Source organism: Peribacillus sp. NPDC101480 (genome assembly GCF_050277335.1).
Classification (GTDB): Bacteria; Bacillota; Bacilli; order Bacillales; family DSM-1321; genus Peribacillus.
Genome location: NZ_JBNNSB010000002.1, coordinates 1 through 461373, shown reverse-complemented (window position 1 = coordinate 461373; position 461373 = coordinate 1). Strand labels below are relative to the sequence as shown.

Sequence of the window (461373 nt, the reverse complement as noted above, 5' to 3'; positions counted from 1 at the left end):
AATTCGATCAAGGCCAGCCTGACCTGTAATCGCGACAACAGGGGAATAATCCAGATAAGCATTTCCTATACCTGTCAATAAATTAGTTGCACCCGGTCCCAATGTGCCCAAGCAGACGCCAGGCTTTCCAGTTAGCCGGCCATATATGTCTGCCATAAAAGCTGCAGCTTGTTCATGATGAACCAAGATAAATTCAATGTCAGAATCTATTAGAGAATCAATAAGATCCGTATTTTCCTCACCAGGTATCCCAAAAATATACTGAACCCCTTCATTCTCTAAACACCTTACAAACAAATCAGATGCCTTCAAATTATTCCCACCTCGACTATTTCAATTTTATCTCCCTATATGTTGGCTTTGCCCACTAGAAATTATGTACTTGCGGGATATTAAAACCATTTCGAACATTTACAACTCTATATACAATTGTCATAACGAGAGGGGAAAATTGGAGTCGTTTCTAATCTATTTAATAAAAATTGACCGAAATCAGAAGCATCACGCAATACTACAGTTGCGCTATTTTTTAGAAAAAGTCGTCCCGAAATTTCGGTGAAGAAGGCCTTTTTGTTTGGAAGTTTCGGTTGTAATCAAAATAGATAGTGGGAGAGCAAATGATTAGCTTTGAGGTTAATCATGAGCTGTTTGAGACGCTTTACATTCAGAGGGTAGAAGAACACCTAAAGTTGCACTGCTTCATTCATTTTCGATTAAAGGATTCTAAGTGATTTTTAATCAAACTTTTTTCAAAGAAACATATTATATGGATTATAGTTTTTTCAAGTCTAAACGGGAAAGGAAGAATGAGCATGAAAAAGTTTAATGAGTGTCGTAGCATTAGTAGCTGAGTTGTTGGTTCCTTCTTCTACATTTGCAAGTGGCTGGGATTACTTAGGAGAAGAAACTCTTTATTCTAATGGTGCTGAAAGTCATGTGTATACCTCTACTGGTGGAGATTATAAGATTTGTCGCGATCCTTACGTGGGTCCAGCAGGAAAGTTAAAAGTTGAATTATGGGAGTACGATCCTGATAGTTATAATGATCATGTAGGAACAAGATATATAGAACGAGGAAAATGTGGGTATTTCTGGGGTATTGGTAATTTTGTTGATGGTGGAAATGAAGCGGAATTTTTTGCGAAATCAAGGACTGACAGTGATTTGCATTTAATCTTTTTTTATTAAATCACTAACTGAATGAAAAAAAAAACAGGTTGTACACTTGATTCCACTGGCTATCTAGAGTTAGCTTTTTGTGTGGATTTGAAAAAAGTTGTACTGTTTATAAAAAAGTCGTATTGTTTTGAAAAGAGTTTAACCGTATATTAATAAGAAAAACCGAAATGATCTAATTTCGGTTTTTCTTAATGAACTAAAGGGGCAGGTTAGTTAAAAAAACGCTATTCTTTTTGTAGAAATATACAGAAAGGATGGCGTTTTTTATGAGTTTTTCTGTCACGAAATGAATCTTTATTTTCAAGAACTTCACGCCTATTTCTCTCTATCTTCTCTACAACAATTAGCTAAAGAAGTTGATTTTGTTCAACAAAGTAAATATCAAACGCAAGAATTCTCTATGGAAAGAACTGCGACATATGTATATAAAAAGGATTCCAAGGGTACATGGCGCTGTATAATCGACAACTCTTGTGGTGCTGAAATAATTAAAGAATTGAAGTAATAAGTGAAGGCTGCCGTATATGGTGGCTTTTTATTTTAAATTGTTATAACTTGCTTAGAAATATGAAAACTAGAATGGATAGTTGATGATGTTTAATTTAATAAGCAATTGAAGCTAATAAGAGTATTTGTATGCATGTTAGATTCAATAGACGGCTCATAACTCTATTTGTCATAAAAATAATTTTCCATGTAAAAAAATTTTAACACATTTTCTGGTTTAATAGATCTTTGCTATGACAATTTTGAGATTTCCCTTTTATTTTCTCCTTTTTTCTTATCCTAATGTTCAAATTCCAATCTGGCACGCTGCTTGCAATTACTAATAACGAAAGCTAATTAAAATTATTGGAGGTAGGGAAATGATAGAGCGTCAAATTCAATTTTATAGTGAAGGTTACAAATTAGATGGCACAGTGTATCTTCCAGACGATTATAAAAAAGGAGAAAAAAGACCGGCTATTATTCCGAATTCTGGATATCAAGGGTTTAATGAATTTTATCCAAAGTTATTTGCGAAAAATTTAACAGCGGCAGGTTATGTCTGCTTAGGATTTGATTATCGGAGCTTCGCAAAAAGTGAAGGTGAAGAAGGTCGCGTTATTTTGGATGAGCAGGTAGAAGATATTCAAAATGCGATAACATTCCTCTCCCTCCAGGAAGAAGTAGATTCAGATAGAATAGGATTAATAGGATGGGGTATGGGCGGTTCGAATGTGGTCCGTGTGGCCGCAAGAGACAAACGGGTTAAGGCAGTTGCAGCACTAAATGGTTTTTATAATGGCCAAAGATGGTTACGCTCTATTCATTCCTATGTTGAATGGAATGAAATTTTGAAAACGATTGAAAAAGATCGAGAACAACGGGTATTAACTGGGAAGTCCCAACTTGCAAGTACGTTTATTCATTATCCGCTTGATCCGGCCACAGCGGATTATGTTGAAAAGGAACTGGCCGTTCTGTCCCCATTTGGTAAGCAGACAGTATTGCAGTTTACAGACTCAATAATTAGCATGAACGCAGAAGAAGAAGTGAAAAATGTAACGGTCCCGCTTTTTATTGCCCATGGAAAAGAAAACTTATTACATCCACTTGATGAGGCAAATGAACTGTACGAAGCAGCAAATGAACCGAAAAAACTTTATATAATAAATGGTAAGCATAATGATTTCATGTATCATGAGCATGAAGTTTTCCAAGATTTAATTGAAACGCTTAAAGCTTTCTTTGGTGAAATTCTAATAAAAAAGGAAGAAAATATTAAAGTCATCCAAATGCAAGGGTAAAATAGATAATCGCGTGACAGGTGGCAAATTATTTTGTCATCTGTCTTTTCATATTTTGAATCAAAAGGAGCCACTTTATGGATAATAAGCATCCTTTCAAAGCAGCCATTATTGAGTTTAATCCACTATTAAATCAATTGGACAACAATATTGATCATTTGCTTGAGGCGGTAACAGAAGCAGCGAAGAATGGAGCCAAATTGATTGTCACACCGGAAATGGCTACAACAGGCTATCATTACGAGAATCGTCAGTCTATACTTCCATTTGCAGATACGATCCCGGGGAAAACCACTAAACGTTTTGAAGAAGTCGCAAAATTTTACGATACACATATTATCATAGGAATGGCGGAGGTAGATGAAGAAGACGGACTTTGCTATAATTCGGCTGCGCTTGTGGGTCCTATGGGATATATCGGAAAATACAGGAAAGTGCATCAATGGGCAACAGAAGATAGCTGGGCACATTGGGGGGACATGGGCATTCCGGTATACGAAACGTCTATTGGGAGGATTGCAGTCATTATTTGTATGGATTCAAGCTATTTTGAATCGGCCCGGATCGTTGCTGTGAAGGGAGCGGATATTCTTTGCTTTCCGACGAATTCAACAGGTGGATCGCTTTCGATGCTGCAGGCATGGGCTGAAATGAACGGTCTGTACGTCATTGGTGCGAATCGTTCCAATACAGAAACCGATTACCATATGATCGGTGCAAGTGCCATTTGGTCACCTTTAGGTAGGAAACTTGCTGAAACCCCATACGTAGAAAAAAGTCACGCGAGAGGTGAGACAGTTATTTTATATGCGGATATTGACCCTGCTTTATATGAAAATCCCGCAAAAAAAAGAATGGAAAAACGAAAGCCAGACCTATATTCTGATTTAATGTTGCACGTCGGACCTTGGGAGTATAAAAAATCACCATCAAAGCAAATGGATACCGGGACTTATGAAAAAAAGACTTCTACTGCTTTATTGCAGTATGAACCGGTAATAGGAGATAAAAAAGAAAATCTTAAGAAAATAAAAAACCTCCTGGCGGATGCTAGCTTCAAGGCTAAAAAACAAAAAAGCTTGTTATCACTAGTTATTTGCCCGGAACTTTCCTTAACAGGTCCCGTTAATTCACTTAGCCCTGAGGAAATCCGGAAACTTGCTGAACCCATATATGGAGAAACCATAAGAGAAATGAGAATGCTTTCAACTGAATATCAAATTAATATCATTTTTGGTATGATAGAGGAAGAAAAGAATCTCCTTTATAATACAGTGGTTCTTCTGACGCCAGAGGACGATAGGGTTACCAAAGCCCGTAAAGTTCATTTGTCAGAATCGGACGAACGCTGGGCCTCTGCCGGTTGGGAATTGGTTGTAGCAAATGTAACGGATATAGGGCGTGTGGGCCTTATAGTCGGGTGTGATGCTGCATATCCTGAGGTAGCGGGCATTATTGCCGTAAAACGTGCCGATTTTATTACCATCCCCTCATGCTGGCATGGTGAATTTGGTGCAACACTGGCGCTTCCTGAAAAAATGATGGAAAATAAGTTTCCGATAAATTCGATGACGACATGGGACGCCACGGCAAGATTTTCGCAAACAAAAACACTCATTGCTAATTTTATAGGTACAGATATCGATTGTAAAGGTGGGAGTGCCCTTTATACACCTGATCCGATTTATGGAAGTGACATGCCCGTAGTTGCCTCTTCTCACAGTGAAGAGGTATTGATAGTGGCTAATTCTAAAATGGAACAAAATTGGTGGTTTGATCAACATAAGTTATTACTATCAAGAAGGCCGATTTTTTATCGGGAACTGGTAAAGAAGTTACAAATGTAAGCGCTTCGAGTCGTTAGTAAACTTTAATAATAGGTAACAATTAAAAGTGAGGTTGTTAAGAAGCACACATAAAAAGTACTTTAATAACAATGTATAAAGTGCTTTTTTCATTTCTCACATATCGAGGTTTTGTAAATGAAAGTATTTCAGTCACGGCTAATGAAGCGTTATGTAACTATTGTTTTAGTTGTCATTTTGTTTGTACTGGCCTCTCTTTATTTGATTGCCGTACATGTAATGAATGGATCTGTACGGTCACAAATGGAGTATCGAGATGAACTTATAGCCAAAACCCTTGGCAACCAAACAGAGAATATCTTCAAAAATTCAATTTCCGATATGCGACAGGTATCGCCCATTGTTACAAATATTGATAACAAAGCAGAGAATGCTTTTCATGTAGAAATAGAGACGATCTTGGCACAGGATCCACTTTATCTGTTCATAGAAGTATATAAAGAGAATCAGTTGAACCAACGTATTCCGAATGTTCCATTTTCTGATTTTATAGAAAATGGTTCTATTTTAAAAAGGCTCACCTGGAGTCAGACAAGCTATATTTCAAATATGATGGAACTGCCTGACGGCCGCAAGACCATTGCGATTGCATATCCATCCATTAATGAAAAGGGAGAATTTAAGGGGAGTGTAGTCGCTTATTTAAATTTAAACGTTTTATCAGAACACCTTCAAAAATTTGCAATCGGGAAAGAGGGAGTGAATGCAATAATTGACCGCAATGGAACAATTATTGCACATACTGACCAAAGTTATATTGGCAAATCCATTCGGAATCATGAGGTTGGGATTCATCTTCAAAAAGAAGATTTTGATGTTTGGAATGGCGAGATTTTTAACAAAGAAATGGCCATTGCGTATCGGCCCATTCTCTTGGGTGATATTAGTTTGATTGTGGGAGAACCGATTAAACAAGCACTAAAGCCTGCAAAAGTGGTCCAAAGTTTACTTTTACAAGGTTTTTCCATCGTTTTCATTATCGCAATAGGACTTGCTATGTTCAGTGCATCAAGAGTGATTCTTCCTGTCACGACTCTCATCAAGCATGTACAAGAATATAAAGTAGGTAAACGGAAAGCATTCGTTAAAGTGAAAACAAATGATGAAATTGAGGAATTATCGATTGTATTATCAGAGATGGCAACGGAATTGAGGGAAAAAGAAAGAAGTATGTTTTATATCCTGGAGTCCATTCCATATTGTGTTATTACTACGGACAAGGATGGTAGGATTATGACCTTCAATAAAGGAGCAGAAGATTTAATGCTTTATAGCCGGGAAGAAGTATTAAATCAGCTTATTTTTAATTTGCCGATAATACATGATATACAAGAGTTCGTTCTTTTAAAAACGTTTAATGCAGGGAAGTCTTTTGAAGAAGTAGAAAGCTATATTATTGATAAAGAAAAGGGGTTTCATGATGTCCGTATTTATGCGTCTCTTCTTAAAGGAGAACAAGATGAGTACATCGGCGCCATTCTTGTCATTCGTGATGTAAGTGAAGTGAAGAAGCTTGAAGAATACTTAAAACAAAGTGAACGGCTAGCATCCCTTGGCGAGCTCACTGCTGGGATTGCCCATGAAATAAAAAATCCTTTAAGTATTATTCAGGTTGCTGCAGAAACAATTCGCCTACAAATAGAAGATGAATTTAAAGAAAAAGAAGTGATTGATGAATTGACAGGAGATATTTTAACAGCCTCGGATCGCATGAACAGACTACTAACTGATTTTCTGAAGCTAACAAAAGATGATGAATATAACAATCATGTACTGACAGATTTGGTTATGATTACTGATGAATTGCTTAATTTATTAAGAAGAAAATTTAATGATGCAAACATTATGGTCACAACCGAATACAATTTTAGTAAAGCTCCCGTTTTGGGGGACCGGCATAAATTGACACAATTGCTTTTAAATATATTTTTGAACAGTATTCAAGCGATAAAAGATGAGGGTAATATTCATGTTGCGCTTAAAGAGAAAGGGGCATATTGGCAGCTTTCCATTTCGGATACCGGAGAAGGCATTAGGAAAGAAAAATTAAACTGGGTCTTCAATCCGTTTTATTCCACGAAACCAGAGGGAACAGGTTTAGGTTTATCTATTGCTCACGAAATTATAGTTCAACATGGTGGGAAGATATGGGCGGAAAGCGTATTCTCTCAAGGTACCACAATACATATTGAAATACTAAAACATGAGGAGAATGAATATGAAGAGCATTCTGTTTGTGGATGATGAAATTAGACTTTTGCGTGTTCTATCATTGTCATTTCGCAAGAAGGGATATGAAGTAATTCTTGCTGCCAATGGACAAGAAGCACGAAGAAGAATGAAAGAAGACGGCCCCAACCTTGTTTTCCTCGATTTAAATCTTCCAGATGCAATTGGTTTGGAACTTTTAGAGGAATTCATGGCACTCTATCCTCAAAAGGTATTTGTCATCATGACGGCTTATGGCGATATAGAAAGCGCTGTATCCGCTATAAGGGCAGGTGCATTTGATTATTTAGAAAAACCAGCAAAACTAGAGGAAATAGAACTTGTTATTAACAGAGCTTATACACTACTTGAAGTGAAACAAGAGAATATCCAACTGAAAAGTCAGTTAAACAAACTTGAATCTATAGAGGGCTTTATTAGTATAAGCAAGCAAATGAAGCAGATTTACGAATTAATTGAACGTGTCTCCGCCACAGATGTAACGGTTCTTCTTCATGGGGAAAGCGGAACAGGAAAAAGTATGATCGCCAAGATGATTCATTCCTTAAGTGATCGCAATAACGGTCAATTCATTGCTGTAAACTGCGCTGCTATCCCTGAAAATTTGCTGGAAAGCGAGATTTTCGGTTATGAAAAGGGTGCATTTACCGGTGCCACAGCAAGTCGTGCAGGGAAATTTGAAGCAGCACAAAATGGTACTATCTTCTTGGATGAAATTGGCGAAGTGCCACTTACGCTTCAAGCTAAGCTTCTTCAAGTCGTGCAGGAGAAATCCTTCATGCGTCTTGGTAGCAATCAATTAAAACAAGTAGACGTTCGAATTATTTCTGCAACAAATCGTAATTTGAAACAAATGGTACAAGAGGGGAATTTCCGTGAAGATTTGTATTATCGCTTGAATATTATAGATATGCATATTCCGGCACTTAGAGAAAGAAAAGAAGATGTTCCCCTTCTGGTTGGGGAATTTTTGGAGAAGCACCGTAAAAAAATGAAGAAAAATTTTCGAGTGTCACCTCAGCTTATGAATATATTGAAAGCATATGAATGGCCAGGAAATGTTCGGGAGCTTCAAAATGCCGTTGAGCGAGCAGCAGTTTTATGTAAGGAGGAAGACTTGTCGTTACAAGATTTCCCTTCTGAAATTAGGGGATCTAGTGAAATGAATGCAGAGTTTCCTTCAATAGTTTCTTTTAATAAAAAGAGAACGCTTCCAGAACAAATGGAAGACATTGAACGGCAATTTATATTGTCTGCGGTTGAAGAGAACGATGGGCAAATTTCCGCAGCAGCCAGAGAGCTGGGAATTTCAAGACAGCGGCTATTTTACAAGATAAATAAGTATCATGAACAAATGAATAAGTCATCTGAAGAAATTAAGCAAAAAAAGGAAGAATTATTTTAATTCTTCTTTTTTTTCGTTTTCATATGTTTTTGGCAATCCTCAAAGTTTGTAAAAGTATTTTTTCAAAGCGAAAAATTTTTTTACAAAATATATCAAAAAGATATGTAGAAATTGAAAAAAAGCCCATATATAGTTGGCATGTTACTTGCATTAATTTATTAAAGAATTAACTTTTAAAAAGGAGTGGCATAGATGGATTTTCATCCGTTATTAGAAGGTGCAATAGAGTTACATTGCCATACGTATCCTAGTATTTTCCCAAGAAAGCAGACTGATTGGGAATTTATAGAAGACTTAAAAAAAGCTAAAATGGCAGGTGCCGTATTAAAAGCACATGAGGCATCAACTGTGGACCGCACGACATTAATCCGTTTAAAAGAGCCAGAACTTCATGTTTACGGTGGACTTGTTTTAAATGAATTTACAGGTGGCTTATCACCCAAAGCGGTTGATGCAGCAATAAGGCAAGGTGCCAAAATAATTTGGATGCCGACTATTTCAGCAAATCAGCATTGTTGTAATTTTGCCAAAAAAAAGACCCGCTTTTTCAATAGTGAACGAAGCCTGCCCATTGAAGAAGGTTTAACTATTTTGGATGAGAATAGACAGATAAAACCAGAAGTCATTGAAATTCTGGAACTTATCAGTGAAGCAAATATCACCCTTGCAACAGGTCATCTATCGGAAGAAGAAGTCTCTGTGTTAATTGACGCAGCCAATGAACATCATATCGACAAGATCTTAATTCAGCATGCAGATCTAGGCATTGCCCCAGTATCAATAGAAAAGCAAAAAGAGTTTGCCAAAAGAGGCGCTATAATTGAGAAATGCTATTTAGCCTGCGGTGAGGATTTTCAAGATTTAACGATAACACAAATGGCTAAGTCAATACGGGAAATTGGTCCAGCGTCATGTGTGCTTGTAACAGATTATGGCCAAGAACACAATATTCCGCCAATAGAAGCATTAAGTCGCTTTGTCAGTGCAATGATCGAAGAAGGTATAACAGAAACCGAGATTGAAAGGATGATCATTCATAATCCAAAGCAGCTTTTAGATATTGAAAAGTGAGGATGACAAGTGATGAAAGAGCAGCTATTAAGGCTTATATATACCATCGTTCCAAAAGAAAGGGTACTGACAGATTTAGCAGAGCTTTATTCTTATAGCTTTGATGCATCATTCGGCGAATACTTGGCTGAAATCGTTATTCAACCCAAAAATAAAGTAGAAGTTGCTGACTTGGTCAAGCTTGCAAACGAATTTAAAATTCCTGTTTATCCTAGAGGAGCGGCTACCTCCTTAAGCGGGGGTTCCCTTGCTGTTGAAGGGGGCATGATTCTAGATATGTCACAATTTGAAAAAAAACTTGTGATTGACCGTGAAAATTTACTGGCAATCTCCTCACCAAGTGTAATTACAAGTGACATACAACAAAAGGCAGAAGAGGTAGGCTTATTTTATCCACCGGACCCAAGCAGTTCCCATGTTTCAACAATTGGAGGGAATTTGTTGGAAAATTCAAGTGGTCCAAAGGGCTTGAAATATGGTACTACGAAGGAATATGTAATTGGTTTAGAAGTTGTTACACCAACTGGAGAAATTATTCGTACAGGAGGTCGAACGGTTAAAAATGTGACTGGCTACGATTTAACAAGACTCATAGTTGGTTCGGAAGGCACACTGGGAATTGTAACAGAAGCCATTTTGCGTCTAATACCAAAGCCGCTTGCAAGAAAAACACTTTTAGCTTCATTTGTAAGAATTGCTGATTCAGGGCATGCCATAACAAAAATATTATCAAATGGAATATTACCAAGTGCGATGGAATTAATGGATAATGCATGTATTCGTGCGGTTGAAAATTACTCACCAGCAGGTTTGCCCATTGAGGCGGAAGCCATCGTCATTATTGAAGTGGACGGCCATCCTGCGGCAATCGATGAAGAAATAAAAAAATGTGAAGAAATCTGTCTTTTACAAGGGGCGACTAGTGTCAAAGTGGCGAAAACAGATGCTGAGCGTGATGAGATTTGGAAAGCTCGTAAAATGGTTTCTCCAGCTATTACACAAATGGGACCAACCAAAATTTCTGAAGATGCGACAGTACCAAGAAGCCAAATCCCCGAGATGATTGAAAAGCTTTATCAAATTCGTGAGAAATATCAGTTGAACCTGGTTGTTTTTGGTCACGCGGGGGACGGTAACCTCCATCCCAATATTATTACCGACAAGAGAAATATCGAAGAAATGAAACGTGTCGAAGATGCAGTCAGTGAAATTTTTGAAGCTGCCATCGAACTTGGCGGTACGCTTTCAGGGGAACATGGGATTGGGATATTAAAATCTCCTTATATGGAATTGGAGCTTGGATCAGATGGACTGCAAATGATGAAAAAAATTAAAGATGCATGGGATCCAAACTCTATATTAAACCCAGGAAAAATATTTCCACAGCCTGGAAAACTAAAGGTGGAATTAACATGAATAAAGCACCTCACGAAAAGGAATTAGCAATTACAGATAAGTTTACTCAAAAATTGCGTGATCTTTCGTATGAAGCAACCAATCAATGTGTGCAATGCGGATATTGTCTTCCTGCTTGTCCAACCTATGAATCTATGGGGAAAGAATCACAATCACCTCGCGGACGAATTAACCTGGTTAAAATGGCTGCAGAGGGAAAAATCGATCTTCAAAAAGATCTAGCTGAGCCAATTGACCTTTGTCTTGGTTGCAGAGCCTGTGAAGTAGCGTGCCCGGTTAATGTACCATACGGACAAATTTATGAGGCAGCTAAAGAAGTCATTACAGAACATCAAAAGCATGAACATCATAAAAAGCAAAAAAATAAACCTAAGATTCAAACAAAAGTGGTCGATTTTACGCTGACCAGTTTATTTCCGCATCGCAATCGTCTTCGTACATTAGGCAATCTAACGTGGCTATATCAAAAAACAAAAATAAATAAAGTGGTGCAAAAAACAAAAATGATTAACAAAGTGTCAGAGCCCATGGGACAGTTTGAAAAGATCCTGCCGGAGCTCGAAGCACCAATCAAACGATATAAATACGGACAAAAATTTCCAGCATTAGGCGAGACAAAAGCAGTAATTGCCTTTTTCCCGGGATGCATCATGGACGCTATCATGTCAAAGATTAATAGGCTAACAATTGAACTGCTTCAAGTAATTGGCTGTGAAGTGATTATTCCGAAAAATCAAAAATGTTGCGGTGCACTTCATTCCCATCAAGGAATGAAAGATGCGGCTGTAAAACTCGCAAAAGCAAATATAGAAGCATTTGAAGCATCCGGTGCCGATTATTATGTCAATAACGCTGGAGGCTGCGGAGCGATGCTTAGTGAGTATAATCACCTTTTTGGCCAAGAACCTGAATGGAAAAAGCGCAGTGAATCATTCGTAGGGAAATCAAAAGATATTACCGAAATTCTGGTGAAATTTGGTCCTCTCCCGTTTAAAAAAGAAAGGGTTGGTATTATTACGTATCAAGATTCTTGCCATTTGAGAAATGTCCAGGGAGTATTTCAAGAACCTAGGAAGCTTCTTAGATCCATACCAGGGGCAAGTTATATGGAGATGGAGGGAAGTGACCGTTGCTGTGCATCTGGCGGTATTTATAATTTAATGAATTTTGATGAATCGATGAAAATATTAGACGAAAAGATGTATATGGCGGGAAAAACAAATGCAAAAACAATAGTTACAACAAATCCGGGGTGCCTGCTCCAAATGAAGTTAGGTGTAGAGAGAAGCGGTACAAGAAATGTGGATGCTAAACACATTGTGGAAATTTTAGCAGAAGCTTGTTTAATTAAGTAGGAAAACATTAATAGAAGTGGCATTAGACCATATTAAGAAGCAATTTATTTTTACAATTAAATAAAAAAGTGACCTGAACTATGCAAGACTATTAAGTCATAATCGAATCATTTAAATTAAAGGAGGGTAAAAAAGTGGATTTATTGGACTTTATCGGGTCGAACTGGGTAGAGCTTTTAGCAATGACATGGGAGCACATCCAATTAGTTGGATTAGCAGTTGGTGTAGCCATATTACTCGGTGTTCCATTTGGAGTTTATATTACACAGCATGAAAAGTTATCAAATCTTGTACTGGCAGTAGCAGGCATTATTATGACGATACCAAGTATTGCACTGTTCGGTATCATGATTCCGATTTTATCTATCATTAATCAAGGGATTGGGTTTTTACCAGCGTTTATCGCATTGGTCTTGTACTCGCAGCTTCCAATCATCCGTAATACATTCATCGCTGTTAAAAATGTAGATCCCAATATGCGCGACGCTGCAATAGGAATGGGAATGACGGCATGGCAACGTCTTTTAAAAGTTGAAATCCCAATTGCCCTTCCAGTAATTATGGCAGGAATTAGAATGGCCGTTGTATTAACGATTGGAATTGGGGCAATTGCTGCCTATATCGGTGCTGGTGGACTTGGGGTATATATCGCAAGAGGAATATCCACAAGTTACACAGAGATGGTTCAAGCTGGAGCCATTGCCGTTTCAATATTAGCGATCGCTGCTGACTATTTACTAGGTCAGGTACAAAAACGGGTTTCGCCCAAAAAAGCTCATATAGGATAAGAAAGGGGATGACTTATGATTACATTTAAAAATGTGTCGAAGGTATACAAAAGCTCTGGAAAATCGGTGAAGGCAGTAGATAATGTAAATATGACAATTGAAAAAGGAGAAATTTGTGTATTTCTTGGTCCCTCAGGTTGTGGGAAAACAACTCTTTTACGAATGGTTAATCGTTTGGTTTCTATCACAGAGGGGACTATTGAAGTCGGAGGAAAAGATATTTACTCATTGGATCCAATCGAATTGAGACGTTCAATCGGTTATGTAATTCAACAAAATGGTTTGTTTCCGAATATGACAATTGAACAAAACATTAATGTTGTACCAAAGATGCTGGATTGGAACGAAGGGGAAATGAAAAAACGATACAAAGAATTAATGGAGATGATGGGGTTAAACCATGAGGAATACCGAAAGCGTTATCCTTGGGAATTATCAGGCGGACAGCAACAGCGTATTGGAGTGGCAAGGGCGCTGGCGGCAGACCCGCCAGTTATGTTGATGGATGAACCATTTGGGGCACTAGATCCGATTATTCGCGATCGGTTGCAAAAGGAATTTTTACGAATTCAAAAAGACGTAAAGAAAACGATCTTATTTATTAGTCACGATATTGATGAGGCTTTGTGTCTTGGGGATAAAATTGCTATATTTAACGATGGCCAAATCATGCAGTATGGAACACCGGATGAGATTTTGTCTAATCCAAAAAATGATTTTGTGAACAACTTTATTGGAAGTGATCGTGAAATTAAACGTTTACAACTATTAACGGTCAGGGATCTATTAAATAAAGCGAAAAAGGTAAATCGAAAAATGAATATGAAAATTGAATCTAGCGAATATGTGGTTAATATTGATGCAGATCTTCGAACAGCACTGTCTCTATTATTATCATCACCAAAAGGGGAAGCTGTGATTTTGGATCATAAAGGACAGCCAAGCGGAGTATTAAGCATTGGTGACTTTGAAGTTTTGACAGGTGTTCACCCTTCGAAGTTAAAGTCAATAATTCAATAAGGTGGGTGTCTTAATGAAGGAAATAAACAAGATAGAAATATTGATTCGCGCTTTGTTAATGTTGATTATTGTTGCACTGCTAGCTTATGCTCTCCAATCAGGTGCATTTCAATATATAAAAGATAACTCTGGTGAACTTCTTCATTTAGCTGGACAGCACATGAAATTGGTGGCGCTTTCATCCGTGGCGGCCATTCTTGTGGCCGTGCCTCTTGGGATTTTTATTACGAGACCTCAGTTTAAAAAATTTGAATTTATTGTAGTTAATTTTGCGAATATCGGACAAACGGTGCCAAGTATAGCCATTTTAGCGCTTGTCATGAGTTATCTAGGTTTAGGCTGGCAAACCGCGGTATTTGCGCTGTGGTTCAGCTCACTTCTTCCAATTTTACGGAATACGATTGCTGGAATTCAATCGGTTCCTCCATCGATCATTGATGCTGGAACAGGAATGGGTATGACGCAAAAACTCATTCTTTTCAAGCTTGAACTCCCGAATGCGTCATATGCAATTCTTGCAGGCATTCGGACCGCAACCGTTATTAATGTGGGATCAGCCGCACTTGCTTTCTTAATTGGAGGAGGTGGGTTAGGTGACCTTATATTCACCGGAATCTCACTTTACGATCCAGGCATTATGCTCGCAGGTGCCATGCCCGTTATCTTTTTGGCCATTGCTATTGATTTCTTATTAGGGAAAATTGAAGTAGCCACTACTCCGAGAGGATTGCAAAGAAAAGCTGATTTTATTTAAGACAATAAAGGGGGAAGTAAAAATGAGAAAATTTAGCATGTTATTTTGTGTCGCACTTCTTGCCTGTATGCTTACAGCATGCAGTTCTTCGGAGTCTAATGCCGGTTCAAATGAAAATAAAGGGAAAATTACAGTGGGAGGAAAGGATTTTACTGAACAGCACATTTTGACACAAATTACTTCTATTTATTTGAAAGAAAAAGGATACAAAGTCGATGAAGCAAGTAGTATGGGCAGTACAGTGGCACGTTCCGCGCTTGAAAATGGTCAGCTCGATGTGTACTGGGAGTATACGGGTACAGCACTTATGGTTTATTTAAAGGAACCTGTTGAAACTGATCCCGAAAAGGCATATGAAAAAGTAAAAGAAATCGACAAAAAGAATAAACTTGAATGGTTAAATAAATCCGAATTTAATAACACATATGCTATTTTAATGCGCGAAGATTATGCTAAAGAGTTAGGAATCAAATCCATATCGGATCTAGCTGATATTGTAAATCAAGATTCTAGTAAATTAAAATTTGGATCGAACTCTGAGTTCTATGCGAGAAAAGATGGAATGAAAGGTTTGGAGAAAAAATATAATTTCTCTTTACCAGCTAAAAATGTTGTCAAAATGGATACAGGACTTCTATATAATTCTTTAAAAGAAGGCCAGGTTGATGTAGCGGTAGGTTTTGCGACAGATGGACGAATTGAAGGTTTTAAACTTGTTGTGTTAGAAGATGATAGTCAGTTTTTTCCGGCATATAATGGAGCACCTGTCATTCGTCAAGAAGTATTAAAAAAAAATCCGGAATTAAGAGATCTTCTTAATGCACTTTCAGATAAGTTAGATTCAGATACAATGAAGAATTTAAATTATCGTGTTGATATTAAGCATGAAGATATTAATGAAGTGGCTAAAACATGGCTGGATGAACAGGGAATGCTAGATTGAGATGAAAGCTAATAATTCGCTCATCACCTATATTGAATCTGAGTCGATTCAGAGTTTAGACAGTGGCACACTAACATCACTCAAAGAAGCTTTAGCAGACATTATCGCTTGTACCATTGCAGGCCGCAATACGAAAGCGGCAGAGATTGCAAAAGAATTTGCTGTTTCGCAGTGGGGGATGGGAAACAGTTCGCTTTTCCTGTTCCCAGAAAGATTAACGCCTGCCGGAGCAGCTTTTGTTAATGCGACATTGGCAAATGCCCTCGATTTAGATGATGGACATCGCCTCACAAAAGGACATCCCGGGGCAGTTATTTTTCCCGCGGTGATCGCCGTTGCAGAGGATCATAATATAAGTGGAGCAGAATTTTTGACGGCACTTCTTATAGGCTATGAAGTGGGGATCCGTGCAGGTATTGTTGCACACCTGACCCGGCTAGATTATCACTGCACCGGTTCATGGGGAGCTGTTGGAGCTGCCGCAGGTGTTTCGTACATTTTAGGACTTAAGGGAGGAACAATTGAGCACGCACTGGGCAATGCAGAATATTTTGGTGCTTATTCTCCTATGATGCGCTGCATCGAACATCCTTCCATGTTAAAAGACGGGATTAATTGGGGGTGTATGGCCGGGGTCAGTGCTGCCCATTTGGCAAAAGCAGGCTATACAGGGATTCCATCATTATTTACAACAGAAGAAGCTGAGGGGCTTATAGACGATTTAGGAAAAAATTATCGAGTAAATGAACTGTATTATAAGCCGCATGCATGCTGTCGGTGGGCACAGCCAGCTATTGAAGCAATCAGGGAAATCCAAAGCCGGCATATACTAATATCCCAAAATATAAAAAAAATAGTCATTCATACATTTACAGAATCTGCAGCATTATCGAAAGAATATCCAGAAAATACAGAGGAAGCACAGTATAATTTACTTTTTCCTGTTGCAGCATTTCTTTCTTACGGTGAAGTGGGACCAAAACAAGTCCTAGAACATCTGAATGATACAATTATTCTTAGCATGATGGACAAGATTACAGTAGTAGTTGATCAAAAACTTAACGAAGCATTTCCTGAAAAGGCATTAAGTGTGGTTAAAATAGTAATGCAGGATGGTAACACTTATCAATCCGATATTATACAAGCAAGAGGAGACTTTGATTATCCGTTAAACGTTGAAGAAAAAAAAGAGAAGTTTTTCTGGCTGACAACGCCAATTCTAGGAAAAGAATCTGCGAAGAGTTTATTAGAAACCATTCAAAGCCTTGAACATATGAAAAGTATTCGAGATCTTATACCTACCATAGAAGAATTGGGTAAATAAAAAAAGTAGTGCAAACCAAGGGATAGGTTTGCACTACTTTTTTTTTACTATAAGTGGTGGAGTCAGTAGGAACCTTCAAAAAAATAGTCATTATGAAATCAAGTTGATAATAGTAGTTGATGCCATCTTATATCCAATGGCAGGATAGACATTATCGGTTCAAGAGAAATTTACTAGAGGGAGATTAGTTTGGAAATTTCATAAGCTTTCAGAAACATCTATATCAAGACAAGTTTTTCATCCCCCCGGTTAAAACGAGTTTGAAGAATTCTCCTCAAATCTTGATACTAAACAATATAAGTTAGTCTAACTCTAGCTTGACAATATACCCCTATAGGTATAATATAAACTCACAAGTTAAGAACACATAAACTCACGAGTAAAACGCCCAAACTCACGAGTAAAACGTGCAAATTCACGAGAAAAATGCCCAAGTTCATGAAAAAGGCACTCAAATTCAAGAATAAAATGCAAAATTCACGAGTAAAATGCCCAAACTCACGAGTAAAATACGATTTAATTGGCTAGGGGCACGATAAGATTGATTATGCCGACTAAAACGTTTTAATGAAGAAATCTTACTTGAAAACATTTATGTCATTGCTTCTAATAAACTGGAAGTGAACTTGGGGCTGCACTTCTCTTCTTAACGGAAAAGAAGATTAGCTATTGTTGTAAATAGATGGGAGGCGGAGTATGGAGTTTGATAAAAGCAGCATTCATCGCTTGAAGCGGATTGAAGGACAAATCAAGGGTGTTCTTGGAATGATGGAGCAGGGAAAAGATTGCAGGGATGTCGTCACTCAGTTGTCTGCAGTACGTAATGCCATCGATAGGACCATGGGTGTTATCGTAAGTGCCAATCTTGAGCAATGCGTTCGGGAAAACGTCGAGAAAGGAGAAGGCACTGATCATTTAGTCAAGGAAGCGGTTAATTTACTAATTAAAAGCAGGTAAAAGAATTTGACCTGAATAGTAGAAAAAGGAGTGTTTTTCATGTCTTATATTTTACAAGTGGATTTTAAAATGGAGGGGCCATTTGGTCACGAAATGGTAAAAGAATTTACTGTTTTAGCAAAAAGCATTAATGATGAAGAAGGATTGATCTGGAAGATTTGGACCGAAGACAGTGAGGCAAAGGAAGCTGGTGGCATTTATCTGTTTGAAACGAAGGAATCCGCATGTAAGTACTTGTCAATGCACACAGCACGGTTAAAAGGGTTTGGTATAGAGAAGGTTAATGGAAAAATATTCGAAGTGAATGAAATTTTGTCTTCTATTAATCATGGACCAATTAAATAAAGAAAACCCTATTCCATTCATTTTTTTAGTGAAGTGGGTTGACGAACTATATTTTTTAGCATAATATATACCCCGTAGGGTATCCGAGAATAAATCAGGGGGAAAACATAAATGACTGAAAAGAAAAGAACGACGATCATTTTATTTAGTGGTGATTATGATAAGGCAATGGCTGCTTATATCATAGCAAATGGGGCGGCGGCTTACGATCATGAAGTGACTATCTTCCATACATTCTGGGGATTGAATGCTTTAAGGAAGGATGAGCCGATTTCATTAAAAAAAGGATTTCTTGAAAAAATATTTGCAAAAATGATGCCTCGTGGTTCTGATAAAATGGGTCTATCAAACATGAACTTTGCAGGGATGGGACCTAAAATGATCAAACATGTAATGAAAAAGCATAACGCCATGTCACTCCCAAATTTAATTGAGTTGGCCCAAGAACAGGAAATCTTATAGCCTGTACGATGACAATGGATTTATTGGGTTTACAGCAAGAGGAATTATTGGATGGAATTGAGTATGCAGGTGTTGCAGCTTATTTAGCTGAAGCAGAGGATGGAAATGTAAACTTATTTATATAAATGGGGGGTTCAAATGGGAACTATATTTAATCTCATCATATTAGGTTTCATCGTTTGGTTTTTATATCAGCGATTTGTCCCGGCAAAGGGGATAAAAAATATAAATGCGGCTGAGTTAAAAGCTGTGTTGAATAATAAAGGAAATAGGCAATTCATCGATGTTCGTACTCCTAATGAATATAGGGGCAATCACATTAAGGACTTTAAAAATATACCTCTAAACGAATTTGGCAAAAGGGCACATGAACTTTCAAAAGATAAAGAAGTAATTGTTATCTGCCAAAGCGGAATGAGGAGCAGTAATGCGAGTAAAGCATTGAAGAAACTCGGGTTTAATGAAGTTACAAACGTAAAAGGCGGTATGAATTCTTGGCGCGAATAAAAGGAGGATCTTAAAAAAATGAAAGAAATTTTACCGAATGAAGTGAACGCATTATTGAAGGGATACTCCCCAGTCCATATTATTGATGTGCGGGAAGTGGATGAAGTAAAGGCAGGGAAAATACCAAAAGCTTTGAATATCCCGTTGGGTCTGGTGGAATTTAGAATGCAGGATCTGGATAAATCAAAAGAATATATCATCGTCTGCCGTTCAGGGGGCAGAAGTTCAAGGGCAGCACAGTTACTTGAGGATCATGGATATAAGGTGTTGAACATGATGGGTGGTATGAATGAATGGGAAGGTCCCACAGAATAATTTCATATCCGAATATACCCCCATCCCTATAAAAGACTCAAGGAGGAACTAAAATGATAAAAGCAAATTCTGTTTTGGATGCTAAAGGTTTAGCCTGTCCAATGCCAATCGTAAAAACGAAAAAAGCCATGAATGTCCTGGAAGCGGGGGAGGTACTCGAAGTTCAAGCTACTGATAAAGGGTCAACCGCCGACATGAAAGCCTGGGCGGAAAGTTCAGGTCACCAATATTTGGGTACGGTTGAAGAAGGAACAACACTAAAACATTATCTTCGGAAAGCAATCGGAGAAGAAACAGCAGTGAAGAAGCATGAAAAAATCATTTCAAATGAAGAACTTCTTCAACTAATTCAGGAAAACCGAAATACGATCATCCTGGATGTACGAGAATCGGCAGAGTATGCTTTTAATCATATACCAGCAGCTAGATCCCTTCCAATGGGTGAATTGGAACAACATATGGGTGAACTTGATAAAGAATCACAGATTTTTGTGGTTTGCCGTACAGGCAGCCGAAGTGATCTTGCTGCACAAAAACTGACGGCGGCCGGTTTTGAACGGGTTTTCAATGTTGTACCCGGCATGAGCCAATGGAACGGTCCTTCACAAAAATCCTTGAATGAATAAAAAGTATAAAGGGTTTAACATCATAGCGGCAGTAGCAACAGATCAAGAAGTGGCGATTTGCTTTAATTTCGAAGGTATTAGAAAGGCAAATGTTTCTTCCATTTCAGATTTAGTTTCCATTGCACAGGAAATGAACGTATAGTTGTCAAAAGACTCAAAAGACCAAGGCCGTATTGGGCATGGAAAAAGAAGCTTTCGTTGACCGTATCTAAGTAGGTGGAGCGGTCACATTTTTGGAGTTCGCTAAGAATGCTGATGCTACATTAACCTTTTAATGAAGGAAAAATTTTTGACATCATTGATACTGTGGGGGGTATATAAAATGGCGTTTAAGCAAATGACAGCCGCTGAGGTTTCAAAGAAAGTAATCAATAAAACCGACTTATTTATTTTGGATGTTCGAAATGAAAGTGACTACCATGATTGGAAAATTGAAGGGGAGAATTTTGAATTCCTTAATATCCCTTACTTTGATCTACTGGATGGCGTGGAAGAAATAATCGATCAAATCCCGGCCAATAAAGAAATCCTGGTAGTATGTGCAAAGGAAGGCTCTTCCGTTATGGTAGCTGAAATGTTATCTGAAGCTGGATTGGACGTATCTTATTTAAAGGGCGGCATGAAAGCATGGAGTGAACACTTGGAACCTGTGAAAATCGGTGAATTGACCAATGGCGGCGGAATTTACCAATTTGTTCGACTAGGTAAAGGCTGTCTATCTTACATGGTCGTTTCCAATGGTGAAGCAGCCATTATCGATTCTACTCGAATGATTGATGCCTACCTTGATTTCGCCGATGGTATCGGGGTGAAAATTACACATGCTATGGATACACACTTACATGCCGATCATATTTCAGGTGGAAGACGAATAGCGGAAGTAACAATTGCAACTTACTGGCTGCCGCCAAAAGATGCGGCTGAAGTAACCTTTGAATATCAGCCATTAGAAAGCGGGAAAGTGATAACGATTGGTCATACTTCGATTGATATTCAAGCAATATATTCCCCGGGCCATACCATTGGTTCGACTTCATTTGTGGTCGATCAAAAATACTTGTTAAGCGGGGATATACTATTCATCGATTCGATTGGCAGACCGGACCTAGCTGGATTGGCTGAGGATTGGGTAGGCGACTTGAGAGAAACACTGTATACACGTTATAGAGAATTATCAGACGAGTTAATCGTATTGCCATCACATTTCATGATCGTTGATGAATTGAATGAAGATGGCAGTGTCGCTAAAAAGTTGGGTGCGCTGTTTGCTGAAAATTATGGATTGAACATTGTAGATGAAACGGAATTCAGAGAGCTGGTAACAGGTAATTTACCGCCTCAGCCAAACGCTTATCAAGAAATTCGCGAAACCAATATGGGGAAAATCGAGCCTGATTTTGAAAAACAGCGTGAAATGGAAATCGGGCCAAATCGCTGTGCGGTTCGTTAATACCGATAAAAAGCCAAGAAAATAGGAGGAATGAAATATGCATTCAGATAAAGTGTTAAATGCTAAGGGACTAGCTTGTCCAATGCCGATCGTTAAAACGAGAAAAGCGATGAATGATTTGCAAACCGGGGAAGTGCTGGAAATACATGTAACCGATAAAGGAGCTAAAGCAGACTTAGCCGCTTGGTCAAAATCCGGTGGCCATGAACTGGTGGAAACGGCAGAAGAAAATGATATACTGAAATTTTGGATTAGAAAAGGCTGATAAAAGAAGGGAACCATTAGGGTTCCCTTCTTTTAAGGGAGGCACTTACAATGGATATCACCTTTATCATTACCATCTTTTTGATTGGTTTTATAGGTTCATACGTTTCAGGGATGCTCGGTATCGGCGGTTCGATAATAAATTATCCAATGCTGCTGTTTATTCCCCCAATCTTCGGTTTAGCGGCATTTAGTGCACATGATGTGACAGGTATAAGTGCTGTACAAGTCTTATTCGCTTCCATCGGAGGAATATGGAGCTATCGTAAGAGCGGACATTTAAATAAAACGCTGATTCTCTATATGGGGATCAGTGTGTTGATCGGAAGCGTGGTTGGAAGTTTTGGATCACAATCGATGTCGGAAAACGGAGTGAATATCGTCTATGGCATTTTGGCGTTGATAGCGGCTGTCATGATGTTCATTCCGAAGAAAGGGATAGATGACATTCCTTTGGATCAAGTTACCTTCAACAAATGGCTTGCGGCCATTCTTGCCTTAATCGTAGGTTTAGGTGCCGGGATAGTCGGTGCCGGAGGAGGCTTTCTATTAGTTCCGATCATGCTTATCGTTTTAAGAATACCAACCAGGGTCACGATTGCGTCTTCATTAGCTATCACATTCATTTCATCCATTGGTGCAACAGCAGGGAAAATCTCAACGGGACAAGTAGACTTCTATCCGGCATTGATAATGGTGGGAGCGAGTTTAATAGCATCTCCGCTTGGGGCGATGGCCGGTAAAAATATGAATGTAAAAGTGCTGCAAGTTATACTGGCTTTATTGATTTTAGCGACGGCTGTGAAAACTTGGGTGGGGATAATGTCTTGAGTTTTGACACGGAAGGAAGCAGTTGTGAAAATTATATTAGAATTCTAAAAAGAGTCCCATCGTTAAAGAATTGTTCTCAATAGGCCACAATAATAGTTCCTTTTCCTCCATCACTTTTTTCTTATTATCTGTACCAGATAAGTAAATGGGACTTCTGTTAATAGAAAAAGCTGACTGTTGAAAGTCAGCTTTTTCTTATTGTGGCCGTTGACAAATAATTAAAAAATTACCGCTAAAATAAACCAAACAATCATCAATAATTGAATTAATACTTTGGCTAAGCTGCCGCCTAAAAAACCGATGATAGTTGCAAACCCAACTTTAGTAGCCTTCATTATATCTTTTTGAATGATTAATTCCGAAACGAGGACTGCTAAAAATGGTACGAGAATTATTCCAAAAGGAGGAAAGACAAATGAACCAACAATCGTGGCAATAGCTGCTATTGTCTCGGATGTTTTTGATCCCCCATACTTTTTAACAAAATAACTATTTGCGATAATGTCGGCCGCGATTAATACACCGCTCAACACAACCATACTGATCCAGAACAATAACGATAACTCATCAGAATTAATGAGGAATTGATAAACTGCAAATCCTCCCCAAATAGCAACAACCGAAGGAATAATAGGATAGACAATTCCTACAAAACTTAAAGCAAATAAGACGATCGTTAGACCCCACCATAAAATATCCAATAAAACTCCACCTTTTCATACTTACTTATCATATATCTATTAAATTATATTTCTATTTAGGGACAAAAACCATTTATTCTTTTTTTGTATATTCGATTCCCTCACACTTTAATTAACACTAGATGTATAATGTGTAAAATTAGAGTAAGTGTATGATGAAATAAAAATATTTCCCAAATTGCCAAAAAGAACTTGTTGATGAATCTTTATAATAACACTTTAACTAGGGGTGTTGCTGCTACCTTTTCCTTATTCAAAAAACTGGGCAGGTTAGTTGAAGATCATTTTCAAGCAAATGACATATATAAGCCATGTCCATATAAAGATGTTGTAATATTAAAGGAAAAGTAGGAGGTTAAGAAGATGAAAACTTTTGATTTAAAATCAGGAACAAAAGTAATAATAGACGAAAGTAGAATAGTAATAGAAAGAACAGGTGGAAAAAGTGCAATGAAGGGTTTGTTTGCAGGGCGAGCAATGGGGCAAATGACCATAAAAACGTCAGCAGTGACTGGGTTAATTCACTTTGCTGACTTTTTAATGATTTGTGCTTCTGGACTCCCGACTCCCAATGATTTTAAATTATCCAGCGTAGCAGAGATAAAACAATACCCTAACTGTATTGTTGCAAAAGAAAGTGAATTAGAAGAGTTATATCAATTTCTCAACGGATTTATTAAGTAATGATTCCATAAAAGCCTTAACCTTTAGAGGTTTCCATATAGGGAACAAAAAAACACAACGAAAGCAGTTGATTTCATCTAAGAAATACAACTGCTTTTAGCTTTTGAAACAGTTATTACGGTATAGTTCAAATACAATTGGTTATGATTTGAGAGCAATTAATAAGATTGAAGCTGTTTTTAGAGCAGCTTTTTACTTTATGCAACTATCAGGGCAGTTTCATAACAAAATAAGAATATATTTTTTGTAATAACCAAAACTTTATCAGACGCAACATTTTTAAGACCAGCTTAATTTCAACTACTTCTTCATTGTCTTTCAAATGGGATATTAGAGTACTAAGTGAAGAATATGTGATAATCTGTTAATTATACGCCGCTTAGTCTTTCTTTCAAGAGTTGTTAGGTCCTCATCATTATGAAATTGATCAAAAGTCCTTAGTAGTTGTTTTTGGAAAGGATCCTGCGGATATTTACTAGCAAACAAGTAAACAAGGACTTTTATAATTTACAAAAAAGAAATAGCGCCGCTAATTATAGCTAATACTGTTAAGATTAACGATGTCAAGATGGCCCATTTGTATGCAAATTTCTGATATTCCCCAAGGTCTTTATCAACCATGCCAACTAATAGAATGGTTGATGCAACAAGTGGACTCATTAAATGAGCGGGTTGTCCCAATATAGAAGCGCGAGCAATTTCTAACGGACTAATACCATAAGCTGAAGCTGCCTCTGCAAGAATAGGGAGAACTCCAAAATAATAGGCATCATTCGATAAAACGAAAGTGAATGGCATACTTGTAATGCCAACAATGACAGGGAAAAACTCTCCTAATGAAGCAGGTATTATCGCAACCAGTCCATTGGCAATAGCATCAACCATTTTTGTACCGGAAAAGATTCCTGCAAATACTCCAGCTGCAAAAACTAGTAGAACAACAATTAGGGCATTTCCAGAATGTGCCAATATACGTCTTTTTTGCATTTCCAGATTAGGGTAGTTAATCATTAAAGCAATAGCGAAACCGACCAAAAATAAAATAGGGGAAGGTACCAATCCCATAATGAGAATGACCATAATGCCTACCACAATTAATAAGTTAATCCACAAAAAACGAGGGCGTTTAATGTCAATATGAGGAAATGCATCAGTGACTTCATTTTCTACAGTAGCAGCTATTTCATTTTTTAACTCTTCTATGTGTATTACACCCAGTCGTTTACGTTCTTTTTTCCCTAAAATAAATGCGACGAAAATAACCCAAATAGCACCACCGATCATGGTAGGAATAAGTGGAACAAAAAATTCGGATGCATCAAGTCCCAATACTGCTATTGCTCTGGTAGCAGGTCCACCCCAGGGGGTCATGCCACTCATAACACTTAAAGCTAGCATGGCTACTGTGGCTAAAACCAATGGATTCATACCGATTCGTTTATAAAGTGGATACATAGCTGAAACAGTAATGATATACGTTGTTGTACCGTCTCCATCTAGGGCCACGAGTAATGCAAGAATTGTGGTACCTATCGAAATTTTGACAGGATCTCCCTTGACAACTTCTAATAACTTTTTGATAAGTGGGTCAAATAATCCCGTGTCTATCATAATACCAAAAAACAATATGGCGAATAATAATAGAGCTGCAGAAGGAGCGACTAGCTTAATGCCTTCCATCATCATAGTGCCAATTTTACTTCCAAAACCACCAACTACTGCAAAAACGATCGGAACTAAAGTTAAAGCAACAATGGGCGATAAACGTTTGGACATAATTAAATAGGTAAAAACGGTAACCATGGAGATGCCTAAAATTGTAAGAAACATTATTAAATCCCCTCCCATATTTTGAATGCGCTTTCAAATGATCTCTGGATGACTAAGAAATAATTTTGTGACTCTTCAGAAAAATTAACTGGTAGATTAATAAGTTTTACACTATGCTTATGCGCTTTTCTTTATTAAAGGTAATACAGAGAGGACAATAAGTTAAATACATATTTTTTTTGTATTGGTATCAAAATAATTTATTCTTTAAAAAAGAATGGGGAGGGGAGCAAATAAAGCCATAGGAAAAGTGATTCAATAACGAAATTTTTTTAATATTTAATGCAACTTTTAGTAACAAAAAAGAAGGTCATCAATTTTGTGTAAGATAACCTTCTTTTCTTTATAAATCAGACTTTTCATTGTCCTTGAGCAAAGCTTCCTCCTTTTTTATTTAACATTTAGTTTTACATTACTGTTCTTGTCTTTTCTTCTTAAACTTATTTTTAATACCAATTTCAGTAATGGAGGCACTGCGGCATAAATAAAAGCCATCCGAAATAGTTGATAGCTGGTAACAGTAGATACATCAGCATTTACTTCTTGTGCAATGATTCCCATTTGATCCATTCCACCAGGGGCTAAACTTAAAAAACCCGTAATAGTCGATAAATCATAATACTGGGTCAGTAGAAAACTAAAAAACATTGTTGCGCTAATCAAAATTAGTCCGTTCATCAAAGCCAATAATAAGGTTTTTCTTTTGTTGTTAAGTTGTTCCGGTTTTAATAGTAAACCGATATAACCGCCAACCATAAATTGAGATATATCAAGAAGTGTAGGAGGAAGTGGTGGTCCCTGCAAACCTAAAAGACCTATTGCAGCAGCAACGATTACTGGTCCTAAAAAGTAAGGAGCTGGTAATTTGAATATTTTACCTATTCTTGCTGCCAGAAAACAAATAAGGGCGAACAGAAAGATAAGAGGAAATAAACCACTCCACTCTGGAATAACGTTATCCGTTATTTTAGAGGAATCATTGGTACTATTCGCTGCAAAAATGGGACTGATAATTAAAAGGGGGACTAAGAAAACAACCATTATCACTCTTGTAACATGGAAAAAGGTTACTGTAGTAATATCAATACCTTTCATATCTTCTGCAAACACAACGATTTGTGACAAACCTCCAGGAATACTACTCGTTAAAGATGTAGGATAGTCAACGCTGGAATATTTTGACATAACAAAAGCAGAACATGCACACACAAGGACAATTAAGGTTGTAAGGATCAACATTGAGGGAAGGTGACTAATCATATCAGACAGTGAGCTCTTGGTAAAGGAGATGCCTATTGAATAACCTACAATAATTAATCCAGTATTTCTCATCGAAACGGGCCAAATTAATTTAACGTTTTTGAAACGTGATGCAATTAATAGGGCTGCCATTGGACCAAGTAGCCATGGGATTGGAAACCTGATAAGAGAGAAAAGGCCGCCTCCAATAAAAGCAGTTAGAAGTGCAGCCGAAAATTGGATTGTCTTGCTTGCATTATTTAAATCCCACTTTTTCATATTAATTCTCTTCCTTTGTATTAGTTTTACTTCGTTTCGTCTTGTTTCATTGTTTAGAATCATTAAGAAAATCAATAAATGCTTTTACTTGTGCCAAATCCATAGTCACATCCCGATAAAATACCCAAGTTTCTCTAAGCAAATAGCTATTATCGCTTAATACAATGGGGAAAGTATACAGTGGTTCATCATTTTTAATACAGATTTCTGGTAAAATGGCATATCCTAAACCATTAAGAACCAGTTCCTTACATGTTTCAATCCGATCTACCTCCATTGAAATCTTAGGTGGTAACGCAAATGTTTCCTGCCACCAGTTTTCAATAGTATTTCTTAACGATTGGTCTGTCTGATAATTAACTCTAGGAAGAAAAGGAAGTTCTTTTAATTTAATTTTTTTACTGGAGGCAATACAAATCTTTTCTTCTTGAAATAACACTTTATTTTCCTGCCATTTGTAAGGACCTCTAACTATCCCGAGATGTGCTTCTTCTTTTTGAAGCATTTGATGAATTTGAGAACTCCATCCAGTTTTCAAACTGATTTCAACCTCTGGATATAGAGTTAGAAATTCTTTTAATAATAATGGTAGTTTATATCGGGCAAACAAGCCAGATACACCCAATCGCAAAGTTCCTTTTACTTTTTTATCCAAATTAGAAATATGCTCTTTTGCAGCTCCTAATTGCTTACGCATATTTTTCGAGTATTGAACGAGGTACTCCCCTTCAACTGTAAACTCGACACCTCTTTTGCCTCTAGAGATTAAATTTGTTTTGAACTCTTTTTCCAGCTGTTTTATACGATAGGATAAAGCTGGCTGGGAAATAAATAGTCGTTGTGCTGCCTTTGTTATATTTCTTTCTTCGTAAAGAGTAATTAATATAAGCCAGTCTTTTTCATCCATAAAATTTTTCTCCTTTAACCATAAAAAATATTTATGGGTAATTATAAAAAATGAAAATTCATTTGATTTCTAAAAGTATAATACAACTAATGAAAAAAGAAATCTATCTTTTTATGTAAATCAATAGACTCACTATAGTTTTGCGTTTCCAGCATTCTTTCATAAATTTTTTCTATGGCAATGAATAAAAAAACAATATTATTTTTATTCATTATTTTCACTTATTATTTACATGAAGAGTTATCACAACTTAACAGGAGGGGTAAAAATGTCAAATACACAAAAGTATGATGTAGTTGTAGTAGGGGCAGGAAACGCAGCTTTATGTGCCGCGATCTCAGCAAAAGAGGGAGGTGCTAGAGTTCTTGTATTAGAACGGGGACCAGTGGAAAAGCGTGGAGGGAACTCTTTCTTCACGGATGGAGCCATTCGTGTTGCATACAATAATTTAGACGCAATCAGAAATATAATACCTGAATTAACAGATGAAGAATCCGAGTTAATTGTAATGCCTGAATACACGGAATCCGATTATTACAATGATCTAATGCGAGTAACAGGTGGACAAAGTAATCCTGAGTTAGCAAAGCAGCTGGTTTCTAGATCATATGAAACAATTGCGTGGATGCGTGATCAGGGAATAAAATTTGAATTGAATTATGAAAATCAATCTTTCGTACAAGCTGGCAAGCGCAATTTCTGGGGAGGACTGCCTATCAAAACGGAGGATAAAGGCGTTGGCTTAATGAGACAGCTCTTTGCACGGACAGAAGAAATTGGCATCGACGTTTGGTACGATTCACGTGCTGTGGAGCTTGTATCAGAGCAAAACACAATAACCGGTGTCGTTGTTGAGAAGGGTCATACAATGGTAACTGTTCAGACATCCGGTGTGATTTTGGCTTGTGGCGGCTTTGAAGCCAATAAGAAAATGAGAAGTGAAAATATTGGTGAAGAATGGGAAGCGGCTATTGTTCGTGGAACCGAGTTCAACACAGGAGACGGCATTTCCATGGCTATGGCAGTGGGGGCTCAAAAATTTGGGCAGTGGTCTGGATGTCATTCTATTGGGACAGATTATAATGCGCCAAAAGTAGGGGATTTCACGAAGCCGGGGGATATTTTTAAAAAGCACTCTTATCCGTACAGCGTCATGCTTAATAATGAAGGGAAACGGTTTGTTGATGAAGGAGCAGATTTACGAAATTACACCTATGCCAAATACGGCCGTGAGGTATTAAAACAGCCTGGACATGTGGCATATCAAATTTATGATGCACAGGTACGCCCGATGCTGCGTAAAGAATATGACCTTGAAGAAGCGACTATTTATAAAGCAAATACGCTTGGAGAGTTGGTTAGTTTACTGCCGGTCAATCAAACACAATTTCTAAAAACGATCGAAGAGTATAACAGTGCGGTACAAGATGGCGAGTATAGACCGGCAGAGAAAGATGGCAAAGGAACGAAAGGAATTACCCCTCCTAAATCCAACTGGGCACTTCGAATTGAGCAAGGTCCATTCTATGCTTTCCCTGTAACGTGCGGTATCACCTTCTCGTTCGGTGGTCTGTATGTAGATACAACGGGTCATGTGTTAGACAAAGAAGAACAACCGATAAAAGGTCTCTTTGCGGCTGGTGAAATGATTGGGGGGATTTTTTATGAAAACTATCCTGGTGGATCCGGGTTAATGTCTGGAGCAGTCTTTGGAAAATTAGCTGGTTCATCAGCAGCACGCTATACTCAAGAAAAGGTTGAAACGATCAATAATCACTGAGTCTTTTCCTTGAATGGTTTATTAGATAAGAATGTGTCTAAAAAATAATAGAGATACGTGAAGTAGAAGAATGAAAAATAGCCAAGGCTTAAAAAGTCCTTGGCTGTTTGGTATTTTAAAACTCATATCATATAGGAATATAAAAGGTCAAACTTAGTAACAGTTTATCTATTGGATTTTTTTCAGATGGAGTGATTGTATAGCTTTAAGCGTCCTGATGGCCAGACAATAAGGCTCTTCAGTACTAGCTTTTCGAGTTCAGCACCAGCTTGAAAGGATCAGGCATTAACGCTTATGAAGTCAGTTCTAACTTATCAAGATTTACCAGTTATATTGCTGTTTATCACTCCGATGCTAAAATTCAGCATGAAAAGGGGAGGGATTTGTGTATTGGTATTTTTCTCTAAACAATAGATAGTAATTAGCTTTTTTTAAATAATATAGTAACCATAAAAATCTGTATCTGTACCCTAATTTGTATAGGTGGTTTAGCTTATCTGGGGAAATTCACTTATATTCTCAATCCTAGTTTATCATTAAATTTGAAGACAGGGTTTAGGTAAAATACATTAGAGTTTGGGCTCTTTTGAAGTCTCACTTATACAAAACAAGGATCATTAAAGTAAACTATTTCGGAAAGAATTTTAGTGCCTTTCATATTTTTGAATATTTCTTTCGCTTCTTTTTCAGTGTCAAATTCAAATATTTTAATATTTTCCTTTAAAAAGATAGTGATGACCCACATTTGCCAAGCCTCCAAGTGATAGAAAATTTTTTGCTGTAATTTGCAGATCAATTCAAATCAAGCTAATTGATAGGAATGCTCGTAATTTTTTTTCGTGTACACGTATCCCTCCAAAATGATTCTTGCTGTGCGTACCACTTTAATAGCACGTATGTGTCCTGCCAAGAAATCAACCTTTGTTTCCATTATCCCCGCAGGATGGGCTAATCGGAAAATTTCGTGTTTAATGTTCACCATCTCAGATAAAACCGTATCCTGTAAGTAAGCCCCTGCTGTTGCACAGATGGCTCCTGTAATGGCAAGCGCTTGATGGGGCTTTTGCATTGACATCATTCGGATCATCAAATCCATCTCTGACGCTTTTCTTTCAGATCCGTTTAGATCGACGTAATCCATAGGAGGAGCAATTATAGTCATTTTAGGTACAGCAGGAGATTTGACAGTAGCTGATTTCTTATCGGAAAATTGACACATTTCAGCTGCAATTGATCGGATTTCTTCCAGTTCATTTAATTTTTCCTGTGAATAATCATTGGGTAATTCGGTTCCGCTTAGACCAATATCCTGTGCCCTTACAAAAACGAGTGGATTGGCAACATCAATAATAGAAACTTGAATTAGCCGATCCTTGGTTTTAATCATGTCAATCGGATTTCCAGTAGGGAAAAGTTTTCCAGTAACTGCTCCTTCTGCACGAGTAAAAGAAAGATAAATAGGTGATCCTTTACCAGGAACCCCAGGTATTGAGCAGCATCCTTCTGATTTCACATGTCCATTTTCAACCTCAACTTCTGCAATAATCAGTTTTTGTGTATTCACGTTAAAAATTTTCACCGTTGTTACAGGTTCTTGTATAGGGACTAATCCTTGCTCAATTGCGTAAGGTCCTACAGCAGATGAAATATTCCCACAATTTCCTTTAAAATCAACCATTTGATTATCGATACTGATTTGCGCAAATGTATATTCCACATCGAATTCCGGTGAATCTGATTTTTTGATGATCGCTGCTTTACTTGTCAATGAATTCGCTCCTCCAAGACCATCGATCTGTCTCCGATCCGGACTGCCCATCACGTCAAGTAAAAAATCTTCCCAGAGTGAGCGATTCGAAGGCATATGTTCAAAGTTAAGGAACACACCTTTACTTGTCCCGCCGCGCATTACAACTACAGGTACTTTCATTGTATAACCACCTTTTCTCAAATCAATATTTATAGCACTACCGGTTCCTTTGAAAATATAGTATGATATGTTTATTCATAAGTAAAATACATATTTTTTTAATAAAAATGATAAAAAAACTTATAATCCATAAATCGGGAGATGGTTAAGTGGACGAAAAAGATTGGATTGCGATAAGGGTACTATATGAAGAAAAAAACATTAGCCGTGCCGCAGAGCGTTTATATATATCGCAGCCGGCGCTTACGTACCGGCTTAAAAATTTAGAAAAAGAATTTAGCACAAACCTATTTTTCAAAATAAAAGGAGGCATTGAGTTCACTTCAGAAGGGATACATTTAGCGGGCTATGCGGAAGAAATGGTGAAAAAGTTGCAAAAAACGAAGGATTATATGCTGAATATGAAAAATGAAGTTAGAGGAACGTTAAGGCTTGGCGTTTCCAGCAACTTTGCCCAATATAAACTACCAGAAATATTGAAAAAGTTTTCAACACAATATCCTCATGTACAATTTAATGTGAATACAGGCTGGAGTACTGAAATCATGCATCTTCTGGATTCCTCTAGTGTTCAATTAGGCATACTGCGTGGAAATTATGAATGGTATGGAATCAAATCGTTACTGCATAAAGAAAGACTTTGTTTAATTTCTAAGAAAGAGGTAGACTTGGATAATTTGCCAGAACTTCCATTCATAAATTATAAGACCGACAGTTCTTTAAAAAACTTAATAAATGGCTGGTGGCATGATAGATTCCCAGAGCCACCATTTGTAACAATGGAAACGGATCGGCAGGAGACGTGCAAAGAGATGGTCAAAAATGATCTTGGTGTTTCTATTCTGCCGGAAATATGCCTGCAGCCTTCAGATAATTTGCATACATACGGGTTATCCTACAAAAATGGGAAGCCGGTGTTAAGAAATACTTGGTTAATGTATAATCAGGATTCATTAAAACTCTCTACTGTGAAAAACTTTATTGATTTCTTGAATAAAAATTCCAATCTTTAACGAAAAAGCACGATGAAATTATTGACAATTTCATTGTGCTTTTTGGATTTCTTAACTTATTATAAAATGGATTATAAGTTTTTTTTTCGGAAAAGTACAAAAAATATGTATTTCACTTATTTAATGATATGAACTATTCTAAAAATAGAAAACAAAGCAACAGGGAAGCAGAAAATAATATGTAATATTTTTTAATTATTCAAGACTCTTTATCCAATTTGTAAGCGGTTTCTTTAATAGGAGGGATTAATATTCTAACTTTACTTGGAATTTCAATGGTCGTTGTCTTTACTTATTTAATCATGTCAAAACGGTTATCACCTGTTAATTCTCTTGTAGTCATTCCAATTATCTTTGCATTAATTGGCGGATTTGGTCCAGAGCTCGGAGATATGATGCTCGATGGATTAAAGGTTGTCGCACCTTCAGCCGCTTTGCTATTGTTCGCTATTTTGTTTTTCGGAGTTCTGATTGACGCTGGATTATTTGATCCACTTATTAAAACTATGTTGAAAATCGTAAAAGGGGATCCGGTTAAAATAGCGATAGGAACAGCGGTAATCGCAATGACCGTTGCCTTGGATGGTGATGGTACCACGACTCATATGATTACGATTTCCGCCATGCTGCCTCTTTACTTACGACTTGGTATGAATCCACTTATTCTTGCCACTATTTCTATGCTGGCTGTCAGTATTATGAGTGGTATGACTCCTTGGGGAGGACCTGCAACTAGAGCAATAGCATCATTAGGTCTGGATGCAAATGAATTCTTTGTCCCGATTATCCCAACACTATTCTCAGGAATAGCAGCTATTCTTTTTACCGCTTATGTACTTGGTAAAAAAGAGCGCAAAAGGCTTGGCGTTGTTTATATCAAATCTGCACCTGAAATGAAAGGGGCTCTTGCTGAAGCAGCTGTAGCTTCCGCCATACAAGACGATTTAAAGCGCCCTAAATTAATATGGGTCAATCTTTTGTTGACGCTCACAGTCATGGTCGTACTTGTAATGGGCTTAGTACCTGTACCGGTGTTGTTTCTAATCGGGTTTGTTCTTGCTTCAATCATTAATTACCCTAATTTAGAACAGCAAAAAGAGCGAATCGGGTCACATGCAGGAAACGCTATCACCGTTGTTACATTAGTATTTGCGGCTGGTATTTTCACAGGGATCTTTTCCGGAACGAAAATGGTAGACGCCATAGCAAATTCATTAGTGGCCATCATTCCGGATTCTTTAGGCTCTTTTTTACCGATGGTCGTTGCGTTCACAAGTATGCCATTTACGTTCGTTTTATCAAATGATGCTTACTACTTTGGTGTTTTACCAATTCTTGCCGAAGCAGGAGAAGCTTATGGTGTGAGTCCTTTAGAAATTGCCAGAGCTTCCGTACTGGGGCAGCCTGTACATTTCTTAAGTCCACTCGTGGCCTCAACTCTTTTACTGGTAGGGATGGTAAAGACAGATATCGGGGAACTACAGCGGTATGCATTTAAATGGGCTCTAATTTGTTCATTAGTCCTTATTATTACTGCTATCTTGACAGGGGCTATTATTTAAGTGTAACGTTATCAATTAAATTCTCGAACTTAAAAAATTAGGGCTGTGCCAAAACCAATTATTATTAGTGGTTTTTGGGACAGCCCATTCTTTTAATAAGGTCTAGAAGTCTCGCCGGTCGCTTGAGTAATGATTTTTACGATTTTATTCGCCAAATTCATAACCGTGTAAAGACGAGTATCATTTAAAAATTGCATCGTTGGCAGCGGATCTATATAATTTACCATTCCTATAATGTGATAGTCTCCCACTTCAGGTAATACTTTTTTTAAAGCTTTCCCTGGGACAAGAGGTCCATCCTTCAAGAAAACATAACCGACCTGGTTTTGATCCCCTAAACAAGCATCCACACTAAAAATAAGAGGCCTTTTGAATTGTTTTTTAATTTCTTTCAACGTCTCTTTTAAATTAAATGCATGAACGGGATTTTCCAAGGTACCGTAAACACGATAAGGCACCGTGTGTTCTTTTAGCATCGTCCCGACTAAAGGGCCCAATGAATCCCCAACCGATCGATCTGAACCAATGCACAGAAAGATTACATCTTCATTTTGACATCCTGAAGATTGAATAATCTCTTTGACTTTTAATGCTAAACTGTTTATTTCTTCGCCTTTTGGTTCCACAGAACAAATCTGCTCCCTCCTTTTGTAAATTAGACTCACTTTGATTCCCATTTATTCTATTATACGAATTAAAAAGTTATCATGCATGTAAATATGAGCATATCTTGAGACGGATGGATATTTTTAAATTATTAGTATTTAACATTTTGAAAAATGGCAGTAATTCAAAACATGCGAGTAAGTGGGAGTAGGTTTACAACTAGAATATTTCTAGATCAATTATATAGCATGTCTTTAACCGATACCCCTTTCAAAAATTTTATTGGATTTGGGTAGAATTAATCGGTTAACTAGTTTGTCATAGTGTATCTCTTATATTTACAAACTATTAATAAGCTTTAATATTCTGCATCATTCTTTTTATGACAAAATCCTTAGTTTTTTCTCCATTTTTGACTAATTCCACCAATTTCCATCCGTTACATGTTATAAATGTCGTTATAACCTCCTTTGTTTTCGAATAAACCATGACTTTTGGTTTATCTTTCATGTGAAGGAATAAAATCACATGGGTTTAACAGAGCATTTAAAATGGTCTGTTAATTTTAAGGGTAGAGTTTGCTATAAGGAATATAGCATCCCTAAAAAAGATTTTTTGGAGGTAATGTTGATGAAATCTAGCAATAGCGGTTTAAACAGACGTAATTTCTTAAAAGTTGGCGGAATGAGTACATTAGCATTAACACTTGGTTCAACAGGGGTATTTTCTCTTGCGGGAGCTACAAAAGGATTTGCTGCGGAATCCAGCAATCCAACAAGTGGATTTGGTGGCTATGGCCCACTAGTAAAAGATCCAAATGGAGTTCTTGATCTGCCAAGGGGATTTCATTACAAAATGCTTTCACGAACTGGTGATATCATGCCTAATGGTGACCTTGTCCCTTCTGCCCACGATGGAATGGCTGCCTATAAAGGAGAGAAGGGTACAACCATTCTTGTAAGAAACCATGAAAATGGGACAAATTCGGATTACCCTGTAAACGGAAAAAAACCTTGGAGTGCTGGTGCTGCCGGCGGCACAACCACATTAATCGTTGGACAAAATAACAAGGTCATTGATCAGTATGTATCAAGTTCAGGTACAATCCGTAACTGTGCTGGTGGTGCTACGACTTGGGGCACTTGGTTAACAATGGAAGAAACTCGTGATATGGGACATGGCTTTGTATTTGAAGTAAATCCGCTTGATCCTGAAAACGAAATGTCAAGAACACCGATCCGTGATATGGGTTATTTCTCCCATGAAGCTGGGCATGTTGACCCTTCAACAGGAATTTGGTATTTAACCGAAGACGCAAGTCCAAGCTTCTTGTACCGTTTTACCCCACATGACCGAAGTCAAAAGCTAGGTTCTCTGCAAAAGGGCGGTCTCCTTGAAGCGGCAGCAATCGAGGAATTGCCGGCTGCAGCAGCAAGTCAATTTAGTACTAGACAAAAATTCGGGATTGTTTGGAAAAAATTAAATCCTGAAATCGCACAGCAAGATGCTAAGGATAAAGGCTGTATTCAGTTTAGCCGCTTAGAAGGGGCTTATTTTTCTGAAGGTACTTTATGGTTTGATGATACAAGTGCAGGTTCAGCACGCCTTGGCCGTGTTTATCGCTACACTCCAGCGACAAACACCTTAGAACTATTCTATGAGTCTACTGATAAAAATGATTTAGAAGCACCGGATAACATTACAATCACTCCTTGGGGAGATCTTTGGATCGCCGAAGATGGTGGCGGTAATGATCGTATTGTCGGATTAACTCCTGAAGGAAATATTTATACTTTTGCTGAAAATATGATGAACGGTTCTGAATTTGCTGGCCCTACATTTTCTCCAGATGGAAATACTTTCTTTGTAAATATGCAAACACCAGGTATTACCTTCGCGATTTGGGGACCATTTGCACGCAGAAATTCTACCCGTAGACGAGCTATGAACCAGGCTCAACCGCCAGCAAGTCTTGCTCCTGTTGTTTCGGATAAACTTACTGCATTCGCAGAAGAACAAGGTATGTCTATATTAGAAGCAGCAGCTTTAGAGCGTCATGGTATGCCAATTTTATAAGTAATGAACGCATTTTTTTGAGTACTATCAAACCATCATGGTATAGGAGGTGAGACGTTTGTTATCTAGTATCGGAATCCCCGGCCTAATTCTCATTCTAGTCATTGCGTTAATCATTTTTGGTCCTTCGAAATTACCGGAAATCGGAAGTGCTTTTGGAAACACTTTAAAAGAATTTAAAAAAGCAACAAATGACTTGATCAGCCATGACAAAGAAGAAAAAACTAACTCTGAAGAGAAAAATAAACTAGTAGGTCTTGAGAAATCCGAAAAGACCGGAAACTAAATAACTTGTTTTACAACTTAATAGAGTAATTTGCTTGGAGGAAATAGTATGAAAAAAATGGGAAAGATATTTTTGACGGGCTGCTTTTCGCTGGCGATGGCTGCCGTTTTTGTCGCAAAGCCCGTTACGGCAGATGCGGAGGAAAAGCTCAAGGAGGGAGAGAAGTTTAAACTCACCATTCTCCAGACGAATGACTTTCATGGTCATCTGGATGACATCGTCTCGCTGGATGATGGAACCGTTCATCACAATTCTATTGCGAAGTATGCCACCATCATTGAAAATGTGCGCAATGAAGAGGAGAATGTGCTTCTCGTCGATGGCGGGGATGTCTTCCTGCGCGGCGAGTTTCAGGCGGGTCAAGGAGAGTTGGAGACGTCCCTTTTGAAAGCTTTGGACTATGATGCGATGGCTCTAGGAAACAACGACTTCCGCGTTTACCCTGTCGGGGAGGGCACACCGGACAGCCGTTATGAACAGTTAAAAGATTACCACCGCAACGTGAATTTCCCCATCCTTACTGGTAATGTAATTGACAGGGAAACAGGAAAGTACATTCAGAATGTAAAACCTTGGAAGAATTTTGCTTTCAATGGCGTTAAAGTCGGCATGATCGGCCTCACATCGATGAAGCCGGAAATTCGCGGTTGGGATGATGTTGCAGACCTCGATTTCATCGAACCGGTTCAAGCCTTGAATGCGTTGCTTCCTGAAGTGAGTGAAAAGTCAGACGTTAACATTGTCCTTTCGCATGCCGGAAATCCTGAAGACCATAAGCTGGCTCAGGTTTCCGGAGTTTCAGCGGTAATCGGGGCAGATACACACAAGGTCATCGAAACTCCCGAATACGAATTCAACGGAGAGGTGATGGTGCCAATTACTCAAGCTGGCGGAGAACAAGAACATTACTTGGGCCGCCTGAATTTGACTTTTGAAGTCGTTGACGCCAAAATGACTTTGGTCGAATCCAATGGATTCCTCTACGACGTCACAAATGTTCCGGCAGATCCGGAGATACAAGCGATTATAGACGATTATCGTGCAGATTTGAAAGCGCAATAATCAAATCTTCATAATGCTATGAGGAAAGGACAAAGCGAGGTTATTCGCTTTGTCCTTTCTATATTAATGATAAAGTAAAGACTGCAAGGGCCTGTCCCAGAAAGTCGGTGAAAACTAACTGACTTGCGGCCTTTTTATTTTTGCTCATTTCCCGCCATTTCAACTGACAGAGTTGAGCTAGTGTAGAGTTTGTCTGTTTAGTTTAGCTTTAATACCACTAATTAATGTGCAAAAAAAAAGTTAGGGAACAAAGCATATGTTATGTCATTGAGATTGCGAAGATTTTCACTTGAATTACCATTAAATGCCTTTTTTGTTTGCTGAAAATCGTTAGAAAGAGTACTAATGAGTTTTTCATTATATAGCTATAAATTGATTTTAAACAATTCACGATATCCATAAACAACCAGTTATTTTTTTACCGCTAATGGTCATTATAAATAAAGAAGAAGGGGCTACTGATTACGTATGATTCACATCATATAGTAAATGAGGTGTTAGTTAAAGACGTTTAACTTAACTACAGGTAGCTTCATTAAAAAATCGATTCGAGCAAGGAGATGGTTCTCTTGCACGTAAAAGCAGAAAACTCATTCAATAATTGTCATTTATGCTTTGAAAGTTGATGAAACTTTTAAGATATAGGGGATGGTTGTTTTGGATGGTAAACTCTAGTCAGATACCAGTTCTTACTCAAATGTAGATGAGGTGTTTATCGCAGAGAATTTATGCTGATTCGAAATGAAGCAAACCCCTTTTTCAGGCAGGGTGCAACGTTCCGTTGCATCCTGTTTTTATGTATTTTCTTGTTATCCTAGCGTGAGCCATTTTATTTATATCCCTTTTACTCGTATGTGTTTTCATTTTACGGTAACCTGTGATGTTATACATAAAAGAACTTAATAAGGAAAAGCATACGTGTAACAAGATGATAAAAAAATAATACAATATTATTGAAAAGACATAAATCAAACAAGAAGGATGGGATCCTGATGGTTGATGTTAATATACAAAAAAACAAACGGGAACAATGGAAAAAGCAAGTTATGAATAACCTGAAGAGGGAAGCGGTTAAAAATATCATAGCAGGAATGGGAGACCTAGCAAGATTAGATGCTAAAGTCAATAATACTTACACTGTATACATCAAGGATGGAAGGATGATAAAGCAACCTACAAATGGCAAGTGTGTTGTCATTAATGGAAAAATCCAAGATTAACTGAGAAGGGTTAGGAAAAACATTAAGGGTCCTTTTTGTAATTCAACTCCGGCTGCTTTTCTATTGAATTCACTGCGATTTGCCAGGACTGCCACAATTGTTTTAGGGTGGATTCCCATTTCACTTGCGATTTTCGCTCTAGATATACTAAGTACGGTCTGCTTTGCCAGGGCATTAAGAACCACTCTAGCCGTCATTATTGTTTTGATGATTTATTTCCCACGTTATAGCAGTGGCCGAGGTGCAGTATTGGGAATGCTCTTTGCAGTAGTGACGACAACTGTCTGGTATCGATCGGTAATCACGGTTACACCCTTAATTGTTATGCTGATTAACCATATCATCGGGAAGAATGATTGTGTTTTGCAAAACGATACGAGCAGCAAAAGCAATAAGGAAGGGAAGGTCATCAACCTTGTAGCTTTGGGGACATAGGGTATATAACAACGATAATATGATATAGAAAGAGGGGGGATATCCCCTCTTTTTTTTTATCAAAAAATCTGCGATTGTATTGAATGACATTGTGAGAAACTCAGTATTGAATATGTTTTTTGGAATAAATTCCTTTTTCAACAACTAGTTTGGTCGAATCGATATCTTTTTTACCTTTTTATCAAATAATCTTTTAATAACACATTTGATTTCCATGACAAATGATTTTTTAAAGCATATCTACAGGATAATACATTCATGGATTCTAGAGGTCCCACGATTATTCCTAAAATTCAAACCTATTCAGGGGTATAAACAATTTCATATAAAACAAATAAGTCATTCTTTTTTACTATCTTTTAAATGACCGGAACGAACCACTTTAGTTTTTAAATATTTTTCATTAAACTCGGAAATATCACCCCATAACTGAACTCTGCCTGCAACATTGGCACCTGAGTTTTGAAGGGCTTCTAATTTTTTCGGATTGTTGGTGATAAGAGTCACTGGATTAGAGCGCAGTTTTTTTAACACCCGAATGGCGTCATCATAGTTACGTGCATCATCCACAAATCCAAGCTCCAAATTCGCTTCAACCGTATCCAATCCTTTTTCTTGCAGAACATAAGCCATGGCTTTACTAAATAATCCGATGCCTCTTCCTTCGTGATTCGCTAAATAAAATAAAGCTCCGGATCCTTGAGCTGCAATCATTTTCATAGCCTGCTTTAATTGAAAGCCACAATCACAGCGTTTGCTGCCAAATATATCCCCAGTATGACAAATACTATGCATCCGAATAAGGGCTTCAGCTGAATGTTGGAAATCTCCATACAGTAACACACTTGATTGCTGCATTTCCGCTAAGTTGGAAGAGGCTAAAGTTTCAATGATCTTTTCTATATTATAAGTGCCGTCACCACAAAAATGACCCGCCATATTCTCACATCTTAACCAGCAATACCACTGGAATATAATTGTTTCGCCCTCTAAGTTAACGGGTAATTTGATTGGGCCGACTAAATAAATGGATGTTTCATCACTTTTAATAACGTTGATTTTATCTTCTAATATCAAAGCCACTTTTTCATTAATCATATAAACTTCCTCCCGAAACTTCTAATACTACGATAACGTTTACTAGTTCATTTCATATTGTACCCAATCCACTCTTTTGTGAATCTTTGATTTTAAATAGAAAAAAAAGCTCCAAATGTACTAAAACGAAAGACAATAGCAAAAGGTTAACCCCATCTTTGGTGTGAAAGCCCAAGACCATTTCTTATTTGAACAGTAACTCATATAACCTCAATAAAGCCACAGCACCGATTTTTCAAATGGAATTCGATTAAAAACACTGTATCTCTTAATTTCAGTAAAAAGGATTGAGAAGCATTATTGCATCAATGGTATTTGGATTAGAAAGAAGTTTGTCTAGCTGCCTGTTTACCCGTGAAAATTATGTCTTTCCGTAGGAAATGTCCTGCGAAGTCTTTGGGAAGTTTTGCATCTTTCTTTTTCTAAGATGGAAGGGACATGGTGTTTACATTCCTGGTCATTTGTTGTATTTACGTTTATTTTACAGACTTCATCTAAGGAAAATGGTGATTTTTTAGATGATATTTACCTTGCAGAATGATTTGGATTGTTGAAAATGCGGATACATCCATTGTCTTTCACGCTCAACGATTTTCCTTGTTTTCGTAAAATTGGAAACAATTAAAAAAACTTCTTCAAATGAAAACAAAAGTGTTATACAATAAAACAAACACAAATAAAGATAAACGGGGGTAAAACAAAATGGTTAATAATTTATGGAATGATAAAGAAGCGTCAAAAGTGACATCTGGAGTAGAAGAACTGGTATATCGGTCTAATTTAATCGGTACAGATCGAGCCGTCTGCAACTGGGGAGGCGGCAATACATCCATGAAAACAATGGAAAAGGATTTTCGTGGCCGGGAAATTGAAGTCATGTGGGTTAAAGGAAGCGGTTCCGACCTTGCAACAATGAAAGCGGGCAATTTCACAGGTTTGAATCTAGCGGATATTCACCCTTTAATCGAGCGTGATGACATGCCTGATGCAGATATGGTTGAATATTTGTCACACTGCATGATCGACAGTAAGCATCCACGTATGTCGATTGAAACTTTACTTCATGCCTTCCTTCCCTTTAAACATGTTGACCACACACATCCAGATGCAATTATTAGTCTTTGTTGTGCAGACAATGGAAAAGAAGTCGCCAATGAAATTTTCGGTGATCGTTTTGTCTGGGTACCATATGAGCGCCCTGGCTTCACTTTGTCTAAAATGATCGCAAAAGGTGTGAAAAATAACCCGCAAGCCGAGCTTGTATTAATGGAAAAACACGGATTGGTTACGTGGGGTGAAACATCGAAAGAAGCCTATGAAAAAACCATTTCGATCATAACGGAAGCAGAAGAGTTTATTAAAAGCCGCCAGCATGAAGAAGATGCATTTGGTGGACAGGCATTTGACTCTTTACCTGAAGCAGAGCGCAAAAAGGTACTTGCTTCGATTATGCCGGTTATCCGCGGTGCTGTGGGCGAGGAGAAAAAAATGCTTTTAACTTTTGACGATGCAGATGATGTCCTGCAATTTTTGAATAGCAAAAATGCGGCAGCCTTATCACAAGTCGGTGCCGCTTGCCCGGATCACCTTGTACATACAAAAATGAAGCCGCTTTTCATTAACTGGGATCCTCAAAATGAACGGACTGAATCCTTGGTGGAAAAAGTTAAAACGGGTATTCAACAATATAAGGAAGAATATAAGCAATACTTCGAGCGCAATAAAAACGAAGGAGATGTGATGTTTGAGGCTGCACCACGAGTTATTTTGATTCCAGGTGTCGGAATGGTCAACACAGGCAGAAACGTAGCCATGGCAAACGTGAGCGGAGCACTTTACCATCGAGCGATTGCGGTTATGAAAGGGGCAACAGCACTTGGCGAGTTCGTATCTCTCAGTGAAAATGAGTCATATAACGTTGAATACTGGCCACTTGAGCTTTATAAATTGTCTCTTTCGCCGGCAGAAGCGGAGTTCTCACGCAAAGTAGCCTTCATTACAGGCGGTGCGGGCGGTATTGGCAGCGCAACAGCACGGCGTTTAGTTTCTGAAGGTGCCCATGTAGTTCTAGCTGATTTAAATATTGAAGGAGCTGAAAAAGTTGCGGATGAAATCAATAAAGAATACGGGGAAATACGTGCTGCAGCTTTTAAAATGGATGTTACCAGTGAAGAGCAGGTACAGGATGCCTTTGAGAAATCAGCTCTTACATTTGGGGGAATTGATATTATCGTCAACAATGCCGGCCTTGCCACATCCAGCCCGTTTGATGAAACAACCTTAAAAGAATGGAACCTAAACATGAATGTACTGGGGACAGGCTATTTCCTTGTAGCACGTGAAGCTTTTAAGCAAATGAAACAACAGGGAACAGGAGGAAATATGGTATTTGTGGGATCGAAAAACTCTGTTTACGCTGGAAAAAATGCTTCTGCTTACAGTTCAGTCAAAGCACTTGAAACACATCTAGCACGATGCATTGCAGTGGAAGGCGGTGATTTCGGAATCCGTGTTAATTCTGTTTTGCCAGACGCCGTATTACAAGGATCTTCCATTTGGGGATCGGGTTGGCGTCAAGAGCGTGCCGCTGCATACGGAATAGAACCAGACCAGCTTGAAGATCATTACAAAAAACGTACGACATTGCTAGTAAACATATTCCCGGAAGACATTGCTGAGTCCATAGCGTTTTTCGCTTCATCAAAAGCAGACAAAACAACGGGTTGCATGGTCACTGTAGACGGCGGTGTACCTGGAGCTTTTAATCGCTGATAGGTTTTGCCTGTTTTCTTGGATTTTGTTGCTTTAAGTGGAGGGTTTGTCATAGGTGGAATCAATCTATCGAAAAATAATAGATTAAGTATGCACTGCAAATTATGGTAAGTGAAGAATATGTGAAAAGGTAGTAGGAATCATGGAGTAATCAATTCAATCCGTTAAAAGGATGGGACGATATGACAATTAAAGAACAGTACGAAACAGCGAAACAAGCGTATGCGAATTGGGGAATTGATGTTGATGCGGCACTCGAAACACTGAAAAAGGTGCCCATTTCGATTCATTGCTGGCAGGGTGATGATATTGGTGGATTTGAAGTGAACAAAAGTGAATTATCTGGCGGTATTGATATAACGGGAAATTATCCAGGGAAAGCCACTACGCCGGAAGAGCTACGCATGGATCTTGAAAAAGCGCTATCTCTCATTCCGGGGAAACATCGGGTCAATTTGCATGCCATTTATGCGGAAACAAATGGAGAAGCAGTCGAACGCGATCAGCTTGAGCCAAAGCACTTCGAAAACTGGTTGAATTGGGCTAAAGAAAACGGTCTTGGTTTGGATTTTAACCCGACACTATTTTCCCATGAAAAAGCAGCAGACGGCTTGACACTTTCTCATCCAAATGAAGAAATTCGTGAATTCTGGATTGATCATTGCATCGCCAGCCGAAAAATCGGAGAGTACTTTGGCCGTGAACTAGGCAATCCCTGCTTAACAAATATATGGATTCCAGACGGCTACAAAGATATTCCAAGCGACCGTTTGACACCTAGAAAGAGATTAAAAGAATCCCTTGATCGAATTTTTACAGCAGAAGTGGATGAAACATGTAATTGGGATGCTGTGGAAAGTAAAGTATTCGGTATTGGCTCCGAATCATATGTCGTAGGATCGCATGAATTCTACCTTGGCTACGCATTGAAAAATAACAAGATTTGCTTAGTGGATACAGGTCATTATCATCCGACTGAAACTGTATCGAACAAAATTTCTTCGATGCTATTATACAGTGATAAACTAGCACTTCATGTTTCGCGCCCGGTTCGATGGGACAGTGACCACGTCGTAATTTTAGACGATGAGCTTCGTGAAATTGCGCTTGAAATTGTTCGCAATGATGCATTAAACCAGGTGATCATTGGTCTTGATTTCTTTGATGCCAGCATCAACCGTGTTGCTGCCTGGACGATTGGTACGCGTAATATGATTAAGGCCCTCTTATATGCCTTACTTGTACCGAACGATCATTTGAAAGAACTGCAAGAAAAAGGCGATTTTACTGAGCGACTGGCATTAATGGAGGAATTTAAAACCTATCCATTTGGTGGAATTTGGGATTATTATTGTGAAAAAATGAATGTACCGGTAAAGGAAAGATGGCTGACGCAAGTGAAAGAATATGAACGTGATGTTTTAGCAAAGCGTTAAAATAACAGGTTGTCCTGAATCCGCAAACCGATGTGTGACTAATTCCGCTGAATTAATATGGGGTCTATCGATTCGTCCCGAGTGAATGGTCTGGAATTACCGAAATATAACGAAGAAGTGGAGAAAAAGTAAAAAAGTTTTTGTTTAAATTAGAAAATTAATATAGTTAAAAAGGAAAACTTATTAGAAAGGTAATTCCTTTATAAAATATACCTATAACGATCTATGACACAGGTCTTTCTATGGGTATATTTTTTTTGATTGCACGTTAATAAATAGACATGAAAGCTAGTCAATTTGTGTTAAATCCGGAATGAGAGTCTCGTGCAACAAATTGATTTAACCAGTTGAAAATTAGACTGAGGATTGAAGAGGAATCGTTAAAGTAACTTTTTCTAAAAGGGGAGGATTTGGATTGAAGGTATCAATCTACAGTTTAAGATAATAAAAGCACTATGAAAAAAGGATATAGAAAATGTAATGGCGTAGACTGCTTTGTAATTTTCCAATACAAATGAAACACTATGAGCAAGTGAAACTATATAAAAATATTATTTGAATTTTAAAAATGTTTGTGAAATTTAAATTGACAAACCTTTCAAAAACAGTAAAAATCAATAATAAAAAGAAAAAAATGATGGGGTTCAAATGTACAATAGAGATATTTTTAATACATATAGAAGAGAATGAGAAAGTCGCTCACTCTTGTTGCTAAAATACGATTTTTCCAGTTTCCATCTCGCTTTTTGTGTAAGTTAGTGGTTGAACATAACAGAGAAGGACATGGCTGGACAATATATTATAGGGAAACCTGAAAGTATATAAAGGTTTCCTATTTTAGTAAAGAAATTAAGGTTATACTCCCGGTAAAATCCATCATTTGTGAAACCGTTTTCTTAGAAAGAAGCAGCGGTGAATGTAACCGGATGAGAAAAGCACTTCTTAAGTCATTCCTTATTACAATATCCATGATACGTGCTAATGTTTAGAATTTAAGAAAGAAGGTAGCTAATCATGTTAAGGATGCCCATCTTTTTTATTTTGTTTTTATTTATACTAAGCGGCTGTGATCATTCTGCAGAATACGAGATTATTTACAATGATGAAGAAAGTATCGACGTCAATACAAAACCTGTCGAGAATAAAAAAGATTCGTATACGATAGCTGTTATACCTAAAATTGACGGAATACCTTATTTTAAAGCGGTAGAGGAGGGGGCGTTGGAGGCGGGAAAAGACTTAGGTGTTAAGGTCATATATACAGGCCCACCTACCCCCAGTTCTGAAAAGCAGGAAGAGATTATAACAAAATTAATTGAAAAAAAAGTGGACGTAATTGCGGTATCTGCAAATGATCCATATAAATTAGGCAGGGTGCTGAAAAAAGCAAAGCGTAAAGGAATCAAGGTGATCACCTGGGATTCTGATACTAATGCATCATACAGAAGCTTTTTTGTGAACATGATAGATCCTGAGATAATTGGCAGGCATGTAATGGATACCCTCGCTATTGAAATGGAAGAAAAAGGGGAGTTTGCGATTATGACGGGATCTCCTACCGCTGCCAATCTTAATACATGGATTGATTGGATTCAAATCCAACAAAAAGAATATTATCCAACTATGAAACTAGTTGAAGTGGAATTTACAAACGAAGATATTCATAAAGCGTATAAGGTAACACAAAATTTATTTAAAAAATACCCGGACCTAAAAGGAATTATTGGTATTTCAACGGTTAATCCTCCTGCTGCGGCTCAGGCTGTGAAAGATGCAGGGGAAATCGGCAAGGTTGCCGTAGTCGGTACATCGACTCCTAATTTAATGAATGAATATTTACAGGAAGGGGCTGCCCAGACCATTACGTTATGGAGTCCACAAAAATTAGGTTACTTGACTGTTAGCCTAGCAAAAAACTTATTGAATGATGAATTTCCGTATGAAGGACAGAACATTAAGAACATAGGTAGGATTAAATTCAACGGTGACATGGTCATTATGGGAGAGCCCATCGATTTTACAAAGGGAAATGTGAACCAGTATGATTTTTAAAGGAAAAAAGCCTATCCAGATAAAAAACCTGCGTTTAACGACAAAACTAGTTACAACCTATACATTATTAACGGTTCTACCTATGGCCTTCCTTGGGTTCATTGCATACTGGCAATACACAAAATCAATAGAAGAAGAAGTAGGCGAATATATTCCCCGTCTTGTTAAACAGGTTAATGGCAACATTGAAAATGACATTCAAAAACTAGAGACCTTACCTGATTTAATTTATAATTCCGGTGATGTTATGGCTATTTTAAGAGACAGCCAATCAAAAAAAAAATCGGTTTTGCTACACGATGAATATATCATGAAGAGTTATTTGACAAGAACCTATTTAAATAACAATTCATCTCATATTTTGGGGGCGTTTCTTGTTTCCAAGAATCGTACATTTGCAAGTACAAGTCTGCATTATGACAGTTTTGGTTTTGAAGATGGTTCCTTGCCATATGCAGATGACCTAGGATTGCTAGGCGAGATGCAGTTGCTCCTTCCTAATCAGACTAATTTAACGTTTGAAGGGGATCCCTCCTATTTTATGCTGGTCAAAACAATTACTGATTTCGATAATAGAAAAAATTTAGGAACGCTCTATATAGCAATCGATGTAGCCTTTTTTGAGCAATCACTTCAGGATTTGCAAAAGGAAGAGAATGTTACGATGTGGATCATGAATAAGCAGGGGAAGATAATTTATCATAAGGATCATTCAAAAATTGGTACAGTGGAAAAAGGGATACATGATTACCCATTATTGAATGGTAGTTTTCGTACAGAAATCGATGGAAAACGGAATTTAATCAGTATAAGTGAATCAAATGAGCTGCCATGGGTACTCGTTCATAGCATGCCTATCAAAAACATGACAGAAAAAACGGATGTTATCCGAAATGTGACAATTTTCGTTTTTATCCTTTTTACACTCATTACTACATTGATCTCTATCTTTTTTGCCTGGACCGTTACACGTCCACTAAACGAATTAGGAGATATAATGAAGCGGGTGGAAAAAGGTGATTTATTAGTAGATATACCTATACATTCCGAGGATGAAGTCGGGATGCTCGCGAACAGTTTTCGATCAATGCTTGCAGAGATAAGAGAGCTGATTCATAAAAACTACCACATTGAACTGCGAAAAAAAACAGCTGAATTATACGCCCTTCAATCTCAAATAAATCCTCACTTTATGTATAATACGCTGGAAACCATAGGCATGGCTGTGGAAGAAGGAGAGAGCGATGAAGTCGTGAAGATGGTGACTCTGCTTGGTAGAATGATGCGCTTTTCAATCAGTAATAAAGAAAGCTTGGTTCCTATAAACAGTGAGGTTCAGCACATTGAAGATTATTTAAGCATCCAACAATTCCGTTTTGAAGATCGTTTGCATTTTATGATAGAAAAAGGAGCAGATGTAGTTAATTATTATATACCCAAGTTTGTTTTACAGCCAATCGTTGAAAATTCCATTAAATATGGATTGGAAAAAAGAAAGGAAATAGACATTCAAATACATATTTCTGAAGAGGAAACTCAGACAGGTGAGGAATATCTTTTGCTGATAGTCAGTGATAACGGACCAGGGATGACAGAAAGCAAATTAATTGAATTAAATGAAAAGTTACGTTTGGATCCAATGATGAAACGGGACTCTGGCTTTGGGATTATCAATGTAAATGCAAGAATTGGCATGATGTTCGGGGAACAATATAATCTTCAAATTAATAGCGAATACGGAAAGGGAACGAGTGTGATTATTAGACTTCCCAAAATAAATGCCCAACAAGTAAGCATGTATGTTCAAGGAGAGGAGAAGAACAGAGATGATACAAAGGGTCAGGACGGTCATTGTAGATGATGAACCAAGGATAAGAAGAGGCATAGAAAGACTAGTACAATCTTGTGGGGAAGAGTGGCATGTTGTAGGTGTTTACTCCGATGGTCAAGAGGCATACGATGCAATTATCAATCAAGTAGAAGAAGTTGATGTATTAATAACAGATGTACAAATGCCTGTCATGGACGGGTTAACGTTAATTCAACATTTGAAAAAAACTAAACCAAGGCTATTTCCATTCATTATAAGCGGGTATGATGATTTTCTCTATGTACAGACTGCCCTAAGGGAAGGAGCTGTCGATTATATATTGAAACCGATTGATCGAGAAAAGTTTAAACTGCAGTTGAAGACTGTGCAGGAAAAAGTAATTGAGGCACGAAAGGAAAGGGAAAAGATAGGAGAAATAGAAGAAAGAGCCATGATATTAACCCATGAAAAGCAGCTTCAATTGCTGATGGAAATTACGTGGAAAGATGCAATGGACTTATCATTACTTGAATGGACGCGGCAATTTCCAGAAGGAACCTATTCCCTGATCCATATTGGAATCGATCATACATCTGCCAAAACCCAAAGTTTTTCACCAGAAGATTGGGGTGGATGGAATGATGTAATAAAAAAACTTATAACAGACTTACTAGATGATCATTCAACGCATTGGATGTGGAAAGATAGTCTACATGCCAGTTGGTTATTGATTAAGGATACTACCCCTACAGCTTTGGAGCAATTGTGTATAACATTAAAAACAAGTGTCCAACGGCAAACCCCTTTTACGGTTTCCATTGCCCTTGGGAATGAGTTTAATGACCTTACCCTTTTAGTAAATATTAAAGATGAATTACGATCTACCTTGCAATATCGAATGATACAAGGAGGCAATAAAATTTTCAGAACTGAAATGCTTAAACATATATCATATAATAAAGTGATTGAAGTGCCGCCATCCATCTATAAATGGGCAGAAGAGACAGTGGAGGCGATGGAGCATGGTGAAGAAGCTGCCATTCGTTCTCTCAGGCAATTTTTTAACGAACTGAAAGATGTCACTTCCCCTTTCATAATACAAGAATCGGTTCGCTATTTGTCTATTAGAATTATTAATAAATGGATTAAAAGTGATGGTTTTAAAGACCTTCCGCTTTTACTTGAGGAAGCCTTTAGCATTGCCGAGGATTCTTCTCATTTTAATCATTTAAAAAAGGAGACGGAGCGTTGGGTCATGAATATGTTAAAAAAGCAAGCAGCATTTCAAAATGACCAAACAGATCCCATACGCCAGGCAAAAGAATGGATTCTAAAACATATAGGCGATAACATCACAATAAAAAAAATTGCCAATCATGTCCATTTAAATTCAACCTATTTTTGTGAGTATTTTAAAAATCAGACAGGTGAAACCGTGCTTGACTATGTAACCAATGAACGGTTAAAAGTGGCGAAGGAATTATTAAGTCATACAGATTTAAAGATTTACGATATCGCTTCAAAAGTAGGCTATCAAGATACCAAATATTTTAGTCGGCTGTTTAAGCAATGGACAGGACAACTTCCGTCTCAATATCGAGATACTCATGAGTTTTTTGTGAAAAAGTAGAAGCTTCCATTCCGGAGCTTTTTTTTTATGTCTACATTGAAAATGTCCCGAAGAAAATCCCCCCTACCCGAATTTTATCACCTACCAGCTTATGCCAATTCCCTTTATAGTGAAAGTATCAGAAAAGAAAGCGCTTCCTTTATGAGGGAAACGCTTTCTTGATAAAAGACGAAATGGAACGGGAGTGTTTATATGACCTTAATTGGACCCTCACTTATGTGTGCAGATATGGGGAATTTACAAGAATCAGTAATGAGATTAGACCGTGCAGGTGTTGATTTCTTTCATCTAGATATAATGGATGGATCGTTTGTTCCTAATTTTACAATGGGCCCGGATCTAATTAAACGCATTAGGCAATTCTCGGATAAACCATTTGATGTTCACTTAATGGTTGAAAGACCGGAAGACCATTTAGATCTTTTCATTCAGTCGGGGGCAGATATGATTTCCATTCATGCAGAGGCAACTGCCCATTTACAGAGATCACTACAAAAGCTGAAGAATGATGGGATTAAGGCAGGGGTAGCCTTAAATCCATCAACCCCCATCACAGAGCTTGAACATGTATTGGATGTAGTCGATTATGTAACGGTGATGACGGTGAATCCTGGTTTTGCCGGGCAGTCCTTTGTACCGCTTATGTATAAGAAAATAAAAAAGATAAAAGAATTAATTCAATCGGAAGGCTACCAAATTGATATTCAGGTAGATGGAAACATTGGGTTCGAAACCATTCCGGGTGTATTGAAAAATGGAGCCGACATGTTGGTTTGCGGGACGTCCTGTTTATTTAAAAACGATGTATTACTGGAAGATGCCGTTGGCCAACTCCGGGCATTCTTAGAGCAAATGAAAATGAAAAACGAGGGTTGTGCATGAAAGGGGTTGTAGTGGTAGGGAGTATTAATATGGATATTGTCGCAGTCACTAATCAATATCCAGCGCATGGGGAAACGATTTTCGGAGAAAATATGAAACTATTAAGTGGTGGAAAAGGCGCAAATCAAGCAACGACGTGCGCTAAACTTGGAAAACCAGTAAAACTGATCGGTGCGGTTGGCGACGACGCATTCGGGCATGAAATAGAACGTTCTCTTCTTCAAAATAACGTGAACATATCCTCCTTGAAACATGTTGCAGAACATCCAACTGGATGCGCAGTCATTACAGTAGATGCTACAGCAGAAAACACCATGCTTGTCATTAAAGGGGCCAATGAACATTTGACAAGAAGTGATATTGACATTTGTTTTTCTACCATCAGTGATGACTATGCTGTTTTACTTGTACAGATGGAAATTCCTAATGAGGCTGTTCTACAAGCCATGAAAAGGGCTAAAGAAAAAAATATGTTTATTATCCTGGACCCTGCTCCGGCAGAAGGGGTAACGACTGAAGCACTGACGTATGCCAATTTGATTACGCCGAATTGGCAGGAAACAAAAGTGTTGACTGGGATCGACGTCAACTCGAAGGAAAGTGCATGCAAAGCGGGTGTTTTCTTTGAGAATCATTTTGGCGTGGAGAATAGCATTATTAAGTTGGGCCATAAAGGAGCATTGGTTTATCAAAACGGTGAAACAAACTTTATCGAGCCCATTGCTGTAAAAGCTGTTGACACAGTGGGGGCAGGAGACTCGTTCGCAGGCGCCCTTGCTTGTGCCATTGCAGATGGGGAGACGATCGAATCAGCAGCCGAGTTTGCTTCAATTGTAGCGGCGATGAAGGTAACGAAAATGGGGGCCCAAGATGGTGTGCCGAGGCTAGCAGAAGTGGAACATTTTTGTGAAACCAATAACATTAATTATTATGGTAAAAAACAAAAGTTGAATCAATTTATGACTGATTAAGGTTGGAAAGGAGAGAAACATGTCTGATTTCTTATTGCAAATGACGAATGTCAGTAAAACCTTCCCAGGTGTAAAAGCACTGGATAGCGTTCAGCTTGAAGTGAAAAAAGGAGAAGTTCATGCGTTAATAGGTGAGAATGGTGCCGGGAAATCAACTCTCATTAAAATATTAGCTGGCATTTATCGACCGGACCTAGGGGCCAAGTTTTACTTTGAAGGAAAAGAAGCCGAAATTCAAAAACCGATTGATGCTACGCTAAAAGGCATTTCAATCATTTATCAGGATTTAAGTTTATTTTCAAACCTATCTGTAGCTGAAAATATCTATATTGGCCGGGATAGTGACAAAAAACCATGGAAAAAGATTAGATGGAAGGAGATGGAGGATACAGCAAAACGGGCACTTAAAGAACTAGAATTTGAGATTGATGTTCATACACCCGTTGAAAAATTAAGCATTGCTCAACAGCAGCTGATTGAAATCGCCAGAGCCCTCGCTTTTGATTCCAAGTTGATTGTAATGGACGAACCGACTTCATCCCTATCCGCAGGGGAAGTTGAAAAGCTTTATAAAGTTATACAAAAATTAAAGAATCGCGGAATTTCCATAATCTTTGTCAGCCACAAGTTAAAAGAGTTATTTACTGTTTCCGATCGATTTACAATATTGCGAGATGGGAAATATGTAGGCACTTATGAAACTGAAGAACTTGATGAAGATAAATTAATCACACTAATGGTGGGACGTCAGATTTTATATAACAAGAATATGGTTAAAGGAAAAACAGGAAAAACTCTTTTGGAACTGAATGGTTTATCAAAAGAAGGTAACTTTAAAGATATTTCCTTTGAATTGAAAGCTGGAGAGGTCCTTGGGATTACAGGACTTGTCGGATCAGGAAGAACAGAGCTTGCACAGGCGATATTCGGGGTCAACAGACCCTACGATGGAAGTATGAAAATAAATGGGGTTTCTACTAAAATCAAGTCTTCTGAACATGCTGTAAAGCAAGGGATTGCATATATTCCAGAAAGCAGAAAAACGCAAGGACTCATCCTTCGCCAGTCCATAATCAATAATATTTCATTACCTGTTTTGAAACAATTGAGAAATAAATTCAAATTGATTAAGCGAAAGGAAGAAGTTAAGCTGGCTGATCATTATATGAAAACGCTAGATGTTAGACCCGCTTTGCCTAAAAGGGCAGCTGGTGACCTGTCAGGCGGAAATCAACAGAAAGTCGTGATCGGCAAGTGGCTTTCTACTAAACCACAAATCCTAATTATTGATGAACCGACGAATGGGATTGATATTGGGGCGAAGTCAGAAATTCATAAGTTAATGAGGGAACTGGCAGCTGAAGGAATGGGCATTATTGTGATTTCTTCAGAGCTTCCAGAAGTACTTGCAGTCAGTGATCGGATTTTGGTCATGAGACATGGAAGAATAGCCGGAGAGCTTGGTATAGAAGAAGCGACACAGGAAAATATCATGAATTATGCTCTGCTTGGTTCTCAATCTCCTTCCAAAAAAGGGCTTCCGCTAAAAGAGGAGGTACGTGCATGAACGCCATTTTGAAGTCGAAGGAAATCAGCATCGCAATGATTGTTTTGCTTCTATGTATTACATTGACATTCTTAAGCCCGTATTTTTTAACTGTAGACAATTTGCTGGATGTACTAAAAGGGAATGCTGTACTTGGAATTCTGGCGGTGGGTATGACACTTGTAATCATCACTGGCGGGATTGACGTATCGGTGGCCGCTGTTACAAGCGCTGTCTGTGTCATCGTTGGAAAAGTAATGATGCTCATGCCTGACCATCCCATCTCTATACTATTACTCTTTTTGATTGGGCCATTTCTTGGGGTTTGTTTAGGTGCACTGAATGGACTGCTTGTTGCAAAGGTTCAAATTCCAGCTATTGTCGTGACACTTGGAATGATGAGTATCATTAATGGGCTCGTGTTGTACATTACGAATGGACAGTATTTGAACAGCAGCAGTTTTCCAACCGTATTCATCAAGTTTGCCAGTTTTGAGATGTTTGGTATATCTATCATCATTCTAATTTTTATCGCAGTGGCACTGTTTACTTGGTATATTTTGAAATACACATTAATCGGTCGCGAAGTATTGGCGATTGGCGGTAATAAAGATTCAGCCATTCGGGTTGGGATAAATTTTGACAAAGTTCAAATATTTGTTTTCTCCTATATGGGGTTTCTTGCAGGAATAGCAGCCATTGCTCAAACAGCATATACAAAGGCTGTGGATCCTAATGGAATGCTTGGTCTGGAGCTGATGGTCATAGCAGCCGTTGTTTTGGGCGGTGCGAACATCATGGGGGGGCGCGGTACCATTTTGGGAACGGTTTTGGGCGTTCTTCTGCTAGGCATTGTACAAAATGGACTTATCTTGGCAAAAATTGATACCTTCTGGCAAAAAGTATTCACTGGATTGATTATATTACTGGCTGTGTCATACGACCACATTCAATATAAGCGCTCAAAAGATAAGTTAGCGAAAATTGAAGTGGAAGCGTAAGAAAGAGGTGAAAAAATGAAACGGCTTTCAATATCAAAAGAAAATACTTTAGGTGTAATTACAGCAGGCTTGTTTGTGTTAATGAGTTTTTCAATACCTGGATTCTTTTCTTCAAATAATTTAACCAATATGATGTTCCAGCTCCCGGAGTTTGGTTTAATCGCATTAGCAATGATGGTGGTGATTGTAACTGGAGGGATTGACCTATCGATTACGTATACAGCTGCCTTGTCTGGCGTGACAATCGCACTTATGGCAAGCAGCGGATACCCAATGCTAGGCGCAATCTTAATCGGTGTTTTAGTCGGGCTGAGCTGCGGATTGATTAACGGCGTACTCATCTCAAAAATCGGTGTTTCGCCAATACTGGTAACACTCGGAACGATGGTGCTTTTTGAAGGTTTGATCTTAAGCATTACGAAGGGAAATTCAATTTCAGGATTCAGTGAGGGCTATAGCTTAATTGGAAACGGCTACTATATGGGGATCGTTCCTCTTTCCATCATTATTTTTGTACTATTTGCAATAATAACAGCTATATTGCTGTCAAAAACCAAATGGGGCAGAAGTGTTTATATGGTGGGTAGCAATCCGATCGCCACATTATTTTCAGGTGTAAATAATAGCAAGGTATTAATGAGGGTTTACTTATATGCGGCACTTCTTGCCACAATTGCTTCCATTATTATGACATCCCGTTATAATACTGCAAAAGTGGATCTGGGATCTTCTTATTTATTACAAAGTGTAGCGGCAGCCGTGCTTGGCGGAACTGAAATTCAAGGTGGTTATGGCAAAGTTATCGGCACTGTTTACGCAGTGGTCATTTTCCAAATGTTATCAAGTGGATTGAACTTAATGGGTGTACCACGATCGATCGTAACTGTAATGATGGGGGTTATTTTAATCACGGTATTGGTCATAAACTTCGTGAAAACGAAATTAGATGAAAAAAGTCAAAAGAAGTTACCTTCAAACTCTGTAGCGTAATTTACATGACCATGTAATCTCTGAAAATACTTTAGTGAAAAATCAGAAAAATTGTAAGGGGGATCATTATGAAGAAAATGACGGGGATATTGGCAACAGCTATTTTAGCTGGGGGACTGTTAGCAGGCTGTGTATCACAAGAAGGAGCATCGGGGAACAGTGAAAAAGAAACAAGTGGCGGAGGTGGTAATGAGAAGTTGAAAATTGCCGTAGTTCCAAAATTAATGGGGATACCATATTTCAATGCTTCTGAAAAAGGAGCGATTCAAGCAGGTAAAGATCTTGGTGTGGAAACCATTTACACAGGACCTACGGAACCGGATGCTGCACAGCAAGTAAAAGTCATTGAAGACTTAATTAGTCAAGATGTGGATGTAATCGCAGTAGCACCAAATGACGCTGCATCACTCTCACCAGTCCTTCAAAAGGCGAAGGATGAAGGAATAATTGTAATGGATTGGGATACACCAGCTGATCAATCCCTTGTAGAATTATCCGTCCACCAAATAGACGATGAAGCATACGGTCGCCATATCGCTAAATCACTCGTAAAACAAATGGGTGTTGAAAAAGGGCAAATCGCTATATTAACTGGAGGGCTTTCAGCTGCAAACTTAAACACCTGGATAGATGCAGCAAAAAAAGAACTGGAAGAGAATTATCCAGGTATTGAATTAGTATCGGATAAAATCGCGACAGATGAAAAACAACAGGTGGCATACCAAAAAACACTGGATTTAATAAAATCAAATCCTGAACTAAAAGGAATCATGGCTTTTTCTACTCCGGCACCTCTTGGGGCAGCCCAAGCTGTTCAGGAAAAAGGACTGCAAGATGATATAACAGTCGTTGGAACTGCTCTACCGAAAGACTCTTCACCATATTTAAATGATGGATCTCTAGATGTAGCCATTCTTTGGGAGCCAGACAAACTAGGTTATTTAACAGTTGCCCTCGCCAAACGTCTAGCTGAAGGGGAGAAACCAGAAGATGGTTTGAAAGTTGAAAATGTAGGTGAAATTGACGTGTGGGAGGATGGAAAAACAATCATCATGGGACCACCGACAGATTTTACGAAAGACAATGCAGCTGATTTTAATTTTTAAGGTTAGATAGACCGAAAAGTCCCCTCTCAACTATCTAGAGGGGCCTTTTTATTAAATATCATTGCGTGACTTGCATGTTAGGAGATGATGAAGGGATGAATGAGAGATATACAATCGGAATTGATTTTGGCACTGAATCAGGAAGAGTGCTGCTAGTAGATATAGTGAACGGAAATGAAATGGCTACACATGTTACACCTTATCGTCATGGAGTATTGTCTAATAGGCTTCCAGACGGATGTAAACTTGAAAAAGATTGGGCTCTCCAGCATCCAGGTGATTATTTGGACGTTTTATACACTTCTGTTCCTGAAGTGATTCGGTTAAGCGGAGTAGATGCGAATGATGTGATAGGCATTGGAATCGATTTTACCTCATGTACCATTTTGCCTGTTGATAAGAAAGGAAATCCCCTTTGTTTTGATGAGAAGTGGAAAAGGGACCCTCACAGTTGGGTCAAATTATGGAAGCATCATGCCGCACAAAAAGAAGCGGATGATATTACACGCATTGCACAGGCAACGAATCAACCATTCCTGCAACGATATGGCGGGAAAATTTCTTCTGAATGGATGTTCCCTAAGATTTTACAAGTGTTACGTGAATCACCTGATATCTATGAAGAAACGGATCTATTTATGGAAGCCGGAGATTGGATTACCTTCCGTCTGACGAATGAGCTGGTACGCAGCAGTAATATGAGCGGTTATAAAGCATTTTGGGATAAAAAAGATGGATATCCGGACCCTGCTTTTTTAGCGGCTATTGATGAACGTCTTCTGGATATACTGGATACAAAAATGCGTGGTGAAGTATTACCCATCGCTGGACGGTCGGGTGGTTTAACAGAAGGGATGGCTAAGAAGATGGGGTTGAAATCTGGTACGGCTGTTTCTGTATCCATAATCGATGCCCATGCAGGTGTTCCAGCTGTAGGAGCTGTCCATCCAGGCCAATTTGTGATGACGATGGGAACCTCTACTTGCCACATGTTAATTTCTGAGAAAAAACAAACAGTAGAAGGTATTTGTGGAGTAGTGGAGGATGGAATAATTCCCGGATCATTCAGTTATGAAACGGGACAGGTGGCTGTTGGCGATTCGTTTGCATGGTATATTGAGCAAACTGCTCCTGAGTATGTAAAGAAAGAAGCTGAGCAAGAAGGTGTCAATCTACATAGCTTACTGGAAAAAAAGGCTTCTTGCTTAAGGCCTGGTCAATCTGGGTTAGTGGCGTTAGATTGGTGGAATGGCAACCGAACAGTCCTTGTAGATGCGAACTTGTCAGGTGTGATAGCAGGGATTACTCTTTCCACGAAGCCGGAAGAAATATACCGTGCACTTTTAGAATCAACAGCCTTTGGAACAAGGAAAATCCTTGAAACCTTTGAGAATGAGGGTATAGAGATAAACGATTTGTTTGCCTGTGGCGGATTACCTCAAAAAAATAAACTGTTAATGCAGATATATGCCGATATTTTAAATCGTGAAATTAAAATCGCGGATGGGGAACAAGTTGTTGCATTAGGAGCAGCCATATACGCTGCCACGGCTGCCGGCCGTATAAATGGTGGGTATGATTCCTTAGAGGAGGCATCCTCTAAGATGGCAAAAGTAAAAGAAGATACTTTTATACCGGTTAAAGAAAATGTAAGTATTTATCAACAACTGTATGCTTATTATTTAGAACTGCATGACTTCTTTGGCCGCGATCATATTTCCATAATGCATGGTTTAAAGAAATTGAGGAGTGTGGACTAATGATACATATTGCGGTGGATATTGGTGCTTCAAGTGGCCGGCTGGTCTTAGGGAAAATGGAGAACGGGAAATTAGTAATTGAAGAAATCCATCGATTTGCGAATGGTTTCACCACCCAAAATGAAACCTGTTTTTGGGATATTGATCATTTATTGAATGAAATCTTAAAGGGGTTAGAATCAGCAAAAAAGCTTGGATACGACCACTGTACACTTGGAATTGATACGTGGGGAACGGATTACGTATTGTTGGATGATAATGGACACAGAGTGCAAGAAGTTATCTCTTATCGTGATAAGCGCACCGAAAATACAATCGAAAAGGTCACAAGAACACTACCTAAAGAAATCATTTATCAAAAAACGGGGATTCAATTCTTATCATTTAACACGTTATACCAATTGTACGAAGAAGATATAAAGAACCTGAAAGTCACTGGGAATGTCATGACTGTGCCAGATTATTTAGGTTACTGCCTAACGGGGAAAAAGGTCACAGAAGTTACAAGTGCTTCTTCGATGCAATTATTGAATGTAAACACGAAGAAGTTTGATGAAGAGTTACTAAACCTGATTGCATTGTCAAAAGATCAATTCCCGCCTTTTGCTAATCCGGGAGAACGATTAGGGAAACTGATGAAAGAACGTTTTTCTACTTTCGATCTTCCCAATACAGAAGTGATTATCGTTGCTTCACATGATACTGCATCCGCCATAGTCGGTTCACCTGGTAATGGAGAGAAATGGGCATATATTAGTAGCGGAACGTGGTCGTTGCTTGGGATTGAAAGCGATAAACCGATAGTGAATGAGTTAGCTCTTAAAAACAATTATACAAATGAATGGGGTGCATACGGAACCTACCGCTTTCTGAAAAATATCATTGGTATGTGGGTTATTCAAGAGGTCAGAAGACATTTAAAGGAAGACTATAACTTCGAGCAGTTTGTATATGAGGCAGAGAAAATAAAGGTGTGCAGGCAGTTCATCAACTTTAATGATAAACGATTTTTAAATCCAGAAAATATGATTCAAGAAATTCAGCAGTATTGTCGGGAGACGAATCAGGAGATTCCACATACAGTGGGCGAATTAGCGAACTGTATATTTACAAATATGTCTATTATTTATGCGATGTCCATTCGGCAAATAGAAGAGATAACCGGGAAAAGAATCGAGCAACTTCATATTGTCGGAGGAGGGGCGAAAAATGAATTCGTTAATCAACTTACGGCTGACCTTAGCGGGAAAACCATATACGCTGGACCAACGGAGGCTACGGCGATTGGGAATATACTAGTACAAATGATTTCAGGCAATGAAATAAGCGATTTACAAACGGCACGTCAGTTAATAGAACACTCGTTCCTTATAAAAAAATATGAGCCAAAAGAAAAAATTGAATCATCATCCCTGATTGAAAAATTCAAACAAGCAATTTCCATGAAAGAAGAAAGTAAATAATAGGAGTGATAAAGTATGAATGAAAATCTGCATCCAGCCGAACAAATTGTTATGATCATGGAACGTGTCTATAAATATGGCATGACAACAATTTCAGGAGGAAACCTTTCTATTCTAGATGAAAATGGTGACCTTTGGATTACTCCATCGGGAATTGATAAAGGGGCATTAACCATGGATGATATCATGTGCGTCAAAAAGGACGGTACATTCATAGGGAAACATAAACCATCGGTAGAGCTTCCTTTTCATCAAGGAATTTATGAAGCAAGGCCCGATATAAAAGCTATCGTACATGCACATCCCCCGGCTTTGGTTTCCTTTAGCATGGCTCGTAAAGGACCAAACCCAAAGTTGCTTTTACATGCATATAAGAGTGTAGCAGATTCCCTTCAGGTTGCACCCTATGCGATCCCTGGAAGCGACAAATTAAAGGAAAATATTTCGGCTGAATTTGCAAAAGGAGGGGATGCGGTCATATTGGAGAATCATGGTATTGTGGTAGGGAAACCCACTATATTTGATGCCTTTATGTTGTTTGAAACACTTGAAGATACTGCTTGTATGGAAATAAATGCAAGGAATATAGGGAAACCATTTGAACTGACCGAACAAAATTTACAAGAAATAGATTTATATAAAGCGGATAAATTAACACAGATAGAAATGAAGCACCATTCTGTCGAAGAGGTTTCTTGCCGTCAAGAAATGATCAGGTTATTGGAACGGTTATATGATCGTCAGCTTTTTACAAGTATCTCAGGCAGCTTTTCAACCCGCCTTAAAGATGGCTCTATTTTAATCACGCCTTCTCAACAGGACCGTAAATATATTAAGGAAGATGAATTGGTTCTGATTCATCAGGAGTATAGTGAAGAAGGAAAGGAACCATGTGAGTTTTTTGAGCTTCATCAAAAAATATATGAGTTAAACCCGGAGCTTACATCCGTAATCATTGCGAACCCAAGATTTTTAATGGCCTATGCTGTGACAGATGTTAAATATAATACACATATAATTCCAGAGGCCTACATTGTTCTTCGGGATATAGATAAAGTGCCTTTTGGAATGGGGGAAAATCATAATAGAATGATTGCAGATAAACTAGCAGAGGATAATCCTGTCCTATTAATTGAAAATGGGTATGCAGTTGTCTCAGGAAAAAGTTTACTGAGTGTATTTGATAGGCTAGAAGTAGCTGAATATAGTGCAAAAGCATTGGTGTACGCTAAAAGTATTGGCGAAGTAATTGATATTAGTGATGAAGATATTGAAGAAATTATTGAAGGTTTTAAGCTAATTGCCAAATAACCATATCAATGAAAAAAGGCAGTTCCTAAGCTCTCTATTTATATAGAGGGCTTTATATATGTTACAATACAAAAACAAACAAAAGTAAACAAAGATTATATAGATAGGAGAAAGTTGGTATGCTTGTAGCTCAAAGACACCAAAAAATTGTCGAACTCGTAAATGAACGTTCGAGTATTCGTGTTACAGAATTAAGTGAAATCTTTTCAGTAACAGAGGAAACAATCCGACGTGATCTCGAAAAGCTTGAGAAAGAAACAAAACTAAAACGCAGCCACGGCGGTGCCGTTAGCCTGCAAGAAGATGATTCGGAAATCCATTTTTCCGAAAGAGTGATAACAAATGTCAACGAAAAAAAAGTGATAGCATATGAAGCGGCAAAGCGGATAGTGGAAGGTGACAGGATTATTTTAGATGCAAGTACAACTGCCTGGTATATGTCAAAAGCCTTACCAAACATACCGCTAACGGTTATTACCAATTCCACCAAAGTGGTGATGGAATTGAGTAAAAAAGAAAAAATAGAGGTTATTTCAACCGGGGGAAGATTGCTGTCAAAGTCTTTATCATTTGTTGGTCCGATAGCAGAGAAATCATTAACGATGTATCATGTCAACAAAACGTTTTTGTCTTGCAAGGGGATTCACTTAGAAGAAGGACTCAGTGATTCTAATGAAGGGCAGGCTTTATTAAAAAAGAAAATGATCGAAAGGTCGGATGCAGTGATCCTGATGGTGGATTCCTCAAAGTTTGGAAAAAAGGCGTTTTCATTAATCGTTCCGCCTAGTGAAGTGGATGAGGTCATTACGGATAGAGAAATAGATGAAGCATCAAGAAAATTGCTTGAAAAAAGAAATGTAAAAGTAACGATTGTAAAATAAAATAGAATCATTAGCGACAGTTGGGAAATGTGTCCTTTAAAGCGAGCAATCTATTATAGAGGTTGGGTATCTTTACGGTACCCAATCTATTTTTATTATTGCCTCGTTTCCAAAAAAAAGGGCTTTCAGTTTAGTAACATGCTTGCGTTAGGGAAAGGCAGGAGACGTAAGGGGTTGTGAATATTACCAATAGGAAGGGAAAGGGGGTTTTGTCTTAAGTTTCGCAGAAAAAATACCATTAGGGTAAAGGGCAAACGAAAGGGCAGACGTGAAACGTTAATTTTTTCTGGAAATTTACATATAATCGAAGGGAAATAGATTTATTCGGTACTTGGTGATAGTTGAAATTGGAAAACATTTCCGTTAACATATAATAAGAATCATATTTTAGGAGGTTGTGCATTGGCTTTGCAAATCAAAGAAGTTACGAAAAAATTCGGGGAATTCACAGCTGTAAACCAGCTTGATTTAACTATTCCCGAGAAGGAAATGTTCGGTTTTTTAGGCGGGAACGGAGCAGGGAAAACGACTACGTTCCGGATGATACTCGGCCTGCTAGACCCCACTGAAGGGGAAGTTGTCTGGGATGGTAAGAAAATCGATTATACGACCAGTTCAATAATTGGCTATCTTCCTGAGGAACGCGGACTATATCCAAAACTGAAGGTGCGCGATCAAATTGTGTATTTGGCTAGATTAAGAGGGATGAACAAACGGGATGCTTTGAAAGAATTGGAGTATTGGCTGGACCGCTTTATGGTACCCGAGTATATCGATAAGCGAGTTGAAGAGCTTTCAAAGGGAAATCAGCAAAAAATCCAGCTGATCGCCTCGATGATCCATAAACCTGAATTACTTATCCTTGACGAACCCTTCAGCGGACTGGATCCAGTGAATGTGGAAATCCTGAAGAAAGCTGTCATTGACTTAAAGGACAGCGGCACGACGATCGTTTTCTCGAGCCATCGCATGGAGCATGTCGAGGAGATGTGCGAGCATCTTTGCATCATGCATAAAGGTTCCCCTGTTGTGGCTGGAAAATTAAAAGAAATCAAGCGTTCTTTTGGTAAAAAGAATGTCTCAATTAAAGCAGATTTTGATCTATCTTTCTTGGATAATTATTCAGGTGTAACAAAAGTCAAAAACACGATGGAAGGGAAAATTCTTCAAGTCTCTGGTGAAGATGTGGCTGAGAGCATGCTACGTGATCTTGTTCCAAGAGGTTTCGTCCGGAAATTCGAATTGGAAGAACCATCGCTGACGGATATTTTCATTGAAAAAGTAGGTGCCGTCTATGAATAAATTTTGGATTGTCCTTTCCCATACATATCTATCAAAATTAAAGACGAAATCCTTTATCATTTCTACAATCATTATGATGGCACTGATTCTCGTTCTTTCGAACCTTTCGAATCTTATTGATAAATTCGACAGTGATGAACAGGAAAAGGTTGCCGTTATCGATCAGACTGAAGGCAGCTTATTTGATCCTTATAAAAAAGCGGTAGCAGGTGTGAACGATGACCTATCGATAATATCCGCCCAGGATGAAAAGCAAGCGGAGGAAATGGTCAGCGCGGAAGAAATCGTTGGATATTTGATAATCGAAAAGGATGAAACCCTCGGCTTCAAGGGAACGTATAAAGCGAATCAAATTTCAGATTCTGCGGTAAGTAATGATTTGCTTTTAGCGCTAACCCAATTGAAGGGTCAAATAACCGCGAAGGAATTGAATTTGACAGAGCAGCAAATCGCTCAATTGAATACGCCGCCAGCATTTGATACGATTGCGCTTCAGAAAAATGCAAAAACGGAAGAGGACCTCAATCAAGCACGAGGTCTCGTGTATGTTCTCCTATTCGTCATTTACTTCGGTGTGTTGATGTATGCAACGATGATTGCAATGGAAGTAGCCACTGAGAAAACATCACGAGTCATGGAAATCCTGATTTCAAGTGTCCCGCCAGTCACACAGATGTTTGCCAAAATAATGGGTGTTGCTTTACTTAGTCTTACTCAAATGATTTTATTTTTTGGGGTGGGCTATTTCTCCATTAAACAAAACTTGACGGGTATGGACGAAGGATTCTTTTCATTTTTCGGTTTCGGCAGTACCGATATCTCAACGATCATTTATGCAATCATCTTCGCTTTGCTTGGGTATTTTCTGTACGCGACTCTTGCGGCATGCCTTGGGTCCGTTGTCAGCAAAATTGAAGATGTCCAGCAAATGATTTCACCGATGACCATGTTAGTTGTCATCGCCTTCATGATTGCGATGTTTGGACTGGGGAATCCGTCAGCCAGTTATATTACGATCACATCATTCATTCCATTTTTCACGCCTATGATCATGTTCTTGCGTGTAGGGATGCTTGAAGTTCCATTCTGGGAAATCGCCATCAGCATTGCAGTCTTGATCTTAACGATTGTTTTACTTGGAATAATCGGAGCAAAAATCTATCGGGGTGGAGTCTTGATGTATGGAAGCTCAAAATCACTGAAAAGCATCAAGAATGCCTTGCAATTATCCAAGAAAAATTAACATGAAACCTGGATCCTTCATTTGGAGGTATTCAGGTTTTTTTAAGATAATAATATAGGAACGAAAAGTAGCATAGATATAAGGGAACATAAATATATTCCATTTATGCAACCGCGATTAGGAGTGAATTATTATGAGCAATATGGTAACGTTGACGATAGCTTCAGAAGCGTTTCTCTTGCTATCCTTCATCATTATTATTTTATCAACCAAGAATCCGAAAAGAAATGTTCTCTGGGTCATCCTGTTCATCATTGGAGCTGCACCGCTTTTATATTTAGCCATAGATCATGTGAAAAACGACTATATGGATGCAAATATCGGATTGGGCCTTGCCTTTATGTTTACCTGGATATATAGCGTAGTAGCCTTTATCATTGCCATCATTCTTTTAGTGAAAAAGAAAAGGGATAATAATATTTCAAAAGAACAGTAATATTCCCATTATCCAATCAAGTTCCGGTTTTAAATTAGCTTTTTTGGATTTGAGGATATATGGGTTCCACATTTACGTTCTTAAGAGTGGAGTCCAAACTTCTCGATCATGGTAATGTCTTAAAAATATGGAGGTACCCCTTAAAGAAGTATCACCAAGCCAATACGAAAAAGGGTTGCCCTAAAAGTCATTTTACTGACTTTTAGGGGCAACCCCTTTTTTTGTTTTTAAATCCTTTTTAAATCAATGAAAATAAATGTAAAGCAGGTGAGGGTTAATGAACACACTATTGTTCGTAACAGATTTATACTATGAAGCAAAAGGAAGAAATTATTATGAGGAGGTTTGTTCCTTACTTCGAAGCTTAGAGAAGATTTTAAGTTGGGCATTTGTCATCCTGAAGACACTGAAACGTTTGAAAAAGATTTTGACTTAATAGTATTTCGAAATGCTGGTCCAGTAGCGAATTTTAAGGATACGTATCAAGCATTCCGCAATAGAGTAGTTTCTGGATATTCTGAAAACATACAATTCATTTAACGGAAAGGCTGATATGAACGGGAAGGAATACTTAATTGAACTAACGAATGCTCAATTTCCTGTTATTCCAACTATAGAAACTCTTGATTCTTTAGATAAACTCCCTAATGTAAAGACGTATATTGTAAAGCCGAAAGATGGTGCAGATTCAATCGGTTTGGAATTTGTAACGAAAGATGAATTGATAGATAAATTTGATCCAGAATCAAAAAACACATTAGTACAACCATTTATCAACTTTGAGTATGAGGTTTCATTTTATTTTATCGATAAAGAATTTCAGTATGCTCTTTATGCACCAGATAAAGAGCAAAGATGGGAATTAAAAGAATATTCACCTACTGAAGAAGAATTAACTTTTGCTAACAAATTTATTGAATGGAATAATCTTGATTGGGGGATTCAACGAGTTGATGCTTGTCGGAATGAACAAGGTGAACTTTTATTAGTTGAATTAGAAGATTTAAATCCCTATCTTTCCTTGTTAGAATTATCTGATGAAACACTGAAGAACTTTGTAGAGGCAATGAAAAAGTCATTACTGAAAACTCTTCAGCTTAAATTTGAATTTTTCTTATAGAACTATCAGGTGCGTAGTAGTAAAAGAAGGAGCAGTCCCAAAAAAATTTTATAAGGAAAAAAGTCGTTCATGAACAAATCTAAAGATATATAAATGTGATTCTTAGCCATACTAATAAAGATTAAAATATAGTTAGGAGGCAATATTATGGGAAGATCAAACAATCAAAAATCATCTAGCAGAAAAAAATCATTAGCTCAAACTCCCAATAACTTAAAAATCGAACCGGATCGTGTGAATGAAGAGTTTTCACGTGAGCTAGGTGAAAGTGCGAAAATAAGAGCTACAAGACCTAAATGATACTACAAAAAAAGTGAAAGATACGGATTGATTACATTCTTTTTTAAAATTTTAGTAAAACAAATCGCGCTGTTTTTTAATAATTTCTATATAACCAACCTTGCGTTTGTTGAAGAAGATGTTTCACAAGGACCCTATTAATATGGTCCTTTTTTCTTTGTGAAAAATCAACAGCATTTAACCAGTGCCTTTAAATAAAAAAATGTGGCTATATTGGTTATTATAATGGAAGTGCAAAAGCTGCCGAGGAGGTAGCTTTTTTTCCTTTCCAATAAGGTCGTTTATGTAATTACTATTTTTGCTAAGGTTCTGATGATTATAGATTTCCATTTCTTCTTTTTACTAAGGATTTGTAAACGGTGATATATCTACTCCATCTCAATTTTCTTTAGTAAACTAAAATATCAAATTAGACTAAGGTTTATAGCAAAAGCTTGTCTCCATTCATAGGATAAAGAAAGGCTGTAATCAATGTTATTGGATTCAGCGTTCCTAAACGGGTTTTAAGTGTGGATTCCCCTCAATGGTTATTACAAAAGGAGGTGTTTCTTCCCGTCTTAGGGTAATATGAAGGGAGAGGCTAGAATTGCCAAATGTTCAATTAGTACCCTTCCAAGTAGAAGGAGTAACAGAAAATACCTTGGAAGTTCCACGAGGTATTAGAATGATTCGTGCACGCTCTATTTGGAGAGAAGGGTTTAAGGGTGAGAACATAGTAGTAGCCGTAATCGATACAGGATGCCAGTCAGATCACCCTGATTTGATTGATCAAATTATTGGTGGATATAATTTCACGGACGATTATTATGGTGATCCTGTCAAATTTGCCGATAATAACGGACACGGGACTCATGTTTGCGGAACCATTGCAGCAGCAGAAAATGGTTTTGGAGTTGTAGGTGCAGCACCTAAAGCGAAGTTGCTGGTACTTAAGGTTTTAAATGGATCAGGAGAAGGAACAACAGAAAACATTACGTCAGCAATTAATTACGCTGTCAATTGGACAGGTCCTAATGGCGAAAAAGTACGGGTTATCTCGATGTCATTAGGGGGACCGGATAATGATCCGGCCTTACATTCGTCGATTATAAACGCCGTTCAATCTAATATAATGGTCGTGTGTGCCGCGGGAAATGCAGGCGATGGTAAGGCCGAAACAAACGAGTACAGTTATCCGGCTGCATATCCGGAAGTTGTGGCAGTAGGCTCAGTTGACCGGCGTGAACGTATTTCCAGATTTAGTAATTCTAATGGTGAAGTGGATTTAGTAGCCCCTGGGGAGAAAGTTGTATCAACCTTTCCTGGTAACCAATTTGCCGTCTTATCAGGTACGTCCATGGCTGCCCCACATGTGTCAGGGGCTGTTGCGCTTTTGATAAATAAATTTGAAACAATACTTGGCCGTAAATTAACAGAGTTAGAAGAATTTAATGAACTCATAAATAATACAGTTTCGCTGGGCAAACCAAAGACTCAAGAAGGGCATGGAATGCTGAAACTAAATCACCAGAAATTAGAAAATATAAAAAAAGTTTTAAGGGAGTTTAGGTAGCCTTAAGATAGAGAACAGAAAAGTATATGATCCTAATTTCATTGCATATTGTGTTGGGAAATCGGATACAAAGTGATACAAACCCTCTGGGAGTTAAAGGTTTTTTTTTGTAAATTTATTGCTTATTAAACTACTATGAAAATAAAACTCTAGGTCTAACAAGCTGAAATTTTTTTAAACCTAAAAAGCTTCTTCAAAGTTTGAACTCTACAGTAGCCGCCTACTTATAACTTTCTATATTTCTCTGGCACTCTGGAATCGAATAAAGGAACGCAGTGGCAGTTACGTATCTCACCTCATTTGCCAATTTCAGTACAGTTGGCATGATTTGATTTATGGTACGTTCAATTCTATCTTCTATGATGAAAAATCGCACATTATCGGAAGGAATGTTTGGAAGCTGTTGCTTAGCGGCATGGCTGTCTCCTTGTTAAGTGCTATGATTGTTGGATTATTTGTTTGATAACCAATAAAAAATATATTACTTTTTTGTGTATTCAACTAAAAGGTGTGGAGTAAGAACATCCTTTATTTGAAAACAAACATATCTATTAATTTCGGTGTGTTAACTATGCAATTTTAAAACAGACAACCAACTAAAAAATTGAAATCCGTTAAACTTTATCGGGATTATGCCAGCGTAGGGTATTAAGATCCAAAAACACTCATTTCTCCGGAGATGAGTGTTTTTATTTGCATCCTTAGTAGACTCATGTAGTTCATCCTTTTTTGTTTAGCTTCGCATGGGGTATTTTGTGTGTAATTTTGTTAAACAGACTAAGGAATAGATATACTTAAAAAGCAAAGAATAAAGAAATATTGACACAATAGCTTTTTTCTTTTCATAGGATAGGAGGGTATGGTATATTAATTTCAAGGAGGGATGGGAAATGGATGAAATGTTGAATGATGAAGATTCTGTGAATGAAGAAGAATGCTGTACGACCTCTTCCCACGGCCGAAGAAGTCATCACTCAGAAGCAGTAAAAAAGAATTTAACGACCCGGTTAAATCGAATTGAAGGTCAAATTCGCGGTATAAAGGGTCTTATTGAAAAAGATACGTATTGTGATGATGTGATTACCCAAATAGCAGCTACACAAAGCGCGATGAATAGTGTAGCCAAGATATTATTGGAAGGCCATCTAAGGAATTGTGTGGTCGAACGCCTGAATGAAGGGGATACAGAAGTTATAGATGAAGTGCTTGTAACGATACAAAAATTAATGAAAAAATAAAGGAGTAGATGTTGAAATGGAAAATGTAACATTGAGTGTAAGTGGAATGTCTTGTGGTCATTGTGTGAATGCAGTTGAAGGGAATGTAGGAAAACTTGCAGGTGTTGAAAGCGTAAAAGTACATTTGGACGCAGGAAAAGTCGATGTAGCTTTTGATAAGGAAAAAGTATCACTTGAGAAAATAAAAGAAACAATCGATGATCAAGGCTACGATGTCGAATAAGTCATGGGAGTGCTGTTAAGCACTTTTTTTTACAAAAAAATATACCCCATAGCGGTATAGGAAGGCGGGGATGATGTGAGCGGCCAAATAAAAGAAACAACAATGCAGATTACAGGAATGACTTGCGCTGCCTGTGCAAACCGGATTGAAAAAGGGTTAAACCGAATGGAAGGCGTTGAGGAAGCCACCGTTAATTTGGCTCTTGAGAAATCGGTCATTAAATATGATACGGAAAAATTAAGCAACAAGGACTTTGAAAAGAAAATTCAAGATCTTGGTTATGATGTAGTAAAAGAGAAAAAGGAATTTACGATTACGGGCATGACCTGTGCTGCCTGTGCTAACCGAATTGAAAAAGGGTTAAATAAGCTGGATGGAGTAAGCATGGCCAATGTGAACCTTGCGCTTGAAAATGCGACAGTCGAATATGATCCTTCCGAAGCCTCCCCAGTTGACATCATTCAACGGGTGGAGAAGTTAGGGTATGGGGCGATCATCAAGGAAGATAACACGGAATCCGTGGATTTCCGTCAAAAAGAAATTCAAAAACAAAAGAATACATTCATTCTTTCGGTCATATTATCATTTCCATTGTTATGGGCGATGGTAAGTCATTTTAGTTTTACTTCGTTTATTTATATGCCTGATTTCCTCATGAATCCTTGGGTGCAAATGGCATTCGCCACCCCTGTGCAATTTCTGATTGGAAAGCAGTTTTATGTTGGGGCTTATAAAGCCTTGAAAAATAAAAGTGCCAATATGGATGTATTAGTCGCAATGGGAACATCCGCTGCCTATTTTTACAGTGTTTATCAGGCGATCATATCGATGGGATCCCATCACAATACGGCACAACTTTATTTCGAAACTAGTTCGATTCTTATCACCCTCATTCTATTAGGGAAGCTTTTTGAAGTAAAAGCAAAAGGACGTTCTTCCGAGGCCATCAAAAAATTAATGGGGCTTCAGGCCAAAACGGCACTGGTGTTAAGGAACGGGGAAGAACGCGAAATACCACTTGAGGAAGTCATCGTGGGAGATACGATATTGGTGAAGCCGGGTGAAAAGATCCCTGTCGATGGAGAAGTAGTCGAAGGGAACTCTGCCGTTGATGAATCCATGTTAACGGGTGAGAGCATTCCGGTGGATAAAACAAACGGGGATACTGTGATCGGTTCAACATTGAATAAGAATGGTTTTCTCAAAATGAAAGCGACAAAGATCGGAAGGGATACAGCTCTTTCTCAAATCATAAAAGTGGTTGAAGATGCTCAAGGGTCCAAAGCCCCGATTCAACGTCTTGCTGACCAAATTTCCGGTGTCTTCGTTCCCATTGTTGTCGGAATCGCCCTTTTAACTTTTCTGGTTTGGATGATATGGGTTAACCCTGGAGAATTCACACCAGCTTTTGAAGCGATGATTGCAGTGCTAGTCATAGCCTGTCCATGTGCTTTAGGTCTGGCCACTCCAACATCCATCATGGCAGGATCAGGTCGGGCCGCTGAATTCGGTATTTTATTTAAAGGCGGGGAACACTTGGAAACCACACACCATATAGATACGGTCATTTTGGATAAAACGGGAACAGTGACAAATGGCACCCCAGTGCTGACCGATGTCCTCATCGAGAACGGTATGGAAGAAGAACAGTTTTTATCTCTAATCGGCGCAGCTGAAAAACAATCTGAACACCCTCTTGCGCAATCAATCGTTCAAGGAATTCAAGCAAGACAGATATCACTTGCTGCGATTGAGGAATTTGAAGCGATTCCTGGATACGGCGTGAGAGCTGTAGTGGATCAAAAAGTGTTATACGTCGGAACGCGTAAATTGATGAAGCAAAATAACGTGGATATTACTAATGCCCTAACAGCGATGGAAGCTTTTGAAGAGCAAGGGAAGACAGCAATGCTCGCTAGCATTGAAGGTGAATATGCAGGCCTCATTGCCGTTGCCGATACGATAAAAGATACCTCGCTAACGGCGATTAAAAGGTTGAAAGCAATGGATATCCAGGTCATCATGATAACCGGGGATAATCAAAGGACAGCAAATGCCATCGGCAAAAAAGTCGCCATAGACCATGTGATTGCAGAAGTCCTTCCTGAAGGAAAAGCTGAAGAAGTGAAAAAATTGCAGGCCGCCGGAAAAAGAGTGACAATGGTCGGAGATGGGATAAATGATGCTCCCGCACTGGCACTAGCCGATATAGGGATGGCTATAGGAACCGGGACGGACGTGGCCATGGAGGCTGCCGATATCACTTTGATCCGGGGGGATTTGAACAGTATTGCAGATGCAATCGTCATGAGCAGGAAAACGATGCGAAATATCAAACAAAACCTATTTTGGGCTTTTGCCTATAATGTAATCGGGATACCAATTGCGGCAATCGGACTGCTTGCACCATGGTTAGCTGGTGCTGCCATGGCTTTCAGTTCTGTATCAGTCGTATTGAATGCACTTCGCCTTCAACGGGTAAAGCTCTAAAAATCATGTAACATATAATGAAGGCTATGGTACTGACTGAATATGAACATATCACGAACGTTTGGATTTTCATATAATAAAAGCCGATGATTCCTTGGCAAGAGGATCATCGGCTTTCATCTGAAATGAGCGGTGCTTTAGTATGTTTACAGAGATCATGTTCCGTCGAGATTGCCATGCCGAGTTTATTTTAAACAGTAATATACATAATCCGTTGGTGCGCCATGCTCGCCTTGTTGATGGAGCATCGCTGACACATTACCGCGATGATAGGTCCCATGATTCACTACATGATGGACGAGGTCTGCAAGTACAAACTCACAAATCCCCATTTTGGGATGTTCAGTTACAATCGTCTGTTCGAGATCAGACTGTGAAACAAGAAAATTTTCATAATCCTTTGCAAGTTCATCATAGCAGGATTCAAGTTCATTTATCGAGACTCCGTCCACTTCTTTCCGCCGCTGTTCAACTTTCTTAAAAGTTTCTTGAATTGTGCTTCCTTTCATTATCTCCAACCAGGTAATATCTGTGGCGTAAAGGTGAACAAGGACTTCCTTTATGGATGGAAAGACACTTTTTATCGTGTCGCCATAGACTCCTTCCGGTAATTGTTTTAAGTTTTGGAACACTTGCTGATTAGCCCAAACGTGGTAATCATACATTTTCCTTGCACGGTTCATTTCCATTTTTTCACTCCTTCAATTGTTACATATCCTTTTCGACATAATTTAAAGAATACCTTTTTCAAAAGTTGCTTCCTATCTGATAATTTGTCCATGCAAAACTTCGTTTTAGACATACCATGTTAATAGATGCTATCCTACTATTGTTTTTACGTTTATTACCATCAAAGTTGCGTTAAGGGAGTCTAACACCTTTTAATAATATTGCAGTAGAGCCTGTGTAAATGATTAATGGTTTCTCAAGTAGAGAGTCCAAAGACATGTAATAATAAAAGTTGTAAAAAAAAGTAAAAATGATAGATATGCAACCAATTGATCGAGGTTGAACGGTTAATCATGCGAACAACCTGAAAAGCTGGCAAGGTCAAAGAACATGATATTACGGAAGTTGTGTTGGAGATTGAAAAACACAACCATGAGAATCTAGATACTGTTAGCGAATTAATTTATTAGAAAAATAGAACCGTCTTCCATCGATGTCAAGCACTTTTAATCTTTAACTGACGTGGATGATTTTCGGGTTTCAAGAGTGTGAAAATTCGCTTTATTTGAAAGTATTGTTAATAATTATAATAACTCTTATCGAGGGGTGGAAAAAAATGAAAGCAGATGCCGTTTTTGAAGGTGGGGGGGTCAGGGGAATTGCTTTTATTGGAGCGATTCAAGCAATGGAAGAGGAAAAAGTAGAATGGGAAAGACTCGCTGGGACATCAGCAGGAGCAGTAATCGCAGCTCTTTTGGCCAGTGGCTATAAAAGCCATGAAATTAGAGAACGGTATAGTGAAATCAACTACTCAAAGATGCGAGGCAGGACAATTCTAAATCGAATTCCCGTTTTTGGCTCCTTTTTGGAACTTATGGTTCACCTTGGGATTTATAAAAACGACTATTTGGAAACGTGGGTGGATTCTCTTCTTTCAGAAAAAGGGATTAGGACATTCGCGGATCTTCCAGATGGAAAGTTGAAGATAATTGCGTCTGATGTTTCGAATGGTCAGATGCTTATTTTGCCAGATGATTTGGAACGCTATGGGATGTCTCCTGCTGATTTAAAAGTTTCAACTGCCGTAATGATGAGTGCCTCTCTACCATTTTTCTTCCGTCCGGTTATTTGGAAATCAAAAGACCGGAAAAAATCCTACATTTTAGATGGTGGTTTACTTAGTAACTTCCCGATATGGATTTTCGATACAGACAATCCTCGCTTTCCAACATTCGGATTCCATTTTGTGAAAGATGAAGTTAACATAGATCCGGTAATACCAACGCCAATCCACCTTTTCAAAAATATATTTAAAACGATGCTTCAAGCCCATGATTTACGACATATGAACGAAGAAACGATTGAACGCACGATTCAAATTCCTACTGGCGGCATCAACGCAACGGACTTTGAACTGAATGAGGATGAAATCGACTTTCTCTATAAATCAGGCTATACTTCTGCAAAAGAATTTTTGTCTGAGTGGGATTTTGAACAATATAAGCACAAACGGATGCAACGAGTAAAAAATAAGTAGGAGAAACATTACCCTATCGTTTCAAAAGGGTGAAAGAGTGGGACAAGGAGCTGTTACAACGGCTCTTTTTCTTATTGAACTAACGATCAATAGTTTAATATGAGGCATAGTTGTCTTGAGCTTAAAAGCAATAAATGGAAATGCGAAATCATAAAAAATTAACAAGAGATATTATTTTAGAATTTTTTAAATGGATAAACGGAAATAAAAGATTAAAAAAAGAAAACAACGTTGGAAGAAATATATACCATAAATGAATTCCCTTACCAGATTCAGGAGATGGATCAATCGAATAAATCGTTTCCGCAATAAATTATGAAATTCAAAAGATCCTAAAAGGAGAAGAGATAGGAGGAACTTAATGTCACTGTGAGGAACGGATGATAAGCCAGCCTTTCATTCCTCTTTAAAAAATATTGAGAAAAAATATAGTTGTAGTAAATGTGCGAAGGGATGGGATCTCCAAAACAAATGAAAACAGTATTCAGGGTGCTTTTCAGGAAGTAGTGGAAGCTCCGTTAACCATCCCAGCTTCCATTAAGATATTGTAATACCAATAGAAAAGTGGATTCAGCAGCGCCAAGCGAACAATAATGTCCCACTTATCTGGTAAACTACATACTGCTTTATCAGGTACGTCTATGGACGTCCCGAATGTATCAGGAGCGCTTGCTTATATTATAGAAAAGTAATAAAAAACGTCTCTAAGCCTTTCCGGTAGCAAAGCCAGAGATGGAAATGGATCGTGGGCTAAAGTTTGTTATGATTTTACTCTCAAAAAAACGGTCTATCAATTTTTCCCCACTTGGCATAAAACGTTTGCTAGGAATATAATCCTAAAAATAAGAATAAAGATTGACAATCCCACATCCTCATAATACGATACTTTACAGAATAAATAGAATTTTCTTTTTATTTTTTTGTCACAAAACAAAAACCGAGTTTTATATTATAAAACAATAACAATAACCTCCTTGTATATACATATTCTCCAAGCGTAACTCTGTCTTTTTCTAATTTTGGAAGCGCTGCCAATTATGGCGTTTTATATAACAAGGGGGGATAAGGTATGGAAGCAAGAATGGAAACAAAGCAAGAAAAGCCATTAAATATTGGCCGGAAATTTCGCTGGACCGTCGTCATCTGGTTATTGATTGGGGGTATAATCAACTATCTAGATCGGGCCAACCTCTCCATTGCAGCTCCCGAAATGATGAAGGATCTCGGACTGAGCGTGACCGAAATCGGATTATTGGGAACCTTTTTTTCTTGGAGTTATGCATTAATGCAGCTTCCTTCCGGCTGGCTGATTGATCGGTTCGGGACCAAAAAGGTGTATACAATTGCGCTTATTTGGTGGAGTGGTGCGACCATTTTAACCGGAGCCGTTCATAAAATGAGTTCATTTATTGCTGCACGGATTTTACTTGGAGTGGGAGAAGCACCGTGTTTTCCGACAATGGCTAAGATCACTTCGTATTGGTTTCCTAAAAAGGAACGAGGCTTGGCAACTGGAATTTGGGATTCTTCGTCCAAATGGGGACCAGCCATTGCACCGCCAATACTCGTTTTCATCATGGTGACTTTTGGATGGAGAGCGCTGTTTTATATAACGGGTGTGGTCGGCATCATCTTCGCAATCGGTTTTGTTATTTTTTATAAAAATCCTGAAAAAAGCCAAAAACTTTCCAAGGAGGAATTTGATTACATTAAGTCGGAAGGTGGTGGAGTGGAGCAAGGCATTCAATCATCAAAAATAAAATGGGGTTCGTTATTCAAATATCGAAGCGTGTGGGGGATGATTCTGGGCTTCTTCTGTACCATTTGGATCTGGAACATTTTCCTTGTCTTCCTTCCCCTTTATTTGTTTGATGTCCATCATGTTTCAATTAAAGAAATGGGTATATATGCTGGTATTCCTTGGCTTGGCGGAATCTTTGGCAATATTTTCGGAGGATATCTTACTAAAAAATGGGTTGACAAGGGAATTACTACACCTATTAAAGCAAAGCGAGCCTTAATTAGTATATGTGCCATCTCGGCCGCTATTGTTGTATGTGCAGTACCAGTTGCCAAAGGGCTCGCAATTACCTTAACATTACTGACTCTTGCACTTTGTTTTATTTCTGCCATTACTGGAAGCGCTTGGGCACTTGCCGGTGACATTGCTCCTCCTTCCATGGTTGCTTCCGTAGGTGCAATTCAGAATTTTGGCGGTTATTTTGGTGGAGCCTTTTCCCCTGTTGTGGCAGGCATGATAGTGGATGCAACTGGTTCTTACTCTCTTGCCTTTATATCTGGTGGTTTAATCGCCGGATGCGCCGCAATCTGTTATTGGTTTATTGTAAAACATCCTATTCAAGAATAGGATAATTGAGGAGGACATAAATTGAAGCCAAAAGTGTATATAGCAAGACCAGTACCGGCCGAGGTAGAGGCATTTATTTCGAAGTATTGCCAGTATGATAAATGGAACGGCCCTGAACCCATTACCAGAAGTCAACTGTTAAAGCAAATTTCTGATGCGGAGGGACTGCTCATCACCGGAGAAAAAATAGATGATGAATTTCTGGACCATGCACCACGTCTAAAGGCTGTCAGCAATATCTCGGTAGGCTACAACAACTTGGATCTAGAGGCAATGAAAAAGAGAAGCATAATCGGTACAAATACACCTGGTGTTCTCGATGAAACCGTGGCAGATTTAGCTTTAGCCTTAATGCTCTCAGCAGCCCGTCGTATACCGGAAATGGACAAGCTTGTAAAGGATGGCAAGTGGGGAAATAAAGGCGATGTACCCCTCTATGGCGTTGATGTTCATGGGAAAACATTGGGCATCATCGGTATGGGGAGGATTGGGGAGTCAATTGCAAGACGAGGAAAATTCGGTTTTAACATGGAAGTTTTGTATCATAATCGGAGAAGAAAATCCGAAGTGGAGGAAACGCTCAATACAACCTACTCCTCTTTAGAGCACCTTTTAAGAGAATCAGATTTCGTTCTATTAATGGTCCCGTATACTCCGGAGACGAGGCATCTTATGGGACTGGAGCAATTCGCGCTGATGAAAAAATCTGCGATCTTTATCAATACATCCCGCGGTCAGACGGTGGATGAAAAGGCCCTCATTGAAGCACTGCGAAATAAGGAAATCCTTGCAGCCGGTTTGGATGTATTTGAAGAGGAACCCGTATCGCCTGACAACCCGCTTTTAGCCATGCCGAACGTGGTTACCCTGCCGCATATAGGTTCGGCTACTCACCAAACAAGATTTGATATGGCCATGCTTGCGGCGGAGAATCTCGTTGCAGCGGTTACCGGAAGGAAGGTAAGCAATATTGTCCCTGAATTGAAAGGCCTTAAGTAAAATTGACAAACTAAAATATTAGGTTGTCCATGACAATTTAAAAGAATCGTTGATAAAAAAGGCATCCATTTAATTTGGATGCTTTTTAATGGGGAGAAAGAAAACGAGTTGTTTAAGTAATAGAAATATGCTGCATGACCAAAGTGACGATTATCTGCAGTTGTAATGATTCCCTGAAGTATTACTAGAAGTATCAAATCAGGTTTTATTCCTGTTTTTAAACATATTCTAAACCAATCGGTTCTTTTTGAACCCCGAGTAAATTCAACAGTTTATCTAATTCCTGGCTTATATGTAATGTTTGTGGGGCAGTAAATCCATAGATCAATCCAGTGGTTATTAGTTCTTTCCTCAAAATCTCAATTTTTTCATATAATGCTTCCATACTTTCCAATCCAGAATCCCTCAAGTACTTTCATATTTTGTTATGAAACTATTATTACATAAATTAGGATGTTTTTAAACAATAAGTGAGTATTCACTTATAAAATATTATTCAAGCATTCGAACAAGAATTTTAGTTCCCGGAGAATGTATAAGGAATCATAAATGATGATTGGCTTTCTATAAGATTATTAAAATTTTTTAATTGTAAAAACAGCCCATGGAAGTTATTTGTAACGATTAAATAAATGATTCATTAAGAGAACTAGGCTGAAAGACTGTCGTTATATGTAAATCTTTGTAGGGCTATGTAAATGTATGAGTGAATTTAAACTTTCTTTGTTTTCAATAGGTGCCATTAGTCCTGCTTAAAAATTCCTAATTGGAAATTTATTGATTTACACATCTTCATACACCTTTAAAAATGGCCTTCTATACTTGAACCAGATTCAAATAATAGGAGGGAAAGATCAATGAATAATGAAAGAGCAATGGATGATTTAATTAAGAATTGGAGCGAATTAGGTAAGAATATGGACCGCCGAAACTTTATCCAGGGAGCAAGTAAGCTTGCCGGACTTTCATTAGGTCTTGCCCTTGCCCAATCAATGGGCGGAATTGAAGTGAATGCTGCCCCGAAATTCAGTGATTATCCATTTACTCTCGGTGTAGCTTCAGGTGATCCACTCTCGGACAGTGTAGTTTTATGGACAAGGTTGGCACCTGACCCGTTGAATGGCGGAGGAATGCCAAACGAAGCCATTTCCGTTAAATGGGAAGTGGCAAAGGATGAGAATTTCCGAAAGATTGTCCAGCAAGGCAAGGAAATAGCCAGGCCGGAACTTGGCCATTCCGTTCATGTGGAAGTAAGCGGGTTGAAACCTGATAAGGTTTATTTTTACCGTTTTAAAAGCGGAGGGGAAGTAAGTCAGACTGGGAAAACGAAAACTCTTCCCCCAGTAGGTTCAAGTGTTTCGAGCTTGTCATTCGCGTTTGTTTCATGCCAGCAATTTGAGCATGGGTATTATACGGCCTATAAACATTTGGCAAAAGAAGATCTGGATATTGTCTTTCACCTTGGCGATTACATATATGAATATGGACCAAATGAATATGTTTCTTCTTCAGGTAATGTCCGTGTACATAGTGGTCCGGAAATCATCACGCTTGAGGATTATCGAAATAGATACGCACAATACCGCTCTGATACCCATTTAAAGGCGGCACACGCAGCTTTCCCATGGGTAGTGACTTGGGATGACCATGAAGTTGAAAACAATTATGCAAATGTCATCCCGGAAAAAGGACAATCGGTAGAAGCATTCATCAAGAGAAGGGCTGCCGCCTATCAGGCTTATTATGAGCATATGCCCCTTCGTAAATCATCTTTGCCTAAGGGAGCGGATATGCGGTTATACCGAAATTTCACATATGGCGACCTGGCTTCTTTCTTTGTATTGGATTCGCGCCAATACAGGGATGATCAGGCAAACGGTGATGGAAGTTCACCGCAAACGTCTGAGTCTCTTGATCCGAAACGGACATTGCTAGGTCCAGAGCAGGAACAGTGGTTAACTGACAATCTATCAAAATCAAAAACGAAGTGGAACGTTCTGCCTCAGCAGATTTTCTTTGCACAAAGGAATTATGGAACACCAGCAGCTCCCAAATTCAGCATGGATTCCTGGGATGGTTACCCGGCTGCACGCGATCGTTTAATTGAAGTAATCAAAAGAAACAATCTGGAAAATCTAGTCGTGTTGACTGGTGATGTACACGCAAGCTGGGCAGCCAATTTAAAGGCGGATTTCGATGATCCAAATTCAAAGATTTTCGGTGTGGAGTTTGTCGGCACATCCATCACATCTGGTGGAAATGGAGCGGATAAGCGTGCGGATACGGATAAAATACTAAGTCAGAATCCACATATAAAGTTCTTTAATGATTACCGGGGATATGTCCGATGCAAAGTAACACCAGAACAATGGAAGGCTGACTATCGTGTAGTCCCATTCGTGACAGAACCAGGTGCGGATATATCGACAAGAGCATCCTTTGTTTTTGATAAGGATCAATCAGGGTTGCGAAAGGTTGCATCAGCAGCGGTTATGGAAGGTGTACAAAAAACGAACGAAGTCGAGGAAGATCGGACACGTGCCCATAATCGCGCACATGAAAAACAAAGAATGAAAAGTCAGGGGAAAGTGACCAATTGATAGGGAACCATTATGAAGCTTGACAAGGATATAGCGAAGAAAAATGAGAAGATCAGAGGAGTGAATAAGAATGCTTTCAAATATAGGAATACCTGGTTTGGTGATTGTACTCGTGATTGCACTGATTATTTTTGGACCGTCCAAACTGCCGGAAATAGGCCGTGCATTTGGCCGGACATTGTCCGAATTCAAAAGTGCAACAAAAGGATTAGTGAATGATACAGAAAAAGAGGATGAAAACGAGAATAAAGCTGCGTTAAGAGCTGTTAAAAAAGAGGGATGAAGTAAATGAGATATAGCGGGCGGAAAGACTCGCCTGCTTCTTTTCATGAAAAGAGTTCGAGGGGAAGTGCCTTTTGCTATAGTGCAAGAAAATGTCTTAGAAGGAGGAGTGAAAGTGGAGAGTAAGGATTTACACGTTATTGAGCATATGGAGGAACTCCGAAGCAGAATCATTAAAACACTGATAGGTTTTGTGGCTTTTTTCATAGTGAGTTTCATATTCGTACAGGATATTTATGAACTGCTCATTAAGGATTTGGAAGGAAAGCTTGCCGTGCTCGGTCCGAGTGAGATCCTATGGGTTTATATGATAATCGCTGGGGTTTGCGCAATAGCTGCAACGATTCCGCTGGCAGCCTATCAGTTATGGCGCTTTGTGGCTCCAGCTTTGAAACCGGAAGAAAGAAGAGTTACATTTCGTTTCATACCTGGGCTGTTCATTTTATTCATCACAGGTATCTCATTTGGATATTTTGTATTGTTTCCAATAGTGTTGGGTTTCCTCACTTCCCTATCGGCCGGGCAGTTCGAGATGATGTTCACTGCGGAAAAGTACTTTCGGTTCATGATTAATTTGATCTTACCTTTCGGAATTTTATTCGAGATGCCGCTTGTGGTCATGTTCCTGACCAGATTAGGGATCATCAATCCAGCCGTGTTGAAAAAGTCTCGTAAGATTTCTTATTTCGTCCTGGTCATAATCTCGATCCTGATTACGCCTCCAGATATAATTTCGGACATTTTGGTTATCGTCCCTTTGCTTGTGCTTTATGAAGTGAGTGTACAGCTGTCCAATATGGTTTATCGAAAAAGGCTTATGAAAGATGAGTCAGCATTACCTGTAACATGAAAATGATAATCACGACCTATTGAATAAATCATTTCTTAGGAAATAGTTAGTGGAACACTAAAAAGTTGAGGGGCATATCCCTCAACTTTTTTATTGCGGAATAATATTTGTTGGAAATAATCGGGAAATTTTCTTTTCATTTGCCTCCTTACATTAATGCTTTTCCTATCTATTTTGTTAGGATTTTGTTGGTGTCATCTTCGAACTATGTCCATTGAAGCGAGCATTATAAGATGACTTCTCGATGTACTACCTGTGGAAATTTAGTTCATTCATTCAGATAACTTTGTACAGAACCTCTACAATGTCTAAATGGTGTTGTGGTGAACAAGGAAATCTTCAACTTTTAAGGGGGATGTTTTATTTTATTTATTAGAAGGAGAGAGGATTCTGGTTAGCGAATTCTTCTAATCACTTGAACAAAAATATGCACCCTACGTAAAATCATTCAAAAAATATCGAAAGGGATAAGGGTCGAACAAATTGGTGTAAGAGATGAATGTGTATCTTATGGTTCAAGTATAAATATATATTTAGGGGGGAAAGCATTATCAAAAAACAAATGGGATGGTGAGAAGTTTATGAAGGATTTGATGAAAATCATCGCAGGAAACATTTCCATGACCTTTGCCTATGCTTATTTAATCGTTCCAAATGAAATTATCAATGGTGGGGTAACTAGTTCGGCATTATTATTGAATGCATTATCGGGTTATAACATTGCCATGCTAGCCAATTTCGTTACAGGGCTACTGTTAATCATTTGTTTAGTTTTTCTAGGGAAAGAGTACTTTTTTAAGTCGATCGTAAGTTCCCTTAGCTATATGGTTTTTTTTAATTTTTTTTATTCATTGAAGATTAATTTCGATATGAATATCGCATTAGTGATTATCATTTCGTCGATTTTGATAGCGATAGGATATTATTTATGTATAACAGCAAATGCCTCCACTGTTGGTTTTGACGTGATAGCCTTAATTTTGCATCATAAAAATGAAAAAATTGATATTGCAGTGACAATCAGGATCATTAATCTTATAGTACTCATACTGGGCCTTCTTGTTTACGGCTTTACTTCGATTGTTAAGGGAATAGCGTTTACATTGTTTTTTTCATTTCTTCTAAAGAAAATGCTGGATAGAAAGCAGAAGGCCGTAAAGTCAGCAGTGGAAAGTGTGTGGGATGAAACCTCCAAGGTTAAAGAATTAAAATGAAAAAATTGCCGACTAACTGGAGACCGTTTGTTGTATTTAATAATTTTCATTTTGTTATCTAAATATTCTGATTTTTAAATTGACTTTAAAAAAATGAGAGTGTATTATACACATAGAAAGTGGTACTAACATCATGACGTAGTGATGTTATATCTGCTTCGAATTTCAAAATAGCACTAAGGAAGGAGGAACAGTGATATAGAATCTTAATTTCATAGTCATCTCCTGTGTTGTTTTTAAAATGCCATGTTTCCAAGTTCCCACTATCTTTGTGAAATTGTAAAGAACAGGCGATAGAAAAGCCCTGTTTTTACATTCAAGTAGCGATTATGTTAGTTGATTCCCCAAAATATTGAAAGTTGGGTGAGGGTATGAAACATCAACAGGAAGAACTGAAACCAGGTCTGAAACAAAGACATTTAACGATGATATCTTTGAGTGGAGTCATAGGCGCTGGTTTATTCGTAGGAAGCGGTATCATAATTGGTCAAACGGGCCCCGGGGCGATATTATCATATGTTTTGGCGGGCTTGATCGTTGTTTTAGTCATGAGGATGCTTGGGGAAATGGCCACAGTTAATCCCAATACTGGATCTTTTGCCGTTTATGCAAGAGAGGGGATAGGTGAATGGGCCGGTTTTACAACAGGTTGGTTATATTGGTTCTTTTGGGTTATCGTAATTGCTTTGGAAGCAACTGCTGGAGCAGCAATCATACACAGCTGGCTTCCTTCCGTCCCCGTCTGGGTCATAAGTCTATCATTGATCATCCTATTGAAAATGACGAATATTTTTTCCGTAAAATCGTTTGGTGAATTCGAATACTGGTTTTCAATCATTAAAATAATCAGTATCATACTATTTTTGTGCCTGGGTGTGGCAGTGATATTAGGGTTTATCCCAACGATAAAACCACCTGGCACTTCGAATCTTTTAAATTTTGGCGGTTTTATTCCGAACGGGCTAAGTTCTGTGCTTGTTGGCGTTGCCATTGTTTTTCATGCATTTGTTGGAGTGGAGATTCCAGCGATTGCCGCGGGTGAGACCAGTGATCCGGTAAAATCAGTTAGAAGTGCATTGAATAGTGTCGTTTGGCGAATCCTGATTTTCTATATTGGATCCATCGCGATACTAGTGACGCTATTACCCTGGAATTCGGCTTCTCTGCTGAAAAGTCCATTTGTTGCCGTCCTTGAATTATTGGGTATCCCTTCTGCTGCACCGATCATGAATATAGTGATTCTCATTGCATTGCTATCCTGTTTGAATTCGGGATTATATACGAGTTCACGAATGTTATTTTCACTTGCACAAAAGGGCGACGCTCCAAAGGTATTTTCAAAAGTGAGCAAGAACGGCGTTCCTATATTTGCTGTAGTCGGCTCTACTTTATTTGCCTTTATCAGCACCATTTTCAGTTATGTTTCACCTGATAAAATCTTTTTCTTTTTAGTGAATTCCTCAGGTGGAGTCGGAATTCTTGTTTATCTGGCCATTGCGGTTTCCCATCTCCGATTAAGGAAGAGAATGGAGAAAGAGAATCCCGGAATTTTCAAGATCAAGATGTGGTTATTCCCATATTTGACTTATGCAACCATAATTTCCATGATCTCCGTGTTGATATTAATGGCCTTTATCGATTCGCAGCGCCCACAGTTTATCTTTACCATGCTATTTAGCTTGATCGTTATCTGTTCATTCTTTTTCATTCGAAGAAAAAAAGCGAAGTCCATGGAGAATGAATTGAATATTGTTTCTGGTTCCCCTAATTCTGAAAAGTTATAGCTTTGGCTCTATACATTATAAGGCAATTCTTCTTTTGCTTCTAAGGAACTCCTCAGACAGAATTCTTCAATCACTAATCAGCTAGAATATGATTCCCATAGAAAAAGAGAGTTGTGCCATTAAGTGCTTGGTGCCATCTGTCCTTTAAATCATGAAGGAGGGATTATATTGAATGGTTTCCGTGTAATAACTTATGGGGCTGTCCTTGGAGCCATATTGCTGTCAGGCTGCAACAATTCGGCTGAACCGGACGAGGCTCAACAGGAAAATAGTCCAGTCATGAATGAAAATCCCGATTCAAATACGGGTGAAACCCAGGTTATTAAAAATGGTGTCGGCGATGTGATTCGATCCATAAAAGGATTGGATTCTGAAATAAGTATGGAGGCGGATTCAGAGAAAATTCAAGAATTGGGAAAAGAGATCAGTTCTAATTGGGATTCGATAGAAAAGCAAGTGGAGGATGATTACCCAAATTGGTATGAACGGATTGAGAAAAACCTTTACCCATTAATTGGGGAGTCAGGGAATCCGGATAAGGACCTTGAAAAGATGAAACGACTCTCTGAAGCTACTAAAAAAGATCTTCAGTTATTTTTGGAAGAAGTTAACTGAATTTTTTCTATAGCCGGGTTTAGCATGTTTGGTGATTTTTGAGGAGGTAAGGATAAGGAGGGGAGCATAGATTGGAAAATGCAAAAGAATGCAAAGAGGTTCAGGCAGTCATATTTGATTGGGCAGGAACGACGGTGGATTATGGTTGTTTTGCGCCGGTCCAAGCATTTGTCGAGATATTCAGGATAAGGGGGATAGATATTACCATTAGGGAAGCAAGGGAACCTATGGGTTTATTGAAAATGGATCATATAATGGAACTCCTGAAAATGAAACGAATCTCCAATTTATGGATTGCTAAATTCGGGAAAGAACCGGACGAAAGAGATCTAAAATCATTAAATAAGGACTTTGAGGCTTTGCTTTTTAAGGTTCTCAAGGAGAACGCCAAGCCAATACCAGGCGTAATTGAATTAGTTGGCCGTTTAAGGCAGCAAGGAATAAAAATCGGTTCGACAACAGGGTATACTCGTGAAATGATTGATGTTGTTAAAGAAGAGGCAGAAAAATGGGGCTATCAACCAGATTCCATCGTTGCGTCTACCGAAGTGCCGGCAGGAAGGCCTGCCCCATGGATGTGCTTTAAGACGGCGATGAATCTCCAAGTGTATCCACTCAGCAAAATCGTTAAAGTCGGCGATACGATCAGTAACATCAAAGAAGGCATTTCTGCGGGAATGTGGACTGTTGCCGTATTGAAGGGCGGCAGTGAAATCGGCCTTTCAGAAGCAGAAATCAACGAAATGGACCCATATGATCTGCAAAAACGGATGAAGCATGCAGAAAATCGTTTTTGGAATGCAGGTGCCGATTTCGTAATTGATGAAATAGGTGATTTATTGGAAATCATCGATAGGATCAACTACAGATTGACAGAAAAAAAGGATACATTCATTGGTTAAAAAGAATCTTATATATGAGTTAGTGACTATAATGGTAAGATACTTTAAATAAATTCAAAATATTCAATTTATTTATTGACTGTTTCATCCAATGGTAGTATTATACATCTTATAACTGGTACGGACGTCGCAACGTCATTATCAGAAATAACTATAATTAAGGAGAATGTGCTATGGTCGAAACAAAAATGTTAAGAGGTACGAAAGTTAAAATGACACCAAGTGAAGCCATCGTTGAGACATTAGTGGCCGAGGGAGTTAAACATATCTCGGGAATTCTGGGATCTGCTTTCATGGATATGCTTGATTTATTGCCAACTGCAGGCATTCGTTTCATTGGTGTCCGCCATGAACAAAGTGCAGCACATATGGAAGATGCATATTGTCGTGTCTCCGGGGTTGCAGGAGTTGTCATCGGGCAAAACGGGCCTGGAATGACGAATATGGTCACCTCTGTTGCAGCGGCCAATCAAGCTCATACTCCTATGGTGGTCATATCACCTTCAGCTGGTACACCAACGGTAGGATGGGATGGTTTTCAAGAATGTGATCAGGTTTCCATCTTCAAGGCAATCACGAAAGAAACGGTTAGAGTGACACACCCTGGCCGGGTCGCTGATTGCCTCAGGACAGCATTTCGGATTGCCTATGCCGAGAGGGGGCCGGTTTTATTCGATATTCCCCGTGATTACTTCTATGGTGAAGTGGAAGATCAAATACTTCAACCACATCAATATCGCGTAGATGAACGGGGATGCGGATCATCTGCATCATTGGATAGAGCAGCGGAAATTTTAGCTGAAGCTGAGTATCCTGTCATCATTTCCGGTAGGGGAACAGTTGATTCGGATGGCATTGAAGAAATTAAGAATATTGCAGAATATTTAACAGCTCCAGTAGCTGTCTCCTATATGCATAATGATGCCTTTCCTGCTGATCATCCATTATCAGTCGGTCCAATCGGTTACATGGGTTCAAAGGCTGCCATGAATACACTTAAGAAGGCGGACGTCATATTGGCGGTCGGTACTAGATTATCGGTATTTGGAACGCTACCATGCTATGACATTGATTATTTCCCTAAAGATGCACAAATCATCCAAATAGATATTAACCCGAGGCAAATAGCGAGGACGCACCCTGTGGAAGTTGGGATCATCGGAGATGCCCGTGAAGCTAGCCATGAAATCTTGAAACGGTTGAAGGCTAGTAAACCTAACCTGAAACAAGAAAAAAAGCGGATGGTCGAAGTAACGAATGAAAAACAAAAATGGGAAGAAGAATTGGTGAGACTTGCGATGATCGATGGAACGCCAATCAATCCGCGTCGAGCCCTATTGGAATTGACTAAAGTGTTGCCTGAAAATGCCATCGTTACTACAGATATCGGTAATGTATCGTCAACTGCAAACGCTTACTTAAAGTTCAACCAGAGCCGCAGGCATATCGCAGCGCTTACATTCGGGAACACGGGATTTGCTTACCCATCCGCACTTGGTGCCAAGTTAGCTGAGCCGAATACGCCTGTTTTAGCCATTGTTGGAGATGGAGCGTGGGGCATGAGCTTACATGAAGTGAGTACGGCCGTTGAAGAAAATATACCGGTCATAGCATGTGTCTTCAATAATAATGCATGGTGTGCAGAGAAAAAGAATCAGGTCGATTTTTATAATAACCGTTTTGTAGGGGCGGATATCCAAAATCCTGATTTCGCAGAAGTTGCCCGATCAATGGGTGCTGTTGGTATAAGAGTCGAAAAAGCTGACGAGTTAGGGGCTGTCATTGAAGAAGCAATAAAATCAAATAAACCGACTGTCATTGATATACAAGTAGATGGAACACAATTAGCTCCGCCATTTAGAAAAGATGCATTAAAAATGCCTACTAGATTATTAGAAAAGTATTCTCATTTAGATCATAAAAACTGGGATAAATAATGGTATGAAACTAGAGTGATATGACAGGTGCGATGACTTGAATTTTGGGTCATTGCACCATCACCCATTCGCTCTATAAAGGTCAGTAACAACATGGGAACTCAACTTAATTGCATTCGATGAATAATAAGGGGGTTTCAAAAGTGAAGATGGAAACTGAAACGAAAGACCTTGTTCAAATGGATAAAGACCATTTATGGCATGCGATGCATCGCTATAATGAAAAGGATTCTCCCATGATGGCTACAGAAGGCTCCGGCTCATGGTTCACAGATGCTAAAGGGGATAAATATTTAGATGGGGTTTCCGGTTTGTGGTGCTTGAACCTGGGTCATGGAAGAAAAGAGATTGCCCAGGCAGCGTATGAACAAATGGTTAACTTATCTTACTTCCCTTTAACGTTAAGCCATAAGCCGGCAATCGAATTATCTGCAAAAATAAGTGAGCATTTAAAGGGCTCCTATACAACGTTTTTTACGAACAGCGGCTCTGAGGCGAATGAGACAGCTTTTAAAATAGCCAGGCAATATCATTCCCAAAATGGCAATCAGGGTAAATACAAATTCATCTCTAGGTATAGAGCTTATCATGGCAATACTTTTGGCGCGCTAAGCGCGACCGCACAGGCAAACCGGAGAGTGAAATATGATCCGGCGGTTCCAGGTTTCCTGCATGTGCCACCGCCGTACAATTATCGAAGCCCATTTGGGGAAAACGTTGAAAACTCCGATTTGCTTGCAGCTGAATATATCGATCAGGTCATTAATTTTGAAGGAGCTGAAACGGTAGCGGGTGTTATTCTTGAACCATTCATCTCTGGTGGCGGGGTCCTTATTCCTTCAAAAGAATACTTAACGAGGGTTTCGGAAATCTGTAAGAAGCATGATGTTCTTTTAATTGTGGATGAAGTGGTTTCAGGTTTTGGAAGAACCGGAAAAATGTTTGGGTTCATGCACTCCGATGGCGTTCAACCGGATATTGTAACAATGGCAAAGGGTTTGACCAGCGGTTATCTTCCACTTGGAGCAACGGCAGTGAATTCAAGGATTTATGAGAAATTCAAAGAGAACGGAAATTTAAATCATTTCAGGCATGTGTCAACATATGGAGGTCACCCTGCATCTTGCGCAGTTGCCCTTAAGAACATTGAAATCTTGGAAAATGAAAAAATCGTTCAGCGAGTATCTGAACTTAGTGAGTCGACACTAAGTGAGCTATTTGAATTGACAGCCCTTGATAAAGTAGGGGAAGTTCGGGGAGTAGGGTTTTTATACGGCATTGAATTAGTGGAAGATAAAAAGGCAAAAACACCAGTTTCCGATGAGTTCATGGGTAAAATAATCGGGGCTTGCAAGGAAAAGGGCCTTATCATCGGCCGGAATGGTGATACAGTTCCTGGATATGGTAATGTACTGATCATTGCGCCGCCTTTATCTTCGACCGTTGAAGATTTACGCTTTGTCATAGAAACCGTTAAATCCGTTTTATATGAATTATGCTAACAAAAAAGATGATTAACTTTAGGGTGCTATATTTATAGACGAAAAATGAAGATGGGCATGATATGTCTAGCAGCTTTGACATCCATGTCCATTTTTTCATATTGGGTCTAACAGTGTGGGAAAACTGGAGAATCCGGAGTAGGAGGAAATATGCAATCACAACAAAGATTATTGGTGGTTCTGGCACATCCCGATGATGAGTCATTCCTGTGTGGCGGAACCATTGCTAAAATGTCTGAGCAAGGTGTTCATATAACCTTACTATGTGCGACAAAAGGCGAAATGGGCAGGCGCATGGGAAATCCCATTCTTACAACAAGGGAGGCATTGCCTGGACTAAGGGTAAAGGAGTTAAAAAACGCTTGTGAAGAATTGGGGATCAGCGACCTGCGATTTTTAAACGTGAGGGATAAAACGATAGAATTTGAGAGCTTCGATCTATTGGCGGAGAGAATCGTAAAGGTGATACGTGAAGTTCAGCCAGAGGCACTAGTAACATTCCATGAGAAATATGGGGGGCATCCAGACCATTGTGCGATTGGCCGTGCTGCCGGATTTGCTTATCTAAATTCCGGTGATCCCGATTTTTATCCAGATCCAGTATTTCCAGCTTTTAAGGTTCATAGTCTGTACTTTGTCCTTTGGCATGCTTTTTATGATGAATGGTTTAAGGAATACGGGCTGAGCAGGATTACAGAAGTGGATATAGCAGGGACTTTACAGAAAAAGATCCGTGCCTTAAGGGCCCATCGCTCCCAGACTCTAGCAGTTCCTGAATTATGGGGGAATCAAAATCCAAGCTTGCCTTTTTTAAAGGAATCCGAGTATTTTATCAAAGGGAATTCGCCTACCAATATAGAAGAAATCGATTTTTTTCAATCGATTGAAAGGTTGGGATGATTCGTAATTTGGGCATTAGTTTATCTGGAAAGGGGGAAGGAATGTATGGAATTAGAAAAATATGAGCCACTGGAAGAAATACCTCAGGCACAGCAAAAACCGCTTCAAAATAAGGTGCTTTTGTGGCTGAGCGGTATCGCTTTCACCTTTTTTATTGCCCTCTTAGGCTTGGGGCTGTCCAAGATTTCGGGATTCAATCGAATCGGCCCTCTTGCATGCTCGATCATCATTGCCGTGATTTATCGTCAAATTGCGGGATATCCAGAAAAGTTCCGGACGGGAATTGAATTTTCCGCAAAAAAACTTTTGCGTTTTGCCATCATTTTATACGGGTTGAAATTAAATATCGATGTTATTTTCAATCAAGGACTGCCATTGTTGGTACGTGACATAGGGACAGTAACATTTGCCATAGTCGTGATGGTCCTGATTGCAAAGTGGTTTAAGGCAGATGCTTCCATTTCGCTTCTTCTTGCTGTAGGAACCGGTATATGCGGGGCAGCAGCCATCGCGGCCATATCTCCAATCGTGAAAGCGAAGGAAGAGGATACAGCCATCGGCGTTGGGATAATCGCTTTAATGGGAACACTTTTCTCGATTATATATACCCTTTTACGTCCGATTCTTCCGCTGTCTGCTTTGGATTATGGAATCTGGTCTGGGATCAGCCTTCATGAAATCGCCCATGTTGCATTGGCAGGAGCACCGGCTGGTGAAGATGCGCTAGCGATTGCACTACTCGCAAAATTAGGCCGTGTCTTTTTACTTATCCCATTATGTTTCATTTTTATGTATTGGATGAAAAAACGCACATCCGGGAAGATGGGCCATGATGCTAAAATCGATTTTCCATGGTTCCTCGTTGGTTTTATAATCATGAGTTTAATAGGAAGTTATGTGTTTGGAACTTATATTACGGTGTCTCCTCTTGTAATGGATGGCATTTCCAAAACGACTACATTTATATTGACAATGGCCATGATCGGTCTTGGACTGAATGTAAGCCTGCAGGCACTGCGGACAAAAGCCATGCGTCCTCTTTTAGCCATGACCATTACCTCTTTGCTGCTTTCCATCATCTCGTACTTTATCGTTTAATATATAAGCTTTCCATTGATGTCCCAGTTAGATAAGCCTGAAAATGTGATGAATAATGCATATGGATAGCCCTGAATATATTAATCTATTCAGGTTTTTTTTATTCGTTCGAAGAAAACGTTTTTGGAAATGTAGGAGTGGAAATTTGATAAAATCCTAATTTAAGGAAAAAAATAAGTGTTGACATGTTTGAATATTATAACTATTTGGTTTACAATATAAGAAATATAAGAACTGATACGAACATTACGATTTTTCTGTTTGGAGGAAATTTTATGGAGTTAGACTTTAAAAATCCAATCCCTTTGCATGCTCAATTGAAAACCATATTGGAAAATCAGATTTTGGAAGGTTATTATAAAGACAAAATCCCTAGTGAAAGGGAACTCATGGATATGTATTCTGTCAGCAGGAGTACTGTACGGGAAGCCGTATCCATCCTGGTTCGTGAGGGAATATTGGAAAAGAGGCATGGAAAGGGAACGTTCGTTTCCCTTAAACCTGTACAAGAATGGCTAAAGATGATAAGTTTCACTGAAACCACTAAAAGCATGGGAATTAAATTACTAGATCATGGCCGTGTAATGACACCTGAAAATATTGCTGATGCAAATGGGTTCGAAGATGAATCTTACCATATTAAAAGGCTGCGGTTACAGGGAGATGTCCCCATAGCCATTGAATTGCATTATTATTCTTTGGACCTAGGAAAAAAATTGACGAAATTCGATTTAAGTACAACCGTATTGTATGATGCACTCGAAGGTGATCTAAACATTGACTTTTGTGAGGCGGAACAAATCATAACCTGCGGCTTTCCAACAAAAGAAGATGCAGAACATTTAGGTATAGCCGAAACGATGTGCTTGTTGATTACAGAACGAATGATTTTTGATTCTGATGGTAATTTAGTAGAGTATTACAAAGGATTATTCCGATCTGATATGTACTCATTCGCAATGAAAATGTCCCGGAAGAATTGATTTTGGGGACATGATATAACCTAAGCCTTTCTAAGAAGTAGAGAGGCTTAGGTTATTATAAATCCTACCAGTATATACTATGATACGACTTTTAATGGAGAGTTTGTCTATGTTTATAACATAGGCATGTTTTAATATAATCTATTGTTATGATCAAATTACATACCTTATTTCAAGATCTAGAATATCTATGCTTGCCCAACGTTTTCAGCCGTTTGGTTTTTGAGGGCTTGTCATCCTCCAATTTAGCTGAGATAAGCCCAAGTACCACTCCAAGCAACGCACCTGCCCCCACTTCCACAGGCTGATGTCCGAGCAGTTCATTCAGTTCCTTCTCACGCTCCACAAACTCAAAGCTCGGAAACTCTCCCGAAAATTTCGCCATATTATCTTCAAGATCATTCACAAGCTTAGCAATTTCACCTGTATGGCGCCGAATCCCCTGAGCATCATACATCACAATCACGCCAAACACTGTCGCAAGAGCTGTTTCCGTATGCAGCCATCCTTTATTAGCTGCCACATAGGATGCCAGTGCGGCCACACCGGCAGAGTGCGAACTAGGCATGCCACCTGTTGTGAAAGCCTGCTTCAAGTCCCACTTTCCCGTCAGCTTATAATGCGTTAAAATTTTCAGTCCTTGCGCAATGCCGATCGCCGAAAGCGCCGTTAAAATTCCCCGATTCATCTTTTCCATGAGCAACTCCTCCACTCCAGACCAGTCCAACCCAATCCAGGATTTTATCTTCCCTCTTTTGATACCCCAATAATAATTTTTATATGCAGCAGTTCCATGATTATCGGCATTTAATAACAGCCTGCTTAATTTCCGACCTAGGGGGTTCTGACTTGCTTTTTTCGGAGAAGGTCACCATTTTATAATAATATTTATAGGATGGGTCACTTAAGGAAAATATATAACGGAAGATTATTAACAGGTGTTAAGGTGGCAATGGGATGAACAAGATCAAGGATATGAATCCGGAAGAGTTAAAAAAGATCATGACGGTAACCGAGCGAATGTCTTTCACAAAAAATTTCAGGTCTGCTACTGCTGAAGAATGGTTTGTTTTCATTCCCGGCTTTAATGATCCAGTTACTGGAGGAGCTGCTGGAAAGGCTATAGTTCACTACAATCTATATGGAAACAAAGATATGTTCATTAACACGACGGTCATTCTGGATGACCCTGTTTTATTTGAGGTGAAAAACTTTCAGCTGGTTTACTCTATTTGTGATGAACTTATAAATCGTCTCGTGGGATACGCTGATACTTTACTTTCCGTTCACGCAGGTTCAAATTCTTACAATGCTGAGTATAAACGATAATGTTCGTAAGAGAACAAGGAGGAAAAACAGTGCATCATAATCTGGTTCAGTCAATAATTGAACAATCAGTCATGCTTAAAAGTGAAGCGGATTGGGATAAACTCGTAGAACAAGTCAATAAATCCAAATTTGTTTTGCTGGGTGAGGCATCACATGGAACATCCGAGTTTTACACGGCCCGAGTTGAAATTACAAAAAAACTGATTCAAGAAAAAGGGTTCACCTTTGTAGCCGTTGAAGGCGATTGGCCCGCATGCCAGGCAATCAATAGGTATGTTAAAGGCTATGACCTAGTGACTAAATCGGCAAGGGATGTGCTTAAAGGTTTTAACCGCTGGCCGACATGGATGTGGGCAAACGAGGAAATGATCGACCTGATTGAATGGATGAAAGAATACAATGAGTCCGGACAAAATCAAACGAAAGTTGGATTTTATGGGATAGATATCTATAGTCTTTGGGAATCCATGGATGAAGTTATCCATTACTTAAAACAAATTGATTCACTTGACCTCGAGGCTGCCAGACAGGCGTTCACATGTTTTGAGCCATTCAATCGGAATAATGAGGAGTACGCAGTTTCCGCAGGCATTTTTTCAGAAGACTGTATAGATGAGGTTGCCAAATTGCTGACGACTATTCAACGAAAAAAAGAAAAATACCCTCATCATGAAGAATTGAATTTAAACCTTCAAGTGAATGCATTGGTAGCGTATAATGCAGAAAATTATTACAGGACGATGGTGGTTCATGATGATAAATCATGGAATATTCGAGATATGCATATGGTGGATGCGCTTAATGAAATTATGGATTTTTACGGTTCTGATGGCAAGGCGATTGTATGGGAACATAATACCCATGTTGGCGATGCCAGCGCTACAGATATGAGAGATTCCGGGATGATTAACGTCGGGCAGGTCATTCGTGAACAAAACTCAACTGAAGATGTATTTATCACAGGTTTCGGAACCTATAGGGGAACCGTTATTGCAGCAGATGAATGGGGCAAGGATTTTGAAATAAAAACAGTACCACCGGCTATGAATGGAAGTTGGGAGGAGGCTATGCACCTTTCAGGCGCGTATGATAAGTTGCTCATTTTCACCGATGAAAATCGTCAGCTATTCCAAGATAGAATTGGACATCGGGCTATCGGAGTTGTATACCGACCGGAATATGAACAATACGGAAACTATGTACCTTCTGTAATGTCAGATAGATATGATGCGTTTGTTTACATTGATGAAACGCAGGCCCTTCACCCGCTTGTTCATGAAAAAGCACCCGTTATGTAAAAAAGACAAAGCCATATATAACTTTCGTGTTATAAATGGCTTTGTCTTTTGTTCGTGCTTATTCTTAACACCGCTGCCTTTTATTTTAAGACTTATGAAAAGCTAATGAAATCGTTGCGTGCAAAGCGATTTAATATTTAAATTAAAAACCATCCTTTTAAGGAAGGTTTTTAACTTGATATCTATTTGCAGAAGGGAATCCTAAACAGACGGTGTAATAAAGAAAGAGGTAAAATGACAAAGACAGTGCGAGATGACTACACCTGAAAAGACTGATACATCAGCTTTTTTTCTTTGTTTAAAAATTAACTAGTACCAATTATGTAGAAAACAATTGACCTAGACCCATATTAAATGGAGCAGGTGTGCGAGACTCCTGCGGGAAAAGCGCGTCAAAGGGGAGACCCAGCAGGCGCAAAGGCGCCGAGGAGGCCCCGGTTTTACAAACACATAAAACTGTAGACAAACTTGATTTTCATCGAGTTTGTCTACAGTTTGAGAAGACTAAAAATAGTCTTTTTTTATATTTACAAATTGATCAACGTAAGTATATTTTATGGTTAAAGAACATCCAAGTGTAAATAATATGATCCCCATCAAATTAGGTTAATGTTTGTTTTACCCACATTTAGCACACTTTTCATTCATTAATTCTTTTTATCATTAAAAGATGTGGACCGCCATCTTCCATAAAGACATCGGATGAAGTCTGATAGCCGAGTTTTTTATAAAAACCCTCTGCCTGTGTTTGCCCATGTAATTTCACCTGGGATATTTCCTTTTTCTTTGCGATTTCTTCTAACGTTTTAATTATTATTTTTCCAAGACCAAACTTACGGTAGGGCTCTAAGATGCAAATTCTCTCCAATTTTCCTAAACCATCAACAACTCTTAACCTACCAGTTCCGACTGGTTTTTCATTATAATAGACTAATATGTGTTCAGATAAAGCATTAAGTGTATCGTATTCATCAAATTCACTTTCTAAAGCGAAGCCTTGTTCCTGAACAAATACCTCTTTTCTGATTTGAAAGGCTACTTTTAAATCACTTTCTGTAGTTATTCTCTTTGAATCCAATGTTCTTCATCCCTTTTCTAGATTTATTCAGTAAGACAAGTCATAATATATGTATAACTTTTTTATAGTATATACGAAATTAATTTTGTTGTAAATACAACAAAAAAAGTCAGGGGCTTTTTGAATGAAGGAAATACTCCGTGAAATTGGAATGATAGCAAGGGCATTGGACTCTATAAGTAATATCGAATTTAAAGAATTTGACCTAACAAAAGGGCAGTATTTGTATCTTGTTCGAATATGTGAAAATCCAGGAATCATTCAGGAAAAGTTAGCAGAGATGATTAAGGTTGACCGGACGACAGCAGCTCGGGCCATTAAAAAACTTGAAATTCAAGGGTTTATTGAAAAGAAAAATGATGAGGAAAACAAAAAAATTAAAAAGTTATATGCTACCGATAAAGGTGAGAAGGTTTATCCCTTTTTGAAAAAAGAAGGAGAGTACACCGACAAGGTTGCATTATCGGGATTTTCTTTGGAAGAGACGGAAACGATGTTTCATCTTCTTCAAAGGGTCAGAAAAAATATTGAGGTAGATTGGGAATTTGTGAAAAAGGGCAATAAAAGGGGGTATTGATACGGCTTATAAGTTATTACAGATTAATGAATGGAATGGTATTGGATAAGAATTTTATAAAGAGAGGCTCGATTCCGATTGGGAAATGAGCCTCTTTCTAATTATCCAGCTACATTTTCAGTGAACTGACTATTGTATAGTTCTGCATAGAAACCATTCTCCCTTAAAAGGTCTGAATGCGTTCCCTTCTCTATCACTTTCCCTTGATCCATAACAAGAATCAAATCTGCATCCTTAATTGTTGAGAGGCGATGGGCAATGACAAAGCTAGTTCGTCCTTCCATGAGTCGGTTCATGGCCTTTTGGATAAAGACTTCTGTCCGAGTGTCCACACTAGACGTCGCTTCATCCAATATCATGATTGGTGGATCTGCTAGAACCGCTCGGGCGATTGTCAAAAGCTGCTTTTGGCCTTGTGAGATGTTCGAAGCTTCTTCGTTTAAGATTGTCTCATAACCATCTGGCAGTGTCCGAATGAAATGGTCGGCATGTGCCGTTCGAGCAGCTGCAAAAATTTCTTCATCAGTTGCTCCATTTTTGCCATAAGCGATATTTTCTTTAATCGTACCATTAAAGAGCCAGGTATCTTGAAGTACCATTCCAAAATTCTTTCGAAGATCATTCCGTGACATATTCCGTGTATCAAGACCATCAATATTAATTTTTCCGCCATTGAGTTCATAAAATCTCATCAATAGATTTATCATAGTTGTTTTTCCAGCACCAGTCGGTCCAACAATTGCGACCGTCTGTCCAGGCAAGACATCGATGTTCATATCTTCAATTAACATTTCTTCCCCATATCCAAAGTCCACATGTTCGAAAGAGACAGCACCATTTGCCCTTTTAATTTTAGCTGTGGTTTGTTCTTTCATTTCCTCTTCTTCATCTAGTAGTTCAAAAACACGCTCAGCTGCTGCCACCGTCGACTGAATAATGTTAGCGATGTTAGCCGTTTGTGTGATTGGCTGGGTGAACTGCTTTGAATAAGTGATGAATGCTTGAATGTCACCAATTGAAATCGAACGTTGCGTTACTAATATTCCCCCGACAACGCTGATGAGGACATAGCTCAAATTTCCGATAAAGAACATTATGGGCATGATGATACCCGATATAAACTGGGCTTTGCTCCCCGCTTTATACAATTCTTCATTAACCGCAGTAAACTGGGCACTCGCCTTTTTTTCATATCCGAATGCTTTAACGACTTGATGGCCGGTATATATCTCTTCAATGTGACCATTTAATTGTCCGAGTTTACGCTGTTGATCGGCAAAATATTTTTGGGATCTTTTTAAAATAGGCCGGATTGCAAATATTGACAAAGGTAAGCTGACTATCGAGATTAATGTCAATAACGGGCTTATCGAAAGCATCATGATGATAATCCCCAAAATCGTTACGATTGATGTGATGAACTGCGTTAAGCTTTGCTGAAGGGTGCTACCGATTGTATCAATATCATTTGTCATTCGGCTAAGTGTTTCTCCGTTTGGACGTCCTTCAAAATATTTGAGTGGAAGTTTCTCGAGCTTTTCGTTCACATCTTGTCGAAGATCATATACCGTTTCTTGAGCAACACTTGACATAATGTATTGTTGTACATAGTTGAAAAGGCTGCTTAAAGCATAAAGTCCGGCAAGGAGTAGAAGGATCTGGCCAATTTTATCAAAGTTAATAGCTGCTCCTGGTATTCCCTGGAATTTCCCGTAAGCTCCTTCGAATAATTCTGTAATTGCATTTCCCATGATCTTTGGTCCAACAATCATAAAAATCGTACTCATGATTGCAGCGAAAAACACGGAAATCAATTTGTTGCGCCGCGGTTTTAAATAGGTTAATAGACGTTTTAGAGTTCCTTTAAAATCTTTTGCTTTTTGACCCATCATCATCATGTTACCGCCACCAGGACCATGCCCAACCTGACCGCCGCCTTGAGGTTTTTTTTGATTACTCATGCGATTTCCTCCTCTGTGAGCTGTGATAAGGCGATTTCACGGTAAATGTCGTTTGTACTAAGCAACTCTTGGTGTGTTCCCATACCTACAATGCGGCCTTCGTCCAACACGATGATTCGGTCAGCGTCCACGACCGTACTGACACGCTGTGCAACGAGTAGTACCGTCGAATTTTTCGTTTCATCTTTCAGGGCTGCGCGAAGGTTGGCATCCGTCTTGTAGTCAAGTGCAGAAAAACTATCGTCGAATATATATATATCCGGTTTTCGAATTAGTGCCCGTGCAATCGAAAGCCGTTGTTTTTGCCCCCCTGATAGGTTTGAACCGCCTTGATCGATTTCTGCCTCATAGCCGCCTTTCATGTTGCTGATAAAATCTTCCGCTTGCGCGATCCGAGCCGCATGCTCAACTTCATCTTGTGTGGCTGTTTGTTTTCCAAAGCGAATGTTTTCAGCGATAGTACCTGTAAAGAGGAAGGCCTTTTGTGGTACAAAGCCAATTTTTGAACGAACTTCATCTTGTGATGACTTACGAATATCAACACCATTGACGCGAATCGTTCCACTTGAAATATCATAGAAGCGAGGGATCAAATTGACGAGCGTCGTTTTCCCTGAACCTGTTCCACCAATTATTGCGGTGATTTCACCTGGACTTGCAGTAAAACTAATATCCGATAATGCAGGTTCTTCTGCTCCTGGGTAACTGAACGTCACATGTTCAAATTCAAGAGTACCGTGTACACGATCTGCCTTTTCTGTACCCTCATCCAGGAATGATGGTTTCATGTCAAGGACTTCGTTTATCCTTGTTGCCGACACGGCCGCTCGTGGAACCATAACGAACATCATGGATGCCATAACGAGAGCGAACATGATTTGCATAACATATTGGATAAATGCCATTAAGTCCCCGATCTGCATACCACCGTTATCAATACGAACTCCACCAAACCAAATGATACCGACAACCGTCAAGTTCATTACAAGCATCATTACAGGCATCATGAAGGCCATGATTTTATTGACTTTGATTGAGACATCCGTCAATTCCTTATTCGCTTTCTTTAGACGTTCTTTCTCTTGTGTTTCACGATTGAAGGCACGAATGACGCGAATACCAGTTAAATTTTCCCGTAATACAAGGTTCAACCGGTCTAATCGTTTTTGCACCGTTTGAAAGAGAGGGACACCTTTATATAGAATAAGCAAGATCGAGCCAATCAACAAAGGCATTGTGACAACAATGACAAGGGATAATTTTGCATCCATGGATACAGCCATGATCACTCCGCCGATTAACATGATGGGTGCACTGATAACCATACGAAGCATCATGATAACCACTTGCTGGACTTGTGTTATATCATTGGTCGTCCTTGTAATCAATGACGCCGTACCGACTTCATCAAATTCTTGTAACGAAAATTTTTCAACATGATTAAAGACTCTCAGGCGGAGATCGCGTCCCATCCCCATTGCCGCTTTGGACGAATAATAGCTTGCGATTATGGATGCACATGCGCCAAGTGCGGAAACCAAAAGCATCAAACCACCGATTTTCCAAATATAAGGAGTGTCTCCTCGAACGACGCCTTTGTCAATAATATCGGCCATTAGTGTAGGCAGAAAGAGGTCGGACATGGACTGAATAAAAACCAGACCGATAACTGCTGAAATAATCCACTTATAAACGGATAAATTTTTCAGTATTTTTATCATTTTGTACACTCTCCCTGTTCGGTTGCTTGTGCTTCTAAAAAGTTTGTAATTTGAAGATGTGTTTCTAGCAACTCTTCAAACTGTTCTTCAGAAAGCATTTCAATGGCCATTTGAAAGACTTGGTGAATGCTTCCTTCGTGAAAATGAATCGTTTTTAATAAATCTTTTCCCTGATCTGTGATTGACAACTGAATCTCACGCCGATTGCCCTCCACATGCTCTCGATGGAGCATGCCTGCGCGAACGAGACCATCGACCGCTTGGCTCAAGGTGCTTTTTGGAAGAAATGTTTTCTCCCCGACATTTTTTTGAGTGGTCTCTTTGTAAAGGGTAATGGTCATCAAAATGGAATATTGAGGAACTGTTAATCCATTTTCTGCGGCAGTCTTTTGAACGAATCGCATTATATTTTTCTGCACGTTCCAAAATGAACGCAATAGTTGTACGGAACGCATTAATTGTTTTTCATTCTCCATTCAGCTTCACCATTCTTTCTGTTTTGAACTGTTCCATTACGAACATTTAATTTTATGAATCAATTTAATTTACAGCTATATATCGTCTTAGTCAACAAAAAAATAACTTCAACTCCCCAGTGTTTAGTGTTTGGTGCATGTATTGAAATGAGTTTTCAAGTCAGGTAAGGCTTTCGCGTGAAAACAACCCATACAAAGTGAAATTAACTTGAAAATGTGAGATGAAAAGTGTTAGGATAATATTGAGTTAGTACCAGGTAATAATACTAGATGATAACGCAAATGAGAATGTACGGGTGTTAAGTGGAAAGCGCATGTATACATATAAGAATTTTTCTTCCGTAGATACATAACAGGATTTAAGTTTGCGAGACAAACAAACAGCTAATTAGAAAGATTGGTATTTGTGATACAGGGCCCCATTAAAACAGGGAAATGTATTAATTATTAGGTATTGGGAGGGATGATGAGATATGGATAAAAATCGTCATCTAAAGGCAGGTCTGAGTGATGAGCAGGTGCTTGAGATGTATAGAGTTATGTTGTTGGCAAGACGAATTGATGAACGTATGTGGCTGTTGAACAGATCTGGAAAAATTCCATTTGTCGTTTCTTGTCAAGGGCAAGAAGCAGCTCAAGTGGGGGCTGCATTTGCATTGAATCGTGAAAAGGATTATGTACTTCCTTATTATCGGGATCTCGGAGTGGTGCTCGCGTTTGGGATGACCGCCAGGGATTTAATGTTATCCAGTTTTGCCAAAGCAGAAGATCCTAATTCAGGCGGGCGTCAAATGCCTGGACATTTTGGGCAAAAAAAGAATCGCATCGTGACGGGATCTTCGCCAGTTACCACTCAAGTGCCACATGCAGTGGGGATTGCGCTCGCTGCCAAAATGGAAGGAAAAGATATTGTTTCATTCGTTACATTCGGAGAGGGTTCATCAAACCAAGGTGACTTCCATGAAGGAGCGAATTTTGCAGGTGTACATAAACTTCCGGTTATCTTGATGTGCGAGAATAATCAGTATGCCATTTCCGTCCCTATTGAAAAGCAATTGGCTTGCGGAAAAGTGTCCGACAGGGCCATTGGTTATGGAATGCCAGGGGTGACGGTTGATGGAAATGATCCGATCGAAGTATACCGGGTGGTGAAAGAAGCGGCTGAGAGAGGAAGGCGCGGTGAAGGCCCAAGCTTAATCGAAACGGTTTCATACAGGCTTACACCACACTCAAGCGATGATGATGATAGTCAATACAGGTCGCCTGATGAAGTATCGGAGGCAAAAAAAATAGATTCGATCATTACTTTTGGCGCCTATTTAAAAGCAACAGGAATAATGGATGATCTCATGGAGAAACAAATGAACGAGGAAATAATGAAAGTTGTGAACGAAGCGACGGATTATGCGGAAAATGCTCCATTTGCAAATGAAGACACGCTCTCAAAATATGTTTACGCAGAAAGGTAAGGAGGAAAGAAAATGGCAGTGATATCTTATATAGATGCGGTGATAATGGCGATGCGGGAAGAAATGGAACGTGATTCCCGTGTATTTGTATTAGGTGAGGACGTAGGGATAAAAGGCGGCGTTTTTAAAGCGACCTCAGGGTTATACGAACAATTCGGTGAACAGCGTGTCATTGATACACCGCTTGCTGAATCCGCAATCGCAGGAGTTGGCATCGGCGCGGCCATGTATGGAATGAGGCCGATTGCGGAAATGCAGTTCGCTGATTTTATCATGCCTGCAATCAACCAAATCATTTCAGAAGCTGCAAAAATCCGTTATCGCTCCAATAATGACTGGCATTGCCCCATCGTCATCAGAGCTCCATATGGTGGGGGCGTACATGGGGCGTTATACCATTCACAATCCGTTGAAGCCATTTTTGCCAATCAACCGGGACTTAAAATTGTCATGCCCTCTACACCCTATGACGTGAAAGGTTTATTGAAAGCAGCCATTCGTGATGATGACCCGGTCCTCTTCTTTGAACATAAGCGAGCCTATCGCCTAATTAAAGAAGAAGTGCCGAATGATGATTATGTTTTACCCATTGGTAAAGCGGATATAAAACGTGAAGGCGAGGACGTTACAGTGATTACTTACGGCCTTTGTGTTCATTTTGCGCTTCAGGCAGCTGAAAAGCTGGCCAGTGATGGCATATCTGTTCATATACTTGATTTACGAACCGTTTATCCATTAGATCAAGAAGCCATTATGGAAGCTGCATCTAAAACGGGAAAAGTCCTATTAATTACTGAAGATAATAAGGAAGGGAGCATCATTAGTGAAGTATCGGCGATCATTGCAGAAAACTGCCTTTTCGATCTTGATGCCCCAATCATGAGACTCGCGGGTCCGGATGTTCCAGCAATGCCATATTCACCATCATTAGAGAAATCATTCATGGTGAATCCAGAAAAAGTGGAAAAGGCACTGCGTGACCTGGCTGCCTATTAAATGATCGGGAACGAACCATGCGCATCCGTTTAAATTGTTGTTTATATTGGGAGTGATCTTAAAATAAACTTAAGTCTAGCAACTATAAAAAAGGTTGCCAGGCTTTTTTTTGCGCTAAATAAATCATTTATAGTGAAAAAAAAACCCGTTGGATTATGATAGAGAAGCCATATAAAGCTCAGTGATTTTCAGGGAATGTTCAATTGAAAATATATATTGAATAAATTGCGTGGTATTATATGGTAAAGTGTTCTAGGTAAAGGGGAAATGTCGATAGTCACGTAAAAATTCAATATATTAGCAATAAAGATTGTGAATTTTTAAATGTTGAACGCAATACAGTGATTGGCAAACATTGAAAGTAGCAAGGGGGAACATCATGTTTCGATTATACGGGGCTTTAATCGGCCTTAGTTTGATATGGGGTTTATCGTTTGTTTTTATGAAGTGGCTGCTACCGCCTGCGGGCATTTGGGGGATTGTATTTCTCCGCTGTTTGGCGGGTGCTGTTGTTCTGCTTCCCATTTTATGGTGGAAGCGCAGGGAAATCAACTGGAAATTGCCGTGGAAAGCACTGGTCGTTGTCGGAATCTTCAATTGCGGATTAGCATGGGGATTAATACCTTTAAGTGAAACAGAGATTAACAGCAGCACGGCATCGATTCTAAATGCAACCACTCCCATCTGGACGGGGATCATCGGATTTATCATTTTTTCATACATACTAACCGCCCGACAATGGATGGGCATTTTAATTGGCTTCTTCGGAATTCTTGTATTGATGGATTTTCAAATCGGTCAGCTTTTCGGAAAGGAATTCATTGGGATTGGGACAATGCTGCTAGCGTCCATCTGTTATGGTTTTGCCGGTCATTTTACGAAAAGATTTCTTTCCAGTACCAGCATATTGGTCATTACGACGTTTACGCTTCTCACGGGTGCCGTTATCGGTTTGATCGGGATGCTAATAACAGAGCCGATAAAGCCAGTGATGTTGATGGAACCGCTGACGATTTTCGCCATAGTCGGTCTTGGGTGCTTTGGCTCTGGGGTCGGCCAGCTGATCTATTTCTACATCAATAAAAATGGCAGCCCTGAGTTAGCCGCATCTGTTACATACCTTATTCCTGCAACCGCTATGGTTTGGGGGTATGTCCTGCTGGGAGAAGCGATTAATCCCAATGTAATTATTGGCCTGCTGATTATTTTCGCAGGAGTTTATCTTTCCTCTAAGAAGTCAAAAGAAAATGATGGCACAAACTCTTCATCCGGAAAACAAGCGGATTTGCATCACGTAAAATAAGTAACCAAAACGAAATAGCCCTCACCTAAAGATTTTGTTTTATGGTGGGGGCTTTCGTATGGTAACACATTAATATTTTTACTTCATTTTTGCCAAAGAATTGATTGATTTTCTTTGCCGCTATTTATAGCTATAGACATTAACACAAATACTGAATGGTCTTTACTTAAGGAAAATTGACAGTGGTTTTTTTTTGCCTGAAATTATTTTGATTTCAAGATATATTAATTTGAGATTATATTGTTGACAGTGAATGGCATTCATGATAAATTATCTTTAAGTTAAGATATATTAATTCGAGATAAAAAGAAGTAAAACCTTATCAAACGCCTTTAATGAATAGCCACTCTTATTGAAGGAAAAATATAGGGGATTAATGAAAAAGCTGAACATCCAAAAATTGATTCGTTTTAATGGGAGGAATAGTTTATGAATGGATTAAAAGGTATACATCACGTAACGGCCATAACAAGTAGTGCAGAAAAGAATTATGAATTTTTCACAAATATATTAGGCATGCGTTTAGTCAAGAAAACAGTCAACCAAGATGATATCCAAACTTATCACCTGTTTTTTGCCGACGATGTTGGCGGTGCGGGTACTGACATGACATTCTTCGATTTTCCTGGTATTCCTAAAGGAGAGCATGGGACTAATGAGATTTCCAAAACATCCTTCCGTGTACCGACTGATGCGGCATTGGAGTATTGGGTTAAACGCTTTGACCGTTTAGAGGTAAAGAATACAGGAATCCAAGAACAGTTTGGCAAAAAGATCATTTCTTTTGTGGATTTTGATGATCAGCAATATCAATTGATTTCAGATGAAAATAATGAAGGGGTTGCAGCTGGAATCCCTTGGCAAAAAGGGCCGATTCCTCTGGAATACGCTATTACAGGATTAGGACCAATTTTCATTCGGATCGCCAATTTCGATTACTTTAAAGAAATGATGGAAAAAGTCCTATTATTCAAAGAAATAGACAAGGAAGGATCATTTCACCTATTTGAGGTAGGGGAAGGGGGGAATGGTGCTCAAGTTATCGTCGAGCATAATTCGATCCTCCCTCAGGCACGGCAGGGTTTTGGGACTGTTCACCATACAGCATTCCGTGTTGAAGACCGTTCCGTTCTGGAAGAATGGATCAAACGAATGGAAAGCTTCCAATTTCATACGTCCGGTTATGTTGATCGTCACTTCTTTGAGTCGCTTTACGTAAGAGTGGCGCCGCAAATTTTATTCGAGTTTGCCACGGATGGTCCTGGATTTATGGGGGATGAGCCGTATGAAACGCTTGGGGAAAAATTATCTTTACCACCGTTCTTAGAATCAAAGAGGGAGCAAATCGAAAAGTTGGTCCGTCCCATTGATACAGTAAGAAGCACCAAAGAATTCATTAAAGAATAATTGACAATCTTTAGCGAATGATATGTTGGTTTATGCCCATACTAAAACAGGTAGAAAATAAAAAATGGAATAATCATTTGAAATAGAAAAAATGCTCTGGAGGAATGACTTATGACAAAAGATTTTTACACGGCCATTAAAGAGAGACGTTCATTTTATGGAATCAATAAAGAGGTCGGAGTATCCGATGAGAAAATTAAAGAAATAGTAGAATTTGCGGTAAAACATACGCCATCGGCTTTTAATTCCCAATCCTCACGCCTTGTTGTTTTGACAGGATCGGCCCATGATAAATTATGGGATATTACGACGCAGGCATTAAAGAAAGCGGTTGGTGAGGGAGATTTCTCTGGCACTCAACAAAAAATGGATTCATTTAAAGCGGGATATGGGTCAATATTATTCTTTGAAGATGAATCTGTTGTGAAATCACTTCAAGAACAATTTGCAACGTATGCCGATAACTTCCCAATCTGGTCACAACAAACATCAGGCATGCATCAATTAGTTGTTTGGACGGCACTTGAAGCAGAAGGATTGGGAGCAACTTTACAGCATTATAATCCCCTAATTGATGATGAAGTGAAAAAAGAATGGAGTGTTCCAAGCAATTGGAAATTGATTGCGCAAATGCCATTTGGAAATCCAACAGCTCAACCGGGTGATAAAGAATTCAAACCACTTGAGGATCGTATAAAATTTTATAAATAAAGAGGACTGATAAGAGCAACCTTGTAAAGAGCCAATTCTAATTGGCTCTTTTTTGTTTATTGCCCTGTGTGGAAAGTGACTATACCTTATGTAAAAGCTTTATAAGTAATAGTTCTGCTTGTTATTCAATTCTTTAAAAATGATAGCTATTCCTTGGTCCAGTTTTTGTATATTTGTATTGGACACGTTTAATTTTAATATTTTTTCCTGGTGAAAGCCATCTAAATAATTTTGACCCATCGTCTCTACCAGTACTTGTTGATTCTGTAAGTTATTGATGAGGTGAGTACTATTTAAACGCTGAGGCAGTACGATATGAGCGTTCATACATATGGATGGTGGGCGATAAAAGCCTGAAGCAGAGTGCTTTTCCAGAGCATCATATAGCAAGTTTGCTCGCAATAAATAGGAAAGACGCACTTTGTTTCTATGGTGTTTAAACATACCGCTTTTTATGTAGATTTCCAAGGCTGCTTGTGAAATCATGGAACTATCAATATCAGCTGTTCTTTTTAATAGTTGGAAGCTGTCCGTTAATGGTTTAGGCAATACGGCAACACCTATGCGTAATCCTGGAAACATTATTTTAGAGAAGCTTTTTAAATAAATGACCATTTGATGAGTATCCCTGGAAAAAATGGGGTCCACCTTCATATTTTCTTCGAAATCTGCTAAATAATCATCTTCTACAATATAGACACCATGCTTTACTGCAAGTTTTAGTATCTCCTCTCTTTCCATTTTAGAGTAAGATGTCCCTAACGGATTATGAAAACGAGGCATCGTATAAAAGAATTTAATTTCCTGATCACTAAAAATCCGTTCTAATTCCCCTAAATCAATACCTTCTGCTGTTCGTTGGATTCCTAGCACGGGAATCTTGTACGCTTTCAATTGCTCCACAAATAGATGATAACTAGGCTGTTCAACAAGTATATGGGTACGTTCATTTGGAAAGGGGATGAACGTTAATAAGGAAAGTGCTTGCTGCACGCCAGAAGTAATGAAAATCTGTTCTTCTTTTGCGAAAACCTGATACTGCTCTAATTGTTTTTGTATCACTTTAATTAAAGAGGGCAGTCCTTTAGGAGTGCCATAGATAAACAATTCTTGCTGATAGGTATCGATGGCTTTGTTGATGCAATGTTGAAAGTCATGATACGGAAATTGATGCCAAGCAGGAGCGGAGGTAACAAAGTCGATTTCCATTGTTGGTTCGCTTTTACCATCAAATTCTTTTTGGACGACATAATATCCACTTTTAGGAACCGCGTAGATTAAATGCCTCTTTTCCAATTCTTGCAGTGCTTTCAAGACTGTACTTTTACTACATTGATGTTGATCGCTTAATTGACGAATAGATGGGAGTTTAAAGCCCGCTTTGAGCCGTCCATTCTGGATGAGAGATTCAAATTCATTAAACAAGGCTATGTATTTTAGCATGAATACCTCCTAAAACTGTACCGTTACAGATGCTTCTTATTTGTATTGTATCGTAGTGGAACTTTTAATACGATACTAACAACCGGCCGGGTGTTAAAAGGAGGAGTTACTAAATATGCCAGAAAATAAAAAAGCCTATTTTGCGGCGATACTATATGCCATTATTATTGGATTTTCATTTATCTTTACAAAAATATCATTAATGGAAGCTAGTCCGTTAGATACATTGGCACATCGATTTACGATGGCTTTTTTGATCGCCATAATTTTTAAGCTATATAGGAGGACATCAGTGAAAATAAGTGCAAAGGATACTTTGAAAATTCTTCCGTTGGTGTTCCTTTATCCAATTTTATTCTTTACATTTCAAGTGTTTGGTCTCTTGTATACCTCATCTTCAGAAGCGGGTATTATCCAAGCTACCATACCAATTTTTACGTTATTATCAGCTTCATTATTTTTGAAAGAATACGCTGGTAAAGGTCAGAAATTCTTTCTTTATTTATCTGTGATGGGGGTTATCTTTATCTTTGTCATGAATGACTTGCAACTTGCGGATCACAGTTTGAAAGGAACGATCCTGATCTTATTATCCTCGATTGCTGCCGCTCTCTATAATGTGGTGGCGAGGAAGGTAACAAAGCAATATTCACTATTTACGTTAACTTATGTGATGACGTTCTTTGGTTTTGTGACTTTTAATAGTATGGCCGTCATCAACCATATAATTAACCAATCTATTAGTAGCTTTTTATTACCCTTCACAAGTAATGCATTCCTCATTTCAATCGTATATCTTGGGGTATTATCGTCACTGCTTACTGCTTTTTTATCAAACTTTTCATTATCTATATTACCAGCATCTAAAATGAGCGTTTTTAGTAATTTAGCGACATTGATTACGATAATAGCAGGGGTGATTTTCTTACATGAATCGATTCATTATTATCATGTAATAGGTGCAATGATTATTCTTGCTGGGGTAATCGGCACGAATTATTTTGGTGGAATTCAATCAAAGCATAATAGTAAGACTTTTGCCGATCCATTGCTGAAAAGGGAGGTAAAGTGAATAAATAAATATGTGTTGTTACTCTTGATTAGTGGTATATGGGGATCTCAATTCTTCTTTATTGCATTAGTCATAGATAATGTTGGGGTTATTACATTGTCAGCCATCAAAGCATGTATCGGCGGTATCTGTTTACTCTTCTTTGGTTTTTTTTATCAAAAGAAGAGCGAAGAGTACCCAGGAGTTATTATAAATGGTATATAATCATTGCTTTTTTCGAGGTTGTACTGCCATTCGTGTTTATTGCACAAGGCCAGAAATCGGTGCCTAGCAGTATCGCAGCGGTGCTGATTGGAATGGTTCCCGTCTTTACCATCCTCTTTTTACTAGCATTTTTCAAAAGAAAAAGCACAATGCCGGAGATTACAAGTATTCTATTCGGATTTGCAGGTATTGTCTTCCTTTCCTGGCCAACACAAGGAATCCAAGACCTTTCTAACAGTATTCAGGGGAACATCCTATTGATATTGGCTGCCATGAGTTTTGGATTATCATTGATTTTCATGGAGAAATTAAACGAGGGATCTTCCGTTATTCATATGAGAAATGTATTACTGATTGCCAGTGCATTGCTCATACCCATGTCCCTTTTGTTTGAGCAATCTTTCAAATTGGATTTAGCACGATCTCAAACTATCTACTTAGCGATTTTAGGCATTTTCCATGCTGGTGTTGTTTATGCATTATTTAATAGGCTGATTCGGCAAGAAGGCGCATTATTTACTTCATATAGTAATTATATAGTGCCTGTCATCGGAATGATTATAGGCTTTTTCTTTTTACATGAAGCGTTGTCTATTCATCAGTTGATTGGAATGGGAATAGTTATGACGTCATTAGTTTTTTTAGACGGAAAAATAATAACCAAGTTGATAAGAAAGTAGTATTTTATTATATGAGTTCTGGTCCGTTATCTTTAATTGTACTAATAAAGGCAGTAAGTTTAGAACTCGTATATTTAACGAAACCAAATTGAGAAAAGGGGAGCAGGTTTTTTGTAATATCATTTTTTGTTTTTTGATCCGCAAATGATTTATATAGTGGAAGAAGCATCTGCTGAGGTTCATGCAGATGCTTCTTCCACTAAAAGGGCTAACTGAATTATAGGCGTAATAAATGCTTATATTTTTATTTTTTCTGCATTAGATAGTGAAGTATTTTTCTCCATCTTCATTATAATAAATCCACTCCAGGCAAACATTAAGGAGGCAATGTAAAAGATGCTGCCAATCGTTAAAAAGTCGACTAAATATCCGGTTGCAATCACCGCTGCTGCAGCACCGATGGATGTCCAAACATGGTAGTTTCCAATTTCCTCACCCGCTGTTTTCTTCGTAACATATCTTGCAAGTACGGTTTTTTCAGTGTTTTTTTGCACTGCCCCAAGTACCCCCATAATGATTTGCAGGAGATAAACATGCCAAATTTCATATGCGAGAGGAAAGGCAAGAAGGATTAATGCCATCCCCCATGAATAGATAAGGAGAAATGCTTTGTCACCGGCTTTGTCAGTGAATTTTCCGATTAAAGGATAACTAACTGCTGCAGTCAGTGAGAATATTCCATATGCCCACCCGAATTGTGAATAACTTGTACCTACATTTTTGATCAGCAAAATATAAAAAGGGAAAATCATGCTGGCAGCCATTCCAACAGTGCCTTGGTAAAAAACAAACCGTTTATAATTCATGGATGATACTCCTCATAGAAAAGATTCATGAAGCGATTATCAGGATCATACTTCTTCTTTAATCGAAAGAATTCCTCAGTATGCGGATAAGCTTCATATAATTGGGTCTTGGTTGGATACCCATAATAGGGCAAATAGTAGCTTCCGTTATGGTCAAGCGTCACATTAATCATATTACGGATGACCCTTCCCGTATTTTCCTTACTATCGTTATCTGTCCCTTGATTGATGAGCATCACAAGAGCGAACATATCATCCTTGGCATAGGACATGAGTGATTCATCATTATGTTCAACATAACGAATTGTAATATTTAATAAATTAAAATCTTTCTCATCAGATAAGGTATTTCTTAAATCATCGATATAATCTGCAAATTGATCAATCGGAACGAAGTATTCTTGCAGCACTTCAGTTTTGGTGGGGTTGCTGTAATCCATAAAGGCTGAGTCCGACCGCATCACATTATTCCTCGAAACCAAGTTGCCAGCAATATTGGCCGTGTAGGCTTTTTGAGTTTCCCAAAACCTTTTTTTACCCCAGTCATTAAATCGTGATAGGCCAAGAAAGAATTTAGGCACGGCAATGATCGTTTCCCGTTTGAGAGTATTGTAGTCAGATAGGTGTGTTTGGTCATTTGCCTTATAATAGTCCGTTACATACATTTCATCCAAATAGGAGCCAGAAGCAACAGATATTCTCGCAAGATGCATTTTAACATCATCGTTTTTAAGAACTTCTCTTTTAAAGTACGACGTATATTCATCATAATGGAGTGATTTAGTTTTAATGTTATAAAGTTCGTCATCGGTAAGGTGGAGTGTTACATCGAGTATTACGCCAAACAAACCATACCCGCCAATAACCGAATGGAAGAGCTCCGAATTTTCTTCGCGGCTCACTGTTAGGATTTGTCCTTTTGCGTTAAGCAATCTAAAAGAATCCACGGTTTCTATCAAGGCATGATGACGGATATCGCGGCCATGGACATTAACGCTCAAAGACCCGCCGATGGTAAAAATATTTTGAGATTGACTGACCTTCAGTGCAAGTCCATATGGGTTGATATATTCCTGGAGAGCAGCCCAGGTTGCCCCGCTTTGGACCGTGATGCGTTTTTCTTTTACATCCAAATCAAGTATTTTATCATAGTGCTTCATATCGAGCAGGATCCCATTTGGATATAATGTCTGCCCTCCTTGGCTATGCTGCATTCCAGCAATGGAAATGGGATCATCGTTTTTTTCGGCATCCATAACGACCTTTTTGATTTCTTCTTCACTATCTTCCGCCTTAATCGTTTTCATTTTAACCGGCATCAGCCGGCTGATATCTTTGGCAATAGGGTGGTCAAGCCTGAAATTAAAAGCCTGCAGCGATAATCCAAATAATAGTGCATATAGGATGATAAATAAAAATCGTTTCATGATATCTGGCTTTCGACTCCTTGTTTAATATGTCTGACACTCAATTGAAAATAATGAAAAAGTATGAACTTTATAGATTAATGGAGTTACCCTGACCATTCAGTGAGATTGGGGTTAATATTGAATTAATGTCAGATTTTTTGAAGATGAATCTTTTGATTTAAGGTATTAGATCTTAGTTTTCAGCCCGTTAATGATTGTTTTGGTTAGCGGTATGGATAGTGATTCCAAGCTTTGTTCTGAGTTGTTTAATCCCCAATGATAGATGATTCCCATTAGGCTTTGGGTGATTAGTTGTGAAACTTCGTTAACTGATTGGTCAGTGCCAATGTCGTTTTGTTCTTTCGCCTCTTCAATTAATGAACGAATAATTAGGAAGAGTGAGCGATTTGAATTTGAAAAGTAAGTATGTACTTTCGAATCTAATGCGGAACTGTAAATCACTTTCATTAAATCTTTGCCCATTTCTTCTTCCAGAAAACGCATCAATTCGCGTATGAAAATAAATAATTTCTCGGTAGCGTCCATATCAACTGGGAACGAACGGAAGACTTCACGATAGTAATCATCAACTTCTATGAATCTCACTAAAAAAATATCCGATTTCGCTGAAAAGTGTTGGTAAAATGACCCTTTTGATGTGCCGCTTTTTTTCACGATTTCGTCAACGGTGACTTTATCATAACCTTTTTCGCTAAATAGCTTTAAAGATATTTTTAATATTTTTTCACGAGTCTTTTCTCCCCTAAGCTGTTTCTTTCTAGGCTCAATCATAAAAAACCTCCAAATGATAATTGACAGAATATTCCTGTATGGTTTAATATCAGACTACAGTCTAGTTAATTGATTGGTGGTCTATTTAATCTAACGTAGATCATCAATAATCACAACGCTTTCTTAATCACATTTCGCATTTTAAGAAAGCGCTTACAAATTTTTGAGATCAAGTATGGAGGAGGTTAGTTCAGTTTAAATTAGGAGGTTTTTCGAGTGGGAGAATCAGGTGTCTGAAGATTCTTATACTATTGGTTACTGTCATGTAGAAAGACTTAGTACTCCTTAGCCATGAGCATATGGATTATATTTATAAAATTTGGATGCAGTATATGTAAATGGAGGGGGTATCAGAATAAACTTAAAGCCTAGGAATGTACCATAGTATTGGGATGCAGGAAAGTGATGTGCGTAAAACGGATTATTTTTTGGGAAATAGTAGCAAGAAAAGGGAGGGAATTATCATGAATCATTCCAGTGGTGAGATAGAGAAAAGAACGATCAGTAAAACGATGAAACGCATTCTTCCATTTATCTTGCTCCTTTATATCATTGCTTACTTGGACAGGGTCAATTTAGGCTATGCTGCTTTACAAATGAACGCAGAATTAGCTTTATCCGCTGAAGTTTTTGGATTGCTTTCCGGCATTTTTTTTATAGGCTATTTCTTCTTTGAAGTTCCTAGCAACATGATCATGCATAAAGTGGGAGCTCGGATATGGATTGCCCGCATCATGATTTCGTGGGGACTCGTGGTAATATTAACAGGTTTTGCGCAAACAACGATGCATTTATATATTCTCCGTTTTTTATTAGGTGTTGCCGAAGCTGGTTTTTTTCCGGGTATAATTTTGTATTTAACTTATTGGTTCAGGGCCCGCGAGAGAGGACGGGCAACAGCAGCCCTGCTTTTAGCCTTACCGATTGGCGGATTGATAGGTGCGCCTGTGTCGACGTGGATACTTGACAATATTTCCTGGTTCGGTATGGCCGGCTGGAGGTGGATGTTCATCCTTGAAGGCATTCCGGCCATTATTATCGGTGTTGTTGTTGTTTTCTATTTAACTAATAGACCGACTAACGCTAAATGGTTATCTAAGGAAGAAAGTGATTGGTTAGAAGGGGAATTGAGTGCGGAAAGAAAAGTTAGCTCGAAAGTAAATAAGGTCACAAAGCTTGCTATGCTGAAAGATGCGAAAATTTGGAAGCTGGCCCTATTTTATTTCGCGGGGTACACATCCATCTATGGATTGTCATTCTGGATGCCCACCATCATTAAATCTTTATCGGAAAATGCAACAACCAATTTAGAAATAGGCTGGTTAGCGATGATTCCATCGTTAGTAGGCATACCTGCCATTATGTTTGTGGGCTGGAATTCAGATCGGACCAATGAACATAAATCACACTTGCTCGTTTGCCTCATGATAGCAGTTGTCGGTTTTATCGGGTGCGGCTTTTCAGATAGTGTTTTTATGATGGTGCTTATGTTAACGATTACATCATTCGGTTTATACGGGTTCAGTGGATGTTTCTTCGCCTATATGACATTTTTCTTCTCTGAGTCCACTGCACCAGTTGGAATAGCCATCGTCAATTCATTTGCGGCTTTAGGCGGTTTTGTAGGACCGATGATTCTCGGAACTGTTGCATTTACTCAAGGTATGTTTATTTTATCTGGATTACTTGTAATAGGAGTCATCACCCTATTTTCATTAAAATTGACAGATGCTTCAGCGGAAAACATCGTAAAAGAAGTTGAAGTCAATATTAATCGATAATAAAGGTTCTATATGTATTGAAGATTAAAAGTGATTAAAAAAGAAACATCATTGGAAATCTTAAAAGTTCCTATGATGTTTCTTTTTATATTTTTCATATGGCTACTTCCCGAGTAGATAAAAATAACGGTTGAGCATATCAAAGATTTAATCTTAATCGCAGGTTCTGTCCAATAGGACTTGTTTGTAGTTTTCGGCGGGATTAGAATGGAGATGGGATACAAGTGCATTCGAAAAGACCAGGCATTCCTTTTCTCTTCAAGTTGTGCTTTATATTTATTTTCATTACACGAATATCAGCAGAAATGAGGTGATGATGTGGAAATTCATTTGGTGGCAAAAGATGAGATTGAGGCTCAAGGAATTCGATGGATAGTCGAGTCCCACCTTACGGGAGTTAGACTGATCTTATGGAAAACGATTGAAGAATTTGAAAAGGGCATCCGCAATCAGCAACCGGAATTCGTTATTTTGGATATGGATATTTGGACGGATGAAAGTGAGGCGATGGGTGTTTCATTAAAGCGAAGGGGAATTCGATGGTTAGGGATTTCATCTGAGCGAATTTTTCAAACGGCTTATCGAGCCTTACGTTTCCGTGCTGAAGATGTATTATTCCGTCCTTTTTCTTCGGCGGATTTGGTAAAACATATCCAACAATTGCGTTTTCAATTGAGAAATGGTCCAAATCTTCTCTCGTCAAACACCATGGATGATGAGAATGCTCTGGATATTGGGTATCCTGATTTCTTCTTGACGGACCGGAGGCATGAAAGTCGAATAACCATGGTCGCTTTTTTGACACCTGATAACAAGACCCTGCCATTAGTTTATGATGAATTGCAACGATATTCTTTTACTGGGAAAAATCAAATCTTCGCTTTATCGGATTTTATTTTATGTGTCCAGGAAACAAAGGAAGTTGAAGTTTATAAGGAAGAGTATCAAGCTTTTCTTGCCCACTGGAAAGAAAGAATGGATGAGCCCCTTGCTATCATTATAAAAGCGGCATCTTCAGATGAGTCTTTAAAAAGGATGTATCAGCAAACACGTGAGTTTACGAGACAAATCTTTTTTGATGGATATGATATCATTTTAGCCGAAAGTCAACAAACTTCACCTCAAGAGATGGATCCATTCCTCACGCCTCTTGAACAAAGACTTTGGATAGAAATGCTCGAACGACGGGATGCAAAAGCCATCAGGAACTGGATTGAACGTGAATTCCTTACCTTTGAACGACCATACCCCGACCCGGAAATCGTTCGTATCCGCCTTACAAGCGTACTCGCGCAGATTCGTAGGCATATGAAATCATACAACTTGCAAAATGCTTCCCTAGAAGCAATTTACTATGATGTATTTCAGCAAATTGTACATAAACCCGTCATTCATCAAATAGTAAAAGAGCTGCATGCGTTCACTACGCATATGCTTATGCAGGATCATGGACAGTTACAGGAAGGGGCACGCACAATTAGTGAAAAGGCAAGAGAGCTGATCGAGTCCAACTATTGGGACGCCCAGTGGAATCTAGCGAGTTGTGCAGAGACTCTGCGTATCAATAAAAGCACACTCAGCCGACGTTTTGCGGCTGAATCAGGCGAGTCTTTTCGAACTACGCTCCATCAAGTTCGAATTAGGGAAGCTAAACGTTTATTAAAGGAAACGGATATATCATTGGAGGAAATCTCACAATTGGCTGGCTATTCACATCAAACTTATTTTAATGCCAAATTCAAATTGCTTGAATCTTGTACACCATCAGCATATCGGTCTGGATTATAAAAAAGGACGATTCAATAAATGAATCGTCCTTTTTTATTTATTTCATAACAATGTAATTATTGAAATTATTCATAAAAAAATAAAGTTAACGACAAATCTTTAAAATAAATTATAAAATAATCATCAAACTATAATAAATTATTCTGAATTTTTCTTATAGAATGAATATATAACAAAAACAAGGGGGAAATGAAAATGAACACGATTACAAACAAGGTTATCCGTTATACAGGAACAGAATTGCATACTAAAGGATGGCAACAAGAAGCAGTGCTTAGAATGCTGATGAATAATTTGGATCCTGAAGTTGCTGAACGTCCAGAAGATTTGGTGGTATACGGAGGGATTGGGAAAGCAGCTCGTAACTGGGAATGCTTTGATGCAATCGTCAAATCACTAAAAGAGCTTGAAGAAGATGAAACTTTACTTGTCCAATCAGGGAAACCGGTGGCAATTTTTAAAACGCATTCTGATGCACCACGTGTCCTGCTTGCAAATTCAAATATCGTCCCTGCATACGCGAACTGGGAAACATTCCATGAACTTGATAAAAAGGGATTGATGATGTATGGGCAAATGACAGCAGGCAGCTGGATATATATCGGATCTCAAGGGATCGTACAAGGTACATACGAGACCTTTGCTGAGCTTGCAAAACAACATTTCAATAACTCGTTAAAAGGCACCATAACTTTAACGGCAGGTTTAGGCGGAATGGGAGGGGCACAGCCGCTAGCAGTTACGATGAACGGTGGTGTCTGTATCGGGATCGATGTAGATGAGACAAGAATTGACAGGAGGATCGAGACTCGTTATACCGATGTGAAAACGGATTCATTGGATGAAGCCATTCGTTTAGCCAATGAAGCTAAACTTGCAGGTAAAGCATTATCGATTGGTTTGATTGGGAATGCTTCAGATATTCTTCCGGAAATGATCGCAAGGAACTTCATTCCTGATGTCTTGACGGATCAGACTTCGGCCCATGATCCGCTAAATGGATATACTCCTTCAGGCCTGTCAATGGTGGAGGCTGCAGAATTACGGAATGCAAATCCAGAAGAGTATATTAAACTCTCTAAAGCTTCAATGGCCAAACATGTAAGAGCGATGCTTGAAATGATGGAAAAAGGAGCTGTGACGTTTGATTATGGCAACAATATCCGTCAAGTTGCGAAAGATGAAGGGGTAGAGAATGCTTTTGACTTCCCGGGCTTCGTTCCAGCTTATATCCGTCCACAATTCTGTGAAGGTAAAGGTCCTTTCCGCTGGGTGGCTTTATCTGGTGATCCAGAAGATATTTATAAAACAGATCAAGCCATTTTACGTGAATTCGCTGATAATGAACATTTATGTAACTGGATTAGAATGGCTCAGGAAAAAATTCAGTTCCAAGGTCTGCCTTCCCGCATCTGCTGGCTTGGTTATGGGGAGCGCGCCCGTTTTGGTAAAATTCTCAATGATATGGTTGCAAGCGGTGAATTGAAGGCCCCGATCGTTATTGGCCGTGACCATTTGGATTCTGGCTCTGTCGCTTCGCCGAATCGTGAAACGGAAGCCATGAAGGATGGTTCCGATGTAGTGGCCGACTGGCCGATCTTAAATGCAATGGTGAATGCAGTGGGCGGTGCAACCTGGGTTTCCGTACATCATGGCGGTGGCGTAGGAATGGGTTACTCCATGCATGCAGGCGTTGTAATTGTGGCAGACGGAACAAAAGAAGCAGCGGCCAGGATTGAGAGAGTTTTGACAACGGACCCTGGGATGGGTGTAGTGCGTCATGTTGACGCAGGGTATGAACTGGCAGAGGAAACAGCCCGTGAAAGAGGTATTAATATCCCGATGCTTGATAAAGGAATTGATAAACAATGACAAAACCAATTTGGATAAAACATGCCGCTCAACTTGCAACGCTTACCTCTGATAAGAAAGGTCCTCGTTCCAAAGAGGCAATGTCAGAGCTTGGGTTGATTGAAGATGGAAGTATATGGATGGAATCTGGTTTGATCCAAGCGATTGGTACGACCAAAGAATTGGAAGAACTCTATGCAGATAGAATGCATGAAGCTGAAGTCTTTGATGCAACTGGACATTTGGTGACACCTGGGTTAGTTGATCCACATACGCATGTTGTATATGGCGGGAGTCGGGAACGTGAATTTGAAATGCGTCTTGAAGGCGCAACATATATGGACATTATGAACGCAGGTGGGGGCATTCATGCTACCACCCGAATGACAAGGGAAGCAAGTGAAGAAGAATTGATGGAGCAAACCATGCGACGACTTGATTCGTTTCTCGCTCATGGCGTGACTACAGTAGAAGGTAAAAGCGGCTATGGAATGAATTTGGAAACCGAATTAAAGCAGTTGCGGGTGATGAAGAAGCTACAGGAAGAGCATCCGATTGATCTAGTTCCTACTTTTATGGGAGCCCATGCGGTTCCAAAGGATTATAAAGGCCGCGAGGATGAATTTGTCGATCATCTGATTAATGATATGCTTCCAATCGTCTCTGAAGAAAAGCTTGCAGAATTCAATGATGTCTTTTGTGAAAAAGGGGTTTTTACCCCTGAACAATCAGAGCGGATTTTAAAGGCGGGTAAAAAGTACGGCTTGATCCCTAAAATTCATGCTGATGAAATTGAGCCTTACGGTGGAGCTGAATTAGCTGCGAAGATCGGAGCCATTTCAGCTGAGCATTTGTTAAAAGCTTCCGATGAGGGGATAACTGCTATGGCGAAGTCAGGCACCATTGCCTGCTTGCTTCCAGCCACTGCCTTGTATTTACGAGAAGAAGCGGCCCCTGGACGACGAATGGTTGATGAAGGTGTGGCAGTTGCCATTTCAACCGATTGCAATCCCGGATCTTCACCGACGACATCCATGCCGCTTGTCATGAATCTGGCATGCATTTCGATGCGGCTTACCCCTGCAGAAGCTCTGACGGCGGCGACATACAATGCTGCTTGTGCAATCAACAGACAAGAAAGGGTCGGATCCCTTGAAGTCGGAAAACAAGCGGATGTCGTTTTATGGAATGTTGAAAACTATCAGGAGTTGCAATATCTATTTGGTGTCAATCACGTTAAGTCTGTATGGAAAAATGGTGTGCAAGTAGTGAATGATAAAGTGAATACTGATTCCAAAAGCCTGACGGGCCTTTAAAAATCACTATTCTCAATATATGTCTTCCCATTCCATCCACTGAAAAATTCAGGGGATGGAATGGGCTTTTAGAAGTATTCAACAAATGTATTGGTGCTGAATAGTAGGATGATGATCTATCATCCTACCCAATTTCAGCATTAAACACTTTACCACTTTACAGTGAAATTAAATGAAAGTGTTTTAAGGAATTCGTGGAAATGAATCTTCCATGTGGAGGGAATTTTATGTGGATAATCACTATCCATTCGAAAAATGGCATAAAAATGTTTGAGTTTACCAAAGAAAAGGAAGCTAGGGAAAAATTCGAGGTAATGGAAGGCTGTAAAATACTTAGTGAAGTCATTTATTTCAATGATAAACAATTGATCGAATCTTAAACTATATTTTCATATATTAAATAGAAATTAAAAGGCAGAATGATTTGATATAGTTTATAAAAAGAGTATTATTTCATAATATTCTTCGCTGAATTTTTTTATAGTATTAAGATTAATTGATCCATTCAAAGACAGGGTCACTACTGGAGTTTTACAGGAAGAGTGTTTTTTTGATTCTATATATCTTATAAACCAAAAAATGGAGGGGATTCTTTGAACGAACAAAAATTCACTATTGACGATGCCCCATTTAATAGGTTTCATTTTCGAATTGCAGGACTTACATTCGGTTCCAGCTTTTGTGATGGCTATTCTTTAGGGATCATTGCGATGGCCCTGACAGTATTCGGGCCTCAAATGAATATGAATTCAATGTGGACAGGGCTGATCGGCAGCTCTGCTTTAATCGGTCTGTTTGCGGGATCTTTAATACTTGGAAGACTTTCTGACCGTGTTGGCAGACAGAAAATCTTTCTCGTAAACTTTTTACTTATCACGGTAGCTACTATTTTACAATTTTTTGTTAGCAGCCCAGAACAGCTTTTTATTTTACGGTTGCTGATTGGATTCGGACTTGGAGGAGATTACGCTGTCGGTACGACTTTGCTTGCCGAGTTTTCACCAAAAAAGTATCGCTCCTCGCTCCTAGCGTCTATAAACGTAGTATGGACGCTAGGATATGTAGCATCAAACTTTGTTGGTCATTACCTGGGACAGGTTGGTTCAGACTCATGGCGTTGGATGCTTGTCAGCGCTGCCATTCCGGCTATTGTGGTTTTAATCTTAAGAATAGGAACGCCTGAATCACCAAGATGGCTTGTAAGCATGGGGCGTGTCGAAGAAGCTCGCCAGATTGTAAAAAAACACCTTGGATCGAACGTTGAAATGGGAGAAACGACGACTGGCATAGAAAATCAAAAGACTCTAGGGTTTCGTGGACTTTTCAGTAAAAGGCTTCGTAAGCGTTTGGCTTTTGGTGGAATATTCAAATTGACTCTTGTTATTCCGTACTTTGCAATTTACACTTTCCTGCCTTCCATACTTAGTACAATGGGTTTTGAACAGAACTTTTTTGCGGATACAATGTTAAATCTATTCTTGCTTGTTGGGGCAATTGTTGGTCTTTGGCTGCTTGCAAAATTTTCTCGCAGAGGATTTACCATCGGGGCTTTCACGATCCTTTCCGTATCATTGTTTTCACTCAGCTTCTTGCACAATGGTTCTCAATTCTTAATGTTGTTAGCCTTCTTGATCTTTACTTTTTTCATGTCAGCGGCATCGAACCTTACATTAGTTTACCCGGCAGAGCTTTTTCCAACTGAGATCCGTGGTTCGGGAATAGGTATGGTTACGGCAATTAGTCGGATTGGTTCTGCAATTGGAACATTTCTGCTGCCTGTTTCTTTAAGTTCTTTTGGATTAAGTGCCTCAATGGCAGGAATGGCAGCCATCCTACTGGTCGGCTTGATCGTATCGATCGCCTGGGCACCTGAAACGAAGAATCTCTCATTACATGAAGCAAGTGACCCTTTGCTTGAAGCGGAGAGTTCTCCGAAGGGAACCGCAATTCCCTTTACAGAAAATGAAAAAATAACATAAGATTAGCTTCCAGCAAATAAATGATGAGAAGGACAAAACTTTTTCTCCTTCTTGATGAGTCATGTGAGAGGTGATGTATAAGATGACAACTACCGATTGTTTACATCCTATGGATATTAAAGAGGTTGTACTAGGAGATGATGCCATCTCAATCCAAGAGGTAATTGCGGTTGCAAGATATGGTGCAAAAGTTACTTTCACTGAGGCCTATCGTGAAAGGGTGGATAAATCACGAAGCTTAATAGACAAGTTTTTAGATGATAATAGATTGATTTACGGTGTAACGACAGGTTTTGGCAGTAATATGACGGAGGTGATTTCTCCACTTGACGCCGAAACCCTTCAACGGAATATTGTTCGTTCACATGCCGTATCTGTTGGGGAAACTCTTGAAAAAGAAGTCGTAAGAGCCATTCAATTGATGATCCTCGTGAATTTAGGCCAAGGTTATTCAGGGGTCCGTTTACAAGTTTTAAACCTTATCGCTTCAATGTTAAATCACGATATACTTCCCTATGTTCCAGGTGATGGGTCAGTGGGGTATCTTTCTCCTGAAGCCCATATGGCCTTAGTGGTGATTGGTGAGGGGAAGGCATGGTATAAAGGTGAGCTCATACCTGGCATGGAAGCTTTAGAGAAAGCTGGATTAGCACCTGTTACATTGGGTGCTAAAGAAGGATTGGCACTTACAAGCGGGACTACTTCCATTACTGCGATTGCTGTCCTGGCTTTATACAATAGCATGCAAGCCGCGAAAACCGCCGACATTACGGGAGCAATGTCTTTAGAAGTGCTAAAAGGTACAATAAAAGCATTTGATCCCCGTCCCCACGCATTGAAAAAGCATGAGGAACAGGCTAAGACAGCCAGGAATGTTACAAGGATTCTTGAAGGCAGCCAAATCATTGAAACTTACAAGGATCATAGATTACAAGATGCACTTAGCTTACGATGCATTCCACAAGTCCATGGAGCCATAAAAAAAGTTTTGAAGGACGCTGCTGTTTCGATCGAGAATGAAATGAACTCTGTAAGTGACAATCCTCTGATTTTTCCGGAAGAGGAAGATGGAATTGCCCTGATGGCGGGGAATTTTGATGGTTCATTTGTTGGGATTTATACGGATGCGATTTCCATCGCGTTAGCAAACCTAGCAAAAATAACAGAACGCAGAATAGATCGGCTTGTAAACCATCACCTTAGTGAATTACCTAATTTCTTAGTGGTTAATCCAGGTTTAAATAGTGGCTACATGATTCCGCAATATACAGCCGCCGGGCTATTGAATGAAATCAGGGTGCTCTCGCATCCAGCCACAATAGATAATATCCCTACCTGCGCAAATCAAGAAGACGTGATAAGTTTTGCCTATTTCGCTGCGAAGAAAGCCTATCGGATTTCGAAGAAACTTGAATATATTTTAGCTATCGAACTGATGACGGCAACCCAAGCAATGGACTTTCATCTGCCCTTGAAACCGTCATCGGTCACGGAGGGGGTATATCATTTAGTTCGGAGCGAAGTCCCGATGGTTGAAGAAGACCGCTTTTTCCATCCTGACATTGAAGCGATATATAGGCAAATTCATGAAGGGGAAATAGTGAAGTTCGTTGAAACGGCAATCGGGGAAATAGAGTTCTAAAACTATGTGGAAGCTGTTTTACTTTATTAAATAAGGTAAAATGGCTTCCCTTTTTTAAAATGAAGGATCATATTTAAAGAAGGAGGGATGAAAGATGCATTATGATGTAATTGTAATTGGAGCTGGATCTATGGGAATGTCTTCAGGTTATTATCTATCAAAAAATGGACAAAAAGTATTAGTATTGGATTCCTTTGCTCCTCCTCATAATAAGGGCAGCCATCACGGGGAAACAAGAATTATTAGACATGCTTATGGTGAAGGCAGGGAGTATATTTCTTTGGCACTTAAATCCCAAGAGCTATGGGGTGAGTTGGAAAGAAATTCGGGGAAACAATTATTTCTTCCAACGGGGGTCCTGAATGCTGGTAGCGAAAATTCCACTTTCATTAAGCAAGTGATAGCGGGTTCAAACGAATATGGGTTACCTATGAAAATCTTGGATTACCATGAAATTCATGATAGATGGCCTGGAATAACACTGCCGGAAGACTACATTGGATGCTATGAAGCGACTTCGGGCGTATTGAAAAGTGAAGAGTGCTTAAGAGCGTATCAACAACTTGCGAAATATCATGGTGCCGACATCAGGGTAAACAGTGAAGTTAAGAAGATAGTTGTTCATGGGGATGGGGTCACGATTAAAACGGATGAACAGACATTCCACTCAGAATCTTTAGTGGTTGCAGTTGGGGCTTGGGCACCGAAAATCTTGGCGATGTTAGATTTGAATCTGCCGCTGGAACCAATCAGAAAAACATTTGCATGGTTTCATGCAAATGAAAGATTATATAATCATAATGAGTTTCCGGCTTTTTCTTTTGATACTTCAGTTGGTACATACTATGGCTTTCCCAGTATAAATGGTTCTGGAATGAAAGTAGGGAGACATGATGGGGGAACCCGTATAAATCCTGATGGCTTTATTGAAGGTTTTGGTGAATTGAATGAAGATGAGGGAGATTTGGTGAAGTTTTTGCGGAAATATATGCCTGCTGATCAAAAATTGAAATATGGGAAAACTTGCATCTACACCATGACCCCTGATGAGCATTTTATAGTGGATAAACATCCTTATTATCCAAACATTGCCATAGCAGCAGGTTTCTCAGGACATGGTTTTAAATTCAGCAGTGTCATGGGGGAAATTTTGAGCGACTTGATTATCTCCGGTACGAGCAAGGAAGATATTTCATTGTTTTCTATTAATCGATTTAAAAATTCATTGTCATAATATACTCCTAAATTTAGTGCTGTAATCATGGCCGTTGCTTCCTTTCAAAGGAAACAACGGCTTTTTATATCCAAATGTTAGGTTATCTAACAAACTATTGTCGAAATAATTAAAATATGCTAGAATAAGAATATTCCGAAATATGAAACTCAAATTCCGAATTTCGGAACTAATGCATTTAAGTGATTGAAAGAGTAACTACATAATTTTTATTTACTGAAATTTCCGTGAGTAAAGGAGAGGGTAGTATGAACACGGTTGATTTGAATTGTGATTTAGGAGAAAGTTTTGGCGCCTACCGGATAGGTAATGATCAAGAGATTTTGGACTATGTAACATCTGTCAATATAGCTTGTGGATTCCACGCTGGTGATCCGACAGTCATGAGAAAAACGGTCCAGCTTGCTTTAGGGAAAGGTGTCAAGATCGGAGCCCACCCAGGTTTACAGGATTTAATAGGATTTGGCAGACGCAATATGAATATTTCACCACAGGAGGCTTATGATATTGTCGTCTATCAAATTGGTGCATTGAATGGCTTTCTGCAATCCGAAGGCGGTAGTATGCAGCATGTGAAACCGCATGGGGCTTTATACAATATGGCCGCAAAGAACAAAGAGTTATCCGTGGCAATTGCCGAAGCGGTATATAAAGTGAATCCTGAGCTTATCTTATTTGGTTTGTCGGGCAGTGAATTGATACGTGCCGGACAGGCTATCGGATTGCAAACAGGGAGTGAAGTATTTGCCGACCGTACCTACCAACATGATGGTTCATTGACTTCCCGATTGGAAAAGGACGCATTGATCGAAAACGATGATGATGCCGTTGCCCAGGTCATTCGCATGGTGAAGGAAGGTAAGGTCCTGTCTCAGCAAGGCTCGGATGTGGCTTTAAAAGCAGATACCATTTGTATTCACGGGGACGGGGCACATGCTTTATCCTTTGCTCGGCATGTTAAGGAATCTTTGAAATTATCTGAAATAACAGTCAAGTCCTTTTCTTGAAGAAAATAAACAATCAGGAGGCAGATTCCATTGGAGCCAATCAAAAATACAACAGCACAGAAAAAGAATCCGACTAAGCCAAAAACGAACCGCACTTTATTGTTAGGTGCGGCATTCCTAATGGCAACATCGGCAATAGGGCCTGGTTTTTTAATGCAAACAACCGTTTATACCCAAAGTCTTGCGGCAAGTTTCGGATTCGTTATTCTTATTTCGGTCATTCTTGATATATTTGCCCAAACAAATGTATGGCGCATTATTGCTGTATCCGAAAAACGCGGTCAGGAAATTGCAAACATGGTCCTTCCTGGGCTGGGTTATGTACTGGCAGCTCTGATCGTTATGGGGGGGCTGGCTTTTAATATTGGAAATATAGCAGGAGCTGGATTAGGTCTTAATGCAATGACGGGAATATCCCCAACAGCCGGTGCGGCAATAAGCGCAGTCATCGCCGTACTGATTTTTGTAGTGAAAGAAGCAGGGAAAGCCATGGACCGTTTTACGCAAATTGCCGGATTTTTCATGATTTGTTTGATGATTTATGTCGCTTGGACAACCTCTCCTCCAGTCGGGGAAGCAGTAGTGAGGACCTTTGCACCTGATAAAATCGATATTATCGCAATCGTTACATTAGTGGGTGGATCTGTAGGCGGCTACATTACTTTTGCGGGAGGCCATCGTCTATTGGATGCAGGCGTGAAGGGCGTTGACTCATTACCTCAGGTCACGAAGAGCTCGGTAATGGGGATATTGATTACGACAGTCATGCGTGTTGCGTTATTTTTAGCAGTACTTGGTGTTGTATCGAAAGGTTTACAAATTAATCCGGATAACCCTGCAGCATCCGTTTTTCAGCTCGCTGCCGGTGATATAGGATATAAAATCTTTGGTGTCGTCATGTGGGCTGCAGCGATCACGTCTGTTGTTGGAGCGGCATATACTTCGGTTTCATTTATCAGAACTTTCAGCGAAAAGATAAATAATAAGGCAAACTGGATAATCATTGGCTTTATAGCCGTATCGACCATTTGCTTTCTATTAATTGGTCAACCGGTTAAAGTACTGCTTGTAGTTGGGGCAATTAATGGACTCATCTTACCAATTGCTCTTGGAACATTGCTAATTGCCGCATATAAGAAAAACATCGTGGGTGATTATAAGCATCCTTTATGGTTAACGATTTCCGGTGTATTCGTGGTTGTCATCATGGCGTTAATGGGCGTATATACATTAATGAAACAACTGCCGGCACTTTTTTAATGATTAATGAATGAAAATCCAATAAATAAAGGTGGAAGTGGCGTGTCAGTTTGTCACTTTCTGCCACTTCGTAATAGGAGATGAATACTAATGATCGACCTTTCTCAAGCTACCCCGGCTGAGTTGCGTTCAATGATTCGAAACAACGAATTGATAAAACCGACAGCTGGCATGGCTAACGGTTATGCACAAGCGAACTTAGCCATCTTAAAAAAAGAGCATGCTTTTGATTTTTTATTATTCTGTCAGCGTAACCCTAAATCCTGTCCATTGCTGGACGTTACGGAAATTGGTTCACCCATTCCCGCATTTGCAGCAAATTCTGGGGATATACGCACCGATATTCCTAAATATAGGGTATATAAATATGGAGAATTAGTGGAAGAAGTAACGGATATCTCAAACTACTGGGAAGACGATATGGTTGGATTTTTAATCGGGTGCAGCTTTACTTTCGAGCACGCCCTTTTGAATAATGATATATCGATTCGTCATATTGAAGAGGGATGTAATGTACCTATGTATAAAACCAATATCCCGTGTATCGAAGCAGGGATTTTTCATGGGAAAATGGTGGCTAGCATGAGGCCGATTCCACAAAAGGATGTGGTGAGGGCAGCTCAAGTGACATCGCGGTTTCCTGCAGTTCATGGGGCTCCAATCCATATTGGTGACCCTGAGGCGATCGGTGTTTCCAGCATTCAGCATCCGGATTTTGGTGATCCAGTAACGATTCGTGAAGGGGAAGTCCCGGTCTTTTGGGCATGTGGTGTAACTCCTCAATCCATTGCTATGGAGACTAAACCGGAGATCATGATCACGCATGCACCTGGACATATGTTCATAACGGACATTCGTGATGAAAAATTAGGAGTTTTATAACGAACAGAAAGAGATGATTCCTATGCCGGAAAAGCTTTTGAAAAAAACTGCATGTACACTTTCTCCATTGGGCGATTCCGCAATCGTGATAACATTCGGGAATGGAATGGAATACAGCGTTCACAAAAAAATAAAATTGTTTAAGGATTTGCTGGAGGATGAACCTTTTGCAGGGTTTATAGAATGTGTACCGGCTTATACTAATTTGACGGTTTTTTATGATCCATTGGTTATTTATAAGGAGCGAAAACAAAGCAATGATACTGAAACCATATCTCCCTATGAAGTGGTCCGTTCCATATTGGAAATGAAATTACAGGATTTAAAAGAAGATAGGAAACTCTCACATCGAACAGTTTCCATTCCTGTGTGCTATGGGAAGGAATATGGACCGGATTTGGAATATGTTGCCCGTTATAATGATTTGACTACTGATGAAGTCATTCATATTCATTCAACTGGGGAGTATTTGGTCTATATGATTGGGTTCGCACCAGGTTTCCCGTTTCTTGGCGGACTGTCAGAGAAGATCGCGACACCTAGGCGTTCCTCTCCCCGTATGACCATTCCGGTAGGGGCAGTAGGAATCGCCGGTATGCAAACGGGTGTATATCCTATATCAACACCTGGTGGATGGCAATTGATCGGACAGACGCCAACCAAAATGTTTTTACCGAATGTAAATCCTCCAAGTCTATTACAAGCAGGAGACATCGTGAAGTTCCATCCGATTTCGGATCAAGAATATAAAGAAATGATCCTTAAGGAGGAGATACAGTGAGCCTGCGCGTAATCAAACCGGGATTATTGACTAGTATACAGGACCTTGGAAGAAAAGGATTCCAGCAACATGGGGTGATTGTAAGCGGGGCGATGGATGCACATTCGTTACGAATTGCCAATATGCTGGTTGGCAATGAAGAAGGAGAAGCGGCCTTGGAAATTACATTAATGGGGCCGACCATTAAATTCGAGAAAAATTGCCTGATTTCGATAACGGGTGGAAACTTATCACCTACAATCGATAATCATGCTGTACCGATGTGGAGGCCCATTCTTGTGAAAAGTGGATCGGTGCTTCGGTTTGAAGGGTGTAAATCAGGTTGCAGGGCTTACTTAACAGTAGCGGGCGGCTTCGCTATTCCCGAAGTTATGGCCAGTAAAAGCACATATCTAAGGGCTGAGATTGGCGGCTATATGGGGAGGGCATTAAAGGCTGATGATGTCTTGGAGTTTAATGAACCTTCGAAAAATCTTGGTGATCGGGCGTTCAAAGGTCCATTTTCCTTCCCAAAGTGGTTTGTCAATGAGAAGGAGTTCATGCCAGGAGGAAAACCTCTAATCCGTTTCATCGATGGAAGCCAATATGAGTATTTCACAGATTCAAGTAAAGATAGTTTTGTAGCGGGTTTATTTAAAGTTTCCAATCAATCCGACCGCATGGGATATAGATTTTCAGGCCCTACACTGAAATTAAAGGATAATGGGGAGTTATTATCTGAAGCGGTCACAAATGGGTCCGTTCAGGTTCCTCCTGATGGAAACCCGATCATTCTCCTTGCGGATAGCCAAACAACCGGGGGATATCCTAAGATAGCTCAGGTGATTACGGCGGATTTACCAAGTATCGCTCAGGTTAAACCAGGGGAATCCATTCAGTTCTCACGGGTGAACTTAAAGGAGGCTGAACGGCAATTCCTTCAAAAAGAATGGCAATTGAAGGAATTGCAAGTTTCGATATCCTTGGCCCTGAACAAATGGCTGGATATATAGTTTCTTCTGCAAAGAACGCAAACGATGAGAAAGTACTCTTAAGAGTGCTTTCTTTTTTTTGTTCACGCTTAAATATATATTTTACTGAAGGCATTACATCCCTTTTTTCATGTTTTATAATAGAATGATAGTTAAGGAAAACATGTATCATGAAAGGAGACAATGTATGCAGGCACATAATAAAACGGTCGTGAAATCCATGCAAATCCTGACCCTTTTCATAAATCATCCAAAACTGACCTTTAATGAAATGATGGAACTTTCCAATTTGCCGAAAACGTCGTTACACCGTATGGTGGGATCATTGGAAGAAATGGGGTTTTTAACAAAGGACGAAGATGGCCACTATTCCCTTGGACTGATATTCCTGCAGTTTGGTCAACTGGTAGGGGAGCGTTTGGATATCAGGTCAATCGCCTATCCGATCATGAAAGACCTTCGGGATGATGTTGAAGAAGCAGTGAATTTAATTGTGAGGGATAAGGATGAAGCGATGTATATTGAAAAGGTGGACACCCTGCATCCTGTTCGACTTTATACATCCATTGGAAGGCGTTCGCCATTGTATGCTGGGGATTCTCGAATCATCTTAGCGTATTTGCCAGAAAAAGAGCGTGAAAATTATTTGGGAAGCATTCAATTAAAACCAATCGCCATTGGAACGATAACGGATAAAACTGAACTCCGTCACGCTTTGGATGAAGCGAGAATGAATGGTTACACGATAACTTCATCAGAACTTGAGGATTATACAAAAGCAGTGAGTGCACCGATACTCAATGGTAAAGGTGAAATAGTAGCTGGTATTAGTGTCGCTGGGATTGAAGCAAGATTTCAGGAAGATCGCTTGGATGAATTGATTGACAAGGTAACGAAAGCTGCCAAAGCCATTTCCGTGAAGCTTGGTTCTCAAACATATAAATGAAAATAGAAAAATCATGTCATTTTCGGAATATATTTTTCTGAAATAAGATAGCTTACATAAGATAGTCGATTCCTACATACTAACATATAGGAAGTAAAGCCACCGCTTATGGTGGTTTTTTGTCATGCTGGCATGCTCAGCTGAACCAAAACGAAAAGGTGAACCATTCGGGGTTCACCTTTTCCAATATCGTAAGACTGTATCGCAAGATTGTTGGTTAGCCGTTACATACGCACAAAGTGTGATTGATTTATATTTCTCGGCACCCCGATGTCAGCCATTGTAAGTAAACCTGGTTTACGGAGCGTATCAATTTGCTTAGCGGTATTGATAATCATTGCAGCAGTTGCGGTATCTCCAAAGATGCCGTTTGGAACAATCAACCTTTGGGTTTCGTTCCCCTCAATAACGATTTCATCTTCCTGTTTAATACCTGCAGACATCGTTAAATCCAAGGAAATTTCTTTTCCGTCCACTGTCTTGCCAGTGGAAATTTGATGAAGCCCATTAACATCCCCTGGTTTTAAGGCAGTTAGCGGAACGGTCATATTTTCGCTCGCAATCGTTGGTTCAATGGTATTGGTTACACTTGAAAGTTTCCAATTCAGCCCATAGGCGATCAACCTGACAGACTCCTCAAGACCTACATGCCCAATTTTATTCCGTTGGGCTAAAAATTCAAACTCTTCTCTGGTCATCCCGATTCCGACCTTTTTTTGCAAGGGGAGGCGCCTTTTCGAAACATCTACTTTACGATTGACCTTAATTTGGTTAACCGTGGTCAATACTGTTGTAAATGAAATGGCCATAGTATCCATGATGAAACCTGGATTGATTCCGGTCCCAATGACACTAAGCCCTTTAGCTTTAGCATAATCATCTATTTCCTTTGCAAGTATTGGGTAGCGATGCCATGGGAAGGAAAGTTGTTCACAGGTGGAAACCACAGAAAAGCCGTGATCTAGCAGCTCTTTGATTTGAGGCCATACTTGTTGTGCGTCGGAACCGGTTGCGTGTAGGGCGATAGGGTGGTCAGCTTCTGTATTTACATCCCGTATATGAGAGACTACACACTTGTTCGTTTCCTTTTCATGGATAAGTAATCCAATATCCTTTCCTACCTTATCGGGAGCAATATCGACAACCCCGATAATCGATTGCGGATTCGTTTGATAAGCACTGCGTAGAATTTCAATTCCGATGGGGCCCAGCCCGAATACTGCGAATTCAGAATAGTACATATCCATTCATCTCTCATCCTTTCAAATAACTTATAACAAAATGCTAACATTGTGTGATAAATAATAAAAATAGTTAATTTTTATAAATTTATAATGAATCGTTATAAAAGGAAAAACGATAATGAATGAGGTGAATTAGTGAATCATACTTCAATTTTGGGGTTACATATCGCGGAAATTGTGAAATGGCGGACTAAAGCGGCAGCGTAAGTCGGGATGTTGGACAGGTATGTAGAAACCGCCATACTGTTCCCGGTTAAAACATTTTATTTGAACGGACACGAGACTTTAGCAGACTTTTAGTTCGCAGCATCTTTTGGACATTATTTACCTAAGGCTCGAGAACTAGCAGAAACGTAATCCGGTTTTAGATATAAGGTTAAGGTATTGTTTCTGTTTGTTTTAATCGAAGAAACACCTTAATAAGTTTTGAATATAAAACTACTTTTTCTGTTGAAAAAATATTAATCTGAATATTATTGACTATTGCGAAAATTAAATATAACATTATGACATTAAATACCGGTAACATTGTTTTGTATATAAAACGATTGTTGCTGCAATCTTTTGAAAGGGGGAATTGGTGAAGTTGATTGTTTGAAAGACATTTTCTTTATCGAAATCATGAAAGCGCATTCAAAAGATCCTACTAAAAGGGGGAAATAACATGTTACAAGGTCAAAAAAGATGGTTGTACATTGCGATTCCTATTTTTTTCTTCTGGTTTTTCGGACAGATTGATAAAGTAGGTATCTCTGTTATCCAAACCGATCCGGGATTTTTAAGTGACCTTGGTTTAACTGGCCCGGATAAAAATGCGAAAATTGGCTTGATCTCCTTTATATTCATGATTTCATACTCCTGTTCCAACATTTTTTGGGGAGTTATCATCGACAAGTTAGGGGCACGGAAAACAGCAGTTTTAGGTTTACTGGTATGGACAGCGACAATGGTAATGGGCGGGCTGTCCACTTCATACGAAATGTTTTTAATCAGTAGGGTAATCCTCGGAATTGGGGAGGGGATGATGATCCCGATATCGGGAAAATTCATTTCGAATTGGTTTAATAAACGAGAGCTTGGCAGGGCACAGTCATTCTGGATAACTGGAAACTACCTTGGCCCGGCGGTGGGTACCGTTATGCTCATACTAATTATTTCAACGTTTCATTGGCAGGCAGCGTTCTTTGCTCTCGCCGCATTTAACTTGTTTATAAATATTCCAATGTTCCTGTTTTTGGCACGTAATACGCCAGAAGAGCATCCGCGCATGAGTAAAGAAGAAGTCTCCTATATTCGCCAAAAAGACGAAGCGGATGATGTGCAGTCGAAGCAATTCTTTGCAAAGGATTATCGTTATTGGATTGTCTGGTTTGGCAATTTGATGTCGTCCTTTCTTTTCTTTGGAATCAGTATTTGGCTGCCTACATATCTCGTTGAGGCCAAAGGGTTTGAAAGGGAAGCGATGACTGGGATTACTTCATTATCGTGGCTATTCGCGCTTGGATTTGTCCTGGCTGGCGGATTTCTGGCGGACAAAACGAAGCGTCCGAGTTTGCTTGCGACGATTCTTTTCATACTAACGGCTGTATTTTTGACAATCGCCGTCATTGCACCAAATCCTATTTTCGCTGGCGTTTCCATGGGGCTCGCAATGGGAACTCAAGGAGGAATGTTTCACCTGACCAATTTCTTCATCATCAAATTTTCAACACCTGAAACAGCTGGCCGCGCAGCCGGTTTAATGGGATTCACGAATATTATGGGTGGGTTTTCAAGCTACATTATGGGGTGGAGCCGCGATTTGTCCGGCGGTGATTTTGGTCCCTCCATTGCCATGCTGATTGTAGCAGCCATTCTTGGGTTTGTGGCGTACTTATTTATGATTAAACAAGAAGTTGCCGAATATCACCTAAGTAATGCGACAGGAAACAAAGTAACACTATAAGCGCTAAAAAGTTAATATGTTTTTTAGTAGGGTTTCTCGGTAAGATGGGCGCTAGAATCTTACTGAGAAACCACAAAAAAAATCATACTTATTGACGAGTGCCGCAGTAGTAAGGGTAACCGCAGAATGTATTCCCGAAGATAGTTTCATTTTTTTTCATTGACAATAAAGCGATTACATTTTAGAATTATTTATATAAAAAACATTGTTTCGTGTATAAAACATAAAATTATGAAAAAATGTGCTAGCTTGCAAGACGTAAACTTGAAGGAACCGTTCTTTGTATAACCGTTCATCACGTTTGAAAGATAATAGAAGGGGTTGAGACAATGGGAATGGCCTTAAAAGATAAAGTCGTATGGATTACAGGGGGAGCTTCTGGAATTGGAGAGGCTGTCACTCGCCGCTTTATACAAGAAGGAGCAAAAGTGAGCATCATCGGCCGCTCTAAAGACACGTTAGCGAAAATGAAGGAAGAATTTGGTGAAAATATCCTTACATATCAGGGAGATATAAGTAAATACGAAGACAATGAGCAAGCGGTCCAAGCTACTGTTGAGCAATTCGGAAAGTTGGATGTTTTCGTGGCGAATGCCGGCGTGTTCGATGGATTTGCCAAATTTGCCGATGTGACTCCTGAGGCGCTTTCCGAAGCATATGATTACCTTCTCGATATTAACGTAAAAGGCTCTTTTTTCGGGGCGAAAGCCGCTCTTGAAGAACTGAAAAAAACAAATGGCAATATTATTTTTACCGTGTCCGGTGCAAGTTTTTATCCAGATGGCGGCGGTGTTTGGTATACAGCGAGCAAACACGCCCAAATTGGATTGATGCGCCAGCTTGCGTTCGAACTATCTCCTTCCATCCGGGTAAATGCGGTAGCCCCAGGGGGGACATTGACAGCACTTACTGTAATCCCGCCGCTGCGTCCATTTGTGAATATCGTCGATAATGATACGAAAGCAAGCAGCATAAAAAAACGGAATATCCTTCAACTTGCCCAGATGCCGGAAGATCACGTTGCAGCGTATGTACTGTTAGCTTCCGACGAATCACGCGCAATCACCGGTGAGGTCATTTCCAGCGATGGCGGATTGTCAGTGCGGGGCCTTGGCTAAGCTGGCACAGTTTTTTAATACTGTTTTAGCTAAATTAGGGAACGGAAGTGGAATTTCCTGCTGAACTTCAGGATAGGAAGCACTTTCATAATTGGAACGAAAGCTAGTTCCATGCGAAATATAAATATAGTAAATCATTCGCTTTTTTTAGAAAGATATTTAAAGTACAGGTGTTTTAAGAATCAGAGATTCACCTTAAAAGGGGATTGATATTATGCCATACGTAAAAGTAGAAGATTTAAGCATTCATTATGAAAAAGAAGGTCATGGAGAACCTTTAGTATTATTACACGGCATGAGTAATAATTCACAGTCATGGAAGGAGCAAATCCAGGAATTAAAGGAGCATTATACAGTAATTGCATGGGATGCACCGGGTTATGGGAAAAGTTCAGATCCAGCAAAAGAATTTAAGTATTTTAAAGAGTTTGCACATATTCTGAACGGCATGCTAGATCAGCTAAAGCTGGAAAAAATCCATCTGCTTGGCCATTCAATGGGAGCGGCAATCGCGATAGAGTTCTGTAGCCTGTTCCCTAATAAGGTTAATAAACTTATATTGTCCGATTCGACAAGAGGGGCAGCTGCTCTAACCCCAGAGGAGAACGAGACGAAATTGAAAAATCGATTATTTTCAATTGAAAACCTTTCTACTGAGGAGATCGCGGAAAAGAGGATACAAGCATTGCTATCTCCCCATGCTTCAGAAAAAGTCTATAAGCGAGTAAAAGAGATTATGACACAGATAAGACCGGCAGGATATCGTTCGGTGGCAAATTCACTTTATCATCTAAATCAAATGAGTTTGTTATCTCATATAAATGTCCCTGTTCTTGTAATTTGTGGTGAGTTGGATACTGTAACTCCTATAAAGGAGTCGGAAGCAATTCATGAAGAGTTAATGAACTCCCGGCTCGTGATAATTCCAGAAGGCGGGCATTTGTGTTATCAGGAAAATCCTGAAAAGTTTAATTCGAGCATTTTGGCATTTTTGAACGATATTGAGTAGGAAAAGGCTTCTACAAATACTTTAGTAAAAAACCAGGGCCTAGATTAGAGAGAGGAATGGATACAAAAAATGGCTAATTATACAATCGTGGATAAAGATACTTGTATTGCTTGCGGAGCTTGCGGTGCTTCAGCTCCGGATATTTATGATTACGATGAAGAGGGTATTGCGTTTGTTATATTGGATAATAATGTTGGGGCAGCGATTATACCTGAAGAACTTGAGGAAGATATGATAGATGCTTCAGAAGGATGTCCAACAGATTCTATAAAAGTGGCTCAATTATCCTTTGATGGTAACCCTAATAAATTTGAATAATATTTTAGGTGCGATTGTGACAGATAACAGAATTATAGATTTTTAAACTGTGACATATCCAGATTGTCTTTTAAAGGGTGGATATTCAACAAATTTTATCAGTCATTTTTGGAACAAAGAATTAAGTAAGAATTACTTGTAGTCAGTACATGCCTTACTACCAATAAATCATATTCAGTATGAGCAACCACCCTGGAAGCATAAGGAGTGATTACATTGACAGAAGAAAAAACGGTCTATGACATAACAATTATTGGCGGCGGCCCAGTTGGTTTGTTTACGGCGTTTTATGGAGGAATGAGGCAAGCAAAGGTGAAAATCCTTGAAAGCCTTCCTCAATTGGGAGGACAGCTATCAGCTCTTTATCCCGAAAAATTCATTTATGATATAGCTGGATTTCCAAAAGTAAGGGCCCAGGAATTGATAGAGAATTTAAAAGAACAAATGAAAGTATTCGAACCAACAATTTGTCTTGAAGAAGCAGTTGAACAGGTGGAAAAGCTAGCAGACGGAACATTTAAAATCACTACAAACCTCGATACTCATTTCTCCAAATCAGTGATCATTACTGCTGGAAATGGAGCTTTTCAGCCTCGTAAACTGGAATTGGAAGATTCAACACAGTTCGAAAATAAGAATTTGCATTATTTCGTGAATGATATGAACCGCTTTAAAGGTAGAAAAGTGGCGATACTTGGCGGTGGAGATTCTGCTGTTGATTGGGCCCTTATGTTAGAGCCGATTGCTGAAAAGGTAACATTGATACACAGAAGAGATAAATTCCGTGCCCATGAACATAGTGTGGAAAAATTAGTGAATTCCTCTGTTGAGGTCAAAACACCTTATATTCCCTCCGAACTGGTAGGAGCAGAAAGAATTACGCAAATTGTTTTAGAACAAACTAAGACGCAACAAAAAGAAGTGATTGATATAGATGATTTAATTATTAATTACGGATTTGTCTCTTCCCTTGGTGCGATTAAAGAATGGGGACTAAACATCAGCAAAAATGCAATTGTCGTTAATTCCAAACAAGAAACGAATATTCCAGGCATTTATGCAGCAGGGGATATTTGTACGTATGATGGAAAGGTTAAATTAATTGCATCCGGGTTTGGTGAAGGTCCTACGGCAGTCAATAATGCCAAAGCCTATATTGATCCGAAGGCGAAAGTTCAGCCGTTGCATAGTACTTCCTTATTTGGCTGACCTCTATCTAGCTTCAAGGCTCTCTGAAGAAATGAATTAGTATGTACATAGGCGAAGGCTCAAAAATAAAAAGTGATTGATAGGTTTCTCGATTGTCTTGATAAATGGAGATGATACTTAAAGTAGATATATATCGAGGATTTACAGGTTTTGTTGCCTAATGAACTAACAGGTTGATAGTTCAAAAAAGGAGACAGGCTATGATGACTGTAAAAAATAAAAGTCGAATTCCTTCAAAATTAGGAATTCGACTTTTTTAAGTATCGCCCCTTTAGCGATTCTTCACAGTATTATTGCGAGACGTGAAAATTTTTCGATAATTGGTATCCTGTCTAAACTCATTCAAATGTCCCTTTTATCAACGGAATACCCTTATCTACCATAACTTGTCCTTTTGCCATTACAGTGACAATTGCCAAAGTATCCTTTTGCAATAGCACAATATCAGCATCATTGCCGGTTTGGATACTGCCCTTGGTTGATAGTTTCAGCACTCGTGCGGGATTCGTGGTGATGACCTTCAGTGCCGTTTCAAGTGGGATTCCTTCTTCTAAAACAGAATCACGCACTTCGTGATATAGCGAAGATACTTTTCCTACTTGAAGGCCTGCATACTCCCCATGGTTGTTGAAAAACGGAAGACTTGCCTGACCGTCTGAAGAGAAGGTGATTTGTTCTACTGGAATCCCTTCTTCAAGCATTATGCGCAAGGCAATGCTGCACTTTACTTCACCATCATCCAGAAACTGAGGAATGGTGCTTGTTGTAAAGTCTACGAACCCGCCCCGTTTAGCGTAATTGATTCCCGCCTTGAATAATTCTTCATTTCGGTTGATATGTGTCGGATGGAGCTGCCGAATCGGAATATTGGTTTTATCAGCAATTGCATGTAACAACGAGAGCTCACCATCACCGTCTCCTACATGAACTTCTAATATACCTGCTTTTCCTGACAGAATACCCCCGTTACGTGCGGCTGCGACGATTTTGGTCAATTCCTCAAAAGTGGGTTCTGATGATCTATGGTCGGAGATGGCAATTTCCCCGACACCGATGATTTTGTCAATAAAAATAAGATCATCTTCAATTTTTCCTGTCAATGTTTTTACTGGCACTTGGTAGGAGCCTGTATGAATGAAACAGGAAATACCCTCTTCTTCAAGTGCCCGGGCCTTGGCAAGCAGGCTTTCCATTCTACGCGTAGTTCCGTCCGTACCAAGCAATCCGACAAGCGTTGTAATACCCGAAGTCGTAATGTCCGTAAGCATCAGCTCAGGGGTGCGGGTTTTGAATCCACCCTCACCGCCTCCGCCAATAATATGAACATGTGAATCTATGAAACCTGGAACAATTAAAAGATTGGTCGCATCAATGATATGAATAGGAGCAAAGTTGTCAGGAATCTCGATTCTGTCATCTATGAATGCAATTTTTTCATCTGTAATCAAAACGTCTTTCCGTCCTAAGTAATTGGGTGAGTATATCTCGCCATTTTTGATTAAAGTAAGCAATGCGTTTCTCCTCCTGTAATGAATTCGTGATTTTTATCAAAATGGACCATATCCGATGAAGTGGGCCGTTATGACAGCTATTAATCCAATGAGATATTGAATAAGTACCAGCGGCAGAATCCACTTCGCCCATTTTGTCCAAGGTATGCCTGCGATTGCCAAGCCCGCCATTAATGTGGTAGCGGTTGGGAAAATCATATTTCCGATTCCGTCCGCAAAAGAGAAAGTCAACACTGCAGTTTGGCGTGTAATATCCAATAAGTCTGCGAGTGGAATCATAATTGGCATGGTCAACATTGCATGACCGGTGCCGGATGCGAGAATAAAATGAATAAGAGTTTGGAAGCTGTACATGCCGGCAACACTTAAATAGGCCGGAATATGCTGGATAGCTTCAGATACTTGATGCAGCATAGGGTCGACGATATGCCCATCATTCAATACAACAAGAATGGCGCGTGATACGCCAATAATCAAAGCACCGCCTAGCAAGGCTGCAGATCCATTGGTAAAGGAGTTGACAATTTGATCCGCTGACAATTTTCCGAAGATTCCAATTACGATTGTTAAAACAATGAATAAGGCTGTAATTTCTGTAATGTACCATTGGAACTTGATGACACCAAATGCCAAGACGATATAATTAATCAAAAAAGAGATTAAGATGAATTTATGTCTTGCAGTTAATTTCGCACTTGATTGGAGCAGTTTTTTTGCTTCTTCTTTTGTATATTTTCCGTAGATTCCTATAGAAGGATTTTTCTTGACCTTCATAGCGTAACGATAGATATAAAGAACGGAAACAAGGTAGACGATAATAAATAAGATAAGGCGTAACCCTATTCCTGAGAACATCGGCAATTCAGCAATTCCTTGTGCAAGTCCGACAGTGAAGGGATTCATGATGGCAGTCGTGAACCCTGACAATGCCCCTACAATGACGATGGCAGTACCTGTAATTGTATCGAACCCCAGGGCCAACGCCAGCGGAATGATAAGAGGAAGGTAAGCAAGTGTTTCTTCTGCCATTCCCATTAAGGAGCCGCCTACAGCAAAAAACAGCATCACGACAGGAATTAATAGCTTTTCACGTGTCGCCAACTTCCGAGCCATTGTGGCGATGAGCACATCAACCGTCCCTGTAGCTCTTAAAACACCGAAAAACCCTCCAATAATCAATAAGAAAAAGATAATATTGCCGGCTTCAACCATCCCTGTGTGAATAGCTTTTATCATATCGAACAATTCCACCGGTGCAGATTCTATCCATTTGAAAGAATTGGCGTCAACAGTTGTCCGTCCATCTGCTTCAATCCGTGTATATTCCCCGGCAGGCAAAATGTAAGTAAATAGAGTTGCTATTGCGAGAATGCAGAGCAGCAATACAAAAACATTGATTTTTCTCTCTTTTTCTCCCGCTGTTTCAAGCGAAACAGCCTTCTCTTCTACTTGGCTCATGAATGTCTCTCCTTTGTATTTAAAATAAGTACATGGAACTAATACGCTAACAAAATATTGCCAGCCTATCGACTATCAACTGTTTTTCAAGTATTCTGCTGTTTCCCTCCTTTTCAAATCCATAGGCACGTCAACTCAATCACGACAATTCAATATATAAGCAAATTCTGTGCCAATATGAAGTAATTGATTTTTATGAGAACTTATTGGTTGGATTGAAGTTAAAGGTCATTATTGGTTCTTTTTGGTGATATAATAAAACCAATTAAAGACAGGTAGGTGTTTTTATGTCAAAATTCTCACTTACACTTATAGCGGGAAGCTCAAAAACAAAGGAAGCCTTGCAGGAGCAACTGGAACAACTGCTTGGAGACTACGTTCATGTCAACAGCCACGCTACCGATGAGGGAATACCTCATTCTCTGGGAGATGGAATTATCTTGTATTCATCAGATGCAGCTTATGATAAGAAAATGGGAAAGTATGGCGTAAGTGCCCAGAAAATAATTGTGGGAAAGAGAACTGTTAATCATGAATACATTGACAAGCTATTAAGAATACCAGAGGGTTCGACAGTGCTTTTGGTGAATGATGATGACGATGCAACTATAAACCTTATTGAATCCTTATATCAGCTTGGTGTCGATCATGTTCAATTTATCCCTTTCAGGAAGGGAATTTTATTTTATGAGAATGTCCAAATAGCTGTATCACCAGGAGAAACTCATCTGTGCCCCTCTTACATAAAAGAAGTAATCGATATAGGCGTGCGTCTTTTTGATATAACAACAATTCTGGAAGTTGTAGAATGCTGTGGTTTACACAAGGATATATCCTCTAAGATTTCTGAAAGGTATATTAGTAATATAATTGAATTACAACGTAAGCTGTTACATGCAGAGTGGGATGCCAAGCAAATGAGTGATCATATCCAAAATGTGTTGTGTACTGTCGATGACGGAATATTGGTCGTTAACGAGGAAGGTCTGATAACGGTATTCAATAACCAGCTTGCGGCATTGTTCCATGTTGATGCAAAAGATGTGGTTAATCAGTATCTAGAGCATGTAATGGATCGCCGTGATATTATCGATTTCATCATGGAAGGTAATGATGAAAGCAAGTTCTTCAACATAGACGGCGTGGATGTCGTAATTTTCCGGTTGCAAATGATGAAAGAAAATACAATTGTCGCAACCTTCAAAAGCGTACATCAAGCCTTTGAAATAGAAAAGACTGCACAAAGAGAAATGCGCAATCAAGGATTTTATTCAAAATACTGCTTTGACGATATTATCGGCGAGAATGAAGTAATGAAAGAGCGTAAGCAGATTGCCAAGAAGCTTGCCTTGTCGGAGCATCCGATTTTGATTCAGGGAGAGACAGGTACAGGAAAAGAGCTGTTTGCTCATGCGATTCATGAGCATTCATTGCGAAAGAACGGGCCATTTCTAGCGGTTAACTGTAGCGCTTTAACAGAAACTTTACTTGAAAGTGAATTGTTTGGCTACGAGGAAGGGGCATTTACAGGAGCGCAAAGGGGAGGAAAGAAAGGACTGTTTGAAATGGCGGATAAAGGGACGATCTTTTTGGATGAAATTGGTGACATAAGTCTCACCGTTCAATCCCATCTGCTTCGAGTTCTTCAGGAGGGGGAAATCCGCAGAATTGGCGGCAAGAGAATCATTCCCGTTAATGTCAGGGTGATTACCGCGACGAATAAAAACCTTCATGATAAGATGCGGGACGGTTCATTCCGAACAGACTTGTTTTACCGTCTGAATGTGCTCAATCTTTACATACCGTCACTCAAAGAGAGAAGAGCGGATATTCCACTTTTGATAAAGCACCTCATCACAAAAAGCGGGAAGTGGGTAAAAGTAGAGGAAGACGTACTGGAATATTTCATGCAATATGAATGGCCCGGCAACATACGGGAACTTAAAAGTACAATCGATTACATGTTGACGGTTTGTGAGGGGAATGTCGTGACGAAAAGTGACCTTCCGTTCATGCACGGGAATAAGGAAGACAGTGTGACGGCAGATTATCCCGTCTGTGAAAGTGTGTTGGAAAATCAGGAGCGCGCTTTTATCTTGGAAGTAATTAAGCAATACAACGATAAAGGAAAAGCGGCAAGCAGAGAACTGATTTCTAATCAAAGTAAAGAATCGGACTTTGTCTTGTCCCCTCAGCAGATTCGTCGCCGTTTGGATATTTTAGAAATCGAAGGGTTTGTCGTCAAAGGCAGAGGAAGGGCCGGCACTAAGATTACCGCTGAAGGAATAGAGTATTTATATTTTCTTAAGTCAAAGCATGCTATGCATGGGAGTTTGCTAATTTAGTTATATCGCCAATAGGAAGTTTAAAAGGTGAAATCATTCAATATTAAAAGCCCCATTTCTCAGTTTCATAAAAGAGAAATGGGGCTTTTTTTCACCGATAGTATAATTCATTTCACTATAATTGCCCCTTTTACGAGTCGTTTCGCAGCATTTTTCCAACCAAGAATCTCATATATCGTTAAAACCATCATCATTCTCTAACGTTTTCAAAATATGCTTGGTCAGAATGGATGGATCCGTGCTTTTCCAAACTGCCGATATGGAACTGGATAATTCCGAGTTATCGATGTTCAAGGCTTTAACTTGGCTTTTTCCCAACAAACTTACCATATCTTCCGGCATGAGTGCTACGCCGAGGTTATTGGATATTAGATTGGCGATTGTCAGTAATTCAGAGCCTTTACATAATTCTTTAGGTGAAAATCCAGCAGTCAGGCAAGCTTTTTCCAAAAGGAATTGAAGGGAGTGTGCTTGAACGGCATCATAATGGATAAAAGGTTCATCTTTTGCTTCGTATAAATGTATCGAATCCTTTTGGGCCAGTGGATGATCAATGGAGACGACTAATTGTAAAGGGAACCTCATGAATTCAATCATGCTTAATCCTTCATTGGCGATGATATTACTGTGAATGGGCGTTCTGATGAAACCAATATGGTAATTTTGTTGGTTTACGAGTTTTACAGCCCTTGAGGATGTCGTTTCATGCACGTAAAATTCTGTATCCGGGTATTCCCCCACTATCTTTTTCAGTAACTTCGGGATATATATACTAGCTGCAGAGGGGACGGTAGCAATCTTCAATTTAGGCTTGGGGATAGCTTTATGTTCAACTATGTAATTTACTGTTTTCTCAATATCTTCAAAGGAAGGAGCAAGTTTTTTATAGATGTACTCTCCTTCTTCCGTCAATGTAATTTTTCTTGTGGTTCGATTCAATAGTTTAAAGCCTAATTGTTTTTCGAGGGATAAAATCTGTTGGCTAAGTCCGGGCTGGGATATATGCAGGGTTTTGGAAGCCTCGCTGAAACTAAGATGGTTAGAAACCTCTATGAAATAGCGGAGGGATAGGAAATTCAAACAATCACCCACTTCAGTTGGATTTTAAAATACAAAGCTAAAATGGCTGGAAAAGAAAGGTTTGACAGTCGATTCCCTCTCAAAAAAAGCTGGATATAACGATTAAAGGCTAGGAAGATCCTTTTATAACATCTGCTTATAAGTTTATAACAATAATATATTTCTAAAATGGAAGAGTCAATATTATCCTTAAAGAAAGGAAGAATAGGTAATAAAAGGTAAAATATTACTATTGGATAGCGGATTTTCCTTGTTTTTAATAGGTGTTTTTACACATTTAAGCTTGGTGATTTGATTTCTATAAAACTATTTAATGTATTACTAGTGCTTATGGATTATGTGTCTAATTTTGTTAAAAAAGGGAAAGTGAGGCAGTCGGTAGAATAATAACATTATCATCCTTTGCAGATGATGAAAACACATGAGGGGGGAGTTTTATGAAAAAATTTCATAAGTGCTTTTTATTGGTCATGATTTTGACGGTATCCGGTATTATCAGTGCCTGCGGAGACAGCAAAACAGGTGTCTCGGGCAGCGGAAACCAAAATTTGAGTTTGTTGACTGGTGGTACGGGAGGTACATACTATCCGCTCGGAGGACAAATTGGAAAAATCATTTCCGATAAAACAAAAGCGAACATAACACCTCAGACATCTGGCGCCTCCGCCGAAAACATGGAAACGTTAAGGGCTGGAGAGGCTGAAATCGCTTTTTCACAAACGGATATCGCCGCATATGCACTTGAAGGAACAGAAATGTTCGACGGGAAACCCATTGATAATATAATGGCGATCAGCTCTCTATATCCTGAAACTGTTCAAATTGTAACGACTGCAAAAAGCGGAATTAAATCAATCGAGGATTTAAAGGGTAAAAAGGTATCAGTAGGTGCTCCGGGTTCCGGTGCATACATCAATGCCATGCAAATCCTGGAGATTCATGGTTTGTCTGAGAAAGATATTAAAGGACAAAACCTGTCCTTCGATGAGTCGGCCGAAGGAATTCAAGCAGGAAATATTGACGCAGCTTTCATTACTGCCGGAACACCAACAGGTGCAGTTGAGGCGCTGTCCGTACAAAATGATATCATGATCCTGCCAATTGCAGAGGACAAAATTCAAGCATTGGTTAAAAAGTATCCATACTATGCTGAAGATACAATTCCAAGCGGTACGTACAAAATCAAATCCGAGGTAAAAACAGTTGCAGTTAAAGCGATGTTAGTGGTTACAAAGGATCTTGATGAAGATTTAGTTTATGAAATGACTAAAGCTGTTTATGACAACACAGATCAAATCACACATGCAAAAGGCAAGTTCCTTACAGCAGAAACTGCCCTAGAAGGATTAGGGGAAATGGAAGTTCATCCTGGAGCAGCAAAATACTTTAAAGAAAAAGGTGTTTCCAAGTAATGCATTGGGTCGGTAGCTCGCTTTATGTGGCCTATCGGCTTCGTTTTTTTCTAAATGGGATATCTGGTTTTGAAAGGGGTACCTATGAAATTCAAGAGATTCATGGCATTTGGTATACCTCTGCTCATCGCTTTTTTATTCTTTTTTCCTTACAGGCATGTAATTGCCTTTTCCTTTGAGGACCAAGGGGAATTAATCGCATACTTTCCTTTGAAAAAAGAAAAAGAATTCAAGATTGAGTATACACACTCCATCCACCTCACGGATGTTTTGGAATCATATCGTTTATCGGATAAGCAAATCCAACAAATTGAACTTTCTTATCATGATTTTGCAGTCGGTATGCCTTCTAATGCGGAGGGGGAGGAAGTCTTTGAAGAAAAAGACGGTACCTATTTCATAAAAAATATGAAACGCAATTTCACCCATATCGATTTACGGGTAGGACAAGTTAAAGCTAACCATCGTTTAATATATGATGAAAAAACATACACATTGGCAGACTTCATTAAACCAGGGACATGGGTCAGGATTTCATCGGAAAGAATTTCATTGTGGGAACAGTTGAAGGGAGTGAAGATTAGTGGCTGATAATGAAAAAATCAAATATTTAACCGAAGCGGAACAGCAGGAGTTGTTGGAAAAATATGATCCGGAAGCCGGGACTAGGAAATTAACTGGTGTCTTGGGCCACATTGCGTTTTTTGGACTCCTGGCTTTTTCGCTATTCCAATTATATACTGCCATTTTTGGTGTTTTTACAGCACAAATCCAACGGACGATACATTTAGGGTTTGCACTCTCCTTAGTGTTTTTACTATTTCCCGCAAACCGGAAGAAGCGTGAAAAAGGAAAGTTTCAAATTGCCTGGTACGATATCATATTAGCGATCCTTAGTATCGGGGTAGGTGCATATTGGCCCTTATTTTTCGAAGATATCGTCATGAATGTAGGACGTTTGGGCGCATTGGATTTTGCCGTTGGTTTAATGGCCATTCTCCTGGTTTTGGAGGCAACCAGACGTGCAGTGGGGCTTCCCATTATGGTCATTGCTTTGATATTCATTTTCTATGGAATTTTTGGACAATATATGCCAGGATTCCTCGCGCATCGCGGTTTGACTCTGGAACGGATGGTGCAAACGATGTTCTTCTCGACAGAGGGCATTTTAGGCACTCCGTTAGCGGTGTCATCGACATTCATCTTCCTATTTTTACTGTTTGGATCCTTTCTAGTCCGAACAGGTGTCGGTCAATACTTCAATGATCTTTCAACCGCCATTGCCGGCAGAAGGATAGGGGGACCTGCAAAGGTTGCGATTTTTTCCAGTGCTCTTCAAGGGACGATTAGCGGAAGTTCCGTAGCTAATGTCGTCACTTCGGGAGCATTCACGATACCGATGATGAAAAATCTTGGATATAAGAAGGAATTCGCTGGGGCAGTGGAGGCAGCCGCTTCGACAGGCGGTCAATTGATGCCTCCGGTAATGGGGGCAGCGGCATTCTTAATGGTTGAGTTCATTGGGAATGGGATAACGTATTGGGATATAGCAAAGGCGGCTGCGATTCCAGCTATCCTTTACTTTTCAGGAATTTGGATCATGACCCATTTTGAAGCGAAACGACTTGGGCTGCGTGGGTTAACGAAAGAAGAGATGCCAAGTAAAAAGGAAGTGTTCGGCAAATTTTATTTACTAATACCAATCCTTGCCATTATTTTATTGCTCATGCTGAATATCACGGTTACACATGCAGCCCTGTATTCCATTGCTATCTCGGTTCTTGTAGGTTTCATAAACAAGGATGTCCGCATGAAATTCATCGATATCATTTATGCATTGGTGGATGGAGCCCGAACGGCACTTGCGGTTGCAGCTGCAACCGCAGCAGCAGGCATTATTGTAGGAATCGTTACGAAAACCGGATTAGGGCTGAAGCTGGCTAATGGTTTGATCGATTTGTCTGGTGGATATTTGATTCCAACACTGATGCTAACTATGGTAGCGGCACTTATATTAGGAATGGGTTCACCTACGACCGCCAATTATGTCATCACATCGACGATTGCAGCACCTGCGATCATTTTGCTTGGTGTTCCTGATTTATCTGCACATTTATTCGTTTTCTATTTTGGCATTATAGCAGATATTACTCCTCCAGTTGCTTTAGCGGCATTTGCAGCGGCAGGGGTGGCAGGCGGTGAACCGATAAAAACGGGAATTGAGTCATCAAAACTTGCTATCGCTGCATTTATCATTCCATATATTTTTGTTCTTTCCCCACAAATGCTGATGATCGATACAACTTGGATGGAGGTTGCCTGGGTTGTACTTACAGCAATGTCAGGCATGATTGCAATTGGGGCGGGTGTTATAGGTTACTGGATGAGGGGGATGCACTGGTTAGAAAGAGTCCTCGCTATAATAGTTGGTTTACTATTAATCTATCCTGAAACGATATCGGACATCATTGGGGTATCCGCTTTTATCGTATTACTGGCTTTACAATACCTTTGGAAAAGTGACAATCACGACAGCACCAAAATCTTGGAAAATAACCGAAGCATAGAGAAAAATTGAGTCTAAGAACATCGATCCTAAAAGTAAATGATAGAGCTGAACCATTCGGGGGGTGATTTTTTGAAGTGAAACATCATTGAGAACACAACGCCCAATCGGAATGTGCAGACTGCTTTTCTATCGAGAACAACCAGCATATTCCTACTAGGTTCATCAGCTCGTATTTTCAGTTGCATTATGGTAAGACCCTAAATGGTTTTAATTTGAAAGGAGACTAATTCATGAAATTTTTAAAAAGTTTTATTTTAGTTACTTTCAGTTTCTTTTGCATGATCACACCAGCTTTTGCAAGTGTCCCTGGAGTGGATACTTCAATGAAAAAAGGAGCAACAAAAGGAATCGTATCAGTTTCCCACCCTTTAGCGGCTGAAGCGGGCATAAAGATATTAAAACAAGGTGGAAATGCAGTCGATGCAGCAGCAGCCATTCAATTATCGTTAAATGTAGTTGAACCGATGATGTCTGGAATCGGCGGCGGTGGTTTTATCATGATTTATAATAAGAAAGAAAATAAAATTACGATGATCGATAGCCGCGAAATGGCACCGCAAAATGTTACGCCAGAACTATTTTTAGATGAAAAGGGAAAACCTGTACCTTTCAGTAAACGGCACACAAGCGGTAAAGCTGTTGGTGTTCCTGGAACCCTTAAGGGGATGGAAGCAGCCCTAGAAAAATACGGAACATTGAAATTATCACAAGTTATGGACCCGGCCATTAAACAAGCTGAAAAAGGCGTTAAGGTCAATTGGATAACAGCGCAATATATCGATGAAAATGTAAAAAAATTAGAAAATAACGAAGAAGCTGCAAAAGTATTTGTGCCTAACGGAAAACCATTGGAAGAGGGGGACACCCTTGTTCAGCCTAATCTGGCAAAGACTCTTAAGTTAATAAAAAAACAAGGTTCAAATGTTTTTTATAAAGGTGAAATCGGGGAAGCCCTCACGAAAGAAGTTCAAAAACGTGAAGGGACGATGACAACTGAAGATTTGGAAAACTATGTGGTGAAAGAGAGGGAGCCAATTAAATCGGAATATAGGGGATTTGAAGTGGTCGGGGCGGCTTCGCCAAGTTCAGGCAGCTTGACTGTCCAACAGATTCTTGAGCTTATGGAAGGATACGATGTGCAAAAGATGGGGGCGAACTCTCCTGAGTATCTTCATCATCTAACCGAAGCCATGCACCTGGCTTTTGCCGATCGAGCTGCCTATATGGCAGATGAAGATTTTTATGATGTACCCACTAAAGGACTATTAGATGAAGAATATATAAAAGAAAGAAGAAAACTCATCAATCCAAATAAATCAACAGCCGATGTCAAAGAAGGCGATCCATGGAAGTACGAAGGCCAAGAACCGGTTTCAATGGAGAAGGTAAAAGAAGAGAAAACACCGATCGGACAAACGACTCACTTTTCTGTAATGGATAAGTGGGGAAATATGGTTTCTTATACGACTACGATCGAGCAAGTATTCGGTTCAGGTATCATGGTACCTGATTATGGATTCATGCTTAATAATGAAATGACGGATTTTGATGCCACACCGGGTGGCGTTAACCAGGTGGAACCAGGAAAAAGACCAAGAAGCAGTATGTCACCGACCTTCATATTAAAAGATGGCAACCCTTTCATGGCCATTGGGTCACCAGGTGGAGCCACGATTATAGCATCGGTATCTGAAACGATCATGAATGTGATCGATCATCAAATGACAATTCAAGATGCGATACTTACGCCGCGTGTTTACTCTGCTGGCTATCCGACAGTTAGATGGGAACCGGGAATCGATCAAAATACTAGGTTAGAGTTAATGGCAAAAGGGCATGTTTATGAAGAAAAACCGCAGCATATCGGAAATGTGCAAGCTGTTATTTATGATTATGAAAGGGGAAGAATGTATGGGGGGGCCGACAATACAAGAGAAGGAACAGTTCTCGGTGTGGATGGGGTTTCCTATAAATCGAAACAGCCAAGAGAAATGAAAGAAGAAAAAAAGGGGCCTTTTACCTTAAAAGTGAATGGAGCCGTTTATCCTTACACAGCAAAACAAATGAAACTGGTTGATGGAAAACCATATATCCAATCAGACAAATTGCTTCTAGGTTTGGGTGCAATTGAAACAGTGGATTTAGAAATATTTAAACCAGATAAAAAATCCTACTTACCGGTGCTAAAAGTCGCAAAATCATTAGGATATAAAGCAAAATGGAACGAAAAAGACAAAGTTGCACTATTGGAAAAAGATCCGGCGGATATTGAAGATTCAGACGATGATGGTAGTGTCACCAATTAATTTCTTTTCTTGAGGGAGCCCAGCCTGCTCCAAGAATAAAATCGAATTCTGTATGACTCAAAAAATGGAAAACCCCTGGATTCTCTATGAAAAGAGAATTCAGGGGTTATTTATTGTTCATAGCGTTTCTTTTATCAAATCTGATCATTTCAAAAGTGGATGGCCGCTTAAATTGGATTTTGTCTGTTCAATTGCCAATTTTGCTAAATTCTTTATCGTTACATCGTCCATCGGAGGATTGTGTAAACCAGCTCTTACATCCCTATAGTGCCTTTGTAGAGGATTATTGCGTTGAAGGCTTTTTGCACCGACTATTCGCATGGCTTTATCGACAATTGTAATGGCTGCGTTTGTAACAATATGTTTTGCAGCCCCCAGCTCATTTGTGAAATGAATTCTTCGTGATTCATCATCATAAGCCTCGGCAACGCTATATAAGAAATGCCTGGCTTTCATTAATTCCAAATCAATTTCTCCTAACAGTTGTTGGACATTAGCCAGCTGGCTGATAGGTGCATTTATACTGTTTGGAGTATAGGTATTGGCAAAGTGTATGGCGTAATCCCTTGCAGCTTGCGCAATGCCAAGGTAACAGGCCGGAATATGAAGGATCCATGCATTGAATCTGTTTCCACTTGGCATTTCAGGTAACTCAACAAGTTTTGAATCATCCACTTCAACATCTTTAAGGACCAAATCATGACTTCCTGTCCCCCTCATTGAAATTACGTCCCATGTTTCATCTATGTAGAGCCCATCCAAATCTTTATGCAGGAGAAAAAATCCAACCTTTTGCCTTTCCTCGATCCATGCTGAAACTAGGAAATAAGTTAAAACAGGGGACATGGTTGTATAGGTTTTACGTCCGGAAATAACCCAATAATCTCCCTTTTTGACTGCCTTCGTTCCGGGGCGTCCCCCGCGAGTCGGACTGCCAGTTTTCGCTTCACTAACGGAACGGTTCACTAAAGCGCCATTTAGAACTTCCCCAGCAATAAAATCTAAGTTCGTTTTTGTCCAACTTTCCTGTTCAAAAAGATCTCCTATCACTCCAAGGTTCCAACCAATGGATAGCGCAGTCGCTGAATCAAAACTAGCCAATGTTTCTTGAAGGAGAATCATGTCATAAACTTTTAACCCTCCGCCACCATAGGATTTGGGAAGAGTTGAACTTGTATATCCCATACGAATTAAATCTTGTATATGTTCTTTCGGAAAAAAGGCCAATTCATCAATTTGAGCAGAATTATTTTTGAATTTCGATTCTACTTCATATAATTTTTTCAGCCACGCTTTTTGACTCTCCGTCTTAATGAATAGGTTAATCACACGGTTCCCTCCTTCTATTACCTTCTGTTTTTATTTCAATTCCTATTAATCTTATTGGTTTAAATGATAATTAAGGTGTGTTTAGTTGTCAAGGAAATTAAGGGCTTGCAGATAAATGATGCCTCCGGAAAGACTCTTGTATTTTCATATAACTACAACTATTTTAATAAAACAGGTGTGTGCAGTTGCTTGAAAATTTTAAATATACACATTGACTTTACAAAAGTATCCATCTATTATGTTTATAACTAAATAACTTACTTAACCTACCTAAATAGTTGGTATTGAGTGGTGAAGGTGATGTATGTATTTCCTTTGAATTTCAGGAAATACAAATGCAAGTAAAAAAACATCGTAAAACGAAAGGGGATTCACTATGAAAAATAAAAAATTTCGCCATGTTTTAACTATCGGTTTAGCGTTTGTCACCATATTAGCGGGGTGCGGATCAGGTACATCAACGAGTAATGAAGCCGATGCAAATTCAGGTAGCACTTCAGGTGTCCGAAAGGTAAAAGTAGCATATGACCAAGCGTCAAAACCTATGTCTTGGCTGGATGAGAAGGGAAATCCAACTGGATATGATGTGGAAGTTATGAAATTGGTTGATGAATTACTACCGGCATACGAATTCGAATATATTGGCACATCAAGCGATGACCTGTTAGTAGGCATTGAACAAGGTAAATATCAAGTGGGGGTTAAAAATGCTTTCTGGACAGAGGAAAGGACTGAGAAGTTCATCTTTCCTAAAGAATTCCTTGGATTAAGCAGTGCGGGCCTTGTTTTAAAGAAAGAAAATTCAAAGATCAAAAATCTCAAGGACTTTGCTTCAGAGGGCTTCTCCTTAGCACCAATCGCAGCAAATAACGCTCAATACACGATCGTTGATGAGTATAATCAGGCCAATCCGGACAATAAGGTGAAATTGAAAGCCGGAGATGCCTTCACTGTAGATGTAATTCAATGGGTAAATGAAGGCCGTGTCGACGGTGGAATAGCGATCGAGGGAGCTTTTAAGAAGCAAGTGGCCGACGATGGCCCCTATCATAATTTAGTGGATGATCTAGTTTACAATGAATTTGCAGTCATTAAAACCTGGCCATTATTCAACAAAAAAGAACAAAAATTCGCAGATGCTTATGATGAAGCGATTAAAAAAATTAAAGACGAAAAGAAGACGAATGAGTTAAGCGAAAAGTTTTATGGCCGGGATTTATTCGAAGTTTTGGGAACTGTAGAGAGATAACGAAGTCCTTAGTAAAACAAGAATTAAAATGTCAATCAATAGGCTATGACTTGTCATTTTCTTAATATGGGTTTTCTTGGATAACTCTGGTATTTTAAGAGATGGCAAGTTTCTAGGTACTGGCCTTCAATAGAATGATTGGATTTGAAAATTCGAATCTTCAATGAAAGCAGATGGAGGTGAAACATGGAAAAATACTTTGATTTAGCTTACATAGTAGAGTCGGTACCAATGTTAGTTCCCTTTCTAAAAGTAACATTAATCGTTACGGGTCTATCGGTCTTGTTCGGGACAATCATAGGTTTCATCTTAGCAGTCATGAAACTTGGAAATAGTAAAATCGCCAGGAAAATTGCCTATGGATATACAACGGTATTGAGATGTACGCCCTCTATAGTTCTGCTTTTTTTGACTTATTATGGTATACCTGCAATTGCAGGGAAATTTGGCATAAATCTTAATGATATTGATAAAGCAGTATTTGTAGTCATAACCTTTTCGCTTCAATTTGCGGCTGCGATGTCAGAAGTGATCAGAACATCGCTTGAATCTATTGATAGAGGGCAATTTGAAGCGGCAGTAAGCGTTGGATTAAGCAATACGCAAGCTTACCGGAGAATTATTTTACCCCAGGCTTTCGTAGTCGCATTACCAAACTTCGGTAACAGCTTACTTGAATTAATGAAAGAAGGGTCTTTAGCATATACGATTGGCTTGATAGATATCATGGGGAAGGCAGAGCTTATAATCGCCGGGAACTATAACACACATGCATTAGAAATTTATCTTGCATTGGCGGTTATTTACTGGACATTGTCGATTGCCATTGAACAACTGTTCTTAAGATTGGAAAAGGCATTCAGTAAAGGAAAACAAGTGATAACAACTGCATAGAGGGGTGACAGAATGTCAGAAGGTCTGGATTATAGGTTTTTAGTGGAAACCTTTTTTGTAGCGTTATCGGGGGTGCCGACCGCATTATTCATTACAATTGTTGCTTTGATTATTGCCTTGCCATTAGGGTTTTTACTTGCTTTATCAAGAATTAATCAAATCCCGGTATTGAATCGCTTAGCACAGATATACGTTTCATTTGTCAGAGGAACGCCCGTCATTATCCAAATTTTCATTATATATAGCAGTGTGCCTTTAATGCTGACTTCTATATTTGAAAAGTATGCTGTCGAAATGAATGTATACGATGTAAATCCGATATGGTACGCATTCATTGTTTTCTCGTTGAATACGACAGCTATTCTCACAGAGGTGTTTCGTTCGGCAATTAGCACAGTGAGCAAGGGGCAACTTGAAGCTTCATATGCTGTCGGATTAACAACTGTGCAAGCATTTAGAAGAATTATCATTCCACAGACATTGGTAGTGGCATTACCGAATATATGTACAGCGACAGTCAATCTGATTAAAGCGACATCATTAGGTTATGCTTTGTCATTGCAGGAAATCACTTTAAAAGCCAAGGTAGCTGCCAATGTTGGCTACAATTATGTTGAAGCATATATTGATATCTTTCTTGTTTACCTAATTTTATGTAGTTTGGTGGAATACTTGTTTAAAAGGTATGAAAAACGAGTAAGCAGGTTTAAAGCCGTTAGTATCTGAAATGAGGAGGTGTGGCCTAAATGCTAGAAATTAAAAATATTCATAAATCATTCGGTGAGAATGAGATTTTAAAAGGTGTGGATTTAAATATAGACAAGGGGGATGTGGTGGTAATTCTGGGTCCAAGTGGTTCAGGTAAGACAACTTTACTCCGCTGCATTAACTTTCTTGAAAAAGCAGATCAAGGACATGCCGTTTTTGGTGATATTGATGTAAGTCTTAAAACGGCATCTAAAAAAGTGATTCATGGAATAAGGCAGAAGATAGCCTTTGTTTTTCAAAATTATAATCTTTTCACTAATAAAACGGCATTGGAAAATGTGACGGAAGGACTGGTTATTGGAAGGAAGATTGCGAAAGCAGAAGCATACGAGATTGGTAAAAAAGCATTGGATAAAGTAGGCTTGTCGGAAAAATATGGTGCTTACCCTAGTGAACTCTCAGGCGGGCAGCAGCAAAGGGTGGGCATTGCGAGAGCGGTTGCTTTAAACCCTGACATAATTTTATTTGACGAACCAACTTCGGCATTGGACCCGGAATTGGTCGGTGAAGTACTGACGGTGATGAAGCAAATTGCCAATGAAGGAACTACGATGTTAGTTGTCACGCATGAAATGTCTTTTGCAAAGGATGTTGCAAACAGAGTGATTTTTATGGATGCAGGTGTCATAGTGGAAGAGGGATCGCCTAAAGAAATTTTTGTGAATCCAAAAGAAGAAAGAACGAAGAGGTTCTTAAAAAGAGTCTTGCCGGAGGATTATATTTTTTATATTTAGGTTATGTTCACATTCTCTTTTGATATGTGATTGAAACAAACGAATGAAAATAACGTTTGTTAGAGGGATTCAGAATGACGTTAGGTGAATTGATAGTAAAAATTCAAAAATTGAATTAAGCAAATAAATGCGGTGGAAGAATATTTTAATTTACCAATAGAAATTTCCTTAAAATCAGATGATATGATTATAAAGATTCTTTCTCTGATAGATAGAAGAGTTGGGATGCGTAAGTTACAGGGTCTTGAAAAATCTATCCTAAATGAAAAGGAAATTATCCAGTATTTTTATAACTTGCGATGTGAAGCAGAGGGAATAAGGACTTCATAAAAATCGCTATAATGAATTTTTATTGAACAAGTATTTTACTTGGCGTGGAAGTGTGAGCGTTAGGACGTTATTAATTAGTGAGGAAAAACAATACGGATGGATAGTGAAAACACATGAACCTCCTGCAAATATGAGCGGGAAACCTAGCTCATTGGCAGGAAGTCTAAAGTGTTTTCTTTATATAGTGAATCACAATGAGCCAGGGTGTCTTTTCCATTAAATTAGAGAATCAGCATTTAGGCATCGTTCCTAACATCCCACTTAAAAAAGCTATGTATTTCCTCTACTAACTTACATACTGCAGGAGACAGATATCGATCTTTCAAATAGGCCAGGTAAACAGTCCTTTCCAAAGAATTCGAATCTATTGCACGAATTGCAGTATTGCGTGTTGCAGCGGATTTTATATAGCTTTCCGGTAAAATTGTAACCCCAAGCCCTTCTTCCACCAAACTGCAAGCTGTTTCAAGCCTTTCTATTTCGTATAGGATATTTGGAATTGCATTTTCACCCTTAAATGCTCTTAAGATATCATCTCTTGTTTGAAATCCAGTTGTACTGATGATCAATTCTTTCTTTGCAATGTCTTGGAAAGTGATGGACTCTTTTTCATTTAACTCGTCATCTTTATGGATCAAAAGCATGAATTTTTCATTATAAAGGGGAGTGGACAGAATTTCATCGTTATTGATGGGCTGGTTCGTGATGGTGAAATGAACATTATACCGATTTAACGAATCGAAAACTTTCTCTTCCCCTAATATTTCCCTTACTTTTATATGAATATTAGGATAATTGATTTTAAAATTCCTGATTATCTTCGGAAACCAAAATTTGAATGATTCTATGGAACCTATAGATACTGTTCCGCTTCCAACATCCTTCATTTCCTTAAGTTCCACTTGCAAATTATCGAATCTTCTTAACAGGTCAACAGATCTCGTATAAAAAAGACCCCCTGCTTCCGTAAGCTCAAGACCCCTTGTATTACGTTCCAAAAGCTGTAAACTAACTTCATTTTCTAATTTCATTATGGCATTACTTAGGGAAGGTTGTGATATATGCAGCATTTTTGCCGCTTTTGAGAAATTCTTTTCCTGGACGGTGGTAGTGAAATACCGAAGTTGACGAATATCCATTTATGCTCCTTTCTATAGCTTTAAACTATAGATATATTGAATTTTTGTATTGGTAATTATATATTATCTCATCTATAATTTTTAAAAAAGATATTTCGGAATTTTTTAAATAAAGGAGAAATTATGTATACTAATCCGACTTCAAAATATTGGAATGGAAGAATTGATTCCCAATCTGACATGGACAGCTTCAGATACCACCAAAGAGTACGGTTGGCTCCGATATCGGAATTAGCCATCTCTTCCAATGCATCAAAGACCTTTGGGTTGATTGGCTTCAAATGTGATGAAGGCGTCAGAAGGAATAAAGGCAGGATTGGTGCTGCAGAGGGTCCTGATCATATTAGGCAATACTTGGCGAAATTACCCTGTCATTTACCGTCCCAAACCGAGCTGGTGGATGCTGGCGATGTAATATGTGAAAGTACGGAAATGGAGGCCGCCCAATTCGAACTGGGATCGACTGTTGACCGGATATTGGAGACTAAAGCGATTCCTATCATACTTGGGGGAGGGCACGAAACCCTGTATGGCCATTATCTTGGGATTAGGAAATCCATTGGACCAAAAGCTAGATTGGGGATCATTAATATTGACGCGCACTTTGATATGAGGCCCTATGAAAAAGAAAGTTCATCAGGAACGATGTTTAAGCAGATTTTGGACGAAGACCAAAGTTGTGGATATTTATGTGTCGGAATTCAGAAGCAGGGGAATACAAAGGCACTTTTTGAAACCGCTGAGAGGAGTAAGGTAGACTACATATTGGAAGAAGATTTGTCATTGAACGAAATGGATGAAACAAAGCGGCGGATAAATGAATTCGTTAATAAAAATGACTACATTATGCTTACATTATGTACGGACGTCATTGATTCAGCATATGCACCTGGGGTGAGTGCTCCATCGCCGTTTGGACTGAATCCGAAATTGGTACGTGCGATTATTAGGCATATCGTATCGAATGAAAAAATCCTCTCCTTTGACATTTCGGAAGTGAATCCTTCGTTGGACGAAAATAATAAAACCGTAACATTGGCAGCACATTTAATAAATGAAGTTTTGCTGCATTTTAAATAATGAATGGATATGGAAGAGGGCAATTCCAATTTGGTCCTTCCAGCTTTCCTCAATGTTATCTCCATGCTCAATTATAAGTGTTGAAACTAAGTCCTTTGGCAGCACCCAGGCTGTCCGTGAATCATTCATGGACAGTCTTTTTTACGCCCCCTTTACACGCGTTAATGATCGGGGCCATTGCTTGACTCCCCGTTATAGGATTAACCATGGCTCTGCAAAGTTCACTACTGATACTTGTGGGTTTTTGGTTTATAATAACAACCATCTAGGGGGGATTTTTTATGAATGAATATAAAGTGACGGTCAGGAATGGCAGTACCTTGATCTTGTCGGAAATCATTAAAGCTGAAGATGAAAGAGAAGTCCTTGGAACTCTTTTGATTTCCAGCGAATTATTTAATCAACCATTTACCGACATCAGGATTTTAGAACGCTGATTTGTGCCTGTCCGTTCGATTTGTTACACTGTAATAAATTCTAATACGGTAGGCGATAGTATGTGTGGACGTTTTACCCTTTTCACTGACATTGAAGAAATAAAAGATCGGTTTGATATTCAGGGATCGTTTGATGGGGAATACCAATTCAGCTACAATATTGCTCCCTCCCAATCCGTTCTCTCCGTCATTAATGACGGGGCAAGGAATCGACTTGGATATCTTCGGTGGGGACTCATTCCTTTCTGGGCAAAAGACGAAAAAGTGGGCTACAAAATGATCAATGCCAGAGCGGAAACCATTGCTGAGAAAGCAAGCTTCAGGAATGCGTATAAGAAGAAGAGATGCTTGATAATCGCTGACTCTTTTTATGAATGGAAGAAGACACCGGAAAGAAAAATACCGATGCGAATAAAACTGAAGAATCATGCTCCATTTGGAATGGCGGGTATCTGGGAATCCTGGAAATCTCCTGAAGGCATCAGCGTCTATTCATGCTCCGTTATAACAACCGTTCCTAATGAGCTAATGACCAGCATTCATGATCGTATGCCTGTCATCCTTAAACCAGAAGATGAAAAAGAATGGTTGAGTCCAACAAATAATGATCCTGCATATCTGCAGCAGTATTTAAAGTCATTCGATTCGGAACAGATGGAAGCCTTTGAGGTATCGACTGATGTGAATTCGACCAAAAATAATTCATCTAACCTAATACAACAAATTTGCTGAGAGGTCATAAGACCTCTTTTTTATATGAATTCCGTCCCGATAAATGAAAAAAAACTGATTAACCGCACATGTCAAGATTTCTTTATAAATAGTAAGGAGTGCATGTAAAATACTTTAAAATTAACCCTTGCGAAAATAGACAAAATGCTGTACTGTTATATTTGCTTTTCAAAACGACTTTCGATGTCACTTTCACAAACTCAGATGGTTTCAGCAAGTTTCCAGTGTGGTACTTTTCTGGAAGGCATCGTAATATTTGATAAATTATATAATGTAATCTTCTTATCAAGAGAGACGGAGGGACTGGCCCGAAGATGTCTCGGCAGCGGACTTAAATGGAGTGCTGTGCCAAATCCAGCAGGCTGATTTTTGCCTGAAAGATAAGGAGGGTGTTTTTTATAAATTAAAAGACCTCTTCTTGTTGTTAAATAGAAGGGGTCTTTTTTATGCCAGTTTTTTTGCTATATCTCCAAGACTGGATAATCAGGTAGGTTCAAATTGGAGTTATTTGCGAAAGCTGTTAATAGAATAAGAGCTGTGACACATGTCACGGGAAAAATAAAAAGAGGTGTACATCATGAGCGCAAACAATAAAGGGAATCCATGGGCATTGATCCCATTTGTCGTATTTTTAATTTTATTTATAGGGTCCGGAATCATCACCAAAGATTTTTATTCATTTCCGGTGATTGTAGCGATTTCAATTGCTTCGGCAGCTGCATTGGCAATGAATCGGAAAGAGACATTAAATCATAAGGTTGATATCTTCTGTAAAGGTGCCGGGGACGCCAATATTATGTTAATGGTTATCATTTTCCTTTTAGCCGGCGCTTTCGCCGAAGTTGCCAATGGCATGGGGGCAGTTGAATCAACAGTGAATCTTGCCTTAGCTGTTTTTCCGCAAAATCTATTAATGGTAGGGATATTCATTATTGCTTGTTTTATTTCTTTATCCATGGGGACAAGCATGGGAACGATTGTTGCACTAGCACCTATTGGGGTCGGAATTAGTGAGCAAACCGATATTTCGCTTGCCTTTTCAATGGCGGCCGTTATTGGCGGTGCGATGTTTGGGGATAACCTTTCCTTCATATCAGATACGACAATCGCTGCGGTTCGAACACAGGGAACGAAAATGAAGGATAAGTTTAAAGTGAATTTTTTCATCGTTTTACCTGCGGCCATCATCACATGTGCAATCCTTGGAATTTTAACAATGGGTGAACAAGCTGACATCTCCCAACATTCTTATAATTGGGTGAAGATTCTTCCATATCTTTGCGTATTGATCACTGCATTGGCAGGAGTCAATGTGTTCCTGGTCCTTTCCATCGGAATCGTATTTGCCGGAATTATCGGCTTGGCTGATGGAAGTTATAAACCGTTGGGTGTCATTCAAAAAGTTGGAGAAGGAATGGCGGGAATGTATGAAATCTCCTTCCTTGCCATTTTAATTGCAGGTATGGTAGCTGTTATCAAACATAATGGTGGCATCGATTATCTACTCCACCTAGTGACCCGAAATAGCAAATCAAAAAAAGGGGCGGAATTCAGTATTGCAGGGCTTGTTGGTTTGACAAACCTTTCAACGGCAAATAACACGATTTCGATTATCATTGCCGGGCCACTTGCCAAAAATATCGCTGAAAAGTATGGGATTGATCCGCGTAAATCAGCGAGCTTGCTTGACATATTTGCATGTTGTATCCAAGGGTTGATACCATATGGAGCACAACTGCTTGTTGCAGCAGGGGTAGCAAAGATTTCTCCGGTAAGCATCTTGCAGTATTCATATTACCCAATACTAATTGGATTTTGTGGCTTCCTTGCCATCTTGATTGGTTTTCCACGGTTTCAGCCGGGAAATGATGGATCGAAGAACTAAAAGTTAAAACAAAGTTGATTGGAGCGGGTTTGCGATACTCCTGCGGGAAAAGCGAGTCCAGGGGAGACCCCGCAGGCGCAAAGGCGCCGAGGAGGCTCCCGGACCGCCCGCGGAAAGCGAGTGCCTGGAGGGGAAATCAACGTTCAAATTGTACAAACCCCTAAAATTTCATCGAGTTTGTCTACAGTCTGAACACCCTGAATCATTGGATACAGGGTGTTTTTTGTATGGTAAATACATAAAAATTATCAAGTTTTCTCCCATTTATATAGTATCAATCATTCTTCAATTTTTCTGATTAATTCCGGTCCAAATTAATGATGGTTGTGTGTGCGACACCTGTCATGAATAGAGGACAACACCAACTAAACCGGAAAGGATAATTACATAGGCTGGGTGCCAGCGTAATTTCATTAGGGCAAATAACGATAATCCAAAAACGAGTAATAAGCTTATCGCATGCCAAGAAAAGTTCAGCGCTATCATATTATTGGAAAGTGCAAAGCTGATTGCTGCAAAGAGGATTAAACTAGTGACAATGGGTCTTAGTCCATAGAACATGGATTGAATAACTGGGTAATGATTCAATTTGCTGAAGAAGGTGGCTATAACGGTTACGAATATAATAGCAGGAAGCAAGATTCCGAAAGCAGATGATATGGCCCCTGCAAATCCAGCAGTAGAATAGCCAACAAGAATGGCACTATTGGCAGTGACAGGTCCTGGGGACATACCGGAAATCGCGATGATATCAGTAAATTGCTGCGTCGTCATCCATCCATGCTTTGAGACTTCCGATTCTATTACGGGAATCATGGCGTATCCGCCTCCAAACGATACAAAGCCGATAATAAAGAAGGTGCTAAACAACTCCCACAATTCCATCATTCCATCACACACTTTCTTGAAAATTAGTTAGATCCTTTTTTGATATACCTATATGCCAGCACCCATGAAAGGTTCGAAATCATTTTCTTCATTTCCTATATCTTTTCTGTCCAACTTGACATCGTAACCTAATTTTCTCTTAATGGAGATGGTCACAATACCAGCTAAAGCTCCTGCTAATATAACCATCACAGGGTGCAGAAAGAAAAGGACTGGAATTCCTACTATTAAAATGCAGAAAGTTGTTTTGTCTACAACAGCCGTTTTTCCTATCTTGATAGCCGCATAGGCGATGATGGCTACTATGGAAGCTCTGATCGATATGAATGCGGATTCTATCTTCGGGTTATCATGAATGAAAAAATACAAAATGCCGAGGAGCAGAACAATTAAAAAGGTAGGTAATGAAACACCGATCATGGCAGCCATTGCCCCCTTCATTCCGGCAATCCGATGGCCGATAAAGGTGGCGGAGTTAATGGCGACAGCTCCCGGTACGGACTGAGATAACGCAAAAACATCCGTAACTTCTTCGCTTTTCATCCATTTTCTCTTTTCGACCACTTCCTTTTCTATTAAAGGGATCATCGCAAACCCGCCTCCGAATGTGACAGGTGCTATTTTAAAAAAGGTCCAAAATAATTGGAATAGAGTTTTCCATTGTCCTTTCATTGACATCAGTCACTTCCTTTGAATGCATTGTTAAATCTTATTATTAACATATCAAAGAAAAAGGGATGGGTAAATTGCAACAAAACCATCGGGTATAACAAAACGTTATACCCAGAAGATTTATCCGTTTTATAAAGAATGCCGCCAATAATTGAATAGCCTCAGAATGTATCACACTATTTTCATTTCACCATTTACCTAATGATGCTATCATTTTAATAAACTATCTAAAAACATGGAGGTCGTTTTCATGAAATTGGAAAATCTGAAAATGTTTTGTTTAGTGGTGGATGAAGGAAGTTTAAGCCAGGCGGCGAGGTTAAGTTTCCTATCTCAGCCCGCTGTAACACGGCAGATCCATCAACTGGAAAATTATTATAACACTTTGTTATTCGACCGTGAGGAAGGAAGGCTGAGAGTTACAGAAGCAGGAAAGCTGTTATACCCTTTTGCAAAAGCCATAGTAAATGACTTCAACCATTCAAAAGAAGTGATTCAGCAATCGACGGGGAAGTACAATGCAAATCTAATAGTAGGGGCTTCCTTGACTATCGGCGAGTATTTGTTGCCGAGCTTGCTTGGGAGATTTAAAAAACAGCAGCCAGAAATAAAAGTGACATTGACGATAAAAAATACCCCCCGGGTTCTGGAGGATCTTTCAAACGATGTCATTGATTTGGCCTTGGTGGAAGGACTTGTGGAAAACACCGATTTTATTGTAGACAAGTTCGCCGAAGACGAATTGATATTGGTATGTCCATCCGACCACCCATGGAAAGACAGAAAAGAAATTCAGCTAGATGAATTGGGAAATGAAAGGATGATTTGGCGTGAATCCATTTCCGGAACACGGCTTATCGTAGAAAACATGCTAAGGGAGCATGGGGTTTTAGAAAAAATAGAAAGCTACATGGAGATTGGCAGTACACAAGCGATAAAAAGTGCGGTTGAAGCAGGACTTGGAATCAGCATTTTGCCAAGGTTGACAGTGGCCAGGGAATTGGAGCAAGGCTTTTTGCGGGAAGTGGATATTTCCAGAATAGATATGGCAAGAAATTTATGGCTAGTCAGGAAAAACAAGCGATTCAACAAAATAGGGGTGTCTAAATTTGTTGATTTTCTTCGATAAGGAATGAAAAGCTACCTTCGTTTACCATTACAATTTGGCAGCGTTTTCAGTTTTGTGGGAAACGGTGTGGCCCCTGACACCCTGCCTTGCAAAAGTAATAGCAAATTGAATATACGGCATTGCGTATTCATAAAAGCTCTTCCCTATCGGGAGGGGCATTTTGTATTTGGTTCTTCAGCCTTCGGTTAGACAAACAAAGGGATTGTTATTTTTTATATAGGCCATGTTAAATAAGTAAAGAAGCTCGCCGAAGCATTAACTGAAAGCGGTAAACAGGAACTTGTATATTTCTTGCAGTCTCGAACGAAACCGATGTCGGCTCCTATTCGTGCAATTGATGAAATCCAGGAACAAAAGCATAAAGCTGGTCTTGTCTGCCCACATTGCGACAGCCATTTTGTTGTGCGATTTGGTAAATTCGTTATCAAAACACGTGCTGGACAGGTGAAACAGCAGCGTTACCGCTGTAAAGCCTGCCATCAAACCTTTAACGACCTCACAAACACGCAATCTTCAACGCACCAGAAGATCACATCTTTGGGTTCGGTTCATCGAATGCATGATTGAGGGCTAGTCGTTGAGAAAATGTACCGAGCAATTGGGTAATGAGGTGACGCATGTAACCTTGTTTTACTGGCGGCATAAAATTCTTTCGTCATCGAATAAGAAAAATATGTTGGTCAAATCGTGCCCATTTACTGTGACCGACACGAATACCAAACTTCGGCTCTCTGCTTATTCTTGTTAAGTTAACGGGCAGTTTTGTTGAACAAGTTGTAAATTTAACATTTTAAAGTAAGAGCATTTCTTTGTAGTGAGAAGTGCTTTTTATTTTTGTCAAAATTAAAAGGATATTTCAATAACAATAATAATACAAATAAAAACAATATAAATTTACTGTAATACGATAAATAATATGCTAAAATCATGTTGTCATTAAATAAGTGAGGTGTTTTAAATGAATGTTAAACGAGGTTCAACCACTTTCTTAAAGGTAATTATTTTTCTGGCTGGAATTGCAGTGCTTGCTTTGTGTATCTGGTTGCCTGAGATAGCCGTTAGAGATGCAAGGGTACATCCAGATACGGCTTACTTCCTAATCCCCTTTTTAGTATGTGCATACGGATTCTGTATTGCGTTTTCTGTTGCGTTGTATCAAGCATATAAACTATTAACCTACATCGAAAAGAACAATGCTTTCTCTGAGTTATCCCTTAAATCTTTGAAGATTATAAAGAAATGTGCTTTTACAGTCATTTTCCTCATTTTGTTAGGAATAGTAAGCTTAAGGGTGCTTGCTAAAGTTACAGGTAGTGATGATGCTGCGGGTCCTACATCATTATGTCTAATGGGTATTTTAGCAACAAGTATCATTGCAGCCACTGTGGACGCCCTTCAAAAGCCATTAAAAAATGCCCCAGATATGAAGTCAAAAAATGAATGATTAACGGATATGTAAGAATTTTGATTGTCAGCCAGGTGATTTTTGGAGTACAAAAGCGACGAAGACACTCAATAAAAACAGACACAACTAATTTATTTAACTACGGGGACGATAGCTCAATGAACCGCCTTTTCACCAAGGCGGTTTTCTTTTGGTCAAATATCAACATTAGAATTTAACATAGCCTTTATATAAATAAAATTGAAGTTACCATTAGAAATAGGAAATATACTTAAAGTCAAATTAATTATAAAATAAATTCATATTATTCTAAAAATTTCTAAAAAAAGAGAAAGTTTACTGCTGCAACATTCGGAATAGATACATGATATCTACTTAGAAAGGGGTATGAAATGTCCAAAGTATCTTTTATTAAAGGAATTGTAACCGTTCCCATTGTTTTTGTTTTACTGGCAGGGTCTTCTGTTACAAAGGCTGCTTCAGATGAGCCGATGCCGGCCACAGATGCAACAATTTCAGCAAATAAGGCTTTTTATGAACAGTTGAATTTTAAAGATAAGGAAGATTTCAAGAATGCACATAAAGGATTCATTGCGCCTTTGAATATGAATCCAATTAAAAATTCAAAAGGTGACGTAGTTTGGGATAGTAATCGATATTCATTCATAAAAGAAGATCAGCCGGCAAGTCTTACTGTAAATCCAAGCTTGTGGCGGCAGGCTCAATTACAAAATATAACAGGCTTATTTAAAGTGGTAGATGGCGTTTATCAAGTTCGGGGCCAGGATTTATCAGTGCTTACCATTGTGGAAGGAAAAACAGGATTAATAGTTTTGGATACACTTTCTACAATTGAAACGGCAAAAGCAGCCATGGAGCTTTATTTTGAACATCGGCCCAAAAATCCAGTAAGTGCAATTGTTATTAGTCACAGTCATGCGGATCACTTTGGTGGTATGAAAGGCATTGCTCAATACGCTGAAAATCCAGCTAAGGTGCCGATTATTGTCCCAGCAGGTTTTAACGATGAAGCGCTAAGTGAAAACATTCTTTTAGGCAATATAATGTCTCGCCGTGCAGGTTATATGTTTGGAAATCTCTTACCCGCAAGTGAAAGGGGATTTGTTACTTCTGGTATTGGCCCAGGATTAAGTAACGGAACTTTTAGCTATTTACCTCCAACAATGGAAGTGAAGGATGATATTCAAACGGTGGAAATAGACGGAATTACATTTAAATTTTTATTGACGCCGGATTCGGAAGCTCCATCTGAAATGCATTATTATATCAATGATTACAAAACTTTAGTGGTAGCGGAAAACACCGGACACACGTTACATAATATTTATACATTAAGGGGAGCTAAAACCAGAGATACCCTAAAATGGGTGAAAGCACTTGATGAAACTGTTGATCTGTTTGGAAACGAAGATATAGATGCTATGGTAACGGCCCATACATGGCCCATATGGGGAAGGGACGATGTTCTGGAGCAGTTGGAAAGTCAGCGTGATTTGTACAAATATATTCATGACCAAACCATACGATTAGCGAATTTAGGACTTACACCTGATGAAATCGCGGAAGAGTTAAAGCTTCCTGAAAAGTTGGATAAAGTCTGGGCCAATCGGGGGTATTACGGAACATTGAAACACAACGTAAAAGCAGTGTACAACTTTTATTTAGGATATTTCAACGGTAATCCATCCGACTTGGATCCATTACCACAAGAGGAATCGGGCGCTAAATATGTACAGTATATGGGTGGGGAAAAGAAGGTCATTAAACAGGCAAAACTTGATTATAAAAGAGGGGAATATCGCTGGGTGGCTCAAGTCTTAAAGCATGTCGTCATGGCCAACCCGAAAAATACAGAAGCAAAAAATTTATTGGCTAAAGCTTATGAGCAATTAGGATACACAGCTGAATCTTCTGTGTGGCGTAATTTCTATCTTACCGGCGCAGACGAGTTAAGGAATGGTGTGGCAGACTCAAAGGGAAGTGGCGGAATGATGAATCTCGATACGCTGCTCAATATGCCAATGGATGATTTCCTGAAATTCTTGTCCATTAAATTAAACGGAATGAAAGCGGAAAATAAAAATATGACTTTCAATTTGACATTTACAGATTCGAAAACCAATTACACGATCGATCTGAATAATTCTGTATTGAACTTCAAAAAAGGGAAAATGGCGTCCAACCCTGATGCAGCATTAACATTAGATAGAATAACTTTCTATCAGATTGCTCTGGGACGTGAAGATTTATCCAAAATGGAAGCAGCCGGTAAAGTTGCCATTTCCGGTGATAAAAAACAGTTTGAAGATTTCCTGACTTTGCTGGATCAATTCCAACCTAAGGTTAATATCGTAACTCCGTGATAATCAAACACTTCATATTCTGAAACAAGGATGGATCGGTTACCCACGAGTCTACTTAGTAGTCTCGTGGGTTTGAATGTATTAATTAATCCTGAAGGCATCCTGTTTTGTTTTTAATTTTTTATAAAACGCTCCTAATAGTTACAGAACAAGTTTTGTAATTCGAAAGGAATTGTAAGCGCTTCCTGTGTGGCTGAGGTTTTGTGAAAATATAAAAAAATGGAGTGATGGGGAATGCAGTTATATGCAAGTAAGAAACGAAAAATAATGATTAGCGGCCTTTTATTTGTTGGAATGATTTTAAGTTTTTTTGATCGCGTTGCCATAAATGTCGGGATTATCCCTATTGCAGATGAGTTTCATCTCAATACGTCCCAGACAGGTATTTTAATTAGTATATTTTTTGTTAGCTACTCACTCATGCAACCGCTTGGTGGATGGATGACCGATAAGTATGGCGCCAGGGTCATGGTTACTGTTTCTTTGTTTAGTTGGTCCTTGTTCACTGTAATGACTGGGTTTGCTTGGTCATTCATGTCTTTATTATTCATCCGTTTTCTGTTCGGGTTAGGTGAAGGGCCTTTCTATCCTGCCAGTATGTCCACTATAAGAGATAACTTCCCGGAAGAAGAACGGGGCAGGGCAAATTCGTTTTTCCTGTCTGCCCAAAATATTGGCGGGATATTAGGTACTGCACTTGCAGCTTCCATGGTGGTGGCATTCGGTTGGCGGGGCATGTTTACCATTTCCGGAATTCTAGGGATATTAGCTTCTTTCGGAATTTGGTTCATTCTAAAGCCTCAAGGAAATCAAGAGGTTAAAAAAGACAAACCGAAACAAAAAAAGGTTGCTCTGAAACTGTTATTTAAAATCGAAAATATTTGGAAACTCATAACATTCAAGTTTATATCAAATATTATCAACTATGGTCTGATCACTTGGATGCCTATATATTTGGTTAAAGAAAAAGGGGTGGATTTAATAGCCGCAGGAGGTTTATTGGCTATCCCTTATATTTTTGGTTTCTTGATGTTTAATGTAAGCGGGTGGCTTCTGGATAAGCATATGGCTAACCGGGAGAAGTATCTTGCCGCTGCAGGCGCTTTATTATCGGCAATTTTTCTCTTTCTAATGTCTAACGCCACGTCTATAGCACTTATCATCACTTATCTCACTCTCAACTCCGTAGCACTGTCATTCTTTGGAACGGTTCTTTATACGATCATCATAAAATACTCACCAAAGGAACTAACGGGCTCTGCCTCCGGACTCGTAACTTTTGCCGGTCAAATTGCAGGGGCGGTTTCTCCTTTAGCCCTCGGTTTGATTATCAGTTTGTTTAATGACTCCTATAATGCCGCTTTCCTGTTTTTGGTGATAATAGCGTTATTGGGAACGATTGTTGCCGTATCTATTAAAAATAATCAGGCAAAACCAGCTAAAGAATACGAAAAAACAACTACAGTTATATAAAACTGGCTTCTGCTTTTGAGGCGACAGTTTGAAGTGTCCTGAATCCACTTCTCTAAAATTGAAAGGGCTTTCTGTTCGAGGTATGATATTAGTAATAGGCTAGAAGGAGAATGAATCATGAATATTGAACAATTGGAATATATCATCAAGGTAGCCGAGGTTAACTCGATTTCCACGGCTTCAGAAAGCCTCCATATCTCCCAATCTGGAATCAGTATGGCCATTACGAGTTTGGAGAAGGAATTAGGTATAAAAATCTTCAAGCGGTCAAGGTTAGGAACCATACCTACAGAAGACGGAAAGGAAATCATTCAGAAAGCTCTTGAAGTATTAAACAAATTGGAAGAAATAAGAGACAGTGCTCAAGTACATTCAGATACGATGGAAAAAGAGTTACGCCTATCATCAACACAAGGTTTATTTCTAACGGTTTTGCCTAAATCCTTGGCCTTATTTAAGAAGAAGTATCCCGAGGTGAAAATTGTCATTGAAGAAAAAGGGGGACAAGAGATAACCGAAGAAGTACTGAATGGTAAGATAGACATCGGGCTATTGAATATCCCAAAGGTTAAACCAAAAGAAATTGAGTTGGAATTTCAACCCTTGATGGAAGCTAAAGTGATTGTGATGGTCAGTAAGAACTCCCCTTTAGTGAACCGTAAAAGCATAACCCCAAAAGAGCTAATGGACCAAAATTTGGTCATTTACAATGGACCAAGAATGAAGTCGTTCATTAAAGGTTTTTTTGATCATTACGGTGAGATGAATATATTGTTTTTCACAAATAATACAGAGATCATCAAAAAAACCGTCGCTGAGGGATTGGCGATTGCCTTTTCTTATGATATTGGAATTAACAGCGACCCCTATTTCCTAAGCGGGGAACTTGTGGCCATTCCTTTGGTGGAGCTGGAAAATAATACAATGGAATTCGGTTACGTTCGCTCTAAGAAGCAGTATTTTTCAAAAGCTGCCAGGGAGTTTATTAAATGTCTCGATTTCTATACTACTCTTAAATATTAGTTTCCTATGATGATAGGGAACTAATATTTTTTTATTTACTTCAATATTTTTTATATTTATATCATATATCCTTATTTTACTTAAATATTATTTACATTTAAAATTAATGTTATAACATTTTAAACATTTAAAAAATTCAACGAAAATAAAAATCGAAAGGGGAAACTTATGGTAACGACCCAGGAAGAGAAATTAGAGGTACTACAAACAAAGTTGCAGGATTTCATCCAAAATGAATTGCTTCCATATGAACAGGAGCATGGATTGAACGCTGAAGAGGATATCCCGATGGAAGCGATACAATGGGCAAGGAAACGTTCCAGGGAATTGGGGTTTTATGGTATTAACCTCCCTGAAACATATGGCGGACAAGATGTTAGTTTAAAAGGCTTATGCATGTTCAAGGAAGAATTGGCCCGTTCCGGAGCGGTTTTATGGGGGCAGGTTATCGGCGAGATTGGCGGGCCGCTAAGAATTGGCCAGATGTTGGAAAGTTTTACACCTGAGCAAATAGAAAAATATGTGATGCCCGTTGTGACGGGAGATGCGAGCTGCTGCTTTGCCCTTACAGAACCAAATGCTGGATCAGATGCCTTCGCTATCGAAACAACAGCCGTTAAAGACGGAAATGATTATATATTAAATGGAAAGAAACATTTTATCAGTGCGGCCCCCTATGCTGATTTCGCCATTGTCATAGCGAAAGAATCCGGGAAAGGAGAAAAAGAAAGAATCACTGCTTTCCTAGTTGATAAAAAAACATCCCAACATCCGGGGTTTGAACTAGGAGACATTCAAGTTCCCCTATCAGGAGAACGCATACATGCTGAATTGAATTTCAATCAATGTCGAGTGCCTGCCGCCAATATAATCGGAGAACCAGGAAAAGGTTTGCTGCTCGGATTGAAAAGAATAAACACAAATCGCGCTTCCCATGCCGCCGGCTTTATCGGAATGGCTCAACACCTTCTCGATTTATCTATTGAACATGCCAAAACGCGAGTCCAACATGGCCGGCCCATCGGTGACTTCCAGGCAATTCAGCATATGCTCGCAGATATGGCGACGGAAATCTACGCAGCAAGGTGCATGGTCTATGATGTAGTTGGAAAAATTGATCAAGGAAAAGAGGATCGAGCCGGCACGTCCATGGCTAAACTGTTTGCTTCAGAAGTAAATTGCCGTGTGGCTGACAAGGCTGTCCAAATCTTTGGCTCCAAAGGCTTGGTAAAAGGGCATCCAGTAGAAAAAATGTACAGGAGTGCACGGATGTACCGTATTCTGAGCGGAACCTCAGAAATTCAAAAAAATACAATTGCCAAAGCATTATTAAAAGGGTAAAACCTTTTTCGGGGGAGGAAATATACATGCTGCATAAGTTGACATTTCAGTCACTGTTGAATAAAGGAATGAAACGATTCGGCGAACTGCCGGCTATTACCTTGTTGCCAGCCGGGGAAACGATAACCTACGACGAGTTATGGAAGAAAACAGAACTTATCACATCTTATCTACTTCGTTTAGGTGCAGGAAGGGGTGTCCGCATAGCGACCATCATTCCAAACAGTTTAGAAAGTGTGATGTTTGGTTTGGCCATCCAGCAATGTGGAGCAACCTTGGTGCCATTAAGTGAAAAACTGGGGAAAAGAGAAATACAATTCATTTTAAAGGAAGCAAAACCAGAAATGGTCATAATAGCTACACAGACACACTTTGACACTTTCTTTGAGTATTTGGAAGAAATGAAGAAGGAAGATGTCCATGTTATTGGGCTCCCAGGCTTTCATATTAATTATCCGGAGGAGTTTGAACTGTTTAAATGGCCCGGCGAAATAAATAATCTAGACTTGCCATTAGCTGAAGAGGAAGACATTGCCCTTCTGTCATATACAGGCGGGACAACGGGTACACCCAAAGGCGTCATGCATTCCCAGAAAGGACTCGGCGCCGCCATACTTTCTGCAGCTATCGAAGACCCGCTGGATGACCGTGACCGGGTATTGCTAAGTACGCCCATTGTGCATTCAGCCGGTTCATTACTTTGGAGATCCCTTGTTTCGGGCGTCCATGTCTATGTGATGGGTTCATTCGACGCTGCAGCTTTCATACAGGCGATAAAGGAACATGAAATCACGACGACATTCATGGTACCGACCATGTTATACAGGCTCCTTGACCAGACAAAGAAGATGGAATATGATATGAGCTCCATGCGTAATATCTTTTACGGCGCGTCACCAATTTCTCAAAAGCGCCTTAAAGAAGCTTTTGAAGTATTCGGGCCTATCATGCGCCAGCAATACGGCATGACTGAATGCAATATTGTCATTGCCAGACTATCGAAGAGCGCTCATGTATGGGCTTATCATAACAATTCGGAAATTCTGAAAAGCTGTGGGAAACCGTGCATTCTTACCGAAGTTCGACTGATTGATGAAGATGGAAATGATGTAAAACCAACCGAGCTTGGAGAAATTATCGTAAAATCACCAGCCATGATGGTAGGCTATTATCAAAGACCGGATCTTACCCAAGAATACATCCGTGATGGCTGGTTCTACACGGGGGATATTGGTAAATGGGATGAAAGCGGTTACCTTTATATTGTGGATAGGAAGAAAGATATGATCATTACGGGCGGGATGAACGTATATTCTTCAGAAGTTGAGCGAGTGGTGAACCAGCACCCTTCTGTTGCATTAAGTGCTTGCATAGGCGTTCCCCATCCAGATTGGGGAGAAGTAGTGTGTGTCGTGGTATCATTGCGAGAAGGATCGAACTGTACTAGTGAGGAATTAATTGATTTCTGCAAACAAAGAACCTCTAAGTATATGGTTCCTAAAATAGCCTATTTTCTTGATAAGTTCCCATTAACGCCGATTGGAAAAATAGATAAAAAAGAACTAAGAAAGATGTTTTCACAAGGGATTCTAACCATTTAGGAGAGGCAGGAGAAGTGTATCATAACAGACTTAATTTCAACATTGAGACCTACAGAAAACTAGAAAATATAAGATAGACACAAATTATTTTAAGTTGCATCATAATTCATACGTGAATAGGAAATTTAGGTATATATTCCCGAAAGAATATTTTCGCACCAGAACCCTTAATAATAAAAAGACGACTCCAATTTTATGAAAATAAATTGGAGTCGTCTTTTTTACTACTAAATTAAATACCACTAAAAAACGAAAGTTTTCAGTGGCCTCAATTTTTTCAAGTGTGTATTTTGATTTTAACTTTTAGATCCCGTTTGATGATTTAATTTTTTAACTCCTTCTTGAAGGGCTGGCAAGTAGATTTCTAATAATTTCTTTTTATCTGTTCGGATGACCTGGGTAGAAACATTTACTGCGGCTATCGTTGCCCCCTGCCAATTGATAATGGGCATTGAAATGGAGCGGAGTCCTTCCTCTAGCTCTTCATCACCTAACGCATAACCCCGTGACCTGGTCATGGCCAGGTCTTCCTCGAATTTTTCATAAGTGGTGATTGTATTTTGGGTAAAGGCTTCGATATTGGTGATTCCCCAAATTTTTTTCCTTTCGTTTTCGGGTAACCAGGCAACAAGTGCTTTTCCTAATGAGGTTGCATAATAAGGCAACCTTGAACCGACCTTCAAGTTTGCCCCGACGATCCTTTTAGCTGCATTTACTCTGGAAACATAGACAACTTCTGCCCCATCCAGAATGGCCAGATTTGTTGATTCCTTTACAGTGGCAGAGATAGATTCCAAGATTGGTTGAGCAAGATCCGGTAAATTCAATGTTTGTAAATAATGGACCGCTAAATCCAAAACCTTAGGGCTGAGTTGAAATCTATTGTCTTCTATTAACCTTATATAACCAAGGTCGACAAGGGTTAATGCAAAGCGTCTAACTGTCGCTTTATTAATGCCTGTCCGCTCTGCAAGTTCCCGAAGCGAAAGACTAGCAGAACTTGAATCAAAAGCTTTTAACACTTCAAATCCTTTTGCGACTGATTGGACGAAATAAGATGATTGTTCCGTTTCATTATTCATCTCGAACTTCCTCCTAAAAATAATGAAAATTTATAGTGAATTATCAGCCTAATTGTTAGAAAAAATAAACAATTAGGTTGACTTCTTAACAAAAGATAATTATGATTATCCCAAGGTACACTATATGTACAAGGTGTACGTATAGTGTACACTTATAATCGCAATTATACAACTCTTATTTTAAATTTTTTTCATTGAATATGTAAGGGATTACATTACGTGGAAGAGGAGGCTTTAAGCTACATTGAATAAGATCATTACTGCATCAGAAGCTGTTTCGTATATAAAAGATGGAGACACCGTCGCTGTAGGAGGTTTTGGGTTGGTAGGATGCCCTCTTAACTTGGTGGAAGCATTGGCTGAATATCCAGTTTCCGATTTAACGATCATTAGCAATAACCTAGGGGAACCCGGAGGAAAAGGTCTAGGTAAGATTCTACTCCAAAATAAAATAAAAAAAGGGATAGGTTCATATTTTACGAGTAATATGGATGCCGTCCGTTACGTCAAGCAAGGCATCTTGGAAGTGGAGCTGGTTCCGCAGGGGACATTAGGGGAAAGGTTACGAGCAGCAGGTGCCGGTATAGGTGGATTTTATACTCGAACGTCGGCAGGGACACTTATAGGAGAAAATAAAGAGTCACGCGTGATTAATGGAAAAGAATATGTTTTAGAGTTACCGTTATTTGCTGATGTGGCTTTAGTGAAGGCTAAAAAAGCAGATAGGTTGGGTAATTTAATCTATTCAAAAACAGCTCGGAACTTTAACCCTGATATGGCTAGTGCAGCAAAAATAACTATAGTTGAAGTGGAGGAGATTGTTGAAATGGGAAAGATATCTCCCGAGGAAATCATAACGCCTCATTTGTTCGTGGATTTTATAGTGGAAAGGAGAAATTGACCGAAGATGTCGTCACTTACTATTAAAGAAATGATAGCCAAAAGGGTTGCTATGGAAATAAAAGAGGGAACAATCGTCAATTTAGGGATCGGCATTCCGACCATGGTTGCTAACTATATACCCGAAAATAAATCAGTATACCTTCATACCGAAAATGGGCTCCTTGGAGTAGGTCCTTCGCCAGAAAAAGGGAAGGAAGACCCTGAAATCATAAATGCCGGGAAATTACCGGTCACCGCACAAAAAGGTGCTGCTTATTTTTCATCCTCCGAATCATTTGCAATGATTCGCGGCGGACATGTTGATACAGTCGTTTTAGGAGCCCTTCAAGTCAGTGAAACAGGAGATTTAGCAAACTGGGCTGTACCGGGAAAGGATATTTTAGGAGTTGGTGGAGCAATGGATTTAGTCGTGGGTGCAAAGGAAGTCATCATTGCAACTCAGCATTGCACGAGAGAGGGTAATCCGAAAATTGTCAATCACTGCGATATTCCACTAACAGCCCAAGGTGTTGTATCGACATTAATATCTGAATATGCAGTTTTTCGATTTAAAGATAATGAAATGATTTTAGAAGAGTTAGACAAGGGGTGTACGATAGAGAAATTAAAAGAAATCACACCTGCAAATTTTATAATTTCACCAAGTTTGAAAGCGTATTCAGTCGAATGAATTAACAATCCGGAGGTATTATAATGGATCATGAATTTGTAATTGTTAGCGCAAACCGTACAGCCATTGGTAGAGTTGGCGGACGATTAAAAGATATACCTGCTGGAAATCTAGCTGCAACAACCATTAAAGATGCGATTGAGCGTGCTGGGCTAGCACCTGAGCAGATCAATGAAGTAATTTTTGGTGAGGTACGGCAGTCCACTGAATCATCTAATCTAGCACGTGTTGCTGCATTAAGAGCTGGTATTCCCCATGAGGCCTCTGCTTTCACAGTAAACCGACTATGTGCTTCAGGCATTCAGGCTGTTGTATCGGGGGTTCAGCACTTAGTATTTAATCCGGATGATATTGTTGTTGCCGGCGGAGCGGAAAATATGAGTAGAGCCCCCATTTATTTAAGAAATTCACGATATGGAGAAGGAAATCCTTACCTTGTTGATTCTAATCTTGAAAATGGCCAGCAGCCAATCGAAGTTTTTGGAAAAGACTTAGGTATGGGGGTTACAGCTGAAAACGTTGCGGAAAAATATAATATTTCCCGTGAGGATCAGGATGCATTTGCCTTGGAAAGCCAGAATCGGGCAAAATTAGCAATTGAGTCTGAATCCTTCAAATCTCAAATTGTTCCGATTGAAATAAAAACTAGAAAAAACGCATCGATTTTCCAAATAGACGAGCACCCAAGAGACACAACCTTAGAAAAATTAACCCAATTGAAACCAGTCTTTAAAAAGGATGGAACTGTCACAGCGGGTAATGCCTGTGGCCGTAATGATGGAGCGAGTTCCTTAGTTTTAATGACTCGAGAAAAGGCTTCCAACATAGGTGTCAAACCCATTGCCAAAATCGTTAACTGGTCTACAGCCGGTGTCGATCCACGATATATGGGAATCGGTCCAGTTCCCGCAATCGAAAAACTTTTGAAAAAAACTGGTCTGAAGGTTGAGGATATAGGGCTGTTTGAATTGAATGAGGCTTTCGCTTCGCAATCACTTGCCGTGATACGTGAAGCAAAGCTGGATCCGGATAAAATCAATGTAAATGGTGGGGCTATCGCATTAGGTCATCCATTAGGCGCAACTGGAGCGATAATCATAACGAAATTAATTCATGAAATGCAAAAACGACAAGAAAGATACGGGATAGCGACTCTATGTATTGGCGGAGGTCAGGGCATGGCTATTTTATTAGAATTAGCCTAAGACGATTCTAAATGAATGAACTACATTAAATAAATATATTTTGGACATTTACGATCTGAGGAGGCATTACATGGAGACAGAACTTAATAAGCCACAGCTCAAAATTCCACCAGCTACGATGGGGGAAAAATTAAGACAGGTTGGACCAGGTATAGTTGTCGCTGCCACAGGTGTAGGAACTGCTGATTTGATAACATCTATCGTTATTGGAACGTCTTTTGGAATGACCTTTGTATGGGCCATTATTGTCGGTGCAATTTTGAAATACTTTTTAAATGAAGGTGTAGGACGTTGGTATTTGGCAACTGGACAAACCATGATTGATGGCTGGCATTCATTAGGGAAATGGGCAACAGGTTATTTTGGTATCTACTCAGTCATTTGGGGATTTATCTATGGAGCAGCTGCAGCATCGACTTCAGCATTGGCCATGCACGCCATGTTTCCAATCATGCCGCTTTGGGCTTGGGCTATCGTCCATTCGATTCTAGGCTTCGGTCTCGTTTGGACAGGCCGTTATCTGCTGTTTGAACGTGTAATGACAGTTTTAATAGGTGTTATGTTTGTAACGATTATCGGTACAGCGATTCTTTTCCTACCTAGCTTAGGAGATTTCGCAATCGGATTCGTTCCTAGAGTTCCAGAAGGCTCATTCATTTTAATGCTAGGCTTGATTGGTGGAGTTGGTGGAACAATCACTATGGCTTCCTATGGTTATTGGTTAAGTGAAAAAAGCTGGAGTGGAAAAGGTTGGATTTCCATGATGAGAACAGATACCAAGGTTGCCTATACATTAACAGCTATTTTTACATTGGCTGCATTGATAATCGGTGCTCAATTTCTTGCGGGTACAGGTGTCAGCATCCGTGATGATCAAGGGCTTATCCAACTTGCCGAAATGCTTGGGGCGGAGTTTGGCACACCTATGCGTTGGTTATTCTTAATTGCATTTTGGTCTGCAGCTTTCTCTTCCTTACTTGGAGTTTGGAATGGGGTTCCGTATCTTTTTGCTGATTTTGTCAAAACGATACGCAAGAAAAAGGCTCCAGGAAAACAGGCTGTATCAGAAACGGAACCTGCTTATCGTGCCTATCTAACCTGGCTGACATTCCCTCCGATGATTTTGTTTTATTTCGGAAAACCCGTCGAGTTAATCATCATATATGGAGCTTTAGGAGCATTATTTATGCCATTCCTGGCGATCTCCCTGATTTTATTATTAAATTCGAAAAAGGTAGATAAAGAGTTTAGGAACAAAGCGGTTCCTAATTTGGTTTTAACGGCTTGTCTCATCATGTTCGTCTATTTAGGGGTTAACGAACTTATTGAAATTTTTACGAAATAATAGGTAAAGGCTGTGGGGAATCTTCTTCCTGATAGCCTTTATTTTTCCCTTTAGCTGGTCAGTCTCACTTTCATACGAAGGTTTTTTTACCCCCAAATCTCATTTTCGCTGCCCCGTAAAAGCATATGTGCCTTACACCTTCACGGAAAAGCTGATAGTCATCGAAAATAATTATATTAAAGAAGGATTTCTAGCAAACATATTCAATCCAAAAGTAGCTGTGTTTTTAAGTTTTTTACCCTAATTTATATCCAGCAGACAAGCACATAGCTTTTACTTTAGAGTTTGGAATGGTATTTCTTTTATATGCCATTAATTAAAGAATTATATGCCTTCATGTAAAATGAAAAATTGAGAAAATCGATGGAGATGATCTGTGTTCATTCCTTTAATGAAATATGGATCTATGATTTAGTGCATTTAACGGTAGTTTAAAATGGAGTTGCATTTTTTAGGCAGAAGGAATAGACTTGAATAAAATTTAATGTTACGGGAGTCTGTGGAATCAGGCTGAGAGTATGACTAACTGTTGTAGACCGTTTGAACCTGTTGGGTAATGCCAGCGTAGGGATTGTGACTAGAGGACCACTATGCACTTTGCTTACGCAAAGTGCTTTTTTATTTTCTATGAAAGGATGTATTCGAGATGAATCAACAGCAAGTCATAACCAATAATATTGTTCGCTATATGCAAAATGCATCGGACGAGGCATTCAATGAACAGGCCTTACAATTATTTTCTTATCAATACGATCATAATCTTCCCTACCGAACCTTTTGTTTTCAAAAAGGAAAGACACCAAGGGTAGTTAAGACATGGAGGGACATTCCGGCCGTTCCGATTAATGCTTTTAAAGAAGTCACGCTAAGCTCCATAGATCCCTCTGAAACAGAAGCGGTTTTCATGACGAGCGGAACTACAAAAGGAATTAAGGGCAAACATTATCATCCCACTTTGGAGGTGTTTGATAAGTCCATGATTTTAAATTTCAGGAAAAGATTTATGAAGGAAACGGAGAAAATACGCATGGGGATTCTTTTTCCAACCGAAATAGAAATGCCTAATTCTTCATTAGCTCGCTACTTGGGTCTTGGAATGCGTGAATTCGGTACGAAGGATAGCCACTATCTATTAAATGAAAGTGGAATTGATATGGACCGCTTGCTGGAGTACCTTGGGCATGCGGAAAAAACCGGGGAGCCTTATGCCCTTTTAGGCGCGAGTTTTAGTTTCGTACATATGATCGAAGAATTAGAACGAATGGGAAAGACCTTTAGTTTACCAAAGGGAAGTAAAATCCTTGATACGGGAGGATATAAAAATCAATCTAAGGAATTGGGCTTGGATGAATTCTATCATATGCTTTCAACTCACTTGGGTGTAGACCGGTCTGAATGCATAAATATGTATGGGATGACGGAGCTAAGCACGCAATTTTATGATGACGGTAACGAGACTGTTCCTCCTGTAAAATCGGGACCGCATTGGATAAGGACTAGAGTGATCAATCCTTTAAGTGGGGAAGAGGTCCAAAAGGGCGAGCGGGGAGTACTTGTTCATTGTGATTTAGCTAATTTTAATTCGGTCACTACCATCCTAACAGAAGATTTAGGGGTCGAGGTGGATGGTGGTTTTCTTTTATTAGGAAGAGTGCAGGGAACAGAGGCAAAGGGTTGTTCCATAGCGGTGGATGAGTTTTTAAAAGCTGCAAAGGGCGTTTCGGAATGAACGAGATTGCAGGATATATACCGGATATAGGGGATGAAGATTTTACAAAAAGGGTTTTAGTATTTAAGAGAAAGAATGAAGAAGTGGAAGTGGAGATTCCCCTTCTTACGATAGAACAGATGAATAAGGTTATAGAAAAAGTTAAAAGGGCGAGTGTTGAGATATTAAAGGCATTTACGACGGTGGAAATCATGGATATTATTGACAAAGCGATTGGTAGATTACTGGATCGTCGTTCACCGTACCGTCAAAAGGCTGAACAGCTCCTGCCGATTATTACAGGGTATGATGAGGAAATAGTTCGTCTTGGTCTTACTATTTATTTGAAAAAATTCCGTAAACATGAACTCCAACGCTTTGTTGTTGAAGATTTAGGAAATCCCCTGATGCTTGATGACTTTCAACCTCGAATCAAAGGCGGGTTCTCTAAGGCAGTAGGGCCAAATCTAATCACCCATATTTGGTCGGGGAATGTCCCAGGTCTTCCTTTGTGGAGCTTCATCTCCGCCTTGCTTACCAAGTCAGGAAACATTGGGAAGGTCTCAAGTGCAGAGCCTTTGTTTGCGGGCTTGTTTGCCCGTTTGTTAGTGGAAATTGAACCTAAATTAGCGGATTGCTTTGCCATTGTTTGGTGGAAAGGGGGCGATGAAGAGCGGGAAACATGCATATTGGAACAAAGTGACGTTGTAGTAGGGTACGGCGGCAACGCTTCGCTTCAGTCTCTTCAAAGCCGAACGCCAATAACCACCAGATTTTTGGCTTATGGCCATAAAATCAGTTTTGGGTTGATCTCTCGCTTTAGCCTGGATTCACAAAAAGCTTTTGAAACTGCACGTCAAGCGGCACTTGATGTCATCCGTTATGATCAGCAAGGCTGCTACTCTCCCCATATTTTTTATGTTCAACATGGCGGCAATGTTTCGCCAAAAGAATTTGCGAGATATCTGGCACATGAACTTGAAAACATGGAAAAAAGATATCCTCGGCGGATTCTTTCAATGGAGGAGTCTGCAGCACTGGCATCGTGGCGTCAAAGAGAAGAGATGAGTGTTTTTTATGATTCCCAAAAAGAGGTATTGGGAAATGTAGCACATGATTGGACCGTCGTATACGAAGAAAAGGGCATTTCCTTCACTCCAAGTAGTTTGAATCGAGTGATAAAAGTGATTGCCTTTGAAAAAATAGGGGACCTGATTCCTTCCATTGAGCCTCACCGTTCTTTCCTCCAAACCGTTGGTATAGCTGCAAACCCAAGAGAACTTTTTCATTGGGCCGAGTTATTGGGGGGAATTGGTGTAACGAGGTTAACGGCTTTGGGCAGTATGACGTCTCCCGAAGCTGGATGGCATCATGATGGCCGCTTTAATTTACTAGATTTGATCAACATGGTAGATATAGAGTCCTCTGCTGTAGTGTACAGTGAAAGATTTGCCCCTTATTTTGATTAGGAGGTAGTGGAATGGGTTTTTTGACAGTTAATGATGTGACATACAGCTATCAGGGCAAAAGGTCAGTTATCAATCGTGTAAGCTGGGAAATAGAAAAAGGGGAGTTTCATTGTTTACTAGGGAAGAGTGGGTGCGGGAAAACGACGTTATTAAAGCTGGCAGCAGGCTTACTGCAGGTGGATGCTGGAATTATTTCCCTGAATGGGAAAATCGTAATCAAGCCGTCCCCTGAAGCCGGATTTGTCTTTCAATCCCCAACCCTATTAGAGTGGAAAACTGTAATGGATAACGTTCTGTTGCCCGTTTCCCTTAGGGGGAAAGTGACGGTAAAGGATATAGAGTATGCGATGAAGTTATTGGACACTGTTGGGTTAGCAGACTATCTTCATAGTTTCCCGGCACAATTATCAGGAGGTCAGCAGAGTCGTGTAGCCATTGCAAGGGCACTTGTTGAACAGCCGTCCATGATGTTCTTAGACGAACCATTTGCTGCATTGGACGCGATTACAAGAGAAGAATTACAGGACGACCTTTTAAAGATATGCAAACAGCAAAATACGACAGTCCTTTTTATAACACATGATATTTCAGAAGCTGTTTATCTCTCAGACAAGATAGCGGTAATGGATCAAGGAAGCATTCTCTATGATACAGCTGTCGATCTTGCAAAGCCGCGAACGGTGGAAATGAGGTACAGCTCGTATTTTAATGAACTTTGCCTCAAGGTCCACCAGGTTATGGGGGGAGCACGGATATGAAACGATTTCCTATATACTCCGTAATCCTTTTAATGCTTTTGCTATTTTTATGGGATCTAGCAGCAAGGTCCATGTCGGAGCTTGTCCTGCCGACACCTATTGTGATTTTCCATACTCTTTTTGAAGGCATAATCGGCGGATACTTTACCCCGCATATTATCCGAACCACATCAGAGGTGTTGCTGGGACTGTTTTTTGGAGGGGTATTCGGATTTGTGGCAGGCATTATTTTGGGCGAGGTGCCTTTTTTACGGAAGCTCTTATTTCCTTACATTATTGCCAGTCAAGCCGTTCCGAAGCTTGCTTTAGCCCCTCTTTTTATCCTTTGGTTTGGATTTGGAATGACCTCTAAAGTGGTGATTACGGCACTGATCTGTTTTTTTCCTATTTTGGAGAATACGGTGATGGCCATAAAGTATACGGGTAAGCAGAAGCTGGAACTGTTCAAAATGCTTGGTGCATCACGCTGGCAAACCTTGATCCATTTAAAGATACCTGCCGGGATGCCTGGGATTATAGCAGGGCTTCGAGTAGCGGTCGTTTTGGCAATTGTAGGTGCGGTTGTTGGAGAGTTTATCGGCGGAAGTGACGGATTAGGAGCGGTGATCATCGCTTCACAGGGAATGATGGATACACCATTGATGTTCGCGACCTTGATATTGTTAACGGCCATGGGAATGGTTCTATATCAGGCAGTGCAACTTATGGAAAAGAAATGGGTCAAACGATTTATAAAGGAGACGGAGAAAAAATGAAATCAAAAATTATGCTAATGGGTTTATTATTTTTGATAGCAATAATTACAAGCGCTTGTGGAGCGAAGGAAGAGGCAACCAAGGAAGCAGGCTCAGAGAAAATACAGCAGGTCAGAGTAGCGAATTGGAGTAAGCCGATAACTGAGCAAACGAATTTATTGGTGGATGAGAAAAAACACTTTTTCAAAGATAAAGGATTGGACGTTTCGGTTATTCCAGGAGAAGGTGGCGGGGATGCCATTAAAAATATTGTTTCTGGACAAGCTGACATTGCGTTTACAGATCCCGGCTCTCTTTTCTTTGCATTAGACAAAGGGGAAAAGCTGAAAGTGATTTATAATATCTATCCACAAAATGTGTTTAACATTGTATCCCTTAAAGACAAAAAAATAAATAAGCCACAGGATCTTAAAGGGAAAACAATTGGTGTATATAGTTTAACAAGCGGGACGCGTCAAAATTTATTGGTACTTCTGCATCAGGCTGGACTTTCGGAAAACGATGTAAAAATCGTGGAGACGGGATTGTTGAATTTTGCTCCTTTGATGCAGGGAAAGGTGGATGCAACAGCTGCAACGGATACTGGATTAGCCGTTGCTAAACAAAAAGGATTGGATGAAGTAAATGTCATGGAAGTAAAAGATTATTTGAATGTGCCTAGCGATGTATTTGTTGTCACAGAAAAGACGTATGATGAAAAGAAAGACGTTCTGAAAGAATTTTTGGAGGCTTATAGTAGCAGTGCACAGTGGATGATCAAAAATCCGGAGGAAGCCGCTAAACTAGCATCTGAATATGCTATTGATGGAAAAGATGAACAACAAAACTTGAAAATTATTAATTTGAGAAATATTTCGAGTGTTTCCTCTGAGGGGACTGATAGTAAGGGGCTAGGGGTACTTGATACATCGGTTTTACAAAAAGGGGCAGATACGTACCAGCAATTAGGACTAATTAAAAATAGCATCGATATGAAAGAGGCAGTGCGTGACGATCTTCTTCCTAACAAAACGGAGGAGAAAAAATGAAAAAATTTCAGGGGAAAGTAGTACTGGTGACGGGAGCTAGCCGAGGAATAGGAGCTAGTATTGCCCGTGCCTTTGCGAGAGAAGGGGCACTGGTTATCATCAACTACCTGAAAAATCACGAGGCCGCTGAACAGGTTGCCGTGGATTGTACTAAACTGGGCGGTGAAGGATGGGCTATACAGGGAGATGTCACATCTGAATCGTCCGTCAAACAGATGATCGAACAAGTTTTGGAAGCGGGGAAAATTGATGTTCTCGTGAATAATGCCTTCAAGTCTTACATTTTTGATGCTGACAATCGAAAAATGTCATGGGAGCTAACATGGGAAGATTATCAGGCGCAAATTGATGGGGCTTTACGCTCGACACATTATATGTGTCAGGCAGTCTTACCCATTATGAAAAAACAGAGCAATGGCAGCATCATCAATATGATCAGCAATTTAGTTCAAAGGCCGATTGTACCTTACCATGAATATACGACAGCAAAAAGTGGACTTATGGGGTACAGCCGTAATTTAGCTGCAGAGCTCGGAGCTTTTGGAATCAGGGTCAATTGTGTGGCTCCGGGGCTTGTCTATCCAACGGATACAAGCAAGGATACAAAAGAAGAGTTGAAGGACCTCATCATCTCCCAAACTCCACTCCGCAGAATTGCAGCACCAGAAGATGTAGCAGGACCCGTGTTGTTCCTGGCATCAGATTGGAGTCAGTTTATGACAGGGCAAACTTTATTTGTAGATGGCGGGCTTGTGATGTGACAACACGATAATCATTATATCACTACTTGGTAAGTGAATTTTCATTTCATTTACTTCATTTATTTGACCAAATCTTCAAATATTATGCTGTCGTTGAGCAAGAGGGGGGAGTTTTATCTGTGAGCTTTCCTGATCTGAGCTTATGAAGGAGATACATAATAGCTCCAAGTTAGGCAGATGTATTTATGTCCTGAGGGAGTTTAAAAACTGATGAGTATAGGGAGGCTGTTTAAGTCTCTCTTTTTGTTTGGATTTTGGGAGCTGAAATGCTCCTTTTTTTATTAGTCTCTGCCTACTGATTTTATGATAGGCACAGCAAAATCTTTTTTGTTTTTCAATTTAAACAGTACCCGCTTAGTATTTTTATAATGATGGTGATAAAAATAGAAAATAACTTCCGTTGGGAATGAATGTTAAATGAAGTGAGGAAGTATGATTATTATCTAAAGGAAATGATACTGAAATACCAATTCATGAATGAAAAAAATGGAGTGTTAGGATATAATATATTATTGTATTGAAGATTCATTGTGGAATTTCCTTTTTTTTATGTGCTTCACTTGTTTATCTCCTTAAAGTATGGGGAAATAAATTATAGTTGTATATGTTTTTATAATAATAATCAGAGTTAAGTAGAGAGGTTTGTTTTAATGGAATTCTTAGAAAAATTTATTAGTGAGGCTAATGGTGTGTTATGGTCTTCCATATTGATCATCATGTTGGTTGGATTGGGTCTCTATTTTAGCATCCGCACGAAGTTTGTCCAATTCAGAATGGTAGGGGAAATGTTCAGGCTTTTGGGAGAAGGGGCCACTGCGGATAAAAAAGGTGTAACATCCTTTCAGGCATTTTGCATAAGCACGGCATCGCGGGTAGGAACGGGTAACCTTGCAGGTGTTGCCATCGCGATCACGACGGGCGGACCTGGAGCCGTTTTCTGGATGTGGTTAATAGCATTGATCGGATCTGCTTCCGCATTCATTGAAAGTACACTTGCTCAAATCTATAAGGTCAAGGATGGGGATGCATTCCGCGGCGGTCCTGCTTATTATATGGAAAAGGCATTGAATGCCCGTTGGATGGGTATCACTTTCGCTGTGTTGATTTCGCTTACATTTGGATTGGCTTTCAACTCGGTACAAGCCAATACGATTACAAGCGCATTCAATGAATCGTTTGGGATTGAAAAGTGGGTTACGGCAATCATCTTGGCTATGGTCACGGCTGTCATCATTTTTGGCGGGATCAAAATGGTTGCAAAGGTCTCTGAAGTCATCGTTCCGATCATGGCAGGAGCCTATGTAATAGTGGCGTTGATTATCATCATCATGAACATTACCGAGTTACCTGGTGTTTTTGCTTTGATCTTTGAAAGTGCATTTGATGGAATAAAAGAAGTGGCTGGCGGAGTACTGGGAGCTGCCATGATGCAGGGAATCAAGCGCGGCCTATTTTCAAATGAAGCCGGGATGGGTAGTGCACCAAATGCTGGTGCCACGGCTGACGTCAGTCATCCCGTCAAGCAAGGTCTCATTCAGTCTTTAGGTGTTTTTGTCGATACGCTCATCATTTGCAGCTCGACAGCCTTCATCATTCTGTTTTCAGGTCTTTATACATCTAAGGAAACGGATGGTATCGTCCTAACCCAAAATGCCCTCGCAACGGCATTGGGATCTTGGGCGGGTATTTTCCTTGCCATTATCGTACTGCTATTCGCCTTTAGTTCGATTGTTGGCAACTATTATTATGGAGAGTCGAACATCGGCTTCATCAATGAAAATAAGGTTTGGCTGAATGTCTATCGTATCGCAGTCGTAGGGATGGTGATATTCGGTTCGCTTGCATCACTGGATTTTGTTTGGGGACTGGCTGACTTGCTGATGGCCCTTATGGCCATTATCAACCTGATCGCCATAGCTTTACTTGGAAAGATTGCTTTTGCTGCACTGGCGGATTATCAAAAGCAAAAGAAAAGTGGGAAAAATCCAGTCTTCCATGTGAACAATATTGAAGGTTTGAAGAATGTGGAATGCTGGGGTGACCCATCCGATAATGTGGATGTGAAGAAGGAGGCATAAGCTCTCAGTAAGCTTACATGTTAAGTCCCTGAAAGGGGATTTTACTTGTAAGCTTTTTCTTTGCCTTTTTCCTCCTTTTTTAACATTATTGAATATTGCTTCGTTTTTTACACAAAATACCTTTGACTTTAATACTGTTGTCAAAATTTTTGGACATTTTAAAAAATAGGAGTGAATAAAATGGATAGCAAGCAATCAAAAAATGAATCTTCAGAAGTTGCCGGAAGAATATATGATGTCAGCGATTATAAACGGGAAGATCCTTTATCCTCTGGACTGGCCAGAACCCACGAACAAGTCTCGGATACTTATGCGGAAGGCGAAATAAAGGCAGTCATTGATGATGTAAACGGAAGAGATATTGAAATTGCAAAAGAAAGATCTAAAGAAGAAAGGTAATAAAATTTGTTTTTTTAGGAACAAGAATTATCGCCTGCTATTTTTTAGATATCGGTTTTATCCCCTAGCTTCTGATGAAGCAAGAGCTAGGGGAAATTAATTAATAAATTCTTTCTGTCTCCAACTTTTGAAGCAATTCTTCCTTCGTTCTTGGGAAAAGGTCCCTTTCTGCAGGGTTCCTTGATTGAAGAAGGGCTTGAAACATTTCAAATACCCACGGTTTCTCCAGATGTGCCTGCAGCAAAACGTCTTCATCATGGAAAACGGAAACAGGGTCCCCTTGGTATATGACCTTACCATCGTTCATGACCACGATTTCATCAGCCCATTGGTAAGCAAAATTAACATCATGAGATGAGAGGATTATCGTTTTGTCAGGGTGGTGGATACTGTCCAGCAGATTCATGATCTGTCTTGAGAAATAAGGATCCAATCCAGCGGTAGGCTCGTCCAGGAGCCAGACATCGGGTTCCATGGCAAGTACCCCTGCAATGGCGACACGTTTTTTTTGCCCAAGGCTCAAAAAATGGGTAGGTCTGTCTTTCAGTTCCGTTACTTCCGTTTGGCCCATTGCCCAATTTACTTTCTCTTGAACCTTAATTCTATCCCATCCTAAATTCATCGGTCCAAACGATATATCCTGTTGTACATTAGTGGAAAAGAGCTGAGAGTCGGGATCTTGAAAAACGATCCCGACTTGCTTTCGTAATGATAATAATGATTTACGGTCATATTTCATTTTTTTGCCCTTAAATCTGATCTTTCCTGCTGTAGGTTGTAAAAGACCATTTAAATGGAGGAATAAAGTCGATTTGCCGGCACCATTATTGCCTAATAATGCAATCTTTTTACCCTGTTGAATCGTTAGCGACAGATCGTTTAAAGCGAACGTTCCATCTGTGAATTGATGGGTGAGGCCTTCTATATGAAAAATATGCTCGTCCATTGTTGGGTTGCCTCCAATTTACAAATATCCATTAATAAAGATTAAGCTTCCTAATATTACTATCGCGATCAGCCAATTGCGTGAGGAATAGGTGTAAGTATCCTCGAGATAGGAAAGGTTCTCCTGATAGCCTCTTGCGTTCATGGCCATCGTCAATTGCCCAGAGCGCTGCAATACTCCTAAAAATAAAGACGAGATTAGTAATCCGAGAGATCGTATGCCTTTCCTTAATGAAACATACCCTAGCCGTGAAGCTTGTGCTTGATGAATGGCCAAAGCTGTATCTAAAAAAATAAAGATGAAGCGATAGGTCAATTCTATTAAATCAATCAATAAGGAAGGCACTTTAAGTTTTCGCAACACGGATAGGATGACGGTAATGGGTGTAGTTAAGGTAAGGAAATATAAACAGCTGATACTGCCGAATACAACAGTGATCAAATTGGACACTGTACCGAAGCTGTCATCGCTGATGAATATTTGCCAGTTCCCGACCTTCCAGGACCACCATATATTCGATATCGAAGTAAATTCGCTTGTGAAAGAAAAAAGGATGGTAATTGTTCCAGATAGTATAAAAAATCCTGGCAATAGAAGTAATTTCAGATAATAGGAAAGCGGGATTTTTGCCGCAAAAATGATTAAAGCGCTCATCACCGTAAAAGTGATGAGCGAAACGGTCATATCCCTTACCGTTAACGAAAACAGCAAAAGGGAAAGTGCAAAAACCATCTTTTCCAACGGATGAACATCCTTTAGCCCATTGAAATAGGCATATTTATCAATGAGTAACATGCTTCGATTTTTCTGTCAATTCTTGTTTGGTTTGCTTATTCCTTTGTCTCATCACGCCAATGAAGTATCCAATGAAACCGGCTCCGATTGCAGCTTGAAGCGCAAATAATAAGCTTTCGGTTTCTGCACCTGGCGGCTCCCATATACTGTTGAACCATGGCTTGTATTCCGGATGGATCTTAGTGATGGCTTCCTCAGCTTCGCCGTCGGCACCGCCAAATTCCGTTCCTTGTTGGGTGATTAACGGTATGGTTGCAAGAATGACAACCAGGAAAAGCAGCAGTAGACTTTTTTTCATATTAACGGGCCTCCTTAGATAAAACTCGCAGCAATTTCAATTCACCTAGATTGTATTTTTTCAAGAAATTCATTACGACGACTGTCAATAACCCCTCACTGATTGCCAAGGGAATTTGGGTCAGGGCAAAAATACCTGCAAATTTACTGAAAGAGGCCATGAATCCTCCTACCTCGGAAGGAAAAGCAAGAGCAAGTTGAACGGAAGTGACCACATAGGTTCCTAAATCTCCAAAAGCAGCTGCCAAGAAAACGGCAAGTGAAAAAGACCACCCCAATTTAGTTGCGCCCTTGAAGACAAAGTAAGCAATGAACGGTCCGCAAACGGCCATGGAAAATGCATTGGCCCCTAATGTCGTCAGTCCTCCGTGAGCCAGTAAAACAGCTTGAAATAACAGAACGATGGAGCCAACGACACTCATGGCCAATGGTCCGAATAATATGGAACCCAAACCAACTCCGGTAGGGTGTGAAGAACTTCCCGTAACGGAAGGAATCTTTAGGGCCGATAAAATAAATACAAATGCGCCCGATAGGCCAAGTATCATTTTTGTTTCTGGATTTTCCCTAACTTTGGACCTAATGGACCGGTAACCCAAGATTAAAAATGGAAACGTCACGGCCCACCAGAATATAGCCCATTCAATGGGTAAAAAGCCCTCCATGATATGCATGGCCATTGCCCGGTTCGGGATAAAAAGCAATAAGATGACAAAATAAATAATTTTCCAATTGGTTCTTTTCATTCTTTCTCCTTTCAATACTTTTAAATTTTTCTGATCAATCTTGAGAAGAAAAGCGGCGCCCAACATAAAAAGCACTTCTCTCAAAGGAAAGAAGTGCGTAATGAACAGGAATTTTGCAGCATGAAGCAATCATGGGCCATTCTGCCTGATCCGCACGCCCATCCTCGTAGGCTGAAACAGTTTCACGTTTCATGGCAGGTCTCCTGGCTTTGGTTCATCATCCCATTACATCCTTCCCATCTCATTTGACAGTGGATTAAAGTTAAAGTAATAGGACTTCCCTTTACAGTGGCGGGACCGCTCCGGATTTTCACCGGCTTCCCTTTTAAGTTGAATTCCGAGAAATTCAACACCATAAAACTTATGTAATTATTTTGAAAATTCTCGTATAGTGTACCATAAAGAAATAATTTCAGCTACACTATCTTTTTTTTCGGGACGGATTTTGTTGCAAGGAAAGGATTTTAACGGGTTTTACACTATTAAACTTTTCTAAACAGTCGGAATAAACTATTGAATTTTGATAAAGTTGTTATATGATAGATTAAGTTAGTTAGAAATGTATAATAAAACCAAATATTTCATTTTAAAAGTGCCCTTGTGTGAATAAGCAAGGGATAATAGGGAAATCGGTGAAAATCCGATGCAGCCCCCGCTACTGTAAACGCTGATGAAATTGTCGATAGCCACTGGCATGATGCCGGGAAGGGACAAAGTAAAATGAAGCGTAAGCCAGGAAACCTGCTTTTAAAATTGCATGATACTTTTCGGAGGGAAAGGTAGAAGGACTATGACGATTTTGGAAGGATTTGGCATGTTTGCCTTTGGCTTCTCATTCATATAGTTTTTTTAAAACCTTGACTCTAATGTTAAGGTTTTTTATTTTGCCTTTTCCCTGAACTCAGGAGGAAGAAGATGACTACTTGGAACTTGATGGGTACAAATACGCATCTGTTGATTTGTAATGGGAGCAGCTGCATGAAAAAGGGCGGGGAAGAAGTAACCCAAGCGATTCGCGATGAAATTACTTCAAAGGGACTTGATTTGAAAATCCATACAACCAGGACACGCTGTAACGGTAGATGTAAGGATGCCTGCGTTGTGATTGCCTATCCCCAAGGAAACTGGTATCGAGTGGAAACGCCTGAATTCGGTCGGAAGATCGTCAGTAATATCGATGATGGTGAATTTGTTCCACAGATGATCTATCAATTCAATGATGGGGAAATGACCCCTAATCCAGATTTTCCTGCTCATACGGGTATTTCAAAGAACAAAGCGTAAAAGGAGATGTCTTAATGAGTACAAACGGTAAATTATTCGTCGTGGGCTTTGGGCCCGGGAATTTTGAACACATTACCAAACGTGCCGTCGAAGCCCTTCAAGAAAGTGACTACATCATTGGTTATAAAACTTATGTTGAACTCATTCAGGGACTGCTTACAGATCAAACGATCATTAGTACGGGGATGACTGAAGAAGTATCACGTGCACAGGAAGCAGTGAAACAAGCGGAGCTGGGAAAGAAAGTGGCGGTGATTTCCAGTGGGGATGCCGGAGTTTACGGGATGGCAGGGTTGGTTTATGAAGTATTGATTGAGAAAGGCTGGAAAGAAGAAACTGGAGTGGGCATTGAAGTCATTCCTGGCATTTCTGCAATCAACTCATGTGCGTCATTACTCGGGGCACCAGTCATGCACGATTCGTGTACGATCAGCCTCAGTGATCATTTAACTCCTTGGGAACTGATCGCTAAAAGGGTTGAAGCAGCTGCAATGGCAGACTTTGTCATTGCACTTTATAATCCGCGCAGCGGCAGGCGGACCCGGCAAATTGTTGAAACACAGAAAATTCTCCTTCGCTACCGCTCGCCGGATACACCTGTCGGGTTGGTGAAAAGTGCTTATCGCGATAGGCAGGATATTGTCATAACCAATTTGCAGGATATGTTGAATCACGATATTGGAATGTTGACCACCGTCATTATCGGTAATTCATCCACCTTTTTATATGATGACAAAATCATCACACCAAGAGGCTATCAGAGAAAATATACTTTGAATTCGGAAAAGCAAACATTGAAGCCGCATCAGCGACTGCAAAAAGAAGCGGAACCGTGGGCATTAGATCAAGAGGCCTTAACCGAGTCCGCTGGAGGAGTTGGATTACTTACAAAAGCACCAGAAAAGAAGCCAGCTTCCTTTGAAATGGCAATGGAGGCCCTGTCAAGAGTCAAGGGTCAAACCGTTAAGCAATCCATTCAGCCGATTGTTCAGCAAAAAATGGAGTCGGTATTCGAACTTGCCGTTAGTCCAGGTGTGGCGAATAAACAATTCACTCCCAAACAAATGATGACACTTGCGGAAGTTGTTGGGGAAAAGGGAACGATGGAATACACGCCAAATCATAAAATCGTCTTAAAGATTCCGACAACGGATCCGGAAGTCATAACGGGGAAATTGCAATCAGCAAACTTTCTTTTGTCGCCGATTGGAGATGTACTGACACTAAAAGCCTGTGATTTCTGTGATGGTGAAAAAGCGGAATCCATTCCTTATGCGGACGAAATACACCGGGTGCTTGGCGGAATGAAAATGCCCAAGGAACTGAACATCGGTTTTAATGGGTGTGGGATGGCTTGTTATAGTGCTGTGATGGATGATATCGGGATTGTCTTCCGAAAAGGGAAGTTCGACTTATTTCTTGGAGCTAAACCGGTTGGAAGAACAGCCCATCCGGGTCAGCCGGTGGCGGAAGGCATTGAACCGGAACAGCTTGTTGAACTGATTACGGACATTGTCGGGGAGTATAAGCAAAATGCCCATCCAAATGAGCGGCTTTTTAAATACTTCAAACGTTCGAAAAAGATACAGAATTTTTCTTATCAGGACATCGCTCCCAAAATAAACATAGAGCCTGCGCCTTGTGAAGACTAATCTAGAGGAGGAAAGTAAATGAAAGCAGTTTTGTTCGTAGGACACGGAAGCCGGTTGGCTTCGGGAAATGAAGAAGTCCGTCATTTTATTAAGAATATGATTCCGGCAATGGACGAGCGTTTCATGGTGGAAACGTGCTTCTTGGAATTTGCGGCACCGAATATATCCGAGGGAATTGATAATTGTGTAAAACGAGGGGCTACTGAAGTTATCGTCATACCGATCATTTTGTTGCATGCAGGACATTCGAAATTACATATCCCAGCTGAAATAGAGGATGGGAAAACCAAGTATCCAGAAGTGAAATTCACATATGGCCAAACGATCGGGGTCCACCATGATGTATTGACGATCCTGACAGACCGTCTTGAGGAAGCGGGATTCGATACGACCTCTGAACATTCTGAGACAGCGATATTGCTAATTGGCCGAGGTGGCAGTGATGCTGATGCAAATAGTGATATATATAAAATTTCACGATTATTATGGGAAAAATTAAGCGTTAAATGGGTCGAAACAGCCTTCATGGGTGTAACGGACCCTCACGTTGATGAAGGTATTGAACGATGCATCCGATTAGGGGCAAAAAAAATAGTGATGCTGCCATATTTCCTCTTCACTGGGGTGTTGATGGAAAGAATGGAGGATATGCTGAAAGGCTATCAAGAGCAATATCATGATCGAGAATTCATTTTGGCAAAGTATTTTGGATATCATCCAACCTTACAGAACATTCTGCAAGAACGAGTAATCGAAGCCAGTGAAGGAAGGTCAAGTGGGGCGCGTGATTTGGAAAACTATCGTAAACATGTCGAGGAACATGGACATGCTCACCATCATCACCATCACGACCACGATCACGACCACGATCACGACCACGACCATGATCATCATCACGACCATGATCATCACCACGATCATGATGGGCAAGCGGTGGGGTCATCAAAATGATTTTGTTCTTGGCGGGTACAAGTGATGCAAGGGAATTAGCGATTGAGATGCAGCAGGCGGGGTTCAAGGTTTTGGCAACTGTTGTAACCGAATCGGCGGCTAAGAGTTTGCAAGATTCAGGGATTTCCACCCGGATTGGCCGATTATCTGCAGAAGATATGACATCTTTAATCTCTGCAAAAGGTTTTCAGGCTGTAGTCGATGCAAGTCACCCATTTGCCGAAGAAGCATCCAAAAACGCCCTTATCGGAGCAAAGGCAGCAAATGTTCCTTATATTCGTTATGAGCGTGAAAGTCAACGGTTTCAGAATGATAAATTGATAGTTGTCCGTGATTATGAGGAAGCTGCCAAGCTTGCCGCTGCAAAACGGGGAGTCATCATGCTCACGACCGGAAGTAAAACACTATCCGTGTTCGCAAAAGAATTGGTAGGGCTCGAGAATACCAGAGTCATAGCAAGAATGCTGCCACGCATGGACAATATGGAAAAATGTGCACAGTTGGGAATCGAACAAAAAAATATCGTTGCGATTCAAGGGCCGTTTTCAAAAGAATTGAATAAAGCTCTATATGAACAATATGGGGTCACATTGATGATAACGAAAGAAAGCGGCAAGGTCGGTGCGGTTGATGAGAAATTGGAAGCCGCGTTGGAATGTGGAATTGAGACAATCATGATATCTCGACCGGATGTTGACTATCAGAATGTTCATTCCAGTTTTGAACATGTCATTGCCGAGTTGAATAATCAGTTAAATGAAAAATAGGAGGAATGCAAGATGGATTTTAAAACGGATTTTAAACCACTAACGGTAGACCCTGACAAAATATATGATTATAGTTTTTCAATCATTGCTGAAGAAATGGGCAATCATGATTTTTCTGAAGATGAATGGAAGATCGTCCGCCGGGTCATTCATGCTTCAGCGGATTTTGAATTGGGAAGAAGTGTAATCATCCATCCAAATGCCATTCAAGCTGGTGTGGAAGCCATTCGCAAAGGCAGACATGTCATTGCGGATGTGCAAATGATCGAGAGCGGTACAGGCAAAAAACGATTTCAAAAACACGGCGGGGACGTTCATTGCTATATTTCGGATCCGGATGTGATGGTCGAGGCAAAACGTTTGAATACGACGAGGGCGATCATTTCGATGCAAAAAGCGGTAAAGGAAAATGAAGGGGGCATTTATGCGATTGGCAATGCACCTACCGCTTTACTAGAGCTCATTCGTCTTATTAAAGAGGGGATTGCAAAACCGGACTTAATCATTGGAATGCCTGTTGGATTTGTTTCTGCAGCAGAATCGAAAGAGGAACTGGCTAAGATCACAGAAGTGCCATTCATTACGAATATTGGCCGAAAAGGTGGAAGTACTGTCACTGTTGCAGCATTGAACGCGATTTCCCTTTTAGCCGATAGTTAAAAAACATGGAAAAGAAAGTGAAAAAAGACCCCTCACAAATGCGTCATGGATATACGACGGGAGCATGTTCGACAGCCGTGACCAAAGCGGCATTGACCGCTTTGATCACGGGGGATGCACTAGAGGAGGCAACCATTTCCTTGCCAATCGGCCGAGATGCCACTTTCACTATTGAGAAATATGAAATATCGGAAAATGCGGTTAGTGCAGAAACGATTAAAGATGCCGGAGATGATCCCGATGCCACACATTTGGCCCATATTATCTCTACTGTCAGCTGGTCGGATGCACCTGGGATTATATTGGATGGAGGGACCGGAGTTGGTCGTGTAACCAAACCTGGACTTCCCGTTCCAGTTGGAGAAGCGGCGATTAATCCTGTACCGCGCAAGATGATTTTAACCACTGTGCAACAAACACTGGAAGAATTTAAGATCAATAGAGGTGTGAAGGTCGTCATCTCCGTGCCAGCAGGTGAAGAAATAGCGAAAAAAACATTAAATGGCCGCTTGGGGATTGTAGGAGGAATTTCCATTTTGGGAACAAGGGGCACTGTCGTCCCTTTTTCCAGTTCCGCCTATATGGCAAGTATCGTCCAGGCTATCAGTGTCGCCAAAGCTAGCGGGTGTGAGCATCTTGTCTTAACGACTGGCGGGCGCAGTGAAAAGTATGCCATGGGCCTTCTCCAGGATTTACCTGAGGAAGCCTTTATTGAAATGGGTGACTTTGTGGGCTTCTCACTTAAGCAATGTAAGAGGCAGGGAATTAAAAAGGTCTCACTGGTCGGCATGATGGGTAAATTCTCCAAAGTGGCCCAAGGTGTGATGATGGTGCATTCAAAAAGTGCCCCGGTCGACTTTGGTTTTCTATCGGAAATTGCCCAAAGCGTCGGAGCTGATGATGATCTTGTTCTTGAAATCAAGAATGCAAACACAGCGTCACAAGTCGGGGATATGATGTCAGCCATTAATAATTTTGACTTTTTTAATAAATTATGTGAATCCTGCTGTCACTCTGCCATTAACCAAGTGAAGGGTGGCATTGAAATGGAAACGGCGATTTATTCGTTGAAAGGACTATTATTGGGAAGGGCTGTTGGAATTGAGTCAATCGATGAAATTAATCGGGATAGGGGATAACGGTCAGGAAAGCTTACTGCCTCAATATGCCCAATGGATAGAAGAAAGTGAAGTGCTGGTCGGAGGTGAGCGGGTTTTATCCTTCTTTCCGAACTATTCTGGCAAAAAGATTATCATAAAGGGCGGTTTGAAAACAATTGTAGAACAACTGCAGGAGGAAACTCGCCCAACTGTGGTTTTAGCTTCCGGTGACCCAATGTTTTATGGAATGGGAGGTTATCTTTCCAGCAAAATCAACATGGAGGTTTACCCATATTTCAGTTCAATTCAGCTTGCTTTTGCAAAAATGGGGGAAAGCTGGCAAGATGCCTTCCTCGTTAGCATTCATGGACGCAGCATGAAAGGGCTGGCCCAAAGGATTGATGGGAAAGCGAAAGTTGCCTTGCTTACTGACAGCGAAAATAGCCCTAATCAACTGGCTAAATATCTCCTTTCATTCGGAATGACGGAATACCGGGCATTTGTGGCTGAAAATCTTCAAGGGGAAACGGAAACATCAGGTTGGTATGAACTTGATAAAATGATGGAGCGGGAATTCTCCCCGTTGAACGTCGTCATTTTGAAACGGAAAACAGAAGGACCGAGTTGGTCATTAGGGATTGAAGATGAAGAATTTTCGCAGCGTAAACCGGACAAAGGCCTCATTACCAAAAAGGAAATCCGGGTATTAAGCCTGCATGCATTGAAGCTAAAGAAAAACAGTATAGTTTGGGATGTTGGTACGTGTACGGGCTCAATGGCAATTGAAGCGGCCAAGCTTGCATCCGAAGGCCAAATTTTCGCAATTGAAAAAAATGAGCCTGATTTAGATAACTGTTATCAAAACCAACGTAAATTCCGTACCGATATAACGGCGATTCATGGTAAAGCCCCGCAGGGATTGGAAAATTTTCCTGATCCTGATGCGATCTTCATTGGCGGGACTGGCGGCGAAATGGGAGAGCTGATCAATACTTGCTGCAATCGGTTAAAAGAAGGCGGCAGGATCGTTCTGAATGCTGCGACGATTGAGAATCTTTACCGTGCTAATGAAGCATTTGCGGAAGCTGGTTTTCACACTTCCATCATGCATGCGCAAATCTCCAGAAGTAAGCCAATATTGGGAATGAACAGATTTGTACCGCTTAATCCGGTTTATATCATTACTGCACAACGAAAGGAAGACATGAATGAGTAATCTTGGTACATTATATGGCCTTGGCGTAGGCCCGGGCGATCCAGAGCTAATTACAGTAAAGGCATTTCGCGTGATTCAGGAATCTCCGGTCATTGCGTATCCCAAAAAAAGAAAAGGGAGTAAAAGCTACGCACATCGCATTGTTGAAGTTTACATTCGTCCTGAAGAAAAGGATATGCTGGGCCTTGTTTTTCCGATGACGAAAGATAAAGCCATTTTGGATCGGGAATGGAACGGAACGGTTGAAAAGGTTTGGCAAAAATTAAATGAAGGAAAAGATGTGGCTTTCGTAACGGAAGGCGATCCGCTTTTATATAGTACGTTCATACATATGATGAAATTGATGCAGGAGTTGCATCCCGAAGTCGAAATCAAGACAGTCCCGGGCATTTCTTCCTTTAATGGATCAGCGTCAAGGCTGGGCATCGCTTTGGCTGATGGTGATGATCATGTTGCGATAGTTCCTGCAAGGGATGACTATGAAGCGATGAAGAAGGCGATCGAAGACCATGATGCCGTTGTGTTCATCAAAGTGGCAAAGGTCATCGATTTAATGATTACCGTTTTAAAAGATTTGGACTTGCTTGAAAAGGCCTCGGTCGTAACCAAAGTCACTTCCGATGAAGAAGTGATTTGGAAAGTGAGTGAATTGGAAGGACTTGAACTAGAATACTTAACATTGATGGTGGTGAGAAAATGAAGATATATATTGTAGGTGCTGGACCAGGTGACCCGGATTTGATTACTGTAAAAGGATTGAACATTCTCCAAACGGCTGATGTTATTTTATATACGGATTCATTAGTGAATGAAGAATTGATTGCTAAGGCAAAACCCGATGCCGAGGTGCTGAAAACGGCTGGAATGCATTTGGAGGAAATTGTTGGCATCATGGTTGAGCGTGTTAAAGAAGGAAAGATGGTTGCTAGAATTCATACAGGGGATCCTGCCATGTACGGTGCAATCATGGAACAAATTGTCCTATTGAAGAAAGAGGGTATCGGTTATGAGGTGATTCCTGGCGTGAGTTCGGTGTTCGCCTCAGCAGCGGCAATAGGAGCAGAGCTGACCATACCTGATTTAACCCAGACACTTATATTAACGAGGGCTGAAGGACGTACGCCTGTTCCGGAATTTGAGAAGTTACGTGATTTGGCAAGTCATCACTGTACGATTGCCCTTTTCTTGAGTGCGACCTTGACCAAAAAAATCGTTAAAGAACTCCAGGAAGCCGGTTGGAAGGATGAGACACCGGTTGCAGTCATTCAAAGGGCAACATGGCCGGACCAAAAAATCGTCCGCACTACGCTAGTGAACTTAGATGATGATATGCGTAAAAATGGCATCCGCAAACATGCGATGATTTTGGCTGGATGGGCTTTGGACCCTGCCATCCATGATAAAGATGAATACCGTTCCAAACTATATGATGCGAGTTTTACCCACGGTTTCAGAAAAGGTGTTAAACCATGATCATTGAATTGAAAGAAGCGGAACTTGCTCCCATTAAACGGTCCCACACTTATGCGATCGTAGCAATTACAAAGCATGGTGTCGAGCTGGCGCGAAAATTACATACCGTTTTTTCGAATTCCGATCTATATTACATGAGCAAGTTTGAAAAAGGGGACGAAGAGCATAAACAGATCCAGCTTTTTTCGGGCAGTGTCCGTATGCTATTGCCAGCTTTATTCAAGGAATATAAGGGAATCATTTTAATTATTTCACTCGGGGCAGTCGTGAGGATGATTGCACCAATTTTGAAGGATAAGAAAACGGATCCAGGTGTCGTAGTCATTGATGATAAAGGGGAAAATGTTATCAGTGTACTGTCAGGGCATCTGGGAGGGGCAAATGAACTGACTAAGGAAGTTGCTGCAGCCCTTGATGCAAGAGCTATAATCACCACGGCTTCGGATGTACAAAAAACGATTCCTGTCGACTTATTCGGCCAGCGCTTCGGCTGGATTTGGGATTCCGCAGAAAAATTGACGCCAGTAAGTGCGTCCGTAGTAAATGAAGAGCATGTTGCCGTTGTACAGGAATCAGGTGAACGGAACTGGTGGTCTTATGATACGGCATTACCTGAACGAATTATCATATACCCATCCATTGTAGAAGCGCTTCAAGCAAAGCCGCAAGCAGCGCTGGTCGTGACTCACCGCATGCTTAAGCAGTCGGAAAAGAGAATCCTGGAAAATGGAATCGTATATCGTCCAAAGGTCATTGCTCTTGGTATCGGGTGCAATAGGGGAACGGCGGCGGCTGAAATAGAGCAGGTGATTGCAGAAACACTAGCCGATTTATCATTTTCATTAAAAAGCGTTAAGGCGATCTGTACAATTTCCTTAAAGAAAGACGAACTTGGCTTGATTGAAGTAGTTGAAAAATATGGCTGGGAATTCGTGCATTATGAACCGGAAGAGCTTAATCAAGCCAAAATCGAAGCGCCATCGGATACAGTATTTAAATACACGGGTGCATATGGTGTGAGTGAACCGGCTGTGAGGATCTATACTAAAGCTGAACAATTGGAGCTGGTTAAGAAAAAATCGGGGAACGTAACCATATCAGTTGGGATCATTCCTTTTTAAGAGGGAGAAAAAATATGAACGATAGAAGATTGGTAATTGCAGGTACCGGAAGCGGTGTCGGTAAAACGACATTGACCATCGGAATCATGGCAGCCCTCCAGAAGAAAGGCTACACCGTTCAAGGGTTCAAATGTGGTCCTGACTATATTGATCCTACTTATCATACAGCAGTTACAGGACGGGTTTCACGCAATCTTGACAGTTGGATGTTTGAACATGACACTGTTCGAGAAATTCTTAATAAAGCAGGTGCCGGGGCTGATATATCGATCATCGAAGGGGTCATGGGCTTCTTCGATGGCAAAAGCCCTTTAGCAAATACAGGATCGACGGCTGAAATCAGCATCATCACGCAAAGTCCTGTCCTGTTGGTAGTCAACTGTGCCAGCATGGCACGGAGTGCAGCGGCCATCGTAAAAGGATTTCAGGACTTTTCGACCGGCCCGAACATCATTGGGGTCATTGCCAATCAAGTGGGAAGTGCAGGTCATTACAAAATTGTCAAATCAGCCATTGAGCAAGAATGCGATGTACCGGTGCTCGGTTATATGAAGCGGGAATTGGATATTGATATTCCAAGCCGTCATTTAGGTTTAATTCCTGCTATTGAACGCGGGGAACTAAATCCGTTTTTCGATAAGCTCGCACAATTAGTCATGGAAACGATCGATATCGAGCAGTTGTACCGTTTGTCAAAGACATCCTCCGTTACCAGTGGAAACTCAAATATTTTTCAACCCAAAAATGAAAAGGACGTATGCATTGCCGTCGCAAAAGATGCAGCCTTCAATTTTTATTATCAGGAGAACCTTGAGCTGCTAGAAGCATATGGGGCGAACATCAAGTATTTTTCTCCATTAAAAGGGGATGAAGTACCATTGGATGCTGATGGTTTATATCTTGGAGGCGGTTTTCCTGAGGAATTTGCAGCTGAACTTTCCGGTAACGTGGAAGCTATCATATCCATCAGAAGCTCCATTGAAAAGGGGATGCCGACTCTTGCGGAATGTGGCGGTTTCATGTTTTTGAGCAAATCGATTGAAACAACTTCCGGAGAAACGCATCAGATGGCAGGAATGATACCGGGCAGGATTAAAATGCAGAGAAAGCTTGCAGCACTTGGGTATCGTGAAATCACAGGAACTCCAGGCAATTTTTTGATCAATGAAATGGAGCAGGCAAAAGGTCATGAATTCCACTACTCGACATTTGAAGCGGATGCTGATCTTACACATGCTTATGAATCCAAAGGCAGATTCGGTTCGAAACAAGAGGGGTGTGTATTGGGCAACCTTGTTGCGGGGTATACCCACTTTCATTTTGCTTCCAATCCAACACTTGCAAAGAACTGGATCAATGCTTGCTTAAAACAAAAAAACAGATCTGCCCATGAAACTATCAACTAGTAAAATGTATTTTTTGAAGCTTAAGAGGAGGCGCGAGCATGAAACCGGGAAAAGTTCATCTGGTCGGTGCGGGTCCCGGAGATCCGAAATTGATTACGGTATATGGACTGGAATGTATCCAAAAGGCGGATGTCATTGCATATGACAGGCTTGTCAATCCAGAACTATTAAACTATGCAAAAGAAGGTGCAGAACTGGTGTATTGCGGGAAATCACCAGGGAAACATCATCTCATTCAAAATGAAATACATGAACTTTTAGTGGAAAAAGCTTTACAGGGGAAAAACGTCACCCGTCTGAAGGGTGGAGATCCATTTGTCTTTGGGCGGGGCGGTGAGGAAGCGGAAATACTGGCTGCTAACGGGATTGAATATGATATCGTCCCAGGAATCACAGCGGGAATCGCAGCTCCGGCTTATGCGGGCATCCCGGTGACCCACCGTGATCATGCTTCAAGTTATGCGATTGTGACAGGCCATGGCCGTGATTACAAGGGGCAGGATAACCTGAATTGGCAGGCATTGGCTCAGGGCATCGATACCATCGCCTTTTATATGGGAATAGGTAATATGCCGTTTATCTGTGAAAAATTGATAGAGCATGGCAGGGACGGCAATACGCCAGTGGCTGTCATTGAATGGGGCACGACTGATAAACAAAGGACGATTACCGGTACCTTGAATTCGATTTCTTTGAAGGCTATAAAAGAAGAAATTCAAAATCCATCAATCTTTCTAGTAGGGGATGTCGTCCAATTAAGAGAAAAAATCCAATGGTTTGAAAGAGTGATTGATTCAGAGTCCATAATTGAAGGGAATGAGTCGGAATGTCCATCATTCAAGAATTGAAGGAACGCCGGGCAATAAGGAATTACGAAGAAAAAGAAGTGGAAGACCAAAAAATCAGGCAGCTATTGGAAGCGGCTACCTATGCCCCTAACGATCGATTGCGTGAACCTTGGAGTTTTTATGTTATCAAGGGGGAAGCGAAGCACCGTTATGAAAGATTGGCAGAAAGGTATTTACATGAACGCTTTCCGACCAAACCAAAGTTGATTGACAGCTCACTGGAAGTTGTAAAGACGACACCGCTTATCATTGTCGTGACTTCCGATATTTTGCCTGATGATCCAGATTCATCCGAAGACAATGTATTCGCTTCTTGTTGTGCCGTCCATTCGATGTGGCTTGCCGCAAAAGAACTTGGTCTCGGATTCGTTTGGCGCACTAGAGGAGTGGGTCTAGTCAGGGATGAACGCCTGCACGAATTTATCGGTTCACCGGAAAACAAAAAAGTGATCGGCACCATTTTTGTCGGATACCCTAAAGGCGATCAACCGGTTCCAGCTACTAAAAGGACTTCATACATAGAAAAAACAGTTTGGCTATGAAGGTAGGTGAGTGAGTGGCACGCAGAGGATTAATGCTTATTTATACAGGAAACGGGAAAGGGAAGACGACTGCCTCATTAGGGGTGACTTTGAGGGCAATCGGCAGAGGAATGAATGTCAAATACCTTCAGTTCATAAAATCTCCAGAGCGTACTTATGGGGAAGCATTGGCTTTGAGAAAATTAGGAGTTGAAATGGAGCAGCTAGGTATTGGTTTTACATGGACCAAAACACCAGAAGAGCATCGCAACGCCTTATCGTTAGCATGGGAAAAGGCGAAACTGGCACTTACTGATCCGGATATTGATTTACTTGTTTTGGATGAGTTGAACAATGCGTTAGCGATTTCCAAATTCCCGATTGAAGATGTCTTGCCATTGGCTGAAATCATCGATGCAATTCGAAATCGTCCCGCTAATATGCATATAGTCATTACCGGCAGGGATGCAAGGCCAGAGCTTATGGAAATGGCCGATTTGGTTTCAACGATTGAGGCGACCAAGCATTATTATGACGAGGGCATCGGCGCTGTCAAAGGATTAGAGTTTTAAGGGGGTGAGCGTAATGAAGGCACGATCCATCATGATACAAGGGACGTCGTCTGATGTAGGGAAAAGTTTGATTTGTACGGCATTTTGCCGGGTATTTTCCAATAAAGGATTACGTGTCGTCCCATTCAAATCACAAAACATGGCTTTGAATTCTTATGTAACCTTGGATGGCGGTGAAATCGGACGGGCTCAGGGAGTACAGGCGGAAGCAGCACGGATCACGGCAACGACCGATATGAATCCGATATTACTGAAACCGAAGCAGGATATGGTTTCGGAAGTCATCGTGCACGGAAAGCATTTTCTTGATATGAATGCAAAAAGCTATCGGTCCCAATTTGTCCAGGAAGCCATGCCCATCATCCGTAAATCGGTCGAAAAACTTCAAGAAGACTATGACATCATCGTACTCGAAGGGGCAGGAAGTCCGGCTGAAATTAACCTGAAGGACCGGGATATAGCGAATATGCGAATGGCTAAACTCACGGATGCGGCTGTCATTTTGGTGGCCGATATTGATCGTGGTGGAGTATTTGCGTCCATCATCGGCACACTTGCTTTATTGGATCAAGATGAACGAGATAGTGTAAAGGGGATCATCATCAATAAATTTCGTGGCATGCGTGAATTGTTGGACGATGGTATTGAATGGGTGGAAAAGGAAACCGGGATTCCGGTTCTCGGGGTGCTGCCCTATCTTGACGTGAATATTGAAGCGGAAGATTCACTTGCCCTCTCTTCCTTACGTTTTAAAAAACCTAAAAAGGCTGAGTTTCCGATAGATGTAGCCGTCTTGAGATTTCCGCGGATCTCCAACTTTACAGATGTGGATCCTTTTTTTGATGAACCCGGAGTAGGTGTCCGCCTGGTAAGCAGTGTCCATGAGTTAGGTAATCCCGATCTGCTTATTTTGCCTGGTACAAAAAACACGATGGAAGATTTAGAGTGGTTGAATCGTATGGGGTTGGATCGGGCCATCAATGAACTGCGGAAACAAGGAACGATGATATTTGGCATATGCGGCGGTTTTCAAATGCTAGGGACTAAACTTTTCGATCCTGAAGCTGTCGAAGGTGACGGTGAGAACGCAGATGGGCTCTCGCTTCTTCCGGTGGAAACCGTATTTCAAGCAGAAAAGAAAACGGTACAAATGGAAGGTGTCCTTTCTGCCGGGATAATGGATGGTCAAATGAATCTTAACGGTTTCGAAATACATTTAGGCAGAACGACTTTGAAGTCGCAAGTAAGGCCCTTTCTTTTATTGAAGGATGGAAGAGAGGATGGAGCCATTTCCAATGACAACAAGGTAATGGGAACATATCTTCATGGGATATTCCATAATCGCCTGTTCACTAGATTACTAGTTAACCAAATTCGACGGAACAAGGGGTTGGAAGAAGTGAAGGAAAACGTCCAAAGCGACTCGGAGCGCAGGGAGGAAGCGTACAATCTCTTGGCATCCCATTTGGAGGAAAACATTGATATGGATACCATCAATCAATGGCTGCAGCTGGAAACTGCAGAAAGTTGAAAAGGTCATTAGGTTAATGTGATCAATGCCCTTTTACCTTTAAAAAAGATCATTTTAGAGCGATAATTCCTTTTATTTAGCCATTTTAAGTGACAGAGGCATACAAGATATGTTATGTTGTCTACTCTACATACTTTATACAAAATAAAAGGATGAGGTGTTCATATGAATAAAACAGAATTAGTGAGCAGTGTTGCAGCACAAGCTGAACTGACAAAAGACGACGCAAAAAAAGTAGTGGACGCATTGTTTGAAACAATCACGGCTACACTTGCTAAAGAAGAAAAAATCCAATTAGTTGGTTTTGGTACATTTGAAGTGCGTGACCGCGCTGCCCGTACAGGAAGAAACCCGCAAACTGGCGAAGAAATACAAATTGCAGCTAGTAAAGTTCCCGCTTTTAAAGCAGGTAAGGAATTAAAAGAAGCTGTAAAATAAAAAAGTAAACAAAAAAACCTGGCGATGCGATATTCGCCAGGTTTTTTTGTTTACTGTCATGCGCTTCGAAGAACAGTAAAAGACAGTCATTTTTATTTATTTGTGCCATTATCTAACGGAGGAATTTAGGGAGTTCTCATGATCAACAATGAAAGAAGCCCACTTCAGGAAGCAGTAATGGAATGTAACATAAATGAAAAAAAATTATAGTACTTATTAGTAAGGTTTATACTGTGACTATGTTAGGCTAAGTAATAACAAGTTTTAAAACCAAAATAAAAGAGGTGAAAGATATGCTGAAGAAAATAATGAAAAAAATCAAACAGCTTTCCCAAGGCAGCAGTGAGCGAAGACATGGTCATTATCGCCGAGGCAGCAGCAGCAGCAGCCGAGGCTACAAAAGGTATCCCATGAGTGGAAGTGACCGCTACAAGAGAAAAGGGCGCGGCAGTAGCAGCTAATTCAGTTTCTTTGACTTCAATGCAGCCTGCAGGTCCATTGAGATTTCTTTAATATCTGAATAAGGTTCTTGGATGCTTAATAACCTTTTCAGTAAATGCACGGTTTCTTTTTCTAACGAAAGCTCTTCTGTCCAAGGAAGAGTCTTTTTACTTTTGGAGGCGTACGTCGTGTAAAGTGCATATAGAAGTATTTCCCCCAAGTCGTAAAAATCCTGCCTTTTCAGCTGCAACATGGTTTCTTTAGTAAAATCGGCCGAATTGATCTTTTTAGACAAACCAAAGTCTATCAAAATGGGCTGATTGTTCTTTAGTAAAATATTTGGTATACGTAAATCTTGATGGGAAATGTCATGGTCATGTAGATAAGATACTAAAACGACCAGCTCATCCAGAAAAAATAGAGACTCTTTCTCATTGAATGTTATATGATTCAAGAAAATATGGTCTTCCAAATTATCTCCTTCTATGAAATCCATCACAAAATAAACATTTCCCTCATGTGAAAATTTCTCGTGAAATTTGGGGATGTTTTTGTGGTTTAACATTCGTAAAATGGAAATTTCATTTTCAAACTGCTTCAGCTCTTTTTTGCTGCGGCGTTTACTTTTCCGGAGCTGCTTGATCACTATATTTTCTTTTTTTTTCAAATCATTGCAAAGATAAATAATACCGTAGCTTCCTGTTCCGATTACAGCTTTTACCTCGTAACGGTAATTCAAAACCACTCCTTTTTTTAAAGGTATATCCACGAAAAATTGGTAGAATTTTCTAAATGTACGCAAAATTGAAACTTTCCTCACCACTTTCATCTATTCAAGTCAAGAACAAAAAAGTCCGTTAGTAATTAAGCTGGAAATATGAATGAACATGGATAGTTTAACACTGATTTTTGATAATGCGGTAATGAAAGTCATTTCTTCGGGGAATTCTTTTGATAGTTCACAATTATAAATTTTTCCTGTAATTTCACATTATGAAATTATATGGTTTTTAAAAATATTAAGTTTACTATAATGAATTCATAATAAAAGAGTAGGATGTGATGAGGTGGATGGGCGCGAGTTGAGAAGTTGCTTTGGGAAATCCCTAACCGGCGTCACAATAGTGAGCTGGTTTGATGGAAAGTTCAAAAGGGGAATACTGTGAATTCTTTTCCTTCGGTTTCCTTGGATCCACCGCTTGCTTTAGTATTCATAAAGAAGCAAAAGCCTGCACTAGCATGAAAGATAAATCTTTTACCATTAATATTTTGTCGGATGAACAGGAAGCCATTGCATGGCAATTTGCGGGCAGCAAATAGGAAACGCTTGAAACCGACTGGGATAACAAGGGAATTTCCCCAAAAATAAATGGAAGTGTTGCCTGGATGGAATGCAAATCATGGAGAGAGTATGATGCTGGTGATCATGTATTGTTCATCGGTGAAATCCAGGAGTTACATTCCGAATATTTGGAAGCGCTTACTTTTTATCGAGGGAAAATGGGGTCTGCTAAACAGTTTGTAAAATAAGGGGATTCTAATGGGCATTAAAACCGGGGAAGAATATATTAATAGAATTAAATCAAGGAAACCGGAATTATGGCAGCTATGATAAACTACAGATCGAGCAAAATATTAAAACTAAAAGCAACATCGAATGTATAATATTGTTTTTTAGAGAATAAAAGAATTCACGAGTAAAGCAGCAGAAATCCCAAGAAAAATCAATTTCACGAGTAAAGCAGCTGAATTCACGAGTAAACCTGCCAAATTCACGAGTAAAGCAGCTGAATTCACGAGTAAACCGGCCAAATTCACGAGTAAAACAGTAGAATTCACGAGGAAATTACGTAATGAAACCCATTGATTAAAGTGCCGTTAAACTGCCGGGTAAATGGTGTATATGCAAGATTGAAAGGTTAGTAACCCTAAATCATTAAGTTGAAAACTTTTTCTAATACGTTTGACAATTGGATTTATCGTGTTAATATAAAGGCAAATGAAATTTAATATACAATTTGTACCACTAGGGGTGCTTTATAGGTGAAAGTTGATTTTTACCGCAGAAGCTGAGATTAAAGTATGACTTTAAGACCCTTAGAACCTGATCTGGTTTATACCAGCGTAGGGAAGTGGGGTCTGGAACAATACGTTTCTGTATTATTTCAAGTACAACCACTTTCTTTACGTTTAAGAAAGTGGTTTTTTGTTTGCAAAAAAAGGGGTGATAAAAGTTTTTTTCCGTAACATTGATTAAAAAAAATAATTTGGAGGTAATGGTCATGAAATTTTCAGAGGAAATTCGTCAGGAAGTGGATCACATTTGGGAAGCTAGCTTTAATCACCCGTTTGTTGCAGGAATAGGAGATGGCACTTTGCCATTGGAGTGTTTCCGTTTCTATGTTATGCAAGATTCCTATTATTTATCTCATTTTGCTAGGGTTCAAGCTTTAGGAGCAGTTAAAGCTACTGATTTACATACAACAAGCAGGCTTGCCGGCCATGCACAAGGAACATATGAAGCGGAGTTGAAGCTTCATGAGAATTTTTCTGAGAGATTAGGGATCACAAAAGAAGAACGGGATAATTTCAAACCAGCCCCGACCGCTTATGCTTATACTTCCCATATGTATCGTGCGGCTTATTCGGGACATTTAGGAGATGTTATTGCAGCTATCTTGCCGTGTTACTGGCTTTATTATGAAATAGGTGAAAAGCTGCAAGGGTGCATGCCGGAGGAGCCGATTTATCAAGAATGGATAGCGGCTTACGGAGGGGAGTGGTTCCGCACTTTGGTGGAAGAACAAATTGCGAGGCTTGATGAGATTGCTGAAAAAGTGACAGACGAAGATAAGGAAAGAATGAAAGAGCATTTTATCCTCAGCAGCCAATATGAATACTCATTTTGGGAAATGGCTTATCGTTTAGAGACATGGCCTGTGCATAAGGAAACACTAGAAGTATAAAGGGGAATGAAACAATGAAAAAAGGTTTGAAATTAACGGACATATTGGTCACGATCGTGATTGCGGTAGCATTTGGAATCGTTTATATCCTTTGGGGTTCGATTTATTATTCAGTTAAACCGTTAGGATTACATCTGGATCAACTTATTTATGGAATGTGGTTTATAGCTGGCCCCGTCGCCTTCTTAATTTTACGGAAACCGGGTGTGGCACTTTTGGCGGAGATAGCTGCAGCTTCCGGGGAGTTCTTCCTTGGTTCACCATGGGGGCTGACCGTACTGTTATATGGGGTGGTACAAGGTTTGTTCGCGGAACTGGTGTTCATGGCTTTCAAATATAAAAAATTCAATATGCCGGTGGCCGTTTTAGCTGCGATAGCTTCCTGCCTGGCATCAGTTATTATGGATTTTGCATACGGGGAAATAGGTGCGCTTTCAACTTGGAATCTATCGTTATTCATGATAGCGAGGTTTGTGGGTTCCATATTCTTTGCAGGTGTGACCGCTTATTATCTAGTTAAAGTCCTGGAAGCAACAGGAGTAACAAATCTTGTGCGTCCGGTTTCAAATAAAGATTATGCAGAACTGGATCAAAAGTAGAGGTTGAGGGCCATGGAACCAATCGTTTCTGTTGAAAAGTTAAGAATGAAATATCCCGGTGATGAATCTTTGATATTCAAGGACCTATCATTAACGTTTGATCAAGGAGAAAAAGTGCTATTGTTGGGGCCATCAGGTTGTGGTAAGTCGACCCTTTTACAAGTGTTAAGCGGATTGATTCCGAATTCCATCGAAGTACCGATGAAAGCGGAAAAATTGAAATGCCCTTCTTCGTGGGGGTATGTTTTTCAAGATCCTGATAGTCAGTTTTGCATGCCATTTGCCGATGAGGAAATTGCCTTCGTCCTTGAGAATCTTTCCGTCCCTAAAGAAGAAATGAAAGAGAAGATTCAAAATCATTTCCGTAAAGTAGGATTGAACCTGGGCCATACAAGTATTGAAACATTATCAGGCGGGATGAAACAGCGTCTGGCAATCGCTTCAGTATTGGCCCTTGAACCAGAAGTGATATTTTTAGATGAGCCAACCGCCATGCTTGATCCGGAAGGAACGAAAGAAATCTGGGAATTGCTGAAGGAAGTCGGACGAGACAAAACGGTTATTATCGTCGAGCATAAAATTGACCATGTTTTAGAATTCATCGAACGAATCGTGCTTTTTAACGATGATGGTCAAATCATAGCTGATGGTCCAAGAGACACCATTCTTTCACTATATAAAAATGAAATGAAGGAATATGGAATTTGGTTCCCAGGTGTTTGGGGTGAATATATACAGAATTATGCACCGATTCGGGAACACCCATTTACAGATGATTCACCTCTTATGAATGTGCAAGGCTTTAGCGGTTTTCGAAATAAAGAGGAAAAAATCAAGGTTGACGAGCTGAAGGTCCATTCAGGTGAATGGATTGTAATCAGGGGTGAAAATGGCGCGGGGAAGAGTACACTTTTGCATGCACTGATGCAGTTCATAAAAACGAATGGTAAGTATGAATTATTGGGAACACCGATTAAAAAGGTGAAAAATCCAACGGATCATATGACGTTTGTCTTTCAAAATCCTGAGTTTCAGTTCGTTGCAAATACTGTATATGAAGAGATTGCTTATTCATTGCGAATTGATAAAAGGCCGCAACAAGAAATAGATGAGAGAGTCCGCTCATTGCTTAAAGTGTTCCGCCTGGAGGCACATCGGGATAAACACCCGTTTCAATTATCAATGGGTCAAAAGCGTCGCTTAAGCGTAGCCGCCTCAATCGTAATAGACAAAAAAATCATTCTCCTGGATGAGCCAACCTTTGGCCAAGATTCGAAAAATACCTTTGCATTACTGGAATGGTTTGAGGAATATCGAAGGCGTGGAATAACAGTGATCATGGTAACTCATGATGATCATATTTCAAAAAACTTTGCAACCAGGATCTGGACGGTTAAGGATGGAAACGTAATAAGTGATGAAAACATTGTGCAATCAGGATTTGTGGAGACCAAAGTTAAAAGGAGTGTCATGTAGATGAATGATTCAAATGCAGAAACATGGCTCCATAGAATTAATCCAAGCCTTAAACTTGGTGTACTGATTGTGTTATGCATCGTGGCGTTATTCATTCATGACCTGAATTATATGATGAATATCACCATTGGCGTATTACTTTTGTTTTTGTTTTTTACCGGGCATTCGATAAAACGCATCTTACTTTTGTCGATTCCCTTTTGTTTCATTTTTATCTCCACCTCTTCTGCAATGATATTATTCGGGCAAGGTGAGACGCTTTGGTTTGAGTGGGGCCTTATATCGATTACTGAAGAAAGTTTCATTAGGGGATTACTGGTAGGCTTTCGAGCTTTGTTCTTTGCGGTCCTTGGCTTAACTTTTTCCTTAACTACGAGGCCAGTGAACTTGTTTTATTCGTTAATGCAGCAAGTTAAGCTTAAACCGAAATATGCCTATAGTTTCATGGCGGCATTAAGGCTGATTCCCATCATGATGGAGGAGTTCCAAACGATACGAAATGCGATGAAGGTACGCGGCTTCGAAAGGGGAAAAGGGATAAAAGCGTTATATTTTAAAATGAAAGCCTATTCCATCCCGTTGTTATCCGGAAGCATAAGACGTGCTCACCGAATCGCGGTTGCGATGGAAGCAAAGCGATTTACAGACACACGAGAACGAACATTCTATTATGAGTTTGGGTTTTCAAAAAAGGACCATGGTTTCATTTTGTATTTTATCATCCTGTTGTTGGCCGGCTTTTATCTGTCGATTCAATTCCCGTTAGTTTCTATTTGATTTTATGAGATTGTAACTTTACTTGTTAGGAGTCCTTAGTATGAATGCACATGAATTGCATATTATTTCTACTGGGAAACAGCCAATTGAAAAGTTTGTGGAAATCGCTTCAATCATTCAGGAACATGTTGATTTCTTTTATCTAAGGGAAAAGCATATGACTGCATCGGAACTTTATCGAGCAGTGACCCTGCTACATGATAATAAGATCCCGCTTTCTAAGATCATCATTAATGATCGGGTGGATGTAGCTTGGGTACACAAAGTATTTGGTGTGCAATTGGCTTTTCATAGTTTAGATGCGGGAGTCGTAAAAGGAGCTTTTCCAGGGATGAATGTTGGCTGTTCGATCCATTCCATGGATGAAGCGAATGCCGCATTCAGCAAAGGGGCCGATTACGCGATATATGGACATGTTTTTGAAACGGATTCAAAAATCGGCCTTCCTCCTAGGGGAGTTGAGGAGCTTCATGCAATCTCAAGAAATGTCAATCTTCCGATAATTGCGATAGGCGGAATAACACCTTTCAATTGCCAAATCGTGCTGGATGCGGGGGCACGTGGAATTGCGGTCATGTCAGGGGTTCTTGAAGCTGAAAATCCGATTGAAGCCGTTAAAGAATATGCGAAGTCTTTGGGAAAGGAGACATAAGATGAATTCCATATATGATGCAATCATTGTTGGGGGAGGAGTAATAGGTGGATCCATTGCTTTTCAATTAGCCAAACGAGGTAAAAAGGTCCTTTTATTGGAAAAAGATAGACTTGCCAGCAAAGCATCCAGTGCTGCAGCCGGGATGTTAGGGGCACAAGCCGAGTTGGATGCTGATAACCCGCTTTTTACATTGGCAAGCCGAAGCAGGGGGATGTTTCCTGCACTGGCGGAAGAATTAAAAGACATAAGTGGAATAGACATCGAATTAGTGAACAAGGGCATGTTCAAGGTGGCGCTAACGAATGATCAGGTAGCCGAGTTGAAGAACATGATTAGAGCCCAGCAAGATGCGGGACTTGAGGCTGAATGGCTATCGACTGCCGAAATAAGGAAAACGGAACCGCTTCTTTCGGATGAGATTAAAGGAGCCATGTTCATTCCTAAGGATGGACAAGTTTCAGCCACTAGGCTGTCGCTCGCTTTTACTGAATCTGCCGCTGCCCTTGGTGTAGATATAAAGGAATTTGTTCATGTCTCCGATTTGGTTACTGAAAACGGATGTGTAACGGGAGTGGTGACGAACATAGGTGCATTTTCAAGTGAAAATGTCATCGTGGCAGGTGGGGCTTGGAGTGCTTTCCTCCTTGAAAAATCAGGGATGAAACTCGACAGTTATCCTGTAAAGGGAGAGTGCTTTTCCGTCCTGACCGATCGTCCATTGCTTGAAAAAACGGTCTTCTCGCATGGCTGCTATCTTGTGCCCAAAGTAGGCGGAAGAATCATTGTCGGGGCAACGGTTAAGGCGGGCACTTTCGATCAAAAGGTAAGTCTTGACGGGATTTCTACTTTAATAGAAAGAGCAACGCAATTGCTTCCGGCGATTAAAGGGACCGAATTGGAAAAGACCTGGGCAGGTATACGCCCACAAACTGGGGACGGCTTGCCATACTTTGGTGAACATCCGGCATGCAAAGGACTTTTCATTGCAACGGGGCACTACAGGAATGGCATCCTGCTTTCTCCAATTACAGGTGTACTTATAGCGGATATTTTAGAAGGGAAGACAAATCCCGAATGGTCCGCTTTTCGATTGGATCGTTCGATACAGACCCTTTTTTCTTAATGGAGGTGGATGAATTGGAATTGGTCATTAACGGCGAAAAAATACGGATTCCTGCCGATGAATCAACAGTTACAGGGCTTTTGCAACACTTTAATTTACATCAAAAAGTAGTGATTGTTGAATTGAATGATGAAATATTAGCAAAAGAAAGTTTAAGTGAAACACTTTTGTCAAATGGAGACAAGGTAGAGATTGTACATTTTGTAGGAGGCGGATGATTATGTTAAAGATTGGTTCGTATGAATTTTCTTCAAGATTACTATTAGGTACTGGAAAATATCCAAATTTCGATGTTCAAAAGCAATCAGTAGAGGTTTCGGGGACGGAAATATTAACATTTGCGGTCCGGAGAATGAACATTTTTGAAGCCAGCCAGCCCAATTTTTTAGAAAAGCTTGATTTGAAAAAGTACACACTCCTTCCCAATACAGCAGGAGCTAAAACAGCCAAGGAAGCAGTACGCATAGCCCATCTAGCAAAGGCATCTGGCTTATGTGACATGATTAAGGTAGAAGTCATTGGCTGTCAAAAAACTTTGCTGCCTGATCCGATTGAAACATTGAAAGCTGCTGAAGAATTAGTGAAACTCGGATTCACCGTATTACCTTATACTTCGGATGATGTGTTGCTCGCTAAACTCCTGGAAGAAGTGGGGTGCCATGCAATCATGCCTGGAGCTTCACCAATTGGCTCTGGTCAGGGCATTATAAACCCATTGAACTTACGCTTCATCATGGAACAATCTGAGGTTCCGGTAATTGTTGATGCAGGGATTGGAACTCCCTCCGATGCGGTTATCGCCATGGAATTAGGGGCGGATGGCGTATTGCTTAACACTGCTGTTTCGGGAGCAAAAGACCCCGTCAAAATGTCGAAAGCAATGAAACTTGCCATTGAGGCAGGTCGATTGGGGTATGAAGCAGGAAGAATCGAAAAAAATGATTACGCGATAGCAAGCAGTCCAGTTGAAGGATTGAGCATTGGATGAGTGAACGTTATTCACGTCAAGAACTTTTTGGCCCTATTGGAGCAGAAGGGCAAATGAAAATTCGCAAAAAGCACGTTTTGGTGATTGGAGCGGGTGCTCTCGGTACGGGAACTGCGGAAGGTCTTGTACGAGCCGGAATTGGGAAACTCACCATTGTTGACAGGGATTATGTAGAGTGGAGCAACCTTCAAAGACAACAGCTTTATTGTGAAGAAGATGCACAAAAAAGAATACCGAAAGCAGTGGCAGCAAAGAATCGTTTGCAAGCGCTAAATTCGGACGTTATCGTAAATTCATTTGTGGCGGATGTATCGGTTGATGAATTGGCTAAGCTGGTTGAAGGCGTGGATTTAATATTGGATGCCACTGATAATTTCGACACCAGGATGCTTATCAACGATACTGCGCAAAAATATAAAATACCGTGGATTTACGGGGCCTGTGTAGGAAGTTATGGGATAAGTTACACGGTGATTCCGGAGGCGACCCCATGTTTGAATTGTTTGCTGGAAACGGTTCCGATGGGAGGTCTGACATGTGATACGGCGGGAATCATCAGCCCTGCTGTTCAAACGGTCGTTGCTCATCAAATGGCGGAAGCTTTAAAAATCCTTGTCGAAGATCATGCATCGCTAAGAAACAAAATCGTTTCATTTGATCTTTGGAAAAATGAACATTCATCCATAAATGTAGCGCAATTAAAAAAAGATACTTGTTTGTCCTGCGGGTCAAATCGAACGTATCCCCACCTCTCTTATTCAAATCGAACAAAGACTGCCGTTTTATGCGGAAGGGATTCGGTCCAGATTCGGCCGGCAATCAAGCTTGAAAGAGACTTGGCGGAACTTGAAAATAATCTTATCGCACAAGGTGGTAAGATCGACAGGAATCCTTATTTACTTTCATTTACCATTGGAACCCATCGGTTGGTCGTTTTTAAAGACGGACGGGCGTTGATTCATGGAACAAAAGATATTGCAGAGGCAAAAACGTTATATCATCGTTATTTTGGCTGAAATGGATTGGCACGGACTTGAAATTCACGTTTAAACCGTGAAAGAGTGCCCAAAAAAGACGCCCTTATAATAGGAAGGTATCGAACATTTTCCATGTGATTTATTTGCTGCACAAATATAAAACGAAAGCGGTGTCTGCCTTTTGGGGCGGCACCGCTTTTCGTTATGGAACGATTATTTAAGCAGCTTACATATCATGACTGCTATTATGCTTCTGACGGGAATGCTGTCTGTTTTTCACCTTATGAGAACCGCTTAACGGTGCAGGTTGACCTGAATTATTTCCTTTAGGAGCATTATTTCGAATATCTTTACCATCGTTTTTGTTCATGTTCGATCCCTCCTATCTCTTAAGATAATCAGTCCGTGAAATTTTATTCACATACATATATTTGCAAACCTCGTACATGCTATTGATGGACACTATATTTAAGGAGCTGAACCAAATGCAGGATAAACAAGATAAGCGAAGGGCTTTCCAGGAAGCCCAGCAAAGTTATCAGCAAGTATTTGATGTATACTCATCCATTGAGAAGAACGCACCGAATTACGGAACGGAATTGAAACATGTGAAGCAGGAAGTGAACGAGGCCTATCAGCAAATACAATCAGCTTTAGTCACCGCTTCCGAACATCAGAAAGAACAATTGAGGAAATTCGAACAGGATATTCAGTCAATCGTCAATGAGGTGAATTCTGAGGACTATTGAGTGACAGGTTCTATCGTCTTTTGTGCGTTTAACTTTTGCGTTTCCTGATTTTAGAATGGAATAGGCTTTTTGAAAAATGCAGTACAACTGCCATTTCAAAAAGCCTATCCTGTTTAAAGCCTAGAAATGAGGGAAATCATTGGTTTTTCTTTCTTTTTTTATTGTTTTGCCTTTGCATTTCCGATAATGGCGGTTCATTTCCCAATTCATCATTGTATCCAGCCCCATTACCTTGCGCTTTTGCGGCATTCATACCCGGTATAACATGATTTGCCTTTTGTTTTGTCATTTCGACACCTCCACCCATAGAATGCGATAATGTCGAATGATTATGTATGAAGTACTAATATGTTTTGTTGGAATAATTTATCAGCCCATAAATAAGGGTATTTTCAATAAAACTCATATCAGCATCGCTTCCTAAATGCACTTTAATATGTGGGGGATTTTTTTCTATAAGAGAAACTTATCAAAAACAATAACTTTCTTGTTATTTACTTATACTCATTTCTATATTAGTATTAAGTTGAAGGAAGAGTTAGGGTGGGAGAAGAGAGAGAAAATTCGACAAACTAACTTTTTTACTTATATTTATAGTAAACATGGTTTCAGTGAACCAGGTTTTACTTTTATGTGCAGAATACGTTCTGACAGTTTAATAGGGGGTAATATTCATGACGAAAAATGACGTATACCAAGCGCGTAAGTCCTTTGAAATTGAAGGGAAACGCTACAACTACTACAGCCTAGACGCTATTGAAAAAGCAGGGGACGGCCAAGTATCTCGCCTTCCATATTCCATTAAAGTGTTACTTGAAGCGGTACTTCGCCAAGTAGACGGAAGAGTAATCACAAAAGAACATGTTGCGAACCTTGCTAAATGGGGAACAAGCGAGCAACAAGATATAGATGTTCCTTTCAAACCATCTCGTGTTATCCTACAAGATTTCACTGGTGTTCCAGTTGTTGTTGATTTAGCTTCTCTACGTAATGCATTCGCTGCACTTGGTGGAGATCCTGACAAAATCAACCCGGAAATTCCAGTTGACCTTGTAATTGACCACTCTGTACAAGTTGATAAAGCAGGTACAATCGATTCCCTTGATGCCAATATGGATCTTGAATTCGAACGTAATGCAGAGCGTTACCAGTTCCTAAGCTGGGCTCAAAAATCATTCAATAACTACCGTGCGGTTCCACCAGCAACTGGTATCGTTCACCAAGTTAACCTTGAGTACCTTGCGAACGTAGTGCATGCAGTTGAAACTCCAAACGGCGATTTTGAAGTATTCCCTGACTCTGTATTCGGTACAGATTCTCATACTACAATGATCAACGGTATTGGTGTTCTTGGTTGGGGCGTCGGCGGTATCGAAGCAGAAGCAGGCATGCTTGGACAGCCTTCATACTTCCCGGTACCTAAAGTAGTCGGTGTAAAACTGACTGGTCAACTTCCTAAAGGAACAACAGCTACTGACCTTGCATTGAAAGTGACTCAAGTTCTTCGTGCACACGGCGTAGTTGGTAAGTTTGTTGAGTTCTACGGTCCTGGAGTAGGATACCTTCCACTTGCTGACCGTGCAACAATCGCTAACATGGCTCCTGAATATGGTGCTACAGTTGGTTTCTTCCCTGTCGATGCAGAAGCGATCGATTACATGCGTTTAACAGGACGTGATGAAAAACAAATTAAAGTGGTTGAATCTTACTGCAAAGAAAATGGATTGTTCTACTCTCCTGAAAACGAAGATCCAGCATACAATGATGTTGTGGAAATCGACCTTTCAGCAATTGAACCAAACCTTTCAGGCCCTAAACGCCCGCAAGATTTGATTCCACTTTCTCAAATGAAACAATCTTTCCATGATGCTATCAATGCACCTATGGGTAACCAAGGTTTCGGCATGGACAATTCTGAATTGGATAAAGAAGTAACTGTTAAATTTGCCGATGGTAAAGAAACGGTAATGAAAACAGGTGCGATCGCAATTGCTGCAATCACAAGCTGTACAAATACTTCTAACCCATACGTAATGCTTGGGGCAGGTCTTATTGCTAAAAAAGCAGTTGAAAAAGGCTTGACTGTTCCGGATTATGTAAAAACATCATTGGCACCAGGTTCTAAAGTTGTTACTGGTTACCTTCGTGATGCAGGTCTTCAACCATACCTTGATCAATTAGGATTCAACGTAGTTGGTTACGGCTGTACAACATGTATCGGTAACTCAGGTCCATTGGCTGATGAAATCGAAGCAGCTGTTGCTGAAGCAGATCTATTAGTAACTTCAGTACTTTCTGGTAACCGTAACTTTGAAGGTCGTATTCACCCACTTGTAAAAGCAAACTATCTTGCTTCACCTACTTTGGTTGTAGCTTATGCTCTTGCTGGAACTGTGGACTTCGATCTTAACAATGATTCCCTTGGTAAAGACAAAGATGGTAACGATGTATATCTTGCTGATATCTGGCCATCACAAGAAGAAGTTAACGCTGCTGTTAAAGCAACAGTTACACCGGAATTATTCCGTAAAGAATACGAAACAGTATTCAACGATAACAAACGTTGGAATGAAATCCAAACAAGCAACGAAGCGATTTATGCTTTCGATTCTAAATCAACATACATTCAAAATCCTCCATTCTTTGAAGGATTATCACCAGAACCAGGTTCCGTTAACCCGCTTTCCGGCTTGCGCGTAGTAGGTAAATTCGGTGACTCAGTAACAACTGACCACATTTCACCAGCAGGTGCAATCGGTAAAGATACACCAGCTGGTATTTACCTTCGTGAAAACGGAGTGAAACCACGTGACTTTAACTCTTACGGTTCTCGTCGTGGTAATCATGAAGCAATGATGCGCGGAACATTCGCTAACATTCGTATCCGTAACCAAGTTGCTCCAGGTACAGAAGGTGGTTTCACTACTTACTGGCCAACTGGCGACGTAATGGCTATCTATGATGCTTGTATGAAATACAAAGCTGATGGAACAGGTCTTGCTGTAATTGCTGGTAAAGACTATGGTATGGGAAGCTCTCGTGACTGGGCTGCAAAAGGTACTAACCTTCTTGGCATCAAAACAGTTATCGCTGAAAGCTTCGAACGTATTCACCGTTCTAACCTTGCGTTAATGGGTGTTCTTCCTCTTCAATTCAAAGAAGGCGAAAACGCTGAAACACTAGGATTGACTGGTAAAGAAGCGATTGCAGTTAAAATCGACGAAACAGTTAAACCACGTGATATCGTAACAGTTACAGCTACTGATGAAGCTGGAAACGTAAAAGAATTTGATGTACTTGTTCGTTTCGATTCCGAAATCGAAATCGACTACTACCGTCACGGTGGTATCCTTCAAATGGTATTACGTAATAAATTAAAAGGCTAATTTCAGCTTTTAGGAAGCGGTAAACCTACTTATCAGGTTTACCGCTTTTTTTGTGTCAAGTTTATGAAACAATGTGATATCATGTTATGATTTAAAGGAATTGCACTTTTCCGGAGGTCCTTTTATTGTTAAGATGGAATAGGGAAGTTGTTCTATTTCTGGAAATGGACTAATATTTTTATTGTAATGGGACTAGGGGGACGAGTATGCTTAAAAAAATTATTGCTTCGGTGGCCTTACTATCACTTATTACTGTAGCGATTGTGCAGGCGATGGATAATGACTCAAAGGAAAATAACGAAAAAGATGCTTTGGGCGGATTGAAAATTGGAGCTAAAGCACCGAATTTCTCCCTGAAAACTTTGGATGGGAAACAAGTTGAATTATCGGATTATAAGGGCAAAAAGGTAATGCTGAATTTTTGGGCAACGTGGTGTCCGCCTTGCAAGAAGGAAATGCCGGATATGGAGAAATATACACAGCAAGCGGGTGATGATGTCGTCGTACTTGCCGTCAATATTGACCCTGAAAATGATGTACAAGCATTTGTAGAGGATAATGGAATTACTTTTACCATACCGCTGGACAGTCAAAGTGCCAAAAATCCAGTGAATGAGCGCTACAAGATTCTTAGCATACCGACAACTTACTTCATCGACAAACAAGGCATCATCAGGAATAAGGTAATTTCAGCCATGCAATTAAAAGATATGGAACGAAATATAAATAGTATGCAGTAGGGGAACTTTATGAAGTTCCAACAGTATTGAAGGAATTAGCGAAACTCGGTGCCCAAACCCGGCTAGATGCATGGGGCTAGGAGACTTGGCGGCAGTCGGAGGGAAAATTACAAACTGAAACGGAACCTATAAAGGTTCCGTTTCAGTTTGTAGACAAGAGGGGGGGCGGAATTAAAAAATTCCGAACCCTTTTGTCAATGGCAGCCTCCATTTTACGTGGCACCAGTTGGTATAAAGTAATCATTTCCAGTTCGATCTCGCTGAATAGAATCATGTTTAGAAAGTATCCTCATCACCTCAAGTTTTATTAATTCTATTTTAAGGCAGTGAAGACTTTAGGCAAAAGGGTTCTATCTAATAGTTAAAACAAAGTTGATTGGAACGGAAGGTACGAGACTCCTGCGGGAAAAGCGAGTCCAGGACCGCCCCGGAAAGCGAGTGCCTGGAGAGGAAATCAACGTACATTGTACAAACCAAAAAAACTGTAGACAACCTCGATTTTCATCGAGGTTAGTCTACATTCTGAAGGAACCCTTATGAAGTTCTGTTTTATTATTTGTTAACAAAGTTGTCAAACTTTAATGAAAAAATCGAAAAATTTAAAAAATTATGGTTAATGTTCATGAAAAAAGGGTTAAAGTATAGAGAGCGGATAAATGGAATTTTAATCAGGTTAAAAATCTGATAATTATGACAATTAAAGGGATGTAAACCATATAGTCATAATTTTACGTTAATTTGGCAATACTGAAAATTATATTAAAAATAAGTAGGTGAAAAGTATGAAGAAAAGAAAAAGGACATTTGAAGAATTAATTAAAGAAAATAAAAGGGAATTATTGATGGACGTTAAGCAAATGGAAAGACTTGAGGAACGTCTTGAAAAAAAACATATGCAAAAGGCTGAATAGGTTTATGCTTAAAAAGAGCCAGTGCCATGAAGGTCCCTTCAAGGTGCTGGCTCTTTTTTCATGGCTTTTTCAAAAACTGGCATTCATGAATTTCCTCTTTTTTATCCATGATAAGAGAAGGATAAGAGAAGGAGGCGATAAAATGGGTAATCCAAAAAAAGATTCCAAACACTTTAGACCGAGCCATCTAGGGACACAACCAATAGCAGCAGGTGGGAATAACGGTAAGAAAATGCAGGACAAATCCGGGAAACATCCTCAGGTCATTCAAACTAAAGGCGAGTAATCAAGGCTTAATAAAGTAATCGTAATAATATTATGTAAATAAAAAAACATGAGGTGAAATTAATGGGCACAAATAAGAACAATCCGGATAATCGTTTGGATAATGTTGAAAAAATTCAAGATGCAATAGAAAATACGGAAGAGAACATAATAGCTGCAAATGAAACGTTATCATTTTCTTCAGGGGAGGAAAAACAGGCAATTCAGGCTAAAAATGAACGAAGAAGAAAGAGCATTGATGGAATGAAGGAAGAAATGCAAGATGAGCAGGAAGCTCGGGAAAGCGGTTATAGTAACGATAATATGTAAATAACTAGGTAAAGGGGAGAAAGAGGCAAGAAATCTTTCTCCTCTTTTATTTAGGTTCATTGAAGGGAAGCAGTCCAGATTAAGACAGCTTAAATGAATTTTGCACAATTGTTATGGTAAAATGTTTATTGCAATAGAAATGAAAGTGGGGAAACAAAATGTTCATAGCTGAAAACGAAATTGAAGTGCGGTATGCAGAGACAGATCAAATGGGTGTTGTTTACCATGCGAATTATTTAATATGGATGGAACTAGGCAGGACAAAATTGATAAATGATTTAGGGTTTTATTATGCTGATATGGAAGCGGATGGCATCCTCTCACCTGTTATGGATATTCAGGCTTCGTATAAAACCCCTGTTAGATATGGTGATAAGGTAAAAATTAAAACCTGGATTGAAAAATATGACGGCTTGCGGGTCGTTTATGGGTATGAGATCGTTAATGGGAAAAATGAAGTAGCGGCTACAGGTCATTCTTCCCACGTTTGCGTTAAAAAGGAGAGCTTCCGCCCGATATCCATTAAACGCATGTATCCTGAATGGCATGAGGCCTATGAGAAAAATAAAAAGCAGGATGAATTGGTTTAATTATAATTATTGAGGTGATCAAAAGATGGCTTTTGGGATTAAACGGGTAGACGTAGTAGCCTGGAAGCAGAAAATCGATCAAGGCCAAATTGCTTTTTTAACTCATTATTGGCTGGATGACCGATTTCCCGGTTGCAAGACGGTTACAAAAGTGGGATGCAAAGATTTACGGCGTTTATCGGAGTGGGGTAAGCAATACGGGCTTAAAAAAGAGTGGATTCATCACAGGAAGGATGGCTATTCACATTTCGATCTTTTAGGGGAAAAGCAAGCGGAAATTCTTAGAGCGGAAGATATTAAAGAGCGTCTGCTCGATTGAACAAGAAAAAAACAGCGGTTACACCGCTGTTTATTGTCAAGCACTCTTTTCATAGTGAAATTCTGGTTCAGTCAGTTTTTCATTAAAAGTAATAAGTAAATCGTGACCATCAAAGTACCATAAATCCTTTTCTTCTACATAAAAATTAATCTCATTCATAGTTGTTGCGGCTGCTGCAGTTTCAGGTTCTTCCTGCATGATACCTAATGAAAAGCCGCTTTGGACGGTACTATGCCCGCCATATCTTACATAAAAGCGTAAATGAGAGCCTTCTTGAAGCCCCAGCTCATCAATATACCACTTAGCTGCTTGATCGGAAATGGTCAGTTTCATACTCATTCTCCTTCCTAGAGGTTCGTTATTTAAGTATAAAGTAATTATGAAGTAGATGCGAATAATGTGCGTTCAAGAAAGGATTTAACCCATGGATATTATCTATAATATTTGTTTCATAACTCGAAAAAAATTCAACGAAGTCGAAGTGTTGATGCTATTTCGCCAAAAGAATCCCAATAAGCATAAATGGAATGGCATAGGCGGGAAGATAGAACAAGGTGAAACCATCGATGAATCGATGGAACGCGAAATTCTTGAAGAAACTGGATTGAAAGTAAGGGGGATGGCCTTTCGAGGAATCGTGACATGGAATCAAACGGGTGGAATGTATGTTTACAGAGCTGAAGATGCAGGGGGCGGGCTATCTGCCTGTGATGAAGGGGAACTTGCCTGGAAGCCATATCAATGGGTTATGGAGGCAATTGATGTTGTGTCCAACATAAAGTATTACCTAAAAGATATATTACAGGATGAACCACCACAAGAATTCGTCTGTACCTATGAAAATGAACAATTAATATCAGTCAAGAAAAAGCCTTTGCCTGATTGGGCAAAAGAATTGACTTTCAATTAAACCGCCTATGTGCGGTTTTTTTGCTTTTTTGATTCCTAAGCTAAATATCACACAGAGTAGCAGAAGAATATTAGTGATTTTGGTATTTTTTAGCAAGGTTCTGAAATTATTTATTGTGAGGATTTACGGAAAACGAGATGTTAAAAGGGAGTACGAGGTGCTATTGTCATTATTGGCTCAAAAGGATATTTATGGGTATGAGATCATCCAGCACAGTCGGTTAAGTGGGGATTATTTACAATATAAAGAAGGCATGTTATATGCCGATTTATAAGGCAAGAGTATTTAATTAGTTACTGGCAGGATTCCATAGATGACAGAAAAGGAAATGCAAAAATAGCTGCAGATTCCTGCAGCTATTTTGTATTTCCTTTTTCTTTTGCTTCAGCCTCGGCAAGCTTTCTCAGCAAAACGGGTGTAGGCATATGCATGATTTGCTCTAAAGGCAAGTTTAGTGACTTGGATAACTTTAATGCGGTTTCCGGTGATATTTGCAATGGCTTCATGGCACTTTCTCCTATCGTATATAATAGCTAGTTCCAGTGTAGCCTCTGTTCTTCAATTATTCAATCCTTACTTGACCATTTATCCATTAAACGAAAACCATACTATTGATTTGATGGGAAATTAATGTAAAAGCATGTTAGGACTTTTTACCTTGACAAAAGACTTGAAATGAGGCCAAAATAAAATGCGTATAGTCTAAATAGATTATTATTTTTATGTGAATTTGGTTCACTTTAAACGTTATGGATATAAAGACCTGTGTAGTATTGGGTAGAATATCTTGGATCCGCTTTATCGTGAATTACAAAATCAGGGGGAGTGGGATATGGGGATCTTCATAAAAGCGAAGCAGGAAAAAGCAATCTGGTTTCAAAAAGCAAAAGAAACAGAGGGCATATTGGATGTAAGCAGTGAACAGGTGAAAATGCAGGTGACTATCATCGATTTAAAGCTGATACATGCCTTTAGAGAGGCAATCGAGCCCCAGGTAGAGGGAGTTGTTGATGCCTTTTATCAAACGATTCTGCAGGTTCCTGAATTGAAAGGGATAATCACTGAACACAGCACGGTGGGAAAATTGAGGAAAACGTTAATTACCCATATGCTATCTTTATTCAATGGTTTGATTGACGATGATTTTGTTAAATTGCGGACAAAGGTGGCGAAGACTCATTATCGTATTGGCTTACAGCCCCGGTGGTATTCATCGGGTTTTCAAAATGTACAGAATCACTTTCAAAGAATTGTCTTTGAACAAACCAAGAATGAAGATGAGCAGCGGGCATTAATATCAGCGATAGGAAAGATACTAAATCTCGAACAGCAATTAGTCCTTGAGGCATATGAAGTTGAACATTTAAAAGCTAGGGAAAATCAATATAAAGAAATAAAAGAGGAAGTAAAAAGGAAAATCTCGTTAGTTAGTGAAGAAGTCTTGTATTTAAGTGAAGAAACGGATGCTTCCGTTAAGCAATTGATAGAAAACGGGCAATTTGTCAAAATGCAGATCGCAACGCGCGCTGATCAATCACTTCGTTCAAAAACAATGGCTGAAGAGGGGCAGAAGCGCATGCAGATCTTAACGGAAAAGATACAAAACCTTGTTAATTTCATGAAAAATGTTGATGAAAAGATCATTTTATTAAACCAATCTTTCTTAAGCATCACCGAGTTTGTTAAGCTTGTACAGGGAATGGCCGACCAGACAAATTTACTATCATTGAACTCAGCCATCGAGGCAGCACGGGCAGGTGAACATGGTAATGGATTTGCGGTTGTTTCGAATGAGGTCAGGAAACTTGCTGAACAGACTAAGAAGTCGATAGCTGAAATAGATGCAATCGTGCAAACATCAAATGAATATATGAAGGATGTTGTTGATTCTGTCCTAAGGGTCAAGGAAGTAGTTCAAGCAGGCGAGAAAGAATCTGAATTGACGGAAAATTCCTTCGATGAAATAATCGGAGTCATCAACGGGAATATAGCGGATTCTGCAGAAATGGAAATGACAATTAAGGAATTAGTGTCAATCATCCAGGAAATAGGAAACGCTACTGAAAAAGTTTCGAGGCATGCCGATATCCTGAATAACACGGCAAATGAATTGTAGAATGGAAAATAGGCCCATGCATACGGGCCTATTTTTACATGTTTATAACCATTTTACTTTAGGTTCAGTTTTATCGATAATCCGCTTGATGTTTGCGCGATGCCGGTAAAAAATGAAGATCGTTATTATACTGATTACAATAATGAGCGCCAAATCATCAATATGAAAAACTAAACTGTAGATGAGAGCAAGTAGACAAGCAATCATGGATGAAAGCGAGACATATTTGGATATGTATAAGGATATAAAGAAAATGATGACGGCAAAGACAAAAAACCATGGTTCATAAGCAAGAATGACACCAGCAGAAGTAGCCACCGCTTTTCCGCCCCGAAAGTTTGCGAAAATGGGAAACATATGCCCGACTACCGCAATAACTCCGGCTAGCAATAAATGCATGTCCACGCCTAGCATATACGGAAGAAAAGTTGCCAGGGTACCCTTAAGTATATCCATGATAGTAACGGTAAGCCCTGCCTTGACACCAAGTGTCCTGAAGGTATTTGTCCCGCCTAGATTCTTACTGCCATGCTCCCGGATGTCGATTTTGTAGAAAGCTTTACCGATTATTAAACCGGAAGGAATCGAACCGATCAGGTAGGCAGCCAGTATAGTGATAAATGTAAGCATTCTATTACCCTTTCTTTTAAGAAAAATCTTCTTTTTTTTATCACGTTCAGGGGCGATTGTTCCCTTTTTCAAAAATAAACGTGTAGAAATAGCCAAAAACAGCTTTAAAACACCTGTTAAGCTTCTCTTATTGTAACATTTTCGTGACAAAATGGTACGGCTGTCCAAAAAAAATCCACTAAAAAAATGATTTTCCTTGATGAACTTACATCTTTTGATATACGTTAAGTTCATGAAGGGTGAAAGGTTTAGGGTTCCTTATTTTCGTAAATATAAAATGAAGGATGCCTCCTTGTATAAATTGTTACAATCCGTGGTAGTCTGTATGAACATAAAGAAAGTTAAGTGAACATGCCTTTTCGAAACTTATTCTTTCTTGTATAATGGTTTTTCTTAATAATGGTAATAAACAGCTTCCTCTGTAAAATACCTTTTTTAAGGAATACTCTTTATTCAAATATTACATTTTATTATAAAGGGGATAGAAAAGAATGATAGAAAATCCGAGCAGAGAAGAAATGGGAAAGATGTTGAAAAAATCGAAGCGCATAGCTGTCGTTGGTTTATCTAATAACCCTGACCGTACTTCTTATATGGTATCGAAGGCCATGCAGGATAGCGGTTATGAAATCATCCCGGTAAACCCTGCTGTATCTGAAGTGCTGGGTGTCAAGGCGGTTAAAGCCCTGAAAGATATTGAAGGTCACGTCGATATCGTCAATGTTTTCCGCCGTTCAGAGTTCCTACCGGAGATAGCCAAGGAATTTGCAGAAATCGATGCTGATATCTTTTGGGCCCAGCAGGGTGTGGAAAATGAAGAAGCCTATAATTTCTTGAAAGAAAAAGGATATACTGTCATCATGAATCGATGTATAAAAGTCGAACACGCCCTTACTAAGTAAAATGAAGAGCGGATCTTCCGCTCTTTTTGTTAAGGTGTGGCTGTATTTCGACCGAAAGAAGTCAATAGGCAGGGCAAATTTAAGCCATGGACGCTTAATTTGATTAAAAATAGTAAAAGTATATTTGCCAAATGAAAATTTACCGCTACAATTAGAAAGGTAGCTATGATACGTTTTGTTCCACATAAATGTGCTAACGCTAATAAAAAGGACAAAAAAATAGAACACTTGTTCTTTGTTCGTAAAAGTATTATACTTTTTATATGATATTAACGTATTAATGGATTTGTTTAGCTAGTGAGTCATTTCATTGCAGTATGATTTGGCCCGGAAATTGTGTTTTAGTAAGGAAAGGGGAATTTCTGTGGCAAAGAAAGTAAAAACAATCGAGTACAATGATGATGCAATTCAGGTACTGGAAGGACTCGAAGCGGTCAGAAAACGTCCCGGTATGTATATCGGCAGTACTGATGCACGCGGACTTCATCATTTAGTGTACGAGATTGTAGATAACTCCGTAGATGAGGCTTTAGCTGGATATGGAGACCAAATTAGTGTGAAAATACATAAAGATAACAGTGTAAGTGTGTCTGATAAAGGGCGCGGAATGCCTATTGGCATGCATAAATTAGGTAAACCGACGCCTGAAGTCATTTTGACGATTCTTCATGCTGGAGGTAAATTTGGACAAGGCGGATATAAAACGAGTGGAGGGCTTCATGGAGTCGGTGCTTCGGTCGTTAACGCGTTGTCTGAATGGCTTGTCGTGACAATCAAAAGGGACGGGTTCATTTACGAACAACGGTTTTTCAATGGCGGAAAGCCAGAAACCACTCTGGAGAAAATCGGTAAAACCAATCAAGCCGGTACCAAGATCCACTTCAAGCCCGATCCAAAAATATTCTCGGTGACTACTTTTAATTATGAAATCCTATGTGAGCGTCTTCGCGAATCAGCCTTTCTTTTAAAAGGCATGAAGATAGAATTGACGGATGAGCGTAACGACCATAATGAAGTTTTTCACTATGAAAATGGCATTGAAGCGTTTGTCGATTATTTAAATGAAGAAAAAGAGACCCTTCATAGTGTGGTCAGCTTAGAAGGGGAACAAAATGGGATAGAAGTCGAACTAGCCTTTCAATTCAACGATGGCTATTCAGAGAATATTTTAAGCTTTGTAAATAATGTTCGTACAAAAGATGGAGGCACCCATGAGATTGGCGCAAAAACGGCCATGACACGGGCATTTAATGACTATGCCAGAAAGATGGGGCTATTGAAGGAAAAAGATAAAAACCTCGAAGGTACCGATATACGTGAAGGCTTGTCTTCAATCATTTCAGTACGTATCCCTGAAGAACTTCTTCAATTCGAAGGACAAACCAAGAGCAAGCTTGGAACAAGTGAAGCCCGTTCTGCAGTCGATTCCATCGTATCAGAGCACTTAGCCTACTTTTTTGAAGAAGATCCGACCACGAGTACCCTATTGGTAAAAAAAGCGATTAAAGCGTTCCAAGCAAGGGAAGCGGCACGCAAGGCTCGCGAAGATGCAAGAAGCGGGAAGAAAAGGAAAAAATCCGATGCCATCCTTTCTGGGAAATTAACACCAGCTCAATCGAAAAATCCCGAACGGAATGAACTGTATCTTGTAGAAGGGGACTCTGCTGGGGGATCCGCTAAACAAGGACGCGATCGCCGATTCCAAGCAGTGCTGCCATTGCGGGGTAAAGTTATCAATACGGAAAAGGCAAAACTGGCGGATATTTTTAAAAACGAGGAAATAAATACGATCATCCATGCAATCGGCGGAGGTGTCGGTGCGGAATTCAATACGCCTGACACTAACTATGATAAAGTGATCATCATGACTGATGCCGATACCGATGGAGCCCATATCCAAGTGCTGCTGCTGACATTCTTTTATCGCTATATGAAGCCGTTAATAGAGGCTGGAAAGGTTTACATTGCCTTGCCCCCTTTATATAAAGTGAGTAAAGGGACCGGGAAGAAAGAAGTCATTGAATATGCTTGGAGCGACGAGGAACTTCAGGGAGCGATAGACAAGGTGGGGAAAGGCTATATGATTCAGCGCTATAAAGGGCTGGGTGAGATGAATGCCGATCAATTATGGGATACCACCATGAACCCGGAAACAAGGACATTGATACGTGTGAAGATCGATGATGGTGCCCGTGCGGAAAGACGTGTGACAACGTTGATGGGAGATAAGGTTGAACCGCGTCGTAAGTGGATTGAAGCCAATGTCGCTTTTGGTCTCGAAGAGGAATCGAATATTTTAGATAATGAAAATATGTCGATTGAAGAGGAGGTCATTAACGATGGTATTTGAAGAAACGTTTCGAGATTTGCCGCTTGAAGAGGTAATTGGTGACCGCTTCGGGCGTTATAGTAAATATATCATCCAAGATCGGGCACTTCCAGATGCAAGGGACGGTTTAAAACCGGTGCAGCGCAGGATATTGTATGCGATGCATGTCGAAGGAAATACCCAGGAAAAAGGATTCAGGAAATCCGCAAAAACGGTCGGTAATGTAATTGGTAACTATCACCCTCACGGAGATTCATCCGTTTATGAGGCAATGGTTCGGATGAGCCAAGACTGGAAGCTGCGGAAGGTAATGGTCCAAATGCACGGAAACAACGGTAGTATTGATGGCGATCCTCCTGCTGCGATGCGGTATACGGAAGCAAGGCTTTCGTCGATTGCCTCCGAGATGCTGCGGGATATTGAAAAAAGGACGGTCGATTTTGTACCGAACTTTGATGATACTTCAGAGGAGCCCATTGTATTGCCAGCAATGTTCCCTAACCTGCTTGTAAATGGCTCTACAGGAATTTCAGCAGGCTATGCCACTGAAATCCCGCCACATCAACTAGGTGAAGTCATTGATGCGGCCATTATGCGAATCGATAAGCCGGAAGCGACTGTCGCTGACTTAATGACGGTGATTAAAGGGCCGGATTTTCCTACTGGCGGTATCATCCAAGGCATTGAAGGCATTCGTAAGGCCTATGAGACAGGTAAAGGGAAAATAATCATTCGCGGGTTGGCGGAAGTGGAAACGATTCGGGGGGGCAAACAGCAAATCGTCATCACTGAAATCCCATATGAAGTCAATAAAGCAAACCTTGTTAAGAAAATGGATGAATTCCGTCTGGACCGGAAAGTGGAAGGTATCGCCGAAGTTAGGGATGAGACCGACCGTACGGGACTGCGGATTGTCATCGAACTGAAAAAAGAAGCAGATGCAAATGGAGTCCTGCATTATTTATACAAAAATTCCGATCTTCAAATTGCATACAATTTCAATATGGTCGCGATTTATAAAAAACGGCCAACATTGATGAGCCTGCCAAAAATGCTCGATGCATATATCGAACACCGTAAAGAGGTAATCGTGAACCGTTCACGTTATGAGTTGCAAAAGGCACATGACCGGGCACATATCGTCGATGGTTTAGTGAAGGCTTTGTCCATATTAGATGAGGTCATCGCTGTCATCCGGGCATCTAAAGACAAACGGAATGCCAAAGATAACCTCATTGCTAAATTCGATTTTACAGAAGCGCAAGCTGAAGCCATTGTCTCCTTGCAGCTATACAGGCTGACAAATACGGATATTACAGCACTTGAAGCAGAGGCGGCGGAATTGAAAAACAAAATTGAGGAATTGACAAAGATTCTTGGCAGTGAAAAGGTTCTTCTTCAAGTAATTAAAAAAGAACTTCGATTCATTAAAAAGGGCTTTGATGACGGACGTCGTTCCAAAATCGAAAAAGAAATTGAAGAAATCAAAATCAATCTTGAAGTATTGATTGCGAGTGAGGACGTGATGGTGACCGTGACGAAAGAAGGCTATGTAAAACGGACTTCGTTACGATCCTATGCAGCATCAGGCGGTCTTGATTTTGGCATGAAGGATTCCGATCGCCTGCTCCAGAGGCTGGAGATGAATACAACTGATGTCCTGTTGCTGTTCACATCCAAAGGGAACTACCTCTATTGTCCAGTTCATCAGCTTCCTGATATTCGTTGGAAGGAAACCGGTCAGCATATCGCGAACATCATACCAATCGACAGGGAAGAACAAATCATAAAAGCGATTCCAATCAAAGAGTTTGCCGTGCCGGAATTCTTATTGTTCATCACGAAAAATGGTATGGTGAAAAAGACAGAATTAGCTTCCTATAAAGCCCAGCGTCATTCAAAACCGCTGGTTGGTGTCAATTTAAAAGGTGACGATGAACTTGTCGATGTCCATCATACCAATGGACAGGCTGACCTTTTCCTGGTCACCCATAATGGCTATGGTTTATGGTTTGATGAAGAAGAAGTAAGTGTTGTCGGTGTTCGGGCAGCAGGAGTCAAAGGGATTAATTTGAAAGAAGATGATTATGTCATTGGCGGAAAGGTTTTGGCCAAGGATAGTAAAGAATCGATCTTTATCGTTACACAGCGCGGGGCCATAAAGAAAATGAAATTAACCGAGTTTGAAAAAACGAGCCGGGCAAAACGCGGTGTCGTGGTCTTGAGGGAATTGAAATCGAATCCTCATAGGGTCATTGGATTTGATATCATTAACAAAACGGACAGCCTATTCATTCTTTCTGAAAAGGGAACCATTGAAACGATTCATGCCGCTTCATTAAAAAATCATGATCGATATACGAATGGATCATTTGTTTTTGATGAAACGGTCAGTGGAAAAGCGAAAGAATTATGGAAAATATCATTGGAAGATGACTCCGCCATAGAGCAGTGAATCATTTTTTAAAACGGGATGCTGATCTTGATCAGCATCCCGTTTTATTTTCAAATAATATCCTTCTCCACATGCCCCGTACTACAAGTTGATACCTTTTACGAAAGCATCTCTAAATTCAAAAATGACTTATTGAGTCAATTTTAAATCCTAGCATTATGAACCTAATATTATTAAGGGCGCAGCAAATAATTCAATTTTGAATTTTACCATTGAATGAATCAGCGTAACATAACGATTTATTTTTGGCACACTCCTTGCATATTGTTTAGTATGACTTCTTTATTTTTTTGAATGAAGAAAGGGGAGGGCCAATGGATAGACCTTGGAAAAAACATATCCCGCAAGGAAACCCAAGCGAGATTGATATTCCTGACATGTCTTTGACGGAACTATTTTATCAATCAGTCGAACAATATTCGGATAAAACAGCGGTTACGTTCAGGGAGCAAAGGTATACATATTCAGAGTTGGGGACATTAGTGAAAAGATGTGCCCGCTCGCTTGCTGCTGAAGGGATTGGAAAGGGAGATCGAGTGGCTCTTATGCTTCCTAATTGTCCACAATATCCAATTGGTTTTTTTGGAACTCTTTTGAATGGAGCCATTGTTGTCCAAATCAATCCAATGTATAAGGCGAACGAATTAATACATGTCCTGAAAGACTCAGGTGCAAGGCACATCATTGTGCTAGATGATTTAAAACCAGTAGTTGAAGCCGTTATAGCTGCAACCGATGTTGAAAAGGTGTTAAGCGTGTCGCTGGAAAAGGGCAAATGTGAAATGACAAAAAAACTGCTAACAGTAACAGAAGCGGATTTCAGTGTGGAGATTGATCCTGCTAGAGATGTCGCCGTCCTCCAATATACAGGAGGAACGACAGGGCGTTCTAAAGGGGCGATGCTAACACATCGTAATATAGTAGCCAATACGCTGCAGAGTGCAGCCACTTCAAGAATCAATACTCAAAAGGGTAAGGAAAGGGTACTTGGCGTTTCCCCATTATTTCATGTTTACGGCATGACTTCAGGGATGAACCTGACATTTTATAATGGCGGGGAATTAATTCTTGTATCCAAGTTTGAGGTGACGGAGATCGTCGATATTATCAATGATCTTAAACCGACTATTTTTCCAGGGGTACCGACGATGTACATTGCTTTATTACAATATTACCAGTCCCATCCATTTGATTTGCATACATTGAAATCTTGCGTTTCGGGTTCGTCACCATTGCCATTGAATGTATTGTCAAGGTTTAACGAACTGAGCGGGACAAAGATTGCAGAAGGCTATGGCCTGTCCGAGGCGTCACCAGTCACGCACCGGAATCCAGTTAGCGGCCTGCAAAAACCCGGAAGTATCGGGATTCCGATACAAAATACGGATGCCGCCATAATTGACAGTATTACAGGAGAGCCTGCACTCTTGGTTGATACACCAGGTGAATTGGTCATAAAGGGTCCACAGGTAATGAAAGGTTATTGGGGCATGCCTGAAGAAACGCGGCAGACGATTCAAAACGGATGGCTTCATACCGGTGATATTGCCAAGATGGATGAAGATGGCTTCTTTTACATTGTGGGACGGAAGAAAGAAATGATCATAGCAGGCGGGTTCAATATATATCCAATAGAAATTGAAGATGTCTTATACAGCCATCCTAAGGTTCTGGAAGCTGCCGTCTTTGGCGTTCCCGATCAATATCGCGGTGAAACGGTACATGCAGCGGTAGTTCTAAAACCAAGTGAAAGAATAACTGAAAACGAATTGAAGGATTATTGCCGAAAGCAGCTCGCTGCCTTTAAAGTCCCAAAAGCAATCACATTTGAAAGTGAACTTCCTAAGACGGCAGTAGGTAAAATCTTAAAACGCAAACTTCAGGAAAAACATATCGCTTATTCGGATAATATATGAAAGCGCTAACAACCAATTCAAGATAAAGGGGAATGCAAATGGATTTTCGCTTAGATGAAGACATCCTGTTATTAAAAGAAAATATACGCCAGTTTATCGAAGAGCAAATCGATCCATTTTCCATGCAGATAGAGGATGAAGATCATATCCCGGAATCCATTATAAATTTATCGAAGGAAATCGGGCTATTCGGGCTTAGTATCCCGGAAAGGTATGGCGGGCTCGGAATCGGGATGGTGGGAAAATGCGCTTTATATGAGGAAATCGGCAAAACACATAATGGGTATACCACTCTGATTGGGGCCCATACCGGCATAGGGACGGTAGGGATAGTCGAAATGGGCAATGAAATGCAAAAGGAAAAGTATCTACCAGATATGGCAAGCGGTAATAGAATTGGTGCTTTTGCTTTAACTGAGCCTGCAGCGGGGTCACATGCTACGAACCTCAAAATGACGGCAGTCAAAAATGGCGATAAATATATACTTAACGGGACTAAGCATTATATAACGAATGCTGATGTAGCAGATATTTTTACGGTTATGGCCGTAACGGACAAAGATAAAGGGGCAAAAGGAATCACCTCATTCATAGTAGAAAAGGATTTTCCGGGTTTTAGAGTTGGTAGCCTGGAAAGGAAGATGGGTCTTCGAGGCTCACATTCTGCCGAATTGGTTTTTGAAGATTGCGAGGTTCCTGCCGAAAATGTACTGGGGGACGTTGGACAAGGGTATGTAAATGCATTGAAGATCCTTGCAAATGGCCGGGCAGGCCTTGCTGCCCGTAATTTAGGGTCCTGTCAGTACTTGCTCGATCTATCTACTAAATATGCCACAGAACGTGAACAATTCAATGTGCCGATCATAGATCATCAAGCTGTATCCCATATGATTGCCGAGATGGCAATGGAAATAGAAGCACTTCGCTCATTCACATACCGGGTTGCATGGATGGTCGATCAGAAAGAAAAAATCATTAAAGAAGCGGCAATGCTAAAGTTGTATGGTTCGGAAGTATATAATCGTGTCGCTGATAAGGCCGTTCAAATTCATGGCGGTATGGGATACATGAAGGATTATCCAGTTGAACGTTTTTATCGGGATGCCCGAATCACTAGAATATATGAAGGCACGTCCGAAATCCAAAAAAATATCATTACCGGACAATTGAAGAGAAAATATCAAAACTAGTCTAATTGGAAAGCGGAGGGGTTAATATGGATTTACGACTATCAGATGAACAAAAAATGGTACAAAAAACAATACGCAAGTTCGTGGAAAATGAATTGATACCCTTGGAAAATGAAGTGCTTCGCAATGAAATGGCAGGGAAGCCTAGTTTACCAGAGGGAACATTGAAAGATTTACAGGAAAAAGCAAAAAAAGCTGGGTTTTGGGGCATCAATACCCCAGAGGAATATGGCGGGGCAGACTTAGGGCAGCTTATGATGGCAATTGTCTTGATGGAAGTATCAAAAACGTTTGTACCATTCAGCTTTGGAGGTTCGGCTGATAACATACTTTATTATGCAAATGAAGAACAGAAACAGAAATATCTGATCCCTACTATTAATGGTGAGAAAAAGTCCTGTTTTGCCATGACGGAGCCGGGGGCTGGGTCTGATACGCGAAATATTAAAATGACGGCAGTAAAAGAAGGGAATGAATGGGTGCTTAACGGAGAAAAAACATTCATCACTGGAGGAAATGATGCCGATTTCGTCATGGCCATTGCTGTAACTGACAAAGAACGTCATCAAGCAACCGGGACGGAAGGGGTAACCTGTTTCATTGTAGACCGTGATATGGGCTGGAGATCAGAATATATCAATACGATGGGAGAATGGGGACCGGCAGGTTTAGTTTTTGATAATGTCAGGGTACCCGAAGAAAACATCTTAGGGGAAGTGCATGGCGGCTATAAACTAGGCTTGGAATGGATTGGGTTTGCAAGATGGATCGTGGGCGCACGTGCTGTTGGTTCGGCAGAAAGATTGCTGCAAATGGCTATAGAATACGCTAAAGAACGAGTAACTTTCGGTAAACCGATCGCGGAGCGCCAGGCCATTCAATGGCAGATAGCTGATTCGGCCGTAGAAATTGAAGCTGCAAGATGGCTTGTATTGAATGCGGCTTTTACACTTGATAATGGAGAAGACAACCGCCATTTAGCTTCAATGGCTAAACTCTATGGAGCCAATATGGGGAATCGGGTCGTTGATCGTGTATTGCAGATTCACGGTGGCATGGGCTATACGAAGGAGCTTCCCATCGAACGTTGGTACCGCGAAGCCAGGCTTTGGAGGATTTATGATGGTACGGATGAAATACAGCGTATGATCATTTCCCGAAATTTGATTAAGGGACATGTTAAAGTAGGGCAATTTTTATAATAGATTAGGAGGAAACGATTATGACAGGGAGATTTTCAGGGAAAACGGCATTAGTTACAGGTGGAAGCAGGGGGATTGGCCTGGCGATCGTCGAACTATTTGCCAGTGAAGGCGCAAACGTAGCGATTATCGATATCAACGAAGAGGTTTTGACATCAACGGGAAATGAATTAAGGGATAAGGGTTATACCATTTTTACAAAAGTTGCCAATGTGGTCAATCCCGAAGAAGTGGAAGCATCCATAACAGAAATAGCCGACACATTCGGATCGCTTGATATTCTCGTGAATAATGCTGGGGTCATCCGGGATAATCTACTTTTCAAAATGACCGATTCAGATTGGCAGACGGTAATGGATGTGCATTTAAAAGGTACTTTCAATGCAGTACGTGCTGCCCAGAAGCATATGGTTGCAAATAAATACGGAAGAATCATCAATATATCATCCACCTCGGCCCTCGGGAACCGCGGGCAGGCTAATTATTCAGCTGCTAAAGCCGGACTTCAGGGGTTAACAAAAACACTGGCAATCGAATTGGGCAAATACGGGATAACGGCTAATTCGGTAGCACCAGGTTTTATCGAAACCGAAATGACGAAAGAAACAGCTAGGCGAGTGGGAGTGAGTTTTGAGCAATTCATCCAGGACAGGGCAAACAGTATTCCTGTTGCCAGAAGCGGTTTGCCAAGTGATATCGCTCATGCTGTTGCATTCTTTGCCGATGAAGCATCCTCATTCATTAGCGGGCAGGTTTTATATGTTGCGGGCGGTCCAAAAAATTAAGGGAAAAGGCGGGATGTTATGTTCAACGAAAGTATTGGAAAACGATCCAACCCCGTTAAAAATATAGTTGAACGGGGAGCCGTTAAAAAATTCGCATTATCGATTGGTGATCCCCACCCAATTTTCATAGATGAAGAAATAGGCAGGCAATCAAGGTACGGAACGAATATCGCTCCACCAACTTTCCCAAGGGTATTTGATTTTGGGACGATTGAAAGCTTAAATCTACCGAATAAAGGGTTGATTCACGGTGAGCAGATATATCGCTATAACAGGCCGCTGAAGGTAGGGGAAGAAATCACCTGTTATACGGAAGTGAAAGACTATTATGAGAAAAAAGGAAAACAAGGGGAAATGGGATTTCTAGCCTTTAAAAATTATGGGACGGATGCAAATGGGGAAATCGTCTTCACTGCTGAACAGCTTGTCATTATAAATGAAACGATCAGAAGGATGGTGATGAGTAAGTGACGACATTAACCGAACTGCATATTGGTGACTCGTTACATTCCATCGAGCTTGCGCCTGTAACGCGACTGGACCTCATTAAATATGCCGGCGCATCAGGTGATTTCAATCCCATTCATACGATTGATGAGGAAGCAAAAAATGCTGGTCTTCCCGGTATCATCGCGCATGGAATGTGGACGATGGGAAACCTCGCTAAGCTTTTCAGTAATCTATATGAAATTGGTTTTATCGAAGAATACAAGATTCGTTTCAAAGGTATGGTTTTCTTGAATGATGTCATAACCCTTCAAGCGGATCTAAAAGAAAAAAATGGGGATAGATATTTTTTCAAAGTTGCGGCCACTAACCAGTCAGGTAAGGAAGCAATCAGTGGAGAGGTTATTTTTAAGACTTACTGAGGGAAAGTAGTGATGAAAATTATTTCATCACTACTTTTTTTGGAGCGAAATTCGACAATTTTAAAGGAGTTTCGAAAATTATCCAGAATTGTACTTAAAAAGAATTCTTTTTGCGGCGGTGAATAGTAATGAATCAAGTGAAACAGGATTCTCGGATTAATTTGCTCAAAGAGTCGACCATCCCTGCACTAGTCGTGGATTCTGAAAATCGGATAAAGGATTGGGGCAACTATTTTAATCAATCGTTAAGTCAGGATGGTAATAATACACTAACCGAACAATTCGATGAGTGGCAATTTCTCGATAATAAAAGGCTTGCAGCTGCAAGGCTGCATGATAAGCGGTATTTATTTTTATTAATGAAACAAATGGATGCTGACAATATTCTATATATAGGCAGTGAAACAGAATTTTTGGACGATTTATTGATTGATGCGCATGAAACGGATAAATTGAATCGCGCACTGGATGCCATTATCGAAAATTCCTATGATGGAATATACATCACCGATCAAGATGGAATCACGCTTTATACCAATTCGGCAATTGAACGGATCACGGGCATACCAAAAGAGTATTATATCGGCAAATCGGTGGACCAATTAATTAAACGCGGCATTCTGAATGCTTCGGTGACGCATAAGGTAGTGAAGCTGAGACGAACGGTATCAGTCGTACAGGATAATTTTGCTGGAAAGGAAACATTGATTACAGGAAGTCCCGTTTTTAATGCAGAAGGGGAAATAGAGCAAGTCGTTACGAATATAAGAGATTTATCCGATTTAAATGAACTGATGCACGAGTTGACGAAAGTAAATGAACTGAATAATCAATATAAGCAGGAAATCGAAAAACTGCGGAAGATAACAAGTAAGGATGGAGTCGTATTTGTCAGTGATAAAATGAAAATGATTTATGAAATTGCTGAAAGAATATCGGATATAGATGCGACAGTACTCATTCTGGGAGAAACGGGTGTTGGAAAGGATGTCCTTGCCCGAAATATTTATAATCGGAGCATCCGATCTAAAAAAGGAGATTTCATCAAAATAAATTGTGGGGCAATTCCTGCTGATTTATTGGAATCCGAGCTCTTTGGATATGAAGGAGGGGCATTTACCGGAGCCAATCAAAAAGGCAAACCAGGGATGTTTGAGCTTGCAGAGAGTGGGATCTTATTCCTGGATGAAGTTGGTGAGCTTCCCCTGCAACTTCAAGTGAAGCTGCTTCGGGCCCTTCAGGAAAGGGAGATTCAAAGAATCGGTGGAACAAAGCCAAAGAAGATCGATGTTCGCATAATAGCAGCCACGAACAGAAATCTATCGGAAATGGTCAAAGCGGGTGAGTTTCGTGAAGACCTCTTTTATAGGCTGAATGTCATTCCGATTACGATTCCTCCTCTACGGGAAAGAAGGGAGGATATCTTGGCATTGACTGACTTATTTTTAACAAAAGCAAACGAACAATATAAATTCTCAAAAGAAATAGATTCGCGGTTGAAGGAATATTTTTATCAACATGATTGGCCAGGAAATGTCCGTGAATTGATTAATATAGTGGAAAGGCTCGTCGTGCTGACGGATAATCAAATATTATCGATTAACGACCTTCCGGAAGAATATCAGCCGGAAAATCGGAATCAGCCGAACCTCAATGATACCCTAACTTTAAAAGAAGCGGTGGAAAGAGCCGAAAAGGAAATCTTGACGAAAGCGGCTCAAACCTACCAAACTACATATGAAATCGCAGAGGCCCTAGATTCCAGTCAGGCAACAATTGTGAGGAAACTTAAAAAATACCGATTAAAGGTCAGTGGAAAAGAATAGGTTAGTTTGAACAGCACCTCCATTGTTGGAAACCATCCAACAATGGAGGGTGCTGTTTTTTTGTGCATTTTAACCTGGACTTGCTTAAAACGATTAAGGCTGTGAAGGTTATTATTGGATCCCTTTCATTTAATGTCTTCATTTAATTATTTTATTGATTCAGAAATGATTTTTTCAGTCAATAGTGAATGACGAACATCCCGTATGGAATCGTTACTTTTGATTTTTACAATTCAATAATGAATTCACTGACTGGTGAATAGCCTAATTGTCGGTGAGTTCATGTTGGCACGGCACTTGCATTTATAATACAAGAAATAATCTACATACAGGAAATTAATCTGCGTAATGGTCCTTTAGTGGTGTGGAAGGGGTGAACGAACAAGACGATTACCATGGGTAAACCGTTATTAAATGAGAAGTTGTAATCATTGGCTATCCCTAAAATCAGCATCTGCTTGTCTGCACAATCGTACCGCCTAGATTCATAAGGCAGAATGAATGAGGACAAAACGTCATGTACAGTAATAAGTTGTCATTAAAAATGAAAGCGCTAACAAACAATCGGTTTTTTTTTTCGCTATACCTAATCTTTATCTGTAGGTGGAGAATATAGGGAAATAATACTTACTATTCCTCCCCGGGAGGTTGAGCCTGTGAGGGAAAAATTAAAGTGTTTTTCATCACAGAGGTGTGCTTTCAAAATATGGACAGGATGGTAGGCCAGGGAATGAACAGCAAAGTGAAATTCAATAATTTTCAAGGAGGAAGTAAATGGAAATTTTGATCCAGCAGCTTTTTAATGGTTTGACGATTGGCAGCGTATATAGTCTTGTTGCCCTGGGATTGACGCTAGTATATGGAATATTGCATATCCCGAACTTTGCCCACGGTGCCCTATATATGTTGGGTGGATATATCACGTTATCAATGATGACCTTATATGGGGTCAATTACTGGATTGCCATGTTCGTATCCATTATCGTTGTTGGTTTGTTGGGAGTCCTTTTGGAACGTTTCGTGTTTCGCCTGTTAAGGGAGGCACCTCCATTGCACGATAAGATAGCGGCAATCGGAATTCTCCTTTTTCTTGAAGCCTTTGCCCAATTTGTCTGGGGTGCCGACTTCCATACAATGCCTTCTCCATACGGCCAAGTGGTCAATATCATGGGCCTGACGTTCACACTTCAGCGATTATTGATCATCATATCAGCTATCGCAGTGATGGTTTTACTTTACCTTTTCCTAAAGAAAACTTATGCCGGCTCGACGATTATAGCGATGTCCCAAAGCCGTGAAGGTGCTTCATTAGTGGGAATCAACATTAATAAAGTCGCAATGCTTACCTTCATGATATCGGGAGGATTAGCAGCCATCGCTTCATCCCTTGCATCACCGATTAACCTTGTTTTTCCCGGCATGGGGCATTTAGTCATCCTAAAAGCATTCGTCATTATCATATTGGGCGGGATGGGGAGCATCCCGGGGGCGATCGTAGGCGGATATATCCTAGGTTTCAGTGAGAGCCTGGGCGCAACTTATATTTCAAATGATTATAAAGACATCATTGCATTCATTCTTTTAGTCGTAATATTAACCGTGAAACCAACAGGTCTTTTTGCCAAGGGGGAGAGGTAGCGTGAAGATATTAACGAAAAGAAATGGGATTATCGCACTTATCATCTTTGCTTTTTCATTCCCCTTTATCGCTCAAAACGATTATTATCTCCATATGCTGACACTTTCGTTCATCTGGGCGATAGCTGTTTATGGAATCAATTTATTATCAGGATATACTGGATATCTCTCGCTTGCACATGCTGGATTTTTTGCGATTGGAGCATATTCACTTGGCCTCCTGACGGTAAAAGCGGAAATGAACTTTTGGCTGGCACTTGTATGTGCATGCTTAATCACATGTGCAATTGGGTTTTTAATCGGTTTGATCGCGCTGAGGACAAAGGAACACTTTTTCGCGATTTATACCCTATGTGTGGGTTACATCATATATCTGGTCATCGATAAATGGGAAGGACTTACAGAGGGGGTTAGGGGATTGATCGGTATCCCTGCTCCTGGCAATATAGGGCCGATCACCTTCGATACTGCAGCATCCCAATATTATCTAGTCCTCATTTTCCTGCTTGCAGTGATTTTAGTCGTGTATCGAATTATACGCTCGTTGACCGGCAGGACGTATATGGCCATCAGGAACAGCGAGGACCTTGCAAAAACCATTGGTATATCCACAATGAAGAATAAGTTAACCGCATTTGTCCTTTCCACATTCTTTGCAGGTTTGGCAGGTGCTTTGTATGCTTCATTCATTCGTTTCATTGGACCTGATATCGGATCAACTGCCATAATGTTCGATCTATTGATGTATTTATTGGTTGGTGGAATCGGGACACTTTCAGGTCCTTTGGTAGGAACATTATTGTTAGTAATCCTTTCGCAAAATCTGCAATTCCTTCAAGAATATCGAATGTTGATATTCGGGCCATTGCTTACGGTGATCATTATCTTTTATCCGCGCGGAATCGCAGGTGCCTTCTTTGATTGGAAAAGAAAGCGAAAAGATAATGAACTGTCCAGGGTGAGAAGCGAAATGCACATAAAAGCTGAGGAGGGATGAATTTGCTAATCGAAACGAAGAGTTTGACAAAGCGGTTTGGAGGATTGGCGGCCGTCAATAATGTGGATTTTACGATTGAAAAAGGTAGAATCAATGCAATAATCGGACCAAATGGTGCAGGAAAATCAACTTTTTTCAACTTGATCAGTGGCTTTCATCGACCAACTTCCGGGACGGTCCTATTTAAGGGGATTGATATCACCAAACTTCCTGCCAATGAAATAGCGGGGCTCGGAATTTCAAGAACCTTTCAAACGACAAGCCTTTTTGATCAAACGACCGTGTTGGATAATGTCATTGTCGGTCATAGGCTGCGAACCAAATCCAATCTGGTGGATGCCATTCTAAGAACAAAACGTTTAAAACGGGAGGAAGCGGCTTGCAGGGATAAGGCAATGGAGGTTCTTGATATTGTCGGATTGACGAAATCGGCTGACAGAATGGTCTCCAGCATCTCGCAGGAGGAAAAGAAACGGACAGCCATTGCCCTTGCCCTTGCGACTGAACCGGAAATTATCTTTCTTGATGAACCTGCTGCGGGAATCAACCCTGATGAAACGGAAGGCTTGACAGAACTGATTAAAAAATTGAATCGATCGGGACTGACCGTTTGTTTAATCGAGCACAAAATGCATATGATCATGAACTTGGCAGACCACATCATGGTCCTTAATTACGGAGAAAAAATTGCCGAGGGCACACCTAAGGAAATCCGCGGAAATGAAGCGGTGATTAAAGCCTATTTAGGAGGGAGTGCCAGTGCTTAAGTTAACCGATGTCGCCGTGAATTATGGTAGTTTCACTGCGATAAAACATGTGAATATCGAAGTTGCCAAGGGAGAGATCGTTGTTTTGTTGGGAGCTAATGGGGCAGGAAAAAGCACGACTTTTCGTTCCATAAGCGGAATCAGTAAGCTGTCCAAGGGGGAAATTCATTTTCTGGGCATGCCGATAGCGGGCCGTGCCCCGGATAAGAATGTTCGGGAGGGAATCGTCCAGTGTGCCGAAGGACGTAAACTGTTTCCACAAATGACCGTCCAGGAAAATCTGAGGATGGGTGCTTATGTGCATCGAAAGAAGAAAGCGGAGATCAAGGATTCCTTGGAATACGTCTATCACTTATTCCCGATTTTAAAAGAAAAGCATCATGATGAAGCGGGAAGCCTGAGCGGCGGGCAACAGCAGATGCTCGCAATTGGAAGAGCTTTGATGTCGAAACCGAAATTGTTGATGCTTGATGAGCCTTCGGTGGGACTCGCTCCACTTATTGTTGAACAAATGTTTCTGGTCATTGAAGAAATAAACCGCGAAGGAATCACGGTCCTGCTTGCTGAACAAAACGCGAATGCTGCTCTCGGCATTGCAGATAAAGGATATGTTTTTGAAAATGGGGAAATTGTCGTTCAAGGGACAGCAAGTGAGTTATTAGCCAATGATGAAGTAAGGAAAGCGTATATTGGAGCCTGAAAAAATTGAATGGGGGATTTTCATGAAAAAACTGAAAGTATTATTTATTTTTCTCCTGCTAATGATCACTGTGTTGACTGGGTGCAATAAAGGGGATAGCACTGTGTCAAGCAGTGGCAGTAAAGGCAAAAGTGATAATGTCGTTAACATCGGTTTTAGCGGTCCTTTAAGCGGTGCGGCAGCGTTATATGGGAAACGGACATTGAATGGTGTAGAAATGGCTGTCAATGAAATTAATGATGCTGGCGGGTTTGAAGTAGATGGTAAGAAATACACATTAAATTTAGTTTCGTTGGATGATAAATACCTTCCAAATGAAACAGGGTCGAATGCTAAACGGTTAATTCAGGAATATGATACGCCGATCATTTTCACGCCTCATAGCGGAGGTGTGCTGGCACTTCAGGTTTTTAATGAACAAGAGGAATTCATAATTGGGGCATATACGAGTGAACCGGCAGTGACCGAAAGCGGAAATTCATTAACCGTTCGAATTCCACCGAATTACGAGGGGTATATTGAACCTTTTACAACATATGCAATGGAACATTTCGGCAAGAAGATTGCCGCTTTGCCAACATCTTCGCAATACGGTAAAGACTGGACGGAGGCCGTGCTCCCACATTGGGAAAAGCAAGGCGGAAAAGTCGTTTATAATTCATCGATTGATTTCGCCAAAGAAACCGATTTCTTTACGATTGTCACCAATGCCTTGAAAAAAGATCCTGATGTGCTATTTATCGGTGGTGCTTCGGAACCTACGGCAAAAGTAGCGAAGCAAGCTCGGGAGCTAGGCTTTAAGGGTGGTTTCATCATCATGGATCAAGCAAAGCTGGATCAAATGAAGCCGATTGCAGGGTCATATGAAACATTGGAAGGCTCGATTGGCGTTTTGCCACTGATGGACTCAGATGAAGAAGCAATACCTGCTTTCGTTGAGAAATATCAAAAGAATTATAAGGAAGATCCAAGCTCAGAAGTAGGATTGAATTATATCGCCATGTATGCGTTTGTAGAAGCGATGAAATCTGCAGGCAGCGTTGATGATGCCAAGGCCATCCGTAAGCATATGCAAGATGGACTTTCCAATATAGGGCCAGATCAAAAAATATACGATATTCCCTCGATTGATGAAAATGGAGGATTTGCATCAACTATTGTCGTCGGTGCAGTAGAAAACGGGAAAGTAGTCCCTATTCGTTAACTGGGTAAAGGAATGAGGTATCCTGGGGCCGAAGTAGTATACTAGTTTGGCATTTTATTATATAACTTGTGCGTGTATCGTTCCCAAGTTTGGGGACGGTACACGTTTTTTTATTGTTGAAAAAATCCTGTGGTGCAAGATCACCAAAAATATCTTGTATCCGAGTAATGAAAACGCTATCATTGAATATAATATGAAATATAATTTCATTATTTTCTATTAAAAAACGAAATTATATTTAAGTAATTGTTTATGGGAGGATTTAATTGTCTATGGAAGAACATTTGCGTTCATTAACGACTGAATTACGGAACGAAAAGACAATGAATATCGACAGTGTAAATACGATGGAAATCATTTCTGCAATCAATAAAGAAGATTTTAAAGTGGCAGCAGCGGTTGAGGAGGTATTGTCAGAAATTGAAACGGTGGTTGAATGGGCTTGCGAATCGTTAAAAAAAGGGGGGAGACTCATTTACATCGGAGCAGGAACGAGCGGAAGACTCGGTGTGCTTGATGCAGTGGAATGTCCCCCGACTTTCAGCACACCGCCTGATAGGGTACTGGGAATAATCGCAGGAGGGGAAAAGGCGTTTGTTCGGGCTGTTGAAGGAGCAGAGGATAAAGAAGAGTTTGGGGAATGTGATCTGATGGATGTGGGCCTTACAGCAAATGATACGGTTATTGGCATTGCGGCAAGCGGTCGTACCCCTTATGTGAAGGGCGCTTTACGTTATGCAAGAAAAGTCGGGGCTAAAGCGGTTGCTTTATCATGCAATAAAAACGCGAGCATCACAGAAGCAGCGGATATAGGGATTGAAGTGGTTGTCGGACCGGAAGTGTTAACAGGATCCACGAGAATGAAAGCCGCAACCGCACATAAAATGGTACTCAATATGATTTCAACGGCAACCATGATCCGGCTGGGAAAAGTCTATGAAAATCTGATGGTAGATGTAAATGTCAGTAATCAAAAACTGAAAGACCGTGCAATAAGCATCATAGAAACTGTAACGAATGCTGACTATGATCAAGCATTGAATACGCTTGAAAAGGCAAATAATCAAGTTAAGCCAGCGATTGTCATGATAAAAACGGCAACAGATTATGAAAAAGCAATGGAGTTACTGGAAAATGCTGATGGAGATGTCAGAAAAGCCATCTCAATCTATGAAGATTAAGGAGGGAAGAAATGGCTACAGGAGGATTATCAATCATACAGACAATGTTGAGCAAGCTGCCGCAATCTGAACAAAAACTAGCAGAATATATTCTCAAGAATCCTCATGAAGTTGTGAACAGCACTGTACAGGAATTAAGTACGTCTGCCCAAACAAGCGGGGCTGCTGTTATTAGGTTGTGTAAGTCGCTTGGCATAAAAGGATTTCAAGATCTGAAAATAAGGATTGCTGGAGATTTGATGAAGACCGTTGAACAGGGCTACCGGGATATCGAACCTTCCGAATCACTGTATCGGATTGTTGAGAAAACAACGAGTAATTCGATTCAGACCATCCGGGACACATCTGAAATAATCGATCACGATAATCTCAAACATGCGATAACGCTGATGCTGAATGCTAAAACTGTCCACTTTTGCGGTGTTGGTGCTTCGAATATAGTTGCGGCTGACGCTCAGCAAAAATTACTTCGCATCAATAAAGGGGCAACGGCTTTTACAGATATGCATTTAGTTGCAACCTTGATTGCAAATGCTGATGAAAATGATATCGTTTTTGCCATTTCATTCTCAGGGGAAACACCTGAAGTTGTCAATATATTAAAGCTGGCAAAAGAACGTGGGGTAAAGACGATTGGGCTGACTCATTATGGCCAAACAACGGTATCTTCTTTGTGTGACGCTACACTGTATACATCCTTTTCGAATGAAGCACCGTTTCGAAGTGCAGCCACATCCTCACGATTGGCACAATTATATATGATTGACATTTTGTTTTTGGGGATGGCTTCAGAGCAATATGAAGAGACTGTCCAATATATTGATAACACCAGGTCTGCCATTAAATCGATGACAGATCGATATAAATGATTGATACGAGATTTGACAAAGGGGGCTTTTGAATGGGTAAGGGGGATAAGTACGCCAGTTTAGCCGAAGAATTATTGGGGAAATTAGGCGGGGCATCAAATGTTGCCGATGCTGCACATTGTATGACCAGACTAAGGGTATTGCCAATCGATCGTTCGAAAGTAAAAATGGAAGATATAAAAAATACTGAAGGCGTTTTTGGCGTCATTGAAGAGGAAACGATACAAATCGTCCTCGGTCCAGGCGTGGTGAACAAGGTTCATGCAGAATTTGAAAAGCTTTTGGAAGATTATTCAGGCAATTTGAACTTAAAGGAAGTAGCCTCGAAAAATAAATCAGAGATTGATAGGAAAAATGCAAAACCTTTTAAACTTTTTTTACGCAGGATTGCAAGTATTTTCATCCCTTTAATTCCCGCCCTAGTGGCATCAGGTTTGATAACCGGTATTACAAAAGCAATCGTTCAAGCAGGCTGGCTAGCAGCAGAATCACAATTAGCCATCATTTTAACCGTTATCGGATCGGGGCTGTTTGCCTACTTGGGGATTTTGGTTGGGACCAATGCAGCAAAAGAATACGGTGGATCACCTGCACTAGGTGCACTTGCAGGCATTTTGGTCATCAACCCCGCTGTCGGTGACATTTCATTGTTCGGTGAAAATTTGCTCCCTGGCCGCGGTGGGTTGATAGGAGTCCTCTTTGCAGCTATTTTCATAGCCTTGGTGGAAAAACAGGTCAGGAAATTCATTCCTCAATCACTGGATATCATTTTGACGCCAACCATCGCTTTACTCATTACTGGGATTGTCACTTACATTGTATTTATGCCGGTAGGTGGGTTTTTATCGGATGCCATTACGACTGGGTTATTGAATGTATTGGATTTCGGCGGTGTTGTAGCTGGATTCGTCCTTGGTGCAGCCTTCCTCCCTCTCGTCATTACTGGTTTACATCAAGGTTTAACGCCTGTCCATCTAGAATTGATAAATTCGATTGGAGATGATCCACTGCTTCCCATTTTGGCGATGGGTGGCGCGGGCCAAGTGGGAGCGGCATTTGCCATCTATATGAAAACGAAGAAAGCAAGTTTGAAGAGAGCAATCGGAGGAGGCCTTCCTTCCGGGATGCTAGGTATCGGCGAACCTCTTATATTTGGAGTGACCCTGCCATTGGGCCGGCCTTTCTTAACGGCATGTTTAGGTGCAGGAGTAGGCGGAGCATTCCAGGCTCAATTCGGAATCGCAACGTCGTCCATCGGTGTGTCCGGACTGCCGCTTACCTTTTTAGTTCATCCAAATCAAATCGCTCTGTTCCTCGCTGGACTGTTCATTTCCTATATAGCAGGATTTATTTTTACGTATCTGTTTGGATTTAATGATGAAATGGCGGTTGAATTCAAGTGATCGGAATCTCTTTTTATCTACAAGACCCGCATGCAGAAACACAAATCAAACATGCTGCTGACCTGGGAGTGAAGAGAGCATTTACCTCGCTTCATATTCCTGAAGAAAAGGGCGAACTGGTAAAGAGAATGATCAGGCTTTTAAAGCTTTCAGAATCCTGCGGAATGGAAATCCATGCAGATATCTCAATAAAAACGCTTCATCATTTGGGGATTAGCAAATTTATGGATTTATGGAGATTAGGTATTAAAGGTATTCGCCTTGATGATGGATTTGATAAAGAAACGGTCATATCCTTATCCAAGGTGTTTTCACTTTCACTGAATGCAAGCACGTTGAATGAAGATGAACTTTTAGCCGTGCTTGGAGGCGGTGTGGAACCGGAAAATCTGATAGCTTGGCACAACTTTTATCCAAGGCCTGAAACGGGCCTTGAGGAAGAATTCTTTCATGAACAAAATCAAATGTTCATGAAATACGGCATTCCGATCTTTGCTTTCATCCCAGGTGCAGGAAGTAAACGCGGTCCAATTCATGAAGGTCTTCCAACGCTTGAAAAACACAGGTTGATGAATCCTTACGCTGCCGGTATCGAGCTGTTTCAGCATGTGGAAGGAGTTTACGTTGGAGATCAAGGAACGGAGAATAATCTGCTTGAGAATCTGACTGCCTATAAAAATCAAAATATTCTAACTGTTAGAGCGGAATCCCGACTCTTACAAAGCCGTCAGTACGAATTGAGGCCAGATGTTTCTCAAGATGTTTTCCGGCTGCAGAATACCCGGGTCACAGCAAATGTTGAGCCGAGTAATACAGTTGCACGCAGCCTTGGATCCATAACGATGGACAATGATGGTTACGGAAGATATCGGGGAGAGGTCCAAATTTGCAAAAGAGACCTAGGGGCAAATCATCGAGTTAATGTGATTGGGCGAATTATAGAAGAAGATATTCCCTTGCTGTCCCTTCTAAAGCCTGGTCAAACGATAAAACTTATAATTGAGTGACCAATTGGGCTCTATGAATCAATTATACGGAGATAATAGGATATATTTCATGATGGCTTGTTAAAAGAGGCGGCAGAAGGGATTCCCAATGCTGCCTTGGTTTCTTTATAGGATCTATATAGTTCTTTTCCATTCATTTATACCCCTTCATGAAAGTGGTTATGGAATTGCTGCTAACAGAGCTAGAAAGTATACAAGGGAGGAAGCCTAAATGATAAAAAGGATATGTGCCCCTGCTGGAATAGCATTATTCTTGGTTTTATCCATTCTGGGAGGGAATGCGACAGCAAAAGGATCAGAGACTGAAAAAACGGTATCGGATATTCAGGGAATCGTAGCAAACATGACAGTCGATGAAAAAGTCGGTCAAATGCTCATGCCTGATTTTCGTAATTGGCAAAAACAAGGAGAAGCGAAGACGACGGGGTTTATTGAAATGAACTCAGAAGTTGCAAGCATCATCAAAAAATATCATCTGGGCGGTGTTATTCTGTTTGCAGAGAATGTAGTCGATACCGAACAAACGGTACGGCTCACCGATGGTTTGCAGATGGCAAGCCCGGACCTTCCGCTGTTCATAACGATTGATCAGGAAGGTGGAATCGTAACTCGCCTTCAAACTGGAACGAACCTTCCTGGCAATATGGCACTTGGTGCAGCCAGAAAAGAAAGTTATGCTTATCAATCCGGAGAAATCATTGGCAAGGAACTGTCGTCACTTGGCATAAATGTCAATTTCGGGCCGTCTGTCGATGTCAATAATAATCCTGGAAATCCCGTTATTGGCGTTCGTTCCTTCAGTTCTGATCCGGAACTTGTAGCAAAGCTGGGCATTCAAACGATAAAAGGATTGCAAAATCAGAACACGATAGCAACGACCAAGCATTTCCCCGGCCACGGAGATACAGCAGTCGATAGTCATTATGGTCTTCCCCTTGTTTCTCATGATAAAGGTCGTTTGCGTTCCATCGAGTTGATGCCTTTCCAAAGGGCCATTGATGCTGGAGTTGATATGATGATGACTGCACATGTTCAGTTTCCTGCATTCGATGACACTACCTATATCAGTAAAAAAGACGGTCAAGAGATTATGGTTCCTGCAACGTTGTCACATAAAGTCATTACGGGTCTATTACGTGAAGAAATGGGTTTTGACGGTGTTGTGGTTACAGATGCATTGAATATGAAAGCCATCGCGGACAACTTCGGACAGGAAGAAGCCGTAGTCCTTGCCCTGAAGTCTGGTGTTGATATTGCATTGATGCCTGCACAGGTTAATTCGCTTCAAATGGAAAAGAATTTAACCTCTGTATTCAATGCAGTGAAGGCAGCAGTGGCAAGCGGGGAAATTCCTCTAAATCAAGTCAACCAATCTGTAACGAGGATCCTTGAACTAAAAGTGAAAAGAGGGATATTAAACCCTGATGAAACTCCGATCGATAAAAAAATCGACACCGCGCTTCAAGTGGTAGGGAATGAAGATCATTTGAAAAAAGAACGGAAAATCGCGGAAGATGCCATCACCTTATTGAAAAATGAAGACAAAACATTGCCTTTCAAACCTAAGAAAAATGATAAAGTTTTAATTCTTGCTCCTTTTGATGACCAAGTTGAATCCATGTCCAGGAGCATCAGCGAATTAGCTGATAAAAAGAAAATAAAGAAAGTCCAAATAACGGGTATGAGTTTTTCAGGAAAGTCATTTACTGATCAAGTGGCAAGGCTCATTGATGAATCGGACTTTGTCATAACTGGTTCCTATGTTGTCAAAAACGATCCGGCTGTCAATGATGGAGTGATCGATGATAGCATTCAAGATTCTTCGAAGTGGGCAACAGCCTTCCCTAGAGCGGTCATGAATCATGCTAATAAGAAAGATAAAGAATTTGTATTAATGAGTTTAAGAAACCCTTATGATGTTGCAAACTTTGAAGAAGCGAAAGCGGTTCTTGCTGTTTACGGGTTCAAAGGGTATTCGAATGGGCGTTATAGACAGCCGAATATCCCGGCAGGAATTTCAGCCATTTTTGGAGTATCAAAACCTAAAGGTACTTTGCCGGTTGATATACCATCAGTAATTAAGCCCTCTGAAAGTCTTTATAAATTTGGATATGGATTAGATATTAAATCTGGAAGACCCATTAAAAAATAGGGAGGGAAGCAGTTTGAAAAGAATGATAATCCTATTTACCATTTGTCTGTTGACTTTCGGCATTGTATCCTCAAAAAGTGTAACCGCTGTTAAAGAGAAGAAAAAACAAAAGGTCAGTCCCGGTATTGAAGTCCTTTTAAAAGAAGAAAAGAACGTGTTAAGCGGAAAGAAAGTCGGCTTGATTACGAACCCAACTGGCATCGATTCAAAATTAACCAGCATCGTCGATCTACTTCATGATGATCCAGACATTAATTTGACAGCGTTATTTGGTCCTGAACATGGAGTGCGTGGAGATGCGCAAGCTGGTGCAAGCGTTGAATATTATATTGATGAAAAAACAGGGTTGCCTGTTTATAGCTTATATGGCAAAACGAAAAAACCGACGCCTGAAATGTTAAAGGATGTGGAGGTCCTTGTTTTTGATATCCAGGATGTCGGAACACGCTATTACACTTATATCTACACGATGGCATATGCAATGGAAGCAGCCAAAGAAAATAATATCCCCTTTATCGTGCTGGACCGGCCGAACCCACAGGGCGGGGAGTCGGTAGATGGGCCGGTACTTGAACCTGAATTCTCATCGTTTGTCGGTTTGTACCCAATACCGCTAAAGCATGGGATGACAGTTGGGGAACTCGCGACTTTGTTCAATAAGGAATTTAATATTGGTGCAGATCTAAAGGTCATCAAGATGAAAGGCTGGAAGCGAGATATGGACTATGATGATACTGGTCTCCCTTTTGTCTTGCCGTCACCGAATATGCCCGCAGTTTCCACTACTTTCGTATATCCGGCTACAGGCTTGATCGAGGGAACAAATGTCTCGGAAGGCAGAGGGACGACTAAACCATTCGAGTTGATTGGTGCTCCTTATATAAACAGTGATGAGCTTGCTGGGAAATTAAATGAATTAAGGTTACCTGGCGTAAAATTCAGGGCAGCCTCCTTTACACCTACATTTTCAAAACATGCAGGTAAACTCAGCCACGGAGTGGAAATTTATATAACAGATAGAGAGGAATTCAAGGCTGTCCCTACTGGACTTCACATCATCAAGACCATTCAGGATCTATATCCTGATGATTTCGAATTCCTTGCAGCCAAAAATTTCAATTTATTGATTGGCAATGGCTGGGTAATGTCCAGAATTGAAGAAGGTTCATCAGTAAATGAAATCATGAAGGAGTATCAAGTAAAGCAGGATGCTTTTAAAAAGGTTCGTAAAAACTACTTGCTCTATAAATAAGTGAAAAAAGAAAAGTCCGGTTGGACTTTTCTTTTTTTTATGAACTTTTGATGGAGGATTAAATCGCTAAGACTTTATTTCTGAATATAGCCAACTTTATATATGAAATGAAGTTCTAAAATGGAAGGAACCGTTGTCTAATAGAATATGGGGTTTGCCCTAAATCAGTAATTGACAGGAGGAAAGCGGGATGAAAAAATATCTTCAAAAAATTGGACGTTCCTTGATGCTGCCAGTAGCCGTATTACCAGCAGCCGCCATTTTAATGGGGATCGGTTATTGGATAGATCCGGCAGGATGGGGAGCGGGAAGTCCTTTAGCGGCTTTCTTAATAAAAGCAGGTTCTTCGATTATAGACAATATGGCTATATTGTTTGCTGTTGGAGTGGCGTTGGGGATGTCGAAAGGAAAAGATGGAGCCGCCGCTTTAAGCGGGCTGGTAGCCTATCTGGTTGTAACGACATTGCTTTCCACGGACTCTGTAGCGATGCTGCAGGGAATTGATGCAAAAGATGTAAATCCAGCATTTGTGAAAATAGAAAATGCATTTGTCGGAATCCTCTCGGGCCTTATAGCGGCAGCTATGTATAATCGGTTCAGTAAGGTCGAGCTGCCGGATGCACTCGCTTTCTTTAGCGGTAAACGCCTTGTCCCGATCCTTACTGCGGTTGTCATGTTACTGGTTTCCCTATTATTATTCTTCGTATGGCCGCTCATCTATTCCTGGTTAGTTATATTTGGGGAAGGAATAAGTGAATTAGGAGCTGCTGGAGCAGGACTCTATGGATTCTTTAATCGGCTTTTGATACCAACAGGTTTACATCATGCGTTAAACTCCGTATTCTGGTTCGATGTGATAGGACTTAACGATATCGGTAAATTCTGGGCTGGAACAGGAGTAAAAGGAACCACAGGCATGTATCAAGCCGGATTCTTTCCCGTCATGATGTTCGGTTTGCCGGCAGCAGCTCTTGCCATGTACCATACGGCAAAATCACGGAAGAAAAAACAAGTTGCCTCATTAATGCTCGCAGCCGGTTTCGCTTCATTTTTCACAGGAGTTACTGAACCGTTGGAATTTGCTTTCATGTTTGTTGCACCAGCCCTATTCGTTGTGCATGCCTTATTAACAGGAATATCATTAGCTATTGCTGCGACTTTCCAATGGACAGCAGGTTTCGGTTTTAGTGCAGGATTTATTGACTTTATTTTAAGTTCAAGGTTGCCATTGGCAAATGAACCGTATATGCTACTTCTTCAAGGACTGGCTTTTGCTGTCATCTACTATTTCTTATTCCGATTCTTGATTACAAGGTTCAATTTAATGACTCCCGGAAGAGAAGATGATACAGAAGATGAGCTTGATGGCGGAGGAGCGACTGCGGAAGCAGACAGCAGTCAAGGCGGGAATAATGAGAGTAAATTCTTTGGAATGGCTTCCGCTATTTATGAGGGATTAGGCGGAGACGCAAACGTTACATCTGTAGATAACTGCGTTACCCGTTTAAGAGTTGAAGTGGAAAATATGGGAGCTGTCGATCAGAATAAAATCAAATCAACAGGGGTTGCTGGAATCAATATCGTGGGTCCCCAAAGCATTCAAGTCATCGTAGGGACACAGGTACAATTCATAGCTGATGAAATTGAAAAAATCCGGCGGCAATAGGTCTGGATAAACTGCATTTTGCCTTTTAATGCAAAAATCTACGATCAGAATTATATTTTCTGATCGTAGAGATTTTTATGATAAGTACCGATTTTTAACGCACAAAAGATTTATCTTTATAAACTCTGTTCTTAAAATAGAATAAAACGAATTAATGTTCTATAATATAAAAGGGTATTGAATGAAGGATTTGCCATGAAGCTTGGAGAACTAATAATGAAGATCGTCCGCCAATCATTGATATATCGGGGATGAAGGTAATATACATACATATCAACCTAAAAACATGATTGTATATGGTACTAATATACTGTGCAATCGATATCTTATGAATTTTTTCTACCTTTTATAAGGGAGGTTCCGGTCATGTATAAACAAAAAACCAAAGAAACTGACAGTAGTGTCATTGAGTTCATTGAGAACGTCGATAATCCGAAAAAACGTGAAGATGCATACGAATTGTTGGATGTTTTTACCCAAACGACAGGTTATGAGGCAAAGATGTGGGGACCGAGCATAATTGGGTTCGGTACCTATCATTATAAATATGAATCAGGTCACGAAGGCGATGCCCCCCTGGTAGGCTTCTCGCCTCGAAAAGCAAAAATCAGTTTATATTTTGCTACGGGAGACAAAAAAAGAGAAGAATTGTTACAGGCATTTGGTAAACACACTTCCGGGAAAGCGTGTGTGTACATCAATAAAGTGGCAGATATCGATATTAACGTATTAAAAGAATTGATTAATCAATCTGTCAAGTTTTTGAGAGATACATACCCGGACAATGAAATATAATAAAATGTATGTTTAAGAGGAACAAGAAAGCGAGTGGGAACGAAAATGAGAAAAATTAAAGTGGGCATAGTTGGATACGGATTGTCAGGAGCTACTTTTCACGCGCCGTTATTAAGTGTTTTAGGGCAGTTTCAAATAGCGAAAGTTGTCAGCTCCAATAAGGAAAAAGTCCAAAAAGATTTGAAAGATGTTGAAGTGGTAAGCAGCTTAGAGGAGATTCTTGAAGACCCATCCATTGATTTGGCTGTTATTACGACACCGAGTGGTTTACATTATGAAATGGCCAAGCAAAGCTTGTTAGCAGGGAAGCATGTCATTCTTGAAAAGCCAATGGTAGTGGAAGCTTGGGAGGCGGAGGAGCTCATTAAGATTGCCGAGGAAAAGGATCTGCTATTAAGTGTCTATCATAACCGGAGATGGGATAATGACTTTTTGACCGTGAAAAAACTTATGGATGATGGAGTGCTTGGGGAAATCAATACATACCAAGTCCATTATGATCGATACCGGCCTGTGGTCAGGGATAGATGGAGGGAAAAACCAGGTCCGGGATCAGGCATGCTTTATGATTTAGGATCACATCTCATCGATCAAGCACTTCATTTGTTTGGGTTGCCGCAATTCGTTTGGGCAGATGTATTTTCCCAAAAAGAAAATGCAGAAACGGATGATTATTTCCATGTAATATTAGGATATGAAAAGCTGAGAGTTATCTTGCATTCAGGCTCAATCGTTCCGTTTAATGGACCGCGCTATCAGGTGCATGGAAGTAAAGGATCATTTATCAAGTACGGTCTTGACTGCCAAGAGGCAGCCCTAAGTGAGGGGAAAAAACCTTTGGATGACTCTTGGGGTGCAGATGAACCCGAATTCTATGGTAAGCTGGTTACGGTTGAAGGTGAAAATGAGACACATGAAACCATTGAAACACTGAATGGATCTTATTTAACATATTACCAGGCAATTGCAGATAGTATATTGAGCGGAAAAAAAGCTCCAGTAACCGCCCAAGAGGGATTATCGGTCATTAAAATCATTGATGCAGCTTTTGAAAGCAGTAAAGGGAAAAAAGCCGTATATATTAAATGATCATTTTCCCCTAATAACAATATAAATGAGAAAAACTGAATGATAAGCGGCCTTATTCTCTATTAGAGGAAAAAGGCCGCTTTTTGTTTTGGTCAAATAAAATCATTAACTTAAGAAGCAAATGGTTTCGATTGTTACGCAAGATTTTGAGCTGTTTCCGCATGAAAATGGAGCGAATATCCAAGAGATTGAAGCGTTACTCGTGAATTCGGATCATATACTCGTGAGATTCATCCATTTACTCGTGAATTTGACGCATTTACTCGTGAATTTGAATGTTACGGAAGATTTAGAGCTGCTTACGGAAAATGGAGGGAATATCCGCGAGATTTTACTTTTACTCGTGAATATACAGTTTTGGAGGATTTCAATTGATATAAAAATCATAAATGAAAAACCCCCGAATGGCGGCTGCTACTCGGGGGTTTTGTTAAGGCATTAAACTTGAAATGCCTTCTAAGCTCTAGGATAATGCCTTCGCATGAAGAGATCGCTTTTGCCAAGCCATGGTAATCATCAAAGTAATGAATAAAAGGATAAGGCCCAACATGAACGGATAGGTAATGTGTACATCATACATCATTCCGGCAAGTGTAGGTCCGAGCACATTTCCAATGCTCATATACGCATTATTCATGCCCATTGCAAAGCCCTGTTCATTCCCTGCCATCTTGGAAATCAGTGTGTTAAGAACTGGACGCAAGATGGAAGTGGAAAGGAAGATGATAAGCGAAATCAAAAAGAAAATCAGGTAACTTGTAGCAAAAAGTGATAGAAGGAAACCGATTGCTGCAACACTGATAAAGATATTCAGCACATTCACTTCCCCGAAACGCTGTACAATCCGGTCGACGACAAACAGTTGCACTATTACACTGACGATACCGGTGGCTGTAACCATGATGGCGATGTCCTTAGGACTTGAATTGAATTGATTATCAAGATAAAGACCAATTACAGATTCATATGCCATTAGGCCAAAGCTCATTACAAGAGTAATGATGAGTGGGATGAAATAAGGCATTTTCACGGATAAGGCAATCTTCCGAATCATTGTTTCAGTTTTTGCATCCATGGATTGTGGAACCTGTGACGTTTCGCTTTCTTTTAAAACAAAAATCGAAAATACAACAGCTGATAGGGACACCAGAGCAGAAATCAAAAAGGGAAACTTCAAGCCAAAGTCAGCTAAAAAACCTCCAATTCCCGGACCGACTACAATTCCCAGGGACATGGCGGCAGATACTAAACTATTGCCTTTGGCGCGTTGATCAAATGTGGTGATATCGGCTACATAAGCAAAAATTGCGGGTATTAGCAAAGCTGCCCCGATCCCGCCGATGATACGTGAAGCATATAATAACCAAATGGAATTGACTGCATAAAAAATAAACATGGATAATGTCAAACCGACCAATCCATAAATAATCATTTTTCTGCGCCCGAATTGGTCAGTCCATTTTCCGGCAATTGGCGAAAAGATAAGTTGTGCACCCGCGAAAATGGCGATCATTAGGCCAGCGGCGGTTCCGCCTTGATTAATGGAGGCCAGGTATGCTGGTAAAATGGGAATGATGATACCGAAACTTCCTATTGCTATAAACATATTGATCATGAGGATAATGATCTTTTTGCGTTGTTCTGCTGACATGGACAGCCTCTCTCTCTCTTTAAAAAATCAATAACCAATTTAATTCGCATGGTTAATTTTTTGATACGTTAATTATGTTATAGTTTTAGATAGATAGTGTCAATAAGAAAGGATTGTCAAACATGAATTCAAGTGAATTGTATAATTTACATCTAGAGATCAGGGAACTAAGCAGACTATCACAAGAATTGGTTGAACCGTTATTGGTTAAATATGATTTAACTTCTGTACAGTATCGCGCATTGCAATTAATAGTCTTGAATGAATCCATAGCTGTTAAAGATGTTTCGAATCATTTGAAGATTAAACCTGCGGCAGGAACTGCACTAATTGATCGGCTTGAACGGAAGAGGTTGATTGAGAGGGTACATAGTGAGGATGATCGGCGGGTAGTTTTTATCCAATCCACTGAAAGTGGAAGGAATACCTATCATTCCATCAATAAGTGTTTTACCAAAGTCTTTCGTGACTTTTATAGCGTCCTAAATGGAGAGGAAACGGAACGTCTCAAACAAATCGTTGGGAAGCTTACCGAACATCTGTCGTCATGCATAGAGAATAAAATATAGTCTTCCTGACGTGTACAGTTTCCATTATAATAGAATGAAGATGCACTATATATTTATTAAAGCAGTGAATTTCACTGTTTTAGGAGGTTAATTATCAGAATAATTAAAAAATATTTAGGTGAAAACGTCATTCAATGATTTTATTTTGGTGTAAGGAATCCATTAAAGAAGATATGACGGCTGGAAAATGAATATGTATCAAAAGGATAAGAAGTTTTTTTCTCAGGATTCATCATGACGAACCAGGCAGGGTGCTGAATACAAAGAATCTGAAAAGAAGGAGATGGTAAAATGTTTTCCCCATTAACTCCAATGGATTGGAAGCGCAGGGCCGTAAAATATTATCCTCAAAAAGTGGCAGTCATTGATGAAGAGAAAGAGTTTACTTATAAGGAATTCGGGCAGCGAACAGATCAACTTTCCAAAGCATTGCATTCTTCGGGAATTGAAAAAGGCGACCATATTGCAGTAATGTTGCCAAATACGCATTATATGTTGGAATGTTTTTATGGCATTTGTCAAATGGGAGCGGTAATGGTTCCTTTGAATTATAGGCTTGCTGCAGAGGATTTGGAATATATCATCAAGCATAGCGATTCAAAAATGTTGATAATCGATGAAGAATTCACCGCTCCAATCGAAAAGATCATTACTAGACTATCATTGGAAAAAATCATTATCGTGCCTGTTGAAGGACATGAAACCACTTTACCTGGGATCGACTATGAGAATTTCATTTTGCATGCAAATGAAGGTGGTCTGCCAGAGGTTACAATCGATGAAAATCAACTTTTGACTATAAATTACACGAGTGGAACTACTTCAAAACCAAAAGGGGTAATGTTGACCCATCGCGGGAATTACATGAATGCCGCTAATTTCATTTATCACCTTGGAGTGAAGCATGACGATGTATACTTACATACCTTGCCGATGTTTCACGCTAATGGCTGGGGAGGTGTATGGTCGGTAACGGCTACTGGCGGGACCCATGTATGTTTAAGGAAGGTCGATCCCCCTCTTATCCTCAAATTATTCAGCCGTCATAATATTACATTGTTATGTGGAGCACCTACTGTCGTCAATATGTTGGTAAATGATCCTAAAGCAAAAGAAACAAATATCAAAGTGCGTCCAAGGATGGCAACAGCCGGTGCTCCTCCAGCAGCAGCGCTTATACAAAAGGCACAAGAAATCCTTGGTTTGAATATGATCCACGTATATGGATTAACAGAAACTTCCCCTTTCATCCTATATAACGAGTGGAAGGATGAGTTTGAAGCTAAATCGGCGGACGAACAAGCAATAATAAAGGCAAGACAAGGTATTGAATTGGTTTTCAATGGGGAAACGATGGTGGTCAATCAAGAAGGGAAAGAAGTCCCTTGGGATGGAAAGGAACTGGGGGAAATCATCACTCGCGGCAATGTTGTAATGGAAGGATATTATAAGGATCCGGAAAAGACGGCCGAAGCAATTAGGGATGGCTGGTTTCATACCGGGGATCTGGCAGTTACCTATCCTGATGGATATATTGAGATACAGGACAGGGCTAAGGATTTAATCATTTCCGGCGGGGAAAATATTTCTTCAACAGAGGTAGAAGGGGTATTGTATAATCATCCAGATGTTTTGGAGGCTGCGGTCATTGCCATCCCAGACGATAAATGGGGAGAAACGCCTAAGGCAATCATTGTGCTGCAGCCCAATGCAAAAGTGACAGAAAAAGAGATCATTACCTTTTGCCGCTCAAAAATGGCTCATTTTAAAGCACCGACAAAAGTTGAATTCGTAGAGTCTTTACCGAAAACGGCAACAGGTAAGCTACAAAAATACCGTTTGAGGGAAATCCATTGGAAAGGATCAAAAAAGGTAAATTAAAGGCTTTCATCGGAACGGGATATATATTGAGGGGGTGTCATAAAAAGGTAAATCAAATGAAGTACGGCAATTAACAAGACCAAGAATGCTTTTAAATAAGCATTCTTGGTTTTTATATTATGGAAAGCAACATTTCCTCTGTAATACTAGGAGCGGGATAAATTAATTAACGAGGGCTTCTAAATGAAAGATTTGACTTGTAATATATATACGTATTTTAGATAAACTTGGTTTTTTACAACTAGCATAACTGATGCATGATAGGCGTGCTTTCCGGAATAATATGCTGCTATTAAACTATTTGGACTGCAAGCAAGTGATCAGGATGTCCTCAGTAATAATAGCTGATCGAAATTAATTTTAAATGTAAAACATAGCCATATTAATTTTATTTATAGCAATAATTATTGGATTAATTATATGGTTGAATTAAAAGAAAAAAGGATCTAAATCAGTTTATAGACAAAAGGGGTTCTATCTAAATTTTGAAACAAAGCTGATTAGAGCGAGTGTCTTGAGACAATATTCAAACCCCCTTTAGTCTGACTTAGAGTTAGTTTTTTTAAAAAAAAACTTATATCAATGGAATTTTGTGAATTCGTTAAAAAAAAGGCGGGAAGAAAAATTATCTATTTTTCTTCCCGCCTTTTTTATGAATAGCACGAAAATTTTTAAAAATCCTAATGAGATCATATTATATGAAGAAACTAAGAAGCACATAGAAAAACAAACGATATTCTATTAAAAAATTCTGTAAACTTAAATCAAACATTATAACGTTATATTGATTAGTTCGGTAAAATATGATAATCTATTTTTGTAAAGAGAAATGAAATGAATTCTTATTCAGTGTAACCGTATACAAAGTACTTGCAATCGGTAGGAAGTATCGAAAAGGATGAGGGAAATGACAGATACGTTAGTTCTGAAGAATGTAAAGATGTTAGAGGGGAATGCAGCGGATATCATACTGGAAAAAGGGATGATTAAAGAAATCGCACTTCCCGGAACTGCAACAGGCAATAAGATAATAGATTATGATCAAAAAGTTTATGTTTCGAGCGGATGGATTGATATGCATGTACATGCTTTCCCGGAATTCGATCCTTATGGTGATGAGGTTGATGAGATTGGATATAAAACTGGTGTAACAACGGTCATCGATGCGGGAAGCACGGGGGCAGATAGGATATCTGATCTGGTTATCAGTTGTGAAAATTCCAAAACGAATGTTTTCGCCTTTCTGAATATTTCGCGGATAGGTTTGAAAAGGATTGATGAGTTATCGGATATTTCATGGCTGGACGAAGGGGAATTAAGGAAGGCAATTTCCAAGTACGGGGAGTTTATCGTTGGACTTAAAGCGAGAATAAGTAAAAGTGTGGTTGGTCCAAATGGTGTCCAGCCATTAAAAATCGCTAGGAAGTTTTCGGCTGAAACTGGTTTACCATTAATGGTTCATATCGGTTCAGGGCCGCCTGATATTAAGGAAGTCCTTGATTTACTTGAGGAAAAGGACATTATTACACATTTCTTAAATGGTAAAGCGAATAATTTATTTGATGTAAGAGAAGAGCCACTGCCTGAGTTAAGTAAGGCGATTGAACGTGGTGTTCATTTGGATGTAGGTCATGGAACGGCAAGCTTTTCTTTTAAAACTGCCGAAATGGCAAAAAAGCGGGGGATTCGTTTCAATACGATCAGTACGGATATATATCGTAAAAACAGGGAGAATGGGCCAGTTTTTAATATGGCAAATGTGCTTACAAAATTTTTGTACCTCGGTTATCCATTAAAAGAAGTAATAGATGCCGTTACGGTCAATGCAGCAGCTTGGTTGCATAAACCAGAGCTTGGCAGGATTTCAACTGGGGATATTGCGAACTTGACCTTATTCTCGATCGAGAATGAACAGACCCTTTTATTGGATTCCGAAGGTGAAAAAAGGATGGCAGAAAAAAGAGTTGTTGTAAAAGGAGTGGTTATAAATGGAGAATTCATTGAACGCTAAATACGGTTTGAAAAGAGTCATCAATGCAAGTGGAAGAATGAGCATATTGGGGGTTTCTTCCCCAACTGACACAGTGATGGACGCGATGAAAAAAGGTGGGCAAAATTATGTTGAAATTTCTGATTTAGTCGATAAGTCAGGCCAGCATATAGCGAATTTGCTTCATTCCGAAGCAGCGGTCGTCGTAAACTCAGCATCAAGTGGAATTGCGCTTTCCGTAGCGGCGATCGTGACTGAAGGAAACAGAAGGAAAAGTGAAAGGCTTCATCAAGATCCCATTCAAAAGAATGAAATCATCATGCTGAAAGGCCATAACGTTCAGTATGGTGCACCGGTTGAAACCATGATTTACCTTGGTGGAGGAAACTTGGTGGAAGTTGGGTATGCAAATGAAGGGAAGGCAGAGCATATTGCTGATGCCATAAATGAAAATACTGCCGCCATTTTATATGTGAAATCGCATCATGCTGTTCAGAAAAATATGATATCGGTCGAAGAAGCATGGGAAGTGGCCAAAAAGAATAGTATCCCTCTGATTGTCGATGCAGCAGCTGAGGAGGATTTAGAAAAATATATACAATTCTCCGACTTGGCGATCTATAGTGGATCAAAAGCCATTGAAGGACCCACATCAGGTATCGTTGCTGGCAGAAAAAAATATATCGAATGGGTAAAGGTTCAACTGCACTGTATCGGAAGGAGCATGAAGGTTGGAAAGGAAACAACCTTTGGGCTGCTTCAGGCATTGAATGAGTATTTTGACAAGACAGATAATAGCGAAAAAGAAAAGGCTAGTTTACAAATTCTCACATCACTTGACTCCATTGATGGCGTAAAAGTAACGATAGTACAGGATGAAGCCGGCCGTGCCATATATAGAGCCCGCATTTCCATTGATCCTTTGATAACGGAAACAACGGCGAAAGAAGTGAACGAGCAGCTCAAAAATGGGGATATTGCCATTTATACACGTGATTATGGGATTCGGCAAGGCTTTTTCGATATAGATCCGCGTCCATTGCAAGGTGATGATATACATGTCATAGAAGCACAATTAAGAACAATATTAGGAGGAAAACAAGGATGACAAACATAAACAAACGGTTATTGAATGATCGTGTAGCCTTAAATGTACTTGCAAATAGTGTAGAAAATGCAGCGGAAGTCTTTGAAGCAGCGGAAGGCCATGTATTGGTGGGTGTACTCTCAAAGGACTATCCAACTGTGGAAGCTGGTGTTACAGCAATGAAAGAATACGGAGAAGCCATTGATGAGGCCGTTTCAATAGGATTGGGCGCGGGCGATAATAGACAGGCAGCAGTTGTCGCAGAAATAGCAAAATACTATCCAGGTAGTCATATTAACCAGGTTTTTCCGGCTGTTGGTGCCACCAGGGCCAATTTAGGTGAGAAGGATAGCTGGATAAATTCACTTGTTTCTCCAACTGGGAAAGTCGGTTATGTGAATATCTCCACTGGTCCAGTAAGTGCAGGTGCAAGTGAAACTGCCATTGTGCCTATAAAAGCTGCCATTGCGCTTGTTCGTGATATGGGAGGAAATGCATTAAAATACTTTCCGATGAAAGGCCTGAAGCATGAAGATGAATATCGTGCTGTGGCAAAAGCTTGTGGTGAAGAGGGATTTGCTTTGGAACCAACAGGTGGAATCGATTTAAATAATTTCGAGACCATTTTAGAAATTGCATTAGAAGCAAAAGTGCCTAAAGTCATTCCCCATGTATATTCTTCTATCATCGATGAAGAGACTGGTAAAACGAATGATGAGGATGTACGGAAATTATTGGCCATAACAAAAAAATTGGTTGAAAAATATGCCTAAAAGGATTGTGGCATTCGGGGAAGTTATGATGCGTTTGCAGGTACCAGGGTATGAATTACTATCACAGGCTAACACTCTGCAATACTCCTTTTCAGGCACGGGAGTAAACGTAGCTTCTGCGATGACAAAGCTTGGACATGATGGGTATGTTGTGACCAAGTTACCGGATAACCCCCTCGGGGATTCAGCGATCTCAGCTCTGCAGCGCTTAGGAATTGGAAGGGGCTACATCTCCAGAGGCGGCAAATACATGGGGATGTACTTTTTGGAAAATGGATTTGGACAGCGGGCGAGCCGTGTCACATATTCCAATCGACTGGAAAGCAGTTTTAATACAGCCACCTTATCCGATTATGATATGGATATGATTTCGGAAAGTACGGATATCATCCATTTTTGCGGAATCACGCTTGCAATGGCGGAAAATGTACGGGAAAGTATGAAGGCGCTGGCTGGAAAAGTCAAAGAAAAAGGCGGTACAGTCTGTTTCGATTGCAATTACCGTCCCTCTTTATGGGAGGGAGGTTATTCTGACGCAAAGCCTCATTATGAAGAAATGCTTTCTTTGGCTGATATCGTCATGATGAATGAGAAAGACGCCCTATATATTTTAGGAATGAAGTCAGAAGGCTCCACAAGGGAAGAGCAGCTTATTGAGTTGATCCCTGAAGTGGCCAAGAAATTCAATATTCAATCGATAGCAGGGACACATCGTTCAATCAACAGTGATAATAGCCATACGCTGAGGGGGTATATATACAAAGAAGAGACATTTTACTTTTCCGATATCCTATCATTTTCCGTATATGATAGAATAGGTTCAGGCGATGCTTACACAAGCGGAATCCTGCATGGCGAATTGCTAGGATATTCCCCTGAAAAGACAGTTCGGTTTGCGGCTGTATCAGGAATGCTGGCATGTACTGTCGTTGGAGATACTCCTTTGGCAACCGAAAAGGAGATACTCTCGGCAATGGAAGGTAAAATGGAAGATATTAAGAGATAAAGGCAGGAGATTAGGAATGAATGTGAACAGAAAAAATGGACCGATGTATTTACAGATAAAAGAAATATTAAAGGATCGTATTTTACATGGGGTTTATGCCATCGACACAAACATTCCCTCTGAGCCTCTTTTGGAAGAAGAATTTAACGTAAGTAAGGTCACTGTCCGTAATGCAATCAAAGAACTCGTTCAAGAGGGGTATGTTGAAAAGAAAAGCGGCAAAGGCACTAGAGTCATAGCTAATGGTTCGATTGTCAAACTTTCCAAAGGAAAGCGTTTCACAGAGCTTTTGGTGGAGGAAGGGCACTCCATTTTAAAAAAGGTGTTAAACATAAGTCATGTTGACCTTTCTTCAGACTCTAAGCTGCATTCTTTATTTGGTGACCATTGCTTATGTATTGAACGGATATATTTATTGGACAATGAGCCTTATATTTACTTTACACATTATGTTTCACTGGATTTAAACCAAGAAGAAATAGAAGAGGTCCAGATCAATTCTTTGTACCGCTTTTTGGAAGATCAAAACGTCAAACTTGAAATTTTCAGAGATGAGTTTGCCGTTGCTATCGCTCCGGATCACATTTGCGAAACACTGAAAATCGAAAACAATAGTCCAGTACTAAAGAGGATTCGGATTTCCAGTGATGGGGACGGAAATGTTATGGAATACAGTGAAGGATATTACAACACGGCTAAACAGAACTACATTGTGACATATAACGAGCCGGTACAATAATCCCATTTATTGTATTGGTTGGTTTGATTGTAAGCGATTTCTTGGGAATGGGGAGAACATATGGATCTATATTTATTAGGAATCACGCTGATAGCAATCGTAATAGTTATTTTGGGGGTATCATGGTGGAAATGGCATGCATTCATTAGCTTGACTGTAGCCAGTTTATTTTTAGCGGTTTTTTCCGGACTGCCAATGGACAAGATTGTTGGGGCTTATGAAACGGGTGTCGGAGCGGTCCTTGGTCACCTTATTGGAATATTGGCATTGGGTACCATCTTAGGAAAGATGATGTCCGACTCTGGAGCTGGTATGCAGGTTGCTGACTTTTTCATTAATAAATTCGGTGTGAAAAACCTGCCATGGGCCATGCTTTTATCTGGTTTCATCATCGGCATTCCGGTATTTTTCGAGGTTGGTTTAGTAATATTGCTTCCTTTGGTCATTTCCATTCGGAAATCAACCAAAGTGAACATCTTGTTAATTGGTATTCCAGTACTTGCTGGTTTATCGATCGTACATGGGCTGGTGCCTCCGCATCCTGGAGCCATGACAGCTATTGGAATTTATAATGCTAACATGGGGCAGGTACTTTTGTACTCATTGATCATCGCATTCCCGACGGCTGTAATTGCGGGACCGCTATTCGCAAAATGGATTCATAAACGGGTTATTCCTGTTGGAGAACCGGAATTGATCCGTGTCGAAACAAAGTCAAGTGGATTACCCGGCACTGGAGTATCGTTCTTCATCATCCTTTTGCCAGTATTGTTGATGGTTTTAACTGTAGTGGCGCCTTATCTGCCGCTACCTGGTTCGATTGAAAAATTCTTATTGTTTATCGGAAGTCCAGTGATCGCCCTATTAATCTCCTGTTTTGCAGCTTACTATTTCTTGGGCTACAGACAGGGAATGGACAAATCACTAATTAAAAAGTTGACGGAAGAATGCTTATTGCCATTAGCATCCATAATTCTAATTATCGGTGCTGGCGGAGGGTTCAAGCAAATTTTAATTGATAGTGGCGTAGGGACTGCAATCGCTTCCATGTCTGAAGAAATTTCTTTATCACCGATCGTTCTTGCATTCCTTGTGGCCGGATTGATTCGGATTGCCACAGGTTCTGCAACCGTAGCTTTGACCACGGCAGCAGGGATCGTTTCACCGGTCGTTGCCAATATGACGGGTGTTAATCTAGAATTGCTCGTAATTGCCACGGGAGCAGGCTCACTTATGTTTTCCCATGTTAATGACGCCGGTTTCTGGTTAGTAAAAGAATACATGGGATTAACCGTTAAAGAAACTTTCAAAACATGGACAGTGATGGAAACATTACTTTCCTTCGTGGCATTCGGTTTGGTTTTAATTTTCGATATATTCATATAATTAAAGAAAATTTTTGCAAAACATGATTATGTAGTATTTACCTCCGTGAACTGTCTTGTTGTGACAGATCACGGAGGCTTTTATTTAGTTATGAACATACTGGGGAGGGAGAAAAGGAGCGGCTGTACTCTTAAAGATAGGTCGTTGCAGAAAAAACAGTAATAAAATTCATTCAAAATCGTAGTTATTTTTACTATTGACAAGGGTGTAGTTTCATCCGGGTGACGTTTGTTTGGCTCCTCGAAGATATAAGTCCTGACAGAGACTTCTATATTGCAAGATTGACAGCTTCCCGTTTACATATTCATTCTGAATATAATCCAATAATTCATTGGCATGGTTAGGCTTTTGACGTTTTTCCTGAATATAATGGAGAATTAAAACTTCTATATTCACACACTCACCTTACTTGACAAGTATTTTTTTCCATTAACAATATAACATGGGTATTCAAAAAAATATCATTTTTTGAATATTTTAACTATCGACATATTTATACAAATAAAGGATTGATTCGGAGTAACCGGTGGGAAATTTTATTGGGAAATGCAAAAAAGAGCGATATTATTTCGACTTACTTTTAAGTCGGCACAAGAAAAAACCCCTGATAATTCAAGGGTTGGAGGAATAAAACGATTTTACAAGGACTTCATGCCTGTATCTTTTGTACATGTATTGGTGATAAGCGCAGTTCTGCGGATTCTCTCTTAATGGAGAATAAATAAGCTGCCAAACCTAAGAGGGCTGTAAAAATCAGCATGGCGATCGATGAACTGAAGTCCCCGCCAGACAAGTCACGAAGCCATCCCATGATATAACTCGAAAAGCCGCCCATGATATTCGTGAATCCAATTAGACCTGCGGCTCGTCCTGCCGTTTCAGGTGTTGAGTATTTTACCATGAGCATATTGCTTAGGTGGAACACACCGCCTTGACATCCCATTGCCAGTCCCATACATAGTCCGGCCAAAATAGGATTGGGGATGAAGACAGCTACAGTCAAAAAGACAGCCGTCAATGAAAATAGAATCGTGGCCATCAAACTTGGACGTCTGGTTTTGTCAGCCAGAAAACCGCATGCCAAGACAAATCCTAAAGCGAATAGCCAGGAAAGTGAAGTAATGCTCGACATTCCTTCCTTTTCGAATCCTTTTGCCTCAATGAGGTAGGTAGGAAGCCAAATGCTGATTCCGAAAAATAAGAAGGAGCATACGAGCATGCCGAACCAAACGATCCAGAAACGATAATCTTGGGCGAAACTTTTCTTGTTCTCGGAGGGGGCGGTTTCAGTCACTTCATCATCCGTTTGGCGAATGAAAGCCAATTCCTCCTTACTTATCCGGGGGTGCTCTTCTGGTGTATTCCTTGTCATAAAGATGAACATCGGGATATTTATAAATAAGTTGAAAGCTGCAAGCATAAAGAAAGCTGCTTGCCAGTGGAGTAAAGATATTACGAGCACCAAGAAAATGGCTCCCATTGCCGGTCCTAAATAGTTTCCGGTAAGCCAAGATGCCTGGGCCCTCCCCAATTCGCGTTTATTAAACCAGTTAGAAATGAATTTTCCGGAAACCGGAATCATCATCCCTTCACCAAAACCAAGAATGATCCTGCTTATTAAAAACATTTCATATGAATTTGCCAGTCCTGACGTGATCATCGTGAGTGTCCAAACGAATAAACCGGCGATGGCTGTTTTTCGGGCCCCTAATTTATCAATGATGAAGCCCCAAAAAAGATTTGAAACTCCATAAGCAATGGTGAATACAAAAGATAGAAGACCGATCTTTGCATTTTTGTCATCGCCTGTCATACCGAGTGCATGCAAGAATTCCGGATCTGTTTGAATGATGGAAATGCCAACTTTATCAATTTGTCCAAAAAACCAAAAGAAAAAAATTGGAACGGCAATATACAACCATCTTTTTTGCCCATTTAACATAATACCATCTCCTTATCGCTTTTTAACATTCCTTAAAACGCTTACATTTGAGAATAAGTGTTTTTTCGGTTATCCCTTTAGAAAGGTACTAGTTTTGAATATTCATTTAAGAGCTATATCCCGCCTTTCTTTATAATTTTGATAGATAAAAAGTAACGGTAGTGTTTTGTAAGGAAAACATAGTTTTACTTTCTTAACGATAAATTAAAATAATTTGATTGTCAATTTAATATTTTGATAATTTTCTATTTTTAGAATATAAGCGCTTTCAGTTCGATATCGAACTTTGATTCATCCTATGGAGTAGATGGAACTCTATCAAGCAAGGACTTAAAATGGAATTAATTCTACTTCTTTGTGTCCAAAAAACAAATTATTTACAAATTATCAAAAATTCTGACTTGTTGATGTTGAATTTAAAATCAGGAAAATCTATAATTCATTTATATTGTTTTGTATATGAAATACTTAATACGGAAAATTTCGTGATTTGACAGGGAATATCGAAGTATGTAATTTTTTTTATTTGTTTTTACCGCTGTGATTGGTTATATTTGGTTATATAACAACGAGCTTTTCTATCGAAACGTCAATTAAGCTAGGTCTTCCAAATAGTTTTATATATGTAAATATGCTTTAATTGACACATAAACACTATTCTATTTATACATGAAGAGTAAAGGATTGTAAGGTAGTAATGGTTGCCAATTTGCGATACTGATTCTTTAACAGGAATAGTGATAAGGAATAGCGCTTAAAGACCCCAGCTCGGTTAAAAGTTCCCGGCTTTTACTAGCCGTTTTCCGGAAGTGGTGAAAGCCTTGATTATATCTGATGTGACTCGTAGACCAGCTGTTGTTAGCAGGAAAGAAAGAAAACGGAAACTTCTGAATTGATTACAATCCATCGAAATATGATTGGAAGAACTTGCAAAGCAAAGGCCAGTGCATGCTACTGGCGCCAAAGTTCCTGTCTAGTTAAGGTAGCAAAAGAAAATAGGCAACGATTGAAGTATGCATCAAAACATCCACCAAATGAACGATCGGAAAAAAATGTACATATACACTTAAAGTTCTTCTTTCTAGGTACGAAGAAAGCTTTACTGAATGGGTTATAGTCAGGAGAAAATGAGATTTATTCACAACGGGGGGAATACTCGAATGGCAAGCGAAGAAAAAGAGAAAGAGAAATATAGTGCTAATTCATTGGTTAGGGGCTTGGAAATCATTAAGCTCTTTAATGAAGTACAGCCGAGCTTGTCTCTTTCAGAAATAGCAAAACAACTCGGAGTAAGCAGAACAGTACCATATCGTTTATTATTCACATTACAAAATATTGGTTACTTGTCTCAGGATGAACATACCAAACGTTATAGTTTAACTCCTAAAGTTCTTGAATTGGGATTCAGCTATTTGAATAGCTTGAAATTCCAGGAAATTGTCCAACCTTATATGGAGACCTTGCGTGATGAAATCGGAGCCTCCTGCCATCTTTCCATATTGGATGGACAGGAAGTTGTTTATGTTGGAAGTGCCCCGATCAGAGGTGTATCCGCTGTCAATGTGAACATAGGTTTGCGGCTGCCGGCACATGCTTTGGCCAATGGAAAATTGCTTTTGGCATATCAACCGAAAGAATTGCTCATGCAAATGTTCAAAATCTCAAACCTTACTCCTTATACAGACAAAACACTCACCGCGCCTGGTGAATTTCAAAAACAGCTGGAATCGATTCGGCAAAATGGTTATTCGATGACAAGCGGGGAATTCCACCCTGGCATCCGTTCCGTTGCCGCCCCGATCTTTGATAGGACTGGGAAAGTATTGGCTGCCTTGAATGTCGTAGCAACAGAATCTGCTTATCAAGAGGATTTCATCGATAAAATTGCCTTGCCGAAACTGTTGGAAGTTTCTCGGCAGTTATCCGTTTATATGGGATATAGCGGGGTTAAGCCTTATCAACACGAAGATGTCTGAACGATTTAAAATCGATTAATAAGTGAATAACCTCTTTCGAAAGTGTGGATCTCCCAATAGGGAAATCCACACTTTTTTTTTGTTAAGAAAAGCAAATCGTTACAATTTTATCCTATAGTGGTGAACGTTCGGATTATAAAAATAGTTTTAAATATTCTAAAAACTCATTGACAATGAAGCGGTTTCATTTTAGACTTAATTCATAGACAAAACAATGTTTTGCTTATGAAACATAATTCGGTTTAGAAACAACAAATAAGGGAGGAATTTTAAAATGACAAAAGAAACTTTCTCAGTGAAGGATTTTGAAAAAAAATATGTTGCCCGATTGAAAGACCGTACTCTTGATTGGAATGTCTTGAAGTTCCAAGAAGAAATTGATCCCGCTTATAGACGTGCACAGATGAGATATATCGGACGTGGTGCCACTGCCAATAACGATACGAATGTAATTGCAGGTGAACATTTCACTTTAAGTACGATGGTGCTTCCTCCGGGATGTATCGGTCCTTTGCATCTTCATGACGATGTTGAAGAAGTGTTTTTCATTCTTGAAGGTGAAGTCACGGCATTAATTCAAGAGGACAGCTACAGTGAAGTGCATGAAATTAAATTAAGTGCGAGAGACTGCATAAGCAGCCCACCAGGGGTTTATCGGGGAATTAGGAATGACGGGGATGTAGAGGCGCGCATGCTAGTGATGCTTGGGGCAGTGAAGCCTAACTTACCGACATATCCTGAAGGCAGTGAACTGGAAGAACTGCGTAAACAACGCTCTAAAGAAAGAGAAGCCATCATTAAAGATTGATCATTTAGCCGAAAGGGCACCTGCATTATGAAAATTAATGAGGCGCCCTTTTCGATTAGATGTTAAATATGGCCAATGCGAATGATCAAAAGGGCAATTTAAATTATGGGAGGTATAAAAAATGCTTGGTATTACTCATTTACGACATATAAGCATGATAACTCCGAATTTCGACGATCAAGCAGAGTTTTATGAAAAGGTTTGGGGTCTGGATAAAGTGGATGTTCCGGAAGAGGAGAATACGGTTTATTTCCGGGGGGCTGGACCGGAACATCATATTCTTAGCCTTCACAAGGGAGAAAAACGAGGGTTGCACCATATAGCTTTTGGCATGGTCGATAAAAATGCGGTGGACCGTGCAGCAGGGATATTACAATCGAAGGGCGTTCGAATTATTGAACCGCCTGGATATTTGGATGAAGCAGGTGCCGGTTATGGCCTTCGGTTTATTGATCCGGAAAACCGCGTGATCGAGCTTTCGGCTTGGGTGGAAGTGCAAACGTCTATTTGGAGCAAGAAAAATGTTGATCCAGTGAAATTGAATCATGTTGTAATGAACACGAAGAACTTAGATATGATCGTTGAGTTTTATACGGACGTACTCGGTTTTAAAGTTACTGATTGGAGTGAGCACCAAATGTCATTCCTGCGGTGCAACAGGAAGCATCACTCCATTGCCTTCAATCAAGATGAGCATGCGTCAGTCAATCATATCGCATACGAAGTCGATTCCGTGGATGAACTGATGCGAGGAATAAGCAATGTCCGAAAAGCGGGCTTGTCAGAACTTTGGGGACCTGGGCGTCATGGGCCTGGAGACAATATTTTCTGTTATTTTCAAGACCCAGGCGGTTTTGTTATGGAGTATACATGTTATCTGGAAACGATCGAAGATGAATCTGAGTGGAGAGCACGTGTATGGAAACGGGTTCCGCATTTAATGGATCAGTGGGGGATTGCAGGGCCGCCGAAACCTGAAGCCCGCAAAGCAATGGGAGGAGATCCCGATCCAGGATGGGTTGATTCTCATATAGATGGTTCTGTCATGGCGGAAAAATGAGGAGGATTTTGATTTCCTCCCATGATTCTTGCGCGTAGTTAGCTTCTTGTAGATTAAAGGACAGCATTTGAGGAAAATGGCTTTGAAAAGGAGTGAAGAGAGTGGATTTAGGATTGCAAGGAAAAGTGGCTGTCATTATGGGCGGCACGTCGGGCGTGGGATTAAAAACAGCAGAAATGTTTTTAGCTGAAGGAGCGAAAGTGGCTATTTGCGGCAGAAGCGCTGAGCGTATGGAAAGTGCACAAAGTCAATTACTCTCATTTGGTGAAAAGGCAGATATTTTTGCATCAACATGTGATGTCACCTCAAAATCGGATGTGGATTCTTTCATTAATGGTACCGCTGAGAGGTTTGGCGGAATCGATATATTGGTGAATGCAGCCGGTCAAAGCGTGATGGGTCACTTTTTTGACATAACGGATGAGCAGTGGGAAGAACAGATTCAGTTAAAGTTCTTTGCCATCATATATGCAGTTCGTGCTTCGCATCCTCATTTAGTGAAAAGGGGAGGAGGGCGGATTATTAATATTAATGCGACGCTTGCTAAAGAACCTGAACGTCATATGGTAGCGACTGCAGCAGCAAGGGCTGGCCTCCTTAATTTAAGCAAAACCTTGTCCCAGGAATTGGCCTTTGACAATATATTGGTCAATTCAGTGAGTCTTGGATTGATCCGGACTGATCAATGGGAGCGAAGAAGATTGAAAAATGCGCCTGATATGGACCCTGAAGAGTATTACGGGGACCTTGCGAAAAAACGGAATATCCCCCTCGGCCGCGTAGGCGAAGCGGAAGAAGTGGCCAGTGTCATTGTTTTCCTTGCTTCAGACAAAGCAAGTTATGTAGCGGGTTCGACGATTGAGACGGCAGGAGCGATTGGAAAGGCACTATAAATATATTACTAAAAAAGGTAGGATAACGCGATGAAAATAAAAGAAGAAATAGAGTTTACGACCGCCGATTCCATCGTAAAGGAGCTTGTTCAAGCAGGAGTGGAAGCAGCTTTCGGGATTGTCAGCATTCACAATATGCCCATCTATGATGCAATTCTTAGAGAAGGGAGCATCAAACTCATATGTTCACGCGGTGAGAGCGGTGCCGTAAACATGGCTGATGGATATGCCCGCGCCACTGGGAAATTGGGTGTAGTGATTACCAGTACTGGAACAGGGGCAGGAAATGCTGCTGGTTCCTTGGTGGAAGCTTGGGCAGCTGGTGTTCCCCTTCTTCACCTTACAGGTGAGGTGGCTTCTTCTTATCTTGGTACAGGCAAAGGATACATACATGAGTGTAAAGACCAGCTTTCAATGATGAGCGGGGCTTGTAAAAATGCAGTTAGGCTTAGAAACCCTGATCAAACCGCAGCAGTAGTTAGGAAGGCAATCGAAGAAGCGTTAACTGCACCAACGGGCCCGGTTACATTGGAAATTCCCATCGACTATCAATCGGCGATCATAGAAGATCTTTCACTCGAAGGGCTACGAGCTTCAATATCTGAAACAAATCCAGTGCCATTCATTCCTGAACAAGCTGTGCAAAAAATGGTGGGGGCACGCCGTCCTGTGATATGGGCCGGTGGTGGAGTCATCAGTGCCAATGCTTCGCAAGAGCTGCAAAAATTAGCGGAAATCCTTGGTGCAGCGGTTATAACCAGTCAGTCAGGAAAAGGTTCGATTCCAGAAAACCATGAACAATGCATAGGACATTTTGCGGCATATGAAACAACTAAAGAGTTTTTAAGAAATGCAGATTTATTGATTAGCGTAGGTGTTAGGTTTAGGGGGAATGAAACATCCAACTGGAAAGTGCCGGTGCCACAAGAACATATAGCGATCGATGCGGATTGGCAGGCCATTAACCGGAACTATAAAGCCACGTTAGGATTGGTTGGCGATGCAAAAGATATGCTTGCTGCCGTCATTGAAAAGCTTGAAGAACATTCAGTTCATGCGGAGCCATCTTATTTACAAGAAGTTCTTTCGCTTAGAAATGAAGTACGTGCCCAACTCAGGGAAACGCTTGGACCTTATGAGCAATTTGTGGATGGCATGAGGGATATATTACCAGACGATACTATTCTAGTCCGTGATGTAACCGTTCAGGCAAACGTTTGGGGCAGCCGTTTATTTGAAATCTATGAACCGAGAACATCCATTCATGCATCAGGGGGAGGAATTGGTCAAGGTCTTCCAACAGCAATCGGTGCCCAAATGGGTTGTCAAGATAAAACCGTCGTTCTTATGGCTGGAGATGGTGGGTTCATGGTTAACGTCGGGGAAATGGTTACTGCAGCAGAAGAAAACTTACCAGTTATCATCGTATTATTCGATGACTCAGGTTATGGGGTTCTTCGCAATATTCAAACAGCCGCATATGGCCGGCAGGTAGCCGTGGATTTATTGAGCCCTGATTTTGTGAAACTGGCTGAGTCCATGCATTTTGAAGCGGTGCGTATTGGTTCTGGAGATGAATTCATATCCGAACTGAAAAAGGCTAAGGAAAGACGTAAACCTTCAATGATCGTTGTTGATATGGAAGCTGTGGGGCCAATGGCCAAGCCATTTGGCGGACCGCCAGGAGCTGCAGAAGCATTCAAGCCAAAAAAACTATAAGGAGGATTGAGAATGATTTCGACATACCCATTTGTTTCAGGAAAATATCTAGTTAATGGAGAATGGAGAGAATTACCGGAAAAAGTCGATGTAGTGAATCCGGCAAATACATCGGAAGTAGTTGGCCAGGTGGCAAAATGCTCTGAAGAAATCGTGAATGACGCAATTGAAGCGGCGGAAAATGCTTTTGATACGTGGTCCCGCTCTGATATCGGGGAACGGGCAACCCGTATGAATACTGCGGCAGAAGAGCTTTCAAAAGTTATCGAGGAAAATGTTACAGTGTTTGTACGTGAAAATGGCAAAACACTTGTTGAAGCTAAAAAGGATTTATTGCGCTGTGTTGAAGTCATGAAGGGCTGTGCAGCAGAGTTACTTGATTGGTGGAAGCCTGAAGTCCTCCCAGGAAAACAAAAAGTCCAAATCCGAAGAAGGGCAAGAGGTGTCACGGCAATAATCACACCATGGAATTCTCCGATGATATTGACCTTTAAAAGGGTCATACCTGCTGTTTTGGCAGGCAATGCCGTTGTCGTAAAACCTGCAACGAATTGTCCCTTAACGATCATGACCTGTTTAAAAGTAGTTGCCGAACATTTTCCTCCAGGAGTCATCAATATAGTCTCAGGATCTGGAAAAGCAATCGGCGACACACTATGTACCGATTCACGCGTACGGACATTGGCGTTTGTCGGAAGTACGGAAACCGGGAAAGATATCATGCAGAAATCATCTGGAAATCTGCAAAAAGTATATATGGAACTTGGCGGCAATGATCCTGCCATCATTTTGGAAGATGCCAATATAGATGAAGCGGCTATCAAACGTTTGAGGATGGGGATTTTACGAGCTGCGGGTCAGGTCTGTTCTGCTGTAAAAAGAGTGTATGTCCAAGAATCACGTTATGATGAAGTTGTGGAGAAGCTGACCAAAGAGTTTAGCCGGATGGTAATCGGTGATGGCATTCAGCCTGATGTAACTATGGGTCCATTGAATAATAAAGCACAATATGACTTTGTGAATAGCTTGATCGAACGTACGGCTAAATCTGGAGGAAATATAATCACAACCGGCATCCAGCTGAATCCGGAAACTTGGGATAAAGGTTATTATATGCTTCCTTCCATTATTACTGGCGTCAATCAGCAGAGCGAATTGGTTCGAGTGGAACAATTCGGGCCCATCATTCCAATTTTACCTTTCAAAGATATTGATGAAGCTGTAAAATTAGCGAATGATAGTGAGTTTGCGCTGCGTGCATCTGTTTGGACCGAGAATGAAGATATCGCTGTCGAAATGGCAGATCGTCTTGAAGCTGGTGCTGTTTTCCATAATAATCATACCGTTTTCAGCAACTTGGCCCTGGATTTCCCTGGCTTAAAAGAAAGCGGTGTTTCTCGGGAAACAAGACATTGCGGGTTGGAATTCTTTGCGGACTCATACGGGTTTGCTGATTGAGGAAGGATGAAACTACATGAAGTTAGGTTTAATAGGGTGCGGTAATATCGGAAAATTTCTGCTTCAGGCCATTAATAACGACGGGCTTCTTCCAGGTGGGAGAATCGTTGCGATTTATGCCCGCCGTGAAGAAATTGCCTCACAACTAGCTGAAGAATTCAGGACACAGTCATATGGTGATGTCGACGAACTTCTTGAATCCGATGTAGATTTAGTCATAGAGGCTGCAACGATTGAAGCAGCTGAAGAGTATGCATTGAAAGTGCTTAAAAGCGGGAAGGATCTCTTGCTAAGCAGCATTGGCGTTATGGCGAATTCTGCCTTTGAAGAACAATCAAACCAGATTTGTAAATTGAATAACGTGAATATTCTCCTTCCGTCTGGTGCGATTGGAGGTCTCGATTTACTTAAATCGGCAAAAGCAGTGAATGGCCTTGAATCTGTTTGCATCACCACAAGAAAACCGCCAAACGCATTGCCCGCAGGGTCTTCAGTGACAGAAGAAACGTTATTATTTGAAGGATCTGCTGCAGAAGCGATAAAACAGTTTCCGAGAAACATTAATGTTGCGATTGTGCTGTCTATGGCTGGTCTTGGATCAGAAAAGACGAAAGTGAAAATCATTGCCGATCCAAATGTGTTAAAAAACAATCACCTGATAGAAGCGTCAGGTTCGTTCGGGAAACTGAAACTGGAAGTGGAAAATGATCCGATGCCTAATAATCCGAAAACGAGTTATCTAGCGGCATTAAGTGTTTTGGCGACTCTGCAAAATAAGGAAAAGAGCGTTCAAATCGGGTAATGCATTACGATGTAAAGCTTGGAAGGGAGAGAAAAAGTATGCTTAAAACTGAAAAATCCTTAGAAGAAATGTCGAAACAGCAAGTTGTTAACTATTTGAACGAAACGGTTAAACCAGAGGAAGGCGTTATACCTGCATACCTCCTTGGAGACCCAAAAGTTTATGATATAGAACATGAAAAAGTGTTTTTGAAAACATGGGTTTTTATCGGTCATGAATCTGAAGTACCGAACAAAGGAGACTTCATGACCCGTGAACTTGCTGGCTACTCGCTCATCATAACTCGTGATGCTGAAGGGGAAATCAGGGCGTTTTATAATATGTGCACCCATCGCGGAATGAAACTATGCCGTGCAGATAAAGGGAACAAGTCATTATTTACGTGCCCTTACCATGGGTTTAATTTTAAAAACACTGGTGAGCTCGTAGGAGTGCCATTACAAAAGGACATATATGGGGGGAACCTTGACCGCTCGGAAATGGGACTCCACAAAGTGAAGCTTGAATCCTATAAAGGTCTTTTATTTGGAACTTGGAATGAAGATGCAGAGCCACTTGAAGAGTTTCTTGGAGACATTAAATGGTATTTGGATATCCTTGTAGGACGTGCAGAAATGGAAGTGATCGGGGTTCCGCAAAGATTCGTTGTTAATTCCAACTGGAAAGTTGGTTCCGATAACTTTGTTGGTGATTCCTATCATACGATGGTCACACACGGATCCATTGCAAAACTGGGCATGGTGCCCAATGCTACCTATTCAAAGCGCGGTTTTCAAATCCATACGGATAACGGGCACGGACTAAACTTAGGGACACCTAATCCTGACTTCGCTTTCCCGGAAGAATTGAAAGATGAATTTAAAACAAATTTGTCTGAAGAACAATATGGAGTGTTATCAAACTTAAAGAATATGATTGGGAATGTCTTCCCTAACTTATCATTTTTAATATCCCATACAAAAATCAAAGACCAATTCATCTCCAACACTTCAATAAGGATGTGGCGGCCAATCGGTCACAATAAAATGGAAGTGATCGCTTGGATGCTCGTGGAAAAAAACGCCTCCCAAGATTGGAAAGATAGATCAAGAGATTCATTTATCTTGACTTTTAGTCCATCCGGTATTTTTGAACAGGATGATACGGAAGTTTTTACGGATATTACTGAAGCAGCCCAAGGCCCAATGCCTTTCCTAAAGAATCTAACCTACAATTATACAATGGGTCTTCATCGTGAACCAGTTGATTTTATAGGACCTGGTGTTGCATACGATGATAAATTCACTGAAGCGAGCCAAAGGAATTTTTACAAATACTGGCTTGAATTGATGACGAAATGATAAGTGGGAGGGGGGAACGGAAATGAATGTGGAGAAAATGTTACTCAAATGTGAATTTGAACAGTTGCTGTATGATGAAGCTCAATTATTGGATGATATTGAATTTGATGATTGGTTCGATTTAATGCACTCGAGCTTACGCTATCAAATGCCTGTACGTGTTAATAAAGAAGGGGTGGAACGCCCGGATTATTCAACGGAAATGTTTACATTTAATGATGATATTGAGCTGCTGAAACTGCGAGTGGATCGTCTGAAAACGGATTATGCATGGGCGGAAATACCGCCATCAAGAACACGGCGTTTTGTCTCAAATGTACGTGTTAAAGACTATGTTGAAGGTGAAAAGGCAGTCGTCAAGAGCTATCTGCTTATCTATCGGAGCCGCAGCACGGATATTCAGCATGATTTGATTTCAGGGGAACGAAATGATGAATTCATTTTCGAAGAAGGTAAATGGAAACTTTCAAAACGGATATTCATTGTTGATCAATCAACGATAAATACCAGAAATCTTGCTATCTTCGTATAATATTGACTTGAATAAAAAGAGATAACAAGGAGGCTGGTTACAATGGCAATGGCGTTAAAGGATAAAGTAGTGTTGATTACTGGAGGCAATTCAGGTATAGGAGAGGCTGTCACTAGACGTTTTATACAAGAAGGGGCAAAAGTCAGCATTATCGGACGCTCGATAGAAACGCTAAATAAAATGAAAGAGGAATTTGGTGAAGAAATCCTCATTAACCAAGGTGATGTAAGTAAATATGAAGACAATGAGAGGGCTGTTCAGGCCACTGTCAAGCAATTTGGAAAGCTGGATGTTTTCGTTGCCAATGCAGGAGTCTTTGATGGATTTGCAAAATTTGCCGACGTAACGCCAGATGCACTTTCAGAAGCATTTGATTTTCTGATCGATATTAACGTTAAAGGATCTTTCTTTGGTGCTAAAGCCGCTCTTAAAGAACTGCAAAAATCGAATGGCAATATTATTTTCACCGTATCCGGTGCTAGTTTCTATCCGGATGGCGGCGGGGTTTGGTACACAGCAAGCAAGCATGCCCAAATAGGGCTGATGCGCCAACTTGCTTTTGAACTTGCTCCTGACATAAGGGTGAATGCTGTAGCGCCTGGTGGCACTCTGACAGCATTATCGGTCATTCCTCCACTACGTCCATTCGTTAAAATCGTGGATAATGAAACGAAGGCCAATAGCATTAAAAAAAGAAACCCTCTTCAGCTTGCACAGATGCCAGAAGATCATGTAGCTGCTTATGTCCTGTTAGCATCTGACGCTGCTCGTGCCATCACCGGCGAAGTCATCTCCAGTGATGGAGGATTGTCAGTTCGCGGATTAGGTTGAGTTCATAACAAAATAAACTACCGGAAGAAGGTTTATAGGTATGGCTGAATCACTATTGGGCAATAGGATTATTAATCAACTCGCATTTGTTGTAAATGATATTGATGCTGCTAATCTAGCTTTCACAAGATTGCTGGGCATTAAGAAGGCAGAACCGTTTCTAACTGGTGACAGTTCTGTTTCGAAAGTCACCTTTAGAGGTGTACCAACGGAATCACAATCCAAACTGGCTTTTCTGAATACACCAACCGTCCAATTTGAACTAATAGAACCCGATAAAAATCCAGGAACGATGCGTGAGTTCCTGGATGAAGTGGGTGAAGGGATTCACCATATTGCTTTTGATGTAGACTCTATCCAAAAAAGGCTGCCAATCATGGAGAAAAGTGGATACCCAGCTTTGCAAACGGGAGAATTCACTTCAAGTGACGGCCGATATGTATATGTGGATACACTAAATGATCACAAAACGTTAATTGAAATGCTTGAAAGTTCGGAGCCGAGAGAAACGGAATGGGAAAGACCAGAAGATGCTAGCGTTCAGCCGCTATTAGGGACTAACAAAGTGGAACAGATTGCGTTAGTTGTAAAAGACCTCGATGCGGCTGCAGAAGCATATTGTAAGTTGTTGGGGATTGAAAAACCTCAAATCATCCATTCTGGTTCAACGGATATTACAAACGTGATTTACAAAGGGAAGCCCACTGAAGGTAAGTCAAAATATATGTTCATCGATACGCCGTTAATTCAAATTGAATTAATCGAGCCGGGTGAATCACCCAGTACGTGGAAACACCATCTTGAAACATATGGTGAGGGTGTTCACCATATCTCTTTTGTCGTTAAAGACATGGAGGCTAAAATGAAGATGTTAGAAGAAATGGGCTATCCGGTCATACAGACAGGTAACTTTTTTAACGGAAAAGGTCGATATGCCTATATGGATACAACATCGACCTATAAAGTCATTATTGAATTGCTAGAACGTTTTAATTAGTAAACATGTACCAATTGATCATCAAAAGGTGTTCTGGATGCAATTGTCTGGGCATTTGGAACTTACATAATTTAAAATAATGAACTCCGCAGGTCATTAAATCAAACCCTAGCAATTTTTCCACCTAATCAGCTGATTAACTTACTAGTAGTGAAAACGTAAAAAGTATACAAGGCAATGGGCAGGAAGGAGACTTCAACCATGGCCTTGTACGGTTGGAATAAAAGTGAAAAATTTAACAACAAATGGGGAAATGAAAAATAATTCATAATATTAATATTATTAAAAAACACAAAAAGGAACCCATTTATTAAATTTTATTGTGATACAGGCTTTATGTAATCTAGGTAATATCATTTGGATATGGATCGTATTGACCTTTATTGCTTTTTCTGCATCTTTGTCACGAATGGCATGGATTACCTGTAAGTGCTCGTTGTTTCGTTCCTCATACCAAGATTTATCAACCATTGTAACATCTTCATTACGGGCGGATAAAAAGGAAATTCGAAAAGAAAGCCATAATGAATCCGTAGTCCTTTGGGTGAAAGTTATTTCTCGAGTAAGAATATAATAAGCGGTGAAATTCAATGTTCGCACGGCTTGCCGCTATTCGTTCATTACTATTAATTGCCTGTTGAAGTTTATCCGTTGCCCATTCCAGTTTTTTAAATTCCTCTTCCGTAATTCCTTCACAAGCTTTTATATCGAATAGTTTTCGAGCATTTTCCTGAATTCCAATTCCTGCTGTAAAAGTTCAATATCCACATTGGATATGACCATCCCTATACCAGGTTTCACCTGAAGCAAATTTTCCTGTTCCAATTCCTCAAAGCTTCACGAACCGGTGTACGGCTACAATTGAATTGCTGGGCGATATCATCTTCCGTTAAACGGTCTCCAGGCAAAAATATCCCTTCAATGATCGCATTTTTGATAACAAAAAATATTGCTCCATTAAGGGCTTAGAAGAATAATGTTCTATTTGATCAGTAATAAATTGATAGTGATTGGTTTCCATGGTGCTCCTTTCTAAAATCCAATTATATACAAGTGTATTTATTTTATCTTAAACCGATTTAAGTCATTTCAATGCTTCATACTTTTGATTATTTATACAATTCAATTGGATGGATGAAACTATTATTGCTAAAGACTCTCACAAGGCTATCTTTACATATTGGCAGGGGATAAAATTCATGGAATCCCCATCCATGCTGAAATTGGGGAACTGCTGATACTTTTGGGGAACCAAGGGTGTCATAAAGTAAGAGGAAGCTCACAGTTGTTTTATTATCATCGGTTTATATTGGTAACATTGCCGTGATGAATGATGTATATGGGGATCCTTTTTACAGATAACCATACAATACAATACAATAGGTGAGATTCATGTTGCTCGATTTCATAAAGATGCTATGATTGAAGTCGAAGCTTATACTAAAGAAAAGAATACATCAGATTGATATTTTCTTTAATATACTACATAGAGTATACAGGAGGAGTTTTAAAATGAATTTAGCACAATTTCCTAGAAAGCGATATACACCGACATATACACCAATTGAGAGATTAGATCATTTTTCTGATGTTCTTGGGGGACCATCCATTTACGTTAAACGAGATGATATGCTTGGTTTGACGGCTGGGGGAAATAAAACAAGAAAACTGGAATTCCTTGTTGCCGATGCATTGGAAAAAGGTGCGGATACGTTGATTACATGTGGAGGAATTCAGTCAAATCATTGCCGCTTGACACTGGCTGCTGCGGTTAAAGAGAAAATGAAATGCATCCTTGTTTTGGAAGAGGGACTTTCAAAAAATTCAGAGCCGGATTTTAACGGTAACTATTTTCTCTATCATTTATTGGGGGCTGAACAAATTATAGTTGTACCTAATGGAGCGGACTTAATGCAAGAAATGCAGAAAGTGGCTAAAGAGGTAACAGAGAAAGGACACCGACCTTACATCATTCCGGTTGGGGGATCCAATGTCATTGGTGCAACCGGATATGTTGCATGTGCTCAGGAGATCTTGGCACAGTCCTTTGAGCAAGGAATTGATTTGAAAGCAGTTATTTGTGTAAGCGGCAGTGGGGGAATGCATGCTGGATTGGTGGCAGGATTTCATGGAAATCAAAGTGGAGTATCAGTAATTGGAATAAACGTAAGCAGAGGAAAAGCGGAACAAGAAGAGAAAGTTTTTCAGCTTGTTAAAGAAACTTTAACACATATCGGCATTCCAAATTCAATTCCTCGTGAAGCTGTTACATGTTTTGATGAGTATGTCGGGCCGGGTTATGCTTTGCCTACACCTGAAATGGTGGAAGCAGTCAAGCTCATGGCAAGAACAGAAGGGATATTGCTGGATCCGGTATATACGGGTAAAGCGGCAGCGGGACTTATTGATTTAATACAAAAAGGCACATTTAAGCCGGAGGATAACATCTTATTTGTTCACTCTGGTGGTGCTTCATCTTTATATGCCAATACTTCTCTATTTAATTGAAGTACTGATCATGCAGGAGGCTTAATCTCACATTTTTCAATAAAGTAGGCATGGTTATTAAGCGAAAAACATAAGTCTAACGCATTGGTAGCGGATAGACAATTGTCCATGGTCAAAAGAGGATTCTACAGTTGTAGAATCCTCTTTTAATGACTATTTTACTTATTGATTAGAGTCGTCGAATGATCAAAAACAACTTTTCCATCAACGATCGTTAGCTGTACCTTTGTATTAGGAATTTCCTCTGCCGGTACTTCAAAGAGATTTCGTTCTAATACTATGATATCAGCAAGTTTGCCTACTTCTAATGTACCCAGCTCCTCATCTCTAAAAGAACCATAAGCAGATCCGGCTGTATAAGCTTTCAATGCTTCGGACAGTGTGATGCACTCATGTGGATTCCATACCGTTTCACCGCTGCTGTCGATTCTCGTTACTGCACGATAGATTTGCAGAAGCGGATCAAGGGAATCGATTGGGAAGTCGGTTCCGAATGCCAATTTCGCACCGGCTACTTGCAATGTTTTAATCGAGAAAACATGCTTTTCTCGTTCTTTTCCAATTCGCTCGGTGTAAACACCTCTTTCGGACATCGCAAAGTGATCCGGCTGCATTGAAGCTGTCACGCCTAGCTCTTTGAAACGATGAACATCATCGGGGTGGATCACTTCAATGTGTTCAACAGAATGACGCGAATCTCGTTTACCATTTGTCTTTTGAGCTTCCTCATAGGCATCTAAAGCAAGGCGAATCGCTCCGTCTCCAATGGCATGAAAACGAATGCTAAAGCCTTCTTTATCTGCATCAACGACCCATTTTTTGATCGTTTCAGGAGGGAACGAAGATTCACCGCATGTTTTCGGTTGATCAGCATATGGTTCAAGTAAATAAGCGGTACGGGCAGTAATGACGCCATCTATGAATTGTTTAAGTCCTGATACACGTAGTTTATCCGATTGAAACGTATCTCGTAATTGTTTGACACGTTCAAGATTGCCATTTAATGCCGGCCATAAATGAATGCGTGCTGTTAATTCTCCATTGTCTTCAAATTCCTTGAAAACATCATAATCATTAAGCATTTCCAATGCTTCTATAGCAAATAAGTCGTGGACGGATGTTACTCCTAAACTAGCCGCATGGGCGAGGAAATTCGTGAAAAGTTCTCTCTTTTGTTCTTTAGTAAAATCATAGGCATGAAGGATAACCGCATCCATTGCTTTTTCGTATAAAAGGCCATTAGGTTCTCCAGTTTCGTCTTTACCAATAAATCCATACGAAGGGTTTTCCGTATGACGGGTAATATTTACGATTTCAAGTGCCTTTGAATTTACCCATGCGTAATGACCTTCTGCGTGAAACATAAGCACCGGACGATCGGGAAGAATACGATCCAATGAATATCGATTCGGTAATTGCTGCGTATCCCAATATCCCGCATCCCATGAAGCGCCGATTATCCATGGATCTTGCGGACGTGATTCGGCAAATTCACGAATCATTTCCAAAGCTTCTTCTTCTGAACGTGCTGAGAATAAATTGGCACTATTCATCGAAACAGCCCCATCCATCATGTGAAGATGGAAATCATGAAAACCCGGTATAATTAATTGGTCATTATATTGATAGATTTTCGTATTCTTGCCCGAATAAGATTTAACATCCTCCATAGTACCAATCGCAATGATTTTGTTGTCCTTTATCGCAATTGAGGCGGGCTCTGGTTGATCATGAAGACCTGTAAATACAGCATTACTTGAAATAATCACATCAGCTAGTTGTTGATTCATTATCAATCATTCCTTTCAATTCCATAGATTAGCTTCCTTATTATTAAGCTTGTTCAATAGCAAGCTCAGGAGGCGGTTGTCTAAACATTTTCGTAAGATTTAATAGGTACATAAATCCGATCGCAAACCAAGTTCCTCCTAGTATTAGCGAATAGATATCTAACTTTATCCAAAAGAAACCTGTCAGAGAAGCACCAATTAACGGAATAATAAGGTACCGAATTGTCCCCAGTATGGAACGCTGCTTTTTTCGGAAATAATAGTGAGCGATAACCGAAAGATTAACGAAAGTAAATGCGAATAATGCACCAAAATTTATAAGAGATACGGCAGTCGTAAGACTTAAGAATAGAGCGCTTAAAGCAACGACCCCTATAATTAATATGTTGAAGACAGGTGTACGATATTTAGGAGAAAGATATCCGAATATTTTGGCAGGAAGTACACGTTCACGTCCCATTGCATATAAAATACGTGAAGCACTTGTTCCAGACGCTATAGCTGATGAAAAACTTGACATGATCCCTTCAGCAAGCATATAACTTATCAAAAAGTTACCCCCGATATACATTGCAATTTCCATATAGGCAGATTCCGGGGCTTTAAACGATTGGTAGTCTGGCCAGACAAGCTGTAAAAAATAAGAACCGATAAAATAATATAATCCACCAATGATTGTTACAAGATAAATAGCCCTGGGTATAGATTTTCGAGGGTTTTTCGTTTCTTCAGAAAGAGTTGTTACTGCATCAAATCCTAAAAAGGAAAAGCATAATATAGGGATTATGGACATGAAGCCCTGCATATTTATATTTGGATCAATAAAAGGAAGGATCGAAAAAATCGTTCCTGCCCCTTGACCATTTAAAAGACCCTTTAATGAAAAAATCGTGAACAATGCAAGTGTTCCGAATTGCAAGAATAGAAGACCCGTATTAAGCTTAGCCGCTATCTTAATCCCTAGTATATTTATAATCGTAACCGTGACGATAAAGAGGATAATCCAAATGTACATAGGAATCAATGGGAAATAGGCCTTCATTGCAATTCCTAACAATAGAGCACTAATCATAGGACTGAACATATAATCCAGAATGATGGTCCAACCTACGAGAAAACCAATGTGAGGACTTAGGGATTTTTGCGTAAACGTATAGGCAGCACCGGCATTTGGAAAGGCTTTTACCATTTGCGCATAGCTGTATGCCGTAAATAACATAACGATTAAGGCGACGATATATGCGGTTGTAATCATCCCGTTCGTGCTTTGAACAGCTACTCCATATGTTGAAAACAAAGTAGTTGGAGCCATAAAGGCCAAACCAAAAAACACAACATTTTTTAATGGTAGTGAACGTTTAAGAGTTGTTGAGTTTGCATTATCCATATATCAGTCCTCCGTATTTAAATGGCTACATCAATATAAAGTAAACATTAGGTGATAAAGACGCCCTTAAGTGGAGCCTCTTAATATACAGCCGTTTATCAATGCCCCAAAATATCATAAACTACCTTTCCATCAACGATTGTTAATTGTACCTTTGTATCTGGTATTTCTTCCACGGCTACTTCAAAGAGGTTTCGCTCTAAGACTACAATATCTGCAAGCTTATTTACTTCCAATGTCCCTAATTCCTGCTCTCTGAATGCACCGTAGGCTGGTCCGACTGTATAAGCTTTCAATGCCTCGGCAAGCGTTATGCGCTCATGTGGATGCCATACCGTTTTTCCGCTGCTATCGATCCTCGTTACTGCACGATAGATTTGTAGAAGCGGATTGAGGATATCGATTGGGAAGTCCGTTCCAAATGCCAAATTCGCACCGGCTTTTTGCAATGCATTAATCGAGAAAACATGCTTTTCACGTTCAGTACCAATTCGCTCGGTGTAAACTCCTCTTTCTGACATCGCCAAGTGGTCTGGCTGTATCGAAGCAGTTACACCAAGCTCTTTGAAACGATGGATATCATCTGGATGAATCACTTCAATGTGTTCGACGGAATGCCGTGAATCTCGTTTGCCATTTGCCTTTTGCGCTTCCTCATAGGCATCTAAAGCAAGACGAATCGCTCCATCTCCAATCGCATGAAAACGAATGCTGAAGCCCTCATTATCGGCATCAACGACCCATTTTTTGATCGTTTCAGGAGGGTAAGACGTTTCACCGCGTGTTTGTGGTTGATCCGCATAAGGCTCGAGTAAATAAGCTGTCCGAGCGGTAATGACGCCATCGATAAATTGTTTCAGCCCTGACACACGGAGTTTATCCGATTGATACGTCTCTCGCAATTGTTTGGAGTGCTCGAGATCGCCATTTAAAGCAGGCCATAAATGAATGCGCGTTGTTAATTTATCTTTGTCTTCAAATTCTTTGAAAACATTTAGTGATTCTATTGTTTTTAAACCATGTAAGTCATTGACAGCTGTTATCCCAAATCTTGCTGTGTGTGCCAAGAAATTGGAGAAAATTTCCTTCTTATGTGTATTTGAAAAATTAAATGCATGACGGATAACTGCATCCATTGCTTTTTCAAATAGGATGCCATTCGGTTCTCCATTTTGGTCTCTTCCTATAATGCCATAAGAAGGATTTTCCGTATGACGAGTAATATTTGCAATCTCCAATGCTTTCGTATTCACCCATGCATAATGTCCTTCTGCGTGAAACATGAGTGCTGGACGGTCAGGAAGAATACGATCCAATGAATGTCGAGTCGGTAATTGTTGTGAATCCCAATAACCTGCATCCCATGTAAATCCGATTACCCATTGATTTTCCGGTCTTGACTCAGCGAATTCAGAAATCATTTCAAGCGCTTCATCTTCTGAGCGGGCTGCGAACAGATTGACACTATTTAGTGCAACGGCACCTTGCATAATATGAAGATGGAAATCATGGAACCCAGGCATTATTAATTGGTCCATAAACTGATAGATTTTCGTGTGCTTACCTGCGTAGTGTTTAATTTCTTCCCCAGAACCAATCGCAACAATTTTGTTGTCCATAATTGCAATAGAAGCGGGTTCAGGTTGGTCGGAAAGACCTGTAAATACAGCATTGCCTGAAATAATTATGTCAGCTAGTCGTTGATCCATCATCAATCATTCCCTTCTTTTAGTGCTTTATTATTAAGCTTCTTCAAAGGCAAGCTCGGGAGGCGGTTGACTAAACATTTTTGTTAAGTTTAATAGATAAATAAATCCGATTAGAAGCCAAGTTCCACCTAGTATTAGTGAATGTTTATCCAGTTTTATAAAAAACAATCCAATTAGTGCTGCTCCAGTAAGCGGGATAATCAAATATTGAATCGTACCTTTAAAAGACCTCTGTTTCTTTTGTAGAAAATAATAAGAAACAACCGAAAGATTCACAAAGAAAAAGGCAAATAAAGCTCCAAAACTAATAAGCGATACGGCTGTGGTTAGATTTAAGAAAAGAGCACTTAATGCAACCACACCAATGAGTAAAATATTGAACACAGGTGTCCGGTATTTTGGGGATAGATAGCCGAAGATTTTTTTCGGCAATACATTTTCCCTTCCCATCGCATACAAAATACGAGAGGCGCTCGTTCCCGATGCAACGGCTGAGGCAGTGGTGGATGTTAATCCTACTGCTACAAAGAAGCTCACAAAAATGTTTCCGCCGATATACATCGCTATCTCTAAATAGGCGGATTCAGGGTTATTGAAAGAATGGAACTCCGGAAAAATTAGTTGAGCAAAATAGGAACCTGTGATAAATAAAAAACCGCCGATCATCGTTATGAAATAGATCGCTTTTGGCAACGTTTTCGTAGGATCCTTCGTCTCTTCTGATAATGTAGTTACTGCATCAAAGCCTAAAAAGCTAAAACATAGTATAGGGATAACAGATAGAAGAGTGGGTACGCTAATTTCAGAATCATAAAAGGGAAGAATTGAAAATAATGACCCTGCACCTTTACCTGCAATAAGCCCTTTAATGCACAAAATAAAAAATAGCGCAAACAATAAAAATTGCAAGAAAAGCATATACGTATTAAGTTTCGCTGCTAATTTAATGCCAAGGATGTTGACAGTCGTAATAACCACAATAAATAAAATGATCCAAACAAACATCGGAATGGATGGAAAATAAGCTTTCAGTGAAATTCCTACAATTAGGGCACTGATCATCGGGCTAAATATATAATCAATGATGATTGTCCAACCAACGATGAACCCAAGATGCGGACTTATCGATTTTTGCGTAAACGTATATGCTGCTCCTGCATTCGGAAACGCTTTCACTAATTGAACATAGCTATAAGCTGTAAATAACATGACAACTAAAGCAATGGCATAAGCCGTTGGCATCATCCCGTTGGTACTATGTACAGCAACTCCATATGTTGAAAAAAACGTTTTTGGAGCCATGAAAGCCAATCCGAAAAAGACGACATACTTCAAAGTAAGAGTACGGTTAAGAGTTGCTGAATTCGTATTTTCCATAAATCAATCCTCCTTGTGAATGTCTTGGCTAAAGATCGTGGATAAAATTCATTAAAGCGCACATAGTAAATAGATGGATTATTCCGAATATTAAATTGGTAATTCCATATATTTATAGGCAATGGAAAAAGTATTCACCTGTGAACGAAATAGCTGCCATGACAGGATGGTGTTTAAGCGTTTTCATAATTTCTCTTTAGTGCTTTCCTCGAAGCGGACGCATGGAGGAGTTGGTAGTGAAAGAGTAAAAAAAACGAAAGGAACGCCATCAAAACGGATTATCTTTTTTTGATTTTAAATTTTTTAATAAATGGCATCACTCCTTAGTACAAAGTTATTTTTAAATAATGCCTTGCTATTTCATTTAGGAAAGCATCACTCCATTCAGTATGTATAAATTCATTATAAAGTCTCGTCTAACACCAGAGTAAACAGTTAATATACAAAAAAAACAGCCCTGAAATGATAATATTTTCATTTCGAAGGCTGTTTACTGTTAGTTTACTTTATCATGAATCGGAATTTGTATTTCATAATAAGCTTCATCATATTGATCAGTCAGAGAAACGTCAACCTGCATAATTCGAAAGGCATCACCAGTAATAACATAGCCATGAGTATCGCAATAATGGAGTAGCTTTTTTAGCTGGGTAAGCATTTTCTCCCTTGTGAGTCCTCCATAGTAGGAACATAAAAATTGCCCTTTTTCAATTTTTTGGGTTGGTTGGTCTGACTCTCCATCCTGAACAAGAATGAATAATTGAGATTGATAGGCACTTAGGTTACCGGTAAAGTCAGATGATTGACGAATTATATCAAAGTAATCTTTCTTGATGAAATCTCCAAATTTATTGCTGGCTAAAGCAGGAATGATTCCACCAATCCTGTTTTCCAGCTCCAAGAATCCAAGAAATAGATTTTCTGTATCCTCCCAACTTACCGGCCTGGCTAGCTGGATGTATTCCCGTTCGTCAAATTGTTTTATCACAATATCCGAATTCCTGTAACTGTTTGTGAAATGTTCAATATTGTATAATCGAGTCATCAATATATTATGGATATCTTGCAATTTCTTAATTTCTTCCTGTATATTTGCCATTGATTCTTTAAGTGATTGAACCGACTTTTTGACATTGCGATTCGTAAGAAATTGCTTGATTTCCCCTAAGGTAAACCCGATTCCCCTTAATTCTTTTATCGTTCCGAGAACTTCATACTGGGAAATGGAGTAATAACGATAGCCAGTTTCAGGGTCAATATGATAGGGCTTTAGCAATCCAATTTTATCGTAATGACGCAATGTATCTACCGTTACGCTTCGCAACTTCGCCATTTCACCTATACTCAGCTTATTTTGCATGGCTTTATCTCCTAACCAACTCTGAATTTATCTATATTAATAACATGATTACCCCTTATTATAAAGTAGTGATTCTTGTTGTGTATAGCTAGTAGTAGGATGACTTGTAGAGCATTGAACTTCCAGGTTTAAGTCGAATAATGGTCTGCAATGTAATGGACGTGGGTTATCCATTACAACTCTTGAAGGATGGGAATATACGAATTTAAAGGAAGTAAAAGTGCAGTTCAACATTTTTCCTGGAAGCTTGTAACAGAAAACTCCAGGAGGCACAAAAATGATTAAAGCCAATGTATATATAAAGTCATGACGGTCAAAGACTAAAATTTTAGTTTCAAAATGAACTGGATTACATGAGTAATTTGTAATGAGGGAACATATGTTTTATAATGTGCCTTGAGTAGGTAATTATCTATCGGATAGAGGAGGTATTATATGTATTGTACAATTTCGGATTTTATTAAAGAATGGAATAAAGAAGCAATACTGACTCAGAATGTTTTGGATAGTTTGACAGATGATTCATTAGAACAACAAGTTTATCCCGAAGGTCGCACTTTAGGAAGAATTGCGTGGCATTTCACCACGAATATTCCAGATTATCTAGCTCATTTCGGTTTAAAGATGGACCGTATAGAAAGTTCGGAAAACGTTCCATCTTCAGCTCAGGAAATTGCTATCACTTTTAAAAATGTAAGTTCTCACGCAGCCAAAATTATTGAACAACAATGGACAGACGCATCCCTAGAGCAAATACAAGAAGCGTTTGGTAGACAGGAAACAAATGCTTCCATCCTTATGGGGCTAATCAAGCATATTGTTCATCATCGCGGACAAGTGACGGTTCTGATGCGTCAAGCAGGAATAAAACCTTATGGGGTTTATGGACCGCCTAAAGAAGATTGGATTCATCTAGGTGTTGAGAGTCCACCACTTTAATAATTTATGCATGCTTACGTAATGCCTTAAACTAACGGGGAATTTGCGAATAAGTAAACCCAGTTCTCACTTTTATAATTGAGTAAAAAAGCATCCTTTGAAGGGTGCTTTTTTGCTAAAGAAGGGTTTAAATGGCATTTTCCTTTTTTTTAATTAAAGCTATTAAAGTAAAAGAAAAGGTGCAATAGATTACAGCCTTACCTTTGAATAGGCTATGTTAAACCATTATTGCAGAATAGTTCTTTAGTAGTATAATTTATAATTATGCTATTATTAAGCCACCCTATCCTGAGCGCCCCACCGTAATTGCCACAACCACCGGCACAACTGTATCCGTCAATGATGAGGAATTAATAAAAAGACGAGATCTTTACCAAATCAATTAAAGATGACCGAATTTGTATAGTTATAGTGCAGGCCTTATAAATATCAGTATTTTGTTGAAAAATGTCGTTATTTGCGAATATCATTATCGTCATTTCTGAGATATTATTATATTGAATGTACTTTAATACATTGAAGTGATAATGCAACTTTTATGTCGGGGCTCAACTTAGCGAGTGGAGGAAAATAAATGAGTGTAATCATCGAGAACAAACAGGAAAACTATGCTCATATGGAAGATGTAATGTTGGTTGGGAAAATCCATAATGGTGATGAAGATGCACTGGACTTTTTAATTAAAAAATACAGATGTGTCGTTCAATCAAGTGCTTTGAAGTATTTTTTAACGGGTGGAGATAAGGAAGACGTCTTTCAGGAAGGGATGATTGGACTATACAAGGCCATTCGGGACTACAAGAATTGCAAAAAATCGTCTTTCAGATCATTTGCGGAACTGTGCATTTCAAGACAAATCATAACGGCTGTTAAAGCGGCTATTTGCCAAAAGCATTCTCCCTTAAATAATTATGTTTCATTGTATAAGCCTATCTATCAAGGGGAGTCGGAGCAATACCTAATTGATCTAATCCCTGAACAGAGACAAAATGACCCAGTTACGATCTTAATAAAATCAGAAGAAATTTGCGATATTGAGCTAATTTTAACAAAAGTCCTTAGTGATTTGGAAATTAGTGTTGTTGACTTGTACCTGGAAGGAAAAACTTATTTTGAAATATCAAAGGAATTGAATGTTCAAAAAAAGACGATCGATAATGCACTTCAGCGGGTAAAAAGGAAGTTGGAGCGCTACTTCGAGTCCAGGAGGTTGGAACCATAATCACTATAATCATTAAACATAAAGAATCTATTCAATTCTGAATGGGTTCTTTTTTCATAATTAGTCTACTTGAATTTTCAAATCTATCCTTATCAATGTATCAACAAAAAAATTTCATACAAGAAAAAGGGGTGACAATATGTTGTTTGTAAGGTGTAAGTTCCCCGAAAATCAATGTTATCAAACAATTGATAAAAAACGAAGCAGCCTGATTAAATGGAGGTGCTTCATTTTTTTGTGCTTTTTCGATGGATAATAAGCCCACAAATCTGCACAAATGACATAATATTTTTAAAATTTGCACAAGTGGTATTTTTTTGTTGACGTAGCTATTTTTGTAAGCGTATACTAAACTCAATAAAGCACAAATGATTTCATTTGCACAAATGTGCACATCAGAAAGGGTGAGGGACTAAATGGATAAAAGGGAAGAAAAAAGACTCTTAGTTAAAATTGCACAAATGTATTATGAAGAAGATATGACACAAGGTGCCATTTCAAAAGAATTAGGTATATACCGAACTTCCGTCAGCAGACTTTTAAAAAAAGCAAGGGAAGATGGAGTAGTTAAAATTACTGTCAGCAGCGATATTGATGGAGCTTTTGAATTGGAACGTCAATTGGAAAAGTTGTTTGGCTTAAAAGAAGTAATTATCGTTCCTGAAAAAAGAGACAGTACCGAACTGGATAAAAAGAAAGTGGTAGCGATGGCCGGGGCTGAATTACTAAAACGGATTATTAAAGACGGCGATGTCGTAGGCTGTGCCTGGGGAAGCACAATGGCCAGTCTGATTGGTGAATTTACGAACGCCGGAAAAAAAGACGCTCATTTTGTCCCTTTAGTAGGGGGGCCTGGACCTATGGATACGAAGCATCACGTCAATAGAATTGTTTATAATATTGCAGAAGATTTTGGAGGAACTTCTTATTTTATTGATGCTGCGGCAGTAGTGGAAAAAAAGGAGACAAAGGATGACATTGTTCAATCTCACTACTTCACTAAAATAACGGAGCTTTGGGATAACTTAACAATTGCAGTAGTAGGGATTGGAAACCCAAACCAATCATCTAATTTAGTCTGGGCCGGCTTTTGCGGCAATCGGGAAATTGAAGATTTAAATCAACAAGGTGCCATAGGTGATATCTGCTCACGATTTTATGATATAGATGGAAACCTGATACAATCTGACTTATCTGATCGAACAATAGCCATTGAGCTGGAAAAACTAAAAAATATTCCATACTCAATCGGTATTGCAGAGTCTGTTGAAAAAGCTCCTTCCATTATTGGGGGATTAAGAGGAGGATACATCAACACTCTGATCACCACTGAGGAAACGGCAAATGAAATCATTGAAATCATCGAAGAAAATGGAACATCCTTATCTTAGGAAGTATGAATTTAATTATCTGATTGTAACGGAATCAAGATGTAAGATTATGAAAAGAGGAAATGAAAATGCTATGGTATGTCATTTTATTAATTGGCTTTTCTTGGCTCCTTCAAAGCATTTTTGGATTTTTGCAAATCAAGCATTTCAATAAAAAGTATGCAGAGTTGAGAAAGCTTGGAAGGGTCGCTATTGGGAAAAAAACGGGACTTATTAAATCAGGCACGGTCGTCATGTTTGCAATTGACCGAAAAAACAACATTTTGAAAGCCACCAAAATGCAGGGAGTAACCGTGCTTTCAAGAGTAAGGAACTTAAAAGGATTTGAAGGGAAAAATCTCTTACACCTCGGTGAAGAGGATTTTAATAAAGTAAATAAGTTAACAAGGTTAGCCATTGAGGATGCACTGAACAGCTATCATATTATCTCTAAGGGAGGTGAATTGAAGGTTAAGAAAGGCTGGATTGATTTACTTTTATCAAAAAAATAGGAATTATTGAGGTGAATTGAATGGATTGGCTTACAAATGCAGCAGATGACTTTATGAATTTATTTAGAGCAGGTGCCGAAACTTTTGTCGATTTAGTAACAGGTATTGTTCCACTCCTTATCATGCTTTTAGTTGCAATGAATGCCCTTATACGGTTGGTTGGAGAAGAAAGAGTGGAACTGATCGCGAAGAAATCGAGTAAGAACCCACTTACAAGATATTTTGTTCTTCCGGTAATTGGGACGTTCGCTTTGGCAAATCCAATGACATTATCACTTGGGAAATTTTTGCCGGAAAAATACAAACCAAGCTATTATGCTGCTGCTTCTTATTCCTGCCACACTCATAACGGACTTTTTCCACACGTTAATCCAGGAGAGCTGTTCGTATTCTTGGGAATTGCTGCAGGAATTACAGCACTGGGATTTGAAACAACAGAACTAGCCCTTCGTTACTTCTTGGTGGGGATTTTCACAAACTTTTTAAGAGGTTGGGTAACAGATTTAACAACCTATTATGTATCTAAACAGCAAGGCGTTAAATTGAAAGAAACAGTGGATCTCTAAGGAGGGGAAAGGAATGACTCAAACGGTTACGAAGTACAAGTCAATTATCGTCAATGCAGGGCAAGGCGGATTTGGCGGGCCTTTAGTGATTTCACCGACAGAAGATAAAAATAAAGTGGTATATGTAACGGGCGGAACAAGACCGGATATTGCGGACACCATTGCAGAATTAACAGGCTGTGAATTAGTCGACGGTTTTAAAACGAGTGTACCTGAGGATGAAATGGCGTGTGTCATCATTGATTGTGGCGGAACGCTCCGATGTGGCTTATACCCCAAAAAAAGAATCATGACGATCAATATCATGCCTACTGGACAAAGTGGCCCGTTAGCAATGCACATTACCGAGGACATTTACGTTTCTGGAGTAAAGCCTCAAAACATTGAATTGTATGAAGGTGCTGCAACACCTCCAACATCCAATGTGAACAATGCTAACGGACAAATTGAAAAAACAATTTCTAAACCTAAGTATAGCGCAAAATAAAAAAATTAGTGAACAAAGAAAGCCTAACGGCGTCATAGCACGCATTGGGATGGCAATGGGTTCCATCGTCAATGTCTTTTATCAGGCTGGCCGTGACACGATAGATACTGTCATTAAAACAATTTTACCGTTTATGGCTTTTGTGGCCATGTTAATCGGGGTGATTAAAGCATCTGGAATTGGGGATGTGTTCGCACAATATTTATCACCATTTGCAGGATCTTTGCCGGGCTTACTCTTAATCTCTTTAATTTGCTCATTCCCATTATTATCACCATTCTTGGGACCGGGAGCTGTTATTTCACAGGTCATTGGGACATTAATTGGAGTGGAAATTGGAAAAGGAAATATCCCACCACACCTTGCATTGCCAGCTCTTTTCGCAATTAACTCACAGGCTGGAGCTGATTTTGTTCCAGTTGGGCTAGGTTTAGCGGAGGCAGAAGTGGAAACCATTGAAGTCGGGGTTCCTTCCGTATTGTACGGACGCTTTTTAACCGGAGCACCAACCGTTTTTATAGCTTGGCTTGCAAGCTTCGGTTTGTATGAATAATTACTAGAATAGATTGTGAATAGATTTTTTTAAGTAAAGAATTGGAGGAGTTTCTTGTGCAGACAGTTTATCAAACTCAAATTAACCAACTTGGACCATCTGTCTCTGATTTTCTTGGAGAAAAAATGTTCATCCTATTCGGAGCGAATGCCCCGAGTGAATTAGCGGATTATTGCCTATTAATTGATGTAAATGAAATTAATGGAGAAATCGAAAAGGGTGACATTCTCGTCTTAGGCAATCAGCAATACACCATTACCTCTGTAGGTGACGTGGTGAAAAAGAATTTAGGTTCACTTGGACATATCACGTTAAAATTCAATGGTTCTGAAACTGCAGAATTACCTGGCACTTTACATCTTGAAGAAAGAGATATTCAAATGCCCCAAGCAGGGACAACACTTCAAATCTTGAAAAAATAAGCTTGTCAAAGATTTATATAGAATGATTGAATGCAAGAAGAGGAAAGTTCCCACACCGGAAAATTGCATTTAATAAGAGTCAACACAGCCAAAACTAGAAAAAAATTTAGAGTTTGTTACTCATTTTTAAATTTCAACTATGATTCTCGAATCTATATAAAATAAGGAGGAAAAAGAATGAATGAATCATGGCCTCAATTAGAAAATAAAGTGGCAATTGTTACGGGTGGAGCCTCTGGAATTGGCTCGAAAATTACAGCACATTTAGTAAAGAACGGTACAAAGGTGATTGTTTCCGATCTAAATGTAAATACTGGCGAACAAACTGATGGAACTTATCATATACAATGCGACGTTACCAATAAAGAAAGCGTTGAAAATATGGTTACCAAAGCCACCGAGTTATTTGGAACCATAGATATTTTAGTTAATAATGCTGGTGTAAACTTACCACGTTTACTTGTTGATTTCCGTGGCGAAAAGCCAGAGTATGAGTTAAGTGAAAAGGACTTTGATTTCATGGTTGCCGTCAATCAGAAAGGACCTTACCTTTGTGCTCAGGCAGTTGCGAGAGTAATGGTGAAAAATAACAAAGGCGTTATCATTAATATTTCTTCCGAGGCAGGTATGGAAGGATCTTCTGGACAAAGTGTTTATTCGGCAACTAAAGGTGCTGTCAATGGCTTTACCCGTTCCTGGGCAAAAGAACTGGGGAAATTCAACATCCGTGTAGTTGGTGTTGCGCCAGGGATCAATGAGCAAACAGGTTTAACAACAGACGCTTATAATGAAGCATTGGCTTACACACGTGGAGTGACAGTAGAAGGTCTTGGAACAGATTACAGCAAAACGATACCACTTGGACGACCTGGTAAATTGGATGAAATTGGTGAATTGGTCACTTATCTAGCCTCAGACCGTTCAAGTTATATTACAGGTACAACCGTTAATATTTCAGGTGGGAAATCCCGCGGATAAATAACGGCATCAACCATGGAGTTCTTATTCAAAATATAATTACGAGGAAGTTGTGTGGTTTTAAAATTCAACATAGAACCGTTTTATGTTCTATCAACTTTTAAGTAAGCGTTAATCAACATACAGGTGCTTAGGTTCATTAATAGGGGTTGCTGCGGCAGCCTTTTTTTATGGAACTAACGGGGCAGGTTTGTTTACAAAGAAAAAAACGGGGTTGGAATAATGGGTATTATTTTTAATTTGGTTATGCTTAAAGGCGCTATACTCAAATAAGGGAGTTTGCTGAAGCAACCTTTTTGGGGAAGCCTTTTAGACAATAGTCGTTTTAGAATCTGAGAGTTTCTGGAAAATTATCTACATAATATTATAATAATGAATTAGACCCTAAATTCTAAAATCAATTGCCTAATGGTTTGATCCCTTGAAGTAGATACCGAAGATAAATTCGCTGAGTATAAACATTAAAGCCCAACTGAAACAGAAGGGCTTTTTACTATATTCATTTTTTTAATTCACTCTATTCAACTGTAGATTGTATCTCAATGTTTCTTCGTCTGAATATAATTTGTATCCAAGTCCATCACTGTAGTTAAGAAAGACTTTATCTGGAAGATGCTTTTTAGACTCACTTGATATTAAGATGGGGACCCCATTAATTATGAATCTCTCATCATCTTCTTTCTTATTATCAATTTTCAATTCGTGTTCAACATAAATCGAACAGCTTCCAATATAAATGGCTTCGATACGAACACCTTCATTCTCTTTATAACCCACTTTTAATAGTTGTTCAATCGCTGCTTCTTTAATCTCAATATTCATTAAACCCGCTCCCATACAAAATTGATATTATTTTTATCTATACAAGGAAAACAAAAAACAAGCCAAAGAAGATTGCTCTAGTTATTCGTATACCCAATTGTTTATAAGTTAATGTGTATAAGAAAGACAAGTTGGGCTTTACTCAGACTTCTTAATTAAGCATATTTCCTTAACGTAGGCAAACCTCAGCTTTATTGTCGAAATTTACTTAATGCAACTTTTCCCCGTTTTGGTTACATAAGCAACCTGTTAACAGCGTGCTCCCGGATTTCCCAGTCTGTAACTTTATAACAGCAATCTTCGCAAAGATCATCCTATCGGCTTTGCTTTCATGGGCCATTTTTTGTTTAATTCAGTTATAAAAGTCTTGACATTCTTTTTATCTTCCATAATTGGGGAATAGACGTACGAAAGTGTCCTGTTAAAGGATTCATTTTTTACCTGAATAATAGAAAGGATTTTATTTTGTACATCCCTTTCAATAACACTTCGGGAAAGCAGAGCCAGCCCTGCGCCGTTTTTTATAAGTGTTTCTTTAATTCCTTGATTACTGCTTATCGTGAGTATCGATTTAATTTTCAATCCGTTTGATCGTATGACGTGATTAAGGTATTCACGAGTACCAGATCCAACTTCCCTGGTTACCCATGCTTGGTCATGTAAATCAGTAATCTCCACTTCGTCTTTATTTGAGAGTACATGATTGTTAGAAGACACAATGAATAGCTCGTCTTGCATGAATGGGTGGACAGAAAGCTCTTTTTCATTAGTTTGACCCTCGATTAAGCCAATATCCACTTTGTATAGCCGAACGGCTTGAACGATTTCTTCCGTGTTTCCAATTACGACTTGAAGTTCGAGTTCAGGGTAGTCCTCTTGAAGGTCGATGAGTAAAGAAGGAAGGATATACTCTCCTATTGTAAAACTTGCCCCTATCTTTAATTCGCCCTTGATGGAACTATCGTGTTCCTGAATGTCTTGTCTGGTCTGTTCATAGATTGTGATCATTTGCTTGGCCCGGTCGTAAAGAATTTCTCCCGTCAAGGTGACTTTTAGGAATTTAGGAGAACGGAGAAATAATTTCGTTTGGAACTCTTCCTCCAATTTTTTTATATGTAAACTTACACTCGGTTGGGACATAAGAAGCATTTCTGCTGTTTTTGTAAAATTCTTGACCTCTACAAGGGTCACGAATGTTTTTAGAGCATCATAGTACATAGAAATTTCTCCTTATTATTAATATTCTTAATAGTTACAATAAATTATATATATTTTACTAATGATGTGACTTCCAGTAAAGTTTTAATGAGAAACTTATTTTAGGAAGAGTATAGGCTGAGGAAGGATATTGTCCTTTATAACCTTATTTTTTTATTTGTTGCGAGCTATGAACCTATATGACTATTTTTTTTTCAGTTAAAACCGACTTGGTCTATAGGAGTAAACGAGTTAATTAATTTATGGATGGATATAAAAATGTTTAAACCCACTCGTTATACATAATAGTCAACTAAGATAAGTTAATATCCCTTTGTGAGGTGGAAATCGTGCAACTTCAGGTAAGTAACAGTCCCTTTAATCAAGAGCAGGCAGAGCTCCTTAACAGCCTACTGCCAAGCTTGACAGAAACACAAAAAATTTGGTTGAGCGGTTATCTGACTGCATCTTTGTCAGTTTCGAATATCAGTTCAGCCGTCGCCCCGGTACTGGAAGCTCAAAGCGGCGGGAAGACAATATCAAAAGAGGTGACCATCCTTTTTGGTTCACAGACGGGTAATGCTCAAGGGCTGGCAGAAAATGCGGCGAGTAAGCTTGAGGGTAATGGCTTTCAGGTTACCATTTCATCCATGAGTGACTTTAAAGTCAACAATTTGAAAAAAGTCAAAAATCTCCTGATTGCCGTTAGCACGCATGGAGAAGGTGATCCTCCGGATAATACATTGTCCTTCCATGAGTACCTTCATGGCAGGAGGGCACCAAGCCTTGAAGGTCTCCGCTTTTCGGTATTGGCGCTAGGAGACAGCTCATACGAGTTTTTCTGTGAAACGGGAAAACAATTCGATAAACGCTTGGAGGAACTTGGCGGGACACGTTTATTTCCGAGAATGGACTGTGACCTTGATTATGATGAGCCTGCTAGCGAATGGCTGGATGGAGTACTTTCTAGTTTAAGTGAAGGGGAAGTCAGTTCAATTGCTGCTGTTCCCGCATCGAAAGCCTCAGTAAGTGAACAAACGTATTCGAGAACAAATCCGTTTAAAGCGGAAGTGTTGGAAAATATAAATTTGAACGGCCGTGGCTCCAATAAAGAGACACATCATCTTGAGTTATCTCTTGAGGGCTCAGGTCTTACATTCGAACCTGGTGACAGCCTTGGTGTTTATCCGAAAAATGATTCGGATTTAGTGGATATGCTTCTTACGGAACTCAATTGGGACCCTGAAGAAACCGTGAAGGTCAATAAGCAGGGAGACCTTCGACAGCTTAGGGAATCGCTCATCTCCGATTTTGAAATTACGGTTTTGACAAAATCGCTCATTGAACAAGCGGCACAGCTTTCAGGTAATGAGGATTTAAAGGAGCTTTTAGAGCCTGGTAATGAAGAAAGGTTAAAAGAATATCGTGAAGGCCGTGATTTGCTTGATTTTGTCCGTGATTTTGGCGCATGGGGCGAATCGGCGCAAGAGTTCGTATCGATACTCCGGAAAATGCCAGCCCGTCTATATTCGATTGCGAATAGCTTATCCGCATATCCGGATGAAGTGCATTTGACAATCGGAGCTGTCCGGTATGAAAGTCACGGACGGGAAAGAAACGGTGTCTGCTCCATTTTATGTGCGGACAGATTACAGCCAGGGGACACGCTGCCCGTTTACATTCAGCATAACCAGAACTTCAAGCAGCCGGAGAACCCAGACACTCCAATTATCATGGTTGGACCGGGAACGGGCATTGCTCCGTTCAGATCCTTTATCCAGGATCGCGAAGAAGCTGAAGCGACAGGAAAAACGTGGCTCTTTTACGGCGATCAGCATTTCGTGACGGATTTCCTTTATCAGACTGAATGGCAAAAGTGGTTGAAAACAGGTGTACTTACGAAAATGGATGTTGCCTTTTCACGAGATACTGATGAAAAAGTGTATGTTCAAAACCGGATGCGCGAGCACAGCGGGGAATTATACGAATGGCTTCAAGAAGGTGCAGCTGTATACATTTGCGGTGACGAGAAAAACATGGCACATGATGTGCATAATACGCTTATTGAGATCATTGAAAAAGAAGGCAATATGAGCCATGCTGATGCGAAGGCTTATCTTGAAGAAATGCAACAGAATAAACGCTATCAACGTGATGTGTACTGAAATTTGAATGAAAAGGAGATAACAACATGGTGAAAACACTATTAAAAGCACCAGAAGGCCCGCCCAGTGATGTTGAGCAAATTAAAGAAAAAAGCGATTATTTGCGAGGTACACTTGGAAAAGTGATGCAGGATCGGATCAGCGCCGGTATTCCGGATGATGACAACCGATTAATGAAACATCACGGCAGCTATTTACAGGATGACCGGGATCTGCGCAATGAGCGTCAAAAACAAAAGCTTGAGCCTGCCTATCAGTTTATGTTGCGTGTCCGTATGGCCGGCGGGGTAGCACAGCCTTCTCAATGGCTTGTTATGGATGACCTCGCTCAGAAATACGGAAACGGAACTTTGAAATTGACAACAAGACAGACGTTTCAAATGCATGGTATTTTAAAATGGAATATGAAAAAAACCATTCAGGAAATCCATGCTTCCATGCTGGATACAATCGCTGCATGCGGAGATGTAAACCGGAACGTAATGTGCAATTCGATTCCATTTCAATCCGAAATCCATTCTGAAGTATATGAATGGTCAAAAAAATTGAGTGATTATCTATTGCCGCGTACAAGGGCGTACCATGAAATCTGGCTGGATGAAGAAAAAGTGGTTGGTTCTCCTGAAGTGGAGGAAGTCGAACCAATGTACGGAAAGCTTTATTTGCCAAGGAAGTTTAAAATAGGCATTGCCGTACCACCATCCAATGATATTGATGTTTACTCCCAGGATCTTGGCTTCATAGCAATTGTTGAAAATGGAAAACTCGTTGGTTTTAATGTAGCGATCGGCGGCGGAATGGGAATGAGCCACGGTGACAAGGCGACATATCCTCAACTAGCCAAGGTAATCGGCTTTTGCCAGCCAGACAAAATACTGGATGTGGCTGAAAAAATCATAACGATTCAGCGAGATTACGGGAACCGATCCGTACGGAAAAATGCTCGGTTCAAGTATACGGTAGACCGGCTTGGGCTCCAAGCGGTAAAGGCTGAACTGGAAAATCGTTTAGGCTGGAAGCTGGAGGAAGAGAGAACATATCATTTTGATAATAATGGTGACCGCTATGGTTGGGTAAAAGGAATGCAAGGAAAATGGCATTTTACACTATTTGTCGAGGGTGGCCGAATTGCCGATATCAATGATTACAAGCTGATGACCGGTTTGCGCGAGATCTCAAAGATCCATACGGGTGATTTCCGTTTGACGGCCAATCAAAACCTTATTATTGCAGATGTGTCAAGCCAGAAAAAGAAAAAGATCATAGAATTGCTTGAAACATACGGTTTGACGGATGGTGCGCATCATTCGGCGCTCCGACGCAGCTCGATTGCATGCGTGGCGCTTCCAACATGCGGGTTGGCAATGGCCGAAGCAGAGCGTTATTTGCCGGTTCTGCTTGATAAAATCGAGACCATCGTTGATGAAAACGGCCTGAGGAACGAAGAAATCACAATTCGCATGACCGGTTGTCCGAATGGATGTGCCCGGCATGCACTTGGGGAAATTGGTTTTATCGGTAAGGCACCTGGCAAATATAATATGTATCTAGGTGCTGCATTCGATGGAAGCCGATTAAGTAAAATGTACCGTGAAAACATCGGTGAAGAAGAGATATTAAAAGAACTGCGTGTACTTCTTTCCCGTTATGCAAAAGAACGTCAGCAAGGAGAGCATTTCGGCGACTTCGTCATCAATGCAGGCATTGTCAAAGAAGTGACGGATGGAACGAATTTTCATGATTGATTAAAACAAACGAGAGACAATAGAAGTTCGGAATGCTTTCACCCCGAATATAAAAGAAAACTTGATTTTCCTACATGATTTTTTGCTTAATTGTATGATGAAAACCTCTCTAGATTAAAGAAATATGCGACACTCCTGCCGAAAGACTGGCTAGCCGAGACCCCACAGACGCTTGCTTTGATGAGGCTTGGCAGACAGTCGGCGGAAAGGGAGCGAATTTCAGAAATCAGCTGGAACTTTTATAACAGCAAAATTTGAAGGTGAACTGGTTCTTCTCTCAGTTTGTAGACAAAAGGGGTTCTATCTGTATTTTTAAAAAAAGTTGATTGGAACGGAAGGTACGAGACTCCTGCGGGAAAAGCGAGTTTGCCCTACGTTCCAAACAACGTTCAAATTGTACAGTCTGTGAGACAGGAATAGCTTCCTGTCTCTTTTGGTATTCGAAGGTTTTCCGAAGTGCCTGGAACACCGATATGTTGAATCATGACCATACACAGCTAGCGCCTATTTATTTGACTTGCTGTTATTTTGATAGGCTACTTCTGCTTCAATCTCAATGAGGAAATCCGGCGAAACCAAACTTTCAACGCCTACTGTTGAACGAGCTGTTTTCACTGGATTTTCTTTTGTATTAAAGAACTGAGCATAGGCATCGAACCAACCTTGATAGTCTGGTGCATCTCCTTTGTTCGGATCTGGCGCGACATACACACGCAGAAAGGTTACATCAGCAAGGGAAAGTCCTTTTGTTTTCAGATCTGCTCCTAATCTCTCTAAAATTCCGATTGCCTGCTTTTCTGTATTGCCATACCTCTCATAAGTGGTTTTTCCATCCTTGTTTAAAAGAGGGGCTACTGTACCGCTAAACAATATCCGGTTATAACTTTGAGGTACAGCAACTGAACTGGAAATCTCAGAAGTTGGGGACCCAAAGAAGGTCACTTTATCCGATTTCAATTCATCTTTTTCGTTATCTGCGGAAGCAAAAGAGAATCCTGCGATTAAACTCACACTTAATACTGAGGCAGCGATGATCGATTTCATAGGTGTTTTCATAAAGTCACCTCCTGTTATTTATGTAACAACGATAGGTAAACGAATCTGATTCATTTTTGCTGCTATAGAAGGGACTTTACCTTCCTTTAATAATTCTGCAGGAATCCGGCTAACCATGTTTCAAATGCACCTGCCAGTCAACCAGTTACTTCGCTGTTCACAATTTGATTTGAAAGTAGTTTTCCAATCAGATGAAGAATATTAAATGGCCTATCGATATTTCATCATTCTGAGACCCCGGTTTGGATGATGTTAACTTTAGTTTCTATATTAATGTCCATCACCGGATAAATCTTTTTCCAATGTTCATAGGTCAGTTTTTTATTTTTGGCGTGATATTTTTCCTTAAGGCCAATCGGATCAAGGGATTTTTTCTGAAGATCTTTAATAAGTCGGTTTGCTTGCTTGGTTAAATCAGCTTCCATTTCCTTTTCAATTTTCTTTATCATCTTTCTATTGGTTAGGTTTTCACTGCGCATGGATTCCTTGATTTGTCCTTTAATTTTGATCTTAATCGTGATAGAGGGATTTCTCTCTGAGCTTGATACCTCATAACTTGAACCGCTTCGGATACTTTCCACTACGATATCGCTTTCTTTCTTATCTTTTAATTTGAATTTATATATTCCCCGCCTATGATGCTGAACTAATGTTTTGAAAATGAACATATCATCGGTTCGAACTTTCGTGACCATCTTATTTTCATGAAATAGGGCCACTCCAGAAACAGCAACTTCATCATTAATTAATTTAATTAAAGGAAGATACGAATCGCCGCCAGTTTCTAGAGCGTTTCCTAAAAAAAGATGGAGGTTAGTATCGGGTCCGTTCCCCGTTTCATTTTGTTGATTAATCAAATCCGATAAAAAGATTCCAATATTCACATTCGTATTTGGTGGTTTCGTATTTATGACATTCTTAACCTTTCCTTCAACGATGGCCAAAATGACCCTGTTTCCAAGTTGCGGCTCACGGTAGAGATAATCGGTCAGTTCTGTCATTCCGATTTCACGAACCATTTTCTCGCTGAATAAAATGATGCGTGTCTGTCCAAGCAATACCGGCTTATCCGCTTTTTTGGAAACGACAGCCTGAACATCACTCGTTGTCGTCGATGTTCCAGTTAAGGTTTGATATTTACCCATCTTGTCCTGCTGGAAGATAGGGATGACGAACATTCCTTCGACATGATCATTCTTCAGTATATCGTAGCCAATGGCTTGGGACATATTGACTTCATCTACCACCCTCGGCTGGGCGCAGCTGCAAAGGAGGGGAAGAGTCAAGATAACAAGAAATAATAATTTTCTCATATACGTTTCCTCATTTTCTTTATATAGATGATGACCAAAAGAAGAGGCAAGTATAAAGCAATAAAGAGTATGCCGTATGGATCGACTATTTTACGCAATATATATAGGGAATCGATATCAAAAACAAATATATTGGTTAGCAGGATAATAATCGATATCCCCCATAATGGATACTTTTGCTGAACATTGAATAAGCGTTTGAAACCTCGGCTTGCTGCCCAAAAGGCGATTGTCATGTTAGGTATAATAATGATGGCCCACCAAGAAACGTCTATATATTCAAATCGCTGGATAAAGGGCAATTCGACAATGCTGGTCATTGACAGCGTCGGCCATATAGTCAGTTCCAACTGTTTTTGTGAATAAAAAACAAGTGAAACCAAATAAACGAATATGGTAATTATGGTTGTTGTTAAGGCCCCTCCATGCGCATATTTTTGTGAAGTTTTGGCATCTTTGATGAACGGATAATACATAACTATCGTTTCAAAACCAAGCAGCGTTAATGAAGTGCTTCTGGCTCCTTTCAATATATCCAATAGAGTGTGGTGGAAAATAGGAAGCAAATTGGTGAATTCAGAGTATTTCATGGCATAGAATAGGACAAATAAAAGCCAGTATGTCAAAATGACGCTTAAAAAGGCAATACCCGTAATCGTTCGGAATCCTCCCGTATGAATATAATAAATCAAAACCAGGAAGACCACTGAAAACGCCCAGGATGGTACCTCTTCAAACATCCATACATGTATGACATTTATATAGCTAATCATGACAGTCATCCCAATGATCAAAAAGTAAAGAATGAATAATAGACTGAAGAAATTCCCTATCCATTTTCCAAATGCTTGATTATTTGCAGAAATGATATCCCCAGGAACGATACTGAAGATTTTATATATGACCCAAATCATTATATGGACGATCAGGCCGGCTAGCAGTATTGAAATCCAGCCATCCGTTCCCGTTGACTTCGCTAAAACTCTTTGAAAACTCAAAACTCCTACTCCTGTTTGCATGGAATGCACTAAAAAATACACATAGAACGGTGACACTTTATACTTTTCATTAACTCCAGCTTGGTTCATATAGGACCCTCGTTTAGATCATTCATTAAAATCATTTTTTTTGATTCTTGCTTTTTTGGGCTGTTGCTGTCTGGATATATCATCAGGACGTAAATTTACAGGCCGTGACTTGAAAAGATTAAAAGGAAGCCGAACAAAGCTGTCTTTCCAATCTTGCATGCGAAATGGGTATATCGGTTCGAGGTACGGGTGTCCCATTGACGTTAATTTGATAAGGTGGGTCATCAAAAACACGGCTGCTATGGTAATGCCCAGCAGTCCCCAAATTTGGGCCCCGATTAAGAAAGGGAACCGCAGCAGCCGAATGGCATTACCCATTTTATAAATGGGAGTAACAAATGATGCCAATGCCGAGAGGGCAACGATGATCAATAAGATATTACTGGTCAAACCAGCAACAACGGCTGCTTGACCGATAACGATACCGCCGACGATACCTAATGTCTGACCAACCTTTGTTGGCAGCCTGGCAGCCGCTTCCCGTAATAACTCAATGGAAATCTCCAGGAATAGTGCTTCAATCAATGGCTGAAAAGGTATTAAGTTCCTGGAAGTGACGATCGTTTCCAAAAGATCTTTAGGAATGAGTTCATAGTGATAGGTCAGCACGGCTACATAAATGGGAGTGGCAAATATCGAAAAAGCTACCGCGAATATCCTTAATAAACGAAATGCAGATGCGGGAATCCACGGCATATTATAATCTTCCATCGTGATAAAGTATTCCAACAAAATGGTTGGAGTAATAAGGGCAGAGGATGACCTATCGATCAACAGGGCCACTTTACCTTCAGCCAATGCACTTGCGATGCGATCAGGCCTTTCCGTATTTAGAAAAAGGGGAAACAAGGTATTTGAATTATCATAAAGCATTTGCGCGAGATAGGACCCGTCCAATATTTCATCAAACTCTACGTCGTTGATCCTTTGGATAACATTATCAACATTTTCCTGATCAACGATCCCTTCTATCGATAAAACTGCCACTTTCGTTTTAGACAAGTATCCCACAGTCATTTCACTTACTTGCAATCCAGGGATAGGAAGCCTTTTTCTGACTAAATTCAGATTGATATCAAGATCCTCAACAAATGCTTCTTGAGCACTTATGATTCCAAATTCAAGTTCAGGTTTCTCAACTTGTCTTCCTTGTTGGGCCGCAACATTGATTAATAGGCATTCATCAAGATTTCCATCTAAACGAAGTGCAATTTCGCCTCTCATGATCCTGTCTTCAATTACAACTCTGGTACTGGTGATCAGTGTATTTTCAATAGGAACGTTTTCTTTTATTTGCTCCAAATTTATCGTTTCCAGAGTCGGTATGACAGAAAGAACACTTTCGTGAAGTGCTTGTGCATCGATTAAAGAGCGATAAAAAGAGACCCAATAGCCTATGCCATTATATATTCCTTGATGGTTTATGAAATCATTGGATGAAGATAGGGTATTGAATAGGTCCCTTACTTCCGAAACTTTATTTAATTCTTCATTTTTTCCGTTTGGTTGATTTGGCTTTTTTTTGAACGTTCTGCGGTTAAACAATGTTGTCACCTCTGCACTAAAGCTTATAATCCTAGCATTTGCAATTTAATTACAAATTAACCATTTTGGATGCTAATGTCGCTCGCTATAGAAAGGGATATGATTAATAAAATGGTGTAAAAGCTGCCTCCATATCCTGTTCGCATAAAAAAAATGAAAATAGAGGAAACTGATACAATAAAACCCCATTTAACCAAAGGAGTTCTCCATGAAAAGTAAACCCTTGCATATAAAATTGGATCAAAAACAGGAAAAATTGAAATCTGAATTGAATATGCAGGCTGATGTAGTTTTTAAACAGGTATTCATTCCCGGTTATGAAGTTTCGGGATTATTTGTATTTGTCAATGGAACGATGGATTACCCTGCATTCAATGAGATAGTCCTGGATTTATCGGCTGCGCAAGTCGAAACATCGCACCCGGTTTCAATCGAACAGCTGTTCATTTCCAAAATCTGTTCTGTCAGGGAACAGGATGTTGAAACATATGAAAAAGCTATAGAGCATATTTTTGACGGGAAAACGCTTTTATTTATAGATGGAATTGTAAACGGTTATGTCTTGAATCTGGAAAAGGAAAAAACCCGTACACTGGGTGAACCTTCGACAGAGAGGGTTGTCCGTGGACCGAAGCTTGGTTTTATCGAAAGTCTTCAGGAAAATATCGGCTTGATAAGGCAATATTCAAACCATCCCAACCTTATCGTCAAACAACAGAAGTTCGGGACGATGGAAAAGCGGGAAGTGGCATTGATTTATTATGAAGGAAAAGCAAGCGATTCTTTGCTAAAAGAAGTGAATAAACGGATAAATGAAGTGAAAGCTACCGATCTCCAAGACACGGGGATGCTTGAGGAATTAATAGAAGATACATCATTTACCCCTTTCCCACAGATTCAGAATACGGAGCGTCCAGATAAAGTATTGGCTGCATTGCAGGAGGGAAGGGTGGTCATCATGGTTGACGGATCGCCATTTGCGTTGATGGCACCAACGACGATCACGATGCTGCTTCAGTCTCCTGATGATTATTATGAAAGATGGGTCGCAGGATCATTTTTACGTGTCCTTCGCTATTTATCTTTATTTGTTACCGTATTTCTTTCAGGGATTTATATTTCCCTGGTATCGTTCAACCCTGGAATGCTGCCGTCAGAACTGGCGATGACGATCGCGGGTACAAGGGAGAATGTGCCATTTCCGCCGTTTGTTGAAGCTATCATCATGGAAGTAACGATTGAACTGCTTCGCGAAGCAGGTATTCGGCTCCCATCGCCCATTGGTCAAACGGTTGGATTGGTTGGCGGAGTCATTATTGGACAAGCTGCCGTTCAAGCCAATATTGTAAGTTCCCTGATGGTCATAATCGTTTCGATCACGACGATTACCTCTTTTACGGTACCACAATATAGCTTTGGATTGGCGTTCAGGGCTTTAAGGTTTGGGGCGATGATTTTTGCCGCCGTTTTAGGTTTATACGGAACCACTTTATTCTTTATCATCGTTATTAGCCATTTGTCGAAATTGACGAGCTTTCAAGAACCTTATTTTCAACCAATGGATTTTATCGGTAAAAAGACCTGGAAGGATGCGTTCCTGCGGTTACCGAAGCGGAAAAATGGGGGGGATTCTTTTGAGCCAATCCGACGGCAAAATTCTTAGTGGCGAATTGGCCGCGATCATTTCTTGCAGCATGTTAGGGGTTGGAATGCTGACCCTTCCAAGAACCATAACGGAAAAAATCGATTCGACCGATGGATGGATCGTCTTGATTTTAAATGGGATCGCTATTGCCCTTTTGATATGCTTATTGGTTGTTCTGTTAAAAAAACATAAGGTCGCTAACTATTACACATACATGGAGGAGGCCTATGGAAAGTGGCTTTCCAAACTTATTGGATTGATCCTGGTCGTGTACTTTATAGGTGTGGCCAGCTTTGAAGTTCTTGCGATGAGTGAAATGGTCCGGTTTTATTTGTTGGAGGAAACCCCAGTTGAAATCGTGATACTTACCATGATTTTAGCGGGTGTGCATCTTTTGACAGGAAAAATTAAAGCGATAGCAAAGGCGTGTGTCTTCTTTCTTCCTTTGACAATAGTCATCGTCTTGCTCATTTATTTGTTCAGTCTCAGGGTAGTCGAGTTAAAAAACCTCCAGCCTGTTCTTGGAAAAGGATTTCTCCCTGTCATGAAAGGAATGGGCTCCGGAACTTTGTCTTTTTTTGGAATTGAACTTTTCATCTTTTTGTTTGGCGTCGTTAAAAATCAAAACAAAATAAAAAGTGGCGTTTTAATCGGTTTTTTCATACCGCTTATTTTATATGTGATTACATACGTATTGGTAGTGGCTACACTGACTGTCCCTGAAGTCAAAGCAGTTACGTGGCCAACCATTTCTTTTATTCAGTCCTATGAAGTAACTGGCATATTTTTGGAACGTATGGAGCTATTTCTCTTAATAACTTGGATTCTTCAGTTTTTTTTAACACATGCGATTTACTATTACTTCGCAGCAGAAGGACTGACGAAAATTTTTAACAATTCATATACGACTAATCTCATTGTACTGGTTCCCGTCGTTTTTTTTCTGGCCAAAATTCCTAAAAATACAATCGACATCTTTAAAATGAGCGATTTGCTGGGATATCTATTTCCCGTTATATTGATTGGCTTGCCCATTATTACATTCGTAATCGTTCAATTGAAAAGGAGTAGAAGAAGCGGATGAAAAGATTATGGTTGATCTTGCTTATTCCTTTACTTGCTGGCTGTTGGGACAGTGAAAATATTGAAGAATTATCCCTTGTCGTGGGAGTGGGAATCGATAAAAGCAAAAAGAAAGACGAAATCATGTTAACAGAGCAAATTCTGGTGCCTCCAGGAAATAGTGTTCAGGGGAATCAAGCTCAATTAAAATATAAAAATGTTTCCGTCAGTGCCAAAACGCTGCATGAAGCAATAAGGGATTCGTTACTCATAACCAATACGGTTTTAACCAATCATCAGCGTATCATCCTTATTAATGAAGATGTATTAAAGAAATTCCCTATGGAAGCGATCATTAATCAGTCGATACGTGATAATAATACAAGGAGAAGCTGTCATGTTTATTTAACAAAGAGACCGACGAAAGATATTTTGGGCCGTTCCGAAGATGGGGAGATCCCTTCGAATGTAATCTATGGATTGAAAGATAATGAGAACAGAACGAATAAGATACTTCCGCCTTTAACACTAGGTAAAGCATCCTCAAATTTGCAGTCAGATGGAAGCTTTGCCATTCAGGCCGTTGATATTAGGGGTGGGAAATTAATTTTGGAGGGTGCAGGGGTGATCAACAATTCAAAGTTGGTCGGGGTCATGAATGATGAAGATATAGCTGCATTAAATTGGTTAAACGGAGAGGTAAAGGGCGGAATAATCGAAGCTGTCCAACACGGTGAGCCTTTAAGTGTTGAAGTGATCAATAGGATAAGGAGGAAAATCACGACGGAATTGAACGGTGATCATTTGACGATCAATATTCAGGTCGGTTACACAGGAAGACTTTCGGAAGATTGGTACGGTAATGAAAACTCATTTAAGGAAGGCTATTTAAAAGATGTTGAGCGTGTTGCTGAGGATGAAGTGAAGAAAGATGTCGAGAAAATCGTATACAAATTACAGCATGATTATAAAACAGGGGTAGCAGGATTATATCGTTATGTGCAAAATCAGCATCCAAAGTATTGGGAGAAAAATAAGCAGAAATGGGACGAGGTTTTCAGTAAAGCTGATATTAATTATGAAGTGGACATAAGGATCGTAGACTTCGGTTCAAAAGGAGGGATAAAGTGAATGATTATAAGTAGAAAAACCTTCCAAACGGGAAGGTTTTTTGTCAATGGACTTAAATTATCGATCATTTATTATTCAAAGAAAAGGTCCATTCAAGGCTCACCGAACGTTCTTGGCAGATTCGTCACTTCATGTGCAACCCTGATGCCGGATTGAATGGCTCCTTCAATCCAAGCAGGTACGGTTGATGTATGCTCACCAGCGAAGTGGACCCTTCCTTCAGGGGTTGGGATGTATGGAAACAAGTCCGTTTCCTGACCAGGTTTAAACATGGAGAAAGCGCCGTAGGAATACTGATTCAGTGTCCAGCTATATGAAGCCCCTGATAAAAAATGATCATATACTTGTTTTCCATGAATCACTGCCAAATTTTTCAATGCGTGTTGTATACGATCTTTTTCTGGAAGGATATCCCATAAAGTGGCGTCATCTTCCCATGTATAACTTGCTAAGATGAGACCGGATTCACTCTGGTTGCTCGTTTGGCTGGGGTAATAAGAAAATCTAATAGGTAAATCTGTCGTCAATTTACCGCCGAAGATACCTTCCTTTTCCCAAAACCTATGCGTGAACTGGAGTCCAATTTTTGTGGAAGCGGCATAATGGAGTTCTCTTATTGCCTTCCACTTATTATGAGAAAAGGAATTCCGGGGTTCAATATCCATAAATTGCAACAATTGAAGAGGAATCGTCACGATGGCCAGGTCACCGGTAACCGTTAAGGGGTTTTGGCTTTGAGTATGTTTGGAATGGATGGTGACTTGATTATCATGTTGGATGATCTTTGTCACTTCATATCTGAAGTTAAGATTTTCCTTCAATTCCGGTAGAAAAGCATATGGAAGCCGGTCGTTTCCACCTTCGATTGCAAAAAAATTTACATCTGGATTAAAGAGCGGCATAAGCTCCCGTAGTATGGCCGGGAAAGATAGTTCCGGGAATCCTTCTAAACCCATCAGGACTTTGATGCTTTCAATTGCCCCTGTTGAAAGGCTGATTCCGACTGGATTGTACTGCAAAAAGAAGCTCATGGAATACTTATCAAACTCTTTAATGACTATTTCCCAATTTCTACGTGGGTTTTGAATGATAAAGTCAGTCACAGGCTTAATTGCCATGTTGAGCAATTCTTCAGCTGTTTTACCTCTTTCATGTGGAGCTACAGGGTACCTCAGTATATCCGGGTTCCGCTGATATATGGCAGCAGTCGTTTTGATTCCATTGGCATAAATGGGGTCATTAGGTGTCGCATTCACAAAAGTGTTGACTCGTAAACCATACTTCTTGATGTATTCAGCAACTAAGTAATGATAATTCGGAATGCGCATGGCACCGGCTTCAAGGTAGGAACCTTCTGAAAATGGCTCCCGTATGGTCAAAACACGCCCTCCGACCCTCCCGGTTGCTTCCAATATGATTACTTCGTGCCCCGCTTGTTTTAAAAGCGATGCTGCAACCAACCCAGACATGCCGGCACCAATGATAATGATCTTTTTGGGGATTGGAGAAGGCCCCAGGCCATTTCTGATAACAGCAAGCATTTGATCAGGGGATAGCGGATCTTTGAAAAAGGACAAAGTGTTTTTCTCCTCTCTTGTTACACTTTCTATATGGGATTTACGCTATCTTATTCCTATAGGGTCACCTTTTATGAAGAATCTTCAATAATTTGTCATCTAAATGCTTAGTGAAATTTTATTAGAGCATTGCTGAAATCCACCACATAATATATATACCAAAAATAACCTCGATAGAATATATTCTGAACATTCAACCAAAAACATCATTAAGGAAAAAGCTGACCTTCTGTAAAACCTATGAAAACTTAGTTTGTGGAATATTATTAAATATTTTCCTTTCTAGAGGAGATACTACCAAGAGACAAAGGTTAGAAAGGAAGACAGTATGGATCATATACAAATGGCCCGTGCGATGTTCGGGACGAATATGGCTGTACATATCATATTTGCAACGATCGGCGTCGGGTTGCCGATGATGATGTTGGCAGCGGAATTGATGTATCAAAGGACAAAGGATTTACAGTATGTCGTCATGGCTAAACGCTGGACGAAAACATTAGGGGTTCTGCTTGGGGTCGGCATTCCGACTGGTACGATTGCTGGTGTACAGCTGTCACTATTATGGCCTGGGTTCATGGAAGTGATTGGACGTGTCATGGCGCTTCCATTCCAGATCGAGATTTATGCATTCATGGTTGAAGCGCTGTTCATGTCAATCTACGTGTATGCTGCTGAAAAAATCAAGCCATGGGCCCGAATCGTGAGTTTATTCTTTGTTGCATTCGGAGCATTGGCTTCGGCTGTATTGATTTCGAATGTCCATGCTTTTGAGGGGACACCGGCTGGGTTCCGGTTTGAAAATGGGGAGATCGTCGATGTCGATCCTTGGGCGGCATTTTTCAACCCAAGTTTCTTGGTGACGGCGGGACATACGGCCCTGACTGCTTATACTACAGGCGCTTTTGTCGTAGCATCAGTTGCAGCCTATAAGATGCTAAAAAATAAATATGGCACTGCTGAATTTAACTTTCACCAAAAAGCACTGAGACTCAGTATTGTATTGGGTTTGGTTTTTTCTTTTTTGACTGCATTGAACGGTCATGCGACTACACAGCATTTATATAGGGAACAGCCGGAAAAACTGGCGGCGGCAGAAGGGTTGTTTGAAACACAGGACCATGCCGGACTTACCTTGTTTGGTTATACCGATAGGGAAGCACAGGAAGTGAAGTATGGGATTGAATTCCCATGGTTATTAAGCTTTCTATCTGGTAATAGCTTTGATACGGTCGTGACCGGTTTAAACGATTTTCCGGAAGAGTATTGGCCCCCGCTTTATGTCCATATCTTGTTCAACGCCATGGTCATCATTGGTTCAGGCTTAATCGCGTTGGCACTGTTTGGATTGGTATGGAATAAATGGCTGAAAAAGGAGACATATCCGAAATGCATTCTTTGGCTGTTTGTTGCGTCAGGGCCGCTTTCTGTGATTTCAATTGAATGCGGTTGGATTTTTGCCTGTACAGGCAGACAGCCATGGACGATATACAGGATGCTGACCACGGAGGATTCAGTCACTTCGTACGAAAACCTTGGATTTTTATTCACGATGTTCATTATTGTTTATATCATTTTATGCGTTTCTGTCGTGTTTACACTTTTGTATTATTTCAAACGTCATTCCGTGATGGATGATATATATAAGGCCGAACAGAAAGATGTAAGGCTTTTCGATTCGAATTCATAAAAGGGGGGGAAGGCGAATGAGTGATGCTCTTCTTGCAATAACACTGGTCTGGGGCTTTATTTTTCTTTATGCCATCATGGCCTCCATGGATTTCGGCGCTGGCTTCTGGGCAATGACTTACATTAAAAAGGAAGAAACGAATGCTACCAAGATCGCAAATAGCTATTTATCACCAACTTGGGAAGTGACTAATACTTTTGTCGTTGGTCTTGTCATTGCGATTTACAGTTTATTTCCAGGTGCAGTTTTCCCGATAGGGGTAGCCTTGATCGTTCCTGCAAGCCTGATACTTGTCCTGCTATGTATTAGGAGTGCTTTCTTGGTTTTCTCGCATAGCGTAGACAAATATGAAAAAGCGTTAACGTATATTTCAGGATTGACGGGATTGATCATACCCGGGCTATTAATCAGCGTATTGCCAATCACCCACCTTGGATTTGTTGAAGGTGTAAGAGGAAATGAAGAATTGAATCTATCTAAACTATTCACGAGTCCAAATGAGTATGCATTTGTGGGGTTCGGAATTATGAGCACGCTTTTTTTATCATCTTTGCTCCTGTCCGATTACTCAAAACAGGCCGATGAAATGAAAGCATACAAAATATATCGCAGAGATGCGATGATAACGGGCCCGCTTATGTTGGTCATGGCTTTGTTGGTTATGCTCACGTTAAGAAACGAAGCGAATTGGATTTACCAAGGAATGATGAAAAACTCTGGATTGTTATTCGTCTCGCTCATTTTTTTCATAATTAGCGGGATAGCACTGTACTTACCCTATTTTTCTAAGCAGGAGGTTAAAGGGATGCCTCGCCTCGCTGTAATAGCGATCATCATACAGTATTTAATCGGAAGCTATGTTTATGGTATCGCACATTTACCTTATATCATATATCCAAATGTCACGATTCTTTCAGGATTTACCGATCCAACCTCATTCCGGGCCGTGTTTGCCACTTATATCGTGGGCTTTGCGATATTAGTGCCAGGGTTCTATTATTTCTGGTCCATCTTCATGAAAGATCAGCGTCGAAAGTTCAAACGGCGACAAATGTCAAATTAGTTCATCTTTGAAAAGCGAGGTTATCACTATGAAAAAGTTAGATCTGCTAAAATATGCGGTTTTAGTCATCTCACTATTTTTGAGCTATCAAGCGGTTGAAGCCCATGATAAAAATTTTCAGGTAGATGGCACATATATTTCAACAAAAAGAGATGTAACAGGTGACCAGAAAATAGACATCATCCAGGTTCAGGGACTGCCATTTGAGGAAGGAAGCAAGTTTCTGAAGAAAATTGAGTTAAGTGTGGAAAGCAATCGCCGTACAATCAGCGTCCCGCTGGAAGCTGGGTATACTCCAGACCTAAAGGTGGCGGACTTGAATAATGATGGAGTCCAGGATGTATTGGTCACGGTTTTGATGGAAGGCAGAGAGCGGTTGATATCCAGTTACGCCTATACGTTCAAGGATGGAAAAGTGAAGGAACTGGAAGTCCCTCCATCCGTTCCCGTAATAGCACAATTTCTTGACGGATACAAAGCGGAAATCATTATCGAAGGTCAAAAGCCTGTGGTGATAGATGTCAGTTCCAGAAAACAAGCGTACGATGAATTAGGCATTTATCAAAATGGAAAACTAAATGAACCGACAGAGCTTTTGGTTGATCCATACTCCTCATTGGATCCCAAGACCGTTTTTGGAAAAGGAAAAGCACTTATGGGAGTCCAAAACGTAAAAGGTTCCGATGAACTTGTTCCGATTTTGAAGATTAAATCAGTATGGAAGTATGACAATGGATGGCAGCTTGTAAAAGCACAGGTTAAACCGGTCAAGGGTAGTGAATGACAATATGTATCGCATGCATTACTAAATAAAGTAGGTTGACAGCTCTTGGTTTTGAGGGCTGTTTTTTTATTGATAATTAAAAATTGACAATTTTTAAATATTTGGTAAAATCTAAATAAATCCAGTTAACTACATAACCACATCTTCTTTATGTCGTTAAATGTAAGCGGATACAAGAAGGGGGTGCAGTCTTACGGAGTTAAAAGAAAAAATAATTGAAACATCGTTGACGCTCTTCGATCAGCATGGTTTTCATGGTGTCTCCGTTAACGAAATCGTTAAGGCTTGCGGAACTAGCAAAGGAGGTTTTTATCACCATTTCTCTTCCAAAGATGAACTTTTATTTGTCATCCATGATTACTTTATTTCATATGTTTTAACAAAAGCACAGGAAGCCATCTCAGAAAGTACCCATCCAACAGAAAAAATGCAAAAGATCATTCAATCATTTGTTAAAGTTTTTGACCTCTATAAACCACACATCTCAGTTTTCTATCAAGAAAGCATTTACTTAAAACCGCCCTATGTTGAAGCAATCAAAAAAAAGCGCCAAATGTATAAAGAAATCATTTTTTCCGTTATCAAAGAAGGTATTGACAAGGGAGTATTCCGCAGCGAATTGCCAGTGGAAATTACCGGAATGTCAATTCTGGGCATGGTGAACTGGTCCTACAAATGGTACAAAAGGGACGGTGGAAAAACGATAGATGAAATCGGTGATATTTACGTAGATTTAATTCTGAATGCCCTATTGATGGATAAACAAAAAGAAGCGGAAATCACCCAGCCATTTTTACTGAAGAACCAAGTTGTTATGGATTAAACTATAAACTTGATTTGTACAGACCAACTAGTCGGTCTCAATAGAAAGGGGAATGAATATATGGATTTTTCACTTACAAAAGAACAGCAGATGATTAAGGAAATGGTTAGGGAATTTGCCGAAAAGGAAATTAAACCCATTGCTATAGAGTTGGATGAAAAGTCCATGTTTGCGGAGGATGTATTCAAAAAAATGGGGAAACTCGGGTTGCTTGGAATTCCGTTTCCTGAAGAATATGGCGGTTCGGGCGGAGATACGGTTTCGTATGCCATTGCAGTTGAAGAGGTTGGAAAGGCATGCGGGGGAACCGGCTTAAGTTATGCAGCAGCCGTTTCGCTCGGGGCAAGTCCAATTTACTATTTTGGAACCGAAGAACAGAAGCAAAAATATCTGGTTCCAATCACGACCGGTGAAACCCTGGCAGCTTTCGGGTTAACAGAGCCTAATGCTGGTTCCGATGCTGGCGGTACGAGAACTACTGCCGTGTTGGAGGGTGATGAATATGTGATTAATGGCGAGAAAACATGGATAACAAATGCCAGCTATTCAAGAACGGTTACCGTCACGGCTGTATCGGGCAAAGATTCCAAGGGCAAAAATATCATCTCGGCATTCATCGTGCCAACCGATACCCAAGGGCTGACGATCAATAGCAATTATGAAAAAATGGGAGTTCGAGCTTCCAATACTTGTGAAATCATTCTGGATAATGTCCGGGTGCCAAAGGAAAATTTACTGGGAGATCCAGACAAAGGGTTCAAACAATTCTTATTCACGCTTGATGGAGGAAGGATTTCCATTGCTGCTTTGGCCGTCGGTATCGCCCAGGCTGCCTTTGATAGAGCTTTAGCTTTTTCAAAAGAGCGCGTTCAATTCGGTAAAACCATCTCCAATTTCCAGGCCATTCAATTCAAGCTTGCAGACATGGCGATGGAAATTGAATTGGCGAGGAATATGGTATATAAGGCTGCATGGTTAAAAGACAATAAAAAACCTTTTGCAAAGGAAGCGGCATATGCCAAGCTTTTTGCAAGTGAGACCGCGTTCCGGTCCAGCAATCAAGCTATACAAATACACGGGGGCTCTGGTTACATGCGTGAATATGAGGTGGAGCGCTATTTAAGAGATGCTAAGTTATTGGAGATTGGTGAAGGTACATCCGAAATTCAAAGACTCGTTATCGCCAGGCAATTAGGCTGTTAATCTTTACGGAACGTAAAATGAACAATGATGCTTTGGTTCATTTTGGTGAAAAGCAGATGTTATCTATACAGCAAAAAGCGTTCATTCTTACTTTTATTTGATTAGGAGGAGTTTGATGTCTGATTTGCTAGATGTTACTATCGGGAAACTGCTTGAAAGGACAGCTGAACAATATGGTGATAATGAAGCGGTTGTGTACCATGAGCTAGGCCTGCGCCATTCCTATCGCGAATTTGAAAAGATTTGCCGAAAGGCTGCCAGGGCGTTCATGTCACTAGATATAAAAAAAGGCGAACATATCGCCATTTGGGCATCCAATAAACCGGAATGGCTTATATCCCAATTTTCGACCGCGAAAATGGGCGGAGTGCTGGTAACGGTCAATACTAATTACCGTACAAGTGAACTGGAATACCTGCTCAAGCAATCCGATTCGACGACGATCATCCTGATGGAACAATATAAGGATCATTCATATATAGATACGCTGTACGAAATCGTTCCTGAATTGAAAAATGCAGAACCAGGAAAATTACAATCTGAGAAACTGCCAAAATTGAAAAATATCATCGTTTTAGGTGAAAAGCGTTATCCCGGAACGTTTTCGTGGGATGAAGTCATTAGCAGGAGCGAATCCGTTTCGGAGGAATCGCTGGACATGAGGATGGAGGAATTGGCTCCCGGTGATGTGATTAATATGCAATATACATCAGGGACGACAGGATTTCCAAAAGGAGTGATGCTGACTCATTCCAACTTGGTCAATAACGGATTGAATGTCGCGGAATGCATGAAGCTTACCGAAGCTGACCGGCTTTGCATCCCGGTTCCGTTTTTTCATTGTTTCGGCTGTTCCCTTGGCACGATGGCCTCTGTTTCAGTAGGGGCAACAATGGTGCCAATCGTGGAATTTAACCCACGCGTTGTCCTTCAGACGGTTGAAGCTGAAAAATGTACGGGGCTTCATGGTGTTCCGACGATGTTCATTGCTGAACTTAATCTCGATGACTTTGACCAGTATGATTTAAGTTCGTTACGGACTGGTATCATGGCAGGATCCACATGTCCGATCGAAGTCATGAAAAGCGTGGTGAATAAGATGGGCATCTCGGAAATTACGATTACTTATGGTCAAACGGAATCTTCTCCAGGAATTACGATGACAAGAACGGACGATCCGATCGAACTTCGTGTTTCTTCAGTGGGAAGGGCTTTGCCGAAAGTGGAAGTGAAAATTGTCGATCCAGCTACCGGGGAAGAAGTCCAGCGGGGCAAACAGGGTGAACTCTGTTCTAGGGGTTACCATGTAATGAAGGGATATTATAATAACCCGGAAGCCACTGAGCAGGCGATTGACCGGGAAGGCTGGCTTCATACGGGAGATTTGGCGGTAATGGATGAAAGGGGCTATTGCAAGATTACTGGCCGGCTGAAAGACATGATCATCCGCGGAGGGGAAAATATTTATCCCCGTGAGATTGAAGAATTCCTCTATCAACATCCTGCAATTGTCGATGTCCAGGTACTCGGCGTTCCGGATCAGAAGTATGGGGAAGAGGTAGCCGCATGGATCATTTTGAAAGCAGGAGAAACCCTTACGGAGAAAGAATTGATAGAGTATTGCAAAGGGAAAATATCTTTTCATAAAATTCCGCGTTACATTCAATTTTCCGATGCTTATCCAATGACTGCATCCGGAAAAATCCAAAAGTATAAGCTTCGGCAACAAACTCTTGACCTACTAACGGAACGCACTAAATAAGGAGGATATCGAATGATTCGAAAAATTCTTATCGCAAACAGGGGAGAAATAGCATCACGCATTATTCGTACATGCAGGAAGCTGGGGATACTTACTGTCGCCGTCCATTCGGAAGCAGATTCGGATTCGCCTTTTGTGGGATTGGCGGATGAGGCATATTTATTGGGTGGCCCGAGAGTACAGGAAAGCTATTTAAACGTCAATAAGATTTTGGAAATAGCTAAGGAAACCGGAGCGGAGGCCATTCATCCTGGATATGGTTTTCTTAGTGAAAATGCAGATTTCGCACGTTCATGCGAAGAAGCCGGCTTGATATTCATTGGTCCCAAACCAGAGATCATCCAGCAGATGGGCAATAAAGTCGAGGCGAGGAAAAAGATGGAGCAAGCGGGACTTCCATTGGTGCCTGGATTTTCACGTCCGTTAATTGATAGTTCAGAAGCGGCAGCCGTTGCCGAAAAGATTGGCTATCCAGTCATGTTAAAAGCAGCAGCAGGCGGCGGGGGAATCGGCATGCAGGCCGTTGCTAATGAAGATGAACTAACCAAAGCCTTCGAAGGGAATCAAAAACGTGCCCAATTATTTTTTGGCAATGGAGATATGTTCATAGAAAAATTGATTGAGAAGCCTCGTCATATCGAAATTCAGGTATTGGCGGATTCCTTTGGGAATGCTGTTTACTTATGGGAAAGGGAATGCTCCGTTCAAAGGCGCCACCAGAAGGTCGTGGAAGAGGCTCCATCTTCTTTCCTTGACGAAGAAACAAGGAACAGGATGGGAATGGCTGCAGTGAAAGCGGTAAAATCCATTGGTTATAGCAATGCGGGCACCCTCGAATTTTTAGTTGATGCAGATAAAAATTTTTATTTCCTGGAAATGAATACACGCCTTCAGGTAGAGCATCCTGTCACTGAAGAAATTACGGGATTGGACTTAGTCGAACAGCAAATTAAAATTGCATCGGGCAACAAATTGGATTTCACCCAAAGTGAGATTAAACAGGACGGACATTCCATTGAAGTCCGCATTTATGCTGAAGATCCGAAAACCTTTTATCCAGCACCGGGGAAGATCACCACTATGGAACTTCCGGAAGGTGAAGGGATCCGTCATGAATTGGCGGTTCATGGAACTTCGGTCGTATCCCACTTTTATGATCCGATGATCGCCAAATTGGTGGTGAGCGGCGACTCGAGGGATAATGCGATCGAGAGATTAAGAGAAGCGCTCGCAAGCTATAAAATAGAAGGAATTAAAACAAACCTTCCTTTGCTGATGGAAATAATTTCTCATGAAGCTTTTTCCCAAGGAGATACGACTACTGATTTCATTGCGAAATATATTCAAAAATTGACTGTATAACTTAAAACATAATGATCGGGAGGAAAATAAAATGGCAGAATTAAAGGCAAGCATGGCAGGAAGCGTTTGGAAAATCGTAGCGAACGAGGGGCAAAGTGTAACCGACGGACAGGATATCATTATCTTGGAATCGATGAAAATGGAAATCCCCATTGCAGCCGAGGAAGCTGGCACCATAAAAGAACTAAAAGTGAATGAAGGGGATTTCGTAAATGAAGGCGACGTTTTGGCCGTCATTGAATAAAGGGACGGAGGGGTATGATGAATTGGCCTGAAAAAGTGACAATTAAGGAAGTTGGACCCCGTGACGGGCTGCAAAATGAAAAGGTCATAATACCTGCACAAAGCAAAATGGAGTGGATCGATCAGCTCTCTGATACAGGATTATCTTATATAGAAGTGACTTCATTCGTACACCCAAAGTGGATTCCCCAATTGAGTGATGCCGCCCTGGTGGCTAAGGGAATAAAGCGCAAGCCTGGTATCACTTATGCGGCCCTTGTACCGAATCAAAGGGGACTGGAGTCGGCTCTAGAAGCCAATATCGATGATATTTCCGTGTTCATGTCATCCAGTGAAACGCATAATCTAAAAAATATCAATAAGTCGATTTCCGATACCTTTCCAATATTGAAGGATGTCATCAGGACAGCAGCAAATAGCGGGAAAACGGTAAGGGGCTATGTTTCAACCGTTTTCGGCTGTCCTTATGAAGGGGAGGTTTCGACTGATCAGGTTTTCCGTGTTTGTGATCAACTTTTTGAATATGGCATCGATGAAGTCTCATTGGGTGATACCATTGGGGTCGCTTCTCCAAGACAGGTTGCACTGTTCCTGGAACAAGCTGTAAAAAGATATGATATAAGCCGGATTGCCCTCCATTTTCATGATACAAGGGGAATGGCACTCGCAAATGTTCTAGAATCACTGAATTATGGTATTGACACTTTCGACTCTTCACTTGGAGGTTTAGGGGGATGTCCGTATGCACCAGGCGCGAGCGGAAATGTGGCTACGGATGACCTGGTTCATATGCTACATAAAATGGGGATTCACACAGGAATCAATCCCGAAAAGCTAATGAAGGCTGCGGCCATGGTGCAAAGCTTTTTGGAAAAACCATTGCCTAGCCATCAGATGGCTGTAAATAACGCACAATAAGCGAAATCGAGGTGAAATTATGACTTCATTAGTTGATATAAGGTATGAAGAAAAGGGAATTGCCCTCGTGACTTTGAATCGGCCGGATGCTGCTAATGCTTTATCCACAGAATTGCTTCATTGCTTAGTCGAAGGGCTGGATGAATTGAAGAGAGATTCCAATTTACGAACAGTCATTATAACGGGAGCAGGTGAAAAGGCGTTTTGTGCAGGTGCGGATCTTAAGGAAAGAGCGGGTATGAATGATGATAAAGTCAAGGAGACAGTCAAGTTGATCGGAGACACGATTACGGCTGTTGAAAACCTTCCAGTACCGGTCATCGCCGCGATTAACGGTTCGGCTTTTGGCGGAGGGCTGGAGTTGGCACTCGCTTGTGACATACGAATCGCATCGGAAACGGCGAAGGTGGGACTGACAGAAACATCGTTAGGCATCATCCCAGGCGCCGGCGGTACTCAGCGCCTGCCGCGGATAGTCGGAATGCCGACAGCGAAAGAACTGATTTATACGGCAAGGAGATTGGATGCAAAAACGGCACATGCCTTGAAAATCATCAGTCATGTATATTCACCCCAGCATTTACTTGAGGAAGCGAAAAAATTGGCTAAGGAAATTGCGGTCAATGCCCCATTGGCACTAAGGGCTGCAAAAGCGGCAATCAATCAAGGGGCTGAGACTGACTTGAAAACAGGTTTGCAAATTGAAAAAGACTGCTATCAGACAACTTTAAAAACCTGTGACCGACTGGAGGGTCTGTCAGCATTCAAGGAAAAGCGCAAACCGGTATTTAAGGGCCAATGATTTCAATTGAAGGAGGAACAGGGATGGTAACGACGGATAAACTAACCGAAACGGTTGAGACGATTAAAAAAGGCGGTTTAGAAAAATATCATCAAAAAAACGCTGAAAAAGGAAAGCTTTTCGTACGTGAACGGCTTGAACTGCTTTTCGATGAAGGGGTTGAAATAGAGGACGCTTTCTTTGCTAATTGTGCCAGTGATGGTCTGCCTGCCGATGGTGTGGTTACAGGCATCGGGAAAATCAATGGTCAGAGGGTCTGTGTCATGGCCAATGATTCGACTGTAAAAGCTGGTTCCTGGGGAGCAAGGACCGTCGAGAAAATCATTCGCATTCAGGAAACAGCTGAGAAGTTACAGCTGCCCCTTCTTTATTTAGTCGATTCTGCCGGGGCACGAATTACAGATCAAGTAGAAATGTTTCCGGGACGCCGCGGAGCAGGACGCATCTTTTACAACCAAGTAAAGTTATCAGGAAAAGTCCCTCAAATTTGTCTATTGTTCGGTCCGTCTGCCGCCGGCGGGGCATATATTCCAGCTTTTTGTGATATCGTCGTAATGGTTGATGGCAATGCATCCATGTATTTAGGTTCACCGAGAATGGCAGAAATGGTCATTGGCGAAAAGGTGAGTGAAGAGGAAATGGGCGGGGCGAAAATGCATTGTTCCGTTTCAGGATGCGGGGATGTGCTTGTCAAGTCAGAAGAAGAATCGATCGCGTTCGCGCGCAGGTACTTAAGCTATTTTCCAGGAAATTATCAAGAAAAGCCTAAAGCCACAAAGCCTGAGCTGCCTGCGGATTTCGAAAAAACATTGGAAGAACTGATTCCAAAAAATCAGAATGCAGCCTTCAATATGTATGACCTGATTGATAGGATTATAGACAGGCAATCGTTTTGTGAAATCAAGAAGCTATTTGCTCCTGAATTAATTACTGGGCTTGCAAGGCTAAATGGGCAAACGATAGGGATCATTGCCAATCAGCCGCGAGTCAAGGGCGGCGTCCTGTTCCATGATTCAGCCGATAAGGCAGCCAAGTTCATCAATTTATGTGATGCTTTCCATATACCGTTGTTGTTCCTGGTGGATATTCCTGGATTCATGATCGGGACGAAGGTCGAACGGGCAGGCATCATTCGCCATGGTGCGAAAATGATATCGGCCATGAGTGAAGCCACGGTCCCGAAAATTTCAGTCATTGTCCGTAAGGCTTATGGGGCTGGACTTTACGCGATGGCCGGTCCCGCTTTTGAACCGGATTGCGTTCTTGCCTTACCGACGGCATTGATTGCGGTCATGGGGGCAGAAGCTGCGGTCAATGCAGTCTATGCCAATAAAATCAATGCCATGGAACCAGAAGAGCGCCCGGCATTCATCGAACAGAAACGCAATGAATACAATGAAGACATTGATATCTACCGCTTAGCCTCCGAGATGATTGTTGATGGCATCATCCAGCCAAATGACCTGCGTGATGAATTGTGCGCCAGGTTTGAAGCATATAGCAGTAAACAATTGACATTCACCGATCGTAAACATGGAGTCTATCCCGTTTAAAGAAATCGATAAACAAGCCCGGTCATCATGACCGGGCTTGTTTTCATGTGAAAAATAAATGATTATTTAAATAATTAGAAAATTTTTCTGATTTAGAGTTGCTAAATCACACAAGGAAGAGTACTATAATTAGTAATTAATGATTTACTAATTACTTGAATTCCATACTTAGTGAAAGAAAGTGAGAGTTGCCATGGCTCAGCAGGAAAAAAAGAAATATATTACTCCAGATGGATATACGGCAGATATTGCGATTTTTACTATTACAACAAAGAAAACGGCAGAGAAAGCTCCGCCTGAAATGTTTTTGAAGCTATTATTAATCAAACGCGCCACAAAAGATAAGGAAGGAAGCCCTAATGTTGAAGGAGATAAATGGGCTTTACCCGGAGGTTTTGTCAATGCTGGCGAGACTGCCTATGAAGCAGCCAAACGAGAATTGAAAGAAGAAACGGGCGTAGCTGGATTCCATGTCAAGCATTTCGGGGTTTATGACCGGCCAGGACGAGATCCCAGGGGCTGGATCATTTCCAATGCTTTTTATGCCATTGTCCAGGAAGAGTTTCTTCATCAAAGAAAAGCGAATGACGACGCAGCCGACGTTGAATTGTTCACGATTCAGGAAGCCTTACAATTAGATCTTGCATTCGATCATTATACAATTATTAACGATGCGATGAATTTAATGAAAAAAGAAATGGTGCAAACGACGATAGCCCAAAAATTCCTGCCGGATGAATTTACACTTTCTGAGCTGCAACGGGTGTTGCTGACAGCCAGAGATGATGCAAAAATCAGTGCAGACTCACTTTTTTATGCAAAAGCCCCGAAGCTCCCGTTTCTGGAAAAAGTCTTGGATGAAAAGGGAATGCATAAGAAAACGAAACGGAATTCGTATCGGCCTTCACAGCTTTACCGATTTAATGCAGAGGTTGTCATGGACTCTATTTACTATTGAGGGGGAATTGATGATATGGGGAAAAAGGCATTGATCAATATAGATTATACGTATGACTTCGTGGCAGACGGGGGTTCCTTGACCTGCGGGAAGCCAGGTCAGGATATCGAGAAGGAATTAGTCAATATAACCAGGGATTTTATAAAAAGCGGCGAATATACGGTATTCGCGATTGATTTACATGAAGAAGGAGACCGCTTACATCCCGAATCGAATTTGTTTCCACCGCATAATATTAGCGGTACAATGGGTAGAGACCTATACGGGGCGTTAAAAGAGGAATATGAAACTAATAAAAATCAAAAGAATGTTCATTATATAGATAAAACACGTTATTCGGCCTTTGCAGGGACGGACCTTAATATCCGCCTGCGGGAACGTCACATCACCGATGTATATTTAGTCGGGGTTTGTACAGATATCTGTATTTTGCATACGGCAATCGACGCTTATAATCTAGGCTATAATATCTTTGTATATGAAAATGCAGTGGCCTCGTTCAATGATGCCGGTCACCATTGGGCGCTTGGACATTTTAAAGCATCTCTTGGAGCAACCATTCTATAATATCCATTCAAGCAACAGAATAGAAGGGAAGCGATGCTTCTCTTTTGGGAGGAACTATCCATGGAAAAAAAGTACAACGACGACAGTTACGCATTACACACTGACCTTTACCAAATCAATATGGCCCAAACTTATTGGCAGGACAAAACGCATAACCGAAAGGCAGTTTTCGAGATATTTTTCAGAAAGCTTCCATTTAATAGCGGATATGCGATTTTTGCGGGACTTGAAAAAATTGTCCATTACCTTCAAAACTTTTCCTTCTCGGAAAGTGATATCGACTATTTAAAAAATGATCTGCACTATGATGAAGAATTTTTGAATTATTTGAAGAACATTCGTTTCACGGGAGCGATTCGCTGCATGAAAGAGGGAGAGCTCGTTTTCGGCAATGAACCGATATTACGGGTGGAGGCACCGCTTGGTGAGGCTCAACTCATTGAAACTGCGTTGCTTAACATTGTGAACTATCACACACTCGTGGCAACAAAAGCTTCACGCATCAAACAGGTAATCGGTGAAGAATCTGCCCTTGAATTCGGTTCAAGGCGGGCGCAAGAAATGGATGCTGCAATTTGGGGAGCGAGAGCGGCCTATATTGCTGGCTTTGATTCCACTAGTAATGTACGTGCTGGAAAGCTGTTCGGCATTCCGGTTTCAGGGACGCATGCACATTCCATGATCCAAGCTTATAAAGATGAATATACAGCTTTTCATAAATACGCTGTTTCCCATAAAGACTGTGTATTCTTGGTTGATACTTATGATACATTGCGTTCTGGCATCCCGAATGCAATCCGAGTTGCCAAGGAATTGGGCGATAAAATCAACTTCATTGGCGTTCGTCTTGACAGCGGTGACTTAGCTTACTTATCAAAAGAAGCACGGCGTATGCTTGATGCTGCAGGGTTCCATGATGCGAAGATAGTCGCTTCCAATGACCTGGATGAATATACGATCATCAATTTGAAACAACAAGGAGCAAGAATTGACATTTGGGGCATCGGAACCAAATTGATTACGGCTTATGACCAGCCAGCGCTCGGTGCCGTTTATAAAATGGTTTCAATAGAGGGTGAAGATGGGAATATGAGAGATACCATCAAAATTTCTTCTAACCCTGAAAAGGTTACGACACCTGGATTAAAACGAGTATATCGAATCATCAATAAAGTGAACCATCATGCTGAAGGTGATTATTTGGCGATGGAATATGAGAAGCCGCAGGAACAGGAAAAATTAAAGATGTTTCATCCTGTCCATACCTTCCTAAGTAAATTCGTCACGGATTTCGATGCGGTTGATCTGCATGTGGATATTTTCAAGGATGGAAGTTTGATTTATGAATTGCCGACCATAGATGAAATCAAGGCCTTCACGCAAAAAAATCTCCAAGTATTATGGCCGGAGTACCTTCGTGCACTGAACCCTGAAGAATACCCGGTAGATCTAAGCCAGGATTGTTGGGATAATAAAATGAGGAATATAGATGAAGTTAAAGCAAATGTAGAAAGAATGCTAACGAAATGACCAATCTATTTTATTAGAAAGCGGGGCTATGCCAATGCGTCCATTACAAAAAGAAATCGTAAAAAAATTACTTGTCCAACCAACGATCGATCCTGAAGCCGAATTCAGGAAAAGTGTTGATCTTTTAAAAGGGTATATGAAGAAAAATACGTTTCTGAAAAGTTTTGTACTTGGGATATCCGGAGGTCAAGATTCAACACTGGCGGGGTATATTGCTCAAACCGCTGTCAATGAATTGAATGAAGAAAAAAATGGCAGCGACTATAAGTTTGTTGCTGTAAGCTTGCCATATGGAGTACAGGCTGATGAAGATGACAGGCAGCTGGCTTTAAAATTCATCAAGCCAAGCCAAACGGTTACTGTTAACATCAAGAAAGCGGTGGATGCTTCAGTAAAAGCTGTGGAAGAAGCGGTTTCTGAAAAGCTATCGAATTTCTTAAGGGGAAATGTCAAAGCACGTGAGCGAATGAAGGTACAATATGATTTAGCCGGACTGTATAAAGGCGTTGTGCTTGGTACGGACCATGCAGCTGAAGCGATCACAGGTTTCTTTACGAAACATGGTGATGGTGCAGCGGATATCCTACCTTTATATCGCTTAAATAAAAGGCAAGGAAAAGAAATCCTCAAATTCGTCGGTGCTCCTGAGCGTCTTTATACGAAAATACCAACGGCAGATTTAGAAGATGACAAACCATTACTTCCTGATGAAGTGGCTTTAGGCGTTAGCTACGATGAAATCGATGATTATCTTGAAGGCAAGGAAATCAGAACGGAAGCTGCCGAAATCATCGAAGGATGGTATACTAAAACCGAACATAAACGCAATGAAGCCATTAATGTTTATGATACTTGGTGGAAATAAAAGAACGAGTGAAATCTGAAATAAGTTATCCCGCATCACATAAGATGCGGGTTTTTTGGCAAGACCTAATAAGCACCTTGGCCAACACATCGGTTATGAAAATTTTACAGGCAAAGGGGAAAACGAAATGTCGACTCTACATATGGATATATCCAGGATTATTGAAGAAACATGCAAGGAAATTGAATTCTCGGGTGTTATCGGTGTGAAAGCGGGAGATGACCTGATTCATAGCTCAGCACATGGCTATACCAATCGAGCGGATGAAATCATGAATACGGCCGAAACAAGATTCGGAATTGCTTCCGGTTGTAAACTGTTTACAGCGGTAGCCATTTGCCAGTTAATACAAAAAGGAAAACTTAGGCTTGATTCTAAGCTTATAGACTGTCTTCCTATCGTGTTTCCTGATTTCCATCAAAATGTAACCATTCATCACCTCTTAACACACACTTCGGGAATTCCTGATTACTTTGATGAGAAAGTGATGGATGATTTTGAAGAGCTTTGGCAGAAAAATCCGATGTACCATATAAAAAGATTAAAAGATTTCCTCCCAATGTTTCAAGATGATGTGATGATATTTGAACCCGGGGAAAGATTTCATTACAATAATGCAGGCTATATTTTATTAGGATTGATTGTTGAGGAACTAACCGGACTTCAATTTTCTGAATATATCGACAAGAACATCTTTCTTCCTTGTGAAATGATAAATTCCGGTTATTTTTCCATGGACCAGCTTCCTAAAAATACTGCATTAGGGTATATTGACGAAGAAAATGGAGCATGGAGAACTAACGTTTATTCCCTTCCCATCAAAGGCGGTGCGGATGGAGGAGCGTATATTACCGCATCAGATATGTTCAGGTTTTGGGATGGGTTATTTTCCAATCAGTTACTGAATCAAGAATATACCACTCTCTTATTGGAAGCCCATATTGCAACTGGAGATGAAGGGGAATATTATGGATATGGTATATGGATCCGTAAAAAAAATGACGGGATTTTCAAATATCATCTTATGGGGTATGACCCGGGTGTAAGTTTCAATTCTGCGGTATATCCGGCAAATCGATTGAGAACCGTCATTACTTCAAATAAAAGCATGGGTCCATACCATATTACTTCCGCGATCGAGAAAGAACTATAAACAAATGGAAACTTTCCGATAGTGAAGGGTTCCATTTATTTACAGTCAATGTGAATTCATTCAAGTATTTTTTAAGAAAGGGACGAATTAGGACGAATTAGCATTCAATTGCTCCATTGGTTCCAAAACTTCTGGATTTTAAAAGGGATGAAACTTCACCTGGACCTTTATTCAAGAACGCGGCTTTAATGATATGGTGTTAAGGAGGTAGATTTCTTTAGGTTTCAAGGCTTTTCCAAACAAAGAATTTGTATATTTAAATATCTTGAAGTAGAGTATATTTAATATACATTATTTTATCCGGTATTTTCCGATGGAGGTTCTTTGTACTTTATGAAGGCAAGATATGAACTCGCGAACATGAACTTAACAGTAAGCAATGTGACTTTACGTAATGCTGCGGATAGCTATGTCCTCTTGAAAGCTGCAGATGACCAAAATAATGAAATCACGATCAAGCTTTCCCACGAACAAGCGGAATTTCTGGAAGCGGAATTAAGGGAAGTAAATCGCCGTCGCAGGGAAAATAGTCCTGATATAACAGGAAATGACCAAGAACGTATTAATGACGACGATTCTTTTAATCTGTTCAGCATTGATTTATTCAATGAAAATGAATCGAAGTAATTCCCCGAATCAAATTTGCTTCTCTGTAACCTTCCTTTCCATTTAAGATGCTGCTACAGAGAATTTATCATTCCCGCCAATACAAAATCCGAATTTCCAGTTATTGAAAGGCATTAGGAATGTTTTAAGCAAGGTGACCTATCGTTACCTTTATTTTGATTGCTTGAAAAAATTCTTCACCAATAGGAATATGGATGATAGTACAGCAAAAACCATGAAAAATACGATGAACCCCCATAGGCCTATCGCCGCATCTTGAAACTCCATATTTCCCCTGCTGGTAAGGGCTTGCTGTATCTCAATGGCAAATACTAAAACAACCATGACTGTAAAGGTATAAAGGAAAGAGAGTATCGTTATCCCAAAACGCATCCGGGCAATTAAATTAGATAAAAATAACACGAACAAAAATATGATGATACCGATGATTCCCATTATCCAAAAATGCAAATCTTTGTCCGTTGCATTTGAATTTAATGTGTCACTTACAAAGAATAGGATGAAATCGTGAAGATTATTGACGATTTCAGCTAATATCTGTATGATTTCTTTCATTTTTTCACACCTCCAATCCTTAGATTATAGCAGGTTATAAATCTATATAGAAGAGGGAAGGTCCTCGGGGTTGCCAGACTGACCTTTGGTGGAAGTAATGTGAAATCATACACATGCTAAGAGAAGTATATTATGGGAAACGTATAAAAGCATATGTGAATGAAAGAAGTCAGGACATGCAAGTTCAGTTAAATTAGGGGAGATTGAACAAAATACATAGAAAAATAAAGTAATTCATGGAAAGCAGGAGTACCTATTTCCAATGTTTTTAATGCCTTTAGCAACCTTAGCCATGATTGTTTGATCGGTTTCTTTATTTATAAAGTTAGTAAAACTTAATGCTTAGAGTTGGAGGAAAAAAGGATGAATGATGTACATAATCATGTGTTAACAGTAATTGATTTTATGAAAACCGGACACAAAACCTGTTTTGTGAAGGTCATCGGTTTTGATGCTGAATCCGGACAGGATTTTGAAGGTGAAGTTAAATTTGTCGGTGATTTGCCTTTTGGCGATTTGATACATCCCGAGCGGTCACATTTATCTTCCTCTTGCAGGGAATTTGTTCGGGATGACTTACTGCGCAGATACAGTCAAGGGCAGTTTGAATGAAGTGTCGGAAATTTTTATAGAGAATCTAATAAGATGACATTCTGCTAACTTGTTTAAAATTGGTAAAATGCCGGGTATAAAGAATATGGTATGTAGGAACTTTTTTATGCCAATCTTCTCTTTTAACTGACAAAATAGCATATTTCTCCCTATTTAACTCTCGGACTATAATCCTTATAATATTAAATAGGAAAATATGACATTTAGTGTAGGATTATACTGTTTCTGAGGTGAGTTTCATGGTTTATGCAGATATTTTGAGTAATATACACTCTGCTATCTCCGGTAAAAAAGCTGATTTGAATGTGAAAATAGAGCGTTTAGAAAATGCGAAGAACGATATTATAAAAGAGCAAAGCATGTGCTTAAGCGAGATTAGGAAAATAAAAGACCCTGAGCTAGGTGGCAGCTGGACAGGGAATCGCTCGGATCAATTTCAGGAAGCCCGTCATGATGCCTATAATGTGATGTTTAGTATCATTCATGACGATTATGATGATTACCAATGGAAAATCGAAGCGATGATTACCAAGCTGAATGCAGAGAACACGCTTCTGAGCATAGCGGGGAATATAGCCCAAGAAGCCGATTCCCTTTTGAGCAAAGGTGAAGAGGCATTTGAGCAGCTGGAAAGTAAAATATCCGATTTAAAAAGGCGGTTGTTTTAATGACGACAATCAAACTGAATCATCCTGCCGTAACGAAGCAAGTCGATCAGGTGAAGACGGCACTTGGTACAGTCACGCTTGGAAATTTGCCGGCAGGCGAGCTTGGCAGCAATAAATTGGAATTCACTTCGAAATGGATCGATCGGGAAACGAACTTGGAGAAGGTCTTTGAACAATATATCAAAATCGTCCAGAAAAATGTGGAAGATACCCGTGCCAACATTGACTTATTAAAAGAACAGGATGAAGCCATCGCCCATACGTCTTCACATGGGTATCCTGTGAAATGAAAATATATGAAGCCGAGACATTGACGGCCGCAACCAAGTCGCGCGCCAAGCAATATGAAGAACTAAAAAAGGAAGTCGCAGCCCTGAAAAAGGAATTTCAGGGCATCGTCGGCTTGGATAACGAGTTTCAGGGAGCCGGTGCTACCGCCATCAAAAGCTTCTATGAAGCGCAAATCGAGGTGGCGGACGCCTGGATGGAACTATTCACGACCCAGATCAGTTTTTTGGAAGGTATACCGGCCACCCTGGAAGAGGCGGACCTCTCCGGAAATACGGTGGTCGAGGTTCCCTTTTTAGATGGCGAAGTGTCAAACGGCATCAACCAAGCGAAATCGCTTGTCGATGAACAAGCGAACGATCTCCAAAGAATCCTGAACAGCATTGACGATATCCTGGCTCTTGATATATTCGACCAAAAGGACTTTAATGAAAAAATCACGCTGGCCGGGCACAGGCTGGATGACACCGTGACAAAGGTCGAGAATGTCGACCGGCAATTGATCGAGGAATATGATGTGTCCGTCGGCCAGGAAAACGTGGCCGTTGGCCTCTTTCGTGCCTTGCTTGATGCCACCAAACAGGACGGCAACGTTTCGCCGATGACATTCAATCAATCGGCATTCAAGAGCAGTGATGTCTATCAAGTGAAGGATGAAGTCGCCGGTCAGATGAAAGACTATCAAACCTTCAAAAAGCAGCAAGCCGAAGCCCGGAAAATCGAACAAGAAATGGAAGAACTCGAAAACCGCCCATGGTACGAAAAAGCCTGGGATACGACAAAAACCTTTACAGGGGAATTCACGGGATATTATGATTCTATCAGGGCCTCAACCGGAGTCGATCCAGTAACGGGCCGCAAGCTGTCCGATGCCGAACGAATCGCCGCAGGCGCCATGGCCGCCGCTGGATTCATCCCCGTCGTTGGCTGGGCCGGCCGGGCCATCAAAGGCGGAAGCGCCCTATACAAAACGGCCAAAGGACTCAACGCAGCGGACCACGCGCTCGATGCCTATAAAACGACAAAAGGCTTTAGCCTCCTCCAGAAAACCGAATACGGGATATACGGACTCCTCGCAGCCAACGGCCTCGGCGAAGCGGCCACAGGCAAAGACATGTTCGGCAACCAGCTGACCGAGGAACAGCGCCAGAACGGACTATTGATGGCACTCGGAATCGGCGGTGTGGCAGGTGCTGCTAAAGTCGCTGATAAAGTAGCTAGTGGAACAAAGTTCGTCCCTTACAGCAAAGAATTTGCGCAAAAGCAGGTTCAAAAGGTTCAAGCTACAATAACAGACATAGCGAGATCAGGAAAAACCACGTTAAAAAATATAGGTGAAGCAATCGGTAAAAAAGAAATCCCTAAACGGATAAGTATGGAACAAGTATCCCTCGCAGGAGGACCAACCCTTCGCCAAGTTATGATGGAAAAGCAGACAATTAAGGAAGCCTATCAGAAATTTGCGGTGAAGAATAGCAATGTAGAGGCTGTTTCAGGGGAGAGCATTTCTAATGGTATAGATAATGTTAAACCAAGAGATAAGAGTTCTCTTGCACCTGGTGGTGGACTGGCTGTACATGAGTCAAGAGGTGGGCATTTGATTGAAAGGCATGTTGGGAAAACTGATGAAGAATTATTAGAAAGAATAAGAAGTAATCCAAGAATTACTGGTTCTTCTACTTTTATAGATAGGGCAACAGCTGAGAAAGTTGCTTATACTGTCTTAAACAATCCCAAAAATATTGAGAAAATACAAAAATGGCTTTCTGATCCTAATAGTAGACCTACATTACCATTAAGATACAAGGGTGATGGAGAGATAATTGGTAGAAGTGTATCAAGAAACTCCGAAGTTGTAGAGAATGTTACAAACGCAAAAATTGTACTTAAAAAGGATTTAAACGGCAATTTTATACTAACAGGATATCCAGAAAAATAAAGAAGCGAGGAATTTAAATGGACGAAAGTTATGATTACTTAGAAGAGTTAGAAGATTTTTTAGGTGGAACATTCCACCAGGATATTAGTTCGCCTGAACAAGCATTAGATGAGTTTATAAACGAAGCTAATAAAGAATGTTTGCTTTTTACAATAAAGTATTGTGACGAATTTTTAACTAGTAATAGAACAAAACAAGAAAAGGAAAACTATATCGAAACTAATGCTGAAATTTATTTTCCCGCAATTGGATTAACTCCTACACAGTGGCTTAATAAAGTCGTAGAACAAATAAAAGAAGCTGTGAATTCAAAATAGAATTTTTTTCATAGAAAACCTTGGGTGGAAAATAAAAGGACCTTAACAACTTATGTTAGGGTCCTTTTATTATAAATAACTGAAGGGCTTTAGCCTCCTCCAGAAAACCGAATACGGGATATACGGCCTCCTCGCCGCCAACGGCCTCGGCGAAGCCGTCACCGGCAGAGACATGTTCGGCAACCAGCTAACCGAGGAACAGCGCCAGAACGGACTGCTGATGGCACTCTGGATTGGCGGTGTGGCAGGTGCGGCCAAAGTCGCCGATAAAGTAGCGAGTGGTACAAAGTTCATCCCTTACAGTAAGGAATTTGCGCAAAAGCAGGTTCAGAAGGTTCAAGCCTTCAGCAGGGAAATCGGCAAGGTGGAAGTACCTCTCCGGATTAGGGTCGAAGAATTAGCTACGGCCTATGGAAACAACTATAAACATGTCACATTTGATAAAACGACGATTAATGATATCGTGCAGAAGTTTGCGGTGAAGAGTGATGGTGGTAAGGGTACAGGCATGTTATACATGTCCAAAGAATCTCAGAAATAGAGGTTATGTTCAAGCAAAATCCAAAACACAATGCAGAAGAATTCGCTAGACAGTTAAAAGACCAAGAAAAAGGGTTGAATGATTTAACTATTGATGAGTATTTAAAAAATAGAGAAAGATATATAGAAGAAGGAAGTGCTATAGAAGGGAATGCAGTTCAAAAGGCTGCAAGAGTAAAAGCTTATTTAGATAAAGTTGATGAGTTAAGGGAGACAGGCTTATCTAGAAAAGAATCAGAAAAGCAGGCTACGGTATGGATAATTGAACAGACTGCTTTACATAATCCAGATCAAATTGCGGGTGGCAATCCACTTGACATTGGTGGAATGGGAGATAAAAAGGTTAATTCATCCCTTGGTTCGAAATGGAGATATAGAATTGATGTTATAGATGAACAAATAAAATCTATTGCAGCTAGTATGACGGAAGTGGATAAAAAATCAATATACTTAAATGTGAAATTAATACAATGAAATAGTGGTGATTATAAAAATGTCAACTAACATTTTTGATAACTTTAAATTATTTGAAAAAGAACAAGCAGAAACTATTAATAATTTCAATGGTTCCATACCTGAACAAGTATTAGAAGTGTGGAATAAATATGGTTTTGGTAGTATTTTAAACGGGTATTTAAATATTGTTAACCCAGAAAAATATCAGGAACTATTAAAGGATGTATATGTAAGAAACGAGGATGCTCTAGTATTGTTTACTACATCAATGGGGGATCTTGTTGTTTGGGAAGATAATAAATATTTAATTTTACTTAATTTTAGAAAGGGTGAAATTAAAGGGATATCGTCCGGTTTTAAATATTTCTTTCCTGATTTAGAAGATGAATCATTTTACAAAGAAATTTTAGATTGGAATCCTTATCCTGAAGCAGTTGATAAATATGGAGAACCAGATTTTGATGAATGCTTTGGTTATACCCCTCTCCTTGGATTAGGTGGACCTGAGAATGTGGAAAACTTGAAAAAGGTGAAACTTATTGAGCATATTTATCTAATTACTCAATTCATGGGACCAATCGAATAAGGGAGAGTCAATGAAGTTGAAAAGATGGTTGATTATTACAAGTGACTATCAAAAGTAAATGAATCCAGGGTCTTTTTTGGGGTTAAGTCAAAAAGCCTAAAACTCAGGGGCTTATCGTTTTTTTCGATAAGCTCTTTTAATTTGATGAAAAAAGAATCCTAAATACTAGAAACTGGTTATATGAGAAAGTAGAAAAGAAATATTAATCCCCAAGTAACAACCCAAGGATAAGACAGACATAGTAACAAAGAAACTAAAATCCTCCCCTACCAGTAAGGAATATTGGAGATAAGGACATTTGAAAATAGATCAGGAGGTGGGTAAGTATGAATGAAATTAAACTTAATAGTATTTATCAACAAATAGCTCAAACTATTAATGAAACTATACCAGAGGAATGGTCAAAGGTATTAATGTACGGTGAAATTGCTGACGGTACCGGTACGGCTTTCTTTTTTTATTATAATCCTAATAGTGAATTGCCTATTTATAGTCATGATACACCTGAAATATATAGTTTAAACGAAGAAGAATATGATAAATTATGGTATCAATTATTAGATGAATTAAAATTATTATCAGATGAATTTAAAAATAATAATCAAGAACAATGGACCAATTTAACTTTTACTTTAGAAAGTACCGGTAAATTTAAGGTTGACTTTGATTATGAGGATTTATCCAATGCAGATGATCACGAAAGAAGGGTTATTTGGGAATATACTCGTTTAGGCCTTTTACCCGAATCTGAATATGATAAGAGGATTTTAGAAGAATACCTCAAGAAAGAATAATGGAGGATAAGTAAAAACTTGTTCTTTTTATGACCTTAACGGAAAAGTTAAGGTCTTTTCATTGTTGAAATAGAATATGTATCATCTATCGGTTCCTCAGATAATAGGCCGTGAGGACTTAAAATCATATAGAATTACTTCAGGTAAGGTTGCATAGGAAAAAATTAGCAAGTGGTACAAAATTCGTCCCTTACAGCAAGGAATTTGCGCAAAAGCAGGTTCAGAAGGTTCAAGCTACAATAACAGACATAGCGAGATCAGGAAAAACCACGTTAAAAAATATATGTGAAGAACTAGGCAAAAAAGAAATGCCTAAACGGATAAGTTTGGAACAAGTTTCCCTTGCAGGAGGACCAACCCTTCCCCAAATTGTAATGGAAAAACAGACAATTAAGGAAGCCTATCAGAAATTTACTGTTAAGGATAGCAAAGTAGAGGCTGCTTCAGGCGAGAGTGTTCCTAAGGGTAAGGTTAAGGGTATTACAAAAGGTGAATATAAAAACCTGAGGAAAAAGACACCAAGTAACGAGATAAGAAAAATGGTTAATCCAGATGGTCCTAAAGTAGACCCAGTATACGGGTATGAAGTAGATAAGTTTGAAGCAGACCATATTGTTTCAATGAAAGAAATAACTGAAATCGAAGGATTCAGTAGGTTAACTAGAGAACAACAGATAGAAATTCTAAATCTAAAAGATAATTTTGTTGGTCTTGGGAAATCTTCGAATGCCTCTAAGGGGGCTCATAGTTGGGCTGATTGGAAAGGACATTCTAAGATGGGAGAGGTTCCTGTTAATGTTAGAATGGAGATGCTAGAAAAAGAGGAACAAGCTAGAGAAGTGCTAAAAGTAGCTAAAGAGGAGAGGTTGAAGTAATGAAGAAATTTGAAAAGATTATTATGGGTAAAACCATTGTAGTGACTGCCGAAAAAGAATTAGAACCTCAAATAGAAAATTTGTTTGCTATATTAGAAAAGGTAGATTGTAATAAATTAATTCATGGATTCTCTCTTCAAGTTGGTTGGTCTGTCTATTATTTACATGAGAGAGAAACCGGGAATTTTATATTGACTTCTCCTGATTACTCTAGAAATCCATTTGAAGATATAACAGAAGATTTAACTTTAGCATTGTGGGTACAACTAGAACAAGGTCATTTTTTGAGAAAGATAAATGTCAATGGTTTATCAATAAAATTTAGTGATAAAATCATACTTACTAAAGGTGTACTAGAACTTGAGAAAATATATTTACAAAGAAATGGAGATGTTGAAAAAGGAGATTCAGGTTGGTATATAGGTCCTGTAGAGGATAATAATACTACAGAGTTGTATGCTCTATATGCTTATCAACTACTAAAAATTAAACCAGAAATCATTCAAGTTCTTGCTTTACCAAATGATTATATGGTTGTTTTTGAAGGTAATGAAATAGAAGCAGTATTAAACGAAAACGATGTAGATGTTTTTAAAGGCTCTATATAGATTTTATTTACGGGAATTTAAGTTACACAACTAAACTATACAGGAAGTAAAACATTGAATAAAGCACTTGATTGTCAAACGAACAACAGGTGCTTTTTGTTTTATGTGAGAAATTGCTATGGACGACATAAAAAATGCTAATGAAAAATTCATAACTCATGATAGTTGTACCATCAAGGCATTCTGTTTTAATACTTGGTTTGTGAAAATAATAAAGATAAATAGGCGAGATGACATTTTACATGGCTGGATGTGCAGTTTAATCGGCTAAGAGAGCTTACCGAATAAGGTGCAACTTGTTTTTCTTTTATATGACCTTAACCCAAAAGTTAAGGTCTTTTCACTTTTGATATGAATATGTATCATCTTAAGCCATACAGGTTCCTCAGATAATAGGCCGTGAGGCCTTAAAATCATATAGAATTACTTCAGGCAAGTGTGGCTAAGAAAAAAATAGCAAGTGGTACAAAGTTCATCCCTTACAGTAAGGAATTTGCCCAAAAGCAGGTACAGAAGGTTCAAGCTACAATAACAGACATAGCGAGATCAGGAAAAACCACGTTAAAAAATATAGGTGACGAACTAGGTAAAAAAGAAATCCCTAAACGGATAAGTGTGGAACAAGTTTCCCTCACAGGAGGACCAACCCTTCCCCATGTTATGATGGAAAAGCAGACAATTAAGGAAGCCTATCAGAAATTTGCGGTGAAGGATAGCAATGTAGAGGCTGTTTCAGGGGAGAGTGTTCCTAAGGGTATAGATAACGTTAGATATGGTGAACAATACACGAAAGTAAATCGTAAGAAGACCTTAAAACCCAATGTAGAGTATACAACAAAAGAAGGATATAAATATACCACTGATGATAACGGACGTATTGCGATTGCTGAAGCTAAATTAGAATTGGGTAAAGCAAAACGAAATCCTTATGCCCAAAGAAAGGTTGGAGGAGACGATAGACTATCAAACGATGATGGTGGACATTTAATTGCAAGTATCTTTAAAGGTTCTGGTGAAATAGATAACTTAGTACCCATGAATGCTACTTTAAATAGGAGTGAATATAAGACTCTAGAGAATACATGGAAGAAGGCTTTAGTAGAGGGTAAAGAAGTAACCATTAAAGTAAAACCCATATATGAGGCACAATCAGCTAGACCAAGTGAGTTTAAAATCAACTATGTAATAGATGGTAAAAAAATATTCAGATAGATTAACTAATTATTTAGGAGGTAAGTAGATGGAAACCAAAATAATGGAGCAGACATATCAACAAATTGCGAATACATTAATTAATATAATTCCAGAGGATTGGAAACAAATCTTTTTATACGCTGAATTTAGAGAAGGTTATAAAAAAGTTTTTTTCTATTATTACCCTGAAACTGGAGGGGAACCAGTATATAGTCTGGATATAACAGATTTATTTAATGTTGATGAGGAAGAGTTTGATGGGCTTGATGATGATTTGTATAATTATTTTTCAAGATTGCGTGAAGAATTTAAGGAGCAAGAACAGGAACTATGGACAAACCTAACTTTCATTTTAGATAACACAGGAAAAATGAAAATTAATTATGGATATGAGGATATTTCAGAACTTAGCCCAGTAGAAAAACAAGATAAATGGGAAGCTGAATATCTAAAGTAAAACATTATATAGAATGAAAGAGAGATAATTGGTAGAAGTGTATCAAGAAACTCCGAAGTTGTGGAGAATGTTACAAATGCAAAAATTGTACTTAAAAAGGATTCAAACGGTAATTTTATTCTAACAGGATATCCAGAAAAATAATGAAGCGAGGAATTTAAATGGACGAAAGTTATGATTACTTAGAAGAGTTAGAAGATTTTTTAGGTGGAACATTCCACCAGGATATTAGTTCGCCTGAACAAGCATTAGCTGAGTTTATAAACGAAGCTAATAAAGAATGTTTGCTTTTTACAATAAAGTATTGTGACGAATTTCTAACTAGTAATAGAACAAAACAAGAAAAGGAAAACTATATTCAAACTAATGCTGAAATTTATTATCCCGCAATTGGATTAACTCCTATACAGTGGCTTAATAATGTCGTAGAACAAATAAAAGAAGCTGTTAAATCAAAATAGTATTTTTTTGAAAATCTTGGTTGGTAAATAAAAGGACCTTAACGTATGTTGTTAAGGTCCTTTTATTATAGTGACTGAAGGACTATAGCCTCCTCCAGAAAGCCGAATACAGGATATACGGACTCCTCGCAGCCAACGGCCTCGGTGAAGCAGTCACCGGCAAAGACATGTTCGGCAACCAGCTGACCGAGGAACAGCGCCAGAACGGCCTGTTGATGGTGCTCGGGATTGGCGGTGTGGCAGGTGCGGCCAAAGTCGCCGATAAAGTAGCGAGTGGTACAAAGTTCATCCCTTACAGCAAGGAATTTGCGCAAAAACAGGTTCAGAAGGTTCAAGCCTTCGGCAGGGAAACCGGCAAGGTGGAAGTACCTCTCCGGATTAGGGTCGAAGAATAGCGACGGCGTATGGAAACAACTATAAACATGTTACATTTGATAACGACGATTAAGGATATCGTGCAGAAGTTTGCGGTGAAGAGTGATGGTGGTAAGGCTTTAAATGGAACTGGTAGTAAACCGGGTATTACCATTGGGAAAGAGGATTTGGAAACTCTTAGAATAAAACTAGGTCCTGAAACTCAAACAATTGCAATTGGAAAAACAGATGTAAAAGGTTTAGAAGGTAAAATATTTGAGGGTGGCTCACCTAAAGTTAGAAAAGAAGCAGGTTTACCTGATTTAGATACAGTAATGCCCAATAGGCCAATTAAGTCACCTTCTTCCCATCCTTTATCTACTTGACATGCTGAGGAAGGTGTAATTAATGAATTCATTTTGGAGGTTGAAAGAATAGGATTGAAGGCAGAAGAGGTTACCGGTTCATTAAATTTACATCAATCTAATCCAAAAGGTGCCTGTACAACTTGTATACAAGGAATTGTTAATCCAAATGTTAAACCAGGAATATTCATGTAACTAAGTAAAAGGTACCATGAGTTAACGATAAAGTTATCTTCTGAGAGAGTAGAGGGGGTTAAACCTGCTGGAAATTGTCCTTTATTTTGAAAAATGGAGTTTTGATTGAATAAGGAGGTAAAGTTTGTGATAGAAAAAATTAATGAAATGAACGCTGATTTACAGGTAGCATTTCTTTTAACTTTGTCTGAAAAAGTTATTGGCATGCTTTCGAACTCTTCTGGGTATAAAGATGCAGTAGAAGTAATTGACTTATGCTGGAGTTGGGTTGAAAACAAAAACATTTCTGGAGATACTATCTATCAATTTTTAGATAATGCTGATGAAACAGGTCTATTCATTCTAATGCAATTTGAGGAGAACGAATTAAAGATGAAGGCTTGGAACTGCATTATTGATGCAATTGCTTTTGCTGATTGGAAAGCTTACATTGAGCAAGGGGAAAAATATTTACCTGCTCCAATAGAATCAGTGGATGAAGATCTATTCCAACATTTCATAAATAATTTCTTAGAAATTAACTATGGAACGGATGAAATGATTTTTAGTTTAATTGATAGTTTACAAGATAATTATTCAAATAATAAAATTGATGCAAATATAAGAAAACAAATTTTATCTAGCATTGAATAAGTAATTATACAAAGGGTTTTTCAGCTTTTTCCCTTTAAGTTCTTGTTTTACACGCGCTAATAAAACAACAAAGTAGGTTATGTAAATTGTTAGCAGATGGGTTACTATGAATATGAGGATATATCCAATGCAGATGATCACGAAAGAGGAATTTATGATAAGAGTATTTTAGAAGAATACCTCAAGAAAGAATAATGGAGGATAAGAAAAGCTTGATTTTGTGTGACCTTAACGGTAAAGTTTAGGTCTTTTCATTGTTGATATGAATATCAGTTAGATTTAACACTTGAGTGCCTTTTAGGTAACAGTTTCTTTTTATTATTCTGAGAAGCAATTCAAGTATAAAACACATTCAAAAAGGAATTCTCATTTAAAGAATTCCTTTTTGCATATTATTTGTCAAGAAATGATTTTTCGAAAAATTCCAGAAGATGCTCTAGAGTGATTGGATCACTGTAAGTGGATGCTTTACTATTTATTTCAAATATACGATCGTTCTTAACTGCAGGTATATTTTTCCACGTTTCGGTCTCCACAAATGAGTTAACCACATCTGGGTTTTTACTAAAGATAATATAATCTCCAGTATACTCAGGAAGCACTTCAGATGAGAGTACATAAATGCCGGATTTAAGTGCCTTTTCTTTTACTTTTTCAGGCATTTTCAAATCCATTGCTTGATATAATATTTCAGTTCCGCGTGCATAGTTATTTCCAAATACATAAAACTCCTTAGCATCATTTTCAATCACAGAAACGGTTGCATCTTCACCAATTTTTGCACGTATCGCTTTTCCTGCGGATTCTGCACGCGTTTCGAAATCATTAACCCATTCTTTTGCTTCCTTTTCTTTATTTAAGAGTTTTCCGATTTCTATTTGCTGTGATAAATAATCTAATTTTCCCCAAGTGAATACTACAGTTGGGGCAATTTCATTTAGCTTTCCAATATTTTTCATTTCGGATCCCGCTATGATTAGATCCGGTTCCAGTTCAATGATTTTCTCGAGGTTATCTTCTGATACGACTTCCACTCCCTTTAGTCTTTCTTTAAAAAGGGGATTCATATTAGTCCATTGGTCTATCCCAACGACATTACCTTCTAAAGCCAATACATTAGGTCCATTAGAGAGAGCAATTATTCTTTTTGGTTTTTTAGGAATCTCAATAGGGCCAGTTTCAGATTGATATGTAACTGTTTCTTTTTTAGCCTTGGATGCATTATTTTCGTTCGCTGTCTCTTTGCTCCCACAGGCACTAAGAATAAGTACGAACAAGAGTAGGAAGGGGAGGAATAGCTTTTTCATTCTGATTTTGCTCCTTATTAATTATAGAGTAGGTTAAAAACATACCAAAAAATGTCTAATTAATAATGATATTCATTTTCAGTGACTACATCAATATATTAATAGTAATGATAATCATTGTCAATAACTTTCGCCAGATGGCTAAACTCTGTGTACTACAAATTGCGGTGTTCGCAATCATCATTTTATGCCTGCGTCGTTAAATACTTGATGTTGAAGTCTTCCGTTAAATTTTGATTAATCTATAATATTCAATTTGATAAGTAATTGTTTACATAACTATATTATGGTCTAATCGTTGAGAGGTCATATATATTTAAACTAAAATTTGGAAGTGTATATAATTCTATAAATATAGTATAGAAAATAGGAATTATATGAAAGTTAAAAAAAGGATTTTTAATAATCGTGTTAGCAAGTTTTTGTCTTTTATTACTAAACATTTCGACACCGGCTTCAGCTCATGTGAGCAAATCAAAAAAACGGTATTAACGAGTGAAGATGGATCAATAATATTAACTCAAATAAAAAAGGATGTATGGGTTCATACAACATACGGAAATACAAGGTAATAAGGTCGGTGCGAATGGCCTTATTATTTGGTGATATGATTTTTGCACTGAAACAAAAGAATTCTGGAATCATTGATGAAGCTAACATGGAAGCTTTGCCAAATACGATGAAGAATTTAATGTATGTTTATAATGATGCGAAGATTGTTATTCCTGGCCATAAAACTTGGGGAGATTTCAGTTTGCTTCCACATACATTGGAAATTGTCCAGAATCATGGAAAATGAATTAATTAATTCTCATTCACTTCTAATCTTTAAGCAACTTGTCCACACCTTCCATCAGTCCATGCATATACAAGAGTAAGGAGGGTGTTAGTATGCAGATAAATTGTTGTTATGAAGAAAAATGTTTTGAGAACAATGACCCAAGTACAGTATGGTTTCCTGGAAAGCGTTGTAAATGTAAGTGCAAATGCAAAAAAAACAGGCGCCGTTTTTATTAATCACTAAATGAATGACTGGACATAAGTTGTTCAACAGAGGCAGGCCTAGTGGCTGCCTTTTTTATTTGGACTTGAAGTTGATGGTGAGTAATGCTCTGAAATATAAAAGCTTAAAAACACTCAACCGTGATGGCTGAGTGTTTTTAAGCTAGTCTTTCTTAAGGATCTGCCTGCTTTGCTGAATGATTTCATTATTTTTATTAATCGCTTCAACATTGTTTAATTTAACATGGTCATTGATCAATTCATTGTCTTCCATATATTCAAGTAACAGTTCGACGGATTTATCCAATAATCTTTCCAGTGGGATTTCCCTTTCTTCTGCCAAACGAGTGAGCCGCATGTTTAAATGAGAAGCGAGTGAAGAAACGAATGGATCTCTACCTTCGTTCATTTGCCATGCCCCCTTCCTCTTTAATAGCTTCATTATATTGTGGAAATGATTGGAAGGCAAATGGGACAAAATTAATGAAAAGCTGGTTAGATCGATTGAAAGTGTGCTGGTAGCTGGATGATTTTTGATAGTTATTTTTCATAAAAAATAGAAGCTACCCAAAATAGATAGCTCCTCATTTGTTTTATTTTATGACAATTACAAAACTGGTCCATTAAGACTCTCGGTTTTCGAACCGACTAAATTAGTATCTATTACCTGAAGTCCCAAGAAATTGAACAGCAGTTTATGTAACGGATAGCACAACCCGAAAGTCTTATTTTAGTTTAACCAAAATAAGACTTTGGTCATCTTTACGTTGGTCAGTGTCCTCTTCATTTCTAAGCGATTGTATAATTTCCTCTTTAAGTGTAGATAAAGGGGCAGCCGAATATGTCTTTAACAATGAGCATAAACGGTTTGAACCTAGAGGTTCTTCAACTCCATCTGTATAAAGGCACAGCTTACTGTCCTTATTGTATGTAAGGGTATTTGTTTTAAAAATAATTTCTTCAAACATCCCGAGTGGAGGCCGATTAGAACGCAACTGATATTGTTTTCCGTTTATATCCTGTAAAAGAACGGAAGGATGGCCTGCATTGATATAATTAATTTCTCTCTTATCAGTATCGATTAAAAGGTAGACGGCTGTGCAGTAATGCCAAGTTTCACTTGTGTTTTTGAATAAAGAATGAAGGTGATCATCTAATTCCTTCATCACAGTTTTCACTTCAGAACCTTTTAAAATTAATCTCTGAAATATGGAATGAAGTGACATGGTTATGAGAGCTGAAGAAAGACCGTGCCCCATCACATCAAGTAGGATAAGTCCATACCGTTGGGCGTCAATTTGATAAAATCCATATAGATCACCTGATAATTGATTGGAGCCTTTATAATATGCTTGAATTTCAAGATGTTCATTAATAATAGGAACTGGTAATAATGTCTCTTGGATTTTTTTGGCAAGACCCAGTTCTCTTTCTGTATCTACTTTGTATTTTTCATTTTTTTCGTTTAATTCACTAAGTTTATCCTTTTGAACTTTCATCGTTTCATGAGCATTCTCTAAATCAGAATAAGCCTTATTCATAGCATTTAGAGCTGTCACTGCCTCTTTTTTCGCTATAAGAAGCTCATTTTCTAATTCGTTTCTTTTTCGCATTGGAATCACCACACACTCAATAATAGTTCTTCCATCACGCTCTCTTTGAACAGCGTTTAGTAACACAGGTATTTCTTCATCGTCTTCAGACTTTAAGGATATGTATATTTCCTCAATCTGATTTTCTAACTTGATCAGAGGAACCAGATAAAGCTGATGAAAGAGTATAGCAGAAGCCGAAAGGATAAAATTAATAGGCTGCCCTTGCAATTGATCGAGATTATACCCCAATAATTTAAGTAAGGTTTGATTAACGGATAAAATATCATCTTCTTCTGATAAAGTAAAATATCCGCAGGGTGCCTCATTCAGTTGTTCATTCACAAAAATTCACACCCATCTCTATCTATAAATCGTTTGTCGGAAATTCATCCAAAAACTGTCTAATTAAGAATATCGTCTCTTCAGGATGACTCATATGTGGACAGTGTCCTGTTGCTTTCATCACTTTCAATGTACTATCAGGAAGATGCTTATGAATATATTCTCCTACTGCTGACGGAGCAATAACATCTTCTGAACATTGCAAAATGAGTGATGGTACTTTTACTTTTGGTAAGTCTTTACGGTTGTCTGCAAAAAAGGTAACCTCCGCAAATTGTCGAGCGATAATAGGATCAGTAGAGCAAAAACGATTCTCTAGATCCCGTTTAAGCTCTGGCCGATCTGGATTATTCATTACCGTTCCAGCAAAGGCGGTTGCCCAGCCTATATAATTTTTGTCCATCATATCAATCAATCCTAAAAGTTGTTCTTTTTCGAATCCCCCGTAATAATCAGGCAGATTCAGGTAGCAAGGAGAAGGACCAACCAGAACAAGTTTAGAAAAATATTCAGGATGTTTAATTGACGCCAGCATGCCAATCACACATCCAACAGAGTGTCCAACAAATATAGCATCTTTTAGGTCTAATGCGGAACAAACATCAAGTACGTCTTGTGCATACCCTTCAAGAGTACTGTATCTTTCCACGTTATATGCCTGTATATCTGAATTACCTGACCCAACATAGTCAAATAGGATAATTTGGTATTCATCTTCAAAGTCTTTTGCAACTGATTGCCAGACATTTTGATCACAACCAAAACCTGGAGCAAATATCATTGGTCGTGTACCACTTCCTTTAAACTTTACATTATTACGCAATAAAATATTGGGATTCATAATTAGCTCCTTCAATAGAAGATATACTTACTATATGTTAACACTAACCTTATTCGAATTAAAGAATTACACTTTAGTACTAAATCGGAGGAACTTATCTTTAACTTCACCAGGATTTACTTGAACTGGATTGTCTAAGCATCTATTTACCTTAAAAGTTCTGTCATCCTTGTACCATTGTAAGTAATGATCGGTTTTCATAAATCACATTTGCTGGTCAGTGAGTATGAGGAACCCCATTATCTCCTCAAACCATCATATAAGATCTATTAATAAGCATGAAATAAACATCAATCTACTGATTTACAAAGGCAGTAAGATAAATTTACTTGCTTTAAAATGACTTGGAATAGGAGGAGATTGATACAATTCATGGAGTTTCAATACTTTAGGTAACTCTTAAAATTACGTATACACGAACTTCTTATACCCGGAAAAGGCTGACAATGTATAGGGGATCCACGAGGGATTTTTTTAATTAGATCGAAAGATATGGCCATGATGTGATTCATCCACTGTTCTAGGTGTACTTCTTTTTAGAAAACATTTTGTAGAGAGCAAAGATAAGTGGGGGTTAGAGAAGTATGTACTGATCATATGAAGTTCTTTAATTCAATTTATCTATTTTATAATCGTGATAGAAACGCTACAAAAAATATATAACCCTAATTTATGTCTATATTTGAATAGATAAGATGGGGGTTTTTATAATGGTAATTTAAACTTCTCCCTTTTTCTGATTCAAATCCTTCAATGGATTCACCCCATCTTTAAGAAATTTTCTGGTGACTATTTGGAGATCATTAAAATGTGGCTAGCTTCAGTTTTTTTTTCGCAAAATAATTATTTAAATAATAAATCAATATCGGACGCCTTCTTTATTTTTCCTGTATAATAATACTATATTTTACATTTGGGAGGAATTATTTATGGATCAAGCCAGTAGTTTAATAGGGCTTTTTGCAATCATACCGATTTTGTTCTATTTGGGACTTATTGTATTAAGTGTTTATTTCATAATTAAGATAATTAAATTCATCAATGCAAAGACAAGATTAGACCAAGAAAGAAATGAAAAGCTGGATGAGTTGATAAGGGTAATTGCTAAAGATAAAGAAGATCAAAATATGCCTTTATAATAGATTAAAAGCACAGCCCCATTTAGGGTTGTGCTTTTTTTATTTAAGAACGATGAACCTATACTAGGTCCTCATAAAAGGGCGTTTTTTTGTAACGTCAAGGTAGGTGTACAAGCATTTCCTAATTGGCACCATAACATATTAGGAGGTGATAAAATTGACAGTTAAATTAGAAACTTTATTGGATCGTTCAGAAAAGAATATGGGCAGCGGAATTCATCCAGTCGTAAAAGAATCGGCATTGGAAATGGTTAAGCGGGCATACCAAGAAGGAATTTTCGTGCAAATCAGCGCAGGTTATCGATCTATGGAAGAGCAAGCAAAGCTATATGGTCAAGGTCGCCTAGGATATATCTACGATGGTAAAAACTATAGTGATTTATCGAAACCGAGAGTGACCAACGCGAAGCCAGGTCAATCTTACCATAACTTTGGACTAGCCATTGATTATTTCATCGTCAGCGATGATGGAAAGAATGCAATATGGACGGTTGATACAAAATGGAAACGGGTAGCGGCAATTGGTAAATCCTTGGGCTTTTCATGGGGAGGGGATTGGTCAAGCTTTAAAGACTATCCGCACTTGGATATGACGGGCGGACTGACTTATTCTCAGTTAAAAGCGGGAGTGAAGCCTAGACTGGTATCAAAAGTGAATGGAACCACTCCACCAGCTACACAAGTCGAATTTGAAGTCATAGTAAAAGATACGCCAGCAAAGGACAGCGGCAATCAAACTATCAAGTCCATTCAAAGGACATTAAATAGCAGGTATACTGCAAAAATAGATGTTGATGGTTATTATGGTCCCAATACTAAAAAAGCGCTGATCAAGGGTTTTCAAACCGAATTGAATAAACAATATGGTGCAAAGGTTAATGTTGATGGAATATGGGGACCCCAAACAAAAGCAGCTTCACCTAATGTTAGGGAAGGGGCGGAAGGGAATATCACTTATATCCTTCAAGCTGCACTTTATTTGGAAGGGCATAATCCACATGGTATAGATGGTATCTTTGGAAGCGGAACGGAAATAGCGGTGAAGGCATTACAAAGGGCTAATGGATTATCTGCAGACGGGATCGCCGGTGAAAATACCTTCGCAAAATTATTTGGATGAAATATATGAAATGTAATAGAATATAATGCTTAAATGCAATTAGCTTAGCAAAAAAGCCCTTAAAATGAGGGCTTTTTTTGTATGAATAATAGCATTCATTAAAAGTGAATACTCCAATAATTTAAATATCGAGCTGATGATAGATTTAAGGTGAGGAAACGAAAGCAGCTGTGAAAGCTTATCAGAAGCGAAAAAGGTTAGTTGTTGACGGACAACTCTAAAAAAACCTTTACGTATCCTTTAATATCTCAATTTAAATAGTCATGACGTTTCCCAACCATTTCTGCAACTTCACGACTATCTACCAGCAATTGTTCATGGTGATTTACAACCTTTAATTCAATTACCCTTTTTCGGAAATCCGAAGGCTTCAACTTAACAGTTCCTCAGATTTTCTTATGCGGTCTTTGTGGTGAGCTAAAAATGATGTATAATGAAAGCGTTTTTAACACTTTGAAAGTGGGTATGGACAGCATGGAAAGCATTTCTAACATCTTGCATAAACCGGAAACAAATAATGAAATACACTTTATAGGAAATACCGAAGATGAGATTTCGTTTGTGAATAGTAAAATCAAATTTTGGGGTAAAGGAAATCGGTTAATCATTGAACGCGGAGCTGAATTTAAAAATGCAACGCTAAATTTTAATGGCAACAACTCGCTCATAATCATTGGGAAATCAAATCGCAATGCAACAATGAGCGTCAGTGTTTGGAATGATAATACATTTTTCCTTGGTCGCAACTATTCATTTAATGGTTTAGCGAGATTTATTCTCTCTGAGCAAAAGAATCTATTCATCGGTGATGATAATATGTTTTCAAGTGGTGTAGTCGTTCGTTTGGCAGATCCACATTTGATCTACGATGTAACAACTCAAAAACGGATAAATCCAACAAAGAGTGTGTACTTAGGTGACCACATTTGGATTGGACAGGACGTCATGATTCTAAAAGGAGTAGAAGTAGGTACAGGTTCAATTTTAGGTGCAAAGTCACTAGTGGCAAAATCCATCCCATCAAATGTAGCAGCTGCAGGAAGTCCTGCACGTGTGGTGCGGAAAAGTGTTTTTTGGGCACGACCATCTGTACATGCATATACTGAAAAAGAAACAGTTGAATCACAAAATTTCCCAGATGGCCGTTTTGTTTATACGCCAAAAGGCTCGACAGCGAAACATTTTGCGAAAATTGAAGAACAGCTTAATACCGCAATTTCTGTAGAGGAGAAGACTGACATCTTAACGCCTTATCTTAAAGTAACAAATAAGAATCGTTTCTATCTTCCTGTGCCTCCTGAGAAAAAGAAAACATTTTTCGATCGAATCTTTCGCAAATGAGGCAAGAAGTAAATGAATGAATTTATCTCAAAAAATAAAACAAAACTCTGAGTTGTTTTCGTTAACCACAGGGAAATTTTTTGTATAAAAATTTTTGGTCATTGATACACTTAACTTATTACAGACAACTCTACCTAAATGGAAAGCCCGAAAGGCTCTTCGTACATCTATTACATTTTTCTTCAAAGGAAACATTGTTATTTAAGTTATCAAAGTGAAGATGTCCTAAAAGTTATCCTTTCACAAATATGAATTGTAATATTTATCGAGTATTTATGCTCATTTTTGTTCACTTAAAATTGACTGAAATATAATAGTCTTTTTAATTTTCCATCATATTCCTCCAATAAAGTTAAAGCAGGACATAACTTTATTGGAGGAATAAATGAAAAAATTATGGAAAAAGCCCATTTTGCCTATCGCCACTATTAGTCTAGCATCTGTGATGATTGTAAATGCCATTCCAGAAACTCCAGTTCATGCAGAATTGAATGCTCAATTACATGTGAAGAATCATGTGCTTCCGTTAGGAACACCCAATTTGATTGAGCAAAGAACTTCCATGAATCCAGCACCAGGAGTGACGTATATCAATATCCATCGTGGTGAAGCATCTTCTAAAGACTATTTCACAGTGGATGTGGCATTTGTAAAAACAAAGAAGCAGGCAAAGATATTGTTGGGAAATTTAAAGAGAGATGGTTTCAAAAAAGCTCGTATCATAAGAGAAGCGGATCGGGCCATGGATGATGGGGAAAAAGGTCCACTTGGATACATTGTCCGCATTGGCCAATATCAGCTGGAAGCGGATGCAGCCGAAATGAGAAACAAGTTATCGGAAAAGGGATATTCGGGTCTACGGACTGTGTATACGGGAGAAGACGGAGAGAAAACAACAGGACCATGGGTAGTGAACGTCCTTGAAGTGGATCAGGATCGATTTCAAGGGCATGTGGAACCTGAATTGGCAAATGATACAGTGACAGGGAAAGAAACATTGACCAAAATCGCTGACAGAAATGATGCCATTGCAGGAGTTAATGCCGGATACTTTGTTGTAGGAGAGAAGGATGGAACACCAGGCGATCTTGCCGGTATATTCGCCAGCAAAGGTCAGCTTGTCAGTGAGGCGATAAATGGCCGTTCAGCTCTAATTTTATCTTCTGTTGAAGAGAAGGCAAACATTGCGTCCGTTTCAACGTCAATTCAGGCTACGTCATCTGATGGTGCGGTCAGGGAAGTGGATGGGGTAAATCGGAAGCCAGGATTAATCCGCAATTGTGGCGGTGTTGGAGGAGATACGACAACAGAACGGGCGAAACATGATTTTACTTGTAATGATGAAAGTGAGCTTATCCAATATACGCCCGTATTTGGAGGAAAGACAGAATCGGGCGACGGTGTGGAAGTAGTCGTAAATCATGCCGGAGAAGTGACGGTAATTCGTAACCATCGCGGAGGAGTCATTCCGGGCAGTGGTTCTGTTCTAGCGGGAACAGGGGAGGCAGCAGAGTGGCTTCGTGACCATGCCCGACAAGGGATGAAGATTCAGGTGAAGAGTGAAATCATCGGGGATGCAAAGCTATTAAAATTAGACCAAACCACCAGCATGATTAATGGAGGTCCTCGTTTAATGGAAAAAGGGGAAATTTCCATTAATGCCGTAGAGGAAGGCTTTCACTGGGAAGAAGACCCTGGGTTTTATTATCGTTTTGGGGAGCGCCGTAATCCTAGAACGCTTGCAGGAATCAAAGAAAATGGCAATCTATTATTTGTCACCATCGAAGGACGCGCACCCGGATGGAGTGTGGGAGCTAATTTTGAAGAAAGTGCGAAAATCATGAAATCATTAGGGGCAATCGATGCCATCAATCTAGACGGCGGCGGATCGACGACCATGACAGTTGGGGATGAGCGAGTCACAAGACCCTCTGATGCAGCAGGTGAACGCCCGATTGCCGACTGTATAATGTTAGTAGAATAGATGGGCAGAGATTAACGACTTCAATTATCAAATAAACTTAAAATCTCTTCAGATAGGTTTCTGAAGAGATTTTTAACGGAATCATCCGATCAAGATCACAAAGAAGTCAGCTATTAATTGTTTGAACTTCAGGCATAATATAAGGTCTAAAGATAATCATGGGGATTTTTTTTGTTGAAGAACCTTTTTACTGTATTTTAAGCGCTCGATTGTGGAAGTTCCAATCTTTATGCAAGATATGACCTATTAAAACGGTAGACTAGCTACAAAACTCACTTATAATCTGGTTCTTCATTTCTTCAATCGGAAAACCTTGTCGATAGGTGGATATCATCAACATAATACCTTGCAGCACAGATGAAAAATATAACGAGCGTTTCCTTGGTTCCTTTTCACCCATATTTTCAAATATTGTACATTGAAACTCAAATTGTTTAGCATTTTCTTCAATAATGCGATGACTGAATTTTATCAACTCTTCATCAGACTCTGGCTGAGTTTGCAGGTGTAGATAGAACCGATGGACTTCCGGTTTTTTGTGGATATTATCAATGGCACCATTTACTAGATGTTCCAGCTGTTCACGAGGTGTATTTAAGGTGAACGCTTCTTCCATGACTTCAACCACTTCCTTGATTCTGGCCTCGACCATTTCAGAAAGCAGTTCTTCTTTTCCTTTGTAATAATTATAGAGTAACCCTTTAGAAATACTCGCCTTCTTGGCTATATCGCTTATAGAAGTAGCGTAATATCCTTGTTTTATAAATAACTCCATGGCAGCAGCGCGAATTTTTTCTTTGGAAGCTTGGCGAATGCGGTCATTTTCTTCAGGTGTACGTGGCATTTATACTTCAATCCTCCATAAAAGCAGTGAATTCTTGATATAAAATTTCAGAATGAGTGAGGGGCAGCATATGATCGGCATCTTCTATTTCGATGAATCCGATGTTTGGAACCTTACGGAAACAATCGGCAACTCGAAAATTGTCTGCCAAGTCCTTTTTGCCGATAAAAAATAAAGTTTCGGTGTTCAATTCTTCTAATCGTTCCATTGCTGGCGGCTGAGGCCATTTCATGCAGAAATCAGCGGGCCACTTAAGCATGCGCTCGAAATGATGTCTGAGCATTTGAACAATGAGATCTTTGTGCGGACTATCGATAATCACCTGATATGTTGGTGAATGGAGGGCAAGCTCTAACATCTTATCTATATTGGGTGCACTTTCCAATATTCTGTCATGATATTGTTCAAACTCCTTTGAATAGGGAAAACCAGTTAAAGAAGGATCAATTAACACAAGTTTCGATACTCTTTCAGGGTAATTAAGAGCGAAATCAGTTGCAATTTGCCCGCCCATGGAATGGCCAATAATTGTTGCCTGATTAAGTTCAAGGTAATTCATTAGTGCCAGTACTTCGTCTACATAGTTTACATGTTTTATAGGGGATGGTGATTTACCGGCACCACGGCCATCAAAAGCAATAACTTTGTAATCCTTAGATAAAAGAGATGCTAAAAATGTCCATTGCCTCAAATCAGTCCCACCACCATGAATAAGAACAACAGGACGACCATTGCCAGTAATCTCGAAATGTAAATCCAATGCAACCCCTCCATTTTTCACTGAATTTTCAGTTTTGTTTTATTATTGAATGAACGTTTAGTCAATAGAAAATGTAATCTAATTCCTAAAGATCTTAGATATTATTTACATTCCAAATAATGGCGCTAACCAATAAAAAAAGCAAAATAATTATTGCCCTATTATTGAACAAGCTGGGAAGGAAGCATAGTAATTTATACATTTATTTATAAATTCACCTTTGCAAAAGCCAATTCTAATCGGTTCCTAATTTGTTTATTTCCATTTTTCTATATCTTAATCTTACGTTACAGTGATTAAAACTGCCAAGCTTCATGCCAATTCTGCTTCAGGTGTATGCTCGACTAACTGGGCCGTGGCTTCGGTGACTTGGTGGGTCTAAAAGCGTTCCTGGATTTCCATCTCCTCAGGTTTTCTTATACGATCTTTGTGTTGAGCAAAAAATATTGCATAATGAACACATTTTTAACAATTTGAAAAAGTGGTATGAGAGGCGACAATTGATTTATTAATTGGTTTTATTACTTCTTATAGAGTGCAATACCCATTTGTGCAGAGCCCGTTATTCTCTTTTATTTTAATTTTTGCATCAGTCCTGAATTTGTCCATACGTATGATCCCCTTTTTGCATAAAATGGTAAATGTATAATTTGAAGGAGGACTATACTTGAGAAAGAAACTCTTAACGACGAGCTCGGAGGGTTTGATGGAAGATTCATATCCCTACCAGTTGTATCAAAAGGCAAAAAAGTTTGGAATTTGGAATCCCCAAGATATCAATTTCTCACAGGATCAAGAGGACTGGAAAACACTATCTGTTAAAGAAAAAGACTGGGTGCTGAAACTTCTCGCTCAATTTCAAGGAGGGGAAGAGGCGGTTACTCTTGACTTACTCCCATTGCTTAGGGTGATTGCGAGAGAAGGTAGATTGGAAGAAGAGATGTTCCTTACAACCTTTTTATGTGATGAAGCTAAACATACTGAATTCTTTCGACTGGTGTTAAATGCTATTGGTGAAAAAGGCGATCTTTCCCACTTGCATTCTGAAACCTATCGTAAGTTATTTTATGAAATTCTCCCCGAAACAATGGAACGGCTATGGCATGAACAAACCCCTGAGGTAATAGCTGACGCAGCTACAGTGTACAATATGTTTGCAGAAGGAGTGTTGGCGGAAACTGGATATAAATCATTTTACGATGTACTTAAAAAGATGGGTAAAATGCCCGGACTTTTAGAGGGCATTGACCACTTAAAGAAAGATGAATCAAGGCATATTGCATATGGAACATATCTTCTTCAGCGCTTGATTTGTGAACATCCTCATCTTTTTGACAGGGTGGTTAAGAAGCTTGAGGAATTGGCACCAATTTCTATCTCCTTAAATGCAGAGGGCGTTATTGGAGAAGGGGAAAAAGTAAAGGAATACCATTCTGATATTAAGAAATACTCAGAAAAACAGTTAATGGCAAGAATTGAAATCCTTGCACGGGCGAAGGGGCAGACAATCGAAGAAATTTATCGATCTGGAGGAAACTCAAAACTAAAAAAAGGTTCAGAATGACAGATTTAGAAATCACCAGTCAATATGATTGGTGATTTTTTTAAAATGAAATTATCATTTTTTTACTTTTAATGAAAAAATAAACAAAAATTATTTTTCGTTGTATAATTTGTGTTTTTCCCAATTGAAATTTGGAAGGGAGATGGACAGTTATGTTAATCGTTTTTTAGTATAAGTATTAGTAGGAGTGTTCACGTTTAGTAATATTGATATTTCTTTTGCAGAAGAAACAGATTGGGATTGAGCGGAGTTTGAGAGATTGAAATAATTAGATACCATTGAATTTCAAGGAGAAGCCGCATTCTAAAAGAGTACAACAAGTGAAGTTATATATATTCCCATGTATGAAGATGGAACAACTTTGGCTGTAAAGTAGTGGACAACTAAAGACAAGGACTCTAATCAAGTTCTAATAGTAGCACTAAGGATACGTCAACAAAATCCATAGGGTTGTAATTAACAAAACTAAATCAGCTAGGAGTACTCAATATTCCTTATCCTTTAAAAACTAGGAGTGAAGAAAATGAAAATAAAAAAATGCCAAAAATTCGTACAGTTAGACATAAGGAATTGGGATAATACAGAGTTAGTAGAAAGATTATATGAGATTTGTGAGACTAGTAAAGAGTATGAAAATGATGAAGTAGAGGTTCATCAGGTTGTGGACTTAGGGAAACTTAAAAACGAGTGGAGATATTTAATCATTCTTAATATTTCACAAGACTTGGATAACCTAGGAGCACCAGTAGACCATTATTAAAATCTAAAATAGCAATTAACTCTGCATCAATAATATCCTTTAGTGGCAACATCCTATCCTAATATAAACAGACACAGATTCAGCATCAAAATTCCTTAATAAGTTATGTTTTAAGGAATCGATTAACGGATTCATCTAGACATTTATTCAATCTCTTTTGGTGATATGTTGCTCGCCTTCTAAGTGTTATTAATGCTTCTAGGTTCGGCATGCTTATATCTGTTATATAATGAGTTCCTATTTCCCTGAGTAGCATTGGAAAGGGTTCATCAGGTGTAACAAGTAACTTAAAACTGTTTTTCATTCATTTACCCTCACTTGAAAATGAGTATACATAAAAATTCATCCATGAAATGTTAAAGTAGGAACAAACTGTGCGGTAGGTTAGAACTTCTTTTATTTAAATTTATTTTTCCTGATTTGATATTAGGATATAATAGAAAAAAATGAATAAAAGGTGTGATTTTTCTGACGGAAGCACTAAAAAAGCAGCATAGAAAGTTATCTAGTTTGATAATTATCCAACGGACCATTCTTATTACAATTGGTGCTTTGCTAATGGCAACGGGATTGGAAATCTTTTTAATTCCCAACCATGTAATTGATGGTGGCATTACAGGTATTTCAATTATGCTTTCTCACATTACTGGGATAAAACTAGGAATCTTTCTTTTTCTATTGAATCTACCATTTGTATACCTGGGATATAAACAGTTCGGAAAAACTTTTGCTATATCTACTATATATGGAATTATAATGCTTTCCATTTTTGCAACATATTTTCATCCTATTCCACCCTTCACTGAAGATATCCTTCTTGCTACAATTTTTGGCGGCATTTTTTTAGGTGTAGGTGTAGGAATAGTAATTCGTAACGGTGGTGCACTTGATGGTACAGAAATACTTTCGATTGTAATAAGTAAAAAAGTGCCTTTTTCTGTTGGCGAAATTGTTATGTTCATCAATCTATTTATACTTGGTTCTGCCGGATTCGTTTACACATGGGATAGAGCTATGTATTCAATCTTAGCTTATGTAATAGCTGCTAAAGCCATTGACATTGTTATTACTGGAATGGAAGAAACAAAGTCAGTATGGATAATTAGCGATGAAGCAAGAGAGATAGGTGATGCAATCAATAGTCGCTTAGGACGGGGTGTGACATACTTAAATGGTGAAGGTGCCTTTTCTGGAGAGGACAAGAAGGTTATTTTCTGTATAATTACCAGACTTGAAGAATCTAAGTTAACTACTATTGTTGAAGAGATTGACCCTTCATCTTTCTTAGCAATAGCAAATATTGCAGAAGTACGTGGAGGACGGTTCAAAAAGAGAGATATTCATTAATTTAAAAAATAATACTTATTAACAGGGCCAACATTTTGATGCTGGCTTTTGTTTATGTTTTTTAATCTGTAGTAAAACTACTACATGGGAATCTTCTGTAGTTCCTAAACATATATTCACAGAACTTGGGTCAAATGCATAGTGTAAATTGAATATATTATAAAAGAGGGGAATGTTCCCAATGTATGATAATTACTACAATAATCAAACGCCTTTATATAGACAAAGATTAACCATGCAACAGGCACAAGAAATCGCACTTCAGAGAGTGCCTGGCCAAGTTCTACATAGTGATATGGAACATGGTGTTCTAGTATACGAATTCTTTATTTTGACAAACCAAAACAGAATTTATGAGGTTGAGATAAATGCAAAGACAGGAAAGATTATGAAAGTAGAAGAAGAAGATTTGGATTAGGGAAGTTAATGCGTTGAAAACTGCTTGAAAACTTGCGATAAATCAACAAAATACAAGCCGTCTCTTAATGAGGGAACGGCTTTTTATTATGCAATGAAAGGAGGGATCCGCTTCAGGTGAATATTTTACATACAACGTTGAAACATCCGAAGGGGTAGTTCAGTGGTTTACAGAGTCAAAAGATTACGAAGCTGCTGAGGATTATATTTGTGAATACCGGGTTATCAACTAAATCTTAATTTACATTAGGGGAATGAAATATAGTTCCCCCAATAAAAACCAGGAGGAGTAATAATAGAAGAAAAATAAAAAAGGCAGTCACAAAGACCGCCATTATCGGGATACAACACAGGTATTTTGTGACTCTAGAGTCACGTTCCGAGTCACAAATCATCAAATTTTCTTGTGACTCGGTTTTCATCAACTTTTATTTATGATTTTTTCAATTAGTACTTGTAAATCATCCGGTCTGTGAAATTCAATCGGCGAGACACCTTTATCGAACTCTATCGTATCGGATTCTATCATCAATACATACTTCCCATTAATCTTGCCTAAATGGATGCTATCGCCAAAATCGGCTAACAGTCCTTTGATGGATGTACTCCCAAGCTTCATTCGCAGTTCGGCTTCAGGTGTATGCTCGACAATCTGGGCTGTGGCTTCGACGACTTGGTGGGTTTCAAGGCGTTCTTGAATTTCACGCTTTTCGCTTGTTTCCCAGATTTCCAGGTCTTGTTCGAATTTCTGCAGTTCGTCACTGTTTTCTTCGAATTGAGCGGATACATGTTCATGGACCATATGGATGACCTGGTTTTTCATGATTTCCGGCATCGATTCACCGTATTCGACGAATTTCAAAAAGTCCTCGAAGTAGCGGGCATGTGAGGCCTGGTGGATTTTCAGTTCGCCTTCTTCGACCATACCTTCTTCGGGCATGTATGGGTATTGAATGGATTTCATATTTTTAGTGGTGATTGCCATTTCAACGTGCCTAATCAAGGTCCGTTCATCCGATATGGAAGCAACTTTCGGCTCGAAATCACATTTTAATAAGAAAACGAATGGTTCATCAAGATATTTCGTTAATTTTGCCGATGCGATTATGAAGACTCCGCCACGGACGGCACTTGTATCGATATAAGACCGAGTGAATTGTTCATTTTCCTCCTGGAATTCCTGTTTTGTTTTAGCATATCGAACACGGTTAAATACATTGTAATTAGGGTTGGAATCAAGTGCATGTCCTTCTTCGACAATAAAAGAACCAATTTTCGTCGGTATTTGTTCAGTTTTTGGATGACGGTCGACTTTCCGTTTGGAAATCTTCATCAATTCCCCATCCAAAAAATCCTTTAGAGGACTTTCTTCGTATTCTTCAGTATCAAGAGTTTGGAAATGTTTAAAACGCTTATCAGCCTGATCGCCTTTTCCTTCGACTTGGATTAAATAAAAAGACAGATAGGTAATCTCAAAATCCATGAATGTCACCTTCTTCAAATATTAAGCATAATTCCCGTACTTTTTTTAAGACTTAATAAGTATAGTGATGTACTTTGATTCCGTCAAACTATTGGTGCATGAATGATCAGAATAATATTGAAGTGTTATTTCATAATAATACATAGAGAAAAATAAATAATGATTCTTTATAGGATTAAAAATATTAGAACTCTTGCAAAATTAATTAATGGAATACAGTACATACACCAATAGCTCACTTTATTAATATTAAAATAATGAATTGTTAATCATTCTTTGTTAATTATGGATAAACCTGTTGAATATTAAAGCTTGCCTTTCAAAGGAAATAAAAAAACAGAATTTTAAAATAATAAATCATTGACGTTAAAAAGGTTAATACGTATAATTTAAAAGTCAGATAATTCAGGAATTGCAGAAATTTGTCGAAATTTCTCCGATATAAATGGTAAGTGAAATTATTTGTCTATAGTTTTCAGAATAATTATAAAATTATGGAGGAGAGAACATGAGTATTTTTAGAAAGAAGTCCATTGAGGACTTGTTGAAAAACGGAGGTTCCGGCGGTAAGGGATTGAAACGAGAACTGGGAGCTTGGGATTTAACGATGCTAGGAATTGGAGCGATTATTGGGACTGGCATTTTCGTTCTAACAGGCACTGGTGCAGTGAATGCTGGTCCTGCACTTTCATTATCGTTCGTCATTGCTGGTCTTGCCTGTTTATTCGCTGCACTTTCTTATGCAGAATTTGCAGCTTCCGTGCCGGTATCCGGTTCGACTTATACGTATGCTTATGCAACTTTAGGTGAATTCGCCGCTTGGATAATCGGCTGGGATTTAATCCTTGAATACTTATTGGCTGTCAGTGCCGTATCGGCGGGGTGGTCGGGCTATTTCCAATCATTTTTAAGTGGATTCGGAATTAACTTTCCGGAGAAATTGACGGCAGCACCGGGTTCGGTCGAAGGAGTCACGACTTATATGAACTTACCAGCCTTTTTGATAGTCATGGCGATTACCTTTTTGATTTCCATAGGTACGAAACAAACGACTAGAATCAATAATATAATGGTCGTTATTAAAGTGTTGGTAGTCTTGTTGTTCATCGTTTCTTCTATATATTATGTGAAACCGGAAAACTGGCAGCCGTTCATGCCATTTGGAATCGATGGGGTATTTTCAACTGCCGCATTAATGTTCTTTGCCTTCATCGGCTTTGATGCAGTTGCATCTGCGGCTGAAGAAACAAGAAATCCAGGTAGGAATTTACCACGGGGAATTCTTGGTTCATTAGTCATTTGTGTAGTGCTTTATATGGCGGTAAGTTTGATCATGACTGGTGTGGTACCGTATGCACAATTCAGCCAGGCTCTTGACCATCCGATTTCTTTGGTATTGCAAAGCGCAGGACAAAATTGGATTGCAGGTATCATCGATCTAGGTGCCTTCCTCGGAATGACAACGGTAATCTTGGTTATGTTGTATGGACAAACCCGAATCATGTTTGCGATGTCACGTGATGGTCTGATGCCTAAATCCTTATCAAAACTTCATAAAAAATATAAAACACCTTATGCGGCTTCATGGATATTCGGTTTATTAGCGGCCTTTTTGGGGGCATTCATTCCGCTTGGTGAATTGGCTGAGCTGGTCAACATTGGAACATTGACTGCGTTTACGATGATTTCCATTGCGGTCATCGTGTTACGGAAAACAAGGCCTGATATGAAACGTGCTTTTTATTGTCCGGCTGTACCGCTTGTTCCAGGCCTGGCCATCGTTTTTTGCGTATTCTTGATGGTTCAGCTAGGGAGTCATACATGGATGAGGTTCTTGATCTGGATGGCTATCGGAGTAGTCATTTACTTCACTTATTCCCGTAAACACTCGAATCTTAGCCAGCAGCAGGAAAATGAACATTGAAAAAGACACTCTCTGGAGTGTTTCAGTTTGCAGACAAAAGGAGCTCTATCTAAATTTTTAAACATAGTTGATTGGAGCGGGTGTGCGAGACTCCGGCAGGAATAGCGAGTCCAAGGGAGACCCCACAGGTGCAAGTGCGCCGAGGAGGCTCCCGGACCGCCCGCGGAAATCGAGTGCCAACGTTCCAATCAACGTCCAAATTTGTACAAGCAAAAAAAAACTGTAGATGCTCTTTGGAGTGTCTTTTTTTATTTGGACATAAATAGTTCATAAGTCTTGTGTAAGAAGAAAATTTATCGAAGTGAATTAAGATTAACAGACTTTATGTCGAAATAGTATATATGGGTAGAAAAAATTGGAGGCAATTCAATCATGAAAAGTATATGGAGAAGTAAACAAAAGATAGATTCGATGGACTATATGCAATATAAGGAACACGTCGGTATCAATATCAGGGAATATCCGAGCGTATTGAATCAAGTGGAAATGATTCATTTGACGATGGGGGATTTGTGGATAATTCGTTCTTTACAGGAAGAAGTGAAGAAACATTTGACCCAAATAGTAGGAAATTTCTATAAAAATCTAGAAAATGAACCCTCATTAATGAAAATCATATCAGACAATAGTTCTGTTGATAGGTTGAAAAAGACACTGCATCGTCATATGTACGAAATGTTTAGCGGGAACATTGATGATGCGTATATTAAACAACGTTATATTATCGCACAAGTACATGTGCGAATTGGATTGCAGCCAAAATGGTATATGAGTGCTTTTCAGGATTTATTGCAGTCATTAATCATTCATGTGATTTCCAATATGAAAAATATTGAGCAATATCAAGAAAACATTCTAGCTGTCACTAAAATTTTTAATCTGGAGCAGCAAATAGTTTTAGAGGCATATGAACTTGAAAATGAGAAGATTCGCCAAAAAAACCAATCAGAAAAAGAAACGATTAAACTGCAGGTCAATCATAATGCAGAGGAATTGGCAGCAATCAGTGAAGAGACTAGTTCAGCAACTCAATTAATGGCAAATAAGGTAGTCGAAATTCATGATTTCACTAAAAAGGGCTCAGAGATTGCGATACATGCAGAGGGAAAATCAAAAGAGGGAGTCGAACTGTTACAGGGATTAGAGAAAAGATTGGTAAAAACGCAGGAGCAAATGACGATCATCTCAAAAGATATGGAACAGCTATCCAATACTTCAAAGGAAATTGAACGAATTGTCACGATCATCACTTCAATTGCAGAGCAAACGAATTTGTTGGCGTTGAACGCAGCGATTGAAGCGGCAAGAGCTGGTGAAAATGGTAAAGGATTTGCGGTTGTGGCTGGTGAGGTAAGGAAGCTGTCGGAAAATACCAAGGACTCAGTTTCGGAAGTAGTGAAACTGGTTAATGGAATTGCTCATTTTACCAATGTCATGAACACATCAATTTCCATGGTTAGCGGGGAAATTACTAAAGGAACGAAACAAGGAAAAGAAACTGGCATATTTTTTACTGATATAGCAAAGGACATGCTTTCTGTTAAAGAGCAGAATATTAAAATCACCAAGGAAATGACAGAGCTGAATGATATATTCGACGAAATTAATGAAGCATTCAATCAAGTGGCGGTTTCCTCGGATCAATTAACTCAAATGACGATGAACTTGTAATGAAGTTCAACATTTTTATAAGAACAGCTTAATGGTGCTCATTCGTATTTTAATAAACAACTCGATAGAATATTTCTGAACAAACCCCAAGCGGTTTATAGCATAGGAATAAGGACTCCGTTAACAAGCTGTTCAATAAATCACTTGATATAAAATAAGTTTAATGTTATATTAATAAAGCGATGAGCTAATTTGTGTAAGTCGAAGAACATGCTTTTAGCTAAACGTCGGGATGTGGCCCGACGGTTCTGCGCCACAAACGCATCAAAGACGCCTGCTGCGTGCAGGCGTCTTTTTCATTTTATCGATTCTTTTCTTGCAGCTTGTACGTCATCCTTGAATTCCTCTTGTATTTCTTCTGTTATTCCCTTGGTTGCATCCTTAAACTCCCTAAGCGAGGTGCCGACTGCCCGTCCGATTTGAGGTAGCTTGTTCGGTCCAAAAACAATTAAAGCTAAAAGAAGTATTAAAATTAAACCGGGAAAACCAATGTTTGAAAGCATAACTAGTCACTCCAATCAAATCTGTTAGTTAATATTATAGACTCCTTCCATGTATTTGCCAATGTTATTTAGGATATATTATAGAGTTCAGCAACCGATGATTCTCACAAGACAACACTTTCAATTCCGTCCAATTTTATCTTGCACATTCTATCTAAAAATTACTTACCCAAGTATGCTATTACATAATAATTTATCAATGAAAGTGGGGGACGGTAACATAAATCAGAGTGCAGCCGTTAGTTTTGCCGTTTGCGCATGAATAATTTGGATTCACCTGTTTAATGTGTAATATGAAATTTTTTTGTTGTCTGGGAATGATTTAACTTGCAAGAATGAAGATATTTCGGTATTATAACTATACAAGCTGCGTTGTTCGTAATGATAATTAAGTTTTAACCTTTAAGCTGTAATAGGGAGTTTTATATTGAAACAGGAATGTTATGCCTCGTCACTGACTTGGACAACAGGATTGCTTCTGCAAACACCCACTTTGAGGAGTGGTGGTTTAAAACTTTCTTACTTGAATACGGCAATGGCGGCTTCCTACTTCACTAATTAGAAACCAGTTCCGATAAGGGACTGGTTTTTTGTTGTTTTTACGCATGTTCAAAACTTGTAATTAACGATAGCATCAGAAAACATATTAAGATTTTATGAAAAATATGCGAAAGTTTTTATTGAAATATCAGATAATTAGCATTTATAATAACAATTAGATAACTCGGTTCACTATTTGTATAAAAATAAGTGAGTCGAATATTTTTTACATGATTACGTAAGCGCTATCATTTGGATGGAATTACTGCAGTCACCTAGAGAGGAGAAAATTTTATGGCTAAAATTAATACGACAGAGGTAATTAGCAACAGTAAATTTAACCGCTTTCATTTTGGATTGCTGGCATGGTGTTTTATCATTATCCTTTTTGACGGCTATGACCTTGTCGTTTACGGTACGGTCGTCCCGTTATTGACGGAGGAATGGAACCTTACTTCCGTGGAAGCGGGGGCTATGGGTAGCTACGGTCTATTTGGAATGTTGTTTGGGGCGATCTTCTTTGGTACATTAGCAGATCGGATTGGCAGAAAAAACGTAATCGCGATTACACTCATTTTATTTAGTTTATTTACGCTTTTATGTGGATTTGCGGATACGCCTACGATGTTTTCAACTTTCCGATTTCTAGCGGGATTAGGGCTTGGGGGCATCATGCCGAACGTCATTGCCTTATTGACGGATTATGCACCGAAAACGATGCGGAGCATGGTCGTTTCAATCGTATTATGCGGTTACTCATTCGGAGGGATGCTTGCTCCGATACTGGGTATCCTGGTTATGCCGACACTAGGTTGGGAATCAATATTCTGGTTTGCAGGAATACCATTGTTATTTTTACCCTTCATGATGAAGCGTTTACCAGAGGCTTCGACGCATCTGATCAGAATTAATAAAAAGGAAGAACTGATCAGAATACTATCAAAAGTAAGTCCGGAAAGTAAATTCGACATCAATGACGAACTTGTGGAAGTGAAAAAAACAGAAGCCAATATGCCGATTGTTGGATTGTTTAAGGATTCCCGTGCCCTTAGCACATTGATGTTCTGGATCGCCTTTTTCATGTGCCTATTGATGGTATATGGATTGAATACATGGCTTCCAAAGCTAATGATCGAGGCAGGGTATGCGCTGAATTCAAGCTTAGGTTTCTTGATCGTCCTTCAAGGGGGCGCTATCGTAGGCACGCTTATCATCGCTAAACTTTGTGATCGTTATGGATCCAAGAAAATGCTTGTGCCGATGTATGCGCTTGGAGCTGTCAGTTTGACGCTATTGGGAATGGGCGGAAGCCCCTTCGTGATTTACACATTGGTAGCCATTGCAGGAGCCTGTACCATTGGTGCCCAAAACCTTGTACAAGCCTATGTTTCCCAGTACTATCCACCAAATATAAGATCGACTGCACTAGGGGTGGCATCTGGTATCGGAAGGATTGGCGGTATGCTCGGGCCCATACTCGGCGGATTTTTATTGTCCATCTCGCTACCCATCCAATTGAATTTCATTGCCTTCGCCATACCTGGTCTCATTGCTGCGGTTGCCTTATCATTCGTTCCAGTGAAAATGGCTTATTATAAACATGATCATTCGGAGCCAACTGAAGAAATGGTCGTAGAATCCAATAAAATGAACGTCCTGTGATTTAAATGCATGAAATGCAGTGCTGGGATACCCTCGCTGTCATTTCATGCATATTTGTATTAGCTTCCTTTTTTCCTTAGCAAATGGTCTATATAAAAACTGCAAATTCACAAGAATTAGTGTAAAGATTTTCCGGGAATTGCTTCGCTTGACCTATCCTTGAGAAAAGTTGCTTAAATGTTCATAATTTCGCAATATGAGTCACTCTTAATATAAAGAATAAATGTTAGAATGATGATATGGATAATTAATTCCTCCTTGAAGTGGAGCGAACTATAAATTAATCTCATCTTTTGTGAGGAGTCATTACTTTGAAAATTTTAAAACATGTAATTTTTTGGTTAAGCATTATAGGGACATTATTCTCTATGATTTATTTCTTTGTAGCGGACATTCCGTTATATGTTAAATTGTTAGGCGGAGCCATTATCCTTTATCTAGGTTATGATCTTATAACAGAATCAAGGAAAAGAAAGCGTAAAGAAGCCTTGGACGCTTAATCTTATCTTCATTAAAAAGCCCTCTTTGATAAGAGGGCTTAGTTTGTGTCCAAAAGGGTTCGGAATGGGATAGACAAAGGTAAATTAAACAAGGTAAACGAAGGGCAGAATGACACATCAAGAATAAGCTCTTTAATGGCCATATAGGGGATAACTCTTTCCTTTGCACTGATAGTCATAAGAGTTATGTTCAGTTCGCCCAAGATTTTCGTTAAATCATAAGCGTGTACAAAGAGGAAACCATGAAGAAGGAATATACTATATTCAACACATAAATTCTGTTCAGCGCTAATTAAGGAAGTGATTGAATAGGTTTAATGGTATGGCGATAAATATATCAGTACTATATGTACTGGTTCTAATGGATGGAACTCCTTGAAAATCGCTGTAGCCAAGACCCCACAGCCGCTTACACTGAGGAGGCTTGACAGACAGCTGGCGGATAGGAAGCGGATTTCTGAAATCAACTGAAACGTATCAAGAAATATTGCAGGTAAGCTGGAATTTCTTCCAAGTTTGTCTATTGCCTGAACCCTCTTCGATAAGAGGGTTTTTTTGTTGATTAATAGGCAAATCATCAATGAGTATTGACAATATTCTGAAAACTAAGTTAATATATAGTGAACATAGTTCTATATACGTATAATTTTTTATTTGTAATCTATTGTCATTAAATGTTAGCTCGAACCAAAAAAAGAGAAATCCTTAAGACCACGTCAAAAGGAATACCAGAAAGAGGGGAAGGAAATGCGCACGATCCAAGTGTCTGAAATAATGGATGAACAAAAATTTAACCGTTTTCATTTACAGATTTTATTATGCTGTATCTTTATCATCATCTGTGACGGGTATGATATGTTCATGCTTGGGACGATCCTGCCATCTTTGATGGCGGAGTGGAGGATAACTGCCGTAGAGGCAGGGTTATTCAGCAGCTATGCTTTGTTTGGAATGATGATAGGAGCGTTGGTCTTCGGACCGCTGGCCGATAAATCCGGCAGAAAGAAAGTCATATTGATTTGTACGATCATTTTTTCCGTATTTACATTTACTTCAGGTTTCGCCGATGATCCAATATCTTTTGGAATACAGCGTTTTATTGCAGGACTAGGCTTGGGAGGAGTCATGCCTAATCTAATTGCAATCATTACTGAATATGCCCCTAAAAAACTTAGAAGTACCCTGGTAGCGATCATGTTCAGCGGGCACGCTCTAGGGGGAGTTGTAGCATCACTGGGAGCGATGTACCTGATTCCGAACTTTGGTTGGCGGGCAGTGGTTTGGCTCGGTGCACTTCCATTAATATTCATGCCAATATTATATAAATTGTTGCCAGAGTCAATAAGTTTTTTCATGAAAAATAATAAAAAAAGCAAATTGATGGACGTTCTGAATCAAGTGAATGTAAACGGTCAATATACGATGAATGATCATTATGTTCTTCAGGAGCAACTCAAAAGTGAAATGAAAGGGTTTCCAGTAAAACAGTTATTCAAAAATGGGAGGACTTTAAGCACGCTCATGTTCTGGATTGCATTTTTCATGTGTTTGTTCGTAATGTATGGTTTGAGTACATGGCTTCCAAAGATCATGGGTGGGGCAGGATATGAATTAGGTTCAAGCCTGACATTCTTAGTCGTATTGAACCTTGGAGCGGTTTTTGGAGCGATCGTTGGAGGGAAGCTTGCAGACAGATATGGTTCCAAGAGGATACTGGTTACTTTCTTGGTCATTGGATTCATTACCCTTACGATGCTGAGCTTCAAGCCAAGCATGATCATGCTTTATATACTGATTGCGATTGCAGGAGGTACGACAACAGGTACACAAATTGTAACGAATGCATATGTATCTCAGTATTATCCGAATGAAATCCGTTCTACAGGAGTCGGATGGGCATTGGGTATCGGCAGAATTGGCGGAATACTCGCTCCTACTTTCTGCGGGGTCCTGCTTGATATGAAGTTATCCTTGCAAGTCAATTTTTTAGCTTTTGCCATACCATGCATCATTGCAGCAATGGCGATTTGGTTCATTCAGGATAACTTCAGTAATATGACCGCCAACAGGCAGGAAAAAAAGTTGATATAATAAACACCCAGCTTAATCACTTTATGAAAATGTTCAAATGAAGATAGGCCCAATCAACAAGTGGAGATCTTGGTAAAAGAATTAAAGGGCCTTTATGCCCTTTAAGTCCTTTACTGTCTAGGGCCCCAAATAATGACTGAAACTCCGACCAAGCAGATTAAAGCTCCAATCCAATCATATAAATCAGGGGTTTTCTTATCGATGCCCCATCCCCATAAAACCGATAAAACGATGAAAACCCCGCCATATGCAGCATAAACACGGCCAAAGGTAGGGAACGTTTGGAAAGTTGCAATGATGCCGTATAACACCAACCCAAAACCTCCGGCTAAACCTAGATAAATGGATTTACCTTCTCTTAACCAAAGCCAAATAAGGTAACCGCCGCCAATTTCAGCTAGACCAGCCATAAGGAATATTACGGTAGTAACTAACATATATGTATACCTCTCTTCCTGCTTGAAATTTTATCATATATGAAACTGCAAATGACATACTTTAAATAGTTCTTAATAATTGAAAGTTAACTGGAGCATTTCCATTAAGGCATGAAAATGATCTTAATCTTTAAAAAGTTATTTTTTAAAAGGTTGGTTTTGTTGATAGTTGAACAGTTTAGCTTAAAAAAATGCCATATTTATTTTTTGACTCTAACTTGGATTGCAATACAGATTCAAAGGGTACTATACCTAAATAGGAATATAGTAATTTAGTTGAGGAGTTGCAGCCATGAAAACCCGAACATTTGCATACATGTTAGCGCTAATGCATTCAAGTATTGTCGGCCTATCTTTCTTATTTACGAAAATGGCGATTGCAGAATCGAATCCGCTGGATACTTTGGCGTTCCGGTTCTCCGTTTCTTTCGTCATCATTTTATTCCTGGTCGTCTTTAAAGTCATTAAGGTGAACTATTCCTGGGAGTCGGTTAAAAATCTTGTTCCGTTATCTTTGTTATTCCCAACTCTTTTCTTTGCCTTTCAAACTTTCGGACTTAAGTATTCGCAATCCACCGATGCTGGAATTCTGTCTGCGGTCACCCCGATTCTAACATTGATGATAGCTGGATATTTCCTTAAGGAGAAAACATCTTTATATCAAAAACTTTCGATTGTCTTGTCGGTAGTTGGGGTATTATTCATTTTTGTGATGAAAGGGAGCACAATCAATTTTTCCGACATGCTAGGGATGGTGTTGATCCTGCTATCCTGTATTGCAACTGCATGTTATACAACGATGACCCGTTCCCTTGCCAAGGACTATACACCAGGTGAAATGTCCTTTTTCATGATGGGAACAGGCTTTGTCATTTTTAACGTAGCTGCGCTTTTCACCCACTTAAAACAAGGAACGATGCCGAATTTCTTTACACCATGGTCGAGCATGGAATTCATCAGTTCCATTTTGTATTTGGGAATATTGGCTTCATTGGTCACTTCGTTATTATCCAATACGATCTTATCAAAAATCAAAGCGTCCCAAATGAGTGTGTTTGCAAATCTTTCCACTGTTGTCACGATTGCAGCAGGGGCTCTCATTTTAAATGAAAAGATTACAATCTACGATATATTGGGTTCGATACTAATCATTTTAGGTGTAATAGGAACGAATTATTTTGGAGTGAAGAAAGAGCATTCAATAAAAGTGAATCTTGAATATAATGAAGGGAAACTGTGAATGAATGAAAAAGATCCATCCCATTTGGGATGGATCTTTTTCATTTCCACCATCTTGTTTGAGGGAAATCCGTTGAACCAATGGCCACTGGTTCGCCTATTTGAGGTGTGCAGACCTGGACTCCAAGATCATTGGCCGCTTTTGTTACCCGTTCTATCGGATCTGTCCAGTCATGAAAAGACAATGTGAAACCAGCCCAATGAATGGGGAGCATCCGTTTACCTTGTACATCTATATGTGCTTGTACAGTTTCTTCTGGAATCATATGGATGGTTGACCAGCGTTCATCATATTGGCCGCATTCCATTAAAGTTATATCAAAAGGCCCGAATTTTTCGCCTATTTCTTTAAAATGGCTGCCATATCCACTATCTCCGCTAAAAAATACCTTTTCTTGTTTTCCATTAATTACCCAAGAGCACCAAAGTGTTGTATTGCCATCGCGTAAACTTCTTCCAGAAAAATGCCTTGCAGGCGTGCAGACAAATCGCAAACCCTTGAATGAAACCTCATCCCACCAATTATGTTCCTGAATCAGTTCTTGTTTAACTCCCCATCTTTCAAGGTGTCCGCCGACACCTAGTGGAACAATGAACTGACTGACCTTATCCTTTAGTTTCTTTATTGAGTAATAATCCAAATGATCGTAGTGATCATGTGAGAGCAGGACGGCGTCGATAGGAGGCAGCATATCCAAATCAATAGGCAGCTCCCCGCTAAAACGTTTGTTCCCGAACCAAGGAAAGGGAGTTGGTGCTTTGCCAAACATGGGATCCACTAAAATGGTTTTCCCATCTAACTCCAACATGAATGCAGAATGACCAAACCAGGTGATTTTATTGGCATTCATAGATCCAGGTTCTTTTGTTCCAATTACGATTGGCTGGTCGGGCCTCCTTTTTGGATTGGGTTTTATGAAATCACGTAAAATCGAACCAGTATGCTTAAGACTCATCGCTTGACTGGCTGGAATCTGATTTTGGAATTTTCCCTTGGAAAAATTCTCTTTTGTAGTGAATCTTCTCACTTTTTCTTTGTTTATCCTTCTTCCAAGTGGAGGATAGAGGTTTAGGAAAAGTAATAATAGTATAAAAGAAGAAATGAGGATCTTAATAATTTTCATCATGATAGTTTCCTCCCATATTAATCATGCCTTTTTATTAAAACATATCATATCACAGAATATATAGGGTTATTTACTATGATGTCATTCAGCTAGTGAAAACTTCTGGCAAGTGTTTAAGTTTCACCCGTCTTAGGCAGGGAATAGAGGTATATATAATGAATAATATAGAGAGCGGGATAATGAATGTAGCTGCTGAAGGGTAGGGTGATAAATCGATTGTTAATGTTTTTCAGAGTCTTTGTATGGGTAGTATTTATTGCTTTATTGGCATATGTCATACTTTCTTGGAAATATAAGGACAAGGTAAGTAAAAGGATTGAAGCGATTCGAAAAACCTGGTATATCATTTTTGTACTGGGAGCTTTGATTTATTGGAATTTCTATCCGATGAGCATTTTTAATGAGTGGAAAAATTTCTTGATTATGGCTATCGTATTCATCCTTATTGATATGTTTGTATTTTTGAGCATGTATATATCGAAGATTGGCGATAACGAGCTGTCCTATGCAACAAAAGCGGTTGCGGAAAGTGACAAACTTTTAACGGATAATAGGGAAAAGGTCAAAAATATGTTTCATCTCCTAAAGAAAGAAGGAATACCTGAGTATTATCAATCGAATAAGGAATACTTGGCATATTTGAGCATTCTCCTTCAAGCATATGCAGCTAAGGAAGGCATGAACGTGAAAATTCTTCCTTTCAAAACGGAACAGGACAAGCAATTGGTGATTAATGGGCATCCGAACTTGAATGGCAGTAACATCCGTGCTACATTGGAAAGAGAAGATACGTATTATAATGATGAAGAAAAAATGGCTTTGCAGCCAGTAAGCATTTTGATGGAACCCTATATCCTTGACGTTAAATCCGAAAGCTTCGTTTCAGAAGTCGATTGTTTATTAATAGCATTACTAATCATGATGTTCGATATGGTCATAAAACAAAAACCAGGTGGTGAGGATAAATGAGCATTTATGATAAAGCCGGCAATGATGTGTCAGTTGCCGTAATCAAACCACAGGTGAAAATACCTGATGTAGGTTTAAGTCCCCACACTAAAAAAGTGATGAAACAGAACGAACGCATTATCCTGAATCAAAAAGAAAAAGCTGCACGCTTCAGCCGGTTAAAAAATGTTTTATAAGGGGAAGGGGTTTTTCCTTTCCTTATGATATTTAATGGAAAACCCGCATATACTATTCAAAATCAAAGAATAGGAAGGGTCTTTCAGAATATGAACAAAAAACCCGAGAGAGTTAACATCCCGATCCCCTCCGCTTCACCATCCGAAAAACGGATACATAAGGGAAATGCTGATCTGCTCAAGCTTTTGCAAAGGCTGAAAGCTAAACGTTGGATTTTTTTAAGGTAAAAGAAAGCCAGTCTCTAAGGAGAACTGGTTTTTTTATTTTTAAGATAATCACTGCGGGTGGTAGTATTGAATATTCTTACGGCCGGATTTCTTAGCCATATACATGGAACGGTCCGCTTTTTTCAAAAGTGAGTCCATTTCCGTACCTTGATGAGGGTAAAAGCTTATCCCTATGCTAGCTGATACAAATTGATCATTTCCATTAATGGTAATGGGCATGGTGGATAAACGGTTCAATATTAATTCAGCGTTTTGCTGAGTGCTTTTCATTAAATCCTCACAATGTGCTGGATGTAATAATACAATGAATTCATCACCACCAATTCGAGCCACATGACTGCCTTCGGGAACGGCTTGCAAAAAACATTCGGCTGCCTTTTTAATAACTTCATCACCAGTATCATGACCATAGGAATCATTGAAAAATTTAAAATGATCAAGATCGATGTAAAGAAGAGCCATTTCATCGTTTGTTTTATCTTTATGATAATCAAAATAATTATAAATGAAGTTCCGATTATATAGACCTGACAAAGGATCCCTGATAATCCCTTTTTCAAGATTGATGGTATGACTGATCAAAGCTGCCATGGACTTAATGAGGATCAGATCATATTCTTTAAAATCATGAGGTTTAATGTCGAATGCACATAATGTTCCAATGATTTCACCCTCAATAGTAAGGGGAGCTCCCATAATACACCCATTTCCTATAAGCTTCGTTACGGGGTGACAACTAGTCAATTCATGTTCCCCCAAATTCGGGATAACGAGTGGTTCCAAGCCATTCTCAGCAACTAATTTGCAATAAACCATATTATAAGGAAGGATGTCACCTTCACAAATCAACTTTGCATTTCTATTTAAGGATTTGATCATGAAACTATGTATCGGATTCAATATAGAAACGAAGAATGTATTGACCTCTATGGTTTGATCTAATAGTGCTAATACTTCTTTAGCGATGGAATCGAAATTCTTATAATAGTTGATATCTTGCTGAATCATTCTCAGGCTCCTCATTTATTTATAGTCTTTTTAGATTTCCGGATGTTAATTCTCATATTGAACGCCAAGGACACAAAATCGGAATCTCAATACCGTGACAGTTGTCCGAATTTCCACTAAACTCAATTAAGGGGATGGATTCGTTTTATGGATGAATAATGTTATCGAGAAAGTTTAAAAATTTACCTTTACTTTATTTTCGGCTTTTTTTTAATATCATTAAATTTTAATTTACCTGATTACAAAATTACTAAACCTATGTATCCATTTCCGGGTTTCCGGGATGGGCATAAACCAAAAATTCCAAATCAATGATCAGTCTATTCTTCATGAATTATACTTTAAATGAATTGGTAAGAGTAACTCCGAGGTGCATATTTGGTGGATTTTGCATATTTACCTTGGAGAGAATAGTATTTGGCATTTCTTAACCTTCTCATGTTAACAGAGCACTTGAATTTAAATAGATAAAACGAATATACCCACGCTCATTTTAAACAATAATTTGGGGAGGATAAAAGGAAGTATTAAAGTACATATTGGATAATTCAAAAGGGGATCATTATGGGAAAATTAGAAAGTATATATCCTATTGCGATTGAGAATACAAAGGAAAAAATAATCCAGGATATGGATTTTTATTTAGAGAATCAAGAGACAATGCCTTCTTATTCAGCATATATATCAGACAGGACGACCTTTATAGAGCAAATTTGGATAAATGTTTGGATAAATAAAGCGTCAAATGATGTGCCCAGAAAGGAAAAAAAGGCATTTTTAAGCGAAAGGGGCTTTGTAACGGAAGGTTCAGATCATAAACTGATCAATAGCATGTTCCGGAACGAATTAAAGAAGTATCGTCCGTTTGATAGCTTAACATGGATTAAAAAAACCTTTGCTGACAATCAGGAAGATTGGGAAAAGAGATATAAAAATGCAAGGGAAAAATTCTTTAGGCGACAAGAAGAACAGCGGCTTGCCAAGCAACGTTGGAAAATACGTGCGAGGCTTCAAGAAGAGGCAAATACATTTTTCGAAAATAACTCCCTTCTATTATATTTACATGCCAGGTATTATATTGCCGGTATATTGACAAAAGATCTTAAGAATAAGCCTAAATTCCAATATGTCGATCCATACTTGCTTGAAGAACAATTGGTGGAAGAGGGGGACTTTCAAGCTGCCGAATACTTAATGGTCACTGATTTTTTTGAAGAGCTGACAGGCGATATTCACTCGTTAGTCGGTTGGGGAAGGAACCGTTATGAATATGAAAATTACTTCTTCAGGTATGAAAGATTAGTTTCGGATTTCATAATGAAAATAGCCCCTGACAAATACTTGAACAATCTATCTGCTGCACTGCATCATGATTTTTTAGAGTCATATGGGGAAAGGCTGACGGTTGAAGCCCTTCAAGGTATACTAAGCGATGAATTGGCCGATTTGTCTCAGTCCTGTTTTGATGAACTTCAGGAAGAATACCTTTCTGATTTACTGAAGCTGGAAGGAATTCCTTTTAATGAAACATTGCACGAAGAAATATACGAAAAAGACGTGGAGAACAGAGAGAGAAGAAAAGCTGAAGTATTGGCAGAGCAAGCCAGGAAGCTGGCAGAAGAGCAAAGGATGATCAATGACATCATCGGTAAGGCCTATACTCCATCATTAGGGAAAAAAGTTCGATATGTTTTGCATATAGGAGAGACAAATACTGGGAAGACGCATAAGGCCCTGGAAAAAATGAAAGAAGCGGAAAGCGGTTTGTACCTAGCTCCACTTAGACTGCTGGCCCTTGAAGTGTTTGATAAATTAAATGCTGACGGTGTACCTTGCTCATTAAAAACAGGTGAAGAAGAAAAGGCAGTGGCGGGTGCTAAACATGTCTCCAGCACCGTTGAAATGTTTCATGAAAAGGATTACCACGAAGTAATCGTCATAGATGAAGCCCAAATGATTGCCGATAAAGATCGAGGCTTTTCATGGTTTAGGGCAATCACGCAAGCTAATGCGAAAGAAGTACACATTATCGGGAGCAATAATATCAAAAAGATGCTTCTGAACCTTCTGAATGAAGCTGATTTGGAACTCCACGAATACAGACGGGAAATACCGCTTGAGGTAGAACAAAGGGAGTTTGGCCTGAAGTATACGAAAAAAGGAGATGCGCTTATTTGTTTTTCGAGAAGGCAGGTACTCGAGACCGCGTCCCGGCTAAAAGAGAGTGGACATAATGTGAGCATGATATACGGAAGTATGCCTCCTGAAAATAGGAAACGGCAAATAGAGCTATTCAATCGCGGTGAAACATCAGTTGTGGTTGCCACCGATGCAATTGGAATGGGATTGAACTTGCCAATACGCCGTATCGTCTTTCTTGAAAATGAAAAATTCGACGGGACACGAAGAAGAAGGTTGACTTCTCAAGAAATCAAACAAATCGCAGGTCGAGCGGGTAGAAAGGGGATTTATGACACTGGAAAGGTAGCATTTACAGCAGATATCAAAATTATGAATAAGTTGCTGGAACAAGTTGATGAGCCAGTTCAAACCTTTACAATCGCCCCAACTTCTGCTGTATTTGAACGTTTTCAAAAATATTACCGGAACCTAGGGACATTTTTCGAAATGTGGGAGAGGTTTGAGCCCCCTAAAGGCACGAAAAAGGCATCACTATCGGAAGAAAGGGAGCTTTACGAACTAATACGGGATACTGAAATCGAAGCGCGTTTTTCATTAATGGATTTATATGGTTTCCTGCATATTCCATTTTCCGCAAAAGAACCAAGTCTTATCAGACAGTGGCTGGAGACAGTCGAAGCGATTGCCGAGAACAGTGACCTTCCTGAACCGGTCATCAAAACAAGGAATCTGGAGGAATTGGAGCTATCTTATAAAGCGATAGGTCTTCATCTATTATTTTTATATCGCATGGGTAAGCGGACCGAAGCTGTTTATTGGGAGCGTATCCGTGAAGAAATCAGTGATGGCGTTCATGATCAGTTAAAAGACGAAATGTTGAATTATCAAAAAAAATGCAAGCGCTGTGGAAAAAGGCTGCCGGATGACTCGCGTTTTCAAATATGTGACGCTTGTTATCATAGAGGGCTTAGGAAGACGCACAGATTCAATTAAACGAATCTTTCGATAGTAATAACCCGAATAAGATGCACCTTGTGCTTCATTCGGGTTATTAGTGGTTGTCTAAATCACTTAGTTGTTTGTTTCGATTTAGAAATAATCGCTGCTTGCTGCTTCATTCGTTTATCAGCTTTCTTATCATGCACCACTAAGATTGCATGAATTAAACCAGGTACATAAAAAAATAGTGTGAGGACCAAATTTAGCACTGCCTGAACGGGTTTACCAGCTAATAATACGGCTAATGGAGGGAAAATAATCGCAATTAAATAAAGAATGGTGAACACTCTCCAATATAAATATTTTTTATCTACTATTACAGTATAATTCTCTCATTTTGATAATTTTTTTATTCCGTTTTCTGATGATACCTCTTGCTATCGACTTGATAAATATATGCTCGAGAGTAGGATTCATACCAACTGAGCCTTCTGGCTCAAAGAAGCAGTCTTTTTCCCCCGATAATGGCAGGAGAGGGCTATGGCAAATGATCGTTTTTTCCGGAGCGGTCAATGTACCGCCGCTTTTTGTGTTAGAATAATCAGAATACTAACTGATGAAAGCGGGAGATTTATGAAAAAAAAGATAGGCTGTTTGCATGCACACTATACAAATATAAAATACATCGAAGCCGCATTCTCGAAATTTGATATTGAATGGCTTCATTTTGTTGAACCGGGATTGATGCATCGGGTGTCATCTGATGCAACTTTTAACAATTCGGATGCTCAAAAAAGGGTAAAAGAACAAGTCGAATGGATTGCCGAATGTAAAGTGGATGCCATTCTGATAACCTGTACAAACTACATCGCCTTTTTAAACGAAGAACAACTATCCTTACCCATGCCTATCATTAAAATCGATGAACCATATTTTGAGCAAATTTGCCAATTGCAGCAACCGCAAATGATTTTATTCACGAACCCAGCAACTGTTGAAGGAACAATCAAACGTTTAAATGCCCATGCTGAAGAATATGCCGCTGTGGATTTTGAAGTTATCATTATCGACAATGCCTTTGAATTGATTATGCAGGGATTGGGAGAGAAATATAACCAGGAAATCATGAACTTCCTTTACCAGTTTAATAACGAAGAAAGACCGATGTCGGTCGCTCAACTGTCAATGGTCGAAGCAGCTATGAGTTATGAGCTTGAGACAGGAAAGGCAGTTTTAAATCCATTACATGCATTAGTGGATTACATGATCGATCAACTGGAACTAAAGTCATTGAGTGTTGAATAAAGGATTTCTGGTGTCGCATGATCGTAAATACAAAAAAATATGTGTTTATATATAATAAGAAAGAAAAATTCCCTGCATGATTAGGTTAAATCCCGATCCAGGGAATTTTTTATTATTCCTTCGTGCGGATTTGTTCACGGATGTTTTCAAGTTCTTCAAGGGATAGGTTCGTTAGGGAATTTTTTATTTCTTCTTCGACCCGTTTTCGATCAAGCTCCCTATATTCGCTCCACCAATCACGCAGCCCTTCGGTGTTTTCGAGAAGATACTCTATATCAATTTCTTCTTGCTCATCATCTGATAAATATCGCATGACCGCACCTAGTAACCGATTGAGTTTGGCTGTTTCGCTTTCCTTATCAGGTGAAGCCGTGGTATCTTTCACTTCTGCATCATCTTTAGCAGGAACATTCCGAGGTGTCATAATATCCTCCTGTTTTTAATACTAGTGTGCCTAAAAAGGGCGGTTTTCAATATATGTTTTTCGTATTGTTAAAATTTCTTGGTATATAAATTTTAACATATACCTCGCTAGAATATATTAATAATATCATCATCCTTTAATAGTACTAACAAAATAATAGGTAGGTAAGGGGGGAGGATAATAAAAGGAATAGCTTAATTGCTATTCCTTACATCAAGCGACTAATTTTCTGCATTCTTCTGCACATCTCAAGCAGGCCTCAGCACATTTTTGACAATGTTCATGATCGTGTTTTTTACATTCGTTTCCGCAGCTTTCACAAATCTTGGCACACACTTCAGCCAACTCTGAAATAAACGGTGTTCCTCTCCCGATCGCCTGTCCTAAATAAGAGCAAATATCCGCACATTCCCGATCCAAGCGAAAGCATTCCACCATCATGTTTACATGATCTTCTTTTAAGCATGCGTCGTAGCAATGATTACACGCGGTCATACAATCATTTAAAGTTTGGATAACAGATGAATGATACTCATGTGACATGAACAAATCTCCTCCTAAATATGGTCTCACCCTTACTATTAACCTTTAAACTACCCTTAACTTCTTTTAGGATAAAGGTAAAAGGTTCATTAAAACTGAACGGACAAGTGATGGACTTTAGGGAATGAATGGAAGGGACAGTGCATAAATTTAAATGAAGGGAGTGGATATATGAAAATGTTTATTAAATTAAGTGTTGCCAGTGTCTCCGGAGCCGTCGTGTATTTGATATATAATGTCAACCAGACGCTGCGTAAAGGAATGGGAACGCTTGAAGAAACAAATAAGACACTGGAAGAGGTAAGGAATGCAGTACATGGATTGACGCAAGAGTCCAAACAATTGATCCACTCTGCCAATCAAATTACAGCGGATGTAAAAGGTAAGATGGAAAATGTCGATCCATTGCTAGAATCCGCTCAAGATGTTGGGGAAATGATTCATAATGTAACCAATTCCATGAAAGAAGCCAGTTTGGAAGGCCGCCACAAGGAATTATCTCCGACAGCTCCTTTGACTCGAACTGAAGCTGAGGGGGTGCAAATCAAAATCAAGTAGTACCATTTAACATTAAAAACAGGCACCCCGGGATACACTAACATATTTGAAGCAATCGTTTCTATCATTTATTTTAGAGGGGGAGCTTTATCATGATTATTGAATATAGTGTGGCTGCGATAGCCTTAGCCTTCATTTGGTTGGTCGTATTTTTAATCGGTACCCTTCAAAAGGGAATGGCCACGATAGGAGAAGCCAATCAAACCTTGGCTGAAGTTAGAAATGCCATTCATGATCTATCCGGCGAATCGAAACAACTATTGCAAACTGCAAATGAAATCACAGACGATGTAAAAACTAAAATGAAAACGGTTGAACCATTATTGGATTCTGCACAGGATGTTGGTGAAGCGATACATTCAGTTACAGACTCTGTTAAAAAAGCCACTAACGGCTTCCGTACAGATTTTTCCCCGAAAAAAATCAATGCCATCAAACCCAAAAGCCAATTTAGATAAAAAGAAAATATTAAAAAAAGTGAAAGACACTACCGGGAATTGGAGTGTCTTTTTTGATGATATGTATAATAGGCGTGATATGGATATCGCCCGTGGTTTATTATATATAAGACCCATTTCTCTCATACAGATCACTTAACACCCTGTATGAGAATATGGAACAAACATAAAATTATGGGCTTTAGGACAAGCAATTATTTATCTGTCTTGTCACCTTCAGCATGACCGGATGCTTTTGAGTCATTGGAATGTTTGATGCCTTTACTTACATATGGTTTGGCGCTTTTTTTCTTATTGGCACCTGTTTTCCAACGATTCCAGCCCTTCTTGCCCGTTCCTGTGCCGGTACCTTTACCCGTTCCGCTCTTAGCCTTAGCTTTACTCATGAAATCACTCCATTACTATTGTATGGTTAGTTTAAACCATTTTACTTGATTATTACCCAAGTATGTTGAAATATACAGTAACGAAGGTGATATGTACAGGGAAAGGCTCAATTTTTTTAATCTAAATCTTTATATACCAATAACAGCAAGAGATTTTGCTTTGGTTTTTGCCTCACTTTATCGATATCGATCTTGATTTCGTCAGTAAGATGCTTATGCCGATTTTTTTGCAAATGGTCAAGTAGTGCATGAAAGTTAATAATACAGCACCAGTATTCATTCCTAAAATGATTCCTCCCATATTAAGAGAAGCCTGGGAGCCTAGGATATACATCATTAAAAAGGCAACAATATGGGACCATACGGTATGAATGAAAGCATCCTTCACTAAACCAAGGCCGATGAGATAGGCTTGCATGGGAATGACAAAAAAATGAAAAAGGAAATAAGGACATAATAATTTTAAATAGTATGCGGCAGATGTTGAAGAAAAAAAGAGGGAGGTCAAAGGTTCCGCAAAGAAATAAATGAAGATCACAGCCGGAACTCCATACAGTACGGTGAAAGACATCGATTTTTGCAATAAAACCCTCAATTTTTCCTTATCCTGCCTTTTGTAAGCATTCGAAACATTCGGAATGAGCATGATCATTAAGGAATGTGCGATAAAGGCTGGGAAGAAGCCGATCGTCATCGCTACTCCAGTAAGCATCCCAAAATGCTCTGTAGCCACTACCGCACCGAATCCTGCCGAGAGAAGGGCAGTGTGGATCAAAAAAGGTTGGATCGCATTTGTTATCGCATGAAAGATCCTTAACCCCATGGTGGGCAGCGAAACCGCCAATAACTTTTGCCGGGCATGTTTACCGGTTGTCCGTGAGTTTGTACCGCGCCTCATGATTCGCATTTGAAGAATCAAAAGGTTGATCAAGTATAGAAAAACGAGGAACTCACTGCCAATCAAAACAAAAAAGGCCATCAATAATGACTTTTCCTGGTTAAAATGAAATAAGTTAAAGATAAGGAAAAGTAAGCCGAATTGAATGATATCCTTCAAAAAGTTGGAAAAAGCAATCTTCCCCATTTGCTGGACACCCATGAAATAGCCTCTTGCAATTGACGAAAAGGCAACTATTGGGATCACTGTGATGAGCAGCCATTTAATATAGGGATGGTATTTGTCCATTATGGATGAGAAGGAAAGTATGAAAGGCATGACTACACACATTACCAATACGACGACTGCAGCCATTTTAAGTGCATGAACGATAAGATTATAATGCATTGCCTGTTTATTTTCCGCGACGAATTTTGAAATGGAAATATGTAATTCAAGGCTGGCGATCACATATATCAAAAAGAAAATTGGCAATATGGACATATAAAGCCCCATGCCCTCTTCGTGTAATTCCCTGGCTAGGAGCATGTTCACTAAAAATTCGATACATTCACCAAAAAACGCTGCAACAATCAAAATGAGCGTTCCTTTATAAAAAGACTTCATGTTGGACCACTCCTAACAAGGTGTTTGTATAAAGATATGAGACATGCCATGGAATATTCATGAGGAACTGCATATCCCAGCGATACAAAATGCGATTATGCCTATGGCAATCCTTATTAATCGCTTAAAAATTAAATCAGGATAAAGGTGGAAAATTGTATGAAATCGATTGGTTACATACATTTATAATGGGGAAATCCTTACCCATACATCTTCATCAAATGGCTTCATATGGTGAAATTACAAACAAGGGCAAGTTTTTATGTCATTTTCCTTTTCAAAAGTGTCAGATGAATCATGAATATAAGAATGGGACATGAATTTCGCTTTGAAATTCATGCTTTATTTTGCTATCCTTTAGCAGAGGGGATGATCAATATGAAATTCACATCTATTAGTCAATCAAATATAGATGAATTGTGCATTGCGTTTGAAAGTTGTCTTACGAAACATGACATTACATTTAAGTATGTAGATATGACTGAAGAGAACGGAATCATATCGTTCATTTTTTGTGATGACCCGGAAAATGCGAGATCGGTCGACATGGAAAGTGAACGCTTCATTGGATTGGATACCGATTACATAGCCAAGGAAATTTTAGAGCCAATCCTGCCTAAATTAAAGGAATTTGCACAATATAAAATCATCGATTAAGATGATTTTTTTTGTTTTGATATTTGTTTTTATTGCCTATATGGAGCTGGAAATTTAACTTCCTATTATATGCGCATTATTATAGTCAGGGTATAGTTTGTGGAACTAAAAAAGCTGGAAGGGAAAAGGAAGAGTTCTAACAGCGGTTTACAATTGGCTAGCTATGCAGGAAATGGTGATTATATAAAAGAAATACCCTGGGTGTGATTACATCCAGGGTATTTCTTCTTTGAAAAGCCAAAGATCGCTTTTCACCACTAACTATACTCCACGGTATTCTGGATCAAATGACCATTTTTTTACCGGCATTTAATTCAACTTCCTGCTTGGGAGTTTCAATTTTCTTGATTTTCTTCACTCTAAAGTGATAAACCGCATAACATCCAATGAAGAATGCTCCCCCGCAATAAAGGGCCATTCGCTGCTCAGGAACAAATGCTAAACTGATCATTACGATGCAGTTTGTTATTAATGCAAGTATGGGGATGAATGGGTATAGCGGAACTTTAAATTTCAGATCTTCTATCTTGCCGCCTTGGCGGGTATAGGATCTTCTAAAAGCAAGAAGACTAGCCGAAATGGCAATCCAGCCAATTTGTGCACCTAACCCTGCAAGGGAGAGAAGAAAGACAAATATTGTGTCCGCAGCTACTACACTTGAAAGTAATGACAAACCGGCAATCGCCAGGGTGATGAGCAGGGCATTGAGCGGAATCCCTCTCTTATTCACCAAACCGAGCTTCGGACTTGCCATACCTTCCCTTGAAAGCGAGTAGAGCATACGTGTCGCAGCATAAAGACCGGAGTTCGCCACTGACAAAAGTGCTGTAAGAATGATGAAGTTCATGATGTCAGCTGCATACGGAACTCCGAGACTATCAAGTACAACAACGAATGGACTTTCTGAGATACCGGCTTTTTCCCTTGGGATCAGCGCAGAAAGTACAGTGACAGAAAGAACAAAGAAGAAAAGGGTTCTCCAAACGGTTTGTTTGATGGATTTTGGTATGACCTTTTCCGGGTTTTCACTTTCTCCTGCGGCTATTCCGATTAATTCAGTGCCCTGGAAGGAAAAGTTCACTGTAATCATTGTGATTAGCAGGGCCGATATCCCATTGGGGAAAAGACCCTCAGCGAAAAAGTTTGAGAAAAATGGAGCTTCTTGTCCACCTTTCATATCAATCATACCAAACATAGCAGCACCGCCAACGATGATGAAAAGAATGATGGCCAATACTTTTATGCTGGAAAAAACAAACTCCGATTCGCCAAATGCCTTTGCTGATAAGGCGTTTAGTGAAAAGATGAGAAAAGCAAAGATTGCACACCACATCCATACGGGTGATTCAGGAAACCATCTTTGCATTAGCTGTCCTGCTGCCAGAAACTCTAAGGCGACTGTAACGGCCCAACCTAACCAGTATAGCCATCCGATGGCAAACCCGGTTCCAGGACCGATGAACTTAGTCGCATATGTCTGAAACGAACCGGAAACAGGCATGGCAACGGATAGTTCACCTAGGCAAAGCATCGTTAAATACATGATGAAGCCGCCGACTATGTAAGAGAGGATGGCACCGAAGGCTCCTGCTTCATGAATGGTATAGCCTGAACCGATGAAAAAGCCCGTACCAATACATCCCCCTATTGAAATCATAAATAAATGTCTTGCTTTCATGCTCCGTTTTAATTCATTTGGTTGATTTTCTGCTGTTTTCATTGAAAAACTCCTTTACCTGATGGGTGCAAACGGTTTCATTTATGTTGGGACGTTATTAGGGAATTTGTGTTCTTACAAGTCTAATAGCTTTTGATTTTGATTCTTAGATGATGTCGAATTCCCTCCGAAAAGAGATTACTTCTGCATTAAAGAAGCATGATTCAATGAACATAGGTACCTATGCAGAATTAATTTCGAAAGCGCCGCTTAATAAAGAAAGAGAAGCCAAGCGTCAGGAAACTAGGGATGTAAATTGATTCATGTCGATCATCCGCCAATGGGAAGAAGCTCATAAAAGAAGTATGGGCTTTTCCCTATGGAGCATCACTTTAACGAACTCTCTATATTTCTATCAAAATCATAGAGTCCGATTATTTAACATGAGCCAATAAATCAGGAGTGATATGATCTTCCGCTCCATATAATAATTTTTCCCCAAGCAATGAGCCCATTAATGCGACAGCAACTTCAGCCGTTTTATTATGCTCGTCCAATATTGGGTTTATCTCAACAAACTCTGCTGATGTAATGATATTAGCTTCAGCAAGCATTTCCATGGCAAGATGGCTTTCGCGGTAACTAATACCTCCCATTACAGGCGTTCCTACCCCTGGTGCATCATCTGGATCAAGACCATCAAGATCAAGTGATAAATGGACAAGGTCCGTACGTTCTTTCAGGTAGGCAATCGATTCTTCCATCACTTTTGTCATACCCATTCTATCAATCTCATGCATAGTATAGACTTTAATTCCTTTTTCCCTGATTAACTCTTTTTCACCTTGGTCTAAAGAACGGGCGCCAATGATGACAATGTTCTCTGGTTTGACTTTTGGAGAATATCCGCCAATTTTAGTCAGTGCAGGGTGGCCAAGGCCCAAACTTACCGCTAGGGACATACCATGTATGTTTCCTGATGGGGATGTTTCGGCAGTATTTAAATCTCCATGTGCATCATACCATATTACCCCTAAGTTTTCAGAATGCTTCGCTAAACCGGCTAATGTCCCGATAGCAATGCTGTGATCTCCACCTAAAACTAAAGGAAAACGATTTGCTTGGATGACTTCATCCACTTTTTGACTCAATTTTTCATTACCTTCTGCTACGTCCTGCAGATTCTTTAAATTTGTGTCACTATCACTTTGTGCTCTTTCCTGTATTTCTACTTTAATATCACCTTCATCACGGACAGTATAGCCAATGTTTTCAAGTCTTTCACTCAACCCTGCATATCTAATGGCACTAGGCCCCATATCTACTCCTCTTCTAGTTTGACCAAGATCCATCGGCACACCAATAATTGAAATTTCCTTCTTCATATGTAATTCCTCCTTCGATTTTTCTTCCCTAGTATAAGGGTAAAAGGAGTGATGACTCAACTCGACATTTTTTTGAATATTTATACGATTGAGAAAAGGGTAAAGGTCCTGGGTTAAAATTCCTATTATTGATTTTTTATGAACATAATATTATACCTTAAGGGGTATTAGTGACAATGGGTGATTCCTTGTAAAAACTGCAATTGTTGAGATTTTTATTCCAGGAATGGAAGTGATAGCGCTGCCAATCAGAATCTTTCGCCAAGGGTGATTCAGAAGATATTGAATATAATTTACTAGATACATTTATTCAGGAAATGGGGCCGTTACACCTATAATGTATGGAAGGATTTTTCATTTTTATATGGAATATATAAAAAAAAACTAAAAATATTTTAATTGCAGTTAGAATATCACGACTTTTTTTCATCTAAACACACTGAGTACTTTGTATTTAGACGCAGTTTGAACTAGGAGGTATTCATGTTGAATAGCAATGATAGACAGAGTGGAAAAATGGAACCGAACCAAAAGAATGAGAGCCTTAAGTATTTATCGAACCGCTGGTCAAGCAAAATTAATAATTTTTTGGTTCTTTGCATATATGAGCAAAACAATCAATATCATGATTTCAATAATAAATTCAAAACACACAAATTAAAAAATTCGAAGGGGTTTCTAACCTTTAAAGATGGATTGAACAATAAAAGTTTTGTTATTTGGGAACAAGCATATAAAGAGAATGAAGAGCTATTTGCCAAACTGAGGTTAACGGCGAGAAACGAAACATTGTCACATATTGCCCAACATGTCGTATTCTATCTATTAAGTGAATATGAAAGGGTTTCTACAAAAAATCATGCTGTTTTAAAAGAAAAACATTTAATGGAAGATTCAATTTACCAAATGGAAAAAAAATTAAAAAATGAAACTTTTTTGGGAGAGAGATCGGTTTGGGAGGAATTTTACAGCTGGTTTAGACTGCTAGTAAAAGAATGGGTCCTTGAAGAAATAGCCTTATCAATAGGCTTTAATGAAATGGAAAGACTTGATGATCAAGCATTAAATAAGTTATTTTACGAGCATCTCACAAAACATTTTACTGAAAACACTGGATTTTTATCGAGAGTAACAGATATCGTTAATGAATATATTAAAGAGTGGATCGATAAAATCATGAGTGAATTTAATATCGAAAACAATACGATCGAAAAGATAGAAAACCTGCTATGTTTTAAGAGGGATTTTCAGACATCAGATTTATTATTATCCACAATGAGGGATTTTACTTTCAACTTTACCGTCCAAGATCATTTGCTTGTTATGAATAGTGCTCCATATCAGTCAGTTAGAGATGCAATTTATAAAAAAAATTTCGAAATCATTGGAAACATTCCTTACCCTGCAACCCCAATATTAAAGGGTAATACAGAAGGCTTCATACAAATAATCCCTTTTGGTAACGATCATATAACCTATGGGCAGACGAATGTGAAAGAAGCTTGGAACCGAGTCCACTCTTTATCTGATGTGGATGTAGATGTTTTTGATGCTCTTTGCAGCCTTTTCCTGTCAAAGGCTGCTCATAATGAGGAAACAGTGGAAATTTATTTAAATGACCTCCTTTCAATTCGAGGATTAAAGCCAAAACTTGGTGGGTTTGGGCGTCGAGGTGGTTACGAGGCCAAACAGCGTGCTCAAATTTTGAAATCGCTTACAAATATACAAAGCATATGGATTAACATTAACAAAGCTACCATCTATGAAAAAGGTAAGCCTGTTCAGACAAAACTACAAGGGAGGACGTTTATCTTTAAAGATCGTAATGGCGTTGAATATGATATATCAGAAGAAGCAGACAGGAAAAAGATAACGTTCACGATCGATAAGGTTTTCGCCAAATATCTTAATGGTTCTGCACGGCAAGTTGCCCTACTTTCAATAAAAGCACTTCAATATAATCCATATAGGCAACTTCGGGAAAAACGGCTTACAAGATATCTAAGCTGGCGTTGGAGGACCCAAGCAAGAAAAGGAGACTTTTTACAGCCGAATAAAACCAGTACCCTATTGGAATCGATCGGTGAAAAATTAAATGACCGAACACCATCCCGAACTAGGGAACGTTTCGAGAAAGCTTTGGATGTTCTACTGGATGATGGCGTAATTGCATCATGGCATTATGAAAAGTGGGATGAATCCATAGCCGATTATAAAGGATGGGCCAGTATTTGGCTGAATTCGATGATATTAATAGAACCGCCTGATATCATAAAAGAGCAATATCGCTCCATAGAAAAGAAACAAAAATCACACACTGGCAATCGTCTTGCAAAGCAAGACCAGGCTAACCTGAAGAGCAGCGATCATATTGGTGAGCAAATAAGAATCACAAGAAAAAAACTCAACCTCTCTTTATATCAATTAGCAGAAGAACTGGAGATATCAGCCCCATATGTCAGTAACATTGAGAGAGGGATGAAAATTCCATCCTCCAAAATTCAAACGAAAATGAAGAAATGGCTGGAAAAACAGGAACATATTAATTGATCATGAACAAATTAACCCTATTCCTTTATCAGGAGGAGGGTTGTTTGTGTTGCCATATACATAAAAAGCATTGGCGTTTATCTTGTTCCAATGTCGGGGCTATGAATGTAAGAAGTCGGGGTCATCAAGAACACATATTTTTCATTCTATTCTTTTGACCCTGCTGTATATGAGAAATTTCGTCTTTTAAAAATAATTAACTTCCTAATGTTTTAAATGAATTTAACAAACTATCAATTTCTAGAATATTAACCCCCTCCATGTAAGATTAGTTCAAAGATATCTTTTTTAAGTAGGGGGGAAGATTCATGATAAAAAATAAACATTCAAACAATTCTCATGAAACGCTTGAGCCGTTATTCAATCCAAGATCCATCGCAATCCTAGGTGCCTCCAAGAGTGAATACAAAATCGGGAATTTACAGGTCAAAGCCCTTTTGGATGGTCAATTTAATGGGGAGATTTACCCAATCAACCGTAAAGCAAAAGAGATTGAAGGGATTAAGTGCTATGAATCTTTGTCCGATGTTCCGAATGAAATTGATTTAGCCATTTTTTGCCTTGGGGCGAATCAGGTGCAGCAAGGATTAGAGGAATGTGCACGAAAGAAAGTGAAAGCAGCCATCATTTTTGCTGCTGGTTTTTCTGAAACAGGAAAAGAAGGCATCAAGCAACAGGAATTGTTAACAGATATTGCAAGAAAGAATGGAATACGGATAGTGGGTCCCAACTGTGTTGGATTAGTGAATTTGTCGAATGGCTTGATTGGCACTTTTTCCCCTGCCATTCAATCAGTGCCAATAAATGACCAAAGAGGGGTAGGATATGTCTCCCAAAGCGGTGCGTTTGGTGTTTTGACTTATATGGCAGCAGCTCAGAATGGATTGAGTTTCAATTATTTCGTGAGTGTAGGAAATGAAATGGAAACTGAATTCTCGGATGTCATTGAATATATGATCCATGATACAAAAACAAGTGTGATAAGCGGCTACTTGGAAGGTGCAAAAAACCCGGAAAAATTACGAAGCCTGGCAAAAGAGGCATTGGATAGAAATAAACCCATAATTGTCATGAAAACCGGAAGGAGCAAGGCTGGAAGCAGAGCTGCTGCTTCACATACAGGTTCACTTGCGGGATCGGATCAAGTATATGATGCCTTTTTTAAGCAGGCTGGCATCGTAAGGGCCGATGATTATGAAGATATCATATCTTTTTCAAAGCTATTCCTATCAAAGAAGCTTCCAAATGGACGTAATACGGTTATTATCACCAGTTCAGGAGGGAGGGGAATAAATGAAGCGGATCGCTGTGAATCATACGGACTTACCATCAACCCACTGAGCTCAAAGACAATAACAGAAATCAAACGTAATATACCCGAATATGCAAGCGCTTCCAACCCTGTGGATTTAACAGCGGCCGCATCTGTTTCCAATCCTGAGTTATTTCTTGCACCATTGAGGGCACTTGTAGAAAATCCGGATGTCGATAACATCATTTTTACTGAGTTTCCCTTTAATTGGACTGCCGAGCACCCTTTACTTCAAGAGTTTATTGAAATTTGTACAAGCTCAGATAAATTTGTTTTCATTACCACTTTTCCATTAGACGGCATGACCCTTCCCCTTGGTACCGATGAGCTCGTGAAAAATGGCATACCGGTGATCCCTGGGAACCTTAATCCGATAAGAGGGCTGGCGAAACTAGTTGAATACAGTGAATTTTATCGAAAAAATCTTGAAAATCAAGTTTCCAATATTACAAAGAAAATAGAGAAACAAAACTTACAGGACATGCTGAAGCCCGGTACTGCTTTAAGTGAATCCGAAGCTAGTATGGTTTTGGAAAGATACAGGATTGCTACCACGAAGCGTGTTATAGCTGCAAATGAAAACGATGCAGTACAAATCGCTAACAGTATCGGTTATCCGGTTGTGTTAAAGGTCGATTCACCGGATATACCACATAAGACGGAAGCTGATGCCATTCGATTGAATGTAAAGACCGATCTTGAGGTCAGGAAAGCTTTTACAGATATTAAGCGGAATGCACTAAATTATAAACCTGAAGCTACAATAAACAGCATTTCCGTTCAGGAAATGTTACCTGATGGAGTGGAAATCATTGTTGGTGCAAGTGATGATCCTGTATTTGGACCGGTTATCATGTTTGGTCTAGGGGGAATATTCGTTGAGATCTACAAAGATATTTCGTTTAGAATTGCTCCACTGTCAAGGCAAGATGCACTTGAAATGATTGAAGAAATCAAGGGCAAGGACATTTTAATGGGAGCACGCGGGAAAGCACCGGTTGATATTGAAGCCATCATTGATGTGTTATTAAAGGTTTCCTCTATAGTTACAGATTATAAACATTCCATTGACGAATTGGATATTAATCCATTGCTGGTCTATGAAAATGGAATCAAGGCCGCTGATGCCATGATTGTTGTAAAAAATAATGTGGATGATAATACCGTTATTAGGGGGTAGAGAGCAAATGGAACTTGATCATTTGACCGGATTAACAGGAGCTGAATTTATATTTGAAGTCGAAAAGAGGCATATCCGCCAATTTGCTGAGGCAATTGGTGATTTTAATCCCTTATATGTGGATGAAGAATATGCTGCGAAAACTTCATATGGTGGCATTATAGCACCGCCAACCTTCCCGATTGCCATTGGTCAGGATAGCGGCGAAAGCCTTGACTTGGGCCTCGAACAAAAGAGAATGCTGCATGGTGAACAGGAGTTTATTTATTCCCGCCCCATTAGGCCAGGTGATAGATTGCATTGTCAGATGAAAGTATCAAATGTATACGAACGGGAAGGAAGAAAAGGAAAGATGCAGTTCTTGGTACTTGATACAGAAATGAAAGATGAGTCAGGTGAAATGGTGGTCATAAGCCGAACAAATATCATCTATCGGCCCATTAGGAGTGATCACGCTCCTGTCTGAAAAAATATGATGATAATTAATGGCATTAAAGTATCAATATCAAATTCCAGCAAACTGAAAACAGGAGGAATCAGGGATGTTGAACTATGAAAGTTTACATGAAGGTCAAAGACTTGAATCTCTCTTCAAGCCACCTGTAACCAAGGTACAACTTGTTAAATATGCCGGAGCTTCAGGGGATTTTAATCAATTACATACCGATGATGCATTCGCACAAGAGATTGGCATGCAGGGTGTAATTGCTCATGGGATGCTTGTAATGGGCTTTCTCGGTGAATATGTAATGAAACTGGCTGGTGATCAAGCTGTACCGGCAAATTTTAAAATGAGATTTGGTGCTGTAACCGTACCAGGAGATCGGATCACGTGTTCTGCTTTCGTTAAAAATTTGTATGAAGAAAGAGGTCAACGTTTTGTAAGGCTGGACGTTATTGCAGAAAAGGAACCAGAACAAGTTGTCGGTTCAGGTGAAGTGGTTTTACGGATTAAATAAAGGTTACAAGTTATCAAATAGTAGGAGGGTTTATTATGGAAAGCATTAAAAATCGCTATGCCATTGTCGGTGTAGGGGAAAGTGAGCGTTCTAAGAATTCCGGTACAACCCCGTTACATTTGGCGTTGGACGCTGCTCGAGCTGCATTGAATGATGCTGGGCTTCAAGCGAAAGATATTGATGGGTTCATGAGCTATTCGGAAAACGATTCTTGTACATCTCATCAATTAGCAACATATTTAGGGGTCCGTCCCAAATATGTTAAGGATATTTTGGGCGGGGGAAGCAGTACCGAAATGCTGATAGCTGACGCTGTTGGATTAATCGAATCAGGTCAATTGAATACGGTGTTGATTTATCGTTCCATGAATGGACGCTCAGGCGTGAGGATGGGCGGAGGCGGATGGGATGTAAATATGCTTCAAACAGCCATAGAAGGCGGAAGCTTCATCATTCCTTACGGTGCTGGCAGTCCGGCTCAGTGGTTCGGACTTTTTGCGACGCGACATATGCATGAAACCGGGCTGACAAAGGAACATCTTGGGCATGTCTGTTTAGCTTTTTACGAACATGCTCAAAGGAATCCTAAATCATACTTTTATGGTAAACCATTAACGATGGAGGAATATCTTAAAACGCCCTATTTAAGCTATCCATTTAAAAAACATGATTTCTGCCTGGAATCCGATGAAGCAAATGCAATCATTGTCACTTCAGCAGAACGTGCTGAAGGATGCAAGTCCAGACCGGTATACATCATGGGTTTATCTGCTAGGCAGTGTGTGTCCCATGCACATTATTGGAATGATTTAACCGAAGTGGCTGCTGACTATGTCGCGCCTGAAGTATATAAAATGGCTGGAGTGAAACCTGAAGATATTGACGTTGCATCCATATATGACTGTTATAGCTGGGTTGTACTTCGGCAGTTGGAGGCTTATGGATTTGCACCGCGCGGAGAGGTCGGTGACTTTGTAGCCGAAGGAAACTTGCGGATCGGCGGGAAATTACCTTCGAATACAGCAGGAGGAATGCTATCGGAAGGATATACACATGGAATGAATAACGTATTGGAAATCGTACGTCAAGTTCGTCACGAATACAAAGGAACCGATCGGCAAGTGGAAAATTGTGAAATCGGAATCTGTACTGGCTGGGCTGGACCGGATATGGCCGGTGCCATGATTTTAAGAAATTAGGAGGGAACAAAATGGAATACCAAAAACCTATTCCGCTAAAAACACAGGATAATAGTCCATATTGGGATGGCGCAGATCGTCATGAACTGATTCTTCAAAAATGCAATTGCTGTCATCAATATTCCCATCCTCCCGGTCCGAGCTGTGCAAAATGTGGCAGTTCGGAACTTAGCTGGGAAAGCCAAGGCAGCGATATTAACGGTAAAGTCTATTCATATATCGTTTCCTATCGGCCCTTCTTACCTGGATTCCAGGATGATTTACCGCTTGTAATTGCCATAGTCGAATTAGATACTCTGCCCCAGGTCAAGTTAATCGGAAATATTCTGCATTGTTCACCAGAAGATATTGAAATGGGTATGCCAGTTAAGATGGTTTGGAAGGAAATTACGGATGAACGGTCACTGCCGCAATGGATTCAGTCATAGAAGTGTAATTTGCAAGCATTAAAGGAGGAAGATATCTATGGATTTTTCGTTTACAACCAAGGAAGCAGAATTCCGTCTTGAATTGAGAGCGTGGCTTGAAGGAAATTTACCTGAAGGTTGGCATGAAGGAACCAGTAATGTTTCAAAAGATGAAAGAGAGTATGCCGTTTTCCTCAGGAATTGGCAAAGGAAATTATATGAAGGAGGCTGGGCAGCGATTGCCTGGCCAAAAAAATACGGCGGACGAGAAGCGACGTTGATGGAGGAAATAGTTTATCAACAGGAAATGGTTAGAGTAAAGGCTCCGGCGCTTGTGAATTATGTAGGCATCCATATGGTGGGACCCACTCTAATGCAGATTGGAACGGACGAACAAAAAGCAAAATATATCCAAAAAATTCTCACAGGGGAGGAAGTATGGTGTCAAGGATATTCCGAACCGAATGCTGGATCCGATTTATCCGCCATTCAAACAAGCGCCGTAAAGGACGGAGATCGGTGGATCATTAATGGTCAGAAGGTTTGGACAAGCTTTGGCCACTTAGCTGATCGATGCTTTTTACTGGCTCGGACGAATCGTTTTGATAAAAAGCATAAAGGGATAACGGTTTTCCTATTGGATATGAATCAGCCGGGGGTGGAAACAAGGCCCATCATTCAAATGGATGGTCAGCATGATTTTAATGAAGTCTATCTGAATGATGCGATTGCATACGATGCTGAAATAGTTGGGGAGGTAGATGAAGGCTGGAAAGTTACGATTGCATTGCTTATGCATGAAAGAACGGGAATCGGAGCGCAAGTTTTTACATTGGAGCAACAATTTAATGAACTTGTAGGGTTAGCTAAAGAATTGAAGGAAGATGAAGAGCCATTGATGGACAATCCGCTTGTTCGTCATACAATGGTAGATTTATATACTCGCTCACGCGGTTCACTTTTGAACTATTATCGTAATTTAACTAAGACATTAAAAAATGGTCATCCTGGTGCAGAAGGTTCGATGGATAAATTGATGGTAAGTGAACTTACTAAAGAGCTGTTGTCCCAATCCATTTCATTACAAGGACATAACGGTATTCTGTGGAAAGAAGATGCAATCACCTCCAAGTCATATTGGCAGGATAATTATCTTTATTCTTTTGGACAAACAATTGGAGGTGGAACGAGCGAAATTCAAAAGAACACTATTGGGGAAAGAATTCTAGGTCTACCAAAAGATATGGGACGTTAAGTTGAAAAGGGGGAATGAAGGTGGATTTTTCTTTAAATCAAGAACAAGAGATGTTCCGCGGATATGTCCGGAAATATTTAGATGGTGCCGGGCAAACAAAAACGGCCCGTGCATACATAGAGGGTGAAACTGGATCTCTAAGGGCCTTATTTTCGGGGCTTGCCGAATTAGGATGTACAAGCATTAATATATCGGAAGATTACGGGGGAATGGGCTTAGGTCACCTTGATTTAATACCTGTACTTGAAGAAACCGGCCGTTCTTTATTCCCGGGTTTATACTTAGAAACCAATGCACTAGCTGTGCCATTATTAGAGAAATTCGGTACTGAAGAACAAAAAGGTAGGTATTTAGCAGAAATTTCTGCTGGTACAAAAACATTCTCGCTAGCTTGGTTAGAACCAGGTGGAAGTTACGGTCCTTCTGGTATCAACCTGGAGGCAAAATCCCTAAACGGTCGGTTGATATTAAGCGGAGTGAAAACAATGGTTCCCGATGCTGAGTTGGCTGATCATTATATAGTGTTAGTCCGCACAGGCAAAGGTAACCGAAATGAAGGGATTACATTACTTATCGTCGATCGAAATGAAACGAATTTGACGCTTGAAAGCCAGAAAAACATTGACGAAACCCGACAATTGGCAGCATTGGCTTTCAATGATGTTGAAATTCCAATGGATCAGGTACTTGGATCGATGCATCAAGGGTGGGATGCCATCCAAGAAGGATTACTCTCTTTCAATGCGGCTCTCTCGGCAGTAATAGTCGGGTGTATGGAGAAAGTGGTGGAAATGGCAGCAGAGTATGCGAAGATTCGTGAACAGTTTGGTCAGCCGATAGGGAGATTCCAAGCGATTAAACATAGTATTGTCGATATGAAAATGGATCTCGAAACAGCCAGATCTTTAGCTTATTATGCTAACTGGGCATTTGAAAGCGGTGCAGAAGATCGAGTGCAAGCCATATCCTGTGCACGAATATTTGCCACGAAAGCATTCATACGTATTTCGTCAGACAATATTCAAATTCATGGTGGAATCGGGTTTACAGAGGAAATTGATTGTCACCTTTTTGTTAAGCGTGCAAGGTTCTATGAGAATTATTTAGGAAGCACTGAACAATATTACAAACAGGCCGCTACGGCATTAGGTTGGTAGAAAAGCAGAAGGGGTTACATTCATGTCTTACTAAGCCGAAGGGTGGAGATGAAGGTTGGAAATTTCATATAAAGTGAAAGAGTACCAGAATATGATTAATGGCGATCTGGTTCCCGCTTCTTCCGGGAAGCGGATTGAGAGCTACGATCCGTCAACAGGCAGGGTTTGGGCAACCATTCCTTGCAGTATGGCCCAAGATGCTGAAGCGGCGGTAGAAGCAGCCCGGAGCGCTTTTGCCGATTGGTCTTCGAGACCAGCTATGGACCGGGCTGCTTACCTGAGGAAAATAGGTGACTTGGTCGTAACGCATGGTGAAGAGCTAGCTGAGTTGGAATCAAGAGACAATGGTTGGGTGATCAGGGAAACGAGCCACGGCCTCATTCCCAGTTTAGCAAGCCTTTGGTATGATGCAGCAGGTGCTACAGCTATTGGAAGTAAGGGAGATACCGTCCAATTGGGACCTTCAAGTGTAGGTTATTCATTGAGGGAACCTCTAGGGGTAGTAGTAGGAATCCTTCCATGGAACTCACCGCTTTTCACTTTTACCATTAAAGCGGCTTATGCGATTGCGGCAGGAAATGCTGTCATTATCAAACCATCTGAATTGGCTTCTGTCGCTTCATTACGATACGGAGACCTGATTAATGAAATCCTCCCGCCAGGAATCCTCAATGTCGTATCAGGAACTGGAGCGGAAGTGGGAGATACTCTAGTAAGCCATCCAGATGTGAACAAAATCAGTCTGACCGGTTCTGGAGGAACGGCAAGGGCGATAGCACAATCGACCGCACGAAATCCTAAGCCCATGATTTTGGAACTTGGCGGGAAATCGCCAAACATAGTCTTTGCGGATGCAAACCTTGAAAAAGCAGCACAAGGGGTGACAAACTTTGGGATATTTAGCGGCAACGCAGGCCAACTATGTGTAGGCGGATCGAGGATTCTAATTCAAAGGTCCATATTCGATGAAATGATCATTAGGATGAAAGAAGTGATGGAACAGCAAATTCAACTGGGTGATCCAATGAATCCAGCCATTTCAATGGGACCGATCGCTAACGCTGCTCAATATGAAAAAGTCCTCTCATATATAGAATTAGGCCAAAAGGAAGGAGGGGAAATCATCATCGGTGGCCGTCATGGAGGTGTAAGCCTATTACCTGATGAACCCAAATTAGCTGACGGCTATTGGGTTGAGCCAACATTGATCAAGGTCAATAGTAATTCTCTCCGTATCTGTCAAGAAGAAATCTTCGGTCCGGTAGCGACCGTTATCCCCTTCGATACGGAAGAGGAAGCCATCACCATAGCTAATGACAGTGATTTTGGTTTAGGAGCTGGAGTATGGACTTCGAATTTGGATCGGGCACACCGTATGGTCCGCAAACTGGAATCGGGTAATGTGTGGGTGAACTTGTTTCGCAGGGTGGGGCCTGAACTCCCATTCGGAGGCCAAAAAAACAGTGGATTTGGAACGGATACCATTCTTGAATATACCCGTGAAAAGACCGTTTATATGGAAATAGGATGAGTTCTTATGAGATTAGCAGGGAATTTGCTGTAAATAGTGGACTGGGGGTTCTGTAAATGGCACAAGATTCTAAAGGCATTTTTTATGGATGGTATGTAGTGTTGTGTGGCTTTTTCATCATGTTCGCCGGTTTCTCGATAATAAATTCCCTGCACAGTTTGTTCATGGTCCCGGTTACAGAGGATCTAGGAATAAGCAGAACCACTTTTTCCATTGCACTTTCCATTGCTGGCCTTGGAGTGGCCGTTGCTTCTCCGATCATGGGTAAATTACTCACTAAAGGGAATATGAAATTGATCATGTCAATTTGCGTAGTAATGGCCGGAGCAGGATTCATGTCATACTCGCTTGCCAACTCAGCTGTATATTTTAGTATCATTGGCTTTGTAATTGGCATCTGTGTTGCGGGCTTTTCCAATATTCCCATATCAATCATGTTAACCAATTGGTTTTATGAGAAAAAAGGGAAGGCCATGGGTTTGGCATTTGCAGGATCGGGAATTGGGGCAGCGGTACTCAGTCCGATCATTACAAAATTAATCTCAAATTATGGTTGGAGAACGGCCTACCTATTAGCAGGGATACTGATAATTGTCTTAACATTACCCTTGGTTCTTCTATTTGCAAAGAAAAGTCCCGCAGAAATGGGCCTTGTTCCATTGGGCTCTGACAAAATGGAAATGGCCGAAACTAATGTGGAATCTGAACAGAATGGCTTAACGATGGGGGAAGCAAAGAAGACAGCAATGTTTTGGATTTTCGTACTTGGAATCGTTTGTTTTGCATTAGTCGCTGGCGGGGTGCAAATGCATATCCCGGCATACTTGATCGATATAGGGCATCCAGCCATATTTGCTGGCACCATTTTTGGAATACTATCTTTGGCAAATACTGTTGGGAAATTGATTTTAGGAGCTGTTTTGGATAAGTACGGTACGGCAGGCGGCGCCATTTATGTAGGCGCCTGCATGACGATTGCTATGGCAGCGCTATTGTTAGCGAAGACACAGGCATTCGCATTCTTATTCGCCATCGCCTTTGGCTTTAGCATTGTGATATCCACTCTTGGGCCTCCCTTCATGACAAATGATATCTTTGGAAAGAAGGACTTCGGCTCCATCTTTGGCATAGTGCAAGTTTTTTTTGTGGCGGCAGGCTCATTGGGTGTGATCGTTTCGGGTGTAATCTATGATTTGACAGAAAGCTACCGTGCAGCATGGATCTTCTTTCTTTGTTTATTCATCTTCAGTATGGTTTGTGTACTAGCGGCAAATAACATGAAAAAAAAGACGATCAGAAGAATCAAAAATATTTCCGACCAAAAAATTGGATAATTTGACAGGGCTAAAAGTCATATGGAAGGGTTTGTTTTCCATTAAACAAAACAGGATAAAGAGCGGCAGGCTGGATTGCTGCTCTTTACCTTACTGTTAAACTATATGATTGTTTTAAAATTTTTCACTCCATTCCTCATCTTCAAGCGGCACACCATTAGTACTGATATATTCTACAATCATGTTTCCATGTTTAAGGACTCTATCGTTTTTTAAGGCATTGATGACTGCGGTAAAACGGTCTTCATCTGCGTCCTGTTTCTTACGTGAAAGGGTAATCCGTATGGTTGGGGAAACATCATAATCTTTATAGCTGGCCGGTATATTCGGATCAATCTTCAATTCTTTCCCGACACCCTCATCAAACACCAAGAGTAATTGATTATAATCGCCTATTTCTTCTTGAATCTCCTCCCAATCCTCATTCTCTGTAATATCTCCCAGTTCCTTGGATATCAACACGTCACCCAGTTCTTTTTCAACATAAGGCCGGATTTCTTTTTCTGCATCATCTTGCCATTTTTCAGATAGGAATGTATCCTCCATTTCCCCTGTTTCATCATTGAAGAAAACTAGAAATTGAGTCCCATATTTTTCATGTTTCACTTTAGCTGCGTATTCAAAATGGCCCCAGTTTCCCATATTATCGTATAAGACATCATATATTTCGGTTCCTTCATCAAAAGTTTTCTCTAAATATCGTTCAGCTTGATCCCGGACTTTCTTTTCCTCATCAGGATCTGCTTTCATACTTTGTGTGAATGAAAACATAAGAAGCATCACACCGGACAAGATGATTAAAAAAACACCTAGTAAAGCCAGTAAAATCTTTTTTGTTTTACTCAAGGAACACCCTCCTGTTATCTCTGCTATTTCTCAATAATTCCCATATTATTCTAACATTTTTACCGCTTATTTTACTATGCGAAATCTAAATTACCTTACCTCCAAAATATCGGGATACTTTGTTACAATATTTAAATGGTTAATACCCAAAGGGGGAGATCAACTTGGAAACCTATCAAAGAAAAATGAATCATAATCGGGATGAATACAGAAAGTTGCGTTGGAAACAGCATCGTCTACAAGTTACAGGTTTATTCGATGCCGTATTTTCGAAAAAAGCGTTCGTTGATAAAGTGGCTATCGTTGGTGCAGGCAATTGCGATGATTTGGATTTAGAATATCTGGCAACTAAGTGCAACTCCATATATCTATTTGATATTGATATGGAAAGTATGGAAAAGGGTACGGCGAATTTGCCTGAACGTACCCGTGAGAAAATTCAACTTGTTGCAATTGATGTAACAGGCCTCGATAAAGTGGATTTTGATCGCCACCTATCTTCCATGCTGAATCGTGGTGAAACGGCAAAGGGAATTATTCAATATTTAAAGGATACCGAGAATCGGTTAGGTCAGCTTTCTGAAAGGGTTTTTGCTAATTATTATAATGATTTTGATATCGTGGCAACTTCCGCCATTTATACCCAACTATTTTATAATTGGGCCAAGGAACTGCTTTCTGATCATGCAAACCACTATCAGAATAAAGACGCAGAAGAGCTGAAAAATGGAATTTTAGATTTAAGGGATGAAATCGTTCGTACAATGAATCACTCTATATCTAAATGTGCCAAGCAAAAAGGATTCTGTATTACATGGTCCGATATCTTAAAAATCGAACCTGAGTATATGGATACCATTAATGAAGGGCTGAATGCCATCTTTGCATTGGCCTCGAACGTGGGATACGGGGCAGCATTGATAGGGGTAAAAACGTTTATAGAAAGAGTGGAAAAAAGTGAATTAAGCCTTCGATACTGGACATGGGATTTTAATGCTAACAAACAGTATTTGACCATTGGCATTATCGGGAGATTGAATGGGTTGTAAATTGAAAAATGGAGGGATAGATAGGCATATCAGCAGCTATCTATCCTTTTTTTGTCCTTTAAGCGACTGGGCCAGCAAACCATTGGAAATAAGACATAATTATATAAAAGGTATAAAAAAACAATGGAATTTTTGACTATTTGTCTAATGATTTCACTAACTGGTGTGGATATAATGAATCTATTAAAAACAGAATACTCCGATATGTGAAAGTGGAAGGCAGTAAATGATGATGAAGTGGTAATGAGTATGACCAATAAGGAAGGGGTGTGTTGTTTGAAAGCAGATATTGTGTTCATAAATGGCGAGGTCATAACCGTAAATCAAAAAAATGAAGTAGCAGAAGCCCTTGCTATTAAAGGTGATCGTATCTTGGCAGTCGGAACGAATCAGGAAATCAAGGTATTTATCGGTGATGAAACAAATGTGATTGATTTGCAGGGAAAGTCATTACTACCTGGATTTATAGATTCTCATATTCATCTTATATTGTACGGTGTCAATCAATTGGCAGTAAGTTGTAAAGCTGAACATATCAAATCGGTAGAAGATCTGTTAGTCGATCTGAAGAAGCAAGCTTCGACAATCCCTAAAGGTGAATGGATTCGTGCCTGGGGCTTCAATGAGACTGCTGTGAAAGAAAAACGTTATCCTACAATAGCGGAATTGGATGCTATTTCAACGGACCATCCCATTATTGTAACCCGTACATGCAGCCATATTAGTGTGGTGAATAGCAGGGCGTTAGAGATTGCCGGAATAGATGAGAACTCAGAGAATCCAACTGGAGGAATCATTGAAAAGGATAGGAAGGGAAGAATTACAGGCAAACTCATTGAAACAGCAAATATGATAATGGCCGACAGAGCAAGTTATTCTGAGAGTGAACTGTTGAAAGCAGTGAAAATAGCATCTGAGCATTTCATAGCAGCAGGCATAACAAGCATTCATGAAGCAGGTGCCCATGGTCCTGAAAGTTTCCGTTTAATGCAGCAGGCCATAAAAAATAAGGATATTCGTGTTCGAATCTATGCGATGGTCGGTTCATTGAATAATTCCCATGAATTTGTAAATAAAATGGTGGATTCGGGAGTCATAACCGGAACTGGGGACGAAAGATTCAAAATCGGACCAGCTAAATTGTTTACGGATGGCAGCAGTACCGGTCCGACAATTGCTACCCGTAAGCCCTATTCGAGTGATCCAGGTTATTCCGGAATTCTTTATTATAAAGAAGAGGAAATCTATCAAGTATTAGGTCAAGCACATAAAAAAGGCTATCAGATCACAGTCCATGCCCAAGGAGACAAAGCGATAGAGATGTATTTAAATTGCGTGGAAAAGGCTTTGAATGAATCGCCAAGAAAAGATCATAGACATAGGATCGAGCATGCCGGAATATCTTCTCCAGATTTACAAATGAGGATGAAAGAACTTGAAATCATCCCAATCCCCAACCCCCCATTTCCTTATGAATTCGGTGATATATATATTGAACATTACGGTAATAGGGTCAACCACATGTACGCCGCCCGTGATTTTATTGATAATGGAATCTTGGCCGCAGGCGGTTCCGATGCTCCTGTTACTGATCACGACCCTTTATTAGGCATACACGTTGCAGTTAATAGAACAAGCAGGTCAGGTACGAAAATAGGTACGGTTCAATCGATTAGCGTATTGGAAGCCATTAAACTATACACTTGGAATGGCGCGTTTGCGAGTTTCGATGAAGATGTCAAAGGCAGCCTGGAGGCAGGTAAGCTGGCCGATCTAGTAGTATTGAATGATAGTATATTGAAAGTGGATTCCCAAAATATCAAGGATTTGAAAGTTGAATCAACGATTCTGAATGGGGAGATTCTTTATCATAGGGAAACATTGGTAGAAATATAATCTAGCGTAACTACTCTAAAACAACAAGACCTTCACTTTCATTTTTTTTGGCTTAAGCGAACGTAAGTGGGATTTAGCAAGTTATTAAAAAAGGGGGATATACGCTATGAAAAAGCAAAAATTATTAATTAATGGTGAGAGGCTGAGTCGAACGCTTGAGAAATTTGCTGATTTTGGACGAACAGAAAACAACGGAGTCACAAGGCTATCCCTTTCCGAAGAAGATCGATTAGTCCGTGATTACTTTTGCGCTTGCTGTAAAGAATTGGGTATGACAATTAAGGTTGATGATATGGGGAATATTTACGCTACTTTGGCGGGACTTGAAAATAAACCTCCTATTGTAATGGGATCACATATGGATACAGTAAAAAAAGGCGGTCGGTTTGATGGTATCTTGGGTGTAGCTGCTGGCTTGGAAGTCGTTCGGACTCTGGTCGAAAATAATATCCAACCTAAAATTCCGGTAATGATCGTCAATTTTACGAACGAAGAGGGAGCCAGATTCGAACCTTCCATGATGTCGTCGGGAGTTCTTTCAGGTAAATTCGAAAAATCCATCATGCTGCAAAAGACGGATAGTGAAGGAACCACTTTCAAGAGTGCTTTGAATGCCATTGGATATGCAGGGGATATAGAGTCTCGTTTAAAAGAAGCGACTGCATTTCTAGAGTTGCATATTGAACAAGGGCCCATTCTTGAACGTGAATCTCTCACGATCGGTGTCGTTGAATGTGTCCTTGGTATGGTGTGCTATGAGATAGAAGTTACAGGCGAATCCGATCATGCAGGAACCACCCCAATGAATATGAGAAAAGATGCTTTCTTCACTGCGAATAGCTTGATTATGGAGGCTCGTCAGAAGCTAGGCATGCTTGATGACGATTTGGTTTTCACGATGGGCAGGGTGAATGTGTTTCCCAATATCCATACGGTGATCCCTAATAAAGTGGTTTTTTCGCTAGAGGCAAGACATAAGGATTCCAAAGTCATCGAAAAGGTGGAGGAAGTCATTAAAAGCCTTATAACTACAGGTTCAGAAGACGGCTGCGACATCCAAGCGAAAAAATTGTGGGACAGGGATACCGTTTGGTTCGACAAATCCATTTGCAATTTGCTTGAGCAATCGACCAATTATCTAGACCTCCCCTATAAAAGAATGGTAAGCGGTGCAGGACATGATGCACAGTTTATAGCTAGTTATATACCTACTGCCATGGTTTTCGTTCCAAGCATCAACGGTAAAAGTCATTGTGAAGAGGAACTTACTAGTTGGGAAGATTGTGAAAAAGGCGTCAATGTAATACTGGAAACGGTCCTGGCCATCCAGTCATCCTAAGACGAAAATATGGTCGGTTGTAAGCAGGTAATGAAAGTAAACAAAGGGTGCTTCAAACCATCAGTTCAGTATGAAAGTCAGCTTGACTGATGGTGATGCATCCGTGTAAGGAACCTAAATGGGGGAGGGTATAATTTGGATGCTATTAAGCTATTGCTTTTTGTTCCGTTTATAGGGTTTTTAGGTTTATTGCCCTACGCAAATAAAATAGAACCGTACATATTGGGGATGCCTTTTTTGTTATTTTGGGTTGCATTTTGGATGGTGATGGCATCGATTATCTTAATGATTGTCTATAAGTTCGATCCTGATAATAAAGGGAGTGATTCTGAATGAATATCTCATTACTCATCATTTCCATCTTCTTGGTTCTAGCACTTTATTTAGGGATAAAAGCAAGAAAAGGAAAGGATATGGACATGGAGCAATTTGCCGTAGGAGGCAGGGGCTTCGGTACATTCTTCATTTTTCTGCTGATAGCAGGTGAAATTTATACAACTTTTACATTCCTGGGCGGAAGTGGGTGGGCTTACTCGAAAGGTGCCGCTGCTTATTATGTTCCCGCCTATATATTCTTAGCCTACGTCCTATCATATTGGCTCGTTCCTAAAATATGGAGATATTCAAAACGTCATTCCATTATCTCTCAGCCAGAATATTTTGCGGCTAAATATAAAAGCAGGTCAATGGGAATGATCGTTGCTGTGTTGGGAAGCTTAGCCCTCGTGCCGTACATAGTCATACAGCTCAAAGGATTAGGTATCATTGTTTCCGAAGCGTCTTACGGAGCAATTTCACCAGTTGCTGCAAGTGTCATCGGTGCTGTAGTTGTAACTACCTATGTGATGATCTCAGGCATTCATGGTTCAGCATGGACAGCCATACTGAAAGATTTCATGATTTTGGTGGTCGTTATCTTTTTAGGGATTTACATTCCATTTCATTATTTCGGAGGCATACAGCCAATGTTCGAGACCGTGCAGGCTGCTAAACCGGAAATGTTGGTTTTGGCAGATCAGGGATTGAGTCAGTCCTGGTTTGTGTCCACCGTTTTGCTGAATGCACTAGGATTTTATTTGCTGCCACAAACATTCATGGTCGTTTTATCGTCTAATGGGGAAAGGACCCTTCGCAAAAATGCGATTGCTTTACCGTTATACACATTGTTATTGCTTTTCGTTTTTTTCATTGGGTTTACAGCCATCATGGAAATCCCGGGTTTGCAAGGAGCTGATGGGGATCTCTCACTTTTAAGGCTGGCGATCCAAACATTCGATCCATGGGTGATTGGGGTTATCGGTGCTGCAGGTTTATTGACGGCACTTGTACCGGCTTCAGTCATGCTAATGGCTGCATCGGTAGGTCTGACAAATAGCTTTTATAAAGTTCTGGTTCCCGCTGCAACTGAAACACATCAATTGATTGTCTCAAGAATCATTATTATTGGTATCTCAATCATTGCTTTAATTGTAACGGTAACGGGCGGCGAGGCTTTGGCCATCTTGAATATCATGTCATACAGTTTAATTACCCAACTGGCACCTTCCTTGTTTTGCAGCTTGCCAAAAACAAATATTATCAATAAGTATGGTGCAATGGCAGGAATATTGGCAGGCGTCCTTTTTGTTTTATATGCGACAATTGCAGATGTGAAGGTTGCTACATTCCTGCCGGATACCCCACATGTAATTAATGATATCAGTACAGGCGTCATAGCTTTATTGATTAATATACTAGTAACATTCATTGTAAGTGCACTGACTAAACATATCTCTATGCAACAGACCGAAATGAATGATCTGGATAAGATATCCTGATTTCTTTTAAACAAGACTAATCGAAGTACGGATAAAAGCATGATTTGGGAGGGCTTTTGTGAAAATTAAAATAACGGCTTGTCAATTTCGTGTAGAGAAGGTGTCAGCCTTCAATGAATTTCAGGAACAAGTAGAAGAGTTGATTACCCAAGTTCCCGAAAACTCGGATTATATCATTTTTCCTGAACTGTTAACCATAGGGTTATCAGCGGCCTTTGGAGAACAGGATGCTTCGTCCCTTACCAGGATTGATGAATATACCAATCAATACAAAGATCTTTTCAGGTCACTCTCAAGAAAAAGAAAACAGGTCATCATTGCCGGCACGCATCTGGAACGACGCGAAAAGGAATACTTCAATATTGCATACATTTTTGATAAAGACGGATCAGTCGTTGAGCATAAAAAAACTCATATCTTTCCCGCTGAAGCAAATTGGCATACTTCTGAAGGTGATGATTTGGAAGTTTATTCCGTGGGTCCGGTTAAGATAGGGATAGCGGTATGTTATGAAGCGGAGATACCTGAAATTTCAAGGATTTTATCAGTGAATGGGGCCGACATCATTTTTTGCCCATCATACACATTTACAGAGGCTGGTTTTTGGCGAGTGCGCCATTGCGCTCATGCGCGTGCAATCGAGAATCAGGTATATTTTGTTCATTGCCCCACTGTTGGAGAACCAGGGGCACCCCTGCCGAACGGGTATGGCAGCGCCAGTATTCTTAGCCCCTGTGACAGCGCTTGGCCAGCAAATGGAATAGTAGCCGAGGCGGTAATGAATGAACATACGATCATAACCGGTACAGTCGATATGGACGAGCTTTATGAGAATCGAAAAAGTGGTGCAGCAACCACTTTCGAGGATCGCAATCGCCGAAAAGAGTTGTATGCGAAATATAAGCCGTATGAAGGGCTGAAATGATCTGTTGGATCCCGAACCATAGCCCGAATAATGATTGTGAAGGCCGAATTAATCCATGAACGGCCTAATAAAGTGCGGGGGAAGTCGAATCATGACCCTATTGCGCAGGAATCGGTAATTGACTTAATATACGAAATATATTGTCAAATGCTGGCTATATATATTAGAATATATGTAACCATTTCATATTGTAATAATATAGATAGTCACCCTATTTATACCTGTTATGATGTCTGTAATGGCAGGAGGCACAATAAGTATGTTTCAGCAGAATACAGTATATATAGTCGGCGAATCGAAGGCGGCGTCCAATAATCCAATTACACAGCAATTCAACTGCTTTTTTATCGGGTTCGTCATTGATCGAGAAACGCATGAAATAGTGGATGCGGAATGCTCGACCACGATATCGATTACATCACGCTTCATTCATTCCATGTTAGTTGGTAAATCCATTCTTAGGCCCGATGAATTGGAGAAAGAAATTGAGCAACGGTACTTTGGTTCATCTCAGAAAGCACTGACCGTCGCCCTAAGAAATGCCAGCATTAAATATCAGCAACTTTATAAGTTATAGCTGCTTCTTTTGTCAATCGCAATTGAAATCCAGCTGTTAAAGAGTGTGTAGGCGCTCTTTGGCAGCTGGATTTTTTTATGTAGGGCCATGAAGACTTCATTGGCGGGTTTGAATAGATTTTATTATCATGAAATCCCCTAAATCCCTAAATATAAGGAGGTATGGAATATGATTCAAGATGGTGTGATGTTTGTCTGTTTTTTATTGGCATTTACTGCCGTGATTGCCGTAGCGGAAAAAAAGATTGGAGGAAAGTTCTTCAAGTATGTTCCTGGGATTGTCCTTATTTATATTGGAGCGGCTCTGATGAAAACATTTGGGGTCTTTTCAGATAGTGAGTCAGTCGAAAGTGCATATAGCACCATACGAGGACTCCTGCTGCCTGCCATGTTGATGCTGATGCTTTTGCAATGCGATATGCGGAAAATAATCAGACTTGGCCCAAAGATGCTGTTAACTTTTTTTGCAGCTTCATTCAGCATTATTGGAGGGTTCACACTTACTTAAGTTTTAATGAATGGCTTTTATGCGGAAGGAACTTGGAAGGCATTCTCGGCTTTGAGCGCAAGCTGGACAGGGGGATCTGCCAATATGGTTATCTTGCAAGGCATACTCGATATGCCTGAAAATATTTTTGGCTATGCGTTGATCATGGATACAGTCAATTATTCCATTTGGGTCATGTTCTTGTTTTGGCTGGTGCCTCTTGCTGGAAAATTCAACATTTGGACTAAAGCGGATACATCTTTCATTGATCAAATGACTTCCGAGCTTGAAGCCGGTGAAACCGCCAAGGGGGAATTTGGATTCGTGGAATTGATCGGTTTCTTGGCGCTGGCATTAATTGTTTCAGCAGGGGCAACAAAAATTGGGGAGAGACTGCCGGTACTCGGTGCCGCTGTGAATGGAACCACTTGGACGATCATCATCGCTTCTACCTTAGGTTTAATTCTGGCTGTCACAAAGGTTGGACGTATTGCCGGTTCTATGGAAATTTCCAAAGTCATGCTTTACATAGTCATTGGTTTAATTGCTTCCCATGCCGATTTTTCACAGCTGTTTCAAGCACCTGTATATATTTTATCCGGATTTATGATTCTATTCTTTCATGGATTGATCATGGTCATTTTGGCCAAGATCTTTAAATTGGATCTATTTACAATGGGAGTTGCCTCATTGGCCAATATAGGGGGTGTGGCATCAGCTCCTATATTGGCAGGTTCTTTCAACCGGGCGCTAATACCGGTCGGGATATTGATGGCTGTACTGGGCAGTCTTCTGGGCACCTATTTTGGAATTCTTACATCATATATACTCTCAAGCTTTTAAGGAAGGGTTGTTAATATGAAGATAGAAAGATTACAAGTATCAGTGGAAACCTTGCCGCTTGTCAAGCCATTCAAGACTGCATTACGTACAGCAATGGAAATTGAAAATATCATGGTTTCCGTAAAGTTGGAGGATGGGACGGAAGGTTTGGGGGCTGCAGCCCCCACGGTTGCCATCACAGGTGACTCTACAAAAGGAATCATGACGGTCATTGAAGAAGTGATCACACCACATCTAATTGGGCACGACATCGAGAATATCAATGCATTGTCTCAGCTTATCCAACGATCCTGTGTAGGTAACACAAGTGCAAAAGCGGCTGTTGAAATCGCTATGTACGACGCAGTCAGCAAACGATGGCAACTCCCTTTATATCAATATCTTGGCGGTAAATCGAACGTCCTTAAAAATGATATGACAATCAGCGTTGGAGAACCCGAAGAAATGGCAAAGGCGGCATTGTCCCTCATTGATGGCGGGTTTTCTACGATGAAGATAAAACTGGGGAAAGATTGGGAGAGTGATGTGGAGCGGGTTGCCTGCATTCGTGCTGCTGTTGGCGACCAGGTTATGATCAGGATTGATGCAAATCAAGGGTGGACAACAAAACAAGCGATTTCCATTATTCATGAACTCGAGGAAAGAAAGCTGAATGTTGATTTAGTGGAACAACCCGTCAAAGCCCATGATATCGAAGGGTTGAAAGAAATAAAGAGGTCTGTCCAAGTGCCGATCATGGCCGATGAAAGTTTGTTTTCACCTCGCGACGCCATGAAACTCCTTAATGAACATGCTGTTGATCTCCTTAATATCAAATTAATGAAAACAGGCGGAATTAGACGTGCACTCCAAATTGCCGATATGGCAGAAGCAGCCGGGGTGGAATGCATGATCGGGAGTATGATGGAATCATCCGTGAGTGTAGCGGCCGCGGCTCATCTGGCAACCGCCCACCCAAATATAACGAAGATTGATTTAGATGCCCCATTATGGATTAAGAATGAGCCATATGTAGGCATTCAATTTATGAAAGATCAACTTCTAATTTCCGATAAACCTGGACTGGGAGTCAAGAGGAAATCCTCTTTTTCTCAATAAAAACAAATTCGAAAGGGTGATTATTTTGAAAAGGTTAACCGTTTTTGTGCTGTCTTTATTTGCTATTGGTATTTTAGTATTCAGTCCTAATGAAGCTAGTTCAAGAGAGAAGGAGAGAATTGCCTATGTTGATGTAAGCGTGGCCACTCTTTGGACTGAGCCGGGATTACCAAGGGAAATCGATGCTCCTTCTGCATCGAATCCCGTTGATATGAATGCATGGATCGGCTCGATGAAATATGAAGACAAGCTGTGGCTTGTTGGTAACCTGGAAACACAAGCATTATACGGTTCTAAAGTGACGATTTTAGAAGAACGGGGTGAATGGGTGAAAGTAGCCGTTGCCAATCAACCAACGCCCCGCAATGATATTGGTTATCCAGGATGGATGCCAAAGGCACAATTAAAAGACGGAAATTCTTTTGAGAAGCAATTTAAACGAGGATATGCCCTTGTAAATGCCCCAAAGACTTGGCTTTATTCGGATTCGAAACTTCGGTCCAAATTCATGGAGGTCAGCTTCGATACCCGCCTCCCGTTATTGCAGGTGAAAAAAGATAAAGTGAAGGTGATGACACCGAGTAATGGAGCAAAATGGATAGAAAAGCAGGACGTATCAGTCTATCAAAATGACAAACAAATAGCTGCTCCAACCGGAAATGACATCGTTGAATCAGGAAAAGGATTTTTAGGGCTTCCTTACCTATGGGCTGGAATGTCCGGTTTTGGATTTGACTGTTCGGGATTTACCTATACAATGTACCATGCTAATGGAATAACGATCCCAAGGGACTCTTCCGTTCAGTCGCAACATGGCAAAAAGGTAGAACAAGAAAATCTTCAACCAGGTGACTTACTATTTTTTGCCTATGATAAAGGGAAAGGGAGGGTCCATCATGTCGGTATGTATATTGGTGACGGCAAAATGATCCATTCGCCTAACAGCTCAACACATGTAAGGATAGATGAAATAAAAACATCGGGATACGGGGAGGAATATGCCGGAGCAAGAAGATATATCGATTGATGCTTAAAAAGCTTAAGAGCCCAATACTCTTAAGCTTTTTTCGTATTTAAACTTGCTTTTAACATCATTATATCGGATGACAAAACGCTGAATAATCGTTTTTCCAAAATAGAGGCATAGTTACATAAGTTTTTTTACTAGAATAGCAAACTAGAATCCTCTGCTTCCATAGACAGTTTACTTATACCACAAAGGAAAAATATGGTATAATTAACTACAGATTTTTCTTTATATTAAAAATGTGAGGGGCTGCCAAAATGATCACTTTTCCAAAACCTGATGTTGAGCAATTTTTACGAACTTTTTCCATTGCTGATTTTGCCGTAAGTCCAGATGAAAAACATCTGGTTTTCAGTACCAATTTGAGCGGCAAGTATAATTTATGGGGAATGGATTTGCCAAACTCCTTTCCTTATCCGCTTACATCCATTGATCAAAGCTGCCAAGCACTGATATATGATAAGAAGAGCCGGTTCATAATTGCTGGTTTCGATCAAGACGGTAATGAAAATACCCAGTTTTACGGGGTTCCTTTGAATGGCGGGACAATGAAGGGAATCGTTCATCATGAAAATACACGTAATTTCATGCCGAAATTATCGAATGACAGTAAAAAGCTCTATTACACGACATCCAGAGGAAATGCTTCCTTTCTAAATGCCTATTGTTTAGATTTAGAATCAGGACAGGAAAAGCTGGTATTGGAGGGGAAGGATGCAGCGACCTATTTATTTGGCTTTAGCCCTGATGAAGAAACCTTACTTTACTATAAACACTTTTCCAATACAAATACCCTACTCTATGCAAAAAATGGGAACGAAGATATCCTGCTCACTCCGCCCACTGAGAAACAGCACACAGTGAGTGATGGTGTTTTTGTTTCAGATTCGATGATATATTTATTGACTGATTATGATTCAGACTTTACCTATATGGCTTCATACAACCTTGAAACAAATAAATTCTGTAAAATTAAAGAATTGGAGAATGAGAGTTTTACTGCCATTAATTATAGTAAAGAGAATCAACTTTTATATATAACCAGCCAAAAGGGTGTAGAGGATCAATTATATGAATTCAATCTGCAAAATGAAAATTGGAGAAACATCCCCGTACCATGCAGCGTCATTAATAAGCTTGAGGTTGCTGCATCAGGCACGCTTTACTTATTTGGCATGGGCGCAACAAAACCTCATAATATCTATAAAAATACAGGTGATAAGTGGGTATCATTAACTAAATATACTGTTCCTGGCGTCGATTCTGATGCATTGGTTGAACCCGACATCATTACATACACTTCCTTTGATGGCCTGGAGATCGAGTCGTTATTTTTTAGGGCAAAAAAGGAAAATGACAATGGTGAAATCATTTTTTGGCCTCATGGAGGACCTCAAGCGGCAGAACGGAAGTCCTTCAGAGCTTCATTTCAATTTTTCCTGAATCACGGTTACAGTATTTTTGCGCCAAACTTCCGCGGTTCCACTGGTTATGGTTTGGAATTCACGAAAATGGTAGAGGGAGATTGGGGAAATGGGCCACGACTTGATAATGTAGCCGGCCTTGATTGGCTAATAGACCAAGGACATGCACAAAAAGGTAACATCTTATTGATGGGGGGAAGCTTCGGAGGGTATATGGCACTTCTGCTCCACGGAAGACATGCAGATTATTTTAAGGCAGTTGTCGATATTTTCGGTCCATCCAACCTCTTCTCATTTATCAATTCCGTTCCAGAAGACTGGAAGCCAATCATGGATCAGTGGGTAGGAAATCCGGAAAAAGATAAAGAAAAACTAATCGAGTATTCGCCTATCACCTATTTAGAATCGATGATAAAGCCAATGCTCGTCATTCAAGGAGCAAACGATCCCCGTGTCGTCAAAGAGGAATCAGATCAAATCGCTCAAGCCTTGAAGGGTAAAGGAAGAGATGTCGATTATATGCTTCTGGAAGATGAGGGACATGGATTTTCCAAAAAAGAAAATGAAATTGCGGTCTACCAAAAAATACTTTCATTCTTAAAGCGATTCACAGCAGTAACAGAGAAGGTATAATCTGTACCTAAATACTTCATTTATTTGAATTATCAACCCTGCCACTCACGTTCAAGGTGATGAAGCAGGGTTTTTCATGTTGTAAAACTGGATGTTTATTTTATTCGGCGGTTTGGGGTGTAAGTAAATAAGGGATTTAAAATTCAGAATTCCCTGAATAAACTCTAGTCACCTAGTCATAAAGTGCTATATAATATACGGAAAACTATTTTTTTGTTAAACGGAGTTGATTCGCATTGCCACGGGAGTTATTGTTATACATACTCGTACTTATAATAGCAGGTGCTTCAAGCTTGTTTCTGTGTTTATTTGCACAGTTAAAGATCAAGGATGCACCTGGAGCAAAAGCCTATATTCTCGTGACATTATTGTCTTCCATCTTTACTTTTTCCTATGCTTTCGAACTTTCCAGTACATCGTTAGAACAAATCATATTCTGGTTAAGGGTCGAGTACTTGGCATTACCATTCATCCCAGTATTCCTTTTGTTGATGTGCATTGAATATGTAGGTCAGAGAATTAAGAAGGTCTGGCAATATGCACTCTTCATCATACCGTTCATCACCATTTTCATGCATTTTACAAATGACCTTCATCACTTATATTACAAATCAATGGAGTTGAGAAGCAATAGTCCTTTTCCAATTATTAAACTGGTGGGCGGCCCTTGGTTTTACGTACACTCCCTGTTTCTTTTTTTATGTGTGATGATAAGTATAATAATATTGCTAAAACAGGTGAAAAAATCTTCATTCAGATTCAGGATGCAAATATCAATGATGGTGGCAGGTCTTCTTATTCCTATAATAGCAAATTATTTTTATATAAATGGACTAAGCTCATATGGTATCGATCTTGGTCCTGTATCCATGAGTATCACGTTTATCTTTCATGGTGCGGCACTTTTGACTTTTCAAATGTTCAATGTAGCCCCGATCGCTCGGGAAACCGTCTTTGAAAGTATGAAAGAGGGAGTAATCGTTTTAAATCAACAGGGGTTGATTGTCGACTATAACCGTGGAATGCGCAAATTTTTGCCCATGTTGGATGAACATTCCATTGGTAAATCGATTACAAGTGTGCTAAATGGGAATCAACTTCTTAGGGGAATAATCGACCTTAAAAAGGACAGTGACTTTAATTGCAGCATAAATGGTGATATGGTACATTACCATATTGGTTTTTCACCCGTGTTCAACAAAAACAACCTGTCTATCGGACAGATCATTACCTTCGCCGATGTAACTGAAAGAGTACTCATGCTGGAAAAGATGAAGCAACTTGCCAGCTTGGACGGATTAACCCAAATATTGAATAGAACATTTTTCATCAAAAAATCGGAAATTTTATTTGATGCTCTAAGCATGGAAGGCGGCAATGTTTCAGTCATCATGTTTGATATCGATCATTTCAAAAATGTAAATGATACTTTTGGACATGAAGCAGGGGATGCGGCTATAACGCTTGTAGCGAATATTGCAAAGGAAAACATTCGGGAAGGAGATTTGTTGGGGCGTTATGGCGGTGAAGAATTTATCATATGTTTGCCGAATACCGCTTTACCCGCTGCATATGAGTTGGCCGATATGATAAGGAAAAAGGTTTCTGAAAGTATTGCATTGGTTAATGAAGAGATGATTTCCGTTACCTGCAGTTTCGGGGTGACTACTGCATTAATTGAAGCTGGTGACCGAAGCATTTCCATCAAAACATTGATGCCACGGGCCGACCAAGCCTTATATGCCGCAAAGAAGAATGGCCGAAATTGTGTACAGATCATCGTCTAAATAGGACCATCCCTTTAAACCTTGAACTTGTTCCAGGTTTTTATCATTGTGTTCAAGGTTCCAGACACATATTAAGCTGCCTTATTCATGATGAATGCCCTATTTTTTACTTGCTCTGTATACTCTATAACCGAGGCTGTTTCCGTAAGATAAAATGAGGCGGTAATGTGCGTCCATGACTCGTTCCAAGGATCCATTCAAAGGCTGAATGGATCTATTTGATGCTGAAGAATTCATTAATTCCTCTAAGACGGTACTTGATTTCAAGATTTTTAAATCTGTAAATCCGTTTTGTTGGAAGGCCTTTAACCATTCGGATTGCGTTAATAATTCCCTTAAATTATAAAAGTTAATGATTTCTTTTTTTGAGACAGGATCAAGGCTGGTTTCCGCTGTCATATCAATGGTTAACAAAGTTCCTTCTAGTTTAAGGACCCTGTAAAATTCTCGGAGTGATTTTTGAATATCCGTGAATGCAGTCGTTGATTCGGCTATGATAAAATCAAAAGAATTATTGTCAAAAGGCAGTTCTTCTATTGAAGACTTATATAGTTCAATGCTTAAGTTAGCTTTTTGGAATCCTTTTTTTGCATGTTTCACCATCTCAGGGTGATTATCAAGCGCGGATACTTGGCAAAGAAACGTTTTTGCCAAGTAAGATGAGGTTTGCCCTGTCCCGCATCCGGCTTCAAGGATTATTGACGTATGATCGATTTTTTCATTTTTCAAAATCTGCTTAGTCAGTTCAAATCCACCAGGGTGTGCCCCTTCAATTCCAAGTATGGCTAGTGCGTCTTGGTATGAGTGGTTCATGGCATAATCTCCTTTGGTACATGTATAAATGTATTTTATGCTTTGGTTTCAAGGAGTGATAAGGAAAATGGGAAAGACTTTTAAATGATTGGTGGGTATTTAATCCATTCATGCTAGTCCCTGAATGCATACGATGTAAAATCGACTGATAAGGGGAGTGCAAAATGGGATATCATAATTATTATCATAAATGCAGGCAAGGTGTGGGAAGACCGGTTGAAATTCGTACAAGCAGAGGAACCGTACATCGGGGAATCATACACCGGGTTACACCGAACCGTGTATATATTCGTCCATTTGACGGAGGCGGAAACCTTGGGGGTTTTGGTTATGGAGGTTTTAATGCAGGATATGGCTGGGGTGCCGCAAATGGATTTGCATTTGGTGCAATTGCATCTTTAGTTTTTCTCGCATTTCTCTGGTAATCGAATGAAGAAATTATAAAAAACCTGAAAATTTTTCAGGTTTTTATTTTGTTCCCATCGGAATTCTACCAAGAAACTGGAAATAAATATGAATAGATGTACAACTAAGATAAAGCTTTGAGTTTTGAATGGATTTGGCTTGTTTGCTAAGGTTAAAAAGACCGGGCAAGACGGAATCCTAGGTCGTCTATACAAAATGTCGGATGGCTGCGCCGGCGACATGAAGCTCCACAACCTCTAGCATCCTCAGCCCAGCTCCCCCCTCGAAAAATACGGTAGGTGCCGTACACTTGTTCATCATATAAGTCCCAGCACCATTCCCAAACATTCCCTAACATATCATGCAGCCCCCATGGATTCGGTTCCTTTGTTCCTACTTCATGGATCATGCCCCCTGAATTTTCGTTATACCAGGCAATCTCATTCAGCTCTCCGTATCTATAACCAGGAGTCCCGGCTTTACATGCATATTGCCACTCCGCTTCTGAAGGAAGTCGAAAACCGCTTGATTCCCAATCACAAACAATGTTTTCCCCATTTTTAGAATAACACTCTCCCAGTCCAGCTTTCTGTGAAAGCAGATTACAAAAAGAAATTGCATCATTCCAAGAGATATTCACAACAGGTTTTAGATCCCGATCAAAAGAATTAGGTGATTTATTTGTAATGGCATAGTAGAAATCCATAGTGACAGGATAACGTGCAAGAAGGAACGGTCTTATTTCAGCTTTCCATTTGCTTTTAATTCTATCGTCCCTTAATTCTATTTCGCCCCCTGGAATTTTCTCCATTGAATAGTCAATGTAACTTATTATTTCCTTTGACAATCTACCTTCCTCCTACCGACCTTAATTTAAAAGTTTCACCACTTCCAGAACGATTAAATCAATATAAATATAAGGTTGGTTTAAATTTGTATTAAAATGACCGTTTTTAAAGCGACTCAAAGACCCCATTAATTTGTTGGTGTGTGAGTAATCTGAAGGTATAGGATCAAGCTTAGGCTTCATTACGCCCCATTTAACTTATATTAATATGTTTGTAGGTTTAGGAATACAAATTACAAGTGAGTTTCTTATACTTTAAATTATGGGGAAGAGAAAATGACCGAGTTTTTGGAGAAAACAGCAAGATTCGAGCATCGGTTTTGGCTGCAAATCTTAGGAGACCATGCCAGGTTCATTCATGAGTCTTTAGCGCCGGTTGAAGTGGAAAACATTGAAATTGCCTCTGAATTCATTCAAGTTTTTGATGCTCTCCTTGGTCAGGCCAATTGGAAGAGATCTCGCAACTTACTGCCATCGCAGAAGAAGAGACATTAAGATTTCGGGAGTTTAAGCTAAGCCTAATTAAAGAACATCTGGTAGGTAAAATAAAAATACATCTTTCACCTTCATTCATTAATCATATGGTGAACGAATTAGAAGAATATTTAAGATTATTGAAATATTTCAATTCAGATCAAATGCCGCCGGTTTTTCATGAACTTCATCACCATTTAGTTTGGCTGTTAGATGCAGCAGGACATGCAGGTGCAATATCATCCAATATGGATGACGTTGAAAAAAGGTTAAAAGAGAAAAGTGACCAATATAAAAAACATTTTAATGATTTTTATTTAAAAGCTGTTGAAATGGCTGGATTTTTACGAACCAATCTGTCAACATTCCCAGCATTGGAAAAAATGAATGCCGACGTCACATTGGAAATTAAATTCTTCCAGCACTTCCTGCTTGAATTGGAGGAGCTTGACCTTAGTGCGCAGGCTCTTGGAACGCTTTCGCCATTAATGGCAGATCATATGTGGCGAGAAGAATGTTATTATTTAACGAAACTCGCTGAATCGACAGACATGGAAAAGCCAAACTGCGATCCAGCGAAACCGAGGCTAGTTGATTAAAAAATACACATGGAGCCCTTTATATAAAAGGGGCTCTAGATCTGTTGCATTTTTACCGCCAAAATCAGTAGAATATGGAAAACACTTAGAAGAAGCGATCTGACATTAAGTCTTTTTGAGCTTTTTCCATATAGGAAAATACGTTTTTCTTGGCTGGTTAGCATTAAAGGAAGTTAATACCTATCCCTATGTTATACTAAAAGAACCACAATTAATTATAGAAGTATAGGAGTGCTGAAAGATGTTTGGAAATACTTCCAATTTGACAGATGGCATTTATTTTGGAGAATCGTTACCACAACAAATCGCTAAACACATTTTAAAAAAAATTATTGAAGGTAAAATAGAAGCTGGTGAGAAAATCGTGGAAGAAGACATTTCCAAAGAATTGAATACTAGCCGTGCACCAGTACGCGAAGCCCTTTATTTACTGCAGGTTGACGGTATTGTTGAGAGAATACCTAGGCGGGGAACGATCGTCAAGCCATTTTCACAAAGGGAAATCATTGAATATAATGATGTTACGATCGGACTGATCCAGATGGGCATTGAATTTTCCCAAGGGAATTGGCACCCAGAAAATAAGCAATCATTACGAAAGCATTTGGAAAGTGCAACCGATGAGTGTGAAAAAGGTAATGTTATCGAGTATCAAAAAAGGGCAACACAGATATTTCGATATATTTTTTCAATCGCCAATAACAAAGCATTAGCAAGATTTTTTGAAGAAGCCAGTCATATCCTCATGGTTTTTGCCCAAAGTCAATGGAATACGGAAACGATGGAAAGTTTCCATTTCAGATTAAAGATGTCTATTGAGGCCATTCTAGAAGATGATTTAGTTAAAGCAAAAAATGAAATTCATGAAGCCTTGAATCGTGGAGTGATGTAGAGTCTTTGACTCTAAAACCAAATTGTCGACAATCGACAAAAAGAATGTTATTATGTAATCGTATTCAAGCAAGAATATTATCACCAAGATCAAAGGGAGAAAGGGAGAATATTATGCAAGCATTTGATTTTACAGAAAAAGTAGCAATTGTTACCGGTGGCGGCGGGGGTATCGGCCGGGCAGCTTCTATTACACTTTCAGAAAATGGTGCCAAAGTGGTTGTTGTAGACCTTTCCGAAGAGGCAGGCATGCTAACGGTAAATGAAATCAAAGAAAAAGGCGGCGAAGCCAAATTCGTTAAAGCAGATGTTACAAAGGAAGACGATATAAAAAATTATGTTCAAAAAACGATAGATTTCTATGGAAAAATCGATATTTTCTTGAATAATGCAGGTTGGGAAGGCAAAATAATGCCGCTTATCGACTATCCTGCTGAGGTTTTCGATCAATTAATGTCAATAAATGTACGAGGTGTTTTCTTGGGCATGAAACATGTATTGCCCCATATGATTGAACAAAAAAGCGGGGCGGTCGTGAATACAGCTTCTGGAGCTGGTTTACTGGCAACGCCAAACATGGTGGCGTATGGCGCTAGTAAACATGCGGTTCTAGGAATGACGAAAACAGCTGGTGTCGAAGTAGCTCCACATGGTGTCCGGGTGAATGCCGTCTGCCCAGGTGTCGTCAACACGGCTATGATGCGGTCGATTGAAAGCGGATTTGGTCAAGGAGATTCCGCGGCAGCTGAAGCGGCTAGAAAACAGTTGGAAGCAACGACTCCGGATGGCCGGTATGCTGAGCCGCAGGAAATAGCAAATCTAATGATGTACTTAGTATCCGATCTTTCCAGCCACATTACGGGTCAAGAACTTGTAATCGACGGAGGGGCCATTTTAATCTGATAAGCAACAAACTTTGTTAAAGGGGGACGAATACATGAGTTTACAAGGAAAGGTCATAATTATTACAGGAGCAGGCAGCGGAATTGGAAAGGAAACGGCATTTAAATTAGCTGATCAGGGAGCTATTGTCGTAGCGGCTGACTACAATGATATTGCCGCTAAAGAAACGGCTGAAGCTATTCAACAAAAGGGAGGCACGGCATCTTTCGTGAAAGTGGATGTAGCTAGTGCAAAAGAAGTGGAAGCGATGGTCGAAGCTGCAATTGCCAATCATGGCACCATCAATGGCATTTTCAACAATGCTGGAATTGGACTAGTAAAACCATTTTTGGAGATGGATCCAGAATCATACCACAGAGTAGTTGATGTTGACCAACACGGCGTTTATTATGGCATGTATTATGCAGCAAGGAAGATGGTTGAGCTTGGTGTAACAGGCGCAACGATCGTTAATACAGCTTCAATATACGGGACGATGGTTTCTATTGGCAGCTTTAATTACCATGCTGCAAAAGCAGCAGTCATCGCGATGACTAAATCCGGTGCAATTGAACTTGCGCAATATGGGATTCGTGTTGTCGGAGTGGCACCAGGATTTATCGAAACGCCGATCATTGGTGAAGATCAAGAGTTCCTGGACAGTTTGGCTCAACTTCATATGAGGAAAAAATTGATTCAGCCAGAAAAAGTTGCTGAAGTTGTAACGTTCTTGTTCTCTGAAAAAGCGGATGCCATTAATGGACAAGTCATTCCAGTTGATGATGGATTCTTAAGCTTTAAGGGGTAATCAGTATAATTAATTAAATTTTCAAGATAACTTAAAAGGGGAGTTTTGACATATGAGCGAAAGATTCGATGGCAAAGTTGTTATCATTACAGGGGCAGGATCAGGTTTAGGTCAAGCAGCCGCATTGGAAATGGCTAAAGAAGGAGCTAAACTTTCATTAGTTGATTTAAACGACGCATCTTTGGAAGTGACAAAAAAATTAATCTTAGACTTGGCACCAAACTCGGAAGTGCTTCTGGTCACTGCAGATGTATCGGATGAAGAAGCAGTAAAGAACTATGTAGACCAAACAGTCAGCAAATATGGCAGAGTCGATGGATTCTATAATAATGCGGGTATTGAAGGTAAACAGGCCCCTATGGCTGAATACGATAGCAACGTTTTCAACAAAGTAACGGACATCAATATCAATGGTGTTTTCTATGGTATGAAATACATTCTGCCAATCATGAAAGAACAAGGATCAGGGGCAGTGGTGAACGTGGCTTCTGTAGGCGGAATTCGTGCTGTGCTTAACCAAGCTGCGTACGTTGCAAGTAAACATGCTGTAGCTGGCTTAACAAAAACAGCTGCCATAGAATATGGCCAATATGGTATCAGCATAAATGCCATTGCACCAGGAGTAATCTTAACAGCGATGGTAGAGGGATCATTCAGGCAAATAGGCGGAGAGAATTGGGAAGAAGCAATGGCGGAATTCGTCAGTGTGAATCCTAAGAAACGCTTCGGTAAACCTGAAGAGGTCGGCCGTTTAGTCGCTTTCCTATTATCAGGGGAATCAGAGTTCATCAACGGTGTAGTCATTCCGATTGATGGCGGACAATCTTCACAATACTAATTGAGAAAGGGAGTGACAGTAGGTCACTCCCTTTCAGACTGTAGACAAACTCGATGAAAATCGAGTTTGTCTACTTTTTTTGGGCTTGTACAAATTTGGACGTTGATTTCCACTTCAGGCACTCGCTTTCCGCGGGCGGTCCGGGAGCCTCCTCGGCGCACTTGCGCCTGTGGGGTCTCCCTTGGACTCGCTATTCCCGCAGGAGTCTCGCACACCCGCTCCAATCAACTATGTTTAAAATTTTAGATGAAACTCCTTATGCCTATAGTCTTTTTTGTTTTAAAATAGAACTATTAAAATTTGAGGTGATGAGGATGCTTTCGAAACATAATTCTATTCAGCGAGACCAACTTGAAATGATTACTTTTAGATTAACTGGTGCCGGCGAATCATTTGGTTCGTAAAATTGAGGCTTCCATTGACTTCACTTTCATTTATGACTTGGTGAAAGATATGTATTCAGAGGTAGGACGCCCAAGTATTGATCCAGTTATTTTAGTTCGGTATTCCTTGCATGCGTAAAACGATTGAAGAAGCTTAAACAAATATGGCTTACCGTTGGTTCTTAGGCTATGGTTTCCATGATAAAATACCTCATTTCTCAACGTTCGGGAAAAATTATGAGCGACGTTTTAAAGGTACAGACCTGTTTGAACAGATTTCTATCGCATCTTAATGACAGCTGCTGATAGAAAGTTAATAAGTGCTGAACACGTATTCGTCGATTCCACACATGTGAAAGCCAATGCGAATAAGCGTAAATTTGAAAGGAAAATCGTACGCAAAGAAACACGAGCTTATCAAGGACGTCTTCAAGCAGATAAATTTGATAAGGAAGAAACCAAAGCAATTAAAGAAAGTATTACGGATCCTGAGAGTGGCTACTATGTGAAAGATGAACGAACAAAACAATTTGCCTATTCATTCCACGCAACCGCAGACCGCGACGGTTTTGAATTGGGAACGATTGTAACACCTGGTAATACACATGACAGTCATATTTTGGAGCCACTTGTTGAGCAAGTGATTGAGAAAGTTGGAAAACCAGAAGCAGTTGCAGCTTATAAAACACCAGAGATTACTTGCTACCTAATTAACAAAGAAATCACACCTGCTTTACCCTATACACGTCCTTGTACAAAAGAAGGATTCTTTCGCAAACATGACTATGTTTACGATGAACACTTTGATTGTTACCTTTGCCCTTCGGGCGAAACTTTAAAGTACACAACAAAAAATAAAGAGGGCTATCGCGAATACAAATCGCCAAAACAAAATTGTGCAACATGCTCATTTTTATCACGGTGTACAGGAAGCAAAGACCATCAAAAAGTAGTGACACGGCATATTTGGCAAGCATATGTGGAAGAAGCAGATAATCTGCGTCATCATCAAGAGGTAAAACCTATATATGCGAAACGCAAAGAAACAATTGAGCGTGTATTCGCAGATGCAAAAGAAAAGCATGGTATGCGTTGGACTACTTTAAAGGGACTTAAAAATTAGTTGATGCAAGCGATGCTTACTTTCGCTGCCATTAATTTAAAGAAGATGGCCACTTGGACATGGCAAGGTCCTAAAATGGTTTAACATAGTGGCTCGAAGAGCCCAAATCTCTTAACCTTTGGTCAAAATTTCAAAGGGAATTTAAAAAGGGGTTCGGAGTTTTTTAATTTCCGAACCCCTTTTGTATCCTTTTAGTTAATGATCAAATGAATTTAAATTTGGACAAAACGAAGACTTTTTCGGTTTTCGTTTTTTTGCATATTCAAAAATCAGTTCATATGAAACTATATACGATCCTTTAGAATTTGAACACATAGAAAAACGCCATAAAAGGCGATTTACAAATATTCAAGAAACCCCATCGTTACTTTTCTTTATCGTGTAGCTTATCTTCATATTCAGTTTCCAACATACCATATAGACCATTCATTTCTTGTTCATCTGGATCTGCCCCAAATTCGTTTCTATATTTCCCCTTTTTATCATCAAGGATTTCTTCTTTTTCACTCTTCTTGTCCATACATATCACCTCCAACCAGTAGGGTGTCTCATTGTCCTAAAAATATGCACTGTGTGACTCCGTTCCTTTTAAGATTTTGCGGCGGCTAAGTTAAGTGGTTGAGAAAATACACTAATTACAATTAATGCTAATCCAGTTTGCAGAACATTTAATTGGGTATTCTAAATAGTTATTACTCTTACAATTTGTTAAGATATAAATATATTAACTTAGAGATAACGGAGAGAGAATGTGAAGAAGAAACGTAAGAAATCAAAGAAAGTTTTTAACATTTTCATCCTGATTTTCGTATTTTTGCTCATTAAGGAGATCATGCAAACCCCATATTCCGAAAATGTTACCACATCAGTAAATACGCTTGATTCCTTTGCGAACGTGAAAAAGTATAGTTCACTTCTGCAAGACGAGTTGACTAAATACGGACTTGAGGAGCATACTTCGACATTGATTGCTTTGATGCAGCAGGAAAGCCGAGGGCGGGGCGGTGACCCAATGCAGGCATCTGAGTCAGCGGGCCTTGATCCAAATACAATCACTGATCCAACGGAAAGCATTAAGTATGGAGTGAAACATTTTAAGCGGATCAATGAATATGGCAATGAAAAGGGCGTTGATTTTGCCACGATCCTTCAAGCATATAACATGGGAATTGGTTATATTGATTTCGTTGCGAATGAAGGGGGCAAGCATAATGAAGAGCTTGCAAAGAAGTTCTCCATGCTTCAGGTCGAAAAAAACCCCACGCTCTATGATTGCGGCGGTGACAAAGATAATTTTCGATATCCATATTGCTACGGTGACTACACATACAGTGCGAAGGTATCTAAGAACATTGAGGAGCTTGGCGACAGTATATCGGCTCAAGCTGATAGTGAGTGAGGGAGAACAAAAAGCCTACTGAATGAAGTAGGCTTTTTGTATGTCATTTGTTGTTCAGCCATGGAAGGAGGTCTTTATGTTTATAGAGCTTCTCGGATTCTGAAATGGTTTGTGAAAGAAGAATATCAATGGAATCAAGTAAGGAGATTAGGGCTTGTTTAACAGAACCACTCTCAAATTGCTCTAATGGCACAGGTAACTCTTCCTCGTCTAAAATAAAATATTCCCCACCCGGAAGCACCAATATATCTATAATCAAATCCTCAAAGGATACCAACTTATCAGCCATATATGTATTTCTTACAATATTAAAATAGGATCCTAAATAATTTCCGTCGTTATCTCTCCAAATGTATAAATTATAAGGACGGTCTTTCCAATAATAAGCAATTGTATAACTGCTTACAGGAATGGTTAATTTTATAGAACCCGCTTTCATCGTGAACGAATCCATGATTTCATGAAAAAGCACGACATGTTGATTTTGTTCTTTTAACAGCAAACAGTTATGCTCTACAACTATAGAGTCGTAACGGATTTTTCTTTCTATGATTTCATCGCCATGTCGTAGTGCTGGTATAAATATATTTTCCATTGTATCTATTTCTCCCTTAAAACCATTTAGATCATTTATGATAATATACTTAAGAAAGTTTATTCTTACTAATAGGGGCTATCGCCAGGAAATGCGGATTTAAACTTTTAGGAAATTCAAATATCAAAACCTAATTTCACACCTGCAATACCGAGAAACTAGGTTTTAGTTACTTCAAAATCGTATGATTTTCAGGAATGAATACAACTTTACTAGATAGATGTTTCTTAGGAACCTAACCTATATACGCCTGCTTTAAAGTTTTAATGTCAATTTTCTTCATTTGGAGCAGCGCTTTCATAACTCTTTCCGATTTTTCAGTGGCGGAGTCGTTTACCATCTCGGTTAGATATTCAGGGACAATTTGCCATGACACACCAAATCGATCTTTCAGCCAACCGCACACTTGCGCCTTTTCATCTCCACCTTCAGAGAGTTTTTCCCAATAATAATCCACCTCTTCTTGATCCTCGCAATTGATGATAAATGATATTGCCTCGGTAAATTTGAATTGCGGACCGCCATTTAATGCTACGAATGCTTGTCCGTCCAGTTCAAACTCCACGGTCATCACTGATCCCTCTGGTTTCCCGTGGATTTGATTTCCTGCATTACCATAGCGAGTGATTCTTCCGATCTTAGAATTTTCGAATATGGAAGTGTATAACTTCGCCGCCTCTTCAGCTTGTGTATCAAACCACAGGTTGGTTGTGATCTTTTGAATCTTATTTTTCATAATTTTTTCTCCTTTATTGTTCTCAAGTTTAGCCAGGAAAACTAAACTCTGCTATTATCATGGAAATGCGAATTTATTCGATAAGATTAAATACCTTGAAGGTACCCTATTACTATATACCATTTATCATGACCTATTGTAAGGGTTAGGGTGCCGTTTTGTGTATTCCAACCGATCATTAAACTAATCGCGTTAATCCTTTGCTAGTTACAATATCCTTGCCTGAAACACAAAAGGATATAGAAACTTTTCACCAGTGAAAAGCACTATATCCAAATTCCATTTCTCAGCTCTCGAAGTTAAATTGCCATTTGATTCCGAATTTATCGGTTAACTGACCATAAATTTTACTCCAGAATGTTTCTTGGAGCTCTACACCAACCGTACCGCCTTCACTTAGTTTGTTAAAAATCGATTTAATTTCATCCAAATCATTACTGACATAAGCCAGGCTGATATTGTTTCCTTCAACAAAAGGCATTCCAGGAAAAGTATCTGAAAACATGATATTGCTTCCATTTATATTTAGCCTTGTATGCATGACTAAATCTTTCGCTTCTTCTGGAAGAGTAAAATCCGGATTAGGCGGTGTTTCCCCAAAGGTCATGATATTTGGTAGTTCCGTTCCAAAAACCTCTGCGTAGAACTCTACTGCTTGTCGACAATTCCCATTAAAATTAAGATATGCATCAACTGACATTTCTTTCACTCCTACTTTTTTATTTGTTATTCAATGCTCCCAATTTATTACATAATGCATTATTGCCTTACGAAAAATTCCGGCGGTTCAATTCCGAGTGTTCTAAGGTAGATATAACCCTGGCCCCTATGGTGGATTTCGTTTTCCAACGCATATTGAAGTCTATCAAAGTGGCTTTGTGAAGGACCGAAAAAAGGATCCTTTTCGACCACTCCAAGCGTTTCCTCGGTCATTTCCTCCCACAGCTTCCTCGTATCATCCCTTACTGCTTCGCATGCTGATACAAGTTCTTCTTTGGTAGAAATTCCGGCAAACGAATCTGGAAACTCCCAAACACCCAGTGCAATTCCACGCATATATGCAGTTTCAATGTTCATGATTTCTTTAACCATATCTGCGAAAGGGCGAAGCTCCCTGGCCGGTGCATAATTAAACAATTCCTTTTCAGGGAAAGCTTCAACCACCCTCAACGTCAAGCTCCTGTTGCCTTCCAATATATTTAACAAACCCTCTTTCGATAGAACCACAATTTCACTCTCCTTTGAGAAATACTCTGTATAGAAGTTCTGTGAAAAATCAAAAAGTCCTGCTAATTACTGTATTTAAAGATTGCATAGCTTTTTTTATCTACCGGTGTAGACTTATAAGTAACACTTAAATAATTAATAAAGGGGAAATGTCATATGTTCGGTTCCTTAAATAGAACAAAATTAATAAAAAATGATTTAAAAAGCATTGCGAAATTAATGTATCAGGATGTATCAAAAGATACTTGGGATCAAGAGAACCTAACAAAGAGAAATTTAGATTTCACTATTGAAAGCATTCGCTATATAGATGCTTATACGAAAAGATTATGTACTACTCAAATGGGTAGTGAACTTTTAAAGAATCATTTTGATAATTTTGTGATAAGAATAGGTGCCTATATTGGAGAAATTATAAAAAGGAATATAAATCAAGATTTTAAATGGTATGAATATGATTCTGTATATCATTTTTCTTCTGCACTTGATGGGGTGCATAGGGGCATTAAAACAGCAACGGTTCTTTACTCTAAAAAGAGAGATAGAGTTATAGTTCCTTTAACTGTGGTAGCGCAATATCTGGAAGGGAATTCGACATATACAGATTTCTTGAAATACGTAGAAGAAACAATTAAGCAAAATTCGTAAAAGATAACTGCTTTTCTTAAGCAATCGTGCAGGTTCAAAAACCTCCCAAAAATTCATTTTTGGTAAATATTGATTAAATCTAGCATATATAATACGATTTAATCAGTTATATATTTCCAACCAACATGATGATTATACATAAATGATTCAATTAATAACGGAACCAGCAGAAAGGGAGAGAAGCAAATGATTAACAAAGTCGGGCAAATTATGTTATATGTAAATGATCAAGACGAGTCATTGAAATTTTGGACGGAAAATTTCGGTTTTAGCGTAATTTCTGAAGAAGATAATGGCCAAGGGCTAAGATGGATTGAAATAGCCCCAACAAAGGTAGCAGAAACGAGTATCATCCTGCATAATAAAGAATTCATTGCTAAAATGCAGCCTGAATTAAATCTTAATACACCTTCGTTAATGTTTTACTCGGATAATCTTGATGAATTATATAAAGACTTTTCAGAGAAGAATATCAAAGTGGGAGAGCTTGTAACTATGCCATCTGGAAGAGTCTTCAATTTTGCTGATAATGAAGATAATTATTTTGCGGTCATGGAAAAGAAGTAATTCATTTGGCTAAAGATTAAAAAAACATCAAAACAATTGTTTTGATGTTTTTTGATTAAACTGCGACACTTACGAAACTATTCAGTCGGCAGGCCTTGGCCCAGCAGGAATTCCAGAGTTTTCTACCGTCTTGATCGGCCGAACGGTAATGTCTCCATTCACGTAAATTTGACAAGATAAACGTAAATGATCTTCCATTCCTTTTTCCTCAAAGATCTTTTTTTCTTTATGTGTGACCTCCAAAAAATCACCCGCCAATATTTCAACTCTGCAAGTTGTACATTTAGCTTTCCCGCCGCATCGGTGGAGAATATTTATACCGTTATCTTCCAATGCTAATACTAATTTTTTTCCCATTTCAACTTCAAATGTTCCTTGGTCAAATACGGTTACATAAGGCATCCAATACCACCTCTTATATAGAATATCTTTCAACAGGTCATTAACATATCTATTCTTTTACCTTGTCCATATGACATAAAAAAATGTGAAGTCATTACTTAATTGATAGTAAAGATGAATAATTAATAATCGTGAAGACAAACTTTAAGTACATTCATAATTATAAATTTAACTAGGCATAACTAGATCTACGAAAAATAAGATTGGTCTTTGCGAGGCCAATTAAGATTTATTGAAAGAAAGAGAGTGAAATAATAAAAGGGAGGTGCATGACTGTGAATCATGGCAATTGTGATTTTTCACCAATGAAACAAATGTTAAAAGAGGATTTACGACAAGTAATATCAGCATTACAGGATAACTTAGAAGCAATGGGTGATGAAAATTATTGTCTTCTTGGAAATTTCGAGAAAATAAAGGATAAATTTATATACATCGATATGAAAGCAGCTACATTTTATTTGAATTGTTATTTGTCACCGTTTACGGACAAATATCCAGAGTTATCAACTTGCGTACAAAATTTGTCGAATTTGAGACACGGCGGCTTAATCGTGATTCAACGGGGAGACCCTATTGATTCATTGATTCAACCCGGTATTTCAATAGGCGCGGAGTTAACCCATTCTTTACTCGAATCAATTTTTTTCCCTGGAAATCCACTGCATGATGGTGCCGTTTTGGTTAATAAAAATCAGATTGTTTCCGCAGCAAATGTCCTTCCGCTTTCAGACAGATCAACAGGGGGAAAAAAACTTGGAACACGCCACCGCTCTGCATTAGGTTTATCTGAACGAAGTGATGCCCTGGTATTGGTAGTATCAGAAGAAACAGGAAGAGTTTCATTTGCGTTAGATGGAAATCTGTACCCGGTTAATACACATGGGCCTATATAAAATTTTTGAGACAATTAAGTCCAATCGTGATTATAAATTCTAGGTAATTAACACCTGGAATATTCATTTGTGTAAAAAACGTAAACGCTGGCTTCCATTTTTATTTTTCTCGGAATTACTGGTACAAAAAAGGCCATGAATTAATTAACCCGGTGATTTTTACCGGGTTTTTGGTTGCTTTTTATATAAAAAAAGGCATATGATAAACAAGGAGTCTCAATCAGAAAAGTTATAAAACGAAAGAGGATTTTAAATGATAACCATTAAAAGTGAACGAGAAATAAATTTGATGCATGAAGCGGGCAAACTTCTTGCTGCGACGCATAGAGAAATTGCAAAAATGATAAAACCGGGCATCACGACTTGGGAAATCGAAGAATTTGTCGATAAGTACTTGGCAGAGCATGGTGCTACACCAGAACAAAAGGGCTATAACGGATATAAATATGCAACGTGTGCTTCAGTGAATGATGTTATTTGTCACGGCTTTCCGCAAAAGAAAGCCCTAAAAGAGGGAGACATCGTTACGATTGATATGGTGGTGAACCTTAACGGTGGTTTGGCGGATTCCGCTTGGACATATGCGGTCGGTGAAGTTTCCGATGAAGCTCAGCGTTTAATGGATGTAACCAAAAATGCTTTATACAGGGGCATCGAAGTCGCACGTGCAGGAAATCGTCTCGGGGACATCGGGCATGCAATCCAGTCATATGCAGAAGGTGAAAAGTTTTCTGTTGTTCGCGATTTTACAGGCCACGGAATTGGTAAAACCATGCACGAGGACCCAACAGTCCTACATTATGGTAAGCCAGGTAAAGGTGCCCGTCTAAAAGAAGGTATGGTCATCACGATCGAGCCAATGCTGAATGCAGGAACATGGCATATGAAAATGGATCAAGACGGCTGGACGGCGAGAACGGCAGATGGAAAGCTTTCCGCGCAATATGAACATACCCTTGTCATTACAAAAGGTGAACCGATCATTTTAACGGAACAGTAAACCTAAAGAAGAAACGTCCTTAACATGGGCCGTTTCTTCTTTTATTTTTTACACTATTTCATAATAAACCTCGACAGAATATTCAGAATCTACCCCATCCAACATTAGATAGAATCCGAAAAATTAGTACTAGGCAGTTAGGCATTAAAAACTTTACTATTATGTGGCAGCACAGGATAATAAGGGGAAGGAAGAATTATTTAGATGATATGTTATATAAACAGTAAATAAAGGGGGTTTTGACAGTGAAGAAAGGGGAAAAACTGTCTGCAACGGTTGAAACGGTTGGGTTGAGCCAGCGGGAATTTTTAACGATTTTCTTACTTCACTCTTTGAGGATAAAAGCGAATTATCCAAGGGCGATTCATCAGGACCTGAAAAATACGTTCACTGGCAAAGTACATAGCTATGACTATTTATGTAAAATATCCAATACGCTAGTCGATTCCAATCATTTATCCTTATATACGAATAAGGGAAGAAATTATTATCAAATAACGGAAAAAGGGAAAGAGCTTTACATATGGTACCAAGAAAATTTCCTGGAACGGTTCTCCGAAGTGAAAAAGGTCATCGATCGCTTCATGTTCGATTTAAGGGGATCTGGTGAAAACCCACCGGTTGTTAATGAGCTTCCTGAAGAATACAGGTCGTATTTCTCGAAAATAATATCGGTGAAGGATCTAGTCCGTTATGTAACCTTAAAAGCCGCTTTCACTAAGAAGCCCATTTACATGGGGGAAATTGGCGATCTGCTTAAGAATCAGTTCGGTTGGATCGCTTCTAACGGTTATTTATACGATTTATCTCATGAAATGGAAGAGAACGGGCTTCTTGTCGGCAGGTGGGAAAGTGAAAAACGAACTAAACGCTATTTACGAATCACCGATGAAGGACAGCATCATTACAAACAGATTGCGGATTCTGCAGCATTTCAAGTTCAGGAAATCCAAAAATACATGGCCAGTGTCATTATGTTCTTAAAAGAAAAGAGTTAAATGAATATATGGAGCCCTTTAATTTTGCAAGGAGAATGAAGTTACATGCTTAAATTGAATCGTTCAAGGGTAAATGTTACTTAAAAACACTTCTTAACAAGGGGGAATGAGTGATGGTGGAAAAACATGATGAAATGGGAAGCATATTCAGTTTCATTAAAGGCCAGGTAGATAAGCTGCCCATTTCACAATCAAAAAAGAACAAAATGCTCGACCAGCTCTTAAAGCTTAAAACGATGACAGTTGATGCAAGGGAACCGCGAATTGCTCTTGTCGGCAGGCGTGGTTCCGGAAAATCATCACTGATCAATGCGATGTTTGGTCAGGAGCTCCAATATGTCAGTTCCGTTAAATCCGGAACGGGTAAGGGAAAATGGCTATGGTACCCGAGTGATGCCGAGCCCAAGATTCGTTTGCTGGACTCCCGCGGGCTGGGTGAGAGTGAAGCTCCTACGGAAGATTTCGATGAAGAAACACCATTGGGTGAATTGATAAAAGCGGTAACAGAAGAACAGCCTGATGTGTTTCTTTTCTTGATTAAAGCAAAAGAAACGGATTCACGGATTGAAGAAGATTTACAAGAATTGAATAAGCTGCGCAAGATCGTTAAAGAGAATCACCATTATGATGTACCCGTCATTTGTGTGGTCACCCAAGTGGATGAATTAGATCCGCCTCATTATAAACAAGCACCTTTTGATGCCAATCCTAAGAAAAAACAGAATATTGATGAAGCCATCGCTTTGATGTCAAAAAGATTTAAAGAGAGTGAAATACCACTTTTGAACATCATTCCTACTTGTTCGTATATTGATTTTGATGAAAGTGGAAATATTGAATATGATATGCGTTGGAACATAGATTTGCTGTCTGATTACTTAATTGAGGCCTTACCCAGTGAAGCGAAGCTGAAGACAGCCAAAGCGATGCAGAGCCAATTCGTAAAGAAAAAATTCGCGCGGACGATAGTGGGAACGTTTACGGCAATCGCAGGTTTAATCGGTGCAGAGCCAATACCTTTTGCCGATTTTCCCATTTTGACCGGCATTCAAGGTTTGATGATTGTGGTGATCGGTTTTATCGCGGATAAAGAAATCAATACAAAAACGGCAAGTGAATTCATTGCTGCATTAGGGATCAATGTCGGAATCGGTCTCCTTGTCAGGGAAGGTGTCAGGGCTGCAGTCCGTTTCATCCCAGGAGCCGGCCTAGCCGTTTCGGGTGCGGTAGCGGGCGCAGTCACATATGGAATCGGGCAAGCGGCGATAGCTTACTTTCTCGAAAACAAAAATATTGATCAGGCTAAGGAAGCATACAAGAACGCGAACAAAGAATATAAAAATGAAGACATCGACTCTTAATGGGCAGATTCGAACCATAAACTACACTAAGGTGATATGATAAAGTGGAGTTAGCAGTTCTGTTTCTGCTGCTGGATGGTCCAGGATTTTTGTTTACCACAGGAGGGGTGATCTTCATGTCGTTTTTTCAATCACAGAAGCAAAAAGAATATATACAAAAATTAGAAGAAGCGATTCAGTCGTTTTCCGGTCGATCTGAGGCACTTGATGATTCAAAGGGATTTCCTTTTGAAAACATTCAGGAGTTAAAGGAATTCGGATATCCCCGATTAACTTTAGCAAAAGAGGATGGGGGGTACGGCGGTTCCTTATATGATTTTCTCCTATGCCAAGAAAAAATAGCTCAATATTGCGGCCCAACAGCCTTAGGAATAGGCTGGCATGTCGGAACCGTCCTCTCCTTAACGGAGAAGAGACCGTGGGAAAAAGAAGTCATGAAAGAGTTGTTTGATGAAGTGTCGAAAGGTGCTCTAATCAATACGGCAGCATCTGAGACTGGAACGGGAAGCCCGACGCGCGGTGGCAGACCGGAAACGATCGCTATCAAAAAGGGTAAACAATGGAATTTGAATGGCAGAAAGACTTTTACTACACTCTCTCCCATCCTTGATATTTTTCTTGTAACGGCATGGGTACCCGAAGATGAGTGTTTAGGCACTTTTTTAGTTCATCGTGATGTAACGGGTGTAAGTATAGAAGAAACTTGGGATATGATCTCCATGCAAGGAACAGGAAGTCATGATTTGGTGTTAACTGATGTCAGCCTGCCTGAAAAGTATTATGTCATGAAAAGCAATACTGGTGAAAAAAGAAAACCTGAAGCGTGGCTATTACATATACCGGCTTGCTACTTGGGAATTGCAGTGGCTGCCAGAAATTACGCAGTCGAATTTGCGAAAACCTATTCTCCCAATAGCTTACCAGGACCAATCAGGGACCTTCCGAATGTTCAACGTACAATTGGGGAGATGGAACTGGAATTGGGGGAAGCACACCATTTCCTCTACTCTGTCGCAGAAAAATGGGTGCGGCAGCCTGAAGATCATGATGAACTATCGAAGCAATTGGGTGCTGTTAAGTTATCGGTCGTCAATAAATCGATTTCCATCGTCGATAAAGCGATGAGAGTCGTCGGAGCCAAAAGTTTACAACGAAACAATCCCCTGCAACGCTACTATAGGGATGTACGCGCAGGTCTCCATAATCCTCCGATGGATGATGCGACTATAACGATGCTCGCAAAATCCGCTCTTTATTAAGTTCATATTCGAATATGGCACTGAAATGACTTCGTCGTTTTCAGTGTTTTTTGCTATTCTTTTTCTAATATTATTTTGTGTTTTCGTTGCAAGTGCAGTTTTTAGGAGGGGGCTAGTACCTATTAGGTGTAGTCTTTTTTGTACACATGTACCACTTCTAGAGTGTGGGGAAAATTAGAACAAAACATTTATAAAGTTAAGATTGGAAAAGCCAGGTATTCACAAACTTAAGAACAAACATCTGAACGAATTTAATGGATTCAAATGCAAAATAAAAAGAGTCAGGAAAAATACTATTCACACCGAATCAAAGGGAAGGTGCCCTGCCACCCAAATATTAGTTGAAAGCTAACTCATAGAACCATTTTGGTTTCAATTTTTTGATGGATAAAATATGGATAATTTTCATAAGATACCCACAATTTTAAGTTCTGTTAGTAATTTAAAATCTACCAAAGAACATATCAATTTCCGGAAGATATTTGGGGTATTATAGCTATTTTGTCACTTCTGCTCAAATACTGCATAATTTTGTAATGATAATGTAAATTAAGGAAAATATGTGTGTCACTTAAGGATGATAAAATTATAAAAAAGAGATTTTATCGGGGGAAATAGTAAATGAAAAAAATTATTGCTTCAGTAGTAGTGACGGGATTGTTACTTTCGAATCCTTTGGTAAGTAATGCTGCATTAGGAGATCGTACGTTAAAAAGTGGAATGACTCATACCGAAGTAAAACAATTACAAGGGGTTTTAAAGAATAAAGGGTACTTCACTAATAAAAACACTACTACATATTTTGGCACAGTCACTAAAAGTTCGGTAGTGAAATTTCAAAAAAAGAAGGGCTTGAAAGCTGACGGTATTGTAGGTCCGAATACATATAAGGCTTTGGGGATTACAAAAAAAACTGCTCAAAAGTCAAACGGTAATTCATCTACTAATCTGGTAAGTAACGCTAAAAAATATTTGGGTGTACCCTATGTATGGGGAGGGAGTACACCAAAAGGTTTTGATTGCAGCGGATTTTTAAAATATGTTTTCGAAAAAAGTACCGATGTGACTTTGCCTAGAACTGTTGCGGAAATGTATAAGAAGGGGAAAAAGGTTTCTTCACCAAAAGTTGGGGATCTTGTTTTTTTTGAAACCTATAAACCTGGCGCCTCTCATGCGGGCATTTATATTGGAGGGAACCAATTCATTCATAGTTCCTCTTCAAAAGGTGTAAGTATTACTTCGATGAATAATAGCTATTGGTCAGAAAGATATTTAGGTGCAAAAACATATAATTGATAGGGTTGACTTTTAACTTTTATAACAATAAGCCCAGTTCTTTTTCAAGGACTGGCTTTTTTTATTAATCTACAAATAGGTTATTATATCGAGAAGTCCTATGAAGATGATAACCACACTTCTTTTCGTTATTATTAAGGAACCTTCTGCCCCAATCCGGAAAGGTTTAACCATGAAACAGATGCTTTAATGTTTTATATGATCTTTAATGAGCATTATTGGTTTTACATAAATACCAATACCGAGAAACAAAGCACTCGAAATCGGAGAGAATCCGCCAACCCATGCAACTAAAATAACTCCTAGTAATAGAAAGTCTCTGAATCGGTGCTTGGCTTTTTTGTCTTGAGGGCATTGCATTAAAGCGATTGAAGGCAGTGTAGAGAAATTGCCTGGAGTTAACACTGTGAAAGAAAACTTGGATTCAGGAACTGTTGAAGTGGAATTTAATCCAGACATGTACAATAACATTTAATATTGAATCACGATTTCGTTTAGAATAACATATACTTTACCGGGGTATGGTTTATTATAACCCTGGTCGTTAATTGTTTCCTAACATCCTATTGAAATGAAATTTGATAAAACTGGCTGCTACAAAGTGTGGGGAGAATTTAAATTTGATGTAAAGTCAAAGAGGTCAAATAAAAAGGAAAAAGGGGATTTCTTATGAACTTAGATGGGGTTAGCAAACATCTATTAATTTGCAACGGGAAAACATGCACGAAAAATGGAGCAGAAGAAGTAACAGAGACCATTAGAGGGGAATTGAAAAACTTAGAACTACAAAAAAAGATTCACACAACAAAAACATTATGCAACGGCCAATGCAAGCATGGGCCGATCACTGTTCTATATCCACAAGGAACCTGGTATAAAGAAATGAATAAAACAAAAAGTAAAGAACTTATTCGTCAATTGAAAGAAAATGAAAATGTTCATTTAGGTTCAGAACTTTATTACCATGATGGGAAAACATACAAGAACCATGAGAGTGAATGAACTGTAACATCTTACTTCTATATCTAAAAAGGTTTCTGTACAGGGAGCTTTTCTGGAAAAAATTGAGATATTCAATAGACTGATCATTTATACCAATCAGCCCATATTTCCATCAATAGCGTTTCTTCTCCCCATTAATACTAATTGAAAATTGGTCTATCAGAAAAAATGGAAGTTTTGGAAAGAGCATTAGCGTCTATGCCAGAAGTATTGGAGTTTCATTGTTTAACAGGTGAGTAGTAGAAAATTCAATATTTTTACCAATCTGAGGGAAAAATACCCGTTCGTAAAAGTACACTTTACGAACGGGTATTTTCCTGGATGGCGGAAGAGGAAACTTTTAATTCCTTCATGTTAATTTCACTAGCTTATTATTCTCTATCTTGTTAAGATTGATATACCTGTCTAAATCTTCGAAAAATATCGAAAGTTCGGTGTAAAAATGAATCTTATGACAAAAGATTTACTGATTAACTTTTTAATTATCCTTTTTCCGATCTTTTTATTGCAAATGAGCTATCTAGTGAAGTACGTATACCGTTTAGATGCATTAAAAGGATCCTTCCTATCGATTTTCCCTATTCTTTCACTTGTTCTATGCATGTTATTTCCCGTTGTTATAGAAAAGGATTTTGTTTGGGATCTTAGATGGATCCCTTTTCTATTAGGCGGTTTATATGGAGGCTACCGGTTAGGAATCATATTGATAGTCATCACTCTTGTTATCCGCTATTTATCAGGGGGTGATAATGGATTTTATATATCATGCATCACTTTTCCACTAATGGGAATTTCCCTGTTTTTTATATCTAAGTACTATCTAAAAATGTCTGTCAGTAAAAAAATCCTTATTGGCATATCATTAATATTCATTGTCCATATTCTTACGCAGTTTATTTCAACAGTCGTATTTGAACTTACTATCGGCATAAGCATATGGAAACAATACTTCACGATCCAAGTCATTGGAATCGTTGTTGTAATCTTACTATGGGAGGTCATCCTCACTAATTTTCAGGTTCTCGAAAAATTAGTGAAAGCGGAAAAATTGCAGATCGTTAGTCATCTGGCTGCAAGCATATCTCATGAAGTCAGAAATCCCCTTACGGTTACCAGGGGATATATTCAAATGTTATGTGAAGACGTGTCTTCCCATACAAAGGTCAAATATGCAAATATTGCACTGAAGGAATTGGATCGGGCCACGGATGTCATTAATGATTATTTGACGTTTGCTGCCATAAGCCCTGAAAACACGGAGCGATTAAGGGTATCAGAAGAAATTCAGCATGTCGTGAACAGCATAAAACCCTTGGCTAGCAATAATGGAACTGAATTGAAATTATCCTTATTCGAAGATGGAGCTTATTATATCATGGGGGAAAGGAAGAAATTCCAGCAGTGCTTGTTCAATATCTTAAAGAATGGGATAGAATCGATGGACCATGCTGGCGAAATATACATAGATTTAATTCATGCTGCCTCCACCATCCAAATTAAGATCCAAGATCAGGGAATTGGAATGACACAGGAACAGATATACCGTTTAGGTGAACCTTACTTCACGACAAAGAATAAAGGGACGGGATTAGGAATGATGGTTTCATATAGCGTTATCAAAAGCATGGAAGGAACGGTGCATGTGTCAAGTGTACACGGGAAAGGGACATGTTTCTCTATTAACCTGCCCATACATAAATACGAGCCTATTTAGTTTAGTGTAAATTGACGGTTTTATACACATAGATTACAATTTAAGTAAACTACCAATATTATGAAATGATTCAATGACGCATTTGATACCTAAGGGAGATGATTGTATGAAATCGCTTACAGATGGACAAATCATTTGGGAACCGACAAAGGAACAAATCGAGCAAACGGTATTGACTCAATATGTGAAATGGTTAAAAGAAAAGAAAGGTTTAACGTTTCATGATTATCATGAATTATGGAAATGGTCGGTAGATGAACTGGAGGAATTTTGGGCTTCAATTTGGGATTATTGTGATGTAAAAGCAGCCAGGAAATATGACAGGGTTTTAGCGGAGCAATCAATGCCAGGTGCGAAATGGTTCGAGGGGGCAAGGCTTAATTATGCTGAAAATGCATTATGGAATGAGCAAGAAGAGAAAACGGCGATTTTTTTCCGTTCCGAACATATCAGGCAGCAGGAAGTCAGCTGGAAAGAGCTGAAAGAAAAAGTAGCTTCTGTCGCCCATTCATTAAGGCAACTTGGTGTGAAATCCGGTGACCGTGTTGTTGCCTATATGCCAAACATACCTGAAGCTGTCATAGCTTTCTTGGCAACAGCAAGCATAGGTGCCATTTGGTCCAGTTGTTCACCTGACTTTGGGGCAAGAAGCGTCATAGATCGTTTCAAACAGATTGAACCGGTTGTATTACTGGCTGTTGATGGATATCAGTACAATGGAAATGTATATGATAAAACATCAGTCGTCTCCCAGCTTAAACAGGAATTGATCACTGTAAAGCATACCGTTCTGGTACCTTACATAGAAAAAAAGAATTTGGAAGTGAATCTGGCAGATACGATTCCTTGGGATGACCTTTTAAAAGAAAAGACAGAATTATCTTTTGAAAATGTTCCGTTCGATCATCCGCTTTGGATTCTCTATTCATCTGGCACAACCGGAATGCCAAAACCAATTGTACAAGGGCATGGCGGTATATTATTGGAGCATTTAAAATCAACAAGAATCCATCAAGGCATGACTTCCGAGGATACTGTATTCTGGTTTACGACGACAGGCTGGATGATGTGGAATCTCCTTATGGGCGGTTTGCTTAATGAAGGGACCATCGTCCTTTATGACGGCAGTCCTTCTTTTCCGAATATGGATGCCCTTTGGGAATTGGCTGAAGATACAGGCATGACTTTCTTTGGAACAAGTGCACCATTCCTTACGAATTCCATGAAGTTAGGAAACAAGCCAATGGGAAAATATGATTTATCGAAATTGAAGGCTCTTTTTTCAACTGGGGCTCCATTGTCTGGCGACGGTTATAAATGGGTGTATGAGAATGTCAAGAAGGATATCTGGCTCAGTTCATCCAGTGGCGGAACCGATGTTTGTGCCGGATTTGTAGGTGGCGTTCCAACATTGCCCGTAAGAATCGGAGAGATACAAGGAAGAGCATTGGGTGTTTGTGCGGAAGCTTTTGATGAGCATGGTCAAACATTGATTAATGAAGTCGGTGAATTGGTAATTACCAAACCGATGCCATCCATGCCGCTATACTTCTGGAATGATCATGACGGGACAAGATACTACGAGAGTTATTTCGATACGTATCCTGGCATATGGAAACATGGTGATTGGATAAAGATTGACGACAAGGGCAGCTGTATCATTTATGGTCGTTCCGACTCGACCATCAACCGTTCTGGTGTACGGATGGGAACTAGTGATATCTACCGGGTCGTCGAAGCGATCGACGAGGTGATGGAAAGCCTTGTCATTGATAGGGAAGTGCTTGGCCGCGGTTCCTCACTGCTGCTGTTCGTTGTCCTTAAACCCGGTAATGGCCTGGATGCAGCATTGACGGCAAAAATCAAGGAACAAATCAGAGGGCATGTGTCCCCTCGCTTTATCCCTGACCAAATCCATGTCGTTGAACAAATTCCGAAAACCTTGAACGGAAAGAAAATGGAAGTCCCGATACGTAAAGTGTTATTAGGTTTCGAGTTTGATAAAGTAGTGAATGCAGACTCCATGGGAAATCCAGAATCGCTACAGTTCTTTAAAGAATTAGCTCTCGAGTTGAATGAGAAAAAAATATTCTAGCAATCAGGCGGAGCAAAATGCTCCGTCTATTATTAGTTTTCCTGAATGGGTATGGTGTTAATTCTCCAATAAGTTTCTATCATTTGGATTGGCCTACCGTCTTAAAAAGAATATGTATTGCTGGAAATATTTCCTTGACAATTTTAAAACAGCTGAATAGAATAAAATATATAGTCAGTAAGTACTGACAGTCTATTCAGGGGAAGTGAGAGCATGAGCAGCAGTAATAAGCTAAGTACCGATGATAAGCTGCTGTTGGCGGCAATCGATCTAATCGCAGAGAAGGGATACAATGCTGTTACTACTCAGGAAATTGCTGGTGCCGCAGGTTTGAGTGAAAAAACACTGTTTCGTCGGTTTGGAAGCAAGCTAAATCTTCTAGAAAAAGCATTTGATCGATATCATTATGCCGAAGAGATGACAATACTTTTTAATGAAGAGCAAATCGTGTGGGACTTACATTCAGACTTACAACTGATCAGTCGAACATATCATGAAATCATGAATCGTAACCGTAAAATGATTATGATAAGTATCAAGGAGGAAGGCAATTTACCTGGGTTTCGAGAAAAAACACAAAAGCATCCTCGACAGTTACTGAAAATTTTGACAAACTATTTTAACACGATGTATGAGAAAGGAAAGCTTATTCACACTGAACCAGAGCTTCAGGCACTGTCGTTCATGATGATGAATTTTGGAGCCTTTATGAACAACCTGGATGCCGATGAAAACTATCCAACCGTATCCCTGGAGGCATTTATAACTGAGAGTGTGCAAATATTTACTAGGGCTTTAACTCCCTAGTTTTTTATTAAAAATAATGACAGTCAGCACTGACACCTTTTAATGATAAAAGAAGATGCCAATTATTAATGAATTGAAAAAAATATGTTAAATGACAGGAGATTATGAATATGAAATCAAGTAATACAATAGTATGGATTAATGTATTTACAGCTAAACCAGGCAAACTAGATGAATTGGTTGCTATCCAAGCTGAAGAACTACTCAATTTTAAGAAGGGATCACAAGGTGTTCCTGGTTGGATCAGCAGTCGTTGGCATCGTTCTGTAGAAAATAATAAGGCAATTATGGTAACTACCTTTGAGAGTATTGATTTTCATAAAAATTGGTTAGAAAAAAGTGAATTTAGAGAACATCTTAACAAAATAAACCATCTCATTGAAGATACAGAAGGTGGGTACTACACGTTAGTGGAAGAGATAAAAAATATGTAATCAAACAAATTATGAGGTTTTTATTCTTAACCAATTTATTTGCCAGTCATTAACGAGGAGGAGAAAACATTGGAAAAATTAAATATCGGAATTATCTTAGGAAGCACACGTATAGGACGCGTAAGTCCACAAGTAGGAAGTTGGGTAAAAGAAATAGCTGATGAACGAAAAGACGCAAATTATGAAATCGTCGATATCGTAGATTTTAACTTGCCATTTGTTGGAGAAGGCACTGGTAAAGAACCAGGATTATTAGCTTGGTCAGAAAAACTTTCTGGCTTGGATGGTTTTGTGTTTATCGTACAAGAATACAATCACAGTATTACAGGGGCCCTAAAAAACGCACTTGATTCCGCACGTGATGAATGGAACAACAAAGCTGCGGGCATCGTGAGCTATGGTTCAACTGGCGGAGCCCGTGCAGCTGAACATTTGCGTGGCATCTTAGGGGAATTACTAGTTGCGGACGTTCGGGTAAATCCAACATTATCGCTATTTACAGACTTTGAAAACTTCAAGACGTTTAAACCAGCTGATTTACACCTTGGGAATGTAAATGCAATGTTAGATCAAACGATTGCATGGAGCGGTGCCTTAAAAAAATTAAGATAAGCTTGATAGTTTACTAACCGCCTTTAAAGTAGCTTTCCTTGCCATGCCACTATACTCTTACATGGATTATGCACAGTTAAAAAGCAAAACGGCCTTCTAAAATTCAGCCTAGTTTAAAAGATTTAGTATAGCGGAATATTTAATATGTTTATTGAAAATGGTGACAAACCATTGGTTAGTTCTATAAGACCTATTGTAGAGTTGACACAAACTGTGCGATTATATGGGCACATAAAACGCCCGAAGGGGCAAAAAGTAAATGTTTCTTTAATTTTCTTTCGCATCTTTCTATTACTTTGCGAATAAAAAGTCCTTAACGAGTCTTTTTAAAGAAATGTATGGAGCTACACCATGCTTAGAATATATTGATTCGTTAAAAAGTATTATATAGAAGAAACAGAAACATTGATCAATTCACCAGAAATTTTAAACTATATTGGAAACCGTACTAACCAAACATGATCAATCGTAGAAACGGATACAGCAATGTTGAAACAAATGAAGTTATTGCTACAAGTTCACCTTACTTTAAATCAGATGTGTCTTGAATGTACATTTTTTTTTACCTGAATTGAATATCAATAAATGACCGCGAATGAAGAAAATTATTTTTCAAAAGCTTTATGGTTTTCTGAAGCATTGTTTACAGGTATACAGCGCATCTATTTAAGTACTTGGGACTTTCTCTTTATATGCCTTATAATACATCTGTTAAACCAAAGGAATTAGAACGAGTATATTTAAATTATATGATTTACTAAAAAAAATTGTTTAAGACATTCTTTATTCCTATTTAACGATTAATGGAATTCATTTTTTATATTAGAAAAGTGATTATATAATAAAGTCATTGTTGCTATGAGCTCCAATGACTTTTTCTATTTTAAAGCAAAACTTCTTTCGAATGGTATATTTACTTGCTAAGTTGAGTATTCACCTCCCTTTTTTGATGTGAATATTTGTTAGTGAAATATCTTACTATCTATAAAAGAAATATACAAAAATAATAAGTATATATAGATTTGATCATACTGTATGAATATGTTTTAAAAGAAGCTGGTAAAATGAATCGGGAATGGTTTCGTTAACACGTCAAGCATTGTGAAAATGGATACGTGATGATATATATAAACCCTATTGACCCAGATTATGTTATTCTATTTTTGTTTACATCAGTCCGTCAGAAAAACTGTAAAGGGGGTATAAGGTTAAAATGGTTAAGGAAAAGAAACTCAAGCTAAAGAAGCCAAAGAAGTGGTGGGGATGGGTTCTAGCATTTGTCATCATAGCTAATACAGTTGGTGGTGGGGACAAAGAGGAAGTTGCTAAAGAAGAGCAGGCTTCTGAAAATACTGTTGAACTTAGGGAGGAAGCTCCTAGACAATCTTTACTGCTGCAAGGAATTTCACGAGTCTCGAATTTTCTCTTTTTCCATACATCAATTATGTTAAAACTATAGATATTATTTCCTCTCCCGGCTTTGAATTTTGCCGTATTGTCAATCGAAAAATGCCGATATTTTTGCATATACATAAGCGTGTTTGGGATTTCTAACAACATAGAAAAGCTGCTAATAAGCTTGATTTTTCATAGCTAATAACCTCTAAAATATCCTGATCATAAAGTTCAAATTTGTCCATTTTTAGATTTCAGAAAATATAGTTTTTTCAGATAATCATTGAAATATCCATTAAAAACCGATAATATACAACTATTAAAACAACTTTATATCAGCGGATGATGATTGTGGGAGAGTCTAAACAATGTTTAGCACCGAAGGAGCAAATCCTATAAAAGCAGGAACTAATCTCTCAGGTAAAAGGACTACAATTGGACGCGTCTCTGAAGAGAGCCATAGGCCACCGAAGGAGTTAAACTCTCAGGTAAAAGGACAGAGGAAGGTAGGAAAATACCTATCTTTCCTCTGCCCTTTTTTGTACTTGGGAAGATAAAAAGAGAGGAGTGTTAATTGAGATCTGTAGATAAATGATCTATCCTTTGATTTGTACAATTAATGCTATATTTTCAAAAATGGTTGGTAGCTTTAGTTTAAAAATCTATATCCAGTACCCATCAAAGAAAACGCTTACATCAGTGAGACAGTCTCCAGTACGCTATTAATTCACACTCATTGAAAGGCTGACCCTTTAAAAGGGGAAAATTCCAAGTAGCCTAAAAAAGTAGAAGGTGGGAAATCGTATGCAGGAACAAAAGTTGGATAGAGGGCTAAAAAACAGGCACGTACAACTCATAGCTATTGGAGGGGCAATCGGAACGGGATTATTTCTTGGGGCAGGAAAATCTATTCATTTAGCCGGGCCATCAATTCTATTTGCTTACATGATTACAGGCATCATTTGCTTCTTAATCATGCGCGCACTTGGAGAACTGCTCTTATCTAATTTGAACTATCATTCCTTTGTTGACTTTGTAAGAGACTATTTAGGTAATATGGCTGCATTTGTAACCGGCTGGACCTACTGGTTTTGCTGGATTTCAATCGCAATGGCCGACTTAACGGCAGTTGGTCTTTATACTCAGTATTGGTTTCCTTCCGTACCGCAATGGATGCCAGGATTAATTGCACTAGTCATTCTGCTATTTATGAATCTTGCAACCGTAAAACTTTTTGGCGAAATGGAATTCTGGTTCGCATTAATTAAGGTCATCGCTATCCTAGCACTAATTGTTATCGGTATTTTCATGATTATTAAAGGCTTTTCCACTGATTCAGGCGCAGCAAGTTTCACGAATCTATGGAGACACGAAGGGATGTTCCCAAATGGAATAAATGGTTTTGTCCTCTCATTCCAGATGGTAGTGTTTGCGTTTGTGGGCATTGAACTTGTAGGACTTACAGCAGGTGAAACAGAAAATCCAGAAAAAGTTATCCCCAAAGCGATCAATAATATTCCTATTCGGATTATAATTTTCTACATTGGCGCACTTATTGTCATTATGAGTGTTTATCCGTGGAACGCAATCATCCCAACGGAAAGCCCATTCGTCCAAGTATTTGTGGCTGTAGGTATCGCTGGTGCAGCTGGTATCGTTAATTTTGTCGTCCTAACATCGGCTGCTTCGGCATGTAACAGCGCAATCTTCAGTACAAGCCGGATGGTATATTCACTTGCCAAAGATAAAAATGCACCTGTACCGTTTGCAAAACTTAATGACCGAAAAGTACCTTCCAATGCATTGTTCTTTTCAACTGTTGTCATTTTAATTTCCGTTGTTTTGAACTATTTAATGCCTGAAGGTGTATTTACCTTGATTACAAGTATTTCTACAGTATGTTTCATCTTTATTTGGGGAATTACAGTCATCAGTCATTTGAAATACCGTAAAACAAGGCCAGATCTAGTGAAAAAGAACAAATTTAAATTACCACTTTATCCAATTTCCAATTACTTGATCCTTGCTTTCCTAGCGTTCGTCCTTGTGGTTCTTGCACTTGCGGACGACACTCGTGTTGCCTTATTCGTTACACCTGTATGGTTCATTATGCTGATTGCGATTTATAAGATGGGCAAAACGAAGGTGGATCAGGCGAATCAGAGAGAGATAGCGGGGAATTAAGAGTCAAGAAATCCTTTGATTCTATTTGCGGTGTTTGTCCAGATAGTTGCCGCTCCATATTTTCCAACTCGGTGAGTAAAAAATCTGTCCGTTTTAAAAAAACAAAGATATCTGGTTGATCTTATGATAATTCGAAATAAATATTTTAGAATAGTATTGTTAGCGCTTTCAAAAATGCTTGACATAATTATGCTCAACAATTATTCTAAATGTACTAAATTGAATAAGCGGATGACAGTTGTGGGAGAGTGCAAAGCGACAAGCCACCGAAGGAGCAAGTTCCAAAAAGACCCTTGGAACAAATCTCTCAGGTAGATGGAACCACAAATGGACGCACCTCTGGAGAGCGCGTATTAACATATACGCCACCAAAGGGGAAAGGCTCTATTAAAAAATGGAGCTAAACTCTCAGGTAAAAGGACAGAGAAGGGTAGAGAACGCTACGACCCTTTTCTGTCCTTTTTTGCGTGCAAAAAAGGTTGTAAAGCATACTATTTTTAACAGTTTTATAGAAAAGCAGGCTTGTAGCGGGCAAGAAATTTAGTGTCTAGTACCATATTGGAATTAGTAATTAAACGAAAATTCAGAATTAATAAAAATGTCTAGGAGGAAATTTAAATGAGTTTACATCAAAATGATTTAACTATTTTTGAAGCGATTGAAAAAGAAGGACAACGTCAACATCAAACACTGGAGTTGATTGCATCAGAGAACTTTGTTAGCCCAGATGTATTAGAGGCAATGGGAAGCGTGATGACAAATAAATATGCAGAAGGTTATCCAGGAAAGCGCTATTATGGTGGGTGTGAATTTGTAGATGTGGCAGAACAAACGGCTATTGAGCGGCTAACAAAACTTTTCGGTGCCAAATATGCAAATGTTCAGCCTCACTCAGGTGCACAAGCCAATTTCGCAGTTTTTTTCGCACTGCTTCAGCCTGGTGATAAGGTGATGGGAATGGACCTTTCACATGGTGGCCACTTAACTCATGGAAGCCCAGTCAGCGTTTCAGGAAAATGGTTTGAAGTTGTGTCCTATGGAGTTAGAGAAGATACTCAGTTAATTGATTATGATGAGTTGGAAGCTATCGCAAAGAAAGAAAAACCTAAATTGATTATTGCAGGAACCAGTGCCTATCCAAGAACGATTAATTTTGCACGATTTAGAGAAATTGCCGATCAAGTTGGTGCAAAACTTATGGTGGATATGGCTCATATAGCCGGTCTGGTAGCTACTGGTCTTCACCCATCCCCAATCCCATATGCGGATGTTGTGACAAGTACAACTCATAAAACATTAAGAGGACCTCGGGGGGGCATCATTTTAACAAACGATGAAGTAATTATCAAAGCGATTAATAAATCCGTATTCCCTGGAATTCAAGGCGGTCCACTTATGCATATCATTGCAGCAAAAGCAGTTGCATTCAACGAAGCTTTACAACCAAGCTTTAAAGATTATGCGAAACAAGTCATTGAAAATGCTACAACACTTGGCGAAACATTAAAAAATGAAGGTGCAGCCCTTGTTTCTGGTGGAACAGATAATCATATTGTCCTTTTAGATTTGCGTCCGTGGAATTTAACAGGAAAAGAAGCAGAGAAATTATTGGAAGACGCAGGCATTACCGTTAATAAAAATACGATTCCCTATGATCCTGAAAAGCCATTTGTTACGAGCGGTATCCGAATGGGGACAGCAGCTTTAACAACTCGAGGCATGAAGAAAGAAGAGATGGTGAAAATTGGTGAAGTGATTGCAACCGTTCTAAAGAGTAAAGGGAATAAAGACGTTCTTCAGGAAGCAAGAGAAACGACCAAAGGGATTTGTGATGGTTATCCGTTATTTCAACAGCCAATTACTGTGTAAAGAAAGGGACAGCTTAATGGAATTATGCCTTTGCAGAAAACCTGAGCAACGGCCATGGCAGCGAGATATGTCTCCTGGCAATAAAGAAACCGGAAACAGTTGAACTATTTTGCAGAAAATCATAATTGGGGGTAAACCATGGGTATTGAAACAGCATTAAAGCAAACACCGCTTTTTGAAGTATATGAAAAATACGGAGCAAAAGTCATAAATTTTGGTGGCTGGGCTCTGCCGGTTCAATTTACCAGCATTTTAGAAGAGCATGAAGCTGTTCGAACTCAAGCAGGACTTTTTGATGTTTCCCATATGGGAGAAGTACTTGTGGAAGGGAAAGATGCCGAGAGTTATATTAACTACCTTGTTACAAACGATGTAACAAAGCTTGGCATCAATCAAGCACAGTATACCGCAATGTGTTATCCAGACGGTGGAACGGTCGATGATTTATTAGTTTATAAATTAGATAATGAAAAATATCTACTTGTCATTAATGCTGCAAACATTGAGAAAGATTACGAATGGATGAAGCAGCAAGTAAAAGGAGAGATGGCGCTCCAGAATATTTCAGAAGACATTGCTCAACTTGCCATCCAAGGACCAAAGGCAGAAAGCATTTTGCAAAAGCTAACGGAAATAGATTTATCAGAAATTGGTTCTTTTAAATTCGCCCAGCATGTCAACATCTCTGGGATTACCGACGTACTTGTATCCCGTACAGGTTACACAGGAGAAAATGGATTTGAAATTTATTTATCTGCAGACAAAGCGGCAGTACTTTGGGAAAAGATCTTAGAAGCAGGAGCCACGAGTGGATTAAAACCATGCGGACTAGGTGCACGGGATACGCTTCGTCTTGAAGCACGTCTTGCACTCTATGGCCAAGAACTAAGTAAAGACATCAGCCCGCTTGAAGCAGGAATCGGCTTTGTCGTAAAGACGAATAAAGAAAGTGACTTTATCGGAAAATCTGCTCTTAAAGAACAAAAAGAAGCTGGATTAAAACGAAAATTAGTAGGAATTGAAGTAACAGGCCGTGGGATTCCGCGTCATGGTTACAAGGTAATTTCTAAAGATGGAGCGGAAATAGGTATTGTTACATCAGGAACACAATCACCATCTTTGAAGAAAAGCTTAGGTCTTGCCTTGGTATCATCCGGTCAAGCTGAAGTGGGTACGCCGATAAAAGTGGAAATCCGAAATAAACAGATTGAAGCCGTTATTGTTAATACACCATTCTATAAAAGATAAGCGGAAATATTTTAATAGATTTTTCGAGTAGTTTTCTTAAGTCAATTACCGTTACCTGGCATGCAGCCTGAAATCGATTACCTAAGAGTTAAATTGCCTAAAATATATTCTGAATTATGGCAATAGTTAAAAAACAAAAAGAAAAGGGGAAAATACAATGACGAAAGTAATATCAAGTTTTCGATATAGCAAAGAACATGAATGGGTCCAACAATTAAAAGGAAATCGTGTACGTATTGGAATCTCTGATTATGCACAAAAGGCATTAGGTGATATCGTCTTTGTTGAAAATCCAGAGATTGATGATGAAGTAACAGTCAATGAATCGATGGGAACGATCGAGTCAGTTAAAGCAGTTTCCGAACTTTACTCACCTGTTTCAGGTACGGTGGTTACTGTAAACGAAGAGTTAGAAGGTGCCCCAGAGACAATTAACGAGCATCCATTTGAAGCAGGGTGGTTAGTCGAAGTAGAAATGTCCAATCCAGAAGAGCTAGACTCACTTCTAAACGAAGATGAGTATCAAGCATTTACTAATGAAGGAGAGGAATAATATGACAGCCACTTATAGATACCTTCCTGATACGAAACAAGATAAAGACGAAATGCTCTCATTTTTAGATATTTCTTCTATAGATGAGTTATTTGAAGATATTCCAGCTGAAATTAGGCTGCAGGGTGAGCTAAACATCCCAAAGGCGGTTCCTGAACCGCTTCTTTTGAAAAGAATGAACCAGCTTGCTACAAAAAACAAAAATGCGAATCATTACCCGACTTTCCTAGGTGCAGGTACATATGATCACTACATTCCAAGTGTGGTAAACCATATGATTTCACGCTCCGAATTTTACACGGCCTATACACCTTACCAACCGGAAATCAGTCAAGGTGAATTACAAGCAATTTTTGAATTTCAAACGATGGTCTGTGAGTTGACAGGAATGGATGTGGCTAACTCTTCGATGTACGATGGTTTTACATCACTTGCAGAAGCTGCATCACTTGCTGTTACATCTACAAGACGTTCAAAAGTCCTTGTATCCAAAGCGGTACATCCTGAATCCCGTGCAATTTTACATACAGTAGCAGCAGGTCCGGGATACACAGCTGAGGAAGTGAATCTTGCCGGTGAGATTACGGATTTAGGGAAGCTTCAAGAACAAATTGACAAAGACACTGCTGCCGTAATTGTTCAATATCCAAATTTCTTCGGTTCCATTGAGGATATAGATGCAATTAAGAAAATTGCAGTAGAAAAAGGTGCCCTTTTAATCGTAAGCGCCAATCCTCTTGCACTAGCACTCTTGCAGGCTCCGGGGAAAATTGGGGCAGATATTGTGATAGGTGATATGCAGCCATTAGGAATCCCGATGTCCTTTGGAGGGCCACACTGCGGCTATTTTGCGGTAAATAAAAAACTCATGCGCAAAATCCCAGGACGTATTGTAGGCCAAACAGCAGATGAAAAAGGAAAGCGTGGATTTGTGTTAACACTTCAAGCACGTGAACAGCATATTCGCCGTGATAAAGCCTCATCCAATATTTGTTCCAACCAGGCATTAAATGCTCTTGCCTCTTCTATTTGTATGACATCACTTGGAAAGCAAGGGATTCGTCAAATGGCTCAGCTAAACATTGAGAAAGCTGATTACATGGCAAAAACCCTAGAGCAGAAAGGCTTTACTATATACAATGAAGAACCATTCTTCAATGAGTTTGTTGTCGGGCTTCCTCGTCCGGTAAAGGAAGTCAATGCAAAACTTCTTAAGGCGGGTATTATCGGTGGATTTGATTTAGAAAGTGATTACGGTTTTGAAAATAAAATGCTGCTAGCTGTGACTGAGCAGCGAACAAAAGAAGAAATTGACCAATTTGTTGATGCTTTGGAGGCGATTGTAAATGGTTGAATATAATGAGTTGATTTTTGAAATAAGTCGTCCAGGACGAGTGGGCTCAAGTCTTCCAGATAGTGATGTTGATTATGTTGATATAAATGAAAAATTTCCAAAGCATTTAATTCGTGACGAACCTGCTGAGCTGCCAGAAGTATCAGAGTTGCAGCTTGTCCGCCATTACACAGCGCTCTCTAATAAAAACCATGGAATCGATAATGGATTCTATCCTCTGGGTTCATGCACGATGAAGTACAATCCGAAAATAAATGAAGATGTGGCACGTTTGGAAGGATTTAGCCGCATTCATCCTTATCAGCCCGTTGAAACAGTACAGGGAGCATTAGAGGTTTTATATGAATTACAGGAAGAGCTAGCGGTCATTACAGGAATGGATGCTGTTACATTACAGCCATCCGCTGGGGCTCAAGGGGAATGGACAGGTTTAATGATGGTTAAAGCGTATCATGCTCAAAAAGGTGAAAACAGAACGAAAGTACTTGTTCCAGACTCAGCGCACGGTACAAATCCTGCAAGTGCAAGTGTTGCTGGTTTTCAAACGATCACGATTCCATCCAATAAAAATGGATTAGTAGACTTAGAAGAATTAAAGAAACATGTGGGATCTGATACAGCTGCGCTTATGCTGACTAATCCGAATACCCTTGGACTTTTTGAAAAAGAAATTGTGGAAATCGCTCAGGTTGTTCATAACGCAGGGGGCCTTTTATATTATGACGGAGCGAATGCAAATGCCATTTTAGGTAAAACAACACCAGGTCAAATGGGCTTTGACATCGTACACCTAAATCTTCACAAAACGTTTACGACTCCTCATGGAGGTGGCGGCCCAGGAGCAGGTCCTGTCGGTGTGAAAGAGAAACTTACTCCATACTTGCCAGTACCGCGCATCGGAAAAGAAGGTGATAAATATGTGCTGAACGCGAATTATTCGGACTCTATCGGAAGGGTAAAAGGGTATTATGGAAACTTCGGAATTCTCTTACGGGCGTATACTTATATTCGCACGATGGGTCCTGAAGGGCTGCGCCAAGTATCAGAAAGTGCCGTGCTTCATGCTAATTATCTTCGTAAAAGATTGGAGCCATATTTTGAAGCGCCTTATTCACAAATTTGCAAGCATGAATTTGTCCTATCCGGATCCAATCAGAAAAAGCTGGGTGTAAGAACGCTTGACATAGCAAAACGCCTGCTAGATTTCGGCTACCACCCGCCGACCATCTATTTCCCATTAAATGTTGAAGAATGTTTGATGATTGAACCGACTGAAACAGAGTCGAAAGAAACACTTGATGCTTTTGCGGATGTAATGATTACAATTGCCAAAGAAGTGGAAGAAAACCCAGGGATTGTTTTAGAAGCACCACATACTACAGTGATTGGGCGATTGGATGAGGTCCAAGCTGCTAGACAACCAATCTTGCGTTATTCCAAAGAAGTAGTAGAGGAAGCAACGGTAACGTCATAAATGAATGAACATGAACCGCCAAGGATGGAATATGAAGAAATGAATTTCGATATTTCATTCTAGGTGGTTTCATAAGCATGTTTAAAAAGGATGAAAAAAGTGCCAAGAGGTGCAAGGAGAAAATAGTCTGGTGAACTGAAAAGACAGAGCAACGGAGAAACTCTATCGGTCTTTTTTAGGCAATTGAACAACCTCTTTCAAGCTAAAATACATTCTCATAGGAGTGAGAAATAAAATGTCCATCAAAGATCTTCGTAAACCGGAATGGCTTAAAATTAAATTAAATACGAATGAACAATATACTGGCTTAAAGAAAATGATGCGTGAAAAAAAACTTCATACTGTTTGTGAAGAAGCGAGATGCCCTAACATTCATGAATGCTGGGCGGTACGAAAAACGGCAACTTTCATGATTTTAGGAAGTGTATGTACGCGAGCTTGCAGGTTCTGTGCAGTTCAAACAGGGCTGCCATCAGAGCTAGATTGGGAAGAACCCGAACGTGTCGCAGAATCAGTAAAGCAAATGAACCTAAAGCATGTGGTGATTACCGCAGTTGCTCGTGATGACTTAAATGATGGCGGAGCAAAGGTATTTGCAGAAACTGTAAATGCTGTGAGGCGGCAAAATCCATTTTGCAGCATTGAAGTTCTTCCCTCGGATCTGAATGGGGAATATGACAATTTAAAAACATTAATGGATGCAAGACCAGACATATTGAATCACAACATTGAAACAGTAAAACGCTTATCCCAAAAAGTTCGTGCTCGTGCAACTTACGAACGTTCATTAGAGTTTTTACGGCGGGCAAAACAAATGAATTCAACTATTCCTACGAAATCAAGCATTATGATTGGTCTAGGAGAAACAAAAGAAGAAATTATGGAAACAATGGATGATCTTCGTGCTAACGATGTGGACATTATGACTATTGGTCAATACTTGCAGCCGACTAAACGACATTTGAAGGTTGAAAAATATTGGAGTCCAGAAGAGTTTGAAGAACTGAAAAACATTGCCATGTCAAAAGGGTTTAGTCATTGCGAAGCCGGTCCGCTTGTTCGCTCCTCCTATCACGCAGATGAACAAGTTCGTGCAACTAAAGCTAATGCGTAATCTTTTTTCATTAAACCATTAAGAAAGGGGAGAAGCAGATGATAGCTAAATTAAAAATAACAGAGGCAGCCATGAATAAACTGAAGGAAATGACATGTAAAGGTAAGCAAATTCCTCGCATTGACGCTGATATTGCCGGCGGCTGCGGGGTGTCGGTAAAGTTCTCCCTTTTATTGGACGAGCCCCGCAGAAATGATGTAATTATTGAATATGAGGGAGTTCAGCTTAGATTAGATCATTTTACAAAACGCTATTTAGATGAAGAAACACAAATTGATTATATAGATGATAGTGGCTTTATTGTTGGAGAAAGCTTTGCATCCAGTGCATGTGCCATTGAAATAAATTAAAGTATCGTGATCGTTTACCTATTAATAGAAGAGATCGTGTTTAATAAGTTAGTAGTTTTCTTACAATATCCACATATCTATCGAAAACCAAAGGGGGAAGAATTAGGTGAATCAACAATATGACGTTGTTATCATCGGTGGCGGCACCGGTGGATATGTTGCGGCCATACGCGCGTCTCAATTAGGATTCAAAACGGCGGTAGTTGAACAAGGTAAACTTGGTGGAACTTGCCTTCATGCAGGTTGTATTCCAAGTAAAGCATTATTAAGAAGTGCAGAGGTCTATTCCAATGCAAAGAATGCAGATAAATTTGGTGTTATTGCACCTGAAGTTGGGCTGGATTTCTCAAAAGTACAGGCCAGGAAAGAAGAAATTACTGAACGCTTATTTAAAGGTGTACAACATTTAATGAAAAAAGGGAAAATAGATGTGTTTGAAGGAAAAGGGAGTATTTTACAGTCAAAGGATGTTTTAGTGAGATTGAATAATGATGAACGGGAAACAATATTAAACCCTCGAAATATTTTAATAGCTACAGGTTCCCGTCCAAGGACATTACCCGGCCTAGAAGCAGATAGCGAATATGTGATGACATCTGATGAAGCGCTACAAATGAAAGTGCTCCCAAATTCCATCATTATTGTTGGCGGCGGTGTTATTGGAATAGAATGGGCTTCGATGCTTATTGACTTTGGATTAGAGGTGACTGTGATTGAGTATGCCGAACGCATTTTACCGACGGAAGATAAGGATATTTCAAAGGAAGTACAGCGACTAATGAAGAAAAAAGGTGTAAAAATCGTTACAGGGGCAAAAGTGCTTCCAGAATCGTTAGAAAAAGGAGACGGTGTCTCTATAAAGGCGGAATATAAGGGGAAAGACACGACATTTACAGCGGAAAAATTATTAGTATCTGTCGGAAGATTAGCAAACATAGAAGGCATTCACCTTGAAAATACCAAAGTTGAAGTCGAACATGTTATTCAAACAAATGAGTATTATCAAACGAATGAGCCAAACATTTATGCAATTGGAGATGTGATTGGAGGATTACAGCTTGCCCATGTTGCTTCACATGAAGGGATCATCGCAATTGAACATATGGCAGGAGAAAACCCTGATCCGCTTGATCAATCTCTTGTTTCAAAATGCATATATAGTAACCCGGAGGTAGCTAGTGTTGGGTTAACAGAAGAGGATGCGAGGGAGAAAGGGTATCAAGTAAAAACAGGGAAGTTCTCCTTCCGTGCAATTGGAAAGGCTCTTGTTTTTGGTGAATCAGACGGTTTTGTTAAACTCGTTGTTGAAGAAGAGTCTTGTAAATTGTTGGGAGCGCATATGGTTGGGCCTCATGTAACCGATATGATTTCAGAAGCTGGTCTTGCACGTGTATTAAATGCAACAGCTATGGATATTGCGCATACGATACACCCTCACCCTACATTAGCGGAAGCAATTGGGGAAGCTGCCCTAGCGGTATATGATAAGGAAATACACTAGGCAGTATCACTCTGAAAACTTATGGTGTGAAATTGTGGAAGAGAAAGCGTCAATTTTAAGGTCTACCGCCTTCCCTCACCGTAGTTCAAGATTACTAGTAATGAAATTGTAGTGACAGTATTGTTTGGACACCTATAGCGGTTGTGTGGCCAGCATTCTGAATTTGAAAGTTTTTACATATTTTAATTACAAATCTAAAGGATGGTGAGATTCCATTGTATAAAGAAGTGAATGTAAACCGTGCTAAATTATTAATATCTTGTCCAGAAAAACCAGGTATTATCTCGGCTGTATCCAACCTTTTATTAGAAAGCAGAGCAAATGTTGTTCATTTTGACCAACATACGACGGATCCACAATCAGGTATGTTTTTTATGAGAATCGAATTTGATTTAAACGACTTTGATGCTTCCTATGCAAAACTTGAAGAGGACTTACATGTGTTGGCCCAGGCTTACGCGATGGAATGGAGCTTAAGCGGTAATAATAAAAGAAAACGAATGGCCATCTTTGTATCCAAAATGGATCACTGTCTTATGGAGCTTATATGGCGTTGGAAATCGAATGAACTTCCAGTGGAAATCCCGATGGTGATCAGTAATCATCCTGATTTAAAAAAAATAGTAGAAAGTTATGACATCCCTTATTATCATATTCCTTTAGCTCATGAAACGAAGCAACAAGCAGAACAGAAAGCACTAGATCTATTGAAAGGGAAAGTAGACTTCATTGCCTTGGCTAGATATATGCAAATTCTTTCTCCTGCATTTGTATCGGAGTTCCCAAATCAAATTATTAACATTCATCATTCTTTCCTACCGGCGTTTGTCGGTGCAAACCCTTATGCGAGGGCCTATAACCGGGGAGTTAAGTTAATTGGAGCAACTGCTCATTATGTTACGAATGATCTTGATGAAGGACCGATTATTCAGCAAGATGTAAAGAGGGTTAATCATAGACATACAATCGAAGAATTAAAGGTTACCGGAAGTCATGTAGAAAGACAGGTTCTTGCCCAAGCTGTTTCTTGGCATATTGAAGATAGAGTTATTATTCATGGCAATAAAACAATCGTGTTTGATTGAATAAAATATTATGGCTTCAAAGATAAAGATAAAGATAAAGATAAAGATAAAGATAAAGATAAACATTAAATTTATAGATAATTGAAGAACTTATTATTTTTCCAATATTTCAAAGGGTTTTTCTCTACTAATTCTCTTGAAAAAGACTAATTACTCGACCTTGGGGAATACTTTGTCATATCTCAAACGGGATACCATTACTATTTATTCCCATTCCTATATTAATACCCACATCTCAATCTCTATTAAAATCGAATCAATTCCATTCCATAAAAGTTTGCCGTGGTTAGAGTGATAGAATTTAAGTCATTCATTTCAAAAAACGAATAACGGCTTGATTTTTTTGTACATTTGTAGATTGAGGCACTCAAATGCTAATTTCAAAGCATTATCAATATAAACAAACATAATAAGATCGAAAAGTTTTTTAGCTTTTTCGCCTGTTCAATAACTGAAATTATTATTAGTTGAAAAAACTCTTTTTTAAGCTTTGAAGCGCTCAATTGCTGTTCTCTGCTTGTATAGCTTTTTCCATGCTTATGTACATGTAACCGTGACGGGCCACACCAATCGCAGTGTTGTGAGTTAGGTACGGGTTCAATTCATGGCTATATCGTGTTCATATAATTAATAGATTAGGACCGTTTCGGCAAATGAAAAACAAAAGCGGCATAATTAAGGCTGTTAAACAAATCTTTTCCCAGAAAAGGGGGTTATCGCGATGAAATACAGATCTGCATTCGATATAATCGGTCCCGTCATGATTGGACCTTCAAGCTCACATACAGCAGGAGCTGCCAGAATTGGCAGAGTAGCACGGACATTATTCGGAAAGCAACCGAAGAAAGCCATTATTTCTTTATATGGCTCTTTTGCAAAAACATACAGGGGACACGGTACGGATGTCGCTGTCGTAGGCGGGATCTTGGATTTCGATACGGATGATGAACGAATCCCTGCCTCATTAACGATTGCGGAAGAAGCCGGTATGGACGTTTCCTTTACAATCGAGGATACGGTGATGGATCATCCTAATACGGTCAAGATCAGACTGTTCGACGAAGATAAAGAATTGGAACTAGTTGGGATTTCGATTGGCGGCGGAACGATAGAAATAACGGAATTGAATACGTTCAAGCTTAAATTGTCGGGTGAAAACCCAGCCATTTTAGTCGTGCATAACGATGTATTTGGAATCATATCTTCCGTTTCGACCGTATTGGCGAATCATGAAATTAACATTGGCCATATGGAAGTTTCACGGAAAGAAAAAGGTCAAATGGCTCTCATGGTGATTGAAGTCGATCAGAAAATCCAGAGCGATGTCATGAAGGAAATTGAAGGATTGGAAAACGTGTCGCAAGTCATAAGGATGGTTGAATGATAAGTGTTGGTATAGATATGGAGGTAAAAACATGTTCCGAAATGTAGCAGAGTTGGTTGAACTTGCTGAAAGTAAACAGGTAAAAATCGCGGAAATCATGATTTTACAAGAAATGGAGTTCTCGGGCCTGTCGAGAGAACAGATCATTGAAAAGATGGACAGGAATTTGACAGTGATGGAACAAGCGGTGGAAAGAGGTCTGAAAGGGGTGCAATCCGTGACAGGCCTAACGGGCGGAGACGCTGTTCTTTTGCAAAATTATATCAAGTCGGGCAAGGCACTGGCAGGTAATTTATTATTGGA

At 39.6% G+C, this 461373-nt stretch carries 425 protein-coding genes, 1 other RNA gene, 13 pseudogenes and 7 riboswitches (1 of these 446 only partly in view); of the genes and pseudogenes, 352 read left to right on the top strand and 87 right to left on the bottom strand.

Annotated elements, in window-relative coordinates; translation table 11 throughout:
- Nucleotides 1–312: the start of an acetolactate synthase large subunit gene (locus tag ACQKMF_RS09765; protein ID WP_427572816.1), read on the bottom strand. 1323 nt of this gene lie to the left of the window's left edge; 312 of the gene's 1635 nt are visible here — the first part of the coding sequence; the start codon lies at nucleotides 310–312; the stop codon falls past the left edge of the window.
- Between the two features lie 513 nt (nucleotides 313–825).
- Between ACQKMF_RS09765 and ACQKMF_RS09760 the strand changes: the two genes are divergently transcribed.
- The 23 genes and pseudogenes from ACQKMF_RS09760 to ACQKMF_RS09650 all read left to right on the top strand — a co-directional run bounded on the left by ACQKMF_RS09760 (nucleotide 826) and on the right by ACQKMF_RS09650 (nucleotide 22896).
- A complete protein-coding gene (locus ACQKMF_RS09760; protein ID WP_427572814.1) occupies nucleotides 826–1188 on the top strand; it encodes a hypothetical protein in 363 nt (120 codons plus the stop codon).
- An 857-nt stretch (nucleotides 1189–2045) separates the two neighbouring features.
- Nucleotides 2046–2969: an alpha/beta hydrolase gene (locus ACQKMF_RS09755; protein ID WP_427572812.1), complete on the top strand. Its 924-nt coding sequence runs from the start codon at nucleotides 2046–2048 to the stop codon at nucleotides 2967–2969.
- Nucleotides 2970–3046: 77 nt separating this feature from the next.
- On the top strand, nucleotides 3047–4816 hold the full coding sequence (locus ACQKMF_RS09750) for a nitrilase-related carbon-nitrogen hydrolase (protein ID WP_427572810.1): 1770 nt from the start codon (nucleotides 3047–3049) through the stop codon (nucleotides 4814–4816).
- Nucleotides 4817–4951: 135 nt separating this feature from the next.
- Nucleotides 4952–7078, top strand: coding sequence for an ATP-binding protein (locus tag ACQKMF_RS09745; protein WP_402942198.1), 2127 nt, complete (start codon nucleotides 4952–4954; stop codon nucleotides 7076–7078).
- Nucleotides 7071–8468 (top strand): sigma-54-dependent transcriptional regulator, encoded by a 1398-nt coding sequence (locus ACQKMF_RS09740; protein ID WP_427572807.1) that lies wholly within the window; start codon nucleotides 7071–7073, stop codon nucleotides 8466–8468. Before ACQKMF_RS09745 ends, ACQKMF_RS09740 begins: the two co-directional genes overlap by 8 nt.
- A gap of 192 nt (nucleotides 8469–8660) precedes the next feature.
- Nucleotides 8661–9539, top strand: a complete 879-nt coding sequence (locus ACQKMF_RS09735; protein WP_402942202.1) for a DUF6282 family protein — start codon at nucleotides 8661–8663, stop codon at nucleotides 9537–9539.
- A 12-nt stretch (nucleotides 9540–9551) separates the two neighbouring features.
- Complete coding sequence (locus ACQKMF_RS09730; RefSeq protein WP_402942204.1) at nucleotides 9552–10955, top strand: FAD-binding oxidoreductase; 1404 nt, start codon at nucleotides 9552–9554, stop codon at nucleotides 10953–10955.
- Nucleotides 10952–12310, top strand: a complete 1359-nt coding sequence (locus ACQKMF_RS09725; RefSeq protein WP_402942206.1) for a (Fe-S)-binding protein — start codon at nucleotides 10952–10954, stop codon at nucleotides 12308–12310. Before ACQKMF_RS09730 ends, ACQKMF_RS09725 begins: the two co-directional genes overlap by 4 nt.
- Before the next feature lie 134 nt (nucleotides 12311–12444).
- Nucleotides 12445–13098, top strand: a complete 654-nt coding sequence (locus tag ACQKMF_RS09720; protein WP_427572804.1) for an ABC transporter permease — start codon at nucleotides 12445–12447, stop codon at nucleotides 13096–13098.
- Between the two features lie 15 nt (nucleotides 13099–13113).
- Nucleotides 13114–14118 carry an ABC transporter ATP-binding protein gene (locus ACQKMF_RS09715; RefSeq protein ID WP_402942208.1) on the top strand — a complete coding sequence of 335 codons (1005 nt, stop codon included), beginning with the start codon at nucleotides 13114–13116 and terminating at the stop codon, nucleotides 14116–14118.
- A gap of 13 nt (nucleotides 14119–14131) precedes the next feature.
- Complete coding sequence (locus ACQKMF_RS09710) at nucleotides 14132–14872, top strand: ABC transporter permease (protein WP_402942210.1); 741 nt, start codon at nucleotides 14132–14134, stop codon at nucleotides 14870–14872.
- A 22-nt stretch (nucleotides 14873–14894) separates the two neighbouring features.
- Nucleotides 14895–15815 (top strand): glycine betaine ABC transporter substrate-binding protein, encoded by a 921-nt coding sequence (locus tag ACQKMF_RS09705; RefSeq protein ID WP_402942212.1) that lies wholly within the window; start codon nucleotides 14895–14897, stop codon nucleotides 15813–15815.
- A gap of 1 nt (nucleotide 15816) precedes the next feature.
- Nucleotides 15817–17139, top strand: a complete 1323-nt coding sequence (locus tag ACQKMF_RS09700; protein ID WP_427572801.1) for an MmgE/PrpD family protein — start codon at nucleotides 15817–15819, stop codon at nucleotides 17137–17139.
- A gap of 696 nt (nucleotides 17140–17835) precedes the next feature.
- Complete coding sequence (locus ACQKMF_RS09695; protein WP_101221745.1) at nucleotides 17836–18096, top strand: metal-sensitive transcriptional regulator; 261 nt, start codon at nucleotides 17836–17838, stop codon at nucleotides 18094–18096.
- Between the two features lie 39 nt (nucleotides 18097–18135).
- Complete coding sequence (locus ACQKMF_RS09690; RefSeq protein WP_427572799.1) at nucleotides 18136–18441, top strand: monooxygenase; 306 nt, start codon at nucleotides 18136–18138, stop codon at nucleotides 18439–18441.
- A 111-nt stretch (nucleotides 18442–18552) separates the two neighbouring features.
- Nucleotides 18553–19028, top strand: a pseudogene (locus tag ACQKMF_RS09685) (DsrE/DsrF/DrsH-like family protein).
- A gap of 13 nt (nucleotides 19029–19041) precedes the next feature.
- A complete protein-coding gene (locus ACQKMF_RS09680; RefSeq protein WP_101221748.1) occupies nucleotides 19042–19410 on the top strand; it encodes a rhodanese-like domain-containing protein in 369 nt (122 codons plus the stop codon).
- A gap of 18 nt (nucleotides 19411–19428) precedes the next feature.
- A complete protein-coding gene (locus ACQKMF_RS09675) occupies nucleotides 19429–19725 on the top strand; it encodes a rhodanese-like domain-containing protein (protein ID WP_402942222.1) in 297 nt (98 codons plus the stop codon).
- 53 nt (nucleotides 19726–19778) lie between these two features.
- Complete coding sequence (locus ACQKMF_RS09670) at nucleotides 19779–20351, top strand: sulfurtransferase TusA family protein (protein ID WP_427572796.1); 573 nt, start codon at nucleotides 19779–19781, stop codon at nucleotides 20349–20351.
- Nucleotides 20344–20626 (top strand): annotated as a pseudogene (locus ACQKMF_RS09665) (DsrE/DsrF/DrsH-like family protein). The gene ACQKMF_RS09670 and the pseudogene ACQKMF_RS09665 overlap by 8 nt, the downstream one beginning before the upstream one ends.
- A gap of 47 nt (nucleotides 20627–20673) precedes the next feature.
- The gene (locus ACQKMF_RS09660) at nucleotides 20674–21801 is read left to right on the top strand and encodes an MBL fold metallo-hydrolase (protein WP_427572794.1); all 1128 of its coding nucleotides are present in this window, start codon (nucleotides 20674–20676) and stop codon (nucleotides 21799–21801) included.
- A gap of 37 nt (nucleotides 21802–21838) precedes the next feature.
- Nucleotides 21839–22066, top strand: coding sequence for a sulfurtransferase TusA family protein (locus ACQKMF_RS09655; protein WP_427572792.1), 228 nt, complete (start codon nucleotides 21839–21841; stop codon nucleotides 22064–22066).
- A 50-nt stretch (nucleotides 22067–22116) separates the two neighbouring features.
- On the top strand, nucleotides 22117–22896 hold the full coding sequence (locus ACQKMF_RS09650; RefSeq protein ID WP_260357318.1) for a sulfite exporter TauE/SafE family protein: 780 nt from the start codon (nucleotides 22117–22119) through the stop codon (nucleotides 22894–22896).
- A gap of 218 nt (nucleotides 22897–23114) precedes the next feature.
- Here ACQKMF_RS09650 and ACQKMF_RS09645 read toward each other — a convergent pair whose 3' ends face one another.
- Nucleotides 23115–23597 (bottom strand): DUF456 domain-containing protein, encoded by a 483-nt coding sequence (locus ACQKMF_RS09645; RefSeq protein WP_402942230.1) that lies wholly within the window; start codon nucleotides 23595–23597, stop codon nucleotides 23115–23117.
- 363 nt (nucleotides 23598–23960) lie between these two features.
- On the opposite strand from ACQKMF_RS09645, the gene ACQKMF_RS09640 reads away from it, so the two are divergent.
- Nucleotides 23961–24281 carry a hypothetical protein gene (locus ACQKMF_RS09640; protein ID WP_101221755.1) on the top strand — a complete coding sequence of 107 codons (321 nt, stop codon included), beginning with the start codon at nucleotides 23961–23963 and terminating at the stop codon, nucleotides 24279–24281.
- A gap of 507 nt (nucleotides 24282–24788) precedes the next feature.
- On the opposite strand, the gene ACQKMF_RS09635 is transcribed toward ACQKMF_RS09640, so the two are convergent.
- The 3 genes from ACQKMF_RS09635 to ACQKMF_RS09625 form a co-directional block, all read right to left on the bottom strand.
- Nucleotides 24789–26111 carry a CitMHS family transporter gene (locus tag ACQKMF_RS09635; RefSeq protein WP_402942232.1) on the bottom strand — a complete coding sequence of 441 codons (1323 nt, stop codon included), beginning with the start codon at nucleotides 26109–26111 and terminating at the stop codon, nucleotides 24789–24791.
- Nucleotides 26112–26501: 390 nt separating this feature from the next.
- Nucleotides 26502–27629: an AbrB family transcriptional regulator gene (locus ACQKMF_RS09630; RefSeq protein ID WP_427572789.1), complete on the bottom strand. Its 1128-nt coding sequence runs from the start codon at nucleotides 27627–27629 to the stop codon at nucleotides 26502–26504.
- 46 nt (nucleotides 27630–27675) lie between these two features.
- Nucleotides 27676–28536 carry a LysR family transcriptional regulator gene (locus ACQKMF_RS09625; protein WP_427572787.1) on the bottom strand — a complete coding sequence of 287 codons (861 nt, stop codon included), beginning with the start codon at nucleotides 28534–28536 and terminating at the stop codon, nucleotides 27676–27678.
- Between the two features lie 232 nt (nucleotides 28537–28768).
- On the opposite strand from ACQKMF_RS09625, the gene tcuA reads away from it, so the two are divergent.
- A complete protein-coding gene (gene tcuA / locus ACQKMF_RS09620; protein ID WP_427572785.1) occupies nucleotides 28769–30316 on the top strand; it encodes an FAD-dependent tricarballylate dehydrogenase TcuA in 1548 nt (515 codons plus the stop codon).
- A 598-nt stretch (nucleotides 30317–30914) separates the two neighbouring features.
- Here tcuA and ACQKMF_RS09615 read toward each other — a convergent pair.
- The gene (locus ACQKMF_RS09615) at nucleotides 30915–31061 is read right to left on the bottom strand and encodes a hypothetical protein (RefSeq protein ID WP_202190542.1); all 147 of its coding nucleotides are present in this window, start codon (nucleotides 31059–31061) and stop codon (nucleotides 30915–30917) included.
- A 57-nt stretch (nucleotides 31062–31118) separates the two neighbouring features.
- On the bottom strand, nucleotides 31119–32246 hold the full coding sequence (locus tag ACQKMF_RS09610) for a 2-methylaconitate cis-trans isomerase PrpF family protein (RefSeq protein WP_402942239.1): 1128 nt from the start codon (nucleotides 32244–32246) through the stop codon (nucleotides 31119–31121).
- Between the two features lie 149 nt (nucleotides 32247–32395).
- Between ACQKMF_RS09610 and ACQKMF_RS09605 the strand changes: the two genes are divergently transcribed.
- Both ACQKMF_RS09605 and ACQKMF_RS09600 read left to right on the top strand, forming a co-directional pair.
- Complete coding sequence (locus tag ACQKMF_RS09605) at nucleotides 32396–33259, top strand: LysR family transcriptional regulator (RefSeq protein WP_034313052.1); 864 nt, start codon at nucleotides 32396–32398, stop codon at nucleotides 33257–33259.
- Nucleotides 33260–33510: 251 nt separating this feature from the next.
- Entirely contained in the window at nucleotides 33511–34821 is a 1311-nt protein-coding gene (locus ACQKMF_RS09600; protein ID WP_230304141.1) for a CitMHS family transporter, read from the top strand.
- Between the two features lie 92 nt (nucleotides 34822–34913).
- On the opposite strand, the gene yyaC is transcribed toward ACQKMF_RS09600, so the two are convergent.
- A complete protein-coding gene (gene yyaC / locus ACQKMF_RS09595) occupies nucleotides 34914–35447 on the bottom strand; it encodes a spore protease YyaC (RefSeq protein ID WP_230176480.1) in 534 nt (177 codons plus the stop codon).
- 610 nt (nucleotides 35448–36057) lie between these two features.
- Between yyaC and ACQKMF_RS09590 the strand changes: the two genes are divergently transcribed.
- The 5 genes from ACQKMF_RS09590 (at nucleotide 36058) to ACQKMF_RS09570 (ending at nucleotide 40506) form a co-directional block, all read left to right on the top strand.
- Complete coding sequence (locus tag ACQKMF_RS09590) at nucleotides 36058–37503, top strand: alkaline phosphatase PhoX (RefSeq protein WP_260357336.1); 1446 nt, start codon at nucleotides 36058–36060, stop codon at nucleotides 37501–37503.
- Nucleotides 37504–37561: 58 nt separating this feature from the next.
- On the top strand, nucleotides 37562–37789 hold the full coding sequence (gene tatA, locus ACQKMF_RS09585; RefSeq protein ID WP_101221764.1) for a twin-arginine translocase TatA/TatE family subunit: 228 nt from the start codon (nucleotides 37562–37564) through the stop codon (nucleotides 37787–37789).
- Between the two features lie 48 nt (nucleotides 37790–37837).
- Entirely contained in the window at nucleotides 37838–38851 is a 1014-nt protein-coding gene (locus ACQKMF_RS09580; RefSeq protein WP_427572781.1) for a bifunctional metallophosphatase/5'-nucleotidase, read from the top strand.
- A 992-nt stretch (nucleotides 38852–39843) separates the two neighbouring features.
- The gene (locus ACQKMF_RS09575; RefSeq protein ID WP_402942244.1) at nucleotides 39844–40071 is read left to right on the top strand and encodes a hypothetical protein; all 228 of its coding nucleotides are present in this window, start codon (nucleotides 39844–39846) and stop codon (nucleotides 40069–40071) included.
- Between the two features lie 63 nt (nucleotides 40072–40134).
- Nucleotides 40135–40506 (top strand): hypothetical protein, encoded by a 372-nt coding sequence (locus ACQKMF_RS09570; RefSeq protein ID WP_427572779.1) that lies wholly within the window; start codon nucleotides 40135–40137, stop codon nucleotides 40504–40506.
- A gap of 339 nt (nucleotides 40507–40845) precedes the next feature.
- Here ACQKMF_RS09570 and ACQKMF_RS09565 read toward each other — a convergent pair whose 3' ends face one another.
- Nucleotides 40846–41604, bottom strand: coding sequence for a GTP cyclohydrolase II (locus tag ACQKMF_RS09565; RefSeq protein ID WP_402942248.1), 759 nt, complete (start codon nucleotides 41602–41604; stop codon nucleotides 40846–40848).
- Nucleotides 41605–42306: 702 nt separating this feature from the next.
- On the opposite strand from ACQKMF_RS09565, the gene ACQKMF_RS09560 reads away from it, so the two are divergent.
- The 26 genes and pseudogenes from ACQKMF_RS09560 to ACQKMF_RS09435 all read left to right on the top strand — a co-directional run bounded on the left by ACQKMF_RS09560 (nucleotide 42307) and on the right by ACQKMF_RS09435 (nucleotide 73119).
- Nucleotides 42307–44376, top strand: coding sequence for a bifunctional aldolase/short-chain dehydrogenase (locus tag ACQKMF_RS09560; protein WP_101221768.1), 2070 nt, complete (start codon nucleotides 42307–42309; stop codon nucleotides 44374–44376).
- 182 nt (nucleotides 44377–44558) lie between these two features.
- A complete protein-coding gene (gene rhaA / locus ACQKMF_RS09555; RefSeq protein ID WP_427572776.1) occupies nucleotides 44559–45812 on the top strand; it encodes an L-rhamnose isomerase in 1254 nt (417 codons plus the stop codon).
- Nucleotides 45813–46826: 1014 nt separating this feature from the next.
- Nucleotides 46827–47864, top strand: a complete 1038-nt coding sequence (locus ACQKMF_RS09550) for an autoinducer 2 ABC transporter substrate-binding protein (protein WP_427572774.1) — start codon at nucleotides 46827–46829, stop codon at nucleotides 47862–47864.
- The gene (locus ACQKMF_RS09545) at nucleotides 47854–49725 is read left to right on the top strand and encodes a cache domain-containing sensor histidine kinase (RefSeq protein ID WP_427572772.1); all 1872 of its coding nucleotides are present in this window, start codon (nucleotides 47854–47856) and stop codon (nucleotides 49723–49725) included. Before ACQKMF_RS09550 ends, ACQKMF_RS09545 begins: the two co-directional genes overlap by 11 nt.
- A complete protein-coding gene (locus ACQKMF_RS09540) occupies nucleotides 49691–51304 on the top strand; it encodes a response regulator transcription factor (RefSeq protein ID WP_427572770.1) in 1614 nt (537 codons plus the stop codon). The genes ACQKMF_RS09545 and ACQKMF_RS09540 overlap by 35 nt, the downstream gene beginning before the upstream one ends.
- Before the next feature lie 192 nt (nucleotides 51305–51496).
- Nucleotides 51497–52186 carry a ribulose-phosphate 3-epimerase gene (rpe, locus tag ACQKMF_RS09535; RefSeq protein WP_048677821.1) on the top strand — a complete coding sequence of 230 codons (690 nt, stop codon included), beginning with the start codon at nucleotides 51497–51499 and terminating at the stop codon, nucleotides 52184–52186.
- Nucleotides 52183–53157: a ribokinase gene (rbsK, locus tag ACQKMF_RS09530; protein WP_402942258.1), complete on the top strand. Its 975-nt coding sequence runs from the start codon at nucleotides 52183–52185 to the stop codon at nucleotides 53155–53157. The genes rpe and rbsK overlap by 4 nt, the downstream gene beginning before the upstream one ends.
- 19 nt (nucleotides 53158–53176) lie before the next feature.
- Complete coding sequence (locus ACQKMF_RS09525; protein ID WP_427572767.1) at nucleotides 53177–54724, top strand: sugar ABC transporter ATP-binding protein; 1548 nt, start codon at nucleotides 53177–53179, stop codon at nucleotides 54722–54724.
- The gene (locus ACQKMF_RS09520; RefSeq protein WP_098186552.1) at nucleotides 54721–55704 is read left to right on the top strand and encodes an ABC transporter permease; all 984 of its coding nucleotides are present in this window, start codon (nucleotides 54721–54723) and stop codon (nucleotides 55702–55704) included. Before ACQKMF_RS09525 ends, ACQKMF_RS09520 begins: the two co-directional genes overlap by 4 nt.
- A 15-nt stretch (nucleotides 55705–55719) precedes the next feature.
- The gene (locus ACQKMF_RS09515) at nucleotides 55720–56694 is read left to right on the top strand and encodes an ABC transporter permease (RefSeq protein WP_101221776.1); all 975 of its coding nucleotides are present in this window, start codon (nucleotides 55720–55722) and stop codon (nucleotides 56692–56694) included.
- A gap of 68 nt (nucleotides 56695–56762) precedes the next feature.
- A complete protein-coding gene (locus ACQKMF_RS09510; RefSeq protein WP_048677830.1) occupies nucleotides 56763–57800 on the top strand; it encodes an autoinducer 2 ABC transporter substrate-binding protein in 1038 nt (345 codons plus the stop codon).
- 95 nt (nucleotides 57801–57895) lie between these two features.
- Nucleotides 57896–59560 carry a ribulokinase gene (locus ACQKMF_RS09505; protein WP_427572765.1) on the top strand — a complete coding sequence of 555 codons (1665 nt, stop codon included), beginning with the start codon at nucleotides 57896–57898 and terminating at the stop codon, nucleotides 59558–59560.
- Nucleotides 59560–61023, top strand: a complete 1464-nt coding sequence (gene rhaB, locus ACQKMF_RS09500) for a rhamnulokinase (RefSeq protein ID WP_402942265.1) — start codon at nucleotides 59560–59562, stop codon at nucleotides 61021–61023. Before ACQKMF_RS09505 ends, rhaB begins: the two co-directional genes overlap by 1 nt.
- Before the next feature lie 15 nt (nucleotides 61024–61038).
- Nucleotides 61039–62334, top strand: coding sequence for a class II aldolase/adducin family protein (locus ACQKMF_RS09495; protein ID WP_427572763.1), 1296 nt, complete (start codon nucleotides 61039–61041; stop codon nucleotides 62332–62334).
- 119 nt (nucleotides 62335–62453) lie between these two features.
- A complete protein-coding gene (locus tag ACQKMF_RS09490) occupies nucleotides 62454–63215 on the top strand; it encodes a DeoR/GlpR family DNA-binding transcription regulator (protein WP_101221779.1) in 762 nt (253 codons plus the stop codon).
- Between the two features lie 402 nt (nucleotides 63216–63617).
- Nucleotides 63618–64517 carry an ABC transporter ATP-binding protein gene (locus ACQKMF_RS09485; RefSeq protein ID WP_402942269.1) on the top strand — a complete coding sequence of 300 codons (900 nt, stop codon included), beginning with the start codon at nucleotides 63618–63620 and terminating at the stop codon, nucleotides 64515–64517.
- A complete protein-coding gene (locus tag ACQKMF_RS09480) occupies nucleotides 64510–65760 on the top strand; it encodes an ABC transporter permease (protein ID WP_260357420.1) in 1251 nt (416 codons plus the stop codon). The genes ACQKMF_RS09485 and ACQKMF_RS09480 overlap by 8 nt, the downstream gene beginning before the upstream one ends.
- A gap of 133 nt (nucleotides 65761–65893) precedes the next feature.
- A complete protein-coding gene (locus ACQKMF_RS09475) occupies nucleotides 65894–66196 on the top strand; it encodes a hypothetical protein (RefSeq protein ID WP_402942272.1) in 303 nt (100 codons plus the stop codon).
- 277 nt (nucleotides 66197–66473) lie between these two features.
- The gene (locus ACQKMF_RS09470; protein ID WP_260357422.1) at nucleotides 66474–66632 is read left to right on the top strand and encodes a hypothetical protein; all 159 of its coding nucleotides are present in this window, start codon (nucleotides 66474–66476) and stop codon (nucleotides 66630–66632) included.
- 117 nt (nucleotides 66633–66749) lie between these two features.
- A complete protein-coding gene (locus ACQKMF_RS09465) occupies nucleotides 66750–67316 on the top strand; it encodes a hypothetical protein (RefSeq protein ID WP_427572759.1) in 567 nt (188 codons plus the stop codon).
- Between the two features lie 147 nt (nucleotides 67317–67463).
- Nucleotides 67464–67616: a YfhD family protein gene (locus ACQKMF_RS09460; protein ID WP_098373080.1), complete on the top strand. Its 153-nt coding sequence runs from the start codon at nucleotides 67464–67466 to the stop codon at nucleotides 67614–67616.
- Between the two features lie 664 nt (nucleotides 67617–68280).
- Nucleotides 68281–69168: a S8 family peptidase gene (locus ACQKMF_RS09455; protein WP_402942276.1), complete on the top strand. Its 888-nt coding sequence runs from the start codon at nucleotides 68281–68283 to the stop codon at nucleotides 69166–69168.
- Between the two features lie 272 nt (nucleotides 69169–69440).
- Nucleotides 69441–69631: pseudogene (locus ACQKMF_RS09450) on the top strand (nucleoside transporter C-terminal domain-containing protein); the annotation flags it as partial.
- A 436-nt stretch (nucleotides 69632–70067) separates the two neighbouring features.
- Complete coding sequence (locus ACQKMF_RS09445; RefSeq protein ID WP_402942967.1) at nucleotides 70068–70406, top strand: metal-sensitive transcriptional regulator; 339 nt, start codon at nucleotides 70068–70070, stop codon at nucleotides 70404–70406.
- A 16-nt stretch (nucleotides 70407–70422) separates the two neighbouring features.
- Nucleotides 70423–70629 carry a copper chaperone CopZ gene (gene copZ / locus ACQKMF_RS09440; RefSeq protein WP_076368959.1) on the top strand — a complete coding sequence of 69 codons (207 nt, stop codon included), beginning with the start codon at nucleotides 70423–70425 and terminating at the stop codon, nucleotides 70627–70629.
- A gap of 102 nt (nucleotides 70630–70731) precedes the next feature.
- A complete protein-coding gene (locus ACQKMF_RS09435) occupies nucleotides 70732–73119 on the top strand; it encodes a heavy metal translocating P-type ATPase (RefSeq protein ID WP_402942969.1) in 2388 nt (795 codons plus the stop codon).
- A gap of 185 nt (nucleotides 73120–73304) precedes the next feature.
- Here ACQKMF_RS09435 and ACQKMF_RS09430 read toward each other — a convergent pair whose 3' ends face one another.
- On the bottom strand, nucleotides 73305–73808 hold the full coding sequence (locus ACQKMF_RS09430) for a DinB family protein (RefSeq protein ID WP_402942278.1): 504 nt from the start codon (nucleotides 73806–73808) through the stop codon (nucleotides 73305–73307).
- Between the two features lie 596 nt (nucleotides 73809–74404).
- Here ACQKMF_RS09430 and ACQKMF_RS09425 point away from each other — a divergent pair.
- From ACQKMF_RS09425 to ACQKMF_RS09415, 3 genes are all read left to right on the top strand, one after another.
- Nucleotides 74405–75325, top strand: coding sequence for a patatin-like phospholipase family protein (locus tag ACQKMF_RS09425; RefSeq protein ID WP_101221785.1), 921 nt, complete (start codon nucleotides 74405–74407; stop codon nucleotides 75323–75325).
- A 1069-nt stretch (nucleotides 75326–76394) separates the two neighbouring features.
- Nucleotides 76395–77693 (top strand): MFS transporter, encoded by a 1299-nt coding sequence (locus ACQKMF_RS09420; RefSeq protein WP_402942281.1) that lies wholly within the window; start codon nucleotides 76395–76397, stop codon nucleotides 77691–77693.
- Nucleotides 77694–77714: 21 nt separating this feature from the next.
- A complete protein-coding gene (locus ACQKMF_RS09415; RefSeq protein ID WP_402942283.1) occupies nucleotides 77715–78692 on the top strand; it encodes a 2-hydroxyacid dehydrogenase in 978 nt (325 codons plus the stop codon).
- A 217-nt stretch (nucleotides 78693–78909) separates the two neighbouring features.
- Here the strand turns inward: ACQKMF_RS09415 and ACQKMF_RS09410 are convergent, their stop codons facing one another.
- A complete protein-coding gene (locus ACQKMF_RS09410) occupies nucleotides 78910–79077 on the bottom strand; it encodes a Spo0E family sporulation regulatory protein-aspartic acid phosphatase (RefSeq protein ID WP_402942285.1) in 168 nt (55 codons plus the stop codon).
- 472 nt (nucleotides 79078–79549) lie between these two features.
- Here ACQKMF_RS09410 and ACQKMF_RS09405 point away from each other — a divergent pair, with 472 nt between their 5' ends.
- The 12 genes from ACQKMF_RS09405 to ACQKMF_RS09350 all read left to right on the top strand — a co-directional run bounded on the left by ACQKMF_RS09405 (nucleotide 79550) and on the right by ACQKMF_RS09350 (nucleotide 93359).
- Entirely contained in the window at nucleotides 79550–81292 is a 1743-nt protein-coding gene (locus tag ACQKMF_RS09405) for an alkaline phosphatase D family protein (protein ID WP_402942287.1), read from the top strand.
- A gap of 70 nt (nucleotides 81293–81362) precedes the next feature.
- Nucleotides 81363–81575 carry a twin-arginine translocase TatA/TatE family subunit gene (locus ACQKMF_RS09400; RefSeq protein ID WP_096338675.1) on the top strand — a complete coding sequence of 71 codons (213 nt, stop codon included), beginning with the start codon at nucleotides 81363–81365 and terminating at the stop codon, nucleotides 81573–81575.
- Between the two features lie 147 nt (nucleotides 81576–81722).
- Nucleotides 81723–82424: a twin-arginine translocase subunit TatC gene (gene tatC, locus ACQKMF_RS09395; protein WP_402903739.1), complete on the top strand. Its 702-nt coding sequence runs from the start codon at nucleotides 81723–81725 to the stop codon at nucleotides 82422–82424.
- Nucleotides 82425–83005: 581 nt separating this feature from the next.
- A complete protein-coding gene (locus ACQKMF_RS09390; RefSeq protein WP_402942289.1) occupies nucleotides 83006–83638 on the top strand; it encodes a YitT family protein in 633 nt (210 codons plus the stop codon).
- Nucleotides 83639–84009: 371 nt separating this feature from the next.
- Nucleotides 84010–85422, top strand: a complete 1413-nt coding sequence (locus ACQKMF_RS09385) for an amino acid permease (RefSeq protein ID WP_427572753.1) — start codon at nucleotides 84010–84012, stop codon at nucleotides 85420–85422.
- Between the two features lie 168 nt (nucleotides 85423–85590).
- Nucleotides 85591–86037, top strand: coding sequence for a hypothetical protein (locus tag ACQKMF_RS09380; protein WP_402942291.1), 447 nt, complete (start codon nucleotides 85591–85593; stop codon nucleotides 86035–86037).
- Between the two features lie 71 nt (nucleotides 86038–86108).
- A complete protein-coding gene (gene phnX / locus ACQKMF_RS09375; protein WP_427572751.1) occupies nucleotides 86109–86939 on the top strand; it encodes a phosphonoacetaldehyde hydrolase in 831 nt (276 codons plus the stop codon).
- A 173-nt stretch (nucleotides 86940–87112) separates the two neighbouring features.
- A complete protein-coding gene (gene xsc / locus ACQKMF_RS09370) occupies nucleotides 87113–88876 on the top strand; it encodes a sulfoacetaldehyde acetyltransferase (RefSeq protein WP_101221794.1) in 1764 nt (587 codons plus the stop codon).
- Nucleotides 88877–89025: 149 nt separating this feature from the next.
- Entirely contained in the window at nucleotides 89026–90378 is a 1353-nt protein-coding gene (locus ACQKMF_RS09365; RefSeq protein WP_402942972.1) for an aminotransferase, read from the top strand.
- A 150-nt stretch (nucleotides 90379–90528) separates the two neighbouring features.
- Nucleotides 90529–91278 carry a PIG-L family deacetylase gene (locus tag ACQKMF_RS09360; RefSeq protein WP_402942296.1) on the top strand — a complete coding sequence of 250 codons (750 nt, stop codon included), beginning with the start codon at nucleotides 90529–90531 and terminating at the stop codon, nucleotides 91276–91278.
- Nucleotides 91279–91323: 45 nt separating this feature from the next.
- Entirely contained in the window at nucleotides 91324–92376 is a 1053-nt protein-coding gene (locus tag ACQKMF_RS09355) for a YeiH family protein (protein WP_101221796.1), read from the top strand.
- 275 nt (nucleotides 92377–92651) lie between these two features.
- Nucleotides 92652–93359, top strand: a complete 708-nt coding sequence (locus ACQKMF_RS09350; RefSeq protein WP_101221797.1) for a GntR family transcriptional regulator — start codon at nucleotides 92652–92654, stop codon at nucleotides 93357–93359.
- A 172-nt stretch (nucleotides 93360–93531) separates the two neighbouring features.
- Here the strand turns inward: ACQKMF_RS09350 and ACQKMF_RS09345 are convergent, their stop codons facing one another.
- Nucleotides 93532–94056: a divergent PAP2 family protein gene (locus ACQKMF_RS09345; protein WP_230176586.1), complete on the bottom strand. Its 525-nt coding sequence runs from the start codon at nucleotides 94054–94056 to the stop codon at nucleotides 93532–93534.
- Between the two features lie 260 nt (nucleotides 94057–94316).
- Between ACQKMF_RS09345 and ACQKMF_RS09340 the strand changes: the two genes are divergently transcribed.
- Together ACQKMF_RS09340 and ACQKMF_RS09335 are read left to right on the top strand one after the other, a co-directional pair.
- The gene (locus tag ACQKMF_RS09340) at nucleotides 94317–94688 is read left to right on the top strand and encodes a hypothetical protein (protein ID WP_397314672.1); all 372 of its coding nucleotides are present in this window, start codon (nucleotides 94317–94319) and stop codon (nucleotides 94686–94688) included.
- Nucleotides 94689–94717: 29 nt separating this feature from the next.
- Nucleotides 94718–95986, top strand: a complete 1269-nt coding sequence (locus tag ACQKMF_RS09335; RefSeq protein WP_427572747.1) for an erythromycin esterase family protein — start codon at nucleotides 94718–94720, stop codon at nucleotides 95984–95986.
- Between the two features lie 640 nt (nucleotides 95987–96626).
- Here the strand turns inward: ACQKMF_RS09335 and ACQKMF_RS09330 are convergent.
- A complete protein-coding gene (locus ACQKMF_RS09330; RefSeq protein WP_260357442.1) occupies nucleotides 96627–97064 on the bottom strand; it encodes a GNAT family N-acetyltransferase in 438 nt (145 codons plus the stop codon).
- Between the two features lie 124 nt (nucleotides 97065–97188).
- On the opposite strand from ACQKMF_RS09330, the gene ACQKMF_RS09325 reads away from it, so the two are divergent.
- Nucleotides 97189–97641, top strand: coding sequence for a MarR family winged helix-turn-helix transcriptional regulator (locus ACQKMF_RS09325; RefSeq protein ID WP_063233436.1), 453 nt, complete (start codon nucleotides 97189–97191; stop codon nucleotides 97639–97641).
- A 101-nt stretch (nucleotides 97642–97742) separates the two neighbouring features.
- Here ACQKMF_RS09325 and ACQKMF_RS09320 read toward each other — a convergent pair whose 3' ends face one another.
- From ACQKMF_RS09320 to ACQKMF_RS09310, 3 genes are read right to left on the bottom strand one after another with little or no spacing between them, the layout of a single operon-like run.
- Nucleotides 97743–99602: an ABC transporter ATP-binding protein gene (locus ACQKMF_RS09320; RefSeq protein WP_402942303.1), complete on the bottom strand. Its 1860-nt coding sequence runs from the start codon at nucleotides 99600–99602 to the stop codon at nucleotides 97743–97745.
- Nucleotides 99599–101323, bottom strand: a complete 1725-nt coding sequence (locus tag ACQKMF_RS09315) for an ABC transporter ATP-binding protein (RefSeq protein WP_427572743.1) — start codon at nucleotides 101321–101323, stop codon at nucleotides 99599–99601. Before ACQKMF_RS09315 ends, ACQKMF_RS09320 begins: the two co-directional genes overlap by 4 nt.
- Nucleotides 101320–101799, bottom strand: a complete 480-nt coding sequence (locus ACQKMF_RS09310; protein ID WP_101221808.1) for a MarR family winged helix-turn-helix transcriptional regulator — start codon at nucleotides 101797–101799, stop codon at nucleotides 101320–101322. The genes ACQKMF_RS09315 and ACQKMF_RS09310 overlap by 4 nt, the downstream gene beginning before the upstream one ends.
- A gap of 473 nt (nucleotides 101800–102272) precedes the next feature.
- Between ACQKMF_RS09310 and ACQKMF_RS09305 the strand changes: the two genes are divergently transcribed.
- From ACQKMF_RS09305 to ACQKMF_RS09285, 5 genes are all read left to right on the top strand, one after another.
- A complete protein-coding gene (locus ACQKMF_RS09305) occupies nucleotides 102273–103268 on the top strand; it encodes a thiamine pyrophosphate-dependent dehydrogenase E1 component subunit alpha (RefSeq protein WP_101221809.1) in 996 nt (331 codons plus the stop codon).
- Between the two features lie 12 nt (nucleotides 103269–103280).
- Nucleotides 103281–104264, top strand: a complete 984-nt coding sequence (locus ACQKMF_RS09300) for an alpha-ketoacid dehydrogenase subunit beta (protein WP_402942307.1) — start codon at nucleotides 103281–103283, stop codon at nucleotides 104262–104264.
- 379 nt (nucleotides 104265–104643) lie between these two features.
- Nucleotides 104644–105567 (top strand): DMT family transporter, encoded by a 924-nt coding sequence (locus tag ACQKMF_RS09295; protein ID WP_427572740.1) that lies wholly within the window; start codon nucleotides 104644–104646, stop codon nucleotides 105565–105567.
- A 429-nt stretch (nucleotides 105568–105996) separates the two neighbouring features.
- Complete coding sequence (locus ACQKMF_RS09290; RefSeq protein ID WP_252269646.1) at nucleotides 105997–106974, top strand: ring-cleaving dioxygenase; 978 nt, start codon at nucleotides 105997–105999, stop codon at nucleotides 106972–106974.
- A gap of 111 nt (nucleotides 106975–107085) precedes the next feature.
- Nucleotides 107086–107685, top strand: a complete 600-nt coding sequence (locus tag ACQKMF_RS09285) for a nitroreductase family protein (RefSeq protein WP_230176453.1) — start codon at nucleotides 107086–107088, stop codon at nucleotides 107683–107685.
- Between the two features lie 99 nt (nucleotides 107686–107784).
- Here ACQKMF_RS09285 and ACQKMF_RS09280 read toward each other — a convergent pair whose 3' ends face one another.
- Entirely contained in the window at nucleotides 107785–109128 is a 1344-nt protein-coding gene (locus ACQKMF_RS09280) for a PLP-dependent aminotransferase family protein (protein ID WP_252269657.1), read from the bottom strand.
- A gap of 115 nt (nucleotides 109129–109243) precedes the next feature.
- Between ACQKMF_RS09280 and ACQKMF_RS09275 the strand changes: the two genes are divergently transcribed.
- Genes ACQKMF_RS09275 through ACQKMF_RS09265 form a run of 3 tightly spaced genes read left to right on the top strand, consistent with a single transcriptional unit; the run spans nucleotide 109244 to nucleotide 111084 of the window.
- Nucleotides 109244–110200 carry a DMT family transporter gene (locus ACQKMF_RS09275; protein WP_402942313.1) on the top strand — a complete coding sequence of 319 codons (957 nt, stop codon included), beginning with the start codon at nucleotides 109244–109246 and terminating at the stop codon, nucleotides 110198–110200.
- A 12-nt stretch (nucleotides 110201–110212) separates the two neighbouring features.
- Nucleotides 110213–110404 carry a hypothetical protein gene (locus ACQKMF_RS09270; protein ID WP_427572737.1) on the top strand — a complete coding sequence of 64 codons (192 nt, stop codon included), beginning with the start codon at nucleotides 110213–110215 and terminating at the stop codon, nucleotides 110402–110404.
- A complete protein-coding gene (locus tag ACQKMF_RS09265; protein ID WP_427572735.1) occupies nucleotides 110314–111084 on the top strand; it encodes a DMT family transporter in 771 nt (256 codons plus the stop codon). Before ACQKMF_RS09270 ends, ACQKMF_RS09265 begins: the two co-directional genes overlap by 91 nt.
- A gap of 236 nt (nucleotides 111085–111320) precedes the next feature.
- On the opposite strand, the gene ACQKMF_RS09260 is transcribed toward ACQKMF_RS09265, so the two are convergent.
- From ACQKMF_RS09260 to ACQKMF_RS09250, 3 genes are all read right to left on the bottom strand, one after another.
- Entirely contained in the window at nucleotides 111321–111890 is a 570-nt protein-coding gene (locus ACQKMF_RS09260) for an MFS transporter (RefSeq protein ID WP_101221817.1), read from the bottom strand.
- Entirely contained in the window at nucleotides 111887–113317 is a 1431-nt protein-coding gene (locus ACQKMF_RS09255) for an FAD-binding protein (protein WP_427572733.1), read from the bottom strand. The genes ACQKMF_RS09260 and ACQKMF_RS09255 overlap by 4 nt, the downstream gene beginning before the upstream one ends.
- A 168-nt stretch (nucleotides 113318–113485) precedes the next feature.
- A complete protein-coding gene (locus ACQKMF_RS09250; protein ID WP_427572731.1) occupies nucleotides 113486–114091 on the bottom strand; it encodes a TetR/AcrR family transcriptional regulator in 606 nt (201 codons plus the stop codon).
- Between the two features lie 464 nt (nucleotides 114092–114555).
- Between ACQKMF_RS09250 and ACQKMF_RS09245 the strand changes: the two genes are divergently transcribed.
- From ACQKMF_RS09245 to ACQKMF_RS09180, 14 genes are all read left to right on the top strand, one after another.
- Entirely contained in the window at nucleotides 114556–115872 is a 1317-nt protein-coding gene (locus tag ACQKMF_RS09245) for an MFS transporter (protein ID WP_402942322.1), read from the top strand.
- Between the two features lie 318 nt (nucleotides 115873–116190).
- Nucleotides 116191–117660 (top strand): helix-turn-helix transcriptional regulator, encoded by a 1470-nt coding sequence (locus ACQKMF_RS09240; protein WP_230176448.1) that lies wholly within the window; start codon nucleotides 116191–116193, stop codon nucleotides 117658–117660.
- A gap of 195 nt (nucleotides 117661–117855) precedes the next feature.
- Nucleotides 117856–119532, top strand: coding sequence for a urocanate hydratase (gene hutU / locus ACQKMF_RS09235; protein WP_101221822.1), 1677 nt, complete (start codon nucleotides 117856–117858; stop codon nucleotides 119530–119532).
- Entirely contained in the window at nucleotides 119529–120827 is a 1299-nt protein-coding gene (gene hutI, locus ACQKMF_RS09230; RefSeq protein WP_427572728.1) for an imidazolonepropionase, read from the top strand. Before hutU ends, hutI begins: the two co-directional genes overlap by 4 nt.
- Before the next feature lie 227 nt (nucleotides 120828–121054).
- Complete coding sequence (locus tag ACQKMF_RS09225) at nucleotides 121055–121207, top strand: hypothetical protein (protein WP_202190547.1); 153 nt, start codon at nucleotides 121055–121057, stop codon at nucleotides 121205–121207.
- Between the two features lie 213 nt (nucleotides 121208–121420).
- Nucleotides 121421–122806, top strand: coding sequence for an MFS transporter (locus tag ACQKMF_RS09220; RefSeq protein WP_101221824.1), 1386 nt, complete (start codon nucleotides 121421–121423; stop codon nucleotides 122804–122806).
- A gap of 82 nt (nucleotides 122807–122888) precedes the next feature.
- Complete coding sequence (hutH, locus tag ACQKMF_RS09215; RefSeq protein WP_427572725.1) at nucleotides 122889–124448, top strand: histidine ammonia-lyase; 1560 nt, start codon at nucleotides 122889–122891, stop codon at nucleotides 124446–124448.
- A 94-nt stretch (nucleotides 124449–124542) separates the two neighbouring features.
- Nucleotides 124543–125682 (top strand): N-methyl-L-tryptophan oxidase, encoded by a 1140-nt coding sequence (solA, locus tag ACQKMF_RS09210; RefSeq protein WP_402942330.1) that lies wholly within the window; start codon nucleotides 124543–124545, stop codon nucleotides 125680–125682.
- 248 nt (nucleotides 125683–125930) lie between these two features.
- On the top strand, nucleotides 125931–126689 hold the full coding sequence (pxpA, locus tag ACQKMF_RS09205; RefSeq protein ID WP_402942332.1) for a 5-oxoprolinase subunit PxpA: 759 nt from the start codon (nucleotides 125931–125933) through the stop codon (nucleotides 126687–126689).
- Between the two features lie 120 nt (nucleotides 126690–126809).
- On the top strand, nucleotides 126810–127949 hold the full coding sequence (locus tag ACQKMF_RS09200) for an NRAMP family divalent metal transporter (protein WP_402942974.1): 1140 nt from the start codon (nucleotides 126810–126812) through the stop codon (nucleotides 127947–127949).
- A 90-nt stretch (nucleotides 127950–128039) separates the two neighbouring features.
- A complete protein-coding gene (locus ACQKMF_RS09195) occupies nucleotides 128040–128831 on the top strand; it encodes a putative hydro-lyase (RefSeq protein ID WP_402942334.1) in 792 nt (263 codons plus the stop codon).
- A gap of 22 nt (nucleotides 128832–128853) precedes the next feature.
- Complete coding sequence (gene pxpB / locus ACQKMF_RS09190) at nucleotides 128854–129612, top strand: 5-oxoprolinase subunit PxpB (RefSeq protein WP_427572722.1); 759 nt, start codon at nucleotides 128854–128856, stop codon at nucleotides 129610–129612.
- Entirely contained in the window at nucleotides 129609–130604 is a 996-nt protein-coding gene (locus ACQKMF_RS09185) for a biotin-dependent carboxyltransferase family protein (protein ID WP_427572720.1), read from the top strand. The genes pxpB and ACQKMF_RS09185 overlap by 4 nt, the downstream gene beginning before the upstream one ends.
- Nucleotides 130605–130770: 166 nt before the next feature.
- Entirely contained in the window at nucleotides 130771–131529 is a 759-nt protein-coding gene (locus ACQKMF_RS09180; RefSeq protein WP_402942341.1) for an IclR family transcriptional regulator, read from the top strand.
- Between the two features lie 224 nt (nucleotides 131530–131753).
- On the opposite strand, the gene ACQKMF_RS09175 is transcribed toward ACQKMF_RS09180, so the two are convergent.
- On the bottom strand, nucleotides 131754–132776 hold the full coding sequence (locus tag ACQKMF_RS09175; RefSeq protein WP_427572718.1) for a hypothetical protein: 1023 nt from the start codon (nucleotides 132774–132776) through the stop codon (nucleotides 131754–131756).
- Between the two features lie 661 nt (nucleotides 132777–133437).
- On the opposite strand from ACQKMF_RS09175, the gene ACQKMF_RS09170 reads away from it, so the two are divergent.
- The 5 genes from ACQKMF_RS09170 (at nucleotide 133438) to ACQKMF_RS09150 (ending at nucleotide 138372) form a co-directional block, all read left to right on the top strand.
- A complete protein-coding gene (locus tag ACQKMF_RS09170) occupies nucleotides 133438–134718 on the top strand; it encodes an MFS transporter (protein ID WP_137018415.1) in 1281 nt (426 codons plus the stop codon).
- A 329-nt stretch (nucleotides 134719–135047) separates the two neighbouring features.
- Nucleotides 135048–135836, top strand: a complete 789-nt coding sequence (locus ACQKMF_RS09165; protein ID WP_232782869.1) for an SDR family NAD(P)-dependent oxidoreductase — start codon at nucleotides 135048–135050, stop codon at nucleotides 135834–135836.
- 214 nt (nucleotides 135837–136050) lie between these two features.
- Nucleotides 136051–136845 (top strand): alpha/beta fold hydrolase, encoded by a 795-nt coding sequence (locus ACQKMF_RS09160; RefSeq protein ID WP_427572715.1) that lies wholly within the window; start codon nucleotides 136051–136053, stop codon nucleotides 136843–136845.
- 69 nt (nucleotides 136846–136914) lie between these two features.
- A complete protein-coding gene (locus ACQKMF_RS09155; protein WP_101221842.1) occupies nucleotides 136915–137163 on the top strand; it encodes a ferredoxin in 249 nt (82 codons plus the stop codon).
- Between the two features lie 216 nt (nucleotides 137164–137379).
- Nucleotides 137380–138372, top strand: coding sequence for an NAD(P)/FAD-dependent oxidoreductase (locus ACQKMF_RS09150; RefSeq protein WP_260357467.1), 993 nt, complete (start codon nucleotides 137380–137382; stop codon nucleotides 138370–138372).
- 338 nt (nucleotides 138373–138710) lie between these two features.
- On the opposite strand, the gene iadA is transcribed toward ACQKMF_RS09150, so the two are convergent.
- Entirely contained in the window at nucleotides 138711–139883 is a 1173-nt protein-coding gene (iadA, locus tag ACQKMF_RS09145) for a beta-aspartyl-peptidase (protein ID WP_427572713.1), read from the bottom strand.
- 36 nt (nucleotides 139884–139919) lie between these two features.
- Nucleotides 139920–141341, bottom strand: coding sequence for a YfcC family protein (locus tag ACQKMF_RS09140; protein WP_101221845.1), 1422 nt, complete (start codon nucleotides 141339–141341; stop codon nucleotides 139920–139922).
- Between the two features lie 287 nt (nucleotides 141342–141628).
- On the opposite strand from ACQKMF_RS09140, the gene ACQKMF_RS09135 reads away from it, so the two are divergent.
- Nucleotides 141629–143686 (top strand): sigma-54 interaction domain-containing protein, encoded by a 2058-nt coding sequence (locus tag ACQKMF_RS09135; protein WP_427572710.1) that lies wholly within the window; start codon nucleotides 141629–141631, stop codon nucleotides 143684–143686.
- 168 nt (nucleotides 143687–143854) lie between these two features.
- On the opposite strand, the gene ACQKMF_RS09130 is transcribed toward ACQKMF_RS09135, so the two are convergent.
- Nucleotides 143855–144766 carry a LysR family transcriptional regulator gene (locus ACQKMF_RS09130; RefSeq protein WP_230176426.1) on the bottom strand — a complete coding sequence of 304 codons (912 nt, stop codon included), beginning with the start codon at nucleotides 144764–144766 and terminating at the stop codon, nucleotides 143855–143857.
- A gap of 437 nt (nucleotides 144767–145203) precedes the next feature.
- Here ACQKMF_RS09130 and ACQKMF_RS09125 point away from each other — a divergent pair, with 437 nt between their 5' ends.
- From ACQKMF_RS09125 to ggt, 4 genes are all read left to right on the top strand, one after another.
- Nucleotides 145204–146178, top strand: a complete 975-nt coding sequence (locus tag ACQKMF_RS09125) for a TAXI family TRAP transporter solute-binding subunit (RefSeq protein WP_230176425.1) — start codon at nucleotides 145204–145206, stop codon at nucleotides 146176–146178.
- An 84-nt stretch (nucleotides 146179–146262) separates the two neighbouring features.
- Complete coding sequence (locus ACQKMF_RS09120; RefSeq protein ID WP_101221849.1) at nucleotides 146263–146769, top strand: DUF1850 domain-containing protein; 507 nt, start codon at nucleotides 146263–146265, stop codon at nucleotides 146767–146769.
- Nucleotides 146762–148756, top strand: coding sequence for a TRAP transporter permease (locus ACQKMF_RS09115; RefSeq protein WP_402942363.1), 1995 nt, complete (start codon nucleotides 146762–146764; stop codon nucleotides 148754–148756). Before ACQKMF_RS09120 ends, ACQKMF_RS09115 begins: the two co-directional genes overlap by 8 nt.
- A 221-nt stretch (nucleotides 148757–148977) precedes the next feature.
- Nucleotides 148978–151053, top strand: a complete 2076-nt coding sequence (gene ggt / locus ACQKMF_RS09110; protein ID WP_427572707.1) for a gamma-glutamyltransferase — start codon at nucleotides 148978–148980, stop codon at nucleotides 151051–151053.
- Nucleotides 151054–151197: 144 nt separating this feature from the next.
- Here ggt and ACQKMF_RS09105 read toward each other — a convergent pair whose 3' ends face one another.
- The gene (locus tag ACQKMF_RS09105; protein WP_427572705.1) at nucleotides 151198–152382 is read right to left on the bottom strand and encodes an acyl-CoA dehydrogenase family protein; all 1185 of its coding nucleotides are present in this window, start codon (nucleotides 152380–152382) and stop codon (nucleotides 151198–151200) included.
- 376 nt (nucleotides 152383–152758) lie between these two features.
- On the opposite strand from ACQKMF_RS09105, the gene ACQKMF_RS09100 reads away from it, so the two are divergent.
- The 5 genes from ACQKMF_RS09100 (at nucleotide 152759) to ACQKMF_RS09080 (ending at nucleotide 156357) form a co-directional block, all read left to right on the top strand.
- Nucleotides 152759–153631: a transporter substrate-binding domain-containing protein gene (locus ACQKMF_RS09100; protein ID WP_101221853.1), complete on the top strand. Its 873-nt coding sequence runs from the start codon at nucleotides 152759–152761 to the stop codon at nucleotides 153629–153631.
- 186 nt (nucleotides 153632–153817) lie between these two features.
- Nucleotides 153818–154525 carry an amino acid ABC transporter permease gene (locus ACQKMF_RS09095; protein ID WP_101221854.1) on the top strand — a complete coding sequence of 236 codons (708 nt, stop codon included), beginning with the start codon at nucleotides 153818–153820 and terminating at the stop codon, nucleotides 154523–154525.
- Nucleotides 154526–154537: 12 nt separating this feature from the next.
- Nucleotides 154538–155251, top strand: coding sequence for an amino acid ABC transporter permease (locus ACQKMF_RS09090; protein WP_241588817.1), 714 nt, complete (start codon nucleotides 154538–154540; stop codon nucleotides 155249–155251).
- A 20-nt stretch (nucleotides 155252–155271) separates the two neighbouring features.
- Nucleotides 155272–156027 carry an amino acid ABC transporter ATP-binding protein gene (locus tag ACQKMF_RS09085; protein WP_427572702.1) on the top strand — a complete coding sequence of 252 codons (756 nt, stop codon included), beginning with the start codon at nucleotides 155272–155274 and terminating at the stop codon, nucleotides 156025–156027.
- Nucleotides 156028–156159: 132 nt separating this feature from the next.
- Nucleotides 156160–156357, top strand: coding sequence for an SF0329 family protein (locus ACQKMF_RS09080; protein ID WP_427572700.1), 198 nt, complete (start codon nucleotides 156160–156162; stop codon nucleotides 156355–156357).
- A 236-nt stretch (nucleotides 156358–156593) separates the two neighbouring features.
- On the opposite strand, the gene ACQKMF_RS09075 is transcribed toward ACQKMF_RS09080, so the two are convergent.
- On the bottom strand, nucleotides 156594–157496 hold the full coding sequence (locus ACQKMF_RS09075; RefSeq protein WP_427572698.1) for a LysR family transcriptional regulator: 903 nt from the start codon (nucleotides 157494–157496) through the stop codon (nucleotides 156594–156596).
- A 123-nt stretch (nucleotides 157497–157619) separates the two neighbouring features.
- Between ACQKMF_RS09075 and hutG the strand changes: the two genes are divergently transcribed.
- The 4 genes from hutG (at nucleotide 157620) to ACQKMF_RS09055 (ending at nucleotide 161630) form a co-directional block, all read left to right on the top strand.
- The gene (gene hutG / locus ACQKMF_RS09070; RefSeq protein WP_427572696.1) at nucleotides 157620–158576 is read left to right on the top strand and encodes a formimidoylglutamase; all 957 of its coding nucleotides are present in this window, start codon (nucleotides 157620–157622) and stop codon (nucleotides 158574–158576) included.
- A 281-nt stretch (nucleotides 158577–158857) separates the two neighbouring features.
- A complete protein-coding gene (locus tag ACQKMF_RS09065) occupies nucleotides 158858–159013 on the top strand; it encodes a hypothetical protein (RefSeq protein WP_153246094.1) in 156 nt (51 codons plus the stop codon).
- A gap of 60 nt (nucleotides 159014–159073) precedes the next feature.
- Entirely contained in the window at nucleotides 159074–159745 is a 672-nt protein-coding gene (locus ACQKMF_RS09060; protein WP_402942378.1) for an SOS response-associated peptidase, read from the top strand.
- 279 nt (nucleotides 159746–160024) lie between these two features.
- Nucleotides 160025–160132, top strand: a riboswitch (SAM riboswitch).
- Nucleotides 160133–160322: 190 nt separating this feature from the next.
- Nucleotides 160323–161630 (top strand): Na+/H+ antiporter NhaC family protein, encoded by a 1308-nt coding sequence (locus tag ACQKMF_RS09055; protein WP_427572693.1) that lies wholly within the window; start codon nucleotides 160323–160325, stop codon nucleotides 161628–161630.
- Nucleotides 161631–161972: 342 nt separating this feature from the next.
- Here the strand turns inward: ACQKMF_RS09055 and ACQKMF_RS09050 are convergent, their stop codons facing one another.
- Both ACQKMF_RS09050 and ACQKMF_RS09045 read right to left on the bottom strand, forming a co-directional pair.
- Complete coding sequence (locus ACQKMF_RS09050) at nucleotides 161973–162518, bottom strand: chromate transporter (RefSeq protein WP_402942384.1); 546 nt, start codon at nucleotides 162516–162518, stop codon at nucleotides 161973–161975.
- A gap of 48 nt (nucleotides 162519–162566) precedes the next feature.
- Nucleotides 162567–163196 carry a chromate transporter gene (locus ACQKMF_RS09045; protein ID WP_427572692.1) on the bottom strand — a complete coding sequence of 210 codons (630 nt, stop codon included), beginning with the start codon at nucleotides 163194–163196 and terminating at the stop codon, nucleotides 162567–162569.
- A gap of 244 nt (nucleotides 163197–163440) precedes the next feature.
- Between ACQKMF_RS09045 and ACQKMF_RS09040 the strand changes: the two genes are divergently transcribed.
- The 8 genes and pseudogenes from ACQKMF_RS09040 to ACQKMF_RS09005 all read left to right on the top strand — a co-directional run bounded on the left by ACQKMF_RS09040 (nucleotide 163441) and on the right by ACQKMF_RS09005 (nucleotide 173546).
- On the top strand, nucleotides 163441–164319 hold the full coding sequence (locus tag ACQKMF_RS09040; protein WP_101221860.1) for a LysR family transcriptional regulator: 879 nt from the start codon (nucleotides 163441–163443) through the stop codon (nucleotides 164317–164319).
- Nucleotides 164320–164553: 234 nt separating this feature from the next.
- A pseudogene (locus ACQKMF_RS09035) lies at nucleotides 164554–164977 on the top strand (transposase); the annotation flags it as partial.
- Nucleotides 164978–165277: 300 nt separating this feature from the next.
- Nucleotides 165278–165763, top strand: coding sequence for a DUF2975 domain-containing protein (locus ACQKMF_RS09030; protein ID WP_427572690.1), 486 nt, complete (start codon nucleotides 165278–165280; stop codon nucleotides 165761–165763).
- A gap of 353 nt (nucleotides 165764–166116) precedes the next feature.
- Complete coding sequence (locus ACQKMF_RS09025) at nucleotides 166117–168108, top strand: alkyl/aryl-sulfatase (protein WP_101221862.1); 1992 nt, start codon at nucleotides 166117–166119, stop codon at nucleotides 168106–168108.
- A gap of 234 nt (nucleotides 168109–168342) precedes the next feature.
- Nucleotides 168343–169581 (top strand): MFS transporter, encoded by a 1239-nt coding sequence (locus ACQKMF_RS09020; protein WP_427572687.1) that lies wholly within the window; start codon nucleotides 168343–168345, stop codon nucleotides 169579–169581.
- A gap of 117 nt (nucleotides 169582–169698) precedes the next feature.
- Entirely contained in the window at nucleotides 169699–170604 is a 906-nt protein-coding gene (locus ACQKMF_RS09015; protein WP_427572685.1) for a LysR family transcriptional regulator, read from the top strand.
- Nucleotides 170605–170772: 168 nt separating this feature from the next.
- On the top strand, nucleotides 170773–171945 hold the full coding sequence (locus ACQKMF_RS09010; protein ID WP_260357484.1) for an acyl-CoA dehydrogenase family protein: 1173 nt from the start codon (nucleotides 170773–170775) through the stop codon (nucleotides 171943–171945).
- 26 nt (nucleotides 171946–171971) lie between these two features.
- Nucleotides 171972–173546: a class I adenylate-forming enzyme family protein gene (locus ACQKMF_RS09005; protein WP_427572683.1), complete on the top strand. Its 1575-nt coding sequence runs from the start codon at nucleotides 171972–171974 to the stop codon at nucleotides 173544–173546.
- Nucleotides 173547–173842: 296 nt separating this feature from the next.
- Here the strand turns inward: ACQKMF_RS09005 and ACQKMF_RS09000 are convergent, their stop codons facing one another.
- Complete coding sequence (locus ACQKMF_RS09000; protein WP_098185351.1) at nucleotides 173843–174628, bottom strand: IclR family transcriptional regulator domain-containing protein; 786 nt, start codon at nucleotides 174626–174628, stop codon at nucleotides 173843–173845.
- Between the two features lie 244 nt (nucleotides 174629–174872).
- Here ACQKMF_RS09000 and ACQKMF_RS08995 point away from each other — a divergent pair, with 244 nt between their 5' ends.
- The 12 genes from ACQKMF_RS08995 (at nucleotide 174873) to ACQKMF_RS08940 (ending at nucleotide 187707) form a co-directional block, all read left to right on the top strand.
- Nucleotides 174873–175529, top strand: coding sequence for a CoA transferase subunit A (locus tag ACQKMF_RS08995; RefSeq protein WP_402942406.1), 657 nt, complete (start codon nucleotides 174873–174875; stop codon nucleotides 175527–175529).
- A gap of 6 nt (nucleotides 175530–175535) precedes the next feature.
- Nucleotides 175536–176201, top strand: coding sequence for a 3-oxoacid CoA-transferase subunit B (locus tag ACQKMF_RS08990; protein ID WP_289349801.1), 666 nt, complete (start codon nucleotides 175536–175538; stop codon nucleotides 176199–176201).
- Nucleotides 176202–176224: 23 nt separating this feature from the next.
- The gene (locus ACQKMF_RS08985) at nucleotides 176225–177406 is read left to right on the top strand and encodes a thiolase family protein (RefSeq protein WP_402942409.1); all 1182 of its coding nucleotides are present in this window, start codon (nucleotides 176225–176227) and stop codon (nucleotides 177404–177406) included.
- Between the two features lie 70 nt (nucleotides 177407–177476).
- Nucleotides 177477–178751, top strand: coding sequence for an Nramp family divalent metal transporter (locus ACQKMF_RS08980; RefSeq protein WP_222619746.1), 1275 nt, complete (start codon nucleotides 177477–177479; stop codon nucleotides 178749–178751).
- Nucleotides 178752–179397: 646 nt separating this feature from the next.
- Nucleotides 179398–180480, top strand: a complete 1083-nt coding sequence (locus tag ACQKMF_RS08975) for a long-chain fatty acid--CoA ligase (RefSeq protein ID WP_328110540.1) — start codon at nucleotides 179398–179400, stop codon at nucleotides 180478–180480.
- Nucleotides 180477–181928 carry an acyl-CoA reductase gene (locus ACQKMF_RS08970; RefSeq protein ID WP_427572679.1) on the top strand — a complete coding sequence of 484 codons (1452 nt, stop codon included), beginning with the start codon at nucleotides 180477–180479 and terminating at the stop codon, nucleotides 181926–181928. Before ACQKMF_RS08975 ends, ACQKMF_RS08970 begins: the two co-directional genes overlap by 4 nt.
- Nucleotides 181929–181939: 11 nt before the next feature.
- The gene (locus ACQKMF_RS08965) at nucleotides 181940–182686 is read left to right on the top strand and encodes an ABC transporter ATP-binding protein (RefSeq protein ID WP_402942418.1); all 747 of its coding nucleotides are present in this window, start codon (nucleotides 181940–181942) and stop codon (nucleotides 182684–182686) included.
- Entirely contained in the window at nucleotides 182683–183441 is a 759-nt protein-coding gene (locus ACQKMF_RS08960; RefSeq protein WP_402942421.1) for an ABC transporter permease, read from the top strand. The genes ACQKMF_RS08965 and ACQKMF_RS08960 overlap by 4 nt, the downstream gene beginning before the upstream one ends.
- Nucleotides 183438–184469 (top strand): ABC transporter substrate-binding protein, encoded by a 1032-nt coding sequence (locus ACQKMF_RS08955; RefSeq protein ID WP_402942424.1) that lies wholly within the window; start codon nucleotides 183438–183440, stop codon nucleotides 184467–184469. The genes ACQKMF_RS08960 and ACQKMF_RS08955 overlap by 4 nt, the downstream gene beginning before the upstream one ends.
- Entirely contained in the window at nucleotides 184466–185230 is a 765-nt protein-coding gene (locus ACQKMF_RS08950; protein WP_098185342.1) for an SDR family oxidoreductase, read from the top strand. Before ACQKMF_RS08955 ends, ACQKMF_RS08950 begins: the two co-directional genes overlap by 4 nt.
- Before the next feature lie 650 nt (nucleotides 185231–185880).
- Nucleotides 185881–187308 carry an alanine/glycine:cation symporter family protein gene (locus tag ACQKMF_RS08945; protein ID WP_402942429.1) on the top strand — a complete coding sequence of 476 codons (1428 nt, stop codon included), beginning with the start codon at nucleotides 185881–185883 and terminating at the stop codon, nucleotides 187306–187308.
- Between the two features lie 180 nt (nucleotides 187309–187488).
- Nucleotides 187489–187707: a YozQ family protein gene (locus tag ACQKMF_RS08940; RefSeq protein ID WP_137018441.1), complete on the top strand. Its 219-nt coding sequence runs from the start codon at nucleotides 187489–187491 to the stop codon at nucleotides 187705–187707.
- Nucleotides 187708–187807: 100 nt separating this feature from the next.
- Here ACQKMF_RS08940 and ACQKMF_RS08935 read toward each other — a convergent pair whose 3' ends face one another.
- The 5 genes from ACQKMF_RS08935 to ACQKMF_RS08915 form a co-directional block, all read right to left on the bottom strand.
- Nucleotides 187808–188653 carry an energy-coupling factor ABC transporter ATP-binding protein gene (locus ACQKMF_RS08935; RefSeq protein ID WP_402942432.1) on the bottom strand — a complete coding sequence of 282 codons (846 nt, stop codon included), beginning with the start codon at nucleotides 188651–188653 and terminating at the stop codon, nucleotides 187808–187810.
- A gap of 18 nt (nucleotides 188654–188671) precedes the next feature.
- Nucleotides 188672–189448, bottom strand: coding sequence for a cobalt ECF transporter T component CbiQ (cbiQ, locus tag ACQKMF_RS08930; protein ID WP_427572674.1), 777 nt, complete (start codon nucleotides 189446–189448; stop codon nucleotides 188672–188674).
- Nucleotides 189435–189746 (bottom strand): energy-coupling factor ABC transporter substrate-binding protein, encoded by a 312-nt coding sequence (locus ACQKMF_RS08925; RefSeq protein ID WP_101221871.1) that lies wholly within the window; start codon nucleotides 189744–189746, stop codon nucleotides 189435–189437. Before ACQKMF_RS08925 ends, cbiQ begins: the two co-directional genes overlap by 14 nt.
- Nucleotide 189747: 1 nt before the next feature.
- A complete protein-coding gene (locus tag ACQKMF_RS08920) occupies nucleotides 189748–190491 on the bottom strand; it encodes an energy-coupling factor ABC transporter permease (RefSeq protein WP_427572672.1) in 744 nt (247 codons plus the stop codon).
- Between the two features lie 34 nt (nucleotides 190492–190525).
- Complete coding sequence (locus ACQKMF_RS08915) at nucleotides 190526–190684, bottom strand: hypothetical protein (RefSeq protein WP_157830965.1); 159 nt, start codon at nucleotides 190682–190684, stop codon at nucleotides 190526–190528.
- Nucleotides 190668–190863: riboswitch (cobalamin riboswitch) on the bottom strand. It overlaps the preceding gene by 17 nt.
- 201 nt (nucleotides 190864–191064) lie before the next feature.
- A riboswitch (cobalamin riboswitch) is annotated at nucleotides 191065–191254 on the top strand.
- 152 nt (nucleotides 191255–191406) lie between these two features.
- On the opposite strand from ACQKMF_RS08915, the gene ACQKMF_RS08910 reads away from it, so the two are divergent.
- The 16 genes from ACQKMF_RS08910 to ACQKMF_RS08835 all read left to right on the top strand — a co-directional run bounded on the left by ACQKMF_RS08910 (nucleotide 191407) and on the right by ACQKMF_RS08835 (nucleotide 206031).
- A complete protein-coding gene (locus ACQKMF_RS08910; RefSeq protein ID WP_427572670.1) occupies nucleotides 191407–191775 on the top strand; it encodes a (2Fe-2S) ferredoxin domain-containing protein in 369 nt (122 codons plus the stop codon).
- A 14-nt stretch (nucleotides 191776–191789) separates the two neighbouring features.
- Nucleotides 191790–193427, top strand: a complete 1638-nt coding sequence (gene cobJ / locus ACQKMF_RS08905; protein WP_101221873.1) for a precorrin-3B C(17)-methyltransferase — start codon at nucleotides 191790–191792, stop codon at nucleotides 193425–193427.
- 18 nt (nucleotides 193428–193445) lie between these two features.
- The gene (locus tag ACQKMF_RS08900; RefSeq protein WP_427572668.1) at nucleotides 193446–194378 is read left to right on the top strand and encodes a sirohydrochlorin chelatase; all 933 of its coding nucleotides are present in this window, start codon (nucleotides 193446–193448) and stop codon (nucleotides 194376–194378) included.
- Nucleotides 194375–195145 (top strand): precorrin-6A reductase, encoded by a 771-nt coding sequence (gene cobK / locus ACQKMF_RS08895; protein ID WP_427572666.1) that lies wholly within the window; start codon nucleotides 194375–194377, stop codon nucleotides 195143–195145. Before ACQKMF_RS08900 ends, cobK begins: the two co-directional genes overlap by 4 nt.
- 12 nt (nucleotides 195146–195157) lie before the next feature.
- Entirely contained in the window at nucleotides 195158–195805 is a 648-nt protein-coding gene (locus tag ACQKMF_RS08890; protein WP_034312499.1) for a precorrin-8X methylmutase, read from the top strand.
- Nucleotides 195806–195810: 5 nt separating this feature from the next.
- Complete coding sequence (locus ACQKMF_RS08885; protein ID WP_402942444.1) at nucleotides 195811–196944, top strand: cobalt-precorrin-5B (C(1))-methyltransferase; 1134 nt, start codon at nucleotides 195811–195813, stop codon at nucleotides 196942–196944.
- Nucleotides 196919–198121: a precorrin-6y C5,15-methyltransferase (decarboxylating) subunit CbiE gene (cbiE, locus tag ACQKMF_RS08880; protein WP_402942976.1), complete on the top strand. Its 1203-nt coding sequence runs from the start codon at nucleotides 196919–196921 to the stop codon at nucleotides 198119–198121. The genes ACQKMF_RS08885 and cbiE overlap by 26 nt, the downstream gene beginning before the upstream one ends.
- Nucleotides 198114–198821, top strand: coding sequence for a precorrin-2 C(20)-methyltransferase (gene cobI / locus ACQKMF_RS08875; protein WP_230176406.1), 708 nt, complete (start codon nucleotides 198114–198116; stop codon nucleotides 198819–198821). The genes cbiE and cobI overlap by 8 nt, the downstream gene beginning before the upstream one ends.
- Nucleotides 198818–199594 (top strand): precorrin-4 C(11)-methyltransferase, encoded by a 777-nt coding sequence (cobM, locus tag ACQKMF_RS08870; protein WP_427572664.1) that lies wholly within the window; start codon nucleotides 198818–198820, stop codon nucleotides 199592–199594. The genes cobI and cobM overlap by 4 nt, the downstream gene beginning before the upstream one ends.
- Nucleotides 199591–200715 carry a cobalt-precorrin 5A hydrolase gene (locus ACQKMF_RS08865; protein ID WP_427572662.1) on the top strand — a complete coding sequence of 375 codons (1125 nt, stop codon included), beginning with the start codon at nucleotides 199591–199593 and terminating at the stop codon, nucleotides 200713–200715. The genes cobM and ACQKMF_RS08865 overlap by 4 nt, the downstream gene beginning before the upstream one ends.
- A gap of 14 nt (nucleotides 200716–200729) precedes the next feature.
- A complete protein-coding gene (locus ACQKMF_RS08860) occupies nucleotides 200730–202121 on the top strand; it encodes a cobyrinate a,c-diamide synthase (protein ID WP_427572660.1) in 1392 nt (463 codons plus the stop codon).
- Between the two features lie 38 nt (nucleotides 202122–202159).
- The gene (gene cobA, locus ACQKMF_RS08855) at nucleotides 202160–202969 is read left to right on the top strand and encodes a uroporphyrinogen-III C-methyltransferase (RefSeq protein WP_402942456.1); all 810 of its coding nucleotides are present in this window, start codon (nucleotides 202160–202162) and stop codon (nucleotides 202967–202969) included.
- Nucleotides 202948–203511, top strand: coding sequence for a nitroreductase family protein (locus tag ACQKMF_RS08850; RefSeq protein WP_427572658.1), 564 nt, complete (start codon nucleotides 202948–202950; stop codon nucleotides 203509–203511). Before cobA ends, ACQKMF_RS08850 begins: the two co-directional genes overlap by 22 nt.
- Before the next feature lie 14 nt (nucleotides 203512–203525).
- Nucleotides 203526–204062: a cob(I)yrinic acid a,c-diamide adenosyltransferase gene (locus tag ACQKMF_RS08845; RefSeq protein ID WP_427572656.1), complete on the top strand. Its 537-nt coding sequence runs from the start codon at nucleotides 203526–203528 to the stop codon at nucleotides 204060–204062.
- Nucleotides 204063–204075: 13 nt separating this feature from the next.
- Complete coding sequence (locus tag ACQKMF_RS08840; RefSeq protein WP_427572654.1) at nucleotides 204076–205593, top strand: cobyric acid synthase; 1518 nt, start codon at nucleotides 204076–204078, stop codon at nucleotides 205591–205593.
- Nucleotides 205594–205758: 165 nt separating this feature from the next.
- The gene (locus ACQKMF_RS08835) at nucleotides 205759–206031 is read left to right on the top strand and encodes an HU family DNA-binding protein (protein ID WP_063233522.1); all 273 of its coding nucleotides are present in this window, start codon (nucleotides 205759–205761) and stop codon (nucleotides 206029–206031) included.
- Between the two features lie 457 nt (nucleotides 206032–206488).
- Here ACQKMF_RS08835 and ACQKMF_RS08830 read toward each other — a convergent pair whose 3' ends face one another.
- Nucleotides 206489–207217 carry a protein kinase domain-containing protein gene (locus tag ACQKMF_RS08830; protein WP_402942979.1) on the bottom strand — a complete coding sequence of 243 codons (729 nt, stop codon included), beginning with the start codon at nucleotides 207215–207217 and terminating at the stop codon, nucleotides 206489–206491.
- A 392-nt stretch (nucleotides 207218–207609) separates the two neighbouring features.
- Between ACQKMF_RS08830 and ACQKMF_RS08825 the strand changes: the two genes are divergently transcribed.
- From ACQKMF_RS08825 to ACQKMF_RS08775, 11 genes are all read left to right on the top strand, one after another.
- Nucleotides 207610–207792 (top strand): hypothetical protein, encoded by a 183-nt coding sequence (locus ACQKMF_RS08825; protein WP_311735932.1) that lies wholly within the window; start codon nucleotides 207610–207612, stop codon nucleotides 207790–207792.
- A 66-nt stretch (nucleotides 207793–207858) separates the two neighbouring features.
- Nucleotides 207859–208002: a flavin reductase family protein gene (locus tag ACQKMF_RS08820; RefSeq protein WP_427572651.1), complete on the top strand. Its 144-nt coding sequence runs from the start codon at nucleotides 207859–207861 to the stop codon at nucleotides 208000–208002.
- 488 nt (nucleotides 208003–208490) lie between these two features.
- Nucleotides 208491–208620: riboswitch (TPP riboswitch) on the top strand.
- Nucleotides 208621–208754: 134 nt separating this feature from the next.
- Nucleotides 208755–209438, top strand: a complete 684-nt coding sequence (gene tenA, locus ACQKMF_RS08815; RefSeq protein ID WP_101221886.1) for a thiaminase II — start codon at nucleotides 208755–208757, stop codon at nucleotides 209436–209438.
- A 14-nt stretch (nucleotides 209439–209452) separates the two neighbouring features.
- Entirely contained in the window at nucleotides 209453–210037 is a 585-nt protein-coding gene (locus ACQKMF_RS08810) for an ECF transporter S component (RefSeq protein WP_230176404.1), read from the top strand.
- A 12-nt stretch (nucleotides 210038–210049) separates the two neighbouring features.
- Nucleotides 210050–211513: an ABC transporter ATP-binding protein gene (locus tag ACQKMF_RS08805; protein WP_101221888.1), complete on the top strand. Its 1464-nt coding sequence runs from the start codon at nucleotides 210050–210052 to the stop codon at nucleotides 211511–211513.
- Nucleotides 211514–212290, top strand: coding sequence for an energy-coupling factor transporter transmembrane component T family protein (locus tag ACQKMF_RS08800; protein WP_402942471.1), 777 nt, complete (start codon nucleotides 211514–211516; stop codon nucleotides 212288–212290). It abuts the gene before it with no gap.
- 40 nt (nucleotides 212291–212330) lie between these two features.
- The gene (locus tag ACQKMF_RS08795) at nucleotides 212331–212942 is read left to right on the top strand and encodes a DUF561 domain-containing protein (RefSeq protein ID WP_427572648.1); all 612 of its coding nucleotides are present in this window, start codon (nucleotides 212331–212333) and stop codon (nucleotides 212940–212942) included.
- Nucleotide 212943: 1 nt separating this feature from the next.
- Nucleotides 212944–214068: a glycine oxidase ThiO gene (gene thiO, locus ACQKMF_RS08790; RefSeq protein WP_427572646.1), complete on the top strand. Its 1125-nt coding sequence runs from the start codon at nucleotides 212944–212946 to the stop codon at nucleotides 214066–214068.
- Between the two features lie 14 nt (nucleotides 214069–214082).
- Nucleotides 214083–214286, top strand: a complete 204-nt coding sequence (gene thiS / locus ACQKMF_RS08785) for a sulfur carrier protein ThiS (protein WP_101221892.1) — start codon at nucleotides 214083–214085, stop codon at nucleotides 214284–214286.
- 2 nt (nucleotides 214287–214288) lie between these two features.
- Complete coding sequence (locus ACQKMF_RS08780; RefSeq protein WP_427572644.1) at nucleotides 214289–215056, top strand: thiazole synthase; 768 nt, start codon at nucleotides 214289–214291, stop codon at nucleotides 215054–215056.
- Nucleotides 215053–216072: a thiazole biosynthesis adenylyltransferase ThiF gene (locus ACQKMF_RS08775; RefSeq protein WP_427572642.1), complete on the top strand. Its 1020-nt coding sequence runs from the start codon at nucleotides 215053–215055 to the stop codon at nucleotides 216070–216072. Before ACQKMF_RS08780 ends, ACQKMF_RS08775 begins: the two co-directional genes overlap by 4 nt.
- A 187-nt stretch (nucleotides 216073–216259) precedes the next feature.
- Here the strand turns inward: ACQKMF_RS08775 and ACQKMF_RS08770 are convergent, their stop codons facing one another.
- The gene (locus ACQKMF_RS08770) at nucleotides 216260–216403 is read right to left on the bottom strand and encodes a small acid-soluble spore protein P (RefSeq protein WP_427572640.1); all 144 of its coding nucleotides are present in this window, start codon (nucleotides 216401–216403) and stop codon (nucleotides 216260–216262) included.
- Between the two features lie 115 nt (nucleotides 216404–216518).
- On the opposite strand from ACQKMF_RS08770, the gene ACQKMF_RS08765 reads away from it, so the two are divergent.
- A complete protein-coding gene (locus ACQKMF_RS08765; protein ID WP_137018480.1) occupies nucleotides 216519–216782 on the top strand; it encodes a hypothetical protein in 264 nt (87 codons plus the stop codon).
- A 136-nt stretch (nucleotides 216783–216918) separates the two neighbouring features.
- On the opposite strand, the gene sspO is transcribed toward ACQKMF_RS08765, so the two are convergent.
- Nucleotides 216919–217071: a small acid-soluble spore protein O gene (sspO, locus tag ACQKMF_RS08760; RefSeq protein ID WP_034312428.1), complete on the bottom strand. Its 153-nt coding sequence runs from the start codon at nucleotides 217069–217071 to the stop codon at nucleotides 216919–216921.
- A gap of 385 nt (nucleotides 217072–217456) precedes the next feature.
- On the opposite strand from sspO, the gene acnA reads away from it, so the two are divergent.
- From acnA to ACQKMF_RS08725, 7 genes are all read left to right on the top strand, one after another.
- Nucleotides 217457–220168, top strand: a complete 2712-nt coding sequence (gene acnA, locus ACQKMF_RS08755) for an aconitate hydratase AcnA (protein ID WP_101221896.1) — start codon at nucleotides 217457–217459, stop codon at nucleotides 220166–220168.
- Nucleotides 220169–220374: 206 nt separating this feature from the next.
- Nucleotides 220375–220908, top strand: a complete 534-nt coding sequence (locus tag ACQKMF_RS08750) for a TlpA disulfide reductase family protein (RefSeq protein ID WP_101221897.1) — start codon at nucleotides 220375–220377, stop codon at nucleotides 220906–220908.
- 782 nt (nucleotides 220909–221690) lie between these two features.
- Nucleotides 221691–221819 (top strand): FbpB family small basic protein, encoded by a 129-nt coding sequence (locus tag ACQKMF_RS08745; RefSeq protein ID WP_072272906.1) that lies wholly within the window; start codon nucleotides 221691–221693, stop codon nucleotides 221817–221819.
- Between the two features lie 142 nt (nucleotides 221820–221961).
- Nucleotides 221962–222105, top strand: coding sequence for an acid-soluble spore protein N (locus ACQKMF_RS08740; protein ID WP_057275900.1), 144 nt, complete (start codon nucleotides 221962–221964; stop codon nucleotides 222103–222105).
- Nucleotides 222106–222167: 62 nt separating this feature from the next.
- On the top strand, nucleotides 222168–222413 hold the full coding sequence (gene tlp, locus ACQKMF_RS08735) for a small acid-soluble spore protein Tlp (protein ID WP_063593348.1): 246 nt from the start codon (nucleotides 222168–222170) through the stop codon (nucleotides 222411–222413).
- Between the two features lie 158 nt (nucleotides 222414–222571).
- On the top strand, nucleotides 222572–223003 hold the full coding sequence (locus tag ACQKMF_RS08730; RefSeq protein WP_034312417.1) for an acyl-CoA thioesterase: 432 nt from the start codon (nucleotides 222572–222574) through the stop codon (nucleotides 223001–223003).
- Between the two features lie 25 nt (nucleotides 223004–223028).
- Nucleotides 223029–223322: a hypothetical protein gene (locus ACQKMF_RS08725; protein ID WP_101221898.1), complete on the top strand. Its 294-nt coding sequence runs from the start codon at nucleotides 223029–223031 to the stop codon at nucleotides 223320–223322.
- A gap of 36 nt (nucleotides 223323–223358) precedes the next feature.
- On the opposite strand, the gene ACQKMF_RS08720 is transcribed toward ACQKMF_RS08725, so the two are convergent.
- Entirely contained in the window at nucleotides 223359–223655 is a 297-nt protein-coding gene (locus ACQKMF_RS08720; protein ID WP_101221899.1) for a HesB/YadR/YfhF family protein, read from the bottom strand.
- Nucleotides 223656–223746: 91 nt separating this feature from the next.
- On the opposite strand from ACQKMF_RS08720, the gene ACQKMF_RS08715 reads away from it, so the two are divergent.
- Nucleotides 223747–224232, top strand: a complete 486-nt coding sequence (locus ACQKMF_RS08715) for an NUDIX hydrolase (RefSeq protein ID WP_427572636.1) — start codon at nucleotides 223747–223749, stop codon at nucleotides 224230–224232.
- 157 nt (nucleotides 224233–224389) lie between these two features.
- Nucleotides 224390–224506, top strand: a complete 117-nt coding sequence (locus tag ACQKMF_RS08710) for a helix-turn-helix transcriptional regulator (RefSeq protein ID WP_230176393.1) — start codon at nucleotides 224390–224392, stop codon at nucleotides 224504–224506.
- Between the two features lie 82 nt (nucleotides 224507–224588).
- On the opposite strand, the gene ACQKMF_RS08705 is transcribed toward ACQKMF_RS08710, so the two are convergent.
- On the bottom strand, nucleotides 224589–224738 hold the full coding sequence (locus ACQKMF_RS08705) for a YycC family protein (protein ID WP_065310839.1): 150 nt from the start codon (nucleotides 224736–224738) through the stop codon (nucleotides 224589–224591).
- A 326-nt stretch (nucleotides 224739–225064) separates the two neighbouring features.
- Here ACQKMF_RS08705 and ACQKMF_RS08700 point away from each other — a divergent pair, with 326 nt between their 5' ends.
- The gene (locus ACQKMF_RS08700; RefSeq protein WP_427572633.1) at nucleotides 225065–226348 is read left to right on the top strand and encodes a protoglobin domain-containing protein; all 1284 of its coding nucleotides are present in this window, start codon (nucleotides 225065–225067) and stop codon (nucleotides 226346–226348) included.
- Nucleotides 226349–226390: 42 nt separating this feature from the next.
- Here ACQKMF_RS08700 and plsY read toward each other — a convergent pair whose 3' ends face one another.
- Nucleotides 226391–226978: a glycerol-3-phosphate 1-O-acyltransferase PlsY gene (gene plsY / locus ACQKMF_RS08695; protein ID WP_230176392.1), complete on the bottom strand. Its 588-nt coding sequence runs from the start codon at nucleotides 226976–226978 to the stop codon at nucleotides 226391–226393.
- A 491-nt stretch (nucleotides 226979–227469) separates the two neighbouring features.
- Between plsY and ACQKMF_RS08690 the strand changes: the two genes are divergently transcribed.
- The 25 genes from ACQKMF_RS08690 to ACQKMF_RS08570 all read left to right on the top strand — a co-directional run bounded on the left by ACQKMF_RS08690 (nucleotide 227470) and on the right by ACQKMF_RS08570 (nucleotide 257614).
- Nucleotides 227470–227880 (top strand): CoA-binding protein, encoded by a 411-nt coding sequence (locus tag ACQKMF_RS08690; protein WP_230176391.1) that lies wholly within the window; start codon nucleotides 227470–227472, stop codon nucleotides 227878–227880.
- 364 nt (nucleotides 227881–228244) lie between these two features.
- Nucleotides 228245–230230, top strand: coding sequence for a DNA topoisomerase IV subunit B (parE, locus tag ACQKMF_RS08685; protein WP_137018490.1), 1986 nt, complete (start codon nucleotides 228245–228247; stop codon nucleotides 230228–230230).
- Complete coding sequence (parC, locus tag ACQKMF_RS08680; RefSeq protein WP_427572630.1) at nucleotides 230220–232664, top strand: DNA topoisomerase IV subunit A; 2445 nt, start codon at nucleotides 230220–230222, stop codon at nucleotides 232662–232664. The genes parE and parC overlap by 11 nt, the downstream gene beginning before the upstream one ends.
- A 314-nt stretch (nucleotides 232665–232978) precedes the next feature.
- Nucleotides 232979–234580 (top strand): long-chain-fatty-acid--CoA ligase, encoded by a 1602-nt coding sequence (locus ACQKMF_RS08675; protein ID WP_427572628.1) that lies wholly within the window; start codon nucleotides 232979–232981, stop codon nucleotides 234578–234580.
- Nucleotides 234581–234618: 38 nt separating this feature from the next.
- Complete coding sequence (locus tag ACQKMF_RS08670; RefSeq protein WP_063233560.1) at nucleotides 234619–235770, top strand: acyl-CoA dehydrogenase family protein; 1152 nt, start codon at nucleotides 234619–234621, stop codon at nucleotides 235768–235770.
- 26 nt (nucleotides 235771–235796) lie between these two features.
- The gene (locus tag ACQKMF_RS08665) at nucleotides 235797–236972 is read left to right on the top strand and encodes an acyl-CoA dehydrogenase family protein (RefSeq protein WP_402942502.1); all 1176 of its coding nucleotides are present in this window, start codon (nucleotides 235797–235799) and stop codon (nucleotides 236970–236972) included.
- A gap of 20 nt (nucleotides 236973–236992) precedes the next feature.
- Nucleotides 236993–237757: an SDR family oxidoreductase gene (locus ACQKMF_RS08660; RefSeq protein WP_427572626.1), complete on the top strand. Its 765-nt coding sequence runs from the start codon at nucleotides 236993–236995 to the stop codon at nucleotides 237755–237757.
- 18 nt (nucleotides 237758–237775) lie between these two features.
- Complete coding sequence (locus ACQKMF_RS08655; RefSeq protein ID WP_101221909.1) at nucleotides 237776–238228, top strand: MaoC family dehydratase N-terminal domain-containing protein; 453 nt, start codon at nucleotides 237776–237778, stop codon at nucleotides 238226–238228.
- Nucleotides 238225–238626, top strand: coding sequence for a MaoC/PaaZ C-terminal domain-containing protein (locus ACQKMF_RS08650; protein ID WP_402942508.1), 402 nt, complete (start codon nucleotides 238225–238227; stop codon nucleotides 238624–238626). Before ACQKMF_RS08655 ends, ACQKMF_RS08650 begins: the two co-directional genes overlap by 4 nt.
- Nucleotides 238627–238754: 128 nt before the next feature.
- Nucleotides 238755–240452 (top strand): sigma-54 interaction domain-containing protein, encoded by a 1698-nt coding sequence (locus tag ACQKMF_RS08645; protein ID WP_402942510.1) that lies wholly within the window; start codon nucleotides 238755–238757, stop codon nucleotides 240450–240452.
- A gap of 774 nt (nucleotides 240453–241226) precedes the next feature.
- Entirely contained in the window at nucleotides 241227–242090 is an 864-nt protein-coding gene (locus tag ACQKMF_RS08640; protein WP_402942513.1) for a branched-chain amino acid ABC transporter permease, read from the top strand.
- 1 nt (nucleotide 242091) lies between these two features.
- On the top strand, nucleotides 242092–243087 hold the full coding sequence (locus tag ACQKMF_RS08635) for a branched-chain amino acid ABC transporter permease (protein WP_101221911.1): 996 nt from the start codon (nucleotides 242092–242094) through the stop codon (nucleotides 243085–243087).
- 2 nt (nucleotides 243088–243089) lie between these two features.
- Nucleotides 243090–243854 (top strand): ABC transporter ATP-binding protein, encoded by a 765-nt coding sequence (locus tag ACQKMF_RS08630; protein ID WP_427572622.1) that lies wholly within the window; start codon nucleotides 243090–243092, stop codon nucleotides 243852–243854.
- Nucleotides 243847–244554, top strand: coding sequence for an ABC transporter ATP-binding protein (locus ACQKMF_RS08625; RefSeq protein WP_402942519.1), 708 nt, complete (start codon nucleotides 243847–243849; stop codon nucleotides 244552–244554). Before ACQKMF_RS08630 ends, ACQKMF_RS08625 begins: the two co-directional genes overlap by 8 nt.
- A 22-nt stretch (nucleotides 244555–244576) precedes the next feature.
- Nucleotides 244577–245758, top strand: a complete 1182-nt coding sequence (locus ACQKMF_RS08620; protein ID WP_101222243.1) for an ABC transporter substrate-binding protein — start codon at nucleotides 244577–244579, stop codon at nucleotides 245756–245758.
- Nucleotides 245759–246030: 272 nt separating this feature from the next.
- Nucleotides 246031–246939 (top strand): N-acetylmuramic acid 6-phosphate etherase, encoded by a 909-nt coding sequence (gene murQ, locus ACQKMF_RS08615; RefSeq protein WP_230176577.1) that lies wholly within the window; start codon nucleotides 246031–246033, stop codon nucleotides 246937–246939.
- 11 nt (nucleotides 246940–246950) lie between these two features.
- Nucleotides 246951–247808, top strand: coding sequence for a MurR/RpiR family transcriptional regulator (locus ACQKMF_RS08610; protein WP_101221915.1), 858 nt, complete (start codon nucleotides 246951–246953; stop codon nucleotides 247806–247808).
- Between the two features lie 32 nt (nucleotides 247809–247840).
- The gene (locus ACQKMF_RS08605) at nucleotides 247841–249211 is read left to right on the top strand and encodes a PTS transporter subunit EIIC (RefSeq protein ID WP_101221916.1); all 1371 of its coding nucleotides are present in this window, start codon (nucleotides 247841–247843) and stop codon (nucleotides 249209–249211) included.
- Nucleotides 249208–250218: a MupG family TIM beta-alpha barrel fold protein gene (locus ACQKMF_RS08600; protein ID WP_402942524.1), complete on the top strand. Its 1011-nt coding sequence runs from the start codon at nucleotides 249208–249210 to the stop codon at nucleotides 250216–250218. The genes ACQKMF_RS08605 and ACQKMF_RS08600 overlap by 4 nt, the downstream gene beginning before the upstream one ends.
- Nucleotides 250219–250429: 211 nt before the next feature.
- On the top strand, nucleotides 250430–252370 hold the full coding sequence (locus ACQKMF_RS08595) for a glycoside hydrolase family 3 protein (RefSeq protein WP_402942527.1): 1941 nt from the start codon (nucleotides 250430–250432) through the stop codon (nucleotides 252368–252370).
- 13 nt (nucleotides 252371–252383) lie between these two features.
- A complete protein-coding gene (locus ACQKMF_RS08590; protein ID WP_402942530.1) occupies nucleotides 252384–253622 on the top strand; it encodes an exo-beta-N-acetylmuramidase NamZ family protein in 1239 nt (412 codons plus the stop codon).
- A gap of 190 nt (nucleotides 253623–253812) precedes the next feature.
- On the top strand, nucleotides 253813–255288 hold the full coding sequence (gene nagE, locus ACQKMF_RS08585) for an N-acetylglucosamine-specific PTS transporter subunit IIBC (protein WP_402942533.1): 1476 nt from the start codon (nucleotides 253813–253815) through the stop codon (nucleotides 255286–255288).
- 366 nt (nucleotides 255289–255654) lie between these two features.
- Nucleotides 255655–256083, top strand: coding sequence for a DUF1801 domain-containing protein (locus tag ACQKMF_RS08580; RefSeq protein ID WP_260357525.1), 429 nt, complete (start codon nucleotides 255655–255657; stop codon nucleotides 256081–256083).
- A gap of 45 nt (nucleotides 256084–256128) precedes the next feature.
- Entirely contained in the window at nucleotides 256129–257172 is a 1044-nt protein-coding gene (locus ACQKMF_RS08575) for an oxidoreductase (RefSeq protein ID WP_402942536.1), read from the top strand.
- Nucleotides 257173–257293: 121 nt separating this feature from the next.
- Nucleotides 257294–257614 carry a hypothetical protein gene (locus tag ACQKMF_RS08570; RefSeq protein WP_402942539.1) on the top strand — a complete coding sequence of 107 codons (321 nt, stop codon included), beginning with the start codon at nucleotides 257294–257296 and terminating at the stop codon, nucleotides 257612–257614.
- A gap of 21 nt (nucleotides 257615–257635) precedes the next feature.
- Here the strand turns inward: ACQKMF_RS08570 and ACQKMF_RS08565 are convergent, their stop codons facing one another.
- On the bottom strand, nucleotides 257636–258823 hold the full coding sequence (locus tag ACQKMF_RS08565) for an MFS transporter (protein WP_427572616.1): 1188 nt from the start codon (nucleotides 258821–258823) through the stop codon (nucleotides 257636–257638).
- Nucleotides 258824–258945: 122 nt separating this feature from the next.
- On the opposite strand from ACQKMF_RS08565, the gene ACQKMF_RS08560 reads away from it, so the two are divergent.
- The 8 genes from ACQKMF_RS08560 (at nucleotide 258946) to ACQKMF_RS08525 (ending at nucleotide 268254) form a co-directional block, all read left to right on the top strand.
- Complete coding sequence (locus ACQKMF_RS08560; protein WP_427572614.1) at nucleotides 258946–259392, top strand: MarR family winged helix-turn-helix transcriptional regulator; 447 nt, start codon at nucleotides 258946–258948, stop codon at nucleotides 259390–259392.
- A gap of 291 nt (nucleotides 259393–259683) precedes the next feature.
- Nucleotides 259684–261273, top strand: a complete 1590-nt coding sequence (locus tag ACQKMF_RS08555) for a long-chain-fatty-acid--CoA ligase (protein WP_427572612.1) — start codon at nucleotides 259684–259686, stop codon at nucleotides 261271–261273.
- Between the two features lie 907 nt (nucleotides 261274–262180).
- Complete coding sequence (locus ACQKMF_RS08550; protein WP_402942547.1) at nucleotides 262181–263284, top strand: amidohydrolase/deacetylase family metallohydrolase; 1104 nt, start codon at nucleotides 262181–262183, stop codon at nucleotides 263282–263284.
- Nucleotides 263262–264371, top strand: a complete 1110-nt coding sequence (locus tag ACQKMF_RS08545; RefSeq protein WP_402942548.1) for a DgaE family pyridoxal phosphate-dependent ammonia lyase — start codon at nucleotides 263262–263264, stop codon at nucleotides 264369–264371. The genes ACQKMF_RS08550 and ACQKMF_RS08545 overlap by 23 nt, the downstream gene beginning before the upstream one ends.
- Complete coding sequence (gene dagF, locus ACQKMF_RS08540) at nucleotides 264368–265123, top strand: 2-dehydro-3-deoxy-phosphogluconate aldolase (RefSeq protein ID WP_101221925.1); 756 nt, start codon at nucleotides 264368–264370, stop codon at nucleotides 265121–265123. The genes ACQKMF_RS08545 and dagF overlap by 4 nt, the downstream gene beginning before the upstream one ends.
- Nucleotides 265116–266129: a sugar kinase gene (locus ACQKMF_RS08535; RefSeq protein ID WP_260357533.1), complete on the top strand. Its 1014-nt coding sequence runs from the start codon at nucleotides 265116–265118 to the stop codon at nucleotides 266127–266129. The genes dagF and ACQKMF_RS08535 overlap by 8 nt, the downstream gene beginning before the upstream one ends.
- Nucleotides 266130–266145: 16 nt before the next feature.
- The gene (locus ACQKMF_RS08530; protein WP_427572609.1) at nucleotides 266146–266868 is read left to right on the top strand and encodes a GntR family transcriptional regulator; all 723 of its coding nucleotides are present in this window, start codon (nucleotides 266146–266148) and stop codon (nucleotides 266866–266868) included.
- A gap of 60 nt (nucleotides 266869–266928) precedes the next feature.
- Nucleotides 266929–268254, top strand: coding sequence for a gluconate:H+ symporter (locus ACQKMF_RS08525; protein ID WP_427572607.1), 1326 nt, complete (start codon nucleotides 266929–266931; stop codon nucleotides 268252–268254).
- A 213-nt stretch (nucleotides 268255–268467) separates the two neighbouring features.
- Here the strand turns inward: ACQKMF_RS08525 and yppF are convergent, their stop codons facing one another.
- Both yppF and ACQKMF_RS08515 read right to left on the bottom strand, forming a co-directional pair.
- The gene (gene yppF, locus ACQKMF_RS08520; RefSeq protein ID WP_214746539.1) at nucleotides 268468–268650 is read right to left on the bottom strand and encodes a YppF family protein; all 183 of its coding nucleotides are present in this window, start codon (nucleotides 268648–268650) and stop codon (nucleotides 268468–268470) included.
- 253 nt (nucleotides 268651–268903) lie between these two features.
- The gene (locus tag ACQKMF_RS08515; protein ID WP_427572605.1) at nucleotides 268904–270196 is read right to left on the bottom strand and encodes an MFS transporter; all 1293 of its coding nucleotides are present in this window, start codon (nucleotides 270194–270196) and stop codon (nucleotides 268904–268906) included.
- A 1160-nt stretch (nucleotides 270197–271356) separates the two neighbouring features.
- Here ACQKMF_RS08515 and ACQKMF_RS08510 point away from each other — a divergent pair.
- From ACQKMF_RS08510 to ACQKMF_RS08460, 11 genes are all read left to right on the top strand, one after another.
- The gene (locus tag ACQKMF_RS08510; RefSeq protein WP_101221931.1) at nucleotides 271357–272172 is read left to right on the top strand and encodes an IclR family transcriptional regulator; all 816 of its coding nucleotides are present in this window, start codon (nucleotides 271357–271359) and stop codon (nucleotides 272170–272172) included.
- A 274-nt stretch (nucleotides 272173–272446) separates the two neighbouring features.
- Nucleotides 272447–272980 carry a cupin domain-containing protein gene (locus ACQKMF_RS08505; RefSeq protein WP_034312308.1) on the top strand — a complete coding sequence of 178 codons (534 nt, stop codon included), beginning with the start codon at nucleotides 272447–272449 and terminating at the stop codon, nucleotides 272978–272980.
- 121 nt (nucleotides 272981–273101) lie between these two features.
- Nucleotides 273102–274040 (top strand): VOC family protein, encoded by a 939-nt coding sequence (locus tag ACQKMF_RS08500; RefSeq protein ID WP_101221932.1) that lies wholly within the window; start codon nucleotides 273102–273104, stop codon nucleotides 274038–274040.
- 101 nt (nucleotides 274041–274141) lie between these two features.
- Nucleotides 274142–274933, top strand: coding sequence for an SDR family oxidoreductase (locus tag ACQKMF_RS08495; protein WP_101221933.1), 792 nt, complete (start codon nucleotides 274142–274144; stop codon nucleotides 274931–274933).
- A 30-nt stretch (nucleotides 274934–274963) separates the two neighbouring features.
- Entirely contained in the window at nucleotides 274964–276652 is a 1689-nt protein-coding gene (locus ACQKMF_RS08490; RefSeq protein WP_402942568.1) for a thiamine pyrophosphate-binding protein, read from the top strand.
- A gap of 12 nt (nucleotides 276653–276664) precedes the next feature.
- Complete coding sequence (locus ACQKMF_RS08485; RefSeq protein ID WP_427572601.1) at nucleotides 276665–278110, top strand: aldehyde dehydrogenase family protein; 1446 nt, start codon at nucleotides 276665–276667, stop codon at nucleotides 278108–278110.
- Between the two features lie 16 nt (nucleotides 278111–278126).
- Entirely contained in the window at nucleotides 278127–278912 is a 786-nt protein-coding gene (nadX, locus tag ACQKMF_RS08480) for an aspartate dehydrogenase (RefSeq protein ID WP_101221936.1), read from the top strand.
- Nucleotides 278913–278950: 38 nt separating this feature from the next.
- Nucleotides 278951–280252 carry an aromatic ring-hydroxylating oxygenase subunit alpha gene (locus ACQKMF_RS08475; protein WP_230176371.1) on the top strand — a complete coding sequence of 434 codons (1302 nt, stop codon included), beginning with the start codon at nucleotides 278951–278953 and terminating at the stop codon, nucleotides 280250–280252.
- A 22-nt stretch (nucleotides 280253–280274) separates the two neighbouring features.
- Nucleotides 280275–280784: an aromatic-ring-hydroxylating dioxygenase subunit beta gene (locus ACQKMF_RS08470; protein WP_427572598.1), complete on the top strand. Its 510-nt coding sequence runs from the start codon at nucleotides 280275–280277 to the stop codon at nucleotides 280782–280784.
- A gap of 42 nt (nucleotides 280785–280826) precedes the next feature.
- The gene (locus ACQKMF_RS08465) at nucleotides 280827–281615 is read left to right on the top strand and encodes an SDR family NAD(P)-dependent oxidoreductase (RefSeq protein ID WP_230176370.1); all 789 of its coding nucleotides are present in this window, start codon (nucleotides 280827–280829) and stop codon (nucleotides 281613–281615) included.
- A 40-nt stretch (nucleotides 281616–281655) separates the two neighbouring features.
- Nucleotides 281656–282612, top strand: coding sequence for a VOC family protein (locus ACQKMF_RS08460; protein WP_427572596.1), 957 nt, complete (start codon nucleotides 281656–281658; stop codon nucleotides 282610–282612).
- A gap of 484 nt (nucleotides 282613–283096) precedes the next feature.
- On the opposite strand, the gene ACQKMF_RS08455 is transcribed toward ACQKMF_RS08460, so the two are convergent.
- From ACQKMF_RS08455 to ACQKMF_RS08445, 3 genes are read right to left on the bottom strand one after another with little or no spacing between them, the layout of a single operon-like run.
- The gene (locus ACQKMF_RS08455; RefSeq protein ID WP_427573178.1) at nucleotides 283097–283300 is read right to left on the bottom strand and encodes an FCD domain-containing protein; all 204 of its coding nucleotides are present in this window, start codon (nucleotides 283298–283300) and stop codon (nucleotides 283097–283099) included.
- 14 nt (nucleotides 283301–283314) lie between these two features.
- The gene (locus ACQKMF_RS08450) at nucleotides 283315–283437 is read right to left on the bottom strand and encodes a hypothetical protein (RefSeq protein ID WP_290370100.1); all 123 of its coding nucleotides are present in this window, start codon (nucleotides 283435–283437) and stop codon (nucleotides 283315–283317) included.
- On the bottom strand, nucleotides 283410–283520 hold the full coding sequence (locus tag ACQKMF_RS08445; protein WP_157830966.1) for a GntR family transcriptional regulator: 111 nt from the start codon (nucleotides 283518–283520) through the stop codon (nucleotides 283410–283412). Before ACQKMF_RS08445 ends, ACQKMF_RS08450 begins: the two co-directional genes overlap by 28 nt.
- A 604-nt stretch (nucleotides 283521–284124) precedes the next feature.
- Here ACQKMF_RS08445 and ACQKMF_RS08440 point away from each other — a divergent pair.
- Nucleotides 284125–285120 (top strand): D-cysteine desulfhydrase, encoded by a 996-nt coding sequence (locus ACQKMF_RS08440; protein ID WP_402942584.1) that lies wholly within the window; start codon nucleotides 284125–284127, stop codon nucleotides 285118–285120.
- A gap of 158 nt (nucleotides 285121–285278) precedes the next feature.
- Here the strand turns inward: ACQKMF_RS08440 and ACQKMF_RS08435 are convergent, their stop codons facing one another.
- From ACQKMF_RS08435 to ACQKMF_RS08415, 5 genes are all read right to left on the bottom strand, one after another.
- Nucleotides 285279–286910, bottom strand: a complete 1632-nt coding sequence (locus ACQKMF_RS08435; protein WP_402942588.1) for an amidohydrolase — start codon at nucleotides 286908–286910, stop codon at nucleotides 285279–285281.
- Nucleotides 286911–286953: 43 nt separating this feature from the next.
- Nucleotides 286954–288297, bottom strand: coding sequence for an APC family permease (locus tag ACQKMF_RS08430; RefSeq protein ID WP_402942591.1), 1344 nt, complete (start codon nucleotides 288295–288297; stop codon nucleotides 286954–286956).
- Between the two features lie 98 nt (nucleotides 288298–288395).
- The gene (locus ACQKMF_RS08425; protein ID WP_427573176.1) at nucleotides 288396–290006 is read right to left on the bottom strand and encodes an amidohydrolase; all 1611 of its coding nucleotides are present in this window, start codon (nucleotides 290004–290006) and stop codon (nucleotides 288396–288398) included.
- 33 nt (nucleotides 290007–290039) lie between these two features.
- Entirely contained in the window at nucleotides 290040–291383 is a 1344-nt protein-coding gene (locus ACQKMF_RS08420) for an APC family permease (RefSeq protein WP_427572592.1), read from the bottom strand.
- A 496-nt stretch (nucleotides 291384–291879) separates the two neighbouring features.
- Nucleotides 291880–292743, bottom strand: coding sequence for a MerR family transcriptional regulator (locus tag ACQKMF_RS08415; protein WP_402942596.1), 864 nt, complete (start codon nucleotides 292741–292743; stop codon nucleotides 291880–291882).
- Between the two features lie 435 nt (nucleotides 292744–293178).
- Between ACQKMF_RS08415 and ACQKMF_RS08410 the strand changes: the two genes are divergently transcribed.
- From ACQKMF_RS08410 to ACQKMF_RS08375, 8 genes and pseudogenes are all read left to right on the top strand, one after another.
- Nucleotides 293179–293682, top strand: coding sequence for a DinB family protein (locus ACQKMF_RS08410; protein WP_101221946.1), 504 nt, complete (start codon nucleotides 293179–293181; stop codon nucleotides 293680–293682).
- Between the two features lie 574 nt (nucleotides 293683–294256).
- The gene (gene sigH, locus ACQKMF_RS08405; protein WP_427572589.1) at nucleotides 294257–294904 is read left to right on the top strand and encodes an RNA polymerase sporulation sigma factor SigH; all 648 of its coding nucleotides are present in this window, start codon (nucleotides 294257–294259) and stop codon (nucleotides 294902–294904) included.
- 416 nt (nucleotides 294905–295320) lie between these two features.
- Nucleotides 295321–296295, top strand: coding sequence for a sugar-binding transcriptional regulator (locus ACQKMF_RS08400; RefSeq protein ID WP_137020318.1), 975 nt, complete (start codon nucleotides 295321–295323; stop codon nucleotides 296293–296295).
- 68 nt (nucleotides 296296–296363) lie between these two features.
- The gene (locus ACQKMF_RS08395) at nucleotides 296364–296786 is read left to right on the top strand and encodes a transcriptional regulator GutM (protein WP_260357550.1); all 423 of its coding nucleotides are present in this window, start codon (nucleotides 296364–296366) and stop codon (nucleotides 296784–296786) included.
- Between the two features lie 20 nt (nucleotides 296787–296806).
- Nucleotides 296807–297352 carry a PTS glucitol/sorbitol transporter subunit IIC gene (gene srlA, locus ACQKMF_RS08390; RefSeq protein ID WP_402942605.1) on the top strand — a complete coding sequence of 182 codons (546 nt, stop codon included), beginning with the start codon at nucleotides 296807–296809 and terminating at the stop codon, nucleotides 297350–297352.
- A gap of 13 nt (nucleotides 297353–297365) precedes the next feature.
- Nucleotides 297366–298392, top strand: a pseudogene (gene srlE, locus ACQKMF_RS08385) (PTS glucitol/sorbitol transporter subunit IIB).
- Between the two features lie 56 nt (nucleotides 298393–298448).
- A complete protein-coding gene (locus tag ACQKMF_RS08380) occupies nucleotides 298449–298814 on the top strand; it encodes a PTS glucitol/sorbitol transporter subunit IIA (RefSeq protein WP_427572586.1) in 366 nt (121 codons plus the stop codon).
- Nucleotides 298815–298991: 177 nt separating this feature from the next.
- Nucleotides 298992–299792 carry an SDR family oxidoreductase gene (locus tag ACQKMF_RS08375; RefSeq protein WP_101221953.1) on the top strand — a complete coding sequence of 267 codons (801 nt, stop codon included), beginning with the start codon at nucleotides 298992–298994 and terminating at the stop codon, nucleotides 299790–299792.
- 507 nt (nucleotides 299793–300299) lie between these two features.
- Here the strand turns inward: ACQKMF_RS08375 and ACQKMF_RS08370 are convergent.
- Together ACQKMF_RS08370 and ACQKMF_RS08365 are read right to left on the bottom strand one after the other, a co-directional pair.
- On the bottom strand, nucleotides 300300–300614 hold the full coding sequence (locus ACQKMF_RS08370; RefSeq protein ID WP_101221954.1) for an iron-sulfur cluster biosynthesis family protein: 315 nt from the start codon (nucleotides 300612–300614) through the stop codon (nucleotides 300300–300302).
- Between the two features lie 309 nt (nucleotides 300615–300923).
- Nucleotides 300924–301832, bottom strand: coding sequence for a LysR family transcriptional regulator (locus tag ACQKMF_RS08365; RefSeq protein ID WP_402942614.1), 909 nt, complete (start codon nucleotides 301830–301832; stop codon nucleotides 300924–300926).
- Nucleotides 301833–302161: 329 nt separating this feature from the next.
- On the opposite strand from ACQKMF_RS08365, the gene ACQKMF_RS08360 reads away from it, so the two are divergent.
- Nucleotides 302162–303976, top strand: a complete 1815-nt coding sequence (locus tag ACQKMF_RS08360) for an assimilatory sulfite reductase (NADPH) flavoprotein subunit (RefSeq protein WP_427572583.1) — start codon at nucleotides 302162–302164, stop codon at nucleotides 303974–303976.
- A 26-nt stretch (nucleotides 303977–304002) separates the two neighbouring features.
- A complete protein-coding gene (gene cysI, locus ACQKMF_RS08355; RefSeq protein WP_427572581.1) occupies nucleotides 304003–305721 on the top strand; it encodes an assimilatory sulfite reductase (NADPH) hemoprotein subunit in 1719 nt (572 codons plus the stop codon).
- Between the two features lie 504 nt (nucleotides 305722–306225).
- On the opposite strand, the gene ACQKMF_RS08350 is transcribed toward cysI, so the two are convergent.
- The 4 genes from ACQKMF_RS08350 to ACQKMF_RS08335 all read right to left on the bottom strand — a co-directional run bounded on the left by ACQKMF_RS08350 (nucleotide 306226) and on the right by ACQKMF_RS08335 (nucleotide 310723).
- A complete protein-coding gene (locus ACQKMF_RS08350; RefSeq protein WP_427572579.1) occupies nucleotides 306226–306777 on the bottom strand; it encodes a Rid family hydrolase in 552 nt (183 codons plus the stop codon).
- Nucleotides 306778–307001: 224 nt separating this feature from the next.
- Complete coding sequence (locus ACQKMF_RS08345; RefSeq protein ID WP_427572577.1) at nucleotides 307002–308090, bottom strand: Ger(x)C family spore germination protein; 1089 nt, start codon at nucleotides 308088–308090, stop codon at nucleotides 307002–307004.
- Nucleotides 308087–309178 (bottom strand): GerAB/ArcD/ProY family transporter, encoded by a 1092-nt coding sequence (locus ACQKMF_RS08340; protein ID WP_427572575.1) that lies wholly within the window; start codon nucleotides 309176–309178, stop codon nucleotides 308087–308089. Before ACQKMF_RS08340 ends, ACQKMF_RS08345 begins: the two co-directional genes overlap by 4 nt.
- A gap of 18 nt (nucleotides 309179–309196) precedes the next feature.
- The gene (locus tag ACQKMF_RS08335; RefSeq protein ID WP_427572573.1) at nucleotides 309197–310723 is read right to left on the bottom strand and encodes a spore germination protein; all 1527 of its coding nucleotides are present in this window, start codon (nucleotides 310721–310723) and stop codon (nucleotides 309197–309199) included.
- Nucleotides 310724–310931: 208 nt separating this feature from the next.
- Here ACQKMF_RS08335 and ACQKMF_RS08330 point away from each other — a divergent pair, with 208 nt between their 5' ends.
- From ACQKMF_RS08330 to ACQKMF_RS08320, 3 genes are read left to right on the top strand one after another with little or no spacing between them, the layout of a single operon-like run.
- Nucleotides 310932–312386: a spore germination protein gene (locus tag ACQKMF_RS08330; RefSeq protein ID WP_427572571.1), complete on the top strand. Its 1455-nt coding sequence runs from the start codon at nucleotides 310932–310934 to the stop codon at nucleotides 312384–312386.
- A complete protein-coding gene (locus tag ACQKMF_RS08325) occupies nucleotides 312358–313452 on the top strand; it encodes a GerAB/ArcD/ProY family transporter (protein ID WP_427572569.1) in 1095 nt (364 codons plus the stop codon). Before ACQKMF_RS08330 ends, ACQKMF_RS08325 begins: the two co-directional genes overlap by 29 nt.
- A complete protein-coding gene (locus ACQKMF_RS08320) occupies nucleotides 313449–314561 on the top strand; it encodes a Ger(x)C family spore germination protein (RefSeq protein WP_402942638.1) in 1113 nt (370 codons plus the stop codon). Before ACQKMF_RS08325 ends, ACQKMF_RS08320 begins: the two co-directional genes overlap by 4 nt.
- Nucleotides 314562–314653: 92 nt before the next feature.
- Here the strand turns inward: ACQKMF_RS08320 and ACQKMF_RS08315 are convergent, their stop codons facing one another.
- A complete protein-coding gene (locus ACQKMF_RS08315) occupies nucleotides 314654–316102 on the bottom strand; it encodes a flavin monoamine oxidase family protein (RefSeq protein WP_427573174.1) in 1449 nt (482 codons plus the stop codon).
- 364 nt (nucleotides 316103–316466) lie between these two features.
- On the opposite strand from ACQKMF_RS08315, the gene ACQKMF_RS08310 reads away from it, so the two are divergent.
- The 17 genes from ACQKMF_RS08310 to ACQKMF_RS08230 all read left to right on the top strand — a co-directional run bounded on the left by ACQKMF_RS08310 (nucleotide 316467) and on the right by ACQKMF_RS08230 (nucleotide 334041).
- Nucleotides 316467–317828 carry a cytochrome ubiquinol oxidase subunit I gene (locus ACQKMF_RS08310; RefSeq protein ID WP_427572566.1) on the top strand — a complete coding sequence of 454 codons (1362 nt, stop codon included), beginning with the start codon at nucleotides 316467–316469 and terminating at the stop codon, nucleotides 317826–317828.
- Between the two features lie 16 nt (nucleotides 317829–317844).
- Nucleotides 317845–318891 (top strand): cytochrome d ubiquinol oxidase subunit II, encoded by a 1047-nt coding sequence (locus tag ACQKMF_RS08305; RefSeq protein ID WP_249593703.1) that lies wholly within the window; start codon nucleotides 317845–317847, stop codon nucleotides 318889–318891.
- A 28-nt stretch (nucleotides 318892–318919) separates the two neighbouring features.
- A complete protein-coding gene (locus tag ACQKMF_RS08300) occupies nucleotides 318920–319675 on the top strand; it encodes a hypothetical protein (RefSeq protein WP_101221967.1) in 756 nt (251 codons plus the stop codon).
- 211 nt (nucleotides 319676–319886) lie between these two features.
- Nucleotides 319887–320498 carry a TetR/AcrR family transcriptional regulator gene (locus ACQKMF_RS08295; protein WP_260357977.1) on the top strand — a complete coding sequence of 204 codons (612 nt, stop codon included), beginning with the start codon at nucleotides 319887–319889 and terminating at the stop codon, nucleotides 320496–320498.
- A gap of 60 nt (nucleotides 320499–320558) precedes the next feature.
- The gene (locus tag ACQKMF_RS08290; protein ID WP_427572564.1) at nucleotides 320559–321701 is read left to right on the top strand and encodes an acyl-CoA dehydrogenase; all 1143 of its coding nucleotides are present in this window, start codon (nucleotides 320559–320561) and stop codon (nucleotides 321699–321701) included.
- Between the two features lie 124 nt (nucleotides 321702–321825).
- Complete coding sequence (locus ACQKMF_RS08285; RefSeq protein WP_427573172.1) at nucleotides 321826–323463, top strand: AMP-binding protein; 1638 nt, start codon at nucleotides 321826–321828, stop codon at nucleotides 323461–323463.
- A gap of 12 nt (nucleotides 323464–323475) precedes the next feature.
- The gene (locus tag ACQKMF_RS08280) at nucleotides 323476–324825 is read left to right on the top strand and encodes an acetyl-CoA carboxylase biotin carboxylase subunit (protein ID WP_427572562.1); all 1350 of its coding nucleotides are present in this window, start codon (nucleotides 323476–323478) and stop codon (nucleotides 324823–324825) included.
- A 31-nt stretch (nucleotides 324826–324856) separates the two neighbouring features.
- Nucleotides 324857–325069, top strand: coding sequence for an acetyl-CoA carboxylase biotin carboxyl carrier protein subunit (locus ACQKMF_RS08275; RefSeq protein WP_034312225.1), 213 nt, complete (start codon nucleotides 324857–324859; stop codon nucleotides 325067–325069).
- A gap of 14 nt (nucleotides 325070–325083) precedes the next feature.
- Nucleotides 325084–325986 carry a hydroxymethylglutaryl-CoA lyase gene (locus ACQKMF_RS08270; protein ID WP_402942654.1) on the top strand — a complete coding sequence of 301 codons (903 nt, stop codon included), beginning with the start codon at nucleotides 325084–325086 and terminating at the stop codon, nucleotides 325984–325986.
- A gap of 19 nt (nucleotides 325987–326005) precedes the next feature.
- Nucleotides 326006–326788, top strand: coding sequence for an enoyl-CoA hydratase (locus tag ACQKMF_RS08265; protein WP_402942656.1), 783 nt, complete (start codon nucleotides 326006–326008; stop codon nucleotides 326786–326788).
- A 23-nt stretch (nucleotides 326789–326811) separates the two neighbouring features.
- Nucleotides 326812–328341: an acyl-CoA carboxylase subunit beta gene (locus tag ACQKMF_RS08260; protein ID WP_427572559.1), complete on the top strand. Its 1530-nt coding sequence runs from the start codon at nucleotides 326812–326814 to the stop codon at nucleotides 328339–328341.
- Nucleotides 328342–328534: 193 nt separating this feature from the next.
- Nucleotides 328535–329299: an NUDIX hydrolase gene (locus ACQKMF_RS08255; protein WP_260357565.1), complete on the top strand. Its 765-nt coding sequence runs from the start codon at nucleotides 328535–328537 to the stop codon at nucleotides 329297–329299.
- 15 nt (nucleotides 329300–329314) lie between these two features.
- Nucleotides 329315–329866, top strand: a complete 552-nt coding sequence (locus tag ACQKMF_RS08250; protein WP_260357566.1) for a cysteine hydrolase family protein — start codon at nucleotides 329315–329317, stop codon at nucleotides 329864–329866.
- Between the two features lie 60 nt (nucleotides 329867–329926).
- Nucleotides 329927–331396, top strand: coding sequence for a nicotinate phosphoribosyltransferase (locus tag ACQKMF_RS08245; RefSeq protein ID WP_101221977.1), 1470 nt, complete (start codon nucleotides 329927–329929; stop codon nucleotides 331394–331396).
- Nucleotides 331397–331430: 34 nt separating this feature from the next.
- Complete coding sequence (gene nadE, locus ACQKMF_RS08240; protein ID WP_427572556.1) at nucleotides 331431–332261, top strand: ammonia-dependent NAD(+) synthetase; 831 nt, start codon at nucleotides 331431–331433, stop codon at nucleotides 332259–332261.
- Nucleotides 332262–332388: 127 nt separating this feature from the next.
- On the top strand, nucleotides 332389–333414 hold the full coding sequence (locus ACQKMF_RS08235; protein WP_402942669.1) for a serine hydrolase domain-containing protein: 1026 nt from the start codon (nucleotides 332389–332391) through the stop codon (nucleotides 333412–333414).
- A gap of 333 nt (nucleotides 333415–333747) precedes the next feature.
- A complete protein-coding gene (locus ACQKMF_RS08230; protein ID WP_063593415.1) occupies nucleotides 333748–334041 on the top strand; it encodes a hypothetical protein in 294 nt (97 codons plus the stop codon).
- 150 nt (nucleotides 334042–334191) lie between these two features.
- Here the strand turns inward: ACQKMF_RS08230 and ACQKMF_RS08225 are convergent, their stop codons facing one another.
- Entirely contained in the window at nucleotides 334192–334596 is a 405-nt protein-coding gene (locus ACQKMF_RS08225; RefSeq protein ID WP_260357568.1) for a hypothetical protein, read from the bottom strand.
- 363 nt (nucleotides 334597–334959) lie between these two features.
- Here ACQKMF_RS08225 and ACQKMF_RS08220 point away from each other — a divergent pair, with 363 nt between their 5' ends.
- The 18 genes and pseudogenes from ACQKMF_RS08220 to ACQKMF_RS08135 all read left to right on the top strand — a co-directional run bounded on the left by ACQKMF_RS08220 (nucleotide 334960) and on the right by ACQKMF_RS08135 (nucleotide 345938).
- Nucleotides 334960–335208: a hypothetical protein gene (locus ACQKMF_RS08220; protein ID WP_260357569.1), complete on the top strand. Its 249-nt coding sequence runs from the start codon at nucleotides 334960–334962 to the stop codon at nucleotides 335206–335208.
- A 239-nt stretch (nucleotides 335209–335447) separates the two neighbouring features.
- Nucleotides 335448–335876, top strand: coding sequence for a DUF5082 family protein (locus tag ACQKMF_RS08215; protein WP_101221981.1), 429 nt, complete (start codon nucleotides 335448–335450; stop codon nucleotides 335874–335876).
- Nucleotides 335876–336166 carry a YwqI/YxiC family protein gene (locus ACQKMF_RS08210; protein WP_260357571.1) on the top strand — a complete coding sequence of 97 codons (291 nt, stop codon included), beginning with the start codon at nucleotides 335876–335878 and terminating at the stop codon, nucleotides 336164–336166. Before ACQKMF_RS08215 ends, ACQKMF_RS08210 begins: the two co-directional genes overlap by 1 nt.
- Entirely contained in the window at nucleotides 336163–338103 is a 1941-nt protein-coding gene (locus tag ACQKMF_RS08205; protein ID WP_427572553.1) for a ribonuclease YeeF family protein, read from the top strand. Before ACQKMF_RS08210 ends, ACQKMF_RS08205 begins: the two co-directional genes overlap by 4 nt.
- Before the next feature lie 17 nt (nucleotides 338104–338120).
- A complete protein-coding gene (locus ACQKMF_RS08200) occupies nucleotides 338121–338420 on the top strand; it encodes a contact-dependent growth inhibition system immunity protein (protein WP_427572551.1) in 300 nt (99 codons plus the stop codon).
- Nucleotides 338421–338592: 172 nt separating this feature from the next.
- Nucleotides 338593–338961 (top strand): hypothetical protein, encoded by a 369-nt coding sequence (locus tag ACQKMF_RS08195; RefSeq protein WP_427572549.1) that lies wholly within the window; start codon nucleotides 338593–338595, stop codon nucleotides 338959–338961.
- A gap of 5 nt (nucleotides 338962–338966) precedes the next feature.
- A complete protein-coding gene (locus ACQKMF_RS08190) occupies nucleotides 338967–339434 on the top strand; it encodes a polymorphic toxin type 15 domain-containing protein (RefSeq protein WP_427572547.1) in 468 nt (155 codons plus the stop codon).
- A gap of 19 nt (nucleotides 339435–339453) precedes the next feature.
- Nucleotides 339454–340002, top strand: coding sequence for a T6SS immunity protein Tdi1 domain-containing protein (locus ACQKMF_RS08185; RefSeq protein ID WP_427572545.1), 549 nt, complete (start codon nucleotides 339454–339456; stop codon nucleotides 340000–340002).
- 326 nt (nucleotides 340003–340328) lie between these two features.
- Nucleotides 340329–340796 (top strand): antitoxin YezG family protein, encoded by a 468-nt coding sequence (locus tag ACQKMF_RS08180; protein ID WP_427572543.1) that lies wholly within the window; start codon nucleotides 340329–340331, stop codon nucleotides 340794–340796.
- A 149-nt stretch (nucleotides 340797–340945) separates the two neighbouring features.
- On the top strand, nucleotides 340946–341671 hold the full coding sequence (locus ACQKMF_RS08175; protein ID WP_427572541.1) for a hypothetical protein: 726 nt from the start codon (nucleotides 340946–340948) through the stop codon (nucleotides 341669–341671).
- Nucleotides 341671–342279, top strand: a complete 609-nt coding sequence (locus ACQKMF_RS08170; RefSeq protein ID WP_101221984.1) for an immunity protein Imm33 domain-containing protein — start codon at nucleotides 341671–341673, stop codon at nucleotides 342277–342279. The genes ACQKMF_RS08175 and ACQKMF_RS08170 overlap by 1 nt, the downstream gene beginning before the upstream one ends.
- 438 nt (nucleotides 342280–342717) lie before the next feature.
- Nucleotides 342718–343491: a DNA/RNA non-specific endonuclease gene (locus ACQKMF_RS08165; protein WP_427572539.1), complete on the top strand. Its 774-nt coding sequence runs from the start codon at nucleotides 342718–342720 to the stop codon at nucleotides 343489–343491.
- Nucleotides 343492–343519: 28 nt separating this feature from the next.
- Nucleotides 343520–343930: an immunity protein YezG family protein gene (locus ACQKMF_RS08160; protein ID WP_101221985.1), complete on the top strand. Its 411-nt coding sequence runs from the start codon at nucleotides 343520–343522 to the stop codon at nucleotides 343928–343930.
- Between the two features lie 21 nt (nucleotides 343931–343951).
- Nucleotides 343952–344074 (top strand): annotated as a pseudogene (locus tag ACQKMF_RS08155) (RNase A-like domain-containing protein); the annotation flags it as partial.
- Between the two features lie 17 nt (nucleotides 344075–344091).
- Nucleotides 344092–344391 carry a contact-dependent growth inhibition system immunity protein gene (locus ACQKMF_RS08150; protein WP_101221988.1) on the top strand — a complete coding sequence of 100 codons (300 nt, stop codon included), beginning with the start codon at nucleotides 344092–344094 and terminating at the stop codon, nucleotides 344389–344391.
- A 167-nt stretch (nucleotides 344392–344558) separates the two neighbouring features.
- Nucleotides 344559–344786, top strand: a complete 228-nt coding sequence (locus ACQKMF_RS08145) for a hypothetical protein (protein ID WP_427572537.1) — start codon at nucleotides 344559–344561, stop codon at nucleotides 344784–344786.
- Between the two features lie 9 nt (nucleotides 344787–344795).
- The gene (locus ACQKMF_RS08140; protein ID WP_427572535.1) at nucleotides 344796–345131 is read left to right on the top strand and encodes a hypothetical protein; all 336 of its coding nucleotides are present in this window, start codon (nucleotides 344796–344798) and stop codon (nucleotides 345129–345131) included.
- A 300-nt stretch (nucleotides 345132–345431) separates the two neighbouring features.
- Nucleotides 345432–345938: an Imm6 family immunity protein gene (locus tag ACQKMF_RS08135; RefSeq protein WP_260357575.1), complete on the top strand. Its 507-nt coding sequence runs from the start codon at nucleotides 345432–345434 to the stop codon at nucleotides 345936–345938.
- A gap of 392 nt (nucleotides 345939–346330) precedes the next feature.
- Here ACQKMF_RS08135 and ACQKMF_RS08130 read toward each other — a convergent pair whose 3' ends face one another.
- The gene (locus tag ACQKMF_RS08130; protein WP_427572533.1) at nucleotides 346331–347245 is read right to left on the bottom strand and encodes an iron-hydroxamate ABC transporter substrate-binding protein; all 915 of its coding nucleotides are present in this window, start codon (nucleotides 347243–347245) and stop codon (nucleotides 346331–346333) included.
- A 586-nt stretch (nucleotides 347246–347831) separates the two neighbouring features.
- Here ACQKMF_RS08130 and ACQKMF_RS08125 point away from each other — a divergent pair.
- Nucleotides 347832–348044 (top strand): hypothetical protein, encoded by a 213-nt coding sequence (locus tag ACQKMF_RS08125; protein WP_260357577.1) that lies wholly within the window; start codon nucleotides 347832–347834, stop codon nucleotides 348042–348044.
- A 366-nt stretch (nucleotides 348045–348410) separates the two neighbouring features.
- On the opposite strand, the gene ACQKMF_RS08120 is transcribed toward ACQKMF_RS08125, so the two are convergent.
- The 3 genes from ACQKMF_RS08120 to ACQKMF_RS08110 all read right to left on the bottom strand — a co-directional run bounded on the left by ACQKMF_RS08120 (nucleotide 348411) and on the right by ACQKMF_RS08110 (nucleotide 351025).
- Nucleotides 348411–348656 (bottom strand): hypothetical protein, encoded by a 246-nt coding sequence (locus ACQKMF_RS08120; RefSeq protein WP_252297950.1) that lies wholly within the window; start codon nucleotides 348654–348656, stop codon nucleotides 348411–348413.
- Nucleotides 348657–348972: 316 nt separating this feature from the next.
- The gene (locus ACQKMF_RS08115; protein WP_260357578.1) at nucleotides 348973–350184 is read right to left on the bottom strand and encodes a SpoIIE family protein phosphatase; all 1212 of its coding nucleotides are present in this window, start codon (nucleotides 350182–350184) and stop codon (nucleotides 348973–348975) included.
- A gap of 22 nt (nucleotides 350185–350206) precedes the next feature.
- Nucleotides 350207–351025 (bottom strand): alpha/beta fold hydrolase, encoded by an 819-nt coding sequence (locus ACQKMF_RS08110; RefSeq protein WP_402942692.1) that lies wholly within the window; start codon nucleotides 351023–351025, stop codon nucleotides 350207–350209.
- A 929-nt stretch (nucleotides 351026–351954) separates the two neighbouring features.
- Between ACQKMF_RS08110 and ACQKMF_RS08105 the strand changes: the two genes are divergently transcribed.
- The 5 genes and pseudogenes from ACQKMF_RS08105 (at nucleotide 351955) to ACQKMF_RS08085 (ending at nucleotide 356609) form a co-directional block, all read left to right on the top strand.
- Nucleotides 351955–352164, top strand: a complete 210-nt coding sequence (locus tag ACQKMF_RS08105; RefSeq protein ID WP_230176344.1) for a hypothetical protein — start codon at nucleotides 351955–351957, stop codon at nucleotides 352162–352164.
- A gap of 157 nt (nucleotides 352165–352321) precedes the next feature.
- A complete protein-coding gene (locus ACQKMF_RS08100) occupies nucleotides 352322–353284 on the top strand; it encodes a peptidoglycan-binding protein (protein WP_260357580.1) in 963 nt (320 codons plus the stop codon).
- A 155-nt stretch (nucleotides 353285–353439) separates the two neighbouring features.
- Nucleotides 353440–353505: pseudogene (locus tag ACQKMF_RS08095) on the top strand (peptidoglycan-binding domain-containing protein); the annotation flags it as partial.
- 202 nt (nucleotides 353506–353707) lie between these two features.
- Nucleotides 353708–354625 (top strand): acyltransferase, encoded by a 918-nt coding sequence (locus ACQKMF_RS08090; protein ID WP_427572529.1) that lies wholly within the window; start codon nucleotides 353708–353710, stop codon nucleotides 354623–354625.
- A 385-nt stretch (nucleotides 354626–355010) separates the two neighbouring features.
- Nucleotides 355011–356609 carry a phosphodiester glycosidase family protein gene (locus ACQKMF_RS08085; RefSeq protein ID WP_427572527.1) on the top strand — a complete coding sequence of 533 codons (1599 nt, stop codon included), beginning with the start codon at nucleotides 355011–355013 and terminating at the stop codon, nucleotides 356607–356609.
- A 259-nt stretch (nucleotides 356610–356868) separates the two neighbouring features.
- On the opposite strand, the gene ACQKMF_RS08080 is transcribed toward ACQKMF_RS08085, so the two are convergent.
- The 3 genes and pseudogenes from ACQKMF_RS08080 to ACQKMF_RS08070 all read right to left on the bottom strand — a co-directional run.
- Complete coding sequence (locus ACQKMF_RS08080; protein ID WP_427572525.1) at nucleotides 356869–357453, bottom strand: TetR/AcrR family transcriptional regulator; 585 nt, start codon at nucleotides 357451–357453, stop codon at nucleotides 356869–356871.
- Nucleotides 357454–357460: 7 nt separating this feature from the next.
- Nucleotides 357461–358213, bottom strand: a complete 753-nt coding sequence (locus tag ACQKMF_RS08075; RefSeq protein WP_427572523.1) for an alpha/beta fold hydrolase — start codon at nucleotides 358211–358213, stop codon at nucleotides 357461–357463.
- Nucleotides 358214–358531: 318 nt separating this feature from the next.
- Nucleotides 358532–358621, bottom strand: a pseudogene (locus ACQKMF_RS08070) (DUF3898 domain-containing protein); the annotation flags it as partial.
- A 259-nt stretch (nucleotides 358622–358880) separates the two neighbouring features.
- Between ACQKMF_RS08070 and ACQKMF_RS08065 the strand changes: the two are divergent.
- The 4 genes from ACQKMF_RS08065 to ACQKMF_RS08050 all read left to right on the top strand — a co-directional run bounded on the left by ACQKMF_RS08065 (nucleotide 358881) and on the right by ACQKMF_RS08050 (nucleotide 362302).
- Entirely contained in the window at nucleotides 358881–359777 is an 897-nt protein-coding gene (locus tag ACQKMF_RS08065; RefSeq protein WP_402942712.1) for a R2-like ligand-binding oxidase, read from the top strand.
- Nucleotides 359778–360300: 523 nt separating this feature from the next.
- Nucleotides 360301–360537 carry a hypothetical protein gene (locus ACQKMF_RS08060; protein ID WP_101221999.1) on the top strand — a complete coding sequence of 79 codons (237 nt, stop codon included), beginning with the start codon at nucleotides 360301–360303 and terminating at the stop codon, nucleotides 360535–360537.
- A 468-nt stretch (nucleotides 360538–361005) separates the two neighbouring features.
- Entirely contained in the window at nucleotides 361006–361884 is an 879-nt protein-coding gene (locus ACQKMF_RS08055; RefSeq protein ID WP_230176572.1) for a YitT family protein, read from the top strand.
- A 181-nt stretch (nucleotides 361885–362065) separates the two neighbouring features.
- A complete protein-coding gene (locus ACQKMF_RS08050) occupies nucleotides 362066–362302 on the top strand; it encodes a PepSY domain-containing protein (protein WP_427572520.1) in 237 nt (78 codons plus the stop codon).
- 420 nt (nucleotides 362303–362722) lie between these two features.
- Here the strand turns inward: ACQKMF_RS08050 and ACQKMF_RS08045 are convergent, their stop codons facing one another.
- Complete coding sequence (locus ACQKMF_RS08045) at nucleotides 362723–363784, bottom strand: DUF3900 domain-containing protein (protein ID WP_427572518.1); 1062 nt, start codon at nucleotides 363782–363784, stop codon at nucleotides 362723–362725.
- Nucleotides 363785–364292: 508 nt separating this feature from the next.
- On the opposite strand from ACQKMF_RS08045, the gene ACQKMF_RS08040 reads away from it, so the two are divergent.
- Together ACQKMF_RS08040 and ACQKMF_RS08035 are read left to right on the top strand one after the other, a co-directional pair.
- Nucleotides 364293–365708, top strand: a complete 1416-nt coding sequence (locus ACQKMF_RS08040; RefSeq protein WP_427572516.1) for an amino acid permease — start codon at nucleotides 364293–364295, stop codon at nucleotides 365706–365708.
- A 372-nt stretch (nucleotides 365709–366080) separates the two neighbouring features.
- The gene (locus ACQKMF_RS08035) at nucleotides 366081–367379 is read left to right on the top strand and encodes a protoglobin domain-containing protein (RefSeq protein WP_427572515.1); all 1299 of its coding nucleotides are present in this window, start codon (nucleotides 366081–366083) and stop codon (nucleotides 367377–367379) included.
- Between the two features lie 296 nt (nucleotides 367380–367675).
- Here the strand turns inward: ACQKMF_RS08035 and tatA (ACQKMF_RS08030) are convergent, their stop codons facing one another.
- Nucleotides 367676–367882 carry a twin-arginine translocase TatA/TatE family subunit gene (gene tatA, locus ACQKMF_RS08030; RefSeq protein ID WP_101222064.1) on the bottom strand — a complete coding sequence of 69 codons (207 nt, stop codon included), beginning with the start codon at nucleotides 367880–367882 and terminating at the stop codon, nucleotides 367676–367678.
- Between the two features lie 361 nt (nucleotides 367883–368243).
- Between tatA (ACQKMF_RS08030) and ssrS the strand changes: the two genes are divergently transcribed.
- The 5 genes and pseudogenes from ssrS (at nucleotide 368244) to ACQKMF_RS08005 (ending at nucleotide 372675) form a co-directional block, all read left to right on the top strand.
- A non-coding RNA gene (ssrS, locus tag ACQKMF_RS08025) (6S RNA) lies at nucleotides 368244–368431 on the top strand.
- A 285-nt stretch (nucleotides 368432–368716) separates the two neighbouring features.
- Entirely contained in the window at nucleotides 368717–370084 is a 1368-nt protein-coding gene (locus tag ACQKMF_RS08020) for an MFS transporter (protein ID WP_101222065.1), read from the top strand.
- Between the two features lie 311 nt (nucleotides 370085–370395).
- Nucleotides 370396–370584 carry a hypothetical protein gene (locus ACQKMF_RS08015; RefSeq protein ID WP_063233876.1) on the top strand — a complete coding sequence of 63 codons (189 nt, stop codon included), beginning with the start codon at nucleotides 370396–370398 and terminating at the stop codon, nucleotides 370582–370584.
- A gap of 125 nt (nucleotides 370585–370709) precedes the next feature.
- Nucleotides 370710–370867: pseudogene (locus ACQKMF_RS08010) on the top strand (IS1595 family transposase); the annotation flags it as partial.
- A gap of 464 nt (nucleotides 370868–371331) precedes the next feature.
- A complete protein-coding gene (locus ACQKMF_RS08005) occupies nucleotides 371332–372675 on the top strand; it encodes an MFS transporter (protein WP_427572512.1) in 1344 nt (447 codons plus the stop codon).
- A gap of 110 nt (nucleotides 372676–372785) precedes the next feature.
- On the opposite strand, the gene ACQKMF_RS08000 is transcribed toward ACQKMF_RS08005, so the two are convergent.
- A complete protein-coding gene (locus tag ACQKMF_RS08000) occupies nucleotides 372786–373112 on the bottom strand; it encodes a YnfA family protein (RefSeq protein ID WP_101222067.1) in 327 nt (108 codons plus the stop codon).
- Nucleotides 373113–373404: 292 nt separating this feature from the next.
- On the opposite strand from ACQKMF_RS08000, the gene ACQKMF_RS07995 reads away from it, so the two are divergent.
- Nucleotides 373405–374352, top strand: coding sequence for a DMT family transporter (locus ACQKMF_RS07995; RefSeq protein ID WP_427572510.1), 948 nt, complete (start codon nucleotides 373405–373407; stop codon nucleotides 374350–374352).
- Nucleotides 374353–374392: 40 nt separating this feature from the next.
- Here ACQKMF_RS07995 and ACQKMF_RS07990 read toward each other — a convergent pair whose 3' ends face one another.
- Nucleotides 374393–375478 carry an MBL fold metallo-hydrolase gene (locus ACQKMF_RS07990; protein WP_427572508.1) on the bottom strand — a complete coding sequence of 362 codons (1086 nt, stop codon included), beginning with the start codon at nucleotides 375476–375478 and terminating at the stop codon, nucleotides 374393–374395.
- A 222-nt stretch (nucleotides 375479–375700) separates the two neighbouring features.
- On the opposite strand from ACQKMF_RS07990, the gene ACQKMF_RS07985 reads away from it, so the two are divergent.
- Together ACQKMF_RS07985 and ACQKMF_RS07980 are read left to right on the top strand one after the other, a co-directional pair.
- Nucleotides 375701–376447 (top strand): type II toxin-antitoxin system SpoIISA family toxin, encoded by a 747-nt coding sequence (locus ACQKMF_RS07985; RefSeq protein ID WP_230176571.1) that lies wholly within the window; start codon nucleotides 375701–375703, stop codon nucleotides 376445–376447.
- Nucleotides 376444–376623 carry a hypothetical protein gene (locus ACQKMF_RS07980; RefSeq protein WP_230176330.1) on the top strand — a complete coding sequence of 60 codons (180 nt, stop codon included), beginning with the start codon at nucleotides 376444–376446 and terminating at the stop codon, nucleotides 376621–376623. The genes ACQKMF_RS07985 and ACQKMF_RS07980 overlap by 4 nt, the downstream gene beginning before the upstream one ends.
- Before the next feature lie 276 nt (nucleotides 376624–376899).
- Here the strand turns inward: ACQKMF_RS07980 and ACQKMF_RS07975 are convergent, their stop codons facing one another.
- Entirely contained in the window at nucleotides 376900–377859 is a 960-nt protein-coding gene (locus tag ACQKMF_RS07975; RefSeq protein ID WP_260357590.1) for a sensor domain-containing diguanylate cyclase, read from the bottom strand.
- A 564-nt stretch (nucleotides 377860–378423) separates the two neighbouring features.
- Between ACQKMF_RS07975 and ACQKMF_RS07970 the strand changes: the two genes are divergently transcribed.
- On the top strand, nucleotides 378424–380994 hold the full coding sequence (locus ACQKMF_RS07970) for a helicase-related protein (RefSeq protein ID WP_260357591.1): 2571 nt from the start codon (nucleotides 378424–378426) through the stop codon (nucleotides 380992–380994).
- Nucleotides 380995–381068: 74 nt separating this feature from the next.
- Here ACQKMF_RS07970 and ACQKMF_RS07965 read toward each other — a convergent pair whose 3' ends face one another.
- Entirely contained in the window at nucleotides 381069–381278 is a 210-nt protein-coding gene (locus ACQKMF_RS07965; protein WP_101222258.1) for a YqaE/Pmp3 family membrane protein, read from the bottom strand.
- Between the two features lie 295 nt (nucleotides 381279–381573).
- Here ACQKMF_RS07965 and ACQKMF_RS07960 point away from each other — a divergent pair, with 295 nt between their 5' ends.
- Nucleotides 381574–382245 carry a hypothetical protein gene (locus ACQKMF_RS07960; protein ID WP_402942731.1) on the top strand — a complete coding sequence of 224 codons (672 nt, stop codon included), beginning with the start codon at nucleotides 381574–381576 and terminating at the stop codon, nucleotides 382243–382245.
- Nucleotides 382246–382357: 112 nt separating this feature from the next.
- Here the strand turns inward: ACQKMF_RS07960 and ACQKMF_RS07955 are convergent, their stop codons facing one another.
- Complete coding sequence (locus tag ACQKMF_RS07955) at nucleotides 382358–382669, bottom strand: hypothetical protein (protein ID WP_101222074.1); 312 nt, start codon at nucleotides 382667–382669, stop codon at nucleotides 382358–382360.
- Between the two features lie 213 nt (nucleotides 382670–382882).
- Nucleotides 382883–383212 (bottom strand): four-helix bundle copper-binding protein, encoded by a 330-nt coding sequence (locus ACQKMF_RS07950; protein WP_427572504.1) that lies wholly within the window; start codon nucleotides 383210–383212, stop codon nucleotides 382883–382885.
- Nucleotides 383213–383383: 171 nt separating this feature from the next.
- On the opposite strand from ACQKMF_RS07950, the gene ACQKMF_RS07945 reads away from it, so the two are divergent.
- Complete coding sequence (locus ACQKMF_RS07945; protein ID WP_402942737.1) at nucleotides 383384–383770, top strand: DUF948 domain-containing protein; 387 nt, start codon at nucleotides 383384–383386, stop codon at nucleotides 383768–383770.
- Between the two features lie 92 nt (nucleotides 383771–383862).
- Entirely contained in the window at nucleotides 383863–384228 is a 366-nt protein-coding gene (locus tag ACQKMF_RS07940; RefSeq protein WP_260357595.1) for a DUF948 domain-containing protein, read from the top strand.
- Nucleotides 384229–384422: 194 nt separating this feature from the next.
- Here the strand turns inward: ACQKMF_RS07940 and ACQKMF_RS07935 are convergent, their stop codons facing one another.
- On the bottom strand, nucleotides 384423–384614 hold the full coding sequence (locus tag ACQKMF_RS07935) for a DUF3934 family protein (protein ID WP_260357596.1): 192 nt from the start codon (nucleotides 384612–384614) through the stop codon (nucleotides 384423–384425).
- 172 nt (nucleotides 384615–384786) lie between these two features.
- Nucleotides 384787–386118, bottom strand: coding sequence for an oligosaccharide flippase family protein (locus tag ACQKMF_RS07930; RefSeq protein ID WP_101222079.1), 1332 nt, complete (start codon nucleotides 386116–386118; stop codon nucleotides 384787–384789).
- Nucleotides 386119–386496: 378 nt separating this feature from the next.
- Here ACQKMF_RS07930 and ACQKMF_RS07925 point away from each other — a divergent pair, with 378 nt between their 5' ends.
- On the top strand, nucleotides 386497–386775 hold the full coding sequence (locus ACQKMF_RS07925; protein WP_157830982.1) for a hypothetical protein: 279 nt from the start codon (nucleotides 386497–386499) through the stop codon (nucleotides 386773–386775).
- 283 nt (nucleotides 386776–387058) lie between these two features.
- On the opposite strand, the gene ACQKMF_RS07920 is transcribed toward ACQKMF_RS07925, so the two are convergent.
- Nucleotides 387059–388495: an amino acid permease gene (locus ACQKMF_RS07920; RefSeq protein ID WP_096339573.1), complete on the bottom strand. Its 1437-nt coding sequence runs from the start codon at nucleotides 388493–388495 to the stop codon at nucleotides 387059–387061.
- 371 nt (nucleotides 388496–388866) lie between these two features.
- The gene (rocF, locus tag ACQKMF_RS07915; RefSeq protein WP_101222081.1) at nucleotides 388867–389817 is read right to left on the bottom strand and encodes an arginase; all 951 of its coding nucleotides are present in this window, start codon (nucleotides 389815–389817) and stop codon (nucleotides 388867–388869) included.
- 486 nt (nucleotides 389818–390303) lie between these two features.
- Here rocF and ACQKMF_RS07910 point away from each other — a divergent pair, with 486 nt between their 5' ends.
- The 10 genes from ACQKMF_RS07910 to ACQKMF_RS07865 all read left to right on the top strand — a co-directional run bounded on the left by ACQKMF_RS07910 (nucleotide 390304) and on the right by ACQKMF_RS07865 (nucleotide 402701).
- Nucleotides 390304–392367: a helix-turn-helix domain-containing protein gene (locus tag ACQKMF_RS07910; RefSeq protein WP_427572499.1), complete on the top strand. Its 2064-nt coding sequence runs from the start codon at nucleotides 390304–390306 to the stop codon at nucleotides 392365–392367.
- A gap of 308 nt (nucleotides 392368–392675) precedes the next feature.
- Complete coding sequence (locus tag ACQKMF_RS07905) at nucleotides 392676–394859, top strand: acetate--CoA ligase family protein (protein ID WP_427572497.1); 2184 nt, start codon at nucleotides 392676–392678, stop codon at nucleotides 394857–394859.
- 7 nt (nucleotides 394860–394866) lie between these two features.
- Nucleotides 394867–395325 carry a MaoC family dehydratase N-terminal domain-containing protein gene (locus tag ACQKMF_RS07900; RefSeq protein ID WP_063593500.1) on the top strand — a complete coding sequence of 153 codons (459 nt, stop codon included), beginning with the start codon at nucleotides 394867–394869 and terminating at the stop codon, nucleotides 395323–395325.
- 76 nt (nucleotides 395326–395401) lie between these two features.
- Nucleotides 395402–395818 (top strand): MaoC/PaaZ C-terminal domain-containing protein, encoded by a 417-nt coding sequence (locus ACQKMF_RS07895; protein WP_427572495.1) that lies wholly within the window; start codon nucleotides 395402–395404, stop codon nucleotides 395816–395818.
- A 35-nt stretch (nucleotides 395819–395853) separates the two neighbouring features.
- Complete coding sequence (locus tag ACQKMF_RS07890; RefSeq protein WP_427572493.1) at nucleotides 395854–397017, top strand: thiolase C-terminal domain-containing protein; 1164 nt, start codon at nucleotides 395854–395856, stop codon at nucleotides 397015–397017.
- An 11-nt stretch (nucleotides 397018–397028) separates the two neighbouring features.
- On the top strand, nucleotides 397029–397445 hold the full coding sequence (locus ACQKMF_RS07885; RefSeq protein ID WP_063593503.1) for a Zn-ribbon domain-containing OB-fold protein: 417 nt from the start codon (nucleotides 397029–397031) through the stop codon (nucleotides 397443–397445).
- A 37-nt stretch (nucleotides 397446–397482) separates the two neighbouring features.
- A complete protein-coding gene (locus ACQKMF_RS07880; protein ID WP_427572490.1) occupies nucleotides 397483–398679 on the top strand; it encodes an acyl-CoA dehydrogenase family protein in 1197 nt (398 codons plus the stop codon).
- Nucleotides 398680–398693: 14 nt separating this feature from the next.
- The gene (locus tag ACQKMF_RS07875) at nucleotides 398694–399836 is read left to right on the top strand and encodes an acyl-CoA dehydrogenase family protein (protein ID WP_427572488.1); all 1143 of its coding nucleotides are present in this window, start codon (nucleotides 398694–398696) and stop codon (nucleotides 399834–399836) included.
- Between the two features lie 55 nt (nucleotides 399837–399891).
- The gene (locus tag ACQKMF_RS07870) at nucleotides 399892–401367 is read left to right on the top strand and encodes an aldehyde dehydrogenase family protein (RefSeq protein ID WP_427572486.1); all 1476 of its coding nucleotides are present in this window, start codon (nucleotides 399892–399894) and stop codon (nucleotides 401365–401367) included.
- 56 nt (nucleotides 401368–401423) lie between these two features.
- Nucleotides 401424–402701 carry an MFS transporter gene (locus tag ACQKMF_RS07865; RefSeq protein ID WP_427572484.1) on the top strand — a complete coding sequence of 426 codons (1278 nt, stop codon included), beginning with the start codon at nucleotides 401424–401426 and terminating at the stop codon, nucleotides 402699–402701.
- Nucleotides 402702–402815: 114 nt separating this feature from the next.
- Here ACQKMF_RS07865 and ACQKMF_RS07860 read toward each other — a convergent pair whose 3' ends face one another.
- Nucleotides 402816–403547 carry a hypothetical protein gene (locus tag ACQKMF_RS07860; protein WP_101222089.1) on the bottom strand — a complete coding sequence of 244 codons (732 nt, stop codon included), beginning with the start codon at nucleotides 403545–403547 and terminating at the stop codon, nucleotides 402816–402818.
- Nucleotides 403548–403711: 164 nt separating this feature from the next.
- Here ACQKMF_RS07860 and ACQKMF_RS07855 point away from each other — a divergent pair, with 164 nt between their 5' ends.
- The 12 genes and pseudogenes from ACQKMF_RS07855 to ACQKMF_RS07800 all read left to right on the top strand — a co-directional run bounded on the left by ACQKMF_RS07855 (nucleotide 403712) and on the right by ACQKMF_RS07800 (nucleotide 418448).
- A complete protein-coding gene (locus ACQKMF_RS07855) occupies nucleotides 403712–404596 on the top strand; it encodes a hypothetical protein (RefSeq protein ID WP_260357607.1) in 885 nt (294 codons plus the stop codon).
- A 276-nt stretch (nucleotides 404597–404872) separates the two neighbouring features.
- Complete coding sequence (locus ACQKMF_RS07850) at nucleotides 404873–406492, top strand: amidohydrolase (protein ID WP_101222091.1); 1620 nt, start codon at nucleotides 404873–404875, stop codon at nucleotides 406490–406492.
- Nucleotides 406493–406598: 106 nt separating this feature from the next.
- The gene (locus ACQKMF_RS07845; RefSeq protein ID WP_230176319.1) at nucleotides 406599–407831 is read left to right on the top strand and encodes a Zn-dependent hydrolase; all 1233 of its coding nucleotides are present in this window, start codon (nucleotides 406599–406601) and stop codon (nucleotides 407829–407831) included.
- A gap of 135 nt (nucleotides 407832–407966) precedes the next feature.
- The gene (locus ACQKMF_RS07840) at nucleotides 407967–408167 is read left to right on the top strand and encodes a DUF3311 domain-containing protein (protein ID WP_095393819.1); all 201 of its coding nucleotides are present in this window, start codon (nucleotides 407967–407969) and stop codon (nucleotides 408165–408167) included.
- Nucleotides 408164–409648 carry a sodium:solute symporter family protein gene (locus ACQKMF_RS07835; protein ID WP_427572481.1) on the top strand — a complete coding sequence of 495 codons (1485 nt, stop codon included), beginning with the start codon at nucleotides 408164–408166 and terminating at the stop codon, nucleotides 409646–409648. The genes ACQKMF_RS07840 and ACQKMF_RS07835 overlap by 4 nt, the downstream gene beginning before the upstream one ends.
- 58 nt (nucleotides 409649–409706) lie before the next feature.
- On the top strand, nucleotides 409707–410573 hold the full coding sequence (locus ACQKMF_RS07830; protein WP_260357609.1) for a nitrilase-related carbon-nitrogen hydrolase: 867 nt from the start codon (nucleotides 409707–409709) through the stop codon (nucleotides 410571–410573).
- Between the two features lie 259 nt (nucleotides 410574–410832).
- Complete coding sequence (locus tag ACQKMF_RS07825; protein ID WP_101222095.1) at nucleotides 410833–411150, top strand: DUF3870 domain-containing protein; 318 nt, start codon at nucleotides 410833–410835, stop codon at nucleotides 411148–411150.
- A 168-nt stretch (nucleotides 411151–411318) separates the two neighbouring features.
- Nucleotides 411319–412479: pseudogene (locus ACQKMF_RS07820) on the top strand (DUF819 domain-containing protein).
- 15 nt (nucleotides 412480–412494) lie between these two features.
- A complete protein-coding gene (locus tag ACQKMF_RS07815) occupies nucleotides 412495–413577 on the top strand; it encodes a dipeptide epimerase (RefSeq protein ID WP_101222097.1) in 1083 nt (360 codons plus the stop codon).
- Nucleotides 413578–413602: 25 nt separating this feature from the next.
- Nucleotides 413603–414604: a C40 family peptidase gene (locus tag ACQKMF_RS07810; protein WP_260357610.1), complete on the top strand. Its 1002-nt coding sequence runs from the start codon at nucleotides 413603–413605 to the stop codon at nucleotides 414602–414604.
- Between the two features lie 257 nt (nucleotides 414605–414861).
- Nucleotides 414862–416661: a S9 family peptidase gene (locus tag ACQKMF_RS07805; protein WP_427572477.1), complete on the top strand. Its 1800-nt coding sequence runs from the start codon at nucleotides 414862–414864 to the stop codon at nucleotides 416659–416661.
- 236 nt (nucleotides 416662–416897) lie between these two features.
- The gene (locus ACQKMF_RS07800) at nucleotides 416898–418448 is read left to right on the top strand and encodes a histidine kinase N-terminal 7TM domain-containing diguanylate cyclase (RefSeq protein WP_260357611.1); all 1551 of its coding nucleotides are present in this window, start codon (nucleotides 416898–416900) and stop codon (nucleotides 418446–418448) included.
- A gap of 99 nt (nucleotides 418449–418547) precedes the next feature.
- Here the strand turns inward: ACQKMF_RS07800 and ACQKMF_RS07795 are convergent, their stop codons facing one another.
- On the bottom strand, nucleotides 418548–419261 hold the full coding sequence (locus tag ACQKMF_RS07795) for a class I SAM-dependent methyltransferase (protein WP_260357612.1): 714 nt from the start codon (nucleotides 419259–419261) through the stop codon (nucleotides 418548–418550).
- Between the two features lie 164 nt (nucleotides 419262–419425).
- Here ACQKMF_RS07795 and ACQKMF_RS07790 point away from each other — a divergent pair, with 164 nt between their 5' ends.
- The gene (locus ACQKMF_RS07790; RefSeq protein ID WP_137023549.1) at nucleotides 419426–419686 is read left to right on the top strand and encodes a hypothetical protein; all 261 of its coding nucleotides are present in this window, start codon (nucleotides 419426–419428) and stop codon (nucleotides 419684–419686) included.
- Nucleotides 419687–419838: 152 nt separating this feature from the next.
- Here ACQKMF_RS07790 and ACQKMF_RS07785 read toward each other — a convergent pair whose 3' ends face one another.
- Nucleotides 419839–420477 carry a formylglycine-generating enzyme family protein gene (locus ACQKMF_RS07785; protein ID WP_202190564.1) on the bottom strand — a complete coding sequence of 213 codons (639 nt, stop codon included), beginning with the start codon at nucleotides 420475–420477 and terminating at the stop codon, nucleotides 419839–419841.
- Between the two features lie 312 nt (nucleotides 420478–420789).
- On the opposite strand from ACQKMF_RS07785, the pseudogene ACQKMF_RS07780 reads away from it, so the two are divergent.
- The 6 genes and pseudogenes from ACQKMF_RS07780 to ACQKMF_RS07755 all read left to right on the top strand — a co-directional run bounded on the left by ACQKMF_RS07780 (nucleotide 420790) and on the right by ACQKMF_RS07755 (nucleotide 426595).
- Nucleotides 420790–421586: pseudogene (locus ACQKMF_RS07780) on the top strand (DUF2935 domain-containing protein).
- A gap of 241 nt (nucleotides 421587–421827) precedes the next feature.
- Nucleotides 421828–422478 carry a GntR family transcriptional regulator gene (locus ACQKMF_RS07775; RefSeq protein WP_260357614.1) on the top strand — a complete coding sequence of 217 codons (651 nt, stop codon included), beginning with the start codon at nucleotides 421828–421830 and terminating at the stop codon, nucleotides 422476–422478.
- A 113-nt stretch (nucleotides 422479–422591) separates the two neighbouring features.
- Nucleotides 422592–423380: an SDR family NAD(P)-dependent oxidoreductase gene (locus tag ACQKMF_RS07770; protein ID WP_101222105.1), complete on the top strand. Its 789-nt coding sequence runs from the start codon at nucleotides 422592–422594 to the stop codon at nucleotides 423378–423380.
- Nucleotides 423381–423414: 34 nt separating this feature from the next.
- Nucleotides 423415–424167, top strand: a complete 753-nt coding sequence (locus tag ACQKMF_RS07765) for an SDR family NAD(P)-dependent oxidoreductase (protein WP_427572472.1) — start codon at nucleotides 423415–423417, stop codon at nucleotides 424165–424167.
- A 52-nt stretch (nucleotides 424168–424219) separates the two neighbouring features.
- A complete protein-coding gene (locus ACQKMF_RS07760; RefSeq protein ID WP_230176309.1) occupies nucleotides 424220–425005 on the top strand; it encodes a glucose 1-dehydrogenase in 786 nt (261 codons plus the stop codon).
- A 314-nt stretch (nucleotides 425006–425319) separates the two neighbouring features.
- Nucleotides 425320–426595 (top strand): annotated as a pseudogene (locus ACQKMF_RS07755) (transposase).
- A gap of 280 nt (nucleotides 426596–426875) precedes the next feature.
- Here the strand turns inward: ACQKMF_RS07755 and ACQKMF_RS07750 are convergent.
- Nucleotides 426876–427031 carry a DUF4021 domain-containing protein gene (locus tag ACQKMF_RS07750; RefSeq protein ID WP_101222108.1) on the bottom strand — a complete coding sequence of 52 codons (156 nt, stop codon included), beginning with the start codon at nucleotides 427029–427031 and terminating at the stop codon, nucleotides 426876–426878.
- Nucleotides 427032–427262: 231 nt separating this feature from the next.
- Here ACQKMF_RS07750 and ACQKMF_RS07745 point away from each other — a divergent pair, with 231 nt between their 5' ends.
- On the top strand, nucleotides 427263–427910 hold the full coding sequence (locus tag ACQKMF_RS07745; protein WP_230176307.1) for a lysozyme family protein: 648 nt from the start codon (nucleotides 427263–427265) through the stop codon (nucleotides 427908–427910).
- A gap of 43 nt (nucleotides 427911–427953) precedes the next feature.
- On the opposite strand, the gene ACQKMF_RS07740 is transcribed toward ACQKMF_RS07745, so the two are convergent.
- From ACQKMF_RS07740 to ACQKMF_RS07725, 4 genes are all read right to left on the bottom strand, one after another.
- On the bottom strand, nucleotides 427954–428505 hold the full coding sequence (locus ACQKMF_RS07740; protein WP_230176306.1) for a DUF402 domain-containing protein: 552 nt from the start codon (nucleotides 428503–428505) through the stop codon (nucleotides 427954–427956).
- A gap of 235 nt (nucleotides 428506–428740) precedes the next feature.
- The gene (locus tag ACQKMF_RS07735) at nucleotides 428741–429241 is read right to left on the bottom strand and encodes a VOC family protein (RefSeq protein ID WP_260357616.1); all 501 of its coding nucleotides are present in this window, start codon (nucleotides 429239–429241) and stop codon (nucleotides 428741–428743) included.
- Nucleotides 429242–429527: 286 nt separating this feature from the next.
- Complete coding sequence (locus tag ACQKMF_RS07730; protein ID WP_260357617.1) at nucleotides 429528–429941, bottom strand: VOC family protein; 414 nt, start codon at nucleotides 429939–429941, stop codon at nucleotides 429528–429530.
- A 59-nt stretch (nucleotides 429942–430000) separates the two neighbouring features.
- The gene (locus ACQKMF_RS07725) at nucleotides 430001–430468 is read right to left on the bottom strand and encodes a DinB family protein (protein ID WP_260357618.1); all 468 of its coding nucleotides are present in this window, start codon (nucleotides 430466–430468) and stop codon (nucleotides 430001–430003) included.
- A 156-nt stretch (nucleotides 430469–430624) separates the two neighbouring features.
- On the opposite strand from ACQKMF_RS07725, the gene ACQKMF_RS07720 reads away from it, so the two are divergent.
- The gene (locus ACQKMF_RS07720; RefSeq protein ID WP_402942811.1) at nucleotides 430625–431116 is read left to right on the top strand and encodes a hypothetical protein; all 492 of its coding nucleotides are present in this window, start codon (nucleotides 430625–430627) and stop codon (nucleotides 431114–431116) included.
- A gap of 186 nt (nucleotides 431117–431302) precedes the next feature.
- A complete protein-coding gene (locus ACQKMF_RS07715) occupies nucleotides 431303–431683 on the top strand; it encodes a VOC family protein (protein ID WP_101222114.1) in 381 nt (126 codons plus the stop codon).
- 81 nt (nucleotides 431684–431764) lie between these two features.
- Here ACQKMF_RS07715 and ACQKMF_RS07710 read toward each other — a convergent pair whose 3' ends face one another.
- A complete protein-coding gene (locus ACQKMF_RS07710; RefSeq protein ID WP_101222115.1) occupies nucleotides 431765–432085 on the bottom strand; it encodes a 2Fe-2S iron-sulfur cluster-binding protein in 321 nt (106 codons plus the stop codon).
- Between the two features lie 275 nt (nucleotides 432086–432360).
- Here ACQKMF_RS07710 and cdaS point away from each other — a divergent pair, with 275 nt between their 5' ends.
- The 27 genes and pseudogenes from cdaS to ACQKMF_RS07575 form a co-directional block, all read left to right on the top strand.
- Nucleotides 432361–432981 (top strand): sporulation-specific diadenylate cyclase CdaS, encoded by a 621-nt coding sequence (gene cdaS, locus ACQKMF_RS07705; protein WP_230176301.1) that lies wholly within the window; start codon nucleotides 432361–432363, stop codon nucleotides 432979–432981.
- Between the two features lie 253 nt (nucleotides 432982–433234).
- Nucleotides 433235–433981, top strand: coding sequence for a type I methionyl aminopeptidase (gene map, locus ACQKMF_RS07700; RefSeq protein WP_101222117.1), 747 nt, complete (start codon nucleotides 433235–433237; stop codon nucleotides 433979–433981).
- A gap of 245 nt (nucleotides 433982–434226) precedes the next feature.
- Nucleotides 434227–434979: a helix-turn-helix transcriptional regulator gene (locus tag ACQKMF_RS07695; RefSeq protein WP_260357622.1), complete on the top strand. Its 753-nt coding sequence runs from the start codon at nucleotides 434227–434229 to the stop codon at nucleotides 434977–434979.
- A gap of 113 nt (nucleotides 434980–435092) precedes the next feature.
- Nucleotides 435093–436340, top strand: coding sequence for a GTPase family protein (locus tag ACQKMF_RS07690; protein ID WP_260357623.1), 1248 nt, complete (start codon nucleotides 435093–435095; stop codon nucleotides 436338–436340).
- Between the two features lie 116 nt (nucleotides 436341–436456).
- On the top strand, nucleotides 436457–437599 hold the full coding sequence (locus tag ACQKMF_RS07685) for an acyl-CoA dehydrogenase family protein (RefSeq protein ID WP_402942819.1): 1143 nt from the start codon (nucleotides 436457–436459) through the stop codon (nucleotides 437597–437599).
- 621 nt (nucleotides 437600–438220) lie between these two features.
- Nucleotides 438221–438895: an NlpC/P60 family protein gene (locus ACQKMF_RS07680; RefSeq protein WP_101222120.1), complete on the top strand. Its 675-nt coding sequence runs from the start codon at nucleotides 438221–438223 to the stop codon at nucleotides 438893–438895.
- 358 nt (nucleotides 438896–439253) lie between these two features.
- Nucleotides 439254–439370, top strand: coding sequence for a cation transporter (locus tag ACQKMF_RS07675; RefSeq protein WP_427573168.1), 117 nt, complete (start codon nucleotides 439254–439256; stop codon nucleotides 439368–439370).
- A gap of 194 nt (nucleotides 439371–439564) precedes the next feature.
- Entirely contained in the window at nucleotides 439565–439897 is a 333-nt protein-coding gene (locus ACQKMF_RS07670) for a (2Fe-2S) ferredoxin domain-containing protein (RefSeq protein ID WP_260357624.1), read from the top strand.
- A gap of 159 nt (nucleotides 439898–440056) precedes the next feature.
- Nucleotides 440057–440134 (top strand): annotated as a pseudogene (locus tag ACQKMF_RS07665) (Lrp/AsnC family transcriptional regulator); the annotation flags it as partial.
- A gap of 286 nt (nucleotides 440135–440420) precedes the next feature.
- Nucleotides 440421–441611: an ATP-binding protein gene (locus ACQKMF_RS07660; RefSeq protein WP_427572464.1), complete on the top strand. Its 1191-nt coding sequence runs from the start codon at nucleotides 440421–440423 to the stop codon at nucleotides 441609–441611.
- A 73-nt stretch (nucleotides 441612–441684) separates the two neighbouring features.
- A complete protein-coding gene (locus ACQKMF_RS07655; protein ID WP_427572462.1) occupies nucleotides 441685–443706 on the top strand; it encodes an acetoacetate--CoA ligase in 2022 nt (673 codons plus the stop codon).
- Between the two features lie 213 nt (nucleotides 443707–443919).
- Entirely contained in the window at nucleotides 443920–444513 is a 594-nt protein-coding gene (locus ACQKMF_RS07650; RefSeq protein ID WP_402942830.1) for a TetR/AcrR family transcriptional regulator, read from the top strand.
- Nucleotides 444514–444623: 110 nt separating this feature from the next.
- Complete coding sequence (locus ACQKMF_RS07645; RefSeq protein WP_427572460.1) at nucleotides 444624–444947, top strand: antibiotic biosynthesis monooxygenase family protein; 324 nt, start codon at nucleotides 444624–444626, stop codon at nucleotides 444945–444947.
- A 69-nt stretch (nucleotides 444948–445016) separates the two neighbouring features.
- Nucleotides 445017–445559: an NADPH-dependent FMN reductase gene (locus ACQKMF_RS07640; protein WP_260357628.1), complete on the top strand. Its 543-nt coding sequence runs from the start codon at nucleotides 445017–445019 to the stop codon at nucleotides 445557–445559.
- Nucleotides 445560–446772: 1213 nt separating this feature from the next.
- Complete coding sequence (locus ACQKMF_RS07635; RefSeq protein ID WP_101222127.1) at nucleotides 446773–447018, top strand: hypothetical protein; 246 nt, start codon at nucleotides 446773–446775, stop codon at nucleotides 447016–447018.
- Nucleotides 447019–447296: 278 nt separating this feature from the next.
- Nucleotides 447297–447396: riboswitch (glycine riboswitch) on the top strand.
- 3 nt (nucleotides 447397–447399) lie between these two features.
- Nucleotides 447400–447456, top strand: a riboswitch (glycine riboswitch).
- A 302-nt stretch (nucleotides 447457–447758) separates the two neighbouring features.
- Complete coding sequence (locus ACQKMF_RS07630; protein WP_402942837.1) at nucleotides 447759–449138, top strand: amino acid permease; 1380 nt, start codon at nucleotides 447759–447761, stop codon at nucleotides 449136–449138.
- Between the two features lie 329 nt (nucleotides 449139–449467).
- Nucleotides 449468–449572, top strand: a riboswitch (glycine riboswitch).
- 184 nt (nucleotides 449573–449756) lie between these two features.
- Nucleotides 449757–451007 (top strand): serine hydroxymethyltransferase, encoded by a 1251-nt coding sequence (gene glyA, locus ACQKMF_RS07625; RefSeq protein ID WP_101222129.1) that lies wholly within the window; start codon nucleotides 449757–449759, stop codon nucleotides 451005–451007.
- A 138-nt stretch (nucleotides 451008–451145) separates the two neighbouring features.
- The gene (gene gcvT, locus ACQKMF_RS07620; RefSeq protein ID WP_402942841.1) at nucleotides 451146–452255 is read left to right on the top strand and encodes a glycine cleavage system aminomethyltransferase GcvT; all 1110 of its coding nucleotides are present in this window, start codon (nucleotides 451146–451148) and stop codon (nucleotides 452253–452255) included.
- Between the two features lie 157 nt (nucleotides 452256–452412).
- Nucleotides 452413–452808: a glycine cleavage system protein GcvH gene (gene gcvH, locus ACQKMF_RS07615; RefSeq protein WP_427572456.1), complete on the top strand. Its 396-nt coding sequence runs from the start codon at nucleotides 452413–452415 to the stop codon at nucleotides 452806–452808.
- 1 nt (nucleotide 452809) lies between these two features.
- On the top strand, nucleotides 452810–454162 hold the full coding sequence (gcvPA, locus tag ACQKMF_RS07610; protein WP_427572454.1) for an aminomethyl-transferring glycine dehydrogenase subunit GcvPA: 1353 nt from the start codon (nucleotides 452810–452812) through the stop codon (nucleotides 454160–454162).
- Entirely contained in the window at nucleotides 454155–455636 is a 1482-nt protein-coding gene (gcvPB, locus tag ACQKMF_RS07605) for an aminomethyl-transferring glycine dehydrogenase subunit GcvPB (RefSeq protein ID WP_427572452.1), read from the top strand. Before gcvPA ends, gcvPB begins: the two co-directional genes overlap by 8 nt.
- Before the next feature lie 235 nt (nucleotides 455637–455871).
- The gene (gene lipA / locus ACQKMF_RS07600; protein WP_101222134.1) at nucleotides 455872–456750 is read left to right on the top strand and encodes a lipoyl synthase; all 879 of its coding nucleotides are present in this window, start codon (nucleotides 455872–455874) and stop codon (nucleotides 456748–456750) included.
- Between the two features lie 38 nt (nucleotides 456751–456788).
- The gene (locus tag ACQKMF_RS07595) at nucleotides 456789–457100 is read left to right on the top strand and encodes an iron-sulfur cluster biosynthesis family protein (RefSeq protein WP_101222135.1); all 312 of its coding nucleotides are present in this window, start codon (nucleotides 456789–456791) and stop codon (nucleotides 457098–457100) included.
- Between the two features lie 106 nt (nucleotides 457101–457206).
- Entirely contained in the window at nucleotides 457207–458601 is a 1395-nt protein-coding gene (lpdA, locus tag ACQKMF_RS07590) for a dihydrolipoyl dehydrogenase (protein ID WP_427572450.1), read from the top strand.
- A 215-nt stretch (nucleotides 458602–458816) separates the two neighbouring features.
- Complete coding sequence (gene purU / locus ACQKMF_RS07585; protein ID WP_427572448.1) at nucleotides 458817–459686, top strand: formyltetrahydrofolate deformylase; 870 nt, start codon at nucleotides 458817–458819, stop codon at nucleotides 459684–459686.
- 721 nt (nucleotides 459687–460407) lie between these two features.
- Complete coding sequence (sdaAB, locus tag ACQKMF_RS07580) at nucleotides 460408–461070, top strand: L-serine ammonia-lyase, iron-sulfur-dependent subunit beta (protein WP_054399153.1); 663 nt, start codon at nucleotides 460408–460410, stop codon at nucleotides 461068–461070.
- 31 nt (nucleotides 461071–461101) lie between these two features.
- A partial coding sequence (locus tag ACQKMF_RS07575) for an L-serine ammonia-lyase, iron-sulfur-dependent, subunit alpha (RefSeq protein ID WP_427572445.1) occupies nucleotides 461102–461373 on the top strand: 272 nt, incomplete at its 3' end.

Excerpts from the sequence above, each read along its gene's own strand:
- ACQKMF_RS07635 (WP_101222127.1), top strand. The coding sequence starts at position 446,773 with ATGGTTAAGGAAAAGAAACTCAAGCTAAAGAAGCCAAAGAAGTGGTGG.
- ACQKMF_RS09475 (WP_402942272.1), top strand. The coding sequence starts at position 65,894 with ATGAGCAATATGGTAACGTTGACGATAGCTTCAGAAGCGTTTCTCTTG.
- ACQKMF_RS08275 (WP_034312225.1), top strand. The coding sequence starts at position 324,857 with ATGGCAGAATTAAAGGCAAGCATGGCAGGAAGCGTTTGGAAAATCGTA.
- ACQKMF_RS08125 (WP_260357577.1), top strand. The coding sequence starts at position 347,832 with ATGGCCTTATTATTTGGTGATATGATTTTTGCACTGAAACAAAAGAAT.
- ACQKMF_RS09125 (WP_230176425.1), top strand. The coding sequence starts at position 145,204 with ATGAAAAAATTTCATAAGTGCTTTTTATTGGTCATGATTTTGACGGTA.
- ACQKMF_RS07795 (WP_260357612.1), bottom strand. The coding sequence starts at position 419,261 with ATGAACCACTCATACCAAGACGCACTAGCCATACTTGGAATTGAAGGG.
- ACQKMF_RS08205 (WP_427572553.1), top strand. The coding sequence starts at position 336,163 with ATGAAAATATATGAAGCCGAGACATTGACGGCCGCAACCAAGTCGCGC.
- tatA (WP_101222064.1), bottom strand. The coding sequence starts at position 367,882 with ATGCTTTCAAACATTGGTTTTCCCGGTTTAATTTTAATACTTCTTTTA.
- ACQKMF_RS08490 (WP_402942568.1), top strand. The coding sequence starts at position 274,964 with ATGAAAATAAAAGAAGAAATAGAGTTTACGACCGCCGATTCCATCGTA.
- pxpB (WP_427572722.1), top strand. The coding sequence starts at position 128,854 with ATGCCGGAAAAGCTTTTGAAAAAAACTGCATGTACACTTTCTCCATTG.
- ACQKMF_RS09030 (WP_427572690.1), top strand. The coding sequence starts at position 165,278 with ATGAATGTTAAACGAGGTTCAACCACTTTCTTAAAGGTAATTATTTTT.
- ACQKMF_RS08665 (WP_402942502.1), top strand. The coding sequence starts at position 235,797 with ATGGATTTACGACTATCAGATGAACAAAAAATGGTACAAAAAACAATA.
- ACQKMF_RS08800 (WP_402942471.1), top strand. The coding sequence starts at position 211,514 with ATGAATGATTCAAATGCAGAAACATGGCTCCATAGAATTAATCCAAGC.
- ACQKMF_RS08300 (WP_101221967.1), top strand. The coding sequence starts at position 318,920 with ATGAAAAAGTTAGATCTGCTAAAATATGCGGTTTTAGTCATCTCACTA.
- ACQKMF_RS09630 (WP_427572789.1), bottom strand. The coding sequence starts at position 27,629 with ATGAAAAAGTGGGATTTAAATAATGCAAGCAAGACAATCCAATTTTCG.
- ACQKMF_RS09140 (WP_101221845.1), bottom strand. The coding sequence starts at position 141,341 with ATGAGCCAAGTAGAAGAGAAGGCTGTTTCGCTTGAAACAGCGGGAGAA.
- ACQKMF_RS08920 (WP_427572672.1), bottom strand. The coding sequence starts at position 190,491 with ATGAAAAGAACCAATTGGAAAATTATTTATTTTGTCATCTTATTGCTT.
- ACQKMF_RS08345 (WP_427572577.1), bottom strand. The coding sequence starts at position 308,090 with ATGAGAAAATTATTATTTCTTGTTATCTTGACTCTTCCCCTCCTTTGC.
- ACQKMF_RS08820 (WP_427572651.1), top strand. The coding sequence starts at position 207,859 with ATGGAATGCAAATCATGGAGAGAGTATGATGCTGGTGATCATGTATTG.
- ACQKMF_RS09420 (WP_402942281.1), top strand. The coding sequence starts at position 76,395 with ATGGAAGCAAGAATGGAAACAAAGCAAGAAAAGCCATTAAATATTGGC.
- ACQKMF_RS08910 (WP_427572670.1), top strand. The coding sequence starts at position 191,407 with ATGACTACTTGGAACTTGATGGGTACAAATACGCATCTGTTGATTTGT.
- ACQKMF_RS08185 (WP_427572545.1), top strand. The coding sequence starts at position 339,454 with ATGTCAACTAACATTTTTGATAACTTTAAATTATTTGAAAAAGAACAA.
- ACQKMF_RS08005 (WP_427572512.1), top strand. The coding sequence starts at position 371,332 with ATGCGCACGATCCAAGTGTCTGAAATAATGGATGAACAAAAATTTAAC.
- ACQKMF_RS09615 (WP_202190542.1), bottom strand. The coding sequence starts at position 31,061 with ATGTGGGTCATCACTATCTTTTTAAAGGAAAATATTAAAATATTTGAA.
- ACQKMF_RS09580 (WP_427572781.1), top strand. The coding sequence starts at position 37,838 with ATGAAAAAAATGGGAAAGATATTTTTGACGGGCTGCTTTTCGCTGGCG.
- ACQKMF_RS07825 (WP_101222095.1), top strand. The coding sequence starts at position 410,833 with ATGTTTCAGCAGAATACAGTATATATAGTCGGCGAATCGAAGGCGGCG.
- ACQKMF_RS08235 (WP_402942669.1), top strand. The coding sequence starts at position 332,389 with ATGTCGACTCTACATATGGATATATCCAGGATTATTGAAGAAACATGC.
- ACQKMF_RS08460 (WP_427572596.1), top strand. The coding sequence starts at position 281,656 with ATGGCTGAATCACTATTGGGCAATAGGATTATTAATCAACTCGCATTT.
- ACQKMF_RS08160 (WP_101221985.1), top strand. The coding sequence starts at position 343,520 with ATGGAAACCAAAATAATGGAGCAGACATATCAACAAATTGCGAATACA.
- ACQKMF_RS08180 (WP_427572543.1), top strand. The coding sequence starts at position 340,329 with ATGAATGAAATTAAACTTAATAGTATTTATCAACAAATAGCTCAAACT.
- ACQKMF_RS08365 (WP_402942614.1), bottom strand. The coding sequence starts at position 301,832 with ATGTACTATGATGCTCTAAAAACATTCGTGACCCTTGTAGAGGTCAAG.
- ACQKMF_RS09400 (WP_096338675.1), top strand. The coding sequence starts at position 81,363 with ATGCTTTCAAATATAGGAATACCTGGTTTGGTGATTGTACTCGTGATT.
- ACQKMF_RS09390 (WP_402942289.1), top strand. The coding sequence starts at position 83,006 with ATGAAGGATTTGATGAAAATCATCGCAGGAAACATTTCCATGACCTTT.
- ACQKMF_RS08805 (WP_101221888.1), top strand. The coding sequence starts at position 210,050 with ATGGAACCAATCGTTTCTGTTGAAAAGTTAAGAATGAAATATCCCGGT.
- ACQKMF_RS08210 (WP_260357571.1), top strand. The coding sequence starts at position 335,876 with ATGACGACAATCAAACTGAATCATCCTGCCGTAACGAAGCAAGTCGAT.
- ACQKMF_RS09465 (WP_427572759.1), top strand. The coding sequence starts at position 66,750 with ATGAACGGGAAGGAATACTTAATTGAACTAACGAATGCTCAATTTCCT.
- ACQKMF_RS09430 (WP_402942278.1), bottom strand. The coding sequence starts at position 73,808 with ATGGAAATGAACCGTGCAAGGAAAATGTATGATTACCACGTTTGGGCT.
- ACQKMF_RS07845 (WP_230176319.1), top strand. The coding sequence starts at position 406,599 with ATGAAAAAGCAAAAATTATTAATTAATGGTGAGAGGCTGAGTCGAACG.
- pxpA (WP_402942332.1), top strand. The coding sequence starts at position 125,931 with ATGAACACGGTTGATTTGAATTGTGATTTAGGAGAAAGTTTTGGCGCC.
- ACQKMF_RS09670 (WP_427572796.1), top strand. The coding sequence starts at position 19,779 with ATGATAAAAGCAAATTCTGTTTTGGATGCTAAAGGTTTAGCCTGTCCA.
- ACQKMF_RS08770 (WP_427572640.1), bottom strand. The coding sequence starts at position 216,403 with ATGAACAAAAACGATGGTAAAGATATTCGAAATAATGCTCCTAAAGGA.
- ACQKMF_RS08340 (WP_427572575.1), bottom strand. The coding sequence starts at position 309,178 with ATGAACCAAGCTGGAGTTAATGAAAAGTATAAAGTGTCACCGTTCTAT.
- ACQKMF_RS09610 (WP_402942239.1), bottom strand. The coding sequence starts at position 32,246 with ATGAAAGTACCTGTAGTTGTAATGCGCGGCGGGACAAGTAAAGGTGTG.
- ACQKMF_RS08105 (WP_230176344.1), top strand. The coding sequence starts at position 351,955 with ATGGATCAAGCCAGTAGTTTAATAGGGCTTTTTGCAATCATACCGATT.
- ACQKMF_RS09510 (WP_048677830.1), top strand. The coding sequence starts at position 56,763 with ATGAAGAAAATGACGGGGATATTGGCAACAGCTATTTTAGCTGGGGGA.
- ACQKMF_RS08775 (WP_427572642.1), top strand. The coding sequence starts at position 215,053 with ATGAGTGAACGTTATTCACGTCAAGAACTTTTTGGCCCTATTGGAGCA.
- sdaAB (WP_054399153.1), top strand. The coding sequence starts at position 460,408 with ATGAAATACAGATCTGCATTCGATATAATCGGTCCCGTCATGATTGGA.
- ACQKMF_RS08330 (WP_427572571.1), top strand. The coding sequence starts at position 310,932 with ATGAAAAGTAAACCCTTGCATATAAAATTGGATCAAAAACAGGAAAAA.
- ACQKMF_RS08765 (WP_137018480.1), top strand. The coding sequence starts at position 216,519 with ATGCAGGATAAACAAGATAAGCGAAGGGCTTTCCAGGAAGCCCAGCAA.
- ACQKMF_RS08575 (WP_402942536.1), top strand. The coding sequence starts at position 256,129 with ATGAGAAAAATTAAAGTGGGCATAGTTGGATACGGATTGTCAGGAGCT.
- ACQKMF_RS09250 (WP_427572731.1), bottom strand. The coding sequence starts at position 114,091 with ATGATTGAGCCTAGAAAGAAACAGCTTAGGGGAGAAAAGACTCGTGAA.
- ACQKMF_RS08310 (WP_427572566.1), top strand. The coding sequence starts at position 316,467 with ATGGATCATATACAAATGGCCCGTGCGATGTTCGGGACGAATATGGCT.
- ACQKMF_RS09075 (WP_427572698.1), bottom strand. The coding sequence starts at position 157,496 with ATGGATATTCGTCAACTTCGGTATTTCACTACCACCGTCCAGGAAAAG.
- ACQKMF_RS09625 (WP_427572787.1), bottom strand. The coding sequence starts at position 28,536 with ATGGATGAAAAAGACTGGCTTATATTAATTACTCTTTACGAAGAAAGA.
- cysI (WP_427572581.1), top strand. The coding sequence starts at position 304,003 with ATGGTGAAAACACTATTAAAAGCACCAGAAGGCCCGCCCAGTGATGTT.
- ACQKMF_RS08085 (WP_427572527.1), top strand. The coding sequence starts at position 355,011 with ATGAAAAAATTATGGAAAAAGCCCATTTTGCCTATCGCCACTATTAGT.
- ACQKMF_RS09260 (WP_101221817.1), bottom strand. The coding sequence starts at position 111,890 with ATGAATTATAAACGGTTTGTTTTTTACCAAGGCACTGTTGGAATGGCT.
- ACQKMF_RS09435 (WP_402942969.1), top strand. The coding sequence starts at position 70,732 with ATGCAGATTACAGGAATGACTTGCGCTGCCTGTGCAAACCGGATTGAA.
- nadX (WP_101221936.1), top strand. The coding sequence starts at position 278,127 with ATGAAGTTAGGTTTAATAGGGTGCGGTAATATCGGAAAATTTCTGCTT.
- ACQKMF_RS08290 (WP_427572564.1), top strand. The coding sequence starts at position 320,559 with ATGGATTTTTCACTTACAAAAGAACAGCAGATGATTAAGGAAATGGTT.
- cobA (WP_402942456.1), top strand. The coding sequence starts at position 202,160 with ATGAAACCGGGAAAAGTTCATCTGGTCGGTGCGGGTCCCGGAGATCCG.
- ACQKMF_RS09010 (WP_260357484.1), top strand. The coding sequence starts at position 170,773 with ATGGTAACGACCCAGGAAGAGAAATTAGAGGTACTACAAACAAAGTTG.
- tlp (WP_063593348.1), top strand. The coding sequence starts at position 222,168 with ATGGGCACAAATAAGAACAATCCGGATAATCGTTTGGATAATGTTGAA.
- ACQKMF_RS08565 (WP_427572616.1), bottom strand. The coding sequence starts at position 258,823 with ATGTCAGCAGAACAACGCAAAAAGATCATTATCCTCATGATCAATATG.
- ACQKMF_RS07875 (WP_427572488.1), top strand. The coding sequence starts at position 398,694 with ATGAAGGTGGATTTTTCTTTAAATCAAGAACAAGAGATGTTCCGCGGA.
- ACQKMF_RS08645 (WP_402942510.1), top strand. The coding sequence starts at position 238,755 with ATGAATCAAGTGAAACAGGATTCTCGGATTAATTTGCTCAAAGAGTCG.
- nagE (WP_402942533.1), top strand. The coding sequence starts at position 253,813 with ATGAAAAAATATCTTCAAAAAATTGGACGTTCCTTGATGCTGCCAGTA.
- ACQKMF_RS09640 (WP_101221755.1), top strand. The coding sequence starts at position 23,961 with ATGAAAACTTTTGATTTAAAATCAGGAACAAAAGTAATAATAGACGAA.
- gcvPA (WP_427572454.1), top strand. The coding sequence starts at position 452,810 with ATGACAGCCACTTATAGATACCTTCCTGATACGAAACAAGATAAAGAC.
- ACQKMF_RS09305 (WP_101221809.1), top strand. The coding sequence starts at position 102,273 with ATGGATAAAAATCGTCATCTAAAGGCAGGTCTGAGTGATGAGCAGGTG.
- ACQKMF_RS07985 (WP_230176571.1), top strand. The coding sequence starts at position 375,701 with ATGTTTTTCAGAGTCTTTGTATGGGTAGTATTTATTGCTTTATTGGCA.
- ACQKMF_RS09655 (WP_427572792.1), top strand. The coding sequence starts at position 21,839 with ATGCATTCAGATAAAGTGTTAAATGCTAAGGGACTAGCTTGTCCAATG.
- ACQKMF_RS07935 (WP_260357596.1), bottom strand. The coding sequence starts at position 384,614 with ATGAGTAAAGCTAAGGCTAAGAGCGGAACGGGTAAAGGTACCGGCACA.
- ACQKMF_RS07595 (WP_101222135.1), top strand. The coding sequence starts at position 456,789 with ATGATAGCTAAATTAAAAATAACAGAGGCAGCCATGAATAAACTGAAG.
- ACQKMF_RS09295 (WP_427572740.1), top strand. The coding sequence starts at position 104,644 with ATGTTTCGATTATACGGGGCTTTAATCGGCCTTAGTTTGATATGGGGT.
- ACQKMF_RS07925 (WP_157830982.1), top strand. The coding sequence starts at position 386,497 with ATGAAATTCACATCTATTAGTCAATCAAATATAGATGAATTGTGCATT.
- ACQKMF_RS08270 (WP_402942654.1), top strand. The coding sequence starts at position 325,084 with ATGATGAATTGGCCTGAAAAAGTGACAATTAAGGAAGTTGGACCCCGT.
- ACQKMF_RS08990 (WP_289349801.1), top strand. The coding sequence starts at position 175,536 with ATGTCGTCACTTACTATTAAAGAAATGATAGCCAAAAGGGTTGCTATG.
- ACQKMF_RS08525 (WP_427572607.1), top strand. The coding sequence starts at position 266,929 with ATGGATCTATATTTATTAGGAATCACGCTGATAGCAATCGTAATAGTT.
- ACQKMF_RS08440 (WP_402942584.1), top strand. The coding sequence starts at position 284,125 with ATGAATTTAGCACAATTTCCTAGAAAGCGATATACACCGACATATACA.
- ACQKMF_RS09325 (WP_063233436.1), top strand. The coding sequence starts at position 97,189 with ATGAAGGAAATACTCCGTGAAATTGGAATGATAGCAAGGGCATTGGAC.
- ACQKMF_RS08410 (WP_101221946.1), top strand. The coding sequence starts at position 293,179 with ATGTATTGTACAATTTCGGATTTTATTAAAGAATGGAATAAAGAAGCA.
- ACQKMF_RS08690 (WP_230176391.1), top strand. The coding sequence starts at position 227,470 with ATGATAGAAAATCCGAGCAGAGAAGAAATGGGAAAGATGTTGAAAAAA.
- ACQKMF_RS08315 (WP_427573174.1), bottom strand. The coding sequence starts at position 316,102 with ATGCTTGCTGTTATCAGAAATGGCCTGGGGCCTTCTCCAATCCCCAAA.
- ACQKMF_RS09715 (WP_402942208.1), top strand. The coding sequence starts at position 13,114 with ATGATTACATTTAAAAATGTGTCGAAGGTATACAAAAGCTCTGGAAAA.
- ACQKMF_RS08090 (WP_427572529.1), top strand. The coding sequence starts at position 353,708 with ATGATGTATAATGAAAGCGTTTTTAACACTTTGAAAGTGGGTATGGAC.
- ACQKMF_RS07905 (WP_427572497.1), top strand. The coding sequence starts at position 392,676 with ATGATAAAAAATAAACATTCAAACAATTCTCATGAAACGCTTGAGCCG.
- ACQKMF_RS09320 (WP_402942303.1), bottom strand. The coding sequence starts at position 99,602 with ATGAGTAATCAAAAAAAACCTCAAGGCGGCGGTCAGGTTGGGCATGGT.
- hutH (WP_427572725.1), top strand. The coding sequence starts at position 122,889 with ATGACAACTACCGATTGTTTACATCCTATGGATATTAAAGAGGTTGTA.
- hutI (WP_427572728.1), top strand. The coding sequence starts at position 119,529 with ATGACAAAACCAATTTGGATAAAACATGCCGCTCAACTTGCAACGCTT.
- ACQKMF_RS09090 (WP_241588817.1), top strand. The coding sequence starts at position 154,538 with ATGTCAGAAGGTCTGGATTATAGGTTTTTAGTGGAAACCTTTTTTGTA.
- ACQKMF_RS09515 (WP_101221776.1), top strand. The coding sequence starts at position 55,720 with ATGAAACGGCTTTCAATATCAAAAGAAAATACTTTAGGTGTAATTACA.
- sspO (WP_034312428.1), bottom strand. The coding sequence starts at position 217,071 with ATGACAAAACAAAAGGCAAATCATGTTATACCGGGTATGAATGCCGCA.
- ACQKMF_RS09365 (WP_402942972.1), top strand. The coding sequence starts at position 89,026 with ATGGAAACTGAAACGAAAGACCTTGTTCAAATGGATAAAGACCATTTA.
- ACQKMF_RS07865 (WP_427572484.1), top strand. The coding sequence starts at position 401,424 with ATGGCACAAGATTCTAAAGGCATTTTTTATGGATGGTATGTAGTGTTG.
- ACQKMF_RS08510 (WP_101221931.1), top strand. The coding sequence starts at position 271,357 with ATGGCAAGCGAAGAAAAAGAGAAAGAGAAATATAGTGCTAATTCATTG.
- lipA (WP_101222134.1), top strand. The coding sequence starts at position 455,872 with ATGTCCATCAAAGATCTTCGTAAACCGGAATGGCTTAAAATTAAATTA.
- ACQKMF_RS09755 (WP_427572812.1), top strand. The coding sequence starts at position 2,046 with ATGATAGAGCGTCAAATTCAATTTTATAGTGAAGGTTACAAATTAGAT.
- ACQKMF_RS07970 (WP_260357591.1), top strand. The coding sequence starts at position 378,424 with ATGGGAAAATTAGAAAGTATATATCCTATTGCGATTGAGAATACAAAG.
- ACQKMF_RS07790 (WP_137023549.1), top strand. The coding sequence starts at position 419,426 with ATGGGATATCATAATTATTATCATAAATGCAGGCAAGGTGTGGGAAGA.
- ACQKMF_RS08215 (WP_101221981.1), top strand. The coding sequence starts at position 335,448 with ATGGTTTATGCAGATATTTTGAGTAATATACACTCTGCTATCTCCGGT.
- ACQKMF_RS08435 (WP_402942588.1), bottom strand. The coding sequence starts at position 286,910 with ATGAATCAACAACTAGCTGATGTGATTATTTCAAGTAATGCTGTATTT.
- solA (WP_402942330.1), top strand. The coding sequence starts at position 124,543 with ATGCATTATGATGTAATTGTAATTGGAGCTGGATCTATGGGAATGTCT.
- ACQKMF_RS08430 (WP_402942591.1), bottom strand. The coding sequence starts at position 288,297 with ATGGATAATGCAAACTCAACAACTCTTAAACGTTCACTACCATTAAAA.
- ACQKMF_RS09565 (WP_402942248.1), bottom strand. The coding sequence starts at position 41,604 with ATGATTAATGAAAAAGTGGCTTTGATATTAGAAGATAAAATCAACGTT.
- plsY (WP_230176392.1), bottom strand. The coding sequence starts at position 226,978 with ATGCTTACATTTATCACTATACTGGCTGCCTACCTGATCGGTTCGATT.
- ACQKMF_RS09200 (WP_402942974.1), top strand. The coding sequence starts at position 126,810 with ATGGCAACATCGGCAATAGGGCCTGGTTTTTTAATGCAAACAACCGTT.
- ACQKMF_RS08825 (WP_311735932.1), top strand. The coding sequence starts at position 207,610 with ATGGAAAGTTCAAAAGGGGAATACTGTGAATTCTTTTCCTTCGGTTTC.
- ACQKMF_RS08610 (WP_101221915.1), top strand. The coding sequence starts at position 246,951 with ATGGCTACAGGAGGATTATCAATCATACAGACAATGTTGAGCAAGCTG.
- ACQKMF_RS07920 (WP_096339573.1), bottom strand. The coding sequence starts at position 388,495 with ATGAAAACAGCAGAAAATCAACCAAATGAATTAAAACGGAGCATGAAA.
- gcvT (WP_402942841.1), top strand. The coding sequence starts at position 451,146 with ATGGGTATTGAAACAGCATTAAAGCAAACACCGCTTTTTGAAGTATAT.
- ACQKMF_RS08885 (WP_402942444.1), top strand. The coding sequence starts at position 195,811 with ATGGAAAAGAAAGTGAAAAAAGACCCCTCACAAATGCGTCATGGATAT.
- ACQKMF_RS08660 (WP_427572626.1), top strand. The coding sequence starts at position 236,993 with ATGACAGGGAGATTTTCAGGGAAAACGGCATTAGTTACAGGTGGAAGC.
- ACQKMF_RS09310 (WP_101221808.1), bottom strand. The coding sequence starts at position 101,799 with ATGGAGAATGAAAAACAATTAATGCGTTCCGTACAACTATTGCGTTCA.
- nadE (WP_427572556.1), top strand. The coding sequence starts at position 331,431 with ATGCGTCCATTACAAAAAGAAATCGTAAAAAAATTACTTGTCCAACCA.
- dagF (WP_101221925.1), top strand. The coding sequence starts at position 264,368 with ATGACAAACATAAACAAACGGTTATTGAATGATCGTGTAGCCTTAAAT.
- ACQKMF_RS08420 (WP_427572592.1), bottom strand. The coding sequence starts at position 291,383 with ATGGAAAATACGAATTCAGCAACTCTTAACCGTACTCTTACTTTGAAG.
- ACQKMF_RS08040 (WP_427572516.1), top strand. The coding sequence starts at position 364,293 with ATGAGTATTTTTAGAAAGAAGTCCATTGAGGACTTGTTGAAAAACGGA.
- ACQKMF_RS08965 (WP_402942418.1), top strand. The coding sequence starts at position 181,940 with ATGGGTTTTTTGACAGTTAATGATGTGACATACAGCTATCAGGGCAAA.
- ACQKMF_RS08700 (WP_427572633.1), top strand. The coding sequence starts at position 225,065 with ATGGGGATCTTCATAAAAGCGAAGCAGGAAAAAGCAATCTGGTTTCAA.
- ACQKMF_RS09455 (WP_402942276.1), top strand. The coding sequence starts at position 68,281 with ATGATTCGTGCACGCTCTATTTGGAGAGAAGGGTTTAAGGGTGAGAAC.
- ACQKMF_RS07990 (WP_427572508.1), bottom strand. The coding sequence starts at position 375,478 with ATGATGAAAATTATTAAGATCCTCATTTCTTCTTTTATACTATTATTA.
- ACQKMF_RS08470 (WP_427572598.1), top strand. The coding sequence starts at position 280,275 with ATGAATGTGGAGAAAATGTTACTCAAATGTGAATTTGAACAGTTGCTG.
- ACQKMF_RS07805 (WP_427572477.1), top strand. The coding sequence starts at position 414,862 with ATGATCACTTTTCCAAAACCTGATGTTGAGCAATTTTTACGAACTTTT.
- ACQKMF_RS09460 (WP_098373080.1), top strand. The coding sequence starts at position 67,464 with ATGGGAAGATCAAACAATCAAAAATCATCTAGCAGAAAAAAATCATTA.
- ACQKMF_RS08305 (WP_249593703.1), top strand. The coding sequence starts at position 317,845 with ATGAGTGATGCTCTTCTTGCAATAACACTGGTCTGGGGCTTTATTTTT.
- ACQKMF_RS08960 (WP_402942421.1), top strand. The coding sequence starts at position 182,683 with ATGAAACGATTTCCTATATACTCCGTAATCCTTTTAATGCTTTTGCTA.
- ACQKMF_RS09705 (WP_402942212.1), top strand. The coding sequence starts at position 14,895 with ATGAGAAAATTTAGCATGTTATTTTGTGTCGCACTTCTTGCCTGTATG.
- ACQKMF_RS08980 (WP_222619746.1), top strand. The coding sequence starts at position 177,477 with ATGGAGACAGAACTTAATAAGCCACAGCTCAAAATTCCACCAGCTACG.
- ACQKMF_RS07740 (WP_230176306.1), bottom strand. The coding sequence starts at position 428,505 with ATGGAAAATATATTTATACCAGCACTACGACATGGCGATGAAATCATA.
- ACQKMF_RS08740 (WP_057275900.1), top strand. The coding sequence starts at position 221,962 with ATGGGTAATCCAAAAAAAGATTCCAAACACTTTAGACCGAGCCATCTA.
- ACQKMF_RS08720 (WP_101221899.1), bottom strand. The coding sequence starts at position 223,655 with ATGAAACTGACCATTTCCGATCAAGCAGCTAAGTGGTATATTGATGAG.
- ACQKMF_RS08925 (WP_101221871.1), bottom strand. The coding sequence starts at position 189,746 with ATGAAAAAAAGTCTACTGCTGCTTTTCCTGGTTGTCATTCTTGCAACC.
- ACQKMF_RS09290 (WP_252269646.1), top strand. The coding sequence starts at position 105,997 with ATGAATGGATTAAAAGGTATACATCACGTAACGGCCATAACAAGTAGT.
- ACQKMF_RS09315 (WP_427572743.1), bottom strand. The coding sequence starts at position 101,323 with ATGATAAAAATACTGAAAAATTTATCCGTTTATAAGTGGATTATTTCA.
- ACQKMF_RS07720 (WP_402942811.1), top strand. The coding sequence starts at position 430,625 with ATGTTCGGTTCCTTAAATAGAACAAAATTAATAAAAAATGATTTAAAA.
- ACQKMF_RS07645 (WP_427572460.1), top strand. The coding sequence starts at position 444,624 with ATGAAATCAAGTAATACAATAGTATGGATTAATGTATTTACAGCTAAA.
- ACQKMF_RS08020 (WP_101222065.1), top strand. The coding sequence starts at position 368,717 with ATGGCTAAAATTAATACGACAGAGGTAATTAGCAACAGTAAATTTAAC.
- ACQKMF_RS08750 (WP_101221897.1), top strand. The coding sequence starts at position 220,375 with ATGCTTAAAAAAATTATTGCTTCGGTGGCCTTACTATCACTTATTACT.
- ACQKMF_RS08595 (WP_402942527.1), top strand. The coding sequence starts at position 250,430 with ATGATAAAAAGGATATGTGCCCCTGCTGGAATAGCATTATTCTTGGTT.
- ACQKMF_RS08900 (WP_427572668.1), top strand. The coding sequence starts at position 193,446 with ATGAAAGCAGTTTTGTTCGTAGGACACGGAAGCCGGTTGGCTTCGGGA.
- ACQKMF_RS09120 (WP_101221849.1), top strand. The coding sequence starts at position 146,263 with ATGAAATTCAAGAGATTCATGGCATTTGGTATACCTCTGCTCATCGCT.
- rhaA (WP_427572776.1), top strand. The coding sequence starts at position 44,559 with ATGACAATTAAAGAACAGTACGAAACAGCGAAACAAGCGTATGCGAAT.
- ACQKMF_RS07710 (WP_101222115.1), bottom strand. The coding sequence starts at position 432,085 with ATGCCTTATGTAACCGTATTTGACCAAGGAACATTTGAAGTTGAAATG.
- ACQKMF_RS09085 (WP_427572702.1), top strand. The coding sequence starts at position 155,272 with ATGCTAGAAATTAAAAATATTCATAAATCATTCGGTGAGAATGAGATT.
- ACQKMF_RS07880 (WP_427572490.1), top strand. The coding sequence starts at position 397,483 with ATGGATTTTTCGTTTACAACCAAGGAAGCAGAATTCCGTCTTGAATTG.
- gcvH (WP_427572456.1), top strand. The coding sequence starts at position 452,413 with ATGACGAAAGTAATATCAAGTTTTCGATATAGCAAAGAACATGAATGG.
- ACQKMF_RS09650 (WP_260357318.1), top strand. The coding sequence starts at position 22,117 with ATGGATATCACCTTTATCATTACCATCTTTTTGATTGGTTTTATAGGT.
- ACQKMF_RS08850 (WP_427572658.1), top strand. The coding sequence starts at position 202,948 with ATGTCCATCATTCAAGAATTGAAGGAACGCCGGGCAATAAGGAATTAC.
- ACQKMF_RS08280 (WP_427572562.1), top strand. The coding sequence starts at position 323,476 with ATGATTCGAAAAATTCTTATCGCAAACAGGGGAGAAATAGCATCACGC.
- ACQKMF_RS08050 (WP_427572520.1), top strand. The coding sequence starts at position 362,066 with ATGTATGATAATTACTACAATAATCAAACGCCTTTATATAGACAAAGA.
- ACQKMF_RS08985 (WP_402942409.1), top strand. The coding sequence starts at position 176,225 with ATGGATCATGAATTTGTAATTGTTAGCGCAAACCGTACAGCCATTGGT.
- ACQKMF_RS08915 (WP_157830965.1), bottom strand. The coding sequence starts at position 190,684 with ATGAAACGTGAAACTGTTTCAGCCTACGAGGATGGGCGTGCGGATCAG.
- ACQKMF_RS08745 (WP_072272906.1), top strand. The coding sequence starts at position 221,691 with ATGAAGAAAAGAAAAAGGACATTTGAAGAATTAATTAAAGAAAATAAA.
- ACQKMF_RS09350 (WP_101221797.1), top strand. The coding sequence starts at position 92,652 with ATGGAGTTAGACTTTAAAAATCCAATCCCTTTGCATGCTCAATTGAAA.
- ACQKMF_RS08810 (WP_230176404.1), top strand. The coding sequence starts at position 209,453 with ATGAAAAAAGGTTTGAAATTAACGGACATATTGGTCACGATCGTGATT.
- ggt (WP_427572707.1), top strand. The coding sequence starts at position 148,978 with ATGAAATTTTTAAAAAGTTTTATTTTAGTTACTTTCAGTTTCTTTTGC.
- ACQKMF_RS08580 (WP_260357525.1), top strand. The coding sequence starts at position 255,655 with ATGTATAAACAAAAAACCAAAGAAACTGACAGTAGTGTCATTGAGTTC.
- ACQKMF_RS08570 (WP_402942539.1), top strand. The coding sequence starts at position 257,294 with ATGGTTTCGATTGTTACGCAAGATTTTGAGCTGTTTCCGCATGAAAAT.
- ACQKMF_RS07785 (WP_202190564.1), bottom strand. The coding sequence starts at position 420,477 with ATGGAGAAAATTCCAGGGGGCGAAATAGAATTAAGGGACGATAGAATT.
- ACQKMF_RS07770 (WP_101222105.1), top strand. The coding sequence starts at position 422,592 with ATGCAAGCATTTGATTTTACAGAAAAAGTAGCAATTGTTACCGGTGGC.
- ACQKMF_RS08145 (WP_427572537.1), top strand. The coding sequence starts at position 344,559 with ATGTTCGGCAACCAGCTGACCGAGGAACAGCGCCAGAACGGCCTGTTG.
- ACQKMF_RS07955 (WP_101222074.1), bottom strand. The coding sequence starts at position 382,669 with ATGACACCTCGGAATGTTCCTGCTAAAGATGATGCAGAAGTGAAAGAT.
- ACQKMF_RS09275 (WP_402942313.1), top strand. The coding sequence starts at position 109,244 with ATGCCAGAAAATAAAAAAGCCTATTTTGCGGCGATACTATATGCCATT.
- ACQKMF_RS09695 (WP_101221745.1), top strand. The coding sequence starts at position 17,836 with ATGGAGTTTGATAAAAGCAGCATTCATCGCTTGAAGCGGATTGAAGGA.
- ACQKMF_RS09745 (WP_402942198.1), top strand. The coding sequence starts at position 4,952 with ATGAAAGTATTTCAGTCACGGCTAATGAAGCGTTATGTAACTATTGTT.
- ACQKMF_RS07945 (WP_402942737.1), top strand. The coding sequence starts at position 383,384 with ATGAAAATGTTTATTAAATTAAGTGTTGCCAGTGTCTCCGGAGCCGTC.
- ACQKMF_RS09055 (WP_427572693.1), top strand. The coding sequence starts at position 160,323 with ATGAGCGCAAACAATAAAGGGAATCCATGGGCATTGATCCCATTTGTC.
- ACQKMF_RS08970 (WP_427572679.1), top strand. The coding sequence starts at position 180,477 with ATGAACGAGATTGCAGGATATATACCGGATATAGGGGATGAAGATTTT.
- ACQKMF_RS09675 (WP_402942222.1), top strand. The coding sequence starts at position 19,429 with ATGAAAGAAATTTTACCGAATGAAGTGAACGCATTATTGAAGGGATAC.
- cobJ (WP_101221873.1), top strand. The coding sequence starts at position 191,790 with ATGAGTACAAACGGTAAATTATTCGTCGTGGGCTTTGGGCCCGGGAAT.
- ACQKMF_RS08530 (WP_427572609.1), top strand. The coding sequence starts at position 266,146 with ATGAATGTGAACAGAAAAAATGGACCGATGTATTTACAGATAAAAGAA.
- sigH (WP_427572589.1), top strand. The coding sequence starts at position 294,257 with ATGAGTGTAATCATCGAGAACAAACAGGAAAACTATGCTCATATGGAA.
- ACQKMF_RS08840 (WP_427572654.1), top strand. The coding sequence starts at position 204,076 with ATGAAGGCACGATCCATCATGATACAAGGGACGTCGTCTGATGTAGGG.
- ACQKMF_RS09550 (WP_427572774.1), top strand. The coding sequence starts at position 46,827 with ATGTTAAGGATGCCCATCTTTTTTATTTTGTTTTTATTTATACTAAGC.
- ACQKMF_RS08550 (WP_402942547.1), top strand. The coding sequence starts at position 262,181 with ATGACAGATACGTTAGTTCTGAAGAATGTAAAGATGTTAGAGGGGAAT.
- ACQKMF_RS08730 (WP_034312417.1), top strand. The coding sequence starts at position 222,572 with ATGTTCATAGCTGAAAACGAAATTGAAGTGCGGTATGCAGAGACAGAT.
- ACQKMF_RS08150 (WP_101221988.1), top strand. The coding sequence starts at position 344,092 with ATGGACGAAAGTTATGATTACTTAGAAGAGTTAGAAGATTTTTTAGGT.
- ACQKMF_RS07890 (WP_427572493.1), top strand. The coding sequence starts at position 395,854 with ATGGAAAGCATTAAAAATCGCTATGCCATTGTCGGTGTAGGGGAAAGT.
- ACQKMF_RS08000 (WP_101222067.1), bottom strand. The coding sequence starts at position 373,112 with ATGTTAGTTACTACCGTAATATTCCTTATGGCTGGTCTAGCTGAAATT.
- ACQKMF_RS07680 (WP_101222120.1), top strand. The coding sequence starts at position 438,221 with ATGAAAAAAATTATTGCTTCAGTAGTAGTGACGGGATTGTTACTTTCG.
- ACQKMF_RS08120 (WP_252297950.1), bottom strand. The coding sequence starts at position 348,656 with ATGAACGAAGGTAGAGATCCATTCGTTTCTTCACTCGCTTCTCATTTA.
- ACQKMF_RS08195 (WP_427572549.1), top strand. The coding sequence starts at position 338,593 with ATGTTCGGCAACCAGCTAACCGAGGAACAGCGCCAGAACGGACTGCTG.
- map (WP_101222117.1), top strand. The coding sequence starts at position 433,235 with ATGATAACCATTAAAAGTGAACGAGAAATAAATTTGATGCATGAAGCG.
- thiO (WP_427572646.1), top strand. The coding sequence starts at position 212,944 with ATGAATTCCATATATGATGCAATCATTGTTGGGGGAGGAGTAATAGGT.
- ACQKMF_RS09045 (WP_427572692.1), bottom strand. The coding sequence starts at position 163,196 with ATGTCAATGAAAGGACAATGGAAAACTCTATTCCAATTATTTTGGACC.
- ACQKMF_RS08655 (WP_101221909.1), top strand. The coding sequence starts at position 237,776 with ATGTTCAACGAAAGTATTGGAAAACGATCCAACCCCGTTAAAAATATA.
- acnA (WP_101221896.1), top strand. The coding sequence starts at position 217,457 with ATGACGAAAAATGACGTATACCAAGCGCGTAAGTCCTTTGAAATTGAA.
- copZ (WP_076368959.1), top strand. The coding sequence starts at position 70,423 with ATGGAAAATGTAACATTGAGTGTAAGTGGAATGTCTTGTGGTCATTGT.
- ACQKMF_RS09095 (WP_101221854.1), top strand. The coding sequence starts at position 153,818 with ATGGAAAAATACTTTGATTTAGCTTACATAGTAGAGTCGGTACCAATG.
- ACQKMF_RS08500 (WP_101221932.1), top strand. The coding sequence starts at position 273,102 with ATGCTTGGTATTACTCATTTACGACATATAAGCATGATAACTCCGAAT.
- ACQKMF_RS08795 (WP_427572648.1), top strand. The coding sequence starts at position 212,331 with ATGAATGCACATGAATTGCATATTATTTCTACTGGGAAACAGCCAATT.
- ACQKMF_RS09065 (WP_153246094.1), top strand. The coding sequence starts at position 158,858 with ATGAATGAATATAAAGTGACGGTCAGGAATGGCAGTACCTTGATCTTG.
- ACQKMF_RS09410 (WP_402942285.1), bottom strand. The coding sequence starts at position 79,077 with ATGGAAGCATTATATGAAAAAATTGAGATTTTGAGGAAAGAACTAATA.
- ACQKMF_RS08890 (WP_034312499.1), top strand. The coding sequence starts at position 195,158 with ATGGATTTTAAAACGGATTTTAAACCACTAACGGTAGACCCTGACAAA.
- ACQKMF_RS08865 (WP_427572662.1), top strand. The coding sequence starts at position 199,591 with ATGATCATTGAATTGAAAGAAGCGGAACTTGCTCCCATTAAACGGTCC.
- ACQKMF_RS08835 (WP_063233522.1), top strand. The coding sequence starts at position 205,759 with ATGAATAAAACAGAATTAGTGAGCAGTGTTGCAGCACAAGCTGAACTG.
- ACQKMF_RS09345 (WP_230176586.1), bottom strand. The coding sequence starts at position 94,056 with ATGGAAAAGATGAATCGGGGAATTTTAACGGCGCTTTCGGCGATCGGC.
- ACQKMF_RS07750 (WP_101222108.1), bottom strand. The coding sequence starts at position 427,031 with ATGGACAAGAAGAGTGAAAAAGAAGAAATCCTTGATGATAAAAAGGGG.
- ACQKMF_RS07975 (WP_260357590.1), bottom strand. The coding sequence starts at position 377,859 with ATGATTCAGCAAGATATCAACTATTATAAGAATTTCGATTCCATCGCT.
- ACQKMF_RS09000 (WP_098185351.1), bottom strand. The coding sequence starts at position 174,628 with ATGAATAATGAAACGGAACAATCATCTTATTTCGTCCAATCAGTCGCA.
- ACQKMF_RS08080 (WP_427572525.1), bottom strand. The coding sequence starts at position 357,453 with ATGCCACGTACACCTGAAGAAAATGACCGCATTCGCCAAGCTTCCAAA.
- ACQKMF_RS08400 (WP_137020318.1), top strand. The coding sequence starts at position 295,321 with ATGGATAAAAGGGAAGAAAAAAGACTCTTAGTTAAAATTGCACAAATG.
- ACQKMF_RS08110 (WP_402942692.1), bottom strand. The coding sequence starts at position 351,025 with ATGAATCCCAATATTTTATTGCGTAATAATGTAAAGTTTAAAGGAAGT.
- ACQKMF_RS09170 (WP_137018415.1), top strand. The coding sequence starts at position 133,438 with ATGTTACAAGGTCAAAAAAGATGGTTGTACATTGCGATTCCTATTTTT.
- cbiQ (WP_427572674.1), bottom strand. The coding sequence starts at position 189,448 with ATGTTACTCATTGATAAATATGCCTATTTCAATGGGCTAAAGGATGTT.
- ACQKMF_RS07885 (WP_063593503.1), top strand. The coding sequence starts at position 397,029 with ATGGAATACCAAAAACCTATTCCGCTAAAAACACAGGATAATAGTCCA.
- ACQKMF_RS08220 (WP_260357569.1), top strand. The coding sequence starts at position 334,960 with ATGAATGATGTACATAATCATGTGTTAACAGTAATTGATTTTATGAAA.
- ACQKMF_RS09280 (WP_252269657.1), bottom strand. The coding sequence starts at position 109,128 with ATGCTAAAATACATAGCCTTGTTTAATGAATTTGAATCTCTCATCCAG.
- ACQKMF_RS09060 (WP_402942378.1), top strand. The coding sequence starts at position 159,074 with ATGTGTGGACGTTTTACCCTTTTCACTGACATTGAAGAAATAAAAGAT.
- ACQKMF_RS08225 (WP_260357568.1), bottom strand. The coding sequence starts at position 334,596 with ATGAAAGAAATCATACAGATATTAGCTGAAATCGTCAATAATCTTCAC.
- cobM (WP_427572664.1), top strand. The coding sequence starts at position 198,818 with ATGAAGATATATATTGTAGGTGCTGGACCAGGTGACCCGGATTTGATT.
- glyA (WP_101222129.1), top strand. The coding sequence starts at position 449,757 with ATGAGTTTACATCAAAATGATTTAACTATTTTTGAAGCGATTGAAAAA.
- ACQKMF_RS07655 (WP_427572462.1), top strand. The coding sequence starts at position 441,685 with ATGACGCATTTGATACCTAAGGGAGATGATTGTATGAAATCGCTTACA.
- ACQKMF_RS07980 (WP_230176330.1), top strand. The coding sequence starts at position 376,444 with ATGAGCATTTATGATAAAGCCGGCAATGATGTGTCAGTTGCCGTAATC.
- ACQKMF_RS09360 (WP_402942296.1), top strand. The coding sequence starts at position 90,529 with ATGCAATCACAACAAAGATTATTGGTGGTTCTGGCACATCCCGATGAT.
- ACQKMF_RS08260 (WP_427572559.1), top strand. The coding sequence starts at position 326,812 with ATGGTAACGACGGATAAACTAACCGAAACGGTTGAGACGATTAAAAAA.
- ACQKMF_RS09405 (WP_402942287.1), top strand. The coding sequence starts at position 79,550 with ATGAATAATGAAAGAGCAATGGATGATTTAATTAAGAATTGGAGCGAA.
- ACQKMF_RS08035 (WP_427572515.1), top strand. The coding sequence starts at position 366,081 with ATGAAAAGTATATGGAGAAGTAAACAAAAGATAGATTCGATGGACTAT.
- ACQKMF_RS07960 (WP_402942731.1), top strand. The coding sequence starts at position 381,574 with ATGAAAAAAAAGATAGGCTGTTTGCATGCACACTATACAAATATAAAA.
- ACQKMF_RS08505 (WP_034312308.1), top strand. The coding sequence starts at position 272,447 with ATGACAAAAGAAACTTTCTCAGTGAAGGATTTTGAAAAAAAATATGTT.
- ACQKMF_RS09730 (WP_402942204.1), top strand. The coding sequence starts at position 9,552 with ATGAAAGAGCAGCTATTAAGGCTTATATATACCATCGTTCCAAAAGAA.
- ACQKMF_RS09015 (WP_427572685.1), top strand. The coding sequence starts at position 169,699 with ATGAATATTGAACAATTGGAATATATCATCAAGGTAGCCGAGGTTAAC.
- ACQKMF_RS09020 (WP_427572687.1), top strand. The coding sequence starts at position 168,343 with ATGCAGTTATATGCAAGTAAGAAACGAAAAATAATGATTAGCGGCCTT.
- ACQKMF_RS09300 (WP_402942307.1), top strand. The coding sequence starts at position 103,281 with ATGGCAGTGATATCTTATATAGATGCGGTGATAATGGCGATGCGGGAA.
- ACQKMF_RS09700 (WP_427572801.1), top strand. The coding sequence starts at position 15,817 with ATGAAAGCTAATAATTCGCTCATCACCTATATTGAATCTGAGTCGATT.
- ACQKMF_RS08265 (WP_402942656.1), top strand. The coding sequence starts at position 326,006 with ATGACTTCATTAGTTGATATAAGGTATGAAGAAAAGGGAATTGCCCTC.
- ACQKMF_RS08515 (WP_427572605.1), bottom strand. The coding sequence starts at position 270,196 with ATGTTAAATGGGCAAAAAAGATGGTTGTATATTGCCGTTCCAATTTTT.
- tatC (WP_402903739.1), top strand. The coding sequence starts at position 81,723 with ATGGAGGAACTCCGAAGCAGAATCATTAAAACACTGATAGGTTTTGTG.
- ACQKMF_RS09520 (WP_098186552.1), top strand. The coding sequence starts at position 54,721 with ATGAACGCCATTTTGAAGTCGAAGGAAATCAGCATCGCAATGATTGTT.
- ACQKMF_RS09710 (WP_402942210.1), top strand. The coding sequence starts at position 14,132 with ATGAAGGAAATAAACAAGATAGAAATATTGATTCGCGCTTTGTTAATG.
- hutU (WP_101221822.1), top strand. The coding sequence starts at position 117,856 with ATGAACACGATTACAAACAAGGTTATCCGTTATACAGGAACAGAATTG.
- ACQKMF_RS07690 (WP_260357623.1), top strand. The coding sequence starts at position 435,093 with ATGGTGGAAAAACATGATGAAATGGGAAGCATATTCAGTTTCATTAAA.
- ACQKMF_RS09135 (WP_427572710.1), top strand. The coding sequence starts at position 141,629 with ATGTCAAAATTCTCACTTACACTTATAGCGGGAAGCTCAAAAACAAAG.
- ACQKMF_RS08320 (WP_402942638.1), top strand. The coding sequence starts at position 313,449 with ATGAAAAGATTATGGTTGATCTTGCTTATTCCTTTACTTGCTGGCTGT.
- ACQKMF_RS08485 (WP_427572601.1), top strand. The coding sequence starts at position 276,665 with ATGATTTCGACATACCCATTTGTTTCAGGAAAATATCTAGTTAATGGA.
- rpe (WP_048677821.1), top strand. The coding sequence starts at position 51,497 with ATGACCTTAATTGGACCCTCACTTATGTGTGCAGATATGGGGAATTTA.
- srlA (WP_402942605.1), top strand. The coding sequence starts at position 296,807 with ATGGATTGGCTTACAAATGCAGCAGATGACTTTATGAATTTATTTAGA.
- ACQKMF_RS09255 (WP_427572733.1), bottom strand. The coding sequence starts at position 113,317 with ATGAAACGATTTTTATTTATCATCCTATATGCACTATTATTTGGATTA.
- ACQKMF_RS08415 (WP_402942596.1), bottom strand. The coding sequence starts at position 292,743 with ATGCAAAATAAGCTGAGTATAGGTGAAATGGCGAAGTTGCGAAGCGTA.
- ACQKMF_RS08675 (WP_427572628.1), top strand. The coding sequence starts at position 232,979 with ATGGATAGACCTTGGAAAAAACATATCCCGCAAGGAAACCCAAGCGAG.
- ACQKMF_RS07775 (WP_260357614.1), top strand. The coding sequence starts at position 421,828 with ATGTTTGGAAATACTTCCAATTTGACAGATGGCATTTATTTTGGAGAA.
- ACQKMF_RS08130 (WP_427572533.1), bottom strand. The coding sequence starts at position 347,245 with ATGAAAAAGCTATTCCTCCCCTTCCTACTCTTGTTCGTACTTATTCTT.
- ACQKMF_RS07765 (WP_427572472.1), top strand. The coding sequence starts at position 423,415 with ATGAGTTTACAAGGAAAGGTCATAATTATTACAGGAGCAGGCAGCGGA.
- ACQKMF_RS09175 (WP_427572718.1), bottom strand. The coding sequence starts at position 132,776 with ATGGATATGTACTATTCTGAATTCGCAGTATTCGGGCTGGGCCCCATC.
- ACQKMF_RS08250 (WP_260357566.1), top strand. The coding sequence starts at position 329,315 with ATGGGGAAAAAGGCATTGATCAATATAGATTATACGTATGACTTCGTG.
- ACQKMF_RS07940 (WP_260357595.1), top strand. The coding sequence starts at position 383,863 with ATGATTATTGAATATAGTGTGGCTGCGATAGCCTTAGCCTTCATTTGG.
- ACQKMF_RS08715 (WP_427572636.1), top strand. The coding sequence starts at position 223,747 with ATGGATATTATCTATAATATTTGTTTCATAACTCGAAAAAAATTCAAC.
- ACQKMF_RS09560 (WP_101221768.1), top strand. The coding sequence starts at position 42,307 with ATGGTTAATAATTTATGGAATGATAAAGAAGCGTCAAAAGTGACATCT.
- ACQKMF_RS07650 (WP_402942830.1), top strand. The coding sequence starts at position 443,920 with ATGAGCAGCAGTAATAAGCTAAGTACCGATGATAAGCTGCTGTTGGCG.
- ACQKMF_RS07730 (WP_260357617.1), bottom strand. The coding sequence starts at position 429,941 with ATGTCAGTTGATGCATATCTTAATTTTAATGGGAATTGTCGACAAGCA.
- ACQKMF_RS09355 (WP_101221796.1), top strand. The coding sequence starts at position 91,324 with ATGGAATTAGAAAAATATGAGCCACTGGAAGAAATACCTCAGGCACAG.
- ACQKMF_RS08140 (WP_427572535.1), top strand. The coding sequence starts at position 344,796 with ATGGAAACAACTATAAACATGTTACATTTGATAACGACGATTAAGGAT.
- ACQKMF_RS07815 (WP_101222097.1), top strand. The coding sequence starts at position 412,495 with ATGAAGATAGAAAGATTACAAGTATCAGTGGAAACCTTGCCGCTTGTC.
- ACQKMF_RS09425 (WP_101221785.1), top strand. The coding sequence starts at position 74,405 with ATGAAAGCAGATGCCGTTTTTGAAGGTGGGGGGGTCAGGGGAATTGCT.
- ACQKMF_RS09545 (WP_427572772.1), top strand. The coding sequence starts at position 47,854 with ATGATTTTTAAAGGAAAAAAGCCTATCCAGATAAAAAACCTGCGTTTA.
- ACQKMF_RS09540 (WP_427572770.1), top strand. The coding sequence starts at position 49,691 with ATGATACAAAGGGTCAGGACGGTCATTGTAGATGATGAACCAAGGATA.
- ACQKMF_RS09225 (WP_202190547.1), top strand. The coding sequence starts at position 121,055 with ATGTGGATAATCACTATCCATTCGAAAAATGGCATAAAAATGTTTGAG.
- ACQKMF_RS09025 (WP_101221862.1), top strand. The coding sequence starts at position 166,117 with ATGTCCAAAGTATCTTTTATTAAAGGAATTGTAACCGTTCCCATTGTT.
- parC (WP_427572630.1), top strand. The coding sequence starts at position 230,220 with ATGGTATTTGAAGAAACGTTTCGAGATTTGCCGCTTGAAGAGGTAATT.
- ACQKMF_RS09265 (WP_427572735.1), top strand. The coding sequence starts at position 110,314 with ATGTATCGGCGGTATCTGTTTACTCTTCTTTGGTTTTTTTTATCAAAA.
- ACQKMF_RS07995 (WP_427572510.1), top strand. The coding sequence starts at position 373,405 with ATGAAAACCCGAACATTTGCATACATGTTAGCGCTAATGCATTCAAGT.
- ACQKMF_RS08860 (WP_427572660.1), top strand. The coding sequence starts at position 200,730 with ATGAACGATAGAAGATTGGTAATTGCAGGTACCGGAAGCGGTGTCGGT.
- rbsK (WP_402942258.1), top strand. The coding sequence starts at position 52,183 with ATGAAAGGGGTTGTAGTGGTAGGGAGTATTAATATGGATATTGTCGCA.
- ACQKMF_RS09505 (WP_427572765.1), top strand. The coding sequence starts at position 57,896 with ATGAATGAGAGATATACAATCGGAATTGATTTTGGCACTGAATCAGGA.
- ACQKMF_RS08425 (WP_427573176.1), bottom strand. The coding sequence starts at position 290,006 with ATGGATCAACGACTAGCTGACATAATTATTTCAGGCAATGCTGTATTT.
- ACQKMF_RS07715 (WP_101222114.1), top strand. The coding sequence starts at position 431,303 with ATGATTAACAAAGTCGGGCAAATTATGTTATATGTAAATGATCAAGAC.
- ACQKMF_RS08605 (WP_101221916.1), top strand. The coding sequence starts at position 247,841 with ATGGGTAAGGGGGATAAGTACGCCAGTTTAGCCGAAGAATTATTGGGG.
- ACQKMF_RS08560 (WP_427572614.1), top strand. The coding sequence starts at position 258,946 with ATGAATTCAAGTGAATTGTATAATTTACATCTAGAGATCAGGGAACTA.
- ACQKMF_RS08465 (WP_230176370.1), top strand. The coding sequence starts at position 280,827 with ATGGCAATGGCGTTAAAGGATAAAGTAGTGTTGATTACTGGAGGCAAT.
- ACQKMF_RS08255 (WP_260357565.1), top strand. The coding sequence starts at position 328,535 with ATGGCTCAGCAGGAAAAAAAGAAATATATTACTCCAGATGGATATACG.
- ACQKMF_RS08955 (WP_402942424.1), top strand. The coding sequence starts at position 183,438 with ATGAAATCAAAAATTATGCTAATGGGTTTATTATTTTTGATAGCAATA.
- ACQKMF_RS09285 (WP_230176453.1), top strand. The coding sequence starts at position 107,086 with ATGACAAAAGATTTTTACACGGCCATTAAAGAGAGACGTTCATTTTAT.
- ACQKMF_RS09165 (WP_232782869.1), top strand. The coding sequence starts at position 135,048 with ATGGGAATGGCCTTAAAAGATAAAGTCGTATGGATTACAGGGGGAGCT.
- ACQKMF_RS07895 (WP_427572495.1), top strand. The coding sequence starts at position 395,402 with ATGTTGAACTATGAAAGTTTACATGAAGGTCAAAGACTTGAATCTCTC.
- ACQKMF_RS08555 (WP_427572612.1), top strand. The coding sequence starts at position 259,684 with ATGTTTTCCCCATTAACTCCAATGGATTGGAAGCGCAGGGCCGTAAAA.
- ACQKMF_RS09100 (WP_101221853.1), top strand. The coding sequence starts at position 152,759 with ATGAAAAATAAAAAATTTCGCCATGTTTTAACTATCGGTTTAGCGTTT.
- ACQKMF_RS08975 (WP_328110540.1), top strand. The coding sequence starts at position 179,398 with ATGAATCAACAGCAAGTCATAACCAATAATATTGTTCGCTATATGCAA.
- ACQKMF_RS09040 (WP_101221860.1), top strand. The coding sequence starts at position 163,441 with ATGAAATTGGAAAATCTGAAAATGTTTTGTTTAGTGGTGGATGAAGGA.
- cobI (WP_230176406.1), top strand. The coding sequence starts at position 198,114 with ATGAGTAATCTTGGTACATTATATGGCCTTGGCGTAGGCCCGGGCGAT.
- tcuA (WP_427572785.1), top strand. The coding sequence starts at position 28,769 with ATGAAGAGTTATCACAACTTAACAGGAGGGGTAAAAATGTCAAATACA.
- murQ (WP_230176577.1), top strand. The coding sequence starts at position 246,031 with ATGGAAGAACATTTGCGTTCATTAACGACTGAATTACGGAACGAAAAG.
- ACQKMF_RS08190 (WP_427572547.1), top strand. The coding sequence starts at position 338,967 with ATGTTCAAGCAAAATCCAAAACACAATGCAGAAGAATTCGCTAGACAG.
- ACQKMF_RS09445 (WP_402942967.1), top strand. The coding sequence starts at position 70,068 with ATGTTGAATGATGAAGATTCTGTGAATGAAGAAGAATGCTGTACGACC.
- ACQKMF_RS09575 (WP_402942244.1), top strand. The coding sequence starts at position 39,844 with ATGGTTGATGTTAATATACAAAAAAACAAACGGGAACAATGGAAAAAG.
- ACQKMF_RS08935 (WP_402942432.1), bottom strand. The coding sequence starts at position 188,653 with ATGGACGAGCATATTTTTCATATAGAAGGCCTCACCCATCAATTCACA.
- ACQKMF_RS08375 (WP_101221953.1), top strand. The coding sequence starts at position 298,992 with ATGAATGAATCATGGCCTCAATTAGAAAATAAAGTGGCAATTGTTACG.
- ACQKMF_RS09155 (WP_101221842.1), top strand. The coding sequence starts at position 136,915 with ATGGCTAATTATACAATCGTGGATAAAGATACTTGTATTGCTTGCGGA.
- ACQKMF_RS09635 (WP_402942232.1), bottom strand. The coding sequence starts at position 26,111 with ATGTTTCTTACAATTTTAGGCATCTCCATGGTTACCGTTTTTACCTAT.
- ACQKMF_RS09480 (WP_260357420.1), top strand. The coding sequence starts at position 64,510 with ATGAATAAATTTTGGATTGTCCTTTCCCATACATATCTATCAAAATTA.
- rocF (WP_101222081.1), bottom strand. The coding sequence starts at position 389,817 with ATGAAGAAGGAAATTTCAATTATTGGTGTGCCGATGGATCTTGGTCAA.
- ACQKMF_RS07900 (WP_063593500.1), top strand. The coding sequence starts at position 394,867 with ATGGAACTTGATCATTTGACCGGATTAACAGGAGCTGAATTTATATTT.
- ACQKMF_RS08945 (WP_402942429.1), top strand. The coding sequence starts at position 185,881 with ATGGAATTCTTAGAAAAATTTATTAGTGAGGCTAATGGTGTGTTATGG.
- xsc (WP_101221794.1), top strand. The coding sequence starts at position 87,113 with ATGGTCGAAACAAAAATGTTAAGAGGTACGAAAGTTAAAATGACACCA.
- hutG (WP_427572696.1), top strand. The coding sequence starts at position 157,620 with ATGTATACTAATCCGACTTCAAAATATTGGAATGGAAGAATTGATTCC.
- ACQKMF_RS08200 (WP_427572551.1), top strand. The coding sequence starts at position 338,121 with ATGGACGAAAGTTATGATTACTTAGAAGAGTTAGAAGATTTTTTAGGT.
- ACQKMF_RS09680 (WP_101221748.1), top strand. The coding sequence starts at position 19,042 with ATGGGAACTATATTTAATCTCATCATATTAGGTTTCATCGTTTGGTTT.
- ACQKMF_RS09690 (WP_427572799.1), top strand. The coding sequence starts at position 18,136 with ATGTCTTATATTTTACAAGTGGATTTTAAAATGGAGGGGCCATTTGGT.
- ACQKMF_RS09470 (WP_260357422.1), top strand. The coding sequence starts at position 66,474 with ATGAACACACTATTGTTCGTAACAGATTTATACTATGAAGCAAAAGGA.
- rhaB (WP_402942265.1), top strand. The coding sequence starts at position 59,560 with ATGATACATATTGCGGTGGATATTGGTGCTTCAAGTGGCCGGCTGGTC.
- ACQKMF_RS09340 (WP_397314672.1), top strand. The coding sequence starts at position 94,317 with ATGAACAAGATCAAGGATATGAATCCGGAAGAGTTAAAAAAGATCATG.
- ACQKMF_RS09385 (WP_427572753.1), top strand. The coding sequence starts at position 84,010 with ATGAAACATCAACAGGAAGAACTGAAACCAGGTCTGAAACAAAGACAT.
- tenA (WP_101221886.1), top strand. The coding sequence starts at position 208,755 with ATGAAATTTTCAGAGGAAATTCGTCAGGAAGTGGATCACATTTGGGAA.
- ACQKMF_RS07950 (WP_427572504.1), bottom strand. The coding sequence starts at position 383,212 with ATGTCACATGAGTATCATTCATCTGTTATCCAAACTTTAAATGATTGT.
- ACQKMF_RS09760 (WP_427572814.1), top strand. The coding sequence starts at position 826 with ATGAGTGTCGTAGCATTAGTAGCTGAGTTGTTGGTTCCTTCTTCTACA.
- ACQKMF_RS08395 (WP_260357550.1), top strand. The coding sequence starts at position 296,364 with ATGCTATGGTATGTCATTTTATTAATTGGCTTTTCTTGGCTCCTTCAA.
- ACQKMF_RS09050 (WP_402942384.1), bottom strand. The coding sequence starts at position 162,518 with ATGATGGAATTGTGGGAGTTGTTTAGCACCTTCTTTATTATCGGCTTT.
- ACQKMF_RS07735 (WP_260357616.1), bottom strand. The coding sequence starts at position 429,241 with ATGAAAAATAAGATTCAAAAGATCACAACCAACCTGTGGTTTGATACA.
- ACQKMF_RS08350 (WP_427572579.1), bottom strand. The coding sequence starts at position 306,777 with ATGAAAACACCTATGAAATCGATCATCGCTGCCTCAGTATTAAGTGTG.
- ACQKMF_RS09660 (WP_427572794.1), top strand. The coding sequence starts at position 20,674 with ATGGCGTTTAAGCAAATGACAGCCGCTGAGGTTTCAAAGAAAGTAATC.
- ACQKMF_RS09590 (WP_260357336.1), top strand. The coding sequence starts at position 36,058 with ATGAAATCTAGCAATAGCGGTTTAAACAGACGTAATTTCTTAAAAGTT.
- ACQKMF_RS08640 (WP_402942513.1), top strand. The coding sequence starts at position 241,227 with ATGGAAATTTTGATCCAGCAGCTTTTTAATGGTTTGACGATTGGCAGC.
- ACQKMF_RS09725 (WP_402942206.1), top strand. The coding sequence starts at position 10,952 with ATGAATAAAGCACCTCACGAAAAGGAATTAGCAATTACAGATAAGTTT.
- ACQKMF_RS08620 (WP_101222243.1), top strand. The coding sequence starts at position 244,577 with ATGAAAAAACTGAAAGTATTATTTATTTTTCTCCTGCTAATGATCACT.
- ACQKMF_RS09245 (WP_402942322.1), top strand. The coding sequence starts at position 114,556 with ATGAATCATTCCAGTGGTGAGATAGAGAAAAGAACGATCAGTAAAACG.
- cbiE (WP_402942976.1), top strand. The coding sequence starts at position 196,919 with ATGAAATTAATCGGGATAGGGGATAACGGTCAGGAAAGCTTACTGCCT.
- ACQKMF_RS09160 (WP_427572715.1), top strand. The coding sequence starts at position 136,051 with ATGCCATACGTAAAAGTAGAAGATTTAAGCATTCATTATGAAAAAGAA.
- ACQKMF_RS08475 (WP_230176371.1), top strand. The coding sequence starts at position 278,951 with ATGCTTAAAACTGAAAAATCCTTAGAAGAAATGTCGAAACAGCAAGTT.
- ACQKMF_RS08045 (WP_427572518.1), bottom strand. The coding sequence starts at position 363,784 with ATGGATTTTGAGATTACCTATCTGTCTTTTTATTTAATCCAAGTCGAA.
- ACQKMF_RS09735 (WP_402942202.1), top strand. The coding sequence starts at position 8,661 with ATGGATTTTCATCCGTTATTAGAAGGTGCAATAGAGTTACATTGCCAT.
- ACQKMF_RS09180 (WP_402942341.1), top strand. The coding sequence starts at position 130,771 with ATGCAGGCACATAATAAAACGGTCGTGAAATCCATGCAAATCCTGACC.
- ACQKMF_RS09490 (WP_101221779.1), top strand. The coding sequence starts at position 62,454 with ATGCTTGTAGCTCAAAGACACCAAAAAATTGTCGAACTCGTAAATGAA.
- ACQKMF_RS08535 (WP_260357533.1), top strand. The coding sequence starts at position 265,116 with ATGCCTAAAAGGATTGTGGCATTCGGGGAAGTTATGATGCGTTTGCAG.
- ACQKMF_RS07760 (WP_230176309.1), top strand. The coding sequence starts at position 424,220 with ATGAGCGAAAGATTCGATGGCAAAGTTGTTATCATTACAGGGGCAGGA.
- ACQKMF_RS08705 (WP_065310839.1), bottom strand. The coding sequence starts at position 224,738 with ATGAAGCCATTGCAAATATCACCGGAAACCGCATTAAAGTTATCCAAG.
- ACQKMF_RS08670 (WP_063233560.1), top strand. The coding sequence starts at position 234,619 with ATGGATTTTCGCTTAGATGAAGACATCCTGTTATTAAAAGAAAATATA.
- ACQKMF_RS08170 (WP_101221984.1), top strand. The coding sequence starts at position 341,671 with ATGAAGAAATTTGAAAAGATTATTATGGGTAAAACCATTGTAGTGACT.
- ACQKMF_RS08950 (WP_098185342.1), top strand. The coding sequence starts at position 184,466 with ATGAAAAAATTTCAGGGGAAAGTAGTACTGGTGACGGGAGCTAGCCGA.
- ACQKMF_RS07670 (WP_260357624.1), top strand. The coding sequence starts at position 439,565 with ATGAACTTAGATGGGGTTAGCAAACATCTATTAATTTGCAACGGGAAA.
- ACQKMF_RS07630 (WP_402942837.1), top strand. The coding sequence starts at position 447,759 with ATGCAGGAACAAAAGTTGGATAGAGGGCTAAAAAACAGGCACGTACAA.
- ACQKMF_RS07685 (WP_402942819.1), top strand. The coding sequence starts at position 436,457 with ATGTCGTTTTTTCAATCACAGAAGCAAAAAGAATATATACAAAAATTA.
- ACQKMF_RS08245 (WP_101221977.1), top strand. The coding sequence starts at position 329,927 with ATGGAAAAAAAGTACAACGACGACAGTTACGCATTACACACTGACCTT.
- cobK (WP_427572666.1), top strand. The coding sequence starts at position 194,375 with ATGATTTTGTTCTTGGCGGGTACAAGTGATGCAAGGGAATTAGCGATT.
- ACQKMF_RS09525 (WP_427572767.1), top strand. The coding sequence starts at position 53,177 with ATGTCTGATTTCTTATTGCAAATGACGAATGTCAGTAAAACCTTCCCA.
- ACQKMF_RS08230 (WP_063593415.1), top strand. The coding sequence starts at position 333,748 with ATGAAGGCAAGATATGAACTCGCGAACATGAACTTAACAGTAAGCAAT.
- ACQKMF_RS09195 (WP_402942334.1), top strand. The coding sequence starts at position 128,040 with ATGATCGACCTTTCTCAAGCTACCCCGGCTGAGTTGCGTTCAATGATT.
- ACQKMF_RS07930 (WP_101222079.1), bottom strand. The coding sequence starts at position 386,118 with ATGAAGTCTTTTTATAAAGGAACGCTCATTTTGATTGTTGCAGCGTTT.
- ACQKMF_RS09495 (WP_427572763.1), top strand. The coding sequence starts at position 61,039 with ATGAATGAAAATCTGCATCCAGCCGAACAAATTGTTATGATCATGGAA.
- ACQKMF_RS08940 (WP_137018441.1), top strand. The coding sequence starts at position 187,489 with ATGGATAGCAAGCAATCAAAAAATGAATCTTCAGAAGTTGCCGGAAGA.
- ACQKMF_RS09005 (WP_427572683.1), top strand. The coding sequence starts at position 171,972 with ATGCTGCATAAGTTGACATTTCAGTCACTGTTGAATAAAGGAATGAAA.
- ACQKMF_RS08370 (WP_101221954.1), bottom strand. The coding sequence starts at position 300,614 with ATGAATATTGAGATTAAAGAAGCAGCGATTGAACAACTATTAAAAGTG.
- ACQKMF_RS08725 (WP_101221898.1), top strand. The coding sequence starts at position 223,029 with ATGGCTTTTGGGATTAAACGGGTAGACGTAGTAGCCTGGAAGCAGAAA.
- ACQKMF_RS09750 (WP_427572810.1), top strand. The coding sequence starts at position 3,047 with ATGGATAATAAGCATCCTTTCAAAGCAGCCATTATTGAGTTTAATCCA.
- ACQKMF_RS07835 (WP_427572481.1), top strand. The coding sequence starts at position 408,164 with ATGAATATCTCATTACTCATCATTTCCATCTTCTTGGTTCTAGCACTT.
- ACQKMF_RS08780 (WP_427572644.1), top strand. The coding sequence starts at position 214,289 with ATGTTAAAGATTGGTTCGTATGAATTTTCTTCAAGATTACTATTAGGT.
- ACQKMF_RS08060 (WP_101221999.1), top strand. The coding sequence starts at position 360,301 with ATGAAAATAAAAAAATGCCAAAAATTCGTACAGTTAGACATAAGGAAT.
- gcvPB (WP_427572452.1), top strand. The coding sequence starts at position 454,155 with ATGGTTGAATATAATGAGTTGATTTTTGAAATAAGTCGTCCAGGACGA.
- ACQKMF_RS08545 (WP_402942548.1), top strand. The coding sequence starts at position 263,262 with ATGGAGAATTCATTGAACGCTAAATACGGTTTGAAAAGAGTCATCAAT.